At 60.7% G+C, this 461,373-nt stretch carries 378 protein-coding genes, 1 tRNA gene, 1 CRISPR repeat array and 1 riboswitch (2 of these 381 cut by a window edge); of the genes, 200 read left to right on the top strand and 179 right to left on the bottom strand.

The window, feature by feature from the left end:
- Positions 1–1,499 carry the 3' portion of an arylsulfatase gene (locus ACQK2L_RS09670; protein WP_425396748.1) on the top strand. It extends 58 nt beyond the left edge of the window, so 1,499 of the gene's 1,557 nt are visible here — the last part of the coding sequence; the start codon falls outside the window, past its left edge; it ends in the stop codon at positions 1,497–1,499.
- 230 nt (positions 1,500–1,729) lie between these two features.
- Positions 1,730–2,389, top strand: a complete 660-nt coding sequence (locus ACQK2L_RS09665) for a hypothetical protein (protein WP_425396747.1) — start codon at positions 1,730–1,732, stop codon at positions 2,387–2,389.
- 42 nt (positions 2,390–2,431) lie between these two features.
- Here the strand turns inward: ACQK2L_RS09665 and ACQK2L_RS09660 are convergent, their stop codons facing one another.
- Both ACQK2L_RS09660 and ACQK2L_RS09655 read right to left on the bottom strand, forming a co-directional pair.
- On the bottom strand, positions 2,432–2,926 hold the full coding sequence (locus tag ACQK2L_RS09660) for a YybH family protein (protein WP_425396746.1): 495 nt from the start codon (positions 2,924–2,926) through the stop codon (positions 2,432–2,434).
- A 252-nt stretch (positions 2,927–3,178) separates the two neighbouring features.
- Entirely contained in the window at positions 3,179–4,333 is a 1,155-nt protein-coding gene (locus ACQK2L_RS09655) for a hypothetical protein (RefSeq protein ID WP_425396745.1), read from the bottom strand.
- A gap of 346 nt (positions 4,334–4,679) precedes the next feature.
- Between ACQK2L_RS09655 and ACQK2L_RS09650 the strand changes: the two genes are divergently transcribed.
- The 6 genes from ACQK2L_RS09650 (at position 4,680) to ACQK2L_RS09625 (ending at position 12,268) form a co-directional block, all read left to right on the top strand.
- Positions 4,680–5,291, top strand: a complete 612-nt coding sequence (locus ACQK2L_RS09650; RefSeq protein WP_425396744.1) for a hypothetical protein — start codon at positions 4,680–4,682, stop codon at positions 5,289–5,291.
- 34 nt (positions 5,292–5,325) lie between these two features.
- The gene (locus ACQK2L_RS09645; RefSeq protein ID WP_425396743.1) at positions 5,326–6,048 is read left to right on the top strand and encodes a hypothetical protein; all 723 of its coding nucleotides are present in this window, start codon (positions 5,326–5,328) and stop codon (positions 6,046–6,048) included.
- Complete coding sequence (locus tag ACQK2L_RS09640; protein ID WP_425396742.1) at positions 6,045–7,691, top strand: hypothetical protein; 1,647 nt, start codon at positions 6,045–6,047, stop codon at positions 7,689–7,691. Before ACQK2L_RS09645 ends, ACQK2L_RS09640 begins: the two co-directional genes overlap by 4 nt.
- Positions 7,692–8,036: 345 nt before the next feature.
- A complete protein-coding gene (locus ACQK2L_RS09635; RefSeq protein WP_425396741.1) occupies positions 8,037–9,038 on the top strand; it encodes an AAA family ATPase in 1,002 nt (333 codons plus the stop codon).
- A 6-nt stretch (positions 9,039–9,044) separates the two neighbouring features.
- Positions 9,045–10,352, top strand: coding sequence for a DUF58 domain-containing protein (locus tag ACQK2L_RS09630; protein ID WP_425396740.1), 1,308 nt, complete (start codon positions 9,045–9,047; stop codon positions 10,350–10,352).
- Complete coding sequence (locus tag ACQK2L_RS09625; RefSeq protein WP_425396739.1) at positions 10,352–12,268, top strand: DUF4129 domain-containing protein; 1,917 nt, start codon at positions 10,352–10,354, stop codon at positions 12,266–12,268. Before ACQK2L_RS09630 ends, ACQK2L_RS09625 begins: the two co-directional genes overlap by 1 nt.
- Before the next feature lie 70 nt (positions 12,269–12,338).
- Here ACQK2L_RS09625 and ACQK2L_RS09620 read toward each other — a convergent pair whose 3' ends face one another.
- From ACQK2L_RS09620 to ACQK2L_RS09610, 3 genes are all read right to left on the bottom strand, one after another.
- Complete coding sequence (locus ACQK2L_RS09620; RefSeq protein ID WP_425396738.1) at positions 12,339–12,722, bottom strand: VOC family protein; 384 nt, start codon at positions 12,720–12,722, stop codon at positions 12,339–12,341.
- Positions 12,723–12,951: 229 nt separating this feature from the next.
- On the bottom strand, positions 12,952–13,719 hold the full coding sequence (locus ACQK2L_RS09615) for a hypothetical protein (RefSeq protein WP_425396737.1): 768 nt from the start codon (positions 13,717–13,719) through the stop codon (positions 12,952–12,954).
- Between the two features lie 512 nt (positions 13,720–14,231).
- Positions 14,232–14,810, bottom strand: coding sequence for an HdeD family acid-resistance protein (locus ACQK2L_RS09610; RefSeq protein ID WP_425396736.1), 579 nt, complete (start codon positions 14,808–14,810; stop codon positions 14,232–14,234).
- A 238-nt stretch (positions 14,811–15,048) separates the two neighbouring features.
- On the opposite strand from ACQK2L_RS09610, the gene ACQK2L_RS09605 reads away from it, so the two are divergent.
- From ACQK2L_RS09605 to hisS, 3 genes are all read left to right on the top strand, one after another.
- Entirely contained in the window at positions 15,049–15,495 is a 447-nt protein-coding gene (locus ACQK2L_RS09605) for a YkgJ family cysteine cluster protein (RefSeq protein WP_425396735.1), read from the top strand.
- Between the two features lie 293 nt (positions 15,496–15,788).
- Positions 15,789–16,214: a hypothetical protein gene (locus ACQK2L_RS09600; protein ID WP_425396734.1), complete on the top strand. Its 426-nt coding sequence runs from the start codon at positions 15,789–15,791 to the stop codon at positions 16,212–16,214.
- A 102-nt stretch (positions 16,215–16,316) separates the two neighbouring features.
- The gene (hisS, locus tag ACQK2L_RS09595) at positions 16,317–17,639 is read left to right on the top strand and encodes a histidine--tRNA ligase (RefSeq protein ID WP_425396733.1); all 1,323 of its coding nucleotides are present in this window, start codon (positions 16,317–16,319) and stop codon (positions 17,637–17,639) included.
- 89 nt (positions 17,640–17,728) lie between these two features.
- Here hisS and ACQK2L_RS09590 read toward each other — a convergent pair whose 3' ends face one another.
- From ACQK2L_RS09590 to ACQK2L_RS09575, 4 genes are all read right to left on the bottom strand, one after another.
- Positions 17,729–18,172 carry an ExbD/TolR family protein gene (locus ACQK2L_RS09590; RefSeq protein ID WP_425396732.1) on the bottom strand — a complete coding sequence of 148 codons (444 nt, stop codon included), beginning with the start codon at positions 18,170–18,172 and terminating at the stop codon, positions 17,729–17,731.
- Positions 18,173–18,351: 179 nt separating this feature from the next.
- Complete coding sequence (locus ACQK2L_RS09585) at positions 18,352–18,774, bottom strand: ExbD/TolR family protein (protein WP_425396731.1); 423 nt, start codon at positions 18,772–18,774, stop codon at positions 18,352–18,354.
- A gap of 226 nt (positions 18,775–19,000) precedes the next feature.
- Positions 19,001–19,750: a MotA/TolQ/ExbB proton channel family protein gene (locus ACQK2L_RS09580; protein ID WP_425396730.1), complete on the bottom strand. Its 750-nt coding sequence runs from the start codon at positions 19,748–19,750 to the stop codon at positions 19,001–19,003.
- 161 nt (positions 19,751–19,911) lie between these two features.
- The gene (locus tag ACQK2L_RS09575) at positions 19,912–20,901 is read right to left on the bottom strand and encodes a tetratricopeptide repeat protein (protein WP_425396729.1); all 990 of its coding nucleotides are present in this window, start codon (positions 20,899–20,901) and stop codon (positions 19,912–19,914) included.
- A gap of 202 nt (positions 20,902–21,103) precedes the next feature.
- Here ACQK2L_RS09575 and ACQK2L_RS09570 point away from each other — a divergent pair, with 202 nt between their 5' ends.
- A complete protein-coding gene (locus tag ACQK2L_RS09570) occupies positions 21,104–22,408 on the top strand; it encodes a basic secretory protein-like protein (protein WP_425396728.1) in 1,305 nt (434 codons plus the stop codon).
- A gap of 66 nt (positions 22,409–22,474) precedes the next feature.
- Here the strand turns inward: ACQK2L_RS09570 and miaB are convergent, their stop codons facing one another.
- From miaB to ACQK2L_RS09520, 10 genes are all read right to left on the bottom strand, one after another.
- Entirely contained in the window at positions 22,475–23,902 is a 1,428-nt protein-coding gene (miaB, locus tag ACQK2L_RS09565; protein ID WP_425396727.1) for a tRNA (N6-isopentenyl adenosine(37)-C2)-methylthiotransferase MiaB, read from the bottom strand.
- Positions 23,903–23,986: 84 nt separating this feature from the next.
- Entirely contained in the window at positions 23,987–24,175 is a 189-nt protein-coding gene (locus ACQK2L_RS09560; protein WP_425396726.1) for a hypothetical protein, read from the bottom strand.
- A 309-nt stretch (positions 24,176–24,484) separates the two neighbouring features.
- Positions 24,485–25,432, bottom strand: coding sequence for a methionyl-tRNA formyltransferase (gene fmt, locus ACQK2L_RS09555; RefSeq protein ID WP_425396725.1), 948 nt, complete (start codon positions 25,430–25,432; stop codon positions 24,485–24,487).
- A gap of 111 nt (positions 25,433–25,543) precedes the next feature.
- Entirely contained in the window at positions 25,544–26,017 is a 474-nt protein-coding gene (locus tag ACQK2L_RS09550; RefSeq protein ID WP_425396724.1) for a hypothetical protein, read from the bottom strand.
- 129 nt (positions 26,018–26,146) lie between these two features.
- Positions 26,147–26,734, bottom strand: coding sequence for a peptide deformylase (gene def / locus ACQK2L_RS09545; RefSeq protein WP_425396723.1), 588 nt, complete (start codon positions 26,732–26,734; stop codon positions 26,147–26,149).
- A gap of 289 nt (positions 26,735–27,023) precedes the next feature.
- Positions 27,024–27,569 (bottom strand): HYExAFE family protein, encoded by a 546-nt coding sequence (locus ACQK2L_RS09540; protein ID WP_425396722.1) that lies wholly within the window; start codon positions 27,567–27,569, stop codon positions 27,024–27,026.
- Positions 27,570–27,995: 426 nt separating this feature from the next.
- Positions 27,996–28,628: a hypothetical protein gene (locus ACQK2L_RS09535; protein ID WP_425396721.1), complete on the bottom strand. Its 633-nt coding sequence runs from the start codon at positions 28,626–28,628 to the stop codon at positions 27,996–27,998.
- Between the two features lie 57 nt (positions 28,629–28,685).
- Positions 28,686–29,303 (bottom strand): prolyl hydroxylase family protein, encoded by a 618-nt coding sequence (locus ACQK2L_RS09530; RefSeq protein WP_425396720.1) that lies wholly within the window; start codon positions 29,301–29,303, stop codon positions 28,686–28,688.
- Positions 29,304–29,362: 59 nt separating this feature from the next.
- Positions 29,363–29,623, bottom strand: a complete 261-nt coding sequence (locus ACQK2L_RS09525) for a hypothetical protein (RefSeq protein ID WP_425396719.1) — start codon at positions 29,621–29,623, stop codon at positions 29,363–29,365.
- A gap of 28 nt (positions 29,624–29,651) precedes the next feature.
- Positions 29,652–30,044 carry a hypothetical protein gene (locus tag ACQK2L_RS09520; RefSeq protein WP_425396718.1) on the bottom strand — a complete coding sequence of 131 codons (393 nt, stop codon included), beginning with the start codon at positions 30,042–30,044 and terminating at the stop codon, positions 29,652–29,654.
- A gap of 749 nt (positions 30,045–30,793) precedes the next feature.
- Here ACQK2L_RS09520 and ACQK2L_RS09515 point away from each other — a divergent pair.
- From ACQK2L_RS09515 to ACQK2L_RS09420, 20 genes are all read left to right on the top strand, one after another.
- Complete coding sequence (locus tag ACQK2L_RS09515) at positions 30,794–31,369, top strand: hypothetical protein (protein ID WP_425396717.1); 576 nt, start codon at positions 30,794–30,796, stop codon at positions 31,367–31,369.
- A 260-nt stretch (positions 31,370–31,629) separates the two neighbouring features.
- Complete coding sequence (locus ACQK2L_RS09510; RefSeq protein WP_425396716.1) at positions 31,630–32,580, top strand: S1 family peptidase; 951 nt, start codon at positions 31,630–31,632, stop codon at positions 32,578–32,580.
- Between the two features lie 40 nt (positions 32,581–32,620).
- Entirely contained in the window at positions 32,621–32,821 is a 201-nt protein-coding gene (locus ACQK2L_RS09505) for a hypothetical protein (RefSeq protein ID WP_425396715.1), read from the top strand.
- A 147-nt stretch (positions 32,822–32,968) separates the two neighbouring features.
- On the top strand, positions 32,969–33,808 hold the full coding sequence (locus ACQK2L_RS09500) for a hypothetical protein (RefSeq protein WP_425396714.1): 840 nt from the start codon (positions 32,969–32,971) through the stop codon (positions 33,806–33,808).
- A 223-nt stretch (positions 33,809–34,031) separates the two neighbouring features.
- A complete protein-coding gene (locus ACQK2L_RS09495; RefSeq protein ID WP_425396713.1) occupies positions 34,032–34,295 on the top strand; it encodes a hypothetical protein in 264 nt (87 codons plus the stop codon).
- Between the two features lie 218 nt (positions 34,296–34,513).
- Positions 34,514–35,065, top strand: coding sequence for a ParB N-terminal domain-containing protein (locus ACQK2L_RS09490; RefSeq protein WP_425396712.1), 552 nt, complete (start codon positions 34,514–34,516; stop codon positions 35,063–35,065).
- A 160-nt stretch (positions 35,066–35,225) separates the two neighbouring features.
- Positions 35,226–36,365, top strand: coding sequence for a GNAT family N-acetyltransferase (locus ACQK2L_RS09485; protein ID WP_425396711.1), 1,140 nt, complete (start codon positions 35,226–35,228; stop codon positions 36,363–36,365).
- A gap of 198 nt (positions 36,366–36,563) precedes the next feature.
- Entirely contained in the window at positions 36,564–37,025 is a 462-nt protein-coding gene (locus ACQK2L_RS09480; protein WP_425396710.1) for a hypothetical protein, read from the top strand.
- Positions 37,026–37,044: 19 nt separating this feature from the next.
- The gene (locus ACQK2L_RS09475) at positions 37,045–38,598 is read left to right on the top strand and encodes a hypothetical protein (RefSeq protein ID WP_425396709.1); all 1,554 of its coding nucleotides are present in this window, start codon (positions 37,045–37,047) and stop codon (positions 38,596–38,598) included.
- Positions 38,599–38,774: 176 nt separating this feature from the next.
- A complete protein-coding gene (locus ACQK2L_RS09470; protein WP_425396708.1) occupies positions 38,775–40,109 on the top strand; it encodes a phage portal protein in 1,335 nt (444 codons plus the stop codon).
- 675 nt (positions 40,110–40,784) lie between these two features.
- A complete protein-coding gene (locus tag ACQK2L_RS09465) occupies positions 40,785–40,970 on the top strand; it encodes a hypothetical protein (protein ID WP_425396707.1) in 186 nt (61 codons plus the stop codon).
- A gap of 268 nt (positions 40,971–41,238) precedes the next feature.
- Positions 41,239–42,117 carry a hypothetical protein gene (locus tag ACQK2L_RS09460; RefSeq protein ID WP_425396706.1) on the top strand — a complete coding sequence of 293 codons (879 nt, stop codon included), beginning with the start codon at positions 41,239–41,241 and terminating at the stop codon, positions 42,115–42,117.
- A gap of 97 nt (positions 42,118–42,214) precedes the next feature.
- A complete protein-coding gene (locus tag ACQK2L_RS09455; protein WP_425396705.1) occupies positions 42,215–42,688 on the top strand; it encodes a capsid cement protein in 474 nt (157 codons plus the stop codon).
- Positions 42,689–42,913: 225 nt separating this feature from the next.
- Positions 42,914–44,071: a hypothetical protein gene (locus tag ACQK2L_RS09450; RefSeq protein ID WP_425396704.1), complete on the top strand. Its 1,158-nt coding sequence runs from the start codon at positions 42,914–42,916 to the stop codon at positions 44,069–44,071.
- A gap of 176 nt (positions 44,072–44,247) precedes the next feature.
- A complete protein-coding gene (locus ACQK2L_RS09445; protein ID WP_425396703.1) occupies positions 44,248–44,754 on the top strand; it encodes a hypothetical protein in 507 nt (168 codons plus the stop codon).
- A gap of 5 nt (positions 44,755–44,759) precedes the next feature.
- Entirely contained in the window at positions 44,760–45,596 is an 837-nt protein-coding gene (locus tag ACQK2L_RS09440) for a LamG domain-containing protein (protein ID WP_425396702.1), read from the top strand.
- Positions 45,596–45,994 carry a hypothetical protein gene (locus ACQK2L_RS09435; RefSeq protein WP_425396701.1) on the top strand — a complete coding sequence of 133 codons (399 nt, stop codon included), beginning with the start codon at positions 45,596–45,598 and terminating at the stop codon, positions 45,992–45,994. The genes ACQK2L_RS09440 and ACQK2L_RS09435 overlap by 1 nt, the downstream gene beginning before the upstream one ends.
- A 65-nt stretch (positions 45,995–46,059) precedes the next feature.
- Positions 46,060–46,269 (top strand): hypothetical protein, encoded by a 210-nt coding sequence (locus tag ACQK2L_RS09430; protein WP_425396700.1) that lies wholly within the window; start codon positions 46,060–46,062, stop codon positions 46,267–46,269.
- A 124-nt stretch (positions 46,270–46,393) separates the two neighbouring features.
- Entirely contained in the window at positions 46,394–47,032 is a 639-nt protein-coding gene (locus ACQK2L_RS09425) for a hypothetical protein (protein ID WP_425396699.1), read from the top strand.
- A gap of 230 nt (positions 47,033–47,262) precedes the next feature.
- Positions 47,263–47,529, top strand: a complete 267-nt coding sequence (locus ACQK2L_RS09420; protein ID WP_425396698.1) for a transposase — start codon at positions 47,263–47,265, stop codon at positions 47,527–47,529.
- A 163-nt stretch (positions 47,530–47,692) separates the two neighbouring features.
- Here the strand turns inward: ACQK2L_RS09420 and glgA are convergent, their stop codons facing one another.
- Complete coding sequence (glgA, locus tag ACQK2L_RS09415; RefSeq protein ID WP_425396697.1) at positions 47,693–49,174, bottom strand: glycogen synthase GlgA; 1,482 nt, start codon at positions 49,172–49,174, stop codon at positions 47,693–47,695.
- A gap of 270 nt (positions 49,175–49,444) precedes the next feature.
- Positions 49,445–50,641 carry an aromatic amino acid transaminase gene (locus tag ACQK2L_RS09410; RefSeq protein WP_425396696.1) on the bottom strand — a complete coding sequence of 399 codons (1,197 nt, stop codon included), beginning with the start codon at positions 50,639–50,641 and terminating at the stop codon, positions 49,445–49,447.
- Between the two features lie 226 nt (positions 50,642–50,867).
- Between ACQK2L_RS09410 and ACQK2L_RS09405 the strand changes: the two genes are divergently transcribed.
- The 5 genes from ACQK2L_RS09405 (at position 50,868) to tcmP (ending at position 55,780) form a co-directional block, all read left to right on the top strand.
- On the top strand, positions 50,868–52,076 hold the full coding sequence (locus ACQK2L_RS09405; protein ID WP_425396695.1) for an inositol-3-phosphate synthase: 1,209 nt from the start codon (positions 50,868–50,870) through the stop codon (positions 52,074–52,076).
- Between the two features lie 272 nt (positions 52,077–52,348).
- Positions 52,349–52,609, top strand: a complete 261-nt coding sequence (locus ACQK2L_RS09400) for a hypothetical protein (protein ID WP_425396694.1) — start codon at positions 52,349–52,351, stop codon at positions 52,607–52,609.
- 197 nt (positions 52,610–52,806) lie between these two features.
- Positions 52,807–54,090, top strand: coding sequence for a DEAD/DEAH box helicase (locus ACQK2L_RS09395; RefSeq protein WP_425396693.1), 1,284 nt, complete (start codon positions 52,807–52,809; stop codon positions 54,088–54,090).
- A gap of 102 nt (positions 54,091–54,192) precedes the next feature.
- Positions 54,193–54,951: a DUF5131 family protein gene (locus tag ACQK2L_RS09390; RefSeq protein ID WP_425396692.1), complete on the top strand. Its 759-nt coding sequence runs from the start codon at positions 54,193–54,195 to the stop codon at positions 54,949–54,951.
- Positions 54,914–55,780, top strand: a complete 867-nt coding sequence (gene tcmP / locus ACQK2L_RS09385; RefSeq protein ID WP_425396691.1) for a three-Cys-motif partner protein TcmP — start codon at positions 54,914–54,916, stop codon at positions 55,778–55,780. The genes ACQK2L_RS09390 and tcmP overlap by 38 nt, the downstream gene beginning before the upstream one ends.
- Here tcmP and ACQK2L_RS09380 read toward each other — a convergent pair.
- Both ACQK2L_RS09380 and ACQK2L_RS09375 read right to left on the bottom strand, forming a co-directional pair.
- Entirely contained in the window at positions 55,759–55,974 is a 216-nt protein-coding gene (locus ACQK2L_RS09380; RefSeq protein WP_425396690.1) for a hypothetical protein, read from the bottom strand. The genes tcmP and ACQK2L_RS09380 overlap by 22 nt on opposite strands.
- Positions 55,975–56,425: 451 nt before the next feature.
- A complete protein-coding gene (locus ACQK2L_RS09375) occupies positions 56,426–57,517 on the bottom strand; it encodes an extracellular solute-binding protein (protein WP_425396689.1) in 1,092 nt (363 codons plus the stop codon).
- Positions 57,518–57,532: 15 nt separating this feature from the next.
- Here ACQK2L_RS09375 and ACQK2L_RS09370 point away from each other — a divergent pair, with 15 nt between their 5' ends.
- The 4 genes from ACQK2L_RS09370 to ACQK2L_RS09355 all read left to right on the top strand — a co-directional run bounded on the left by ACQK2L_RS09370 (position 57,533) and on the right by ACQK2L_RS09355 (position 62,562).
- Positions 57,533–58,288: an MBL fold metallo-hydrolase gene (locus ACQK2L_RS09370; RefSeq protein WP_425396688.1), complete on the top strand. Its 756-nt coding sequence runs from the start codon at positions 57,533–57,535 to the stop codon at positions 58,286–58,288.
- A 294-nt stretch (positions 58,289–58,582) separates the two neighbouring features.
- Positions 58,583–59,422: an ankyrin repeat domain-containing protein gene (locus ACQK2L_RS09365; RefSeq protein WP_425396687.1), complete on the top strand. Its 840-nt coding sequence runs from the start codon at positions 58,583–58,585 to the stop codon at positions 59,420–59,422.
- A 325-nt stretch (positions 59,423–59,747) separates the two neighbouring features.
- Positions 59,748–61,928: an alpha-amylase/4-alpha-glucanotransferase domain-containing protein gene (locus tag ACQK2L_RS09360; protein WP_425396686.1), complete on the top strand. Its 2,181-nt coding sequence runs from the start codon at positions 59,748–59,750 to the stop codon at positions 61,926–61,928.
- A gap of 109 nt (positions 61,929–62,037) precedes the next feature.
- Positions 62,038–62,562 carry a hypothetical protein gene (locus ACQK2L_RS09355; protein ID WP_425396685.1) on the top strand — a complete coding sequence of 175 codons (525 nt, stop codon included), beginning with the start codon at positions 62,038–62,040 and terminating at the stop codon, positions 62,560–62,562.
- A 34-nt stretch (positions 62,563–62,596) separates the two neighbouring features.
- Here ACQK2L_RS09355 and bioD read toward each other — a convergent pair whose 3' ends face one another.
- Together bioD and ACQK2L_RS09345 are read right to left on the bottom strand one after the other, a co-directional pair.
- A complete protein-coding gene (gene bioD / locus ACQK2L_RS09350; RefSeq protein ID WP_425396684.1) occupies positions 62,597–63,283 on the bottom strand; it encodes a dethiobiotin synthase in 687 nt (228 codons plus the stop codon).
- A 32-nt stretch (positions 63,284–63,315) separates the two neighbouring features.
- Entirely contained in the window at positions 63,316–64,158 is an 843-nt protein-coding gene (locus tag ACQK2L_RS09345; protein WP_425396683.1) for a shikimate dehydrogenase family protein, read from the bottom strand.
- Positions 64,159–64,367: 209 nt separating this feature from the next.
- On the opposite strand from ACQK2L_RS09345, the gene ACQK2L_RS09340 reads away from it, so the two are divergent.
- Together ACQK2L_RS09340 and ACQK2L_RS09335 are read left to right on the top strand one after the other, a co-directional pair.
- A complete protein-coding gene (locus ACQK2L_RS09340) occupies positions 64,368–65,186 on the top strand; it encodes a hypothetical protein (protein WP_425396682.1) in 819 nt (272 codons plus the stop codon).
- A complete protein-coding gene (locus tag ACQK2L_RS09335) occupies positions 65,170–65,979 on the top strand; it encodes a hypothetical protein (protein WP_425396681.1) in 810 nt (269 codons plus the stop codon). Before ACQK2L_RS09340 ends, ACQK2L_RS09335 begins: the two co-directional genes overlap by 17 nt.
- Here the strand turns inward: ACQK2L_RS09335 and ACQK2L_RS09330 are convergent.
- The 6 genes from ACQK2L_RS09330 to ACQK2L_RS09305 form a co-directional block, all read right to left on the bottom strand.
- The gene (locus tag ACQK2L_RS09330; protein WP_425396680.1) at positions 65,968–66,750 is read right to left on the bottom strand and encodes a class I SAM-dependent methyltransferase; all 783 of its coding nucleotides are present in this window, start codon (positions 66,748–66,750) and stop codon (positions 65,968–65,970) included. The genes ACQK2L_RS09335 and ACQK2L_RS09330 overlap by 12 nt on opposite strands.
- 14 nt (positions 66,751–66,764) lie before the next feature.
- Positions 66,765–66,992: a DUF5522 domain-containing protein gene (locus ACQK2L_RS09325; RefSeq protein WP_425396679.1), complete on the bottom strand. Its 228-nt coding sequence runs from the start codon at positions 66,990–66,992 to the stop codon at positions 66,765–66,767.
- Between the two features lie 2 nt (positions 66,993–66,994).
- Positions 66,995–67,855 carry a PEP-CTERM sorting domain-containing protein gene (locus ACQK2L_RS09320; RefSeq protein WP_425396678.1) on the bottom strand — a complete coding sequence of 287 codons (861 nt, stop codon included), beginning with the start codon at positions 67,853–67,855 and terminating at the stop codon, positions 66,995–66,997.
- Positions 67,856–67,866: 11 nt separating this feature from the next.
- A complete protein-coding gene (locus ACQK2L_RS09315) occupies positions 67,867–68,898 on the bottom strand; it encodes a DUF4465 domain-containing protein (protein WP_425396677.1) in 1,032 nt (343 codons plus the stop codon).
- Positions 68,891–69,670, bottom strand: coding sequence for a DUF1559 domain-containing protein (locus tag ACQK2L_RS09310; RefSeq protein ID WP_425396676.1), 780 nt, complete (start codon positions 69,668–69,670; stop codon positions 68,891–68,893). The genes ACQK2L_RS09315 and ACQK2L_RS09310 overlap by 8 nt, the downstream gene beginning before the upstream one ends.
- Positions 69,671–69,791: 121 nt before the next feature.
- A riboswitch (cobalamin riboswitch) is annotated at positions 69,792–70,002 on the bottom strand.
- The gene (locus tag ACQK2L_RS09305; protein ID WP_425396675.1) at positions 70,003–71,247 is read right to left on the bottom strand and encodes a permease; all 1,245 of its coding nucleotides are present in this window, start codon (positions 71,245–71,247) and stop codon (positions 70,003–70,005) included. It lies immediately after the preceding riboswitch.
- Positions 71,248–71,347: 100 nt separating this feature from the next.
- On the opposite strand from ACQK2L_RS09305, the gene ACQK2L_RS09300 reads away from it, so the two are divergent.
- Positions 71,348–71,596 carry a hypothetical protein gene (locus ACQK2L_RS09300; protein ID WP_425396674.1) on the top strand — a complete coding sequence of 83 codons (249 nt, stop codon included), beginning with the start codon at positions 71,348–71,350 and terminating at the stop codon, positions 71,594–71,596.
- A 32-nt stretch (positions 71,597–71,628) separates the two neighbouring features.
- Here the strand turns inward: ACQK2L_RS09300 and ACQK2L_RS09295 are convergent, their stop codons facing one another.
- From ACQK2L_RS09295 to ACQK2L_RS09285, 3 genes are all read right to left on the bottom strand, one after another.
- Complete coding sequence (locus tag ACQK2L_RS09295) at positions 71,629–72,831, bottom strand: DUF3592 domain-containing protein (RefSeq protein WP_425396673.1); 1,203 nt, start codon at positions 72,829–72,831, stop codon at positions 71,629–71,631.
- 99 nt (positions 72,832–72,930) lie between these two features.
- Entirely contained in the window at positions 72,931–73,692 is a 762-nt protein-coding gene (locus tag ACQK2L_RS09290; protein ID WP_425396672.1) for a DUF2262 domain-containing protein, read from the bottom strand.
- A 156-nt stretch (positions 73,693–73,848) separates the two neighbouring features.
- On the bottom strand, positions 73,849–75,417 hold the full coding sequence (locus tag ACQK2L_RS09285; protein ID WP_425396671.1) for a sigma-70 family RNA polymerase sigma factor: 1,569 nt from the start codon (positions 75,415–75,417) through the stop codon (positions 73,849–73,851).
- Between the two features lie 965 nt (positions 75,418–76,382).
- Here ACQK2L_RS09285 and ACQK2L_RS09280 point away from each other — a divergent pair.
- Positions 76,383–76,946 carry a hypothetical protein gene (locus ACQK2L_RS09280; RefSeq protein WP_425396670.1) on the top strand — a complete coding sequence of 188 codons (564 nt, stop codon included), beginning with the start codon at positions 76,383–76,385 and terminating at the stop codon, positions 76,944–76,946.
- A gap of 7 nt (positions 76,947–76,953) precedes the next feature.
- Here ACQK2L_RS09280 and ACQK2L_RS09275 read toward each other — a convergent pair whose 3' ends face one another.
- The 5 genes from ACQK2L_RS09275 to ACQK2L_RS09255 form a co-directional block, all read right to left on the bottom strand.
- Entirely contained in the window at positions 76,954–78,264 is a 1,311-nt protein-coding gene (locus ACQK2L_RS09275) for a hypothetical protein (RefSeq protein WP_425396669.1), read from the bottom strand.
- A 287-nt stretch (positions 78,265–78,551) separates the two neighbouring features.
- Entirely contained in the window at positions 78,552–79,349 is a 798-nt protein-coding gene (locus ACQK2L_RS09270) for a class I SAM-dependent methyltransferase (protein ID WP_425396668.1), read from the bottom strand.
- Between the two features lie 632 nt (positions 79,350–79,981).
- Positions 79,982–81,253 carry a hypothetical protein gene (locus tag ACQK2L_RS09265; protein ID WP_425396667.1) on the bottom strand — a complete coding sequence of 424 codons (1,272 nt, stop codon included), beginning with the start codon at positions 81,251–81,253 and terminating at the stop codon, positions 79,982–79,984.
- A 91-nt stretch (positions 81,254–81,344) separates the two neighbouring features.
- The gene (locus tag ACQK2L_RS09260; protein WP_425396666.1) at positions 81,345–81,542 is read right to left on the bottom strand and encodes a hypothetical protein; all 198 of its coding nucleotides are present in this window, start codon (positions 81,540–81,542) and stop codon (positions 81,345–81,347) included.
- Between the two features lie 186 nt (positions 81,543–81,728).
- Positions 81,729–82,277 (bottom strand): hypothetical protein, encoded by a 549-nt coding sequence (locus tag ACQK2L_RS09255; protein WP_425396665.1) that lies wholly within the window; start codon positions 82,275–82,277, stop codon positions 81,729–81,731.
- A 187-nt stretch (positions 82,278–82,464) separates the two neighbouring features.
- On the opposite strand from ACQK2L_RS09255, the gene ACQK2L_RS09250 reads away from it, so the two are divergent.
- Together ACQK2L_RS09250 and ACQK2L_RS09245 are read left to right on the top strand one after the other, a co-directional pair.
- Complete coding sequence (locus tag ACQK2L_RS09250) at positions 82,465–83,763, top strand: hypothetical protein (RefSeq protein WP_425396664.1); 1,299 nt, start codon at positions 82,465–82,467, stop codon at positions 83,761–83,763.
- 220 nt (positions 83,764–83,983) lie between these two features.
- Positions 83,984–84,367: a thiol-disulfide oxidoreductase DCC family protein gene (locus ACQK2L_RS09245; RefSeq protein WP_425396663.1), complete on the top strand. Its 384-nt coding sequence runs from the start codon at positions 83,984–83,986 to the stop codon at positions 84,365–84,367.
- A 166-nt stretch (positions 84,368–84,533) separates the two neighbouring features.
- Here ACQK2L_RS09245 and ACQK2L_RS09240 read toward each other — a convergent pair whose 3' ends face one another.
- The 6 genes from ACQK2L_RS09240 to ACQK2L_RS09215 form a co-directional block, all read right to left on the bottom strand.
- Positions 84,534–85,055 (bottom strand): hypothetical protein, encoded by a 522-nt coding sequence (locus ACQK2L_RS09240; RefSeq protein WP_425396662.1) that lies wholly within the window; start codon positions 85,053–85,055, stop codon positions 84,534–84,536.
- A gap of 139 nt (positions 85,056–85,194) precedes the next feature.
- Positions 85,195–85,752, bottom strand: coding sequence for a hypothetical protein (locus ACQK2L_RS09235; protein ID WP_425396661.1), 558 nt, complete (start codon positions 85,750–85,752; stop codon positions 85,195–85,197).
- 8 nt (positions 85,753–85,760) lie between these two features.
- Complete coding sequence (locus ACQK2L_RS09230) at positions 85,761–88,058, bottom strand: glutamine amidotransferase (RefSeq protein WP_425396660.1); 2,298 nt, start codon at positions 88,056–88,058, stop codon at positions 85,761–85,763.
- A 95-nt stretch (positions 88,059–88,153) separates the two neighbouring features.
- A complete protein-coding gene (locus ACQK2L_RS09225) occupies positions 88,154–90,283 on the bottom strand; it encodes a BatA domain-containing protein (RefSeq protein WP_425396659.1) in 2,130 nt (709 codons plus the stop codon).
- Positions 90,284–90,407: 124 nt separating this feature from the next.
- Complete coding sequence (locus ACQK2L_RS09220; protein ID WP_425396658.1) at positions 90,408–91,304, bottom strand: DUF58 domain-containing protein; 897 nt, start codon at positions 91,302–91,304, stop codon at positions 90,408–90,410.
- Between the two features lie 354 nt (positions 91,305–91,658).
- Positions 91,659–92,654: an AAA family ATPase gene (locus tag ACQK2L_RS09215; protein ID WP_425397431.1), complete on the bottom strand. Its 996-nt coding sequence runs from the start codon at positions 92,652–92,654 to the stop codon at positions 91,659–91,661.
- Between the two features lie 330 nt (positions 92,655–92,984).
- Between ACQK2L_RS09215 and ACQK2L_RS09210 the strand changes: the two genes are divergently transcribed.
- The gene (locus ACQK2L_RS09210; RefSeq protein WP_425396657.1) at positions 92,985–95,318 is read left to right on the top strand and encodes a DUF4159 domain-containing protein; all 2,334 of its coding nucleotides are present in this window, start codon (positions 92,985–92,987) and stop codon (positions 95,316–95,318) included.
- Positions 95,319–95,367: 49 nt separating this feature from the next.
- A complete protein-coding gene (locus ACQK2L_RS09205) occupies positions 95,368–95,724 on the top strand; it encodes a VOC family protein (protein ID WP_425396656.1) in 357 nt (118 codons plus the stop codon).
- Positions 95,725–95,941: 217 nt separating this feature from the next.
- Here the strand turns inward: ACQK2L_RS09205 and ACQK2L_RS09200 are convergent, their stop codons facing one another.
- Positions 95,942–96,976, bottom strand: a complete 1,035-nt coding sequence (locus ACQK2L_RS09200; protein ID WP_425396655.1) for an NADPH:quinone reductase — start codon at positions 96,974–96,976, stop codon at positions 95,942–95,944.
- Between the two features lie 233 nt (positions 96,977–97,209).
- Between ACQK2L_RS09200 and ACQK2L_RS09195 the strand changes: the two genes are divergently transcribed.
- Positions 97,210–98,760: a YcjF family protein gene (locus tag ACQK2L_RS09195; RefSeq protein ID WP_425396654.1), complete on the top strand. Its 1,551-nt coding sequence runs from the start codon at positions 97,210–97,212 to the stop codon at positions 98,758–98,760.
- A 194-nt stretch (positions 98,761–98,954) separates the two neighbouring features.
- Positions 98,955–100,298, top strand: a complete 1,344-nt coding sequence (locus tag ACQK2L_RS09190; protein WP_425396653.1) for a DUF697 domain-containing protein — start codon at positions 98,955–98,957, stop codon at positions 100,296–100,298.
- 107 nt (positions 100,299–100,405) lie between these two features.
- Here the strand turns inward: ACQK2L_RS09190 and ACQK2L_RS09185 are convergent, their stop codons facing one another.
- Positions 100,406–102,400 (bottom strand): redoxin domain-containing protein, encoded by a 1,995-nt coding sequence (locus tag ACQK2L_RS09185; RefSeq protein ID WP_425396652.1) that lies wholly within the window; start codon positions 102,398–102,400, stop codon positions 100,406–100,408.
- A gap of 195 nt (positions 102,401–102,595) precedes the next feature.
- Here ACQK2L_RS09185 and ACQK2L_RS09180 point away from each other — a divergent pair, with 195 nt between their 5' ends.
- On the top strand, positions 102,596–105,859 hold the full coding sequence (locus tag ACQK2L_RS09180; RefSeq protein WP_425396651.1) for an organic solvent tolerance protein OstA: 3,264 nt from the start codon (positions 102,596–102,598) through the stop codon (positions 105,857–105,859).
- A gap of 127 nt (positions 105,860–105,986) precedes the next feature.
- A complete protein-coding gene (locus ACQK2L_RS09175) occupies positions 105,987–106,334 on the top strand; it encodes a diacylglycerol kinase family protein (protein ID WP_425396650.1) in 348 nt (115 codons plus the stop codon).
- Here the strand turns inward: ACQK2L_RS09175 and ACQK2L_RS09170 are convergent.
- Genes ACQK2L_RS09170 through ACQK2L_RS09160 form a run of 3 tightly spaced genes read right to left on the bottom strand, consistent with a single transcriptional unit; the run spans position 106,331 to position 107,536 of the window.
- Positions 106,331–106,855, bottom strand: coding sequence for a methyltransferase family protein (locus tag ACQK2L_RS09170; RefSeq protein WP_425396649.1), 525 nt, complete (start codon positions 106,853–106,855; stop codon positions 106,331–106,333). The two genes, ACQK2L_RS09175 and ACQK2L_RS09170, sit on opposite strands and share 4 nt — an antisense overlap.
- 2 nt (positions 106,856–106,857) lie before the next feature.
- Positions 106,858–107,235 carry a hypothetical protein gene (locus ACQK2L_RS09165; protein ID WP_425396648.1) on the bottom strand — a complete coding sequence of 126 codons (378 nt, stop codon included), beginning with the start codon at positions 107,233–107,235 and terminating at the stop codon, positions 106,858–106,860.
- Between the two features lie 16 nt (positions 107,236–107,251).
- Positions 107,252–107,536, bottom strand: a complete 285-nt coding sequence (locus ACQK2L_RS09160) for a hypothetical protein (RefSeq protein ID WP_425396647.1) — start codon at positions 107,534–107,536, stop codon at positions 107,252–107,254.
- Positions 107,537–108,015: 479 nt separating this feature from the next.
- Between ACQK2L_RS09160 and lpdA the strand changes: the two genes are divergently transcribed.
- From lpdA to ACQK2L_RS09125, 7 genes are all read left to right on the top strand, one after another.
- Complete coding sequence (lpdA, locus tag ACQK2L_RS09155) at positions 108,016–109,437, top strand: dihydrolipoyl dehydrogenase (protein WP_425396646.1); 1,422 nt, start codon at positions 108,016–108,018, stop codon at positions 109,435–109,437.
- Positions 109,438–109,539: 102 nt separating this feature from the next.
- Complete coding sequence (gene aceE, locus ACQK2L_RS09150; RefSeq protein ID WP_425396645.1) at positions 109,540–112,275, top strand: pyruvate dehydrogenase (acetyl-transferring), homodimeric type; 2,736 nt, start codon at positions 109,540–109,542, stop codon at positions 112,273–112,275.
- Between the two features lie 128 nt (positions 112,276–112,403).
- The gene (locus tag ACQK2L_RS09145; RefSeq protein WP_425396644.1) at positions 112,404–113,750 is read left to right on the top strand and encodes a dihydrolipoamide acetyltransferase family protein; all 1,347 of its coding nucleotides are present in this window, start codon (positions 112,404–112,406) and stop codon (positions 113,748–113,750) included.
- Positions 113,751–113,817: 67 nt separating this feature from the next.
- Entirely contained in the window at positions 113,818–114,432 is a 615-nt protein-coding gene (locus ACQK2L_RS09140; protein ID WP_425396643.1) for a Uma2 family endonuclease, read from the top strand.
- Positions 114,433–114,452: 20 nt separating this feature from the next.
- Complete coding sequence (locus ACQK2L_RS09135; protein ID WP_425396642.1) at positions 114,453–114,704, top strand: GlsB/YeaQ/YmgE family stress response membrane protein; 252 nt, start codon at positions 114,453–114,455, stop codon at positions 114,702–114,704.
- A gap of 61 nt (positions 114,705–114,765) precedes the next feature.
- Positions 114,766–115,428 carry an esterase/lipase family protein gene (locus ACQK2L_RS09130; RefSeq protein WP_425396641.1) on the top strand — a complete coding sequence of 221 codons (663 nt, stop codon included), beginning with the start codon at positions 114,766–114,768 and terminating at the stop codon, positions 115,426–115,428.
- A gap of 139 nt (positions 115,429–115,567) precedes the next feature.
- Positions 115,568–115,978: a hypothetical protein gene (locus ACQK2L_RS09125; protein ID WP_425396640.1), complete on the top strand. Its 411-nt coding sequence runs from the start codon at positions 115,568–115,570 to the stop codon at positions 115,976–115,978.
- A 125-nt stretch (positions 115,979–116,103) separates the two neighbouring features.
- Here the strand turns inward: ACQK2L_RS09125 and ACQK2L_RS09120 are convergent, their stop codons facing one another.
- Together ACQK2L_RS09120 and ACQK2L_RS09115 are read right to left on the bottom strand one after the other, a co-directional pair.
- The gene (locus tag ACQK2L_RS09120) at positions 116,104–117,177 is read right to left on the bottom strand and encodes a site-2 protease family protein (protein ID WP_425396639.1); all 1,074 of its coding nucleotides are present in this window, start codon (positions 117,175–117,177) and stop codon (positions 116,104–116,106) included.
- Positions 117,178–117,221: 44 nt separating this feature from the next.
- Positions 117,222–118,811: an HDOD domain-containing protein gene (locus ACQK2L_RS09115; protein WP_425396638.1), complete on the bottom strand. Its 1,590-nt coding sequence runs from the start codon at positions 118,809–118,811 to the stop codon at positions 117,222–117,224.
- Positions 118,812–119,081: 270 nt separating this feature from the next.
- Between ACQK2L_RS09115 and ACQK2L_RS09110 the strand changes: the two genes are divergently transcribed.
- The 3 genes from ACQK2L_RS09110 to ACQK2L_RS09100 all read left to right on the top strand — a co-directional run bounded on the left by ACQK2L_RS09110 (position 119,082) and on the right by ACQK2L_RS09100 (position 123,511).
- The gene (locus ACQK2L_RS09110) at positions 119,082–122,120 is read left to right on the top strand and encodes a YCF48-related protein (RefSeq protein ID WP_425396637.1); all 3,039 of its coding nucleotides are present in this window, start codon (positions 119,082–119,084) and stop codon (positions 122,118–122,120) included.
- Between the two features lie 627 nt (positions 122,121–122,747).
- Positions 122,748–123,140, top strand: a complete 393-nt coding sequence (locus tag ACQK2L_RS09105) for a hypothetical protein (RefSeq protein WP_425396636.1) — start codon at positions 122,748–122,750, stop codon at positions 123,138–123,140.
- 41 nt (positions 123,141–123,181) lie between these two features.
- Positions 123,182–123,511: a hypothetical protein gene (locus ACQK2L_RS09100; RefSeq protein WP_425396635.1), complete on the top strand. Its 330-nt coding sequence runs from the start codon at positions 123,182–123,184 to the stop codon at positions 123,509–123,511.
- Positions 123,512–123,541: 30 nt separating this feature from the next.
- On the opposite strand, the gene ACQK2L_RS09095 is transcribed toward ACQK2L_RS09100, so the two are convergent.
- From ACQK2L_RS09095 to ACQK2L_RS09075, 5 genes are all read right to left on the bottom strand, one after another.
- Positions 123,542–124,054: a thioredoxin family protein gene (locus ACQK2L_RS09095; RefSeq protein WP_425396634.1), complete on the bottom strand. Its 513-nt coding sequence runs from the start codon at positions 124,052–124,054 to the stop codon at positions 123,542–123,544.
- Between the two features lie 50 nt (positions 124,055–124,104).
- Positions 124,105–124,698 (bottom strand): hypothetical protein, encoded by a 594-nt coding sequence (locus ACQK2L_RS09090; RefSeq protein ID WP_425396633.1) that lies wholly within the window; start codon positions 124,696–124,698, stop codon positions 124,105–124,107.
- Between the two features lie 112 nt (positions 124,699–124,810).
- Complete coding sequence (locus ACQK2L_RS09085) at positions 124,811–125,173, bottom strand: immunity 22 family protein (protein ID WP_425396632.1); 363 nt, start codon at positions 125,171–125,173, stop codon at positions 124,811–124,813.
- A gap of 66 nt (positions 125,174–125,239) precedes the next feature.
- The gene (locus ACQK2L_RS09080; RefSeq protein ID WP_425396631.1) at positions 125,240–126,037 is read right to left on the bottom strand and encodes a class I SAM-dependent methyltransferase; all 798 of its coding nucleotides are present in this window, start codon (positions 126,035–126,037) and stop codon (positions 125,240–125,242) included.
- An 87-nt stretch (positions 126,038–126,124) separates the two neighbouring features.
- Positions 126,125–126,484, bottom strand: coding sequence for a hypothetical protein (locus ACQK2L_RS09075; protein WP_425396630.1), 360 nt, complete (start codon positions 126,482–126,484; stop codon positions 126,125–126,127).
- A 323-nt stretch (positions 126,485–126,807) separates the two neighbouring features.
- Here ACQK2L_RS09075 and ACQK2L_RS09070 point away from each other — a divergent pair, with 323 nt between their 5' ends.
- The 4 genes from ACQK2L_RS09070 (at position 126,808) to ACQK2L_RS09055 (ending at position 132,940) form a co-directional block, all read left to right on the top strand.
- Positions 126,808–127,215: a BlaI/MecI/CopY family transcriptional regulator gene (locus tag ACQK2L_RS09070; protein ID WP_425396629.1), complete on the top strand. Its 408-nt coding sequence runs from the start codon at positions 126,808–126,810 to the stop codon at positions 127,213–127,215.
- On the top strand, positions 127,212–131,207 hold the full coding sequence (locus ACQK2L_RS09065; RefSeq protein WP_425396628.1) for a M56 family metallopeptidase: 3,996 nt from the start codon (positions 127,212–127,214) through the stop codon (positions 131,205–131,207). Before ACQK2L_RS09070 ends, ACQK2L_RS09065 begins: the two co-directional genes overlap by 4 nt.
- A gap of 126 nt (positions 131,208–131,333) precedes the next feature.
- The gene (locus ACQK2L_RS09060) at positions 131,334–132,326 is read left to right on the top strand and encodes a hypothetical protein (RefSeq protein ID WP_425396627.1); all 993 of its coding nucleotides are present in this window, start codon (positions 131,334–131,336) and stop codon (positions 132,324–132,326) included.
- A 131-nt stretch (positions 132,327–132,457) separates the two neighbouring features.
- The gene (locus tag ACQK2L_RS09055) at positions 132,458–132,940 is read left to right on the top strand and encodes a SixA phosphatase family protein (RefSeq protein WP_425396626.1); all 483 of its coding nucleotides are present in this window, start codon (positions 132,458–132,460) and stop codon (positions 132,938–132,940) included.
- A 117-nt stretch (positions 132,941–133,057) separates the two neighbouring features.
- Here the strand turns inward: ACQK2L_RS09055 and ACQK2L_RS09050 are convergent, their stop codons facing one another.
- Both ACQK2L_RS09050 and ACQK2L_RS09045 read right to left on the bottom strand, forming a co-directional pair.
- The gene (locus ACQK2L_RS09050; RefSeq protein WP_425396625.1) at positions 133,058–134,146 is read right to left on the bottom strand and encodes a DNA glycosylase AlkZ-like family protein; all 1,089 of its coding nucleotides are present in this window, start codon (positions 134,144–134,146) and stop codon (positions 133,058–133,060) included.
- Positions 134,147–134,592: 446 nt separating this feature from the next.
- The gene (locus ACQK2L_RS09045) at positions 134,593–135,702 is read right to left on the bottom strand and encodes a glycoside hydrolase family 18 protein (RefSeq protein ID WP_425396624.1); all 1,110 of its coding nucleotides are present in this window, start codon (positions 135,700–135,702) and stop codon (positions 134,593–134,595) included.
- 138 nt (positions 135,703–135,840) lie between these two features.
- Between ACQK2L_RS09045 and ACQK2L_RS09040 the strand changes: the two genes are divergently transcribed.
- The 7 genes from ACQK2L_RS09040 to ACQK2L_RS09010 all read left to right on the top strand — a co-directional run bounded on the left by ACQK2L_RS09040 (position 135,841) and on the right by ACQK2L_RS09010 (position 145,662).
- A complete protein-coding gene (locus ACQK2L_RS09040) occupies positions 135,841–137,514 on the top strand; it encodes a phytoene desaturase family protein (protein WP_425396623.1) in 1,674 nt (557 codons plus the stop codon).
- A 916-nt stretch (positions 137,515–138,430) separates the two neighbouring features.
- On the top strand, positions 138,431–138,868 hold the full coding sequence (locus ACQK2L_RS09035) for a TPM domain-containing protein (RefSeq protein WP_425396622.1): 438 nt from the start codon (positions 138,431–138,433) through the stop codon (positions 138,866–138,868).
- Positions 138,858–139,694, top strand: a complete 837-nt coding sequence (locus ACQK2L_RS09030) for a TPM domain-containing protein (RefSeq protein ID WP_425396621.1) — start codon at positions 138,858–138,860, stop codon at positions 139,692–139,694. Before ACQK2L_RS09035 ends, ACQK2L_RS09030 begins: the two co-directional genes overlap by 11 nt.
- 11 nt (positions 139,695–139,705) lie before the next feature.
- Complete coding sequence (locus tag ACQK2L_RS09025) at positions 139,706–140,134, top strand: zf-TFIIB domain-containing protein (protein ID WP_425396620.1); 429 nt, start codon at positions 139,706–139,708, stop codon at positions 140,132–140,134.
- 275 nt (positions 140,135–140,409) lie between these two features.
- Positions 140,410–141,078 carry a hypothetical protein gene (locus ACQK2L_RS09020; protein ID WP_425396619.1) on the top strand — a complete coding sequence of 223 codons (669 nt, stop codon included), beginning with the start codon at positions 140,410–140,412 and terminating at the stop codon, positions 141,076–141,078.
- 433 nt (positions 141,079–141,511) lie between these two features.
- Positions 141,512–143,206: a Na/Pi cotransporter family protein gene (locus ACQK2L_RS09015; RefSeq protein WP_425396618.1), complete on the top strand. Its 1,695-nt coding sequence runs from the start codon at positions 141,512–141,514 to the stop codon at positions 143,204–143,206.
- A 119-nt stretch (positions 143,207–143,325) separates the two neighbouring features.
- Complete coding sequence (locus tag ACQK2L_RS09010; protein WP_425396617.1) at positions 143,326–145,662, top strand: leucine-rich repeat domain-containing protein; 2,337 nt, start codon at positions 143,326–143,328, stop codon at positions 145,660–145,662.
- Here the strand turns inward: ACQK2L_RS09010 and ACQK2L_RS09005 are convergent.
- Positions 145,584–146,615, bottom strand: a complete 1,032-nt coding sequence (locus tag ACQK2L_RS09005; protein ID WP_425396616.1) for a 3-deoxy-7-phosphoheptulonate synthase — start codon at positions 146,613–146,615, stop codon at positions 145,584–145,586. The genes ACQK2L_RS09010 and ACQK2L_RS09005 overlap by 79 nt on opposite strands.
- 67 nt (positions 146,616–146,682) lie before the next feature.
- Positions 146,683–147,186 (bottom strand): hypothetical protein, encoded by a 504-nt coding sequence (locus ACQK2L_RS09000; protein ID WP_425396615.1) that lies wholly within the window; start codon positions 147,184–147,186, stop codon positions 146,683–146,685.
- Between the two features lie 105 nt (positions 147,187–147,291).
- On the opposite strand from ACQK2L_RS09000, the gene ACQK2L_RS08995 reads away from it, so the two are divergent.
- On the top strand, positions 147,292–147,837 hold the full coding sequence (locus ACQK2L_RS08995) for a hypothetical protein (protein ID WP_425396614.1): 546 nt from the start codon (positions 147,292–147,294) through the stop codon (positions 147,835–147,837).
- A gap of 128 nt (positions 147,838–147,965) precedes the next feature.
- Here the strand turns inward: ACQK2L_RS08995 and ACQK2L_RS08990 are convergent, their stop codons facing one another.
- Positions 147,966–148,727 (bottom strand): cyanophycinase, encoded by a 762-nt coding sequence (locus ACQK2L_RS08990; protein ID WP_425396613.1) that lies wholly within the window; start codon positions 148,725–148,727, stop codon positions 147,966–147,968.
- A 216-nt stretch (positions 148,728–148,943) separates the two neighbouring features.
- On the opposite strand from ACQK2L_RS08990, the gene ACQK2L_RS08985 reads away from it, so the two are divergent.
- A complete protein-coding gene (locus ACQK2L_RS08985) occupies positions 148,944–149,897 on the top strand; it encodes a DUF4253 domain-containing protein (protein ID WP_425396612.1) in 954 nt (317 codons plus the stop codon).
- A gap of 12 nt (positions 149,898–149,909) precedes the next feature.
- On the opposite strand, the gene ACQK2L_RS08980 is transcribed toward ACQK2L_RS08985, so the two are convergent.
- The 5 genes from ACQK2L_RS08980 to ACQK2L_RS08960 all read right to left on the bottom strand — a co-directional run bounded on the left by ACQK2L_RS08980 (position 149,910) and on the right by ACQK2L_RS08960 (position 155,541).
- A complete protein-coding gene (locus tag ACQK2L_RS08980; protein ID WP_425396611.1) occupies positions 149,910–152,471 on the bottom strand; it encodes a M56 family metallopeptidase in 2,562 nt (853 codons plus the stop codon).
- Between the two features lies 1 nt (position 152,472).
- Positions 152,473–152,862, bottom strand: coding sequence for a BlaI/MecI/CopY family transcriptional regulator (locus ACQK2L_RS08975; RefSeq protein ID WP_425396610.1), 390 nt, complete (start codon positions 152,860–152,862; stop codon positions 152,473–152,475).
- Positions 152,863–153,415: 553 nt separating this feature from the next.
- Complete coding sequence (locus tag ACQK2L_RS08970) at positions 153,416–153,814, bottom strand: hypothetical protein (RefSeq protein WP_425396609.1); 399 nt, start codon at positions 153,812–153,814, stop codon at positions 153,416–153,418.
- Between the two features lie 237 nt (positions 153,815–154,051).
- Positions 154,052–154,528, bottom strand: coding sequence for a hypothetical protein (locus tag ACQK2L_RS08965; protein ID WP_425396608.1), 477 nt, complete (start codon positions 154,526–154,528; stop codon positions 154,052–154,054).
- A 26-nt stretch (positions 154,529–154,554) separates the two neighbouring features.
- Entirely contained in the window at positions 154,555–155,541 is a 987-nt protein-coding gene (locus tag ACQK2L_RS08960; RefSeq protein WP_425396607.1) for a polysaccharide deacetylase family protein, read from the bottom strand.
- A 193-nt stretch (positions 155,542–155,734) separates the two neighbouring features.
- On the opposite strand from ACQK2L_RS08960, the gene ACQK2L_RS08955 reads away from it, so the two are divergent.
- The 5 genes from ACQK2L_RS08955 to ACQK2L_RS08935 all read left to right on the top strand — a co-directional run bounded on the left by ACQK2L_RS08955 (position 155,735) and on the right by ACQK2L_RS08935 (position 160,254).
- Entirely contained in the window at positions 155,735–158,119 is a 2,385-nt protein-coding gene (locus ACQK2L_RS08955; RefSeq protein ID WP_425396606.1) for a glycoside hydrolase family 95 protein, read from the top strand.
- Between the two features lie 60 nt (positions 158,120–158,179).
- Entirely contained in the window at positions 158,180–158,941 is a 762-nt protein-coding gene (locus tag ACQK2L_RS08950) for a DUF1963 domain-containing protein (protein WP_425396605.1), read from the top strand.
- A gap of 121 nt (positions 158,942–159,062) precedes the next feature.
- Positions 159,063–159,467: a hypothetical protein gene (locus ACQK2L_RS08945; protein WP_425396604.1), complete on the top strand. Its 405-nt coding sequence runs from the start codon at positions 159,063–159,065 to the stop codon at positions 159,465–159,467.
- A 155-nt stretch (positions 159,468–159,622) separates the two neighbouring features.
- Positions 159,623–159,907: a DUF433 domain-containing protein gene (locus ACQK2L_RS08940; protein ID WP_425396603.1), complete on the top strand. Its 285-nt coding sequence runs from the start codon at positions 159,623–159,625 to the stop codon at positions 159,905–159,907.
- The gene (locus tag ACQK2L_RS08935) at positions 159,904–160,254 is read left to right on the top strand and encodes a DUF5615 family PIN-like protein (protein ID WP_425396602.1); all 351 of its coding nucleotides are present in this window, start codon (positions 159,904–159,906) and stop codon (positions 160,252–160,254) included. The genes ACQK2L_RS08940 and ACQK2L_RS08935 overlap by 4 nt, the downstream gene beginning before the upstream one ends.
- Positions 160,255–160,280: 26 nt before the next feature.
- Here ACQK2L_RS08935 and ACQK2L_RS08930 read toward each other — a convergent pair whose 3' ends face one another.
- Both ACQK2L_RS08930 and ACQK2L_RS08925 read right to left on the bottom strand, forming a co-directional pair.
- A complete protein-coding gene (locus ACQK2L_RS08930; protein WP_425396601.1) occupies positions 160,281–161,030 on the bottom strand; it encodes a polyprenol monophosphomannose synthase in 750 nt (249 codons plus the stop codon).
- A gap of 69 nt (positions 161,031–161,099) precedes the next feature.
- Positions 161,100–161,612, bottom strand: a complete 513-nt coding sequence (locus ACQK2L_RS08925) for a TPR end-of-group domain-containing protein (RefSeq protein ID WP_425396600.1) — start codon at positions 161,610–161,612, stop codon at positions 161,100–161,102.
- Positions 161,613–162,143: 531 nt separating this feature from the next.
- On the opposite strand from ACQK2L_RS08925, the gene ACQK2L_RS08920 reads away from it, so the two are divergent.
- The 10 genes from ACQK2L_RS08920 (at position 162,144) to ACQK2L_RS08875 (ending at position 177,534) form a co-directional block, all read left to right on the top strand.
- Positions 162,144–162,449, top strand: coding sequence for a hypothetical protein (locus ACQK2L_RS08920; protein WP_425396599.1), 306 nt, complete (start codon positions 162,144–162,146; stop codon positions 162,447–162,449).
- 163 nt (positions 162,450–162,612) lie between these two features.
- On the top strand, positions 162,613–164,907 hold the full coding sequence (locus ACQK2L_RS08915; RefSeq protein WP_425396598.1) for a hypothetical protein: 2,295 nt from the start codon (positions 162,613–162,615) through the stop codon (positions 164,905–164,907).
- A 1,252-nt stretch (positions 164,908–166,159) separates the two neighbouring features.
- Positions 166,160–166,783 carry a hypothetical protein gene (locus tag ACQK2L_RS08910; protein WP_425396597.1) on the top strand — a complete coding sequence of 208 codons (624 nt, stop codon included), beginning with the start codon at positions 166,160–166,162 and terminating at the stop codon, positions 166,781–166,783.
- Between the two features lie 961 nt (positions 166,784–167,744).
- Positions 167,745–168,098: a ribosome hibernation-promoting factor, HPF/YfiA family gene (gene hpf / locus ACQK2L_RS08905; protein WP_425396596.1), complete on the top strand. Its 354-nt coding sequence runs from the start codon at positions 167,745–167,747 to the stop codon at positions 168,096–168,098.
- 123 nt (positions 168,099–168,221) lie between these two features.
- A complete protein-coding gene (locus ACQK2L_RS08900) occupies positions 168,222–168,698 on the top strand; it encodes a PTS sugar transporter subunit IIA (protein ID WP_425396595.1) in 477 nt (158 codons plus the stop codon).
- 66 nt (positions 168,699–168,764) lie between these two features.
- The gene (locus ACQK2L_RS08895; protein ID WP_425396594.1) at positions 168,765–169,076 is read left to right on the top strand and encodes an HPr family phosphocarrier protein; all 312 of its coding nucleotides are present in this window, start codon (positions 168,765–168,767) and stop codon (positions 169,074–169,076) included.
- 434 nt (positions 169,077–169,510) lie between these two features.
- Positions 169,511–171,253 carry a phosphoenolpyruvate--protein phosphotransferase gene (ptsP, locus tag ACQK2L_RS08890; protein ID WP_425396593.1) on the top strand — a complete coding sequence of 581 codons (1,743 nt, stop codon included), beginning with the start codon at positions 169,511–169,513 and terminating at the stop codon, positions 171,251–171,253.
- A gap of 40 nt (positions 171,254–171,293) precedes the next feature.
- The gene (locus ACQK2L_RS08885; RefSeq protein ID WP_425396592.1) at positions 171,294–173,129 is read left to right on the top strand and encodes an Rne/Rng family ribonuclease; all 1,836 of its coding nucleotides are present in this window, start codon (positions 171,294–171,296) and stop codon (positions 173,127–173,129) included.
- A gap of 277 nt (positions 173,130–173,406) precedes the next feature.
- Positions 173,407–173,718: a 50S ribosomal protein L21 gene (gene rplU, locus ACQK2L_RS08880; RefSeq protein ID WP_425396591.1), complete on the top strand. Its 312-nt coding sequence runs from the start codon at positions 173,407–173,409 to the stop codon at positions 173,716–173,718.
- Positions 173,719–173,880: 162 nt separating this feature from the next.
- Positions 173,881–177,534 carry a mechanosensitive ion channel domain-containing protein gene (locus ACQK2L_RS08875; protein WP_425396590.1) on the top strand — a complete coding sequence of 1,218 codons (3,654 nt, stop codon included), beginning with the start codon at positions 173,881–173,883 and terminating at the stop codon, positions 177,532–177,534.
- 1,051 nt (positions 177,535–178,585) lie between these two features.
- Here ACQK2L_RS08875 and ACQK2L_RS08870 read toward each other — a convergent pair.
- The 3 genes from ACQK2L_RS08870 to ACQK2L_RS08860 form a co-directional block, all read right to left on the bottom strand.
- On the bottom strand, positions 178,586–179,995 hold the full coding sequence (locus ACQK2L_RS08870; RefSeq protein ID WP_425396589.1) for a PQQ-binding-like beta-propeller repeat protein: 1,410 nt from the start codon (positions 179,993–179,995) through the stop codon (positions 178,586–178,588).
- 119 nt (positions 179,996–180,114) lie between these two features.
- A complete protein-coding gene (locus ACQK2L_RS08865; protein WP_425396588.1) occupies positions 180,115–180,801 on the bottom strand; it encodes a hypothetical protein in 687 nt (228 codons plus the stop codon).
- Positions 180,802–180,862: 61 nt separating this feature from the next.
- Complete coding sequence (locus tag ACQK2L_RS08860; protein WP_425396587.1) at positions 180,863–181,255, bottom strand: glyoxalase superfamily protein; 393 nt, start codon at positions 181,253–181,255, stop codon at positions 180,863–180,865.
- A gap of 277 nt (positions 181,256–181,532) precedes the next feature.
- Between ACQK2L_RS08860 and ACQK2L_RS08855 the strand changes: the two genes are divergently transcribed.
- From ACQK2L_RS08855 to ACQK2L_RS08845, 3 genes are all read left to right on the top strand, one after another.
- A complete protein-coding gene (locus ACQK2L_RS08855; protein ID WP_425396586.1) occupies positions 181,533–182,513 on the top strand; it encodes a YybH family protein in 981 nt (326 codons plus the stop codon).
- Entirely contained in the window at positions 182,492–183,286 is a 795-nt protein-coding gene (locus tag ACQK2L_RS08850; protein ID WP_425396585.1) for a hypothetical protein, read from the top strand. Before ACQK2L_RS08855 ends, ACQK2L_RS08850 begins: the two co-directional genes overlap by 22 nt.
- A gap of 100 nt (positions 183,287–183,386) precedes the next feature.
- Complete coding sequence (locus ACQK2L_RS08845; protein ID WP_425396584.1) at positions 183,387–184,532, top strand: aminotransferase class V-fold PLP-dependent enzyme; 1,146 nt, start codon at positions 183,387–183,389, stop codon at positions 184,530–184,532.
- Positions 184,533–184,593: 61 nt separating this feature from the next.
- On the opposite strand, the gene ACQK2L_RS08840 is transcribed toward ACQK2L_RS08845, so the two are convergent.
- From ACQK2L_RS08840 to ACQK2L_RS08820, 5 genes are all read right to left on the bottom strand, one after another.
- A complete protein-coding gene (locus tag ACQK2L_RS08840) occupies positions 184,594–184,971 on the bottom strand; it encodes a PEP-CTERM sorting domain-containing protein (RefSeq protein ID WP_425396583.1) in 378 nt (125 codons plus the stop codon).
- Positions 184,972–185,096: 125 nt separating this feature from the next.
- Positions 185,097–185,957, bottom strand: coding sequence for a hypothetical protein (locus ACQK2L_RS08835; protein WP_425396582.1), 861 nt, complete (start codon positions 185,955–185,957; stop codon positions 185,097–185,099).
- A 139-nt stretch (positions 185,958–186,096) separates the two neighbouring features.
- A complete protein-coding gene (locus tag ACQK2L_RS08830) occupies positions 186,097–186,537 on the bottom strand; it encodes an ankyrin repeat domain-containing protein (protein ID WP_425396581.1) in 441 nt (146 codons plus the stop codon).
- Between the two features lie 63 nt (positions 186,538–186,600).
- Positions 186,601–186,969: a DUF2200 domain-containing protein gene (locus ACQK2L_RS08825; protein WP_425396580.1), complete on the bottom strand. Its 369-nt coding sequence runs from the start codon at positions 186,967–186,969 to the stop codon at positions 186,601–186,603.
- Between the two features lie 114 nt (positions 186,970–187,083).
- The gene (locus tag ACQK2L_RS08820) at positions 187,084–187,641 is read right to left on the bottom strand and encodes a hypothetical protein (protein ID WP_425396579.1); all 558 of its coding nucleotides are present in this window, start codon (positions 187,639–187,641) and stop codon (positions 187,084–187,086) included.
- Positions 187,642–188,351: 710 nt separating this feature from the next.
- Here ACQK2L_RS08820 and ACQK2L_RS08815 point away from each other — a divergent pair.
- From ACQK2L_RS08815 to ACQK2L_RS08780, 8 genes are all read left to right on the top strand, one after another.
- Positions 188,352–191,393, top strand: a complete 3,042-nt coding sequence (locus ACQK2L_RS08815) for a vitamin B12-dependent ribonucleotide reductase (protein WP_425396578.1) — start codon at positions 188,352–188,354, stop codon at positions 191,391–191,393.
- 589 nt (positions 191,394–191,982) lie between these two features.
- The gene (locus ACQK2L_RS08810; RefSeq protein ID WP_425396577.1) at positions 191,983–192,804 is read left to right on the top strand and encodes a hypothetical protein; all 822 of its coding nucleotides are present in this window, start codon (positions 191,983–191,985) and stop codon (positions 192,802–192,804) included.
- A 441-nt stretch (positions 192,805–193,245) separates the two neighbouring features.
- Complete coding sequence (locus tag ACQK2L_RS08805; RefSeq protein WP_425396576.1) at positions 193,246–194,109, top strand: hypothetical protein; 864 nt, start codon at positions 193,246–193,248, stop codon at positions 194,107–194,109.
- Between the two features lie 455 nt (positions 194,110–194,564).
- Complete coding sequence (locus ACQK2L_RS08800; protein ID WP_425396575.1) at positions 194,565–195,998, top strand: pectate lyase; 1,434 nt, start codon at positions 194,565–194,567, stop codon at positions 195,996–195,998.
- A gap of 248 nt (positions 195,999–196,246) precedes the next feature.
- The gene (locus ACQK2L_RS08795; protein WP_425396574.1) at positions 196,247–198,469 is read left to right on the top strand and encodes a GH92 family glycosyl hydrolase; all 2,223 of its coding nucleotides are present in this window, start codon (positions 196,247–196,249) and stop codon (positions 198,467–198,469) included.
- Positions 198,470–198,521: 52 nt separating this feature from the next.
- Positions 198,522–199,997, top strand: coding sequence for a sugar MFS transporter (locus tag ACQK2L_RS08790; protein ID WP_425396573.1), 1,476 nt, complete (start codon positions 198,522–198,524; stop codon positions 199,995–199,997).
- Positions 199,994–201,073, top strand: coding sequence for an ROK family protein (locus ACQK2L_RS08785; protein WP_425396572.1), 1,080 nt, complete (start codon positions 199,994–199,996; stop codon positions 201,071–201,073). Before ACQK2L_RS08790 ends, ACQK2L_RS08785 begins: the two co-directional genes overlap by 4 nt.
- Before the next feature lie 112 nt (positions 201,074–201,185).
- Complete coding sequence (locus ACQK2L_RS08780) at positions 201,186–202,604, top strand: glycoside hydrolase family 125 protein (protein ID WP_425396571.1); 1,419 nt, start codon at positions 201,186–201,188, stop codon at positions 202,602–202,604.
- A 323-nt stretch (positions 202,605–202,927) separates the two neighbouring features.
- Here the strand turns inward: ACQK2L_RS08780 and ACQK2L_RS08775 are convergent, their stop codons facing one another.
- Positions 202,928–204,028 carry a Gfo/Idh/MocA family protein gene (locus ACQK2L_RS08775; RefSeq protein ID WP_425396570.1) on the bottom strand — a complete coding sequence of 367 codons (1,101 nt, stop codon included), beginning with the start codon at positions 204,026–204,028 and terminating at the stop codon, positions 202,928–202,930.
- A 203-nt stretch (positions 204,029–204,231) separates the two neighbouring features.
- On the opposite strand from ACQK2L_RS08775, the gene ACQK2L_RS08770 reads away from it, so the two are divergent.
- Both ACQK2L_RS08770 and ACQK2L_RS08765 read left to right on the top strand, forming a co-directional pair.
- Positions 204,232–204,630: a BlaI/MecI/CopY family transcriptional regulator gene (locus tag ACQK2L_RS08770; RefSeq protein WP_425396569.1), complete on the top strand. Its 399-nt coding sequence runs from the start codon at positions 204,232–204,234 to the stop codon at positions 204,628–204,630.
- Positions 204,627–211,205 carry a M56 family metallopeptidase gene (locus ACQK2L_RS08765; protein WP_425396568.1) on the top strand — a complete coding sequence of 2,193 codons (6,579 nt, stop codon included), beginning with the start codon at positions 204,627–204,629 and terminating at the stop codon, positions 211,203–211,205. Before ACQK2L_RS08770 ends, ACQK2L_RS08765 begins: the two co-directional genes overlap by 4 nt.
- 14 nt (positions 211,206–211,219) lie before the next feature.
- On the opposite strand, the gene ACQK2L_RS08760 is transcribed toward ACQK2L_RS08765, so the two are convergent.
- From ACQK2L_RS08760 to ACQK2L_RS08725, 8 genes are all read right to left on the bottom strand, one after another.
- Positions 211,220–211,897 (bottom strand): hypothetical protein, encoded by a 678-nt coding sequence (locus ACQK2L_RS08760; protein WP_425396567.1) that lies wholly within the window; start codon positions 211,895–211,897, stop codon positions 211,220–211,222.
- Between the two features lie 5 nt (positions 211,898–211,902).
- Positions 211,903–212,631 (bottom strand): hypothetical protein, encoded by a 729-nt coding sequence (locus tag ACQK2L_RS08755; RefSeq protein ID WP_425396566.1) that lies wholly within the window; start codon positions 212,629–212,631, stop codon positions 211,903–211,905.
- 27 nt (positions 212,632–212,658) lie between these two features.
- Entirely contained in the window at positions 212,659–213,351 is a 693-nt protein-coding gene (locus tag ACQK2L_RS08750) for a hypothetical protein (RefSeq protein WP_425396565.1), read from the bottom strand.
- Positions 213,352–213,385: 34 nt separating this feature from the next.
- Positions 213,386–214,120: a hypothetical protein gene (locus ACQK2L_RS08745; protein ID WP_425396564.1), complete on the bottom strand. Its 735-nt coding sequence runs from the start codon at positions 214,118–214,120 to the stop codon at positions 213,386–213,388.
- Between the two features lie 64 nt (positions 214,121–214,184).
- Complete coding sequence (locus tag ACQK2L_RS08740; protein WP_425396563.1) at positions 214,185–215,339, bottom strand: DNA topoisomerase IV subunit A; 1,155 nt, start codon at positions 215,337–215,339, stop codon at positions 214,185–214,187.
- Positions 215,340–215,366: 27 nt separating this feature from the next.
- The gene (locus ACQK2L_RS08735; protein WP_425396562.1) at positions 215,367–215,636 is read right to left on the bottom strand and encodes a hypothetical protein; all 270 of its coding nucleotides are present in this window, start codon (positions 215,634–215,636) and stop codon (positions 215,367–215,369) included.
- The gene (locus tag ACQK2L_RS08730; RefSeq protein ID WP_425396561.1) at positions 215,636–215,866 is read right to left on the bottom strand and encodes a hypothetical protein; all 231 of its coding nucleotides are present in this window, start codon (positions 215,864–215,866) and stop codon (positions 215,636–215,638) included. Before ACQK2L_RS08730 ends, ACQK2L_RS08735 begins: the two co-directional genes overlap by 1 nt.
- Before the next feature lie 92 nt (positions 215,867–215,958).
- The gene (locus ACQK2L_RS08725) at positions 215,959–218,034 is read right to left on the bottom strand and encodes a DNA topoisomerase VI subunit B (protein ID WP_425396560.1); all 2,076 of its coding nucleotides are present in this window, start codon (positions 218,032–218,034) and stop codon (positions 215,959–215,961) included.
- A gap of 326 nt (positions 218,035–218,360) precedes the next feature.
- Between ACQK2L_RS08725 and ACQK2L_RS08720 the strand changes: the two genes are divergently transcribed.
- Positions 218,361–218,915, top strand: a complete 555-nt coding sequence (locus ACQK2L_RS08720) for a hypothetical protein (protein ID WP_425396559.1) — start codon at positions 218,361–218,363, stop codon at positions 218,913–218,915.
- Positions 218,916–218,999: 84 nt separating this feature from the next.
- The gene (locus ACQK2L_RS08715; RefSeq protein ID WP_425396558.1) at positions 219,000–219,365 is read left to right on the top strand and encodes a hypothetical protein; all 366 of its coding nucleotides are present in this window, start codon (positions 219,000–219,002) and stop codon (positions 219,363–219,365) included.
- Between the two features lie 122 nt (positions 219,366–219,487).
- Here ACQK2L_RS08715 and ACQK2L_RS08710 read toward each other — a convergent pair whose 3' ends face one another.
- Positions 219,488–220,669 (bottom strand): hypothetical protein, encoded by a 1,182-nt coding sequence (locus ACQK2L_RS08710; protein WP_425396557.1) that lies wholly within the window; start codon positions 220,667–220,669, stop codon positions 219,488–219,490.
- 438 nt (positions 220,670–221,107) lie between these two features.
- Positions 221,108–221,260 (bottom strand): hypothetical protein, encoded by a 153-nt coding sequence (locus ACQK2L_RS08705; protein WP_425396556.1) that lies wholly within the window; start codon positions 221,258–221,260, stop codon positions 221,108–221,110.
- 40 nt (positions 221,261–221,300) lie between these two features.
- Between ACQK2L_RS08705 and ACQK2L_RS08700 the strand changes: the two genes are divergently transcribed.
- The 5 genes from ACQK2L_RS08700 to ACQK2L_RS08680 all read left to right on the top strand — a co-directional run bounded on the left by ACQK2L_RS08700 (position 221,301) and on the right by ACQK2L_RS08680 (position 226,326).
- Positions 221,301–222,026 (top strand): lipoate--protein ligase family protein, encoded by a 726-nt coding sequence (locus tag ACQK2L_RS08700; protein ID WP_425396555.1) that lies wholly within the window; start codon positions 221,301–221,303, stop codon positions 222,024–222,026.
- 339 nt (positions 222,027–222,365) lie between these two features.
- Positions 222,366–222,938 carry an NUDIX hydrolase gene (locus ACQK2L_RS08695; protein ID WP_425396554.1) on the top strand — a complete coding sequence of 191 codons (573 nt, stop codon included), beginning with the start codon at positions 222,366–222,368 and terminating at the stop codon, positions 222,936–222,938.
- A 163-nt stretch (positions 222,939–223,101) separates the two neighbouring features.
- Positions 223,102–224,490, top strand: a complete 1,389-nt coding sequence (locus ACQK2L_RS08690) for a hypothetical protein (protein WP_425396553.1) — start codon at positions 223,102–223,104, stop codon at positions 224,488–224,490.
- A gap of 48 nt (positions 224,491–224,538) precedes the next feature.
- Complete coding sequence (locus tag ACQK2L_RS08685) at positions 224,539–225,480, top strand: hypothetical protein (RefSeq protein WP_425396552.1); 942 nt, start codon at positions 224,539–224,541, stop codon at positions 225,478–225,480.
- A 276-nt stretch (positions 225,481–225,756) separates the two neighbouring features.
- Positions 225,757–226,326, top strand: coding sequence for a hypothetical protein (locus ACQK2L_RS08680; RefSeq protein WP_425396551.1), 570 nt, complete (start codon positions 225,757–225,759; stop codon positions 226,324–226,326).
- A gap of 168 nt (positions 226,327–226,494) precedes the next feature.
- Here the strand turns inward: ACQK2L_RS08680 and ACQK2L_RS08675 are convergent, their stop codons facing one another.
- Positions 226,495–227,151: a hypothetical protein gene (locus ACQK2L_RS08675; protein WP_425396550.1), complete on the bottom strand. Its 657-nt coding sequence runs from the start codon at positions 227,149–227,151 to the stop codon at positions 226,495–226,497.
- A 95-nt stretch (positions 227,152–227,246) separates the two neighbouring features.
- On the bottom strand, positions 227,247–228,083 hold the full coding sequence (locus ACQK2L_RS08670) for a metallophosphoesterase family protein (RefSeq protein WP_425396549.1): 837 nt from the start codon (positions 228,081–228,083) through the stop codon (positions 227,247–227,249).
- A gap of 241 nt (positions 228,084–228,324) precedes the next feature.
- Here ACQK2L_RS08670 and ACQK2L_RS08665 point away from each other — a divergent pair, with 241 nt between their 5' ends.
- Positions 228,325–229,899, top strand: coding sequence for a hypothetical protein (locus tag ACQK2L_RS08665; RefSeq protein ID WP_425396548.1), 1,575 nt, complete (start codon positions 228,325–228,327; stop codon positions 229,897–229,899).
- A 72-nt stretch (positions 229,900–229,971) separates the two neighbouring features.
- Positions 229,972–230,478 (top strand): hypothetical protein, encoded by a 507-nt coding sequence (locus ACQK2L_RS08660; RefSeq protein ID WP_425396547.1) that lies wholly within the window; start codon positions 229,972–229,974, stop codon positions 230,476–230,478.
- 471 nt (positions 230,479–230,949) lie between these two features.
- On the opposite strand, the gene ACQK2L_RS08655 is transcribed toward ACQK2L_RS08660, so the two are convergent.
- Positions 230,950–231,609 carry a phosphoribosyltransferase family protein gene (locus tag ACQK2L_RS08655; RefSeq protein WP_425396546.1) on the bottom strand — a complete coding sequence of 220 codons (660 nt, stop codon included), beginning with the start codon at positions 231,607–231,609 and terminating at the stop codon, positions 230,950–230,952.
- Between the two features lie 184 nt (positions 231,610–231,793).
- On the opposite strand from ACQK2L_RS08655, the gene rsgA reads away from it, so the two are divergent.
- Positions 231,794–232,840 (top strand): ribosome small subunit-dependent GTPase A, encoded by a 1,047-nt coding sequence (rsgA, locus tag ACQK2L_RS08650; RefSeq protein ID WP_425396545.1) that lies wholly within the window; start codon positions 231,794–231,796, stop codon positions 232,838–232,840.
- Positions 232,841–232,858: 18 nt separating this feature from the next.
- On the opposite strand, the gene ACQK2L_RS08645 is transcribed toward rsgA, so the two are convergent.
- From ACQK2L_RS08645 to ACQK2L_RS08610, 8 genes are all read right to left on the bottom strand, one after another.
- Entirely contained in the window at positions 232,859–233,245 is a 387-nt protein-coding gene (locus tag ACQK2L_RS08645) for a hypothetical protein (protein ID WP_425396544.1), read from the bottom strand.
- Positions 233,246–233,289: 44 nt separating this feature from the next.
- Positions 233,290–233,928, bottom strand: coding sequence for a hypothetical protein (locus ACQK2L_RS08640; protein WP_425396543.1), 639 nt, complete (start codon positions 233,926–233,928; stop codon positions 233,290–233,292).
- A 481-nt stretch (positions 233,929–234,409) separates the two neighbouring features.
- Complete coding sequence (locus tag ACQK2L_RS08635) at positions 234,410–237,508, bottom strand: efflux RND transporter permease subunit (RefSeq protein WP_425396542.1); 3,099 nt, start codon at positions 237,506–237,508, stop codon at positions 234,410–234,412.
- Complete coding sequence (locus ACQK2L_RS08630) at positions 237,505–238,791, bottom strand: efflux RND transporter periplasmic adaptor subunit (RefSeq protein ID WP_425396541.1); 1,287 nt, start codon at positions 238,789–238,791, stop codon at positions 237,505–237,507. Before ACQK2L_RS08630 ends, ACQK2L_RS08635 begins: the two co-directional genes overlap by 4 nt.
- A gap of 146 nt (positions 238,792–238,937) precedes the next feature.
- A complete protein-coding gene (locus ACQK2L_RS08625) occupies positions 238,938–239,855 on the bottom strand; it encodes a TIGR01777 family oxidoreductase (protein ID WP_425396540.1) in 918 nt (305 codons plus the stop codon).
- Between the two features lie 179 nt (positions 239,856–240,034).
- Positions 240,035–241,042 (bottom strand): formylglycine-generating enzyme family protein, encoded by a 1,008-nt coding sequence (locus tag ACQK2L_RS08620; protein ID WP_425396539.1) that lies wholly within the window; start codon positions 241,040–241,042, stop codon positions 240,035–240,037.
- 121 nt (positions 241,043–241,163) lie between these two features.
- On the bottom strand, positions 241,164–242,090 hold the full coding sequence (locus ACQK2L_RS08615) for a rhomboid family intramembrane serine protease (RefSeq protein WP_425396538.1): 927 nt from the start codon (positions 242,088–242,090) through the stop codon (positions 241,164–241,166).
- A 120-nt stretch (positions 242,091–242,210) separates the two neighbouring features.
- On the bottom strand, positions 242,211–243,431 hold the full coding sequence (locus tag ACQK2L_RS08610) for a hypothetical protein (protein WP_425396537.1): 1,221 nt from the start codon (positions 243,429–243,431) through the stop codon (positions 242,211–242,213).
- A gap of 591 nt (positions 243,432–244,022) precedes the next feature.
- Between ACQK2L_RS08610 and ACQK2L_RS08605 the strand changes: the two genes are divergently transcribed.
- From ACQK2L_RS08605 to ACQK2L_RS08590, 4 genes are all read left to right on the top strand, one after another.
- Positions 244,023–244,583: a sigma-70 family RNA polymerase sigma factor gene (locus tag ACQK2L_RS08605; RefSeq protein WP_425396536.1), complete on the top strand. Its 561-nt coding sequence runs from the start codon at positions 244,023–244,025 to the stop codon at positions 244,581–244,583.
- A 130-nt stretch (positions 244,584–244,713) separates the two neighbouring features.
- Complete coding sequence (locus ACQK2L_RS08600; RefSeq protein ID WP_425396535.1) at positions 244,714–246,531, top strand: anti-sigma factor family protein; 1,818 nt, start codon at positions 244,714–244,716, stop codon at positions 246,529–246,531.
- A 49-nt stretch (positions 246,532–246,580) separates the two neighbouring features.
- Positions 246,581–246,898, top strand: coding sequence for a CDGSH iron-sulfur domain-containing protein (locus ACQK2L_RS08595; RefSeq protein WP_425396534.1), 318 nt, complete (start codon positions 246,581–246,583; stop codon positions 246,896–246,898).
- A 281-nt stretch (positions 246,899–247,179) separates the two neighbouring features.
- Complete coding sequence (locus ACQK2L_RS08590; RefSeq protein ID WP_425396533.1) at positions 247,180–247,980, top strand: hypothetical protein; 801 nt, start codon at positions 247,180–247,182, stop codon at positions 247,978–247,980.
- A gap of 82 nt (positions 247,981–248,062) precedes the next feature.
- Here ACQK2L_RS08590 and ACQK2L_RS08585 read toward each other — a convergent pair whose 3' ends face one another.
- The 8 genes from ACQK2L_RS08585 to ACQK2L_RS08550 form a co-directional block, all read right to left on the bottom strand.
- The gene (locus ACQK2L_RS08585; RefSeq protein ID WP_425396532.1) at positions 248,063–248,437 is read right to left on the bottom strand and encodes a YidH family protein; all 375 of its coding nucleotides are present in this window, start codon (positions 248,435–248,437) and stop codon (positions 248,063–248,065) included.
- Positions 248,434–249,009: a GNAT family N-acetyltransferase gene (locus ACQK2L_RS08580; protein WP_425396531.1), complete on the bottom strand. Its 576-nt coding sequence runs from the start codon at positions 249,007–249,009 to the stop codon at positions 248,434–248,436. Before ACQK2L_RS08580 ends, ACQK2L_RS08585 begins: the two co-directional genes overlap by 4 nt.
- A gap of 6 nt (positions 249,010–249,015) precedes the next feature.
- Complete coding sequence (locus ACQK2L_RS08575) at positions 249,016–250,890, bottom strand: ABC transporter ATP-binding protein (RefSeq protein WP_425396530.1); 1,875 nt, start codon at positions 250,888–250,890, stop codon at positions 249,016–249,018.
- Positions 250,891–250,989: 99 nt separating this feature from the next.
- Positions 250,990–252,090 (bottom strand): ABC transporter permease, encoded by a 1,101-nt coding sequence (locus ACQK2L_RS08570; RefSeq protein ID WP_425396529.1) that lies wholly within the window; start codon positions 252,088–252,090, stop codon positions 250,990–250,992.
- A 9-nt stretch (positions 252,091–252,099) separates the two neighbouring features.
- Positions 252,100–252,972 (bottom strand): ABC transporter permease, encoded by an 873-nt coding sequence (locus tag ACQK2L_RS08565; protein ID WP_425396528.1) that lies wholly within the window; start codon positions 252,970–252,972, stop codon positions 252,100–252,102.
- A gap of 201 nt (positions 252,973–253,173) precedes the next feature.
- Positions 253,174–255,084: a peptide-binding protein gene (locus tag ACQK2L_RS08560; protein WP_425396527.1), complete on the bottom strand. Its 1,911-nt coding sequence runs from the start codon at positions 255,082–255,084 to the stop codon at positions 253,174–253,176.
- Between the two features lie 272 nt (positions 255,085–255,356).
- Complete coding sequence (locus tag ACQK2L_RS08555) at positions 255,357–255,812, bottom strand: hypothetical protein (RefSeq protein ID WP_425396526.1); 456 nt, start codon at positions 255,810–255,812, stop codon at positions 255,357–255,359.
- Between the two features lie 29 nt (positions 255,813–255,841).
- Positions 255,842–256,318 (bottom strand): hypothetical protein, encoded by a 477-nt coding sequence (locus ACQK2L_RS08550; RefSeq protein WP_425396525.1) that lies wholly within the window; start codon positions 256,316–256,318, stop codon positions 255,842–255,844.
- Between the two features lie 246 nt (positions 256,319–256,564).
- Between ACQK2L_RS08550 and ACQK2L_RS08545 the strand changes: the two genes are divergently transcribed.
- Positions 256,565–256,999, top strand: a complete 435-nt coding sequence (locus ACQK2L_RS08545; RefSeq protein WP_425396524.1) for a hypothetical protein — start codon at positions 256,565–256,567, stop codon at positions 256,997–256,999.
- On the opposite strand, the gene ACQK2L_RS08540 is transcribed toward ACQK2L_RS08545, so the two are convergent.
- Together ACQK2L_RS08540 and ACQK2L_RS08535 are read right to left on the bottom strand one after the other, a co-directional pair.
- Positions 256,986–257,432: a hypothetical protein gene (locus tag ACQK2L_RS08540; RefSeq protein ID WP_425396523.1), complete on the bottom strand. Its 447-nt coding sequence runs from the start codon at positions 257,430–257,432 to the stop codon at positions 256,986–256,988. The two genes, ACQK2L_RS08545 and ACQK2L_RS08540, sit on opposite strands and share 14 nt — an antisense overlap.
- A gap of 124 nt (positions 257,433–257,556) precedes the next feature.
- Positions 257,557–258,822, bottom strand: coding sequence for a leucine-rich repeat domain-containing protein (locus ACQK2L_RS08535; RefSeq protein ID WP_425396522.1), 1,266 nt, complete (start codon positions 258,820–258,822; stop codon positions 257,557–257,559).
- A 321-nt stretch (positions 258,823–259,143) separates the two neighbouring features.
- On the opposite strand from ACQK2L_RS08535, the gene ACQK2L_RS08530 reads away from it, so the two are divergent.
- Together ACQK2L_RS08530 and ACQK2L_RS08525 are read left to right on the top strand one after the other, a co-directional pair.
- On the top strand, positions 259,144–260,481 hold the full coding sequence (locus tag ACQK2L_RS08530) for a Gfo/Idh/MocA family oxidoreductase (RefSeq protein ID WP_425396521.1): 1,338 nt from the start codon (positions 259,144–259,146) through the stop codon (positions 260,479–260,481).
- Positions 260,482–260,790: 309 nt separating this feature from the next.
- Positions 260,791–261,951: a hypothetical protein gene (locus ACQK2L_RS08525; protein ID WP_425396520.1), complete on the top strand. Its 1,161-nt coding sequence runs from the start codon at positions 260,791–260,793 to the stop codon at positions 261,949–261,951.
- Between the two features lie 12 nt (positions 261,952–261,963).
- Here the strand turns inward: ACQK2L_RS08525 and ACQK2L_RS08520 are convergent, their stop codons facing one another.
- From ACQK2L_RS08520 to ACQK2L_RS08510, 3 genes are all read right to left on the bottom strand, one after another.
- Positions 261,964–263,619: a hypothetical protein gene (locus ACQK2L_RS08520; protein WP_425396519.1), complete on the bottom strand. Its 1,656-nt coding sequence runs from the start codon at positions 263,617–263,619 to the stop codon at positions 261,964–261,966.
- Between the two features lie 70 nt (positions 263,620–263,689).
- Positions 263,690–264,328 carry an RNA polymerase sigma factor gene (locus ACQK2L_RS08515; protein WP_425396518.1) on the bottom strand — a complete coding sequence of 213 codons (639 nt, stop codon included), beginning with the start codon at positions 264,326–264,328 and terminating at the stop codon, positions 263,690–263,692.
- Positions 264,329–264,577: 249 nt separating this feature from the next.
- Positions 264,578–265,327 (bottom strand): sugar phosphate isomerase/epimerase family protein, encoded by a 750-nt coding sequence (locus ACQK2L_RS08510; protein WP_425396517.1) that lies wholly within the window; start codon positions 265,325–265,327, stop codon positions 264,578–264,580.
- A 231-nt stretch (positions 265,328–265,558) separates the two neighbouring features.
- Between ACQK2L_RS08510 and sppA the strand changes: the two genes are divergently transcribed.
- Complete coding sequence (sppA, locus tag ACQK2L_RS08505; protein ID WP_425396516.1) at positions 265,559–266,617, top strand: signal peptide peptidase SppA; 1,059 nt, start codon at positions 265,559–265,561, stop codon at positions 266,615–266,617.
- Between the two features lie 215 nt (positions 266,618–266,832).
- Positions 266,833–267,882: a 23S rRNA (adenine(2503)-C(2))-methyltransferase RlmN gene (rlmN, locus tag ACQK2L_RS08500; RefSeq protein ID WP_425396515.1), complete on the top strand. Its 1,050-nt coding sequence runs from the start codon at positions 266,833–266,835 to the stop codon at positions 267,880–267,882.
- Positions 267,883–268,108: 226 nt separating this feature from the next.
- On the opposite strand, the gene ACQK2L_RS08495 is transcribed toward rlmN, so the two are convergent.
- From ACQK2L_RS08495 to folK, 4 genes are all read right to left on the bottom strand, one after another.
- Complete coding sequence (locus ACQK2L_RS08495) at positions 268,109–269,047, bottom strand: S1C family serine protease (protein WP_425396514.1); 939 nt, start codon at positions 269,045–269,047, stop codon at positions 268,109–268,111.
- A gap of 266 nt (positions 269,048–269,313) precedes the next feature.
- Positions 269,314–270,600: a prolipoprotein diacylglyceryl transferase family protein gene (locus ACQK2L_RS08490; protein ID WP_425396513.1), complete on the bottom strand. Its 1,287-nt coding sequence runs from the start codon at positions 270,598–270,600 to the stop codon at positions 269,314–269,316.
- 97 nt (positions 270,601–270,697) lie between these two features.
- Entirely contained in the window at positions 270,698–271,558 is an 861-nt protein-coding gene (gene panC, locus ACQK2L_RS08485; protein ID WP_425396512.1) for a pantoate--beta-alanine ligase, read from the bottom strand.
- A gap of 33 nt (positions 271,559–271,591) precedes the next feature.
- Complete coding sequence (folK, locus tag ACQK2L_RS08480) at positions 271,592–272,368, bottom strand: 2-amino-4-hydroxy-6-hydroxymethyldihydropteridine diphosphokinase (RefSeq protein ID WP_425396511.1); 777 nt, start codon at positions 272,366–272,368, stop codon at positions 271,592–271,594.
- Between the two features lie 886 nt (positions 272,369–273,254).
- Between folK and hemE the strand changes: the two genes are divergently transcribed.
- The 3 genes from hemE to ACQK2L_RS08465 all read left to right on the top strand — a co-directional run bounded on the left by hemE (position 273,255) and on the right by ACQK2L_RS08465 (position 278,005).
- The gene (gene hemE / locus ACQK2L_RS08475; protein ID WP_425396510.1) at positions 273,255–275,177 is read left to right on the top strand and encodes a uroporphyrinogen decarboxylase; all 1,923 of its coding nucleotides are present in this window, start codon (positions 273,255–273,257) and stop codon (positions 275,175–275,177) included.
- A 34-nt stretch (positions 275,178–275,211) separates the two neighbouring features.
- Positions 275,212–276,969: a hypothetical protein gene (locus ACQK2L_RS08470; RefSeq protein WP_425396509.1), complete on the top strand. Its 1,758-nt coding sequence runs from the start codon at positions 275,212–275,214 to the stop codon at positions 276,967–276,969.
- A 778-nt stretch (positions 276,970–277,747) separates the two neighbouring features.
- A complete protein-coding gene (locus ACQK2L_RS08465) occupies positions 277,748–278,005 on the top strand; it encodes a DUF3303 domain-containing protein (RefSeq protein WP_425397430.1) in 258 nt (85 codons plus the stop codon).
- A gap of 16 nt (positions 278,006–278,021) precedes the next feature.
- On the opposite strand, the gene ACQK2L_RS08460 is transcribed toward ACQK2L_RS08465, so the two are convergent.
- The 4 genes from ACQK2L_RS08460 to ACQK2L_RS08445 all read right to left on the bottom strand — a co-directional run bounded on the left by ACQK2L_RS08460 (position 278,022) and on the right by ACQK2L_RS08445 (position 280,383).
- The gene (locus ACQK2L_RS08460) at positions 278,022–278,573 is read right to left on the bottom strand and encodes a hypothetical protein (protein WP_425396508.1); all 552 of its coding nucleotides are present in this window, start codon (positions 278,571–278,573) and stop codon (positions 278,022–278,024) included.
- A gap of 17 nt (positions 278,574–278,590) precedes the next feature.
- Positions 278,591–279,058: a hypothetical protein gene (locus ACQK2L_RS08455; RefSeq protein WP_425396507.1), complete on the bottom strand. Its 468-nt coding sequence runs from the start codon at positions 279,056–279,058 to the stop codon at positions 278,591–278,593.
- Between the two features lie 198 nt (positions 279,059–279,256).
- Positions 279,257–279,886 carry a hypothetical protein gene (locus ACQK2L_RS08450; RefSeq protein WP_425396506.1) on the bottom strand — a complete coding sequence of 210 codons (630 nt, stop codon included), beginning with the start codon at positions 279,884–279,886 and terminating at the stop codon, positions 279,257–279,259.
- A gap of 251 nt (positions 279,887–280,137) precedes the next feature.
- Entirely contained in the window at positions 280,138–280,383 is a 246-nt protein-coding gene (locus tag ACQK2L_RS08445) for a hypothetical protein (protein ID WP_425396505.1), read from the bottom strand.
- 423 nt (positions 280,384–280,806) lie between these two features.
- Here ACQK2L_RS08445 and ACQK2L_RS08440 point away from each other — a divergent pair, with 423 nt between their 5' ends.
- The 4 genes from ACQK2L_RS08440 (at position 280,807) to ACQK2L_RS08425 (ending at position 285,396) form a co-directional block, all read left to right on the top strand.
- Positions 280,807–283,356, top strand: a complete 2,550-nt coding sequence (locus ACQK2L_RS08440) for a Tex-like N-terminal domain-containing protein (RefSeq protein WP_425396504.1) — start codon at positions 280,807–280,809, stop codon at positions 283,354–283,356.
- A gap of 86 nt (positions 283,357–283,442) precedes the next feature.
- The gene (locus ACQK2L_RS08435; protein WP_425396503.1) at positions 283,443–283,922 is read left to right on the top strand and encodes a hypothetical protein; all 480 of its coding nucleotides are present in this window, start codon (positions 283,443–283,445) and stop codon (positions 283,920–283,922) included.
- 82 nt (positions 283,923–284,004) lie between these two features.
- Complete coding sequence (locus tag ACQK2L_RS08430; RefSeq protein ID WP_425396502.1) at positions 284,005–284,679, top strand: DUF4253 domain-containing protein; 675 nt, start codon at positions 284,005–284,007, stop codon at positions 284,677–284,679.
- A 150-nt stretch (positions 284,680–284,829) separates the two neighbouring features.
- A complete protein-coding gene (locus ACQK2L_RS08425) occupies positions 284,830–285,396 on the top strand; it encodes a hypothetical protein (protein ID WP_425396501.1) in 567 nt (188 codons plus the stop codon).
- Between the two features lie 6 nt (positions 285,397–285,402).
- On the opposite strand, the gene ACQK2L_RS08420 is transcribed toward ACQK2L_RS08425, so the two are convergent.
- The 16 genes from ACQK2L_RS08420 to ACQK2L_RS08345 all read right to left on the bottom strand — a co-directional run bounded on the left by ACQK2L_RS08420 (position 285,403) and on the right by ACQK2L_RS08345 (position 307,870).
- Positions 285,403–286,116, bottom strand: a complete 714-nt coding sequence (locus ACQK2L_RS08420; protein WP_425396500.1) for a class I SAM-dependent methyltransferase — start codon at positions 286,114–286,116, stop codon at positions 285,403–285,405.
- 625 nt (positions 286,117–286,741) lie between these two features.
- Positions 286,742–288,619, bottom strand: coding sequence for a hypothetical protein (locus ACQK2L_RS08415; RefSeq protein ID WP_425396499.1), 1,878 nt, complete (start codon positions 288,617–288,619; stop codon positions 286,742–286,744).
- Between the two features lie 550 nt (positions 288,620–289,169).
- Positions 289,170–290,039, bottom strand: coding sequence for a ParA family protein (locus ACQK2L_RS08410; protein ID WP_425396498.1), 870 nt, complete (start codon positions 290,037–290,039; stop codon positions 289,170–289,172).
- A gap of 487 nt (positions 290,040–290,526) precedes the next feature.
- A CRISPR array of direct repeats spans positions 290,527–292,186; the repeat unit is 31 nt; unit sequence GTTTCAATCCGCGCCCCCGTGAGGGGGCGAT.
- A gap of 211 nt (positions 292,187–292,397) precedes the next feature.
- Positions 292,398–292,688 carry a CRISPR-associated endonuclease Cas2 gene (gene cas2, locus ACQK2L_RS08405; RefSeq protein ID WP_425396497.1) on the bottom strand — a complete coding sequence of 97 codons (291 nt, stop codon included), beginning with the start codon at positions 292,686–292,688 and terminating at the stop codon, positions 292,398–292,400.
- 11 nt (positions 292,689–292,699) lie between these two features.
- Complete coding sequence (cas1c, locus tag ACQK2L_RS08400) at positions 292,700–293,563, bottom strand: type I-C CRISPR-associated endonuclease Cas1c (RefSeq protein ID WP_425396496.1); 864 nt, start codon at positions 293,561–293,563, stop codon at positions 292,700–292,702.
- A complete protein-coding gene (locus ACQK2L_RS08395) occupies positions 293,563–293,871 on the bottom strand; it encodes a CRISPR-associated protein Cas4 (protein WP_425396495.1) in 309 nt (102 codons plus the stop codon). The genes cas1c and ACQK2L_RS08395 overlap by 1 nt, the downstream gene beginning before the upstream one ends.
- A 4-nt stretch (positions 293,872–293,875) precedes the next feature.
- On the bottom strand, positions 293,876–294,304 hold the full coding sequence (locus ACQK2L_RS08390) for a hypothetical protein (RefSeq protein WP_425396494.1): 429 nt from the start codon (positions 294,302–294,304) through the stop codon (positions 293,876–293,878).
- Complete coding sequence (locus tag ACQK2L_RS08385; protein WP_425396493.1) at positions 294,294–294,569, bottom strand: hypothetical protein; 276 nt, start codon at positions 294,567–294,569, stop codon at positions 294,294–294,296. The genes ACQK2L_RS08390 and ACQK2L_RS08385 overlap by 11 nt, the downstream gene beginning before the upstream one ends.
- On the bottom strand, positions 294,556–296,193 hold the full coding sequence (locus ACQK2L_RS08380; protein WP_425396492.1) for a DEAD/DEAH box helicase: 1,638 nt from the start codon (positions 296,191–296,193) through the stop codon (positions 294,556–294,558). Before ACQK2L_RS08380 ends, ACQK2L_RS08385 begins: the two co-directional genes overlap by 14 nt.
- 340 nt (positions 296,194–296,533) lie before the next feature.
- A complete protein-coding gene (locus tag ACQK2L_RS08375; RefSeq protein ID WP_425396491.1) occupies positions 296,534–297,832 on the bottom strand; it encodes a DUF1501 domain-containing protein in 1,299 nt (432 codons plus the stop codon).
- A 36-nt stretch (positions 297,833–297,868) separates the two neighbouring features.
- Positions 297,869–299,614 carry a DUF1549 and DUF1553 domain-containing protein gene (locus ACQK2L_RS08370; RefSeq protein ID WP_425396490.1) on the bottom strand — a complete coding sequence of 582 codons (1,746 nt, stop codon included), beginning with the start codon at positions 299,612–299,614 and terminating at the stop codon, positions 297,869–297,871.
- A 1-nt stretch (position 299,615) separates the two neighbouring features.
- Positions 299,616–302,459: a carboxypeptidase regulatory-like domain-containing protein gene (locus ACQK2L_RS08365; protein ID WP_425396489.1), complete on the bottom strand. Its 2,844-nt coding sequence runs from the start codon at positions 302,457–302,459 to the stop codon at positions 299,616–299,618.
- 54 nt (positions 302,460–302,513) lie between these two features.
- Positions 302,514–302,879 carry a BlaI/MecI/CopY family transcriptional regulator gene (locus tag ACQK2L_RS08360; protein ID WP_425396488.1) on the bottom strand — a complete coding sequence of 122 codons (366 nt, stop codon included), beginning with the start codon at positions 302,877–302,879 and terminating at the stop codon, positions 302,514–302,516.
- Between the two features lie 1,489 nt (positions 302,880–304,368).
- A complete protein-coding gene (locus ACQK2L_RS08355; RefSeq protein WP_425396487.1) occupies positions 304,369–305,682 on the bottom strand; it encodes an MFS transporter in 1,314 nt (437 codons plus the stop codon).
- 64 nt (positions 305,683–305,746) lie between these two features.
- Complete coding sequence (locus tag ACQK2L_RS08350) at positions 305,747–306,505, bottom strand: SDR family NAD(P)-dependent oxidoreductase (protein ID WP_425396486.1); 759 nt, start codon at positions 306,503–306,505, stop codon at positions 305,747–305,749.
- A gap of 177 nt (positions 306,506–306,682) precedes the next feature.
- A complete protein-coding gene (locus ACQK2L_RS08345) occupies positions 306,683–307,870 on the bottom strand; it encodes a DNA-binding transcriptional regulator (RefSeq protein WP_425396485.1) in 1,188 nt (395 codons plus the stop codon).
- Between the two features lie 212 nt (positions 307,871–308,082).
- Here ACQK2L_RS08345 and ACQK2L_RS08340 point away from each other — a divergent pair, with 212 nt between their 5' ends.
- From ACQK2L_RS08340 to ACQK2L_RS08300, 9 genes are all read left to right on the top strand, one after another.
- Positions 308,083–308,805, top strand: coding sequence for an RraA family protein (locus ACQK2L_RS08340; protein ID WP_425396484.1), 723 nt, complete (start codon positions 308,083–308,085; stop codon positions 308,803–308,805).
- Positions 308,806–309,035: 230 nt separating this feature from the next.
- Complete coding sequence (locus ACQK2L_RS08335) at positions 309,036–313,127, top strand: LamG-like jellyroll fold domain-containing protein (RefSeq protein ID WP_425396483.1); 4,092 nt, start codon at positions 309,036–309,038, stop codon at positions 313,125–313,127.
- A gap of 129 nt (positions 313,128–313,256) precedes the next feature.
- Positions 313,257–314,123, top strand: coding sequence for a PEP-CTERM sorting domain-containing protein (locus ACQK2L_RS08330; protein WP_425396482.1), 867 nt, complete (start codon positions 313,257–313,259; stop codon positions 314,121–314,123).
- An 83-nt stretch (positions 314,124–314,206) separates the two neighbouring features.
- Complete coding sequence (locus ACQK2L_RS08325; RefSeq protein ID WP_425396481.1) at positions 314,207–315,124, top strand: DUF1559 domain-containing protein; 918 nt, start codon at positions 314,207–314,209, stop codon at positions 315,122–315,124.
- Positions 315,125–315,155: 31 nt separating this feature from the next.
- Positions 315,156–315,569 (top strand): hypothetical protein, encoded by a 414-nt coding sequence (locus ACQK2L_RS08320; protein WP_425396480.1) that lies wholly within the window; start codon positions 315,156–315,158, stop codon positions 315,567–315,569.
- Between the two features lie 71 nt (positions 315,570–315,640).
- Complete coding sequence (locus ACQK2L_RS08315; RefSeq protein ID WP_425396479.1) at positions 315,641–316,756, top strand: mannonate dehydratase; 1,116 nt, start codon at positions 315,641–315,643, stop codon at positions 316,754–316,756.
- Entirely contained in the window at positions 316,753–317,904 is a 1,152-nt protein-coding gene (locus tag ACQK2L_RS08310; RefSeq protein ID WP_425396478.1) for an ABC transporter substrate-binding protein, read from the top strand. Before ACQK2L_RS08315 ends, ACQK2L_RS08310 begins: the two co-directional genes overlap by 4 nt.
- A gap of 41 nt (positions 317,905–317,945) precedes the next feature.
- A complete protein-coding gene (locus ACQK2L_RS08305) occupies positions 317,946–320,009 on the top strand; it encodes a polysaccharide lyase family 8 super-sandwich domain-containing protein (protein WP_425396477.1) in 2,064 nt (687 codons plus the stop codon).
- Positions 319,939–322,011: a heparinase II/III domain-containing protein gene (locus ACQK2L_RS08300; RefSeq protein WP_425396476.1), complete on the top strand. Its 2,073-nt coding sequence runs from the start codon at positions 319,939–319,941 to the stop codon at positions 322,009–322,011. Before ACQK2L_RS08305 ends, ACQK2L_RS08300 begins: the two co-directional genes overlap by 71 nt.
- Positions 322,012–323,236: 1,225 nt before the next feature.
- Here the strand turns inward: ACQK2L_RS08300 and ACQK2L_RS08295 are convergent.
- From ACQK2L_RS08295 to ACQK2L_RS08285, 3 genes are all read right to left on the bottom strand, one after another.
- Entirely contained in the window at positions 323,237–323,434 is a 198-nt protein-coding gene (locus ACQK2L_RS08295) for a cold-shock protein (RefSeq protein ID WP_425396475.1), read from the bottom strand.
- Between the two features lie 525 nt (positions 323,435–323,959).
- Positions 323,960–324,511: a hypothetical protein gene (locus ACQK2L_RS08290; RefSeq protein ID WP_425396474.1), complete on the bottom strand. Its 552-nt coding sequence runs from the start codon at positions 324,509–324,511 to the stop codon at positions 323,960–323,962.
- A complete protein-coding gene (locus ACQK2L_RS08285; RefSeq protein ID WP_425396473.1) occupies positions 324,501–325,109 on the bottom strand; it encodes a hypothetical protein in 609 nt (202 codons plus the stop codon). The genes ACQK2L_RS08290 and ACQK2L_RS08285 overlap by 11 nt, the downstream gene beginning before the upstream one ends.
- Before the next feature lie 317 nt (positions 325,110–325,426).
- On the opposite strand from ACQK2L_RS08285, the gene ACQK2L_RS08280 reads away from it, so the two are divergent.
- Positions 325,427–326,308 carry a PIN domain-containing protein gene (locus tag ACQK2L_RS08280; RefSeq protein WP_425396472.1) on the top strand — a complete coding sequence of 294 codons (882 nt, stop codon included), beginning with the start codon at positions 325,427–325,429 and terminating at the stop codon, positions 326,306–326,308.
- A gap of 13 nt (positions 326,309–326,321) precedes the next feature.
- On the opposite strand, the gene ACQK2L_RS08275 is transcribed toward ACQK2L_RS08280, so the two are convergent.
- From ACQK2L_RS08275 to ACQK2L_RS08265, 3 genes are all read right to left on the bottom strand, one after another.
- On the bottom strand, positions 326,322–327,158 hold the full coding sequence (locus ACQK2L_RS08275; RefSeq protein ID WP_425396471.1) for a hypothetical protein: 837 nt from the start codon (positions 327,156–327,158) through the stop codon (positions 326,322–326,324).
- Between the two features lie 226 nt (positions 327,159–327,384).
- A complete protein-coding gene (locus ACQK2L_RS08270; protein WP_425396470.1) occupies positions 327,385–328,479 on the bottom strand; it encodes a hypothetical protein in 1,095 nt (364 codons plus the stop codon).
- A gap of 206 nt (positions 328,480–328,685) precedes the next feature.
- Positions 328,686–329,342, bottom strand: coding sequence for an RNA polymerase sigma factor (locus ACQK2L_RS08265; RefSeq protein WP_425396469.1), 657 nt, complete (start codon positions 329,340–329,342; stop codon positions 328,686–328,688).
- Positions 329,343–330,064: 722 nt separating this feature from the next.
- Between ACQK2L_RS08265 and ACQK2L_RS08260 the strand changes: the two genes are divergently transcribed.
- The 6 genes from ACQK2L_RS08260 to ACQK2L_RS08235 all read left to right on the top strand — a co-directional run bounded on the left by ACQK2L_RS08260 (position 330,065) and on the right by ACQK2L_RS08235 (position 339,993).
- Positions 330,065–331,231, top strand: a complete 1,167-nt coding sequence (locus ACQK2L_RS08260) for a PEP-CTERM sorting domain-containing protein (RefSeq protein ID WP_425396468.1) — start codon at positions 330,065–330,067, stop codon at positions 331,229–331,231.
- 166 nt (positions 331,232–331,397) lie between these two features.
- Entirely contained in the window at positions 331,398–332,252 is an 855-nt protein-coding gene (locus ACQK2L_RS08255) for a sulfurtransferase (RefSeq protein WP_425396467.1), read from the top strand.
- A gap of 102 nt (positions 332,253–332,354) precedes the next feature.
- Positions 332,355–335,588 (top strand): PSD1 and planctomycete cytochrome C domain-containing protein, encoded by a 3,234-nt coding sequence (locus tag ACQK2L_RS08250; protein ID WP_425396466.1) that lies wholly within the window; start codon positions 332,355–332,357, stop codon positions 335,586–335,588.
- A gap of 16 nt (positions 335,589–335,604) precedes the next feature.
- A complete protein-coding gene (locus ACQK2L_RS08245) occupies positions 335,605–337,002 on the top strand; it encodes a DUF1501 domain-containing protein (RefSeq protein WP_425396465.1) in 1,398 nt (465 codons plus the stop codon).
- A 349-nt stretch (positions 337,003–337,351) separates the two neighbouring features.
- A complete protein-coding gene (locus ACQK2L_RS08240; RefSeq protein ID WP_425396464.1) occupies positions 337,352–338,707 on the top strand; it encodes a BBP7 family outer membrane beta-barrel protein in 1,356 nt (451 codons plus the stop codon).
- 182 nt (positions 338,708–338,889) lie between these two features.
- Positions 338,890–339,993 (top strand): GNAT family N-acetyltransferase, encoded by a 1,104-nt coding sequence (locus ACQK2L_RS08235; RefSeq protein ID WP_425396463.1) that lies wholly within the window; start codon positions 338,890–338,892, stop codon positions 339,991–339,993.
- A gap of 75 nt (positions 339,994–340,068) precedes the next feature.
- Here the strand turns inward: ACQK2L_RS08235 and ACQK2L_RS08230 are convergent, their stop codons facing one another.
- Positions 340,069–340,347, bottom strand: a complete 279-nt coding sequence (locus ACQK2L_RS08230) for a DUF3470 domain-containing protein (RefSeq protein ID WP_425396462.1) — start codon at positions 340,345–340,347, stop codon at positions 340,069–340,071.
- 178 nt (positions 340,348–340,525) lie between these two features.
- Here ACQK2L_RS08230 and ACQK2L_RS08225 point away from each other — a divergent pair, with 178 nt between their 5' ends.
- Positions 340,526–341,833 carry a sigma-70 family RNA polymerase sigma factor gene (locus ACQK2L_RS08225; RefSeq protein ID WP_425396461.1) on the top strand — a complete coding sequence of 436 codons (1,308 nt, stop codon included), beginning with the start codon at positions 340,526–340,528 and terminating at the stop codon, positions 341,831–341,833.
- A gap of 119 nt (positions 341,834–341,952) precedes the next feature.
- A complete protein-coding gene (locus tag ACQK2L_RS08220; RefSeq protein ID WP_425396460.1) occupies positions 341,953–342,657 on the top strand; it encodes a PEP-CTERM sorting domain-containing protein in 705 nt (234 codons plus the stop codon).
- Here the strand turns inward: ACQK2L_RS08220 and ACQK2L_RS08215 are convergent.
- Positions 342,644–343,822, bottom strand: coding sequence for an HD-GYP domain-containing protein (locus ACQK2L_RS08215; protein ID WP_425396459.1), 1,179 nt, complete (start codon positions 343,820–343,822; stop codon positions 342,644–342,646). The two genes, ACQK2L_RS08220 and ACQK2L_RS08215, sit on opposite strands and share 14 nt — an antisense overlap.
- A gap of 512 nt (positions 343,823–344,334) precedes the next feature.
- On the opposite strand from ACQK2L_RS08215, the gene floA reads away from it, so the two are divergent.
- The 6 genes from floA (at position 344,335) to ACQK2L_RS08185 (ending at position 348,322) form a co-directional block, all read left to right on the top strand.
- On the top strand, positions 344,335–345,381 hold the full coding sequence (floA, locus tag ACQK2L_RS08210; protein ID WP_425396458.1) for a flotillin-like protein FloA: 1,047 nt from the start codon (positions 344,335–344,337) through the stop codon (positions 345,379–345,381).
- 30 nt (positions 345,382–345,411) lie between these two features.
- Positions 345,412–346,182 carry a hypothetical protein gene (locus tag ACQK2L_RS08205; RefSeq protein WP_425396457.1) on the top strand — a complete coding sequence of 257 codons (771 nt, stop codon included), beginning with the start codon at positions 345,412–345,414 and terminating at the stop codon, positions 346,180–346,182.
- 366 nt (positions 346,183–346,548) lie between these two features.
- Positions 346,549–347,061 carry a hypothetical protein gene (locus ACQK2L_RS08200; protein ID WP_425396456.1) on the top strand — a complete coding sequence of 171 codons (513 nt, stop codon included), beginning with the start codon at positions 346,549–346,551 and terminating at the stop codon, positions 347,059–347,061.
- A 5-nt stretch (positions 347,062–347,066) separates the two neighbouring features.
- A complete protein-coding gene (locus tag ACQK2L_RS08195) occupies positions 347,067–347,918 on the top strand; it encodes a hypothetical protein (protein WP_425396455.1) in 852 nt (283 codons plus the stop codon).
- 10 nt (positions 347,919–347,928) lie between these two features.
- Positions 347,929–348,096 carry a hypothetical protein gene (locus tag ACQK2L_RS08190; protein WP_425396454.1) on the top strand — a complete coding sequence of 56 codons (168 nt, stop codon included), beginning with the start codon at positions 347,929–347,931 and terminating at the stop codon, positions 348,094–348,096.
- Positions 348,097–348,124: 28 nt separating this feature from the next.
- Positions 348,125–348,322 (top strand): hypothetical protein, encoded by a 198-nt coding sequence (locus ACQK2L_RS08185; RefSeq protein ID WP_425396453.1) that lies wholly within the window; start codon positions 348,125–348,127, stop codon positions 348,320–348,322.
- Positions 348,323–348,436: 114 nt separating this feature from the next.
- On the opposite strand, the gene ACQK2L_RS08180 is transcribed toward ACQK2L_RS08185, so the two are convergent.
- Both ACQK2L_RS08180 and ACQK2L_RS08175 read right to left on the bottom strand, forming a co-directional pair.
- Positions 348,437–348,958 carry a ferritin gene (locus tag ACQK2L_RS08180; protein ID WP_425396452.1) on the bottom strand — a complete coding sequence of 174 codons (522 nt, stop codon included), beginning with the start codon at positions 348,956–348,958 and terminating at the stop codon, positions 348,437–348,439.
- A 286-nt stretch (positions 348,959–349,244) separates the two neighbouring features.
- Positions 349,245–349,328 (bottom strand) — tRNA-Leu (locus ACQK2L_RS08175).
- 208 nt (positions 349,329–349,536) lie between these two features.
- Between ACQK2L_RS08175 and ACQK2L_RS08170 the strand changes: the two genes are divergently transcribed.
- The 4 genes from ACQK2L_RS08170 to lepB all read left to right on the top strand — a co-directional run bounded on the left by ACQK2L_RS08170 (position 349,537) and on the right by lepB (position 352,482).
- Positions 349,537–349,917: a hypothetical protein gene (locus ACQK2L_RS08170; RefSeq protein WP_425396451.1), complete on the top strand. Its 381-nt coding sequence runs from the start codon at positions 349,537–349,539 to the stop codon at positions 349,915–349,917.
- A gap of 113 nt (positions 349,918–350,030) precedes the next feature.
- Positions 350,031–350,687: a class I SAM-dependent methyltransferase gene (locus tag ACQK2L_RS08165; RefSeq protein WP_425396450.1), complete on the top strand. Its 657-nt coding sequence runs from the start codon at positions 350,031–350,033 to the stop codon at positions 350,685–350,687.
- A gap of 191 nt (positions 350,688–350,878) precedes the next feature.
- Positions 350,879–351,346, top strand: coding sequence for a DUF6717 family protein (locus ACQK2L_RS08160; RefSeq protein WP_425396449.1), 468 nt, complete (start codon positions 350,879–350,881; stop codon positions 351,344–351,346).
- Between the two features lie 104 nt (positions 351,347–351,450).
- On the top strand, positions 351,451–352,482 hold the full coding sequence (gene lepB, locus ACQK2L_RS08155; RefSeq protein ID WP_425396448.1) for a signal peptidase I: 1,032 nt from the start codon (positions 351,451–351,453) through the stop codon (positions 352,480–352,482).
- A 16-nt stretch (positions 352,483–352,498) separates the two neighbouring features.
- Here the strand turns inward: lepB and ACQK2L_RS08150 are convergent, their stop codons facing one another.
- Positions 352,499–353,341: a hypothetical protein gene (locus ACQK2L_RS08150; protein ID WP_425396447.1), complete on the bottom strand. Its 843-nt coding sequence runs from the start codon at positions 353,339–353,341 to the stop codon at positions 352,499–352,501.
- Between the two features lie 196 nt (positions 353,342–353,537).
- On the opposite strand from ACQK2L_RS08150, the gene ACQK2L_RS08145 reads away from it, so the two are divergent.
- From ACQK2L_RS08145 to dprA, 8 genes are all read left to right on the top strand, one after another.
- The gene (locus tag ACQK2L_RS08145; protein WP_425396446.1) at positions 353,538–354,065 is read left to right on the top strand and encodes a metal-dependent hydrolase; all 528 of its coding nucleotides are present in this window, start codon (positions 353,538–353,540) and stop codon (positions 354,063–354,065) included.
- A gap of 86 nt (positions 354,066–354,151) precedes the next feature.
- A complete protein-coding gene (locus ACQK2L_RS08140) occupies positions 354,152–354,430 on the top strand; it encodes a hypothetical protein (protein WP_425396445.1) in 279 nt (92 codons plus the stop codon).
- 333 nt (positions 354,431–354,763) lie between these two features.
- Positions 354,764–355,018, top strand: a complete 255-nt coding sequence (locus tag ACQK2L_RS08135) for a hypothetical protein (RefSeq protein WP_425396444.1) — start codon at positions 354,764–354,766, stop codon at positions 355,016–355,018.
- Positions 355,019–355,690: 672 nt separating this feature from the next.
- On the top strand, positions 355,691–356,125 hold the full coding sequence (locus ACQK2L_RS08130; protein WP_425396443.1) for a peptidylprolyl isomerase: 435 nt from the start codon (positions 355,691–355,693) through the stop codon (positions 356,123–356,125).
- Positions 356,126–356,130: 5 nt separating this feature from the next.
- Positions 356,131–356,355, top strand: coding sequence for a hypothetical protein (locus tag ACQK2L_RS08125; RefSeq protein ID WP_425396442.1), 225 nt, complete (start codon positions 356,131–356,133; stop codon positions 356,353–356,355).
- Between the two features lie 34 nt (positions 356,356–356,389).
- Positions 356,390–357,481, top strand: coding sequence for a 3-dehydroquinate synthase (aroB, locus tag ACQK2L_RS08120; RefSeq protein WP_425396441.1), 1,092 nt, complete (start codon positions 356,390–356,392; stop codon positions 357,479–357,481).
- Positions 357,482–357,703: 222 nt separating this feature from the next.
- Positions 357,704–358,360, top strand: a complete 657-nt coding sequence (locus ACQK2L_RS08115; protein WP_425396440.1) for a response regulator transcription factor — start codon at positions 357,704–357,706, stop codon at positions 358,358–358,360.
- Positions 358,361–358,477: 117 nt separating this feature from the next.
- On the top strand, positions 358,478–359,590 hold the full coding sequence (gene dprA / locus ACQK2L_RS08110; RefSeq protein ID WP_425396439.1) for a DNA-processing protein DprA: 1,113 nt from the start codon (positions 358,478–358,480) through the stop codon (positions 359,588–359,590).
- Positions 359,591–359,795: 205 nt separating this feature from the next.
- Here the strand turns inward: dprA and ACQK2L_RS08105 are convergent, their stop codons facing one another.
- The 12 genes from ACQK2L_RS08105 to ACQK2L_RS08050 form a co-directional block, all read right to left on the bottom strand.
- On the bottom strand, positions 359,796–360,074 hold the full coding sequence (locus tag ACQK2L_RS08105) for a hypothetical protein (protein WP_425396438.1): 279 nt from the start codon (positions 360,072–360,074) through the stop codon (positions 359,796–359,798).
- 191 nt (positions 360,075–360,265) lie between these two features.
- Complete coding sequence (locus ACQK2L_RS08100; protein WP_425396437.1) at positions 360,266–360,616, bottom strand: cytochrome C oxidase subunit IV family protein; 351 nt, start codon at positions 360,614–360,616, stop codon at positions 360,266–360,268.
- 51 nt (positions 360,617–360,667) lie between these two features.
- On the bottom strand, positions 360,668–361,858 hold the full coding sequence (locus ACQK2L_RS08095) for a cytochrome c oxidase subunit 3 (RefSeq protein WP_425396436.1): 1,191 nt from the start codon (positions 361,856–361,858) through the stop codon (positions 360,668–360,670).
- A gap of 115 nt (positions 361,859–361,973) precedes the next feature.
- Complete coding sequence (locus ACQK2L_RS08090) at positions 361,974–363,710, bottom strand: cytochrome c oxidase subunit I (protein WP_425396435.1); 1,737 nt, start codon at positions 363,708–363,710, stop codon at positions 361,974–361,976.
- A complete protein-coding gene (coxB, locus tag ACQK2L_RS08085; RefSeq protein ID WP_425396434.1) occupies positions 363,707–364,924 on the bottom strand; it encodes a cytochrome c oxidase subunit II in 1,218 nt (405 codons plus the stop codon). The genes ACQK2L_RS08090 and coxB overlap by 4 nt, the downstream gene beginning before the upstream one ends.
- Before the next feature lie 83 nt (positions 364,925–365,007).
- The gene (locus tag ACQK2L_RS08080; RefSeq protein ID WP_425396433.1) at positions 365,008–365,898 is read right to left on the bottom strand and encodes an SCO family protein; all 891 of its coding nucleotides are present in this window, start codon (positions 365,896–365,898) and stop codon (positions 365,008–365,010) included.
- Between the two features lie 78 nt (positions 365,899–365,976).
- Entirely contained in the window at positions 365,977–366,306 is a 330-nt protein-coding gene (locus ACQK2L_RS08075; protein WP_425396432.1) for a hypothetical protein, read from the bottom strand.
- A gap of 57 nt (positions 366,307–366,363) precedes the next feature.
- Entirely contained in the window at positions 366,364–367,665 is a 1,302-nt protein-coding gene (locus tag ACQK2L_RS08070) for a quinol:cytochrome C oxidoreductase (protein ID WP_425396431.1), read from the bottom strand.
- A 30-nt stretch (positions 367,666–367,695) separates the two neighbouring features.
- Positions 367,696–369,177: a quinol:electron acceptor oxidoreductase subunit ActD gene (locus ACQK2L_RS08065; RefSeq protein WP_425396430.1), complete on the bottom strand. Its 1,482-nt coding sequence runs from the start codon at positions 369,175–369,177 to the stop codon at positions 367,696–367,698.
- A gap of 61 nt (positions 369,178–369,238) precedes the next feature.
- A complete protein-coding gene (gene nrfD / locus ACQK2L_RS08060; protein ID WP_425396429.1) occupies positions 369,239–370,684 on the bottom strand; it encodes an NrfD/PsrC family molybdoenzyme membrane anchor subunit in 1,446 nt (481 codons plus the stop codon).
- Between the two features lie 54 nt (positions 370,685–370,738).
- Positions 370,739–374,128, bottom strand: a complete 3,390-nt coding sequence (locus tag ACQK2L_RS08055) for a TAT-variant-translocated molybdopterin oxidoreductase (protein ID WP_425396428.1) — start codon at positions 374,126–374,128, stop codon at positions 370,739–370,741.
- A gap of 72 nt (positions 374,129–374,200) precedes the next feature.
- On the bottom strand, positions 374,201–374,905 hold the full coding sequence (locus tag ACQK2L_RS08050) for a cytochrome c3 family protein (RefSeq protein ID WP_425396427.1): 705 nt from the start codon (positions 374,903–374,905) through the stop codon (positions 374,201–374,203).
- Between the two features lie 435 nt (positions 374,906–375,340).
- On the opposite strand from ACQK2L_RS08050, the gene ACQK2L_RS08045 reads away from it, so the two are divergent.
- On the top strand, positions 375,341–377,845 hold the full coding sequence (locus ACQK2L_RS08045) for a glycoside hydrolase family 127 protein (RefSeq protein ID WP_425396426.1): 2,505 nt from the start codon (positions 375,341–375,343) through the stop codon (positions 377,843–377,845).
- A gap of 51 nt (positions 377,846–377,896) precedes the next feature.
- On the opposite strand, the gene ACQK2L_RS08040 is transcribed toward ACQK2L_RS08045, so the two are convergent.
- The 7 genes from ACQK2L_RS08040 to ACQK2L_RS08010 all read right to left on the bottom strand — a co-directional run bounded on the left by ACQK2L_RS08040 (position 377,897) and on the right by ACQK2L_RS08010 (position 386,876).
- A complete protein-coding gene (locus tag ACQK2L_RS08040) occupies positions 377,897–379,360 on the bottom strand; it encodes a DUF1501 domain-containing protein (protein ID WP_425396425.1) in 1,464 nt (487 codons plus the stop codon).
- On the bottom strand, positions 379,347–381,740 hold the full coding sequence (locus ACQK2L_RS08035) for a PSD1 and planctomycete cytochrome C domain-containing protein (RefSeq protein WP_425396424.1): 2,394 nt from the start codon (positions 381,738–381,740) through the stop codon (positions 379,347–379,349). The genes ACQK2L_RS08040 and ACQK2L_RS08035 overlap by 14 nt, the downstream gene beginning before the upstream one ends.
- A 78-nt stretch (positions 381,741–381,818) precedes the next feature.
- Positions 381,819–383,084, bottom strand: a complete 1,266-nt coding sequence (locus ACQK2L_RS08030; protein ID WP_425396423.1) for a twin-arginine translocation signal domain-containing protein — start codon at positions 383,082–383,084, stop codon at positions 381,819–381,821.
- A gap of 42 nt (positions 383,085–383,126) precedes the next feature.
- On the bottom strand, positions 383,127–383,576 hold the full coding sequence (locus ACQK2L_RS08025) for a carboxypeptidase-like regulatory domain-containing protein (protein ID WP_425396422.1): 450 nt from the start codon (positions 383,574–383,576) through the stop codon (positions 383,127–383,129).
- A gap of 30 nt (positions 383,577–383,606) precedes the next feature.
- Entirely contained in the window at positions 383,607–384,641 is a 1,035-nt protein-coding gene (locus tag ACQK2L_RS08020; protein ID WP_425396421.1) for a DUF1559 domain-containing protein, read from the bottom strand.
- 40 nt (positions 384,642–384,681) lie between these two features.
- Positions 384,682–386,229, bottom strand: coding sequence for a FecR domain-containing protein (locus ACQK2L_RS08015; protein ID WP_425396420.1), 1,548 nt, complete (start codon positions 386,227–386,229; stop codon positions 384,682–384,684).
- Entirely contained in the window at positions 386,226–386,876 is a 651-nt protein-coding gene (locus ACQK2L_RS08010) for a sigma-70 family RNA polymerase sigma factor (protein WP_425396419.1), read from the bottom strand. Before ACQK2L_RS08010 ends, ACQK2L_RS08015 begins: the two co-directional genes overlap by 4 nt.
- A 303-nt stretch (positions 386,877–387,179) precedes the next feature.
- Between ACQK2L_RS08010 and ACQK2L_RS08005 the strand changes: the two genes are divergently transcribed.
- The 3 genes from ACQK2L_RS08005 (at position 387,180) to ACQK2L_RS07995 (ending at position 394,093) form a co-directional block, all read left to right on the top strand.
- Positions 387,180–388,175: a LamG-like jellyroll fold domain-containing protein gene (locus ACQK2L_RS08005; RefSeq protein WP_425396418.1), complete on the top strand. Its 996-nt coding sequence runs from the start codon at positions 387,180–387,182 to the stop codon at positions 388,173–388,175.
- Positions 388,176–388,294: 119 nt separating this feature from the next.
- Positions 388,295–391,876 (top strand): LamG-like jellyroll fold domain-containing protein, encoded by a 3,582-nt coding sequence (locus ACQK2L_RS08000; RefSeq protein WP_425396417.1) that lies wholly within the window; start codon positions 388,295–388,297, stop codon positions 391,874–391,876.
- 57 nt (positions 391,877–391,933) lie between these two features.
- Positions 391,934–394,093, top strand: a complete 2,160-nt coding sequence (locus tag ACQK2L_RS07995; RefSeq protein ID WP_425396416.1) for a LamG domain-containing protein — start codon at positions 391,934–391,936, stop codon at positions 394,091–394,093.
- 59 nt (positions 394,094–394,152) lie between these two features.
- On the opposite strand, the gene ACQK2L_RS07990 is transcribed toward ACQK2L_RS07995, so the two are convergent.
- Both ACQK2L_RS07990 and ACQK2L_RS07985 read right to left on the bottom strand, forming a co-directional pair.
- Complete coding sequence (locus ACQK2L_RS07990) at positions 394,153–395,907, bottom strand: hypothetical protein (RefSeq protein WP_425396415.1); 1,755 nt, start codon at positions 395,905–395,907, stop codon at positions 394,153–394,155.
- A gap of 6 nt (positions 395,908–395,913) precedes the next feature.
- Positions 395,914–397,479 (bottom strand): sulfatase-like hydrolase/transferase, encoded by a 1,566-nt coding sequence (locus ACQK2L_RS07985; protein ID WP_425396414.1) that lies wholly within the window; start codon positions 397,477–397,479, stop codon positions 395,914–395,916.
- Positions 397,480–397,729: 250 nt separating this feature from the next.
- On the opposite strand from ACQK2L_RS07985, the gene ACQK2L_RS07980 reads away from it, so the two are divergent.
- The 3 genes from ACQK2L_RS07980 to ACQK2L_RS07970 all read left to right on the top strand — a co-directional run bounded on the left by ACQK2L_RS07980 (position 397,730) and on the right by ACQK2L_RS07970 (position 410,738).
- Positions 397,730–400,396 carry a M1 family aminopeptidase gene (locus ACQK2L_RS07980; RefSeq protein ID WP_425396413.1) on the top strand — a complete coding sequence of 889 codons (2,667 nt, stop codon included), beginning with the start codon at positions 397,730–397,732 and terminating at the stop codon, positions 400,394–400,396.
- Between the two features lie 187 nt (positions 400,397–400,583).
- The gene (locus ACQK2L_RS07975) at positions 400,584–401,393 is read left to right on the top strand and encodes a type III pantothenate kinase (protein ID WP_425396412.1); all 810 of its coding nucleotides are present in this window, start codon (positions 400,584–400,586) and stop codon (positions 401,391–401,393) included.
- 279 nt (positions 401,394–401,672) lie between these two features.
- Positions 401,673–410,738, top strand: a complete 9,066-nt coding sequence (locus ACQK2L_RS07970) for a dockerin type I domain-containing protein (protein ID WP_425396411.1) — start codon at positions 401,673–401,675, stop codon at positions 410,736–410,738.
- Between the two features lie 197 nt (positions 410,739–410,935).
- On the opposite strand, the gene ACQK2L_RS07965 is transcribed toward ACQK2L_RS07970, so the two are convergent.
- Positions 410,936–411,355, bottom strand: coding sequence for a hypothetical protein (locus ACQK2L_RS07965; RefSeq protein WP_425396410.1), 420 nt, complete (start codon positions 411,353–411,355; stop codon positions 410,936–410,938).
- Between the two features lie 554 nt (positions 411,356–411,909).
- Between ACQK2L_RS07965 and ACQK2L_RS07960 the strand changes: the two genes are divergently transcribed.
- From ACQK2L_RS07960 to ACQK2L_RS07950, 3 genes are all read left to right on the top strand, one after another.
- Complete coding sequence (locus ACQK2L_RS07960) at positions 411,910–413,079, top strand: GTPase (protein ID WP_425396409.1); 1,170 nt, start codon at positions 411,910–411,912, stop codon at positions 413,077–413,079.
- Between the two features lie 98 nt (positions 413,080–413,177).
- Positions 413,178–413,852, top strand: coding sequence for a hypothetical protein (locus tag ACQK2L_RS07955; RefSeq protein WP_425396408.1), 675 nt, complete (start codon positions 413,178–413,180; stop codon positions 413,850–413,852).
- 88 nt (positions 413,853–413,940) lie between these two features.
- Complete coding sequence (locus tag ACQK2L_RS07950) at positions 413,941–414,441, top strand: hypothetical protein (protein WP_425396407.1); 501 nt, start codon at positions 413,941–413,943, stop codon at positions 414,439–414,441.
- A gap of 15 nt (positions 414,442–414,456) precedes the next feature.
- Here ACQK2L_RS07950 and ACQK2L_RS07945 read toward each other — a convergent pair whose 3' ends face one another.
- A complete protein-coding gene (locus ACQK2L_RS07945; protein WP_425396406.1) occupies positions 414,457–415,158 on the bottom strand; it encodes an RsmE family RNA methyltransferase in 702 nt (233 codons plus the stop codon).
- 220 nt (positions 415,159–415,378) lie between these two features.
- On the opposite strand from ACQK2L_RS07945, the gene ACQK2L_RS07940 reads away from it, so the two are divergent.
- Together ACQK2L_RS07940 and ACQK2L_RS07935 are read left to right on the top strand one after the other, a co-directional pair.
- Positions 415,379–416,185 (top strand): ExeA family protein, encoded by an 807-nt coding sequence (locus tag ACQK2L_RS07940; RefSeq protein ID WP_425396405.1) that lies wholly within the window; start codon positions 415,379–415,381, stop codon positions 416,183–416,185.
- A gap of 93 nt (positions 416,186–416,278) precedes the next feature.
- Positions 416,279–416,551, top strand: coding sequence for a DUF4404 family protein (locus ACQK2L_RS07935; RefSeq protein WP_425396404.1), 273 nt, complete (start codon positions 416,279–416,281; stop codon positions 416,549–416,551).
- A gap of 119 nt (positions 416,552–416,670) precedes the next feature.
- Here the strand turns inward: ACQK2L_RS07935 and ACQK2L_RS07930 are convergent, their stop codons facing one another.
- A complete protein-coding gene (locus ACQK2L_RS07930) occupies positions 416,671–417,873 on the bottom strand; it encodes a M20/M25/M40 family metallo-hydrolase (RefSeq protein ID WP_425396403.1) in 1,203 nt (400 codons plus the stop codon).
- Positions 417,874–418,000: 127 nt separating this feature from the next.
- Here ACQK2L_RS07930 and ACQK2L_RS07925 point away from each other — a divergent pair, with 127 nt between their 5' ends.
- From ACQK2L_RS07925 to ACQK2L_RS07905, 5 genes are all read left to right on the top strand, one after another.
- A complete protein-coding gene (locus ACQK2L_RS07925; RefSeq protein WP_425396402.1) occupies positions 418,001–418,582 on the top strand; it encodes an anthranilate synthase component II in 582 nt (193 codons plus the stop codon).
- Between the two features lie 59 nt (positions 418,583–418,641).
- The gene (locus ACQK2L_RS07920; RefSeq protein ID WP_425396401.1) at positions 418,642–419,283 is read left to right on the top strand and encodes an MOSC domain-containing protein; all 642 of its coding nucleotides are present in this window, start codon (positions 418,642–418,644) and stop codon (positions 419,281–419,283) included.
- A 1-nt stretch (position 419,284) separates the two neighbouring features.
- Entirely contained in the window at positions 419,285–420,529 is a 1,245-nt protein-coding gene (gene glp, locus ACQK2L_RS07915; protein WP_425396400.1) for a gephyrin-like molybdotransferase Glp, read from the top strand.
- Positions 420,530–420,852: 323 nt separating this feature from the next.
- Positions 420,853–423,183 carry a PEP-CTERM sorting domain-containing protein gene (locus ACQK2L_RS07910; protein WP_425396399.1) on the top strand — a complete coding sequence of 777 codons (2,331 nt, stop codon included), beginning with the start codon at positions 420,853–420,855 and terminating at the stop codon, positions 423,181–423,183.
- Between the two features lie 307 nt (positions 423,184–423,490).
- Positions 423,491–425,728, top strand: a complete 2,238-nt coding sequence (locus ACQK2L_RS07905; RefSeq protein WP_425396398.1) for a hypothetical protein — start codon at positions 423,491–423,493, stop codon at positions 425,726–425,728.
- Positions 425,729–425,781: 53 nt separating this feature from the next.
- Here ACQK2L_RS07905 and ACQK2L_RS07900 read toward each other — a convergent pair whose 3' ends face one another.
- The 3 genes from ACQK2L_RS07900 to ACQK2L_RS07890 form a co-directional block, all read right to left on the bottom strand.
- A complete protein-coding gene (locus tag ACQK2L_RS07900) occupies positions 425,782–426,801 on the bottom strand; it encodes a DUF1559 domain-containing protein (RefSeq protein WP_425396397.1) in 1,020 nt (339 codons plus the stop codon).
- A gap of 25 nt (positions 426,802–426,826) precedes the next feature.
- On the bottom strand, positions 426,827–428,113 hold the full coding sequence (locus ACQK2L_RS07895) for a PEP-CTERM sorting domain-containing protein (RefSeq protein WP_425396396.1): 1,287 nt from the start codon (positions 428,111–428,113) through the stop codon (positions 426,827–426,829).
- A gap of 191 nt (positions 428,114–428,304) precedes the next feature.
- Positions 428,305–429,084 (bottom strand): alpha/beta fold hydrolase, encoded by a 780-nt coding sequence (locus ACQK2L_RS07890; RefSeq protein ID WP_425396395.1) that lies wholly within the window; start codon positions 429,082–429,084, stop codon positions 428,305–428,307.
- Between the two features lie 37 nt (positions 429,085–429,121).
- On the opposite strand from ACQK2L_RS07890, the gene ACQK2L_RS07885 reads away from it, so the two are divergent.
- The gene (locus tag ACQK2L_RS07885) at positions 429,122–430,243 is read left to right on the top strand and encodes a glycosyltransferase family 4 protein (RefSeq protein WP_425396394.1); all 1,122 of its coding nucleotides are present in this window, start codon (positions 429,122–429,124) and stop codon (positions 430,241–430,243) included.
- Here the strand turns inward: ACQK2L_RS07885 and ACQK2L_RS07880 are convergent.
- Positions 430,210–431,526 (bottom strand): DUF1552 domain-containing protein, encoded by a 1,317-nt coding sequence (locus ACQK2L_RS07880; protein ID WP_425396393.1) that lies wholly within the window; start codon positions 431,524–431,526, stop codon positions 430,210–430,212. The two genes, ACQK2L_RS07885 and ACQK2L_RS07880, sit on opposite strands and share 34 nt — an antisense overlap.
- A gap of 27 nt (positions 431,527–431,553) precedes the next feature.
- Positions 431,554–433,878 carry a DUF1592 domain-containing protein gene (locus ACQK2L_RS07875; RefSeq protein ID WP_425396392.1) on the bottom strand — a complete coding sequence of 775 codons (2,325 nt, stop codon included), beginning with the start codon at positions 433,876–433,878 and terminating at the stop codon, positions 431,554–431,556.
- 203 nt (positions 433,879–434,081) lie between these two features.
- Between ACQK2L_RS07875 and ACQK2L_RS07870 the strand changes: the two genes are divergently transcribed.
- A complete protein-coding gene (locus ACQK2L_RS07870) occupies positions 434,082–435,395 on the top strand; it encodes an ATP-binding protein (RefSeq protein WP_425396391.1) in 1,314 nt (437 codons plus the stop codon).
- 24 nt (positions 435,396–435,419) lie between these two features.
- Positions 435,420–435,947, top strand: coding sequence for a response regulator transcription factor (locus ACQK2L_RS07865; RefSeq protein WP_425396390.1), 528 nt, complete (start codon positions 435,420–435,422; stop codon positions 435,945–435,947).
- 46 nt (positions 435,948–435,993) lie between these two features.
- Here ACQK2L_RS07865 and ACQK2L_RS07860 read toward each other — a convergent pair whose 3' ends face one another.
- Complete coding sequence (locus tag ACQK2L_RS07860) at positions 435,994–437,409, bottom strand: cytochrome P450 (RefSeq protein ID WP_425396389.1); 1,416 nt, start codon at positions 437,407–437,409, stop codon at positions 435,994–435,996.
- Positions 437,410–437,848: 439 nt separating this feature from the next.
- On the opposite strand from ACQK2L_RS07860, the gene ACQK2L_RS07855 reads away from it, so the two are divergent.
- The 6 genes from ACQK2L_RS07855 (at position 437,849) to ACQK2L_RS07830 (ending at position 449,692) form a co-directional block, all read left to right on the top strand.
- Positions 437,849–439,159 carry a UDP-glucose dehydrogenase family protein gene (locus tag ACQK2L_RS07855; protein ID WP_425396388.1) on the top strand — a complete coding sequence of 437 codons (1,311 nt, stop codon included), beginning with the start codon at positions 437,849–437,851 and terminating at the stop codon, positions 439,157–439,159.
- A 253-nt stretch (positions 439,160–439,412) separates the two neighbouring features.
- Positions 439,413–441,662 (top strand): aspartyl protease family protein, encoded by a 2,250-nt coding sequence (locus tag ACQK2L_RS07850; RefSeq protein WP_425396387.1) that lies wholly within the window; start codon positions 439,413–439,415, stop codon positions 441,660–441,662.
- A 68-nt stretch (positions 441,663–441,730) separates the two neighbouring features.
- Entirely contained in the window at positions 441,731–443,080 is a 1,350-nt protein-coding gene (locus tag ACQK2L_RS07845) for a hypothetical protein (protein WP_425396386.1), read from the top strand.
- A 42-nt stretch (positions 443,081–443,122) separates the two neighbouring features.
- Complete coding sequence (locus ACQK2L_RS07840; RefSeq protein ID WP_425396385.1) at positions 443,123–444,451, top strand: serine hydrolase; 1,329 nt, start codon at positions 443,123–443,125, stop codon at positions 444,449–444,451.
- Positions 444,452–444,602: 151 nt separating this feature from the next.
- Entirely contained in the window at positions 444,603–447,998 is a 3,396-nt protein-coding gene (locus tag ACQK2L_RS07835) for a beta strand repeat-containing protein (protein WP_425396384.1), read from the top strand.
- 113 nt (positions 447,999–448,111) lie between these two features.
- Entirely contained in the window at positions 448,112–449,692 is a 1,581-nt protein-coding gene (locus ACQK2L_RS07830) for a PEP-CTERM sorting domain-containing protein (RefSeq protein WP_425396383.1), read from the top strand.
- Here the strand turns inward: ACQK2L_RS07830 and ACQK2L_RS07825 are convergent.
- Positions 449,651–450,553: an ion transporter gene (locus tag ACQK2L_RS07825; protein WP_425396382.1), complete on the bottom strand. Its 903-nt coding sequence runs from the start codon at positions 450,551–450,553 to the stop codon at positions 449,651–449,653. The two genes, ACQK2L_RS07830 and ACQK2L_RS07825, sit on opposite strands and share 42 nt — an antisense overlap.
- Before the next feature lie 138 nt (positions 450,554–450,691).
- Here ACQK2L_RS07825 and ACQK2L_RS07820 point away from each other — a divergent pair, with 138 nt between their 5' ends.
- From ACQK2L_RS07820 to ACQK2L_RS07810, 3 genes are all read left to right on the top strand, one after another.
- Positions 450,692–450,991, top strand: coding sequence for a hypothetical protein (locus tag ACQK2L_RS07820; RefSeq protein WP_425396381.1), 300 nt, complete (start codon positions 450,692–450,694; stop codon positions 450,989–450,991).
- A 127-nt stretch (positions 450,992–451,118) separates the two neighbouring features.
- The gene (locus ACQK2L_RS07815; RefSeq protein WP_425396380.1) at positions 451,119–451,574 is read left to right on the top strand and encodes a DUF6882 domain-containing protein; all 456 of its coding nucleotides are present in this window, start codon (positions 451,119–451,121) and stop codon (positions 451,572–451,574) included.
- Between the two features lie 149 nt (positions 451,575–451,723).
- Positions 451,724–452,095 carry a hypothetical protein gene (locus tag ACQK2L_RS07810; protein ID WP_425396379.1) on the top strand — a complete coding sequence of 124 codons (372 nt, stop codon included), beginning with the start codon at positions 451,724–451,726 and terminating at the stop codon, positions 452,093–452,095.
- 678 nt (positions 452,096–452,773) lie between these two features.
- Here the strand turns inward: ACQK2L_RS07810 and ACQK2L_RS07805 are convergent.
- Positions 452,774–456,439, bottom strand: coding sequence for a proline dehydrogenase family protein (locus ACQK2L_RS07805; RefSeq protein WP_425396378.1), 3,666 nt, complete (start codon positions 456,437–456,439; stop codon positions 452,774–452,776).
- Between the two features lie 249 nt (positions 456,440–456,688).
- Here ACQK2L_RS07805 and ACQK2L_RS07800 point away from each other — a divergent pair, with 249 nt between their 5' ends.
- The 5 genes from ACQK2L_RS07800 to ACQK2L_RS07780 form a co-directional block, all read left to right on the top strand.
- Entirely contained in the window at positions 456,689–457,597 is a 909-nt protein-coding gene (locus ACQK2L_RS07800) for an RDD family protein (RefSeq protein ID WP_425396377.1), read from the top strand.
- Positions 457,598–457,651: 54 nt separating this feature from the next.
- Entirely contained in the window at positions 457,652–458,662 is a 1,011-nt protein-coding gene (locus ACQK2L_RS07795) for a stage II sporulation protein M (protein ID WP_425396376.1), read from the top strand.
- A gap of 69 nt (positions 458,663–458,731) precedes the next feature.
- Positions 458,732–459,556 carry a hypothetical protein gene (locus tag ACQK2L_RS07790; protein WP_425396375.1) on the top strand — a complete coding sequence of 275 codons (825 nt, stop codon included), beginning with the start codon at positions 458,732–458,734 and terminating at the stop codon, positions 459,554–459,556.
- A gap of 38 nt (positions 459,557–459,594) precedes the next feature.
- Positions 459,595–460,332, top strand: coding sequence for a DUF4129 domain-containing protein (locus tag ACQK2L_RS07785; protein ID WP_425396374.1), 738 nt, complete (start codon positions 459,595–459,597; stop codon positions 460,330–460,332).
- Positions 460,329–461,373, top strand: partial view of a DUF4350 domain-containing protein gene (locus ACQK2L_RS07780; protein ID WP_425396373.1) — the 5' portion only. 176 nt of this gene lie beyond the right edge of the window; only the first 1,045 of its 1,221 coding nucleotides appear in the window; its start codon is at positions 460,329–460,331; its stop codon lies off the right edge, out of view. The genes ACQK2L_RS07785 and ACQK2L_RS07780 overlap by 4 nt, the downstream gene beginning before the upstream one ends.

Raw genomic sequence — 461,373 nt, 5'->3', positions numbered from 1 at the left:
TCGCGGCGCAAGACAAGCCAAACATCCTCGTCATCTGGGGCGACGACATTGGCATACCGAACATCAGCGCGTACTCGCGCGGTCTGGTCGGTTACCAGACACCCAATATCGATCGTATCGCCGACGAGGGAATGCTGTTCACTGACTCGTATGGCCAGCAAAGCTGCACGGCGGGTCGCGCGAGTTTCATCATTGGTCAGGAGCCGTTCCGCACGGGGCTGCTCACGATCGGCATGCCGGGCGATCCGCACGGTATTACCGAATGGATGCCCACCATTGCCAACGTGCTGAAAGACCGAGGCTACGCCACGGGGCAGTTTGGCAAGAACCACCTCGGCGATCGCGACCAGCACTTGCCGACCAACCATGGTTTCGACGAATTCTTTGGCAACTTGTATCACCTGAACGCCGAAGAAGAACCTGAGGGCTACTTCTATCCCAAGGATCCGGAGTTTCTCAAAAAGTTTGGCCCGCGTGGTGTGATCCAGTCGACTGCCGACGGCAAGATCGATGACACAGGGCCACTGAACACCAAGCGGATGGAGACTGTCGACGAAGAGTTTCTGGCCGCCGGCAAGGACTTTATCCAACGGCAAGTAAAAGCCAAAAAGCCATTCTTCGTGTGGTTCAACAGCACGCGCATGCACGTGTTTACGCATCTGAAGAAGGAATCGTACGGCAAGACTGGCAAAGGCATCCATGCCGACGGCATGGTGGAGCACGATGGTCACGTCGGTCAGTTGCTCGACCTGCTCGACGAGTTGAAGATCGCCGACAACACCATCGTTATCTACAGCACCGATAATGGCCCCGAGTTCGCCATGTGGCCCGACGGCGCCGTGACTCCCTTCGCCAGCGAAAAAGGCACCACCTGGGAAGGCGGCTTCCGCGTGCCTATGATGATCCGCTGGCCAGGCGTGATTAAACCCGGCTCGGTATCGAACGAGATTATCTCGCAACTCGACTGGTTCCCGACACTGTGCGCCGCCGCCGGCGCGCCCGACGTCAAAGAGCAACTCGCCAAAGGCGCCACCTTCGACGAGAAACAATTCAAGGTACACCTCGACGGTTACAACTTCCTTCCCTACTTCAAGGGCGACGAGGAGAAAGGACCACGCGAGCGAATTCTCTACTTCGACCAGGGCGGCAACCTCAACGCGGTTCGCTGGCAGGACTGGAAAGTCAGCTTCGCCGTGCAGGACGGCAATATCGCCTTTGGCTCTCGCAAGGTGACTCCCTGGGCTGGCATCACCAACCTGCGGATGGATCCCTACGAGCGGGCCGCACACGAAGGTGGCGGCTACATCGACTGGTACGCTCGCCAGATGTGGCTGCTGGTGCCGATCCAACAGCAGATCAAGGAGTTCTTCTCCGACTTCGGCGACTACCCGTACCAAACCGGTTCGTCGCTGAACGCCGCTGGCATCAACTATGGCCTCTTGCAGAAGCAGGACGCCTTGAAGCGGCTAAAGGAGTTGGAGACTATCAAGCCCAAGTAATCGCTCGACTAGCGACACTCTACTAAACTCCCACACGGGCGCTGCTGAGTTTCAGTAGCGCCCGTGCAGTGTTGTTAGGGGGAACGAGTAAAGAGAGTGCGTGACCGCACCCGTCGCCAGCTAGTCTCCCCAAACATACCGGCGTCAGACTCGGCAGTAGGGGTTCCCACGTGTTCTCAGCACCCAGCGTACAAGACTCTTACGACTGCCACTTCAATTCGGGATTTGCCATGCCAAGTTCGCGCCAAAGGTCGCTGCTGATATGCGGTTCGCTCATGGCCTGTCTCCTGGGTTCCTTGCCGGTGTTCGCCGAGGACCAAGCCGATCGAACCTGGGACAAACGTCTCAACGGTATCTGGGTGGTCACCAGCGTCGTTCTCGATGGCGAGCCAGTGGAGCATGACGTCTCCGATTGCAAGTACGCGATCCTCGATGGAGTGGTTGTATCGGCTTCCCCCATGGGTAGAACGTTCATGCCGGAACAACCCGATGCGAAACCCTTCGGCCAGCCAGAAGAGTCCGATGAAGTCGAAGACAACGAACCTGGCGCTCTGTTTCCCGCGCCGGCAGATGAACGTGGAGCCAAACCTCCGGAACCGGCAGAACCCACTTACACAGTCGACATGGACGTTAGCCGCGCGACGGTCACGAAGAAGCAGCCCTATTCTTGGATTGATCTACAGACTCGATGGGAAGACAGCAGCGAGGAAGATTGGCCGGGCATCTACCAGATCGAGGACGATAAGCTGACGATCGCGTTTGGCAAGCAGCGCCCTGCGAAGCTCGAGTCGCCCAAGGTAAACCACGGTGGATACACCCGACCGTGGCCTGTCACCAAGGTCATCACCCTGGTGCGGCAGCCTGGCACGGGACCAGAATCTCGGGATTGATGGAACCTTCGAGCTACGGCCGGGGCGGCCATAGTACGTGCCCTACTCCTCCAAGAACTTCAACAAGTCCGTGTGGTGGCCGATCATCTTCCACTGGCCGTCTTCTTTGCGGTAGACGTTCGTGGCGCGAATCTTCACTTTGGTTTCTTTGCCGTCGACCGTGTTGCGGCCGACCTCGTAGTTGTGCACCACGGCCAACTCGCTGCCGACGGTGATGCGAACGTTTTGGGGCTCGACCTTGCCACCGAGTTTCATCTCCGCCTGTTTTTGCCAGTCGGCCAGAGTCTCTTTCCAGCCTTGTCGGAACGAGCCATCGGGGCCAAGGTACGTCACATCGGCAGAGTGCGACCAAACTTCCGACATCGGCTGAAGCTCGCCGGTGAACATGCTGTTTAGCGCCGCGTAGAACTTGGTGTTCGCCTCGCGAACGCTCTCGATCTTCGAATCGTCTTTCGACTCGGCGGAGGTCTCGTCTGCAATGGTTGCCGCCACGCAGCAAGCGACCAACGCGAAGGCCAACAGAATACGCACTACCATGATGTTCCCCTTGTTTGGATGCAGTCCCCAACCGCTGCAGAGCACGCACATCGCGATCTGCGCTTGCAGGGTAAGTGACCCTGTGTCGCTCGTCAACAAAACGCATTGCTGCACCACCCGGCGGCGGGGTCGCGAAGTGCACAGGCAACCGAAAGAGCGGGGACGTACGACGTAGGGTGGGTGGTTCCATCGGCAAGGTCTATGTGTGTCGGCCAACGACTATTCCCGCCGATGAGTTCACCCACCATCGCCTTACAAACGGTGGGTGAACCTGCCGGTGGATGATCCCACAAAATGGCGAAGCACTGTTCCGGCAGAATCACCCACCCTACGACTTGCGACTGAACACATTGCGATCAACACCGTCACGAGTGTCGCCGGCTCCGGCACCGTGGAGTTTCCCACGGCGGCTACCGGGCCAACGGACTGACCGAGGTTCATCCTCCACAGATCGTACTGCGCGGCGCCGATCGTGCCGCCAGCAGTGTCGTTCGGCAGGGTGCCGGCCGGAGCGCCGAGGTTGTTGCGCCACACCGTGTAGTCGGCCAGGTTTACCTTGCCATCGTGATTGAAGTCCCCAGGTAGTGCGTAGCTGATCCAATTGAAGGGAACCGGCGTTAGTACGTCGCTGGGCGAAACGGTGGCCGGGAGCAGGAGCGAAAGTTGCGCGCCGTTCCCTCCGTAGTACGCGTCCGCAATGGCCTCTATCCCGTCTCCATTGGTCACCGCCACCGCGGTCAGCAGCGTGCTGAACGTCAGCGACTCGCCGGGGTTGAGGGTGATCTCCGGCATGGCCAAGGTGGCGCGCAGACCTTGCTCGTTGAATCCGTGGATCAGCGGGATTCCTCCGCCGGCCTGTGCGGGGTTGGTGTAGTTGGTGAGCAAGGTCGCCGTCCCGGCGGGATTGACTTCGTACTGTACCGCACTGCGATAACCGGCTAGATCCGTCTGGCCGTGGTGCGTCACGCTGAAGTTCGCGTCGGAATAGGTGGCGCTTGCACCATCGAACCCGGCGTAGTGCGTGTAGGTGACCTTCACATCCATCTTGAACGCGCCCTGCGGGATGACCAGCGGCGAACTGCCATCGTTGAAGATGTAATACGGTTGCACGATCTGCGAATAGGCCGACGGGAAGCCAGGCAGGTCGTTGTTCGACGAGTCGAGTTTGGCGAACGAACGAAACTCTCCGGTCGTCACGTCGGCGATGCCTTCGTAGTTAGGCCCGAACAAACTGAGCGGAGGCCCACTGTAGTTGGCCGACACGGGGGCCACCACGATACCGCTGGGCGGCCCGTACTGCACCGCCACCGTGCCCGCCTTGGCAGTTGGGCAGAGTGCAACGATGCACAAGAACCAGAGAACGGACTGAAGTACTGACTCACGAAACTTGGTGAAGCAAGTATCCATCGCGATTGCTCCTTGCAAGAAAGGGCGATTGAACCCGAGGTCCCCGCGGCTGAAGGGTGTATCAAGAAAGGGCCGGCGGAGCCGCCACCGGATTGAGAAGTTTTCCAGGAGATCCGCAGCCGACATCTATACCGTCCCCCTACTCTCGTCCTCCCCTACTCAACTCCACCCCTATTCCCGTCAAAAAGTGCACCAATCACGCATTCCGGCTTTTTTCGCGTTTGGCCAGTGAAAAAAGCTAGATTTGTATGAATTTGCGACTGCGAACGTACCCGGCTGAATGCAGCCAGGGTATAGTGAGTTTTCCGCCCTGCGTTGCGTTTCACCGCCATCCCCTAATAACACTATGGCCAAACCACTCGTCTTCCAACTCGGCGACCGTGATCTTTCGTTCAACTTGGCGAAGGTCGATCGCGCCAAGCTTTACGGCTACAAGGAAGTGGAAGTGCTCGACGACAAAGGGGGCGCGTGCGACCTGGCGACGCTCGCTTCCGATGGACAAACGGTCGTCGGCCGTGGCGGCACCGGCATGGGATACCTATCCGGCGGCGGCGAGTGGTGCGACAAGGGCGACTTGAAGCCAATCGACCTCGACGGCGCGGAGATCACTCCGGTGGCCTCCAGCTACAGCCAGGCGATCAAGCTGTTCGAGACGGTTACGGCCGAAGAGTACCTCAGCCACAACATTCGCACCATCTATCGGCTTGAGACGGAAGATGCGATCGACGACCTGATGGAGGAACTCGACCGCGGCACCATCTTCGCATTCCCTTACAGTTTTCGCGGCGGTCTGGAAGCGGACGCGGCGTTCATGCTCAAGGGCGACGACGGCAACGTGTTCCTCGCCGTGGGTCAGCCCACCAAGATTGAGTTCATCGGTATTCAGCCGTCGATCAGCGTGATCGACGACACGGACGGAGACAACGAGACGGACCTTATGGATTTCGACATGATCTAGAACGAGCCCTCGGCTCGCGCTAATCGCGATCTTCATGAGTGAAATCAACATCAGCAACAGTGCCGACCGCGACGCCGTGGTCGTCACCACCAACGTTGGGTCGGCCAAACGCGTACGTTGGCTCGACAGCGAAAGCCGCCAGGCGCAGAGCATTCGCATCATCAAGGCGCCGATCGACCGCGACATCGACGCGCTCAAAGAACAGCACGGCGACCTCTCGAAGGTGGCCGAGGCCCTGGTGGCGGGCGATCCCGAGATCGATCTCGATCAGACGGGGCGCATCTTGTCCGATACCAGCCGCGTGTACGTGGACGGCGACCGCAAGATCGTACACAAGGTGAAGTTCTGGGAGATCGTTCGCAACCCCGACGGTTCGGAGCGCGACCGAAGGCCCCGCAAGCTGCTCGACACCAACCTGGCAAACGAGACACCGCTGCGGTGGTCGGGCAAGTACATCAAAAAGGAAGACGCCTGCCGAAAGTTCGTTTTCTCCGGCAAGGTGCAGCTCCGCCATGTGAACGGGCTGACCTACGACTTCCTGTACGGCATGGCCAAGGAGCTGGACGAGAAGAACAGCCTGCTGTTGTTGGGCGCGGGGCCGAAGTCCGCCGAACCGCTCATCCTCCGCCGGGGCGGCTCGCCGTACCGGGGATTCCTCGAAGGCCGCATCGACGGCGACAAGTACGCCTTGATCCTGCACTTCTCGAACCTCGAACTCAAAGCGCCCAAGGCGGCTGACGAGGAGACCTCATCATGAGAACCGACACCGTGATCGACCGCACCCACGCCGAGATCAAGCTGGGCAACTACGCGGTGGCCGGCGCATCGAGCCTGGCCGACCCCGCCCTGCTGCCGCGCGTGCAGGAATATCGCCGCCGCACCGGTTCGCTGATGCGCTCGCTGGCGCGCGACGACATCCGCGAGAAGACGCCCTCGGCCGAATACCACGTGAGCCGCAAGATCGACGGTGAGTTCACCGTGCTGGTCTACCAGGACGGCGAGATATTCACCGTGAACCCCGGCGGCGCGGTGCGAATGGGATTGCCCTGGGAAGCCGAAGCCGCCGAGCTGCTAAGCAAGGCCGGAGTGAAGCAAGCCCAAATCGCAGGCGAGTTGTACGTGCAGTGCGACGACCGCCGCAGCCGCGTGCACGACGTGACCAGCATCGCCCGCCAACCCGAAACGCCCGAGGATCTCGAGCGGCTCCGCTTCGCGGCGTTCGACATCATGTCGCTCGACGACGAACCGCTGGAGTCGTTCGTCCACACGTGGCAAGAGATCGAACGCATATTCGGCGGCGGCACACTAGTGCATCCCGTGGAGGCCAAGTTCGTCAGCGGTGTCGACGACGTCGAAAAGCTGTTCGAGCAGTGGGTCGATAAGGAAGGCGCCGAAGGCATCGTTGTCCGCAGCGATTCGGCCGGCATGTACAAGATCAAGCCGAAACACACGCTCGACGTGGTGGTGATCGGCTTCGCCGAGTCCGAAGGCGAACGCGAAGGGCTGCTGCACGACTTGCTGCTCGGCGTGATGCGCGAGGATGGCACCGCACAGGTGCTCTGCCGCGTGGGCGGCGGTTTCAACACTGAACAACGCCGCGAGATGCTGTGCGACCTGAAGGACATGGCCGTGGAGAGTGAGTTCGCCGAGGTGAACTCCGACAGCGTGGCCTACCAGATGGTGCGGCCCGAATGGGTAATCGAGATCAGCTGCTTGGACCTGATCGCCGAGAACACCCGCGGCGGCCCAATCAACAAGATGGTGCTCGACTTCGACGGCGAGTATCGCGTGGTCCGGCCATTGCCGCTGGCGACCGTGATCTCACCGCAGTTCATCCGCCGCCGCGAAGACAAGCAGCCGCGCCCCGAAGACACGGGCCTCGACCAGGTAACCCGCATCGTGGAAGTGCCATTCGCCGACCGCAGCGCTCGACAGATGAGCCTGCCACCGTGCGAAGTGCTCCGCCGCGAGGTCTACACCAAAGAGGCGAAGGGCGAGACGATGGTTCGAAAACTGGTCGCCTGGAAGACGAACAAAGAGACCGAGAGCGACGAGTACCCGGCCTACGTGCTGCACTACACCGACTTCAGTCCCAACCGCAAAGCGCCACTGGCGCGCGAGGTTCGCGTCTCGAGCTGCGAAGAGCAGATCCTGCAGTTGTTCGACGGCATGAAGGAAGCGAACATCAAAAAGGGTTGGGACCTGGCCGCGTCGAGCGGCGAAAGCGCCACGGTCGCCGCCCCGCCCGCGCCCGAGGCCAAGCCGACCAAAAAGAAAGCCGCGGCACCCAAGAAAGCCACGAAGAAGGCGGCCAAAAAGACGACCAAGAAAACGACTAAGAAGGCTACTAAAAAGGCCGCCAAGAAATCGCCGAAAGAGGCCGACGCTTCCAAGAGCTAATTGCACCTACAAAGCCGCGTCCGACGGCCCCCGCAAACATTGCCCGCGAATCACGCGAATGTCGCGAATGAGGGAAGCGCCCGGGCAGGTTGGATGTGACTTCTTTTTTGTGGATCTTCGTGCCTCTTCGAGGCAAACCTCGGTCTGATAGCGGTCCAGGTCACGTTTCCACCCAAGCCACGTCAACGAATGAGGCAGATGAGATTCTTCTGGCCGCTACCGCGTCCATCAGAATGACACGAAACAGGCCTCCGCAAACGTCCTGCTCCAACGGGAATTGTTTCCTCCCGCACCGCCGAACAGTTATGCTATGGGAGGGCTAACTAGTCGCGGGAGCAGAGCAACGTGAGTGAAAAGACGGGTGCGACAGTCGATATCGGGGCAATCAGCCGGCGGATTATCGCCAACGTTGAGCAGGTGGTCGTCGGCAAACGGCAGCAGATCATCAAGGTGCTGGTCGCCTGGTATTGCGAAGGCCACGTGCTGCTGGAAGACGTGCCGGGCGTAGCAAAGACGGTGCTCGCGCGGGCGTTCGCGGCCAGCATGGGTTGCTCGTTCAAGCGCCTGCAGTGCACGCCCGACCTGCTGCCGACCGATGTGACCGGCGGATCGATCTTCAATCAAAAGGTCAGCGAGTTCCAGTTTCGCCCCGGGCCGATCTTCGCCCAACTGGTGCTGGCCGACGAGATCAACCGCGCCACGCCGCGCACGCAAGCAGCACTCTTGGAAGCCATGGCCGAGTCGTCGGTCACCATCGACGGAACCACGCACACGCTGACTCCGCCTTTCCTGTTGATCGCCACGCAAAACCCGGTCGACCACGAAGGCACCTTCCCGCTGCCCGAGGCGCAGCTCGACCGCTTTCTCATTAAGCTCTCGCTCGGCTACCCGACGCGGGAGGAAGAGTCGCAGATGCTCGACATGCTCAAGCGTCAGCATCCCCTCTCGTCGCTCAAGCCGGTGGCCACCGCCGAACAACTCGTCGCCTGCCAGCGGGCGATTCGCACCGTGCATGTCGACGAGAAGATTCGCAAGTACATTACCGACATCGTCCACGCCACGCGCGAGCATCACGACCTGGCGCTCGGCGGCAGCCCGCGGGCGTCGATTGCCTTGTATCGCACTTCGCAGGCGATCGCGGCGGTACGCGGCCGCAACTACGTGGAGCCCGACGACGTGAAGCACATCTTGCCGTCGGTGCTGACGCACCGGCTGATCTTGAAGCCCGAGAGCCGGCTGCAAAACGTGAAGATCGACGAAATCCTGACCGACGTGCTCGACGAAACCGAAGTGCCGATGATCCAACCGCCCCGCGCGCGGGTCGCGGCCGGCGGCACGGGGGGATAATGGCCCATGCGTTGGATCGTCGGAGCGCTGATCCTGCTGCTGTTCGCCGTGGTGTTTCGGCTGGGGCTACTGGCGTACAGCATGTACGCGCTGTTGGCGACCATCGCATTGAGCCGCTTCTTCGCCAACCGCTGGTCGGGCGACCTCGAAGCGCGGCGCGAGATGAACGCGACCCAAGTGACCGAAGGCGCGAAGGTCGCGGTGGTGGTGCACATCGACAATCGCGGCCGGTTGCCGGTGCCTTGGATGCTGCTCGAAGACCTGCTGCCCCGCCGCGCATTGATCCACTCGCCACCGCCGCTCGATGTGGCCGGGCAGCGATTGCAGCTCGTTTCGTTTCGCAGCGAGGGCAAGAAAACGATCATGTACCAGATGAAGTGCAACCGGCGGGGCTACTACCAGATCGGCCCGCTGATTGCCGAGACCGGCGACGTGTTCGGGCTGTACCGCCGGTACCGCGTGCTGAGCGAGCCCAGCTTTCTGACCGTGCTGCCCGAAGTGGTGCCGCTCACGGGGTTCGACATCGCGTCGCGACGACCGATCGGCGAAGTGCTGATGTCGTACCAACTGTTCGAGGACCCCACTCGCATTCGCGGCGTGCGGGAGTATCAGGCGGGCGACCCGTTCAATCGCATTCACTGGAAGGCCACCGCCAGCACCGGCACGCTGCATAGCAAGGTGTACGAGCCGTCGACCGTGGCCGGTGTGACGATGCTGCTCGACTTCCACAAGGACGGTTACGACCGGGCCGACGAACCGGTGCGATCGGAACTGGCCGTGACCGCGGCCGCGTCGATCGCTGGCGCGGTGTGCGAGATGGGGCAGCAGGTCGGGCTGTTTACCAACGGCCGCGACGCGGCCGATCGCATTCGCACCGAAGGTTGGACGCACCAACAACTTCACTCCCGGCAACAGGCTCAAGCGGCCGGCATGCGCGACCGCAGCGAACGGCTCCGCCCCGTGGTGGTGCCGACCGAACGTGGCGACGCACAGTTGTTTCGTATCCTGGAAACGCTCGCGCGCGTCGAAAAGACCGACGGGCTGACGTTTCCGCAATTGGTGCAGGAGTCGGCCCCACGGATGCCGCAAAGCGCCACGGTGGTAGCGCTGCTCTCAATGGTCACCCCGCAACACGCCATCGCGCTGAGTAACTTGCAGAACCGCGGTTTCGCGGTCACCGCGATCGTGAATGTGTACGAAGAGCACCGCTTCGCGGAGCTCGCCGGCCCGCTGGTGGCCGAAGGCATCGAGGTGCGACAACTGAAAGACCGCGCGGCGATTCCCGACCTCTGTAACAACTGCATGGTCCACTAATGGCGAAGCGACTGTTCATGACGAGCGCCGACTACCTGGCCATCGCGGTCAGTCCCGCGCTAATTATGCTGCTGGTCGGCAGCCTGGTGTTCTTCCTGGTCGAAGTGCTGTACGTCGGCGAGTACCAGGCGCGGCTGATTTACGTGTTCGGGTTGTTCGTGTTCGCCACGGTGCTAGTCGCGCGGATCTCGATCGAGATGGGCTCGGAGCGGGCCGCCATGTACAGCATCCCGCTCGCCCTGGCGACGTTTGTGGTGCTGCAACGGTTCGTCGAGCATCCCAGCATTTTCAGCCCCCTGATCAACATCATACTCATTGCGGTCGTGTGGTGGTGCGCGCACCGCCTGACGTGGGACTGCACGGTGATCGACGACGATCAAGACGCTTCGGGCGAGGGACTGATGCAGCTGGTGGGCGTCGACGAATCGGAAACACCGCAACAGACCAATCAACTTCTGTCCGATGAGAAACTGCCCAGCTTCTGGCAGCGGATGTTCTCCATGGAGTCGGGCCCGCACGCGCCCGGGCTATGGGTGCTGTACTTTTCGCTCGCCGCGCTACCCATCTTCGGTATCGGCCAGGGGTTCATTCCATCCAGCGACGCGGCCGGCCGCCGCTGGGCGTTCATGCTGTTGTTCGTGTACGTGGCGTCGGGGCTGCTGCTGCTGGTGACCACCAGCTTTCTGGGCTTCCGCCGCTACTTGCGTCAGCGCGGGGTCGACATGCCCAACCCGATGGCCGCCACCTGGGTGGGTGTGGGTGGAGTGCTCACGCTGATCGTGCTTTTCATCGCCATGCTGCTCCCCCGCCCTGCCGCCGAGTTCGCCGTGGCCCAACCACCGTGGCAGGCCAGCTCGCCCGACGGGTTGTCGCCGTCGCGTTTTGGATGGGGCAACGACGGTGCCCAAGGCGAAGAACAGTCGTCCCAGGCGGTGACCAAGAACGACGAGAACGCGCCGACCGGCAGCGAAACGCGAGAAGACGCGGAGAACCGACCCGCCGGCGAGCCGTCCAAAGATGGCACCAAGACGAGCGACTCCGGCGAGCAAGGCGAGCAAGGCGACCAAGGCCAAAGCTCCGACTCCGGCGAGTCTTCTTCCGACAGCAGCGATCAAGGCACCTCATCCGACGACCAGTCGCAGGGAGAAAACGGAGAACAATCGGCCGACGGAAGCGAAAACTCGCCGGGTGAACGTGGTTCGGAAGGCCAACCGAGCGAGCGCGGCAATGAATCGCAAAACACCGACCGCGAGCGGGAGGGCGGCAACCAGCGATCCGACTCGCAAACCGGCGAGTCCGCCGAGCAGCAGAACATGCAAACGCCCGAACACTCGAGCGGCTCGAAGACCAACGTTATTCAAGCCATGCAGAATCTAGTGGGCGGCATCGCCGGACTGATCAAGTGGCTGTTCTACATCGCACTGGCTTTGGTATTCGGCTACCTGCTGTGGAAGTACCGCCACGAGCTGATTACCGCCGCCCGCGAGTTGTGGCGCGACCTCAAGGCGCTGCTCGCTCGACTGCTGGGGCGCGAAGTTGCCGAAACGCCAGAGACCGACGAAGCGGCCGCCGCACCGCTGCAGCCGCGCAAGCGATTCCGCGACTTCCAGAACCCATTTGCCACCGGCGCGTATCAGAAGGTGCCCGCGGCCGAATTGGTGCGGTACACCTTCGAAGCCTTCGAAGCCTGGGCGGCCGACCGCGGACGATCGCGGACCGCCGACCAGACTCCCTTGGAATTCGTCGAAGCGATCGCCAGCGACATGACCGACATGGACCAACCGATGCGCGAGCTGTGCCATCTGTACGGCCGCGTCGCCTATGGCGGTGCAAAAGTCTCCAACAAAGACGTGGCCGTACTGCGTCAGATGTGGGATCACATGGACACCGCATCGGGCGCGGTGCTTGCGCGGTAACCTGCAACAAGCCCTCCCCCACTCAAGGCGAGGGAGGGCTTTCCCCGTTTCTGGGATCAGCTCTAAGGCTCTACTCCGCCGGCCGCGAGTGCAGCCCGAACACGTTGCCTTCGGTGTCCGAAGCAATCGCAATGAAGCCGTACTGGCCGATGGAGAACTTCTCCTTGCAGATTTTGCCGCCAGCCGCTTCGACGCGCGACGCTTCGACCGCACAGTCCTCGCAACTGAAGTAGACCATCACGCTGTTGCCGCCCGACGGAACGCCTTCAACCTTGGCAATCGCGCCGGCTGCACCGGGTGCTCCCATTTCCATGGGAAAAGTGAACATCTCGATCTCCGGCGACGGCGAATCGAGCGGCTGCAGTTCTACCTCCAGCACCTTCTCGTAGAACGCCTTGGCGCGCGGTATGTCCTGCACATAGATCTCGAACCAATTGACTGGGTTTGGTTGCATGATAGAAACTCCCCGTAAAGAACTGTCATGAAGAAACGTGTGACGCCCCACGCGCCCGCCAGACGCGGATGATATACTGACGTACACTTTCTGTCAACACTCGCCATTTCGCCCGCTCGACGCGAGAAATCGGGGTGTTTGTCTCCACCAAAAGAAAAAACGCAGCGACGAACCGAAGTCCGTCGCTGCGTTATTCTTTGATGTCAGTTTAAAGCTGCGTCCTGCGCAACTAGCGTCCCGCACCCCACTGCACGGCCGCCGGGCTAGGCGCCCGCTTGCTGTAACTCTGCCGGACGGCCGGCGCGGTGTAGTTCACCTGACGCACGGGCGTAGTTGGGGCAGCGTACGTGGTCGTGGGCTGCGTGTAGTTGATCGGCCGCACCGTGGCGGTAGGTGCGGTGTACGTACGCGCCGGTTGGGCGTAGTTCACTGGTCGCGCGGTCGAAGTCGGCGCCGCGTAGCCCGCAGCAGGCTGCGAATAGGTTGTGGCTGGCTGCGAGTAAGTCGTCGTCGGCCGGGCGTAGCTGGCCTGTTGCACCGGGTACTGTTGGTACGTGGTCGGCGCGGTCGCTGCATAGGTGGACGGAGCAATCGGGCGGCTCGATAGCGAGGGCGCTGGCATTGTTGAGCAACCGCCGGTAGGACAACCACCGCCACACTCGCACGGCGAGCAGCCGCAGGCCGGGGCGCACACTGGTGCACAAGTCGGCATGCAGGTCACCTGCGGAGCGGGCACGATGGGCATCGCGGCGATCGTCGGTTGCGGTGCGGGGCGACCGCAAATCCAGTCGCATAACCGGAACAAGCAACAACGACGCGGCGCCGGCTGAACCACCACCGGTGGCGGCACCGGCGGAGGGCACGTCTGGCACGCGCCAGGTGCGGCGTAGGTCGAGACCGGCGGGGCATACACCGTGTACGGCTGGGCGTGGCTCGCCGTGGCGAGCAAACAACCAACCGCCACCAGCGGCACAACGATCCACAAAGTAGGTTTCATGGTTTTACCTCTTCATCAGCTTTTTTTTGGGGAGAATTCGAGCCTTCAGCCCCGGAGCGCTGAGGGACGTGACCGACGTTCGTATGCAGGCGGTGCGCGCATCGCGAACACCCGGATGTCATCAAACCGAACCGACGAAACAACCGACGAGGGGAGAAATCAGGGTTGCCGGTCTATGTACGCAGGGAAGATTAGGAGTGTGCGCCAGGCCCATCAGTGGGGAGAATTTCAAGAGCACCGTGGCGTACGGTTGGTTGCCCATCCGCTGTAACAATATCACGACCCGGCCGCGGTTCAACTTACAACCTGCGACAAACCGGTGATTGCCGCGCGTCATGAGCCGATTAACCGTCACAACGCGCACCGCTTCGCTACGATGCTAGCGATGGACAGTAAGAATGACTCAAGTTGACAACCGCGCGCAGCCAGCAATGACGGTACCGGTTGCCTACAACGCCCCCAAGCCGGATCGCCACGCGATCCGCGAACCGCAGCCAAGCCAGCACCAAGCTCTACTTCGCGCTGGATGACGCTTCCTGCTCGGGGATTTGGCGGAACATGAAGCCCAGCATCAACCACATCCAGCCACCGAACACCAGGTCGATGCCCACCAGCAGGCCAATCAACCACAGGGCGGAGTCGGGGAACTGACGCCAGATGATGAGACCCAGCACCGTGGTCACGGCACCACTCAACAACACCCAACCCCAACCGGGGAAGCGTTCCTTGAGCGCCACGACGATGCGGATCAGGCCGGTGGCCAGGAAGAACACGGCCAACAACAGCGTGAGACCCTTCTTTGCTTCAATGGGGTTTTCCAGCACCAGGAAGCCGGTCACCAGGTAAAGAATCGATACCAATAGATGCAGCAGCACCCCTTGCCAGCCGGCGCAGTGGAAGGTGCTTACGAGTTGAGCGATGCCGGCCACGAGCAACAGAATGCCCAGCAACGCCACCATCGCGGACGTACTCATCAAGGGCGAACTAATGGCGGCCAACCCGGCCACCATCAACCCAATTCCCAGGGCGACCAGCCATCCCCACGCTTTCCTCAGTTCCTGAGTTTCGATCAGCGAGTTGTCGAACGACATAACGGTCCCCTTTCAAGAAGTTCTGCGAAAGGGAATTAGTATTCCCCAGCCCAATTCTGGGATATCCCAGAGGGTGAGTCAAATTCTAGCTCGACGAAGTGCGAATTGCCGTTGGGAATGTCTGCGATGGTTTCCCAAAGCGGAGTCGATTCGCTACAATCCGTACCACCCGTATCATTCGTCTCCGACGACACGAAGGTCGTTGGCTGTTTTCACTTCCCACTTCGAGCTTTCAACTATGTCCGCAGTTGCTTTTGGCACCCAGAAGATCAAGCGCGAGGATTTGCCTAAGGACGGCAATTTGTGCGAGTACTGCACGGCGAAGTGTTGCCACTACATCGCCGTGCCTTACGAAACGCCCGACTGCCTGGAGGACATGGAGTACATCCGCTGGATCGTGCTGCACCACAACGCCACGTTCTTCAAGGACGACGAGGATTGGTACCTGCTGGTCCATACGGTCTGCGAGAAGCTGCAGGACGACTACCGCTGCGGCATCTACGAACGCCGCCCCCAAATCTGCCGCGACTACAGCTTCAAGAACTGCGAGTACGACGAGGACTGGACCTACGACTTCTACCTCGAAACGCACGAGCAAGTGTGGGAATACAGCGAAGCGTGCTACAAGTCGAAGGGCAAGAACATCCGCAGCCCCAAACCCGACCTGCTGCCGGTCATGGCTTAGAGAGACAAAATCAGCCTTCGGCGGAAGCCGAGGGTTGGGGAATCAGTTGCGGATTTGTTTTTTGAAGCACTAATCCGCGCTAATCTTCGCTAATTCCGTAGCGAACCTATTAGCGATGATTAGCGTCGATTAGTGTTCCCTCCTCCGCCTTGAATTAGTCGCGGATGTGCGCGGATTACGTCGGGTACTCGCGGATTTGTGTTGTTGGAACACTCGAATTTGGGAGGAATGTCTTCAACGATGAGCCTGTTTCACCACTAGAACAACGGATCGCACAACACCTGCGGTCTCAGTTGTGGCAAGTACCAATCGGTGGCGAGCTTGAAGACGAAGCCTTGGCTCAAGACCAAATCGGTCTTAGTTGGTTCATCCCCGGAGTGCTGCGCGAGGTCCATCCCGAGTGGAAGTACGAAAGCCTCGACGGCGTCTTGCCTCTGGTGGTTCGCAGGACGGGCCCGCTGGAAATGGAACTGATCGGCAACGCGATTCTCATCACCGATCAGACGGTGGTTCCCGTCCACCTGCAATTGCAACTCGACGAATCGGCCGAACGTATTCGCTGGCTGGAGTGTCGGTTGGGTGAAAACGTGGACGGGCAGCTGAAGCGAGTGCCTTACAGCTCCGACGCCTGGCAGGTGCGCAGAGCCATGGAAGCTGTGAGAAACTTGGACGCTATCGACTGGTTCTACGCGGTTGGCTATGGCACGAAGCGGCATTAGGCGAGCCGTCCACCTAACCCAATCCGCGTCGATCCGCTAAAATCAGCGCTGATCCGCGTCTAATTCCCCGACCCCTCACCCCCGAATCCTCCCCCCTCCCCCATGATCCAGCCCCGTACGCTCAAAGGTTTCCGCGATTACTTGCCGCAAGCGATGCTCGCGCGGGAGCATCTGATCGACGCGGCCCGCGGCGTGTATCGTTCGTACGGGTTTGCGCCGATCGATACGCCGGCGCTGGAGTATTTGGAGGTCCTCGCTGGCAAGGGGTCGGACGAGACCGACAAGCAGCTGTACAAATTCACCGACGCGGGCGGGCGGGACGTCGGCATGCGGTTCGACCTCACGGTGCCGCTGGCACGGTTCGCCGCGCAGTACGCGCAGCAGTTGGGCTTGCCGTTCAAGCGGTATCACATCGCCAGCGTGTGGCGGGGTGAGAACACGCAGCGCGGCCGCTACCGCGAGTTCATGCAGTGTGACTTCGACACCATCGGCACCGAATCGGCCGCCAGCGACATCGAAACCGCGCTGGTGATACACGATCTCTTGTCGAAGATCGGCTTCGCCGATGCGTTCACCATCCAGGTGAATCATCGGGGAGTGCTGAACGGACTGCTGGAGACGCTTGGCCTGGCCGAGCAGTCGACGCATGTGCTGCGCGCCATCGACAAGCTGGCCAAGATTGGCCCCGAAAAAGTGGCCGCCGAGATGCAAGAGACCGCCGGCGCCACGGAGGAGCAAGCCGGCCAGGTGTTGGAGTTTGCTGCGCTCGAAGGACCCAACCAGCAGGTGCTCGAACAGCTCAAGCCGATGGTCGCAGAGAGCGAAGTCGGCGAGGCGGGCCTTGCGCGGCTCGAGGAAGTGCTGACCGGCATCGCGGCCGCTGGTGTTGCGCCGGAGCGGGTGAAGCTCGACGTCTCGATCGCCCGCGGTTTAGACTACTACACCGGCATGATCTACGAGACAACGCTCACCCAACTGCCCGACATTGGCAGCGTCGCCAGCGGCGGCCGGTACGACAACCTGGCCCAGATGTTCACCAAGCAGCGTCTGCCGGGCATCGGCGCGTCGCTTGGTCTCGATCGCTTGCTGGCAGCCATGGAAGAACTCGGCATGGTGCCCGAGGTGCGCACGCCAGCCGAAGTGTTCGTGCCGCTGTTCAATGAGGAGTTGCTGGGTCCGCTCTTGAAACTCTCCAGCGACCTCCGCGCGGCCGGCTTGCGAGTGGAACTGTTCAACGAACCGAAGAAACTCGGCAAGCAACTGCAATACGCCGACAAGCGCGGGCATCGCGTCGCGGTGATCGCCGGCCCCGACGAGATCGAAGCCGGCGAGTGCCAGATCAAAAACTTGGCCGACGGCTCGAGCACCACCGTGAAGATGGAAGCGGCGGCCGGAGAAATCGCGAAGCTGCTTTCCGCCGAGTAGCCGTAGGATGGGGTCAAGCGAGTCTCAGCTCGCGCGGACCCATCATGCCTGCTTGGATATTCGGGTGTTTCGTCATTCGTCATTGCCAACTACTCTGCGTCGGCAGCAAATTGCACCTTCGCCAGGCCCAGCGAGCGGGCTGTGTCGTACACCGTGATCGCTTCGCCCAGTGGCACCGCGTCCTGGCAGTCGACCACCACCGGTAGCGAGGCGTCGACACTCGCGACCGCGCTCAACAGCTCCGCAAGCTCGCCGCGCGACGCGCATGGCAAGTCGTTCACGCGCCACGTGACCCCACTCTCGCCGGTCGCCACCTCGACGACGATCCGCTCCAGGTCGTCCGGCGGCTCGATCGGCACGTCGACCGACGCGTTGCTGCTCACCAACAGGTTCGACGGCAGCACAAACTCCACCACCTGAAAACTGGCTGTGCAAACGAAAAAGATCAACAGCAGGAACACGACGTCGATCATCGCGGTCATGGACAATTCGCCCGACTGCTGCCGAAAACGGGGATGACGCCAAGAGGACATGGGAGTTGGGAGGATTCAGGGGTCGGGGGTCAGGGATTTTCAGATAGCCACGAAGAGGACGAAGAGTCACGAAAAGAAATGATTCGGCAAATCGTCGGAAACAAACGCAACAAGTTTTTCGTGCATCTTGGTGCCTCTTTGTGGCGATTCCTGCTGATACTTATCGCAGCGCTGTAGTACTAATTCGTGTTCCCCTCTTCTACTACCGCAAAGCTCACGTCCCAGATGCCGGCTTTGGCGCAGGCGACTAGCACGGGTTTGACTTCGCCGAAGGGGATGGTCGAGTCGGCGCGGATGCGGACTTCGATGGGCAAGGTTGCGTGGTCGCGTTCGTAGGCCAGGCGGGAGTCCAGTTCGTCGAGTGTCGTGGCCCCAGCGCCCAACAGCACGGTTCCGTCGGCCTTCAGGTTGATGGTCACCCGCTCGGAGCGGGTCTCGGTGATCTCGCCACCGGTCGTGGCCAGCGGCAGGTCGAGTTCGAGCTGCGTCTCCTGTTGCGCCAAGTGGCTGCTGACCAAAAAGAAAATGATCAACAAGAACACGACGTCGATCATCGGCGTCATGTTCATCGAAACCGGCTTGCGATATCGGGCGTTGGTCATGGGTTGGCTGTTACGAACGCTGAGTTTATTGAACCACGGAGAACACAGAGATCGCAGAGTAAGGGTGTGTTGCGGTCTCGGCTCCATTCCACGGGGCGACACTTAACACACACTACATTCAATCCGTGTCCACCCGTGTTCATCCGTGGCTTAGTTCACAAACGCGACCGCTGGTTACGGCTATGCAATCTCTGCGTCCACTGTGCTCTCCGTGGTTCCACGATCCTCACGATTTGCGATTCAGTAGCGCCCGTTTCACGGGGGCGAGTAGTCCCTTGGCGGTCGACATGCATTCGGCGATGAGGCCGTCGACTCGGTTGCGGAACACGGCGTAGGCGGCGAGCGACGGGATGGCGATCAGCAGGCCGCCCACGGTGGTGACTAGCGCCTGGTAAATGCCGGAGGCGAGTTCGCCGGCGCGGGCCGCGCCCTGGGTGTCGGCCACTTCGCGGAAGGCCATGATCATGCCGATCACGGTGCCCAGCAGCCCAACCATCGGGGCGATGTTGCCCAACACGCTGAGGTACTCGATCTTGCGAAACAGCCGCCCCGCCTGGTCGGCGGTCTCTTCTTCCAGACCTTTCTCGACCGCGGGCCAACCGGCTTCGGCTTCGATGAGCGCGGCGCGCATCATCGACGCCAGGGCGCACGGTGTCGCGTCGCACCGCTGCACCGCCTGGCCGACTTGTCCTTGGGCAAGCAACTCGCGAAGCTGCGAGACCAATTCGTCGGGCATCAACACGCTGCGGCGGATCGTGATCAGGTGCTCGACCGCCAATGCCAGACCGCCCATCGAGAGTAGCAGCAACAGCGCGACGATGAGAAAACCAACGATGCCACCTGAGAAGATGATGTCGGAAATCGATTCACCCGCCGCGGGGGCCTCGGGTTGTGCCGGGTCCTGCGCCATGGCTAGCGGCGCCGCCAGCATCGACAACAGCGTGGCGAGAAACGTATGGAAGAGTGTACGAAGCAAACGAAACATCCTTGTTCGGGGGCTGTTGGATGTGAGCTAGTGGAGTGTTTCGAGATCGACTCCCTCCGACTATCCCTCTCCCCCTTGCGGGGAGAGGTTAGGAGAGGGGGTCTTAAAAACTGCGGGAGTCAATCTCGTAACACTCCTGATAACGCACCCATCTATTCGGGCGATTGTAGCATATTCTTCGCTTCGCTTGCTGCGGCAGTTTTGGGGTAGTCGCGCATCAGTTCGGCCACCAGCTGCTGGGCTTCGTCCTGCTTGCCATCTGCCTCGAGGGTCTTAGCGGCGCGCAGCATGGCGGCGGCGGCAAGTTGCGGCCTCTTTTCGGCAAGCATGCTCGCGCGCAGGTATGCCAGGGCCGCAGAGTCCGCCTGGCGGAGCTGCCGGTGTGTGTCGCCCACCACCAGCCAGCCGCCTGCTTGCAGAGAGTCGGGTAGCTCCGCGAGGCGCTTCTCCCATCGCTCGACGTCCGAACTACTGGCGGTCACCACTTGGGTGCGCCACTGCTGCATCTCGGCCAGGCGGGCAACCTGCTCGTCGCCACCGTGTGCGAGTGACGCAAGCGTCTCGAGCGCCGCCGCGCGATCGCTGCCTGAAAGCGAGTAGCTGGAGGCCAACAGTCGGGCGGCTGGTTGATTGCTGGCTTGCCACTCGGCCACCACGGCCGGCGCGACTTGCGTACCGGAGTGCCACGCAAGCGGCGCGCGGCGCATCGCTGGCGTGGTGGGGTCGCTCTTGGCCAGTTCCACGAGTAGCCGTCCCGCGGAGCCCGGGTCGCCCACCGCCGCATAACAGTCCATCAACTTTTCCATGGCAAGCCGACGCACCCACGCCCGCTGGTCGGCCCGCACCGCAGCGGTCAACAGCTTGGAAGCCTGCGAGTATTTGCCAGCTGCCAATTCCTCGCTGCCCTGCTGGTAGCCATCGGGCCAGCGAGTGTCGATCGCGACAACGCGGCCGGCGGGATAACTTCGCTCGCTGCCGCCGACGGTGCCGATGGTGACTTCAATGCCGGTGTAGTCGACCACGGTGCCGGAGATCTCGATGCGCCCCTTGCCGTCGTCGCCGGACGACAGCGTTACCGTGTCGGCCACGGCCGCCGAAGCAGCCAGCACAACGGCAATCGAAATGACACAACGACTCGGCACGGCGGACCACAATCGGCGACTGGAAATCAGGAACAAGCCCTCAGTTTCGACCTTTGTGCGCAACTTGGCAAGGCGGATCGCTATGGATCGGTAATCCGCGTGTAGCCACGGCGCCCGCCAGCAACTACACTACGTTTTCTGCCCCCGTGTGCTGGGTTCGGCACAGCCCAGCAAGTTCGCACATTGCGACTGGGAGAATTCTATGCGCATACTCAGCTGCTGCTGCTGCTTTCTATTGGTGGTCTGCCCTGGCGTGGTCCGGGGCGAAGTCGAGGTAACAGTCGAAGTCCGTCCTGACGCCGAGGCCCAACCCGCGTTCAAGTTCGACAACTTACCCGCTCCATCGGACACCGATGCAGGCAACCTAGCGCGGGTCTCGCTGCTCGGCGGCAATCAGGATCGCAACGGCCAGCCAGCCCAAGCGCTGGTGAATGGCCAACTGGCGAATAGCTCGGACGATCCGCGGAACTGCTTCTTCTTCCAGGGCGAAGGGGGTCGGGTGATGCTCGATCTGGGCCGCGAGATCGACATCCAGCAGGTGAACAGCTACTCGTGGCATCCCAACGAACGTTCGGCGCAAGTCTACACGCTGTGGGCGGCCACGGACGACGCGCGGGCCGGCCGGCTCCGCCGCACCGGCGATAACGATCCACAGCAGTACGGCTGGACGAAGCTCGCCGACGTCGATACTCGCCAATCTACGGCCGGTAAGCCGGGACAGGTGGGCGTGAGCATCGCCGAAGGCGAAGGACAGCGTTTGGGCAAGTACCGCTTCCTGCTGCTCGACATCAAGAAGTCGCAGCCCGACCACCGCTTCGGCAACACGTTTTACACCGAAGTCGACGTGGTCGACGGCAACGAGTACCCCCTGCCCGACCTGGATAAGCATATCGACTCGATCGTGATCGACGAGCAGTATGAGATCACCTTCGACACGACCGGCGCGCCGGAACTTCGCGGCTGGGTCGACGAAGTGCTCAAGCCGATTTGCCGCGAGTGGTATCCCAAGATCGTCGAGATGCTGCCGAGCGAAGACTTCGAAGCGCCGCAGAAGTTCACCATCTACTTTCGCAATAACATGGACGGCGTCGCCTACACCCTAGGCACCGAAGTGCACTGCGCCGGCGTGTGGTTCAGTCGCAACCTCCAAGGCGAAGCGGCCGGCGCGGTGGTGCACGAGATGGTGCACGTAGTTCAGCAGTACCGCTCGCGCCGCAACCCAGGTTGGCTGGTCGAAGGACTCTGCGACTACATCCGCTGGTTCCTGTACGAGCCCGAGAGCCTCCGCCCGCAAGTGAACTTCAACCGCCACAACTACGACAACAGCTACCGCATCACCGGCGCGTTCCTGAACTACGTGATCGCCGAGCACGGCGAGGAGATCCTGCCCAAGCTAAATGCCGCGATGCGCCAGGGCCGGTATACCAGCGAGATGTGGAAGGAACTCACCGGCAAAACCGCGCCAGAACTGTGGGCCGACTTTGGGGAGAGCCAGAAGCAGGAGTGAAGCTGCCGCAGCCCGCGCTGAGCCCCGCCGTTCACGGCGGGGGTGCCAGCACGCAAACTAAATTGTTCACCCCAGCGTCACCAACTCCGGCCGCACGTGCTGCGTGACCACCGTGCCGAACAGGGTGTGGGCGTTGGCGTCGTAGATGGCGATGTCGATCGTCTCGCCGATCTGGCGGCGGTTGCCATCGAACACCACGATGCGGTCGCACATCGTGCGGCCAGTCAATTGCACTTGCGGGTGCTCGGTGCCGAGTTCGGCTTCCTTCTTGGCGGCCGCTTTGCTCGGTCCTTCGACCAGCACCTGCACCGCTTCGCCGAGGAACCGCTGGTTGTCGGCCTCGCTGATTTCGTTCTGTAGCTGCAGCATCTCGTTGTTCCGCGCCCGCTTCACCGCGTCGGGCACGTCGTCGGGCAGGATCTGTGCGCCCTTGGTGCCGGGGCGTTCGCTGTACTTGAAGATAAAACTGTTCTTGAACCGCGACTCGCGCACCAGGTCCATCGACATCTGAAAGTCGGCGTCGGTCTCGCCGCTGAAGCCGACAATAAAGTCGCTGGTGACCGCCACGCGAGGAATCCACTCGTACGTTCTCGCGAGCATCTCGCGGTACTCGCCCACCGTGTAACCTCGCCGCATCGCTTTGAGCTGCTCGTCGCTGCCGCTTTGGGCCGGCACGTGCAGGTACTTCGAGCACTTCGGCAGATCGCGGACCGCTTCGAGCAGGTCGTTCGTCATGTCCTTGGGATAGTTGGTGACAAACTTGATTCGCTCGATGCCATCGACCTCGTGCAGCGCGTAGATCAGATCGCTGAACCGCGTGGTCGTCTCGCCTTCGGTGTACTTGTAACTGTTGACCGTCTGGCCCAGTAGCGTGATCTCCTTACAGCCCTCGCCGGCGAGTTGCCGCGCTTCGCTCAATATGTCTTCCGGGTGACGGCTCTGCTCAGGGCCGCGGACGCTCGGCACGATGCAGTAGGTGCAGAACTTGTCGCAACCAATCTGGATGCGGACGTACGCCTGAAACGGTGTCGGCCGCATCGTGGGGTCGCGCAGCGGATCGAAGCTCTCGTGACTGCGGGCGATCTCGGTGCGGCTGCCTTCCTTGCGTCCCAGGCTCACTTCGAGCTGCTGCCCGCCGCCGGTTTGCACGTTGCGAATCAGCTCGGGCACCTGGTGCAACTGACCAGGGCCGACGACCAAGTCGACATAAGGGGCACGCTCGAACACGGTCCGCTGGTGATTCTGCGCCATGCAGCCGATCACGCCGATCACCTTGTCGGGGTTCTCCTGCTTGGCGTTCTTCAATCGGCCCAACGCGCTGTAGATCTTTTCTTCGGCGTGCTCGCGAACGCTGCACGTATTGAAGATCACCGTGTCGGCGGCCTGCGAGTCGCTGGTCAGCTCGTAACCCTCCTTACGCAGCGCAGCAACTACCAACTCGCTGTCGAGCACGTTCATCTGGCAGCCAACGGTTTCGATGTAGAGCTTCGGCATGCGTGGAGGTGAGTAAGTGAGTGCGTGAGTAAGTAGGTGGATAGCCGACGAGCTACGCCTCATCGGAAATGTCGGACCGCAGCACTAGGCTGCTTCTTCCTGTTCTCGTTTTTTGCGTTCTTCTTCGGCCTGGGCCTCGCGGCGGCGGTGCTCGTCGAACTGTCGCTTGATGTCGGCCACCAGCATGTCGCGGCGGCTGCGCATCAGCCTCACCAGCGTACCAACAGCCACCGCCGAAGCGACGACCAACAGCGCGATATCCCAGCGATCCATCGAAGGGGGCTCCTGCCTGGGGAGGGTTCCATTGGGGGCGACCCATTATGGTACTCAATACCACCCGGCCGAGGCGAGGGGAATTGCGGCGATCCGGCACGTTCCTTTACCCGACTAGCACTGCAGCGTTAACAAGATCGGTCCGGATGGCCACAAAAAGGCACGAAAACGCGCAAAGAAGCTCGCAACACTCATCGTTTTTCGTGTCTTTTGGTGCCTCTTTGTGGCAATTCCAACCGTCCAAGTTTGCAGTGGAGCGGTGGTAGCAAGCGCACCTTCTCCGGGCTCGAGGACAAGCCGGCTTGCGGGTCACTCGCTGGCGAATCTTCCTCCGCTGTACCCTCGCAAGAACTCCGCTGCTTGCATCACGCGCTTGCCGGCGGGTTGGAGCGTGAGGACTTCCAGCAGGCCTTCGCCGGTTTGGACCAGGAGTTTACCGCTCTGCTCCACCACAACTCCGGGCGCTGCTCCGGGCGCTGACGCTTCCGGCTCGCCAGATTGATCGACTTGCACGCGGTCGATCACTACGCGCACAGGCTCGCGGCCTTCGATGTGCCAAAACGAAAATGTTCTGGGCCACGGCGAGAGCGCTCGTACGCGGTTTTTGATCTGGAGCGCCGGTAGCGACCAGTCGACAAGCCCGTCCTGCTTCGCCAGCCTCGGCGCTTTACTGGCAGCCGTGTGCTCCTGCTCCACCGTCTCGGCCGTACCGGCCGTGAGCTTCTCGACCACGTCGACAACCGCTTCGGCGCCGAGCAACGCCAGACGCTCTTCCAACTCGCCGGCCGTCTCGTCGGGGTCGATGTCGACGCGCTGCTGCGCAAGGCAGGGTCCCGCGTCGAGGCCGGCGGTCATCTGGATCACCGTGTTACCAGTCACGGTGTCGCCATTCCAAACGGCCCACTGCACCGGCGCAGCGCCGCGATACTTGGGCAGCAGCGAACCATGCAGGTTCACTCCGCCGAGCCTGGTCGCGCCGAGCGCCGCCGGTTTGAGGATCTCGCCATAATCGCACACCACCAAGAGGTCCGCCTCAAGCGACTCCAGCCGCACGATCGACTCCGGCAGGTTCACACTCTCGGGTGTCCACAATTCGATGCCCAACTCCTCGGCCGCGGTGTGCATAGGCGGTCGCAGTGCTTTTTTGCGCCCCTTAAACGGCCGCGACACGACCAGGGCCACTTCGTGCGGACCGCCGGCCAACGCCTGGAGTGTCGGCACAGCGAAGGGTCCGGTTCCCAGCATCACAAGCTTCATCACAACCTCGTAGCAGCGGAGTTCATTCCGTTGGGGAACAGAATTCGACGCGGATTAGCGCGGATTGAGCAGGATATTCGCAGATTGGTTTACTTTCGGTTCTCGATTCAGTCAGACGCGAAGCATTGCCTCCAGCTCCAAGGTTCCATCGGAGTTGATGGCGTTGGCTATGTCCTGCAACCAAAGACTATGAAAGTTGTGTAGTTGTTCACTGTTGAACTTTCGAGTCTCCTGCCCATTCATCAGTTTTGCCGTCACGATGATCGAGTGTGGATGGGAATTGGAATCTTGAGATTCCAAATCCAATACGAACTTGGCCAAAGAAGAGCTAAGATTCAGTCCATTTACGAAGTCCAGCAAAAGCGCCCTGCTGTCACGATGCTCTTCGCCTTTACTTGCCTGAATTACGGTACTCCACTCCAGATAGAAGGGATTCGCGAAGACTCGCGTCACAACTGGGTAGTCAGCTAGCAGTACCTCGAAGCTTGTTTCGTCCAACGCACTGACTTCGCAACCAGCTTCGACGAATCGAGCCTTCAGGGTTTCAACTTCACGCTGCGTCATCTGATATTCACCGTCCGCCACGGAACCACCTCCTTTGAAACACGCCAGCAGCGAGTGCAATATGGACTTCCAGCTCAACATCTACCCAACCTGCCAAGTCCAAGTCCTATTTTCCACTACCGGCGGTAAGGTAACGGAATGAATTCCGTGCTACGTCCGCAGCTTCTCAAGTTCCGCCAGCTTGGCGGAGACTTGCTCTTCGGTCGGCGCTTCGCCAGTCGCCAGGCGGCTTTGGAAGTCGACTTCGAATTCGTCGATCAAATGCCGTATCTCCGCCAGGTTGCCTTCGCTCAGGCGGTCGATGAACAGCACGCCGTCCAAATGATCGTTCTCATGCTGCACCACGCGGGCCGGGAAGCCTTCGAGGTCGGCCTCGATCAGGTTGCCCGCCAGGTCGAACGCCTCGACGTGCAGGGTCTTGGCCCGCACCACGTCGGCGTGCACGCCGGGGATGCTCAAGCAGCCCTCGTTGCCCTCCTGATGCCCCTTCATCTTGGAAAGCACCGGGTTGATCAGCACCTGCTCGGCGTCTTTTTCCTGGCTGTTGCCAGTGGGGTTCATCACGAACATCCGATACGGCAGATCGACCTGATTGGCCGCCAGCCCCACGCCTTCGTGCTCGTACATCAGGTCGAACATCTGGGCGACCCAATTCTTGAGCTCTTTGTCCACACGCCGAATCGGCTGCGACTTGTGACGAAGCGTCGGGTGCGGGTAGTGAATAATCGAAAGCGGCATTGGACCAGGGACGCGGAGTGCAAAAGGCGAAACGCTCAATTATAAGGAAATCGCGGAGAGAATGGCAGACGGTGGGGAAAGCACCCAATGACGAAATACCCAATGACCAAAAGCTCACCGTGGCACCCGAATCGATACTCCCCCCTTACGCCGAAGGCGTTTCGGCTCCCAGCGAAGGGTTGCGGCGTAGCCGCTACCCTGGGGAATGACGAAATGCCGATTTCCTACCGTGGCTGATTGCGCCGCTACCCCGGCTGTCGCCACTACCCTGGGGATCTGACTCACCCTGCTACTCGGCCACCTGCACCCCTTCCCCTTGCAGCAGGGCGGTCCAGCTCCTGCCGTGCTGGCGGAACGCGTCGGCGGGCATCGACACGGTGTCCCACTTGGGCGACAGCGTGCGGGCCGATTGCCAGTAGTCGGCCAGCGGCACCGCGACGAAGCCGTAGCGGCGGTCGCGGAATCGCCACACGTCGTCCGCCGGGACCGGCGATCGATCGGCTACCAGTTCGAACGCGAACACCAACAGCGGCGAGAAGTCCGGGCCGAAGTACCGCGCCCACTCGGCCAGGCTGCGCAGGTCGTCCCGCGTCGACCAGTTGCGCCAGTACTGTTTGTTGGCCCGGCCCGCCGGGAACTGGCGGCCCTTGATGTCGACCAGGTAGCTGGTCGGCCCCGGCGGCGAGACGAGAAAGTCGACACTCTTCAGCGAGTCGCGCCCCGACTGCTGGGCGACCAAGCTGCGGCGTTTCTCATCGACCGCCACGTACGGGGTGCGCCGCTGGCGGAGCAGTGCCTCGAACGCCGCTTCGTAATGATTATGCAGTCGCGCCATAGCTCGCAGCCTAACATCACAGCCCTCTGCCAGCTATTCGAGGAATCCACTAGTGCGTGCCGCACACGGGCTTGTAGCGTACACACTGTCGGAGAATTCCAACCTCAACTCCGCCAATCCGACGTGGCACGTTGTCGAAAATTGCTCCCTGCATTCAATTATTTCTGCCCGCAGGGATGCCAGTTCGCTGTCATCGGTATAGCTCGCTGTTTTTGCGCCATTGGAGACCTTTTTTCCAGATTATTGGCCGCCAACTGTTGATAGCTGCTAACAAGCTTGCCTAGACTAGACGTTTCGAGAACATCCTACGGATCCGAGGTCTTAAGCCCCCCAAGGACCTTGGTATCCAATGAGCCCGCCTTCGAGAGCTTGCTCTCGAAGGCGGGTCTTTTTGTTGGGGTTCTCGTCTACATTATTGGGACACGGCTACTCAACCTCCGGCCTCCAGGTCAGCTTGCCGGCGTGCATCGTTGCCGTGCCGGTGACCGGCGCGCCCGACTTGGGAATCAAGTTGGCTGCCGCCAACCGCACTTCCAGCCAAACGAGCCGAAAATGCAGGTACTCGGCCGGCTGGGTTGCCAGTGCCGGTATCAGCTTCTCGCCGGCCTCGAGCCCCCGCAGCCCGTGCGCGTCGGCAATTGCCTTGCCGCCCGCTTCGGACAACTCGTGCCACGATTCGAGTTCGAGCTGCCCCCCGGTCCCCCGGACTACGATCTTCGTAAACCTGGAGTCGGGCCCCCAGTGAGAGCGGTTCTTCGCAGGCAGGTCGAACGCACCGCGGTCGTCAAAGCGTTTCAGCGTCTTGCTTAACGCCTCGGGCGGCAGCTTGGCCGTTTGGAAGGGTGCACCTCCCTTCAATTGATCTTCGGACCAGACCACTGTTCCATCCTCCCACAGGCAGAAGATCAGCTGCGGCCCGCCCTCCGAGGCAAGGCCCCAGTCCTCGTTGTAGATGGCCAGCACCGTGTCGGCGTCGGTAATCGGCTTTGGCCCGGCAGCCGACACGCGCGAACTCAGCAGCATCACGCACGCGATTGAGAATAGTGCCCATCGAGTCATACGCTTCTCCTTGGAACATCGAGTGAAACGAAAGCCAGCGTCCCGTTCTACGAGTCGCTACCACTCTTCCTCGTAGGCTTCTTCATCCTCCAACTCCGCGTCCTCGGCCGCGTACATGACGTCGGTCCGTAGAACGTACTTGCGGCCCTTGGTGACTGGCTCGCCTTTGTGATGCACCGCGTGTTCGAAGAACAGGGCCATCCCCTCTCGCGGCACAACACTGAACTCGTCGAATGAGTCATCGGAGTAAGAATCCTCGAACGAGGTATCGCCTCCCTCGAAGTCGTCGTTCAGATAGACCAGGCACGTCAGGTAGCTCTGCTCGCCGTTGTCGCGCTCAAACGCAAAGTCCTGATGCCAGTTAAACTGCTGGCCGGGATCGTAGCGATAGAATCGCAGCAGCTCGTTCATGCCCACTGCCGGCCGGCCGTCGTACTCCGCCGGCACAAACTCCTGCGCCCTCTCCCACAGCCACTCGGCGATCTGGTCGCTCTCAAAGATCACCCGCTCGTTGTTGCGCACGTCCTTTCGCAACACCTGCCCCTGAGGACTCGACACCAGGGCGTCTTCGTAGCCGTAGTCCTCGCTCATTTGTATGTACCTGGCGCACTCCTCGGGGGTTAAGAAGTCTTCGACCGTAAACACGTAGTCGTTCAACCAGTTTTCTTCCGGCATAGGCAACCTCTACCTTTCGTTGGGGGAATGAAAAGCTCCACAAAAAACTGCGAACCGCATCAGTCAAACAAATCCTGCAACTTCTGCAACCAACCTTCCGGTGGCAGGTCCTCTTTGTTCGTTTCGGCGCGGACCAAACCGTTCTTCAGTTCTTCGAACGTCAGCAGGAACGTCGCCTCCGAGCCATCTTCTTGTTGCAACCGCACCCGGGCCCACCGCGGCGGCTCGCCCTCTTTGGGCTCCTTGTTCTCGATCGAATCGATATGCCCCAGCGGCAGGTAGCTCTTGGGTTTGTCGCTGCCGAGTTTCTTCTCCGCCATCAGTTGGTCTCCTTCTGTTGAGGGCGTTCTAATCTCGTATCACCGATGGCACCGGAACCACCGGCTCCAGCGGATATTCGCCGTAGTTGAAGCAGCCTTGGTGCACCTCGGTGTCAAAGTCGCCGTTGTAGTCGTTGTCCTCCCACCAATACTCGCTCGTACTCATGCGTGGCTCATATCGACATTTCATATCGATTTTTCCGTCGTCGTTGCGATCGTAGTAAGCAATCCCGCGCTTGCGCCATCCGTTCCATTGACTGGTTTTCCCCGCGCGCTTGAATCTCCACCCCTGAATCGAGGCTGGATTCACCGTGCGAAACTCCTCCTCCAAGTGGGCCGCTAATGCATCCGCTGTTTTGAAACGACGGTACAACTCTTGCTGAAGCCGATAGGTTTCGAGCTCTTCGGCGGAAGGTCGCATGAGCCTCCCTATGATCCCGATTCCAACACCTACCATCAAGAAGGCTAGCAGCAAGGTACGAAGCCGAAATCGCACCGGTGCATTGGGTTCCATTCCGGATGGCGCTGTGGAGTCCATGTTTAACCCGACCTCTGGGATCTGCTGATTTCGGACTGCATTGTACCCGCCGAGTGGCCATGAGTCTCTGGACAACTTTTCAGAAACGTTGATTCGCGTGGCTCTCTGTGCGACTTTCGCCGTAGGTGGCCGCAGGTTGCCTTAGACCTCTCGTGAGGCCATCTACGGATTGATTGCGGTCTCGGTCGCGCTCCGGCTGGTGGAAACTTTTCTCCTCGACCGCTGGAAGAACAGATTTCTATCCTGGGGCGGCGCTTGGCTCGTCCTCGCCGCTTGCCCCAGGCTGACATGTTGCGCTCCTTCGGAGCTGTTCCTGTTCAACACTTCTCTGTCAAAAATCCGTGCCCATCAGTGTTCATCCGTGGCTAAATTCATCGGCGCGACCAGCGGTCGCGGCTTTCGATTCTCTACGCTCTCCGTGCTGAAAACTAATCCCGATTTCTTTCCCGGTGGTTGTTGTTTTCTTACACACATGCGTCATACTACATGCACGAAATCACTGGCAGGTATCCAGTGGAGCCAACCTTCCTTGCAAAGTGTGAGGAAGCACCCGGTATCCAACAGAGCCCGCCGCGAGAAATACGTTTCTCGCGGCGGGCTTTTTTTGTGCGCACAACAAGAATCGCAAGACCATGCAAAATTTCGTTTCCTTAGACCATGCCAAGCCGCAGTTGTTCGATGGCGACCTGTTGTTGTTTCGACGACGCCGGCGCTCGCTAGGTTCCCTCATCGCCATCGCCGGCCGCGGCGTCCATTCGCATGCAGGTAAGGTCGCCTGGTGGGGCAACGAGCCATTCTGCTGCGAGGTTCGCGAATGGTACGGCGGCCGGGCGGTCACCTTGGCCAGCCAGGTACGCAAGTATCCCGGCCGGATCGACCTGTTTCGCACCAATCCCGACCTCCGCTGGAAGCACTACGACCGCGTGGCGTCGGTGCGGTACATGCGCCGACTGGCCGGCTGCGACTACGGCTACCGTGGCGTCGCCACCGCGGCCTTGTTGCACCTTCCGCTGGTGCGTTGGTTCGCCAAACCGAGCATCGAAGACCAACGGGTCGAACACCGCCCACCGTTCTGCAGCCAGGCGGTGGCCATGGCCGACCGCCTGGCCGGCGGAGTCGATCCCGTGCCCCATCTGGCCGACCGCTTAACCGAACCGACCGACCTGGCGCAAAGCCCGTTTTATGAATACGTGCTGACGCTGGTTTGAAACGTCCCTACGAGACTCGTGTCATTCTGAGGGGAGTGGAGCGACCTGAAGAATCTAGTTTGGACAACCACACGGCACAGCACTTTAGCGAGCTCGGACGAGCAGACGTCCAGAAGTGACAAAGTCGCCGACTACTGCAATCCAGATTCCTCAGTCGGCGAGCCTCCTTTCGGAATGACACTAACGTAAAAACTGCATCACCTACATACCGATCTATGATGTTCCATTCACTTTATATGCTCCGTGTAATCTCTGTCTTCGTGGCTGTTGTCTCAACCGCCCAAGCCGAATGCATCCGCCAACCCGATGGCACCTGGCGGTGCCTGCCCACCGCCCCGCAAGCACAGCCAACCGCCATGGACATTCGCGTCGAGTGCCCCACGTCGCGCGGCAGTGGCACCTCGGTGGCGCGGAGCGCAACGGGTGGAACGCTCATCGTCACCAACCATCACGTGATCGACGCTCAATCGAGCGTCCTGCTGCACGCCAGCAGCGGTGCGTCGGCAGCGGCCGTGGTTTGCGCGGTCGATCGCCAGAACGACCTCGCGCTCTTGGAAGTCCAATCCGAGTGGCCGCACGTGAAGCTCGGCAGCGAAGTGGCGATCGGCACGCCGGTCCACTTTCGCGCGTTCGACGCCGGCGTCACCTTTCGCAAGTACTACGGGCAGGTCACCAGTCGCTACCACGGTGCCGGCGCGGGCGGGTTTTTCGCCACCGGCGCCAGCCGCAGCGGCAACTCAGGCGGCGGGGTCTACAGCCAGGGCCGCTTGGTGGGCGTCGTGTGGGGCAACCCCAACGGCGGCACCGCGTTTGTGCCGATTGGTCCCGTGCGAGCATTGCTCGAGAGAGCACAACGTAGCAGGATTCGCAAGAATTCTGACCAAGAGCGGAAGCTTCCCATCATCCAACCCTCGTCTTCCGACGAAGGCTGCGAGCGCGCTTGCGATTGCGACGCTCGACTTGAGCGCATCGAAGCACAGCTTACGCAACTTGCGAATCTAAAACCGATTGCCCCCTCCCCTCCCCCGCAGATCGCCACGCCAGCGGTTGGTTGGCTCCATCTAGCCGCGGCCGCGCTCGGCGTGAGCACCCCGCTTGGCGTGGCGATTCTGGCGGCGGGCTTTTTGGTTCGAGTGCGTCGCCCACGTCGGCGTGGCCTGGGAGGTCCGCGCACCGAGAGCTTTCCCCAAGACCACCGAGCCCACGAGTGACAACTACTGCTACCGCTGGAACCAGCGCGAGCAGCGCGCCGTGCCGGTAGCGTTCGAAACCCCGCCCACCGAACCGCAAGTGGTCGAGACGAACACCTACGTGCCTTACGAAACGTCGAAGTTCCAAAACGCCTACGCCTGGGCCGCCAGCCAAGTCGCCCGCAAACTGCCCGCGAGTGTGGAAACGCTGCACACGCTGGAGAGTTTGATCAAGCAGCAGATGAATGGAAATGACGAATGACCAAACACCCAATGACCAAAAATCGTGACTCCGGCCGCCACCATTGGTCATTGTTAATTCAACATTGGTCATTTCCCAACCACTCCGGGCGCTAACGCTTCCGGCTCGCCATGTAACCGATCCTCAACTCTAACCCCACACAACATCATGCCTATCACCAACTCCGACGCGATTCTTCACTACAACGTTGGCATCTTCGGCGAAGCCGGGTATGCGGTGCCGAACTGGTCGAACGACATCGGCAGCTTGAACCCGACGATTGTCGACTGGACGCAACTGGTCGGTCGCAACTTGTTCCACATCATGCACCACGAGGACGTCGACCTCCGGATTCCACCATCGCGGAACACGCTCGAGCGAATCCACAAGCTGTACCTCCGCGCGGCGAGCATCCTGGCCGGGCGGGCGGTGCCGCCGGGCGAGCGGAACATGGAAGTGCAGCACGTGCGGCCCGCCGGCGAGGTGTTCCGCGTGTACCCGGTGCCGTACTTCAAGGTGCGGAACCCATTCCTCAAGCGGTGGGCCGAACTGGTGCTGCTGTCGCTGGCCGAGGCGATGCAGCACACCGAGAACCGCAAGGAGATGGAAGTCAGCACCGCATTCGCCGGACTGGTGGGACAGTACCTCCGCCGCGTGTACGCCAACATGGCGATCGAGTTGTTCGGCAAGGACCGCACCGCCGCGATGGCCGACGGGTTCACGCTCACCGAGGCCGACTTCGCCGCCTACAACCCGGGCGAGTTCTTCACCGCCACCGAAATGGTCGACACGGTGCCACGTTTGGATCGCGTGCTGACCGAAGACCGCCTGGAACTACTGAGCGAAGGCATCCCGGTCACCGAGCTGCCCGCCGACATCGCCCCGTGGCCCACAAACCTGACGAATTTTTATTCGAGCGTGCGAACCGACGCAACGATCGGCGCCGCGAGCGGTTCGAACGGCACGACCACAGCCGCGCCGATCATTCCACCAGCTCCGGCACCGTAAATCGTAGGGTGGGTGGTTCTGCCGCCAGCGCCCTTCGCGTTGCATCGAAACGTTGTCGGCAGGTTCACCCACCATCCATACGTCTTAGGCTCGGTGGGTGAACCTGTCGGCGGCAACGCTTTCGCGCAGTTCGTATCTTCGTTGGCCGACAGAACCACCCACCCTACAAACTGATCCGCGAACATCCGCGACTGATTTCCAACCACCAACCACCGATCCAACCATGACCAAAAACAACGAATACCGTTTGCAAGCCATGCTCTTCCGCTGGGGCACACTCGGCGGGCTCGGGATGTTGCTGGCGCTGGTGGTCGAGGGCTTTGTGCTCACGTCGCAAGTGCGTGGACTCGAACCGCGGATGAAGGTGCTCGAGTCGCAACTCCAGCGCAACTGCCTGCTGTTCGACCGCATGGACACCAAGGTCGACGAGATCCGCAACGACGTGACCCGCCTGGCAACACGCGACGAGATGAAGGGCGGTGACTAGTTCATGTGTCACGCAGAACCGTAGGGTGGGTGGTTCTGCCGCCACGGCCGTTTCCATTGCATCAAAACATTGCCGGCAGGTTCACCCACCTTTGATGCCTTGCCATGGTGGGTGAACCTATCGGCGGCAACGGTCTCGCGGAATTCCTACTTCGATTGGCCGACAGGACCACCCACCCTACGACTGGACACCACATCCTCCCAATACCCAACACCCCCATGCACATCCAAGACCGCGTGAAAGAACTCCGCCGCGTGCCGGCGAGTGAGTTAAAACCCAACCCGCGAAACTGGCGGACGCATCCCATCGCGCAGCAAGACGCGCTGCGCGGCGTGCTGGCCGATGTCGGTTTTGCCGACGCGGTCGTCGCGCGGGAACTCGCAGACGGTTCGCTGGAGCTGGTCGACGGACACCTTCGCGCCGAGACCATGCAGGACGCGTTGGTGCCGGTGCTGGTGGTGGACCTCGACGACAACGAAGCCACCAAGGTGCTGCTGACGCACGACGCGCTGGCCTCGATGGCCGGCGTCGACCAGCAAAACTTCACCAGCCTGCTCGGCGAAGCGGTGTTCGAATGCCAGGCGGTCGAGTCGATGCTCGCCGGTCTCAAACCCGACGGCGCTCCACCACCCCCCGAAGACAACCGCCCCGAAGTCGACGTCCCCGAAGCCTACCAAGTGCTCGTGGAATGCGACGGCGAAGCCGAGCAAGAAGCGCTTTTCAACCGCCTCCGCAGCGAAGGATTTCGGTGCCGCGTGATCACGCTGTGAAAACTCCCCCCAGCGTAGCGGCGTCGCCGCAACACTGGGCTGATGGACACAATCCCTTCGGGATAACGAGCGATCCACAACTGTACGCCGAAGGCGTTACGTCTCCCAGCGAAGGGTTGCTGCATCGCAGCTACCCTGGACACCAGCAACACGAACCACCATGCACATCTCCCTCTCCTGCCCCGTTCACGATTCGTTCCGCGTCCAGCAAGTGGCCGGCATGTTCGACGTGCCGCTTGCCGAGCGGCTCTCGGAGGAGTTCGACGTCGAATTGCCAACCGGCGACGACTGGCAAGTCGGGCTGATCGTTGGTCCCAGCGGCAGCGGCAAGTCGAGCGTCGCCCGCCGTGCGTTTGGCGATTCGCTGCACACCGCCAGCCAGTGGCTGGCCGATCGCGCGGTAATCGACTGCTTCGAGGGACTTTCGGTTCGCAAAACGACCGAGCTACTGACGGCCGTCGGATTCAGCTCCCCACCGTCATGGATCAAACCGTACGCGGTGCTTTCAAACGGCGAACGCTTCCGCTGCGACTTGGCGCGAGCGCTAGCGAAGGGCGAAGGCCCCCACCCTAGCCCTCCCCCAAAGGGGGAGGGAATAGTGAAGAGCCTTCCCCCTTGGGGGGAGGGTTGGGTGGGGGCGCCCACCATCGCCTTCGACGAATTCACCAGCGTGGTCGATCGCAACGTCGCGCGGGTTTGTTCGGCGGCCGTCGCCCGGGCGGTGCGCACTGGTCGGGTGAACTGCCGGTTCGTGGCCGTGACGTGTCATTACGACGTGGCCGAGTGGCTCGAGGCCGATTGGGTGCTCGACATGGCCACGCGGACTCTCACGCGGAGGTGTCTTCGGCGACCGACGATCGAGCTACAAGTTCACCGCACCGACCTTAAAGCGTGGTCGCTGTTTGCGCGTCATCACTATTTGAGCGGCACGCTCGCGCCGCAAAGCGAGTGCTACGTAACCACCTGGAATGGCGAGCCGGTGAACTTTTGCGCGACGATTCCCGTGATCGGCTACCGCGGCCGGCGGCGGTTCACGCGCATCGTCACCCTGCCCGACTACCAAGGCATTGGCATCGGCATGCGCAGCGTCCGCGCCGTGGCACAACTGCACCGCCAACGGGGCCATCGCGTGAGCGTCACCAGCAGCCACCCCGCACTCATCCAGCACTGCAAGCATTCGACCGACTGGAAAGCGGTGAGCGTCAAGAAGACCGGCCGCTCCCGCACCAGCGGCAGCGGCTTCGGCAACTACCGCAGCAGCACCGGCCGCGCGATCGTGTCGTTTGAGTTTGTTGGGTGAGTAAGTGAGGTGAGTAGGTGAGTAAGAACGAGTTTCAAAACCGTAGCTGGATTCGCAAGAATTCAGAGATCGCACGGAAACTTCTGAATTCTTGCGAATCCAGCTACCACGGCTTTGAGGTTTTGAAATGGCTTCTAAATAAGTACCCGTTGCCCTGCCTCATTGCGGTGAATCAACAACCAACACAACATTTCACAGATGACCGAACAACAAGCAAACGATTTTGTCAGTGTCGTCTCCACTGGATGTCCGGTGGACACGGGGCTCGACGTGACCGGCGTGTCGGCCGAGGAGTACGACGAAATCACGCGGGCCGACGGGGAGCTCGCGCGGCGAGCGCGGCGCGCCGCGGGTCTGGCGGAGTTTCATCAACTGCGCAACATCAAGGAGGCTGGCACGGACCCCAAAAACTGGAGGGCGAGCGTGTGGTGGCTCGAACGCTGCCGCGGCGATCGCTACCTCTCGAAGCCGCCACGCACGTTTACCCAACAGCAGGTCGAAGCGTTCCACAGCGACGTAGCCCAACTGATCGACAGCCAGGTCCGCCACCAGGACGACCACGAACGCGTGCTGGAAAAGCTCAGCGAGCTAGCAGACGAGCACCTCGACACCGCCAGTACCACACCGGGGACCGATTCCATCACCACCCCCGACGAGTAATCCTCTTCCAACCAAACCCATGCCTCAAAACTCTTACACCACCTTAAAATTCCTTCGCCAACAGCGGCAGAAGCTGGCCCATGAGCTCGTGCGATTGCGAACGAAGCGAGCCGCGCCCGCTGCGCTCGATCTCGTCGCGTGGGGGCAGCGGTTCTTGCCCAAGCACTTCACCGCTCCGCCGTCGGGCATGCATCGATGGCTGGCCGCGCAGTTTCACGCGATGCACCAACAGCGCGGCACGAAGCTCAACGTCGTTGGGCCGCGCGGCGGCGCGAAGTCGACACTCGGCACGCTGGCCTACGTGCTCCGCGCCGCCTGCGAGGCGTGGGAACCGTACATCTGGATCATCTCCGACACCGAGGCCCAAGCGCAAATGCACCTGGAGAACGTCAAAGCCGAGCTGACCGGTAGCCAGCTGTTGGCCGCTGCGTACCCCAACGCGTGCGGCGTTGGACCTCGCTGGCAAGCCACGGCCGTGCAACTCAGCAACGGCGTCGCCATCGAAGCCTATGGCACTGGGCAGCGAATCCGTGGTCGCCGCCGCGGCGAGCATCGCCCGACGCTGATCATCTGCGACGACATCCAAAACGACGCTCACATGTCGAGCGCGGCGCAACGCGAATCGTCACGCAACTGGTTCCACGGCACGCTGCTCAAGGCCGGCACCACCGCAACCAACATCGTGAACCTGGCCACCGCCCTGCACCGCGACGCTTTGGCGATGGAATTGCAAACCACGCCGGGCTGGCGAAGCCGATTATTTCGTGCGATCGAAAAGTGGCCCACCCGCGACGACCTGTGGCACGAATGGGAACGGCTCTACACCCGCGCAGGCGACCCGACGGCCATGGAAACCGCGCGCGAGTTTTACGAGCAACACCGCACCGCGATGAACGAAGGCGCCGAAGTGCTGTGGCCGGAGGTCGAAGACTTGCCGGCGCTAATGAGCATGCGACTCGAGAGCGGCCGCACCGCGTTTGAGCGCGAAAAGCAAGGCGCGCCGATCGATCCCGATGGCTGCGAGTGGCCCGAGGAGTACTTTGGCGATCACATTTGGTTCGACGAGTGGCCCGACGCGATGGTGCTTCGCACCGTAGCGCTCGACCCCAGCAAAGGGGCCGACGCGCGGCGGGGCGATTACTCGGCGTTTGTGATGCTCGGCATCGACTCGGCCGGTGTGCTGTACGTCGAATCCGACCTGGCCCGCCGCGCGACGCCGGTGATGGTGACCGACGGAGTGGCCATCTGCGAGCGATTTCGCCCCGCGGTGTTCGGCGTCGAAGCCAACCAGTGGCAAGAACTCTTGGCCGACGAATTCACCGCCGAGTTCCGCCGCCAGGGCTTGTTGAACATTCAACCGGCCTCGATCACCAACTACACCAACAAGCAAGTCCGCATCCGCCGCCTCGGCCCGCACTTGTCGAAACGACGGTTGCGATTCAAACGCCACTCGCACTCCACACAACTTCTGGTCGACCAACTCCGCGACTTCCCCGGCGGCGCCCACGACGACGGCCCCGACGCATTGGAAATGGCGCTGCGTCTGGCGGAAGATCTGACGTTGAGGAAATGAACGACGCAATCTCACCCAGCGTAGCGGCTGACGCCGCAACACTGGGCTGAATGACACAATCCCTTCGGGATACGAAAACTGCACAACCTTCTACGCCGAAGGCATTTCGTCTCCCAGCGAAGGGTTGCGACGTAGTCGCTACCCTGGAAACAGCAACGATTCCCTGGAGCACCCCCATGAACCAACTCCAACAACTTCACGAAGCCTTCGAACTGTTGCTCTCCGACTTCATCGATCCCCGCGAAGCGCTAGAGGGCGACGATGGGCAGTTGTGGCAGGACATCGCAGCAGGCGGGTCGGCGGCGCATCCGCTGGCGGCCGAGCGGCTGGCCGACATTCGCAGCGATTGCCGGCGGCTGCTGGTGGCCAACGAGTACGCCATCAATGGCGTCGAGAACCGCATCAGCTACATCGTCGGCAGCGGGCATGCGTATCAGGCGGTGGTTCGCAAGCACTCCCCTGCCCCGGATTCGCTGGCGGCCGAGGTGCAGCGGGTGCTCGACGACTTTCTCGACACCAGCGAATGGCACAGCCGCCAGCAAGAGATCGTGCGGCGAACGGATCGCGACGGCGAGGCCTTTCTGCGACTGTTCACTGACAACGCGGGAGAGACGCGCGTGCGATTCATCGATCCCGAACACGTCCGCACGCCTGATCGGCTGCGCGACGATCCCACTGCAAGCCATGGCATCCTGACCGACGCGGCCGACGTCGAAACCGTCCGCGGTTACTTCGTCGACGGCGAGTTGCTGCCGGCCGAGATGGTGCAACACCGCCGCGCGAACGTCGATCGCAACGCCAAGCGGGGTTTGCCGCTCTACACGCCGGTGCGTAAGAACTTGCGCCGCGCCGAGAAGCTGCTGCGGAACATGAGCGTAGTGGCCGAGATCCAGTCGGCGATCGCGCTGATTCGCAAGCACCGCGCGGCCACGCGAACCGGTGTCGAGCAGTTCGTCGCCAGCAGCGCCGACGCGACGGTCGCCAAACCCACCGGGCGAATCGAGCAACTCACGCAGTACGGCGCCGGCACAATTCTCGACGCGCCGGCCCACGTGGAGTACGACTTCCCGGCCACCGGCGTCGACGCTTCGGCCTTCGTGGCCATCCTGCAGGCGGAGCTCCGCGCGATCGCCGCGCGGCTGGTGATGCCCGAGTTCATGTTCACCAGCGACGCGTCGAACGCGAACTACTCCTCGACGATGGTGGCCGAAGGCCCCGCGGTGCGAATGTTCGAGCGACTGCAAGCCACCATGGCCCGCGACGACCGCGACATCATGTGGCGCGTGGTCCAGAACGCCGCCGCGGCGGGTAAACTGCCGACGAACATCCGCGCGCTGATCGACATCCAAATCACGCCACCCGCGCTGGTGAGCCGCGACGCTCTGGACGACGCCCGCGTGATGGACCTCGCCTACCGCCGCGGCATCGTCTCGCCACAAACCTGGACGCGACAACTGGGACTCGACTACGAGCAGGAACAAAAGAACCGCGCGATGCATGGAGGTGAGTAAGTGAGGGTGAGTAGGTGAGGGTGAGTAAGTGTGGGTGAAGTAACTACGTGTCATTTCGAAGGGAGTCCGGCGACCGAGAAATCTGGATTGCAGCACGCTCAAACTTTGCACTTGAGGAGCTTCGAACTTCCAAGCTCCAGAAATAACCAAGCCGCCGTGGCGCGGCAAGCTAGATTCCTCAGTCGGCGAGCCTCCTTTCGGAATGACACGACCTGCATTCACACTCGGCACTGCGTGTCATTTCGAAGGGAGTCCAGCGACCGAGAAATCTAGTTTGCAGAACGCTCACACTTTGCACTTGAGGAGCTTAGAACTTCCAAGCTCCAGAAATGACCAATCCGCTATGGCGCGGCGAACTAGATTCCTCAGTCGACGAGCCTCCTTTCAGAATGACACGACCTGCATTCACACACGGCACTGTGTGTCATTTCGAAGGGAGCCCGGCGACCGAGAAATCTGGTTTGCAGCACGCTCAAACTTTGCACTTGAGGAGCTTCGAACTTCCGAGTTCCAGAAATGACCAAGCCGCCGTGGTGCGGCAAGCTAGATTCCTCAGTCGGCGAGCCTCCTTTCGGAATGACACACCGACACCCCCTAAACACACCACTCTCACAAAATCGCAAGTGTAAAAAAATCGCTGTAGAAATCGAAACTTCATTTGCTATGTTGGGCTGTATGACAACTGCAATTCGCAAACCAGTATTGAATCCCTCGAAGGCCGAGCAGGCGCAGCAGGAATTTGCCAAGCTGCTCTCCAGCGCCTCGGCGCGCGGCTTCCACGGCACCGCCGGCATCACGCTCTCCATCCAGGACGGGCACATTCAACACTTGAAAGTCAACGTGGAGCGAATGGTTCGATGAGCTGTCGGCCGCTCATAGCTTACAGCCAATAGCCTACAGCCCTAAACGGTATCGCAACGAGCCGGCGCACTCCAAGCGCCGGTATCGCAACGAGCCCATCATCCACCGCACTTGTGCGCGGGTTGATGGGCTTTTTTCGTGGACATTCGCCACACCCGTAGGCCGTAACAAGCCTGCGCAGTTACGGCATCCACAACCCCCGCCGTAACGGCGCAAGCTTGTTACGGCCTACGGGTACTAGCTTCAAACCTCCAACCAAGAAACAGACATGGAACAACGACTACAAGAATTCGTCGACTCGACTGGCCAATCGATTCGCGTGGACGCCGAGCGTGGTGTGCTGCGTGGCGTCAAGCTGCTGGGGCTCACTTCCCGGAACGGGCGGACCTACCGCGAGTCGGCGCTCACCGGCGCCATCGCGTTGTACGAAGGCGCCAAGGTGAATGTGAACCATCCCAAGGGCTCGCCGCTCGCGCCGCGCGACTACCAGGATCGGCTGGGCGTAGTGCGGCAGGTGAAGCACCGCGCTGGCGAGGGATTGTTCGGTGATTTGCACTTCAACCCCAAGCACGCCCTGGCCGAGCAACTCGCCTGGGACGCCCAGCACGCGCCGGAGCAAGTCGGCCTGTCGCACAACGTGCTCGCCCGCACGTCGCAGGAAGGTGAGGTGACCGTCGTCGAGGCGATCACCAAAGTCGAAAGCGTCGACCTGGTCGCCGATCCGGCCACCACGCGCGGTTTGTTCGAGCAAACGGCCGGCGAAACGCAGCTGTTGGAGTCGCTCACCGTCGAGCAGCTCTCCAGCCATCGGGCCGACCTGGTCGAGGCGATTGAGCGCCCGCTAGTGGAGCAACTCGCCCTGCTGCGGCGGCGCGTCCGTATTGCCGAACTCCTGGCCGAGCACAACCTGCCCCTGCCCGGCGCGCAGCACGCCGAACGCGTCACCACGGCAGCATTTCTGGAAACGCTGCTGCACGCATCGAGCGACGAAAAGCTCGAGACGCTGATCGCCGACCGCGCCGCCTTGGTGCGCAGCGCGACGAGCCACGCCGGGCCGGTGGTGTCGCGCGAACAACACTGGCTGCCCACCGACTCGCACCGCAAGAGCGAATCGCCCAAAGAGTACGCCGCATCGCTGCGGCGCTGAAAGAATGTGGCCGTTCGCTCCGCGAACGAGCGCAATCCCTACCACGCTGATTCGCGGAGCGAATCGCGACTAACTCAACCCCTCTGGAGAAATTTCAATGGCAAACAAAATGCGATGGCGTTATGGCGATACGAATCCGGTGATGTTGCCGGTCGATAGTACGACGGTGATCGAGATCGGCGACTTGGTGTACCTCGACACCGACGACGCGAAGCCCGCCTCGAGCCTGACCGACGCTGGCACCTTGGCCGCCAACCAGGAAGCCTTGCACGACGTGTTCGTCGGCGTGGCGATGCAGGCCTCCGCGACCGGGCAGACGGCCGACATTCGCGTGGCGACCACCGGCGTGTTCGAGCTCGAGTGTGCGTCGGCCACGTTCGAACTGGGCGACCTGGTGGGCGGCGACGAAAACGCCGGCGGTACCGCGCTCGAGGATCAACAAGCGATCGCGGTGACGTCCGAAGACCTGGCGATCGGCCGCTGTGCGAAGCGCGAAGGCGCGGCCAGCACCTCCGTGTACGTCGAAATCGTCGGCACCGTAACCCGCGGCGGTCCCCAAGCTGCCGCGTAGTTACGGGCCAGTGATCAACCAACCTGTGTCATTCTGAAGGGAGTGGAGCGACCGAAGAATCTAGCTCGGATTGCTCGACAACACGCCAGTTCGCGAAGGTGGGACCCACCAACCTTCCGAAATGGTGCCCTGCCAAACCACTGCAAACCAGATCCTTCGGTCGCTTAGGCTCCCTCAGGATGACACGCTCCTCAAACTCCCAACTTCCCAACCAAGGAACGACACGTGACTATTGCCTACAAAGAACTAAAGCGGCGTTATCAGCTCGACGGCGCCGAACGAACGGTCGAGCATTTGAGTGATGCGCTTCGCGAGAAGCACCTGGCGGCTGAGGACTTCAGCATTCGCGACCTGGCCGAGGCCCTCGTGCCCGACGGGGGCGAGTGGGTGCGGACGCTCGATCCACGATCCGGCGGCGCCCACTTGCTGGAAGCGGCCGACGGCGTCGACATCACGGCCTTTCAGAACGTCGCGGGGCAGGTGATCTACTCCAAGATCCTCGACGCCTACACGCAGCAGGCGTTCATCGTATCGAAGCTGGTCGACACGGTGCCCACGCGTCTCGACGGCGAAAAGATTCCCGGTGTCGGCCGCCTGGAAGACATCGATGCCGAAGTGGGACCGGGCATGCCGTTCCCGCATGTCGGTTTCGGCGAGGACTACATCGAAACGCCCGCTACGACGAAGCGTGGGTTCATCGTCCCGGTCACCAAGGAGGCGATCTTCTTCGATCGCACCAACCTGATCCTCCGCCGCGCCAGCGAGGTGGGCGAGCTGTTGGGGCTGAACAAGGAGAAACGTTTGCTCGACCTGGTGATCGGCACCACTAACAACTACAAGTGGCGCGGCACCAGCTACGACACCTACCAGACCAGTGGTCCGTGGGTCAACGAGCTGGCGAGCAACGAGTTGGTGGACTGGGAGAATGTCGACGCGGCCGAACAGCTCTTGGCCGACATCCTCGACCCCAACACGGGCGAGCCCGTGCTGGTGACCGGCACCTCGGTGCTGGTGATGCCGGCCTACCGCCATGCGGCGCATCGCGTGTTCAACGCGGCCGAGATTCAGTACACGGCCAGTGGTTCCGCGACGTCCACCATCGCGGCCAACCCGCTGGGCAACTACACGGTGGCCGAAAGCCGCTTGGCCTACCGACGGATCGTCGCTTCGGGCGAGTCGGCGGCCGACGCCAAGAAGTGGTGGTTCCTGGGCGACTTCCGCAAGGCGTTCGCCTACATGGAGAACTGGCCGATCACCGTGACGCAAGCTCCCCGCGGCAGCGAAGCCGAGTTCGCCCAGGACATCGTCCTGCGGTTCAAAGCCAGCGAGCGCGGCGCCGCGGCCGTGATCGATCCCCGCTTCGTGGTGAAGTGCACGGGTTAGTGAATGACGAATGACGAAGTACCCAATGACCAATGAGGGAAGTCGTTGAACGAACTCGCTGCTTCCCTCCATTGGTCATTGGTAATTCAAAATTGGTCATTCTCCCCCACTCCGGGCGCTTACGCTTCCTGCTCGCCATTTGACCCCTGTTCCCTGAATCCTGACCCCTCTCCACGATGCCTACTTCCAAAACGCTTGCTGTGTTCGACGCGCTCGCTGCGCGGCCGCCGAGTTCTAACTTTGCTCAGCTCGACCTGCGTAACGATCACGTGGTGCTCGACTTCGACGGCACCGCGGCCGAGTCGGTCGACTTCCTGGGCGTGCTGCCTCGCGGGTACGCGGCCAGCGACCTGGAGGTCGTCGTCACCTGGGCGGCTACTTCGGCCACCAGCGGCAACGTGGTGTGGCAGGCGCAGCTGGAGCGTCACCACATCGCCGACGCGACCCTCGGCACGCACGACCTGGACGCCGACGACTTCGGCACAGCCGCCACCGCCACCAGCGCGGCTTCTTCCACCGCTGGCGAATTGGCCCAGGCGGTCGTCGGTGTCGCGGCCGCCGACGCGGATGATCCGAACGCTGGCGAGTCGTATCGGCTGCGGCTCACGCGACTTTCGACCAGCGGTTCGGACACCATGACCGGCGACGCCGAGTTACTGGCGGTCGAACTGCGGGAGGTGTAACCGCGATGGCACTTTCCTTTGATAGCGGCAACCCACGTCTTGTCTTGGGTTCCATCAGCGAACTAAGCGGCGCGAGCCAGATGAGCATTGCAACGTGGCTGAAGCTCGACACCAACACGGTCGACGCCGTGATCGCCATGCGAGGAACGACGTTTGAAGCAGCGGTGCCCTGGGTGCTGTGGCGCGACGAAGCGGCGGCAGCCACCGCGCGCAACAAGACACTACACGCCCACTTGAATACAAATGCAGGCATCGTCTCGGCGGTAGCCAGTGACGGGCTGCTCGACGATACCGATCAATGGCACCATGTGGCCATGGTGTTCGAAGCGGGGCAGTCAGACGGAATGCGGCTGTTTGTCGACGGGGTGCGTGACCCTTACTACGAATCCACCGTGGGTCATAGCCAACTGGTCACCACCAGCGACGACGTAACCATTGGCCTGGACGATGCGTCGAAGTGGCTGCAGGGCGACGTCGCCGAGTTTTGTATTACCAACGACGTGCTGAGCGACAGCGAGATCGCTCAACTTGCCGCTGGCCGCACACCGCTAGCGCTGCCGAACGCCCCCGCGCGATTGGTCGTGTATCAAGACTGCATCCGCAGCGTCAACCGGCCAGGCATCGGGCCCGTGGCAAGCACCGCCGGCACGATCAACCCAGCGCCGCATCCCCGGGTGCTTCCACTCTGTCGCAACCCCATCTACGTGAGCGACATCCACTCCACGATCGCCGGCCCTCACCATCAGGCCGCCAGCGCGATTCGATCTTCCCACTGCGAACCAGGCACGCTGTTTGTCACCGGCACAAGCGGCGCTACTCCAACCGGCGAGGTACACAGCTAATGTCCATGGCAACCGACATCCGAGGCACCGTATTCAAGAACGGCCCAGCCGTGCTGATGGGGCGCGTGGTTGGCCCCGACGGCGACGCCGTGGCCACGAGCGACATCGCGAGCGCGCGATACAGCGTGCTGGAGATCGACCACGTCGATCACGACACGCTCTCTCCTGTCGCAGGGCACGACAACGTCGAACTCGACGTGGAAGAAGTGTTCTACGACAGCCTGCAAACCGGCGGACCGTGGAGCGTCGACGAGACGGGATACAACTTCCGCCACGATCTGGACGTCGCGACCGACGAAGCGTTCACCAACGCCGGCGTCGACTACCAGGTGCGCTACGAAGTAACCCCAGTAGCCGGCCAGAAGATCGTGTTCCGCTTCTTAGTGAAGTGCATTTGACTACGTAGGCCGTAACAAGCTAGCGCAGTTACGGCACCCCTGCCCCCTGACCCCTGAATCCTCCAATGTCCGACACCCAACAACTCGAAACCATCCGCACCACGACGCTCGCGCAGATCGAAGAGATCCGCGCCGACCCCAAGCCCACCTACTGGCTCGACGGCCAGCGCGTGCACTGGCAGGAGTACGTCGAGTCGCTCCAAGCAACCGTCGACTGGTGCGACCGCAAGCTCTTCGAAGCCGAAACATTCGAACTCCGCTCGCGAGGCATCTGATAGTCGCCGCAAGAATGTCGCCGTTCGCTCCGCGAACGAGTGCACGGCGCTAGCAATACTACGCTCCACCCAGACTCCGTTTTGCGCTCGTTCGCGGAGCGAACGGCCACTAACCACGAGTACCATGATGCCGATCACTTGGAACCCAACGGGCGACTTCGCCACGATTGTCGACGCCTCTGAGCCAGTCTTACTGCTGCGGCGCGGTTCGCGCACATCAACCGACATCGACACCGCCTGGCGATTCAGCCACCGCACGGCCGAACGAGAACCCTCCGGCGGCTACGCCACCGCGACCGACGTGGTGTGGCAGTTCGAGTGGCCCGAGGAAGTACGCCCGCCTCAGCCGGGCGACAAAATCCGCGACACGGCCGGCGAGTACTACACGCTACTGGCCATCGAGCGAACGCAAGGCAACACGCGGCTGAAGTGCGAAGCGCGGAATCTGCGCATCGCCCACGGCCTCGACTGTCTGGTCGACATCCAGCAGGCCGTGTGGGACGAGGACGAAATCACTGCCTGGACGACGTTCCGCCCCGCGGTACACGCGCGGATCCAGCCCTTGGAAACCACCGTGGACGAAACGACCGACCCGATCACCTCCACGGCCACGTATCGCGTGCTGCTGGACGACGACGCGCCGCTCGATCACAACCATCGCATCGTCGGTGGGGATGGGGCGGTGTATCGGATGGTGAGCTACTCGGGGGGCGAGCGGTTGGGAGATTTGCCGGTGGCGGTGGTGCGGCGGGAAACGGCGTGAGAATTACCAGGGTAGCAACCGCCAGGGTAGCGTCTGCGACGCAACCCTTCGCTGGGAGACGGAATCCCTTCGGGATAAGAAGGGGCGTTGCGTCTCGGTTGGATTTCGCTCTATCCCGAAGGGATAATGGCCATCAGCCCAGGGTTGCGGCTACGCCGCTACTCTGGGTAGGCGTGCAAACCACATCGCTTACCCCGTAGGGGTTTCGTCATCAGCGTTCGGGGGAATCAATGCCACAATCGCTCGCCAAGATACTTGTACACACGGTCTTCTCCACGAAGAACCGTGAACCATTGCTGCGTGACGAATCCCTGCGGACCGACTTGCACCACTACATGGGTGGCGTGCTCAATACGCTAGGCTGCGCGTCGATGGTGGTGGGCGGCGTGGAGGATCACGTCCACATCTTGTCGCAGCTGTCGCGTACATGCGAACCCGCGGAGATGGTCAAAGAGCTTGTTTCCCAGCGTAGCGGCGACGCCGCAACACTGGGCTGATAGTCGGAATCCCTTCGGGATAGCAATTGCGACATCGCCCCTTATGCCGAAGGCATTACGTCCCCCAGCAAAGGGTTGCGGCGTAGCCGCCACCCTGGAATGAATGCCGCAATCCGGAATGGAACCCGCCCAGGACGCTCGTTCGCGGAGCGAACGGCCACAATCACACCAACGACTTCGCCCGCGCCAGCGTTTCTTCGTACACATGCACGTATTGCTCCGCACTGGTCTTCCAGCTCCAGTCCTGCTCCATGCCGGTGCGGACCAGGCGGCGCCAGGCGTCGGGGATGCGGTACAGGCTCAAGGCGCGTTCGATGGTCGCGCCCAGGGCGTCGGACGTGTATTCGACGAACGAGAAACCGTTCGCGGCGCCGTTGTTCAGGTGGTGGTCCGTGGCGTCGGTGATGGTGTCGGCCAGGCCGCCGGTTGCGCGGACTACCGGCACGGTGCCGTATCGCAGGCTGTACATCTGGTTGAGCCCGCACGGTTCGTAGCGGCTGGGCATCAGGAACATGTCGCCGCCGGCTTCCAAGCGGTGGGCCAGCGGATTGGAGAATTCCAACCACACGGCTACCTGTTCGGGATACTGTGCGGCCAGTTCGCCCAGCAAGTGATGGTACTTCGGCTCGCCGGTTCCCAGGATGGCCCACTGCACCGCGCCGCGCGAGGCGAACTGCGGAATGAGCGGAGCAATCAAGTCGAAGCCCTTTTGATCGGCCAACCGGCTGATGATCGAAATGAGCGGTGCCTCGGGATTTTGGGGCAGCCCAAGTTCTTCTTGCAGAGCCCGCTTGCACTCGGCCTTACCGCCGACGAAGTCGTCGGACGAGTACTGCTTGGCAATGTGGGGATCGGACTCGGGATTCCAGACGCTGTAGTCGCAACCATTCAAGACGCCGAACAGGTCTTCCGAACGATCCTGCAACACACCTTCGAGCCCGCAACCATGCTCGGCGTGCTGGATTTCTTTGGCGTAGGTGGGACTCACCGTGCTCACCGCGTCGGCGAACACCAGCGCGCTCTTCATGAAGTTGAGCTTGCCGTAGAACTCCATCTGCTGCCAGTTGAAGTACTTCCAGTCGATTCCCGTGAGGGCCATGTCCCAATGCCAGAATGAGCCCTGATACGCCAGATTATGAATCGTGAACAACGAGGCGATTTGATCGAACGCAAAGTCGCTGCTCGACTCGGTCTTCAGATACACGGGAATCAGCCCCGAAGGCCAATCGTTGCAATGCACGATCTGCGTTTCGGGCTCGAGGTGTTTGATTACTTCGAGCACCGCGCGGCTAAAGAACACAAACCGCTCGCAGTTGTCCTGATAGTCCTCGCCCGCTTCGCGGTACAACTCTGGCCGATCGTAATAGCTTGGCTGGTCGATCAGGTAGACTGGCACCTTCGAGTCAGGAAAGTAGCTGCGCAGCACGGCCGCGCGAATCGGCTGGCCGGCGATCGGCACCTCGATCTCCAGCCCGGTGGGCTCGATCGGTTGACCGCAGTTCTTCGTTTGGCGAAACGCCGGCATTACCAGGCTGGTGTGCAGGCCGCGGGCGGCCAGCTCTCTGGGCAAGCTGCCGCAGACGTCGCCCAGGCCGCCGGTTTTGGCAAAGGGAACCGCTTCGGGAGTGGCGAACAGGACGTGCATGGGCGAAGAACCGTGGGCAGCGGGCGGGGAGCAGATACTCAACAATACCACGATCGGCAAAGTTTCGGCACCCGATTGAGCTTGCGCGACCCGCATCGCGGGAAAAGCTCCCCACGGCCCGGTGCAATCGTTAGGAGCGAACCAAGCGGAGCGGCGGCGCGGAAAGTCGCTGGGAGTGGGGCGCGGAATACGGCGAAGGGCAAGCCAGTATCGAGTTTGCGAGCAAATTCACCATTGGCTCGCCACTCGCGGTGGCTTCGGCATACGGCTCTAGCCACCCACCACCTGGGCGATGGCCTCGGTCAGCCGATCGACGTTCGACTCGGTGATGCCGGCCACATTGATGCGGCCGGAATCGACAATATAGATGGCGTGCTTCTCGCGGAGCGCGAGGACCTGCTCCTTGGTGAGGCCAGAGAACGAGAACATGCCCCGCTGAGCCTTGATGAACGAGTAGTCGCCCGGCGCGCCCTTTTCGGCCAGCTTGTCGACCAACAAGGTCCGCATGCCGTTGATGCGGTTACGCATGGCGGCCAGTTCGGTGTGCCACTCGCTGCGCAGGTCGTCGTCGGCCAGCACCGTGGCAACGAGCCGCGCGCCGTGCGCCGGAGGATTACTGTAGTTGGCGCGGATGGCGCGCTTCACCTGGCTGCCGACGACCTTCGCCCGGTCGGCATCCGCCGCAACGAATGTCGCCGCGCCGACGCGCTGGCAGTAGAGACCGAAGTTCTTGGAAAACGAACTGCAGAGTATGAACTCTTCACCAGAGCGGGCCATGGTTCGCAGGCCGACTGCGTCCTCGTCGATGCCGTCGCCGAATCCCTGATAGGCGAAGTCGAGCACCGGCAGCAACTTCTGGGCGTACAGCACGTCGGCGATCTTGCTCCACTCGTCGGGCGTGGGATCGACACCGGTTGGGTTGTGGCAACAGCCATGCAGCAGCACCGCATCGCCTGCGGGAATCTTCTGCAGCGCGTCGAGCATGTCGCCCAGCGCGAGGCGGTTGTTGGCCTTGTCGAAGTAAGGGAACTTGGCCAGCGACACGCCGGCCGCCGAAAAGACATTCGCGTGGTTGGCCCAAGTGGGATCGGTTACCCACAGCGTAGCGCCCGGCAGGTTGGCCGCCAGGAAGTCGCCCACCACGCGCAGCGCGCCGGTGCCGCCGGGGGTTTGGGCGGTGAACGCGCGGCCGCTGGTCACTACTTCATGCGCCGAGCCGAAGGCCAACTGCTGCACGGCCGTGTTGTATTCGGCCACGCCTGGAATCGGCAGGTAGGACGAACCCGCATCGCCGCGAGCCAATTGCTCTTCCGCCTTCTTGATACACGACAAGGCAGGCGTGTTGCCGGACGAATCCTGGTAGACGCCGACGCCCAGATTGATCTTCTGGGGATTCGGATCGGCGCGAAATGCCTCGGTGAGGCCAAGAATCGGGTCGGCTGGTGCGGGTTGGATGGATTCAAACATGCAGGTGCAAAGGGGTTCGAGGCTGGCGGGTGAATCTGGAGGATGGGCGGTGAGCTACCCTTGTTAGTCGCTTGCCAGGGGCCGGCGGGCACTACAAAATCGTTTATAGAGCGACACCCGTTCGGTTAATAGTGTTCGGGTGGGTCGCCTCTGGACTGCGAACCCGCCTACGGGCCTGGACGGGTAGGCAAAAACTCTACTCTACCTGGCGACGATCGAGAGACCCATGGCGGACAAGAAACTTGGCGTGTGGCTGGTTGGCGGCTGTGGCAATGTGGCCGCGACCGCCATCCTGGGCCTCGTGGGCCTGCAAAAGAAATTGGCCCCCACCACCGGGCTAGTCACCGAACTGAGCGATTTCTCCGCCCTGCCGCTCGCCGAGTGGGACGACCTGGTGATCGCCGGGCACGACATCCGCACGCCCAACCTTCGCGCCACGGTTGGCCGATTGGCCAACGAGCAAGTGGTGCCTCGCGAACTGGTGGAAGCTTGCGGCGACGAACTATCGGAGATCGATGCGCGCATCAAGCCAGGAATCGCCTACAAAGCAGGCGACGCGATTCGTGCATTGGCCGACGTATCGGTAGACGACGACGCGACAACGGCTCCCAGAACGCTCGTCTCGCGACTTCAGAACGATCTAGAGAGCTTTATCGAAGCGAATGACCTGCGCGGCGCGGTGGTAGTAAACGTCGCCTCGACCGAACCGCCGTTGGCCTCCGAGTTGCCGGAGCGATGGGAAGCGTTCGATGCGCTGTTGGATGAACCTGGAGCCGCGATCCCCGCGAGCACGCTGTATGCGGTGGCCGCGTTGGAGCTTGGTTTGCCGTTTGTAAATTTTACTCCATCCGCCGGAGCGAGCTTTCCGGCGGTTGAAGAGCTGGCAAAAAGAAAAAAAATTTGCCACGCCGGACAAGACGGCAAGACGGGTGAAACGTTGATGAAGACGGTGCTCGCGCCGATGTTCGCTGAGCGGAATTTGGAGGTCCTCAGTTGGGTGGGCCACAACATTTTTGGCAACCTCGACGGCCGCATTCTCGACAACCCCGAAAACCGTGCTGCGAAGGTCGCCACCAAGGACCGAGTGGTCGGCGGAACGCTCGGATACGACCCACAGACGCTGGTTTCGATCGAGTACATCGAAAGCCTGGGCGACTGGAAGACCGCGTGGGATCATATCCATTTTCGCGGTTTTTTAGGGACTTTAATGACTTTGCAGTTCACCTGGCAGGGTTGCGACTCGGCCCTGGCCGCGCCGCTGGTGCTCGATTTGGTGCGTCTGGTGGATGTCGCGCGGAGGGCCGGCGAAGTGGGCGCGGTAACCTCGCTCGCGGCGTTCTTCAAGCGTCCTCTGGGCGCCGATTGTCATGACTTCGCGCGGCAGCATGCGCGGCTGCTCGAATGGATCCGCTCGACCGCCCAGCAGATGGGCTGACAGTCTCCGGTGCGCGTCGAAGTGGTGTCGAACGCGCGGTGCATCGGTGAAAAAATGTGTGGCGAGCGCCATCATTTCTGCCGATTCCACTTGACAACCTATCGTGTGAATTGCTTCAATTCGCGCATGAGTGTTGATCGGAAGTTGAGTTGTCGACCGATCAACCCGCCTTTCGCAACGGAGGCGAACAACTCGGTCACTCCCTTCCTTCAAGCGCCCAAGGGATTCGACCACGTAACTACCACGGGCGCGTAAAGAAGGAGCCATTGGAGATGGCAACAAAGAAGAAGGTGGCTAAGAAGACCACCAAGAAGAAGGCCGCACCGAAGAAGTCGACTAAGAAGAAGGCCACCAAGAAGAAGGCCACTGCTAAGAAGTCGACCAAGAAGAAGGCCACAAAGAAAAAGGCCGCGGCGAAGAAGTCGACTAAGAAGAAGGCCACAAAGAAGAAGGCCACTGCCAAGAAGTCGACCAAGAAGAAGGCCGCCAAAAAGGCTCCCGCCAAGCGCAAGTCGACCAAGAAGAAGAAGTAGTCGAATCGGCTTGGCCGCGACCGCGGCGTACCGAGCAACACACAAAAGGCTGGCAATCGCACTTTCGGGTGCTGTTGCCAGCCTTTTTTCGTAGTCCGGACGGTAGGTCCCCACGGCTATCCGGCGTTGACGGTGACAAACTCCGCTGGTACCCTAACTTCAAACTAAGTAACAAGTTAGGAGCAGATTTAGCCCACGTGTCCGATTCTCCCCCAACCGCCAACACGCCCGACTCGCCCCATTCGAGCGCTCAATTCTCCGAGCTTGGCGTCTCGGACATCATGCTGGCTTCGCTGGAAAAAGCCCACTACCACCAGCCGAGTCCCGTTCAGGCAGGCGTGATTCCCGTCGCCCTGACTGGCAAAGACGTGCTGGGCCAGGCCCGCACCGGCACCGGCAAGACGGCCAGCTTCGGCATCCCGATCCTGGAGCGTCTGGAGCGCAAACGCGGCGCCCCGCCCCAAGCATTGGTGCTGGTGCCGACGCGCGAACTGGCGGTGCAGGTCCGCGACGAAATTGACAAGCTGAGCCACGGCCGCAAAGTACGCACCATCGCCGTGTACGGTGGTAAACCGATCCGCCAACAGGTCTCGAGACTCGAGAAGGGCGCCGACATTGTCGTCGGCACGCCAGGGCGTGTGCTCGACCACATGAGTCGCGGCACGCTGGTGCTCGAAGGTCTGCAAACCGTGGTGCTGGATGAAGCCGATCGGATGCTCGACATCGGCTTCCGGCCCGACATCGAGAAGATCCTGCGCCGCTGCCCCAAGAAGCGGCAAACACTGCTGCTGAGCGCCACGGTGGCCCCGGCCGTGGAACGTTTGGCGCAGCGGTACATGCACCAACCAGTGGTGCTCGACTTCTCCGACAAGACCAAGACGGTCGACACCATCGATCAGTACTACTTCACCGTCGAGCAGCAGCGCAAGTTCGACCTGCTCAAGAAGCTGATCGAGCGCGAACAACCCGAACAAGCGATTGTGTTTTGCCGCACCAAGCGCGGCACCGATCGCATCCAGCGCAAGCTCACCAAGGTGGTCGAGGCCGTGGATTGCATTCACGGCGACATGGCCCAGGGCGCTCGCGACAAAGTGATGCGGAATTTCCGCGAAGGCAAGATCAAGGTGCTGGTGGCCACCGACGTGGTGGGCCGTGGTATCGACGTGAGCGGCATCTCGCACATCGTCAACTACGACATTCCCCAGGCCTCCGACGACTACGTGCACCGCGTGGGCCGCACCGGCCGCATGGGCCGCGAGGGCGTGGCCTACACATTTGTCACGCCGGAAGAAGGGCAAGAACTCACGCGCATCGAGATGCTCATCAACCGCTTGTTGAAGCGGGACGAAATCGAAGGCTTCTCAACGATCACCCCGGTGGCCGGATCCCCCGACGCGCCCGAAGCCGAGGAAGAAGAAAAGCCCAAGCCGCCACAGTTGCCGGGCTCGCGCCGCGGGCGGCGGCATCGCCGGGCGCTGTAATCTTTCCCGAATTTTCAGCGAGTTCAAAAAACGCTTGAATTGTCGGCGACACTAGAATAGTGTACATAAGTTACCCAATCCCAAAACAGGGGGAGGATTGCCGTGGCGCTTGCGTCAAAAATCGAATGGACCGAGGCAACTTGGAACCCCGTCACCGGTTGCACCAAGATCAGCCCTGGCTGCAAGTTTTGCTATGCCGACCGTATGGCAAAGCGACTGCAGGCAATGGGACAGGAGAGATATCGCAACGGTTTCGAGTTGACTCTTCAAGAGGATCTGGTTGATCTACCCCTCAAGTGGAAAAAACCAAAGGTCATATTCGTCAACTCGATGAGTGACTTGTTTCATGCGGCCGTTCCCGATGAATTCATACAACGCTGCTTCGACACCATGGAGGCGGCGGACCAACATACGTTTCAAGTATTGACCAAGCGACCAGAGCGCGTCGCGTCCGTTGCGAAGAAACTCCCATGGCCCAGAAATGTTTGGATTGGAACTAGTATCGAGAATTGTGATTACTCTTGGAGAGCAAAAGAGCTGGCAAAGGTGCCCGCATTTGTGCGATTCCTCTCTGTGGAGCCATTGCTCGGACCAATTCCAAGACTCCCGATTTCAAACTGCGAATGGGTGATCGTAGGAGGAGAATCGGGGCCGGGTGCGCGCCCAATCCGGCGCGAGTGGGTGGTTTCGATCCGTGATCGCTGTCTGAAATACAACGTGCCCTTCTTTTTCAAGCAATGGGGCGGAGTGCATAAATCAAGGACTGGTAGAGAACTTGACGGACGGACTTGGGATCAAATGCCAAGAATGCAAGGGGTGGGCGATGGGAAGAAAGCGCGAGCGATGGCCGGAGTTGTGTGACTTAGTACACCCAGACGATGGGCTGCCAGTTCGAGACGCTGGCATCTGGACTGAAGACAAGCTTTGGTACTGGAACAGGTATTTGGAGATTACCACCAGTGCGATGGTTGGAAATCCCAAATGGGATGGGGGAATCATCTACGTCGACCTCTTTGGTGGTCCCGGGGTAATTCAAATCCGGGATTCACGGCGACGCATACCGGGATCGGCTCTACTCGCCGCCAACACCCCAAAACCATTCGACAAGCTAATTGTATGCGAGAAGGACGAACAGCTAGCTAGAGTTTGCAAGACGAGATTGGAAAGCGCTGGCGCTGGAGATCGAAGCACCATCCTCGTCGGCGACTGCAATGACCTAATCGACGAAGTTGTCGCCGCGATTCCAACTCGAGCACTAACGCTTGCGTTCATCGATCCAGAAGGGCTTCATATTCACTTCCAGACAATTGAGAAGCTGGCTCATGGACGAAAGGTCGACCTGCTCGTGCTATTCGCCGATAGCATGGATCTGGTTCGAAATGTCGCCTTCTACGCACAACAAAGCGAATCTAATCTCGACAGATTCTTGGGTTCGGATTGCGATTGGAGGACTCAATGGCAGAATCTCCCCAATCAGAGTCGCGAAAACGTTTGTAAACTCTTCCAAGAAATCTATCAGACTCAACTGAACCAAAAACTGGGATACGAGGTATTTGCAGATCAAGTCATGCGATCTAGAACTACGGCAATTTACCGGGTCATTTACGCCAGCAAGCATCCCAAAGGACTGGAATTCTGGAACAAGATATCTCGTATTGATCGCAGTGGTCAGCAGACCTTATTCGGATAACAGCCGCGGAACTCACGATCAAACTCCTCAAACGGGCGTACGCGACCGGACCGCATCGCCTCGACACCTTCTGCGATCGCGAGTCGCTCACGATCTCGCTCGACGAGGATCTGGAGGTATGTCTCGACCGAAGCGTAGCCAGCAGCGGTAGCTTGTTGCTGGAGTGCGGGGTCGGTGAAGAATTCGCTAGTCATGAAAATCGTCTCCTTGCGTTCATTCTAGCGACCGCCCTCTGGGAATGCCAACAATTCCCCGTGCTCCGAAGGCGCCATCACCGCAGCCCGAACTCCGCATAGCTCCCCACGTTTGCCCGGTGAATACCATCGAGCGCGGTTCGCAGCTCTCTGCTCGACCGCGGTTTCCACTGCGGTGTGACTAATTCGCAAGTGGCAGCGGACGTCGCGGCTGGCTTCGGGACATACGTTACCGGGACTTGCCGATAGCGATTGACGAGATAGCGGAGCACCTTGGCCTGCGATAGATCCCAGGCTCTGCGCGATGGGGTGCGGCGCCAGGCAAATTGCCGGAGTTCGCGATGCCAGCGCGTTTTCAGGTCGGACGAATCCATGAAGGGCTCCACTTGTCGTTTTATCCGATTCGCTAAGCAGTTCCCCAGCGAAATCCGGGATATTCCAAAGCCGCGGCCTACTTTGCCGCGGTAAACTCAGTACGCAGGAACTCGTACGCGGTATTCCACTTGTCGGCGGCCGCTTCGAAATCGACCTGCATGGCTTTCACGGTCCCGGGTGTTTCCACGCGGGGCACGGCCGTCGTCTTGGTGTTCAAGGGAATCTGCGCGCTCTCGCCGCGAACCAGCAGGCCTTCGGTCTCGGGCTTGAGCAAGTACGCCATCAGCAGTTTGGCGTTCTCCTGGTGCGCGGAGCCTTTGATCACCGCCACCGTGTTGGGAATGAACAGCGTGCCGAGTTCGTCTTCGCCTTGGTCGGGGTAGATGATCGCAATGGGCGAGCCGGCGTCCATTTCGACCATCGCGTCGTCTGTATCGGTTAGCCCGAAGGCCAACTCGCCGGCCGCCACGCGGCGGGCGACGTCGCGATTGCCGGAGAGGATTTTTGCGTTGGCTTTCACCTTCTCGAAGAAGTCCTTGGCCTTCTCGTCGCCCCAGGTGGCGAACAAGCAGGCCGCGTGCGTAGCGGTGGTGCCGAACAGCGGTTTGGCGATCGCACACTGGTCGCGCCACTGCGGATCGGTCAGGGCGTGGATCGTCTTGGGGCGTCGCGCGGCGGCCATGCGGTTGGTGTTCACCACCAGCACCCGCGCCCGCGCGGCGAAGCCGACCCAGGTGCCGTCGCTGCTTTTGTATTGGGCGGGATAGTCGGCGGTCTCTGGCAGGTTGACCTTCTCGAGCAGGCCCTCCTTGTCGAGCCGGATCATGTGCAGCACCTCGTTGTTCCAGAACAAGTCGCATCGCGGCCGCCCGCGCTCGGCAAGAATCGCTTCAGCCAGCCCAACCGTCTTGGTGCTCTCGGTATCGGTCTTGGTGAGGATCTCGATGCCGGTCTGCTCGTTGAATCCTCTCAGCACGGGGGCGGAGAATACGTCGTCGTGCGCGGTGTACACCACCACCTCTTGCGGCTTTTTCTTGCCACAACCCACCGCGCAGAGTGCGACGAACAGTAGGAAGCTCAGGAAGCTCCGACCAAGCTTCGTGGGGGCGATTTCAGGCTTGGTCGATGCTGCGAGCCTTGCGCCATTTGCCAGGGTTGTTGCTGCCATGCTAAATTCTCCTTCATGCAATTGATCTGTTTGGGCACCACCGGCTTTCATCCTAACACGCGGCGGCACACCGCGTCGTTCCTGCTGCCCGAGGTGGGAGTGGTGCTGGACGCCGGCACAGGGCTGTTCCGCCTGGCCGATCATCTGGCGACCGAGCGAGTCGACATCTTCCTGAGCCACGCCCACCTGGACCATGTTAGCGGGCTGACCTACCTGGTGGAAACCTTCGGCGTCGACGCCCACGATCAGGTGACTGTCCACGGCACGACCGACAAGCTCACCGCCGTGAAGCAGCACCTGTACGCCCCCGCCATCTTCCCTGTAGCTCCAGGTTACAAGTTTTGCGAACTTGGCGAGACCTGCCAGTTGCCGTGCAACTCGGCAGGCGACGCCGGCACGATGCGGACGTTCCCCATGAAGCACCCCGGCGGCTCGATCGGCATGCGGCTCGAGTGGCCCGATCATTCGCTGGCGTACGTGACCGACACCACCGCCACCGCCGACGCCGACTACATTGAGCAAATCCGCGGCGTCGACCTGTTGGTGCACGAGTCGAACTTCCCCGCCGGCCACGACGAGTTGGCCGAACTCACAGGGCACAGCTGCTTGGACAAAGTGGCCCAAGTGGCCGCCGCCGCCGAAGTAGCTCGCTTGGTCGTCACGCACGTCGACCCATTTCTGACCAAAGAGACTGATTTCGATCTAAGCGACGCGCGGAAGGTGTTTGCGGAGATTGAGATTGCTGAGGATCTGGATGTGCTGGAGTTTTGAGGGGTTCTCCAACACTACAACGCTAACTCGAATGACAAATCTGAGTTAGCCACAGAACAACACCGATGAAACACGGACCTCTAGGTTTGGCAACGCGGGGCGATTGCGGTCTCGGACGTGCTCCGGCTAGTCGAGACTGTGCTCCTCGACCGCCGTTATTGCTCGACACGTAACCCAGGGCGGCGCTTTGGCTCGTACCTCACCGGCGCTCTACCCTGGGCTGTCATATTTTGCTCCTTCGGAGCTATGCTCGTTTGGTAGTGATGCGCCATACGTACGACGATTGGAGCAAGCATGTTGTTTTCAGAATTCAAGCAACTGGTGGCCGATGGCAATCTGCCGGCAGTGCGCGAAGCACTGGACCGCGATCCTTACCTGGCGCAGGTTGTGGACCCTGCGGATGAATCCTGGGACGAACGAACCGCATTGCATGTTGCTGCCAAACATGCTCACCTCGAAGTCATCCGATTGTTGGTGGAGCGGGGCGCCGAAGTCTATTCCAATCCACTCGCTGGCTACCCTGCCCTTTTCATTGCGACCTACTGGCGGCACCTACCTGACAGACCAAATGCACAGCACGTCGAGGACTACTTCCTGCACGAGGTTCCGCACTTGGCCAAGGGAACCCAAAAACTTGGTGCAACCATTCACATCGCGGCGCGCGAGGGTTGGTACGATATCGTCCGCCAGCATGTGCAGCTGGACCCCCTGGCTGTTCATCAACGTGGACTGCTCGGTGATACGCCGCTGCATTGGCCCGCACACAACGGATTTGTCGAGATTGTGCAGCTGCTACTGGACGCCGGCGCGGATGTCCACGCCCAGGAACTCGGTTGTTATGGTGGCACTCCCCTGCATTGGGCATCGGAACACGAACCCGCGGTGGTTAGGCTGCTGCTCGAGCGAGGGGCCGACGTCAACTCAGTCAACCAGCGTGAGGAGTCCGATTTCTATGGGATCACCCCTCTGATGATGAACGTCCTCATGAAAGACGATTCGGCGGAGGTCACCCGGCTGTTGATCGATGCAGGGGCGGACCTAGCTGTGCGATACCGCGGGAAGTCGTTGCTGGAAGTGGCGGAAGAGAAAGGGAACAATCGCATCCTGGCCGAGCTTCGCCGGGCCGCGCTCTAGAGCGAGGGTCTACTGCAACCAACAGGCACGAACCGCACCGCTTGCAAAACCCGTCTGGCGAGCCATCCGAATCGTTGAACTCAGCGCGGTTTTCCTGTGGCGGCAGCTAAACCTTGACGATTGAGTAAACTGCCAGCATTACCCAAGGGCGTGGCAAAGGTGCGGATTGCACCGACCAAATGTCCTATAATCGTTCTGCCAATCTTGCCTCCGCACGTAGCCTAATGTGCCGGTATTCGGTAGTATCACGATGAATCGGGTAGTGCCAGCATTGCCGCCGTCCCCCTTCGAACCGTCAAACTCTACTGCCCCCTTTATAATCGCCATGTCGTCATCCATCCGTCTGGTTCTCGTTCTGCACAATCACCAACCCATCGGAAACTTCGATGGCGTCATGGAGCAGGCCTACCAGGATAGCTATCTGCCGTTTCTGGAAGTCTTCGAGCCGTACGAATCGCTCAAGCTGGCCATTCACACAAGTGGTTCGCTCATCGAGTGGCTCGATGAGCATCATCCCGAGTATCTCGACCGACTAGCCGCGTTGGTTTCGGCCGGCCGGCTCGAAATCGTTGGCGGCGCGTTCTTCGAGCCGATCCTCACGATGATTCCTCCGCGCGACCGCGTGGGGCAGATCACCAGCTACACCGAGTGGCTGAACAACCGCCTCGGCTGCGACGTGCAAGGCATGTGGATGCCCGAACGCGTGTGGGAGCAAACGCTCACCAGCGATCTGGCCACGGCCGGCATTCGTTACACGGTGCTCGACGACTTCCACTTCAAGAACGGCGGTTGGACCGAAGACCAACTGCACGGCTACTACCTTACCGAGAACAACGGTCAGCTCGTGAGCGTGTTCCCCGGCAGCGAAAAGCTGCGTTACACGCTGCCATTTGCCGAGCCGCACGAAACGATCGATTACCTGCGCCACGTGGCGTCGGTCCAGCCGAACGCCATCGTGACCTTTGGCGACGACGGAGAGAAATTCGGCACGTGGCCCGACACCAAGGCGCACGTGTACGAGCATGGCTGGCTGCATCGGTTCTTCGACGCGTTGGTCGAGAACCAGGACTGGATCCATGTCACCACGCCCACCGAGGCGCTGAACAACGTAGCTCCCTTGGGCAAGATCTACATTCCCGAATCGAGCTATCGCGAAATGACCGAGTGGGCCCTGCCCGCCGAGCAGCAGAAAAAGTACGAGGACGTGCACCACAGCCTGGAAGAGCAAGGCCAATGGGAGCCGGTCGCTCCGTTCATCCGCGGCGGCTTCTGGCGGAACTTCAAGGTCCGCTACCCCGAGACCGGCGAGATGTACGCCCGCATGCTCGAAGTGAGCAATCGCCTGGCCGAGCTACGTGGCGAAGGCCAGCAGAGCAGCCAGCTCGATCAGGCCCAAATCGAGCTGTACCGCGGCCAGTGCAACTGCAGCTACTGGCACGGTGCGTTTGGCGGAGTGTATCTGCCGCACCTGCGGAACGCAGTCTACAACCACCTGATCGCTGCCGACAACCTGATCGACGAGCACCTGGGACAAGGGCGCACCGATGGCGACTGGGTGACCGGCGAAGCAGCCGACTACAACCTGGACGCTCGCCACGAAGTGCGTCTGGCTTCGAACTCGCTAGTGGCCTACGCGGCTCCCGCGGCGGGTGGCTCGCTGTACGAGTTGGACATTCGCTCCATCTGTCACAATGTGCTGGCCACGCTCGCGCGACGGCCCGAAGCGTACCACCGCAAGGTGCTCGCCGGCCCGGCGGGTGCCGATGGCGATGTCGCCAGCATCCACGATCGCGTGGTGTTCAAGCAGGAAGGCCTCGACAAAGAGGTAAGCGTCTACGACAGCTACCTCCGCAAGAGCCTGGTCGACCACTTCTACGACCTGGACGTGTCGCTGGACGAAATCGCCACGAACGGCTACCGCGAGCAGGGCGACTTTGTCACCGGCAGCTACGAAGGCAAGCTGCGTCGCGCAGCGGACAAGATGCAAGTGATGATGACACGCGACGGCCACGTCGACGGCCACCCGGTCCGCATCACCAAGGGCGTGACGCTGGAGTCGGGTGGCAGCGAACTGGAAATCGCTTACCTGCTCGAAGGCCTGCCGACCGACCAGCCGCTGCACTTCGGCATCGAGTTAAATTTCGCCGGCATGCCCTCCGGGGCCGACGACCGGTTCTTCCACTCGGGCGATGGCAACTCCATCGGACAGTTGGGCGAGCGTCTCGACCAGATCGATGTGCAGTCGCTGCACCTGGTCGACGGTTGGCTGGGCGTCGACTGCGGATTGTCAATCGACCGCCCCACGAGCATCTGGACGCATCCCATCTCCACCGTGAGCCAAAGCGAAGGTGGTTTCGAGATGGTCCACCAATCGGTGGTGGTGCTGCCGCACTGGATCCTGCAAGCCGACGAGTCAGGCCGCTGGAGCGTCAAGCTGCGACTGGCCATCGACACCAGCCAGGCCGAATCGCGGATGGCGGAAGCCGAATGTGCGGTGGGGAACTGAGCGGAAAGCTGTAGGCCATTTGCTGTTAGCAGTTCATGAGTGGAGTTGTACGTCGTCCCCTAGCCCATAGCCGCGGAGCTACGCCTCCGCGGTTTGCGGAGCAAGAAAGATGGAACTGCACGACTCTCCCAATCCTCAGCAGATGCCAACTCCACCACCACCGCGTGGTGTGCAGTTCAATACGCTCGCTCTGCTCGCGATTCTTACCGTCGCGTCGCTAATTCTGGCGGCCTACTTTGGCATCGGTCGCGCGTTTGGTATTGAAACAACGCAGATATTGTTCAACGGCCTCGGGCAAGCTGCGTACTATGCGCCCCAGGCGTTGGTTTGGATTGCAGGAATCGTCTTTGCATTGCAAAGCAGGCGACTGCCGCGCTCGGTGGCCCGGTTGGTCGTCGTCGCATTCAGCGGATTGCTCTTTACATCGCTGCTGGGCGGTTTAGGGCAGATGGTGCTCATCCAGATGCTATCCAGTGGCATGCTGGGCTCAAACAACATCTCGATGTGGTTTCTCGCCTACGGAATCTCGCAATCGTTGATTAACGCATTTTGGTGGGTGCTGATCCTGATGGCTATCTTCCGCGGGCGCAGCACTGCCACCGATGTTACTACTCAGGAACCGACAGATTTGTAGGCCGTAACAAGCTTGCGCAGTTACGGCCTACAAGCTACTCGGCGGACTCAAGCAACGCGTCGACCACAGCAGCAATCCCTTCGCGGTCGCCGTAGCCAATCTCTCCCAGCACTGGCACGCGCAGATGCCGGCGCAGCTCGTCGGCGTTGGACGCGAGGCTCTCGTCGCTCGCCAGGTCCGAGCATTGATTGAGCACCACGCCGGCTACCTCCAGACCATCGCCGAACACGCTGGCGGTGATCACCGTTTGCAGCGTGTCGTTGATCACGCCCAGGCGGTTGGCGGCCACCACCACTAGCGGCAGTCCCAGATCGGCGGCCAGATCGGCGTTGTAGTCTTCCTCGGAAATCGGCGACATCAGCCCGCCGGCGCCCTCGACCAGCACCACGTCGCACGCCGAGAGCCACGGGTCGATGCCGATGCGCAACAGAGTCGCGTCGACCTCGCGACCTTCCATCCGCGCGGCCACGTTCGGCGCCACGGCCGCACGAAACCGCTGAGGGCAGACCTCGCGCAACGAGAGCGGACGCCCGGCCGCCTCCCAAAGCTGCAATGCGTCTTCGGCCACGAGTTCGCCGGAGCCATCGTCCCGACAATCGCTCGCCACCGGCTTGTAAACGCCGACGCGGACCCCCCGCGAGTGCATCTCAGCGGCTACCAGCGACGCCACGTGCGTCTTGCCAACTTCGGTTCCGGTGCCGGTGATGAAGAAGCCACGCATAGAGTCGGGTTCTGTTCCTTATCCGTGGCGATCTACAGTCCCAGAAACTCTTCGGCCAGTTCCTGCAGCGGGGCGCGGTCGAAAGTCATGTCGGTCCAGCGCTCGAGGGCGAGGGCCGTTTCGCTGGCGAACAGTTGCACGCCATCGATGATGGTCGCGCCCTGCTGGTTGGCGAACCTGAGTAACCCGGTCCGCGAGCCACGCAGTCGCGTGTCGACAACGGTCAATTTGTTGGCTGCGTCCGCGGTGTCGATCACTGGGCGCGTCGCCTGATCGTCGCCGTCGGGTGCAAATACCACGATGCTCACACCTTGTGGAGTGCGGACCGTGTTGTCGTCGATCGACACCGGCGAGATGTTCGAGCCAGTGGCTGTGGTGAGTTGCTCGACCAGTTCGGCCAGTTGTCCTTCGTCGCTGTCGGCGATATGCACCGCCACGGCGCCAGCGTCGCACGCACCGGCCGCGATAGATCGGGCGACGCTACCGCTACCGATGACCATCACGGACCGCTCAGCCACCTCGCTCGCACCACCTAACGCGTCGGATAGCGCGGCGCCAAACGTGTTGTCCCCCACCAGCTTGCCTTGCTCGCGGACCAGGCAATCGACCGACCCGGCGGCCTCCGCGCGGGGTGTGAGACTATCGAGATGCTCGACGGCCAAAGTGCGGAACTCGGACGCGACCAGCACTCCGCGGAAGCCAAGCACGTCGAGCCCTTCGAGGGCCTTGCTGAGATTCTCCTCGCCGACTTCGAAGGTCAAGAACCGCCAATCCAGGTCCGCCTGCGCGAGTGCTTGTTCCACCACGTAATGCGTCGGATTGCCGGCGGCGCTAGCGGCGAGGAACGCACATCGTTCGAGCAGGGTTTCGGACACGAGGCGGCGGGTGAAAATCTAGGAGTGAAGTCGAGGACAAAGGCCAATGGGCCGTGCTGCTGGAGGGCGGGTGCTTCGCTAGCTTTTTCGACCCGCGAAACTCCGGTACGCCCCGTCGGCTGTTTGACTTACACTATTCTGACTACCCGACCACGCGGCCGCAACGCCGATGCGGCATTTCGGCCATCCACATCCGGTGAATTGCGACTGTGACCGACGAAAACGACATTCCTGACGACGATTCCCGCACCGCCAAGTGGCAGGTGGGGCCGTTTTCTCTGGGGGTGATCGTGGTGATGGTACTGCTGGATCTGGTGCTGGTCTTTGGCGGGATCGACACCGAACGTGAGGCTTTCATTGAGTTCCTGTATGGAATCACCTTTGGGCAAGCAGGGGCGATCTCCCTTTTGACGTTCTCAAGAGGGACGCGTCAACGATTGCTGGTGGCTGTGGCATCGCTTGTCGGGGGAGGACTCATGGCAGTGCTCGCCATCTTCGGTACCGGTAACTCACTGGATGAAGTTGCCATGTTTGCACTCATCTTCCTTCAGTATCAGCTGGGCATCCTCTGTGGTCTATTCCTTTACGGGATGTTCTTGCAGGGATCGAACCGATCTGACTGGCAGCCTCGTTTTGTGGTGCGCCAGTTATTGGCCATCATGATTATCACGGCTCTGGTAGCAACTATCATCCGAATTGCTCGTGAGGATATCGGTCAACTGATGGACTCAGATACGTGGATTCCTGTTTCGTTGTGGACCGTCACTGCCATCGCGGCAGGCTTGCTGCTCTTAAACCACCCACCAAGCTTGTGGCGGCTAGGCGCATTCGCAGCAGCGGGGCTTGCGATCGGCTATCTATGCAGTCGCCTCATCGACTGGGGCCCGGCCATCTACGTGTCCGTCGTCCAAATGGCCACACTCGCCGTGTGCCTGATCGTGCCGCAGTTCGATCGCTACACATTACGAGTCGCCCTGAAGCCTCGCGACCAACCGCCGAGTGAGCAGCGCCTTGACGAAAACGCATAGCATCTCGCTGGTCGGATCATTCACCATTGTGGCCATCGCCATCGTGGTGTTAATCGACTTGATCGCGCCGCTGGTGATCTCCGATGTCCCGCATCAAGACACTTTCTTGATTGGCCTCAGCTTTGGGCAAATGGGGGCTGCACTGGTATGGGCCTGCGCGGCCGAAGTGCTCACTTGGCGACGTGCTGCGATCTGCTACGCTGTGGCCGCTGTCATGGCGTTGTATTACGTGGTTTGTGCAGGTCCTGGGCTAAACGCGGGCGCCTACGCGATGATTCTCACCATCTGGGCTTCCCACCCTACTATCACTCTGGTTCTGCACCTCGCGTTACGATGGTTCCGCCACCGAGGGCGGCGCGAAACCGAAGCAGGCGAGCAGCCGCCTAGGTTCGGTGTCCGGCACTTGCTGGTGACCAGCGTCGTGATTGCCGGTGGGTCGCTCGTTGTTCGTCTCGCCGTGCCCCAGTTGAATGAGGTGAGTGTCCCCATCGTCGTTATCTTGGTCCTGCAAAGCGCCGCGCTGGCGTTGGTGGCGATCGAACTCCGACGCAGCGCGATAGCCGTTTACTGGCAACTCGGCCTGTTGTTCATCGCCCTTCTCGTTGGAAGTTTCTTGCTCTCGGTCAGTACCGAATGGAATGGTGTCGACTTCGCCAATGTAAGCCAGGGGATTGTGCTATCTCTCACGCTCGTCGCTCCGCACCTCGATCGACATACGGTGCGAATCACGCTAGAGCCGCGGGACGAACTGCCGCCCAAGGAGCAAGAAGACCCCGAATTACTAACGGAATAGATTCCGTTCTACCGGGCCGGTGCGGCGAGCTTTGATCCGCACATAGGGGGCGATGTACTGCGCGCGGTGGGCGAAGGTGCCGCGCTCGGCGTCGGGCTTGGCGTGCAGTGGTTCGAGCAGGTCCTCCACCACAAAGCCCGCACGGCACATGCCGCCGATCAGTTCTTCCCAGCGATGCAAGTACTCGGTGGCTCCTTGCTCTCGCAGCCGCGAAGGCTCGTCGGCCGGCAGCGGATTGTCGCGGTAGTAGGTCTCTTCCACCACGTAGCCGCCCGCTTTCGGCTTCGCTTTGCATTGCAGACTCACCGGCGACTTGTGCTGGCTGACGTACAGCCCTCCGCCGCGAACCACACGGGCCACTTGCTGGTACACGACCGCGATGTCGGGCACGTAGCAGGTGCTCACTGGCTGGATCACCAGGTCGAACTCGCCGGCGGCGAACATCGACAGGTCGGTCATGGAGCCTTCCACGATGCGGAGGTTCAAACGTCGCTCGCGGGCCACCTCGGCGTCCTGGGCAAGCATCGCGCGGCTGATGTCGAGCACCGTGACCTCCGCACCAGCCGCCGCGTACAGCGCGCTTTGCCGCCCGCCACCGGCGGCCAAACAGAGCACGCGCCAACGGTCGATCGACTCGCCCAGCCAGCCCGCCGGGTCGATGGTTGCCAGCGGGTTGACGAAGTCGGCATCGCTAGCTGGTCGCGCAAGCGGCGCTCCGTCCTTCGCCAGGTTGTCCCACGCGCGGGAATTCTGCGACTCGAAGCGACTCACCACGCACCCTGATGTTACGAACCATCGGCAGCCGGACCGCCGCGCGGCCCGTGTTCACCAGAGTCCGTTATACCATTTGCGATCGTGGCCGGTGGAGAATCGGCCTGGTGGTCGCGATAGGGGCAGTGGCGGCATCCGTTGCCGCAGCACTTGCCCCGTCGCAGAAGATAGGCCGCGGTGAACACGACGAACCCCTGCTCAACGTAGTAATCCGCCGTTTCGTCGCGAGCGACCGTCGACACTGTTAGCTCCTCACTCGTCGCCAGACAAACGCAGCGCTGGCGAGTAGCACGAGTGCCACGCTGGCGGGTTCGGGGACGTTGAGCGCGCCGACGGCGTCGAGGTCCAATCCGCCGCTGCCGGTAGTAAGCCAAGTGTCGACAATCGGATTGCCGAGCGAGTCGAGGGAATCGCCGTTGCCGGGAATGTCGACCAACCGGACGTAGCGAATGGCCGACAGATCGACCGAACCGCTGACAACCTCGAACTCAGCGACCAATTCCGCCAGGTCGAACGGCGTGCCAATGCCGGACGGATGAACGCCAGCCAGGTTGTGAATGTTGGTCGTGTCGGCGCCAGCAAAGTTGCGGCCGAAGGGAACCGTCAGTTCATCCGTCTCCAGCACATCGTCGTCGTCCGGTTCGATATTGAGCGAGACTGAGGGAAACCGCGCGAAGTCGGTCCCGTTGCTCGACACTTCCACGAAGGCCAACTCGGCAAAGATGTACGGCGCGGAGAAGAACTCACCGGCGTTCTCGAATACCGCCAGGTCGGGTCCGGCCTTGTCGACAATCGCCTTGGAGAACTGCAGTGTAATCGAACCCGGCAACACTCCCGTTGCAATCTGCGCGGCTTCTAGATCGCCCAGCGAGACCCCCACGCCATCATTGGACCCGAGGGCCACCGACGGATTAGCAAACGCTGCATCCACGCCGGGGGCCGGGGAGTAATCGACGACCGCCGCGGCCCACGATTGGACTTGCGATGGTTGCACCTGATTGGCGACATCCGTAAACGCAGGGTACGGTCCAGCAAGGCCCGAAGTGGCAAATCCAACCGTGGCCAACAATGCCGCTACTGCGCGGCTCGCGATGCTCTTCTTCATTGGTACATTCCTCAGTTGCGAGTTCGCTTGAGAAAGGCTCCCAAGCCTAAAACAAAAAACAGAAACTTATCGAAACTCGGCTCGGGCACTTTCGCGGCGCGGGTCGCTGCCGGTGTGCCTTGGCCAAAGTGCGTCTTCCATACGGTATAGTCGCCTGCGTCTACGGTTCCGTTGCCATCGCCATCGGCTTCGATTCCGTTGGGCACGCTGGCCCCCAAGGTGTTCCGCCACGCGGTGTAGTCGGCCAGGTTGACGACGCCGTCGCCGTTGTAGTCGCCAGCCAGCGAGCTTTCGAAAACCAGATTGTCGATTGCCACGTAGGCGGGCGTATTCATGCCGAACTGGGGATGGATGTCCGACGAGTCGAGGCGCATCTCGAGCCGCGCCAAACCATCCTGCGCCAGCGGCGACAGGTCGACGCTGGTCCACTGCTGGACGATGTAGTCCTGCGCGTTGTCTGCAAAACGATAGTCGGCCAGATAAAACGACACCTCGCCCAGCAGCGTGTCGCTCTCGCTCCAACCTTCGATGCGTAGCAGGAACCAGTCGGGGTCGCTGTCGGACAGACCACCAAACTTTTTGGCAAATGAATCGCCGATGCTCATCGAGAGCGCGGCGTAGGTGGTGTTGGTCACTTCGATCGAGACAGGCCGAGCACCTACGGGCAGAGTGATGGCGGGAATCGCCCCACCGTTACCTGCGTCGTACCCGCTATACGCGATACCAAACTGACTCGACCCGCCCGCCCCGCTGCCGGCGTACGTACTGTACTGATTGCCCGGCCCGGGCGTCGTGGTGTCCGTTGCCCGCGAGTAGGCAAAACCTTCCCAACAGCAGTCGGGCGTGAACGACTCGTAGTTGTTGTTGAACTCCGCACCACCGCTCTCGAACGAGCCATCGAGATTCAAACCGTTCTCGTACTGCACGCTCTGGAGGGACAATTCCTCGAAGTCGATGGTCAACGCCGCCGGTGCATACGGGGCGAGCCCCATGCAAACGCCGATCAGCAGCAACGCACACCAGCGGCGGAGGCAACTACTCATCGATCACCTCCCCTCCGGCCCGCGTGCAGAGCGCCGCCAGCACTTCCAGCGGCAGGTCGTCTGCCAGAAAGTGCACGCTGCCATCGGCGAATACCGCCTGAGCGCCGCCGGGATGGTCGCTGCGAATGTCGTTTTCGAACCCTGGCGCGGCGTTCACAGCAAACGCCTGGTCGAACAGGTTCCGCCCGTTGATCCACTGCCCATCTTCGAACGCGGTATCTTCGGCCACCACAATAGTGTGAGAAGTGCCGTCGGTGATTTCACGCAGCGCGGTCGACTGGTCGATCAACATCACACCCTTGGGCGGGCTGTTGGGCGAGGTGATCCGTTCGCCGTACATGCCGCCGAAGTGCGCAGGGCCGCGACCCGAGGACAATTCCGCACCGCGCGAGGCGCTCGGACAGAGATACATCGGCAGCACCGTGGCCGCGGCTTCGGCATTTACCGGGTGATCGAACGGCAGATCGAGGTCGAGCGAGTCGTACAACGATTGCTGCTCGAGTTGCGGCAGCAAAAACGCCGACCACGCGAGTTGCCTCTCGTCGACGCCCCGCCAGGGTCGCCACTCGGTGCAGCCAACGGGCAGTTCTTCGTGGACATCGTGATAGGCATGCAGGGCGATGCCGATTTGATGCAGTCGGTTCTTGCACGTCGCTCGGCGGGCCGATTCACGCGCGGCCTGTACGGCTGGTAGCAGCAGCGCGACCAGCACGCCGATGATGGCCACGACCACCAACAGCTCGACCAAAGTGAAACCAACACGCCGCGACATATTTACGGAGCAACCGACCATGCGCGCAGAAGCCAACGCAAACCGATGCGCGGCAAACGAAGCACGAGTCGAACGCGTATCCTGTAGGATTGTTGACGCAGCGACTGTCCCTCGCAGTCAATCCGCATGCCACGCGTTGGTAGGTCTTCTGACTCCCGAGAATCGCTGGTTCGGCCTTCTCGCCCAGGTAGCGGGCAATGGCTTCAGAGTCGAACCGCGAGTTTGGTCTCGGTCACAGCGGCGGGGCCGTCCCGGAATTGCACCGGAGTTCCCTGTTGTGTCGGCCGGCAGAAACGATTGCACGACCAACCACCAACACACGAGCAGCCAGTCTAGGGACTCGGACTGTGGATGTCAACCAGCCGATTTTGCCCCACGCCAAAGCCCGCTCCTTCGACCAGTTGGCGGACGCGCTCGTTGGAAATCTCTCCGACCACCACCGCTTGCGGCGGTTCAAGCGTCACCTGGGCGGAGCGCACCTCCGGGTCGCGGCGGAGGTTCGACTCCACTCTGCTCACGCAGCCTTGGCAAGTCATGCCGGTGATCGGCACCGTGGTGGCTAGCTGTTGATCACTGGCGCTCAGCGGCGCGCTACTGGCGAACTTGCGCATCAGGTCGCTCACCGCGAACCAGGCAATCAACACCAACAGCAACACGGCGCTGGCCACGCCCCACCAAGTGACGGGGTGCTCGTGCTGGTGGTCGTGCACGCTTTGGGAACTCAGCACCTGGTCGAAGAACATCCCGGCCGCCATGCTGCCAAGGATGATCGTCAGCAGGTACACCACCAGCGCGCGGCCGCCGATGGTCTTGCGGACTGCGCCGATCGTGGCCGCGTTGGTCGCCGGGCCGGCCATCAGGAACACCAGCGCCGCGCCCGGGGGCAGTCCGCCAGCCACCAGCGCCGCGGCGATCGGCACCGAGGCGGTCGCGCACACGTACAACGGTAGCGACACGGCAAGCGCCGCCGCCATGGCCGCCAGCACGCCATACGCGGCCAGGCCGGTGAGCATCGACTCGGGCACCAACGTGGTAATGGCCGCGGACAAGAGCACACCGATCACCAGCCATCCCCAGATGGAATGCAGGATCTCGAGCGTGTGTTCGAACAACTCGCGCCACGATCGGCGCGGAGCATTGGCCGCTGAGGTCGGACCGACGGTAGGCAGTTCGCTGGTCTTGGGCTCCACCGCGTTGGTCACGATGCCGCCAACGAGTCCAGTCACCAGCGCCGCGACCACTTTAAACAGCGCGAACGGCCAGCCGAGCATCGCCGCGCTCACCAGGATTGAATCCACACCGGTCTGCGGGGTGGAGATCAAGAACCCCACGGTCGCCCCGCGACTGGCTTGCTGCTCGCGCAAACTAATCGCCACGGGAATCACCCCGCACGAACAAAGGGGTAGCGGAACGCCCAGGGCCACCGCTTTGGCGACGCTCCCCCGCCCGCGAAGCTGCCGACGCACGAAGTCGCGCGGCAACAGCACATGCAACAACCCCGCCACCAGCGCGCCCAATAACAACCACGGAGCCAGCTCCAAGGTGGTATGCCAGACGGATTGGAGGAAGGTTTGCATGGAGTTAAGCGAATTACTTGGGTTGGCGGACTGCGTATAATTCTACATCTTGCTGAAGGTCGTTCCACAGTCCATAATTAATGTGGAGGTAGAATCTCAAATGTCCACGGTTCCGCAGTCTTCTTTGTACGACGAATTGCTTGATTTGTTCGCCAACTCGGCGAACAAGCAACAGCTCTTGACCTTTCGGTTGCCCGCCGAAAAGCAGGAACGTCTTGATCTGCTGCTCGCAAAAAATCGCGAAGGCTCTTTGACCGTGGATGAGCAGTTTGAACTCGAAGAGTTTGAGCGGCTAGTACATCTGGGCCGCATGCTCAAGGCCCGTGCGAAACGGACTGAGTCGCGTTGACACTCGCTCATTCGCTTACCTGTTCCAAAAACTCAAGCTTCCACCACTTCAGCATCTGTCCGCCCGGTGTGATCCGCCCGCTCCGTGCGAAACACCGGCAGTTCGAATGTGAAGTCGAGGTTCGGGCCGGGCAGTTTGGCGGTGATGGTCAGGTTCCATCGCACCGGGTCCGATGCGTGGGGATCGCTGGGCTCGACATCGGTGGGAATCGCGAACTGCACGGGGATGGCGGTCTGGGTCCGGTCGTCCTCGTCGAGCGTGCGGTCGATGGTCTGCTCGTCGTGCCACAGCACCACTTGGCGGGAGTGCTTTCCTGAGCGGACGGTTCGCGCGCATTTGAGCCCGACGCGAAAGCCATCGCGTGGGCGGACGCAAGTTGGCAGCAGCACGACGCCAGCCAGTTGCCCGCCGATCTCCCCAGGGATGTTGGCCATGCGAAACTTCGCGTAGGGGAACCGACGCCAACGCAGCAGCATCACACCGGCGAGGTACAGCAGTCCGGCGCCGATGATGTTAAACACGATCAAAACGCCAATTGCGATCGGTGTCGCCCGCTTATCGACCAGCAGCATTCCCACCGCAGAGGTCCAACAGAGCGCGTTCCAGACCATCGCCAGGATGAACGTCGACCAGAAACAACCGCTGCCCGAGACACGGATCACACCCGCGCGCCAGTCCTCGCGCCACAGCCACGGCTTGTCGGGCTGTTGGGTTGCTACGGCCGACTCGCCTTTGAGCTGCCTGCCAGTGATCACCACCCCCACCAGCCCGCCGATGCCGACCAGGCCGAAGATGAAGCCGAAGGCTGCTTTCAAGGCGAGCATCTCGGGGCGCAGTTCACGCAGCAGCACTGCTTCGTTGGGATTGCTTGGATTCACATACACCACCACGTTCCGCTCTGCATCTTTGGCTTCCTTGAGTCGGCGGTAGTTGCGCTTCTGGTAGGTGCCCAGGTTGTCGCCCATCTGGTGGAGCGCCACACGGTCGCCAGTGTACTGCCGCCCGTCGTAGGTGTATTCGTACTTGGCACGAATCCGCTCGGTCTCTTCGCCATGCTGCAACTCGAGCGAAAGCAGCCGCGCGGAGGCTTCCTCCCAATGCTGCATCCGCTGCCAATCGAACAGCGTCCAGAGTGTCAGCCCGATCATCACCGCACCGACCAACGCAAACGGCAGCAGAAACAACACAGCGCAACCGGTGCCTCGGCTTGACGGGCGTTGGGTGTTGTTGGTCATGACAGCTGTGGGGAAAGGACCGGGCGAAGGGGCCTTTCAAACCATAGCACACGGAACGAGGCTCGAATTCACGCATGTACGAGGCGTTTTGGCAGGTCCCTAGCCATACAATCCAACACTGTAGACGGAGAAATCGCGGTTGTAGTAGACCTCGATTTCGTGCCCCATGAACAAGTCCGACTTCCCCGTGCCGTACCAAGCGTAGGGACGATCCTCGCGAAACAGCCAAGTCAGGTTCGTTAACTGGAGCTTGCCAATAAACCTCTCTCTTGTATACGGCGGTCCAGCTTCTCGCCACACATCGTTAAACGTTTCGAGCAACTCCTCCGCGATTGCTTCGCGGCTGGCAGCATCAATCTCCTCCAGTCGTTCTACATAGCTACGAACATGCTCAACCAACTGCTCATCTGGCTGGCCTGCCATTGGGGCAATAAGAATTTTGCACTTTGGCAGTTTGCTCCACGGCAGCCGAAAGCGTTTGGCAACCGGCACTGCAACTGTGGCTTCCCAAATCTCCTCTTCCGGCGAGTATCGAAATGTTCCAATGCCGGGAACTTCAACCACTGGCAATTCACCAAATTCGAGAAACGGTGATTCATCGACCGCCGCTCGTATTAGCCGTTGGGCAGTCGCCACGATGTCGGCGAGGTATTGTGATTTGCCTTCGGTACCCAGTGGAGTGGTGATCTCGATATCAACGCAAGAGGTGTCAGGATTCCACTCCAACGAGGCACGGCAATCGTACTCGCTTTGCAACTTGGACTCTAACGCACCAAAGTTGGGTGCGTCGCCATCCGAGACAATGGTTCCGAGGTGAGAAGAGGTACTCACTCCATCGGAGGTTTTGGAGACGCTAATCAAGATTGACCTCCTAGTCCCTTCTGCAGCAACTCACCAAAACGCAAAAAGCCCCGACCAAGCTTGGTCGGGGCTTCTGGGTCGTTCACATGTTTTCCATGTGAGTTTCTTAGTCGTCAAACAAATCTTTTCGGTCCGAAAAGTCTGGCTTGACAAAAATCAGTCCAAGAACCCGAGCAACTCCGCACTGCGGCTGGGTTGCTGGAGCTTGCGGACCGCTTTGGCTTCGATTTGGCGGATACGCTCGCGGGTCACTTTGAAGATGTGGCCCACTTCTTCCAGCGTGTAGCTGTAACCGTCGCCGAGGCCGTAACGGAGCTTGATGATCTCGCGTTCGCGGTAGCTCAGGGTCTTCAGCACCGCGGTGATGCGGGTGCGAAGCATTTCCTGTGCGGCGCCGATGGCCGGGCTTTCGGCTCCGCCGTCAGGCAGCAGGTCGCCGAAGTGGCTGTCCTCGCTGTTGCCCACCGGGCGGTCGAGGCTGATCGGGTAGCGGCTCATCGCCAGCACGCGACGGGCTTCTTCCACGGTGCAATCAGCGGCGCGGGCGGTCTCTTCCAGCGTCGGCTCGCGGCCCAAACGCTGCAAGAGCATCCGCGACACGTTGCGGACGCGGCTCATCGTTTCGACCATGTGAACCGGAATGCGGATGGTGCGACTCTGGTCGGCCACGGCGCGAGTGATCGCCTGGCGAATCCACCACGTGGCGTAGGTACAGAACTTGAAACCGCGGCGGTATTCGAACTTGTCGACCGCACGCATCAAGCCGGCGTTGCCTTCCTGAATCAGATCGAGGAACGACAGACCGCGGTTGCGATACTTCTTGGCGATCGAAACCACCAAACGCAGGTTGCCTTCCGACAGGCCACGCTTAGCCCGCTGGTACTTGGAGTACACGGCCTTCAAATCACTCACGCGGCGGCGAAGACTCGTAGGCGTCTCCTGCAGCGTGCGAAGGATGTTGCGGTACTCGACCAGCACCGGCTTCCGCTCGCTCATCGGGCGGCGGTCCTTCTTCATCTTGTCGAGTTGCGACTGCAGTTGATCGATCCGCTCGCTGAACTGCTCCAGCGTTTCGATCATCGGCTCGATCCGCTGCGTGCGGAGGCCGAGCTCTTCCACCAGGATCACCGCACGACAGCGGCGGCGGCTCAAACGCTTCCAGGCGGCGCGACGCTCGGCCATCTTGTACGACTTGCTGGTCGCGATGCGATAGTCGTCGGCGTTCTGCTCCAGCAGCACCTCGAGCGTCCGCAGGTTGTGCGGCATGCGGCCCATGATCTGCTCTTTTTCCAGCCGATCGGTCACCGACACCTGCACGGTGCGGTCGAACGGCAGCTCGCCGCGATGCACGCGGCCCAGCACCTTCACGGCGCTGCGGATCACGTAGTCGCAGGCCAAGAGCTTGCGGCGGAATGCGGCGCGAGTGTTTTCGATACGACGCGCCAGCGAGATTTCTTCTTTACGGGTCAGCAGCGGGATCTCGCCCATCTGCGTCAGATACATGCGCACCGGGTCGTCCGACCACGACTCGTTATCACTGCCATCCAGCAGGCCTTCCTCGTCGCTATCGTCTTCATCGTTAATGCTACCCGCGGCGTTGACGTTTACTTCGTCATCGTCCTCGCCCTCCTTGCCCGAGCGAATGTGCCCGGCCAATTGGCTAACGTCGTCGCTCGACACATCCGAGTCATCTTCGAGCGTGTGATCGAGTAAGGTATCGTACAAAGTTGAGGCTCCTACCTTGATGAACAAACTCGCAACAACCGAGCCAGCTCCTATGTGCTAACTCACAATGTATTGCCAGGGGTTGCTACAGCTATCGAACATCCCTCCGCACTGCAGCGCGGACGGGTTGTGGTTGTAAAACCAAAGCCTTACGCAACAAGCGATGCGCTTGCAGCGGTAGGCGACACACAATTTTAACACCAAGCACCTGCACGGCTGTTGCCGCCAAGCATTTGGTAAGAAGTTCTACTGAGGAAAACATTTGCACCTCTACCGCTTAAACCATCGGTGGGCGATCCAGTGTCGTTGCCAGGAGCATTAACTCCAACAATCGCAACGAAGCAATGGAACAGGTTAGTGAAACTGCGCAGGCTCTCTTATCTCAAGTCGAGTTGCTCGGCATTTACTCCGCACTCCATAGCGAGCGTGGATGCGTCGCGTCTCGATTCAATAATCAAACATCGCCTGGGCAGCAGCGGCGGTGTGTTATCCCCGGTCACTGTCTCAATTAATCTGCACGACGCCAAAGGGTGATCGCCGCGAGCCGCATTGTGAGAAAGGCTCCGCGAAATGTTCCCATCACCCGCCAGCTAAGCTGTGCAAATTCTCCACTCCCATCCGTCCGTCGCGCATACGACGGCTTCTTCCGTGAAAGTCAAATCCCATCCTCGGGATTTGGCTGGACAGAGCGGTACCAGTAGGGTGGGATGGCAGCAATCCCCCTGATCTGGTCCTCTAATTGTAAGCACCCCACTAATCGGGTCCATAGGCAAAAAGCGAAAAACGGAGTACATTAGCCCGAATTCGGATACCCCCTGTCCCCGCACCAGCGCAGGGTAAACCGCGAGTCGCCGCACCCCGTTCGGCAGCGTACACTGGTTCTGCTGAAGCCGAGCCACCAGGACCAAGCCCCCCAGTTTAGTGGGGCTGCCTTCTTCCGCCACCGCCTACGACGCCCCAACTCGATGGCCGACAAATACTTAGTTCCCTGCACCTGCGGCAAATCGGTGAGCGTGACGGTGCATCAAGCCGGCTCGCGGGTGCCCTGCGTTTGCGGAACACCGGTCGATGTGCCCCCATTGCGGAAACTCCGCACGCTCGAGCGAGACGAGCAAATCGCCGAAGAAGCGACTGCCGCCTGGACCGCGCAACACTCGTTCGCGTTTGGCGGCACCGTGCTGACTCTCGCGCTGCTCGCCGTGGCAGGGTGGATGACCGCAACGCAGCCTGAAACACCCGACTTCGGTAAGGGCTACCAACAGCAGCTTGCCGCGCGTACGGACGTGATGCTCGAAAAGGGAAAACCTATCGATTTCTGGATGAATTGGTTACATAGCGAACCCACACTCACGGAGTACGGTTTCGACGAGATCTCCACTGCCCAGGAAGTAAGCTACCAGCAACAGCTCGACGAGCGGCTGATGCATCGCAATATTGTCTTGGGCTTGGCTGGCGTGGTGGTCGTGCTTACGGTGGTGGGTGGTACGGCTTGGCCAAAGTCGACTTCCTCGTCTGCTTCGCCAAATTGAGCGGGCACTAACTTTGCTCTTGCGACGCGCCGAGCACTTGCGACCATTCGGTGTGGGGCACTTGTTCCCATCGCCCTGCGAGACCCTCGCGGCGGGCGACTTCCACCACGGGGCCACCTTCGCCAGCGGTGATCACCAGCAGTCGCCGCCACCAACCGATGGCCATCACGCGGACTAGTTCGCCCAGCTTGCCCGCGCGGAACTTCCGGTACTGTTTAAGCGTTGGAAACTGCTCGGTGAGTCCCGCTACCCAAGTGTCCGTCGGCTTCGCTGCTGGAAGTTCTCGACACGCTTTGCACACCCCGCCAGAGACCGCCAAGCGACTGACCGACTGCTGGCATGCATGGCAGGTGGCCATCTCGTCTTTTAACACATGCTCGCCCGAGACCGGACACTTCGACGCCAGGCGGGGGTCGACTTGCTTGCCGGTCACGCCGCACTTCACTCGCTCGCACTCCAGCACGCTGGCGCCCGACTCCTCGCAGGTCGCAATGGCCTCGGCCGCGACGATGCGACCATCGTCGATTGCCGCCAGGTGATAGCTGTCGCGCCCGCTGGCCGCGCAGCGAAACGGCGGCGCGGCGATCGTTCGCGTCCAGTCGCCAAACCGCACCCTGGCACACTGCTCGCCGATGTCGAATTGCAGCGCGCCCTCGGCACGTTTGGCCACGATAACCGTCAGCGCCATGAATCGTTCGGCGGCCGTGTCGCACGGCTCGGCAAGCGACTCCACCTGCGGCCGGCTGTAGGGCGAAGTGTCGCTCGCCAGCGGCGACACTTCCACCAGCCCGAGCTGCTCGAGTTGCGACTCGGACACCGGCTTCATCGTGTGATCGAAATAGCGATGCTCGACCATCGATGCATCGTCGCTCGCGAGCGTGGTCACGCGGAGGAACGGCACATCGATCAAACGACAACCCGCCAGATGCATCTGCCCGCCATCCACCTGGTAGGCGTCAAACAAGCGGCTGGAGAACTCATGCACCGACTCGGGCTGCGAAGCGGGCCGCGCGACCAGTGCTCCGCGCTCCAGCGCCGCGAGGTTCCACAACCAGTGACCTCCATCGATCGGCGAGGTCACCTTGCGCGGCAGTGGGTCGATCTTCTCACTCGCCACCGCGACGCGCGTTTGATAAGGCCGCGGCCAGGCGGGATGCTCGCGATGCTCGAACTCCAGCGTTGCCACCCCATCGGCCACCGTGTGCTGCACTTCAAGCACATCAGCAGCAAACTCCACAAACGAAGCGAGCGACTCGCGATGCACCACGGCATCCGAGGCAGTCGACTCGACAGCGGTTGGAGTTTGCAACTCGTTCATTGGTTGATGGTAAAAGACACTGTGTCAATCTCTGGGAAGCGGAGCCAATGTTGTGTCATCCTGAGGGAAGTGGAGCCAATGTGGTGTCATCCTGAGGGAAGCGGAGCGCCCCGAAGGATCTACGTTGCCAAACCGTCACACGGTCGTACCTTGGGGAGCCTGATCGACCAAGCTCCCAAGTGCACCAAAGCCGACAGCAACTCAAGCCAGATTCCTCGGTCGTGGCTCCCGTCGGAATGACACGGATGTCTCTCTTACTCTCTAAACCCGCGGCTAGCGCCGTCGGATCACTTCTTTCGCAACACGTACACCACGTCTTCCGTCTCGGGTCCTATCTTAACCGGTCGGTCAATGTTGTAGGCAAAGTCGTAGGTCTCCAGCACCTCTAGAGAGGGGACGCTACTGAGCAAATCGGCCATTTGGCGGGCCGTGTAGATTCGAAAATCCGCACAATTTACCAGTCGGAACGTGCGGGTAGGTGTATAAACGTCAAAACTCATCCTCACCCGCTCGATCCGCTTGCGGCGGTTGTGTTCGACGGTCCACAGGCGCGACAAAACCGTCAAATTCCCTCGCCGGGCGTGCCAGCTCTCTTCGTCCATCGGCTCGCCGCGAGTCGGCGTCAGGTGCAGCCCCAGCGCGTACAGCCCGCCTTTGCGCAGTGCCTTGGAGACGCACTCCAGATGCCGCCGAGCGTGATCCTCGCTGGGCAGGTGGCGAAACGTGTTGATCATGTTGAACGCGGCATCGAATTTCTTCTTTCCTTTGAAGTCGGCGACCGTAAAGTCGCACATGTCGCCTACCACGGCGGTTCGCGGGAAACCATGTTTCTCCAAACGGTCGTTGCAGTACTCCACGGCCGGCTCCGCCAGATCGTTGCCGGCCACCTCGAACCCCGCCTGCGCCAGGCGGTACATCAGCCGCCCGGTGCCGCACCCTGGTTCGAACAACCGGCGGAACTTCCCGCTGCCATGCTTCGCAAACACCGCCTGCAGGAACGCCAGCTCCGCCCCCCAGTCCGACCCGAACACCAGGTCGTAGTACTTGGGGTAGTTGTACAAATCGTCTTGGATGATTTCTTGCATGCGCTCGTTAGCGTTGAGTTTGTTTTGTCGCAGTAATGTCGCAGTGCGCGGCAAAACGATTCACTGCGACTTTACTCGTCGGGTTTTGTCGCACCCCGTGTGGAGAATACCCTTCAATTACAGGCTAAACCATTCGGGGGGTGCGACATTACTCCAGGGGTTGTTGCGCTCGGTTCGCCGCAGGTGCGACAAAACTCGTTTTCGGCCACGGTGCGCGCGATTCGATCCAGCGGCCGACGCACCTGCCCACCACACGCCGCGCAATGCGGCGCAAACCACCATTAGACCAAACCGAGAGGCGAATTCTACCGCGGTTTTCTTACACCAGCCGTTTTGCAGAAAGGAACGTAGGATGGGTCAAACGAGTCTCCGCTCGCGCGGACCCATCGCCCCATCAGCCACGGATGGTCACGGATTGAATTGAGCCAGTGCGAGAGTTTAGAGCAGCTCCGAGGGAGCAAAATACGGTAGCCCGGGGCAAACGCGGGCGAACAACACGAGCCCAAGTGCCGCCCCGGGTTGTTGAGAGCAATTGGCAGCGGTCCAGGGATAAGGTCTCCACCAGCCGGAGCGCGACCGAGACCGCAATCGGCCCGCGAGTATGTGCGTCAACAGTGCGCCCACTATGCTGGCTAGTTCGTATCGCCTAGCAGGTCGAGCGCTTCCTGCAAGGCGTCCACGTTCTGTTTCACGGTAGCCTTGGACAGGGCGGCTTCGATTTCCGCACGAACCCCTTGGTCGCCCTTCGTCGCCAGGGCCAAATACGCCGCCTCGTTTATACCTGGCTCATCGTCCCATTCCCGGCGAACTTCCTCTTCGTCCCCAAATTCACCCCGGGCGATGCGGCGGAGCAGCAGTGTAGCCCCCGCGAATTCGGTACGCCCGAGCATGCGAACTGCGACCCGTATGTTGTCGCTGTCGCCGTGCTGCATCAAGGCTTCTGTGATCGGCGGTGCCCATTGCTCCCACTCCTCGCGCGAAAGTGCCTGCCAGTAGTGCAGGTCGTAGAACATCCTGGCAGCCCCCAACAAGGCGGTGTCGTCGTCCTGCAGTTGGTGCAGCGCTTCAATGAATTCTTCGGCCGATACTCGGCGGGCGGCCTGTATGGCGATACGATCGCGCGCGGTGACGTAGCTCCAGCTATTCTGAAGCGTGCCGAAAGCTCTGCTAGAGATCTCCGCCAAACGCACAGGATCCCCTACTGCCGCAGCCAAGCGTCTACCGTGCTGATCAAAATCGGACTCTCCACTCTCTATCGTCAGCAGGGGCCGAGCTTCCTCGGGATAGCACGCTGCAAACCGTTCATCTGCCGCTCTCTGACGCTGGATTCGTTCGAGATGCTCTTCTCTCTGTTGTTCGAAATCCGCATACCAATCCGGCTCCAGCGACTTCTCCGGGTTGTAGATGTCGAACTTCGACTGCTCCGAAACAAGTAACCACGCTTGGAAGGCAAATACCCGCCACCAATCCTCTTTCGATTCGGGGTTCGAATGATTCAGACTGTAGGCGTCCAGGTAGACCTGTGCGAACGAAGCTTCTGGCTGCTTCAGCTTCTCCTTCAATTCGCTGGGGAAAGTATCACGGATGGCTGCTTCCAATGTCGCAACCGCGGCACGTGCTTCTGGCTGGCTACGAGGCAGCCGCGCTGCTGCATCGGTGGGATACCTACCTCCAAGAAATACCGTACCGCTCGGTATCGTCGAGTCCAAAGAGTCGCTCACGCAAACCAGAAGATCCTTCCCCTTGGCGTCCTGAAGGTGAACGTAGGTCGTGCCACCGTCGTTGATCTCCATCGCATCCACAATATCGATGGGGCGGGTAAGCAGCAGCTCGGATAGCTCCTCGCTCAGCCGCTCCCTCCAAAACTCGCTCTTTCGTGACCTTTGGAGAACTGATCTTGCCATCTGGCGAACGAGAACACGCCCCCGCGACGAGCAACATCGCCACCACAGCCACAATTCGCTCAATTGCTCTGGAACGCATTGCACTTGGCTCCTACCTGACTTCTCGCCGGGCGAGTTCCTCTTCTGCTTCTTCTCGCGAGTCCTTCCACGAGCGTCGAGCCTTGTTGTGCTGCACCCACACCTCCATGCGATCGCACGCGACGATCCAGTCGTTCAGCTCGTCGATCGACATATCGCGAACCTGCTTACCACGAAGCTGCTGCTGGTTCTTGGTGAGTGGCTCGCTCATGGTGTAATAACCTCACTCCCATTATCCCAGCGTAGCGGCGACGCCGCAACACTGGGCTGAGTGCCGGAATCCCTGCGGGATGGGGACATGTTTCATGCCGACGGTCACCGCTTTGCGTCTTTGCGCCTCTGCGTGAAACTACGGCAACACCGTTGGTTCCACTGAGAGCTTGTTGCGGCCTACCTCCTACCCTGCAGTTGTCTCCTTCTCCCGCTGCGCCGCCATCCACACTTGCCGGCCCACCACACACCCCACCAGCCCCGCCGCCATGACGCACAGCGACTCGATTGCACCCGCCAACGACTCCAAGGAAACAAGACCCCGCAACCGCGCTGCCGCAGCATTGTACTGTTGCTGCGTGCGGTCGCGGTACTCGGAGCTTGCCGCGTTGGCCGACATCATTAACTCCCAGTGAAGTCGTTCGACTTGCCGGGTAGCTTCCTCCATTTCACTGGCTGTGGCGACGGAGCCCGGCACAAACGGGCGGATGGCGTCCTCGATGGGCGAAAGCGTCGCGAACCCCACCGCGGCCGCCACGCTGAACAACACGAACCCTAGCGCCATGGCCTGCTTGCGCCCGCGAAAGTACACCACGACCAACACCGCGTAGAGCACCAACACGAGGTTTCCAACCCACAAAGCCACCCGCCAACCAGGGCCCTGCTGCACACACGCCGCGGTGGCAATCGCCAAGTAGGTGATGACAACGAGCAACCACTTGAGAGAGAACTTCACGGCAAAGGGGCCTCGGTAGTATACGGCGTTCGCATTATCCCAGCGTAGCTGCGACGCCGCAACACTGGGCAGAGATAACTAATGACGAAGTACCCAATAGGACCGCGGGATGACGCGGAACTCACCCTACACCGGCCATTCCAGCACTGTTCTTGCATCCAGCCGACTGTAATGCAATAATCTACACATGCATGTGCACGATTATCGGTGGCTGCTCGCACTCGGTGTGCTTTTCGCCAGCGCGACGTCTGCGCGCTCGCAGCAGGACATCAACGCCGAGCCGATCCGCTACGACTCGGCCCCGGTGGTCGACGCGGTGGGGCGGTTGGCGGAGCGACTTGCCGAGGGCAAGACGAAACTCGAGTGGGACGAGAAGCATGGCTGGCTGCCGGCGCTGCTCGAACAGTTGAAGGTTCCCACCTCGTCGCAAACGCTGGTGTTCTCCAAGACCAGCCTGCAGGTCAGCAGCATTTCGCCGCAACAGCCCCGCGCGGTGTACTTCAACGACGACGTGTACGTCGGCTCGGTGCAGTCGGGCGGGTTGATTGAGCTGTCGGCCGTCGATCCCGAGTTGGGGGCCATCTTCTACTCCATCTCGCAGCGAGAGAGCGACTCGCCGGTGATCGTGCGCGACCGCGCGAAGTGCCTCGCGTGTCACCATAGTCAGCGGACACGCAACGTGCCGGGCTACTTGGTGCGCAGTGTGTTCACGCAGGTGGATGGTCACCCGCGGTTCGAGCTAGGAAGCACCACCACCGATACCAGCACCGAGTTCACCGAGCGGTTTGGCGGCTGGTACGTGACCGGCACGCACGGCGAGATGCGGCACCGCGGCAATTGCCTGGTTCCGGACGAAGGTCCCGAGCCGACCGAAAACGAAGACGGTGCGAACGTCACCAGCCTCATCGGGCGGTTCAACACCGACCGCTATCTCACGCCGCACAGCGACCTGGTAGCCTTGATGGTGCTCGAGCATCAGTCGCAAGTGCACAATGCGATTACGTTCGCCGCCTACGAAGGCAAGCGCGCCGAACACTACGATATCACCTGGAACCGCATCCTCAAACGCCCGGAGGGTTCAGTCAGCGATGTTTCGAAACGGCGGATCGTAACCGCCAGCGAGCGGCTCGTCGAAGCGTTGTTGTTTGCTGGTGAGTACGAGCTGACTTCAGCGGTCGCCGGCACGTCGAACTTTGTGGAGGAGTTTTCCGCTCAAGGTCCGCGCGACTCGCAGCAGCGAAGCCTGAGGGAGTTCGACCTCCAGACGCGGCTCTTTAAGTATCCCTGTAGCTATCTGGTCTACAGCGACTCATTCGCCTCGTTGCCACGCCCGATCCACGAGCGAACGCTCGCCCGCCTGGCAGAAGTGCTCAGCGGTGAGGACCAGTCGGAAGCCTTCGCACACCTCAGCCCCACCGACCGCCAGGCGATTCGCGAGATCCTGAGCGACACGCTCGATGACTTCGACGCGGCGCAAAGCGAGTAGTCAACGTAGGATGGGTTTCCCAGTGTAGCGGCGTAGCCGCAACACTGGGCTGATTGCCGGAATCCCTTCGGGATAGTCGAGCATCTGCGTCCTATGCCGAAGGCATTCCGTCTCCCAGCGAAGGGTTGCGGCGTCGCCGCTACCCTGGAGGCCGCTGGCCGTTTAGCTCCGCTCGGCTACACTATTGGTGGTACGATCACCCTACCATTGGAATCCGCACATGCCCACCAACCACCAATTCGAAGTCTTCTACGACGGCGAGTGCCCCTTGTGCATGCGCGAGATCCGTTGGTTCCAGCGGCTCGATAAGCAGCAGAACATCTTGTTTACCGACATCACGGCTGATGCATTCGACGCCGACGAGTTGGGCCTCGACATGCCAACCATGATGGCCCGCATCCACGGCCGCCTGCCAGATGGCACGCTGGTGACCGGCGTGGAGGTGTTCCGCCGGTTGTACACCGCAGTGGGTTGGCGCTGGCCGGTGGCCGCCAGCCGACTCCCCGGCGTGCGGCAGTTGCTCGATCTGGGTTATCGCGTGTTCGCCAAGAACCGCCTGCGACTCACCGGGCGGTGCGACGGGGATCGTTGCGCGGTGAATTGACGCGCGGCGTAGCAACGTAGGATGGGTCCAGCGAGTCTCAGCTCGCGCAGACCCATCGCGTTTGGGAAGGACGCATGACGAAATACCCAAAGACGAATGAACGCGCAAGCGTCGCTCATTGGGTATTTACGTATTTCGTCAGTACCCAATGATGGGTCTACGAGCTTCAGTCACTCGTCGCCTCCACGCGGCGCTGGGCGATCACATACAGAGCGCGGCTGATGTACGCGGCGATCAATCCGACGACAATTGCCATTGATTTGTAGCCGATCTGAGACCCAACGTACGCTTTTGGGTTAGGTTCGATCACGGTGGCTTTGTAGGGAACCCCTCGACGGCTGCGATTTTCTACATGTGTTATCGCTGGGTGTAATCTATTCATCGTGTTACGAATCCAAGTATTCGTGGGCAGCCCTCGAATCCCGAGAGGCTTTAGACTGTTGTGCGTAGCAAGCAGATAGAGCAGGGTGAAGACGAATAAAGCGAACCAAAAAGCTCGCCGGCTCCCGATGCAGAAGGCGGATGCAACCAAGCTGCCACCCAGCAGCAACACCAAAAGACTATCGAACACGTACGACCAACCTTGCGTAGCTGAGGCTATCCCCGCGGCCGCAATCGCTGCAAACGCCATGAGCGCGAGGATGGTGCGAATGTCGAATCGAATGATGGCCTCGCGCTGTTCAGCCATTGGGTTGTCCTCTGAGCTGGTATTTTTTCCTTCGAAGGAAGAGCGGCCTGGGTGCGCTCCGCCGTCAATCAACTCCGCGCGGGTGACGTATCCGGCTCGCCGGTGCATGTTTACGATAAATCGACCAGAGCAACTGTACCTAAATCTCCAGCGGACGGGGAACTCCGCCGTTGGGGAGAGGTGCCATCGGAATATCTTCCTGCGGCCAGAAGAAAATAACGGCCAGCGTCAATACGCAACAATCCAGCACCGCAGCGAGTGCCAGCTTCTTGCGCTGCGAGCGATCGAGCGCGGCGCGCGAAACCAGCACTTTGCCAATCAAGTAGAGTGAGTAGAACTGGAGTGGTAGGAACAGCAGACCAATCGCGGCGGCGCGGAGCGCACGATTCACCAATGCGTCGGTAGCGCTTTCGGGGGCGCTGATCTCATCGGCGATGTCATCTTCTTCCGCTACGTCGTCCAGGTCGGTACCCGCCGAACGCATCTGCTCGATCAGCTCGCGGGCCACATCTGCATCATCCTCTCGGACTTGCAGCTGTGCTCCACCAATGGCCCCGCCTAGAAACCAAGCAGTGTCGACAATCTCGCTATTCAGGACGCATGTCGAGATGCCGCTCGCCTCCAACTGTGTGGAGGCAAGCTGAGCTTCGAGCCCGGTGCCGTACGTTGCAATCGTGATGTAGTTCTTCAAAGTCATAACGCTTCCTACACCAATCCCCAGCGCTTTCGCAAAAACCACTCCACGCCGACCACGGCGATGAACATCAGCATGAAGGGCCACTTGTCCCAGTAGGTGTGGCGTTCGATCACTTCGGTCTTCAGTTCCGGTCTTTCGGCGGCCAGTTTGCGGATCAAGGCGGGCAGCTCCTCGGGCGCGAGGGCCTCGCCGCCGGCCGCTTCGGTGAGCTTTGCCAGGCCGGCCAGCAACGTGGGTTCCGCGCCGGGGCGGTCGAGTTCCAAGTCCTGGTCGGGCACCAGGAACCGCGCGCGGGCGGAGCCAAGTTCTTTGCCGTCGATCTTCGCGGTCACTTCCACCGTGTAGTCGCCAGGTTGGTCAGTCGTGGCGAACGTGCCCGCGCGGCGGCCAGCGTCGGTGGCCACGGTCACGAGCGGTTGCTGCGTACCGTCGGGCAGGGTGACAACGACGTCGAAGTCGATCGTCGCGTTGGGGTCGTCTTCTTCACCCGGCGTAGCGCCCACTTCCACGTCGAGCCGACCGCCACGGCTCACGCGGCGCGTCGCCAGGTCGAGCCACACGCGTCCGCTGGTGTCGTCGTCCTTGCGGGCGAGCCACAGGATCACTTGCCGCCAGAAGCGGCGGAACTCGTCGCCGTGGTTTTCAAGTTGCCAGCGGAACGTGGTATCGCCGGCAAACGCGAGCGTGCGACCGTTGCCCGCTTGCCCGGCAACCAAGAGCGGATGCCGTGCGGCGTCGGCCGACTCGGCCAGCACTTGCGCGTTTTGCTTCAAGAGCCGCCGCGACAGCCGGTTCGCGCCGTCGAGCGGCGGCAGATCCTCCCACCCTTCGCCTGGTTGGCCGCTGGCGGTGATTTGCATGATGGGGTGCGTGCGGCCAACGTTGCCGGCCGGTTGCATCTTCACTGGGCCAGGCACGTGCACATCCTCGCGCAGCTTGTCGCGGAAATTTTGCCGCTCGGCGGGGCCGATGTCCACCGGCAGGACGTCGGTAATCGGATTGTTCAAGAATCCGCCAGGACCGAAGCTGTGGTAGCCGCCGCCCATCATCAGTCCGGTGCCGCGGCGAACCATTTCGGCCAGCGCCTGCCAGCTTTCGGGGCTCATCGCTTCCTTATCGACGTCCGACAGGATCACCACATCGTAGTTGCCAGGCTGCAGTTCGCGACGCAGGTCTTCTCGCGGCCGCGTGTAGTCGAACAGCTTGCGGCTCACCAAAATGTCGGGCGATTCGTCGATGGTGCGCGGGACGAACGCCTGCTCGACGCCCGCCGATCCGCCGATCCGCGACGCCCCGTACAGGTAGAGCACCTTGATGCCACCCTCGCGCACGGTGACGAACGTGCTGGCTTCGTTGTTGGTAGTGATCAACTCGCCTTCGGGACTCTCGGCCCGAAGTGTGACCTTGTACTCGCCGGGCGTGGCGGGTGTGTAGCCGAGCGAGACCGGCGCGCTAGTTTCAGCAGCAACGATCTCCTGCTCGCTGGTGTCGACCACTTTCATTTCGCTCTTGCCTTTGTCGTCGACTTCTTCCCACAGCAGTTGCACCTTCACGCGGCGGTTGGCGTAGCCCAAGGCCTGCAGTTGGCCGTTGACGCGCATCGGTGCGTTGGCGAACACGGTGCCGCTGACCAGCAGATCGTTGATTGCCAGATCCGAGCGGTCGCTCCCGCCGGGCTGGCCGAAGTAGAACGTGTAGAGCGGAACCCCTTCGGCAGCGTACTGCCGGGCGACGAGTTGCGGCGCGGCATCGAGCGGCGGCACGGCCCGCTGCGCGCCGTCGCTCAGTACGATTACACCCTTGAGGCGCTGATCGCCCTCGCGTTCGAGCAGTTCTTGTAGCGCCGCACCCAATGGAGATTGCTCACCCGTGGGACTGTCGGCCAGCGCGAGCGAACCCAGCTTGACGTCCACCGGTTCGAGCGACTCGGCAAACGTGTACGCCCGCACGTTCCAGTTTTTCTGAAGTTCTTCGAGGTCACCAGACGCCTCGGCGAGCACCAATCGCATCGCACCGTAGCGGCTGCGGTTGTCGAGCGAGTCCTCCACTTGCATGCTCCGCGAGCGATCGGCCAGCACCAACAGCGTCGCTTCCTCCGGCGTGCTGCGGGTGAACTGCAACGTCGGCCGCAGCATGGCGAATAGCAGCAGCAAGATCGCCACCAACCGCAGCATCTTAAGCGTCAACAGCCGCCCGAACGGAACCTCCACGTGCCGCGGCCCTACGCGCGCCAGCAGCACCAACAGCACCGTGGCGATGATCGCCACGAACCAGAAACCGCCGACGGGATGGAGGGAAAGGGACATTCGGGAGGGGTTAGGGGAGGTGGGGGCTAGGGACTGGGGAAATGACCAATGTCGAATCAACAATGACCAATTCTCATTCCTTACTCACTTACTCACTACTCACTCTTATAAAACCGATCCGCCAACCATTGTTCACACGCAAGGACCACCGCGACGATCGCGATCAGCCACGGGAACAACTCTCGGCCGACGCGGCCCAGGTCGATGGTGCCGGAGAGCGATCTGCGGTTGGTGGCCAGTTCGACGCGGTCTTTGCCGAGCGCCGCGGCGATGGTTGCAAACTCGGCGCGCTGGAGCATGCCGACGTCGGCCGCCGAGTTGACGCTGAAGCCGCGGTCGAGCCGCGCCCGTTCGCCGCCCGAGCGGACGCGGTAGTTGCCTACCTGGTCGGTGACGGTCACCACGATCTCTTGCTGGCCGGGCGAGAGGCTTTGTGGTAGTGGGTCGCCGGTGGGTGGTTCGAGCACGTAGGTCGCCAGGTCGCTGCGGCGCGGCAGCGGCAGCGACACCACGCGGCCCGCCTGGTAGTTCAGCGGCCGGTTGTCGGCACCCACCAGGTAGTCGGCCATCCCTTCGGCCAGTGCAAGGAACGGCCACGGGTCGGGATTGGTGGGCAGCAGGTTCCAAGGTTCGTCGCTCGCGCGATCCGACAGCGGCGTCGTGACCAGCAGCACGCGGCCGCTGCCAAACAGCCCTTGGATAATCGCCGGCGTACCGTCGGCGAACGTCGCTACGAGTCGGGTTGCCTCGTCGAGGTTCGACACGGCCCACTTCTTGAACACCGGGAACGCCGGCCAGGGCGTTGCCTCGGCGATGTCGGAGAGCTGCCGCAGCACGGGATGTCCATAACCGGCTGGCGACAGGTAGGTCGTTTTGCCGTCCACCCAACGCAGTTCGCCTTGCAGCAACGGTCGCGCGGCGGGCGTGTTGAACTTGTCCAGGTTGCCCACCGCATTGCGTCCGAGCACCACGGCCAGCCCGCCGCCGGTTTGCACGAAGTCGCTGAGCTTCCGCCACTCTGCGGCGCTCAAGGCGGGCGGGTCGAGCAGCATCACTGCGTCGTAGGTGGCCAGCTGCGCGCGATCGAGTCCGTCGACCGCAATCTGCTCGACCGCGTATTGCGCGGCGGCCGTTTGCGAAAGCGCCGACGGCGCGAGCGCTTCGGCCATTAGTTTGGTGTGATCGAGCGTCGCCCCGACCAGCAGCACGCGCGGTGGAGGGTCGACGCTGACTGTGAAATACCGCGCGTTGTCGGCCGAGAGCGGATCGTCGCCAGAGAGCCGCACGTAACCTTGATGCACGCCGGCCGTGAGTCCGGCCAGCGGCGCTTCGACCGTTTGGGCCGTGTCGCTAAGCTCCACTTCCACCTCCGCCCGCTTTGTGGGTTTTTCGCCAGCCGGGGCGAGCCACACCTCCACCGAGCGCGGCCGCCCGCTGAGGTTCTCGGTCGCCAGGGCGTTGGTGCGGAGAGTGACGATCTCGCCGGTTGCCAGATGATCGGCCGACAGTTCCAACTCGCCAAGGCCGGCGTTCACGGGATCCTTCTCACCAACGTCCACCAGGTAGAGCTTGGTTCCTTCGTTCGCGTCGAGCGCTTCGGCAATCTGGTTGAACGCCGCGTCGTTCCACACCACGCGGCTCAGGTCGGTGAACACGTAGACTTCGCGGCGATGGTCGGGTCGCTCGGCCAGCAGATTGATCGCTTCGATCACTGCATCGGCCAGCGGCGCGGCGGCGGGCGTGATTCGCAGTCGCTCGGTGCGGAGGATGGCAGAGTCGCGCTCTCCGAGCTTCGCTCGCCGCGCCCGGCCGGGCTCCACCAGGGCCACTTCGCTATCGGCCGGCAATTGTTCCAAGAGCCAGTTGGCGGTCTCTTTGGCAGCGTCGAGCCGCGAGACGTTCTTCTGGAGGTACTCCATCCGCGGCGAGTTATCGATCACCACAGCCGCCGCCAGCCCCGCCGAGCCACTGCCCAGCAGCCCCGAACCCCGGAGCACTGGCCGTGCGAGCGCGAGCGCCAAAAACAAAATGAACGCGCACCGCAGCGCGAGGAGAATCCAATGCCGCAACCGCAGCCGCGTCTGGTTGGTACTTTGCCGCTTCCGCACAAACCGTAGCGCCGGAAACTCCACCTTCTTCGGCTCACGGCGCATGACCAGATGCAGCACTATCGGCAAGGCGATGAGTGCTGTGCCAGCGAGCAGGAGTGGGGAGAGGAAGGACATGGAGGAAGGCTATGGGCTGTTAGCTCTTGGCTATTCGTTCTTGTCGGTGCGAAGTCGTTTTAGTAGGGCGATGAGCATTCGTTTGATTTGTGCGGCGGAAATAAAGCTAACAGCCTACAGCCTTTCACGCTCGTTGCCGGCGAGTCACCAAGTACTCCATCAGCGCCCTGTCGAATGGCATGCTCGTGTCGAGCGGTACGTAGTCGATGCCGCTTTTGTGGCACTCGACGCGGTATTGTTCACGGAAGGCGTTGAGTTCTTCGGCGTAGTCGTTCTTGAAGCTGTCGGCGTCGACTTCCAGCTTTTCGTTGGTCTCCGGGTCTTCGAGTTCCATCAGGCCGTGGAAGGGGAAGCCGACTTCCGCTTCGTCGAGGATGTGAAACAGGATCACGTCGTTGCCGCCATGACGCAGGCGGCGCAGCGAGGCAATCGTCTCGTCCGAGTCGCCCAGTAGGTCGCTGAACACCATCACGAGACTGGCGTGCTTGATCATCGCGGCCAGTTGCGTGAGGCTCTTCGCAATGTCGGTCTCGCCTGCAGGTTCCATCCGCGCGAGCACACTCAGCACGTTGCCAATCTGCTGCCGCTTGCTCTTGGGCGGTAGGAATTTGTCGATCTTCTGGCCAAACGTCACCAGGCCCACAGGGTCGTTCTGGTGCACCATCAAGTAGCACAGCGCGGCCGCGATGCAGATCGCGTAGTCGAACTTCGTCATGTCCTGCCGGTAGGTGTACGCCATGCTGCGGCTCTGATCCATGACCAGGTAGCCGGTGATGTTCGTCTCGGCCTCGAACTTCTTGGTGTAGTACTTGTCGGTCTTGGCGTAGACCAGCCAGTCGATGTCCTGCGGATTATCACCCGGCGTGTACTTGCGATGCTCGCTGAACTCGACCGAGAACCCATGAAACGGGCTGGCGTGCAGACCCTGCAGAAACCCTTTGACAATGAACTGCGCGCGCAAATCGAGCCGCTTGATCTGCTGAATGACAGCCGGTTTCAGGTATTGCTCGACAGTGGCCATTGGTCTTGCGGCGAGCCGGAAGCGTTAGCGCCCGGAGTGAGTTTGCGAGGTGTTTTGAATTAGTCGCGGATCGGCGCGGATTTGGGCGGATGTTCGCGGATCAGACAGTACGTGTCATCCTGAGGGAGCCTAAGCGACTGAAGGATCTCGTTGGCCAAAAAGGGGAACACTAAATTGCGCTAATCAAACCTTTCATTAGTGAAGATTAGCGTCGATTAGTGTTGAGAATGAATCCGCGTCCATCCGCCCAAATCCGCGCCAATCCGCGACTGATTCCTGTCTCCATGACCGCTGTGAACTCCGTGGTTTCCTTCTCCGCAAACTCACTCCGGGCGCTGACGCTCCCGGCTCGCCTTATTTGTTTTCGTTGAACTTCGGAATCTCCGGCGTGGGGATCTCTTTTAGCAAGCGGTTCACTACGTCTTCGTTGGTCATACCTTCGGCTTGGGCTTGGAAGTTGGTGCTCACGCGGTGGCGGAGCACCGGGATGGCGCACTTTTGGATGTCTTCGATCGCCACGCTGAAGCGGCCGTCCATTGCCGCGAGGGCTTTGCCGCCGTGGATGAGGAATTGACCTGCGCGGGGGCCGGCGCCCCACTCCACGAGTTCCTTCACGAACTCCGGCGCCGATTCGTCTCTGGGCCGCGTCGCGCGCACCAGGGCGGCGACGTACTTAATGATGTACTCGCTCACCGCCACGCTGCCGACCAGCTTCTGCAGGTTCAAGATCGCGCGGGCCGACAGCACCTTGTTCGGCTCTTGCTTCTCGCTTCGCGTGGTGGTGGTCAGAATCCGCTGTTCTTCGTCGAGCGTGGGGTAGTCGATCTTGATGTTGAACATGAACCGGTCGAGTTGCGCTTCGGGCAGCGGGTAGGTGCCTTCCTGCTCGATGGGGTTCTGCGTGGCGATGGTAAAGAACGGGTCGGGCAGGTTGTAGGTTTCCTGGCCGACGCTCACTTCACGTTCCTGCATCGCTTGCAAAAGCGCGGCTTGCGTCTTGGGCGGCGTACGGTTGATTTCGTCGGCCAGCAGGATGTTGGTGAAGATCGGCCCTTCGACGAAGCGGAAGTTCCGCCGGCCCTGCTCGTCTTCTTCCAGCACGTTGGTGCCGGTGATGTCCGAAGGCATCAGGTCGGGCGTGAACTGGATGCGCTTGAACTCCAGATCGAGAATCCGCGATAGCGTGCTCACCATCAGCGTCTTCGCCAAACCCGGCACGCCTTCGAGCAAACAGTGGCCGCGGGTGAAGATGGCGGCGAACAGCTGTTCGATCACCAGGTCCTGCCCGACGATAATCTTCTGCAGTTCCTGCTGCATCACCAACCGGTGCTGGCGGAATTCCTGCAGAATGTCTCCCAGGTTACGAGTCTTTGCACCGGGATTCTGAGCTTGTGGATTCGGCGATCCAGGAGGCGTGGCGGTACTCAAACTGTTTTCCTTCGGTGCCTTCGAACAATTTGCCCCCTAGCCGGACCGCCACGCGGTCCGCGAACTATGGAGACTTCTCGACTTTTCAGGGTTTCGCGGACCGCGTGGCGATCCGACCAAGGCGAACCGTTCATTCTACGGGTGGCTACCGAATGCGACAATCTGCAATAAACGCCCTGGTAGTCGAGGTAAGTATCGTAGCGTACGATAGTTGGGCGCGATATTGCGTCTCGCCCGTTAAAGGAGTTCGCCATGTCAGGCCGGCGGTATTCGCTAATCGTTACGAGCGCTCTAATCGCGCTGTTCGCGCCCGCGATGCGTACTGCGCACGGGGCTATCAATGCGGCCGACGTCACCGCGGCCATCGACCGTGGTCGCGACTACCTGCTCCGCGAGCAATCGCCCCGCGGAACCTGGGACGACCTGGGCACCAACCCGGGTGGGGTGACCGCCTTGGTGGCGTTTGCTTTGTTGAACGCCGGCGTGGACGTCGACAGTGCCGAGATGCAGAAGTCGCTCGCCTACCTGCGGAGCAACGAGTTCCGTCGCACCTACGCGGTGGCGCTGCAGACGATGGTGCTGGCCAACGCCGAACCGAAGCGCGATCGGCTATTGATCGAGCGCAACGTAAGGTGGCTGGAGAAGACACAAGTGCAAGCCGGCCAGCACAGTGGGGCGTGGTCGTATCCCGGAGCCGGGGGTGACAAGAGCAACTCGCAGTTCGCCGTGCTCGCGCTGCACGAAGCCCAACGCGCTGGCGTGAAGGTGAACCCGCACACGTGGCAACTGGCCGCCGCTTACTGGCGACGCACGCAGAATGCCGATGGCTCCTGGCAATACGGCGACAACCCTCCTTCGGGAAGCATGACCTGCGCAGGCATCGGCGCGCTGGTGATTACAGGGCTGGCCACGGGCGAAGGCGACGCCCGCGTGGTGAATGGTCGCGTGCTGTGCTGCCAGCCTCATGATGAAGACGACAACGTCGAGCGTGGACTCGATTGGCTCGGCAAGCACTTTTCGGTCGAGCGTAACCCGGGACCCATCGAGTTGGGCGAGATCTGGCACTACTACTACCTGTATGGCGTGGAGCGCGTTGGGCGGTTGACCGCGCGGCGGTTGATTGGCGATAGCGACTGGTATCGCGAAGGGGCCGAGTACCTGGTCAATCATCAGGATCCGCTGCATCACTACTGGCGCGGCAGCAGCGCCATCGAAAACCAGCCACACGTCGCCACGGCCATGGCGCTATTGTTCCTGGCCAAGGGACGCCGGCCGATTGTGGTTGGCAAGCTGCAGCATGGCGTTGGTGTCGACTGGAACAACCACCGCCGTGACGCAGCGAATCTGACCGCCTTCGCCGAAGAGCGGTGGGACCTCGACCTCACCTGGCAAGTGATGCACCCCCGCCCCTCGACGGTGGAAGACCTGCTGCAAGCGCCGGTGTTGTACGTTAGCGGTAACCAATCGCCGAAGGGACTGGAGGCCGACGCCAAAAAGCTGCGCGACTACATCGACCGCGGCGGGTTCCTGTTCGCCGAGTCGTGCTGCCGCAATTCGGAGCAGTTCAACCAGGGCTTCCGCGAGCTGGTGGCCAAGATGTTCCCCGAGCCAGAGTACCGCCTGCAACGCATTCCGCCCAGCCACCCGATTTGGCGGATGGAACGCCTGGTGCGGGCGGATTCGCCTTACGCGGGCAAGCTGTGGAGCGTGGAGTACGGCTGCCGCACGTGCGTGGTGCTGTGCGAGGAAGACCTGTCGTGCTACTGGGAACTCGACCGCCCGGGCCGCACTGGCAAGTACCCCGAAGAGGTCGAGCAACACATCGACGACGCGCTGACCGTCGGCATCAACGTGCTGACGTACGCGACGAACCGCGAACCGGAAGGCAAGGAGCAGAGCTTCGTCGACGAGTTCGCCGCCGACCCCGAGAACCAGCTGGGCGGCCGGGGCGTGATCGACGTGGCCAAGTTGCGGCATGGCGGCGGCTGCGACGACGCGCCGGGCGCGCTGGCCAATCTGCTGCGGGCCGCTTCGCAGGGCGACATGAAGCTTCGCGTTTCGACCGACAGCAACTTGATCAGCGCGGGCGGCGAGCAATTGTTCCGCCACCACCTGGTGTTCATGCACGGCCGCCACGATTTCCGCTTCACGCCGGCCGAGCGCAACAACCTGCGAAAGTTCCTCGAGAACGGCGGCACCGTGATGGCCGACAGCATCTGCGCATCGGCCGCGTTCACCAAAGCCTTCCGCCGCGAGATGGCCGAGGTGCTGCCCGACGACTCACTGCAGCGCATCCCCGTGACCGACAGCCTACTGACCACCGAACACGGCGGCTACGACCTGCACCTGGTGGAAGTGCGCGACCCACAACCCTCGGCCGACGACCGCCCCCTGGCCGCGCGGGTGCGGCAAATCGAACCGCAACTCGAAGGCATCAAGCTAGGCGACCGCTGGGCGGTGATCTTCTCGCCACTGGACATCAGCTGCGCCCTGGAAAAACACGAAGCAGTGCAATGCCGAGGCTACACGCGCGAAGACGCAGCACGGATTGGTCTGAATATTCTGAGGTACACACTCGACCCGTAGTGGTCGATGGTCCTTAGGCCCGGCGTTTACGCCGGGTTGATGGTCACCCATGCCCCACCCACCTCGACTAAACCTCGTCGTCATCCGCTCCGCCGATCTCCATCGCGCCGAGACGTTCTACACGGCGCTTGGTCTGGTGTTCGAGAAACATCGGCATGGCAACGGCCCTGAACATCTGGCCGCGGAGCACGACGGCATGGTGTTCGAGGTGTATCCAGCCACCGAAAGCAAAGCAACAACCGCAACGCGCATTGGCTTTCAGGTAGCCGACGTCGACCAGACGATTGCGAAGCTCGAATCGCTGGGAGTGGAAACCACTCAACCACCCACCGACAGCCCCTGGGGCCGCCGCGCGGTGGTTCGCGATTTCGACGGGCACGCGGTGGAGTTGACGGCATTGCCGTAGTGTCACGCAGAGGCGCAAAGTAACGTAGACACGTAGCCGTTCATAGATGGGTGGTTCTGCCGGAGCGGTGGTTGGCCATTTTACACCACCGGCAGGTTCACCCACCATTCGTGGTGGCGCGTGGTGAGTGAACCCATCGGCGGCAATTTCCATCAGCCAATTTGCGGTGAGTGCCGATGGAACCCACCCTATGGATCATTCAGACCGAGTACTCGCACTACGACAGCAGCGCTTGGTACTCTTCTGGCTGCTCGCCACTGGCGACCTCGATGACAATCTTGCCTTGCAGCGTGCCTGCAGCACGGAGCGTGTTGTCTTCCTGCAGCGTGTGCGCTGCGGCGGCCTGGTCGAGTGGGAAGGTGGCGCCGATCGGCACCTTCAGCTTGCCCGAGGCCAACCATTGGTTGATGTTCATGCCGGCCTTCTGTTGTTCGGCCGCGGGAGCCTTGAACATCACGAAGCCCATCAGGCGGCACTCTTTCACGTAGAACGGTCCCACGGGAAACTCAGGTCGAGCATCTCGGCCGGCCATCACGAGCATGCGTCCGCGCGGCGCGAGCAAATCGATCGCGCGGTCGAAGTCCGGTTCGCGCAAAGTCTCCCACCACACGTCGACGCCCCACGAGCAGAACTCCTTCACCGCGGTCGGTACGTCGTCGGTTTTGTAATTCAACACCAGGTCGGCGCCGTAGCTGCGGCACATCTCGGCCTTCTCTTCGGTGCCGGCGGTGGTGATCACTCGCGCGCCGATCGCTTTGGCCATCTGCACCACCATCGACCCGACACCGCCGGATCCGCCGTTGATGAACAGCGTCTCGCCCTCTTGCAGTTTCGCCTCGCGGACCAGGCCCAAGTGAGCTGTGATGCCGACCAGCGCCACCGCGGCCGCGGTGTCGTCGGCCACGTTGCCGGGCGTGGGGTAAACCAAGTCGGCGTCGACCGCCACGTACTCGGCGAACGTTCCTTGCCGGCCCAAGAGTCCCTGATTGCTGCCCCACACTCGCATGCCGACTGGCAGGTTGACGACTTCCTCGCCCACCTCCTCGATCACGCCGGCAAAGTCGGAGCCGATAATGAACGGCTTGGGCAGATCGGCCGCCACCACTCCACTGCGGATGTAAGTGTCGATCGGATTGACCGACGCGGCATGTACCCGCACCAGCACCTGCCCGGGATCGATCTTTGGCTTGGGGACATCGCCGATCTGGATGATTTCTGGCGGTCCGGTCTGGTCGATATAGGCTGCTTTCATCGCGTGCCCCTTGCAGGTGTCTCCGACTAATCGCGCGGTGGCATCGTGTCACACGCGTCCATCTGTTTTAATAGCATACTGCGGCGATGCCGGCCGTGGGAGCACGCACTCCTCGCGCTGGACAATCGTCACACCCGGCGCATGCGACATCCCCTCGCTCGCATGGGAATCCTATACTTCAACATCCGCTTGACCACTTTCTTCCGCAGAGCCAACGGCCGGCAGCCTCCCCCATGCCCAATCGCACCACCACCTACCGCTTTTTGCTGCTCGGTTTGGTGGCTGTGGCTGCCTATTTTGCCATCACGCTGCCGCCAAAGGTTGTGGAGCAGTACGCGGCTGCCAGCGAACATAGTCGCCTTGTTGGCTATGCCTACCTGGCGGTGGTGCTGCTGGGCACCGTGGTGTTGGCGGGAATCATGCTGTGGGTGATGTGGAAAGTGTGGCAAAACACACGCACCAAGGAACGCCAAGTCGAGCGGCGCACCAAAGACCCCGGCAAGCTATCGGCTAAGGAGCGCCGCGAGGAACTCTCCGAGAACATCGCCGCCGGCAGGGACTATGCTTCGACTGGTGGCATCAGCGACGCGGTTCGCGCCGAAATCGAGCGGGCGGTGAGCGAGATGGAGGCCAAGCACGAGGCCGAGCGGCTCGAAGTGGTCGCGTTCGGCGCGATCTCCAGCGGCAAGAGTTCGCTCTTGAATGCCCTAGCTGGCCGCGATGCGTTTCGCACGGGCGTGGTCGGCGGAACCACCTCGGCGCAAAGCCAGGTCGAGTGGCCCGGCAGCGACCGCGTTGTGCTGGTCGACACACCGGGACTCGCCGAAGTGGCGGGCGAGATTCGCGGGCGCGATGCCGCCGAAGCGGCCAAAAACGCCGACCTGGTGTTGATGGTGGTCGATGGCCCGCTGCGCGACTACGAGCACGAATTGCTGGAGACGCTCGCCGAAATGGGCAAGCGAATCCTCATCTGCCTGAACAAAGCCGACTGGTTCACCGACAGCGAGCGGGCCGAACTATGTAAGCAAATCGCCGAGCAAGCCCGCGGGCTGGTGGCGGCCGACGACGTGGTGAGCGTACGCTCGCGCCCCGTGGAGCGGCCCATCAAACGCGTGCTCCCAGACGGAACCGAAGAAGACGGGACGGTCACCGAGCCGCCGGACATCTCGCCGCTGGCCGATCGATTGGTGCAGATCGTCACCAAGGAAGGCGACTCGCTACTGTTGGCCAACTTGCTCATGCAATCGCGCGGCGTCGTGGACGACGCCAAAGAGCGGGTGCTCGCGGCGCTCGACGACCAGGCTCGCAAAGTGATCGACCACTACATGTGGGCCGCCGCCGGCGTGACCGGCGCGAACCCGGTGCCGCTGCTAGACGTGGCGGGTGGCACCGCGGTCACGGTGAAGATGGTCATGGACTTGGCGGTGATCTACAAGCAGAAAATCGACTCGGAGACGATCGTCGAGATGCTCTCGCAGATGACCAAGAGCCTGGTAGCCATGCTCGGCGCGAGCGCCGCCGCGCCGGCCGTGGTCGGCGCGATCGGCACCACGCTCAAGAGCCTGCCCGGCGTCGGCACCATCGCCGGCGGCCTGTTGGTTGGCCTGGCCCAAGCGCTAGTCACCCGGTGGATCGGCCGCGTGTTCATGAAATACTTCAAGAGCGAAATGCAAGCGACCACCGGCAGCATCGCCGAACTGGCCCGCGAAGAATGGAACCTGGTAACGAGCCCGGATGAATTGAAGAAGCTGATCGTAAAGGGGCGGCAGAAGTTGGAGGAGTGAGGTAGCAACGACATACAACCCCAGGGAGGCGAACGACACACAACCCCAGGGTAGCGGCGACGCCGCAACCCTGGGCTGATTGACGAAATCCCTTCGGGATAGGAGTGTACTATCCTCCTAGTATGCCGAAGGCATTGCGACTCCCAGCGAAGGGTTGCGGCTACGCCGCTACCCTGGATGACAGTGATGACCCAATGACCACGCCTGAAACCACCCCCGACATCGACCAACCCCTGCACGACGCACTGGGCGCGGTGGAGCATGCGCTCGAGCAGTTGGATGATTGCACGCCGGAGGAGCGGGCGGCGTTGGCGTCCGATATTCGCAGCTTGCGCGACATGCTGGGTAAGCTCAAAAGTGGGCGGGTGGAGATCGCCGTGTTTGGCGAGATCAGCACCGGCAAGAGTGCGCTGATCAACGCGCTGGTGGGCAAAGAGGTTGCCTCGGTGAGCATCCGCGGCGGCTGGACGCGCGACGTGTGGGACGTGCCGTGGGAAGCGGACGGGTATGAAGTGCCCGGCTTTGAGGACTCGGGCGTGGTGCTGCTGGACACCCCGGGCCTGAACGAAGTGGACGGCGCCGAGCGCTCGGCCATGGCGCGCGACACGGCCGAGCGGGCCGACCTGGTGCTGTTCGTCACCGACTCGGACCTGAACGAAACCGAATACTCCGCGCTGGTAGAACTCGCAACCGGCCACAAACCGATCATCCTGGTCGTCAACAAGGTCGACCTGTACACGCCCAAGCAACTCGAAGACCTGCTCGAACTGTTCCGCGGACCGAGGCTCAAGGGCATCGTCGAGCCGGAGAACATCGTGTGCGTGGCCGCTGATCCCCGCCCGGTGGAGTACCACATCGAATCGGCCGATGGTAAAGTCCGCACCGAGTGGCGTGAGCCGGAACCCGACGTCGAAGCGCTGCGGGTGCGAATCCTCGAAGTCCTGCAGCACGACGGCTCCGACCTGGTGGCGCTCAACGCTTCGATGTTCGCTGCCGACCGCAGCGACCGTGTGGGCGCGATCCGCGTAAAGATGCGCAACGACCGCGCCAACGCGATCATCTGGAGCTACGCCGCGGTGAAGAGCGTGGCAGTGGCGGTGAATCACTTTCCCGTGCTCGACGTGCTCGGCGGCACCGCAGTCGACGCGGCCATGGTCGCCACGCTCGGCAAGGTGTACGGCATCGAAATGACCACCGACAACGCCAGGGCGCTGGTCACCAGCATCCTCAAAGCAGCCGGTTGGGTGATGGCGGGCGAAGCGGTGGTGAGCTACATCTCGAGCTTCTTCAAAGGCCTCACGTGGGGCACCAGCACGGCCATCAGCGCCCTACCACAAGGCGCTGCCGCCGGCTACGGCTCGTACATCGTCGGCCAGGCCGCGCGATTTTACTTCGAACACGGCGCCAGCTGGGGCGAAAAAGGCCCCAAACGCGTCGTCGCCCGCATCCTGGAAAACACCGACAAGCAATCGGTGATCGACCACTTGAAGTCGGAGATTAAGGGCAAACTGACGAAAAACCGCCACGCGGCGAAGTGAATTCGTAGGCCGTAACAAGCTTGCGCAGTTACGGCATGGCTTTGTTGCTGCCGTAACTGCGCAAGCTTGTTACGGCCTACATTTGACTTTTGACGATACCGCGGCGGTCAATCCCGCATCTTCGCCAGTGCCGCCAGGATCTCGCCGAGCTGCAGCAGCTCGTCGCCGGAGGTGTCGATGCGGTCGAAGGCGTTATAGACCATCGGGTGGGCAGCGGTTTCTTGTTTTGCCAGGCCTCCGTTGGCGTCGGCGTCGGCGCCGTCGAACATGGCGACGATGTCGAGCCCGGTGTGCATTGGTTTCTGGCCGGCGCGGCGCTGGTCGTCTTTGGGGAGCATCACGTCGACAAAGCCGAGCATCATTTCTTCCCAGCTTTGGTCGCCCCAACGAACGGTTTCGCTCGGATCGGGATTCGCCAAGTTCTGCTTCGAATTGTCGAACACCGCGCGGCAGTGGATCACCGATCCTGCAGTTAACGTGCGAGGCTCGGCCAGCACGTACCGCGTTTGCCAGTTGAAGTCGTAGGCCGGCACGTCGAGCAGCGTTTCGCGCTCTCCGTCCGGGGTGACCAGCACATAGCTGAATGCTCTGCCGCGCAGATGCATGTGCGGCGACATCGAGATTAGCGTCACGTCGTGCTTCAGCGGCTGACTCGTGGCGGTCACCACGTGGGCGCTGTCGTTGGGCGGAATCTCGAACCGCATGTTGCCCACCTCGGCAGTGATGACTTCGTGGTCGATCTTCTCCGGATCGGCCAACACCACGCCCATTTTTGTCACGTCGGTTTGTGGTGAGCCAACCGGCGTGTAGTGCATTTCGAAGATGAACTCCGAACCTGCCGGCACCAGCTTGGCCGAGCCTTGCGGAAGCGGTTCACCCCGCAGTCCCGGCACGTAAGCCGACAGGAAGATCCAGTTCCGGCGGCCGCGCTTGCCGGGCGGTTCGGCGTAGACGATCGTGTGGTGCACCACCGAAGCATTGCCCGGCTGCACTTCGGTCTGTTCGATCCAAGTGTCCTCCTCGAATCCACTCGGCACGCGGAAATACTGGTACGGCACGCCGCGCTTGCCCGCGTCGGCCGGCACCTCGAATTCTTCTTGCATCGCAAACACCAGGTCGGGCTGGTGGGAAAGCTGCCAACCTTTGGTGTAAACCGGCGGCTCCGGCAGGTCGGCCGGGTCGCCTTCGGGGCAGCCAGCGGCCACCCATTTGTAGATCAGTTCTTTCTCCTTCCCAGGCATGCTGCGATCGTTGGCGAACTTGCCATGCTCACCACTGGCGTGCCATGGCGGCATCCGCTGCTCGCGAACCACTTCGGCCATCATCTCGCCCCACCCGGCGACGTCGTCGTAGTTGGCCAGTTCGAACGGACCGATCTCCCCGGCGCGGTGGCACTCCACGCAGCGGGCTTGCAGGATCGGCGCGATGTCGCGGCTGTAGGTTACGTCGCTCGAAGCTTCCGCCTCGCGCACGCGGCCGATGATGCAGCCCAGCGCCTTGGTCTCGGGCTGCGAAACGTCTTTGCCGGCGAGCAATTCATCCAGCGCGATCCGCAGGTCTTCGCGATCCGCATGGTCGCGCACCACGCCCACCACGTACTGGTCGTCGACTCGGCCTTGATATCGCACCTTCCGGTCGGCGTCGAGCACGAACACCTGCGGAGTGCGCTCGGCGCCAAACAGATCGGCCACCTTGTTGGCTTGGTCTTTCAGCACGGCATATTTCAGCTCGTGCTGGCGGACGAACGCGGCCAGCTCGCGGAGCGAATCCTGGCGGTTCGAGTCGACCGCTACAACGGCCACGCCGCGCTCGGCGTACTCGTCGGCGATCGCCTGCAAGCGTCCCGCGTAGAGCTTCGCCAGCGGGCATTCGGTCCCCAGAAAGGCGACCACCACCAGCTTGCTATCATCCAGCTCGCTGAACGAATAAGTCTTACCCAGGTGGTTGGGCAGCTCGAAGGGGTCGATCTTCCGCCCGATCGAATTGGCCGACGCGGTCGTGGCGCTGGCGAGCAGCAGCCAAGCAACGATCGCCGTGCGAGTCTGGGGCAAAAGGGAGGAATTGGCAAACACGTAGCGTCGATCGTAAGGCACTTGATGCATCGGTTCACAAAGGGTTGGGGAGGTACGCCTGTCTGCTGAGTATACCCCGACAGCGGCCGATACGTTTCGCGGCTGCCCGAGACTGGCGCAAAGTATTCTCTGCCAGTGACTTACGCCTGCTAGCAGGGGCGCGAACGCGCCTTGACCGCTGGGCAGCCGCGATTCTATACTCCGCGGCCCCTCTATCTGTTCGAAATGGATTTCGGCAGAGGGCTCGCTCCTCTCGTTTCGTGCGGCAAGGAAGCCTCGTCCATCGTCCAGGCATCGTTTAGTCCGATTCGCGTGTTCGCGCTGATGCATCGCTGCGCGGTGCGAACGCTCGGAATATGCGCGGCCGGGTGCGCGCTGCTGGTCGCCACGACGAACCTCGCGCGCGGCGAAGTGTTCCTGCCACGCCCTGCGGACGATCCGGCGGTAGCCATCACTGCGGCCGCCGCCACCAAGTGGCAAGAGGGCGTGTACGAAACGTGGCATCTGTCGGGCGGATGCACCATCACGCAGGGCTCGAACACCGTGCAGGCCGCCGAGGCCATCGTGTGGGTCGAGCCACCGGACGTCGCTCGACCCGGCGAGTCGCACAAGGTGATCATCTACGCCGAACCGGCCGCCGGCCAAATGGTCGCGCTGTCGCATCGCGACCCCACAGGCCAGCAAGCCCGACAAGATGTGCAACAGTGGTTCGGCCGCTGGCGGACCGGTCCCGGCGTGGCATGGCGCGTTGCGCGGCAATCCACCCCACCGCCCAACGCTCCCGCGATTCACACCCGCGCATCGGCGCACTTCCATTCCCTCGCCGCGAGTGCGGCCACCGAATTGGGTGTCAACAAATCGGGCGAAGTGCAGACCGTGCAGTTCCAGCAGTTCGTTGCGCCGCCTGCGCCGGTGGTCACCAACCCCAGCGGCATTCGCCGCGTGCGTATCGGGCAGCGGAGCGACGTGGGCATGCAAATCAACTCGAAGCCACTGCCGGGCGGCCAATATGCGGCCACGATTACCGGTGGCACGCGGATCATCATCGAGGGACTCAAAGTTAGCGGTCTGCCCGATGCATTGGGTCCCATTGATTTGCTCGACATTCAAACCGACCGCGCGGTCGTTTGGTCGTCGGCGTCGATCTTTAGCGCCGGCGCGTTCGAGCAGCAGAACGACATGCCGCTGGAAATCTACATGGAGGGCAACATCGAGTTTCGGCAGGGCGACCGCGTGATCTACGCCGACCGCATGTACTACGACGTGCGGCGCAAAGTGGGCACCATTATCAACGCCGAACTGCAGACACCGCTCTCGGGATTCGACGGCCTGGACTACGATGGCCTGGTGAGGCTCAAGGCCGGAGTGATCGAACAGCTCGACGACTCGCGGTTCGTCGCGCACGACGCGATGCTCACGACCAGCCGCCTAGAAGTGCCCAGCTTCCACTTGGGGTCGCAAACGATCACGCTCGAAAACACGCAGCAACCGGCCATCGATCCCTTCACCGGCGTGCAGGCAGTCGACCCCGTTACGTTCCAGCCGATTTATGATTCGAGAAGCCTGGCGCAAAGCCGGGGCAACTTCGTGTACGTGGGCAACGTGCCGGTGTTCTACTGGCCTACGCTGGCAACCGACCTCCAAGAGCCAAGCTACTACATTAGCAACTTGCGTGTCCGCAACGACCGCATCTACGGCTTCCAGACACTGGTCGACCTCGACATGTTCCAACTGTTGGGCGTCGACGAGCCGCCGGCGGGTGTGGATTGGGACATCAGCCTCGACTACTTAAACGAGCGCGGCTTCGGCTACGGCACCACCGTCGAGTACAACCGCGACATGTTCTTCAACACCATCGGGCCGACCAGTGGTCGGCTCGACGCCTGGTTCATCGACGACCACGGCGTCGACAACCTGGGCTTCTTCCGCCGCGACATCGTGCCCGAGGCATCGTACCGCGGGCGCACGTTCTGGAATCATCGCCAGAAGGTGATGCAAGGTTGGCTCGAAGGATGGACCGTGCAGGCCGAGGTGGGCTGGATCAGCGATCGCACGTTCCTCGAGCAGTACTACGAACAGGAATGGGACGACCGCAAGGACCAGATCACCGGAGTGCGGCTCAAGCGGATCACCGACAACCGGTCGCTGTCGATCGAGGCCAACGGACAGGTCAACACGTTCTTTACGCGAACGCAGTGGCTGCCGCGTCTCGATCACTACATCCTGGGCCAGGACCTCTTCAACGAGTCGCTCACACTCAACACGCACACCAGCCTGGCGTACGCCAACCAGAACATCGCCAGCACGCCGACGAATCCACAGCTCGAATCGGAATGGACCTTGCTGCCCTGGGAACAGACCGACGCCGGCGGTCGGATTTCAGGAGCGGGCGAGCGCTTCCTCAATCGCAGCTCGATCGCTGCGCCGCTAAACTTCGAGCCATTCAAGGTGGTGCCGTACGCGGTGGGCGAACTCGGCCACTGGGGCGCCGACCGCAACGGCGACGACATCCAACGCGTCTACGGCCAAGCCGGCGTGCGCGCGAGCATCCCGTTCTGGACCGCGAACCCTTACATCCAGGACCCAGTGTTCAACCTCAACGGCCTGGCACACAAGGTGGTATTCAACATGGAGGCTTCGGTCTCCAGTTCGAACCGCGACATGGAAGAGTTCCCGCTGTACGACGAAATCGACGACGACGTGTTCGAGGAAATCCGCCGGCGGTTGTTCTTCCCACCCTTCGGCGGCCAATTGGCGGGCACGTTCTTCGATCCCACCACGGTGCCCACGAGCATCGATCCGAAGTTCGACCCGCGTTTCTGGTTGCTGCGAACCAACACCCAAAGCTGGGTGACCTCGCCGGCGATGGAAGTGGCGGACGACCTGGCGTTGGTGCGGTTCGGCATGCGACACCGACTGCAAACCAAGCGCGGCCTGCCAGGGCGGCAACACATCGTCGACTGGATGACGCTCGACACGAACGTCTCCTGGTTCCCCGACGAAAACCGCGACAACTACGGCTCGGCGATGGGCCTGGCCGACTACGACTATCGCTGGCACGTGGGCGACCGGTTCACGATCCTCTCCGACGGAGCAGCCGACTTCTTCGGCGAAGGATTCCGCACGCTGTCGGCCGGCATGATCGTCAACCGTCCCTCGCGCGGCAACCTGTACCTGGGCTACCGCACGCTTCGCGGCCCGTTCACCGCCGACGTGCTCACGGCCACGATCAACTACCGCATGAACTCGAAGTGGGTCGGCTCGGTCAGCTCGGTAGTCGACTTCAGCGAAGCGGGCAACATTGGCCAATCGATCACGTTCAGCCGCATCGGCGAGTCGCTCATCGTCAGCTTCGGCGCGAACATCGACGAGTCGAAAGACAATGTCGGCTTTAACTTCCTGATCGAACCCCGCTTCCTGCCCACACTCAGCCTCACGCGGACCACCGGAATCGATATCCCACCAGTCGGTGCAGGCGGATTGGAATAATCGAGGTTTGGGACAGGCGGCTAGGGGCTTGAGTTACAATGGAACTCTCCCCCAGCCACCAAACCAACGCATTGTCGCCATGCCACGAGTCCACCACCCGACGCCCGTGCCGCCGCCAAGTTCGCCCATGAAACGTTGGATTTGGAAGTTCGCCTGCGCACTGCGTGGGGTGGCCGTGGGCATGCGGGGACAAAACAGTTTCTACGTGCACGTTCCCGCGGCCATCGTGGCGTGCATCATGGCCGCGTGGCTGGACTTGCCGCTCGCCGAGTGGCTCGTCGTGGTGCTGTGCATCACGGTGGTGCTGTCGGCGGAGCTGATCAACTCGGCCATCGAACACCTGGCCCGCGCGGTCACACGCGAAGAACACCCCGAGATCCGCGACGCGCTGGACATCGCCAGCGGCGCAGTGTTGGTCGCATCGATCGGCGCTAGCGCCGTGGGCGTGGTGCTGCTAGTGAGCCACTGCTCTTAGCAGGGCCACCAGCACTTCACGCGCTGGCGATAGCCGGTGTACTCGTCGCCGAACAGTTGTTCGAGGTGCTCTTCTTCTACGGGGCGGACCGTATAGTTCCACAGCAGCCCCCCGGCCACTACAACTGCCGGCATCAACCACGAACCAAGGCCAAGTCCTACGGCCAGACCTTGCGAGAGTCCGGCAACGGCCATCGGGTTTCGCACCCAGCGATAGGGACCGGCCACCACCAGATGCCGCGGGCAGTCGGTCGGCAGCGGTGTGCCCCGTCCCACCACGGCCATGGTGACCGCCGTCCAGACGTTGAGCGCGCTGGTCACCAGGAACAACACAACTGCCACAGGAATCTGTCCAGTGAAATGAAACGCGGGCCAGCCCATGAGGTCTTCGAACCAGCGAAGCGAAACCGGCAGCACGAACAGGAATACGCCCCAGAACACGATCGATTGCAGGAACGTCTTCCACAGATTCCAACCGGTCGAAGCAGGACGCGCCTGGCGAAAGTAGCGGCTTGGCGACATCGCTACTCCCGATAGCCGAGGGCGGCGAGCCAGGCCAACACCGCGGCCGCACACATCAGCACCACGGCCAAGATGCACTCGCCGGTAAAGAGGAAGGACGCCAACACATAAAGCGTCGCATAACTCACCGCCCCAACCACGAACCACAACACCGCCCGCGCGCCGGGAAGCCTCTTCGCCACAGCAACTGCCGCCAATGCCGAACCACCCACAAAGCAAACCACGTCGGCCGCAGCGAAGGCCAGGAGCACCGAGTCGCTGGTCCGCGTGGGCCAAAACCACTCGCGACTCGCCGGCCAGAGCCAGAGCATCATCCACCACACCGCGCCGGCCACGGCCTGCAAGGCGAAGTATCCAGCGATGAGGGAGCGCGGGGGCATGCTTTCGGAAAGTGCCTCAGTAAATGAACACCATTGGTATGACGACCGCCATGATCAACCCGAAGTGCAGCCCAGCGACGGCATCTCCGAGAAGTGTGCCGAACGATGCACCAGCGCACGCGAAGCCGCCTAGGTAGCAAGTGAATACGAGCATGGGCCAATGGTGGTCCATTGCCCAACCCCATCCCCACCAACACTGAATACTAAGAATCGCCAACAGCATCGACGCCAAGAGCCTGCGGAGTGAAAACTGGAATCGCGGCATGTCGATCTCTTCGACGTTAAAGTCGGTCTTGGTCAATCCGGCGAGCCGAGAGCGTCAGCGACCGGAGATAAGTCCAAGACCGCTCGCAACTCACTCCGGTCGCTGGTAAGAAGCCAATGCCGCATGGCACCGATTCTACTCACCAGCCAGTCCCAACGCTTCAATCTCGGCGAGCTGGGAGCGTCAGCGACCGGAGTTGAGCACCAAGACCGCTCGCGGGTCACTCCAGTCGCTCTCGCTCCTGGCTCGCCAAGGGACTTAACCCCTTACGTCCCAGCACTTTAGCGATTGTGCGGTGTGTGCCGGCTGTGCCGGTCGGAGGGCCGTACCTTTGTCAGTTGATAAGGGAGGGGTAAACTAGAGGACTTCGGCGTCTTTAACCGCCTTGTATTATTGTTTTTCCGAGCGCTGGCGCGCCTGGAATGCCGACATAAGTGCTTTCGTCTCCCGCTTTGGGTGGGGCGAGGCACTCGAAACCTGTCCCGCCCTGTCCGCAGTAGAAATATCGTCTGTCTATGCATTCGCAAGTTGTCGTCTTAGGTGGTGGTCCCGGTGGTTACGCGGCCGCTTTTCTCGCTGCCGATCTTGGTTTGGAAGTCACCATCGTCGAGGCCGACCCTCGCCTGGGTGGTACGTGCCTGCTGCGAGGTTGCATTCCTTCCAAGGCCCTGCTGCATGTGGCCAAGGTGATTTCCGAAGCCGAGGAGATGGCCGATTGGGGTGTCGAGTTCAGCAAGCCACAGGTCAACATCGACAAGGTCCGCGAGCGCAAGAATAAGATCATCGAAACGCTCTCCGGCGGCCTGGGGCAGCTGGCTGATCGTCGGAAGGTGAAGAAGATCCACGCCCGCGGGGTGTTTGTCGACTCCAACACGCTGGAACTCGAAGGCGGCAACCCCGAAACCTACGAACACAAACGCCTGACGTTCGATCACTGCATCCTGGCGACCGGCTCGGTGCCAGCCATGCCCAAGGCGTTCGACATTGGCTCGCCGCGGGTGATGGACTCCACCGGCGCGCTCGACCTCGAGGAGTTGCCCGACTCGCTACTGGTCGTCGGCGGCGGCTACATCGGTCTGGAAATGGGCACGGTTTACTCCGAGCTGGGCACCGCGGTCTCCGTCGTCGAGTTGGCCGATGGACTGCTGCCAGGCGCGGATCGCGATCTGGTGAAGCCGCTAATCAACCGCGTGAACGAGCGATTTGCCAGCGTGCAAGTCAACACCAAGGTGGTGAGCCTGAAAGACGTCGGCGACGGCGTGGATGTCGAACTCGAAGGCCCCGAGGGGAAGCAAACCACCAAGTTCGACCGCGTACTGATCTCCATCGGCCGCCGTCCGGTTTCATCGGGCTTCGGCCTGGAGAACACTAAGGTCACGGTCAACGAGCGGGGCTTTGTGGAAGTCGACAAGCAGCAACGGACCAGCGACCCGTCGATCATGGCGATCGGCGACGTTGCGGGCGATCCGATGCTCGCGCACAAGGCGGCCGTCGAAGGCAAAGTGGCGGCCGAAGTGCTCGCCGGCGAGCCGGCCGCACTCGACGTGGTAGCTATTCCGGCGGTGGTGTTCACCGATCCGGAAATCGCCTGGGCCGGTCTGACCGTAGAAGAGGCCAAGGCCCAAGGTCGCGAAGTGAAAGTGGCCCAGTACCCCTGGCAAGCCAGCGGCCGGGCGATGGCCAACGGCCGCACCGATGGTTTGACCAAGTGGATCATCGACCCCGAGACCGACCGCGTACTGGGCTGTGGCGTCGTGGGCTACGGAGCGGGCGAACTGATCGGCGAGGCAGTGCTGGCCATCGAGATGGGCTGCAACATTCGCGACATCGCGGAGAGTGTCCATCCCCACCCGACGATGAGCGAGACGATTGCCTTTGCCGGCGAGGTGCACTTGGGCACCGCCACGGAAGTGTATCGGCCAAAACGGAAGAAATAGATAGTTGGGCTTTTGGGGTTTGGCGTTAGGATTGAGACAGCCGCCGGCTGCAGAACTACCCACCCAGCAGCTCAAACGTATAGTCCTTAGAGAGCGATAATCATGGCAAGCGTTGACGCAAAAGAACATCACTCGCCCATTCCCGACGACAGCGATCCGACGGAAACCGCTGAATGGCTGGAGTCGCTCGACTACGTGCTCGAGCACAAAGGCCCCGAGCGGGTGAAGCAACTGCTTGGCGCGCTGGAAGAAGCTGCGCATCGCAACGACGTCGAACTGCCGTTCACCGCAACGACTCCCTACATCAACACCATCCCGCGCAGCGAGCAGCCCCCCTACCCTGGCGATCGCGAACTCGAGCGGCGGATCAAGAGCTACGTCCGCTGGAACGCGATGGCCATGGTCACCCGCGCCAACCGCCACCCGGCAGAACCGGGCGGACACATCTCGACGTTTGCGTCCAGCGCCACGCTGTATGAAGTGGCACAGAATCACTTCTTCAAAGGTCGCGGGGAAGATGGCTTCAGCGGAGACCAGGTTTACTTCCAGGGCCACGCTGCGCCAGGCATGTACGCCCGGGCGTACCTCGAAGGCCGGTTGACCGAGCGGAATCTGGTGAACTTCCGCCGCGAGCTGTCCGATGGCGGCGGCCTCAGCAGCTACCCCCACCCGTGGCTGATGCCCGACTTCTGGGAGTATCCCACCGTGTCGATGGGCCTCGCGCCGATCATGGCCATCTACCAGGCGCGGTTCAACGAGTACCTGACCGACCGCGGCATCGCCGATCTGTCGAACAAGCACGTCTGGGCCTTCCTGGGCGACGGTGAATGCGACGAGCCCGAAACGCTGGGCGCCATCTCGCTGGCGACTCGCGAGCAACTACAAAACTTGATCTTCGTGATCAACTGCAATCTGCAACGTCTCGATGGGCCAGTGCGCGGAAACGGAAAGATCATTCAGGAACTAGAAGGTACGTTCCGTGGCGCCGGTTGGAACGTGATTAAAGTCATCTGGGGTGGAGAGTGGGATCCGCTGATCGAACACGACGACGAAGGAGTGCTGGCCAACCGAATGATGGAAATCGTCGATGGCCAATACCAAAAGTATACCGTCTCACCGGGTAGCTACATTCGCGAGCACTTCTTCGGAGTCGATCCTCGCCTGGAGGCGATGGTTAAGAGCCTCTCCGACGAGAAACTCACCAAGATGCGCCGTGGTGGGCACGATCCTGACAAGGTATACGCTGCGTACAACCGTGCGGTGAACTTAAAGAACGGTAAGCCGACAGTCGTGATCGCCAAAACGATCAAGGGATATGGTTTGGGTGAAGGTGGCGAAGGCCGCAATATCACACACAACAAAAAGAAAGCCAACGAAGAAGAACTTCGCGAGTTCCGCACTCGGTTCGGCATTCCAATCTCCGACGAGCGCGTGGCCGAAGCGCCGTTTTACCGTCCGCCGGAAGATAGCCCCGAAATGAAGTACATGCGGGCCCGCCGCGAAGCGCTCGGTGGACCGGTGCCGTCACGCAATGCCTCGCGGAGCACGATCAGCGTGCCGGCACTGCCTGCCTACGAAAAGACGGTCAACACCAAGATGGTGTCGCAAGGCGAAGGCAAGGAAATGTCCACTACCATGGGCTTCGTTCGCTTGCTTAGCGACCTGCTGCGCGACAAGGAGATGGGTAAGTTCATCGTGCCCATCGTGCCCGACGAGTCGCGTACGTTTGGCATGGAAGGCCTATTCAAGCAGGTGGGAATCTACGCTCACGCTGGACAGCTTTACGAACCCGTCGACGCCGGCGAGCTCTCCTACTACAAGGAAGCCCAGAATGGTCAGTTGTTGGAAGAAGGTATCACCGAAGCGGGTAGCATGAGCTCGTTCAACGCCGCTGGCACCAGCTACAGTGCGCACGGCGTGCCGATGATTCCGATGTACATCTACTATTCGATGTTCGGCTTCCAACGCATCGGCGATTTGATCTGGGCCGCGGCCGACATGCGAGCCAAGGGCTTCCTGCTGGGCGGCACCGCCGGCCGCACCACGCTCAATGGCGAAGGCCTGCAGCACCAGGATGGCCACAGTTTGGTGAACGCCATGGCCTTCCCCACGGTGCGGGCATACGACCCGGCGTTCAACTACGAGACGGCCGTCATCATGTTCCATGGCATGAAGCGGATGTACGTCGACAACGAAACGTGCATCTACTACATCATGCTCGAGAACGAGAACTACATGATGCCGCCGATGCCCCAGGGCCCCGACGGAGGTCCCTGCAAAGAGGTCGAAGAGGGGATCATCAAGGGCATGTACAAGGTGAGCCCCGCACCCGAGCGCAAAAAGCACCATGTGCAACTGTTCGGCAGCGGTGCAATCCTCCGCGGCGTGCTCGACGCGCAGAAGCTGTTGGCCGAGAAGTACGACACTTCGGCCGACGTATGGAGCGTGACCAGTTACACCGAGCTCCGCCGCGAAGCACAGGAGTGCCGCCGCTGGAACATGCTGCACCCCGGCGAGGAGCCGCGCGTCAGCTACCTGGAGCGTCAACTCGAGGGACTCGAAGGTCCTTTCATCGCGGCGAGCGACTACATGCGGGCGCTGGCTGAGCAGATTGACCCGTGGGTCCCCGGCGGCCTGTTCGCCCTGGGCACCGACGGCATGGGCCGCAGCGAAAGCCGCGAAGCCCTGCGTCGGCACTTTGAAGTGGACGCCGAGTTTGTGACCCTGGCAACCTTGGACCAATTGAAGAAAGCCGGCAAGGAAGACCTGCCGTGCTTGAAGCAGGTGATCACGGACCTGGGCATCGACCCGGACAAGGAGTCCGCACTGTACGCATAGTACCTCCACACTCCGTGTGGAGAAAACGAACAAACCCTACAAGCAACATCAGCACATGGCGCTGGAGCGTCACTTTGTGAATCATCTCCACACGGAGTGTGGAGGTACTAAACGAGCAGACAACGAACATGGCAACTGAAATCACGCTTCCGAATCTTGGCGAAAACATCGACGCGGGCGACGTGCTCACGATCCTGGTCTCTGAGGGCGACGCGGTCGAGAAGGACCAGGACCTTTTGGAGATCGAAACCGACAAGGCCACGGCCGCTGTGCCGAGTCCCGCGACCGGAACGATCGTCAAGATCCTGGTTTCCGAAGGCGACACGGTAAACGTCGGCGCGCCGATCTTCCAGATCGAAGCCGGCGCAGCAGCGGCTCCAGCCAAGGAAGAACCCAAAGCGGAAGAGAAGAAGCCGGAACCAGAGCCAGAGCCGGCGAAAGAAGAGCCCAAGGCGGAAGCCCCCAAGGCTCAGCCAGCGCCAGCCACCCAAGCGGCCCCTGCAGCAACTGCCGTGATGGAAGAAGCCCCACCTCGGTCCGCCCCCCAAGCCGACATTCCCGGCGACGGAGTCGCCTCATCGGCGGCGGGACCAAGCGTCCGTCGACTCGCTCGCGAATTGGGCGTCGACCTGCGGCGCGTGCGGCCTAGCGGTACCGGTGGACGCGTCACCGAAGACGATGTGCGGAACCACGTCCGTGCCGAACAAGAAAAAGCCAAAGCGGCCGCCTCGCCGAGCGTCACTCCGCCCGGCGCTCCGAACTCCGACGGACAGGGCGCGGTGCGGATCGAAAAGATGAGCCGCATGCGAAAGACCATCGCGGCCAACATGGTGGCCAGTTACACCACCATTCCGCAGCTCACCAACTTCGACGACGTCGACATCACCGAACTCGAGGAGATGCGACAGCAGTCGAAGGACGACTACCTGAAGCGCGGGCTGAAGCTGTCGCACATGCCGTTCTTGGTAAAGGCCATCGCGTCGAGCCTGAAGCTGCACCCGATTGTGAACGCCTCGGTCGACATGGAGGCGGGCAACGTCATCTACAAGGAGTACGTCAACATCGGCATCGCGGTCGATACCGACCGCGGCTTGATGGTCCCCGTACTCCGCGACGCCGACCGGCTGTCGATTTCGCAAATCGCCCGCGAGCTGGATCGCCTGATCGATGCGGCTCGCGAGGGAACGCTGGCGATCGAAGAGATGCGCGGCGGCACCTTCACCATCAGCAACATGGGCGCGGTAGGTGGCACCTACTCCACGCCAATCATCAACTCGCCTGAAGTCGGCATCCTGCTGATCGGCCGCAGCCGCATGCTGCCAACCATCGTCGACGACGCCATCGAGGCGCGGCTGATCATGCCGCTCTCGATGACCTACGACCACCGCGTGGTCGACGGGGCCGACGCCGCACGGTTTGTAAACGAAGTGAAGGGCTTCCTGTCGGCACCGGGACGATTGCTACTGGCGCCGTAGTTGCGACTGAAGCGCTGCCGTCTGCTATAATGAATTACCCCCTCACGAAGCCAGCTGGAGGTTATTCATGTCCGCCGAATCGCTCCTATACGAGACGTTCGACCAAACGACTCCGCACACGACGGTCGGGCCGTACACGGCGGAGGACTACCTTTCACTCCCTGAGGGGGAGCGAGTTGAGCTTATCAGGGGGAGGTTAGTGATGATGTCTCCAGCGCCGAGAGCGCGCCATCAGTTCATCGGAGTCAAACTCGCTGTCGTGCTGGACGCCATCGCCACGGAGCACCGCGGAATTGCACTTGCGTCGCCTATTGATGTGCAGCTGGACGAAAAAACTGTACTCCAACCCGATGTTGTTTATGTTCGCCACGATAAGGTAAACCTCATTCAGGACCGAATTCACGGTGCACCAGACTTGCTGGTAGAGATCCTCTCGCCCTCAACAGCTAGCCGTGACCGCGTAACTAAACTTGAGCTTTACGCCAAAGCTGGTGTGCGGGAATATTGGATTGTCGATCCCGATTCCCATGTCATTGAGTTCCACACGCTCGACGGCGCTAGCTACCGCGTAACGGCCAAGGATTCCGGCGAGTATCAATCGCCACAGTTCGAAGAGGTGAAGTTGGACCTCACCACGTTCTGGGAAGAAGTCGAACGCCGCTGGCCAACGGAAAGCGAATAGGCCTAACCCCCAAAGTTGCCATGCTCCACCTCCTTTGGTTTCTATTGATTGGCCTGGCAGCCGGTTGGATTGCCGGGCAGCTTACGCGGGGCGACGGGTTTGGCATTGTCGGCAACCTGGTAGTCGGGGTGATCGGGGCCATGCTGGGCGGCATGGTAATCTGGCTAGCCGGTTTTTCGGCCAACAGCACTATCGCCGAATTGATCACCGCCACTGGCGGGGCCGTGCTGTTTCTGTACCTGCTGGGTTGGTATCGGCGGAATCGCAAGTAAGCGAACTAGCCATCCAGGCGGCCGATGCGTACAGTTCAGGGTCCTGTTATAGAGGTCCTGTATGAACGCCCCCACGCTTGATCGCTCCGCGCCGACTGCTGATTCCGAGCCGTCGCTACCATCCACTACGCGCGACCGCGTGGTGCTGCTGCACGGCATCGCTTCGACAAAGTACATGCTCGCACCGCTCGCCGGGCGGTTGCGCGGCCACGGGTTTGATACCGAGTTGTACGGGTACTTCAGTTTGCGGGGATCGATTCGCGACATCGGAGCGCGATTCGCCACGAAGCTGCACCGAGTGGCGGAGCAGTATCCCGACCAGACGATCCATGTTGTCGCCCACAGCATGGGAAGCATCGTCACACGGTGCGCGCTGCTCTCAGGCGTGCCAGAGAGCTTGGGGCGGATCGTGATGGTCGGCCCACCGAACCGCGGCTCGCACGTCGCACGGCGGCTCGTGCCGCGCTATGGTTGGTTCTCTCAAACGCTGACCGAGCTGTCCGACACGCCCGACAGCTTCGTGAACGCCCTACCGCGATGCGTCGGCAGCCACGAAGTGGGCATCGTCACCGCCAAGCACGATCGCGTGGTGCCGAAAGGTTCGACGCTGCTGGACGACCACGCCGACGAAATCACCCTGCCCAGCCTGCACACGAGCATCCTGTGGCGAAAGCGGACCGCCAGGCACGTGACGAGTTTCTTGCGCACGGGGCGGTTTGCGTAGTCTGCGATCAGCTGCCGATTAGCGGTTTTCCTTTAAAAGGAATATTCGTGACGGGTTCTCTAGTTGACCCACTCCTGCGGCGTAGGTAGGCTCGGATCATTGGTCATCCGAACACCTCCTCAAGCCGCACGAGACTTCGATGATTCAGATCGCACTGCTCCTATACGGACTATACGCCCTCATCTTTGGCAAGTTTGCCCTCGGCAGGGAAAAGGTGGTTACCGGCACTCGGGCTCGCATTCTGGGTGGATTGTGTTGGGCGAATATCTTTGTCGCCTTCGGGATAGGAATCGTCTGGGGCATCGCGGCCGAAATGGGATCTGCCGAATTACCCGTGGACGGAAGTCTTCGAATCATGGAATTCGGCCTGGTAATCGTTAATCTGATAGTCGTTTTCATGATCGGCAACACCATGTACGCGCGACAATTGGACGATGAGCAGGCGGCTACGCTGGTTGCCCCTGCTACCCCCGCCGCGGGTGCTGGCTATTCCCCAGCCACGATTGCCGACCCCGACAATCCGTTCGCGTCGCCAACGCAGAAGTCGTAGGCTAGCGCGATGAATCTGTTTGGAGTGAACCACCGAGGTCACGGAGACCACTGTGGCAAGAGGCGAACTCTGCGCTCTCGGTGTTCTCCGTGGCTGAACTCCGGGCGCTGACGCTTCCGGCTCGCCTATTGCTTCAACCCCAACAGCGGGAAGCACAGGATGGGGATCGACAGCGATGCGACGCCCAGCAGCCAGCGGAAGTCGTCGAGTTCCACATCGTCGTTGGCGGTCTTGGGGTGGTTCACGCCCATCAGGATCACCAGGATCAGCATCGGCGTCCAAATGGCTGCTTGGTCGAGGTTGATCACCACGTAGGCGATCGCCACGACGACGAACGCCCGCGCGTAGGTGTGCGCTCGGGGTCCGAACAAACCATACAGCGTGTGCCCTCCGTCGAGTTGACTGATGGGCAGCATGTTGAGTCCCGTGATCAACATGCCAACCCAGCCGGCCATGAACCACGGATTGACTTGCGAGATGCCAATCCAGTCGGCTTTGTGCGACCAGTCGGGGTGCAGCCAATCCATCATCCAGGAAACGATCAACGGGCTGTTGAGTTGGATCTCGCGCACGCCGATCTCGGTGTCGAGGTTCAGCTTGTGCACACCGTACGCCAGGATGGGAATCGCCACGACCAACCCGGCGAGCGGCCCGGCGATGCCGATGTCGAAGATCTGTTTGCGATCGGCCTTCATGCCATCCATGCTGATCACCGCGCCCATCGTGCCGATGGGATTGAACGGCACCGGGATGCAGAGCGGGTAGCTAGCGGGGATCCCGTGGCGGACCGTTTGCAGGAAGTGCCCCATCTCGTGCGTGAGCAAGATGGCGAGCACCGCGCCCATGTAAGTGAGCCCTTCGAGCCAGTTGGTTTGGATGGTGATCCACATCATCTTGATGCTCGACATGGCCATCACCGGCTCGTACTTCGCCGCGCCTACCCAGAACGTGCTCAGGCAGGTGGCCACGAACAACACGATGGGCAACGTGCGGTTGCGCTCCACCGGCTCGGGTTCTGCCGACGGGTCGCTCTCGACGTCCGACCGTTTGAGTTCCGGATACTCCACCGTGGCCGCGCCGTCGGCCGCTGGCTGCTTGCCGTCGTCCGGTGCTGCGGGCTTCGCGGCAGGCGCGTCGACCTGAGCCTCTTCCGGCGGCGTTTGGGGGTCGGATTCTCCGGTCGTCGGTTGCTCGCTCATGGTGCCGATCTTATCAAACCGCCCGCGATGCCGCGAGCGGCAACTCAATAGACTTCGATGCTCTTGACCGCCCCGCCGCCCGAGGAAAGTGCCGCTGCCAGGCACCGCTCGGCGGCTGCCAGCAGCCCTTCGGCGTTGTACGACTTGGGAATCGTCGAAATCGAGGCCACGCCCGCCTTGAGCGCCAGCGGCAGCGAGCCCGACTCGCTGGCAACCAGACTGCCGAGCCACTGGGCAACCTCCACCGCGTCGCGGCGTTCGGTTCCTGCGAGCATCACCGCGGCGCTCGTTGGCGAACTACGAAACAGCTGCGAAGGGGCGAGGTGCTGCTCGACCACCAACACCTCGAGTGCTCGCTGCAACGCATCGGCCGCATCGGTCGACAGTTGTTCCTCTCCGTCGCCGGAAACTTCCAAGCAGGCCAACGATAGCGAGGTCCGCTCGTTGCGACACTCGGCTGCCGCGCGGGTCACCGCTTCGGTGAGTCGCTGCCGCTGATCGGCCGGCGCTGGCTCGGTAGCAGTGCGGCCACGGGGACTCGGCGTCGATGCCTGCGGAGCGTCGGCGCGGCCACCCACTTCGGCGGTACTCGGCGCGACGCGCGACTGGTTGGTGAAGTCGCTCATCGCCTGCTGCAGCTCCCGCGACTCGGCCAGCAGAGCATCGCACAACTGGTCGTCGCTCTGCACCATCCGGGTGACTGCCATTTCGCTAAGGCGAGCCATTTGCCGATGCGCCTCGGCCAGCACGTCGGTGTAGGCCTCGCCTTCGGCCAGGTCGACGTCCAGCACTTCGGCCAATTGCGCCACCTGAGGCTCCATCTCCGCCACCAGCCGACTCAGGTCGTCGTTGGTCAAATCGCAGTAGAGCTGGCCACGCTCCAATAGTTCCGGCAGCACCTGCAGTTGGTGCTCGCCCACCAGTTCGACCAATAAGTTCGCCAGCGCCATGACTTGCGGCAGCGACGCTCCCGGTTCGTAGGACTCCGACGTGTTGGTGCTCGCCGGGCGGTCCTGCACCGCCATGGCATACATCTCGGGTAGTTTCCATTGCCGCAGCAGCTCGACTGTAAGCTGAGCGTGATCGAATCCCAAGGAGCGGCGTTCGAGTTCAATCAGTTCGCCTTGCTCGCTGCTCACTTGCTCGAGAAACCGCGCGTACGGTTCGCCCAGTTGCTGCAGCAGCACCAGCTTGCCAATGTCGTGCAGCAGCGCCACCAGGAAGGCGTCATCGCCTGGGCCGTGCCATTGCGTTTCGACCAACTGCCGGGCGGCCACGGCCCGCGTGATGGCGGCTCGCCAATAACCGCGCAGTTGCTCGGCGCTGAGGCCGCTAAACAGCTTCTCGGGCAGGCTGAATCCCAGCACCAGCAGCTTCAGCGGCTTGATGCCCATCAGCGCCAGCGCCTGCGTCAAGTTCTCCACCCTGCCGGACAGTCCGAACAGCGAGCTATTGACCACCTTGAGCAGTTTGGCCACCAGCGCCGGATCGCGCTCTATGCATTCCTTCAGAGCGCGGGTGTCGACTCGCTGGTTGTCGGTCAGCCGCACGACTTCCATGGCTACCGCGGGCAGCGAGTACAATGACTCGGCCTTCGCGACCATCGAATCAAGCGGCGATTTGGGACTGGGCATGGGTGCGGGAATTACATGTTCGTGAGCGGCGCGCAAGTCGGCACCGAAATCTAGCTTACGCTCACCCGCCGTGCCGACGGCCAGCGCCCGCACTGCTAGCACAATCGGTACAGAGCGACCCACGCCCAAGCCGCGATGACCAATGGGGTGCGTCGTACCAGGAATTCCGGACCGCCATGGCCATTTCGCGTTCCGCCGTACGCTCAGTTCGCTTACAATCGGCGGCTGGTTCACTCGATCTTTTCCGTCGACAGCAAGGATGCTCGCTCGATGAGATGCTCTGCACAGATTGCTCTTTATTTCATGGTCGCTGCGCTGGCCACTTCGGCGCGGTCGGAAACGCTTTCGGATGTTCTGGATGCCGACGCCACGCTGCACGATGTGACCTTCGTCGATGCGCAGCATGGTTGGGCCGTGGGCGACCGCGGCGTGGTGCTGGTGACCGACGACGGCGGCGCGCATTGGTACCCGCAGCGCTCCGGCGTCGATTGCCCCCTGCTGTCGGTTACGTTTGCTGATCCCCACCGCGGCTGGATCGTCGGCGGAAGTGCGACTCCCATCAATCATCGCACCGAAGGCGTCGTGCTGCGGACCATCGATGGCGGCACCTCCTGGCAGCGCGTTCGTACGCCCACCTTGCCGCGGCTGACGTACGTCAAGTTCTTCGACGCCGCCCGCGGCGTGGCCGCCGGGTACGGTAGCAACTTCTATCCCTCCGGCTTGTTTGCTTCGACCGACGGTGGCAAGAGCTGGCAGCCGCTCGCGCCGGGGCAGGCTCGCACCTGGCTGGCGTGCGACTTCCTCTCGCCGGAAGCCGGACTGCTCGCCGGACCGCAGGGCGACCGCGCGGTGCTGATCGATCACGAGCTGCGCCCCAGCCCCATGGCCGGCACCGACCAGCGACTGCCGCGCGACATTGCCATGCAGAGCGCCAGCGAAGGTTGGATGGTCGGCGACGACGGTTTGCTGTCCACGACGACCGACGCCGGCGCCACGTGGCAACCGCCCACCGCCGAGCCGCTGCCGCTCGACCGCCACACCCGCGGTGCCTGGCACTGGAACACCGTGGCCGCGGTAGGTCAGCACGTGTGGATCGCCGGCGCACCTGGCAGCGTGATGGCGCACTCCACCGATGGCGGCCAGTCCTGGACACTCACCCCCACCGGCGTCCGCGCTCCGATCCATCAACTGGTGTTCGTCGACGCGCAGCGCGGTTGGGCGGTCGGCGAGCTCGGCGCCATCCTCACCACCAACGACGGCGGCCGAACCTGGAAACGACAACGCGGCGGCGGCCGCGCCGCGATGCTCGCCCTGGCGGCCGCGCCGGCAAAGCTGCCGCTGGAGATCGCCACCCGCTACGCCGCTGGCGAAGGCTACCGCACCGCTGCGCTGCCGCTGTTCGACGCGTTGCCCGACTCTACCGCAACCGCCGATCTGCATCGCGCCAGTCAAGCGCTCGCCCACTGCGGCACGAACTACGCACCGCCGCTGTGGCCGTTCGGTACGCCAGCCGTTGGCTTCCATGCCTCGGCCGAACAGCTCATGGCCGAACTCGATCGTCAAACGGATGGCCTGGCTCGCCAGCAGTTGTTGGCCGCGCTGGTGCTGTCGATCCGCACCTGGCAGCCTGAAGTGCTGCTGGTACCACACCCGCGCGAGGCGAGCCGCGACGCGGCCAGCACGGTGATCGAACAGTTGGCCAGCGAAGCCCAGCAGCTTGCGGCCGATCCCACCTACGCGGTGGAGCTTGCCGCCGTGGGCCTGCCCGCGTGGCAGGTGAAGCGCACGGTCGGGCTGCTTCCGCCGGGCGAGCGCGGTTCGATCCGGCTTGCCAGCGACGACTTCATCGCAGCGCTCGGCGGCTCGCCTAGCGCGTGGAGTTCGCCCGCTCGAGGTTTGTTGTTTACTCAGCATACGGTGCCGCCTTCGTTGCACGAATTGGAATTGATCTCGCAGCTCGATGGTTTGCCTTCTAACAATCGCGACCTGTTCGCCGGGCTCGCGCTCGCCGCCGGACCCGACGCCCGTCGGCCGCTGGTGGCCAGCAATCCCAGCGACCTCGACCGACTTCGCAAGCTCTCGCAGAAGCGCGGTCAACTCGTGCGACTGCTCGACTACGCCGAGGGCAGCCCCGTGTGGAGCGCCCAGGTGGTGAACCTGACCGGCGGGCTCGACGCCCAGACCGGCGGTGAATTGTTGTTCCAATTGGCCGAGGGCTACCGCGAAACAGGGCGGCAAGCCATGGCGGCCGACACGCTGTATCTGCTCGCACGTCGCTATCCCGAACACCCGCTGGCCGAGCAAGCGCTGGTGTGGCTGGTGCGTTACTACGCCAGCGGCGAAGTGGCTCACGTCGCCAGCCAGCAACAAGCACAAGCCGCCCGCACTCGACCACTGGCGAACGTCAAGTACGGGGACAATGCCGGCGCGCCGGAAGAACCGAAGGTCGAAATACCACAAACCTCCGATGGCGGCACCGCCACGCTCACGGCCGATGAGCGACTCGAGCGCGCCACGCTGCTTGGCGAATACATGGACAAAGCACGCCCCGCGCTGTTCACCGAGCCCGAGCTGCGTTTCCCGCTCGTCACCGCCTCGCGCAAGCTGGGCTTCAACAACACGGCCGAACGATACTTCGCCATCCTCAGCCGATCGGGCGTCGACGAGGGTTGGGTCTCGGCCGCCAAGGTGGAAAACTGGCTCGCCAAGCCCGAACAACTGCCACCCGACAAGCCGATCGTCACGTGCAAAGACACGCAGGACGTTCCGCACCTCGACGGAGTGCTCGACGAACCGCTGTGGAAGTCGGCCGAAGTCGCACGCGTTGGCAACAAGGCGCTGCGCAACGATCCCACCGCGGTGGAAGTGCGTCTGGCGCGTGACGAACAATACTTGTACATGGCGATCAGTGCTCCACGATTGGCTGAGGAAACCTACGAAACGAACGACGCCCGCCGCCTCCGCGATGCCGACCTCCGTGCGTTCGATCGCGTGCAACTTCGCATCGACATGGACCGCGACTACGCGACCGCGTACGAACTGACGGTCGACTGCCGCGGCTGGACCCGCGACGCCTGCTGGGGCGATGCGAGCTGGAACCCGCGTTGGTTCGTCGCCCACAAACTCACGGACACCGCCTGGACCGCCGAGGTGGCCGTGCCCTGGACCAACCTGGCCCCCAGCGGCCCCGCGCTACTCGACACCTGGTGCCTGGGCATCACCCGCCAGACGTCCCACGGCCACACCACCAGCTGGACCGGCACATCGGGCGACACGCCGGAAAGCTTCGGCTTAACGCTTTTCCGCTAACTCCGTAGCTTCCGTCGCCAGACGGAGGAAAACCAGCGACATTCATTGGCCCAAGACCGAGGGTTTTGTCCCACATATCGATCCATTGGCCCAAAACCCTATACGTTATGGTCCCATCCAAGTGGTGAAACCCCTAGTTTTCTCGACAAAACCATTCGGGGGGTGCGACAAAACCCTCCACGTTGTTCCCCGCATGTTTCTCGTTGGGGCAAAACGATAGTCGCCGTTCGCTCCGTCGCTCCAAGCCCATCCCCTCCCCCGGGCGATTTGGCGAGAGCGAGATTAACCTTCCAATTGCCACTATCCCGCCAAATCGCTTGGGGGAGGGTTAGGGTGGGGGCCTGAACGACCACGCGCAGCAAACCTCGGCGGCAACGCCCCCACCGTCTGGTGACGGTAGCTACGAACCTACGGACACACAGAGTGCCCTAAACTATTGGACCACACCCCCACGCGATTTCAACGGCGATTATTTTACAGTAGCCTTCGGCGCTCCGGCAGCACTTTCACTTGCCAGCACCGTTGCGAGAATTGAACGGCATTTGCTAACTGGCATCGCGAGGTGCCGGGCGATACACTCGCTCAGGATCGCTTGGGACAACACTGCCTTCAGCAAAACGGTAAACGATGTTAGTCAATGCCACCAACTGCTGCTCGTTCGACGCAGGCGAGTGGTCCGTCGTGCAAGACGACTACGTAATATCGATGGTATCCCCTGAAGGAAGCGCGGAACTGCGAGTCACCGCGTATGATTATGGTCGCAGCGTGACGCTTACTGAACTTGTTCAATTGGCGAAAAATCGCGCTGGCGAATCTGTAGAAGTCATGGAAAGCAACTGTGGCCAGTACGCCGGAATCGCCTTCCGAGGCGTCGAAGACAACCTCGCTTACCACACCTGGTACCTAACGCTCGCCGAGATTCTCCTGGACATCGAACTCACGTGCGAAGATGGTAACTTAGACGCCCATCTGAAAGCGGCCGAAGCAATCCTTGTGACCCTGCGCGACACTCGGCCTTGACGACTCACGCCACGCGAACGCCCTAGCATACATTTACCACCATGAGATTAACCCCCGCACAGGTTGCCATCCGTCTAATCACCGGCGAATCGCTGCGCATGGCGACGCGCGACATGACCAAAGCACAACGCATTCGCGAAGGCCATCGGATGCTGGTGCGAATCTGCCATTGCGACCATGGATACGATCTTCTTGCGTGGCACAAAGAACTGCGTAAATCAAACGCAGGCGGATACAACTGGGGAGGACGCGAGGGGATTCCCGACAGGATTCAGAACGCTTTGGACGACTCCAATTGGCGAGAGACAGTTGCCGAGCTAAAGCGCGTCGACGCCGAACGAATGGCGCGCCGCAAGCCAAAGAATGCTTGATCAATCGTTGCACGGCCCCCCAACCTGCCACTACTCCTCCTCCGCCGCAGATGAATCCCGCCCCGCAAGCAAATCCAGAAATTCCACTTTACCAATCCCCCCTACCCGCCATCGCAGCGCATTGCCTTGCGAATCGGTAACGATCGTGACCGGGGTGCCGCCGATGTTGTAGCGGGTGAGCAACTCCGCGTTGTCTGGGCTACCGACGTCGATTGCCACTGGGACGAATTGCTCGTTGACCACCGACTTCACCTCCTCGTCGGCCCACACCTGGCGTTTCATCACTCGGCAGGGCACACACCATTGGCCGGTGAAGTAGAGGATCATCGGCTTGCCAGCGTCGGCCGCTTGCTGCTGAGCCAAACTGTAGCCATCCGCCCAAGCGATGTCGTTCGCGGGCACATAAAAGCAGTACCAGGCGTACGCCAGCGAGACAACCAGGAACGTCAGCCAGAAGCACCGCCAGAAGTGGAAGAATCGCTGTCGTTCCGGGGCTGGTTCGGAGTCGGTGGACGGCGGTAATTCGGCGGGCGATTCGTTCATGTCAGTCGGTCGAATATGACCTGGGTGAAAGTTTCCTGCGCTCTGGTCGCTCAACTCAAGAGCACTCCGATCGCCGACATGGCCACCGAAATGGCAATGCATACGCCCACCAGAATGCCAACTGCCTTCGGCTTGCTCAATGCTCTCAAGCCAAAGAAATCGAGCACGTTGCCCTGGAAGAAGTACAAGAACAGTAAGAAATGAACGATGACGCGCACACCATGCTTGACCACATAGTACTCTGGCCCGCGACTGCCGCCTTCCAGTTGGTCCATCATCACCATGATAGTGAACAACGCCGCCCCATTGCGAAAAATGCTGTAAACGTAGTAGAAGGTGGCCAGCCACCAACCCCACTTCGTGCCCATCCACATACCGACGCCTGATGCAATGGTCAGGATGGCCAGGAACATCAAGCCGATGACGAGTAGCAGTGGCGATACTCCAACGAACCGCAAATTGCCCCCGATGGTTTCAAGATTGGTAAACAGCAGAAACTGTGCGATAAGAAGCACAACGCCGCCAATAAAGTGAAGGATGGCCAGTATCGTCACGCCGACGGGACGAGCCATCGTTTCGCGTTGCGATTCGTCGGTGGCGCTGCTCGGAGCGGATGCAGGCGGCTGGTAAGGGTTCTCTGTCACGGTCACCTCTTAGTACAAATGCGGGGCGCGAAATGGTCCATCGGATTGCGACTTGAGTAATACGATTATACAGGCCTCGCTTGCTGGTCGCACACTCCGGTAGGCGTAATTGTCATCCGCCATTTGGGTCGTAGCGAAACGCTCCGACGTAGTCGAGCGACGACCTCGCCGGGTGGTCTGGAGAATTGGGTGAGTAGACGCAGACCACGGAGTTAACTTCTGTGGGAACCACGCGAACGACCCGAAACTGGGTTGAGTATGAGAATCCGCACAACGCAGACAGCAAGTCCGTCGTTCGCGAAAAGAACTCAATTTCAATCGCCATGGGTTCGTAGTCGTTCGACAACCCGATCTCACGCATGAAATCCGACTCTCTCAGATCACCGTCGTCGGTGTACGTGGGAAGCACGAAACGTTCCGGGTCATCCTCGGAGCGAAATCGTGCGAGGCAACAGAAGATATGTACCATGTCCATAGCGATCACCTAGGTTGTTCATGCGGCACGCGAGTGCACGCAATCCGAACCGTATATCTCAGAGTTTCATCCCTTCCTTGCAACCAGCGCGTAGCACATGGGTAGCTTGTTGGGCTGCTTGGCAAACTCGGCATACGAGACCGCGATGTCATGGGGATACTCCTCGAAGAATTCGAGGGTGAATCCCGCCGCTAGAATACTGGATATGATCTCCCCGAGAGTGTGCTGGTGCCAGTATCCGGGAGAACCGATGATCGCTTGAGGATCAAGGTAGTCCTTGCAATCGGCGAATACCAACGGATCATCGCGGAAGTAAGAGCGGCTGATTCTGGGGTCGCGCGGGTCTGCAGACGCGTCGTCATACATGAAAAGGATGGGGTGCATTTCATAAATGAACAACTGTCCGCTCGGCCTGAGAAGCTCAGCAGCTTTCGAGCACAAGCGGGGCAGGTTCGGAAGCCATCCCAGAGCCCCGATGGAGATGTAGGCGAGGTCGAATTGACCGCTAAACTCCGATGGGATGTCGTAGACACTCGATCGAATCACTCGGACGTCGAGCGCTGCAGCGGCCGCCAGTTGGTGTGCCTGATTGACGAAGGCGTCAGAAATATCGAATCCGACGCAACGCCCCGCCCCGGCGCGCTTGATGGAGATCAGCTCGCGGGCATTGTTACAGGCTAGCTGGACGACAGATTTTCCGGCCAAGTCGATGCGACTGAACACACGCTGCTCAACGGCATCAAATGTGCAAAAGCTGGGACTCCGCACCGCTTCCAGCAGTTCACCCATCGCTACTCGTGCGTGAACTGCCGCCGTTTCGTTCCAGCTCTTCCGGTTAGCTTCGCAGATATCGCGTTCGATCATGGAGTGTGCTTTTTGCCAAGACGGTTGTGAATTCCTCATTCGCGTCATGCTGAGGCAGATTCCGTGACAGGCCCATAGAGCCCATGTCTATTTCCTAGGAAGGTACTTGCTCCAGTTAGTTTTGCCTTCTGTGGGCTCATTCAGTTCATCGTGAACCCAGCGAAGAAGTCCTTCCCCAGTCAGCGAGTAAGGAACTCCGGCCGACTTGCCCGGAGTATCAGTGGCATAAATCAGTAAGTCAGAATTGCCCTCTGGAAGTGTGACGACTCGAACTACCCGATACCAAGAGCCGCAGAGTTCAATATCATGTATGCGATGAGCCAACGGACAATCCGCTTCCTGAGGAGGTGCGATGCCACCATGCAATTCTACGGCGGCAAGCAGCTCATGCTCGTCGTGGGTGCCAAGAAAAGTCTCATACGCAGCTTGCAGAGGCGATTGGCTCATCTTCAGAATATAAGGGAGCGCAAATCCCTTAGATAGTGCTGTGGATATGGACGGCTGTTGCTATCCGCTGGCCTGCCTTAGCTCGATCGGCTGAGTTAGATTTTGGTGGCCTCGGAGCTGAACGAGGTGTACATCACCTCGCCAAGTTAGACCGCACACCTTAGACTCCGCCCACCCGCGGCTTCGCCAACTCCAAGAGTTTCTGCTCTTCGCCGGAATAAACCACCCTCCTGCCGCCGAAAATAAACTTGACCTGTCATTCTAATTCTATAGAATTGGCGGCGGCGGAGAGCTTGTCTCACCAATTTCAAGGAGTAGCGGCCATGGCCCGACCGGCTAGCAAGCACCCTACTGATGGGGAACTCGAGATACTGCGGATCCTGTGGGCGAGCGGCAGTTGTACGCTGTCGGAAGTGTGCGACGCGTTGCGGGAGCACCGCGACGTGGCCACCACCACCGTGGCCACGATGCTCAAGGTGATGCTCGACAAGAAGCTGGTTAAACGCAAAGCGGCCGCCGGGCGGGGGTATCAGTGGTCGGCCGCGGCTACGCAGGAGAAAACCGCCGGCAGCATGGTGGGCAAGCTGGTCGACGGAGTGTTCGACGGGTCGGCGAGCCGGCTGGTCGCGCATCTGGTCGAGACCGAGCGACTCACCAAGCAGGACCTGGCGGAGCTGGAAAAACTAGTCGACGCCAAGCGGCGCGAAGCAAGACGAGGGGGCAAATCATGAACGTAGTGCACTGGCAACTCATCGGCTGGACGATGCTCCACTTCCTGTGGATCGGCTCGCTCGTCGCCCTGGCGATCCTGGTCATGCGGCTGGCGTTACGCCGCGCGGGTCCCAACGTTCGCTACACAACAACGCTCTTGGGCTTCGCGATACTTGCCATGGCGCCGCTGGTGATTGCCGGTTGGTTGCTCGCCAGCGGCGAGTTTGCCCCGCAGCCGAGCACCATGGTGGTGACTCGCACCGCTGAGCCGGCCGCGTTGGTGGAGATGCCGTCCGTCGCGATGACGCCAGCGAACGAGGAAGTGATCGACTTGAAGTACAATCCCATTGAGTTGCCAGTCGAGGCACCCGCCGAACCGCCGCCGGCAAGTGTGGAGCTTGCGGTCGAACCAACACCAGAGTCGATCGCCACGCCGAATACCGAAGTGAAGCAACGCGCGCAGTGGGATCCGCTCGCGCTGCTCGAAGCGATCACCAATTATCTTCCCTGGCTGTGGCTGGTGGGCACACCGCTCACGTTTCTGCTATTGGCAACCGGTCTGGTCGGCAGCGAGCGGATGCGGCGGCAGGCCACCGTGCTGACCGAAGGAGCTGTCTACGAGGCGGCCGAGCGACTCCGCGCGTCGCTCGGCATCGCCCGACAGGTGACCATCGCGGTGAGCGATCGCGTGCTGCAGCCGGTGCTGCTGGGCATCGTGCGGCCGTTGGTGTTGCTGCCATCGGCCGCGGTAACCGGTTGGACGCCGGCGGAACTCGAAATGGCCCTGGTGCACGAGCTGGCGCACGTGCGGCGGTGGGACAACCTGGTGAACTTCGTGCAGCGGGTGGTCGAGTCGCTGCTGTTCTTCCATCCCGCGGTGTGGCTGGTGAGTCGCTGGCTGCGCGAGGGACGCGAACAATGCTGCGACGCGGTAGTCGTCGCCCAGTGCGGCGACCGCGAAGGCTACGCGGAGCTGCTGCTGAGCGTAGCGCGCGACGCGCATAACGAGCGACTTCCGTCGATGGCGGTCGCGTTAACCCAACATCCCCTGGCGCGGCGGATTCGTCGCATCCTGCAATTGGAGGACGATCCGATGCTGGTCTCGAAGCGAACATTGCTGTTTGTCGCCGCGTTGTTTGTCGCCATCACCACGGCGGCGTTCTGGACGAACTCGTCGGCCGACGAAACCGTTGGCGAGCCCGAAGCGCTAAACCCCGCAGCAGAGGAAGCTGCTCCCGGAGAAACCCCAGACGAAACTGCTGCAACAAGAGACGAGGTTGAACTTGCCCAGGATGTGCCCGCGGTGGCCGTCATCCACTTCGTACAGGATCGGTCGAAGAAAGTCGATGCAAACGAGAGGGCGGCATGGCTGGAAGAGCAGAAGGCACTTGCAACGAGTCGCGAGGTCGTGGACCGGGCACTTCAAGAACTGCACAAGCGGTCGGTGGCTGGCGACAACTCGGCCTCCAATATTACCGAGTCGTGGTTGATGGAACAACTGGAAGTGACCACCGACGATGGAGTCCTGCGGATCCAACTGGACGGCGAATCACCCGACTCACCCGACCCCGTTCAGCGAAGCGAGGCGGTCAATGCGATTGCCAAGAGCTACCTCTGGCATCGTCGTCCAGAAGGTGCAGAGGGTTCGCTGAATGTCGAACTGCACAGCGATCTTAGTGAGGATGCGCTCGACAAAGCGCGGGCCGAGTTGCGACGCGCTGGCAAGAACTACGAGGTGTCCATTGATGGCGACTTTGTGGGTCTACGAGCGGAACGTAAGATCTATGTTGGCTTCAAGTATCTGATTGTCGACGACGCTATCACCTCTCTTGCCGACGCAGACAAGCTTGCCCGGGCCGGACAAAAGAAGGCGGAGGCGAATAATGAGAAGGAAGCCACGGAGAGCGCGGAGAGTGAATCCGAGAGCACCACCGAGATCGACACCACGATCAGCGGCACCAGCAAGACCTACCACTTCACGGACGACACTCCCCATACCGAACTAGCCAAAGTCATTGGAGCTCATCGCAAGGCCGGGCATCACATCCAGATCAAGAGCAACAACGGCGCGGTGCTGGTGGTGGTGAAGCCAAATGTCGACGCTTCCATCCTGCCAGATTCTCCCTTCCCGTCACTCGAAGACCAGCGAATTGCTGACTTGGCGTATGGCATGTTCGGAGCGGAAGTAAGCCAGATCGACGACGACGAAGTCGCCGCCGCGGTGAAGGCCAAAGGCTTTCGAGGCGGCGTGGTGCTCAGCCTGGATCGCCGTGATCAACGAGGGCAAATCTCTTCTGCTGGTTTCCTGGAGGGTGACATCCTGGTTGGGCTACACGTCTGGCCGACCTCGAACCTCGAACAACTGGGCGAAGTGCTCCGCCGTGACGATCTCCATGAGTTCAATCCGCTCAAATACTACGTGCTGCGGCAGGAGGTGGACCCCAAGTGGCAAGAAGAGCAGTATCGCAAGGCCCAGGAAGCCGAACGGAAGCGGGAACAAGAAAGGGAAGAGGCAGGAAGGGGTGGATTCGACGAGGGATTCGGCGGCCGTGGTGGCGGAATGCGAGGCCGCGGTGGCGGCGAATTCGGAGGAGGTTACGGCGGCGGGCGCGGCCGTGGCGGTATGGGCCGCGGCATGGGCATGGAAGACGAAACGGTCGAAGTCGAAATCCCCTATGTCTGGAAGCTGCACACCGGGCGCGTGCGATTCGACTCGTCCGCGTGGAGAGACGAGCAAGATCGGATGAAGATAGCGGCGGCAAAGGAAGCTCCCAAGGCACTCCCGGCACCAGTCGTACCTGCCCCCGCGGTTGCCGCAGTTGTTCCTGCGACACCGCCCAGCAAGCCGTCGCAGCCCAAACTCCTGTACGACGGCAAGACGTTCGACCAATGGCGTGAGTCGTTCGAGACGGAATTGAAAGTCGAAAACCGAGCCGAAGCCATTAAAGCGCTGCGAGCATTCGGGCGCGCGGGGTACGCGAAGGAGGCCGCTGAGACGATCCTGGAAGTAGCCGAAGAATACGACATGCTCTTCATTGGAAGTGAGAGAACGGCGGTTGGCGCGTTGCAAACCGCCATTGCCTATTCCTTTGTCGACGTCAACCAATCCAACCCGCTACCCACCGAAGTTGCCTACCCGATCCTACTAGAGTGGTATCGCGAGAAGCCTGCAGACGATCGGCTTCGTCTTACTGAGTGGATTCTGTCCCACTCGTATATTCGCGATGCCACACTGCTTGGCGAAGTCGCGAAGCTTACTGCCGATGGACCTGTCGGCATCCGCCAGGCCGCCCTTAGCTGTCTGGTAAACTCGGACCGAAAGATCGAGTCGGAACTCACTCAACAGGCGATCGGTGAAATGCTTACCGATAGTGACCGGCAAGTGGTGATCCATGCCCTGCGAATGTTAACCTCGCCAGCGGATAAACGACCGAACATGAATGGATGGGGTTTCGAGCTGCCAACGCTCACGCCTGAAATGCTTGCACTGTTGTTCGACAAGGATCCGATGCTCCAACAGGCTGCTCGTCGGGCGCTAAGCAAAGGGTCCGCAGAGCAACTCAAACCGGTCGTGTCGCTACTGACCGCGGTGCTGAAAGACCCAAGGGCGGATCACAGATGGCAGACCACCAAGTTGTATGAGGTCGAAAATGACTCGCAGCATCAAGTAGAGTTGGCGGCGCTTCGCGCGCTGGCCGCGACACAAGAGTACGGCAAGCCTGCAATCTCTGAGCTTACCAGTTGGCTTGAGAAAGACGATGACGACCTGAAGATCGCCGCCTGCACGGCTATTTTCCTAGCCCATGGAGTGTCAGGCAATCTGGATAACATTGGAAGGGTGCCTAAGAAAGTGCAGAGGGAAATACTGACACAATTCAGTGTGCCGCTAGACGATGAGAATATCGACATCGATGCGTATGAGAACCTCGGAAAGAAATACGGTGCCGAACTCGAAGAGTTGTTCATCCCCGATCCGTATTCCGGCGGCTTCGGCGGAGGAGGAGCTTTCTAGCTTCGCACATATTCAAACTGCACAAGCAAGATTCTCCCATAGCCGCGGAGCTACGCCTCCGCGGAAAATTGCCACGTGACTCCGGGGTGCTGACGCTGCAACCCCGCTCGCGTTACAATCCATCGCATGACGCTGGTGATGGGAGTCGACGAAGCGGGGTACGGGCCGAACTTGGGGCCGCTGTGTATCGGGCTGTCGGCGTGGGAAGTGAGCGACGAGGAGCGAGGGGCGAGCGGCGAGGGAGTAAGCCTGTTTCGGCGGCTCGAGCCGGTCGTTAGCTCCAAAGTTACCGCAGACCGTCTGGCGGTGGCCGACTCCAAGGTGCTCTACAAGCCGGGTGGGGGGCTCGACACGCTGGAGCTTGGTGTTTTGTCGATGCTCGCGCTGCTGGACACTCCGCCGATCGAGTGTTGGGATACACTCGTCGACGGACTCGCGGCCGACACCGAAGGTACCCGCCGCGAACTGCCGTGGCACGCCGAAGATTTCAACACCGCCGTGCCGTGCAACGCAGCGCCCGACCGATTGGCCGACGCCCAATCGAAACTGCGCGGCGGCCTGCCCGACGACGTGGCGCTACGGGCCATGAAATCGCGATTGGTCTACCCGGCCGAGTTCAACCGCGAGTCGCGCCGCCACGGCAGCAAAGGCCGCGCACTCTCCGGCTGGACGTTAGATCTAGTCGCCAAAACGCTCGAAGAACTGACCGCGCCCCTGGCCCCTCAATCCTCGCCCCCGATTCACGTCACTTGCGACAAGCACGGCGGCCGCAACAACTACGCGGGGCTGTTGAGCGAGCACTTCCCCGGCTATACGTTGCGGGTGATTATCGAAAGCCGGCCGCGAAGCGCGTACCTGCTCGCGCGCGACGGCGCGGAGGTCCGCATCGAGTTCCGCAGCAAGGGCGAATCGCAACTCGAGGCCGCGCTCGCTTCGATGATCGCCAAGCTGCTGCGCGAACTGGCGATGCACTCGTTCAACCGCTACTGGCAGTCGCACCTGCCGGAGCTGAAGCCGACCGCCGGCTACCCGATGGACGCCAAACGCTTTAAAGCGGACATCCTGGACAAACAACGCGAGCTCAAGATAGAGGATGACATTCTGTGGCGTGAACGGTAACATTTACCACGACGACACAACGATCACAACGCATTCGTCAGAACGTTCAAGTGACGTACGTCGTGCTCGTTGTGTCGTCGTGGTTGATCAATCAACAGCCAAGATCTTTATGAGTTAGTGATTAACTGACGATGTTTCTTTATCTAGCGCGGCATGCTTGGGCGGGGCACTATGGCGATCCGAATTGGCCGGACGATAGCGAGCGGCCGCTCACCGACGAAGGCATCGACCGCTATCGACGCATGCTCGAGAAACTCTCGCAAAGCGGCATGCGGCCCGAGACCATTGCCACCAGCCCCTACGTGCGCTGCGAACAAACGGCCGAGTTGATCTCCGAAATATGTGGCGGGCGAGTGACACCACTCGAGACCTTGGCGCTCGGCGCAGAGCTGGATGAACTGGTAACGTGGACCAACCACCACGCGGCCGAGCAGGTCTGTTGGGTTGGCCACAACCCCGACATGCCCCACCTGGCCGCCGCGCTACTCGGCGGAGACAACAGCGCCATCCGCTTCGCCAAAGGCGCCGTGGCCGCGGTGAAATTCTACGACCAGGTAGAACCCGCCAGCGGCGAGTTGTACTGGCTGGCAACCGCCAAACTACTCGGCGTCTAAGGCGAGCCGGAAGCGTCAGCGCCCGGAGTTGAGCTGTCGAGAAGTTAACCACAGATCGCACAGAGTTAGCAACGGCACAAGGTAGAACAGAGCCAATGGCTCTGTCCTACGGCGTGTTCAGGTAAGCTCCCAAGCACCACTCGCCAGGCCCAGAAATCTCGCCAGAGCCTCTACCTCGACCTCGAGCAGCGAACGAAACGCCTTGCCCCGAGGTTGCTTGCCGACGAATCCAAGCTCGACCAACAGACGTTCATGTTCCACTTTTGCGTTCGCCCAACCGAGCACGTTGTCTCGCCACAATAGCGGCATTGTGTAGTATCCCCGCTCCCGTTTGGCCTTCGGGACATACGCCTCGAAACGATACTCCCACCCCCAAAGTTGCAAAAATCTCTCTCTGTCGCGTACCAACGGATCAAAGGGCGCCAGGATTCGAACTCGCTCGGGAACATCGGTCGACATCCAATTCTGACGCACCCAAAGATACGTGACGCCAGCGACGGTGACCTCGGCCAGTTTCCCTGTCTCAACCAAGTTCTCGACAGCGGCTAGTCTGTCCCCGCGGGCGGGCAACAGGTGGTTGTGACTTCGCAACTCCGACATCAGAAAACGTCTCGTCGTCGGCCCGAATACGAGGGCAGTCGTCAAGGCAAGAAAGCAATATCGCTCAAACGGATCGGCAGTTTTGCGTTTCGAATCCTTGGGAACCTGGTAGACGCGAATTCCATTTTCGCGACGGCTCACGCGTAGGTAACCGTGATGGTGAAGCTTGTCTAGATGTTGCTTCACTTCTTGGGATTTGCCACCCCAATAGTTCCTCACTGTCTTGCGGCCATACTTCTCGCCCAAGTCACGCGGGTGAGCCTCGCCCATCTCATCCACGGCTTCGAGTACCGCACGCTCTCGCTTCTTCAATGTGCTCCCGGACCGAAACCGGAGGTGTCGCCAAACCTCGGGCGTCATGAATCCGTAGGCAAAGAGGTAGCCTTCTTCTAGTCCCAGGCTTGGAAACTTCTCTTCCAAATCTCCCGCGACGTATCCGCTGACGCGCTGCCGGAGCACCAAGTCTTGCGCTCTCGCTGGCGACCTGATCGGATCAGCCTGCACGAACCGCATGCTTTCGAAGGCATCGGCCAGACTCAGGAACTCGGGAAAGAAGCCAGCAACAACGCGACGCCCAAACTCTTTGAGACCTAATCGTTCAGCCATTGCCCGAATGTTGCCGTGTCAGCGGTTCTAGTGTATCGCGAAGCGGCGACCGAGCCGTGCGTTGGACGGTGATGGCTGCAACTCACGGATGAATTGTCGGCACCCATTATGACCAGCGGCCCGAAGTTGAGACAAGTAGTTCATTCCATCGCGAGTCGCCGGAGGGGATTGACTTGGTAGCAATGCAATTCAAACATACGTTGAAAACTCGTGAGCGTTCTCTGCGATTTAACTCCGGGCGCTGACGCTTCCGGCTCGCCTTTGCTCTCCAATGGCCAACGAGATTCCTCTGGCCGCTACCGCGTCCATCGGAATGACACGACGGTTGGTCGGACGCTTTGCCTGGTTCAGGCCCCCACCCTAGCCCTCCCCCAAACGATTTCGCGAGAGCGCGTGAACCAACTACCAACCCCCGCGCGCGAAATCGCCCGGGGGAGGGAACCTTGTTACTTTGGCCACGCCTTGTACGCCGCTTCTACCAGCCAGCTTTTGCCGTCGGGCATGCGGTCTTGGTGCAGGGCCCAGAAGAAGACGCCGCGGAACTTCTGGCTGCGGGCCCACACGGTTTTGCGGTAGATCGAGTTGCGGTCGTCGTACGCCACCAGCAGGTTCTCGCCGTCGGGCGCGGCCATCCAGGGGGCTTTGATCTCGTCGTCCCACGCGGCGTTCCAATCGTTTTGGAGCATCTCGCGGATCTGCGTGTAGGTCAGCACCTGGTGTTTATCGCGCTGCGTGCGGTCGAGCGGCGCGTACTTCTCGGTGGCCGGGAACCCCCGCCCGTAGAACGGCAGTCCCATCACCAACTTGTCGGCCGGCACACCGCGCTCTTTCTGCCAGTACTCCATCGAAAGCGAAACCGCTCGCCATTGGCGGCCAGGATCGTTTTCCGACGGAACGAGCGGCGAGTTGTGCGCCACCACGCGGTCCCACGGGCCCGAGTAGTCGTACGTCATCACGTTCAGCCAATCGAGGTCATCCATCACCGCATCGACGTCGATGTACTTGCCAAAGTACTCCGTCGGGCTCACCGCGGCCGTGAGCAGATATGGCTCCTGTCGACCATTCTCTTCGGCCGTCTGCTGCAGCTTCTTGCGAAACGCTTTTACCAGCGCGACGAACTGTCCCTTCTCCGCTTCGGTGCGCGGGTACTCCCAATCGATGTCGACCCCGTCGTATTGGTTGTCGACCACCAGCGCGACGACCTCGTCGACGTACTTTGCGGTGCGATCCTTGTCGGTGGTCAAGTTCTTGATCGCCGAGGTAGTGTTGCCACCGCCCAGGCTCAAGAGCACCTTTACGTTGTGCCCGTGGGCCGCCTTGGTCAGCTCGGCGTTGGGGACCTCCTTGCCCGTGACCAAGTTGCCCTCTTCATCGGCGGTGAGGAACGCGTGGGCGATATGCGTCAGTCGCCCGAAGGGAATGTCCTCGACCTTCATCTCGGCGAACGTGGCGAAGTAGCCCATCATCACTCGGTCGGCCGCATGCGACGAGCGGACGCCAGCTAGCGCCATCGCACCAATCGTCACAATCGCCAGACTTTTCCAATTACCGTGCACGCGCAATTCCTCTGGTTTCACCGGAACTCGACTCTCCTATTCTGTCTTACGCTTTTTCACCGTGCCAGCACGGGCTTGGCGTCCGATGGAAAAAGAGGCTTTCTGCCCGATTATTTTTCTTCCCCGAGTGTGAGTTCGATGGCAAAACAAGCGGCATACGATGCGGTGGTGATTGGCGGCGGCCATAACGGGCTGGTGTGTGCGGCCTACCTGGCGAAGGCCGGCAAGAAGGTGGCCGTGGTCGAACGTCGGGCCGTGCTGGGCGGTTGTGCGACCACCGAGGAACTGTGGCCAGGCTACAAAGTGTCGACCGCCGCCTACGTGATCAGCTTGTTCCTGCCTGAGATCATCCAGGACCTGAAGCTCCGCGCGCATGGACTCGAGATCCTGCCGCGCACTCCTTCGTCGTTCACCCCACTGCCCGACGGGCGGAGCTTGTTGATGGGCCCCGAGCCCGGACTCAACCAGCGCGAGATCGCCAAGTTCAGCCCCGCCGACGCCGAAGCATACCCGCGTTACGAGTCGCTGTTGGAGCGAGTGGCGAGCGTGCTGGAGCCGGTGCTCAGCCAAACCGCGCCCGACCCGCTGCCGCTACCCAACGAATGGCGGAAGGTCAGCTTCACCAAGAAGATGCGCGACCTGAAGAAGCAGTGGTCGCTGTACCAGGCGATGGCCGCGCTGGGCGAGGACCTGCCGGCGGCGGTGGAGATACTCACCGGCGCCGCGCGGCCGATACTCGATCGTTGGTTCGAGTCCGACGCGCTCAAGGCCACATTAGCAACCGACGCGATCATCGGCGCGTTCCTCTCCATCAGCTCACCCGGTAGCGCCTACGTGCTGCTGCATCACGTGATGGGCGAGGCGGGCGGAGCGCGCGGCGTGTGGGGTTACGTCCGCGGTGGCATGGGCGCGCTGAGCGACGCCATCGCCCGCTCGGCCACCGAGATGGGGGTCGACATTCTGCGCGAGACCTCAGTCAGCGAGATTCACACCAACGATGGCAAGGTAACCGGCGTGACGCTCTCCAACGGGGCGACGTTCGACGCGCCGATCGTTGCTTCGAGTGTCGACGCCAACCTTACGTACCTCAAGCTGCTCGACTCAAGCGTGCTGCCGGAGAACTTCCGCACGGCCATCGAGAACATCGACTACGCGTCGGCCTCGATGAAGATCAACCTCGCCTTGGCCGAGCCGCCGAACTTCACCGCCCTGCCCTCCAGCGGCATCGCGCCGCACCACCACGGCACCATGCACATTGGCCCGTCGCTGGAGTACATCGAGCGAGCCTACGACGACGCCAAGTACGGCCGCCCCAGCGAGTCGCCGGTGATCGAAATGACCATGGCCTCGAGCGTCGACGACACGATCGCCCCACCCGGCAAACACATCCTGTCGTGCTTCGTACAGTTCGCGCCGTACAACCTTAGTTCCCCTCCCCCGCTTGCGGGGGAGGGGTTAGGGGTGGGGGCTGCGGCACCTCAAACCTGGGACGACATCAAAGACCAGTTCGCCGACCGCTGCGTGGAGATCATCGGCGAGTACGCCCCCAACGTGCCCGGCGCGATCGAACACCGCCAGGTGCTCAGCCCGGTGGACCTCGAGCGGGTGTACGGCATCACTGGCGGCAACATCATGCAAGGCGCGATGAACGCCAACCAACTGTTCTGCTTCCGCCCCATCGCCGGCTGGGCCGACCACCGCTGCCCCATCGACGGTTTGTATCTCTGCGGCGCCGCCAGCCACCCGGGCGGCGGCGTGATGGGGGCTTGCGGGAAGAATGCAGCGGGGGAGATTCTAAGGGACGGGCGGTAGTGCTTGAGCTCATCAGCGTTGCCCGGAGTTGGGGGAGAGTTACAATTAGCTTTGACCAAGCAGTTTTGTCCGAACCCAAAATTAACAAGAGATGCCACTCCTCAGTCCAACTGCCGGGCAAAGACGACTCCACGATCTTGAGAGAGTAGTCGTTGTCGCAGAAGACCCAGCGTCTGGCGCGACCATTGGCTATTACGGAACTGTTATTCGGCTTCATACTAGTAGCCTGCGACTCCACCCAAGCAGCCCCGAGCGGTGGACTTATTCCGTCTTCGTCCAACGACTACAAGATTGCATTGACGTGGTCGCTACTTCGCTATTCGCTACAGGACAGATGTCGAATAATCTATGCTCTGAAGTGGATGCCTCAGATCATGTGATGGAGATCCGATTCCATTCCTCCTTGGTCTGGGACAATACTGAGATCGACGGAGCCTACCGTTTGCTCGATGCGGAATGGCGACTCTTCAGTTTCCGCAAATGCGAGATTGCTCGACCCTCATTCCGCTTGGCGGTGCCTGTTCCAGACGAATCGTCCCGTGCTGCGGAGCTTGAGTACTCCGTCCCTATGGCGCACCAGCTGAACGAACACTTCGTTTTTAGAGCAATAGCCGAGATGCACGGTATTATTCAGACCGAATCTTAGCTGCCTGACATGCTGGTCCATGCCAACCAAGGCGCCGATTCCAAAACCACGATCCAAGCATCCCGTCCTCGTGACGAATACATGTCAGTTGCGCAGGGTGGGAAGCTCCGCCTGCGTGGATCGTTCGATGCGTAGAAACCGCACTGCCGACCGAGTTCGCTGACTATCTGGACTTGCTATTGGCAGAGTTTCAAGCTCAGAATGCGTTGTGCTGGAGGGTGAGTCTGGCTGACACCAACCACGAAGGGGGGCGACATTTCCAGTTCTCGATTGAAATCGGCACACCGCCTGCCCACGGAAGCGACCGACCGCATTGCCAAAGCGGTCGCCGCCGCGGAATTACGCACTTCCGCGGAAATAAAGGTGGTCGTCTCACGCTATTGCTGGCAAGACATCCGCGACAAAGCGGAGTCGCTCTTCTACAAGTACCAACTCGACAAGACGAAAGATCGCAACGCGGTGATGATTCTGCTCGTCTTGGTCAACCGCGAGTTTCTCGTCTATGGAGACAAAGGGATCCACGAGAAGGTAGACGAGGATTTCTGGCTGCAAGTCTGTAACGCGATGCGAGAGAAGTTCGCCGCGGGCGATTTGGTCGAAGGGCTCTGCACGGGCGTGGAACGCGTTGGCGATCAGCTTGCTACCTACTTCCCGCGGACGGAGGACGACGAGAACGAAATTGCCGACGAGGTGGTCCATGAAGACTGATGCACTACGGGCACTCGTCGTGTTGGTGGTGCTCGCGCCCATGAGCACCGCCCAACAACAGCCGCCAGCCGCGCCGGACGCCGAGCAGGGACTCGTGCAGCAAGGCAACTACGCCCCCTACCCCGAGCCGGACGCGGGCTACGTGACCGACCTGGCGGGTTTGCTCCCGACTGAGGATGAGGAGCAGATTGAGCAGTGGCTGTGGGATGTCGAGGAGCGGACAGGCGTGGAGATTGCGGTCGTCACCATTAACTCCATTCGCGACTATCCTGGCACCGCAAACGATTCCATCGAATCGTTCGCAACGGGCCTGTTCGACAAATATGGCATCGGTAACCTGCCCAAAAACGATGGTGTGTTGCTGGTGGTAGCGCGGAACGATCGCAAAGCTCGCATCGAACTAGGCAAGGCCTATGGTCGAGCGCGCGATGCTGATGCGGTGGCCATTATGGAAGGTCGCATCATTCCTCAGTTCAAGGAGGATCGATATGCCCAGGGAATTACCAATGGTGTCCGCGGGATCATGTTGGAGTTCGCCGACGTGCGAGTCGGCACCAACTGGCCATTGATTGCACTGCTCGTCGCCATCCCCATCGTCGGCGCAATTGCGTTCAGCCTCTTCAGGAGCGGCAAACGCGGCTGGGGCTGGGTGTGTGTGGGAATCCTCTTCATTCTCCTGCTCGCCGTTCTGCAAATCCTGGTTACCGTCCTGAAGTCTGGCGGCTCGGGCGGTTCCGGCTCCAGCAGTTCTTGGAGTTCAGGCGGATTCGGCGGAGGGTTTGGTGGAGGATCGTCGGGCGGTGGAGGCGCAACCGGTAGTTGGTAGGGAGACAGAACATGCATTGCCCCAAGTGCAACCAGACATCGCTGAAGCCCCACAAGTTCAAGAACACCGACGTGGTCGTCGACGTGTGCCAGCGCTGCAAGGGTATCTGGTTCGATGCCAATGAGTTGAACGAGTTGTTGCCGGTCGCCAGCAAGGACTTGCAAGTCCCCAAAGACGCCAAGCCCACGGGGATGACTTGCCCAAAATGCCTTGTTCCTCTGGAAGCTTTTAGCTATCCACAGACCTGCGTCGAGATCGACATGTGCAGCAAATGCAATGGGCTGTGGCTGTACAAGAGCGAACTCAAAGAGATCAAGATCGTCCGCGGGAAGTTGGAAAAGAAAGGAAAGCTGGAAACGCACGCCCCCGTCGCCGGTATCAAAGGCGAGGCGTTGACCTGGGTCAACTGGGCGATCGAGAAACTGATGAAGTTCGACTGAGCGGCGGTGGTCGTTCCGCCCAAGGGCTCTCAGCAACCAACAAGCACTGCTGGGCCACTTCCCACGGGCGGCATCTCAATAAGACGTGTGTGTTCTTAACACCGACAACTCGACAACGCTCGATAAACCAGCAGTGGGCACACGCTTCTCCCTGGCGCAATCTTTGCACCCAAAGACACCAAGGTTGTGTGGTATCACCATCGGCGGACTTCACGCCGCCAGTGGTGATGCGCAACCCTTTCTTCCTAAACGTGTTAGGAGAGCGAGGTGGTGAAATGCGTTCACAATGGCTATTGGTTGGTGCGTGCGCCAGCGTGCTGTTCGGCGCGGTGACGCGTGCGGAAGTGATTCATGACAACGGGGAACCCATTCTGGAGACAAGCTACCCTTACAGCGATCTTTCTTTCGGCTCCATCTACGCCGATGACTTTCAGTTGCCTCAAGGCGAGAACATCATTCGCGATGTCCACTGGTATGGTGGGTACAATGGGCAGACTCCGGATACTTCGGAGTTCGAACTTCGCATCTACACCCATGAGGGCGATCGCCCGGCGATGGATGACTACCAGGTGCTATCGGTGGTCGCAGGTCCCGTAAGCGTGGAGCAACCCGGCACCTCGCCTGCGCGCCCGCTCTATCGCTACTCGGTCGCCGTGGATCCATTTGAGGCGACACCTGGCACGCAGTACTGGCTGTCGATCATCGAGACCAGCCCGGATTCGGCCTGGCTGTGGGCGAGATCGGACGGAGGAAACGACATCAGCGCATGGCGTCCCATCGAGCAAGGGGAACCTTGGCGACTTGTCAGTGGACCCGAAGCAGACGTGGCAATCTCGCTGACCGACGACGGAGTGATCGTTCCCGAGCCGTCGTCGCTGGCATTGGTGGCCGCCATTGGCTTGCTGGTCGTCGCGGCGCGTGCGGGAACGGACCGACTGATGTGAGACAAGGGTCGATAGAACCGCGGTAGGGCTTAGAGGACGCGAAGAGAAGTTGAGCCAGCAGTGCCGGTGAGACTTTGAACTGCTCAGCCACTCACCCAACCGATAAGCACTGCTGGCTCTCGGCAACGTGGCGGGTGGTCACAACGCTGCAGGCGCGACGATAAACCAACGCACCATCGGCGGTGTTTCCGTCAAACATCGACCACCTTCTCGGCGTCGTGAAATCGCGCTTGGTGCATCCACCGTTACCGCCTCCTTCGCCCGCGGACCGGGCGAGGTGCTGTGCTTCTGCTTGCGGTAGACCACCGAATCGCCGGGCTTCAAACGCCTGATGCCAACCGCCGGTTGAAAACGTGGAAGTGCCCCCTATACTCTTATCCAGATTATCTCCTTAACGCAATCTTAACAATACTCTGATGGCGGATACGGCTCTTTGAACCTTCCTACTTTTCTGCAACTCGCCTTCGAGTTGATCGGCGGTCTGGGCATCTTCTTGTTGGGCATGAAGAACATGTCCGACGGCATGCAAAGCGTGGCGGGCAACAGCCTGCGGCGACTCATCAGCACGGTTACCGGCAACCGCTTGTTCGCCATCACCATGGGGACGCTTGTTACGTTCTTTGTTCAGTCGAGTTCCATCACTACCGTGATGGTGGTCGGCTTCGTGAACAGCGGCGTGATGAGCCTGATGCAGGCGGTGGGCGTGATCATGGGTGCCAACATCGGCACGACGATCACCGGCTGGATCCTGGTACTCAAGGTCGGCAAATACGGCCTGCCCCTGCTGGGCGCGGCAGCGTTCGTCTTCCTGTTCTCCCGAGGCGACCGCTGGCGGTACTGGGCCATGGCCATCATGGGGGTTGGCATGGTGTTCTTCGGCTTGGAGATCATGAAGGACGCCTGCAGCATCATCAAAGAAAACCCGGCCTTCGAAGACTGGTTCCATAAGTTCCAGGCCGACAGCTACCTGGGCGTGCTCAAGTGCGCGCTGGTCGGCTGCCTGCTCACCACCATGGTGCAGTCCTCCTCCGCTACCTTGGCCATCACCGTTTCGCTTGCCTCGCAAGGCGTCATCTCCTACGAGACCGCCGCTGCGCTGATCCTCGGCGAGAACATCGGCACCACCATCACCGCCTTCCTGGCGTCGCTGGGGGCTACCACCAACGCTCGCCGTGCGGCCTATTTTCATGTGCTGTTCAATATCATCGGAGTGTTCTGGATCACACTCGTATTCTCGTGGTACATCGAGTTCGTACAGTGGATCGTGGAGTGGTTTCTGGACGTAAAGATCAGCGCGCCAACCATGGTCGACGGCGTGGAGACTTTTCCCAATACCACACCAGCGATTGCCACCACCCATAGCATGTTTAATATCGCGAACACGATCCTGTTCTTTCCCTTTGTGCCAATGATCGTGCGGATGCTCGAGCGTTGGGTCCCCTCCAAGGAGTTCAAGGAGAAACCACACCTCACGGACCTCGACATGAGGATGCTCGATACGCCGGCGTTGGCCATCGAGCAATCGCGGGTCGAGTTGGAGCGGATGGGCGACGGCTGCGAGAAGATGATGCGGTGGCTGGTGGAACTACGAGACCAGGACGATCCCGACAAACAGCTGGCGAACCGACTCAAACGTCGCGAGCAGGTGCTCGACTCGATTCAAGACGAGATCGCCGTCTACATCACCAATCTGCTCTCCGGAAATGTCCCACACACCGTGGCCGACGAAGCGCGGCAACAATTGCGGATGGCCGACGAGTTCGAGTCGGTGAGCGATTACATCGCCGATCTCGATAAGTTCGATCGCAAACTGCGTCGCGATGGTCACCGCTTCTCCCCCGATCAACGCGCGGCGCTGAACGACCTGAATCGTGAATTGCTCGAGCAACTAATCGCGATCAACGGAGCCCTCAAGGTTGGCAACAAGAACATCCTGGTCGAGACCGCTGCAGCCGCCAAGCGCATCCGCAACCACATCAAGCAAATGCGCGCGAAGCATCTCGAAGCCCTCTCTCACGGCGGCGTACCCCCGCTGGTGAACGTCGCTTACCTGGCGTCGCTCAACGCCTACGCGCGAGTGCTCGACTACGAACAAAACATCGCCGAGGCCGTGTCGGGCGACAAGTAATTGGGCCACGCGGCGGCGGCGTACTGCGCGTGCGGCTGGTTCCTCGTGCATTTGGGTTGCCTGAAATCCCCTGCCGCCTCTATAATCGCCCTCCGGTCCAGAGAACCAGGAGGCGAATCGTGAAAAAACGCTATCCATTCCTCGCGCTGCGGTGGATCACTATAGCGCTGTGTCTCTCGTGCTGGTGCGGAGTTGTTCTGGCGCAAGCGTTCCCCAACGACAACGACGGCCTGCTGGACGTCGGCGAGGCGCCAGGCTTTCCCGCCGATCCGGCGAGCGCAACAGGCCTCGTCGATCTCAGCCATAAGTCGATTGAGGATCTCGACGGGGCAAGCCTGCTAACGAATGCGGAAACGATCTCACTACGCCAGAATCGCATTGCAGGCATCGAGTCGGGCGACTTCGTTGGCCTGGACAACTTGCAGAGTCTCGACCTGGTGGGCAACTCAATCGCCAACCTCGCGGCCGGAGCCTTTGATGGATTAAACAACTTGCATAGCCTCGATTTAACCTCCAATCAGCTTGCGAGCATCGAGTCCGGCAATTTCAACGGGCTGCCCAAGCTGCAACACCTGAGGTTGATGGAAAACCAGTTCACGAGCCTCACGCCTGAGTCCTTCCGGGGGTTGGACAGTCTGCAGAACCTCGAATTGGACGTCAACCGAATCGACCATATCGAACCCGGCGCATTTAGCGGACTGACGAACCTGCTTCGACTGACTCTGTTCTCAAACCGGTTCACGGGCTTCGAACCCGGCGCGTTCAGCGGCTTATCCGCGCTGGATATCCTGAGTCTGGATCAGAACCCCATCACCCGCCTTGAGGTCGGCGACTTCATCGGACTGTCCAATCTTCGAGTCCTGTCCTTCGGCCTGAATAACATTACGTCCATTGAACCAGGTTCCTTTGATGAGCTGACAAACCTGCAATCACTCGACCTGTATTTCAACAGAATCCCCGTGCTTCAGGCAGGCACCTTCAGCGGCCTGGCCAACTTGCAAATATTGAGTCTGCGGGAAGGAGTGCTACAAAGCATCGGCCCTGGGCAGTTCGTCGGGCTCGACAACCTGCAAACACTCCAGCTACATGGCAACTCAATCGACACGATTGAAGCAGGCACCTTTCTTCCCCTTGCCAACCTGCAGACGCTCGATGTGCGAGAAAACGCGATTGCAGATCTCGCGTCGGTCGACTTCAGTGAGTTGACATCGCTGCAAACGCTCAGGCTGGATGGCAATGATATTACTACGCTGAAGCCTGGAGACTTCGCAGGTCTCGCCACGCTGCAAACGCTCGATCTAGGAGGCAACCCCATCCACACTATCGAATCCGGTGCCTTCGCCGAGCTGAGTCATCTGCTGGAATTGAATCTCTTCTATGCCGATCTAACGGCGCTAAGGCCGGGTGACTTTAGTGGCTTGGAGAACCTGCGGGCGTTAAATCTCCTCAGAAATGAACTCGCCACGATTGAGCCGGGGACTTTTGTCGGATTGAGCAACCTGGAGTCACTGAACCTGCAAGACACGGAGATTTTTCATATCGAACCGGACATGTTCGCTGGATTGACGGGACTACGAACGCTTAATCTGCGCTCCAACCCAATCGGCGGAATCAACTCGGGCATCTTCCGCCACGTTTCCAATCTGGAAGAGCTAGACTTATCCTCAAGTCGAGTAAACTCGATCGAGCAGGGCACGTTCGCGGGGCTCGCTCAACTGCATACGCTACTGCTGAATGGCAACCTCCTCGGCACTTTGTATGCGGACGAATTCAGCGACCTGGTGAACCTGCAGTCACTTTGGCTAAGTGACAGCCGGATTCGCCGGATCGACGTCGACGCGTTCCGAGGCCTAGCGAACCTGGAAGTGCTGAAACTTAACCGCAACTATCTCACCAGCCTTGAGCCGGGGACGTTTGCCGAATTGTCTAATCTGCAGGAGCTCGATCTCACTCGCACCTTGTTGACGGAACTTGACTTTACGAACGCGATGTTCACGAACCTGCAGCCGGGTGGCTTCACGATCGATCAGGATGAAATTAGCTCGTTGGTGCTGGACAGTGCAAGCCTTTCACGGCAGTCGTTCGAGGTCATCCTGCAACAGACAACGTGGATTGTCGACGCGTCGCTGGTGCACACACGTTTTGTCGATTCGGCGCCAAGCGATCTCAACCAGCTGTTGAGTCTACCGCAGCTGGACCACGTGCGCATCGATGGATCGCTGTACGGGCGATATGCAGCAGAGTTCGATGCATTCGATACTCAGCCCGGCAATACGGTGACGATTGTACCCGAACCGGCCACCGCGGGATTGCTCATACTGCTGGCGGCTGTCGCTTGCCGATTGCGTTTCCGAACCTCCCAGCGAGCGGCTCGACCTCAGCCCTCCGCCAACCGTCGCAGCACGTCGGCTGTCTCTTCGAAGCCGATGCACGCGTCGGTGATGCTCTGCCCGTAGGTGAGTTGGCCCTTGCCGGTATCTTGCCGGCCGGCAACGAGGTGGCTTTCGAGCATCACCGCTTTGATCGCCGTTTGGCCGGCCGCGCGCTGTCGGGCGACTTCGGCGGCCACCACGGCTTGCCGCGCGGGGTCCTTCTCGCTGTTGCCGTGGCTGCAGTCGACCATCACCACCTCCGGCAGTCCGGCTTGAGCGAGCCGCTCGCAGGCCGCGGCGACTGCCTGTTCGGAGTAGTTGGGCCCCGTCTCGCGGCCGCCGCGCAACACCAAGTGGCAATAAGGATTGCCCGCGGTTTCGAGAATGGCCGGCATGCCAGCCTTGGTGAGCGACGGGAACAAATGCCGATGCCGCGCGGAGCGAATCGCATCGACCGCCACCTGGATGTCGCCATCGGTGCGATTCTTGATGCCCACCGGCATCGAAAGCCCTGAGGCCAACTCGCGATGCGTCTGGCTTTCGGCCGTGCGAGCGCCGATAGCGCCCCAACTGATCAGGTCGGTGTAGAACTGGCCCAGCGTGGTATCGAGGAACTCGGTGCCGGCCGGCAGTCCCATCTCGGCGATGTCGACCAACAACCGTCGCGCCAGTCGGAGCCCCTTGTTAATGTGGTACGAACCGTCGAGGTCCGGGTCGTTGATTAGCCCCTTCCAGCCGATCACGGTTCGCGGCTTCTCGAAGTACACCCGCATTACCACCAGTAGCTTCGACTCGACCTGCTCCACCAGCCCCAACAGCTTCTCGGCGTACTCCTCCGCGGCGGTGAGGTCGTGAATCGAACAAGGGCCCACCACCACCAGCAAGCGATCGTCGTCGCCATCCAAAATCCGCTCCACCGCCCGCCGGCCATCGGTCACGACCTGCCCCGCGGTGTCGGTCAACGGAATCTCCTCGGACAACAGCGCCGGCGTGAGGAGTGGGTGGGTCTTGGTGATGCGGAGGTCGTCGGTTTGCATATTGGTTGGGGTGGTTACGTATAGTGCTCGCTGACAAATTACTCTGTACTTAGAATTGTAGCGTTTGCTAGCTCGCAAGAGTTCCGAGGTCGAGGATCTTGTCGCGGCGGACTAAGTCACGCAAGCATGCCAAGTGAAGGCAGAAACCTTCGTCGGTCTCGATATCCAGTCCGACTGATTGTGGCGCTCCATCGTCTGGAACATGCACAACTAACTTCGCATCGCGGTCGGTAAATACAGAGTCCAACGACCACTTGCCATTTGCGGTCAGTGCGTTCGAAATGGTTGAGCCATCGATGGCGTCCAATTGCGTTTTCCCAACGTGGATGATGCGACACTTCAGCCCTAATGCTTCGATTTTTTGAGCTTCCGAGATCGCGTAGATCTTTCTCGTTCGCTCACAAAGAAGCGTTGGCGTTTTCATCGTCTTCTTTGCGGTCTGACGCGAGCCCGTGTTGTAGTCGGCGAGTTTCGCAGCCACGGTCCGCGGATCGCCCGTGTAACCGTCCGACCACACTTCGTAGAAGTCTTCCATTCGGGAAATCAAGAAGTCGGTGTCGATGTTGTCCATGGACTTTCCGGCGACAAGGGCTTACCCTGATTCTGCCTGCAGGGGCGTCGCTTGTCCAGGAAGCACTGATCGGTAGCCATATACCCACATTTCGAGACTCGACTCATGGCAAATCGTTCGTATCTCTATACACGCCACATTGGAGCAGAGGTTGAGTTTCGTGACATCGCCGAGTGGAACTCCGACATACCTCTCGCCCATCTAATTCTTGTCGGCGCGAATCCTACGCCGTGCAAGTCCGCGATTTGGACCGTCGACGAAAAGATCGCAATTGAAGGAGACGCGAGCGAGACTCGACCCGTGTTCCTCGCCTTTCTTGAATGGCTAACACCACAGGTAGACAGCGGATTTGCAACTTCTGCAAGCGAAGCTCGCGAGTATTTGATGCGGGAAGATCGGCAAGGAGAGAAGTTTCACCTTGAACTCGGCGAGATCTATGAGTTGGAAGGACTCGACCTACCGGAGATGGAATCGGAAACAGAAACCAATGCGGTGCTTGCAGAAGAGGTGTTTCTTGACGTGAAACGCGTAATCCACACTGAAGGATCCACGATCGACTCATTTGAGCATGAACAGTTGCGTGGAATATCTGACTGGCAGCAACAACTCGGGTGTTACTTCACGCACGTTGTCTATTTCAATCTGGGTTGACCGTTATCTAGTACCTCGGCGATTGCGAATGTGTTCATACATGTCGCGCGCGGTGGCAAAGTGCGGGTACGCGGTGTTGAGATTGCGACCTTGCGGCGTGTGCATGTCGGGCATTGTCGACTCTCCGTTCACCGATTTGTGAGTTCAAACTTGTCCCCCTTCGACAACGACTTCATCGACACGTCGTCCATCGAGCGCTTCGCGACGATGACAAACGAGTTGCCGAGCACGGTGGCCGTGTGGCCGTGGACTTCGATGGCCGTGCCCTCGTCGATGCCGACACCCAGCTTGTCGGGATGACGCGCCAGCGCGGTGAGCAGGCGGTTGATGCGGTTGCGGACCAGGAAGTGCTGATCGATCACGACGCCCGGCGCGAGATCGAAACCGGTGCGGATGTTCGGCTTGGGGTTGCCGCTGGCGATCATCACTTGCGATTGGATCGCAGCGCCAGCCGACGTGCCGCCGATCACGCCTCCGCGGCTAACGAGTGCTTTGAGCTCGCGCTCTACCGGGCCGCCGGCGTAGACCTTCGCCAACCGCGACTGCTGCCCACCACTAATCCAAACCGCATCGGCAGTGCGGAGCGGCTCGGCGAACTCTTCGCTGTCGGCGACAGCCCGGTCGCGCGTGTGCAGCACTTCCACGGTGGCGAATCCCCTGTCGGTCCATCGCTCGGTGATCGAGTCGGCGTTGGGCTCATTCCCGCCGGCAGTGGGGATCACAACCAACCGGGCGTCGGCTCCTCCGGCGAGATGGACAAACCGTTCGAAGATCGATGAGGGCAACTTACCACCGCCACAAATGACGAGCGCGCCAGAGGATGTTTCGGCGAGGGCGCTGGCCGGCAGACAGAATATCGCCGTGGCCAGTACTAAAACGAGGCGGGACACGGTTGCAGCGGGGTGGCAGATTTGCATGATCCAAGTCTTCGAGGTGAGTTGCGGCTTCGATTCTTAAGGTGCTAATCTACACCGCAAATCTTCGCAAACCAAACAATTTTTGGATGCCGTTGTCGAAGACTGGTGTTATGCTCAAGGACCCTTGGAGGTTCAACGTCTCTCAGTGGTGAAGAGTAGTGTAAGACTCTTGATTGCGTCGCATAAGCCATGAATCCTCCCGACAAACTGCTGTCGCTCGCACAGTCGCTACTGATGAAGAGCGATCTTTGCCAGATCAACGGCTTTGGAGATTCGCCATGCTGGTCGATTCGCGTCGCCGGATCCGGCGCTCTGGCGGTGTGGACTGAGTTTCGAGATCAGGCTCCTGAGACAAACTTCTGGCCCGTCATTGTGGGAGACATGTACGGACCTGAACATGGCGGCTCCGATGCGGCTGTTGAGTTGATGGCGCAATCGGCAACGGCCCTGCGAGAGATGTCCGACAAAGTACTGGATGTAACTCGACTGAAGAAGACTACTGCAGAGACGCTCGAAGAAGCACGACGCCTACCCTTCCTGCAGTGGGCGGAGCGTCAACGCAGCAAACAATTCTTAGTTGAAGAGCATCTGCGCAAGGCGGCGTACTTCGACAGCCTGGAAGGTGCATCATCGATGGCTGAGTTTCATCGCAGTGCCGCGTCGGCGCTCACCGATTTTCCCGACAAGCAGTTCGATCCCGCCGAGTATGACCTTCCTCCAAAGCTGAATCACAATCCACCTCAGCACGAACTGCACTGCCTCAAGTACTTTGATATCAAGGCTGGCGAGATGCGCGTGTCCGACTCCGTCACGTTGCTTTTCGTTCCCACGGAGCATTCCTGGGAGGTTCCCGCGTACTTGTTCTATTCTACTCTGGAAGACGAACGCCAGCCTCAAGTACACGTTGCGGCTTTGAAGTACTTGTTCGATAGTTTTGGAGCGGAACTAGTAAGCCTAGACAGCCGCATGATGGAGGTGATCCCCAAGTCGCGCCCCACGGATGCGACAGTGGCGCTTCAAGTTGCAGTCCAGCTTAATGCCTATTCCAGCTGCCCAGTAACATCGCAAAACGTGCTGCCCAAAGTCGACGAATTGGCCTACTATCTCATGGAAAGTGAGTACTGGAGCTTCTGCTGGCTCTGAGGAATGCAAGAGTCAGTCGTCCGAGACTCGCTCGAGTTCGAACACGACTTTCAGCTTCTCGCCCGCTTGGCATTCGATCTCTTTGCCGTTGGGATCCACCGGCCGATAGCCTTTGGGATACGCCTGCCACGCGACGCCGATGAGGTGCCTTCCGGGTTCGAACAACGCCTGGATGGTGCCGTTTTCGTCGGTTCGCACGCGGTCGCGGTGGACGATTCGCGTCGCTACTTCCCAGCCGGTGGTGTAGTGCAGATCCCGCCGTTGGAGGGATTCGCCGCTCCAGAAGTCGACGTTCTCCAAACCATCCCCGGTTTCTTTGTCGATCACCTGCACTTCTACCTGCGCGGCGGCAGGCAGCTCGGCAACGAAAGGTTCGGAAGGCGCCTGGTCGCCAACCACCAAGTCGACTTCCGTTTCCAGGTACGGAGTGCCATACTCGCGAAGGACATGAAGCTTGTACTCGCCTGGGGACATTCCCAAGTTGACGCGTCCCTGCGGATCGGTTGTTGCGAAAGTGCCGGCCCCTGACACAAACACCTTGGGAGCCGGCTCACCGGTATCGGCGTATATCACTTGTATGGGAACGTCCAAGGTTTTGCGGAAAGTGAGTTGAACGTCCTTCGTCGCATCGTACAGGCGGGACTTACCGTAGTACTTCGGCATGCCCGGTTGCGTGGCAAACCAGCCCCCGCCCCCCGAGAACCCCGAAGGTGGGTTCACCGTGACTCGGAATCGACAGCCGCTGGGCACGCCGGTGAACTCGAACCGTCCTTCGTCGTCGGTATGCGTGATCCACATCTCAGGCGGCACATCGGCGTTCAATAGCTCGAACCCATCGTTGTCCATCTCGTTGAATGGCCGCTGGTCCAAGCCCGCTACACGAGGGCCATAACCATTCGTCGGAATCTGTTCCGCATTCCAGATGGCGAGCTTGGTCTTGGGAACCGGCTTACCCGCTTCGTCGACAATCGTCCCCCGAATGGTCGCAGAGGTACGAAACGCCAAATCAAGTTCGATCTTGTCATCACCGTCGAAGTGCCTCGGTCGATCCCTATCTCTCCCCATGTAAGTGTTTGGGTTGGAATCCGGATAGTACCACTTCAGCGGTCGCCAACTAAAACCGTAACCATCGGCGGTGCCAAAGAGGATGAAACCACCATGGTCACGACCAGTGTTGGTGTCCGCACGCTCGACAGGGAGCTCGACATCTTCGAACTGGTACCGACCGTTCTCGTCCGTTCTGGTTTCGGCCAGGCGTTTCGAGTCCCACAGCACCCGTTGAGAAGATATGTAGATGGTCGCGCCCGAAATCGGACTGCCCTGCTGGTCAAAAGCCATTCCACTCACATTGATGGGGACCGTGTAGCTGTTGGACTTGGTGGGATCGTTCTTGGTTTCTTCGAAAGGTTCAGGCGACTCTTCCTTGGAGTCGGGCGTGGGCGGGGCGGGGTCCGCTGCACTCAGTGGCTGGGGATGCACAACCGCCACCACGGCGCATAGGCACAGACACATCGCGACGAGCAGCATGCCGCGCACCCGCCCTACGCCTGCGTGACTGCAATCGCTGCTGAGCATCGCACGGACGCGCTTCTCCAGGTTTCCGCCGCGGACGATTCCCACGGCCGCGGGCAGTGTCCGCTGGGCGAGGTTTCTCTCGGCGAGCGACACCAACTGGTCGGCGTATTCGGTGGCCCGCTCGCCCGAGCGCACCACCCAATCGTCGCACGCTTGCTCGCGCTCGCGTTGCATGTGCCGCAGGCACCACCACGCGAGCGGGTGGAACCAAAAGAGCGCGCACGCCAGGCGGCCGAGCGCTTGCAGCACCACGTCGAACCGCGCGACGTGCGCGAGCTCGTGCAGCAAGATCCTACGCCGCTCGGGGCTCGTGGCAGTGAACCCTGGAGGGATTACGATAGCCGGGCGGATCGTACCGCAAGTCATGGGAACGGTGACTGCCGAACTCTCGAGCATCGCAATGCGACGCATTAGTGGGTGCAGTGCGGTGACCTCGTTCAGGCTGCGATTCCACTCGGTATCGAGCAGTTCGCGGCACGCCCGACGCAAGCGTCGCACGCGGAATTCGCTCACCACGATTGCCGACGTTAGCGCAAGGGCCCCCAACAGCCACACTGCCAGAGCGACTGCAGTCCATCGCACAGGCGAAGCAGCGGGCGCCGGTTCGATCACGCGTTCCGTAGCCGCGTTTGTTACCGCGCTGGCAACAACGGCCGACTTCCCTGCGGTCGTTTGCGTAGTGTTGGGCGCATCGACTGCGGTTGCTGTTGGCGGAGCGGGCGCGGCTGGTTGGTGCGCTGTGGGCGTCTCTGTCTTGAGCAGTCCGGCGAGCAGCGGTACTTCCCAGCGCGGCAGACTTTGAGAGAGCCAAGGCAGTGCCATCGTGGATAGCAAGGCCGACGCCAGTACCGCGTGTCGCACCGCGGCCGACGATCGCCTCAGCAACCGCACTGCCAGCGCGGCCAGGAGCAAGACTACCGTCGCTTTGACCGTGACATCGAGCACGTCGAAGGGAAACGCGTTTTCCACAAGGTTCAGGAGTTCTGCTAGTCGCGGCATTCTACTTCCCCTCTTTTCGTGCCTTCCGAACGATGGACTCAATCCGCTTCAGCTCATCTGCTCCCACACTTTCGGCGTCGAGAATCGCCGCCACTGCGTCGGTGGCCGACCCTTTGAAGAACGTCGCGAGCAAATGCTGCAGCGCCGACTTGCTTGCCTGCTCGCGCGACTGCGTCGCCCGGTAGACGTATCGCTTGCCACTTTGCCGGTGCGTGAGCAGCCCCTTCGATTCCAGCAGGCGCACCATGGTGCGGACCGACGAATAGCCCGGCGGGTCGGGGATCTGACTGCGAACGTCGCTTACCGACGCTTCGCCGAGCTGATGGATCGCGTCCATAATTTGGCGCTCACGACGCCCCAGGTCGCTGGAACTGGGTTTCTTCTTGGCCATGGTTTTTGTAGCCCCAACCCCATGTGGCAATCAGTTAACACGTGTGAATATATTGCCACTTGGCGGCGGTGTCAACTCAATTCTGTGGTTGCTGGGAAAAAACGCTGGGACTCATGGACTATTCCCGGCGAGTCGGAAGCGTTAGCGCCAGGAGTGAGTTTGCAAGGAAGGCAACCACAGAGATTCCAGAAGCCGCAACCAAAGATGTTTGAACAGGAGCAAACAGAGGGAACAGAGATACAAAGCCGCACGTTGGTGGTCGCGCAGCGAGATGAGCCACGGATGAACACTGATGGGCACGGACTTTTGACAGAGCAGCATTGAACGAGAGCAGCTCCGAAGGAGCGAAATAGGATAGCCCAGGGCAAACGAAGCGAGGAACGAGCGAAGTGCCGCCCTGGGTTACGTGTCGAGCCACCCCTGCGGTCGAGGAGGAAACCTCTCCACTAGCCGGACTGCGACCGAGACCGCAAGTGAGCCGCGAACTGCCTTGCCAGAAGATTTGCGCAGGCTGCGATAAATCGAGACTTTAGTAGCGCAGAGGTTAGCTACATCAGGGAACACGCGCTGCCAGATAATCGTCCAAGCGAGGGTTGATTCGCTTGGCGAAGATGCCGTGATAGGTCGGCAGGCGGATGGACCACAGAAGAATCGCGAGCGTCACTGGCAGGACTGCGAGCGTGACATTCAGTGGCGTCATCCGATTTAGTAGCACACAGGCGACGCAGATGGCCACGAAGCATGCCGCCCAGATCAGCTCCGGCTTGCGAGGGATGCGAAAGATGTTGCAGAACAGGAAGAAATGCAGCACTACCAAAAGGCCAAGAAACGTGTACCCCGCTGTTGCGTTCCAAAATAGAGCCGTCAGCGCGACGGTGACCAACAGGACCGCCACGTCCGACTTCGACAAGCGGAAGCCCCACGTGCGAGGGCGCCGATTTCCTGACGCCATCGCTCAAACTGTTGCCCGGCGGTCAGGTGAAGCATTACTAGACTGCATCTATTATAGCGGCGCGATCGCTCGGCAACGCCTTGGCCATCGCCCGGTCTGGCGGTATCCTGAAGTGGTAGGCGAACCACCTCATGGAGGGCGTATCGATGCGTCAGCAGCCGAATCGGGCAGCCTGGATTCATGACAACGGTGTCTCTTGCGAGCCACCGCCGGTACCGCGGAGTCGACTCTAGCAAGCTACTTGTTCCACGAGCCGTACCAGTGATTCTGATACGCGCCGCTGTTCCTGCGTCCCGCCGGAACAGGCTTGCCGGTGGTCACGCCGGGGTCAAGGTTATACACCGTGGCGCCGGGGTTGGCGGTGTAGCCAACATTGCCCTGCAGCTTCCGCTGCTGAACGTAATTGGACTGGGCAGAAGCGGTACGTGCACGGGCCTGCTGCTCTGGCCGGACCACAGCCGTATAGGCGTTGCCAGACAGGTTCCCGCCGAGCACTGCGCCGCTGACATAGGGACTGACATTCGGATTGCTGCGGTAGTACTTGTCGTACAAGTAGCGATTGGTGCCATAGCCTACGCCGGGGGTGTTGCCCCACATCTTCTGATAGGCTTGGCCGTAGCTCGTTTCGGCGCACGCCTGGCGGGTTGCCAGCAAGGCCGGCAGCAGCATGGCGATGCACAGAACAGTTTTGAATGCCGCCGTCTTATTTAACATGGTTGAGGGCTCCTTCAATTGGCCACTTACTCGACCGAACCGTCGAACCGTTGCATGATCTCTTTCCAATTGGTAATCACCACGTTCTTCTTGGCAAGCTCCGCTTTAACTGCCTCGGTGTTCCAGACTTCCGCGTCCCACACGCGTTGCTGCCATTGGGGATCCATCGCCCGCAGGGCCGGGCTATCGCTGGCGGGGGCGCAGGCCAATTGGGTCAGGCCCGGCGGCAACTCCGCGATCATCTTGGCGGTCGCTGCGGCCTTGGCTTCCAGCGTGTCTGCTTGCGGCAGGATGAGAAAATCTCGCACCTTGGGGAACGGATAGTCCTCCAACGCTTGAACCAGCGTGTCGGGCACGGGGAAACCATCTTGGCGAAAACGCTCCGCAAGCTCCGGCGTCAGGTCGATCACCACCGCGGGGATCCACTGTTCGCGGGCGATTCGCAGGTACATCTCCGCCAGATCGGGACGCGAGTACAAAGCGCCCAGGTGCGTGGTGAAGTGCGTTGGCTTCAGCCCCATGCGATCGGCGTGCAGCAATTGCATACGCAGTTCCTGCTCCACGTCTTCCGCCCGGGCGTTGACCATGATCTGCACGACGTTTGCCCACTGGTAACCATCGCGGTCCACCAGCGTGGGCACATCGCGGCTGTTGCTGATCGGCTTCCAACGATAGCGGGCCAAGTGGCTGTTGAGTGTGAAGTCGAGACCGATGTCCAGTTTGCCATGCTCCTGGCGCCACTGGGCTGCGTCGGCAAACCAGGGACAAGTCGGCATGGCGCTGGCCGAACTTACCACGCCAGCGGTCATTAGTTTCTCGATGGCTTCATTCGACTCGAAGCTGAGCCCCATGCGGTGAGCGTGGATCACCAGCACCTTGGCGTCGGCCGGATAGCCAAGCCGAGTGGCCCAGTCGTCGGCCATCGCGTGCGAGGAGAAGAGCAGTGCAAATGCGAGTAGCGTTTGGACCGTATGCGCAGCAAACCTGCGGAGGAACAACGACATGGAACTCATGATGCGGTACTCAATTCAGAAAAAGGCATTGAAACTACTGGCCGTAGCAAATCACCGGAGAAAAGCTACCGAATATTGTAGCTTACCGTAGAAGCAGGTGCATATTTCCGTACGCTTTGGGCGACTAAAAAGCCCCGTTTCGCGGTGCTATAGTGGTATTTTCGCCTTTCCGAACTCCACCGCGAGCACCACGATGACTAGCCACTGGTTTCCCCGCCTTATCGCTCGATCCGCTGCAATCCTGCTGGTGGCCCTCTCCGCCCGCGGTGCGACGGCCGACAATTGGGAAGCCTACCAACTATGGTACGACGAGCCAGCCGCGAACTGGAACGAGGCGCTGCCGGTGGGCAACGGCCGCTTGGGCGCGATGTGCTTTGGCGGAACGACCGACGCCCGGATTCAACTGAACGAAGAGTCGGTGTGGGCCGGACCGCCAGTGCCACAGAACACACCCGCCATGCGCGCAGCCCTGCCCGCAGCCCGCGAGGCGTGGTTCGCTGGCGACTACGCCAAGGCGCACCAGCTTTTACAGCCAGCCATGGCCAAACGCATCTCGCCGCGCAGCTATCAGACGCTGGGCGATTTGCGGATCTCACCCATCGGTACACGGGGAGAGGTGACCAACTATCGCCGCGAGTTGGACCTCGACACGGCTATCGCCACGACCACGTTCGACATGAACAAAATCACGTACAAACGCGAGGTATTCGCCTCGCCGGTCGACGACGTACTGGTGGTCCGCGTTACAGCCAGCCAGCCAGGTAAGCTGAACTTGCGGGCGTGGATCGATCGGCCAGTCGACTTCGAACTCGCCACCGATCCGTTGGGAAGGGTCACCATGACCGGCCAGGCGCAACACAAGGGAAAGCACCTCGGTACGTTCTGGCAGGCGACGCTCGCAGCCAGAAACGATGGTGGCGACAAGCAACTGAAGGGCAACGAGTTTGCGATCACTGGCGCCGATAGCGTGACGTTTTTGCTCGCAGCGGCGACCGACTATAGCGCCGACTCGCCCGAAACCCGCTCGCCAGAAGTTCCCGCCGAGCTGGTAGCCGCCAGCTTCAAGCAAATCGAAGGCAAATCGTTTGACGAACTCCGCAAACACCACATCGCCGCCCATCGCGAGTACTTCCGCCGGGTGTACCTGGACCTCGGCGATAAATCAGACAATACCCTACCGACCGACAAGCGACTCGAGCGCGTGAAGCGCGGCGAAACCGACACCGCGCTCGAAGCACTCCTCTTTCAGTATGGGCGGTACTTGCTGATCAGTTCGTCGCGTCCCGGCTGCCTGCCGGCCAACTTGCAGGGTATCTGGAACCAGCACATCGAAGCACCGTGGAACGCCGACTACCACGTGAACATCAACCTGCAGATGAACTACTGGCCCGCCGAAGTCACCGGGCTCAGCGAACTGCACGGGCCGATGCTCGACTACACCGAACGACTCGTGCCAGCAGGCCGCGAGACCGCCCGCGAGATGTTCGCCGCCCGCGGCGCTACCAGTGGGCACACCAGCGACGTGTGGCACTGGACGACCGTGTTCGGCGACCTTGGGTACGGCATGTGGCCGCATGGATTGGCGTGGAACTCCACGCACTTCACCGAGCACTACCGCTTTACCGGCGACAAACAGTTCCTCCGCGAGCGGGCGTATCCGCTACTGCGCGAGGTGTCGTCGTTTTACCTCGACTACCTCACGCCCGACCCCGAAACCGGTCTGCTCATGGCCGGGCCCGACACCTCGCCTGAGAACTCTTACGGCGCCGGCGGCCAGCGCTACTCCGTGTCGATGGGCTCGAGCATGAGCCAGCAAATGGCGTGGGAAGCGTTCACGTCGACGCTCGAAGCGGCCGAAGTGCTTGGTGAAAGCGACGCGCTGCTGGACGAAATTCGCGCAGCGCGCGAAAAGCTCTACCTGCCGCAGATTGGCGACGATGGCCGGCTGATGGAGTGGAGCAAACCGTTCGACGAGCCGGAACCCGGCCACCGCCACATGTCGCACCTGTTCGCAGTGCACCCCGGGCGGCAATACAACCAGCGGCAGTCGCCGGAAATGCTGGCTGCCGCGCGCAAGACGATCGACTACCGCCTGTCGCACGGCGGCGGCCACACCGGCTGGAGCCGCGCATGGATCATCAACTTCTTCGCCCGCTTCGGCGAAGGCAACCTCGCGCAAGAGAACATCCAGGCGCTATTGGCCAAGAGCACGCACCCCAACCTGCTGGACAATCACCCCCCGTTCCAGATCGACGGCAACTTCGGCGCCACCGCCGGCATCGCCGAAATGCTCCTGCAATCGCACACCCAACAAAACGGACCGGCAGGCGCCTACGAAATCGAACTCCTCCCCGCCCTACCCAACGCCTGGCCGACCGGCAAAGTAACCGGCCTCCGCGCGCGCGGCGGCTTTAAGGTCGACATTGCTTGGGAGGATGGCAAGCTGACTTCGGCGACGATCACGTCGCTGGGTGGGAAAAGTGCGATTCTGGTTTATGGGAGGCACCGTTTGGGAGTGGAGCTTGAGTCGGGGGAGAATTTGGAGGTGGATGGGGAGTTGGAGGTTGTGGGGCAATAGGGAGTGGGACTATCCTCGCCTGTGAATTTGTCTCGCCTACCAACTGCACGGTTGACGAAGATGCACGAAGCTGAACTCAAGAAACACGAGCTGCTGCAATATCGCACCGAGATCGAATCGACTGCCCTCGACTGCTTCGCCGGGATACCGGTGGAGCAGGATTCCGTATCCTACTTTGGCGGTTTTCCAATCGTCGACGACGACTTTGTGTGGCCAACGAAGAAGGGATACCCGCTCAACTTCGTTGGGCAGTTGAATTGCAGCGAACTAGATTTGATTCCAATCGAAAATGGACGTTTGCTGTTCTTCTACGACCTTCGGCACTGGGGCTACTCCCCAAAAGACCTTGGCCATGCGGTGGTGCTGCATCAGCAAGGCAACAACCAGCTTGAGGCATCGGACTTGCCCAGCTGCCAGGTCAAACGGCTGTTTGGTTGGCTGAAAAGCACTGTGCAGCCAAAGGTGTATGAGCGCGTGAACGTGACCATTCGCCCTGAACGAAGCTATCCGCCATGGATGCGAAATAGCATCGAATTCGCAGATAGCGGCTACGAAGAGGCCTACGCTGAATTCTGTGCGGAAGTATGTCCCGAAATTCAGTTCGGCGGAAATCCTTACCCGATCCAAAATGACGACATGGAGCGCGATTGCGTCGCGGCCTTCGACTACGGGCAACCAGAAGATTGGCGACTACTGCTTCAGCTCTTCGAGGTCGGCGATATGATGTGGGGAGACGCGGGCGTCCTGTACTGGTTCATCCATAAGGACGACCTCCGAAGCGGTCGATTGGATCGAGTTTGGATGGTCACCCAGTGTCACTAGACCGGGGTCGCTCCTCTTGTTGCATCGAGCGCGAGATGTGTATGCTCTAGCACTCAATCACGTTGCGTCTGGGGTTTGCAGGCTCGACACTATTCGATCCGCAGTAAGAAGGGGGCGTCCGATGTCTGTATTTCCCGTTGCCAAGTTGCAACCATTCGATGCAACGCTATCCGGAGAGCCGGATGAGGCCGAATTGCAGATTCCACTAGTGCCGTTCGAACTCGATGACTTGAGTGTCGAAACGGAGATTGTGTGCGATTGCATTGAACTTCCGACGTTGGACCTTGCCGCCCTGTCGAAGCAAAGCTTCGACTTTCCGACCAATCCCGACGACGGGTGCATCGACGCTTCTGTGTACATCGAGCATGCCCACCATCCGGTCGACATCACGAGAATTGCCTTCGGCGCCCTGGAGAATGGCAAGCTATCCGCCCAGTTGGATTTGACCATCCTGTTCTCTCACGAAGGCCTCAGAGAATTCGAGGACGTGCAGTGCACCCTGCCGATTAGCATCGTTGACGAGTGACAGTTTACCGCCACGTCCTCGACATTGCGCAGCGGGTAGCACGGATAGCCGGTGCTACCCGCAGGACTCTATTCAAATGAGTATCCATGTTTGTTTTGCCGACTGCAGCGTGGTAGAATAGAGAATCCCGACATAGCCTGCTGAACACTCATCCCATGCCAAAGCTCGACTATCGCAATATCGAAATCGACTCCGAACGATGCGGGGGCCAGCCGGTCGTTGTGGGGACGCGTATCCGTGTCGCGACGGTCCTGACGTGCTACCGTCATGGCATGAGTGTCGAGGAGATCACCCAACAGTATCCCTCGCTCAAACCGGCGGACGTTCATGACGCTCTGGCCTACGCTTACGATCACATTGCGGAAATTGAACGGGCGCTTGCCGATGATGATGAGCTCGTAGCCAAGCAAAAACTCCGCCAGGGCAATGCCGGTCCGTGAGCAATATCCGACTCTTCATTGACGAAGATGTCTATGGTGCCGTTACGATTGCCTTGCGCGCAGCGGGTGTCGATGTGACATCGACGCCTGAAACAGGTCGTATCAGCGAATCGGATGTATCCCAACTCGAGTGGGCAATTCAAGAGCAGCGGGCGATCGTCACGTTCAATGTTGGTGACTTCGTGGAGTTGCACACGAACTGGCTTACCGCTGGCCAGCACCATTGCGGTATTATCGTGTCGTCCCAGCGACCAATTGGTGACGTGATTGCGAGGTTGTTGAACCTGGTGGGTAGTCTAGACGAAAACGCCATGCGGGACCGACTCGAATTCCTCTCCGATTGGTGAGCAACTCAGGCCATTGTCGCTTCCACCTACTTCCGCACCGGCCCGCCCGCGACGCCCAGCCGCGCGATCACGCCGAGCGCCGCGAACACTTCGCGGTAGTTGATCTTCGACTGGCCGAACCGGCGGTCTTCGAAAGTGATCGGCACTTCGGCGAAGCGGCAGTCGATTCTGCGGCAGCGGTAGAGCAACTCTTGCAGCACCGCGTAGCCGCGTGCTTTGACGAGCGACAGGTCGAGTTCTTTCAGCTTCGCTACACGGTAGCAGCGGAAGCTGCCGCTGGTGTCTTGTGGCGCAAGACGCAGCAGCGTGCGGGCGTAGGTGTTGATGCACCAGCTCATCACGCGGCGTTTGGCGCCCCAGTCGACGACCTGGCCGCCGGGGATGTAGCGCGAGCCGATGGCCACGTCGGCGGTGTCCATCGCCGCGCGGAGCGCGGGAATGTATCGCGGGTGGTGGCTGAAGTCGGCGTCCATGTTCAGCAGGTACTCGTAGTCGTGGTCGATCGCGTACTGCATGGCTGCCAACAGCGCCGTGCCAAGGCCCATCTTCTTCGCGCGGTGCATCACGTGCACGCGCGGGTCGGCGGCCGACATCTCGTCGGCCAACTCGCCGGTGCCGTCGGGTGAGCCGTCGTCGACCACCAGGACGTGGGCGTCGGGCGCGTGCTCGTGGATCGACTCGATGAGCGGGCGCAGGTTCTCGCGCTCGTTGTACGTGCACAGCGAGACGAGCAGCGAGCCGTGCTGCGTTCGGTGGGCGGCTTCAGAGTCATCCATGCTGGTTGCCGTGGGAGAGCGGGCGTGCAGTAAGAATCCCTCTCGCCTCTAGCCCCTCGATCCTCAACCCTAAACAATCACGCTGGTGAGTTCCTGGAATTCGCGATCGTCGCGCAGGGCGTCGAAGTCCGACTCGTAGGGCACCAGGTCAAGATAGTTGATGTCCAGATCGAGCGCACGACCCAGGCAGCGCAGCGCCCTGCGGCGGTTGCGAGCCAGGCACCAATAGCAGGCGAGGTTGTAGTGAAGGATGGCTTCGCGGGGATCGCTGCGTAGCGATTCTTCCAGCGTCTCGATGGCGCGATCCAAGCGACCGGTCCGTTTGTAACACCACGCCAGCGCCAAACCGACGTGCATATCGCCGGGCATCAACTCGTAAGCACGCTCGAGCGGAGCGGCGGCTTCGTGATAAGCTTCGGATTCACGAAGGGCTTCGCCCAACAAATAATTGGCACGACCGCTATCGGCTACCATTTTTTGGCGGCGCTTCAAACACTCGGCAGCTTGTTCGGGTAGACCTAGTTCGAGATAACCTTCCGCCTCGCGGATTGCACGGGAGATGCGTGAGTTGCGTTGGGGCATAATGAGTTCGAAAGCACGTTGATGGGCAGTGTTCAAAGGCCGACTGATTCCCTTCCGACGGCACGCGCTCCTGGTGTGCTTGCATTCTATGCAGAGACTCGGCCGCGCCCAAGCACCTAATTAAAAGTCGCGCCGCAAGTAGTTGCAGGCGTTGGACTAAGTGCCCAAAAATCGAGTTTGGCCGACGTACCACCTGTATCGCGCTGGCAAACTGTTGCGCATTGGACACTCAACAATCTGCGCTTCCGCTCGTCGCTGAAGAGCTCCTCTACCGCTTGCGCAGGACGACTCGCACGCTGCCCGATTGCCACATGTGGCGTTCGGCCAACATCAACTCGCAAGCGTGTTGCCTTTCCACCACGCTGAGACGCGCCGGGCCAACCTGCCCAGCTTGGCGCAAACCCCTTTAAACATTGCGGTTACGGCGATTTTGCGACCCCGCCCCCGGCTCTTGGCGCGGCGGTTGCCTTAGTAGGCCTGCAGCATTCCTCCGCCTCGCATGGCGCTGCCCTGGTCCCCTCGGGCAGCGCCGTGCGACCCTCTTCTCTCGCTCCCCAGGCCCACGACGTGAAGCACATCCTGCTAATGGTGCTCGTGCTATTGTCCGTGGGTGGTTGGGCAGCCACAGTGGTCCCGCCCGCTGCGAGGAATGGGGCTCAGGTGAGTGCCGCACCGCAAATCGACTGGGTACGCACCGCCGATGGCTGGGAATACGCGGCCCATCTGCACTCGACTCCGCCGCGCGACGCTTCGCTGCATCCTCTTGTCGTGGCAGGGTTTATGACTCTCGCAGGGCCGCTTGCCCTACTCGCCCCGCCGAAACGCAGCCGCGGTTGAAAATCGCGAGTCGGTCGGCCCCAGGAAATTCAGAAATCCTTGCACGGATTCTCGCTGCGCGTGTCACTACTACCTGTAGAAGGCAAACCGCTCGGGCACATTGCTAGCAGCGGAATCCCGCGGGAGGACACTTCCGCCCATATCTCTTACACGGTGCAAGACCATGCGACTTACACTTCGCACACTGCTCGCTTACATGGACGACATCCTTGATCCGTCGGATCAGGAGAACCTCGCGCAACAGGTGACCGAAAGTGAGAAGGCTTCGGAACTGATCCATCGCACGCGCGACGCTACGCGCCGCTTGCGACTCGGCGCGCCGCCGGTGCTTGGCGAAGGAATGGAGTTGGACCCCAACTATGCCGCCGAGTATCTCGACAGCACGTTGTCGGGCGACGAGATGGGCGAGTACCAACAGGTGTGCCTCGATTCGGACGTGCACCTGGCCGAAGTGGCCTCGTGCCATCACATCCTGACGATGGTGTTGGGCGAGCCGGCCGAGATTGATCCCGAGATGCGGCAACGCATGTACGGCGTGCCAGGACGCGTCGACGAGTGGCATCAGTCGCATGTGGCCGCCGCCGCTCCCGCTCCAGCAGCAGCAGCTACCGCCGCAGCAGTTCCTGAGACGCAACCAGCTGCCACTGGCGAGGACGAACCCGTTAGCCACGTGCCCGACTACTTGAAGGAAGAAGAGTCGTCGAACTTCGGCAAGCTGGCCTTGGCGTTCGCCGCCTGCTTGATGCTGGGCGTGGGGGCTTTCGTGCTGTTTAGCGAAGGAGGTTTGCTGTCCGGCGACCAAGAGCTCGCGCAGAACGATCCGAATGCAACAGCCGGCGGTCCGGAAGGCACAGCGAACGGCGGCGACGTCGATGTACCCCCCGTACCACCACTGGGTCCCGATGATCCCGTCGAGCCCTCAACGCCCGGCGAACCGGTCGAGCAACCAGCGGAGCCTGAAGTAGAAGGCGGTGCTGCACCAGAGCCGCCGCCGACCGAGCCGACCACCCCGCCCGACACGCAGGCGCAAGATCCCGAGGTCGACACGCCGCCGATGGTGACACAGGATTCGCCCACCGAAGGTGCAACCGAGCCAGTTGTCGAACCTGTAGTCGAGCCGACAGACAACGCGACTCCGCCAGCTACCCCGCCGACCGAGGACGCGCAGCCCACCGATCCAACCACCGACGAGCCGCCCCGCGTGGCGATGAACACGGATGTACCGACCGTTCCTACCACGAACGTGCCGACCGACAACGCTGCAGAAGCCGGCGACGAAGCTCCGTTGCCACCGCCGGAGGCGGCGCCGATGGGCACGATGATTGTCACCAATCAGGTGCTGTTGCGGTGGGATGACGAGACGGCCGAGTGGTATCGCATGCCACCGCGGGCCAGCGTGAAGGCGGGCGATCAACTGCTATCGCTGCCAACCTATCGACCTTCGCTCTCCCTGGCTCCCGTGTTGCGTGTCGAGATGTGCGACGGCGCCATGGCCACCGTTGGCTACGCCGACGACGGCAAGACCATTCGCCTGGAGCTCGCGTACGGCCGCTTCCTCTTGCACAACACGGGCATGGAGACGACCGAGGTCGAGTTGATGGTCAGTGGCGATACGCGCACCATCGAACTGGCGTCGACCGGCGTGTTGGGCCTGGATGTCGACCGCCCGTTCGTACCCGGCGCGGATGTGGAAGCCTCGCTCGGCGAGTTCGCGGCCACGTTCTACGCCCCCGGAGGCAAAGTGACCTGGGACACTGAAGGCACGCCGCTGTTGGTCGACAAGCCAGCGCAATGGTCGTGGAAGGAGCCCGCCCTGGTGTCGATAACCGACAACGTCGAGTGGCTCGATGGCCAATCGCTCGACTACCTGGAACAAAACGTCTCCAGCTACTTCAACAAACAACTCACCGGCGACCAGCCGGCGCGCGTGCAGACCTTGGAACTGTACGAAAGCTCCCGTCGCCGCGAAGACAAAGCGCTAGCCGCGGTGTGCGGCACGCACGTCGGGCAGTTCGTGCCGTTCGTTCAGGCGCTGGCCGACACGCAGCAGCAGTCGAGTTGGGACGAGCACATCGCCGAACTGCGGCGGGCTATTTCGCGGAGCACGCAAGCCGCCACGCTGGTGCATCAAACATTGACCCAACAACGCGGCGCCGCCCTGGCCGACGACTTGTTCCAAATGCTCCGGGGCTACACGCCGGAGCAGATCGGCACCACGCCCGAAGACGTGCAGTCGGGCGTAACGCGACAGTTGATCGACTGGCTGAAGCACGATCGGCTGGAGTACCGCGTGCTGGCCATCTACAACCTCAAGCAGATCTACGGCGGCAAGACGCTGGGCTACAACCCGGTAATCACCGAGCCGGCACGGCAAGACCGCGCGGTCAAACAATGGCGCACCCGCCTGGCCGACAACGAGCTGGTGCCTTCGCATGTAGGGAAGGACGCCCCGGAGTAGGTAATCTAATCGCACCTTGTTCCCACGATCTGCGTGGGAACAGACTGCAAGACCGCTCTGCGGTCATTCGTAGGGAGTGACTCTGTGCGAGGGGCAAAGCATGGCTGAGGGTAGGTCAGGAGCACGTCTGCTGGTTCTCGTGGCGTGCTCTTTTCTGGCTACGCCGGTCGTGTTCTTGCTAACGCACTGGTTGTTTACAGCACTTACCGATTGGTTCGGGTGGCATACGAATGCCGTCGCCGATCATTGGCTCCCGCGCTATGGCGTGTGGTACGTTACTCTTGCCGCGTTCGTACTCTGGGCGGTACTGGCACCTGTAGCCTGGGGAGTGGCGTGGTTGTTTCGCCTCGAGTCGCGAACACTCACGATTGGCCTGGCCCTTGCGGTTGGGTTGCTAACAGATGGGGTGTTTCTCAGTGCGACGTTCGGCTCCGGGTCGCCACCAGAGAACTCACCGCCCCTCCGCGGGATGCTCGTTTACTTGATCCTTCAGTTTGCGTTGCCGCTCAGCTTGCCTTGCTTGTTGACGTTCGGACCGCTTTTTGGTCGAGGTGGGAAACGGCCGGGTGACTGAGACTAGCCCCAAACTCTGTGTTCCACTCACCGTCGCCAGCAGAGCCAGGGGCACGCAGGATGAGAATACCCGTCGCGATCGTCTACTATAGTGTGGAGCCAATGGACTACGATGCAAACAAACAATCGCCTACCTTGCGCGTTACTTGCCGTTGCCGCATTACTGTCGGTATTCGCGTATGTCAATCACCAGCAAAGTAGCCTTTCCACTAACTGCTGTGATCTTCTCCTTGCTTTCCTGGAAAGTCTGCAAGTAGCTGAAGCATCACACTCAAATCTCCACCGTGTTACCCTAACCAATTCAGAAGCGCTACAACCAACACAACAAAGATGACGAAAGAGACGAAATGCCAAAAACACCCGTCTCCGTCTATGCTTGGGCCGCCAACGCCTTCACCGCCAGGATCGCCTGGGCTGTCCACAATAACGCCTCCTGTGTGAATGTCTTCAGAACAGAAGTCATTTTTTATAACCACTTCCTAACATGCCAGCTACATGTGAAGCCAGCACTTCTTGTCTTAACGGTGGGCGTGACATGACTGTGCAGCCAAGGTTCTCACTGCTTGCATTGCTGATTCTAGTAGCTGCGCTTAGCGGAGCGTGCTACTGGTACTCGCAGCATCGCGGGTGGGTGGTTTCCTCTTCTGTAGTGGTGACCAATACTCCCTCCTCAGCACTCGTGGTACCTGATACTCCTTTTCAAGCTCTAACTCCGGTGACATATGAGAATGCTGATATCGAAGCAATCTTTGAAAGATCGGCGGATCCGGAAATCCTTCTCCCCTACGCATTGTTGAAACTCACCGAAACCGACAACTCCTTGATTAGGGAAACGGACAATCCATTGGAGTGGTTGAGCGACCACACATTGGTAAGTTATGACAACAAACACCAAGCCGTTCACGTTACTTTGAGTTGTCGCAACGATTGGGGAGGCGATGTCAAGGAAATCGCGGAGGTCGTCACCGGATCGCTCTACGAGTTGCTGATAAGAACGGAACGCAGCAAGCGAGTATGGGAAGCTGATTTTGTGAAGAAGAGGGGCAAGTTCCTACGAAAGGTGGAGCGAGACGCACTGCAAGCCCCAGAAGGGGCAGAGCAATACGTTCGAGCTCATCTTGTCGACATTGCTGAGCTGGAACGGGAATTCACCCGCCGCGAGCAAGATGAAGGGAGTGCTCTGAAGTACCTGCAGAACATCGCCGAAGAAAACGAGCAATGGTCTCAGCGGCTAAGGTCGGACCCTACCTACCAGTTGAAGTTCGAGAAGCGGGAGTCGGCCAAGGTGGAGAGATTCTGGTAGGTTGTGCTATCCATCTTGAACATCCTCGGCGTGCTTGAGGATAGACTCTACAGCAACGCACCATCAGGAAAGCATCGAAGCCAAGCGAGTGCAGGAGGGGATGCCTGCGCATTACTCAATGACCGCAGAGCGGTCGCATAGTGTTCCCACGCAGAGCGTGGGAACGAGGGTAAAATCGCCCCTGTAAAAAAGTCGCTGTTGAATTCACGCGGGGGTGTGATCCAATGGAGTTGCAGGATCGTGTGCAAGGTAGGTGAATAGGAGAGTGAGTGAGTGAGTAGGTTGAGCAAGTGAGTAAGTGGTCCAATAGCCGACGACTTACACGTCGTCGGAATGATGCCAGAGTACTCTTCAAGCTCGAAGTCGACGCACACGAACGAGTGTGGTGGTAGGTCCTTCGCTCGTTCGGCGGAGCGAACGGCCACTATCGGGGTTTCGGGCCAACCGTTGGGTTTTGGGCCAACTTGCGGAACGTGCGGGGAACAACGTGGAGGGTTTTGGGCCCATGCCCGTGAAAGGAACGCTGGAAAACAAGGGGTTTCTTCAAGCTGTGGAGGACAGAACTCGAAGGGTTTTGGGCCAATGGATGATGTTCCCAAAAAGTTGGCCCAAAACTATGGTCATTTGCCCCCGCGAGCCGGGCCGTCCTCGGCCCCGGAGAGCCCCAAATTGATCGCACCGATTACCGGGCTCGGGGACGAGCCGGCTTGCTGTGAGAATCGACGCCAATTTGCCGATAGCCACTTACTAGCAAGTTGCCGAAGTTGCCTATTTCGCCTGCGGATAGCTCGGTTCCCAGACCCTTAGAGTATTGGTAGACTGGGAGGTCTGTTGGGGTAGACCGGACGTTGGCCGTTCTGGGATTCCGGCTCGATGAATTTGGGCCTGGCGACTGGGACGTGCGGTGTGCGGATCTGCCCAAAAAATCCCCGACGAAGGCAATCAGGCAAGGGCACCATCTGTGCAAGTTCGAGTTTCGACCCGCCACGGGCATTTGAGTGAAGCTAGTCAGGCAAAGATCACTGGCAAAGCGGAAAAGTTGCTGAGGATTTTCGACCGGCTGAGCGACATCGTGGTGGTGGTAGATCTGAAGGACGAGCATAACCCAGTGGTCGATGTGCAGGTATCGGCCGAGCACAAACACGACTTCATGGCTAGCGAGCAGGCCTCCGAAATGATGGCGGCTCTGGACGCAGCCCTGCACAAGATCGAACAGCAACTGCGAAAATACAAAGAGCGGGTGGTGGAGCGCAATCGCGACCGCAACCGCCAGGCTCGAGAGGTGGAAGCTGAGCAAACGCCCGAGGAAGAGTAATCGCAACGCATCGGACCGCAGGAGCCACAGCGCCCTGCCCCGCTTCGCTGCCTAAGAACCAAACCACCGAGAAACATTCCGGGCACCGATCGTTGCCCGCCGACACAAGGAACCCCATGGAACATGAAATTCTCTGAGTTCATATCAAAAGAAGCTATCCGCCCGAATCTCGAGTCCGTGGACAAGGAATCGGTGATTCGCGAGATGGCCAAGGCATTGCAAGCCGCCCACACAATCGACGACGAACAGTTCGAGAGCGTGGTCGAAGCGATCCTGAAGCGTGAGGAGTTGGGCAGCACCGGCATCGGACGCGGCGTAGCGGTCCCTCATACCAAGCACCCGACGGTCGACAAGTTGTGCGGCGCGGTGGGCGTGAGCGCCGAAGGCGTGGAGTTCGACAGCCTGGATGGCGAGAAGGTCCACCTGTTGTTCCTGCTGGTCTCGCCCCCCGATCGGCCGGGCGATCACCTTCGCGCGCTGGAGAATATATCTCGTCAACTGCGGAATGATACGTTCTGTCGATTCTTGAAGCAGTCCAAGAATTCCGACGATGTTTGGACGCTTCTGGAAGAGGCCGACAACAATCAATTCGGTTCGTAGCCGCTAGGGTCGAGGGAGAGGTTTGGGGGAACCCTTTCCTTCTCATCTTCCCCCGACAATTGAGTTATGGCTGACTTAGTGATTACCAAAACGTTTGTGGTCACGTCCAAAAACGGACTACATATTCGCCCAGCCGAGCAGCTTGCGCGGCTGGCGAACCGTTTTGTCGCACAGATAGGTTTGATTCACGAGAGTCAACGCGTTGATGCCAAGAGCATCATGGAGATGTTGACGCTGGGCGCCCGACAGGGCGCAAGCGTCGTAATCGAGGCGCAGGGCAGCGATGCCCAGGAAGCGGTGGAAGCGATCTTGGCCTTGGTCCAGAGCGAGTTCGCCGAGCAGGCCAGCGAAGCCACCTCGGGCGATCCGCCCAGTTGAGCTTGCGGCCGACCGAACAAAGTGGCACATTCTGCGTAGCACGCATGATAGAATGGGTCCACCGGAAAGAGATCGATACAAGCGTGATTTAGAGTTACCCACATAACCTTACAAGGCATACCAGGGCTGATCTGTGGCGGCGAGGTGAACCCCACGCCAACAGGAAGCCATGCGGAGCCGTCACCAGCAAGATTGTTCGCTGCCCAAAAGCGAGTCAACACTGGCAGACACATTGCGAGAACTGCGGATGCTGTACACGAAACGAGTACTCCCGCCGACCAATGTGCTTCCCCTTGCTGCGGCGCGCCCGCACCCAGTGAACCTGTCCGTGTACCGCAATATTGCTCCATTAGTCTGCCCTATCTCACTACGACGATAGTCGGCAGCCGCAATTCCCAACACGTGTCAGCTCTGGTCGCCTCAACGAGCGCGGCATGCAGCGTTTGCAGGGAATAGCAGTTTCGCCCGGCGTTGCCATCGGCGAAGCAGTGATCTTCGGAAACGAGGGATTTCGTATCTCTCGGCGGTTCCTGCCGCGCGAAGCCGTAGGCGCCGAACTGCAGCGATTGGACCAGGCCATCGCTGCAGCGGCCAAGGAAATCGACCTGAACCGGCAACGCGTCGCCGAACAACTGGGCGACGACTACGCGGCCATCTTCTCCGCCCACCTGCAGATGCTGCAGGATCGCAAGCTCCGCGAAGAACTGGATCAAATGATCCGCGACCGACACTACTCGCCCGAGTATTCGGTCAGCCGCGCGCTGCGGCGGTACGCCAAGGTGTTCTTGTCGCTCGAAGGCGACACCATGGCCGAGCGGGCCAACGACGTATTCGACATCGAGAAGCGACTGCTCCGCCACCTGCTGGGGCAGCGCCGCGAAGGGCTGGGCGAGTTGACCGGCGAGGTGCTGATCCTGGCCAACAACCTCACGCCCAGTGAAACGGCCAACCTGAATCCGGAGTTCGTCAAAGGCTTCGTCACCGAGACCGGTGGCCCCGGCAGCCACACGGCTATCGTGGCCGAAGCGCTCGACATTCCCGCGGTGGTCGGTACCGGTCCCTTCCTGACCGAAGTGTCCGGCGGCGAAACGCTGATCATCGACGGCGACAACGGCCTGGTGATCCTACAGCCCGATGAAGAGACCCTCGCCCGCTATCGCCACGAGGTCGACGAGCACAAGCAACACAACGCCAAGCTGGAATCGCTGCGTGATCTGCCCTCGGACACGCTCGATGGGCAGCACATCACGATGTTGGGCAACATCGAGTTCCCCGGCGAGGTCCGCCAGTGCCAGGAACGCGGCGCCGAAGGCATCGGACTGTATCGCACCGAGTTCCTGTACCTCACGCGCGACGTGCAGCCCAACGAAGCCGATCACTTGGCCGCGTATCGCGAGGTGATCGAAGCCTTGAACGGCCAACCGGTGGTGATGCGAACGCTGGACCTGGGGGCGGACAAGATCCCCAACTTCCCCCTGCCCGACGACGAGCGAAACCCGTTCCTCGGCCTCCGCAGCATTCGCCTGGCGCTGAAGCACGTCGACATGTTCCGCATTCAACTGCGGGCCATGCTCAGGGCGAGCACCGCGGGGCCGATGAAGATCATGTTCCCGTTGGTGACCAACCTGCTGGAGCTTCGCCGGGCCAAGATGGTGCTGTCCGACGCCATGGAGGACCTGGAGGAGGAAGGCATTCCGTTCAGTCGCGACATCGACATTGGCATGATGGTCGAGGTGCCATCGGCGGTGGTGATGATGGATCACTTCGTCGAAGAGGTTGATTTCTTCAGCATCGGTACCAACGACCTGATTCAATACGCATTGGCCGTCGACCGCAGCAACAAGGATGTCGCCTCGCTGTACACCGGCAGCGACCCGTCGATCCTGCGGCTCGTGAAGATGGCCATCGATACCGCTGCACAGCACAACAAGCCGATCAGCATGTGCGGCCAGATGTGTGGCAACCCGATTTACACCATGGTGCTGCTGGGACTGGGGCTGAGAACATTCAGCGTGGTGCCTGCAGCGATTCCCGAAGTCAAACGCGTGTGCCGCAGCGTCACCATCCCGCAGTGCGAGGAATTCGCCGCCAGGGTGATGTCGCTGGAGAGCGCGCGCGACGTGAAGACCGCGCTTCGCGAAGAATTGATCAAGATTCTTCCCGACCAACCGGTCTAACGTGGTTCACTTATCCACAGAAAGAAAACACGAGACAAGCATGGACTCACCTGCCCCCCAACCTGATCTCGAGCCGGACGATCCGGGCGGTCTACGCGCCGTGGCCGACGAAGGCACCGCTCCTCCCAAGCGTCGACGCCGCCGCGGCGCTAAGAAAAAGAAAGTGGCGGCCGGACGAAAACGCAAGACCGAAGAGGAGCCCAAGAGCAAGAAGGCGCCCTCGGTCAAGCAGGAGATGCTGATCAACGTCGCCCAGCCCGAAGAATGCCGCATCGGCATCCTGGAAGACGGCGTGCTGGAAGAGCTGTATGTCGAGCGCAGCAGCCAGGACAACTACGTCGGCAACATCTACAAAGGCAAGATCGTCAACCTCGAGCCGAGCATCCAAGCGGCGTTCGTCGACTTCGGTGTCGGCCGCAACGGCTTCCTGCACATCAGCGACGTCGAACCTCAGTACTTCCGCCAAGGCGGCTACGACCCCGATAAACCCATCCAACCCGATGGCAGCCAAATACCCGACAACCCGCCCGCCGACGTGGACACCGGCGACGACGACGAAGACGTCGACGAGTCAGGACCTCGCCCGTCGCGCAACAGCGGCAACCGCCGCCGCGCCGGAGTCCGCCCGCGCATCAAGCCGCCCATCCAGGACATCTTCCAACGCGGCGACGAAGTCGTCGTGCAAGTCATCAAGGAAGGCATCGGCACCAAAGGCCCGACGCTGTCGACCTACATCAGCATTCCCGGCCGCTACGTGGTGCTGATGCCGGCGCTCGGTCGGATTGGCGTATCGCGCAAGATCGAAAGCGACGACGATCGCCGGCGATTGCGCGACATCCTCCGCGAACTCAACCCACCCAAGGGCTTGGGATTCATCGTTCGCACTGCCGGAACCGACCGTACGAAGAAGGAAATCTCCCGCGACCTGGCGTACCTGCTGCGGTTGTGGAAGACGATCGTCCGCCGCATCAAGAGCGCCGAAGCGCCGACGGACATCTATGAAGAAAGCGACATGATCATCCGCACCATCCGAGACATCTTTACCTCGGACGTGGATGCGATACACATCGACGAACCCGCCGCCTACGAGCGGGCGAAGGAGTTCCTGCAGATTGTGATGCCGCGGTACGTCAGTCGACTGCAGCTGTACGAAGGCCGTGACCCGCTGTTCCACAAGTACAAGATCGACGAGGAGATTGCGCAGATCAATCACCGCAAGGTGCCGCTGAAGGGTGGCGGCTCGCTGGTGATCGATCAAACCGAAGCGCTGGTGGCCATCGACGTGAACAGCGGCAGCTTCCGCACCGACGGCTCGGCCGAAGAGTCGGCGTTCCAGCTCAACCAGATCGCCGCCAAGGAAATCGCTCGCCAGTTACGTCTCCGCGACCTGGGCGGCGTGGTGGTGAACGACTTTATCGACATGCGCAAGGACCGCCATCGTCGCATCGTCGAGCGGACCTTGCGCGACGCGGTGAAGCGCGATCGGGCGCGGACCAAGATCCTCCGCATTAGCCCCTTCGGCCTCATCGAAATGACCCGCCAGCGCATCCGCCCGAGCCTGAAACGCAGCGTGTTCAAGGAATGCCCGAGTTGCAGCGGCGCCGGGCTGGTCAAGAGCGCCGAGAGCATGGCCATCGAGGTGGTTCGCAAACTAATGATGGCCACGCAGGGCGAGCGGGTGCAGAAGGTCACGGTAACCGTCGAGGAAGAAGTGGCCGCCTACCTGAACAACCGCAAACGCCGGGAGCTAGCCAAGCTGGAAGACGAAAACGAGATGATCGTGTACGTCAACGGCCGCGAAGGCATCTCGCCCGAGCACCTGGAGATCGTGTGCGAAGACGAAGCCGGCCGCGTCGTGCTGGTGGACGGGATCTGAGGTTGGAAACGGTGCGGTGATTCGGTGGGTGCCAGTAGTGGAACCCAACGGTTGCTACAGACGATTCAGAGAGCGTCTTCTAGCCGGATCGCCACGCGATCCGCGAGGTTGAGCGATCTCAAGTGGGGCAAGTGTACCTCCGGTTAGGGTGGTCCGATGCGTAAAAGACCCGGGAAGACGTGCATTTCACCCCCTTTTGCCCTCCCCATTGGTCGGTTATACTTCGGGACTCTCAAATACCCATGATTCATAGCCCCTGTGGCAGGAACCCTAACCGATGTATGCCATTATCGCCGACGGTGGTCGCCAACTGAAAGTCGAAGAAGGTCAGGAACTCGATCTGGCCTACCGGGACGTTGCCAAGGGCGAAAAGCTCACGTTTGACCGCGTGCTGGCCATTGGCGGCACCGACGACGTGAAGCTCGGCAGCCCCACGGTCGAGGGTGCCAGCGTTGTGGCCGAGATCGTCGGCACCACGCAGGGCGAGAAGATCAGCGTGCAGAAGATCCGCCGCCGCAAGAACAGCCGCCGCCGCACCGGACACCGCGCGATGTTCACCCGCGTGAAGATCGCCGAAATCTCCTGCTAGCAGCAGCATCCAACGAATCACCGCCACGCCGCGGCTTGCCCCAGCAGCCGCGGCGTTTGCGTGCGCAGTGGATTGCGGGCAAACGTCCCTTTCGCCGCCGCGCAAATTCCTTCATGCTGGGGTCTAACGATTACGTAGCTCAGGTGGCCCAGGGACGATGGCATGACACCCCAAGCGCGACGCGCAACTCTCTCTCTCCTGCTGATGCTGCCCGTCGGACCGGCTCTCGCTCAGCCGTTTCCCGAACAACCCGCAGCGAATCCCCTGCGCGACGGCGCTCCCGCTGCGCAACCAGCTTCGCAACCGCAGAACGAACAACCGACACCTCCGCCGCAACAGGATCAGGCGGCGGGTAGCGATGCCGAAAAGCAGACCTCCGAAGAAAACGAAGCTCCCCCCAGTCGCGAGACATTCACGCCCAAGGAAATTGAAGAGCGGCGGGGTCGCATCGACGGACTGGAGCTATCGGATGCCGAAAAGGCGGACGCCAAGAAGTACTACCAAGAAGCGCTGCAATCGACTACCGAACTAAAGGAACTCGACAAGAAGATCGCAGAGAACACGGCTGAATACAACAAAGACTACGACAACGCGGACACGATAACCCGCGGGCGATCGAAGGGATTCTACGACAAACTCTTGGCGCTGCCACCCGAAGAGTTTCTCAGCAAGTTCTTGGATCCGTTCAATGTTCGGCGCGCCGAGACACCGGAGTTGGAAGAGAAAGCCGCCTCCTGGGAAGAGTACGCGAACAAGTGGAACAAGCGCGTCAAGACGATCGAAGCCAAGCCGGCGCTCCGCAAGCAGTTTCTCAGCAGCTACCAGAACAACCGCCAGCAAATTGAACAGCAGCTGTCCGAAGTGGAGAAAGAGCTGGCCGACATCAAAGAAATCACCAACGAAGTAACCAACGCCCGGCGGATCGCCTACACACAGCAAGCGGCCAAGCTGGAAGCACAACTGAAGAACCTGGACGCGGAGCGCAAGAAGATCCTGCTCGGGCAGGAAGCTTACGATGCGGAACTAGAAGTCGCCAAACGCAAAGCCGCGGCCTATGCCGAGCATCTGGCCGCCGCACGCAACGAACTGAGCGAGCGCCGCAAGACGGCGGCCAACGAGCGACAGCGTGCCGACAACGCACTGGCCGAGCGCAACAAGCAACTCATCGAGCGGAATCCCGAGTCGCTGGGCCAGCTGGCCGCGACCAATCAGGAGCTTACCAAGAACGTACAGCACGTGACTGCGGAGCTCGACAAGGTTCAGGACGAGACCAACGAGGCCGTGAATCGCAACGGGACGGTCACCACGAATTTCGAGACTTTCGAGCAAACCCTGGCCGACGGATCGTTAACCCAAGCCATCGGGCAACAACTTCGCGATCAGCGCGCAAAGCTGCCCCGGCTGCTGCAACTGCGGCGCGACGTCACCGAGCGGACAACCGACAGGAACGAGTACAACTACGAAGCCTACCTGGCGAACCAGAAGTTGAGTGAGTTGCAGGACCTCGACGCGGAAGTAGCCAAAGTGCTCGAGAACGTCCGCCCCGCAGACCGCACCGAGGCAGAACCGGTCATCCGCAAGATGCTCGAAAGCCAGGTCGCGTCTCTCAAGACTTACGTCGACTACCTCGACAAGCTGGACCAAAAACTACAAGAGTTGATCACGGCCAAGGAAACGCTCCGCCGCAACACAGAGAAGTTCCAGGACTTCATCGCCGAGCGAGACCTGTGGATTCGCAGTTGCCGACCGCTCTGGGCGCCGGTCACTCAGTTGGGCAAACCTCGCACGTACGCCAATTGGACGCCGCTCTACCTGAGTCACGGCGTCGACGCGGTCGCCTGGAGCCTCAGTCCTGCCAATTGGCAACAAGCACTGGTCGACTTGCGCGCGGCCGCTTACCGCGAACCACTGATGGCCGGCGCGCTGATCGCCACGTTTCTGCTGCTGCTCTATTTCCAGCAGAAGGCACGCAAACAGATCAAGGAGCTTGGCGTCGAAGCCGCCCAGCGAACCTGCACCGACTTCTGGCCGTCGCTCCGCGCGTTGTGGCTCACGCTGGTGGTGTCGCTGCCGTGGCCGTTGTTGCTGTGGGGCATCGGTTGGCTTCTGCGCGGCGCGGCGATCGAGTCGGAGTTCACCCTCGCCATGTCCCAATCCACCCGCAGCGCGGCCTGGATCCTGCTGATCGCGGAGTTCTTTCGGCAAAGCTGTCGCAGCGACGGACTTGCCGAAGCGCACCTCGGCTGGCCGCGCTCGGCGCTCTTACAACTGCGTCGTTACCTGCGATGGGTGCCGGTGCTGATCGTGCCACTGGTGTTCTGGTTCGTGGGTCTCGATGCCCAAGGCACCGAGCCGATGTGGAGCGAGTCGCTGGGACGCGTGCTGTTCCTGCTCGTCATGGCCTATACCACGTTCGCCCTGTGGCGGATCCTGATTACGCACTCTAGCGCCATCTACCAGGCGCTCGACCGCGGTACGGAGAACTGGCTACTCAATCTGCACCGCGTGTGGCGCCCGGCGATGGTGATGTTGCCGCCGGCGTTGGGCATCGTGGCCGCGATGGGCTACTACTACACGGCCGAGCAACTGGCCGAGCGGTCGTTGCAAACGGCCGCCATGCTGCTGGTGTTGATGATCGCCGGCGGGCTGCTGCGAAGGTGGGTGTTGTTGAACCGTCGCCAACTGGCTCGCGAGCAAGCCCGACAGCGGCGCGCTCAGGCGCAAGCCGCGGCCGCCGCCGAGGGTGACGAAATGGCCGCGGCCATCGAAGTGCCAGAAGAGACCGTGGACCTCACCGCGCTGAGCGAAGCGACACGCAAGCTGCTCCGCGTGCTGCTATTCGTCGCGGGCGTGATCGGTGCGGTGCTGATCTGGCAAGACGTGTTCCCCGCGCTCGCCTGGCTCGATGGCATCGCCCTGCCCGGCATGGGCAACCACGACACGCCCACCACCTGGGGACATCTGCTGCGAGCGTTTTTGACGCTGCTGATCACCTACGTGGCGGTCCGCGACATACCGAGCCTGCTGGAACTGGTGGTGCTGCAACACCTGCCCATCGACCAAGGTGCCCGCTACGCCATCTCGACGCTGGTCCGGTACGCGATCCTGACGGTCGGCATTCTCATCGCGGGAGCGCTATTGGAAATCGGCGCGAGCCTGGGTTGGCTGGTGGCCGCGATGGGTGTTGGCCTTGGCTTCGGCTTGCAGGAGATCTTCGCCAACTTCGTCTCGGGCATCATCCTGCTGTTCGAGCGCCCGATTCGCGTGGGTGACATCATCACGCTGGGCGAGAAGACCGGCGTGGTGAATCGCATCCGCATGCGGGCAACCACGATCGTCGACTGGGACCGCAAAGAGTACGTGGTGCCGAACAAAGACCTGGTGACCGAGCGCCTGTTGAACTGGACTCTGTCCGACCAAATGAATCGCATCGTCATCGAAGTCGGCGTGGCCTACGGCAGCGACCCAGATCGGGCGATGGAAGTACTCCGCGAAGTGGTACAAGCCCACTCCGAAGTGCTGGAGGACCCCATGCCGGTCATCACGTTCGAGGGCTTCGGCGACAGCACGCTGAACCTGATGGCGCGCTGTTACCTGCCCAGCTTGGAGCGCCGCGTGTTCACCATCTCCGAACTGCACTCCTCGATCAACAAACGCTTCAACGAAGAAGGTATCGAAATCGCCTTCCCGCAACGCGACTTGCACATCCGCAGCATGCCCTCGGGCTGGGCATCCCCGCCAGGCATCGAGAAGCCAGACACCCGGGCCACCAACGGCCACGCCGAGTCGCCGGCGCGGAGCGACGCGTCGTCGTAGTTCGTGGTTGGAGCATACGCTGTCGTGACAGGAAAGCGTGCCCGCCCGTTCGCAAACGCAGCGGCATGAGCTCGATCTTTCGGGCGCCTCGGCGTGTCACGGCGAACGAGTTTCAGTAGACCTCAGCGGCTTAGGAACTGAGCTGAGAGACTGCGGTTGGGTACACCTCAGCTAATTTGTGCGCTGCTGACGAGCCCGATCACGTCCAAATTCACCCGGTCGCGACGAGAGATTCTCCATTGTCAATACGCCCGACTTCGCGACTCGGGTGCATTTCTTTTTTGTTATCCAGCAATCAGGATTCGTAGTGGAGTTCCAAGTAGTTAAATTCGCATGCCCGACGCCAAACGTAGGCCGCCGTTGGCCCGTAGTCATACAATGACAGTCCATCAATTCTCGCGGCGGCTGTAGCATCAGTTAAATCTGAATCCGTTAGCGGAAAAGCCGGTGGATTTGCAAGATGGTCGCTATCCCGTATTTCGTTGACAGTTTGGGGAATCGACGATTTGATTTCTTCAATGTCAATTGGACGGAGCGTAGATGTTGCCAATGAATCTATCCATTTGGTTTTGTAGTCTGATTCGTTCCGTTTCAGTATCCATGCGAGAGCCTCTTCGTGTGAGTAGTCATCAGCATCCCATAGGCCACAGCAATACCGAACGTGACTGCACTGCCATGTCCTGGCGAAGAAGTCATCGTAACCGAGCGGCGCACCAATCGCACCACTTCGCAGAACGTCGAGTACGAGGCTTATGTTCATGCTGGATAGCTTGTTGTTAGATAGGAATTCTCTGCATAAGCAGGTCGTAGTAAGGAGACTCCAGAATAAGCCCTTGGCCATGGTAGATCTAGCCAAGCTGTTACCAACGCAAGTCGGCATCGAACCTGCTGAGGTTGTCACAACCGATGAAAGGAACAGACCTTCCCAGCTCCCCGCGGTGCAGCTCACCCCGGCGAGATAGAACAGACCTGAAACCTATTTCGGCCACATCGTCCGACGCAGATTTCCTTCGGCTCATTCGCTGTCTCTCACGCTCTGGCATCCTAACCATCACTCGCCTGGCGGACTCACGACGGAATCGACGTGGTAGCTCCGATCGTTCTCGGGCTTCTGCTGAATGCCGTAGACGTGGTCCTTGGTGCGTATGACGAGAATGCCTTTCGAGATGGCGGGTGTCGCCAGGCAGATGTCGTTCATCTGATTCTTGGCGAGCAGTTCATACTCTGCGCCTGCTCGAACCACGTAGACGTCGCCTTCCTCGCTCGTGAAATAGAGTCGATCGGGAGCGGCAACCGGGGAAGCGGTGAATCCTCCTCCGCCGCCAAGTCGCTTGCGGTACAAGCGTTCTCCCGTTTGGGCATCGTAACAACTGAGAACCCCGTTGTTTCGGCAAGCGTAAAGATGGGGACCGTACACCAGCGGTGTTTGGAGATAGATTCCGTCCTTTGGGTTCGTCCAGGCGATATTCTCATTGGCAGCGTCGTCTTCTGCAGCACCGATGTCGCCGGTCCCGCCAGGTCGGATCGCGCGCAGCGGTCGGTTTCCACCATGAGCACTGCTCAGGTACACCAATCCATGCCCCGTGATGGGGGTCGGAACGGGGATGTCGCCCCCGTCGCCCAGTGACCACAGCTCACGCCCCGTTTGTGGATCATAACCGCATGTCTGCCGGTAGCCGTTAATCACGATTTCGGTGGATTGCGGCCCCTCGACAACTGCCGGCGTACCCCAGGTGGGAACGTCGTGGCGCTCCGTGCGCCAGCGCTCGCGGCCGCTACGAACATCGAACGCTGCCAGAAACGAACCCTCTTGCACGTCGGCCAGAACGATGGCCATGCCGCGATAGATGATCGGCGAACTGGCGTAGCCCCACTGTGCGTCGGGCGCCATATAGTAGCCGGAGTCTAGTGGTCCAAGGTCTTTTCTCCAGCATAACTTGCCGGACATATTCAAGCAGTAGAGTCCTTCCGAAGCCAGATTGACGATCACATGCCGTCCGTCCGTGGCGGGCGTCGCGTTGGCGTGCGACGACTTGGTGTGTCGCTTCATCGTGGGCGGACCAGAGTGTAGCACCCGTATCCAGCGGACTTTTCCAGTGCGGAGCGACAGGGAGTATACTTCCCAGGATTGCGATCCTTCGTCGTCGACTGGTTTTATGTCGCCGTACAGCCCGGTACGAAGGCTGGGGTCCAGCTGGTCGCCGACCGCCGTGACGATGATCACCTGGTCGCGGCAGATGATGGGCGAAGCGAGACCGAGTCCCGGGATCTCGGTCTTCCAGGCGATGTTCTCTCGCGCGGAGATGTCCCAACTCGTCGGCGGCGCGTCACCGCTGGCTACACCCGATGCGTTGGTGCCACGGAACTGCGGCCAGTCGTCCGACCCCAGCAGTTCGCAACGTGCGACATTCGAAATGGCGAACAGAACTATGAGGATCAAGAGTCGCATTACTTCCGGCATGTTCATTATTCGTGACGATCATCGACTGACGCTGTGGCCCAGACCTCCGTGGGTGGAACTGCACTACTATGATCGGGTGTAGCTTCGCTACGTGCAAGCTTTGGAGTTCGCTGTCGCGATCATCTCCTCAGATAAGCGTACAGCAGCCCACAGAGCAAGCCGATGACGGGCGGTATTGCAGCCACTGCCTCGACGGATAGGCCGAAGACTTTGTCGACGTCGGTGAGCTTCACCACGGCTATTCCGGCGAACACGCCCACAGAGAATCCGACGACTGGAGCCTCGTAGCTCGCGGCGGAAATCGATCTGCCCGCGCTGAACTGCTCCTCCCAGCCCTGGGATCGCAGGTACTTCATGGTTCTCGACCACGTGAGAATGCCCACGCTGATGAAGTATCTCTCGCCTCCGGCCTCGATGGAAAGTGGCGCTCCCCAATACCGAGAATTCAGCCCTGACACCGCGGTCTTGGGAAGCACGATGACGCGTGCCTCCGTTCGCTTAATGGGCCAACTTGGGTCGTCCGTGAGTTGCGGTGGAAGTTCGTTGTAGTCCAGTGTGGTGGGCTCGATGAGCTTGCTGATGAACTTTCCCAGCGAGTAGCCGCTAGGCCACCCGGACGATGCCAGCGTTTGCCCAAGTGCTTCGTACTCGGATCGGTCGATCACCAGGAAGAAGGCTTCGTCGCTGGCGATCACGGCGCCATGGTACTCTTTGAATGCGTTGCCGATACAGAATCTGCCGGCAATCTTCTTGTACTGCGGCATAATGCGTTGTCCCTGCACGATTCGAAGGTCGCGCCTATCCATTGGCACACGGAGTATAAATCTGCGATTGCCGGCAAGCAACGTTCTGGCCGCCGTGAGTTGCTCACTGCAACTGACATCCAATTCGAAAAGTATTGCCATCTGGGTCCTGAACGATCATCTCGCGCATTCCCCAGGAGCGGTCCTCTGGGGGTTCGACAATATCCGCCCCAGTCGTCTTGTACTCCTCTAAAATCTCTTGCAGCGCATCCAAGCTCGGCATGTTCAGACAAATCCACGAACCAGGATTCCCCTGTCCCTGCTGGCAAAGAAACACACTACATTCACCACGGCACACGCAGGCAAAAGTAGGGTGCTCCGGCTCGGCGAACGCATCTCCTTCCGACCACTTCCAGGACAACTCGAAACCAAGGACTTCCTGATAGTGCTTCAAGCTCGCGACTAGGTCCTTCACGCACAACACTGGAGTCAACCAGCAGAAACCAGGTTTGGCCATCGATTGATCTCCCGTAGGCTTTCACTAGCTGAATCGCAGTATCGGACACGAAGTATAGATCCGCGATAACGGCCAAGCAACGATCTGGCCGCCGCAAGTTGATTCTACCCGGGGCTGGTTTAGCCTCTGGATACTCCGGCGAAAGGAGTCGGCGACGGGCATAAACGCCTGTGAAAAGTGAATTGCCTTGACTGGGTAATTTTCGCTGTTTCTAATTTAAGAAGCGCCATGGAAGGTGGCCATCTGCCACTATAATCACCCAACTTTTCTACTTGATATGAAGCGCAACCTCTCCGGTGCACTGTTTGCATTCTTGGTAATGGCAGGAGCCTGCCTGCCCGCCACGCTTTTCGCGCAAGGCGTGTCGCCCAACGATGCGGAGTTGGCGGCAATTCGCGCTGCCGGCGACGCCTATGTCGTGGCCATGCAGCGGGGCGACGTGGAAGTCCTGCGAAGCATGTGGACGGAAGACGGCGACTACCTGGACGCCGCAGGCAACGCCCACAAGGCGCGAGACCTTTTCCAGCCTGAGCCCGAGCAACAGCCGGCTGCCAAAGAAGCGATTGAAGTGCCGGCGTGGGAGCGGTCGTTGCGACTTGTCACTCCTACGGTCGCCATCGAGGATGGCGTGCTCCGCAATGTGGAACATGCAAACGGGGGCGTCTACTCTCGAAGGTTCACCGCCATCTGGGTCAAGCGGGATGGAAAGTGGCTGCTGGACGGACTGCGTGAGGCCACGATGGAAGGCCCGGCCGTCAGGAGTCAATTGCGCGAGCTGGATTGGCTGATTGGCGAATGGGCCGGCAAGGCCGAAGAGGCGGAGATGCTGGTCTCCGCCCACTACTCCAAAGATGGCAACTACCTTGTGCGGTCGTGCTTGATCCGCGGCGCTGGTGGCGAAGTTCTGACGGCGACCGAACGCATCGGTTGGGATGCCGAAAAGCAAACCTTCAAGTCGCAGGCAATTGACTCCACCGGAAGTACCAGCGAATCCCTTTGGCGAGAAGCCAACGGCCAGTGGCTGGTCGAAACCTCCGTGCTCCTGCCCGATGGCCAGCGAGCTACCACGCAGACCAGTTATCAGCCGAACGGCTTGGACAGCTTCATTTGGAAGGTTTCCGAGTCGCAAGTTGGAACCGACAAGCTACCAGCCCGGCAGGTCGAATTTCGCCGCGCCCCAGAAGACACCCACCGAAGCATGTCCTCCAAACCGGAGTGTCGTGCAGGAGACTACCCATGCCAACTACTCGTACCGTGATGAATAGCGTTGTGGTGATCGCCACGGTGGTTGTGGCTTCGCAAGCCTCTCACGGGCAGGAGGGAAGCCCCAACGCAACGGAAAGTGCTACCCAGGCCAGCTCAGCGGAGGACGCAGCTCGTCGCGAGGTCTTGGAGAGCAAAGAGTGGGTAACGATGCGGAACGATTTTCAGAAGTGGCTCCGCATACAAAAGGCCTACTCGGCGGACGAGGTCACCGCAATCGTCAACCAATTGAACGATCGGGCGCTGCGACTCTCGGCCGACGAACTGCGAGAACTCCTCAGCGAGATGCAAGACCGCCTGGAAGTGCTGCTGAGCCCCGAGGCCGCCGATGCTCGCAAATGGGCCTCGCAATATCTGGCTGACCCACGAGCTTCCGAGACTCGTGCCGATCGACCCGATGTGATGACGATGTCGGCAGATGAGATTCGCAGTGAGCTGCAGGGCATTCAGCGACGGCAGAGTGCCCAACAGCAGTCGCAGGCCGATTTCGATCGCATCCGCGCTATGCAGGCGGAGGCTGCAATGGGAGTTCACGCAGCCAGGCGGCAAACGCAGCAGCAGATTACCGATAGTCGCTCGCGCGCCGCGATCAACGCCCAAGCCCGGAGTCCCTACGCACCGCGTGCACAGGATTTGCCCAACTTCACCGATTTCGACTCCGTATCCCGGGACCTCAATCGCAGGCCGTATCACGCCGTGACTCCGTGGGGAACACCTTTGCGCTGGAATCCACTGCGCGACGACGAATGGTACGAGTTCTGGTGGTAAACAGTGGTGCCGGGCTTCTGCCGCGCTGGTAGAATAAGGCGCCTCGGTACTACGTTTCCTTTGTCTCGGCGCAAGTCAGAGATGTCGCTGGAGCTACCCGATGTACCCGCGGCTTCGGATCGACATTACTTGGCGCGACCTCTGGCGAGCGGCCGCCTACGCCGTTTCGCCCCGCCCGGCGACGGTTGATCTGGGACCTGAAGCGCTCGCGACATTGTCCGTGCGATCGGGCTTCGACCTACTGCTCGGCGCGCTGGAGTTACCATCCGGCAGCGAAGTACTCTTGAGCGAAGTGACCGTACCCCACATGGCGCGGATTGTTCGCGAGCATGACCTCACTCCGGTGGCGGTCCCCGTCGATCCGCGCACGCTTTCGGTGAGCGCCCGCGACCTCGAGCGGCGAATAACACCGCGAACTCGCGTGATGGTCGCAGCTCACTTATACGGAACGCGGATGCCGCTGGAGGAGATCGGCGAGCTCTGCCGACAACGCGATGTGCTGCTGGTAGAAGACTGCGCCCAGGCGCTCACCATGTCGGAGCTCACCCGCCACCCGGCCGCCACGGTCGCCCTCTACAGCTTTGGGCCCATCAAAACGGCCACCGCGTGCGGTGGTGGGGTGGTACTGGTTGAAGACACCAAGATGCGGCAGCGAATGCAACAGATCTCAAGCGGCTGGCCACGCCAGTCGAGCCTGAGCTATCTGGCGCGGGTGCTGAAGATGGGCGGTCTGAAGCTGCTTTCCACGCGGCTGCTGTTCACACCCATGGTGTGGTGCATCCATCACACCGGGGGCGACGCCGATGCGTTCGTCGGTCACTCGGCGCGCGGCTTTTCCGACGCGGCGCTGTTCGAGCACCTCCGACAACAACCTTGCGCGGCGCTGAACCGGATGATGGCCCACCGCCTGGCGCACTTCGACTCCACGCACATCGCCGCGCGCACCGAGCGCGGCCGCCAGCTTGCCCAATCGCTCGACCAGGGTACGGACATTTACACGGCCGGCTGCGACAACTCCACGCATACCTACTGGGTGTTCCCGGTAGTCTCTTCGCACCCCAGCGAACTAGTGCAATCACTCCGCCAAGCAGGCTTCGACGCCTCGCAACACTCGGGCCTGGTGGTCGTGGAAAACGACTCCCCGGAACACTGGTTTCGAAAGACGGTATTCGTGCCGCACGATATTCAGGTGCCGGAAGAAAAGTTGGTGCGAATCGGGGAAGTCGTTCGGCAGGTTGATGGTTGACTTCTTGCAACGCAATACGCCATGTGACCCGTCGAGGATTTGTACGCCATCAGCCGGCGGCTCACGCCTGCTCGCACATAGCGTCGAACCGGCGGCGGCACCAGTAGATGGCTCCGCCCATGCTCGCTAGTAGCACTGTGGCCACGGTCGAAGGCTCCGGCACGGCGATCGACGTGGTTACGACGTCGTCACTCGAAGGCAGCGACTCGGCCGTGCCGGCGTGCAGATCGGATGGCAGCGCGTGGGGGTCGTGCGAGTCGACAAACGTGGGATCGACAGTCAGCAACGCCTGCCACTCGGCCGTGGCGTCGTCGGACTCGCTGGTGGGCAGCGCCAACGCCTGGGCGGGAAGCGCTGCGGTGAGAGCGATCACTGCCAGCAGCGTCAGTCCTGCTCCTTGGACGAATCGTCGAAGCTCGATAGCGTGAGTCCCGCACATGGGTCGTCTCCTCTGCTAAGTGGCCGCAGCCCGGCGGTTTCCTTCGCCCCGGGCGTGTGTACGTACAGCCAATCAACAAACGCCCGCGGCACCCGCCACGCGGGGGCGAAAAAAGCAAAAACCGCCTATTCCTCGCCCTCTGGCGGAGCGAGGGGAAGCTGCACAGGCGGAGCACCCGTCGATGGATAGGTCGCCGGCGGCTGGATGCTCTCGGGCGGCACTCCCAACTCGCCGTACGGAGAAGCCACCGCTACGCCGGCCGTGTCTGACGGGTGTGGCGGGGGTGGGAAACGGTAGGGTGTGAAACGGTGGTGAAACTCGGGATCGGGATAGGTGCTGAACTGCTGGTACTGGTCGCCGAACCAGGAGAAACCAATGCTGAAGAACAAGAAATCCTCGCTGCGGTCCTGATTGGTGAACCAGTAGCTGGCCGAAGCAGTGATGCGGCGGCGGTGGTCGATCCAGAAATGCGCGCCGACTTCGGGAAACGCAGCCACCACGAACTCGTGCTTGGTGTCTAGTATGATCTTGGTAACGAGACTGTCGTCTTCGTCGGAGAGCAGCGTCTCCCGCTGATCGCCACCGGCCCAGCCGCAGTAGGCGCCCACGCCAGCGAACGGCGCCAAACGGCTGGGCACCTGCGCCCTCAGGCTGGTCAGGGCGCCGAGGGAAACGGGCCGCTTCCCTTCCTCGTGTATCAAGCCAGAAAGACCGATGCGCTGTTCGAGCCACGGCTCGGAGTACGCAAAGCCACCAATATCGAAGCCGCCGGCAAACGGTTCGTCACGGCCGGCAAACGTCACGTACGCACCACGTTTTCCAGCCACATGCCGCGCGTCGATGGCCTGCTTCACGGTCTTCACCGGGTCGTCGGTATGCTCGGGGTACTTCAGCCGATAATCGGCATCGCGCTTTGCCCACCGCGAACCACGGCAGCCACTAAGCACCACCAACATGGCGAGCAAAATGAGAAGCACCAGGCGCATACTTGGAACATGAAGAGTTAGGAGAAAAGGCGCGGGAGTCTACAAACACCCGCAGCTTGCCGCCAGAGCGGACGGCAAGATAGCAGCGATAGCAAGGTCGCTCTCCAGTGGAGCATCCGCCGTGCTTGCGAATCCCTGTCTACTCAGGTTCTCGCGGTGGTTTGTCCTTGTTGGCCGCCGCCTCCAGAAGTTTGACGAGCTTCTCGTTGTGGTAGTCTCGCGCTACCTTAAGGCCAGCCAGAGGATTCGCGCCCTTTTCAAGTAGAAACTGGATGATTTCAATCGGTTCATCCCCTGGCGATCCACCGGTCTGACGAGTGCCATCGATGGCGATGTCGACAGCATGAGCGAGGGGTGGGAAGTCGCTGGATGCTTCGTGAATATCTGCACCCCGTGAAATGAGCAACTCCACACATTCAAACTGCTCATTTTCGATTGCAGCATGCAGAGGGGTCCAGTTGCGCCCTGCGGCGTTGATCGATGCTCCAGCATCTAGCAGTTCGGTGACGCGCTCGGTATCACCGTCAAAAGCAGCCTGTGCGAGTTCATCGGAAACGGGCATAGTTTGATAAGGCCTCATATCGCATTCGATCAGGATCCTTCGCTCAATTGAGACCTGTTCAACAACGACGAAAGAGAAACCTCACTCACTCCGCAATATCTTCTCCATCTTTTTCCCCTTAGCCAACTCGTCGACGAGCTTGTCGAGATACCTGGTTTGTTGAATCAGCGGATCTTCAAGTTCTTCGACTCGGTAACCGCAAATCACGCCCGTGATCAGGTGGGCGTTGGGATGGAGTTTGGCTTTTTTGAAGAACTCCTCGAACGTCACTTCGTTCTTGATAATTGCTTTCAGCTTCTTCGTATCGTAGCCAGTAAGCCACTTTATCACTTCGTGCAGTTCCTTGACGGTTTTGCCCTTCTTCTCGACCTTCGCAACGTAGTGAGGGTAGACCGACGCAAAGGTCATCTTGGCGATGCGCTCGGCGGTGCCGGGGGGTGGTTTTTTCATGCTACGTGTTGGTTTCAGTTTGGGCCCAGCCCGCCGGCTCGGTTTTGTGTTATCCGTCGTTGTGCGGTTCGTTACGTATTGTTTTCAGATCTCGCAGAAGTCGCCACTCCAGTTCTATTGGCTGCCACTCTGCCGCTGCATTTCGGCCTCAAAGTATCGGTCAGTCACACCGCCTTCACAAGGCAATGCCTCTTCCCAGCCGTAGATGATCGCCTTTTCACCAACGAAATCGTAGTAACCTCCGTCAAGACATCCCAGCATGCATTCGTCAGCCTCAAAGACAGCGGTTAGAATCATCCGAAGTTCGTCAGGTGATGCCGCCAAGTGGACCGCGTTGTGAGTCTGCTTCTTGTTCAACTCTTCTTGAACGCTCTGAACAGGCTTGCCAGCCTTCAGCGATTCTAACAACTCGGCAACCAACTCTCGGACTTTATTGTTTCGCTGCGAGATCTTGCGGCGCCGGTAGGAGTTGACGGGCTCATTCAGCGGAACATACTCGCGGCCAAGATCTGGATCGACATGAGAACCGCTGACCACATAGTGATAGACAGGTGTTGAATCAAAGTTCAGGCCGCCAAAATCCTCGTTGTGCTCGAAGTCACTGCGGACGTGCTCGAGAATCGTCTCAACTTCGGATTCGGCTGCTGCCTTGGTTGACTGTTGCGGTGACATGGTCAATTGAAATGGTCAGGAGCCCCCTCAACCTCGTCTTCGATTGGCTACAATTATCCACGTCCCTGCAACGCCCGGCTACAATCGGCGGCCGCGGAATCACGAACTTACCGGTTAGGTTTGGGCGGGCGAGGAAGACCTGGCAAAATGTGTCGAGCGGTTTGGGCCGCGCGGGGCAACTTCCTTCGGAAAACTTTTCCCGGAGCAGCGCGGGCCCGCAATCAAGTGTCTATTTACCTAAGTCCTTTACAGAAAGCATGTTAAGTCCTTCACACTAGCTTCATGCTAGCTTCGCTATCACTTCACACGTCGCCACAACCTGTTGTGTGCTAGCGACTTAGGGAATACAAAGAATTGGATTGACGACCGACGGCCAGCGCGTATGATTTTGCCTTCAGCCACCCAAATGTTGTAGCGAATTGGGCATCAGATACAATATATTGGGTCGATGATACTGCAGACCTCGGTAAGTACCGGGATTTGAGGCTTTACCACCAAGATGTAGTGGGGCCTCGCAATAAGTCGTGACGGAGTCTGGTGTTAAGCCAGGTAACCTCCAGATCGGCGGCCTCGTTTGCCGATGACTCGGCTGCGGGTGGTGTGTACAAATGTACCGTGCGAATCTATATTGGCACTTTGCATGTGGACGCTCCCCCCAACGGACATGGATGCCCCGTTTTTCTCGCTTTGCAGAATAGGAGATTCTCTCAATGGCTATAGATACCGGTTTGTCGTCACCCGCCTCCTCGTCCGCTCCCAAGCCCGGCGAAAAGAAATTTCACGGCAGGTTGAAGGTCGATACCACCTTCTGCCCCGACAACGTGGACGACGTGTTCGACACGGTAAATTGGGAGGTTCGCACATCGCAGATCAAAGGCGAGAACGGCGAAGTCCTGTTCGAGCAGGACAACTGCGAAGTCCCCAGCTTCTGGAGTCAGCTGGCAACCAACGTTATCTGCAGCAAATACTTCTACGGCGAGATCGGCACCGAGGAGCGCGAGTACAGCGTCCGCCAACTGGTGCACCGCGTGACGCGGACCATCACCGACTGGGGCCTGGAAGACGGCTACTTTGCTTCGGCGGCCGACGGCGAGCGGTTCTATCGCGATCTGTCGTGGCTCTGCCTGCACCAGCATGGGGCGTTCAACTCGCCAGTGTGGTTCAACGTCGGCCTGTACCACCAGTACGGCGTGCGTGGCGACAAGTGCAACTGGCGTTGGGATCCGCAGACGCAGGACGTCGTGCAGCCCGAGAATCCCTACGAGTACCCCCAAGGCTCCGCCTGCTTTATTCAGCACGTTTCGGACAACATGGAAGACATCATGCGACTCGCGACCAGCGAGGCCATGCTGTTCAAGTTCGGTTCCGGCACCGGCACCGACCTCTCCACGTTGCGTAGCAAGCGCGAGAAGCTCTCCGGCGGCGGCATCCCCTCCGGCCCGCTCTCCTTCATGCGGGTGTACGACCAGATTGCTGCAGTGGTAAAGAGCGGCGGCAAGACTCGCCGCGCGGCCAAGATGCAGTCGATCAAGGTCTGGCACCCGGACGTGATGGAGTTCATCGAGTGCAAGTGGAACGAAGAAAAGAAGGCGCAAACGCTGATCGCCAGCGGTAAGTACGAAGCCAACTTCAACGGCGAAGCGTACAGCTCGGTGATGTTCCAGAACGCCAACCTGTCGATCCGCGTTACCGACGACTTCATGCAAGCCGTGGAGAACGACGAGAAGTGGACCACCCGCTGGGTGACTGACAACACCACCGAGGGCCCGACCTACCAGGCTCGCGAGGTGCTCGATCGGATGGCCGATTGTGCGTGGCACTGCGGCGATCCCGGCGTGCAGTACGACACCACCATCAACAACTGGCACACCTGCCCCAACAGTGGACGGATCAACGCTTCGAACCCGTGCAGCGAGTACATGTTCCTCGACGACACGGCCTGCAACCTGGCGAGCATCAACCTGATGAAGTTCCGCCAGAAGGATGGCACGTTCGACAGCGACCGCTTCATGGCGGCTTGCCGGTTGTACTTCATCGCTCAGGAGATTCTGGTCGACCACGCCAGCTATCCCACGGCGAACATCGCTCGCAACAGCCACCTGTTCCGCCCGCTGGGTCTGGGCTACTCAAACCTCGGCAGCCTGCTGATGGCGGCCGGCAAGGGTTATGACTCGGACGAAGGCCGCGGCGTGTGCGGTGCGATCACCGCCATGTTGCACGGAGCGGCCAACCTCACCAGCGCCGAGCTGGCCGAGGCGGTGGGCACGTTCGACTGCTACGAGGAGAACGCCCAACCGATGAATCGCGTGATGCAGATGCACCGCGACCAGGTCGAGAACATCGACGCGGCCTGCCCCGACTACCTGGTCGGCGCGGCTCGCACGGTGTGGGACGACGTGCTGGCCGCCGGCGCGGTGCACGGCTTCCGCAACGCCCAGGCCACGGTGCTTGCTCCCACCGGCACCATCAGCTTCATGATGGATTGCGACACCACCGGCATCGAGCCGGACATCGCGCTGGTGAAGTACAAGCAGCTTGCCGGCGGCGGCATGCTGAAGATCGTCAACCGCACGGTGCCGCTCGCTCTGGAAACGCTGGGTTACAGCCAGCCACAGATCGAGTCGATCCTGGCGCACATCGATCGCGAGGACACCATCGAAGGTGCGGTCGACCTGGAAGAAGAGCACCTGCCGATCTTCGACTGTGCGTTCACCCCGTCGGGCGGTACGCGGAGCATTCCGTGGAAGGCCCACGTCACGATGATGGCCGCCGCGCAGCCGTTCCTCTCCGGAGCGATCAGCAAGACGGTCAACATGCCGCGTGACACCACGCCCGAGGAAATCGCCGAGGCGTACTACGACGGTTGGAAGCTTGGTCTTAAGGCCCTCGCGATCTACCGCGATGGTTCGAAGGACAGCCAGCCGCTCAACACCAAGCGGGACCAGAAGGCCAAGGACGAGGCCGCCATCGGCAAGCCCCGCCGCGAACGCCTGCCCGACACTCGCGACAGCAAGACGCACAAGTTCAGCGTCGCTGGCCACGAGGGCTACATCACCGTCGGCATGTTCCCCGACGGCCGCCCGGGCGAGTTGTTCATCACCATGGCCAAAGAGGGCTCCACGATCGGTGGCTTGATGGACGCGTTCGGCACCAGCGTGTCGATGAGCTTGCAGTACGGCGTGCCGCTGGAAGACTACGTGCGAAAGTTCTCGCACATGCGATTCGAGCCGCAGGGTTACACCAAGAACCCCGACATCCGCATCGCCAAGAGTTTGATCGACTACATCTTCCGTTGGCTCGGCAATGAATTCCTGCCTGGATACAGGGAAGCCACAAGTGGCTCCGCGCCGGGTGACAACGACGCGGGCGGGAAGCTTGCCGGGCCCAGCGGTAAGGAGGACGGTCTCACCGAGATCAAGCCCGTCGCCAAGAAGGCCGATGGGCTGAGCGGGGGCACTGAAGCCCAAGCCGCCGACACTGCCACCAAGGCCCCCGGCGAGACCAACGGTCATGCCAATGGTCACACCGGCGGCAACGGCTCGGCACAAGCGATGGCCGAATTGAGCGCCAAACTGCTCGAACGAGCCGGCGCGGTGATGTCCGACGAGCCAGAGGCTCACCACAACCGCAGCGAACAGTTCGCCGGCTTCCAGGCCGACGCCCCCGCTTGCGAAAACTGTGGCAGCATCACAGTCCGCAACGGCAACTGCTACCTGTGCCACAACTGTGGCAACAGCATGGGATGCAGCTGAGAGGCGAGAGGCTAGAGGCCGGTGGCAAGGCAGGGAACGAATCGATACGATGCCGTTTAAGCTGAGCCCCGACCTCTGAATCCCGACCCCTCAACCACACGGGCTGCTGGTAACAGGATGTGTGGGGCACCACGGACGCCCGCCAGCAGCCATTTACAACTCAACCGATGCCCCCCAAACGCATCGCCCGAAAGTCGCACCGGAGGTGACATGAGGGCGATGCGTTTCTTTTATTTGGCAAACGGTTTCGGAACAGCGGAGTAGCCAGTCACGACCGCTCGTCGCGCCGGAGGGTTGCCCGCGAATCACGCGAATGGCGCGAAAGGCCGTTGATCCAAGGGTGCCCCGAAGAGGCCTAACATGCCAGCCTGGGGCAAGCAGCGAGGAACGAGCAAGCGCCGCCCCAGGTTTTGTGTTCAGTACGTTCATCGGCCGAGCGAGCGATGCACCATTGGCCGGAGCGTTGATGCGGCCGGAAGTGAACCGGGGTTGGACGTCTCTTATCCGATTGGTTGCAGGTCGCGGACCGCGTGGCGGTCCGGCTATGATGGAAGCAAGGACTCGCCTTGCAGCTTCGCTTGAATCTCTGATGAGTAAAGACACAGCCCAACGCCGACTCGACAATGCCTTGGAGGAACTGAGCCGCGTGTTCCGCAACTATCGTGGCACCGCGCACTGGGGTGACATGACCGACTCGAGCGTGACAATCAAGCACAGCGTGTGGGAGCTTTCAGAGGAAGAGTTCAAGGACTTTGGTTGGCACTCGGTCTGTGGTCCGCCGGGCGAGTTGAAGCAAGCCGTGCAGTACTTTTTGCCTCGGGTAGCGCGCAACCACTCTTCAACCGATTTAATGAATCGACAAACTGTGGGCGTCTGGTTTCAGGAGTTGTTCGTAAAGCTGCTCAATGACGTGGAGTGGCAACAGTGGGACGCGGAAGAAGTGGCCACGGTTCGCGAATGGATATTTGCCCGCATCCAAAACGATGCCTGCCATGACAGTTGGTGGGTTTGCGATGACGCAACCCAGTTCGCGGCGTTTGTGGGTTGTGACCTGAACGACTTCTTCGACGACTTTCGCAATTCCCATCCCACCACGTGTATCTTATGGTTGGCGTCGGAAATCGGGCGGCACTGGGACACGGCACTTAAAAGCGGCTGGCCCCGAGAATGGCAGAAGAACTACGGCATCCCCACGCCCTCAAGGGTCGCCGAACAGTTTCTACTGCTGCTACTTCGCAAGTCGTCGCGCGAACTATTGGAGCAGGTGTTCTTGGAAGATGTACTGAGCGACGAACATCAATCGCTCGTCTCCAGCGCATTGGAACATGCCAACCAATGCATCGAGTTCGGCCACGTGTGGCCGGATGCTCCGCTGGGTCGCGTGCTGGCGAGTGCCGAGCTAGATCACTGAACGGAGGCAACCCGTGGCCGCATTGCGGTCTCGGTCGTACTCCGACAAATGGTGAATCTGCTCCTCGACCGCCGGAGGGAGAACTCTCATATCACCCCGCCGTAAACGGCGGGGCTAACAGCGCATGATGGTTGAGTCCACTATTGTTGCATCGTGTCCATCGGGCTCGTGCAACCCACTCTATTCGTGACTCTTCGCATGGATTCGCGGCCTATGGTTTGCGCGAACGTACGACTCGGCTTGGTGGTGATACCCCAAAGTTGACACAACGCCCGGTAGCATCTAGGCTGAAAACAGTAATCACCTGAGTACCACCTAGAGAACAGCTAATCCCTCAAAAACCGCCATCGAACTCCTGGCACTGCCTTCGTGGGCCGTGAATGGGTTTGGTGGCGGTTTTTTTGTTTGCACAATCGACTTCTTGAATTGATCTCGACACCCATGATTCACATTCGTTGCCTGCAGGTCTTGATTCTCGCCATACTGGCCGTCCTTCCACATATGTCCGCGGCCAACGCGGCGGGGCGGCTCTTTACGCTCACCTGGGATGGAGTCGCTCAATCCCTGGCGGAGATCGATGTGGCGACCGGTGAAGCGACTATCATCGGCGGACCCTACAACGATGGCTTTGTGGGTCTCACGGCCGATCCTGTCGCGGGCACTTTGATTGCCTACGGTCTGGGAACCGGCAGGCTGATGGAGTTCGATCCCGACACTCACGTGGAAACGCAGATCGGCACGCTGCCAGCCTTGCATGTTGCTGGCGTCAACAACATGGCCTACGACCCAGCGCGACGTGCAATCCTCGTGGAGAATATAGGTTCCATCGTCACCTTCGACCGCGACACACAGGAGGTATTGGCCATTTCGCCAACCGAAGTCGATGGTGTGCACATCGACATTGGGCTACACAGCCTGGCGTTTGATTCCACGTCCCACACTCTCTATGCTTGGAATCATCTGGGGCTCTTGGCGTTTGACCCGGCAACTGGAATTGGCACGTCGATCGTCGACCGTGTTCCCGGCATCGGCAGCGGGCTTGCCTTCGACGCAACGTCCGGATTGCTCTATACCATTGATGGAACTGACAACATGTTGGTCTCCATCGATCCGGTCACGGGCGCGATCAACCAAGTCTCCCCTCTTGATCTTCCCCAAACTAGCGGCATGGCCTTTCTGCCAATCCCCGAGCCATCCGCTGCTGTGCCGCTAGCGATTGCGGTGGTCGCCGCGCTGCCGTTCTACTTGAGGCAACTTCACCGCAATTCAACTCCGGGCGCTGATGCTTCCGGGCTCGCCGGATAGTTTTCGGAATACGAATGAGCGCCAATCTCCACTGATCATGAGCGCGGATTAGTTCGCGGGCACACCTCCGCCGCGAATGTCGGCGATACACGAAATGGTGCGTGTAAAAGAATCGCGGTTGAAATCGTGCAGTGGTGTGATCCAATGGGTTTGGACAACGTTGTGCAACGTCGGAAATGGCCGTGAGAAGTACGATCCCACTTTGGGGACACCGACGTTCGGCTCGCTGAACCCACCTTGAGCTTTGGGCCGGCCGGCTGGGTTTTGGGCCAACTAGTGAAACATGCGGGGAACAACGCGGAGCGTTTGGTCCCACCGTGTGCGTTTTTGATCGAGAAAACAAGGGGTTTTACTACTCGGGTGGGACCAAAACTCGAAGGGTTTTGGGCCAATGAATCGTAATTCCCCATAACTGGGGCAAAACCCGTTTTGGGCCCATGGGTAAACTGGAACCGATGAACTCCTCCCAAGCCGCCATCGCCGCCGTACTGCTGTTCGCGTGCGTCCCCGTCCACGCCGACGACCAAGCGTTTCGCGAAGAGGTTACCGCAGCCATGAAGCGGGCCGCGGACTTCTATCGCCACGAGGTCGCGTCGCATGGTGGGTACGTTTACTTTTACTCGCTCGATCTCGAGCAGCGGTGGGGTGAAGGAGTCGCCACGAAGGATCAAATCTGGGTCCAACCACCGGGCACGCCGACCGTGGGGTTGGCGTTTGTGGAAGCTTACAAGGCAACCGGCGACGCCGACTACCTGGACGCGGCCACCGCAGCGGCCGAGACGCTCGTATATGGACATTTGAAGTCGGGCGGGTGGACCAACTGCATCGACTTTGATCCGCAAGGTGAGCGTTCGGCCGACTATCTGAATGGAAAGGGGCGCGGCAAGAACTATTCGTCGCTCGACGATGGACAGACGCAGTCGGCCCTTCGGCTGCTTATCGCGGTCGACGAGGCGCACGAGTTTAAGCACGCAGCGATCCATCAATCGGCGACCATCGCTCTGGACGCCCTGTTGGCCGCGCAGTTCCCCAACGGGGCGTTTCCTCAAGTGTGGGAAGGACCGGTCGAGCCGCAGCCGATCCTGCCGGCGAGCTACCCCGACTACGATTGGCGCACCGAGGGCCGCATCAAAGAGTACTGGAACATGTACACGCTGAACGACAACGTGTGCGGGTACGTCGCCCAGGCGCTCGTCGACGCGCATCGGGTGTATGGCGACGAGCGTTATCTCGACGCGCTCCGCAAACTGGGCGACTTTCTAGTTCTTGCCCAGATGCCCAACCCTCAACCCGGTTGGGCGCAGCAGTACAACTACCAGATGCAACCGATCTGGGCCCGCAAGTTCGAGCCTGCAGCAATCGCAAGTGACGAGTCGCAGGAAACGATTGCTACGCTTTGCTTAATCGCCGAAATGACGGGTGACCAGAAGTACCTGCAGCCAATCCCCAAGGCGCTTGCGTATCTCGAGCAATCGCTACTGCCCGACGGTCGTCTTGCGCGGTACTACGAACTGCAAACCAATCGCCCGCTCTACATGACGCGTCGAGGCAGGGCGTACGAGTTGACCTACAGCGATACGAACCTGCCAGATCACTACGGCTGGAAAGTCGAGTCGCAGTTGGCGGAACTGAAGCAGCGTTACAATTCCGTGCGCCGCGGCGACAAAGCCAAGCCCGAGCTCGTCGCACGCGAAACGGTCCAGCAGATCATCGACGACCTCGACGACAAAGGGCGGTGGGTAAGCACTTACGACGGACAGCCGCTCGTCGGCCAGGCGAAGATGACGCGAGGCGACAAGTACCTGTCGAGCGAGCAGTTCAGCCGCAACCTCACAGCCATGAGCAAGTTGCTGCAGCGCCCGGTGATTCGCCCGCCACGGCGGCGGTGAGGCAACCCCGAGGTAGCCCACAACCGCGGTAATTCTGTGCGGATTGGCCCACCCTGGGCGCCGTTCGGCCGCTCGAGGCTTGACGGGCGCGGTTGCAAAAAACATACTCGATTTTGCGTGCCAAGGTTTCTCCAGACGACTGCCCAAGTTTACGGGCCTCGGCGCCGCAACTGCCCCTTGCTTGCGCAAGCGTATGCGCAGTTGCGAATCGTTAGTCGTCCGTGTTCTTCCACTAAGTGACCTTGGCCATGAATACCTCTCTACGTCTATGCATCACGCTGCTTGCGCTGGCAAGCTGCTTCACCCGACCCGCCGCTGCCGCAACCGACTACGCCAAACTGGCGAGTCCGCTGATCGGCACCGACTCGGAGTTCAAGTTCTCCAACGGCAACATCTACCCGGCCGTGGCCGCGCCGTTTGGTATGACGTTCTGGACGCCGCGCACCGGGGACGAAACCGGCTGGATCTATCAGTACAGCAAGAACGAGTTGCGAGGCTTCCACGCGACGCATCAGCCGAGTCCCTGGATGGGCGACTACGGCAACTTTGGCATCATGCCTTTCGTCGATGGCCCGACCGGCGGACCGCTGCCGGTTTCGAAGTTCTCGCACGACACGGAGGAGTCGAAGGCCTACTACTATGGAGTGACGCTCGAGGACACCGACATCCGCGCGGAGATGACCGCCACGACACGATGCAGTGCGATGCGTTTCACCTACCCGGAGGGCGCGAACGCCTGGGTGCACTTCGACACCTACGGCGTGGGCGACTTTGAAGTCGACGAGGACGAGGGCTTGATCCGCGCCGTCGGTCGATTCAATCGCGGCGGCGTGGCTGGCGACTTTGGTTGCCGGTTCGTGGCCAAGTTCGATTGCAAGATCACCGAGGTCGAACGCTCGGGCGACCGCCACTGGATCGCCGTGAAGCTCGACCTGGCGGGCAAGACGACCGCCAATCTCGCGGTCGGCACTTCGTTCATCAGTCACGATCAGGCGCAGGTGAACCTCGACCGCGAAATCGGCGAGAAGTCGTTCGATCAGGTCGTCGAGGACGCCAAAGCCGAGTGGAACAAGCGGCTGTCGGTCATCGAGATCGAAGGCGCTACCGACGAACAGATGGTCACGTTCTATTCGAACCTGTACCGCGCACTGCTGTTCCCCCGCATCTTCCACGAGTTCAACGCCGATGGCGAGATGGTGCACTACAGTCCGTACTCGGGCAAGGTCGAGCCGGGCGAGATGTACGCCGACAACGGTTTTTGGGATACGTTCCGCGCGGTCTATCCGCTGTTGAGCGTGGTGGATCCTGAGATCAACGCCTCGATGGTTCGCGGCTGGATTAACGCCTACAAGGAGGGCGGCTGGTTCCCCAAATGGGCCAGCCCCGGCTACCGCGACTGCATGATCGGCACGCACGTTGAGAGCGTGATCGCCGACGCACTGTGCAAAGGCATCACCGACTTCGATCTGCAAACGGCCGCCGAAGCGTCGATCAAAGATGCCACCGCGTTCAGCGACAACGGTGCATACGGCCGCAAGGGTCTGCGGGAGTACATCAACCTGGGCTACGTCGCCAGCGATCGCACCGGCGAGGCCACCGCGCGGACGTTGGAGTTCGCCTACGACGATTGGTGCGCCGCCCAGGTGTGCAAGGCAGCCGGCCGCGACGATGTGGTGCCGATGCTGCTAGAGCGGGCGCAGAACTACCGCAACGTGTTCGATCCTGAGGTCGGCATGATGCGCGGCCGCGAGGCTGATGGCCAATGGCGGCCGAACTTCAAGGCCGACGAGTGGGGCGGCCCGTTCACCGAGGGCAGCTCGTGGCATTACAGTTGGAGCGTGCTGCACGACGTGCCTGGCTTGATCGACCTAATGGGCGGCGATCAGGCGTTCGTCGATAAACTCGACGAGATGCTGGCTGCCGAACCCACGTTCGGCGTTGGGCACTACGGCGGTGTGATTCACGAGATGACCGAGATGGTCGCATGCAAGATGGGCCAGTACGCCCACGGCAACCAGCCGGTGCATCACGTGCTGTACCTGTATAACTTCGGCGGCCAGCCGTGGAAGACCGCCGCGCCAGTCCGTCAGGTAGTCGACACGCTGTACGGCGCGGGGCCCGACGGGTACTGCGGCGACGAAGACAACGGCCAGATGTCGGCCTGGTACCTGTTCAGTACGCTGGGCTTCTACCCCGTGTGCCCCGGCAAGCCTGGCTACGTGCTCGGCAGCCCCCGCTTCGCCAAGGCAACGATCCACCTGCAAAACGGTAAGGACTTCGTGATTGAAGCTAATGGCAACTCCGATGAAGCGATTCATATCCAAAGCATGAAGCTCAATGGCAAGCCACTCACCCGCTCGTGGATTTCGCACGACGAGATCGCCTCGGGCGGCGTGCTTGAGCTCGAAATGAGCACCACGCCGAACACCGAGTGGGCCACCGAACCGGCCGACCGCCCGTTCGGCGAGTGAGCTGAGTTGCTATCGCTACCTCTTACCTTTCATTCCGTAACGGGATCCATCTATGCCAGGTGCTGTTGATACTTCGACCAATCCCTACGAGTCGTCCGAGGCCGCGCCCAATTCGGTCTATAGTGGTAAAACGACAGGGCCGTTCATCACCATCACGTTGTTGTTCTTCTTTTGGGGCTTCATCACGGTGATGAATGATGTGTTGATCCCCTTCCTGAAGGGCAGCTTCGAGCTGTCGTTCTTCCAGGCAGCGCTTGTTCAAGGTGCGTTCTTTGGCGCTTTCTTTGTGATTTCAGCCATCTACTTCGGAATTTCTTCCAGTAGTGGCGATCCGATCAACCGATTCGGCTACCAGAAGACGATCGTACTAGCGCTGATCGTATGCGCGGCGGGTTGTGCCTTGTTTTCTCCAGCGGCGGGCTTTGCTTACTACCCGTTCTTCCTGGGGGCGTTGTTTCTGCTAGCAACCGGCGTGACCATTCTGCAGATCGCGGCGAATCCTTACGCCGCGATCCTCGGTAAGCCGGAGAACGCTTCGGCACGTTTGAATCTCGCGCAGGGGTTCAATTCGCTTGGCACCACGCTCGCACCGATTGTAGGAGGACTATTGCTCTACAAAGTGTTTGCGTCCGAGGGCGAAGTGACACTTCAATCCATCGAAACGCCCTACCTGATTTACGGCGGAATGTTCCTCGCTCTTGCCGTATTGGTTGGCGTAAGCAAACTCCCTTCCATCGCCGGCGGTAACAAGATCGAGGGGGGCAACGCCCTGCAGTTCCCACAGCTCGTATTAGGGATGATCGGAATCTTCCTATATGTCGGCGCCGAGGTGGCTATCGGCAGCTTCTTGATCAACTTCATGGCGCACGAAGACATCATGGGCTGGCCTGAAGACGTCGCCAGTATCTACCTCTCCTACTATTGGGGAGGCCTGATGATCGGCCGTCTGTGCGGTGCGATTGCCATGACCCAGATGGCCAATCCTGCCAAGAAGCCTATCTACATTGTGCTTACCGCAGCCGGCTTGATTGCGCTGATTTACTTCGTCACGGCGATTCGCCACGAGGGCAACGTGTTCACCATGGAGTTCATGCCGTTCGCCGAACTCTTGCCGTTTATTGGCCTGGTAGTCCTCTGCCTGGGCACGTTAGCCGTGGGCAAAGGCAAACCTGCGCTCACGCTGGCCATCTTCTGTGCCACGTTAATCCTGCTGCTTGTGGTCACGGCACTGGCTAGTGGCAAAATTGCTCTGTGGGCAGCGCTCGGTATCGGGCTATTCAACTCGATTATGTGGTCGAACATCTTTACGCTGGCCATCGACGATCTGGGTGAGCACACTTCGCAAGGTTCGTCGCTATTGGTGATGATGATCGTCGGCGGTGCGATTTTTCCGCTGATCATGGGCGCCACGGCCGACTTCGTGGGTGTCCGCGCCGCCTTCCTGGTGCCCATCATTAGCTACATCTACATCGGCTTCTACGGCTGGTGGAGCCAGCGGCGGATTGCGGCCAAGCAGGTGGCAACATGACCGGGAACTCGGACAAACCGCTGGTCCTCACGCTCGATGCTGGCGGGACGAATTTCTCGTTCGCCGCGTTGTGCGATGGCAAGCAGGTGGGCGACACCGTGGTGTTACCAGCCGAGGCCAACGACCGGGAGCGGAGCCTCGCCAACTTGTTCGAAGGCTTCGGGCGCGTCGCCGATGCAGCAGGTGGTTCGCCGCGCGCGATCAGCTTTGCGTTCCCCGGCCCGGCCGATTATCGCCGCGGCGTGTTGTACAACGTCGGCAACCTGCCGGCCTACGCGGGCGGCGTGCCGCTCGCCGATATTCTCTCCGAGAGGTTCGGCGTCCCGGTGCTGATCAACAACGATGGCGACCTGTTCGCGCTGGGCGAAGCGACCGCCGGCCTCTTGCCCGAGGTGAATTCCAAACTCGAAGCGGCCGGCAGCCCGCAACGGTATCGCAACTTGATCGGACTAACGCTCGGCACCGGGTTCGGCGGCGGCATTGTGCTCAATGGCGAGTTGCTCGAGGGCGACAACTCACTCTCCGGCGAAGTCTGGCTGCTGCGGCACGGCCTCGAACCCGACGTGAACGCTGAAGAGGGCGTGAGCATCCGCGCGGTAACCGGCGCGTACACCGCGGCAGCCTCGGATCCCAAGGCGGGCGAGCGCACTCCGCACGACATCGCCCGCATCGCGGAGGAAGAACTCGAAGGCGACGCCATGGCCGCGCGCGAAGCGTTCGCCAAGCTCGGTCTCGTGCTGGGCGACGCGATCGCAAACCTGGTCACCGTGCTCGATGGTTTGGTGGTGATCGGCGGCGGCTTGTCCAAGTCGCACGAGCTGTTCATGCCGGCGCTACTGAAGATGGTCAACAGCCCTTACTCCGACCAACCCGGCGCGCAGCCGCGCCTGGTGCAACACGTTTACAACCTGGAAGACCCGTCCGAAGCCGAGAGGTTCTACCAACCGCCACCACTATCGGCCAGCGGCGAGCCCGAGTACCACCCCCGCACCGCCGTAGGCATCTCGCGCCTCGGCGCCAACGAAGCCGTGGGCCTTGGCGCGTACGCCGTGGCAATCGCGGCACTAGAAAACTAACGTCTTCACCCTCCCGCTTGCGGGAGGGTCGCGGTCTCAGCCGCGGGGAGGGCAGCACCACGAGTCGGACATGACTTTCACAACAATAATGGCTTTCACCAGAGACACCCCCATGAACACCCATCGCACCTTACAAGTCATCCTACTACTCGCGCTCACCGCCCTGCCCTGCCGCCTCGACGCGCAAACAGAGTTCCAATCCAAACGCCCGCCCGAAAGCGAACGTTGCTTCACCAGCCCGACCATCGAGAAGACGATCGCCGACGTGAAGAGTCGCATTGCCGATCCCGAGCTCGCGTGGATGTTCGAGAACTGCTACCCCAACACGCTCGACACAACGGTCGACTACGAGGTGATCGACGGCAAGCCCGACACGTTCATCATCACCGGCGACATCGACGCGATGTGGCTCCGCGATTCCACGGCCCAGGTGTGGCCGTACATGCCGTACATCAAAGAGGACGAGAAGCTGCGGAAGCTGGTCGAGGGCCTGGTGCGGCGGCAGACCAAGTGCGTGCTGTTGGATCCGTACGCCAACGCGTTTTACAAGGACATGCAGCGTGAGTCGCACTGGAAGGACGACCGCCCGACGCCGATCGACGGGGTGCACGAGCGGAAGTGGGAGATCGACTCGCTGTGCTACACCGTGCGTCTGGCCAACGAGTACTACCAACTGACCGGCGATGTTTCGATATTCGACGACGATTGGCAGCGCGCCGCGAAGACGATTGTCGAGACGTTCCGCACCGAGCAACGCAAGAACGGCACGCCGTTCCGCTTCACGCGCAAGACCGACCGCATGCTCGACGCCCCGCCGTTTGATGGCACCAGCCGCCCGGTGAAGCCGGTGGGACTGATCGCGTCGGCCTTCCGCCCCAGCGACGACAGCACGCTGTTTCCGTTCCTCATCCCGTCGAACCTGTTCGCGGTGCAATCGCTCGGGCAGATGGAGGCCATCTTCCGCGACGTATTGAACGACGACGAGACTGCCGACGAGTGCAAGTCGCTGGCCAACGAAGTGCAGGCGGCGATCGACAAGTACGCCAAGGTCGACCATCTCGACTTCGGCGAGATCTACGCCTACGAAGTCGACGGCCACGGCAACCGCGTGTTCTGGGACGACGCCAACGTGCCAAGTTTGATGTCGCTGGCGTACCTCGGCGTGCACCAGCCGAGCGACCCCATCTACATGCGAACGCGCAAGTTCCTTTTGAGCGAAAACAACCCGTACTACTTCCGCGGCACGGCCGCCGAGGGACAAGCGAGCCCTCACACCGGCAAAGTCCGCATCTGGCCGATGGGCATCATCCTGCGAGCAATGACTAGCGCCTCGGACGACGAGATCACGCAGTGCCTGACGATGCTCAAAAACACCCACGCCGACACCGGTTTCATGCACGAAGCGTTCAACAAAGACGACCCCCAGGACTACACCCGCGACTGGTTCGCCTGGGCCAACACCCTGTTCGGCGAGCTGATCGTGAAGATCGACAACGAACGCCCGGAGTTGTTGAAGCAGCAGCTGGAGTAACGCGCCGCTTCCTTAGTACTATGGCCGCCGGTGGCCGTAGAAAACGCGGCACAGCGTGTAGCCACGGAGTGGCGACCGCGCATAGCCTGGGGCGCGAGCCCCAGGTTGGGAACGCCAATTACCCGAGAGCCGCGGAGCGGCGACAGCGGGCTCCCCTCGCATGGCATACGTTGCCCAGAATCGCTGTCGCCACTCCGTGGCTTGCGTTATTCAATGCACGCGTCCCAGGGACTGGCGTCCCAGGCTATGCGCGGTCGCCGCTCCGCGGCTAACTCCTAAGCGCTGGTCCGGGCGACGCCGGCAGCCATGCTCCACCCTGCGCATCAATCCAATTCCACCGTCTTACCGCTCGCCGCCGATTGCTTGGCCGCTTCCAAAATCTCCATCACGATCAGATTGTTTTCGAGCGATGACAAGTCCGATGGCGAGATGGTGATAGACTTCCGCACGGCGGCTGCGAGCAGTGCAAAGGGGTCGTTGGCCGGCGGGGCGATGTTCGGCGCGGTGAACTGTTGTTCCTCGGCTTCGCCGGCCAGTCGCACTCGCATGCGGGTACCGTCGACGCAAATGACGTAGCCTGTCTTGCCGTAGACCTCCATGTCTTTGCGATTGAACGGCCAGTTCCACGAAGCTTGGATGATGCCCTGCGTCTGCGGGTACTGGAGCAGGATGGTCGCTTCGTCGTCGACGTGGGGATAGACCTCGGGTTTGATCTGCTGGGTCACGGCCGTCACCGACAGCGGTCGCTTGTTGCCCATCAGCTGCGTGATAAGGTTCGCCCCGTAGCAACCGAAGTCGGTAATCGCCCCGCCGCCGTTGAGTTTGGGATCGACCAGCCACTCGAGAAACTCCTCGTTGACGCCAATCTCACGAGGGCCAGAATGGCCATCATGAACCACGATTTTTCGCAGCGGCCCTAGCGCGCTGTCCCGCGCCAGGCGGTAAGCCTCCGCATTGCTGGCGTACCAGGTGGTTTCGTAGTTGGTCAGCAGCAAGATGTTGTGCTCGCGGGCGAGGGTCGCCATTTCGCGTCCGTGCGCAAGATTTACAGCGAGCGGCTTCTCGACCATCACATGGATGTTGCGTGGCGCGCAAGCGCGCACTACTTCCAGGTGGCCGTGAATCGTGTTGAACGCGGCAACCGCCTCGGGCTTGGACTTCTGTAACATCTCCTCAATCGTGGGATAGACGATGTCCATGCTGAAACCATGTTGATCGGCATAGCGGCGCGCCAATTCCGTGTTGGGCTCGGCAATGCCGACGACCTCGATGTCGCCCCGGTCACCGCGGCCCAGAATGCCGTGCACGTGGGTATGTACCAAACCAACAACACCAACACGCACGGGCCGAGGGCGCTCTTCGGCTCCGGCGGTCGCACTGAACAACAAGACGGGCATGGCGACTGGCAGAAGATACTTAAGCATGCGATTTCGAAACAAGAGAACGTAATCAGAAGGGACGAAGCTCATCTTACCTGGGCACAAACCTCGACGCGAGCGATACCTCATCCGACTACGTTCATCGTCTGCGTTTACTAAACCTCGGGTTTTTTGGCCAGCAGCTGTTGACGTCGAGTTTTATAGACGTTAATGTCTATGAAACTCGACGATCCCTCAGGAAACCCGCCATGGCCCGTCCTCCCTCCCGCTATCCGACAGAATTGGAGCTGCAAGTACTGCAGATTTTGTGGCGTGTCGGCGAGAGTTCGGTCATGGGCGTCCGCGATGCCCTGGCCGAGGATCGAGACCGCGACATCGCTCGCACTTCGGTCGTCACCACGCTCAACGTGATGGCCGACAAAGGGCTGGTCCATCGGCGACAGGAAGGGCGGGCGTATCTCTTTTCGCACGCGGTGACGCAGGAAGAAGTTTCTCAAGGCATGCTGGGTGACTTGCTCGACCGCGTCTTTGACGGTTCCGCCGAGGCGTTGCTGCTGAACTTGCTCGACTCGGAGCATGTGGACGACGAAGAACACCGTGCCTTGCGTCGGTTGATCAACCGCAAACGGGGAGGAGGCAAGCAATGAATCTCTCGACTTACATCGCTCCGGAAACCTCTGCCTGGGTCGTCCAATCGCTGGCGCACGTGCTTTGGCAAGGCGTTCTCTTCGCGGGATTGGCCGCGGTCGCTGCGCTGCTGCTGCGCAGGCGTTCCGCGCAGGCCCGTTATGGTGTGTACTGCACCGCGATGCTGCTCACCGCGGCGTGTTTGCCGCTCAATCTGTGGCTGCTCGCGCCGAATGACACCAGCGGTTCGGCCGTCGTCCTGCCGGTAGCAGCGGTCGACTCGACAAGCCCCATCGCTCCTGCGAGCGCCGAAGCGGCTCCAGGGAATGTCGATGCGTCGCACGCTCCCGTTCCACCCGCGCCAGTAGAACTAAATCCTGCGCAGGAAGTCTCCGAGCCTCTCCCAACCGATACCGACTGGATCGCTGCATGGCAGTGGGCCACCCCGTGGATCGTGATCGTGTACATTGCGGGCATCGTAGCGATGGCCGTGCGACTGATGATGGGCCTTTACGGTTGCCAACGCCTGCGAAAGACGGCACAGCCGATTCGCGACCCGCAAGTTCAACAGTTGCTGGCTCGACTAGGCGAGCGGCTTCGTCTGAAGGTGCTGCCGGTGGTCGCCTACTCGGCGCGTGTCACGACACCGCTGGTTGTGGGTGTGGTCAAACCGGCAATCCTGCTGCCAGTAGCGATCCTCAGCGACCTGACCACCGAACAGGTCGAGTCGCTGTTGATGCACGAACTGGCCCACATCCGCCGCTACGACCATTGGGTGAACCTGCTACAGCGAGTCGTCGAAGCGGTGCTGTTCTTTCACCCGGCCGTGTGGTGGTTGAGCCACAAGATCAGCGTCGAGCGAGAGCACTGCTGCGACGACCTGGCGATCCGCTGGGGCAGCAAGCCGTGCGACTACGCCGAATTGCTGGTGCGAGTATCGGAATCCCAATACCGCACGGTGGGGTTAAGCGTGTCGAGCGCGGCTTCGCTGGCAGCCTCGCGCGGCCGGCCCAGTCAATTGCGGAGCCGAGTGCTGCGTGTGCTGGGAATGCCACACGCCGGGCCGAGCATCGGCCTCACGCGTCTGGGCGTTGGCACGCTGCTGGCGATCGCCGTTACGTCGGCCGTGTTGCTGGCGGCGATGCCGGAAGAGGAAAGCGTGGATCTGATCGGTGACAATTCGAGCGTAGACGACCGCGATGCCGATGGCGTGACTCCGCTCTGGAGAGCAGTACGGTTTTCGAAATCGGAGAGTGTGCGTGCGCTGCTGGCGGATGGTGCCGACCCAAACATCGCTGACTTGAAGCAAGGATGGACACCACTGCATTGTAACGCGTTCTGCAACTCGGGTCCCAAGGGCGTGGACATCGGGCAGCAACTCTTAGACCACGGTGCGGATGCCAATGCTGTCGAACCCACCTACGGGGAGTCTCCTCTGCATTACGCGGTGCGTGTCGCAAAGTCGGTAGCGCTATCTGAGCAACTTCTTGAGGCTGGGGCCGATGTCAATAAGAAGTCGTTGAAAGGTTCCACGCCGTTGCAGTTCGCAGTGATGGTTGGCGCGCCGGAACTGGCGAAGCTTCTGCTCGATAACGACGCCGATCCGGAGTTGCGCAATGACGCAGGCTTTCGACCGATCGACCAGATTAACGCGATCGCGCCCGAAACCGCACTGGAAATTCAGGAGGTCTTTCGCCAGCACGGAGCAGACGACCAACGTCGGCCTGAGCTATTGAAAAAGCACCAGAAGCAAAGTGCGGAATCACCTGCCAGGATTGTCGGCAAGATCGTACTAGAGGACGGTTCGCCTGCCGACGTGGAAGGATGGATGACCTACCACTCGCGATACTTAAGCGGAAACGGGGCCAGTGGAAATCAGGGTCGCTACACCGATGAGTTCGCCTTCGGAGTCGGCGCTGGGACCACGTGGCTTACCTACTACGCCGATGGCTACGCCCCGACGTGGACCAGCAAACTCGAACTATCGCCGGGTGAGCTTCGCGACGATATCGTGCTGGTGCTCAAGCCTGGCGTCTCGCAGCGCGTGCGGATCGTCGACGAGGATGGAGAGCCCATCCCGAACGCGACCCTGGTGGCACACCCCGAGATTTACGGTCAGTCTGGAGGACCCGTCCACAAACATCAAACCGACCAGCGCGGTGAATACTTGCTGGAGCACCTGGCCGAGGCCAAGTACTCCTTCAACGTGGAAGCCTCCGGCTATGAACCGATGCAAGGCGAACTTCATGATTTGCAACCCGACGCTACGATCACCTTGCAACTTTCGGCCGCTGCAAAGACAACCGGCGTGGTGCTGCGGGAATCTGACCGCACGCCACTGGCAGGCGCCAGTATCCGGCTGGTGCACCAATCAAGCCAAGCGGGGCCTGATCGAGGCTTTAGCGACTCGCGCAAATACTCTTGGTGGGGAGAACAATACACGGTAACCGACGAGCAGGGCCAGTTCACTCTCGACCGACTTACCCGCGGATCCAAGTACCTGGCCGTGATCGAAGCGGAAGACGGCGCCCGCGTCATTGTCCACGGACTGGAAGCAGGCGGTTCGTCTGAGATTCTGGTTCCGCCGCGGCGCGACCTGGTGGTGAATCTCACCGGCGACTTGAGTCAACTCAAGCAGGGCAATTGGAAACCGCGAATCAGTGCGCGGCAGCGCGTGCCATTCAAACCGTGGCCCAATGAGAACGTGGGGGAACTGCTCGGCGGCGACGTCGTCATCGAACCGGTGCCCGGCGGTGGCAAAGCAGTGCTCCGCGGCCTGGCCGTCGATCTGAACTCGCCGCTGGAACAGCAGGAAGTCAGGGTCTACCTCCCGGGGAACGAGGGCTACGAACGAACGGTCGCGATCAACCCGCGTGGCGACACGGTGGTTGAGATTAACCTTGGTGGTGAGGCGAGTTCTGAACAGTCCACCGCGGACGAGCACACTAAGCAACTGCAAGGCAGCCCCGTCACCACCGTGCGGCAGTGGATGCGGCTGGCAGTTGCCGGCGACGACGATGCGGCCGCGAAGTTGGTCGCGCCAGGCGGGCCCAATCAAACGGACGACTACCGCGAGGCGGCCAGTAGAAATGAGATCACCCTGAAAGAAGCCTACGCTACGTCGCAAGGCGCGGTGGTCATCACCTCCGCCCTGCCATCGAAGAGAGGTCGTGTTGGTGTTATGGTCTTTCGCCTTCACCAAGTGGACGGACAGTGGCTGATTAAAGACATCGACTTCGAAGACGTCGAGGAGGCCGACGCCCAAGCGGAAGGCTTCAGGGGCCACCCCGGCGTGAAGGCCATCGAGGTTGATTCCACCACTGCCGTGGATGAGGAACCGCCGACCACTTCCTCGTCACCAGCGGAGGATATCGAATCGCGAGTACTCGAAATACTGCGCACACCTCTCGATTTCGATCCAGCGAAAGGGTCATGGCAAGCTGGCGCTCACGATTCGGCTATCTATTTTGGGCTCGCGGCTTTACCACAGCAAGACGAGGTGGTTGATGTATTGCTCCGGGTGGTCGACGGAGAGCTACTGGAAGGTCTGTTCCAGCAACGCTTGGCAATGAAGCGTTTGGCCGGTTCCGCACCAGAGCGACTAGTACCGCTGCTAATCGAAAAAATAGATCCGACAAGCAAGTTCTCCCTGACCGATAGCGACGATCTCCTCTTGTATCATCAAATCGGTGTCTTGGGAGATATCGGGCCAGATGCGAGCGATGCCATTTCCGTGTTGCTAAAGCTACTCGATACGGAAGACTTGCGACTGCGCGGCGCGGTCGTCGATGCGTTGGTGAAGATCGCCCCGTCGTCGACGGAAGTCATGCACGCGATTGCCAAGCGAACGGATGATCCGCGAACCGTTTATGAGTTAGGGCGTTATGGCAAGTTGGCCAAGCCACTCGGTCCCAAGTTCGTAGAATTGCTCGATGCAGAATCGGAGCGAACGCAGATCTGGGCCGCTTCTGCCCTGGTGACATCTGGCTATGACGAAGCACGGGGGTTCGATTTTCTCATCGGCAAAGTTCGTGCGGGGACGGTTGAGAGTCGCATGTTAGCCGCCACCGCGTTGGCCGCGTTGGGCAGCCAGGCGGAGTCGATGATCCCGCAACTACGCGAATATGAAAATGTCCCGAATGAGCGAGTTGCCAAAGAAGTCCGCGAGGCGATTCGTCGCATCCAGGAAGACGACCGCATCCTGACTCATGCAGAACTCGCGGCCGAAACGGCTGCCGCCAGAGCAGCTGCCAACGCGCCAGCGCGGTTAAAGACCTCCGACACCACACCAGGGGAGTTTGAGTTCACCATCAACCTCGTCGATGACACCACCGGCAAGCCCATTCAGAATGCCGCCGTCCGTTTTAAAGAAGACGAAACAACGTGGTTTGGGGATGGGGAATCGAGCTACGAAGATGCCCGCTGGAGCACTTATTCCGTGATTCAAGACGGAAAACTCAAGCGAGTCGGCGAACTTAATGCTGCGATCGGGCTGGCTCATTTTCAGGTCTTCGCGACTGGATACGAGCCCGTTGAATTCAAGGGCCAAGCGCTGCTCGAACGGGGCCAAGCGGTCACCAAGACCCTACGGATGAAATCTCTTCCGCCTGTCCAATTGGTAGTTACAACCCAGGATGGAAAGCCTGCAGTCGGTGCGACCCTGGAAGCATTGTCCCCTTACGAACATCGACCGAACAACCATTTCTCACATCGCAGTGGGCGTTTCAAGCACTTGGTGCATGTCGACACAAAGTCTGATCGCGACGGAATAATCATCTTTCCGCGGCCAGCCTTCGGCGACGCCGCAAAATATCGTGTTATTCACGGTTCCGGCCATGTCGATTTCCGAATTGCCGACGTTTCAAAGCAAGCGACTGCCCAGGGGCATCCACTCCGCCTGATTCCTCGCGCGACCATCCAAGGACGACTGCTTCCTCAAGTGCGAGATGACGAATTTCTGGAAGTCCACCGGCTAAAGCGCGATAGGAATTCAACCGAAGGGGCCGAGACCGTTGAGCTCGCTGCCAACGGGTCGTTTGAATTACCACAGCGTTTGGCTGGATGGCACACGTTCGTCCATCGCATTCGCACACAGTTTGGCGGCAATTCAGGTACTGACGCCGTTGCGTCCTACGGACCGTTTTATGTGAAGGGCGGCGAGACGCTGAACCTCTCACTGGGGGACGAAGGTCGCAGCGTTATTGGCAAGCTCAGCATGGCATCGAATGACAACTTTGACTTTTCTGGGATGCGGATTTGGACTCGTTACGAAGTCGATATCCCCTTTTCTTATCCTCGGGCACCTCGCGGCCTTAGCGATACTGAGCAGCAAGCATGGTGGGACGAGTACTGGAAGTCCGACCAAGCCCGAAACAACACGGAGTACTACCGGCGCCACATTACCGTTCCGGTTTCGCCAGACGGCAGCTTTCACTTCCCCTCGCTGCCGCCTGGCAAATACGAATTGCTTCTGAACGAACAATATTGGGAAGAAGGTCGTCCGCGTCTCAAGCTGATCAATCCCGAACTGGTTGTTCCGGATCAGGATCTCGGAGCCGTGTTGGATCTACAGGAGGTCGCGGTCCAGCCGAGGGAAGAGCCGCAACCACACCACCTCCACGACGACCACACCCACCATGAGCCACAGCAATCTCAGCCTGATGACTCGTTGGTTGTCAAACTCCGAGACAAAGACGGCAATCCCATCCCGAACGTCAAGCTCCGGGTGTATGACGGCCAAAACGTTTGGAGTGGCCAAGCCGCCAAGTACAAGATGGAGCAAGTCGTGTCCAATGCCGAGGGCGATGCCGTTTTGGATGGGTTCTTTGAGCGCATCCCTGAGGGGGCGGGCTACTGGATCGAGATATTTCGCCAGGAAGGAGCAAACTGGAGCCCTCCCAAACGACTCATCGGTTGGGCGGCCGGCCTTACTAAGTTGCACGCGGAAAATCCGCTCATTAACACCAAAGAAATCGCCGGTGGCCTCGAGATCACTCTAACCCTGCGTGAAAAGTGTCCGGCCGACATCGAGATCGTCGACGCTGCAACCGGTAAGCGGAAACACTTCGCGCAGTTGCTATTCAAAGACGATCGCGTCGATAACTGGACCGTGGCGGCTCTGCAGGACTACGTAGGAGATCCCGGCGGAGAGGATGTGGGTCGCTTGGGGCTGGACTTCTTCACGACGCTCATCCCCGAGATGTCCACCGCCCAGTTCATGGCCACTCGCGAAGGCTACTACCCGGTGGAGTTTCAACTCTCCGAGCAGCTGAGTCCCGAGAAGACGGTCCACCAACGGGTCGAATTGAAGCCCGCCCCTTCCATCGAACTGACCATTCTGGACGCGAATGATACGCCAGTGGTCGGCGCACAGCTTGAGTACCTTGGTCCCAACCTGCGTGGCTCTTACTCGCCCGTCAAGCCGTCCGACGACGCCGGCAAGATCGCGCTGAAGTATCCCGAGTTGGGCGCGCTGGCCCGGTATCGCATCAAGCATTCCGGTGGCGAAGTCGAAGTCGACGCCAAAGCTTGGCTGGAAGGGCATGACGACCTGGATTCGGCGGAGACGATCAAGGCAACGGTGCGCTTGCCCTAGAGCAACGCCTTCGCTTATCGCAGTTCCCTTTGGAACTGCCAGGCTACCCATGCGTAGTACAGCCAATTTGCCGCTGCAAGCAGGCCCGACACGACACCGAAGACTTGTTCTGCGAAGTAGGTCTGCTTAGGCGTGCCCGCTAGCAAGAACGCGGTGCTCGCGACCACGGACAACAGCAGTGCGATGATGCCCACCCAGGCGAGCCGCGCAGTGGCTCGTTTCAGTCGTTCGCTATCGCACCACTTGGCAACGCGATACAAGCACAGCCAGAACAAGGTGGGCGCCCCGAAGAAGCAGACTACCATGACAACCATGGTGTCGGTCGTTGCGCTACCACCCATCACGCCGCCGACGTAGTGCATGAAGGCCGCACTCACGGCCCACTGCGTGGCATTCGTCTTGGCCGGAACGAAGGTGCACATCAAGTAGCCCACCCCCAAACCAAAACGGGTTAACAGGGCAAGCCCCCACATGATCGATCCCAGCATGCCATCGGGGACTGAGTCGACGTAGACGGGAGTGGACATCAGCCATCCATACACCGCCGAGAGGATTGCCGAGATCGCGAAACCGCAAGCGAGCACCAGCAAGCCGTTGCTGGCCGCTGGAGTCAGTGTGGGCTTGGGCTCTTCAAGCGGACCGTCCCCTTCTGTCGGCACCGTTGTTCCTGGCGGGGCGTATGGGTTTTCCATGGTCGTTACGCTGAAATGGCTTTGCGAAGGTAGGTCACCGTGTTGGCGTACATCACCAGCCCGATGAGTGTCGCGCAAGCGCCGATAAAGATGCTCCAGCCCACCACAGCGCTGACGTTCTCCATGTTCATGCGCTTGGTATACGCTGCGGCAAGCGACACATAGAGCACGAGAATTGCTGCGATGCCGAACACGATGGTCCGCACGGCGCGGCCCGAGACGTCCGGGCGTTTGATGAATCGCGCCACCGAGTACATGAACAGCACAAAGCAGTTGAGCGAAGCGAAGGCGACCAGCCCCGTGGCCAGGCACCACAGGAACAAAGTGCCTTCCGCGGGTTGCACGACAAATGCCGCGCAGACCAACACCAGCGTCAGCCCCTGTAGCACGATCGACGCCACGACCAGCGGCTTGCCTTTAATTTCCGTTGGGGCGGAGTGACAGAGCACCTCGCCGGCAAAGAACACCAGCGATATCAGCACGAGCACGCCACCACACACGGCCAGCAGCGCTCGCTGATTGAGCAAGTCCTCCACCGGCCCGAAAGCTTCACTGCTAACAAGCACGGGCACGGTCATCAGCCACAGCAACAGGCAGCAGATGCCGGTGTACACCAGGGTGAGCCCCAGCTTTACGCTCCCCAACGACTTGGACGACGACTGCAGCCAGGCAACCTCCGGCGGCGTGAAGTCGGCCGTTTGCGGAGCGGCAAAGGGATTGGTCTCTTCTGGCATGCTCGATCAGCCCCCGCGCTGTAGACGTTACACGGAGATGGCTTTGCGGAGATAGGTGACCGTGTTGGCGTACATCACGAAACCGATAAGCATACCGAGCATGGCCGGCAACATGATCAGTCCCAGCGCTGGGTTGGGAGTGATGCTTACGAGTATCCCAGCAACCGCCAGAACAGCAACGGAAACAAGACCCACCACCAACGCGCGCATTGCACGGCCCGCGATGTCGGGCCTTTGGATATAGAGCGCCACGCGCCGGAGGAACAAGATAAAGCAAATGAGAGAAACAGCGTTGGCGAGATACGAAATGCCGACAACGACGATCGCGGCAGGACCGTCGGAGAGGGCGAACGTCAGCAGAGTGCACACGAAAGCAAGTCCCTGCAATCCGACCGCAGCATTGATCAGAGGTTTGGCTCCCGACTCAGCGGGGACGGCCAAACACAGAACCTGGCCAACAATCATCATCAAATTCAGCAATACCGTGACGACTCCCAAGACAACACCAATTAGGACGAAGTTCTCCGGCCCCGCCAAAGTGATCATGACAATTGGTCCGCCCAACACCGCGAGCAGTATTCCACAAATACTTGCGTAGACAAGCGTAAGGCCAATTTTCACCTTCCGTAGCGCCTCGGGTTGTTCGGTAGCCCAGAGGACTTCGGGACGTTCGATGCCCGAGGTCTGGGGTGAGGCAAATGGATTGACGTCGTCTGACATGGCTGCGACCAAATGGTAAAGATACGGAAAGGGACTATACACCAGGGCTGCCTGGTTGCGCACTCGACGCAGTGGAAGCCTCTAGTTTACCAAGCTCCCCGCGGACTAAAAGCAGTTGCCAGGCAAAGAACGCGTAGGCAATTCCCAGTAGAAGGCAACACATGAACTCAATGAACAGGTATGGGTTGATCATGTTCCCAATCGTATCGCCCGCGGTGGCTGCAAATCCTGCAAATGCACAGAGTCCCAGCACGACAGCGCCCACCAACCCGACACGCTTGAGCCGCTTGGCGGCGAGGGGGTGGTCTGCACGAAGTGAGTACAAGTAGACAAAGGGCCAAAAGGAAGCCAACGATGGCAGGAAAGCGAAGATGGCAATGTCCACGAAACTAGGAATGCTGATTGGCAGCCAATCAAGTAATCGCGACATCATGACCAGTTGCAGTGCCGCGGCCAGCATGGCGTATCGGACCACTCGGTACCGGGGTGACACGTAGACGCTAAGCAGGAAACCAACCAACAACACGCACCCGGCCAGCCAGCGGAGCCGAATCACCCACAACACCAGCAGCAGGGTGGCGCGAGTTAAGTCAGGAAGAACGAGCAGCTCCACAAGATTAAGGACCAAACAGGCGGCCATCCCTGCGGTCCCCACTGCCACCAACAACAGCGCCCAATGGAGCTGCCGGTGATAGTCCACGGCCGGTGCCTCGCTTTCCGGTGTTGGCTCACCACGATCGGACGCCTCTGGCGCTTCGTATGGATTCACCAATCGATCTTCCCCCCTGCCCAACGACTGGGCGCCAGCCTCGATCCCTTTCGAGAGTAATCGGCTAGTCGAGCCAGTCTTGCGCTTCGAGCCGCTCGGGGACATACTCCTCGGTAACGTAGCTGATGTCCACAGTCATCAGGCCTTCCACCTCAACCTTAAAATCGTTCTTGAGCATGCGTTGAATTTCGGCCTGCCAGGGGCGTTTCTTCTCGAACCATGGATAGTTGGCAATCTGCTTGGCTCGCTTGCGGTCGTTATCATTCAGTCCAATGATTGCCGCATCAGGAAGTCCACACCGCTCAACATCGATGCTGCGAAGTCCGATGTACTTGGCATCCGGGATGGCCATTCGCTGCGATTCGAACGCCAGGTTAATCGACCCCTGCTTCAGCACACTGTAGATGTAGTATCCCCAAGGGTCATTGTCGAGAACGCAGTAGACAGGCAACTTGAGTTCGTTGTGCATGCGGTGTAGCAGTCGCCGCACGCCACGAGGCGGCTGTCCGCCGCCGTGAGTGAGCAAGCAGTTGTGTTTCTCCCAAAACCGATCTTCATTGAACCGCTGCCAGACCGTATCTTTTTCAACATGCAGGATGAACTTCGCGCCGCACTTCTTGCGGTCGAGTTCGATGACGTTCGATTCCACGATGGAAGGTATGCCGTAACCACCGGAGCCCATTCGCGAGCAATCGATAACGTCTCCCTTGTCAATCAGCGTGATTGGTCCGACCATGTTGCCGGCTGCCTTCGCGTAGAGATGCAGTTCTTCACGAATGCTGCCTAACAGCACTTCCAGGTCCTCGATGATCGGGTCGCTATCCTTCTGGTCGTCGAACGTGTTCTCGTTCGATCCCGCGATACGGTGCTTGAGCATGTAGTACATACCCCGAAGGCTGGTCGTTTTACCTTCGTTCAGCAAACGCTTGCAGCCGCTGGCCACGAGCATGGTCCGCATGTACGCCTTGGCCTGCGACAGGTCGAACAGCTGGCGGCGGTTCTTGCTGTTGCCCATCTCGATGATCCGCTTGCGGGCGCTGTAGCGGACGTTCGACAGGGTGCGGCTGGGGATGTCGACGTACGGATCGCGCCGCCCCTTGGCCGCTTTGACCACCCCATCGGCTAGACCGGTGATCGAGGCCAGGGTCTTCTTGTCGCGCGGCGTGAGCTTCACGGGGGCTTTGGTGGCGGTTGGTCGAACGGGGCGTTTTTTGGCCATAGGGATCGAAATCTTATCTGTTGAATTTCAAAGATCGGTGTTTGCGACTCGCGCGCTGAGCACCCTCACTTGCTGCTTGCTTTCGTCCACTCGAAAGTAAACCACCAGAGGTGGTTCAATGAGTATTCGCTCATTACTCACCTCGCGCGACTCACCGACCTCCGTCGGGATCATAGTTAGTTGTCGTTCGACGATATCCAAACTCTCGACGAGTTTTTCGCGGCGAACGACATCGAAAGACCTCCAAGCAGTGTCGATCTGCTCGGTGGCCGCCGGATTCCATGCGACGGCGTACATTACTTGATCGATCTCAGATGGGCAATCAACTCATTGGTGGTCATGCCAGGGCCGTCGTAGTCACGTGAAGTGCTCAACTCGTCTTCCGTGAAGTCACCGGCAAGCCCCTTTAGGCCGCCTAACTCACCAGTGGGCGACATTAGTCGACCAAGTAATCTTCCTGACGAGTCGACTACTTCGACAATCTCGCCACTCGACAAGACCTTCAGTGTTTCTTCATCAACTGTCATTCGTACCATCTCAACACCTCAATGGAACACGGAATCGCGTACCTTCATTATAGCAGGGGTTAGAAGTCGGTTTGGACTGAATCCCACCTGGATCACTCTTCCTCATACTCCTCGTCCTCCCCCTCCTCTACCACCTCCACGCGGTTGATCGCCGCTTCGTGTTCGGCGGGGTCGACGATCAGTACGTTGTCGCCCAGGTCGAGTTGGGTGGGGTCTTCTTCGATGGGGCGGCCGCGGTCGTCGAGTTTCATGTCCGCGTCGCTGGTGACCTTCTTGGCTACCTTCAACAGTTCGTCGTACAGTTCTTCCTGCTGGACGCCGTTGATGGTGCTTACCGCGCTCGACACTTCCTTCAGATAACGCATGAAGATCTCGCGGCGGTCGCTTTGCTGGCGGACCTTCATTCGGCGGCGGAGGTACATGCCCAGCTTGCGGCCCACGGCTTGCAGGCCGAGGCGAATCTCCTTTTGGATCTCCGGGTAGCTGGCGATGGCCTCTTTGCTTTCGCTGGTGAACGGCACCCACACGCTGGCGATGTGCACCATGATGCTCACTGGCCCTTTCGGCAGCCCACCGCGCGACTGGCTGAGGCCGTACCCTCGCCAGTTGGTGCCGACCACGGTTTGCGTTACCGCGCACGCGGCCTGCTGGAACTGCAGCGGCACGCGGTTGGCGTAACGCATGACCTCCATCTGCTGGCCCTCGGCGACGTTGATGTTCTTCATCGCGTCGAACAGCCGCTCGCGTTCCTTGGGCTTCAGCCCGCTGGGCGCCTGGCGAGTCTTGAGGGAGGCCGCTTTGACGATCTTATCCGCACCTTCGCCGCCGAGGCCGTTGAATGTGTGGATGAGGAACTGCCGCACGGTGCGAGTGTCGGTCTCTTCCAGCAGCTCGACCAGCAGGTCCATCGTCACGTTCTGCGTGGGGGCGCTGCCACCGTAGGCCAGGCCAACCTCGATCTGAAACGGGTTGCCCCGATACACGGCCGGCGGGCGAGTGGCCGCCGCGTAGAACTCGCCGGGCACCACGTGGTGCAGGCCTTTGAGAATCAGGTCCTCGCCGATCGGGCAAATGCAGTCGGTTGCGGGCGCGGAGATCTTGGTGGTTTGGATCGCCTGGTAGATGGCGTCGGCGTGCGAGCGATCGAGCTTGCGAACTCCGACGCGGGGTTTGACCTTGGCTCCTTCGCACAGTTTGCGAGCGACCGCCGGCGTAACGCGCGAGAACTTGCTTCGCAGGAACTCGCTGATCGACATCGGATCCGACTCTTCGAGCATCTGCGCCAGTCGGCCAACCTCCACGCCGTACGGGTGCGGTTTGATTTCCTTCGGCTCGGGCGGAAGCACTTCGGCGCTGCGGGCGTATTCGTATTCGTAATCTTCCGGATCGATGTAGTGCAGCGTGATGTGCGGATTGGCGATGGCCGTTTGTTGCAGGTACTCGTCGACGCTGCCGCGGCCGCGGACGAACTTCGCTTCGAGCTCGATGGTGACGCGCGTGCCATGCGGTTGATCGACCCACTCGATGCCGTGCTTCTCGATGTACTTGGCGCCTTTGTCGCCGGGCGGGATGTCGACTCCTTCGCCGCGGCCGTTGAGAATCTTCGGTTCGTTCTTCTTGGTGTCGATCTGAATCTCGTAGTAATGCGCCGGCTTGCGGGGCGAGACCTTCGAGATGATCTTCACCGGCTTGCCAGTGGTCTGCACGCCGTACATGCCGGCGGCCGAGATGCCGATGCCTTGCTGGCCGCGACTTTGACGCAGCCGGTGGAACTTCGAACCGTACAGCAGCTTGCCGAAGATCAGCGGAATCTGTTTCTTGAGAATGCCGGGGCCGTTGTCCTGGATGCCAACCTTGTAACGTCCGTTGCCCGTCTGTTCGATGTGCACCCAGATCTCGGGCAGGATGCCGGCTTCTTCGCAAGCGTCGAGTGAGTTGTCGACCGCTTCCTTCACGGTAGTGAGCAGCGCCTTGCGGGGATTGTCGAATCCCAGCAGGTGGCGGTTCTTGGCGAAGAACTCGCTGACCGAGATTTCCTTCTGGTTGGCCGCCATGGCCTTGGCGTCGCTCCGCCGTCGCGAGGCCTTTCGCGCCGGAGTGCCATTCGATGTGCTGGCGGCTGCTGTGCGCGTTGCGGGTTTCTTCTTTCGAGAAGTCGTCTTAGCCAAGGCGAATTGCTCCGGAGATGCAGTCTTGATCGAGGGCTACCGATACCGAATCGGCAATCGCCGCCGGCCGATCCCAGCCGTGGGCGGCGAGGTGGGATTGGCCTCGCGGTGTTAAACTTTGCCGACCGTGCCGATTATAGCGGCCGCGGTGCGGGTCTCCCACCCGAGTCGCAGGCGTCAAACTTGTACGATGTGTTCAACTGTTACAGTTGGCAAATAAAGATTCACCCGCGGGGCCGGTACTGTCCGATTCCTTGGCATACAGAGCGAGGTGATGCCTTGCTCGGATAACCGATTGACCCCTTGCGAATCCCCACCGCCGGTCGATGTGGCACCCCTCCCCTGGCGTGCCGACCCCGCGCATCGACACCCCCCGCGGCGGCCCCCTTTCCCCCGTGCCCGATCGCAAGATCGGAGCCCAGACCCCGGAAGAGGAGCACGCCATCATGCGCTGCCTGAAACAACTTGTGTTTACGGCCGTCGTGGCCGCCATTGCCTGGCAGAGCCTGCCGGTCACCAGCGACACGGCAGATGCCGAGTACGGCTGGAACGGCCGCCGCCGGATCAGCTATCAGCACTCCAAGGACTTGTTCTACAACCAGTACGTCGGACCCGGCCCGGGCCGCGCGGCTGCCGAGATGTACACGTCGCCGATGCCCGTGCCTGCGCACGTCGGTCACATGTACAACACCTATCAGCCGTTCTATCCCAACGAATACCTCTACCAGCACACCCGCTCGTACTACAACTACCATCCCGGCGCCGGGTGGACGCGCACGAACGCCCGCTACGGATCGAGCCATTGCTGGTTCTGCCGCGACATCTGCAGCGGAACGTGCAACCTGTTTGATTGGGACGCGATACTGCATTGCTGTCCGTAGTTCTGACCCACCCAAGGCGAGTCGCCGACCGCCCGCTGGTCGGCGCGCTCTCTTTACGCATTCACTACAACGGAGCCCCCGCTCATGTCCAAGTTCAGTTCCCTCGCCGTGCTGGCGGTGGCCTTTGTGGTCACGTCGGTATCGGCCAACTCCGCCAGCGCGATGGATCCCTACATGTGGCCCAACCACCGCGCGGCGCTCTATCCGTGGCACGGCAACTACGCGCATTCGTCGTACGGCGCGCCCGTCGCCATGGTCGTCCCGCCAACGGCCAACCTGCAGACCAACTGGGGTTGGGGCGTAGGCAGTTCGCGGATCTCACGCATCGACCACCAGTTCGGCCGCAACTACCCAGGCGCGGGTCCGTTCGGTGGTGGTTTCATGATGACACCCCGCTGGCCGCACGACACCACCAACTTCGGCGTGTACAACGTCCGAGGACCTTGGTAGACCGCGCGAGTTGAGTTTGTTAAACGCCGCGAAGCCGCAAGCATTGCTTGCGGCTTCGCGTGTTTTTAGTTGTTTTCTAGTCGCGACGCCACGCGTCGCGCGATGCCTGCGGCTCGGCGGGATTAACCGCCGCATGTGTCGCACGGATCGATCGGCACTCGGACCATCACGGTCCGCGGGACGCGGATCGTGCGTGTGAATGGTACCTGCTTTTGTACCGTGTGCGGGACCTGCACCTTTTCGACCTTGGTCACCAGCTTGCAGACTCGCACCGTGTACGGTTCGACGCGCTCTTCGCGAACCATCCGGCAGGTGGTTACTGGTACTTCGCGGACGCGCTCTTCGCAGACCATCCGGCAGACTTTGACCGGCACCTGCTTCTCGACGCGTTCCACCACCTGGCGGCAGGTCTGGTACGGCACCTTGCGGACACGCTCTTCGCAAACCATCCGGCACACCTGCACCGGCACTTCGCGAACTCGTTGCTCGGTCACCATTCGCGTGACCTGCACCGGCACCTTCTCCACCACTTGCTCAGGCACGTACTGGGTAACCGGCGTTTGCACGGCCACCAGGTTCGGCCTCCAAACTTGCTGAACCACAGGCTGCGCCGGAGCGGTTTGTGTCACCCAGCCCAAACCGGGTCGAGTGGTCTGTACCACGCCGGTTGCAGGGTTTACGGTCTGTGTCGGCGGTACCCAGCGGAGCCGGGGTCCCGTGGTCGCGCCAGGCTGAACGCCGACGACCTGGTTGACGTAGCAACCTTGGTCGACGTATCGCGTCTGGCAAGTAGTCACCGGACGCATCACCGTGCGGCATTGCTGACGCTCGAACGTCTCGGTTACCGGGCGTTGCACGCAGTACCGCTCTTGCCGGGTTTGCGTTTCGACGACCGGGCGCTGCACCGTGTAACGCTCTTCGCGCTGGTGCGTCTCGACAATGTTCCGCACGCGGTTGTAGCTCGCGTCGCGGTATTGAGTCTCATACACAGGGCGCTGCACCGTGTAGCGCTCCTGTCGGGTGGAAGTCTCGCGCACCGGCTTCAGCACCGTGAACCGGCGTTCCCGCTGCTGCGTTTCGTACACGGGGATCTGGCGAGTGACTTCCCGCTCTTCGTAGGCGGTTTCGCAAACCGTGCGATAGCAGGTTATCTGCTTCTCATCCCACACGGTCTGGCATTCCAAACGATAGGTCTGACCGCAACACGCGCTGCAGCCATCCTGTGCGCTGGCTGGGGCCACCGGCAGCGAACCCGCCACAACCACACCGGCCAACGTGCATCGAATTAGTTTTGAGAAGGTCATTCTGTTTTTTCCACCCTGCGCCGCGTTTGGCGGCCGGCTCAATTCCTTCACATCCTTGCGTTGTCGCTGCCCTCGGGTCCCCGCGGAATCCCGCCGACCAGCGATCACCCACACGCCGACTTCCTCCGCTCGGCATGCAACGGCTAAAATGCGGTCTGTCGTACTACACAGACCTGGCTAGGGAAGTGTGCCACGCAAACCGGCGCGCGGCAAATTAATTCCGACCGCTACATGTGCTAGCAAGTCAGAAAGTTTCAACCCTATCTACACTTCCGTCTCCAAAAAACTTTCAAGCCGATGTCATTGTGGGGCGACACCCCTGGAGCGAACAAGCTAGAAACATCATGTGCTAGCGGGTTTTCTTCACCCTTCGTCATCGCAATCGATCTAACCGTTACAGTTTGAAATTTAGGAACAATGGAGCCACAGATTCGATCGTTACTCGCACCACTTAGCCCCGACGTTTACGTCGGGGTCTCGGGCAAACTCGCTCCGGCGGTCGAGGAGCAAACTCACCACCAGCCGGAGCGCGACCGAGACCGCAACCAGCCCGCGACTTGAAACCTCGAATACCAACCATCCGTGTTTCATCCGTGTTAATCCGTGGCTGAATAACTGGCTCACTACCCCCATGCATCTGCTCGACCTCACCCTCGACTCTCCCGCTGAGAACATTGCCCTCGACGAGGCACTGCTCGAAGCGTGCGCCGCTGGCGAGCTCGGCGGGGTGCTGCGTCTGTGGGAAGCTCCTTCGCCGATGGTGGTCGTGGGACGCGGTTCGCGGTTACTCAAGGAAGTGAACCTCGACGCGTGCGGTGCTGCCGACGTGCCCGTGCTGCGGCGCGCTAGCGGCGGAATGTCGATCGTCGCCGGGCCGGGCTGCTTGATGTACGCGGTCGTCGATCGCCAAACCGGCGGCAAATCGAACATCGACCTCGTGCACCAACGAGTGCTCGACACACTGGTCGCCGGATTCCAGCAAGCTGGGCTGGCCGTCGCTCGAGCGGGGACCAGCGATCTGGTGGTCGAGTCCACCGACGGGCTGCTCCGCAAGGTGTCCGGCAACAGCCTGCGACTTCGCCAAGGTGCGTTCCTGTACCACGGGACGTTGCTGTACGATTTCGATTTACCACTCATCACGCGTTACCTCCAACAGCCACCCCGCTCGCCCGACTACCGCGCCGGCCGCGAGCATGGCCAGTTCGTCGCCAACCTACCCATCGGCCGCGAGTCGCTCGTCGCCGCCGTCGCCGACGCCTGGCACGCGCGAGAACCCCTGACCAACTGGCCCCGCTCGCGCACCGAGCAGTTGGTTCAAACCCGCTACTCGACTGACGCGTGGAACGAGAGCCGGTGAACGCACGCCGTAGGGTGGGTGGTTCCATCGGCGGTGACAAACTGTCGTGGCCAGGGAGCATTGCTGCCGATGGGTTCACCCACCATCCACAACGTTCTGAACGGTGGGTGAACCTGCCGGTGGTTGAGCGAACCCAATCATCAAGCGTTCTGCCGGCAGAACCACCCACCCTACGACCGGTCCCATTCGCGCCGATTCGCGTGGTTTCGCGGGCAATCCTCCACCGCCACCAGCTCTCCCGCCTTTCTACTCTGTTCACTCCCCGCCCTCCGGTTCATAATTACGATTAGCCAACACTCCTCCGCGTCCTCCGTGCTCTCCGTGGTTAATTAAACTCCCATGTACCGCTACGAATTGGTTCAAACGCTGCAGCGTTACCTCGTGCTCTATCCGCACGAAGAGCCGACCGTGACGCGCATTGTCGAACTCGTCGAGCAGCATCCCGATTGCTTCGAGCGAACTTGCCGGCCAGGGCATATCACCGGTGCGGCTTGGGTCGTGTCGGCCGATCATCGTCATATGGCGCTGGTGCATCACCGCAAGCTCGATCGCTGGCTGCAGCCCGGCGGGCATGCCGACGGAGATGGCGACGTGGTGAACGTCGCCTGGCGCGAAGCGACCGAGGAGCTCGGCCTCTCCCGCCTGTTGGTGGTCGAGACCGGGGGCTCGCTCGTTCCGCTCGACGTCGACGTGCACGACATTCCGCCGCGGTACGACGCCGACGGCCAACTCGTGGAAGACGCCCATCAACATCACGATATCCGCTTCCTGTTCGTGGCCAGCGATCGGTCGCTCGAGGTGAGCGACGAATCGCACGACGTGCAATGGTTCGACGAGCAACAACTGCGCGAATTGACCGCCGAACAGAGCGTGCTCCGACTGATGGAGAAGGCCCTGCAGTGGCTGTCGTAACCGGTGCGCTACGATCGCGATCCTTACCCCAATCGTTACCACCGGACCACCGCCGTGTTCGCCCCCCGGCGGCCAGCCGCGAATTCCATTGAAAACCTGCCCGTTTCGCTTATTCTGCAAGCTGGCGCACGTGCGCTCCCCACTCCTTGCGTGACCCACGTCGATGAGCGAATTCCTATTCAAATACGACCCGCCGTCGCCCATTACCTGGGCGTACTTGTCCGGTCTGTTGATTGTTGCGCTCTTCTTCAAGTTCAATCGCATCTTTAGCGTTCGCAATCTCGACTTGTTCCTGCTGCTGATGCTCGGCCCCGGGCTGTTGAGTCTCCGGCAAGGCATCGAAAATGAATCGGCCTCCACCCAGCTGTTCGGGTATTGGTGGTTGTTCGGCGTGAACGCGGTGTTGCTGATCCGCGCGCTGTGGGACTCGGCCATGGTCCGGCGGCCGCTGCTCGATCCCAACATGAACGCGTCGGGGTTGCTGTTCTTGGCAATTTCGTTGTTCATGTTCCTGATGGCCAACATCATAAACGGCGCGTCGAACGAAGCCGACTTAAACTCAGCCCAGCGCGCGCAACTGCTCAGCCACCGCCAGGCGTCAAGCGTCGAGCAGATCTCGCTCGAGACCCACGGACCAGGATTCCCGTTGTTGTTCTCGCTTCCCGCGATTCCCACGTCGCGCGTCCTCGGCGACCGCGGCAGCGAACCGGCCGACGTGCCGAGCAACGGAGCCACCGAAGTTGCACCGGAGGACGAATCGCCGCCGGACAACTCGCCCGACACCCCGCCAGAGGATGAATCCGCCGACGAGTACGCGTTCACTACCGGCCAGGTGGTCACCGCCAAGGTGGCCGCGATTCTCAGCCAGCTAATGATCGTGCTGGGCATGGTGCTGATCGGCGCCCGACACTTCGACAACTTCACCATGGGCTGCGCGGCCGCGATGCTGTACTTGTTCTTACCGTACACGGCCATGTACACCGGCAACGTCACGCACCTGCTGCCGGCCGCTCTGTTGGTGTGGGCGGTGTTCAACTACCGACTGCCGATGCTGGCCGGCGTGCTGCTGGGTCTCGCGTTCGGCACCATCTACTACCCCGTGTTCCTGCTGCCGCTGTGGTTCAGCTTCTACTGGAAGCGCGGCGCGTGGCGATTCCTGATCGGCATCGGCATCGCGCTCAGCGTGCTGATCATCACGCAGATCGCCACCAGTTCCGACCTCGCGATGTTCGGTTCGCGGATGCAGCAGATGTTCGGCATCCATTTGCCGCAAATGAAGAACCTGTCCGGGGCGTGGGAGTACTGGAACCCCGTGTTCCGTTGGCCCATCCTGGCGACGTTCCTCGGTTTGAGCCTGCTGTCGCTGCCGCTCTGGCCGCAACCCAAGACGCTCGCTTCGCTCCTCTCCTGCTCGGCCGCCGTGATGCTCGGCGTGCAATTCTGGCACGCCCACTCCGGCGGACTCGCACTCGCCTGGTACCTGCCGCTGCTGCTGTTGATGGTCTTCCGACCGAACCTCGAAGACCGCACGGCCGTGAACATGGTCCGCTGACGAATCAAACGTAACGATCCGGCTATCCGTAGCTACCGTCGCCAGACGGTGGACCGCCTCACCAGCAACACCTTCCAACTCGCCGGAGTTTTGCCGCACTTCCGCGACATTACCCTCGGCCGGCTGCGACATTTCGTCACACTCGCTCGAGTCGGTATTTTCCGAGCCGAATCGTATCTCCGCCAGCTGCTCCGCGGAGAGTTGCCGCACCGATTCTTCAACCGCTGCGACAAAACTCTCGCCCCGCGTATTCACCAGGCACTCCCGCAGTTCCTCGTAAAGCTCGTCGACTTCCTGACGCTCCTCCTCGTCTTCGGCCGCCGCGCGGCGCGCTTCCAGCTCGCTCAGCCACCGCATCGCGTCGCGCGTCTGAGGACCTGTCGGCCGCAAGCGGGTGCTCTTGGCATGTTTTGCCGCGGCTGCCGGATTGCGGAAGATCTCTTCGATCCGCTCGGTGAGCATCACCTCGGTTGCGGTGTCGCCCGCGTAGTCCGCCACGGCCTGCATCACCGCCCTGGACAACCCCTGCAGATCGCGCGGAACTTTCTTCTTCGCTTTGGCCTTCCGCATTTCTGCCTCGCGCCGATCCTGCCGGTCAAGCAAATAGGCAGCTGCCCGCCAGTGCGTTTTCGCCGCGTTGCGCAACGCCTGCAGCGGGCTGAGCTCCGCCGTCATGGCCGCTCGCCGCATCCGGTGGTCGAACTCGTCGCTCGACTTCCGCAACCGCTGAATCGTCCGCCGATCGCACCCCACGTACCGGGCAATCCGAGTCAAACTCATCCCCGTGGAAGTCAAAGCACAAACCTCCCGCTGCACCACTTCATCCAAAACACTAGGCCGAGCCATCATTCACCTCACAGAAACCGGGTTAACAGAAAGTATTCACGCGTACACTATGCCGCGAATTCGTTCTACCACACCGATGTAAGAAAACGACCTCGAAACGGTAAGAAAAGAGAGTTAGCGGCCGCCAACCGTAGCCAACCGTAGGCCGTAACAAGCTAAGCGCAGTTACGGCACGAAGAACTGGAAGGCATACGTCGCACAAGAGGTCATGGAGTGCGGCAAGATCGCAGCCGCGGAGCGGCAACCGCGCATAGCCAGGGACGCCAGTCCCTGGTTTACGTGAATTGAAGATCGCAAGCCGCGAAGCGGCGACAGCGCGTTCGCAGTACCGGGCGGAAGCGGTTACACTTGAGGTATTGCCGCTCTAACTGCCTAGTCGACCAGCTAGGACCCAAACTCCTGATCGCCAAACATCCCGTGATGGCAATCCGCCAAGACTGTGGTCCCTGTACCGTGTTGATCGAGGCAACCGGCGCAACGATCAATGGCATGCCGATTCAGGCGGCTGATTCTGTTGCAAGATTCCATTCCCTTTTCGGGACTCCAACTCGCATAGACCCCGCTGGGCCGCCTGCGCCTGCCGGCCATCGAAACAACTACATTCACTTCTACGACCACCTAGGCGTGTACCTGAACGAACACCACTTCACTTATCAGATTCAAGAAGTCGGTTTTGTCTTGGATATCGATGAAGCGGCTCATCCCACAGAGCGGCCATTTACCGGACAACTCCACGTCGGCGGCATCACGCTATCTCCCAGCGCTACGGAAGATACCCTCGCGGAAAGCAGCCTGTCATTTACATCCAAACTTCGCGGATCGTGGTCCACAGAGATTCAATCGGGACTGCCAGGTATTTCCATCTATGTTTCCATCGATTCGAACGGACGCCGACTACCTTCGGGTCGCAGAAGCAAGGTAAGGCAACTATTGTCGGTCTCTCTAGGCCTGCATCACGACCCGTGGGACACCACCCATCGCCCGTCTTGAAGTCTGCCGCCACTCCGTGGCTCTCAGATAAAGTCAGCACTCCCAACCAGGGACTCACGTCCCTGGCTATGCGCGGTCGCCGCTCCGCGGCTGAGGGTTGGACGCAGGGCGGAACTTGCATCGGCAGTGGCCGTATGCGTTCTCGAAAGAATACTCCTAACGATAGGTTCACCCACCATCCGCACCGAACCCCGTCAGCGCCGCGATGGCGTTCTCGGCGGCCGATTTTGCTTCAGGAAACGCGGTGCTCGTAGCCACACGCTGCAGAAGCGGTACCGCTGGCAAGGCAGGTGCACCTATCTTGGTCAATGCGTTGCACAGAATCTCCTCGTCTTCGCCGAAGCCGCCTTCGCTTTCATGTTCGAGATGGTACTCCAGCGACTTCATCAATGGCGCTACGAGCCAATCGGGATTCAGGATGGAGTCATGCTGGTTTATCTCTTCCGCCAAGCGGTCAATCGCCTCCCAGTCTTCAAAGCCACGCAGCAGGTACAGCGTGATGGATTCGATCTCAGATATCCACCGAGCGAGTGTCTCTTTGTCTGCATCCGATATGAAATCGACGCCGTGAAACATCGGTTCGCGTGGACCTTCCGTCCACAGCCGCGCAGTACGCGTTAAGTCCCAGATGGTGTGAACAAGATCGCTATCCACTTTCTTCGTATTCAGCAGCGGGGCGGCAAAGTACAATGCCTTGACGATTTCTGAGAAGTGCGCCTTGTAGATACCCTTGTAAGGACGAAGTGAGTCGAGCAGCGTATCGGAGGTATCCTCAAGCTCGCCGTTGTGCTTGCGTAAGACGAGAACTGCTTCGTCGCTATCCATGGTTTGCCCGGGGTGTGTAGCGATACGGCCTGCTTCCAATCGCATTCTAACGGGTGGCCAATGGCGTCCTCAAGCTGATACTGCCGATCAATTCCCTACCGTCCTAAAACCGCCACCCGGCAGTCAACATTCAACACCTGCGTCCCGCCGGCCAACTCGGCCAGCGGCTCGGTCCAGTGCGCGTGGCCTCGGATCACGAGCGCCGGTGCGTGGTTCTCTAGCGCGTGCAGGATCATCGGCGAACCTCGTTGGCCCTTGTCGGCATCGTTCGGTCCGTCGTGCATGAGGAGAATGTCGGGCTCGAGCGAAAGCACCTCGCTCAGGTGCGCGGCCATTTCTTGATCGGTCTTGCGGTGTGGTTTGCGCGGGTTGCCGATGATGCCACCGACGCCGGCGATGGTGAGGCCGTCGACGATTGCGACGTCGCCGTCCAGGTAGTCGGCGTTGGCTGCCATGCGGCGCGCGGGGGCCAGCGTGCTGCCGAACGTGTCGTGGTTGCCGGCCACGCCAACCACCCATTTGAACTGCCGGGCAAACGCCTGCCACACACTGCGCACGTCGCCCGAGCCGCCGCGCTGGTCGAGATTCGGCACCGTGTAGAAATCGCCCGCCAGCACCACACCGGTTCGCTCCGGCGCAACCCCCAAGTCGGGAAGCACCTCGGCGGCGAGCAACTCGGGCAGCACTTCTCCCAACAACCGCGGCGGTTCGCCTCGGGCACTCTCCAGGCGCTCACGACCCTGCAGGTCGGCCGTGGCCAGGATGGCGTCGATTCCCTCAGGCAGCCCGCTCAACCGCCCCACATGCACCGGCAACTGATCGACATAGAACGCCCCCGGCCCTTTGCCAGCGTTGAGAAAAGGGATGTTGCGAATGGGCTCGTTGTTGAACGACTGGATTTTCATCCAGTCAGTGACAACGCAGGCGGGCATCGGGTTCGCGGGGGATCGGCTTGGTTCGTAGAGAAGTCGGTCGCCGGCAGCTAACAAACCCCACACGAAACCGCGGCGCATCGCCAGGGAATCCCTGAAATACCTTAATGAGTTCCTGTTTACTGCGAAGTAGCCTCACGGCAACGGATGCTTGGTTGCAATTCGTATCGGGCAGGGTTATAAGTGGACAACATTGTGGGATTGGGTGAATGACAGTAGCGCGTTTTCAGGGGAGCTTGTCATGCAGATTCGATACTCGTGTGCGTTGTTCTTTGTAGCGATCCTGGTGCCTAATGCGGCGGGCGCCAATCCCAGCAATGTGCTGGTGCAGGACCCGTTTCAACAGGGTTACAACAATTGGATCGATACATTTACGAGTACTCCGGTCATCAACGGACCACCAGGTTGGCGGTACCACTTTGAAAACGGCACGTTGATGGAGCCCTCGGACGGCCGCGCGGGTGACGGCTCGACGAACGCGGGCGACTACACGCCCTACATCCTGCTGCAAGACGGCTTCGTTTCGCCTGAGACATATGACGTCGACGCTCGCTTCTACACGTCGGACAACGACGGTCTGGGAGTTGTGTTCGGATGGCAAGACATCAACAACTACCACCGACTCAGTCTGCGCCATCAGGAGAACGGCAATTTAGGATTTACGCGTGGCGTTTCAGTACAACGAGTTACGAACGGTGTGGTAACGCAGATATCTCCCGATGGCACAGGAGTTGGCAACACAAGCGTGCCAACCGCCGGCATGATCAACAATCGCGAACCGCTTGATGTCATTCTCTCTGTCGACGGCAACAATTGGTCCGTCACCGCACCCGGATTCAATAACGACAATCCACTCATTTCCGGCACCGATCCACAGCTAGGAGCAGGAAAGCTGGGTGTTCTCTCCTGGGCTCAACGGCGTCGCGACAACGATCCACAACGTCCGGCGTGGGGAACGGAGCTCGACTATCTAACGGTATCCGATTCCACCGGCAGCCCTCTGTTTGTGGAAGAGTTCGACAACGTCTCCCCTGTGGCATGGCGGCCGCTTCAGATGAACGATTCATTCGGCAACCGCTTGGACCAGGACCCTGACAAGGAATCCCTGGGCAATCTAGGGCTGCAATTCACGACCGGCACCATCAACGATTCGAGCAACGGGTTTGGCTATGCGACGACCGCCGCGCCGAACATCGACTTTCTGACTCCATCCATTGTTGTCGACGAACCTGGAAGTGAGGGCTTCACCGATTACGAAATGCGAGTTCGTATGCAAAACGACGACGACGATGGCATCGGAACCTTGCTGCGAGTGCAGGACGACGACACCTTCTACCGCGTCATGTTCACGCGGCAGCGGATGCTACCACCCAACGTTTCCGGGCAGTTCCATCAGCGCCCGCCGCAAGGCTTGTCGGTACAGAAGTCTCAGGACGGAGTGTGGACCGAATTGTTTCGCGACGACCAGAGCAACCCACTGTTTGTCTTTCAGGAAGGTGTCCCCTTCGACGTCACGATCAAAGCAGAACAGAATTCGCTCGTGCTGGAAGTGTTAAATGACCCCGACGGCGCGGCTCAGCTTATCGAGTACCCCGAGATCATCGACAGCAATGATCCACTACTGTGGGGTACGGTGGGTCTCGCAACCTGGGGCAATGGACTGGATGGCGACGGAGCCATCTGGTCCGCCTATGGAGGGCAGGCTGGTCTTCCCATGCTGACTAGCATTTCGACCGTGCCAGAGCCGTCCGCAATTGCGCTACTATGCGTTGCGCTCCTGGCTTTGCCATGGCGACAAGGATCGACGTCGAGGTAGACGCTCACTGCTAGCGAACATCCAGGTTCGAGTGTGTCGCATATGCCACTGCTCATCGCTCCCTAATTCTCCATGGATACGATACTGCTGCGAAGTTCGCCTGATTTAGTGGTTCGTTGGCCCAACGGTGGCGGGTTCCAGCAAATCGAAATGCGCGTCAATGGTGAACCTCTGATCGACCTAGTACGGCAATACGAACTTCCATACGTCCGCCAAGAATGGGATGAGCGTACCGCAGGTGAGGAATCGGAAGCGGACCTTGGCCCTCGTGACTCTCTCGCTGGTCGATACCTCTACTTGCCACCTTCGATCGTGTATCCGCCATCCAGGAACTTCTTTGGCGCGGTGTACGACCATGGCTTTTGCACCGAACCAGATGATCCGTCAAACAACAAATCTCTCATTCTCCAATGCACTTGCGGGATAACTGATTGTTGGTTTCTATTGGCAACCATCGCGGTTGATGAGGATCACGTTACATGGAGTAATTTTCAACAGTTCCACCGTGATTGGTCGTATGATGGCTTGAAATTCACATTCGATCGTCGGCAGTACAATGAGGCCTTTGTTCCTGCTTAGCAAAATCAGAGCTGCGCGCAACAGATTGCATCAGACCCTTGGCCCACCACTTTGTATTCAGCCCTAGAGCGTTTTCAGAATTAGCATGCCGGATTGGCGCCGTGGTGTTGGCACGATGCGCGAAGGCCGAAGCAGGCGAATTGGTATCCGTCGATGCAGGCCGACAAAGCAGCGGGACGACACAACAAGCCAAGTCGGCACGCTAATTCTGAAAGCGCTCTAGTCCTCGGCGCTCTGCTTCTCTTTGAGGACGCCAGAGTTGATCAGACTTTTCTTCAATTCCTCAAAGTCCTTGTTCAGGTTGGCTACGTGACTCCACGCCATAATTCCGAAAGTCATGCCAGTTGACCCCAGTACAAATCCGAGAATTCCAAAAGCGTCCATTGAGAGTCACCCTTTCTTGCGTGGTCTAGATGAGGAGAAGTGATTGTATCTGGACTCCCCGAATTGGCTAAGCCACCACTTCAGTCGTTAACCCTTCCCCTGCGCCGCCAGGAATTCCTTCCCGTGACCGTACCGCGTGTTGACCGGCACCCCGTCCCTGCATAGCGGGCACTCTTCGGGCGGCCAGCCGGATGGTACGTCGTAGTGGAGTAGGTAGAGATAGTCGTCGACTCCCAGCGCGTGGGCGTCGAATTTACCGACGAACACCAGCGACACGGCGGCGACCACGTTCCCGCCAGCTGCGCGGACTGCATCGATGGTTTGCCGAATCGAGTGGCCCGTGTTCACGATGTCGTCCACCACCAGCACCTGGCGGCCGGCGACGAGTTGGTCGTAGCCGCGGCGGAGTACGAAGCGGCCGCGGATTTCGCCCGGCTGGGGATCGGGGTCGTGTTCGGCAAAGGCGCACATCACGCCGAGCTCGTGCGCCAACCACTCGCCCACCACCAGCCCGCCCATCGCCGGTCCGCAGACAATCTCGATGGACTTATCCGTCAGCCGCTTCGCCAATAAGCGCGTCAGTCGTTCGACGCGTTCAAGGTGAGGAAAGATGGCGTCTTTGTTGATGGTCATCGGAAAGTGCAGCCCCGAGATGTGCACCACATGTACGTTCTCGACGATGGCTCCTGACTCGCGAAGAATCGCCAGCGTCTCATGCGCGGCCTGGTCGATCTCGTGTTGATCCATCGCCGACTCCTCTGGTTTTAATCGCGCCCATTCGATTCGTGCCTTGAGACAATCTAGCCAACGACGAATTGCCAAGTCAATCAAACCTTGAATTTCGCGCAAGGCGATTGATCTTGCCCAGCGTGCGCGAACCTTCTCGCTGCCGGATGTGTCGCTAAGCGCACACCGAAAAGGGCCCACGGAAATGGACTATCAGCAGCTTCGTGCGATCGGATGGAAGCCATTTTTTCAACAGCAACTCCCGCCCGACGACGACGGGGCGACGGTCGTGGCGCGGGTGTCGGCGCATTTTGGCAGTCAGGTGCTGATGCTCGGCACGTCGGGCGAGTTCCGCGTGCCGGTGCAATTGGCCGAGTCGGCCGGGGAGTTGGCGGTCGGCGACTGGCTGCTGCTGTCGTCCGACGACCATCGCGCGGTGCTGCGGCTCGAGCGGCACACGCTGCTGCACCGCAAAGCGGCCGGCGCGGAGGTCAAGTCGCAACTGATTGCGGCCAACATCGATACGATCTTCATCGTCTGTTCGTGCAACGAAGACTTCAACCTGTCGCGCATCGAGCGCTACCTGGCCCTCGCCGTGGAGGCGGGCACCACTCCGGTTGTCGTGCTCACCAAGTCCGACCTGTGCGACGACCCCGACGCGCTGCGCCGCCAGGCCGAGCAACTTCACGCCGGACTACTGGTCGAAACACTCGACGCGCGTGATCCCCAGCACGCCGAAGCGCTCGAACCATGGTGCGGGCCGGGACAAACCGTGGCCCTGTTGGGCTCTTCGGGCGTGGGGAAGTCGACCTTGGCCAACACGCTTGGCGTAGGCGGGTTGGCCATCGGCGAGATTCGCGAAACCGACGGCAAAGGCCGTCACACCACCACCGCGCGGTCGCTGCATCCGCTCTCCACGGGCGGAGTGCTGATCGACAACCCGGGTATCCGCGAGCTGCAACTCCCCGCATGCGAAGACGGACTGCACGATGTGTTCGACGACATCGTCGCGCTCGCCGCAAACTGCCGCTTCAACGATTGCAACCACAACGGCGACGCTGGCTGCGCGGTCACCGCGGCGGTCGAAGCGGGCGAACTCGACCAGCGGCGACTGGCCAACTACCTGAAACTACTGGCCGAGCAGGCGCACAACGCGCGAACGCTGGCGGAGCGCCGGGAAGCCGACCGCAAGCTGGGGCGATTCTACAAATCGGTGATCAAGGGAAAGCGGCGGCTGCGGGACGAGACTTGAGATCAAGGGGCTATCGGTTTAAGTAACGTCTGATCTTTCCTGCCCGCAAATCGATGCGTACTCAGCCGGCGTGATCTCGAATCTCTCGTCGCTCACCTGCGCGAACTCTTGGGCTGTCAGCCACTCCTCGAATTCAAGCATCGACTCAATCTCATTGTCCGCCGACGCGTCGGCAGCGTGAATGCGATCGTACCATGGCTGCTCGACAACGATCTTCTTTCGTTTGCAGCTCAGCACCCCCGCGGCGAAGGCTCTATCAAGACATCCCTGCAGTTCGTCCAAACTGGGAGGCGCGCATCGGTTGACAAACGTGTGGTACCTTACGATCGTGCAAAGATCCGCAGGAGGTTTTGGAACTGCATACAGGATCGACGCGTCCTGGCTCGTGAAGTGGATGCTTTGCATGGTAGTTTCCCTCGTGCGACAAAGCGAAAACACCGACGGGACGGTCAATCGTTCCCTTCCCACACCTCGGTCACAATGCCGTCAGGGTCAAACGACATCGCTATCGACTGGAGCATTCCCGTACTGTAATTCCAATGATCGACATACCGCGCACGAGGAAAGTACTTCTCCACATCCGCGAGAGTTCTAAGCTCTGCAGGGATTTCTCCACGTTTTGATTTGTTCACCAGATCGAGGTTCATGCGGTGCTGCACTTCGTCGCTCGAATCCTTCCAGGCGTCGAGGTCGATAGAAAGGGGCTCCATCGATTTGTCCTCAGGGGCCCTCACGCCGTAGAGCATGATACGCGAGATCACTAGTGAATCATCGTAGCGAAACATCAGAGCAGACCGCTCCTGTTTCGGCGAGTCACCGTCGATGAGCGACCACCAGCTGTAGGGACCTTGTCTGTTGGTCGGTTCTCCAAGCTTGGCTAGAACCTCCGATTTGTTCGAGCCAACATGCGTGGGGTCGTTCAAGACCTCGCCATGAAGCCATCCTCTTGCGAATGGCAGATTCCTCCAGGCCGAGTAAGGGGAATATGCAAGCCACAAAATTGGACACAAGATGGCAATCGCCACGACGAACCCAAGGATGGCGATCATGCGGTTCATGGACTGACTCACCTCAATGCGTAGTGACATGCAATTCGGCTTGCCACTCAGACACTGCCCTTCGCTTCCTTGGCGACTTCGCGTGAGATCATACTTCACTCCCCACAGTGCGTTGCAATCCCACAATCTTGTCGGTGGAGAAGAACGTAGCTTGGACGGGTGTGGATCGAGGCAAGCAACATTGCGCAGCTACTGCATCGACGATCTGATTCATGAACTCTCGTTCAAGGCACCGAGCGGGGACAGCCGCGCGCAGGTAGGCTTTGGAGTGCTCTGCCTCGGCCGACCAATGCAGGTCGATCCAACCGCGCGTCGCACCTCGCACCAAGCTCTTTCCCACATCAACAATACGAAACGAAACGCTATCTCTAGTAAGAAAATCCACTTCGAAGGAGAAGTCGTCTAGTCCGAAATGAGCGCTTGCGAGTTTCATGCTTGTGGTTAACTCATCAACCGCGGTTCGCCCCATCACACTCCGGCTTGCTTAGCGTCTTTGCGCCTGTGCGTGAAATCACTTTGCATCTGCCGGGATTTCCACCTTGAAGAAGCACGCGTAGAGCACCGGCAGAAGCACCATGGTCAGGATGGTGCCGAACGCCAGGCCGAACATGATGGTCACCGCCATGGCGACCCAGAACACGTCTTGCAGCAGCGGGATGACGCCTAGCACGGTGGTGCCGGCGGCTAGCAGCACGGGGCGCAGGCGGCTCATCGCGGCGTCGATCACCGCGTGGTAGTCGCTCTTGCCTTCGGCCTTCTCGATGTTGATCTGGTCCAAGAGCACGATGGCGTTCTTGATCATCATGCCTGCCAGACTCATCGCGCCCAACAGCGCCAGGAACCCGAACGGCTGCCCAGTGCTCAAGAGTCCCACGACCACGCCGATCATCGCGAAGGGGATCGTACAGAGGATGATCAGTGGTGGGCGGAAGCCGTCGAACAGGCCGACCAGCACCAGGGCGACGATCACCACGGCCGGTACGATGCCGGGGATGAGCGACTGTTGCGAGTCGCGCGCGTCTTCGTACTCGCCGCCCCATTCCAGGTTGTAGCCAGGCGGTAGCTCAATGGCTTCCAGCGCGGGCGTAACGTCCGCCTGCAACAGCGAAGCCGGCACGCCGTCGGGGGTGCGAGCCTGAATGGTAATCGTGCGTCGGCGGTCGCGGCGCCAGATGATGCCGTCGTCCCACTCCACTTCGATCTCGGACGTCGGCTGCGCGAGTGGCACCGTTTCGGTGGAGAACGAGGGATGCACCTGCAGCGTGCCCAGCGCGCCGGTAAGCTGCCGCGATTCGTCGGGCGTGTTGCGGACCAGAATGGGCAACAGTTTGTCATTCTCGCGATACTGTCCCACGGTGAGGCCATCGAACGCACGCTTGGTCGCGTTGGCAACGTTTGCGCGACTCACATTCGCCCACCGTGCTCGCTCCTGATCGTAGTCGACCACCACCTTCTTTTCGAACTGCCGCCAGTCGGTCTGGGCCACTTCCAGGTTCGGACTCTCTTCGAATGCCTCGATGGCTTGTTGGGCTAGTCCACGCAACTCGTCGATATCGGCCACCGCGGGCCCGCTGAGTCGCGCCTCGACGGTCCAAGTCTTGCACGGACCGAGACCATAACGGCGGACGATGGTCTGCGCTTCGGGCACGTTTTGTTTGGCCCAATCGCCCAACTCGGGCACCAGCGTGTTGAGTGCGGCCAAGTCGCGGACGTTTACAATGAGCTGCGCGTAGCAGGAGTACTGCTTCTCGGGCTCCACCGGCAAGTAAAACCGCGGCGGGCCTTGGCCGATGAAGCTACTGACGGCCGTCACCCGTTCGTCGTCCAGTAGGTGCTCTTCGATTCGCTCGAGGTCCTGCGATACGGTTTCGATGCGCGTGCCCTGCGGCGCCCAGTAGTCGACCATGATTTGCAGTCGGGCCGAGTCGGGAAAGAACGTACGGTCGATCGATCCGAAGAACGACATCGCCACGACCAACATGGCCGTCATGCCGCCGACCACCAGCCAGCGGAAGCGAATCGCCAAGGTGAGCAAACGCCCGAACGCTTGATAGAAAGCACCATCGTAAGGATCGCGCTGCTCGCTGGTGTCAGTCTTGGGCTGGGGCAACATCCACATGCACATCAGCGGCGTGATCGTGACCGACAGCAACCAGCTCAACAATAGCGCAACCGCGACGACCTGAAACAGCGACGCACAATACTCGCCGGCGCTCTCGTCGGAGGCGTAGATTGGATAGAAGGCCATCACGGCGATGGCCGTGGCGCCCAGCAGGGGCAGCGAGGGCTGCGTGGCCGCTTCGATAGCGGCCTTTTTGCGGTCCATGCCTTGCTGGATGCGGACCAGGATGCCATCGGCCACCACGATGGCGTTGTCGACCATCATGCCCATGGCGATGATCAACGCACCGAGCGACATTCGCTGCAGGTCGATGCCCCACATCGACATCACCAGGAACGAACCGAGGATCACGAACACCAGACCGCATAATCCAACCACCATGGCGGTGCTGAATCCCATGGCGATCCACAACACCACCAGCACAATTATCACCGCTTCGGCCAGGCTGATCATGAACGCATCGATCGACTCGGCCACCAGGTCCGATTGCCAGGAAACGCGGTGCGGCTCGATGCCGACTGGCAGTTCGGCCTTGAGCTCTTCCAATCGCTGGTCGATGGCGCGACCCAGGTCGACGATGTTAGCGCCTGGGATGTTGGCGATGGCGATGCCAATCGCCGGCTTGCCGTTGTAGCGCATCAGGTTGACGGGCGGATCGCGATAGCCGCGCTCGACCGTGCCGAGGTCGCCGATGCGGATGAGTTCGTCCGTTGCCTCTCTGCCTTGCGCAAGGTTCACCCCGCCCTGCACGGTCAGTCCGGCGATTTCTTCAGGCGAGCGAAATGCGCCGGTTTGCTCGATCCGTAGGCGCTGGTGCGGCAGGTTCATGGCGCCAGAGTCGACCACCTCGTTCTGCTTGGCGAGCGTGGCGCCGATTTGCTCCATCGAGATGCCCAACTGCGAGAGCTGCGAGTCCTGCACGTCGATGTAGATGCACTGCGGCTGCACGCCCCACAGTTCAACGCGGGCCACTCCGTCGACTAGGCTGAGTTCCTTCTTCAGCGCATCGACGTACGACTCGAGATCCGCGTCGGTAAACGCATCGTCGCGCGTCACCGCGAGCAGAAAACCGTAGACGTCGCCAAAGTCGTCCACCACCTCCGGCGAGCCCGCGCCGGGAGGCAATTGATCGCGGATGTCGTCCACCTTGTTGCGGACCTGGTTCCAGATGCCCGGCAGGTCTTTCGAGTCGTAGCTCGGCTTGATCTCGATTTGTACGATCGACGACCCGGGGCGAGAAATACTCTTCACGTAGTCGAGTTGCGCAAGTTCCTGGATGGCGATCTCGATACGATCGGTGACTTCCAGTTCCACTTCCGCAGCGCTAGCGCCGGGATAACTGGTGACGATCGTCGCGCTTTTGACGGTGAACTCGGGATCTTCGAGTTGGCCGAGATTAAAATAGGAAAGCGCACCCGCCACGAGTAGCGTGAACGTGGTGAAGCTGGTGACCGTGGGCTTGTTGACCGCAACGCTAGCGATGCTCATTGGACGGCCACCTCGTACGGCGTTAGCAGGAGGCGAACCTCTTGCCCCTCTTTGATTTCGTAAACGCCCGCGGTGGCGACGATATCCTGGGCCTCGAGCCCACTGGCGATTTGTAACCCACGTGAGGTGAGTTGGTTGACCACCACCTCGCGAAGCTTCGCGGTGCCGGTCTTACCATCGCTGGATTCGATGATCCAGACGTACGACTTCTTCCCCTCACCCTCGAACACGGCGGTCTCGGGCACTTCGATCAGGGCGTGACCGTCTTCGGTCTCGGCCTTTACTTTGCCCCGCACGCGCCCGGTCATGCCCGGCAGGATTTCCACGTCGTCCGGCTGATCCATAATCAATGTCACGGGATAGGTGCGCGTGGACCGCGTGGCCTCGACTCCGATCTCCTTGACCGTCGCCGGCAGAGGTCGGTCGGGCAGCGCGTCGAACGTGCACGTGATTTCGGTCACCCGCGGCACCAGCGAGATGGAGCCTTCCGGCACGTTGACGATGATCTCGATGCGGCTGGTGTCGACGATTCGCACGATGCGTTCTTTGGCCCGCACGTCCTCGTAGTTCTCCACGTACTTGGCGACCACGGTTCCGGTGAACGGCGCCTTGAGCTTGGTGTAATCCACGTCGTCTTTGGCCAATTCCAGTCGCGACTCCAGCGACTTGATCTGCGACTCCTTCGCTTTGATGTCTTCGGCACGAGCACCTTCCTCACCAATGCGGAGTTCCTCCTTGGCCTGCTCGACTTCGGCTTCCGCCAAACTCACCGCCTCCTTGTAGCGATCGAAGTCGCTCTCGGAAATGGTGCGCGACTCCACCAGAGGGGTGGCCCGTTCCAGCTCTCTCTTTGCGGTGTACTCTTGAGCTTCCGCTTTTCGAAGCGCTGCCTTTAGCTGGATGATCTCCTCTTCACGAGCACCAATGTTCATGGCATCCAGTTCGGCCGCGGCCGCGGCCAGATCCGCCTTGGTGCGTTGAACTTCGTATTCGAATGGACGGGGATCGATCTGCGCCACGACGTCCCCCGCTTCGACCCTGGTGCCAAGGTCCACCGGAAAATCGATCAATGGGCCCGCAACACGAAACGCCAAGTCGACCTCCTGCGTGGCCTTCGCCCGGCCCGGCAAGTAGCCGCTGTCGAACGCGGCCGCGTCGTTCAACCGCACCGCCCGCACGGGACGAATCACCTCCGGCGGAGGTGGTGGTTCCTTGCAACCAGCCAGAGGCACCAGGCAGGCCGCACCCAGCAGCCCGGAGAAGAGCAGACGAAACGAGACCATCACCGCACCTTGAAGCGAGTTTTGCGAACAGCCACCATCGCGCCGCTGGCGCGGCCCCTCTAGATTACCCGAACGACGCGCAAATGCCTACCGGATAAGTTGTTTGGGAATGTGGCGTTACAGGTCCAGATCGTGGTGGGCGAGCGTCACGCCAACGCGGCTTTCAGCGCGTCGCGAATATCTGGATAGACGAACGAAAAGCCCTCGCTGGTGAGCCGCGTGGGATAAATCCGCGCGCCGCCTAGCAGCATCTCTTCGGCCATCTCGCGGCCGGCCGCCAAACGAACGGCAAAAGCGGGCGTACGCAGCACGGTCGGTCGGTGGAGCACTTCGCCCAGCGCTTCGGTGAATTCGCGATTGGTCACGGGTTGCGGCGAGGTGGCGTTCACCGCGCCGTGCATGGGATCGTGGTCGAGTGCGAACTGAATCGCCGAGACCACGTCGTCGAGCGCCGCCCAGCTCATGTATTGATCGCCCGAGCCCAGCACACCGCCGGCGCCCATGCGAAACGGAGTGAGCATCTTGGCCAGCGCGCCGCCCTGGCTGCTGAGCACTACACCGATCCGCATCTGACAGACGCGAATACCCGACTCCCAAGCAGATTGCGTGGCGGCTTCCCAGTCGCGACACATATCGGCCAAAAAGCCGGTGCCGCCGGGTGAAGACTCGTCGATTCGCTCGTCGCCCCGCACACCGTAGTAGCCGATGGCCGATGCGTTCACGTGCACGCGAGGCTTCTCGTCCATCGCGGCCAGCGTCTCGCAAATCAACCGCGTACTTTGCACCCGGCTGTCGTGCAGCTTCTTCTTAAACTCTGCGGTCCATCGCTGATCGGCAATGCCCACGCCACCCAAGTGCACCGTGGCGTCGACGCCTCGCAGCGATTCGGCGTCGATCTCTCCGGCCGAAGGCTTCCAGTAGATTTCGTGCTCCGGGTCTTTCACCTCGCGGCGCACCAGGCGCTTTACGGTGTGGCCGTCGCGCTCGAGGGCTGTGCACAAGGCCTTGCCAATTAAACCCGATGCCCCGCCGATGGCGATCACTTGCGATGGATGGTTGATCATGGAATGTCGCTCGCTGGGTCGCCGGACGGTTGGTGTGCCGCAGCGACAGAGTCAAAGGCGCGCCTGCCAGGTCACCACAGTATAGACGGTATGATCGCCTCGCCTAGACTTGCCCACCACTATACGTGAGCCGCTGGCGCTAGCCTCGCACGCCCGGCGTGGAAACCCGAGGCTACGGCTCACCGAGTGGTCGACGACTTGGCGGCGACTTCCACCTGCTCGACCGGGCGGCGGTCGCTCGCGCAGCGGAAACCCACGTTACTGGCTGTGTGATACGCAGGAGCATGCCCCCGGGCGGCCACGGCCAATTCGCTACTCGCCCCGCCCGTGCTAAGCCACGAGCCGCCACGCAGCACGCGGGCGCGGCCGCTCATGGGGCCGGTGGGATTCTGCTTCGGGCTGGCGAAGTAATAGTCGGCGGCGTACCAGTCCTGGCACCAACACCACACGTTGCCGGTCATGTCGTACAGTCCGAAGCGATTTGGCGGGAACTGGCCCACCGGCGACGCGCCGCGAAAACCATCGAGGGCCAGGTCCTTGTTCGGAAAGCGCCCCTGCCAGTAGTTTGCCAGCGGCGAATCGGGATCGAGCTGATTGCCCCAGGAGTAGACGTTGTCCATCAACCCGCCGCGGGCGGCCACTTCGTACTCCGCCTCGGTGAGCAGCCGCTTACCGGCCCAGCGAGCGTAGGCCACTGCGTCGTCCCAACTCACGTGCACCACCGGCAATGCGCCGCGGTCGGCCAACGTGCTGAGCGGCCCCTCGGGCGCGGTCCACATCGCGCCGTCGACCTCCAGCCACTCGCGGCGCTCCAGATCGAACACCAGCGACGAACCACGCCGCTCGGCCGTGGTGACGTACTCGGTAGCGGCAACGAACAGGGCGAACTGGTCGTTGGTGACCGCGTGGGAATCGACCCAATAAGCGTCGAGCACCACCTCGTGCGCAGGTTGGCGATCGGCCAGGCTGCTGGTGGAGTCGCCCACCAGCGCGCGCATCGGCGCAATGCGAATCATGCCGGCGTGCTCGCGGGTCGGCGGATCGCCGGCCGCGGTAAGTTCCAACGGCGCGGCAGCGTCCATCGGACCATGCCACCACAAGAACGCCGCCCGCCCCGCTGCCCAGATACCGATTGGCAACGGCGCGACGAGCACAATGATTACGATGGTCCAAAAGCGATTTTGCATGACGTGGCAGCTAACATTCCATGTTTGTGCAGCCGGCGCGAGGCTTCCACCCAGTGCCAACCCGGCGCGGGCGCCGGGCTCAAGTTTCCCAGGGTGGCGTTTGGCTCACCCCACTGGTCGTTCACTTTCGTTTGTCTTGGTAGTACTTGCTGAGCTTCTGCAGTTCGCGGCGTTCGCTCGACGAGAGGCTGTCCTGGCCTCCCGCATTGACTTTGTCGAGTAGTTCGTTCAAGCGACGTTCGTTCTTTTCGTCCTGGTTGTCGGGGCGATGCACCCGGAGTTTTGGCTTCCGCTTGAAACTCGGCATCTTGAAGCTGGTAGGCACGTAGTCCATCAGGCGGATGCCCGATTTGTAATACAGGTAGGCGAACAGGAAACCGCCCAAGTGCGCGGTGAAGGCCACGGCACCGGTGCGGCCTATCGCGCCGAACATATCTGTTGCCACGACGAATACCCCCACCACCCAAGCGGGCATGGGAATGAGAAACATGAACAGGATCGTGACACGCGGATAGAGGAAGATATACAGCAGCAGCACCGCCGACACACCACCCGATGCACCCAGCATGGGGCGGTCGCCGCCGGCGACCAGTTCGGTCAGGTTCCAAGTCACGCCGGCGAACACGATGGCGGTGAGGTAGAACAGCAGGAACTCTTTGCCTCCATACCGATCCTCCACCATGCGGCCAAACATCCACAGCACAAGCATGTTGCTGCCGATGTGCCACAGACTCCACGGATCGTGCAAGAACCCGTAAGTGAGGAATTCAAACACCTGCCATGGCTTTTGATACCAATGGGGGTGCAATGAAAACAGCGAGTCGAACCAAGAGAGCCCATTGGGGACCCGAAACACAAGCTGCAGGACGAACACAATGGCCGTGACGATCACAATCTTCACGGTCACCGACTTAGGTCCGCCGAAGTGCATGCCCGGCTGGCCGTAGCCTCCTCCGCCGTAGCCACCACCATAGCCACTTCCGTAGCCATCGTCGTAGCCGGATCGTCCGTAGTCGCGATCGTTGAAGCCCATGTGGTCTTTAATCAAGAGAATGCTAGCAAGCTGGTCCCGGCGCGCACCGCCCACGGGGGTGCTACCATATCTTACGTCACAATCCGCATAAAGAGCAGCCGCGCGACAAGAAGGCGAAACGCGCGGAAACGGCTATTATTCGATGCGGGAGCCCATTTCTCGGGCTAGTTCGCCGTTCTGCTTGATCAGATCGGACAGCAGGGCTTGGGCGTTGGAGAGTTGGGTGTCCACCTGCGCCTGGTGGGCCTCGATCGCCTGGCGGTCGCGGGCGGTGCCTTGCACGTCCTGCTTCAGCTTGGCCTGCTCGGCTTCGTGCATCGTTTGCACCTGCTTGGCGCTAGCGAGCGCCTGGGTGAGCAACTTGTTGTCCTCGACCAGCGCGTTCATGTCGGCTTCCATCTGCGTGAACTGCTTGGAGTACTCCTGGAACAGCAGGTTGTAATCACGCAGCATCCGGCGGTACATGAATTGGGTGCTAGCATCCCACAGGTCGCGAGGCACCAGTTCGCCGTCGTTGTTGTAGCCGGTCTTGTGCCAATCGTCGTCGCCCGGTTGAGCAGGAGTGCCGTGACGAACGTACTCGTCGGCCGACTCCGCTGGTATCAACTGGCGCAGTCGATCTTCAGGCTCGCCGGCCAGGATCTCCAGAATGCCATCGGGGTGCTGATCGACCGGCATGTTCTCGTACATGATCCAAGGCCCGCGGGTGCCCTGCAGCCGCTGGAGCGCGGCCTCGTCGAACTGCGACGAGGGCTGCACCTGGATCTGCTGTTCGTTGGCATTCACGACTTTGAAGTCGCCAATGTACCGCGGCCCCGGCTGATTGAGTGGCTGCGCCTCGCCCTGCTCGAACACGTACAGGATGGTATTGGCGGCAATACCGTGTGGCGTGGGCGCCGGTATATTCAGCGTGGCGGTAAAGGTGGTGTCGTCGAGACTCACAGGTTCGACGTCCCGCCAAGCGCGACCTCGCGCCCGCGACACCATGCCCAGCTCGTGCGACAGATCGTTGAAGCTGAGCATGCGGGCGACCTCGTCTTCGCTATCGGTCTCGGCCATCTGCACGGGAACCTCGGCACCCTCCAGCCGGCCGATGATCATCTGGTCCTCGGTGCCGAACTTGAGTGCATCGACCTGCGGCTTGAGATCGGCGATTTGCTTGATGTTCTTCTGGTTCTGTTCGCCATACAGATTCTGAATGCGAAACACCTCGCTGGCGAGGATGAAGAACGCCAGGGAGAGCAGGAACACCGTCTCGGTCAACAGCACGTGCGACCAGTGCCAATACTTCGAGCAGAAGAAGCAAGCCACGAAGGACAATACCAGCAGCAAGCCTAGGAGGAGTAACGCAATCATCGACGAACGAGTCCTTGCTGCAAAACGAGCAACGACGCCGGGTTCCGGTGCCTTGGCGTCGGGCGGGGAGGTGTGAAATTGGGCAAACTACCTGTATCGATGATAAATGGGCCCACCGCTCGGGTCAACTAATCCGAGCGGCTACTAGGGGTCGTAAGTCCCCTACCCCGCGGCATTTAGGCCAGCGGTGCCGGCACAACCGGCAGGACCCGTACGAGGGAGTAGCTACCTGAAGTTTCGTCGCCAGATTCCGCGAGTATTGCCGTAGCCGGATTCGCAAGAATTCGGACCTCGGTCGTTGGTCATCCGAATTCTCGCGAATCCGGCTACGAATCTAGCACCTCTCCCCGTTCTTTGCGGTTTCTACGGGAACAAAACCCACGTGGTCTCCGTACACTCTCGTGGAGGAATTCGCGCTAGATCGCATGGAACTGGGTCCAGTAGGCGACTTGCACCAAATATTTGCTAAGTTGGTGCGAAAGCTGAAAAAGTGGCCCCGGCGAGGGCTTTTCGCGCACTTCCGTATGTACTGGGCAGGGAACTCTCACGCCGCGCTCTGCGTCCAATTCTCAAACACACTGGTTCGTACCCTTGACCAGCCAGCCAACCGACGCCGAATGTATTGCCAAAGCTCGCGTTGGCGAGCGGGCGGCGTTCGACACGTTGGTGCTGCGATACCAGGACCGGCTGTTCAACACGCTCGCGCGACTCATGGGCTCGTCGGACGACGCCCTGGACATCGCCCAGGACGCTTTCGTACAGGCCTACGTGAAGCTCGATACGTTCAAGGAAACAGCCGCTTTTTACACGTGGCTCTATCGCATTGCGTTTAATCTGGCGATGAGCCATGCGCGGAAGCGGCGGCCGCTGACGATCATGGACACAGACGATACAACCCGCACCATCGAACCTTCCAGCACCGAGAATGCTCCCAGCGAGCCCCTGGAAACGGCCGAACGAGTGGCAGGCGTGCAAGCGGCGATCCACGATTTAGCAGACGAACACCGCCAGGTGGTGGTGCTGCGAGAACTGGAAGGATGCGACTACGAGCAAATAGCCGACATACTAGAAATACCGATCGGCACCGTACGCAGCCGCCTGTTCCGCGCCCGCGCCTGCTTGAAAGAGAAGCTAGCAACCATGGTGGATTGAGACCCTGGCTGGGGGGCTAGGACCTAGGGTGCTCGACACGCCACCGCCAGTCACAAGCGTTGCACGATTTTGTGAATCCATGAAAACTAGAACCTGAGCAGTACGACTCCTTTGAATCCGCGTTAGACCCGTGTCCCAAAATCCCTTCCAACCCGACGACGAGCTGCTGAGCGCCTACATTGATGGTGAACTCTCAGCCGACGAGTTGCGCGCCGTGGAAGAGTGGATTGCCAGCGATCCCGGCGCCCAAGCGTTGGTGGAGGAACTGCGGAACGTCTCGAATACTGTGCAGTCGCTGCCCCGCGCTGCGGTGCCGGCGGAATGGACCGCCCAACTCGCGCAACGATTGGACGACGCAGCCGCTGCACCAACCGCAACCGATTCCAAGCACGAGCAGAACGGTCAGGCGGGCTCGATCGCCAGCTTGCCCATTGGTCGCAGTCGGCGAGGTTGGTGGTGGTCGGCCGCAGCAATCGCAGCAGCCGTGGGCATCGTGATGTTGCTGCCCCAAGGCGTGAATGGCCCGGCTCCTGATCATGTGGCCCTCAAGAGACCCGCAGCGGGGAGAGAATTCGCCCCGGCCCCAACCGGTGAACCGGCCGACGAGTCTGTCGCCGACAACGAACTCCTGGCGGAGCCCGCAACCGCCGCGGCCGAAGAAAGTCCACTCGATGACCTGCGCAACGACATGCCAGAGGAGTCGCCGCTGCCCGAATCGGTACGCGATCTGACCGAACCGAGCGGCGTGGCCGGCGCGCGTGGCGATTCTTTCGATTCGATCACCAACGCCAGCAACGCTTACCTGATCGTGTGGTGCGAAGTACCGCCTGAGGCGCTCCGCGAGCGCGAGATCAACAACGTGTTCGGCGACAACGGCATCGCGGTCAACGAACGCACCGAAAGCTGGGCCACCGCAGCGGTGCCAGTGCGCCGGCAGATCGAACTGCGGAACAACATCACCATGAACCGTGGTGGCTTCGGCGGCGGTGGCGTGGAAACCGATGGTGCGGTGGATAGCTTACCAGCAGGCGACACGGCCCGATATGCCAGAACTGCACCACGCGCCGCCCGTCCGGAACTGTCGCTGGAAAGTCGCAACCAACCCACCCGTGAGGCACCACCCACGGAGTCAGCAGAAGGTATGGAGGCAGAGGCTAACGTAGAGACAGAGGAAGCCTCTCGGCGCGAACTTGAGAGACGAGACGGCGAGGACGTCGAGATCGAGGGCGAGACCATCCTGGTCGACGCCACGGCCGACCAGATCGCTAGTTGCCTGGCCGCCATGCAAAGCGATCCAGGCAATTACGCGTCGATCGCCGTGGAGCCGGTCAACGAACGCACGCTGTCCGAGCAACTGGCCCAACAACGACTCGCTGGCGAAGGAGCGTCGTTCCGCGGGAGCGTGGCCGATCGCGACCAGAACAATGATGGTGCCGCGCAGTCGAGCGACTTTTTCTTGGCAGTGCCCCAGGCCCAACCTCAAGAGGAAAAGCAGGGCGATATGAAGCAAATGGCCAAGCAACTGCAACAACCCCAAGCCCGCCGCCTCGCCCGGCCCGAGGATTGGTACTACTACAACACCGCCCCGCAAGACAAGCAGCAGTTCATTCAACTGCCAGTAGTGGTTGACAAGGCTTCTGGCCAAACTGCTGCTTCTGGCACGAAGACCAAGATCAATACCAAAGGCGAAGACGATTTGTCTCGCCGCAAGTCGGAACTCGCACGGCTCAATCTCCTGGTCGAAGAGCAACAACAATTGATGCCGACAAAGATTCTGCCCGAGCCGCTGCAGGAACAGCAACCCGTACAAGTGCTGTTCGTACTGCGCAACTCGAAGCTGCCCAATCCCGCCCTGGCTGCGGACTCCGCCACCACCAGCGAGAGCGGCCCTTTGGAAGCCTCCGAAGTCGAACCCACGCCCGCCGCCCCGGCGCCCGCTTCGCCGTAAGGCCTCTCGAGCGCGCGATGTCACTCCTCGCGCCGCAGGACCATTTCGCATGAGGATGGTCTTTCCGTACCGCTCGGTCTACATTAGCGTTGTTGACCTCAGGAGTCGCGACGACTCCACTCGCTCGATGGCATTCAACGTGGGAGACTTTGTCGATATGGCTGACGTAAAAATTCGTATGCGACCCAACGGGCCGTTCGTGGTGGAAGGCCCCTTCGAGTTGACCGACTCGGAAGGCAACAAATTCGACATCCCAGCGGACAAGCCGGCCATCGCGCTGTGCCGATGTGGCGAGTCGGCCAAACGACCGTTCTGCGACGGAAGCCACAAAGGTTGCGGCTTCGACTCGGATGAACGAGCCGGTTGAATGGTCCGATTTCGGTTCGCAACAGCCCCGGCCAAGCTTGGTCGGGGCTATTGCGAACATGTTTTCCACGGCTTGGTATCACCTGGTTTCTAGCCGCTCGCGCACGATCTTAACGATTCTCCCGCACGTATCGCGCGGTGCGCGTGATTCTCGCCGCGAAGTTGCCAGCAACTATCTGTGCGCGGCCTCCGCTAGCGTGCTAGAATCGCCGCCCCGACGCTTGGTAATCGCTACCGAGTGTCGCCGATTCGACTTCTCCCCACCGCGAGCAGGAGGCAACCATGGCCCAGGAAGATACTCAAGAGCAACCCACCACCACCACCATCGGCCAGGTCGACGACGCCTCGCGCCCGTTCGTGGGCAAGTGGCACACGCTCATCAGCACCACCAACTGGGAGAAGGGACGCATCATCAACGAGTGGCGCGCCGCCAAGCAGGCAGCGGGCGAGGAAGTGAGCGAGTACTCCGACGAAGCGTGGGCGACGCTCGTGGGCGAAGTGACCAGCCAGCACGTCGGCCGCTTGCGCCGCGTGTTCGAAAAGTACGGCGAAACCTACACGCAGTACGAAGGCCTGTACTGGAGCCACTTCCACGCCGCCTTGGATTGGGACGACGCGGAGATCTGGCTCGAAGGCGCGCTGCAAAAGGGCTGGTCGATCTCGCAGATGCGCAAGGCACACGACAAGGCTCACGGCAAGACCGAAGACGATGCCGACGTGACCATGTCGAAGGTCGCCAAGGGCGAACTCGACGACTCCTCGGGCGGCGAACTGGCCACGGTGGTCGATCCTGACGATGAGAACAGCGAGTCCGACTCGGCCGAACCCCGCGAGCGCGCCGAACACGACGACTCGGAAGCTCCCTTCGACGAAGAGATGCCAGCGGCCGGCAAGACCACGGTGCCAAAGCACCGCCCCTTCGAGTCGCTCTCGGAACTACCCGACGACCTGGCCGACGCATTCGAAGCGATGAAGCTGGCCATCCTGGCCCACAAACTCTCCAACTGGGAAGACGTCTCAAGAGACGACGTCCTGGCCTCGCTCGACGCGCTCAAAGCGCTGGCAGTGGCTCCTTCGGAATGAGCGCGGAACCAGCAAGCAACGCGCTATTGTGCTGGGTTGTGACGATCCGAATTCTTGCGAATCCGGCTACCTCTGTTGGCGTTCACTCGCTCACGACGCTCACACCCAGATAAACAGCCAGCGCCGCGCCGGACAGAGCGACTAGGATCGACACCCACAGACTAAGTTTGGGCCAGTGTTGCGTGGGTGGGAACGACCCCTGGAACTCCTTGACGAAGTGCTGATGCTGCCAGGCTGCCAGAGCGATCATGGCGGTGCCCAGCATGATGAAGGCGATGCCGATGATCGTCGACGCGATGGGGTGGCCACCCTCGACGGTGCCGCGGATCATCCGCAAGAACATGCCGAACTTCGCGACCAGGAAGCCCAGCCCGATCACGGCAATGCCGCTGCGGAGCCACGCCAAGAGTGTGCGCTCGGCCGCCAGGTAGACGCGTGGATCGGATGACTCGCTCATTCACTCCCCTCCCTCGCAGTTGCCTGCCATTCCGCTCGCCCCAGGCGATACACCACGTGTTCGCACAGGGGACTGTCGTTCGTTATCGCGGGATGGTCGAACTTCTCTTCATTGTAATGCATACCAATCCGCTGCATCACGCGCTGCGAACGAACGTTGATCGTGGCGGTGTACGAGACGATCTCGTCCAATTCCAGCGACTCGAACCCTACGCAAAGTGCCGCGCGGGCGGCCTCCGAAGCGTAGCCGCGCCCCCAGTGTTCGGGAAGTAGCCGCCAGCCGATCTCGACGCAGGGGCTGATCGGCACCGGCGGGTCGGGGCGGTTGAGTCCCACGAATCCGACGAACGGCGCACCGTCGCGCACTTCCACCGCCCAGAGCCCCCACCCCTGCGATGCAATGCGGCCGCGAAACTTGTCCGCGGTCGCGTCGCTCTGCTGGCGATCGAGCAAACAAGGAAAGAACTCCATCGCCACCGGGTCGCCGTTCAGTCGGGCGAAGGGCTCGTAGTCGCTGTCGCGCCACTGCCGGAGCAGCAATCGCTCGGTCTGCGGCTGGAGGGGAGAGTTCATGGCCCACTAGGTTCCGCTGCGGAGCTTCTCGCGCTGCTTCTTTAACTCGCGAATGTGCTCCAGACTGTCGCGGGGCGTCGCTTCGATCAGCTTGCGGGTGTAGTCCTGCTTGGGCACCGCATAGATGTTGTCGCTGGGGCCGAACTCCACGATCTTCCCTTCATTCATCACGGCCATCATGTCGGCCATGAACTTCACCACGCTCAGGTCGTGGCTGATGAAGATGTAAGTCAGCCCGCGATCCTCCTGCAACTTCTTCAGCAAGTTGAGCACCTGCGCCTGCACTGAGACGTCGAGTGCCGATACCGATTCGTCGCAGATGATAAAGTCGGGCTCCACAGCCAACGCCCGCGCGATGGAGATCCGCTGCCGCTGGCCGCCGCTGAACTCGTGGGGGTAACGCCGCAAGTGCTCGGGCTTCAGGTCGACTTCTTCCAACAGCGCGGCCGCCTTGTCGCGGCGTTCGGCCTTGCTGCTGGCGAGGCCGTGGATCACCATCGGTTCGGTGAGCGTCGACTCGATCGTCATCCGCGGATTCAGCGACCCGTACGGATCCTGAAAGATGATTTGCATGTTGCGCCGCATCGCCCGCATGTCGCCACCCCGCAGTGCGAACACGTCGCGATCGTCGTACAGCACGCGGCCGCCGGTGGCGTCCACCAGCCGCAGGATCGCGCGGCCAGTGGTGGTCTTGCCGCAACCGCTTTCGCCCACCAGGCCGAGCGTCTGCCCGCGATAGACGTTGAAGCTAATGCCGTCGACTGCTTTGACGTGCCCCACCACGCGGGAGAACACGCCCTTGCGGACGGGGAAGTGCACTTGCAAGTCCTGCACCGCGAGCAGTGGCTTGGCGTCGTCCGGCACCATGGTCGAGTCGGGCGAGTGGTGCCCTTCTTCCCACGGATGGCCCATGGCGGCCAGCTCCGCACGCGGGTGCAACAGCCGCCCGCGGCCGTGCGTCATTAGCTCTTTCTGCCGCGTTTCGTCGAGCTTCATTTCGACAATGTCCACGTCCGGTCCGTCCGGCATTTCGATTTCCTTGGCCTCCATGAAGTCGCTCACGGTGGGCAGCAGCCGGTACTTGCTGTCGAGTCGCGGCCGACAAGCGAGCAGTCCCTTGGTGTAAGGGTGCTGCGGGTTCTCGAAGATCTGCAGCACGTCGCCGTACTCGACCATCTTGCCGCGGTACATCACCAGCACGTCGTCGGCGATCTCGGCGATCACGCCCAGGTCGTGCGTAATGAACAAGATGCTCATGCCGCGGGTGTCGCGCAGACGGCGGAGGATATCGAGAATCTGCGCCTGGATGGTCACGTCGAGCGCGGTGGTCGGCTCATCGGCGATCAGCAGTTGCGGGTTGCAGGAGAGCGCCATGGCGATCATCACCCGCTGCTTCTGTCCGCCCGACATCTGGTGCGGATAGTAGTCGACGCGCGACTCGGGCTCGGGGATGCCGACCTCGCGAAACAGGTCGATCGTCTTCTTGCGAGCTTCGTCCTTTGAGACTTTCTGATGCAGCACGATCGCTTCGGCCACCTGGTCGCCGACCGTGAATACGGGATTCAGCGAGGTCATCGGCTCCTGAAAGATCATGCTGATGTCTTTGCCACGAATGTCCCGCATCTCGGGCTCCGGCAGCTTCACCAGGTCCTTGCCCAGGAACGAAATGCTGCCCGACTCAATCTCGGCCGTGGAGGCTAGTAGCTGCATGATCGACAGCGAGGTAACGCTCTTCCCCGACCCACTCTCACCCACAATGCCGAGCGTATGCCCCCGCTCGACACGAAACGAAACATCATTCACCGCCCTCACGGTTCCTTCCTCGGTGTGGAAGTAGGTGCGGAGGTGCTGGATATCGACAACAGGCGGGGCGGTAGTCATGCGGTTGGAGGTCGGGTAGGAAGTGTCTATTTCATCCTGAGGGAGCGTAAGCGACTGAAGGATCTAGTCATTCTTTCAAGGTCGCTCACGTTCATCATTCTAGTCGTCGCTACGTAGTCGTGGGTCGGTGGCTTCTTGGATTCCTTCGCCGATCAGGTTGTAGGCCAGGACGGTGAGGAAGATGGCGGTGCCGGGGAAAAAAATGAGCCACCAGGTCTGTTGGATAGTCGGTCGGCCGCTGGCCAGAATGCTGCCCCAACTGGTGCTGGGTTGTGGACCGAAGCCGAGGAAGCTGAGGCCGCTTTCAATAAGCACCGCCGAGGCGATGCCGAAGGAAATGGGCACCAACACCGGAGCAAGTCCGTTGCGGAGAATGTGGGAGAATACAATTCGCATTTGCCCCGACCCGATGCTTCGAGCCGCCATGACGAAGTCGGCCTCTTTAAGTTTGAGGAACTCGGCTCGAGCCAGTCGGGCAATGCCTGTCCAACGCGTAAGGCCGATTACGCCCATGATGTGCCAGATGGTCGGCTTGGGCACCACCGCTAGCAAAGCAAGGATCAGCACCAGCGCGGGAATGCACAGCACCACCTCGATAATGCGGCTGATCAACGCGTCGATCCAGCCACCGAAGTATCCGGCTAAGGCCCCGGCCACTATACCGATCGTGCCGGCAATGGCCATCGAGAAGATGCCGACCAATAGCGCGATGCGTGTACCGTGCACCATCTGCGCAAACACGTCGATTCCTTGCTGATTCGTTCCGAACAGATTCTGCCAACTGGGATGTCCATCAGCCCCGATGGGGTTTTCCGGCTGGCCAGGCCATTCGTTCTCGCGAATGCGGCGAAAGGGATCCTGGAACACGAGCGGCCACACTGCCCAACTCTGCGGATCTTTCTCCTTAAACTTCTCGGGACTATATCGCCGGCGGAAGCGGTCCTTCAGGAAGATGGGGTTCTCCCACTTGGGATTAAAGTACCCCATGGCGGGAAAGTAGATATGCCCTTTGTACTTGCAGACAATGGGTCTGTCGCCGACGATGGCCGGCGCGGTGAACGCCACGACCGCCATCAACATCACGTACACCAGGGCCAGCATGGCCATTGGGCGACGTCGGAACCGTACCCAGGTCTCGCGCCAGAATCCGGGCGACTTAGGGGCTCGAGTCTCTTTCGCTTTGTTATTTTCGGTCGCCATATCGAAGAACTAGTTGTACGTCACGCGTGGATCCACCACTGAATACAAAATGTCCGCCAGCAACTGCCCAGCCAGGGTCATCACACTGAACATGAGCGTCAGCCCCATCACCGTGGGATAGTCGCGTTCGCGCAGCGACTCGAAAAACAGCGTTCCCATTCCAGGCCAGTTGAAGATCATCTCTAGTATGATCGCCCCGCTGAGCAAACTTGGCAGTGTTAGGCCCATCAGCGTCACCAGTGGAATTAGCGTGTTGCGAAACGCGTGCTTGAGAAGAATCGTGCGTTCACCCAAACCCTTGGCCTTGGCTGTGCGGATGTAGTCCTGACGTACCACTTCCTGCATGTTGGCTTTGATGAATCGCGAGTAGTAGGCTAGCGTGCCATAGGTAAAGCAGGTAACCGGTAGGATTGCGTGCTGAAAGATGTCCCAGGTTCTTCCGAACGCCGACAGATCGGCGAAGTTCTCCGATTTGATACCGGTTAGTGGTAGTAAATCCAATTTCACCGCAAAGAGAATCTGCAGGTAGAGTGCTGCCACGTAAGTGGGAAGCGAGTAGAGCATGTAGAGCACTAGCGCCATGGAACGTTCGGACAAAGTGCCCGCCCGAGCGGTACTCCACAGGCCCAGCGGAATGGAGAGCAGATAGCTCAACAACAACGACGAAACCGTAAGGATCAGCGTGTTGCCCAACCGCTCGCGTATCAAGCGCTTCACCGGCACCTTCCGGCGGAGCGAATTCCCAAGGTCGAGTTGTAGAGCCTTGGACGCCCAATCCAGATAGCCTAGGGTCCAATGTTTGTCTAGGCCGTACGCCCTCTCAAGCCGCTTCTGGTCGGCTTCGCTCATTTGCAGGCTGGGGTCAGCTGCGATCGTGGCCACTGTGAGGGGAGTGCCAGGAATGTTGCGTATTAGTCCATAAATCAAGAACGAAATTAAGAATAGCGTCAGCCCTGCCAACAACATTCGGCGTGTCAAATAGTGAATCATGGCGGACCGCATCTAACACAGGATGGCAACAACAGTGCGAAACCGAGATAACGTCATAGCTGCTGCTTCCAGCAGTGCAAGCAATGGCGACACTTAGTCCTTCGGCATCCAGAGGCCGAGAATGCCTGGATTGACACCGAAAGGATCACGAGGGCTGAAGTTGAAGCCACGAATCTTCTTGTTCACTCCGTACAAGCTTGGTCGGTAGTAGAGCCACATGTACGGCTGATCCTCCCACAGAATCTCATGGATCTCCGCGTAGTGTCCGGCGCGTTCGTCGCGATCGAATTCCAATTGTGCCAACTCAAACAGCTCGTCGACGCGCTCGTTGGAGTAGCGGCCGTAGTTACGGCCGCCGCCGGTCTTGAAGATATTATCCAGAGTTGCTGGGTCGGTACCTGTGCCCCAACCACTGAGCATGGCATCGAATTGGTGTTTCAGCGATTTGTCCTGCAAAGCCGTCCATTCGGTGACCTTAACATCGCACTTGATTCCGATTTGCGCTAGATTGTCCTTTAGCAGGTTGCAGATCTTAATAGCATTGGGAGGTTCGGGACATAGGATCGTGAACTGGAACGGCACCAACCGACCATCCACTCGCTTGTCAAGGAAACCGTCTCCGTCTTCGTCGCCCCAGCCTGCTTCGGCCAGCAGGTCTTCGGCCGCGTCGAGATCGCGCTCGTAGGGGGTCGGGTTCTTCGAAGCCATCCAAGCGGTGGGATGAAATGTTCCCCTCCCTGGCTCGGTCAGGCCATAGTAGATGGTCTCCAGCATTTCCTGGTGATCGAATGCCAACGCCAATGCTTGACGCGTACGCTTGTCGCGGAAGTAAGGGCGCGACGTATTCCAAATCACTTGCGTGACACTCCATTCCAATCCCCGCATCTTGGTATTGCGGTCATAGAAGTCCTTGCCGCTTGTCTGTGTAAGCCACTGTTCCGCGGTAATGGTGCTTGTGTCGAGATCACCTTTCTTCAATGACAGGAGAGTGGTGTTGGGGTCGGTGATGACGCGGCATCGAATCCGCTTGAAATAGGGCCTTGGGCGGATTTCCTTGCCATCCTTCTGCCACCATTCGTCGCGACGCTCCAGCACGGTCTCCTGCCCCCGCTCACGCGACACAAACTTGTACGGTCCGCAGGTCACCGGCTTGTCGAGAAACTGCAAGTGGTACTTGCTAGTTTCCATCGTGGGATCATCCTCCACACTCTTCTCATAGATGTGTTTCGGGATAACGGGGAACTGAATGTTCTCTGTCCACGAGGCCATCGGCTTCTTGTGGAACATCACAATCGTCTGGTCGTCGTACGCTTCCACCCACTTTAAATGCTGAACGCTGGAGCGGATCGCTGGAATCGTGACACGCGGATTCATGATGGTCTTAAAGGCAAACACGACATCATGCGCGGTCACCGGCTTACCATCCGACCAAGTCAAGTCGTCGCGCAAGACAAACTTGTCCATCATGTGGTCTTCGCTGGTCTGCCAAGACTCAACAGCCCACGCGACCGCGAATGGAGTGAAGTCCGCATCGAATGCGATCAACATCAGACCGGTCATCTCCTGCAGCTCGCCGTCAACCACTGAACTTCGCATGAGTGGGTTCAAACTGTTGGCTTCGCCAGCGAAGTGATGGACGTAAGTCGCCTCCCAATCAACTTGGTCGGCGCTCTCAGGGAGCTGACGCATGACGCTGTAGATCTTCTCGTTGTCCGCTTCCGATTCGTTCTTCAACGACAGCGCTTCCTCCTCGGATACGAGTGGCGGGTGGTCTTGCAATCGCTCACGCAACAGGTCGCGTCCATACGCTACCTTTTGGTCAATCCAGTTTGCCGAAGCATCGATCTCTGCCAGGGGAGGCGCATCATATGGCTGTAGCGGCTCGAACAATTCGTCATTATCGGTCGTCGAACCATGCGAGCTCTCCTCGCCGCTCTCTTCCGACACGTTATCACCTGTCAGATCGCTGTCGGCCATTTCACCACCGGCGGGATTGGTCCTCATGCACCCAGGCGTACAGAGTACAACCGCCACAAAGAGCGCAAGCAAATGGACAAAACCAAAACGAGCATCACGCGTCATCATCACATCCGCGGGGAAAGAGGAAAAACGTCGGCCAATTCGACTCGGAACGGCTGTGAGATGCCCAAGCCTGCTGGTCCGGGGCGTCGGATGCCGCCTATATTCACCGTTCCAAGCGGTTATGCTAACAAGTGTGCCGAACGCCGGTCAATGCGCATGCATCGACCCAACCACCGCCCTGCTCTGCCGGCGGCCTACTCTACGATGTAGCTGAAGTCGCTGATGTACACATCGGCGATTGGCAGTTCCGGCACCGCGCGGCGGAGGCGGAGGTAGATTCGCCGCCGTAGCGTCTTGAGCGTCGCGTCCTCGAATGCGGTCGGCGGCACTAGGCGGGCGGACGTGATCACCTGGTTGCGCACCCGGTGCTTGCGCGACTCCCAGGCACGGCTGAACTGCTCGGCGTTCTCTTCAGTCACCTCCACCCAGACGGTGAAAACGAGCGTTACTTTCTCCCGCTCGACGGGGCGGAAGTTCTTGATGCGGAAGTCGCCCAGTTTATACGCGTGCCGCTTGGGCTCGGCCGGCTCCTCCTCCTGGCCGTCCGCTGGCTTGCCGGCAGGCTTGTCCGCCGCGCGCGCGGGCGGAGTGACGGCGAGTGCGATAGCTAGCATCGCGCAGCAGGCGACGAGCACGATGCGACGTGGCAAGGTGGCAGAAGATTCTTTGCTGACTTGTGTCACAGTCGTTTCACCTGAGGGTCGGCAATGTGAATGCGTTCGATGTGGGCGGCGCCGACGAACGGTTTGAGCGAGTCGGCCAAGTGCGTTTTGAGCGTTGTGAGCGCAGGATCGAGCAGGTCTTCGATGGAGGTATTGCGGGTGATCTCAATCACGTTGTCGCGGAGTCGACCTTCGAGCCGCTTGTAGTTGTTCCGCAACGTGCTTTCGTACTCCGGCAACACAGCTGCGTGCAAGCGGAACTCGATCTGCACCTGGGTGGCCGCGATGGGGCTGGGAGTTGTTGGCTCGACAGGAATCGGAATGACGTACTCGCCCAGATCGACCGTCACCAGTTGCTCGACCGACGGCAGTCGTTCGAACCGTTCGATGGGCGAAATCGCGTCGCTGCCACAACCGGCAGTCGTCGCGCAGAGCAGTCCGGCCACCAGCCAGAGGCGGTCGTTCGCAGTCGAATTGGTGTAACTGGACTTCATCACACAAACATAGTGCGTGCAGTAGAATTGCTGCCAGGAACGCATGACACGACACAGGACGAGCACCCCAGCCGGACCGCTGGTAGCGAATGTATCGGTTGCGAGGATGGACCGCCGCAACGTAACACACACCAAGCGACGGATAGCCCCGCGGCCACATGCTGCGTAAACCATGATTCAGTAGTCGCGACCAAGCTTGGTGGCGACGCGCACTTTGTCCGCTCCATCCGCAGGCCATTGCCAACGATGAACCGCGTCTTCCTGATACTCCTGACCGCTGGTGCGCTGTTGGCGGCCTCGGGATGCTACAACAGCAAGAAACTGCTGGAAGAGGCTCGCAACCAGGCGATTCGCACTCGGTTGGACGAAGTGCAGCTCGGCGAGTTCCGTACGACCCTGCCTCGCCCCGACGCCGATTCGTCGCCGATGGAAGTGGTGGTCGACCTGTTCGGCACGGTGCCGCGGTACAAGATTCCCGAAGTGTCGCAGGTGATTGAACGAGACGATTACCGAGTGCGGCAAGCAGTGATCATCGCACTTCGCAAAACCACGGCGGCGGAGATCGCGGATCCGCGCCTGACGACGTTCCGCGAACGGCTGCTCACGGTAGTCAACGCCGAACTGGGCGAAACCAAGCTCGAATCGCTGGGCTTCCGCACCGTGCGATTTATTCCGCTCTGAGCAGCGGTAACCGCGAATCTCGCGAGCCACCAACAATCTTGATCTGGGTGGGCTCGGTGAACCAGCCAGCGACCTGACCGGTAAGTTGCAGCACTCCACCGGTGGGCTTGGCCTGGATCTCGTGGACGCTGTACCGCGGCGAAGTTCTTGGATAGCTACCCAACTGAACTTGGCCCTGCAATCCTTGCTCGGCCAGTCGGCGTTGGGTGTAGTTGGTAAGTTCCGCAGAGGTCATGCCGGGCAGTTGGGCAAAGCGGTTGGCGTCGCTCACCACCTGGTCGAGTCGGTGCTCCGCCCGCACCAGCAGCAGCACGTGCAGTAGCAACACCAGCCAAGCGGCGATGGCCACCAGGGCCGCCGCGCCGCGCAGCACCCACGCGATCCCGCGGACGGGCGTATCCACAGCCTGAGGAGATGCGTAGGGCGAAGACATACCTTCCAGGCTAACCAAGCCGTGGGAGGTTGGCAAAGCAATGTTGGCGAATTGCCGCAGCGTGGCCTTGCCGCCCCATCGATACGACCGGACCAGAACGCACTACACGCCCGTGCGGCGCGCTCTATTCATCCCACTCGATGGTCACGTTGGGCAACTGCTCTTTGATCTTTGCCACACCGTCTTCGGTGATGAGCGTCAGGCGGGCCGATGCGCGATTGAGTGTCTTGATCTTGCCCAGCTCCGCCAGTCCATCGTCGCCCACGTCGCAGCCTTCGATGATCAGCGTGGTGAGCGCTGGCAGCGACGACAGCGTGGCCATGCCGGCGTCGTCGACCATCGTGTTTTGTAGGTTCAAGTACAACAGGCCAAGGTCGTTGATCGCGTCCATGCCGTCGTTGGTAACCATGGAGTTCCACAGATTCAGGTACACCAGGTTCTGCTTATCGGTCAGGTGCGCAAGGCCCGCATCGTCCACGCCGGTCTCGCTGACGTCGAGCTTACGCAGCAGGGTGCAGTCCTTCAGATGCTCGAGACCCGAGCCCGTGATGTAGGTGCCACGGAGATTCAAATGCCGCAGCTTCTTCATGTTGGCGAAGTGCACCAGGGCCTCGTCGGTAATGGAGGCTCGCATCAGGTCGAGGTCGTCCATGTTGGCGAGATGCGCGATGTGCGCAAGCCCCGCGTCGGTGATCGACGTATCCTGCAGCATCAGGCCTTTGAGCTTGGGCAGTTTGGCGACCGCTTCCAGTCCCTTATCGGTGACCGAGGCGCTGCGAATCTTGATGGCGGCCAGCGACTTGATCTTCGCCAGGCTCTCCATGCCGGCGTCGGTAATGGTGCAACCGCGGAGGTCGAGCAAACGCAGCTTCGGCGCCGACTCGAGATTCGCCACACCCGCGTCGTCGATGCGGTTGAACAGCACGTAGAGGTAAGTCAGGTTGGGCAACTCGGCCAGATGCTTCATGCCGTCGTTGGTCATCTGGGTGGTGCGCTCGAGGTTCAGCGACTTGAGCTGGGGCATCTCGCGCAACTTCGCCAGGCCGGCGTCGGTGATGCTGGTGTTGCGGAGCGACAGATCGTTAAGGTCCTCGAACTTGACGATCGTATCGAGGGCCGCGTCGGTGATGTTGGCGCCCCACAGCTTGAGCTTGGTGAGTTTCGTCGCGCCCAGCAGCGGCACCAGGTCGGCATCGCTCACAGGGCGTTCGTCCAGGTCGATGGTCACCACGTCGCCCGCGGCGTTGACGGTGACCTTGGCCAGCAGGGTTTCGGCGTGGGCAACGGCCGGATTATCCGCCACGGCGGTGGCCTGGGCCGAGACGAGCGAACTAGTACAGAATCCAGTCAGCAGGGCACACAACAGGGTCAACAGTGGGGTAAAGCGCATGGAGGGTCACCGACGAATTCAAGGGAAATAGCTGTCAGACTCGAGAAGGCAAGTCGAGGCGGGTCCTTTGTTATACCCAGAAACTCGGCCAGTTGCGAGCAACCTGTCGGTCCATACACGTTTTGGGCACCTACCCCCACTGGACCACGGGGAGCACATCTGGCTAAACCATAAACTTTTGTAATCGGCGCAGGTTTTGGGTAGAATACGGGCGGGAATCCTTCGGGATTCCGTCTAGACGAGGCCCACCCCACTGCCCCGCCCGGGCCTCCTGGATGCTTGCAATTCCATTTTTTTCTTACTCGAGGAGTAGAAGAGACGATGCGAACCAGACAAAACCGACGCGACTTCCTGCGGACTGGCGCCGCAGTTGGGGCAGGCTACTGGGCGCTTGGCGGTGTCGCCACGGCCCAGAGCAAGTCGCCGAATGAACGTGTTCAGGTCGCCGGCATTGGTGTCGGCGGCAAGGGCGACTCGGACGTCACCAACGCCAGCCGCTTCGGCAAGATCGTCGCCCTGTGCGACATCGACGACCAGACGCTGGCCGGTAAAGAAAACGTGATGAAGTCGGGCAACACGTTCAACGACTACCGTGAACTGTTCGACACCATGGGCGACAAGATCGACGCGGTGACCGTGAGCACGCCCGACCACATGCACGCAGTGATTGCTGCGGCTGCCATGAAGCTGGGCAAGCATGTGTACTGCCAGAAGCCGCTGACGCGCACCATCTGGGAAGCGCGGCGGTTGGGCGAGATCGCTCGCGAGATGGACGTGGTTACCCAGATGGGCAACCAATACACGGCCCACAACCCTATGCGCGAAGCTGCCTACCAGATTCGCGAAGGCAACCTGGGCGCGGTGAAGGAAGTTCACGTCTGGACCAATCGTCCCGTGTGGCCACAAGGCGGCCCACGCCCCACCCCCACCAGCCCTCCCGAGCATGTGCATTGGGATCTGTGGCTGGGTGTCGCTCCGTCGCGTCCCTTCGCCGAGGGCGCTTACCACGACTTCAAGTGGCGTGGTTGGTGGGACTTCGGCACCGGCGCGTTGGGCGACATGGCTTGCCACACGTGCAACTTGCCGTTCATGGCCCTCAACATGCGTGATCCGGTTTCGGTCGAGGCCACTACTTCGGGCCACAATGGCGACAGCTATCCCGAGTGGTCAACCATCAAGTTCGAATTCCCCGAACTGGATGGCCGGGCGCCGTTCACGTTGTACTGGTACGACGGCGGCAAGAAGCCCGACAACTCGCTGTTCTCTGAAGTGACTATCAAGAACGGCGACGGCACGCCCGCTCCGAATAAGGCGGGAACGATGATCATTGGCGACAAGGCCAAGATGTACGCCGCGGGCGATTACGCTCAGGAGGGAATCGAGATCATCGGCGCCGAGCCGATGAAGGTCGACTACCCCCGTTCGCGTGGTCACGAACGCGAGTTCTACGACGGCATCAAGGATCGTTCGAAGGTCCCGATGTCGAACTTCGTGGACTACGGCGGACCTCTCACCGAGACCATCCTGCTCGGCAATCTGGCCGTCTGGAAGAACGGCGAGAAGGTGCTGTGGGACGCCAAGACCATGACTCCGCTGAACGACGAGTCGCTGGCGAAGATCGTTAAGCCCGAGTACCAAAACGGCTACGACCTGATCTAAAGACTCGCCTGGCACCCGCCAAGCAAACCCACGGCCCGGCCTTCGCACCAGCGAAGGCCGGGCTTTTTTGTTGTCGTAGGACTTCCTGACGCGTACGTGTCATTTCGAAGTGAGCCCAGCGACCGAGAAATCTAATTCGCCCACCATTCAAACCCGCATTGAATGGTGGGTGAACCTGCCGGAGGTGAGGTGATCCAAGTGGCGAAGCTCCCGCCCGGCAGAACCACGCACCGCATGGCTCACTTTCCGACCGAATAACACCACCCTCAACCGGTACTTTCCGTTCGCGTCGCGCGGTAGAATATCCACATGGACCTTGCAACACTATCCAACTGGTCGGGCAGCAAAGAAGAGTTGTTCGATCGGCTCACACATGAGTTGGCCCAGGCCGGCAGATGGCATGAATTGTTCGAAGCGCGGCTGATCGAGGCCCGCTCGCGGTTGGGGCTGTCGCTCACCGATTCGCCGCCGCTGGACGAGTTGCCCGAGCCGGCTCGCAGCACGCTCGAAAACGACTACACGGCCGCCTGCCGCGAGGTGGGCGGGCTGATGCTCGATGCGGGACAACTCCGCGAAGCCTGGCGCTATCTGCGCCCTGCCGGCGAGAAGCGGATGATGCACGCCGCGCTGGGGCAGATGGTGCCCAACGACGAAAACATCGAGCAACTCATCGAGCTAGCCCTGTACGAAGGCATCGACATCGAGCGCGGCTACGGCTGGATGCTCGGCCACTTGGGGACCTGCAACGCAATTACCACGCTCGAAGGCATGGCCCCGCAGTTGCCGCCCGACAGCCTCGAGGCCTGCGCGGCAGTGCTGGTGCGGCAACTCGATCGCGAGCTGCGCGAGAATCTTCGCAGCCACATCGCCCAACAGGAATCGTCCGCGCCGGACGCCAACGCCAGCGTCGCCGAACTGATCACCGACCGCCAGTGGCTGTTCGATTCGCAGGCGTCGCACGTCGACGCTTCGCACCTGGCCGCCGCGGTGCGGTTCGCCCGCGTGCTCACGCACCCGGCGGTGGTGGAAGTGGCGCTGGGGCTCGCCGAGTACGGGCGGCGACTGAACCCCGATCTGCAATACGCGGGCGATCCGCCGTTCGAGGAGCTGTACCCGGCGCACCGTTTGTTCTTCCTGGCCACGCTACGACGCGAAGTGCCGGAGGCGATTGAGTACTTCCGAAATCAGCTCGACGCGTGCGACACGCACATGGCGGGCACCGCGCCGCTGGAGACGCTGATGGTGGTGCTCGACCGCACGGGCCACGCGGCCGAAGCGATGGAACTGTACGAGCAGTCGGCTCCAGCGGGCGTGCAGCTTTCACCATTTGCACCGCGGCTGGTCGATCTGGCGGCCAAGTGCGATGGCTGGGAGCACTACGAAGCGATCCTGCGCGACCGCGACGACCCAGTGGGCATCGCCATTGGGCTGCTGGAACGCAACAAGTCGGCGAAGGGTCAGAACACCTAGAGTGGGACAGCTTTAGGGCATCGGCCCCTCTGGTCTCGGCGGAGGCGGACCATCTCGGCCGAAGGGTGGTCTACCCGGTCCCGGGCGTTCGCCATCGGGTCGATCGCTTCGAGGTCCTCGTCCGCGTTGCCCGCGTTCTCCCGGTGGCCCGTTTCCGCGTGCTCCCTCTCCTGGCGGCCCGTCCCCAGGCGGTCCGTCGCGGCGGCGGCCTCGCCATTCGCCACCACGCCCTCGACCAAAGCCTCGCATGAATTCTCCGAAGTCGCCCCGCATTCCTTCTTCTCCAACGACTTCCTTGACGTACAAGTGCTCGAGTTCCGCGAGCATTTCCTCACGGGGCATAGCGAGCAGTCGTTGGCGGGTATCGTCCGGTAGGTCACCGTTGATAAAGAACTCTTCCAGCGTTGCCACGTCCGGATTTCGTTGTCCTCGCGACGCATCGAACAACCACTTGGTCAGTCTCCGGGTCCGCAACAGCGGTTCGTCCTGCTGAAGCTGCGCCTGGGCCTTTTCATCCAGCGACTCGACTAATCGCTCTTCAATCGCCTGATGGTAGGCGGCAAAGCCGTCTCCCAACTTTTCGATGACGTCGTTTCGGCCAGTTGCCGCGATGAACATCGTCAGCTGCACCGGTCGGCGGGGACTCGACTTGCTGCAAGTGCGTAAACCTTCGACCACGCGAGCAGAAAAGCGTTCTCCCAGGCTGTCGGCCACCGGCAGCGATTCGACCATGGCGTGCCGCAGCTGGCGCATCGCGGAATCGTCGGCGATTTCGTCAATCGCCACGCGCAGCGCCCTGGCGTTGGCCGGCCTCAGACGCCAACGATCCTCCTTCATGTCCTGCTTGTGCATTTCGTTGGTCAGCGCAACACGCTCGACGGGATCTTTCAATCGGAGTTGCGCCTGCTGCATTTCGTCCTGCTGCGACACCCAGGCGTAGTAGGCCAACAGCAATGGCTGCAGCCGGTCGGCATCGGGGTCGGACGCCAGGGTAGCGTGCCAGCGGTTCAGATCGTCGCGCATTTCGGGCATGAAGCTCTGGTAGCGACGGTGCTTGCTAGCCAGGTCGGCGCGTTGGTCATCGCTGAGGCCGTCGACAAACTTCTTCCGCTCGGCGTAGCTGGCGGAGGTGACGGTGGCCAGCTCTGCGGCGTTCTGCTCGACCTCTTCGCCCCACTCGTCGAGCAACCAGTCGCCCGCCTCGGTGTCCAACATTTGCAGGAACTCGATGTCGCGGACTTCGGTGTAAGCGTCGAGTTCCAGGATCACCGGCAGGTTGGTGTAAAGGTCGCGATTACGATTCGGCGTGAGCACCAGCAAGGCGATGAAGCCCGCTGCGGCTGCCATGGCAACCATGCCGGCCAGTTTCAGCCAGCGGCTGCGTTGTCGCACCGGCAGCATGGCGGTTTCGTGCGCCAGTTCTTTCTTGGCCTCGACGGCCGCCATCTCGATGGTGGTCTGCGTGAAGCCTTCGTCCACGGTGACCTGCGGCAACTCGTCCAACGCGTTCCACACCCGGTCGAACTTCTGCAGTTCGTTGCGAGCGTGCTCGTCCGACTGGATGCGCGACTCCACCGACTCGCTTTCGGAAGCCGAAAGCTCGCCATCGAGGTACGCCACCAGCTCTTCGCTGAGGTGCTCGTCGGATTGTTTGCCGGGTTCGGACATTAGGAAAACTGCTGTTGGCTGTAAGCCGTAGGCTATAAGCTCTTCACGTTGATCTATGGCTAATAGCCACTTAGACCTTCAGTGCTTCACCTTGTTCTAAATACGGTTCCAGGACTTCTCGCAGGTTGGCTCGGGCTCGGGACAGGAGCGACTTGATCGCCTGGGGGGTCATGTCCATGATCTCGCCGATCTCGGCGTAGCTCAGTTGTTCGAACTTCGCCAACAACACCGCCATTCGCTGGCGTTCGTTCAGGGTCTCGATGGCCGTGCGCACTACTTCCGACATCTCCGACTTGTCGAGTTGCCGCGTGGGCATCAGCGCGCTGGCCGCCAGGGCCGTGTGCTCGATGGGGTTCGCGCCCGAAGCGTCGGGCGAGACAGGTGTGACGTTCACCTCCTTGCGACGCGACAGGGTACGTAGTGCGTTTGAGGCCACATTGTTGGTAATCGTAAACAGCCATGTCGAAAACTTCGACGCTGGCACGTATCGCTTCCTGGCGCGGTACACCCGCAGGAAGACGTCTTGCGCAAGGTCTTCGGCCATGTCGCGCCGGCCCACCAAGTGAGTGAGCACACCCACCACGCGGCTTTGGTACCGCCGCATCAATTCCTCGAACGCGTGCGCATCGTCGGCCGCGACGCGCAGCATGAGCCGCACGTCGGGGTCCGCTTGCGTGTAGCGATCGATAGTGGCCTGGCTTACGCTCAAAAAACCTCTCGGTGACAACTTCTCCGCCGGACCTGCCGGGCGGGTCCGCGACTCGAAAAACCAACGAAGGTCACTGTATCAGTTTATCCGCTCAGCCAGCCGAGGGCCAACGGACGATGGCTGTAATAAGAAACCCCGCGAAAGCAGGGAGGTTCTGGCCTCCTGGAATGCAAGCAGACCGGCCGAAAGACCGACGGGAGCTGGCTCCTCGGCCAATTGGCCACCGATTGGGCGAGATTCGATGTCGGCTTACAGCAAGCTGTCCAACAGGAGCCGCATTTTCCGCATTTCGCCGTGGTGGTCGACATCTTCGCTGGGCGTGATGTGCACCGACAGGGCGCGGTTGTACTTTTCCTTGGCCAGTTGCTGGACGAGTCGTCCATAGTCCACCTCGCCCTGGCCAACGCGGACCTGTAGATCGTTTTTGGTGGTGTCGCGCAGATGGACGTGCTGGGTGTACTTCATCAGCTTGTCGTAGTTCCGCCCTTGGTTGGGTCCGGCGATGTAGTGACTGGGGTCGAGCGCCAGGGCCAGGCCTTTCACGTTGTCGCAAATCACTGCGGCCGTGTCGGGGTCCTGGCTCATCGAGCCGATGGTGGTCTTCATGGCGACTACTGCTCCCTCGAACGCGGCAATCGCTACCATGCTCTTGAGCCGTTCGATCTCCTCGTTGAACGGAGTGCCCAACTCGGAGGAGGGAACCACCAAAGTGACCACCTTGATGGCTTTGGCCAGTTTGCAGCAGGCGGCGAACTGCTTGTAGTAGTCGTCGCCGGTGGCCTCGATCTCGATCGACAGCGCGGCGATATGCATGCGGTGCGTGTCGCCACAGGTCTGAACCGCGCGTTCCAAGTCGGCAAGCACCTCGCTGGGCTTCATCCACCCGTCGGTCTCGTGCAGCGTCAGCTCGACCCCGGTGTACTCCAGGTCGACCAGTTGCTGTAGCACCTCGCGCGGGCCAAGTTCGGGAAAACACTCGGTGGAAGCACAGATAAACACGTTGCCAGTCCTTTGTCGCCAGTGGTGCTTGCAGATGCGGCCGAGCCGCGTCAACGGGCTTACTGTACCTGTTTGCCGGCGGAATTGGCAACACCCATCGCCGGAGCAGGCACGCTTTGTCTGCCGCCCCGCGCGCCCTAGAATAGTGGATCGCCGCGCGGGCGTGCTAGCGGTTGCGGCCGCCAGCGGTGTCGCGCCCTGCCCGCTCCCCCCTGCCCCGAGGTGATTTCCATGTCGACCGCCGACCCCACGCCCACCCCACCCCAAATCGTCATTCAGCAGAAGGAAAGCCTATTTGGCCGGTACGGAAAATTCCTGATCGCCGCACTGGTGTTCAGCATTCTGGTGACCATCAGCACGCGGTTGGCCTACAACAGCTACCTCAACCCCTCCACAGGGCCGCAGGAAAGTTACCTCGCCGGCAATGAGAGCGCGGTGCACAAAGTTGCGGTTATCAACGTCACGGGAACGATCTCTGAAGCGGATACGTTCGTCATGGATCAGATCGACCGCGTGCGGAAAGACGAAAACGTGGTGGCCGTGGTGCTGCGGATCAACTCACCCGGCGGCACCGTCACTTACAGCGACTACCTGCACCACAAGCTCCGCCAACTAGCCGATGGCACTATCCGCACGGGCAAGGTCGAGGGCAAAGAGCTGCCGATCGTGGTCAGCATGGGCAGCGTCTGCGCCAGCGGAGGCTACTACCTGGCTTCGGCCGTGGGCGACACGCCCGACAGCATCTTTGCCGAGCCGGCCACCATCACCGGCTCGATCGGCGTGATCATTCCGCACTACGACTTCTCGGGAACGTTGGAAGACTGGAATATCAAGGACGATTCGATCGTCAGCCATAAACTCAAAGACATGGGCAGCCCCACCAAACCAATGACTCCCGAAGAGCGCGAAATCTTCCAAACGCTGGTCGACGACATGCTGGCGGAGTTCAAGGAGAAGATCAAAGACGGCCGGCCCGCCTTCAAGGCGAACCCCGAGGACCTCGACGCGGTGGCCACCGGGCAGGTATTCACCGCCCAGCAAGCCAAGGAGTTGGGCCTGGTGGACCAGGTCGACTACCTCGATGCCGCCCTGGCCCGCGCCGCCGATCTGGCGGAGAAGGACATGAAGACGGTCCGCTGCGTGCAATACAAGAAGCCCCCCGCGCCGCTCGACGCGTTGTTCGGCTCGGTCAAAGCTCCGCAGCAACCGGCGATCGACCTCTCATCGCTTAGCGAACTGGCCACGCCGAAGGCGTATTACTTGTACGCGTGGGTGCCAGGGATGGAATAGTTGCAAGTTCTGGCGACAACTCGAAGAGGGTCTCCCTTTGTGTCATTTCGAAGGGAGTCCAGCGACCGAGAAATCTAGTTTGGACAAGATACAGCTTTGCAACACGTAAGAGGTTGGTACTCCAAGCACCCCATGTGGCAGCGTGGCCGTTGCAAAGCAACGTAGATTCCTCAGTCGTGAAACTCCTGTCGGAATGACGCGAAACTCGATCCCCCATGAATTCTTCTCACCTACTCGACGACATCGACAACCAACTCGCCGAGTGGTGCGCTGCGCGGAAGCTTCCCAAGTTCCGCGTCAAGCAAATTCGGCGCTGGTTGTTCGAGGGACGAGCGGGCGACTTTCAGGCGATGAGCGACTTGCCGCAGAAGGTTCGCGACGAGTTGGCCGAGTCGTTCACGCTGTGGACCAGCACCATCGCCAAGCACACCACCGCAGACGACGGTACCGAGAAGCTGCTACTCTCGCTTGCCGGCGGGGGGCAGATCGAGTGCGTGCTGCTGCGCGACAAGGTGCGCCGCACGCTGTGCATCAGCACTCAGGTGGGCTGCGGCATGGGCTGCGTGTTCTGCGCCAGCGGCCTCGACGGCGTGGATCGCAACCTCACCACTGGCGAGATCCTCGAGCAGGTGCTGCTGCTGCAGCAGCTGTTGGATCCCCAGGAACGGCTCAGCCACATCGTGGTGATGGGCATGGGCGAGCCTTTGGCGAACCTGCCCGCGCTGCTGCCGGCTTTGGATCAGATCGCCCGCGAAGACGGGCTGGGCATCAGCCATCGGCGGATCACGGTTTCGACGGTCGGGCTGCCCAAACAGATCCGCCGCTTGGCCGAACTCGACACTCGCTACCGCCTGGCCATCTCGCTGCACGCGCCGAACGACGAGTTGCGGAATCAGATCGTGCCGGTGAACGATAAGATGCCACTCGGCGACATCCTCGACGCGGCCGACTATTACTTCGAACACAGCGGCCGGCGACTCACTTTCGAGTACGTGCTATTGGCCAAGTTGAACGACCGCCCGGAACACGCGCATCAGCTGGTGAAACTGCTCGCGGGACGCACCGCCCTGGTGAACGTGATCCCCTACAACCCGGTCGCCGGCTTGCCTTACGGCACGCCATCGAGCGAAGCGCAGCAGACGTTCCGTTCGATTCTCGAAAGTGGCGGGCTGGCCGTGCGGTTCCGCCATCGCAAAGGCGACAAGATCAACGCCGCTTGCGGGCAATTGCGGCGCAGTTCGGGGCTGACGCAAATCGACAAGTGAGCCGAACGGGCAAGCGTCGGGTGCCTGGGGACGAGTGCAACGAGCCCCCAGCAAACAGATGTATCGAACTGGGGGCTCGCGGAGCTCGTCCCCAGCCACCCAAGGCTTCACTCTACGCGCACAAAAAAGTCCGAACCGCGCCCGCGGGTGAGGTGGGCACGGCTCGGAGCAAAGGTACCGCCTGATTGTCTTCAATTATACCGTCGAGCGATGGCTACGTGTGGTGTTACCTTAGCTCGCCCTCGTTCGTCCGGTCGCGCATCTGCTGTTGCAGTTCGCGCATCCGCTGCTCCATCTCCTCCAGCCGTTGATGCAAGTCGCCCTGCATGTCCGGTTTGAATTCGAAGTGCTGCACATCGTCGCTGCCGCCGTGGAGCATACGTTCGACCATCGGCCGCAGGTCTTCAGGCAGTTGGGCAAGCGACTCGGGATCGTCGCCTTCGATCTCCCATTTTTCATCGCCGCGCTGGACAGTTATCTTCGCGGGCCCATCGCCCTGCCTCTGGACCTGCACCGACACGTTGCCGGGAACCTGATTCAGGTTGAATCCGGGACCACCAAACATGGGGAAGTCCTCGCCATGCGGCATCAATCGGCCGAAGCCTGGCCGAGCCACGTTGTCGGATTGCGGGCGCTCGGCCGGAGTGACCCACACGGTCTGTGGCTGGTTGTGGCGAATCACTTCCAGCGTGAACTGCGACATCTGGTCGCCCGAGTGCTCGTTCACCACATTGATCAAGTCTTCCAGGTCGTGCAGATCTTGGCCGTCGGCCGAGACCAGAATGTCGTACGGCTTCAAGCCACCTTCGTCGGCGGGGCTGCCATCGAACACCGCTTGCACCACGAGGCCAACCCCATCGGGCAGGTCGACGTGCGATCGGAGCGCGGCATCGACTTTCTCAGCGGCCACACCAATGTAGTAAGGCGACACCGGCCGGCGCTGCCGCGCCAGGTCGTCGGGATTGCCGGGCAGTAGCCACTGGCCCATCCGCCCGCGGAACATATCGGGCCGGGGGTTCAACTCACCGGGCAGTGGGTCCTTGGCCGCAGCCCCGGGACCAACTTGGATCACGGTGCCTTCGTCGTCGGCGGTGGCATCCTGAGCCTTCGAGGCATTCAAGATCATGCCGACCGCCAGCAGGCCACCTGCAAAAGCGATTGCCATTTTCTGCCACGCAAAATTCATCGGTCTCCACTCCTGACAAATAAATGCGACCCTCGCGCTAATCGCCGAACACCAAGTGACGACCCAGAAACAGGGACTATCGTCTCTCGATTGGCGCGCGAGGGTCCTTGGGAAGGAAAATAATTGTGAAACTCCAACCGACTCGGCCGGCCCATAGGCAGATTGGGCCGGCTGGTCGGTTCCAGGTGCCATCCAGCTGATTTCAGCTCACCTAGAAATCTATACGCAGGCCGCCCGCGGGGGGTTCACGCTGGAGAAAATTCTGCTTTGGGCGGGTCGAATTGCCGCTCGCGGGGCTGCCGCGACAGGTACCCCCACAGAAGGAGGGCCGCTGCTAGCAGCACCAGGCTCACGTTTTGCGAAATGCTGAGTCCCGTACCGAAAAACGATGATTCGTCGATGCGAATCCGCTCGAGCAGGAATCGTGCCACTGGGTACACGGTGATCAACAGGGCGAAGACCTCGCCGTCGCGCCGGCGATACGGGTAGTAGCTCCACAGCAGCCAGGCCAACAGGCCCGCGTTCACCGCGCTGTAAATCTGGGTGGGATGCACGGGCAGGCTTCTCGGCGGCAGGGTCACTGCGGACAACACCACTTCCGGCTTGTCCTGAAACCTCACCGGCAACGTGTGCCCTTCGGCCAAAGCGGCCTCGAATATGCTGGCCGCCATCGTCGCGCTGGTCACTTGGTGCCCAGCCAGGCTCTCGACCACATCGCCCACCTCCGCGCCCGCTTTGGCGGCAGGGCTGCCGGGCAGCACCAGGGCGACTTGCACCTGGCCATCTTTCTCCGCCAGGTGCATTCCGAAGAAGTCGCCACCATCGACCTGAGCCTTGTACGGCGGGCTGTAGCCTACCGATCCCTCTTTGGGAAATGTCACCGCCCACGGCACATCGGCCACGCCACCGAAGCAACACCCGTTGAGCAAACAGCCGATGCGACCAAACGCCAGGCCCACCACCAGGCTGGGCGCGATCAAGTCGGCCATGGCCAGCGTTGGCAAATGATGCCGCCGCACGAAGATCAAAAAGGCCACCGTCGCACCGACCAGCGCCCCGTACACCACCAAGCCTCCGTTGACGTACTTGACGGCTTCAATCAACGCTTGGCCACGTTCCAAGTGGGAGAAGTTGGACTCCCAATACTCCACCACGTAGAACACCCGACCACCGACGATGCCCAACAAGAACATCCAAAAAGCGAGCGAGAACAACAGATCGGGATTCAGCCCCGCCTGCCGCATCCGCACGTACGCCAAACCAAGCCCCGACGCACCCGCGGCGATTAACATCAACCCGTATCCGCGAATCGGAAAGCCATCGGGAAATACCCGCGGCAAGAACACGATGCCGCCGGCCAGAATCGCCAACACCGGCAGCGAGGTCAAAACGTCCTGCTTGCCACCGTCGCGTTTCAGCGCCCACGCTGCCCAGATGGCTGCGCCCACCACCAAGATGGCTAACAACAGCCCAAACCCGAACAGCGGCACACCAAACAGGTGCGATGGAACGTGGAACAGAGTGGAACACATGGCGGGAACGTGGCGGCGAAGGGTCAAGATCGTTGGTGAATGACCAAGTTCGATTGACCAATGACCAACGCGTTATAAGGGAAGCGTTGCCAGACTTTTACCCGATCTGCATGTTATCGATCAATCGCGTTTGGCCAACTCGCGCGGCGATGAGCACCATCGTCTCACCGGCAATCGTCTCCACGGCTTCGACCGTACCGGCACGCACGAAGGCGATGTAGTCGACGTCGACGCCGCCCACCTCTGCTAAGTGCGACTCCATGGCCCTGCGCAACGTGGCGACGTCCCGCTCGCCACGATCGACCATTCGCCCGGCCAGTTGCATGCTAGCACTCAGCGCGGTGGCCCGTTGCCGCTGGTCCTCGTCGAGGTAGGCGTTGCGCGAACTCATGGCCAGACCATCCGACTCACGAACGGTCGGGCAGACTACCAGGTCGGTCGGCACGTTGAGGTCGCGGATCATTTGGCCCACTACCAGTGTCTGCTGGTAGTCCTTCTGGCCAAAGAACGCCGCATCGGCTGGCACCAACGACAGCAACTTCAGCACCACGGTCGCCACCCCAGCAAAGTGCGTCGGTCGCCGCTCGCCTTCGTAAGGTAGCGCGACGCTGCCCACGTCGATCGACGTCTCGAAGCCATCGGGGTACATTTCTTCGACCGATGGTGCGAACACGTAGTCGCAACCGTGCTGGGCCAGCTTCGCTGCGTCGGAGTCGAGTTCGCGGGGGTACCGCTGGTAGTCTTCATGCGGCGCGAACTGTGTGGGGTTCACGAACACAGTCACCACCACCAAGTCGCAATGCTCGCGCGCGGCGTCCACCAGACTCAGGTGCCCCTGGTGCAACGCACCCATGGTGGGCACCACGCCGACTCGGCGGCCCACACGCTGTGCGTCGTGAACCACTTGGCGAATGTCCTCGCCTGTGCGAACGATCGTGGGGGAGGTAACTGTCTTCATAGCCGGCCTGCAGGAACTTCGAGCGCCTGTATTCTACCCCGCGAGGTCGTCGCGACCCAGGTCCGGCCACAAGCAACGCAGTGCCGCCCTGGTATCAAACAGTGCCTCTTCGCGAAGGCCCGCCTTGAGAGTTAGGGTCGGAAATCCCGCTTTCAGCCGACTGCTTGGCGTATGGAGAAAGATGGCCAGCCGCGGTTGGTCGATGCTGGACGGTTGGCCGACGGATAACACGACTCGATCGTCCTCTTCCAGGGCCACTTGCACCCTGGGATCCAATCGAGCCAACTGGCGCGCGTGCCAGCTCCGATCGTGCGACAGGCCTCCATACAGCAAAATGGCGTCGTTGCCTTGGTGCAAACGGTCAGCCAGTTCTTGCAGCGTGGCTTCCAGCTTGGGATGCTGCCACTGGCCGGCAATCTCGACCGCGGGGTCCAACATGAACGGACGGAAGCTCATCCGCGGGTGAGGAATCGACAACAGCGGCGACTGGATCACCCGCTCTTCGATTAACAGGATATCGAGGTCCAGAGTCCTCGGTCCCCAATACTCGTCGCGGAGCCGACCGAAATCGTGCTCGATATTGTGCAACGTGGTGAGCACTTGCCGCGGCGAGCTATCGACTTGAACCCGCGCCGCCGCGTTGGTGAACCCACCCTGCCCTGCAGGACCACCCACGGGTGCGGTAGAGTGCAACGAACTGGCCGCCAGCAGCGAGAAGCCCTCGGTCGCGTCCAGCCGCTCGAGCGCACGCTCCACAGACGCTTGGCTGTCGCCCAGATTGGAGCCAAGGGCGACGAGTACCTCGGGCATGGCTAATGCTTCGTCAAACGAATCTTCTTGGCTAGTGATCTCGACGAACGTCTGAACGATGCGAACGACCTTGCGATCACTCTGAGGAAAGTTCAGCTTGGCGAAATATCCTAGGCCGGTAAAAACAAAGCCGGCTGGCGCAGAGCACCAGCCGGGCGAGTCACTTATAAAATAGGGGGAGGGTTTCCTGGGCCCACGACAGGTGCCGTCTACGTCGATCCATCGGTCTAGCTCCCCGTTTATGGTCGGGTGCGTTGTAGCAAAACAACGGGGAGGTGACGAAACGCCTGAAACACCGCTCGAGTCGTTCGAGCATTACCTGTCGGCACAAGTCGAAGCCCATATGCTAGCACTCACCCAACGCCACAGGCCTCACAAGCAACGGCCCGCAAGTGGTTGTTTAAGTGCGCACTCAAACAACAGTGGGTAAACCAGCTCGTTAAAAAAACACGCAACCGCTGAGAGTCCCAGCTCAGCGGTCGAATAGGTATGGGAGACTTGCCCCGAACGAGTCTTGACTGCCCTGCGGGCAGCAAAGACTGACTTTTTGTGTTTCAATCTCAGTTTGCGGGGGACAAAATTACGACTATTTCAAAGCTGCAAACTACTATTCATGTCCACCGCGACTGCTATTGTGCTGAGTCGAACAGAAATGTCAACAACCCAATACGACTATTTGTGGATGCACCAGTTTTCCACATCGCTTGTCGACTTTTTCGCACCAATCGATACGCAGATTGTGCGCAATTGTGCCATGTGATTTGGCACATCGAGGGCGTGGTTGCGCTTCGGTGACTCACCTACAATGATAGTCGACCGTCGATAAGCTGGTGGCTCGAACACTCCCAATCAACCACTTCTACACATCCGTCAACCGATTTAACCAATGCCCGATGACAATCGCGACTTCGACGGCCTGCGCGTCGCTTCGCTGGAAAGCAGGCGCGCAGACGATATTGCGCGAATGATCGAGCGAGTTGGTGGACACGCGTACGTTAGTCCCTCCATGCGCGAAGTCCCTCTGCCCGATTCCCGCGACGCAGTTGAGTTCGCCAATCGTCTGATCACTGGGCAGATCGACGTGTTCGTGTTGCTCACGGGTGTTGGCACGCGGCATTTCGTCAACGCGGTCGAACGTCATATCGGTCGCCAACGTTTGATCGACGCGCTCAGCGACATGACCACGGTTGTTCGAGGACCCAAACCAACTGCTGCGCTAAAGGAACTTGGCATTACACCAACCGTTCGGGTTCCCGAGCCCAACACCTGGCGCGAGCTGCTGACCACGCTCGACACGGAGCTACCGGTTGCCAACCTGGTGGTGGGCTTACAGGAGTATGGCACCACCAACCCCAGCCTGATCGCGGGGCTCGAAGCGCGAGGCGCCAAGGTCGATCAGCTGCAAGTCTACACTTGGGACTTCCCCGAAGACATCGCGCCGCTGGAAGCCAACGTACGGCGAATGGCCGCCGGCGAGTTGGACGTCGTGATGTTCACCTCCGCCAACCAGGTGCACCACCTGATGAAGTTGGCCGACGACCTGGGACTTTCCGAAAAGGTCCAGAATGCGGCGCGACAGATGATGATCGCTTCGATCGGTCCCACCTGCAGCGACGCGCTGCGCGAGCACGCGCTGGCGGTTGACTTCGAGGCTTCGCCACCCAAGATGGGCATCCTGGTAAACCATGCCGCCAAAGCTGCGCACGATGTGCTGGCGCGCAAGCGGCGCGTCGCCACGCTGTCGACACTCACCGCGCCCAACGATACCGAAGCGAAGCCGTACGACCAGAGCGCGTTCATGAAAGCGTGCCGACGCGAACCGACCGACTACACGCCGGTGTGGCTCATGCGGCAAGCGGGCCGATACATGGCCGAGTATCGCGAAGTTCGCGCGAAGGTGGGCTTCCTCGAACTGTGCCGCAACCCACAACTGTGCAGCGAGGTGATGTGCACTGCGGTTGAGTTCCTGGGCGTCGACGCGGCGATCATCTTCTCCGATTTGCTCCCCATCCTCGAGCCCATGGGCCTGGACCTCGAGTTTGCCAAGGGCGACGGCCCCGTGATTCATAATCCTGTCCGCGAAGCGGCCGACGTCGATCGTGTGATCGACCTGGAGAGCGCCGATTCGCTGCACTACGTGATCGAAACCGTCGCGCAAACCCGCGCCGACCTGCCCGACCACTTGCCGTTGATTGGTTTCGCCGGCGCTCCGTTCACGCTGGCCAGCTACGCCATCGAGGGCGGGGCGAGCCGCAACTACCTGCACACCAAGACCCTCATGTATCGCGACCGCGGCGCGTGGGACGCGCTGATGGGGCGGCTCGCGCGTTCGGTGGCCGTGTACCTCAACGCCCAAATCGCCGCTGGCGCACAGGTGGTGCAACTGTTCGACAGCTGGGTCGGCTGCCTCGGCCCCACGGACTACAACACGTTCGTCGCGCCACACGTCAAGCAGCTCATCGAAAGCCTCACGCCAGGCGTGCCAGTCATCCACTTCGGCACCGGCAACCCGGAACTTCTGGTGCCGATGTCCCAAGCCGGCGGCCACGTCGTGGGCGTCGACTGGCGAATCGATCTCGATGAAGCGTGGCAGCGCATCGGTCACGACCGCGCGGTGCAAGGCAACCTCGACCCACTGGTGCTACTAGCCGACCGAGAGACACTCCGCGCCCGAACCCAGCAAGTCCTCGACCAGGCCGCCGACCGCCCGGGGCACATTTTCAATCTCGGGCACGGCATCCTTCCGCAGACTCCGCCGGACAACGCGAAGGCGCTGGTGGATTTGGTGCATGAGTTGAGTGCACGGTGAGCCGTCGGCCCAAGAGAGGAGCAAGAGAAACGTCATGCGGATAGCATTGGCTCTTTTGGCCGTTGGTTGGATCGCTGGCTGCTCTAAACCGGAGAGCGACTTAAACCCGTCCATATCCCATGAAGTAATAGCGGAAATTCCTCCGCCGGAACTCGCTGCGGAAACGTTCGCGGCAGTTCTCAAGGAGCATTTTCTGTGGGATACGCCAAGTGACCTAGATTCAATTCGACTCTCGAGTACTCTCGAGAAGGACGTCATACTTGGAAACCTCGCGCATCTCCCCAAGTTGGAGAAGATAACATTTCGAGAAGTTCCGCTTTCCAAAACGGATCTCACCAAACTGGCTCCTTTTAGGAACGTGACGCAGATCGAACTTGCTGGCTACGACCACGTGAGCACCGACCTTCTCTCCTCCATACCGTCGGTAACACAACTTGAGTTCTCCCAGTGCGAGTTCGTCCCTTGGGAACGCATCCACGACACCTGTGGCCAGAAGCTCCAGCATCTCGAAGTAAGCCGCTCGCCCATTGATGGAGACGGCATAGCTTCCCTTTCGGCTATTGCAACGCTTGAGTCCATCGGCTTCTACGACTCGAGGCACATTGACGAGACCGCGTTGTCCAGCCTATCGAAACTGAAATCTCTGAACTCGCTTACGGTTGTCAACTGCGATGAAGTGCAAGGTGCTTTTCTATCCGAGATTCAAGGTCGCCTGGAGCTAGATGAGTTTACGTTTACTGGCAGTCTCGCGCCAGCGGAGGCGATACATCTTGGAAAGATATCAAGCCTACGCCGCATTCAAGTGAACAGTGAACAGGAATTGCCCGTTGAGTGGTTTCGTTCGATCTCTCGAGGATGTCAGCAACTGCAAAGCTTGGTGCTGCACTACCAAGCGCTCGACAAAGAGAAGATTGACTACATCAGCTCACTGCCTTTGCTGAAAGAACTGCAGGCCTGTAGTAATGGTCAGGTCCCCGATTTCAGCTTTGGTGGTCCGAGCGTGCAAGCCGACGTGGGCTCCCTGGTAAGCATTTCGCGGCTAGAAAATCTCGAAACGCTGCATCTGTCTCGAGGCTACCGCCTGGGGGCATCTGATGGCGAGGCGATTGCATCTCTTCCAAAGCTGAAAGAGCTAGTTCTGTGGCATGTGCATCTCGAGCCGGGATCGCTGGCAGATCTAGGACGCCTAGAGAACTTAGGCTCACTTGACATCTACAACGGCGCATCACTCTCAACCGCCGATGCCAAAGCGATAGGTGCGTTGCCCAATCTGGAAACACTGAAACTCAGGGAGTGCCGCAAGGGCGCCGGCGCGGACTTTTCGCACCTCAAGAATTTGAAGAAGCTTCGCACTCTCGACCTCAGCGGGATTCATGGCCTTAGCGACGGCGATATGTCCATGGCTCAAGGAATGGTTAGCCTCGAAAAGTTAACACTGGAACGCAACTCCGGTGTGAGCGACGCAGGCATCGCCAAATGGCATCAAGCCACCAACCTGAGGGAGCTGTGGATACAGAAATTGAACATGGATGGATCCGGCTTTATCGGTTGGCCCTCTAGTCACGGAATCGAGTCCATCTATATCGAAGGCACGTCCATTGACGACGACGGGCTCAAGGCGCTGAGCCGCCTGCAAAACGTCCAAAGCCTGGACATCCGCCTGCAAACGCTGTTGGGCTGGGACATTCGAGTAGATCTCTGTCTTCGCCAAAACCCCTTCGTTACAGTTCCTCCACCTCTTTGGGAATTACGTTACCACGCGAGAGAATATGAACAAGCTGGTAGCAGCTAAACCTGAACTGGGCGAGCCCTGTAAAGTTGCCGAGTAATGCGGACATCCAATTGCCGAATCAGCGTCGGTCAACAGTTTTGACGCTACTTGATCTTTGAATCGCGATATCGTTTTACGGTGCAACTACACTGAGTGAGTGAGCGGCCTTCTTGTGAATCTTACCGATGTCGAAAAGTCACTTTTGCTTGCTACCTACTTTCGAGGAAACACTCTGGAACAAGAGCGTTGGACATCAAGTTCTGATCAGATCGTTACGCTTTCTTTGTTTTACACTCGCGACCTTACCTTCCACGAATGTGAAAGTCGCTTCAGCAGAGAAGGATACGTCGGCGACCTATATGTTGAAGGCGGAGAATTGAGTCCTTTGGTGGCTAGTCGATACGGTGACTTGATCGAACTATTGCGGAATCACCCGGACCTCATCCTAGGAGGTGGCGACTTTGACAGTCCCGCGGATCCTACTTTCACTGCCTGCAAGCTCACGACTGATGGCAATCGATTGGCATTGAGCTTCGCCGACCTATTCCCAAGCAAGCCAGACTTTCCCAATTGGCCTGACAAAAGAAACCTCCCAGAATAATAGCGGCGATGCCGCTGGGTGGTTCTTCGATACACCTACACGCCCGCCAGCGTCGTCGGCTTGGCGATAGCTCTAGCGATACTTGCGTCGAAATCAATCCATGGAACAAGCAGGCGGGAAAGCGAATCTCTGGTACACTCTGGGCTGCGGCCAGGTACTTCACTCTACTGCGTTCGGAGGAGGCTCACCGTGCAATTCATGATCTCTTACAAAATCAGCCCCGAGCACCGCGACGCGTCGCAAGAGCGCTTTCGCACGATGGGCGAGGGACGTCCCGCGGGCGTCAAGGAACTCGGGCACTGGCAATCGGTCACGCAGCTCGAAGGTTGGGCGCTGGTCGAGGCCGACGATTCCCAAGAGCTGTTCAAGGCGCTCCGCGTGTGGACGAATCTGAACGTGAACCAAATCACGCCGGTGCTGGATCAAGCGGGGTTGGAGAAGGCGATTGGGGGTTAATCCACGCTCCCTCGACTCACCAGGCGGGCGCAGCATTCAGCACCATGTCGTCGTAGCGGCGCAGGTCAGCCGCTTCCTCATCGTCGAACCAATCGCGAATCAGTCGCCACACGCGAACCGCCCGTGCGGGGTCACGTAGTCGGTCGGGTTCGAAGCGCGCCCAGTTCATCAAAAAATGCAGCTTCACCGTATGCGACTGCTCGCCGCAAGTAACGGTCATCGTTTGCTCGCTGCCACTTGAGACAAGCTCACCGTACTCGTCATCCAAGGCAAAGAAGTCTTGTTCGATCAACAAATCGCGAAGCTCTTCGACCTGACCACGAGTGATCTGAAACACGCGACTATTATCGCTCGGATACCCCCCGATATTGAGATGGACGATACGATCCGCATCCAATTCCAACGACCACGACTCTCCTTCTGCAAAACTACCGACGTTCTCCAGTTTGACCGTGATCGGCCCCTTGAGAGGCCCACCACGAGTCGGCGGGTTCTCTTGGGTGCATCCCAGGGAAACCAGTGCTGTGATGCAGAGGATTGCAAATCGATTGGGAGAAAGAGTGTTCATCGAAAGCCCTAACGGCCTCAATCCATACTCCGCATGGCCAACTCCGCAATCTCTGCCGAAGTTGGCTCGCGATCTTGAGGTAACTCTGGCACTAGATCGGGCCAGTAGATAAGGTCGGACCCACTAGGATGCTTGCAATTAGCCAAGAAGACCTCCATGTAAAAATCGCATGCTTCGCGACAATCAATGACGCGTTCGACGATCTCTGTCATCTCGGCAACGGTCAACTCTGGATCCGAGTGCAGTTTTTGACACCACAAGAGACGACGCACATAATCCTCGTGCTCTTCACCACCATATATGCCTTGCAGTTCCTCGAAAGCAATCGAAGTTCCAGCCAGGCGATTGAATTCTGCCAGTTTCTCTTCCCACTCACCTGCCGCCGCACCATCAATAGCACTTGCCAACTTAGCGAGACGCGCGACGAGTGATTCGTCGAGTTCAATTGGCGTTAGTTCTGGGCGGAGTTCCATGGCAAGGTTCATGCTTGCTTCAGTATGAGCGCTACGCAAGATTGCTTCGCGTACTATACCCTGTAGGCGCATTGCGTTGTGCGAAGAAATCGTGGGCCTAGCGCACCAAAAAACCGACCGGCCCTCTTGCGAGTGCCGGTCGGCTTGGTGGTTTCGGTGTCGGCGAGTCGTTCGCCGTCTGCCCCGAGTCTTCTTGTCGTGCGTCTCGCACTATTCGCCAATCTTCAGCAGCTTTCCGAACTGCTTGAGCGATTGGGAGTTAACTTTCAGGCCGTTGTTGGCTGAAAGGTTGTTATTGTTGGTCACCGACTTCGAGGTGATCGGGCCGGGGACGCCGATCGGCATCGGAGCAGGTTGGACGGGCGGCTGCACGAACTTCTGCGTCACGGGAGCCGACTTCGGAGTGATCGGGCCGGGCATCGGGCCGGGGCCGCCGCCCAGGAACGCCGAGCGGTAAACCACTGCGCCGCTGCGAATGTCGCGGATGGCCAGGGTCACGTGCCCGCCCTGGTACACGGCCTGCGTCAGGGCCTGATTCCACGCACCGTGGTAAGTGAGCGGCATGCCGTTCATGGCGAGGATCGTATCGCCCGGCTCCAGGCCCAAGTTGCGGGCGATGCCGTGGCAGTTGACGAAGGTCACTCGCTCGCCGACTCCGCTGAGGTTGTAGCTCTGGAAGCCAAACTTCGGCAGATAAATCGGATTGGTGATCGGAGGCTGAATCGCCGGGGCGACATTCCCGCCAACCAGGTACGCTTTCGGCTTGGCCGAGGCGTCGGTGGCCAGCAATGCGGCGAGGGTCAAAGCAAACGCGGTGGTGAGGGTGGTCGTGCGTGTCATGGTTGGGTCTCCCAATTCAGGATGTTGCGGGTTGTGGTTTCCGGCTTGGCCGGTCATGCCAAACCAATAAGGCAACCACAGTGCCAGCAACACCAGCTGGGAGACCAGAATACACGCAAGTCGTTTATTTAAAACGACTTACAAAAACACACAGAATTGGCACGCGCCGCCATTTAGACACGCGATGCACTTCTAGTGCACTCATTTTGACTGCGCCGCCAACCACTCTGAGACCCACGAGGGCCCTGAAATCAGGCGGGGCGGTTGAAGAACCGGTAGGCCACGAGCACTTCGTACAGATCGGCGGAGACAGTCACTTCGTCGTCGGCGAAGTCCGCGAGCCAAGTGCGGCGACTAGCGTAGGCATCGGCCAACAGAGGGATGATCTCCTCGGCCTTCACGGTCACCGTATCCTGCTCGCAAAGGCGATTTTCATCGGACTCAGGCGTATTCGCGGTGTCGGGTCCGTGATAGACTCGCAGTCGTGTGGCGTTCATGGGTGTGATCCTTCACAACATCAATGGGGGGAGAAGAGAGCCAGATTCGTTCCGGCTCGTTCTTCATCGGGATTCCACCCTGGGCAGGTTTAACGCATATGGCAAAATGAATCGCTTTTGCGGAAATCTGCTTTCGCGACCGCTGGCGCTGCTGTCACGATTTCTTGACAGCGCGGGTCTGGGCAAACCACAATGCTCGACAGCGCTTCCAGTTGATAGCATCGTTAACTATGACGCGGCTTGATGTAGATGGACCTTTTTTGATTGAATCCACCCTGCTAGCAAACCTCCACCATCCATCGGTCGCATAGATAAGTCCGTTGATAACACCGCTACCATCTCCCGTTTCGAGCCCGCTTCCAGCGTGGCTCCCAGGTCGCCCATCACGGCGACAAGCGTCGATTTGCTGACGCAAGGCTTTTCATGGATTCACCGCTTGTAATCGACTTCGCCCGGGTAGCTCGTAAGACGAAGCTACCTGCCGATCAGGTGCGCGCCACGGTCGAGCTGCTCGACGATGGCAACACAATTCCCTTCATCACGCGCTATCGCCGCGATCAGACCGGCGGGCTCGACGAGGAGCAGATCGAACAGATCCGCGCCGCGGCCGACGAACTGCGCCAACTCGAAGCGCGCAAAGGCACGATTCTTCGTTCGCTCGAAACGCAGAACAAGCTGACCGAGGAACTGCGCAAGCAGGTCGAGACGGCCGAGACGCTCAGGCGGCTCGAGGACCTGTACCTGCCGTTCAAGCCGAAGAAGCAATCGCTGGCCTCCAAGGCACGCGAGCAAGGCCTCGAACCGCTGGCCGACGAGATCAGCGGCGAACTGTCCGCGGCCATGGACCTCGACGCCCGCGCGGCCGACTTCGTGAACGAAGACAAAGGCATCAAGGAAGCCGCGCTCGCCTTGGTGGGCGCGGGGCATATTCTGGCCGAGCGGTTCAGCGAGTCGGTGGAGCTCCGCCAGCGCGTCCGCAAGTTGTTCCGCAAGACTGCCAAGCTCACCTCGACCAAGATCTCCGACGACCACAAGAAGAACCCGCTGTTCAAGGACTACTTCGAGTACCGCGAACCCGTTACCAAAGTGCCGCCGCATCGCGTGCTGGCCATCAACCGTGGCGAGAAGGCCAAGGTGCTGCGGGTGGGCATCGAGTCGGACACGGCGGCGATTGAGCAGTTGGCCATCGAGCTGATGGTGCGGCCCGACCACGCGCACGCCGATTTCCTCAAGGGTTGCGTGCGCGATTCGCTCGAGCGACTGGTGATTCCCTCGCTGGAACGCGAAACTCGACGCGAGCTGACCGACAAGGCCGAAACACACGCGGTGGAGGTGTTCGCCCGCAACCTCAAGGCGTTATTACTGCAGCCGCCCGTGCCGGGGCGTCGCGTGTTGGCGATCGATCCGGGCTACAAGAACGGTTGCAAGCTGGCGATGATCGACGAGCACGGCAATCTGATGGCCCTGGGGCTGGTGAACATCACCGGCTCGGAAGAAAAAACGGCCGAAGCCCGCGCGCAGTTGCTCGAGGTGATCCGCGAGCACACGCCGAACGTGATTGCCATCGGCAACGGCTCGGCCTGCCGCCCGACGGAGAACATGGTGAGCGATCTGCTCTCCACCGACCTGGCCGACACCGAAATCCAGTACGTGATCGTCAACGAGGCGGGCGCGAGCGTCTACTCCACCAGCGCTATTGGTCGCGAGGAGTTTCCCGAGTGCGAGGCGATCGACCGCAGCGCGATATCCATTGGCCGGCGCTTGCAGGATCCGCTGAGCGAGTTGGTAAAGATCGACCCGGCCAGCATCGGCGTGGGCTTGTACCAGCACGACGCCAAGCCGGCGCACCTGAAAGAGACACTCGACCAGACGGTCCAATCGTGCGTGAGCTTCGTAGGCGTCGACGTCAACACGGCCAGCGCCGCGCTGCTTCGCAACGTCGCGGGACTCAACCAACTCGTCGCGCGGCGAATCCTCGAACACCGCACCGAGCATGGTCCATTCAAGTCGCGTTCGTCGCTGCGAGACGTCAAAGGACTGGGCGAGGCAACCTTCGTGCAAGCGGCCGGCTTCTTGAAAGTCGACGAAGGCGAGAACCCGCTCGACACCACTTGGGTGCACCCGGAAAGTTACGAAGCGGCTACCAAGTTGCTTGCCGAGTTGGGCATCGCACTGGAGCAAGTCGGCAAGCCGGGTTGGGCCTCGACGTTCGCCGAGTCGCTGAAGGATCGCGACCGCGCGGAGCTGGCCACCAAGCTGGAACTGGGCGAGCACGCTTTGGGGCAGTTGATCGAAGCGCTCGAACGGCCGGGTCGCGACCTGCGAGCCGACTTGCCGCCGCCGGTGTTTCGCCGCGACGTGGTGAAGCTCGACGACCTGGCAGTTGGCATGCAACTGCGCGGCACGGTGCTCAACGTGGTCGACTTCGGCGCGTTCGTCGACGTGGGACTGTCGGACAGCGGACTGGTGCACGTGAGTCAGTTGCAGAACGACTTTGTCCGCGATCCGCACGAAGTGGTTTCGGTGGGCGATCAGGTCGATTGCTGGGTCACGGCCATCGACACCGACCGCCGCCGCGTGGCATTGACCATGATCGAGCCAGGCACCGAGCGCCCGAAGCCCGAGAAGACCTCGCGTCGCAAACCACGCCGGCGGAGCAAACCATCGTCGGGCGAAGGGGAGCAAGCCTCCCAGAAGCCAGAAGGCGAACGTCCACCCCGCGCGAAGCGCGACGACCGCGGAGGTCGAGGCGAACGCCGCGAACGGGGCGGCAAGCGGGGCCGGCGGAGCAATCGGGACGAACGCCCCCGCGAACGGCACGGTTCGTACGAAAAACGAGCCAAGCGTGAGGTGGTTCCCATCACCAAAGAGATGGAAGAAGGCAAGGAAGCCATGCGCAGCTTCAGCGATCTGCTGCAATTCGTGAAGAAGAAGGACGATGACCAGTCCGACGAGGGCGGCCAACAGAACTGATGCGCCTAGTCGGCGCTCTGGTAAGTGCGTAGAATTGCAGTCTCACCAACTAATCGCTGCACGCCGATCGCTGAGTGCCACCCGTCATGGATTTTCGCAAACGCCTGCAACTCGCTGCCGACCGAGGAATGCGCACGCGCAGCGAGCGCGAGAAGCGAGAAGCCGCAAAGGCGTTCAGCGAAGAAGAGTACCGCCGGCTGCATTCGAACTATCGCCTGGAACTTTCTGATCACATCGAAGCGTGCCTCGGACAACTTGCCGATAACTTCCCGGGCTTCAAATACGAAACGCTGGTGGGCGAGAGTGGCTGGGGCGGCGCGGTGAGTCGCGACGACCTGGAGATCGTGGCCGGCAAGCGTCGCAACGCGTATAGCCGTTTGCAGGTCTTGGTGGGCACCCACAACTCTTATCACGTGTTGGAGATCTCCGCCAAAGGCGCGGTCCGCAACAAAGAGAACTTCAACCGCCAGCACTACACCAAACTGGACGACGCCGACCTGGACGATTTTCGGCAACTCATTGAACGCTGGGTGCTCGACTACGCAGAGCAGTACGCAGCGGGTTAGAGTTGATACACAGGTCGGTCGCCAAACATTAGACGGCGCACTCGTCGTCAAAGAGGCTCGTTCGAAACCTGTGGGGGCAGGCATGGAGTATTCCACGCTGGAGATTGCGGGTGCTCAAGCCATTGAGCTACTCGAACTGAAGCGCGAATCGTACCGCAGCAGTGGCGAATACCCCTTTCTGATCGGTGACGAAGACACGCTGCTGTGCCTGCAGGCGATCGCCAACTTCGAGGGCCGCGCGCCGAGCGAGATTGTTCAGCGTTCGCTTTCATTGGACCTGGCCAATTGGATGTCGACGCGGAGGGAAGAGCAAGAGTTGTACTCGTTCGACGCCGAGCAGGTGCTAGGCAGTTGGCCCGATCAAACGGCTGCGCCGGGTGCCATCTCGTTGCACCGAGACGAGGCGACGAACAGAACGAAGCCAAAGGTGCAAATGGGGTTCGCTCAGATTGACCAGCCGTGGCACTTGCCAGCCATGTTGCGATTCGGCAACTGGAACGACTGCCCCGACGCCGTGGTGCACTGTGCTTTCTTTGCACGCTGGCAACGATTGTTTGGCGCGGAGATCGCTGCCGCGTCGAGCGACACGCTCGAATGCATTGTGAACCGTCCTCCCCAGGACAAGGAAGCCGCCCTGGCTTTGGCTTGGGAGCAGTTTTGGTACTGCGGCGATGTAGTTCACCAGAGATGCGATTCGATATCCAAACTCGCGGCTCAGTTGCTAGAATCGAACTACTGGCGCTTCTGTTGGGATTGATAACGATCCCCAACCAACATGGTTTTCGACTGAAGTGTGCGCGATCTCGTTGCACGATTCCCGAATTCGTCGGGGAGATATGGAACTCGGTCTCGTACGGCACGTCCTACTGGGAGTCGGAAACTCTCAAAGCTCGAAAGTCGCCCCATCATGAAACGCTTACGCTTGGCCTCGACGATTCTGTTTGGTGTTGCCACCGCGGTGCTGCTGGTCATATGGATTCGGAGCTACTACGCGGCCGATCGACTGGAGGGTTGGGCGCCGGGGGGCGATTCGTTGATCGTCGCCAGCAAACAAGGCGGGGTGGCCGTGATGACGTTTGAGTGGAAAGGCCCTGCTGGCGACTGGAAGTGGCAACTCAAGAGTCGCGCGGTCGACGATACCAGTTCGTTTCCCGCCGACGACATGTCGCAGCACACCGGACGCGGCGGGTTCGGCGAACTCGACTACGCAACGTACGTCGTGTCGCCCACGTTGGAGCGAGGCGACGGGGTGGTGATGATGGGCGAAACCTACTGGCTCCGCGGCAATGGATTCATCGTGCCCTACTGGTCGCTGGTGCTGGTGGGCTCGGCGCTGGCGCTCGCCACCCGCTGGCGAGGCCGGTTCACCGTGCGCGGGCTGCTGATTCTGCTGGCCGTGGCTGCGGTGGCAATCGTGGGCGTGAAGTTTATCTTTACCGGCGAACCGGAAGTCGAAGAAGTGCCGCTGCCGTAAGACGCGCTACGGCTTCTTGCCTGCTGGCTTGCGGAACACCAGCAGGTAGTTTTCCTCTAGCGCCTTGAGCTGTGGCTCGTCGGCTAGTTCGAAACCGGTGGAGAGGATCTCCTCTTTGAACACCTCCTTGCCAGCGCGAACGTGACTGAGCGTCCACTCGCTGCTGATACCTTCCTCGCGAATGAAATCGACCACCACCAACCGCCCGCCGGGACGCAGCGCCTTGAGGATCGAGGCGATCGTCTTTCGCGGATGTTCGAAGTGGTGGTACGTGTCGCACACGAAGGCCACGTCGATCGACTCGGCGGGCAGGTTCACCGAGTCCTCGTCGCACAGCACCGGTGTGATGTTGTCAATGCTGGCCGCCTGAGCGCGGTTGGCGATGTGCTCGATGAACTTCGGCGCGATGTCGACTGCGAACACCCACCCCTCTTCGCCCACCGCGTCGGAGAACAGCACCGTGAACAGCCCGGTGCCCGCTCCCACGTCCGCCACCCGCATGCCGGGCTTCAGGCCAATGGCATCGAGGATCTGGTTCCGCGCTGCGTAGGCTTCGCGCCCGTCGCGCTCGAACCGCTCGGTCCACTCTTCGGGGTTCATCTCCGGATCGAGGAACCTGTCGTTGATCCCCTCGGGCAGCGCGACCGCCGCTGGTTGGGCGAAGGTGCAGGTACTGGAAATGCAGGCGGCTACCCAACAAAGGAATAAGAAGCGTTGCATGGCTCGGGAAGTCGGGGGTGGGAGGCTGTGGGGTGTGCGCCCTCATTAGAGCAGAGCCGTGGTCGCGGTGCACGCCTCATGGAGAAGCGTTGAGCGCGAATCCATAGGTCAGCAACATAGACCCGGCGTTTACGCCGGGTTGGCTCGCGGAACCAACTTCTGCGGTCGAGGAACCGGCACTCCATCAGCCGGAGTATGCCCGAGACCGCAATGAGGCCGCGTCTCAAGTCTCGAAACTCCGTGACTCACTGCTGGTCATATGTGGATGGCGTGGACGGAATGACGAATTCGCGCGAACTAGTCTTCTCCAAACCATGAAGTCTCTGCTCTACATTTTGAGATCCTGCGTCATGCGCGCCTTGCTCAGCGTGAATCACGGCTTGGTTGCGGTCTCGGTCACGCTCCGACTGATATGGAAGTCGATGGCTCGACCGCAGGAGCGTTGCGTTCCAGTTCACCCCGCCGTAAACGACGGGGCTAGTCACCATAGGCGCATAAAGAAACCCCGGCGACTCCAAGGAGGGGGAAGTCGCCGGGGTTGGGGGTTACGTGGTCGTGGGGGCGACCACGTGGGGGAATCGCAGGCGAGCGGCGCGGCATGTGCCGCTCACCGGGGGTTGAACTCTTAGTACTTCCACTCCACACCGGTCTGCAAGCCGTGCAGCACGATCGAATCGTTCGAGTCGATGATGCCGACGTACTCGGGGCTCGACCAGTCGGTAGGGATCTGCTCGCCAGCGAGCGCGACGCCGGTGATACCGATCACGCGATAGGCGGCCGTCAAGCGGCAGTTGCAGCTAACCTGGTAGCCAACACCGGCACGCATCTCACCCAGGAACGAAACGTCCGTCTTGTCGGATCGCACCGCAACCGGGTTGCCGCTGTTCACCCAGGACACTTCGCCAGCACCGCCAGCCCATACACGCTGGAAGCTGCTGATGCGGTTGCCGTAGATGCCCATGTTCGAATCGCAGAACAGGGTTACCTTGCAACCAACCTGGTAGTTGATGTTGCCACCGAACTGAACACCGACCATCTCGTTGTCGACGTTGATGTCGTGGAAGATGCTATTGGGCATCGTGTCGGGGAACCCGCCAGGGTACGACGAAGGCATACCGGCGTCGGGAACCCATCCGCCGCCTGGGTCGCCACCCGGCGTGGTAAACGCATCGTACAACAAGTCTTCGTCCATCTTGAGGTACCGCACGCCACACAGAGCGTTCACGCTCAGTGGCGAGGGGCAGCAAGGGTTGCAACCTCCACCGCAACCAGCAACTGGGAAGCGAATGAAGTTCAGCTCCAGGTTCTGGGCACTGAAGTTCGAGCGCACCCGAACGGCCAGCAGTCGCACGTCATCAGCCGTGGTGGTCGGGTCTTGAACTGGCGAACCGTAGTCGATGTAGTCGTTCAGGGGACGATCGGCATAGGTACCGCCGCCGGAACCATCGAGGTCGTAGTTCAAACCAGCGTAGTTGATCAGGCCGTACATCCGGTCGGTGTCGCCGAGGATGTCAGTTGCCAGCGCCATCTGGCTGTCTTCCGCCAGGCCCCAGTAGACCACTTCCCAGGCACAGGGACGCTGACCACAGCAACCTCCGCAAGGATCGCAGTTACGCGGACGACCAAAGGTGCTGCCGAAGCGAACCTCGGCGCCCCACTGCCAGTCGGGCTCGATGTCGTCGGTCGACAGAATGATCGTGTCCTGCGTGGGGTAGTAAGGATAAGCAGCAGGCGTACCGTCGACGCTCGCGGCGAACTTGTGGTAGCTGGGGTTGTCACGCGTCATGAAAAGCCCGTACACGCCGAAGAACCACTGACGGGGGCAACCGCAGTCGGCGCCCAGCTTGCCGCCCAAGCCGCCAGCGTGGCAGCTTGCGCCGCCGAATCCGCCGTAGTCGCAGTCGGGGTAGCACGAGGTGCCGTTGCAGCCAGCGTACGAAGCGGCGGGAGCCTGCACGTAGCCTTCCCAGCTGCCGGTGCTCACCTGGTTGCAGTTACAGTCTCCAGCCGGCTGATCACCCGTCGTGGGGTAGCCGCCACCGTGCTGCACGGGAGCCGAGTGGGCTTCGGCCGTGGGCGCGGGGGGTGGAACCGACTCGGGTTGCTCCTGAGCCTCGTCCTTCATCGCGTAACGCTGACCAGGCGCGGGCGCCTGGTAGTTGGGCAGTTGGTACTGCGCTACGTGGTAGCTGGGCTGTTGCTGCACGGGCTGCGTTGCCTGAGGCTGCGTGTAGGCCGCGGCCGTCTGCCCTTGCGTGTAAGCCTGCGCCTGCGGGTAAGGCTGTTGCGCAGGCGGCGTGGTCACCGTGTAGGGACCCGTTTGCGGCTGCACAGGCGGCGCAGTCTGTTGATACTGACCGTACTGCTGTGGTGTTGAGTGCTGTGCGGTCTGAGGGTATGGCCACATGTTTTGGGCCGTTTGCGCTGTGGCGATCGAACCACCGGCCAACGCAAGCACGAATGCCCCCCAAGTGCGCAGACCTGTTAAACGAGAACGTATCATCCGAGCGACCTCCTAAACTCCGTTTTATAGGTTCGCGGCCCCACGCCGATGGCGCGGGTTCTGGTGTGCGGGTGCACGAGTCGCAATCAGACTTTCCATCACTTCCCTGGATGGCCCACCGGATCGACTTTACGGGTAGTCGAACCCCTAGGGGTCTGCGCGGCTCTTCCTAACACCATCCATCGTCCCTCCAAGCGCGCCGGTCGCGATAATCGCGCTAACCGGACGCAAAATGGACACCCGCAGGCCGATCAACCGCTACGCCGAGAAGACCTTCGGTAACGGACAGACTTTCCGTAGCCCGCAAAGTTTAACGCGAGTGATAGCAGCCCGGGCGCGAGAGGGGGTGCGCCGCTGTGTCATTTCGAAGGAGGCTAACCGACTGAGAAATCTACGTGGCCCGACCATCACGCCATGAAAATGCGCGAAAAGCTCGATCCGCCAACTGCCCTCAATCGCTCCATCCACGTAGTGCAAGCAAGATTCCTCGGTCGCGGAGCTCCCGTCGGAATGACTCCAGGATCGAGTCGTCACTTGGACTTACAGCACGCTACGCCGCGTCGCGGTGCTCGATCAGGCCCGGCTGCGTTTGCCGGGGCAGGCTCGCAGGCGACTCGACTAGCTTGCGGCCGGCGTAGTACGACAGCACCTCGCTGGTGAGGGCCTGGTAGTCTTGGGCGCCGGCTGAGGAGCCGTCGTAGCCGAAGATCGACTTGCCGAAGCTCGGGGCCTCGGCCAAGCGGATGTTCCGCCGGATGCGCGAACTGAACAGCCGCGCGTGCTCCCACACGGGACCTTCGGTCCGCAGGTGGTCGAAGTACTCCTCGACGTCGCCCGCCACCTCGTTCGCCAGCCGCGTGCCCGACTCGTACAAGCACAGCACCACGCCGGCCATTCGCAACCGACTGTTCAACCGGCTGGCCACCAGGCCGACCGTCTGCATCAGCTTGCTCAACCCGTGCAGCGCCAAAAAGTGCGGTTGCAGCGGCAAAAACACGTCTTCCACGGCCGCCAGGGCGTTGAGCGTCAGCAGTCCGAGCGACGGGGGGCAGTCGATAATCAAGTAGTCGAAGTCGTCGGACACCTTGGCCAGCTTGTCGCGCAAGATCGCTTCGCGCCCCACCACGCCAGCCAGTTCCACTTCTGCGGCCGCCAGGTCCAGGTGCGCGGCGGCCACTTTCAGACCGTTATCCACGCTGCGCCACATGCCGGAAAACTCGGCGTCGCCGGTCAGCAGGTGATAGGTCGTGTTCCGCGCGCTCCGCGGGTCGATGCCCAAGTGCAGCGTCGCGTGCGCCTGAGGATCGAGGTCCACCAGCGCCACGCGTTTCCCTTGCCGGGCGAGGCCGTCGCTCAGGTTCACAGCGGTGGTTGTCTTACCAACGCCACCTTTTTGATTGATGATGGCAATCGAGCGCATGGGGGCAATCCTTGGCCGGGCAAAAACGAAATAACAAAACACACAGGCGGCAGAGTGTATGAGAACGCCCGCGGTGCTCCCAGCCCAATTCGCAGCCAGTGCTAGCAGGCCATCGCGCCGCCCACGGGCCGCCCGTTCCGCTGGGGAGTTTTGTCCCCAAGTTGTGTCCGTAGCCGTAGTTCCCCGATTTTCATCCATTGGCCCAAAACCGGGGTTTTGTCCCCTACATCGATTCATTGGCCCAAAACCCAAAACGTTTTGGTCCCACCCAAGTGGTGAAACCCCTTGTTTTATTGACTAAACCATTCGGGGGGTGCGACAAACCCCCCCACATCACTTTGTGGGTGCTCAAGCCCTCACAATCGGAAAAACCCCTTGATTTGTAGTGGTTTTTCTTTGTTGCCCCCATAACACCGGGAGACGTTTGCTCGCGAATACACCTCGACCTACACCTCCAACCCGTTACACTGCCGTCGCGATCCCGATGGTTTCAATCCGCGCCCCCGTGAGGGGGCGATGTGATAACCGAGATCGACGGTTACACGCCGACTGGTTTCAATCCGCGCCCCCGTGAGGGGGCGATGCGCTCATGCGGTTAAACTCGCTGGCGATGTCTTTGTTTCAATCCGCGCCCCCGTGAGGGGGCGATGCCAGCCCAACGCGAGCAAGCGCTGTCGCCGTCGGTTTCAATCCGCGCCCCCGTGAGGGGGCGATGGGTGAGCGCTCACCCCCGAGCCACTTCAAAGTGTTTCAATCCGCGCCCCCGTGAGGGGGCGATGGTGACCACAGACCAGCTCGCCGGTCTGCTTGTTGTTTCAATCCGCGCCCCCGTGAGGGGGCGATAAGGTCAAGAGTACGCTGATCAAGCTGGGGGCGTTTCAATCCGCGCCCCCGTGAGGGGGCGATGGCGCTGCGAGACGTTCGCGGCAAGCTGGCGGAGTTTCAATCCGCGCCCCCGTGAGGGGGCGATAAGACGCCTTGCGAGCTGACAACTCGCCATGTCGAGTTTCAATCCGCGCCCCCGTGAGGGGGCGATGAGGCGCCCTGCGTTTTTTTATTGCCCCACGGAGAGTTTCAATCCGCGCCCCCGTGAGGGGGCGATGCAGTGCATGATGAGTTGAGGGCCGCCCGTGCTGTTTCAATCCGCGCCCCCGTGAGGGGGCGATGTTGAGCGGGATAGTGGCCAGCACCGTAGCGCCGTTTCAATCCGCGCCCCCGTGAGGGGGCGATCTCGGCTTGCGTTACGACGAATTCGATCTGGCTATGTTTCAATCCGCGCCCCCGTGAGGGGGCGATGCTGCCCGCCCTGACTCAGGCCGCGGCGGCAACGTTTCAATCCGCGCCCCCGTGAGGGGGCGATCTCGGTCCTGCAGTCCAGCCAGTTCGGCTTCGAGGTTTCAATCCGCGCCCCCGTGAGGGGGCGATGATGTCAGTCGCGATGCGACCATCTTGAGCCCGATGTTTCAATCCGCGCCCCCGTGAGGGGGCGATCTCGCGCTACCACCACCTCGAGATGCCGCAAGTGGTTTCAATCCGCGCCCCCGTGAGGGGGCGATCTCGCCATCGGTGGCGCCCTCGCGGTCCCACATGTTTCAATCCGCGCCCCCGTGAGGGGGCGATTGACCCACCCGTCATTTGACGAGGTGCCTATGTTTGTTTCAATCCGCGCCCCCGTGAGGGGGCGATCGCGTTCGGATCGTATTTGCCCGACAGCAGGGCCTTGTTTCAATCCGCGCCCCCGTGAGGGGGCGATCCCAAGCCGGGCGACTTGTCGGAGATACTGACGTTGTTTCAATCCGCGCCCCCGTGAGGGGGCGATGTCATCGCTTCTAGTAGTCCGCAGCGGTCGATTGCGTTTCAATCCGCGCCCCCGTGAGGGGGCGATTTATACGCAGATCGAAGGGCGAGCGCTCGCAGCGTTTCAATCCGCGCCCCCGTGAGGGGGCGATGTGGCGAACTCAGCCGCCCAGCGTTAACACAGTGTTTCAATCCGCGCCCCCGTGAGGGGGCGATGTGGCCCGGCAGTCTTGCGTGGCGGGCGACACGTTTGGTTTCAATCCGCGCCCCCGTGAGGGGGCGATATCCAGTTCGAGCACGTGTGATCTCCGCTGCATCCGTTTCAATCCGCGCCCCCGTGAGGGGGCGATACCGCCATCGTAACTGCTTGCCTGCACTGGAGTAAGAGCGTCGTTTTCGCGAACCGGCGAGTTGGCAAGAGTCGCTTGAGAAGGTCCGACATCAGGCAGATCCTAAGTCGCAGGGGAGACGGCAGTTACAGAATTCGCGAGCCTGTCAGGCGGGGTGCGCGCGCTTCGGGTTCGCGGTCTACTCTGGTCTTATCCAAATGCCCGTCAACTTTCAAGCAATCAACGGACCGTCCACGTCGTAGGTAGGCTTCGCGCCCACATGTTCCACGCGGCGTTTCCAGTTGCTGCCGAGATAGTAAAACCGCAGTGAGTCTACCGAATCGTCGATCGTTTCCAGGAGCCTAGACTTACAGGTAGTCCACTGAGCGGGATCGACTTTCATTTCAAAAACGGAATTCTGCACCCGCTGCCCGAAGTCGAGGCAGATCTTTGCTACTCGCGAGAGTCGCTTGCGGCCCGCAGGTGTTTTCGTGCTCACGTCGTAGGTTACCAGAACATACACTGCGCGATCTCTTACTTCCAGACGAACGGGGGATAGGCATCCAGGTCGCCGCGTAAGTGGCGGGCCAGGATCCTCGCTTGCAGGTGCGGCAGCAGGCCGACTGTCATGCGGTCGCCGGTAAACGGGTGCTTTATCTCCTCCTGTTTTCGCTCCTGCCAGGCTACCAGCACTCGCTTGCGAGTGGCGTCGTCCATTACCACGCCGCCCGTTTCTTGTGTTTGAAAGCCACTGGGCGAAACCTGACCTCGATTGATGAGACTGAACACCAGGCGGTCTGCCAAGTAGGGACGAAACTCCTCCATCAGGTCGAGCGCCAACCCCGGGCGGCCGGGGCGATCTCGATGCAGGTAGCCGACTGCAGCATCCCGCCCGGTTGCCTCGCAGGCCGACCGGACATCGTGCAACAAGAGCGAGTACACGAAGGACATGAGGGCGTTGATCGGATCGGTGGGAGGGCGGCGCGTTCGTTTGGTGAACTCAAACTCAACCGCGGGACGAGTCAACAAGTGTGGGAACGCGGCGAAGTACTGCGTGGCAGCTTCACCTTCCAGACCTCGCACGATATCAACAGAGCTCGCTTGGTTGATCTCGATCAATCGGCCAGCCAAACGCTTGGCCGCCGCGGCCAGGGTTTCTTTGCGCTCTTCCTGGCCTGCGTCGCGGGCCGCCCGGAGCAATACGGCTCGGCAGTTGACCACCTTGCCCAGGACAAACGCTCGCGCCAGGGCGAGCGTCTGTTGCGTGTCGTCTGCGCGACGATACTGTTCTCGACGCAGCAGGACATTGCCCGAGGTGTAACCGACGATCGAGGCAAGGAATCGGCCGTGCTCCGAGAGCATCGAGATCGACACCCCCGCGGCCGCTGCGGCAGCCATCAGCGCGGGGCTTGGCGCAGTGTCTTCGCGCGACCTTTCGATCCAGGTGGAGGCCGCCAAAGCACGATGTCGGCCACACCGAACAACCCAAGGCGATACGATCGCAACGGCAAACTCCGCGAGATCCGCTCCCCATCCCGCGTCTCGGGCTTACCTTCGTGAGCCTTCTTATGCAGCACCTGCCCCTCGGCCGTCCAGCGATTCTCCTCCCACATCCGCTCGAGATGAATCAGCGCACACTGGCGTTCGCAGAACAGCAAGTGCTGCAGGGCGGAGATCGGGAGTAGGTCGGACTCGGAGTAGAGCATGGTTCTAGATAACTCCACCACTTGCATCAAGAAACGCCCGAAGCCTCAATATTCCGGCCATTATGCCATCGAAGTCGGCGTCGTAGTCCTCCTTGCCGTCGCTCCATTTAAAAAGCTCGATGCGACCCTCGATTTGGGCTAGTCCGAGCTCTTCGATCCGCTCCGCCCATAGCTGCACGCTGCCTGATAGCAGGCGCCGGAATCCGATGGGTTTCCCCTCCACCAAATCTGCCTTAAGTTGTGCGTCCACCACAACGAGTCGCGTGTCACTCGTGATGACGCGTCCCGCTTCCTGCGCCGCCGGATAGTCATGCTCGGATTCCGCCTTCACGAGTTTTCTATGGCCGAGCCCGCCTTTCTCCATCAGTTCGCGACGCATTGCCTCCGTGACGACTTTCGCCGACGGACGCTTGTTCAACGCGTTAAGAGCCATCAGATCCCTCAGTACGGGCGCCGAGAGCTTGGCCGCTGGGTGTTGCGTAACGTTTCTTACCTACCAACTCGAAGTCGAAGACCTCTCCGCGACCACGTTCGCCATGTCGGTTGACGCGGCCTGCCGTCTGCAGCGTACTCGCTGCGGCGAAGCGTTCACGGAAGGCGGCCTGGAACGACAGGTCGACCCCCGCCTCAACGCAACTCGTCGCCACAAGCACCCAATCGTCGGCGTCGCTCGACAGCTTCTTTTCAACCCGCTTCAATGCTCGTCCACGATCGTGAGGTAAGTGCGGTCGAAAGGTGCAGGACTCTATCCGCACCCATCTCATCCCGAATTGCCCTCGTGACCACCGCCGTCGACTGCACCGTGTTAAGGATCACCAGCCGCGGACCGTGGGCATTCAGGACGTGCTGGATTAGTTCCGCCACCGTTAGCACTGAGCCGCCGCTCGTGGATGAGGCGAGTGTCGAGTAGCGAACTCGTTGCTGCTCGGCGGCCTGAGCGTCCTTCGCTTGGGGCGCGGGCATGAGTTCCCGCAACCGGCGCGGCTCGTCAACGATCTGTGGATCTTCCCAGAAGCGGGCGAGCGAACCACTGGCCATCACGATGCGGCAGTTCCATGACTCAGCCAACTCACGAATCCACTTCCAATTCTGTGGCCATAAGTGCGTTGGAAGCGCGGCATGCGCCTCATCCACAAAAACAGCGCTGCCCGGCACCGAATGTAGCTTTCGCAAGGTGGCGGGATTGGCGGCCGAGAGTGTCTCGAAAAAGCTTACCGCCGTCGTCAGTACGATCGGCGCACGCCACAGCACTGCGAGGTCACGATCCCGCTCGCAATGAAAGTCAGCCCGGTGATGGTGCTCTACCAGGACATCCTCGGTGCGCTCGCCAGGCAAGACCAATACCTCTCGAAGCGTCCGGGCTGTCTGCGTGAGGATGTTCGCATACGGGGCGACGATGATGAGCCGGCGTTGCTCAGGCGTCTGGAGCAGCGCCTGTCGCATCAGGTAAGCAACGACCGCGGTCGTCTTGCCGATGCCGACTGGTCCCTCGCACGCCACGAGTGGATCATCGAGTTCGCTCGCGAGGCACGCATCGAAGACGTCACGGCGGCGGCGGTTTCGCTCACACTCCTCAGGCGACTTGCCAGCGGGCAGACCGTGAACGTACGCCTTGAGTTGTTCAAGACGCTCTGCCCACCGTGGGGCTTCTGCTCCTTTGGAAAAGGCAATGCCGCTGTAGTGCTGAGCAGTATCGGCATGATCGGCATCGACGAGGCACGACAACGCCAGCCGCATCGTAAGCCCATGCGCCGCTTCCGAATCCGAAAGCGCGACAGGGGCTGGAGTCGAACTGTCCGACATGACGGAACGGTGCAGCGTGACATATTCATGAAGACGTTTGTCTGTTCGCTGCTCCTGCGCCATGTGTTTTTCACGGTCGACTTCGTCGTTGCGACGACCGCGGAGCTTTCGGCCGCGTCCACGGTACCCGAAGTGCCGCGTGTAGGCGGGCAGGCCGGGTGCGTGATGGGCACGGACAATCCACGCAGCAACCGGATGACTCGACGCCATCAAGTGGGCGACGCCCGCATCGATGTGATCGACGTAGTCATCCTCAGACATCTTGCTCACATCGCCTCGAAGGAGCGATTGAAAGGTCTTGTCAAGCTTGCCGAGATCATGCCACATTGCCGCTGCCGCTATTTCGTCTGTGAGCCACGGCGGCGGACTCGCGGCGTGACACAGCATCTCAGCCGAACGCGATGCCGTACCGCAACAGACGTTCTGAACATGGTCGACGTACGTCTGCACCGGAATGCCGTCGCGAGCCGAGTGGGCGAGCGGAGGATCGCCCTTCGTTACGCCGTCGCCTTGTCCCATTGCTTGATAAATACGCCTGAAATGCGTCTGAATACTTACCCACGTCATGCCACGCCCCGGCGATTCGCCCCCAGTCGGCTTCGGGCCGATCGGGCAAGGTGTGAGCATAGAAAAGACGGCGATCCACGATTCTCGTCCCCCTTACGTCGACAAGAGCGTCGACGCAGGACGTATTATCGCCTCATGATGACCCGACTGGCAACTCCCAGAAAGCACTGAGCACTGACCAGGCGGTGTCGCTTGCCACTGACGATGACGACAAGGCCTGCCTGAGAGTTGTGGACCCGTGTGCGTCAGAGGTGTGAGTGGCACAACCGTGTTCTCGGCGGGCAGCGGTAGGCTAGGCAACAATCCCATCGATTACCTGTCCGTGCTCGAAAAGTCTCACCGGGCGGCCGGATGTGGTGTGAAGAGTGTACTCAGGTGGGAAGCCAAACTGCGAAAGCAGGGTTGCAGCCAAGTCGTCGGGAGAGCAAGCATCGGAGACTGGATCGAGGCCGTGGGCATCGGTGCTGCCATGAACGACACCCGATTTCAAACCGCCACCGGCGAGCAGGTAGCTCATCGCCCTGGCCCAGTGATCACGTCCGGCGGAGCGGTTGACGTGGGGAGTTCGACCAAACTCTCCACCGCACACGACGAGCGTTTCGTCGAGCATTCCTCGCTGCCGAAGATCGACAATCAGCGCGGCAAGCGCCTGATCCAGTGGCGGGAGCAGCCCACGCAGCGCGCTGAAGTTCTCAGTGTGAGTATCCCACCCGGTGGTGCTTACGGTGACGAACCGCGCACCGGCCTCGATCAATCGCCGGGCAACGAGCGTTGAGCGTCCTACATTACTTTCGCCGTAGTCCTGGCGGACCGCTTCGGGTTCCTGCTGCAGATCGAAGGCCTTGCCAATCCGGTCGGACGCCAGAATGTCGTAGGCTTGTTGCTGGAAATCGGATAGTGTCGAAACGATGTCCGCTTCGTGGTGGCTGCGGACGAATCCCGCATCGAATACCTCGCGCAGTCGCTGTCGCTGCTTAAATCGTTCGGCAGACATCGAATCCGGCAGTACCACGCCATGCATGGCGGTTGGATCAGGTCGTCGTCCTACGGCCATGCGAAAGGGATCATGCTGAGCACCCAAGAAACCGGCGCCGCTATATGCCGCGTCGCCCAAACAGAAATACGGAGGCATCCCTACCGATGGCGGAAGCAAGCTGGCCAACACGGAACCCACCGACGGAAACTCGAGCGAGGCGTTCGGCTTGTTACCAGTCATCAGGTACTGCGAACCGGGATCATGGTCCGGCGCGTTGTGATGCAGTGATCGCACGACCGTGCAATGGTCGAGCACTCCCGCCGTTTTGCGCATCTGCTCGCCGAACTGGACTCCGGGAACGCTGGTCGCAATCGAGCGAAACTCACCTCGCACCTCGCTCGGCGCGTCCGGCTTCGGGTCCCACATGTCGATAGTCGCGGGTCCGCCGTCGAGCCAGATAAAGATCATCGATTTCGCGCGAGCCCTGTGTTTGGGCAGGTGCGACTCGGCGCGCAAGAAGTCGGCCAGGCCAAGCCCCAAGAGACCGCTGAACCCGACCTTCAAGAAGCCACGACGGGAGGAACCTCGTCCAACAAGTCTTCGAGCTGGTGGCATCGGGTGCGAGCCTTTCACGCCTGGTGGCAGTGCGAGTTAATGAATAGTGAGGAACTCTTGCGTATTCAACAGGCCCCAGAGAATGTCTTCAAACTTCTCGCCACGGTTGCCTACCGCGCAGGCGTCCAACGCTGCGGTGCGTTCGCTATCGGTAGGCCAGCGCGAAACGGTTCGCAGGAACAGCTCGTCGACGAGTTCCGCATCGGATAGTTCGCTGGCGAGTAGTTGCTGCAAGTGGCCGCCGGAGATGTCGGTGAGCAGTTGTGGATCACTCATCAACACGAGCGTCTGCCTGATCGTGGGATGACCTTTCGGCGTACAATCGCAGGTTTCGGTTCTACCCGTCTGGCCAAACAGCCTAAGAAAACGGTCCCACCGGCTATTGGGCAAGCGACTCGATCCAAGTTCGACTGCCTTCAGTCCTCCGAGTTTGTCGATACCGTAATCGCGATCGATGCCGGTGGCTCCATGCCACATATCGACCACCACCGCTGGCGAGGGGATACGAACCCGCGCCCGCGCGAGGTAGTCGCTGTTGGCACTGTCGGCGTCTTGCGCTCGCGACGATAGCTGCCAGGTTCGCGAGGTAAGCACCATGCGTTCGAGTTGACGGATATCGTATCCGCTGGCTACGAAGCGGGTGGCCAATTCATCGAGCAAACGTGAGTGCGCACCGCCGGCGCCCACCGAGTGACCGTCGAGGGGGGCAACCAGCCCGCGACCGAAATAGTGATCCCACACCCGATTGACGAAATTGCGCGCGAAGAACTCGTTCTCAGGATGAGTGAGCCAATCGGCAAACTCAATACGTGGGTCTGTCGCTCCTTCGTCCAGCGGCGGACCTCCCAACGGTGTGGCCTCCACGTCGGCAAACGACGATTCCACATCGGCCAGGTAGACCTCCGTCAATCGAGGTAGTGCAGGAGGAGCAGCGTCGCCGGCCGCCAGCGCTTCGCGTCGCTGCTGAATCCGCTTGGCCACTTCACGGCGGAGTTCGGGCGACATGCCGTACCGCACTCGCTCGAAGATCCGTGAGAATCCGCGGTAGTCCTCTTGAGTCCACTGATCGAACGGGTGGTCGTGGCAGCGGGCGCAGTTGATGCGTACACCCATGAACCGCGAGGCAATGCGTTCTGCGACTTCCCGCGTTGGGTACTTGTCCTCGACATCGCTGCGACGCCAGAACAAGTCGAGGCTCGCGCGATCGGCGTACGATGTTGGCGTTCCTTCACGGGCTGCCAAAGTGATGGCTGCTTGCTCGTCGATCCAATCCGACACAGACGATTCGCCACGGCTGGTCGCGGTGACAATCGCTCGCACCAACTCGTCGTACGGCTGGTTCTGCGCAAACCGAACCCGCAACCACTCGTGCCACATCTGCGCGAGATCGATCTTCTCGTCATCCGCGCCCGCGAGTGTTTCGCTACTGCTACCAGTCAACTCGCAGAATTCAGTCGCCCACACCGCTGCATGTAAATCGTGACGGAGCAGTTCGTCAATCTTGCGATCTCGCTTGTCGGGATGTGAGTCGGCAACGAAAGCGCGCACCTCTGCCGGTGTCGGAAGCTGGCCAATCGTGGTGAGCGACAGACGACGCAGGAACTCCGTGTCGGTCGACTGCTCGGACGGTGGGATATCGTGTTTCTGCAAACTAGCAAAGACAAACTCATCGATCGGATTCCCCGAATCCGCATCGTCATTGCGCGCTATGTCCGCATGCACACAGCGACTGACTAGCGAGATCGCCACCACCCAAACGAAGATGATCAATGAGCGGCGCATTTCAACCTTCTTCGGCGGGAGCGTCGGCGATAGGAGTAAGTGTGAATTCGATCTCGCGCTCCTCGCCTTCTTCGAGCGACAGCTCTTGGGCGGTTGTCTCGTAGCCCTCTTTCTTGATCGTGACCGAGATGGTTTCGTCCGGCAGCAACTGCGACGAACGATGCCGTCCGTCGCCCTGAGCCTCGAAGCTCACTTGGCTACCGGTGGTGTACATGGTCATTTCCTCCCCTTCTCCCGCTTCCTGCACATAGGTGACAATCGGCGTTACATCCGACACGACGTCTCCCTCGGAGTTCACCGCCTTGACCAGCAGAATAGGAGCGACGTATCGAACCACTTCGAAGCCGTGGATGTCGTCCTCAACGGTGCCCAGTCGTACGTCCCTGCCACGCTGCAACGGTTCATCGGACGATTTTCGCCAGCGTAATGCACTGTGCTCGTTGGTGATGAGGTCGAGTTTCGTTTCCGTCAATCCGTGCGGCAGCTTGGCGGTGAACTTGCCGTCTTTGCCTGGCGTCGAGCTTCGCGTGAAGTAGAAGTCACCATCCAGTCGCCCAAACAGCATCACCTCGTGACCCGATCGCGGTTTGCCACTGCTGTCGAGGTAGGTCCCGTGCACTTCGACATGCGGCACCGCTCGCACAATGAGATTTTTCGGCTCGGAATCGACAATGGTGAAATTCTGCCGGAGAAACACCTGCTCGAGCGGTGGTGGGTCATAGCTGTCGCTGTTAGGTCGAACCTGCAGCGTGTAGTCGCCATCGGGAAGCGATGCCAGTTCAAACTCGCCCGTCTCACTCGAAACGGTGGTCCGACCGATATGGTTGGCGACCGCGTTACTATTCAAGTACTCATCCACTTCTTCACCATCGCCCTTGCGACGCACCTCGATCTTCACGTCTGGGACCGGCTCGCCATTAACGTCGAGCACCTTTCCAGCAACGTCCGCGCCCTTTGCCAACTTCAAAGTTCCCCAGTCGCCTCGGCGATCTCGAATCCGATGGGCCTGCGGTTCGTATTCCTCCGCTGTGATCCACAGCACGCCATCGCCTGGCGTTGGTGGGACGATGCGAAAGTAGCCGGATGCATCCGTTTGGGTTTTTCCGAAAGAGCCTCTTGGAAAGCTCTTCGACGATTCGGACGCGGCGTACATTAAGATTTCCACGCCTTCGACGGGTTCACCATCGGGCGACACGACGGTTGCTTCGATCGCCTCGCCGGGCCACAGTTTGATCTGCGTATAAAATGGCAACTCGCCCAGTTCCAAGTTCCTGCGAATCATGCCGTGCGAATACCCTGATCGGCCCTTTGCGGCAAAGTCGGGATGGTGCGCCTCGACCTCGATATATAGGCTGCTCTCCTTGACCTGCTCAGGTGGCAGCTCGAAACTATACATGCCGATCGGGTTCGACTTGTGTTTCGTAACCTCCAGGGTGGTCCATCCCCCGGTCTTCGGATCGCGGCTCAGTTTGTGGTGGACGCTGACGGTTGCGCCCGAGATAGGCTTTTCGGTGACCGCGTCGGTGACAAAACCGATGTAGGTGATGCTGCCATCCTCCTTTTTCTTCATCGTGCCCTTGAGCCACTCCGCGATTTGCGGCTTGGCGATGTCGACTGCTTCGCTGACCATCGGCCAGAAGTCGGGCACTTCGATGTCGGCAGCTGGGGCAGCGTCTGGTTCGGCTGCTGACTCGGTTGCCTCAATGGATTCCGAATTGCCTCCTGCCTTATCCGTGCCAACTGGTTCTGCTTCGAGTCTCACCCCCGAAGTCACAAAGCACAGCGCGATAGCAGCGAAGGCGATCGCAACACTACGCCATGCAGGACAGAGCATTCTGGTAGCCTCCTTGGCCTGCAGAAGCGATTCAACGCGATTCCTGAGCGCCGATCGGCTGTCGGTTACCCCCAGGGCCAGCTGCGGGCGCGGAGTGGCCTGGCGGCGGGCGAGTTGCACCAGGAAGGCAGCGTAGTCGGCCGGATGCTCTGCTTCGCCGGATGCCTCCGCGTCGGCCAGGCGATCCATGCAAAGCAGCAATTGGCGTCGCAGGAGCCAAAATAGTGGGTGGTAGTACAAGAACAGTTGGAGGCAAGTCGCCAGCGACCACGTCCGCGCATCACCACGACGCACATGCGCCCATTCGTGAGCCAGGCAGTAGTTCAACGTTCTCGAGTCGTCGCCGGCGATCTCCCGCTGCGGCAAAGCAATCACCGGCCGCCACGTTCCCCAAGTGATGGGCGAAACTATCCGATCGCTGCTGCGTAAGCGCACACCATTGCCGGCCTCGCCAGCGATCAGGTCAAACTCTTGCCGAGTCGCTACCGACACATCATCAGAACCACGATACAGCAGGTGCAACTGGATGCGAGTGACGACCGTCCGCGCGATGCGGACGAAGCAGCCCACGAGATAGACGAAGACAACCGACGCAACGGCCCACCAGCGATAGTCTATCGCGGGGGCTGCTTGAACGGTCGGGCGCAACGCTTCACGCTGCGCAGCAACCTCTATGCTCGGCTGACTGATTGCTGGTAGTACCGGCGTCTGCAGATCCACCTCCGATAGCTTCTCCCTGACGGCGTCGTTCGCCACAGGCGTTGCATCGGCCACGGAAACGCGTGAGACTGTTTCGGGCTCGGTTGCTGGTATCGAGATCGCAAACTTCCATGTCGCCGGCGCGGCGGTGAGCACCAACGAAGCCAGCACCGTTGCCATCGTCCACTGAAGTACGCGAAGTCGATCGACGGGCTGCCGACAGGCCCAAGCGACTGCACATCCGATTGACAGCAGCACAGTGCCAACCACACAGCAGTGGACGATCCACGTAAAAATTGCAGACACGAGCATAGCAATGACCTCCCCTGAGGATACACTTGGTCGTCATTTGGTTGCCAACGAGTCTCACTTGCGGCGCTGGCTCTTGCGAGCCTTTTTGATCAACTCCTCCAGCTCATCCAGCGTTTCGGGTTTGATCTTCTCCGCGGCAAGCATGCTTAACACGAGCTGGTCCAACGAACCGTCAAAGACTTGCTTTAAAAAACGAGACGACTCCTGCTCACGGGAATACAAGGGCTGGTAGATCATCGTCCGCCCCTCTCGACGATGCGAAACCAAACCCTTGCGATCCATGATTCGCAGCTGCGTTTGAACGGTATTGAAGTGAATGCGACCGTCGGGCGACATTCGCTCCAACACTTCGCGCACGCTCCCTTCCCCTATTTCCCAGAGGACTTTTAGAATTTCAATCTCTCGGTCGGTGGGGTTCATGATGCTTGGTTCTCGTTGGGTGAAGCCTAACCTAATAGTTTAGGTGAAGGCTGTCAAGCATATTCTTCCTTGGCGTTCGGCAATTGCGATTCACGCGGTCAGATCTAGTCTGCCTCGGCCGTAAACGCCGGTGCTATTTCAAGATGACTCCTGGCGGCCGAACTTAGACCCACCCCGACCCTGAACACGCGGCACCCTCCCCACTGAGACACCTCAGACAAACCAGAAACAGCAAACTAAACCCCAGCAGCACGAGAAGCCATCGAATACGTCGACCGATACGATAAGAAGAAGGTAGTTCTGATCGGCGGCGGGGAGCTTACCCGCCTGATGATCGACTACCAGGTTGGCGTGGCTTCGAGCAGTACCTACACGCTGGTCGATATCTCGCAGGATGTCTTTGATGAGGATGATTGAAGGATGCTGTGATAGAATGCATGCACCGCCGCTTAATCACTGTTGATGGTCAAAATCTCGCTCTAAAGATTCAATACGATCGACATTCGTTTGTCGGGTCAAGACTAGTTCTTTATCGAATCGCTTGGAGGATTCATATCGTTGGGCAGCGGCCGCCTCAACTGTGAGCTGTAGCTCTCTGCGATAGTGCTCATCCCGCAGCTGTTCCCGCTCCCTGCGCTCGTCTTCGATGTGCCTCCCAGTCCCGTAAGGTGCTGCTGAAGCTCCGCATACTGTCGACGCGACTTTTCACCCTGGCGCTCGAGCGCCGCGCTCAGTTGTCGACCTTGTTTCTCTAGTGCCCTCTGAAACTCGTCCCCTTGCTTGGCAATAGATTCGGCCAATAAATCTATCTGTCGTTACATGCGACTTTTTACCTTGTTCGAGGGCCACTAGTCGCGCCTCGGGAAAACGCTGAGGAGCACTTCTTCCATGTTGATGGTGATTTGACATACTTATCGACTAAGGGTCTAAGTATCGAACCAGAAGAAAATGGGCGGCCCTAAGTAAAATGGGGCCACCTTACCTTCGGGAACTAACTTCCACTTCTCTAAAATGATACTGGCTGTAGGTATAACGCCTTGATTCGGTGAAGATACCTTGGCACCATTTGCCTCAGAGGCTAAAGTTGACGTCGCGCCGGCTCTCTTAGTGAACTTCTCGGCTACTTTAAGAGCGATTCGATCCGCTAATGCTTCTGCTTGTTGCGATGCTCGTAGCAGTGGCGATCTCGCCTGCGTTTCCTGATAGCTAAAGTAAGGCGTTGCACAAGGGGAGACTGGCACACCAAATGGAATAGCTAACGGAGTGCTGACCAGGAGCCGCCGACCATGGAGGTCCGTGTCGCATCGCACTGGCGTTCAGCAAATTCAAACGTTGTCTACGAGACGGTGCGAAGCGAACCCAAGAGACGCTCGTTGAACTCTGCGGCAAAGTGCTCGAACTATTCAGCGAAACGGAGATGCGAAACTACTTCCGCCACTGCGGATACCGCTACGCTTAGGTGTAGTGTGATCTCTTTCATGTCACCTGGTTAGCTAGGACCTCCCTCTCTCAACAGATCTTTATCAAAGGTCACGTATCTAGCAATCAATATGACCACGGCCGATGCAACGTACACCGCGGCGAGGGCCGCGATGCCGGTGCCGAGGCCAATGTCTTGCTCGATCATGCCTAAGAGAAGTGGAGAGACCGAACCAACGACGAAGGCAATGGACAGCATGACGCCGGTGGCGGTCGAGTGGTAACGCGGGTGGATGACGTCGAACAGAGCGGCGAACAGGTTGGAGTCGTAGACACCGCGGAAGAAACCAAACCCCAGGAGTCCCAAGCACATTAGCCAGTAGGTATCGGCGGCTCCCATGAGCCAAATGAACGGAGCACCGAAGAGCAATCCAATGAATTCCACATCCAGTCTGGCGCCCTTTCTACGAAGGACGAGTCGGTCAGCTATGCGCGCTCCGATGAGCACTCCGGCGTAAGCAGTGATATGATGATAGAACATGGCGGTAAAGCTCGCCTCGGACAACGACAGATCGAAGCTTTCAAACAAATACGTTGGCATCCAGGTGACGAACCCAACATGGACGAAGATCATTCCGCCAAAGGCAAGCGAAAGCAGATAGAGCGTGGGAGTGGAGAGTGCATGGCGCAAGGCGGTACGGCTTGTCTCCACCTGGGCGTCGGGAGAGACAGCGGGCGCTGGTCGCCGATCGTTCTTCAAACGTAGTAGCAACAGCGCCGACCAGGCAATGCCGGCGATGCCGAAAACATAGAACGCGGTGCGCCAGCCGTAGTGCTCGCCGATCCAGGCAGCCAACCATCCGCCGATCACAATGCCCGTGTAGTTGGCCGTTTGATGAATAGCCATCGCTTGCGCGCGACTGCGGTGATGGTACTGACCGATCAACGAGTTGGCAGCGGGATAATAGAACGCTTCGCCAGCGCCAGTGGCCAGGCTGCGGAAGATGATCAGCATCCCCAGTCCCATGGCGCTGCCCGTAAGGAGCGTTCCGGTGCTGAAGATGAATAGGCTGGCGAAGACGACCCAACGCTTTTGAATAAGGTCGCCGGCGAGTCCCGCCACGGGAACGAGCAGCCCATAAATGATGGTGAAAACAGTGACCACCAGCCCGAGTTGGGCGCTGGTAAGGCCGAGGTCGTCGCGAATCAACGGCATCACCGCGCCGTAGGCTTGCCGATCCCCTTGGTTCAAGAAGAATGCAAACCACAACAGGGCGATCAGTTCCCAGCGGTAGAAGGAACCTCCCTCCGTTGGAGTTATCGCTTCTGGCTGACCGTCCGTATCGCTGGCGACCCGCTCGGTATCCTCATATGCGTGGCTCACTAGAAATCACCGCCAGGTATTGAAAAGTCTGAATTGAATCGGCCGCTTTGGTATTCGCCGAAGGCTAGAGGCTCAATCCGCCATCGACGAAAAGGGAGGTTCCATTAACGTACGCACCTTCCTCGGAAACAAGGTAACTAACCGCGTGGGCAATCTCATCGGCATCTCCGATGCGGCGAGCGGGGATGCGGGCGACGACTTGCGCTTCGTAGTCGGCGTCCTGCAGCACCTCGCGATTCATGTCCGTGCGAATGGCTCCCGGCGTGACGTTGTTGACCGTAATGCCACTCGGACCCAACTCGCGCGCCAGTTCGCGGGTCATCATGAGCATCCCGCCCTTGCTCATACTGTAGGGCGCACTAGAACCGGTGGGCGTTGTTTCATGCACCGAGGAGATGTTGACAATGCGACCCCACTGCTGGCTCTTCATGGCAGCGATGGCACGCTGCGCACAGAAGTAAGCGCCCTTCAAGTTCGTATCGAGGATCGCGTCGTAGGCGGCCTCGGTAAACTCTTCGGTGCCGTGCTGGATTACGATGCCGGCGTTGTTGATAAGGACACTTGCGCAGCCCCAATCGCTCTCAATCTCGTCGAACATCGCATGGATCTGCTTCACCTGCCGCACGTCCGCCTGATAGGCCTTGGCGGTGAGTCCTTGCGCTCGCAGTTCGTCGCAGACTTGATTGGCTTGCTCCGCACTATGGGCGTAGTTCACCGCCACGCGACATCCATCCCCGGCGAGCCGGCGGGCAATCGCGGACCCAATTCCGCGGCCTCCGCCGGTGACCAGGGCAACGCGAGACTTCGTAGCGGATTCACTCATAACGGGCGTTGGCGCAAGTGGTGTCGGGCGGCTTTCGCAAACTTAATCGCGCGGGAGTCGCCGAAGGCGTGTGTTGATAAGGTGCGGTCAATTCTAAGCAAAACCAGTCCCCACCAACAGGAGGAAGTGCTGCACAAGGCAACATAAAAGATATACTTTCGAGCAGTTGCACGACGCTCAGCCCGGCGCGCGCGCTTCCTGGCGGAACTCTCGTGGAGTCTTTCCCGTCGTGTTCTTGAAAGCGCGGACCAGGTACTCCGGATAGTGGAACCCCGTCTTGTAGGCGATCTCTTTGATCGGTGCATCGGTCGTGATCAGCAGTTCGCGGACGCGTTCCAGGCGGACGCGGCGGATCTCTTCGTGGACGGAGCGGTTGATGGCATTCCGCAGCAGGGTATTGAGGCCGGTGCGCGACATGTGCACGTGCTTCATCACGTCGGTGACGCCGATCTCGCGAAATGCATGCTCTCGAATGAACCGAATGGCAGAGGCCGCACGAGGATCGGACACCGCCAGGATGTCGCTGGACAACCGCGGTACGACCCCAGCGGGATCGATATGAATCTGTTTGTTTTGCTTTCTCGACTTACCACGCATCAACCCATCCAACACCTTTGCCCCCTCGTAGCCAATATGTTCGGAGTTCAGCGCCACGCTCGAGAGCGAGGGCGTGGCCAATTGGCACAGGCATTCGTCATTGCCCACAGCCACGACCGCTACCTCTTCGGGAACGGCAACGTCCGCTCGGCGCGCGGCGTCAAGCAAGCGGACGCCGTAGTCGTCGGTGCAAGCCATCACGCCAACCGGCTTGGGTAGCTCCGACAGCCATTGCGCCAGCGTATCGTGCTCGCGTTCCCAACTGCTGGCCGTGTGATAACGGCGGCGCGTGCGACTGCGAAACCGCAACAACGGAATGTCATCGTTTTCGCACTCCGCAGCCAGGTACTGCGCGCGGCGCTTCATGGCTCCTGCAGCGCTATCCGGCATTCCATAGTAGCCGATGTGCCGGAAGCCACGCTGCCGAAAGTGCTCGTACACATTCCGCGATACCAATTGGTCGTTCGGTCCGATCACGGGGATGTTGCCCACTTCCACCACCCGTCGAAAGTCGACCACTGGCACTTTGCAGGCGCGAACCTCTTGCAACATTTTCTCGTTCTCGATGCGGGCGAGGATTCCATCGCCGGACCAGTCCTTCAACCAGTGGGGCACAGGATCGTCCAAGCCGCGGGGCGTGAAGTACAACGCCCAGTCGCCCTGCTCTCTGGCGTAGCGCGAGATGCCGGTTACCAACCCGCGAGCGTAGGAACGCGTCGTCTCGACCAGTACGGCGACTTTCTTCAGCTTGCGCTTAACCTGCGGCATATGGCATCTTTTCGGTTGCAAACGGAACGAAAAAGCGAACTGACGCGAGTGGTCAGTAGTATAAGTTATTTGTTCCATTGTACACAACAATTGTGTGTGCCTGGAGCTTTGGTTCCGGCATAATGCCTTGGAGCGTTGGCAGCAGTTTGCGTCCAATTTTCCTCTTACGCCAATGTGTCTCCAAGCAGAACGTAGAACCAGGAGCAGTAGTAGTGTCTTCATTTTTGCCAGCAACCGATCAGCTTGAACTCCTCCGCGATGCCGTGGAGATCGTCGAGTTGACGGAGCCGGAAGCCGAGATCGTCAGTCGTTACGAGAGTCTCTACACAGGAGCCGTGAACGACGTGCTCCGCGAGATGTGCCTGCTCAATCAGGCACTGCCGCCGGGCATTGCCCCGCTCCGCGACGAAATGGTGGTCGCCGGGTTTGCGTTCACCATCCGCTCGGTTTGCGATCCCACCATCGAGGGCGAGCTCGCCACTCGGGTGGAGATGCTCGACAAGCTGACCCCCAACTCCGTGTGTGTGTGGAACGCCAATGGCGAGGACAACGCTTCACATTGGGGAGGTGTGATGACTCGCGCCGCCAAGAAGCGAGGCGTTCGCGGGGCGATCATCGACGGAGGAATTCGCGACACCCGCGACATCCTTCAACTCAAGTTCCCCGTGTGGACGCGCTATCGCACTTCGAATGGGGCGCTGTCGCGCTGCAAGATCACCGGATACCAGGTTCCCGTCTTGATCGGCGGCGTACTCATCAAGCCCGGCGATCTGGTGATGGCAGACATCGATGGCGCTTTGGTGGTGCCGCGCTCGCGCGTGGAAGAAGTGCTGCTTCGCGCTGAACAAGTCGAACGAAACGAAATCGAAATCAAATCATGGGTCGATGCTGGCATGAAGGCGGAAGAGATTAGCGAACGGGGTGGCTATTTCTAGACAGCTGCCCCAGGCGACGAAGGCTGCCTTCACAGCCGGCAACGTCTGCCTCCTCTTTGACGTTCTCCATTGCCTACTAGTCTCATCTAACTGATAACCCGGCATTCGCAGGATTTACCACTATGTCATGCAGCAAGCTTGCTCACTGCCATCGCTGTCGATTCTTTGTGGCCCTTACGTGTGGGCTGATCTTGGGTTCGCAAGCGCCCCTCCGGGCCGATGTTCTTCCCATGACGGGGGCTTCGTATTCGGTGCTCAACACCAATGGCGATGGGCACATTTCCAACACGTCGTTGCTGGGCAGCTATACCACGTCGGCCGGGGAGGTAACCACACTTTCTCACGCGGTGAGTGCAACGGGCAGTTTTCAGCTCAGCGGGGCGGGTGTGCGGAACTTCTGGGGGGTCGACGGTTCGGAGATCGAAGGCCCCGACGCGGTGCTCAACTTGGATGTTTCCCGAGGTGTGTTGAACTCCGGCATGAGCGGAGCTCCCGCTGGCACCACGATTAACTTTGGCGATACGGGCGGGGAGAGCATGAACTTCTTCTTCCAGAACGTCCTGGCCGACGCCGGCGCGCCTGGCAATGCCAACGACATTTTCCTAGTAGAGATCAGCGGCAACGATGCGCTAACCATTGTTCCGCTCAATGCATCGGGCAATCCGATTGGCGACTTCTCACTAGACATCGCTGCTGGCGACTGGGGCGACATCTCCCCTCCTTCCATACGGGTCGGAGGGAACTCGCTCTCGGCGGCCACTTTCAACTTGGGAGGAGTGGCCTTCGATCTGAGCGATTTCTCCGGCACGGGGTCCCTCACAGGAGTCGCGGGCATTAGCGTTGTCGGACCAGCAGGTCTGGACCTGGCGGTCGCCGGCGTGAACTCCACCTTGGCCCAGGCTCCCGTCGATCCAACCGTTACCATCGACCGTAACACAGGATTCATCACGCTGCACAATCCCAACGGCGCGGCTGGCCCGATCGAGTTGCTGGGGTACTCAATTACTTCCGACACGGGCTCCCTGGATCAAGCTGGGTGGAAGTCGGTGGCGGACAACTACGATGCCGACCATCCCGGGCCCGACCAAATCGACAGCGACGACCAATGGACCATCCTCACCGAGCCCGGCACCTATGAAGACCTCAGCGAATACGCTTTTGGAGGCGACGGAGGCCAGGTTGCCGCGGGGGAAGACTTGGTGCTGAGCCAGGCGGGTGGTGCTTGGATTCAATCGCCTGTGGAAGACGTCGTCGTCGAACTCTCGCTGCCCGGCGGTGTGTTTCTCCAGCCCGAAGTGTTGTTCGTAGGCAACGGAGACGTACCGTTCATCCGTAGTGATTTGGACTTCGACAACGACATCGATGAGCAGGACTGGCAGATTCTCAACAACAACGGTCCGGCGCTGCTGACCACGCCCTCCGGAGCGCTGCGCTACGCACAAGGCGATTTGAATAACGATGGCTGGAACGACATCAACGACTTTGCCATCTTCCTGCAGGACTTCGAAAACACCAACGGTGCCGGGTCCTTCGCGGCCATGCTCGCGGCCTCGCAAGCTGTGCCCGAGTCGTCGAGTTGGATCCTGCTGACGTTGTCAATCGGTGCAGTTCTGGGCGGCACCATCGGCCGACGCCAGCGACGTCTGCGCACGACGCTGGGTCTGCTAGTTGTATCGGGAGTATGCATTTGCAACGAGGCCAACGCCCTGGTGCTTCCGATGACCGGCGCAACCTACGATCCGCTGAACACCAACGACTATGGCGGAACGATCGCCATCGATGCCCCTTCGCCGATGGCTTCGTTTACCAATTCGTCCGGCACCACGAGTAGCCTTTCGCATGCCATCGCGGCGACGGGGCGGTTTCAACTTCATACCTCATCGGGCACTGTGCGTAACTTCTGGGGAGCCAACAGCACCGAAATCGACGGCGCTGCGGCGGTGCTCAACCTGGACGTCTCGACCGGCGTGCTCAACTCGGGCGATTCGGCGGCCAGCGAGGATGCATCGGTCGACGTAGGTGGAGTTGGCGGCACAAGCATGAACTTCTTCTTCGCCAACGTGCTGCCCGACGCGGGCGCGCCGGGCGATGGCAACGACTTGTTCCTGGTGGAGATCATTCCCAATAGCGGGACAGGAGGAGACGACGACTTGACGATCGTTCCGCTCGACACTGGCGGCAACCCGATCAGCACTTACTCGCTCTCCATCAGCCCGAGTGACTGGGGCGAGATTTCACCACCTCCAATTCGCATCGGCGGCAATTCGCTCTCGCAGAACACCTTCAAGAACGTAGGAACCGGCTTCGACCTCAGCGACTTCACCGGTGGCGTCGGACCTCTGACTGGCGTGGCCGGCATCGCGGTCACCGGACCCGGCGGTGTCGACTTGGCGGTTGCCGGCGTGCATGGCGACCTCGCCGCGGTGCCGGTGCTGACCGCCACGGTGAACATCGACACGGGCAACATCAGCCTCAAAAACGACGCCATCGCGCCGATCGAGTTCAATTCCTACCAGCTCATGAGCAACGATGTAGCGACACTCGATCCCAGTGGTTGGCAAAGCCTGGCCGACCGCGTCCCCGCGCTCGACCCCGTGGACGGCAACGACGTCGGCACCGTGTCTGGCGATGGACTCGGTGAAACATGGGCCGAGGGCGGCGCGTCCAGTGCCCAGGTGCTGTCGGAGCAATTCTTACTGGGTTCCACGACACTCGCCGGTGGCAACTCCCTCAGCCTTGGCGCCGCGTACAACGACCTGGTTGGCGGCGAGATTTCCCTCTCCTACTACGACGTGGTGTCCGGCAGCGTCGTGCAAGGCGTCGTCGAGTACGTCACCGGCGGGCTGCTGGGCGACTTCAACAACGATGGCGTGGTTGGCCTTGCCGACTACACCTTGTGGCGTAACAACCTCGGTGCAGCCGACGAAACTGCCATCAATGGCAACGGCGACGGGGGCGGCATCACGGCTTCCGACTACCAGGTGTGGAAAGACAATTTCGGACAATCGGCCGGTTCGCTGAGCACCGTGGCCTCCTTGTCGGTTCCCGAGCCCGGCGCCTGCTGCCTCTTGGGTCTCGGCATCGCCGCAGTGGTGGCAAGAAGACGCCGATGGTGCCAAGTCAACCTATCGCAAGTCGCCTGCTTAGGCCTTGCGATGCTAACCTTCGCCGCCCGCTCCGAAGGCGCGGTGACTGTGGATGGCGCTTACCAGATGGGCGATCTGCCCGCCGAGCAAGGTGCCAACAGCGTCGGCGATGGTGTCCCGGTTCCACCCTCCAACGGCACGTTCGACGACGTGAGCCTCCAGCGAGACTTGTCCCAGGTGTCAGGGGATCCCACTTACGCGCTGCTGACCCAAGCACCACTGAACAATGGCTTGCCGGCCGAAGCCGGCACGTGGGGAATTAGCTTCGATGGTGTCGGCGATGCGGTACAGGACCCCACCGCTACGCACGTATCGCCCATCAGCACAGTGGCGGGTGCGGTGTCGATGTGGGTTTACCCTCGCAGCGACAGCAACCGCCAAGTGCTGTACTACAACGGCGTGAACGACGTAGGCGTCGCCATCACGTCTTCCGGCAAGTGGACACAGTTGGCAGCTGGACATGTCAACGAAGCGGATATCGTAGCCAGCGAGGACGTGGTGCCCAACGCATGGGTCCACGTGATGCAACACACGTACGCCTTCGGCGACACCGGCGCGCCGACCCTCGTGGCAGGAACTGGCGCGGCGAGAGACTTCATTAGCGTGCTGTACGTCAACGGCAAAGCGGTGAGCGCCCACTTGGACGATCACACCACCACGGCCGACGCCCCACTTCTAGTGGGCGCCGAATCGCCCGGCAGCGAGACCAGCTTCTTCGATGGAGTGATCGGCGATCTGGACGTGTACAGCACGCCAAGCGGATTCGACTTGTTTAGCGACAACCCAGCGATCCGCCAACAGATCAACGTTTTGAGCAGCGGGTCGATCACCGACGGAGCGATCCCGATGGGCGACGTGAACGTCGACGGAACCGTCGATCAGCTGGACGAAGACGCCTTTGTGGATGGGTGGTTTTCCAAGAACCGCATCGATGGTTTTCACGGCGATCTGTTAGTGCCTGATTTGACAACTTGGCAGAACGGCGACCTGAATCAGGACGGTCAGGTGAACCTCCGCGACGCTTATCTGCTGCATACCGAACTGCTTCCCATTGGTGGGTTAGATTTCAGCCGGCTGGTAGCGCCTACAACTGTGCCAGAGCCGAATGCTCTGGGTGTGCTGGCAATGGGATTGCCACTGGTTGGCGCATGGATAACCAGCCGACGGTCCGCCTAGGAAGGGGACACGGGCAGCCTTCCCCTTCCTGGGCCGGGCCAGGCACCCGCTGCAGTTGCAAGATTGCGTAGAGAAACAGAGATGATTGGAACTTGTTTTTGACACCTTTTCTTAACGTGAGGGAGACTAATGAGCTGTCTAACATTGCTTCGCAACTTGTCGTGTGTCGCAGTCGCCTGCTGCGGCGTGATGCAGTCGGTGCAGGGAGCCGTGCTTCCGATGACCGGTGCAACGTACAACCCCCTGAACACAAATGACTATGGCGGCACGATCGCCATCGACGCCCCCTCGCCAATGTCGTCGTTCACCAACTCCGCTGGCACCACGAGCAGCCTGTCGCATGCGGTCTCGGCCACAGGGCGATTCCTGCTTCATACCTCGTCGGGAACCGTGCGCAACTTCTGGGGAGCCAACAGCACAGAAATCGACGGCGTCGACGCGGTGCTGAACCTGGATGTTTCGACCGGCGTACTAAACTCGGGCGATTCCTCCGCTAGCGAGGCTTCCTCCGTCGACGTTGGCGGCGTGGGTGGCACCAGCATGAACTTCTTCTTCGCCAACGTGCTGCCCGACGCCGGAGCACCGGGCGATGGCAACGACATCTTCCTGGTGGAGATCGTCCCCAACAGCGGCACCGGAGGTGACGACGACCTGACGATCGTTCCGCTCGACTCCAGCGGCAACCCGATCAGCACCTACTCGCTATCTATCGTTCCCAGCGACTGGGGCCTGATTGACCCACCTCCGATTCGCATTGGCGGTAATTCGCTATCGCAGAATTTCTTCAAGAACGTAGGCACCGGGTTCGACCTGAGCGACTTCACCGGCGGCGGCGGACCTCTGACCGGCGTGGCCGGCATCGCGGTCACTGGCCCTGGCGGTGTCGATCTGGCCATAGCCGGCGTGCATGGCGATCTCGCCCCCGTGCCCGAGCCCGCTTCGATTTTGCTATTGGCATCAGCGAGCCTAGTTGCGCTCGCCAAGAGATGGAGTTAGTTAGATAAGTAGGTGCGTTGGAGGGCCACCGACCCGTGGTGGCCCTCCCGCGTGCTGGTCCCAATCCCGAGTACTGACGAGTCATGAAGATTAATCGATTCTCCCGTCCGCAATCGGCTGCATTCACCTTGGTGGAACTACTGGTGGTGATCGCCATCATCGGCATCCTGGTAGCGCTGTTGCTGCCGGCCGTGCAGGCGGCGCGTGAAGCCGCGCGGCGCACCCAGTGCCTCAACCAGCTGAAACAACTGGCTCTGGCGCTGCACAACTACCACGACGTTCACAGCGCGTTTCCCGCTGGCGGGATCAGCAGGGTCTCGCAGTTTTCGTGGGTCGGTTCGGTGATGCCCTACATGGAGTCGGAAACTATCTCCGACCAGTTGAGGGACTCGGAGCGTTATCGCAGCCAGCACAACCTCACCGTGGCAGTCAATTCCCCGAAGACGTTCTACTGCCCAAGCCAGCAAGAACAATTCTCAGTGTTGCACCCCGTGTTCGGTGTTCCTGATGAATTGGCTAACGGGGTGAACACTAAGACGATTCACTATTACGGCATCGCCGGCCCCAAGGGCGTGATTGGTACAACACGCGACGAGTACGAATGGGTGAACCAAGGCCCGAACGGAGGCTTTGCTACTTCTGGCATTCTGTACAAGGATAGTAACGTCGCGATGCGGCGGATTACCGATGGCACTTCGCAAACGCTGTTGTTGGGCGAGATCTCCTGGGACGACGCGAACATCTATCGCGTGTGGACCCGCGGGTGCGGCAGCGAGTGGTGTGCGTCGTGCAAGAACATCGTCTACAGCCCCAATCTCGGGGAGTACACCACTTTCAATGTTGGCTTCAACGACATCGGGTTTGGCAGCAATCACCCAGGTGGCATGCATTTCGCCATGGGCGATGGCTCTTCTCGATTTGTGAGCGAGGAGATCAATCTGGGCGTCTTCAAAGCGATGGCAAGTCGCGATGTTGGCGAAGTCCAAGTCGACTCCCCTTAATTAGGTCTGAACCCTTACCACTCAAGCAATAATGCAACGATTATTCCTGGTGCTGGCGTGCGTTCTTACCGCGGGCGGGTGCACCTCCAGCGACAGCGACCGCCAGCAACTGACTGGCGAGGTTACCTTTGATGGGCGAGCGGTGCCCAGTGGTGTGATCTTCTTTGATCCCGACGCCAGCAAAGGCCACGACGGCCGCCAAGGAGTCGCCAAGATCGTCGACGGGAAGTTCGATACCCGAAGCAGCGGCAAAGGCGTGTCCGGCGGGCACTATATTGCTCGGATCACGGGGTTCGATTCGCAGCCGGGCGCGGCGCCGTCGACTCCACTGTTCCATGAGTACCGCGTGGAGGTCGAGATCACTCCAGAATCTGCAGAGATGAAGTTCGATGTTCCTGCAGGCGCTGCGGCAGATGTCGCGCCGACGCCCAACCTTGGCATATAATGGAACCCGCCCACGACGCCCGTCCGCTGGCATTCGCAGTTCCCCATTTCGCAGAAGTCGCCCCAGGTTTCATGAGCAACACCACCGACGGACGCCCCATCCCCGACGCTGGCACCTCGGCAGCAGAACGCCGGCAAGCCAATCGCGAATTGCCCATGCGCGTGGCCGTCGCCACGTTCGTTACTCCCAGTGACGAACGCTTGCGTTTTATCCGTCAACTTGGCGTCGAAGACATCATCTTGTGGGGAACCACGTTCCGCAATCCACGCCAGCACGGCGGAGGCGACGTGCCCTACAAGGAACTGGTGTCGCTGCGCAATCGGGTCGAAAATCACGGGCTGAGGCTCTTCGCGGTGGAAACGCTGCCCGCCCAGATGTACGACAAGCTGATCTTCGGCAAAGAAGGTCGCGAGCAACAACTGGAGCATTTCATCTCCACCATCCGTCACGTCGGACGAGCCGGCATCGCCGTGTTGGGGTACAACTGGATGCCCCAAGGCGTGTGGCGGACGTCGCTCAACACGCCGCTCCGCGGAGGAGCCACCAGCACTGGCTTTGCACTGGCCGAAGCCAGCGATGCTCCACTCATTCGCGGCCGACGCTTCAGCGAAGAGGAGTTCTGGGGCTACTACACGTGGTTCATCGAGCGCGTCCTTCCGGTTGCCGAAGAGGAAGGGGTGACGTTGGCCTTGCATCCCAACGATCCCCCAGTGCCCGAGGTCGGTGGAGCGCCGTGCTTGTTTCGCAGTCGTGCCGCGTTCGATCGCGCGATGGAGATCCGCCCCAGCAGCAGTCACGGGCTTTGCTTCTGTCTGGGCAACTGGACCGAGATGGGCGAAGACATCTACGACGCCATCAAGCACTATGGTAGCCGCGAGGAGTTGGTGTACGTGCACTTTCAGGCCGTGCGAGGACGGGTGCCCAATTTCCATGAGACGTTCATCGACGAGGCCGACTACGACGCCTGGAAGCTGGTAAAGGCTTTCGACGCGGCGAAGTTTCGCGGCGTGATGATCCCGGGTCACGTACCCGAAATGGAAGGCGACGAACCTTGGAGAACGCAAGAGTCGCTCAACTCCACGCCGTACTACCATCCGATGGGCGGCTACCGGGGTCGTGCGTACACGGTGGGCTACCTGAAGGGACTACTGCATGCGCTGCGGGATAAGCCGGGAGTAGTGGAATGACCACACTCACCTTGCGCGGCTTGACTTGGAACCACACGCGGGGACTCGCGCCGCTGCTCGCCACCGCGCCCACCTACAGCGAACTGCACCCGAACATTTCGATTCAGTGGGAGGCGCGCAACTTTTGGTCGTTTGGCGAGGAACCCCTCGACCGCTTCGCCAGCGAGTACGACTTTATCGTCTTCGACCATCCATTCACGGGAGCGTCCGCCAAACAGGGTTTGCTTATTGCGTTGGACGATGTACTTCCCGCGTCGTACCTTGCCGATCAGCGCGAAAACAGCGTCGGTCATTCGTTCGCCAGCTACACCTACCAGGATAAGCAAGTCGCGCTAGCGATTGATGCTGCCGTGCAACTGGCCGCGTGGCGGACGGACCTGATGGACGCGGCAGGTCATCGGCCGCCAAATACTTGGCAGGAAGTAATCGACCTGGCGGAGGCCACTGGGCGAGTCGTCGCGCCGCTAGCGCCGATGGGAGCCATGGGCACATTCTTCAGCATCTGTGCGGGAGCTGGAAAGCCTGCCGCCGCGAGCTGCGAACGGTTCGTCGCCGAAGAGGTAGGCGCAATGGCGCTCGACACCTTGGCCGCGCTTTATCGCGTGAGTGGCTCCGAATGCCTCACCACCGGAGCGGCCGGAATACTCCAGCGGATGGCGACCTCCGACGAGGTGATCTACGCCCCTTGCCAGTACGGTTACAACAACTTCGCCCGTGAAGGGCACGCCGCGCATCGCTTGAGTTTCGGGCCGGTTCCTACTCTGGATGCGGCTAACACGGGAGGAGCCAATCTGGGGGGAGCAGGGATTGGTGTGTTCGCTGCCTCGAAGCATCGTGCGGAGGCGGTCGACTATCTTCGCTGGATCGCAAGCGAGGAGATCCAGCGGACACTATACACTCACGCCGGCGGACAGCCAGGGCATCGCGCTGCTTGGCTCGATGATACCAACAACCACATCACTGGCGGGTTCTTCCGCGACACGCTCCCCGACTGCGACCACGCCTATTGTCGCCCGACCTACCTCGGGTTCCCTGTGTTCCAAAGTGCGGCTGGCCAGTTGCTGCAGAGTTTCTTACGTGGGGAGTGCGCGACGCGCGACACACTACACACCCTCGAGAAGTTGTACTTGCAGTCTCTCGATGCATAGCGCAGTTACCCGACACGACAAGAAGACACCATAGGCAAACCATGAGAACGCGTTCGGCCGGTCAAATCACTTGTTTCCTCGTGCTGGTAATTCCTGGCTCCGTCGATGTTCACGCAGCGAACGCAACCTCCGACTTGCAGCAGCACTTCGAGCAGGTCCTGCAACGCCACCGCCAAGTGTTGAAAGTGGCTCCTTCCATGCAGGCCGACGAGGTGCAGCGACTGATTTCTTCGCTGTCGGACTCCGGCAGCTGGGACGATCTCGACTACGACGACCAGTCACACGCCGGTTGGATCCCTTGCGACCACCTGCTTCGCGCGAGGGCGATGGCGCAGGCCTACGCGACCGAAAGCCAGCCACTGGCTGGCGATGCTGAACTACGCGCGGCCATCAACCGCGCGGTCGAACATTGGGTCACCAAACGTTACAAGTGCCCGAACTGGTGGTACAACCGAATCGGCGTGCCTCAGGCGATGCGGGACGTGGTCGTATTGATGGGCGATGATCTAGACGAGCACCTACAGCCCGGTGTTATCGAAGTGATCGACCAATGTACAATGGGTGGCACCGGCGCCAACCTGGTGTGGACGGCCGAGGTCACGCTTCACCATGGTTGCTTGACCAACAATGCGGAGCTTACCGCTAAGGCCGCGCAGCGGCTGGCCAACGAAGTCACCCTTGGTGCGGAAGCCGGCATCCAACGCGACGCCAGCTTCTTTCAGCACGGCCCCCGGCTGCACTCCTTTGGGTACGGCAGGTTTTATACCGAGATCATGTTGGCCGTGGCGTGGGAACTGGATGGCACCCCTTGGCAATTTCCACCGGAGAAGAGAGACATCTTCTCGTGGTTCCTGCTGGATGGGCAGCAGTGGATGTCGCGAGGCAAGCACACCGTGCCAAGCACGATGGACAGGGTCTACTCGCGGAAGAGTCAATTGCAATCCGCAGATTTCAGTCACCTCTTGCCGCTCTGGAATCAGGTTTCTGGCATCGACCAACAGGCGTTTCAAACGTACCTCGATCGACTGAACGGAAGCGCCCCGCCGTTGGTAGGCCACCGACACTTTCGCGTCGCCGACTTCACCGTTCACCATCGACCAGCGGGGAGCTTCTTTCTGAAGACACTCTCCCCTCGCACCCGCACCACCGAGTCGATCAACAGCGAAAACCTCAAGGGCAAGCCCTACCTACATTCCGGCGACATGTACGTCGTGCGGGATGGAATGGAATACGAGGGCCTTCAACCAGTCTTGGATTGGCGACGTCTGCCGGGCATCACTACCTCAGGCAATGCGACACAGCAGCATTCACTTTCCATTGTCGGCGGCTTGGGCGCCGAGAACTCGGGTATTACTGCCATGGACTATCGCCGCGACGAAAGCGATGGCCGTGCGCTAAGTTGCCGCAAGTCTTGGTTCTTTTACAACGATATTGCCATTTGTCTACTGAGCGGTTGGAACATTGCCATCCAAATGGAGGACGTTGTCACTTCATTGGAGCAATGCCGCTACCGCAAGGGCATGGCGTGCTTCCTGCCTGCCAAGTCATGGGAGGAGTGGAACACAGAGGAAGGTGAGGCTGATGGCGTTGTTGGTGTACTCCATCATGGTGTTGGGTATCTTGCGTTGGGTGATGGCCGGTTGAGCGTCACCGCGAGCAAGAGAACTGGGGAGTGGGGAAGCGTTAATCGACGGTATCAGGGCGAACCTTCTGTAGCCGTGCCGGTTCTGCAGATCGAAATGCAACATGCCTCCAATCCCGAGCCCTGTGGGTATGCCGTGATCGTCGGAGCTACTCAACAGAGATTGGTTGACGTGGCCGAGCGGCCGCCGTGGAGAGTCCTTCGAAATGACGGTCTGTGCCAGGCAGTCGAGTTCGGCGAGATAGCCATGGCAACCTTCTTTGCTCCAGGAACCGTGGTTTGCTCCAGCAGTACAGAACTGCCATCCCTTGCTGTCGACCGCCCGTGTATTGCCATTTGGACCACGGGCTCTCTCCAGATCTGCGATCCTACACAAACGGGAGGGACGATTCATGGGACGTTCAACGGCGAAAAATTTATGGCTGAGCTACCACCCTCGGGTACACCAGTGGACATGGAGTGAAGCCGACTCATGCTGTTATATCAGGATTCCCGGTCTCTTCGGCTGTAAACTGACAATCGACACAGAAAGTTATGGGCAAAACATGTGCGAACCTAACGGCAGGCTTTACGTACTAGTGCACTTGGCACTGCTGACCTTGATAACCTCCAACGTGAACTGCTGGGGACAGGAGTCTACTCCACTCGAGCGGCGAGCTGTAGAAATAGCTCAATGGCTGCCGGAAACGGCACGCGGGGTAGGTCAGCCTATATCGAACCGCGAGGCCTGGGAAAAGCTCGCTAACCATCCCGTTTTTCGAGACTACGTCGAGTTGGCTGAGCAAGCCATCGACGAGCCGATCCCGCAGTTGACGGACGAACTCTACCTCGAATTCTCGCGCAACGGCAACAGAACCAACTACGAAGCGCAAGACAAGGCGCTGACGGAGCGGTTGCGAGTGACTGTTCTGGCTGAGTGCATTGAGGACAAGGGGCGATTCATCGATGACATCGAGGCCCGAATAAGGCAAACGTGCCAGCTCAAGGCGTGGACGCTCCCCGCCCATGACGGTGCTCTGAAGTGTTTTAAAGGACATGAGTACATCGTAAACATCCAGTGCGCCCGAAAAGCATGGGACATGGCCTGTTACTCATGGGTGCTGGGAGACCGCCTTTCGGGCGAAACGCAATCGTTAATCAGGCGTAACGTTGAACGCCGGGTGCTAGAGCCGGCGAAGCAAATGTACCTCGGTCAGCAAAAACGTCACACCTGGGTGTACAGCAAGGGTAATCATAATCCAGTCTGCCACTCTAGGGTGACTGGCGCCGCACTGGCCTTGCTGGATGACCGTGAGGAGCGAGCGCTGTATCTGGCCGCCGCGGAACACTTCTCCCAGAACTACTTGAACGGTTTTACAGCCGATGGATATTGCTCAGAGGGCCTTCACTATTGGAACTATGGATTTGGTCGTTTTCTAACACTAGTTGAAACGGCTCACCAAGCGACTGAAGGAAAGCTCGACCTACTCCAACTACCAAACGCCGAATCTGCTGCCAAGTTCGGCTGGAATACTCAACTCACTCAGAAATTAAGCCCCGCTTTCTCCGATTGCCACGTCGATGAGATTCCGAACCCGGACATGGTTTGGTACATCGGTCGGAGGCTGGTTCTGCCGTCCGGCGTCAGCAACTACGTACCAGGGGCTGGCGACACGGTGCTGCCGGATAACCTCATCTATGCGTTTCCAAATTCCGCCACTGCCGTCGACCTAGCGCCGACTAGCGGGGGTCTGGCGCTCCGGAGTTGGTTTGCAGATGGACAACTGCTAATCACACGCCCTGCGTCAAAGTCGGATGGTATCTTATCCGTTGCCATGAAAGGCGGTCATAATGCGGAATTCCACAACCACAATGACGTAGGATCCTTCGTTGTGGCGGTGCGAGACGAGGCATTGATCGTTGATCCTGGAAGAGAGATCTACACACGCAAGACGTTTGGGAAGAATAGATACGACCGTGCCACAAACAACTCTTTTGGGCATTCTGTCCCGGTCGTGGCGAATAAACTCCAAAGAGCAGGACGCCAAGCCAGGGCGAGAATCGTACGTAAGGAGTTCTCTCCTGAATCCGACTACCTGGAGATCGACTATGCGTCTGCATACGACGTCAATGCTTTAGAATCGCTCACGCGATCGTTTCATTACGATCGGCACGGGCAGGGGGGCCTCACAATTCGCGATCGTGTACGATTTGCCACGCCCAATGACTTCGAGTCTGCCATCATATCTTTTGGGGAGGTAGAGCTCCTCTCCGACGACACGTTCCTTATCATCGGGCGTAGCGAAGCCCTCAAGGTCTCTTTCGACTCACCCAACGAGTCGTACGAGATCACGCACCACGCGATTGAAGAAGACTATCATGCCGGGAAGCACCCTACCCGAATCAGCGTGCGCGTTGTTCATCCCGTGAAGATCGCTGAGCTCAATATGTTGATTGAACCATGGGGCGGAGAGCTTAGTCCCTAGATCGCACTACATCTAAGCGTAGCGGTATCCGCAGTGGCGGAAGTAGTTTCGCATCTCCGACCAAACCAGGTGTACAAGCCCAGGTGTATATACACCTCCTAGACGCACTTCAGCGCCCTTCCTGAAACAACTTGGCTACTTGCTTCACAACCCAGAATCACTATTATTGCAGTGCTGCGTTTTTCGGCAATTGGGCGATTCGAGGTGGTTGCGACAAAACCCACCACGTTGTTCCCCGCATGTTCCCAGTGGGGCAAAACGATAGTCGCCGTTCGCTCCGCGAACGAGTGCATGCACCACCACGCTCGCTGTTGGAGACAGAGCCGAACCTAGGAAAGACTCGTCTAGATTCCGACAACACGTAGGTTGTCGGCTAGCGGCTCTCACCTACTCACTTACTCAACTCACCTCTAACAAATTGCCAAAGATCCATCGCAGGCACAAAGTCCCGCACCTCCATTGGATCAAACCACCGCGCGATTTCAACGGCGATTATTTTACAGCCGCGTTTTTGCGGAGCCTCCACAGAGTTGGTCAAGTTGGGACGTCAGCCACGGATGCACACCGATAGACACAGCGCAGCGAAGCCGCAACCAAAGATGTTTGAACAGGATCAAACAGAGGGAACAGAGCTACAAAGCCGCACGTTGGTGGTCGCGCTGCGATATGAGCCACGGATAAGCACAGATGGGCACGGACTTTTGACAGAGAAGCATTGAACGAGAGCAGCTCCGAAGGAGCGAAATAGGGTCGCCCGGGGCAAGCGTAGCGAGGAACGAGCAAAGCGCCGCCCCGGGGTCGATGAGCGTTAGAAACCGCGGTCGAGAAGCCAACTCTCCACTGGCCGGAGTGTGACCGAGACCGCAACGAGCCCGCGAATTGACTTGTCAGAGAACTCGAAACGCCAGGAGGCTGGAACGCTAATCTGCGCTGATCTTCACTAGAAGCCGTTTCAAAACCTCCAAGTCGTGGTAGCTGGATTCGCAAGAATTCAGAAGTTTCCGTGCGATCTCTGAATTCTTGCGAATCCAGCTACGGTTTTGAAACTCGTTCTAATGGAGATTCGTGCCGGTTAGCGAAAATGAGTGTTCCTCTCCATGCTTTGAATCGGGGTGCCACTCGACCCAAGGCGCAGTGCGAGTGCGAAGCCGCGTTCTCGGCGGCGCATAAGAAAAGCCGACGATTGCTCGCCGGCTTTTCGTGTTTCATGTGATCGACGGGGCGATCAGACAGGGGTTACCTGCTCGGCCCGCGGTCCCTTGGGACCCTGACCTTCGACAAAGGTCACTTTTTCGCCTTCGCGAAGCTGGTCAAAGCTGGTTCCTTCGACATTCGACGAGTGGAAGAACATGTCCTGTCCGGTTCCGGTGTCGATGAATCCAAAACCCTTGTCTGTCAAACGCTTGATTGTGCCTTCGGCCATTACTCTCAAAACCTCAAAAAGAAAAAATGTGACGTCGACCCAAAATTACCATAACAGAGCGGTCGCGCCACGCGACAAGCTTACCATGCCCCGACAAATAAGATAGCCGCTAACTTCGGATTTCTCGCTGAACAGCAAAAAACCGCTGATTTCCGCCCCACTAGAGGCAAGAAAACGGGCCCAAGCCTCCGATAGTCGCCGTTCGCTCCGCCGAACGAGTGCCTACGCACCACCAACCAGCCCCACCACCCGGTCCACGACCCACACCTCAAGCGACCAACAACAGACCACCCTCCCATTGTCCCACGCGGGTGTCAGAAAACCATCACGCCGGCCTAAGAATCCCAGATGTCGTACTATGGCCGCCCCGGCCGTAGCTGACCGCTACGCGTTCCACTGGCTCTGCCAGTTTTCGGGACGACCCGAAACCGTTGCCTACCGCAACCTCATACAAGTGCGGGTTGGCCGAACAGTTCACACTGGCGGAGCCAGTGGCACACAGGAGGACTGTGCAACCCGTCAGTGTTAGGCAGATTCGTTGTCACCTATCAATTCTCGCGCCATCCAGATTAGAAGCACCAAATAGAATGATATGAAAGTGGACAAAAACTGGATATTCTCGATAAGAGACGGGAATTCCTGTACCTCGTTCGCAGGATCAGCTACTTGAAGTAGAGGTTGAACCTCAGGTGGCTTCGTGGGCGGCGTTGCCGGGTTGTAGTTCGCGAATGCCACGGCCCACGTTACATAGGCAAGCATCACAACGCAAAAGAGAATTGTAATTCCCAACACATTCTTCTGCTGAAAACTGAAGGCCTTATTCGCCTTCGCAGACTTGTAACGGGTTGAGGATCCAAGTATCGGGCCGCTCAGTATTATCGCCGGCAAACAAGCAAATCCGATGTTTAGGGCCGCCAACAATCGATCATTCGTCGGAATGACACCCAACGCACCGGTCAAGCTACGCGAGAACTGGCCAAATACTAAGAACAAACATGAGATGATGGTAGTCCAAAGCAGCAGTGTGGCGACCGTTCGTATTGCAGTGCCAACAGAAGTCGCCTGCTCAGCCATCATCCGTCTCCTGCCCGATTAGATTTGATTTCAACTCTTTGAAAAGATCGCGTGGGACTACCTTTGGGGCGCGACTGCCGTCCATGGGTTGAGAGTAAACCTGGATAGAGATCCGATCTTCAACGTTTGGAGCAGTAGCTGAGCTTATGCGTGCGATCACACGGTGAACGTAGTCTTGGCCACTAATCGGCTCCACCGCGGTAGTCACGGCAACTTCATCTTTGTAAATCCCGGACCGCTCAACAGTATATCCACACTTCTCCAAAGCCGTCGTCAGGACTTCTAGTAACTTTACTGCGTTAACACCCTGAATACCAGGAACCGCCGAAGCTGCGATAACATCTCCAAAATGTTCGGCGTTGCGGACCGTCGTATAAGTGGAAGTCTTTGTTTCTGGCACCAGTTTACATTGAAGCACATCGTCCACCTCATCAAAGTCCTCAACCAAATACTCGCAGACGTGCGGTACGCAAGGCTGGCTAACGAACACGATACTTGCCGTAGAAGTCGTATCCGCGACGTAGCCGCTATGGGAACATGGCGAGAAAGTACTACAACCAGTGAGAAGCAGGGCAATTGCCAGAAGTAGAATATGCCGCATTGGAAAACATCCGTGTTAGGGTACGCTGCACTACTATGTTGTAATGTTGCGCTTCATTCGCCTATCCGCAAGCAAGAAATCTACGGATTCGTCTAATTCTTGCGGGAAAAGGAATGCAAAGCCAAACTTCCGCTGCAAAGGCTAAAACTGAGAATTCCTCAAGCTTGAGGCGCTGTTTCCCGATACCCCAACTCTCCTGTTTTCAACCCAGCCCATACATAGTGGGAAGACACCCACACGGGGGGAGTCGATAACATGCGTCTGGTGGGCAAAGATGGTGGATTCAAAGTCAGCAACATCTGAATCGTGGGGGAGTCATGCCGTCCTACGCGTTCGTCGACACCAATATTTTCTTGGACTTCTACCGCAGCGGAAACGGAGCAACATTGAAGCTCCTTGAGCGGTTGAAGCCCGTCAAGGATCGCATAATCTGCACGTATCAGGTGGAGATGGAATTCTTAAAGAACCGGCAGAACGTCTTGTTGGAGTCGTACAAGAAGATCAAGAACCCCGAGTTACCTCAACCCCCGGCTATCTTTGCCGACTCCGCCACCAATACATCACTGAAGAGTATTAGCAAAGAAGCTCAAAAGAAAACAAAGCTACTTAAGAAACGGATTGTAACACTGCTACGCCAACCGAAGTCAAATGATGTAGTGTACCAAGTGTTGGAGGAAATATTTCATTCTGAATCCGAACATGTCCTTACTCGAGACATGGACATACGGCATAGAGTGAAAAGAAAGGCCCACAGAAGGTTCCTACTCGGCTATCCGCCCCGCAAAGCTAGCGACACTTCATATGGAGATGCCTTGAATTGGGAGTGGTTTCTTACGTGTGCGCGCGAGTTGCGAGGCAAATTTATCATCGTGTCACGAGACGGCGACTACGGAATCACGATTGACGATCAAAGCTATTTGAACGACCAGCTGTTTCAAGAGTTTAGAGACCGCGTCGGTCAGAAGAGTATAATCTTCACTAACCGCTTATCATCCGCTCTGGAGGCGATGGACGTTGCCGTTCCTAGCAAGGAGGTTGAAGCTGAGTCTCAACAGCTGGAGAATGCAATTCCGACACAGTCACGCTTGAATAAGGCTCTCGAACGCTTCTTGGAAGGACAACTTTCGACCTTAGATCCAAGTGGGTTTCTGAGCTCGGCAATGGAGGAGCTACGTCGCGAACGTGATTCCGAAGGGTAGCTCGTTTCCCCCACTAATCCTGAATCAACCGATTCACCGGCCCCATCGTCGGTTCTAGATCGGTCGATAGCCATTCTTCGATCAACACACTCGTGTCGTCTCCGGTGCGTTCGAGGCGGCGGAGCCAGGTGGTTCTCAGAAGGCCGTAGCTGTCGAACATTTCGGGGTCGAATAGGCCCATCGCCGCGGAGGCCACCTGGTGATTCTCGTTGGCATTCGGCCCCGCTTCGCCGCACTCGTGGCGGAGGCCGCTGATGGTGCTGCTGAGCGAGGGCCAGTCGGCCGGCTCCTCGCCGCGTGCCGCGCGGCTCGCTGCCAGCGTGCCCAGGTGTTCGATCTCGCGCGGGTTGTGGGCGAACGCGGCCACCTGGGCGAACGGCAAGAAGCAGGCGACCAGTTCGTCGGTCAGGCGATGCAGTCGCGTGCGTAGATTGCGGAAGCGGACCACCTCGCGATAGGCCGACTCGTCGCGGCCCGAGAGAATCTCGTTCAGCCGATTGGCCACGTCGCGATGCCCGGCCAGCACGTTGGTGGTGATGGGGCCCGTTTCGTGGCGAGCGTGTTGGGCGTCGTGCGTGAAGCCCAACGCGGCCAGCGTGCGGGCGAGCACCTCGCTGGCGTCGATCTCCACCGCCAGGCGAAACAGTCGCGGCGTGAGCGGCCGGTTCTCCGATTTGCTGGCTGCCACCGCATACATGCGGAGGTCCTGCCCCCAGCTATCAAATCGGCAGCGCGACGCTACCCAGTAATCGACCAACGACTGCTCGGCCAGGTTGGGTTGCTCGCAAGCGAGAGTGCGAGCGTTGGCGGCCAACAGTCCGGCCACTTCCAGAAGTTCTTGCGATTGCATGGCATCGGGCGCGAGCCGCAAGGACTCGCCACAGGGGTGGGGAAGTAGAGAAGTTCCTGCCCCTGGAGTTACGCACCCTGCGTGCCAGAGCTAAGTCGGAATTCGCCAAGTGCACGAAACGTAGGCACTTTTGGCCAGAAGAGTCGGCGGAGGTTCCGCGCGGTGTTGCGTTTTGGCAGCATCCCAGGTGGCCCGATGATGCCACTTGGCCACATGAGGCGGCAACTCACCGCGACGGGAGGCTCTGCACCTCGAACTGCCCCGGCTGGAGTGGTTGAGCCGGCGTGCGGATCTGGATCTTCAGCATCAGCCGCAATCGCTCGGGCATCTGCTGCGTGGGGAAGTGGGTGCGGGGCGAGACACTGCTGCGCAGCACCACCGCGTCGTTCCAGGTATCGCTGAGGGTTGGCTCGCCATCGTGGTTGACGAACAGATGGTCGTTCACCCGCGGCACCAGCGGCACGTCGAGGCTTTGCACGCTGCCGTCCTGGAACAAGGTGTTCACCAGGTCGCCACCATGGTTGGCGCCGGTCTGATAGTTCGCCACCAGGCTCGGCTCGTCGGCCAACACCGGCACCAGGCAGTTACGACGATTGCGCGCGGGCAGGTAGCGATTCCCCTGGACATATCCAGGCTGATAGGCATAGCCGCCGGCCGACATCTGCTTGAGTTCTTTCAGCCACGGTCCCTTGGCCACGGCCAGTTCGGCCATGGTGGGCACATGGAACTCGCGGTCGCCGTACTCGATCTGCTCGGCAAACGACGAGTCGGGGCAGATGAACAACTGATCGAACGCCTCGCCCTGCATGTAGTCCGCTTCTCGCAGGCGGGAAGCAAAAATGCCTACGTGTTCGTCGGGTCCCACCAACGGGAAGTAGCCGTTGTTGTCCTCCGAGTATCGCGTGAGAAGTTGGCCAAGTTGCCGCAAGTTGTTCTTGCAACTGAGCGACTGCGATTGGTTACGAACGCTGTACAACGCCGGCGCGAGCAAGCTGCCCACCGCGAGCAGGATGCCGAGCGCGACGGTCATGTCCATGGGAGTCATGAAGCCGCTGGCGGCAGCAAGACCCAGCGAAGCGCGGGGGGTCGAATCTTCCGACTCGTCACAACCGGCCAATACCGTGGCGGTCGTGCGGTCGGCGAGTCCGCGAGGGATGGGCGGAAGGGAACTGCGGCTCTCGCACTCCGGATCGCCCAAGCAGTCGCGAATCTGTTCGAGTTCGTCGCGAAGCTCCGGGTCCTCGGCGAGCGCCGATTCGATCCGCAAGCGGTCGTCGTCGTCCAGTTCGCCCAGGGCGTAAGCTATCAGGTCTTCGCGCATCGAAACGTCAGAATCGCCAGCTGCAGATTGCCAGTAGAGTAGGAAAAACTCCCCGCCAGTATACAACTAGCGGGGAGTCGAGTGTTACGTAAACCTGCGGTCACCAGTGGGAGGTGGGAAGCAGGTTGTCTCGCTCTCTATTCTACTACGCCCACAGGGCAGAAACGTTCGGCGTTTTTGGGCTCTTTGGCGGTTATTCGCCAAGCTCAATTGTCGCCCTTGGAGCCATGGGATTGCTCCCAGGCGTCGCCCAGCTGTTGCACGGCCGAGTGCAGACGGCTTTTAACCGTTCCAACCGGTACAGCCAGTTCTTCGGCCGCTTCTCGGTACTTCATCCCGCGGAAGTAAACCAGGCCAATGGCCGAAGCCAATTGTTCGGGCAGCGCGGCCACGGCACTACGCACCCACTCCATCCGCTCGCGGAGGTCAAACCGCTCGGAGGGGCTGGCTTCGTCCGATTCCAGCAGGTTCATCAGCGTGCCGACCTCGGAATGGGCCGAGCGTTGCGGCCGGTCGAGGCTGGCAATCTGATGCCGCTTGTTCCGCCGTTGCAGATCAATCGCCTGGTTCGTGGCGATGGTGTACAACCACGGACGGAATCGACGGGAGCCGTCGAACGTGTGGCACTTGCTATGCACCTGCATGAACGTGTTCTGAAACGCGTCCTCGGCCAGGGCGGCATCGCCCAGGAACCTTCGCAGGTAGCTATATAATTCCCGCTCGTAGCGCTGCACCAGCTCGCTGAGCAACAGCTCGTCGCCAGATTCGCGGTACTCGAGCAGCAATTGTTCGTCTTCCCGTGCGTCGGCACTCGCCGCGCGGGTGTTCTTACGTCGTGTTTCTTCCTTGCGTGTCGTTTTCATAGTAATCCGAACTCCTCTAATGGAGAGTTCGACGCTCAAGGGAACCGAATCCGTGGATTCCCCTCCCGTCTAAAATGGGTACCCGCCGTCCTCGCATTCTACGCGCATCCATGGACAGCAGGATAGGCAATAGGCCCGAGATTGGGTTCCACCCCCTCATGGCCAATCGCAAGGAAGTTTTTAGTGCAACCGGTGTGCCACCGGCACACGGTTCCTGGTACGGATTGCTGCCGTGCAGCATTTAACCCCATAGCAGTTCCTCGGTTACGCACTACCAGGGTCCCTTGGTTCGCGCATTTTTTGAAAATCCTACAATTTATCCATCTGCCAAAATTGCACTTTGTTGCATAACTGGTGTCTCGAAGTGGAGCTGTTGGGTCAAAATGAGACAGCCACGATTTGCGGAACTCCGCAGATCGACACCCCGCCATCAGGGGACCGCCGAGGCGAATACTGGCCTCTTACCGCAAATGGCCAACGAAAGGGTTGACGGATCGTTCAGTTTACCGAAAGTGACGGTTAGTGTTCGTCATCTAGATGCTAGGGGAGCATCGCGTCCTTGCGGGGACACCTCTTCTCTTGACGTGCGGGTTGCTAGTGAACCTCACAGCATTCTTTTCTGTTAGCTGCGCGGACTTTGCGCTCGCCATCTAAGGCCAGCGGTGTCTTCGGGGAAACCGGGTTCGCGCAAGATCTGCCCATTGAATCTGATAAGGAGCCTAATGATGAACTGCGCTAAAGCTACCTGCTGGACACTCGCCGGGTGCCTCTCCGTATTGCTGGCAGGCAACTCGGCTCTGGCCACAATTCCCTACGGAACCGCGGGAGGGCCATTTCCCGGATTTGGTCCCGACATCATCGACCCCAAGGCCGTTGGCGGCAAAGAATACTCACACGACTTCGACACCACCAGCATGGGCGCCCCACCACCGCTGGTGGCCGATCCGCAGCAAGTGATTGCCTGGGACGGCTCGGGCGGCGTGGTGGACGTGGTGGACTACACCGGCACGCGCCTCAATTGGACGGCCGATCAAGATATTGACGCCCTGGCGAACTCGGGCGACTTCGCCTACCGGGAGTTGAAAGAAGAGCGGGCCCATCTGGTGTTCTCCTTCGACGACACCTACCACACCATCACCGCCGCAGGCGGCGCGGTGGTTTCCACGTTGCCCTCCGACGGACTGATTACCACGCCTGTCGGGATGGTGGGCGGCGCCGGAGAACTTTCGTACGAGCTGGGCACGTTCTACGGAGCATTGCCAAGCACGGTGGGTCTGTGGGCCGAGCAAGAGGAAATCAACGCGATGCCCCGCCCCGACGACATCGATGCCGTGGAAGTTTGGGGCCCGGAACCACCGCTGTGGGACGCCGACAAGTACTCGCTCGATCCTGACATCTTCAGCGGCACCTCGATTTGGAATGCGTCGGGAAGCACCTATCTTCCTCACGGTGTGATCGCTGGGGCGGTGATGTCGCTGCTGGGAACCGACGTGGATCCCGATCAGATCAATCTCGACGCGCTGATGGTGCAGGACCGATTCGGCGACCGGGATCGTTGGGACGACGGTCCCGCCGGGCCGGGCGACGAGATTATCTTCAGCATTCGGCAGATTCCGCATCCTGGGTATCCCAGTGGCTTTTACGCCACCGGAAGCGAGTTGTTTGTGCTGAACGCCAGCGCGCCGACAACCTTCCTGAAGCATGGTGGACACCTTTGGGACAAGATGTACGCACTGTCGGCGTTCGACATCGGAGTCGACAACCAGCGGGCCATCCTGGACATCAACGCCATTGAGGCGGTCGGCGAGTTCGCCGTGCCCGAACCCAGTAGCGTGCTGCTCGTGATCGCAGGCGCAGGGTTGCTGGCGGTGGCAAGTCGCCGACGTTAGTCGTGTAACCGTCTTGAAACGCAACGCAGAGCGTCGTGCCACGGTCGGCACGACGCTCTTTTTGTTTCGATGGCCAGTGCATCGTGGTGCTGTGATCCGCGCAGTGTGCGTGCTAAAATCGCTGCCTTGTTTGCAACTCACAGCCCATCGATTTTCAGCGCACGCCATGGCATATCAAACACTCCTCTCGGTCGATCAACTCACGCAGTTACTCGAGCAACCACGCGACGTGGTCGTGGTCGATTGCCGATTCGAGTTGGCCGACCCCGACGCAGGCGAGCAGCAATACGCCGCCGGGCACATTCCGGGGGCCGTGTACGCTCACTTGGATCGCGACCTCAGTTCACCAATCATTGCGACGTCCGGCCGGCACCCCCTGCCCGACCCAAGCGCGCTGGCCGCGAAGTTCTCCGCCTGGGGCATCGACGGCTCGAAGCAAGTCGTGGCCTACGACAACTCGGGCGGGGCGTTCGCCTCGCGGTTGTGGTGGCTCGCCCGCTGGTTGCGACTGCGCGACGTTGCGGTGCTCGACGGCGGTTTCGCCGCATGGCAAGCCTCCGGCGGCGCAGTCACGCAAGAGGTCCCCACGCCAGAACCAACCGAGTTCACCGCCACGCCGGACGACTCGCTGTGGATCACTTCCGACAAACTGGCCGCGGCACTCGGCACGGGCGATGTGGTGCTCGTCGATGCTCGTGATCCAGAACGCTACCGCGGCGATGTGGAGCCCATCGACCCAGTCGCTGGCCACGTGCCGGGCGCGGTAAATCTGCCATTCAAGCAAAACTTGAACGACGCAGGCTGCTATTTGCCGAAGGACGAATTGCGCGAACGATTTATTTCTGTGGCAAGCGAGGCGGGAAACATGGTCCACATGTGCGGCTCCGGAGTGACCGCGTGCGTTAACTTGTTGGCGTGCGAACACGCGGGTTTGAGCGGCACCAAGCTGTACGCTGGCTCATGGAGCGAATGGATACGCGATGCCGGGCGTGCTGTTGAAACGCACATGGATGGCAAATAAACGGAATTAGTCCGGCCAATAAAGTTGGCAATCTGCGGCCGAGGCGGTTAAAATCGTCGCACCTACCCCCCGTCACGCCACCCACCTGCCATGGGCCCCGCCGTGCGTCAATTGTTGACTGCAGTTGCTTGCTGCTTGCTGATCGCCGAGAGCACTTCGGCCAACGATCAATCTGCACTCGACTTCTACGAAGCCAAGATTCGACCCATCCTGGTCAATCGCTGCTACGAATGCCACGACGCCGAGAATGCCGAAGGCGCGGCGAACCTGCGGCTCGACTATCGTGGCGGCTGGCAAACCGGCGGCGACAGCGGGCCGGCCATCGAGGCCGACAAGTCCGACGAGAGTTTGCTGCTGCGCGCCATCTCGTACGACGACCCCGACCTGCAGATGCCGCCCCGCAGCAAGCTGCCCGATCGAGAGATCCAGCTACTCAAAGAATGGATCGCCGGCGGCGCGATTGCTCCCGATACGGAACCTGCGGCCACGACCGACAGTGTATCGTTCGACATCGAGGCCCGCCGCGCCGCGCATTGGGCCTGGCAACCGGTGGCTCGCCCCGCGGTGCCGGAAGTACGAAATGCCGAGTGGTCGCGCGACGAGATTGATCGATTCATCCTGGCGCGGTTGGAGGCCGAAGGCCTGGCGCCGGCTGAAACGACTGAGCGCTCCACGTGGCTGCGGCGCGTGACCTACGACTTGACCGGATTGCCTCCCACGGTGGACGAGATCGAGCAGTTCCAGGCCGACGAGTCGGTCGACGCCTACGAGCGCGTGGTCGATCGCTTGCTCGCCAGCGTCGCGTTTGGCGAGTGCTGGGCGCAGCATTGGCTCGACCTGATGCGCTACGCCGAAACGCGCGGGCACGAAGGCGACTACGACATCCCCCACGCCTTTCGGTATCGCGACTACGCGATCCGCGCGTTCAACTCGAACGTGCCCTACAACCAAATGATCGTCGAGCATATCGCCGGCGATCTGATGCCGGTGCCGAGAATCGATCCCGAAACGCGCACCAATCAGTCAATCCAAGCCACCGCGTGGTGGCACCTGGGCGAGGCGACGCACTCGCCGGTCGACATTCGCGCCGAGGAAGCCGATCGCATCGACAACCAGATCGACGTGTTCGGCAAAGCGTTCCTGGGCATGACCGTCGCCTGCGCTCGCTGTCACGATCACAAGTTCGACGCCATCTCGAGCGCAGACTACTACGCGCTGTGTGGCTTCCTGCAAAGCAGCAGCTACCAGGTAACCAACGTGTCCGATCCCGAACTACAATCGCGGTTGGCCAGCGAGTTGGCCCAGCTCAACCAGCGCAACGCCCCCTCGCTGTTTGCCGCGTACGCCAAGCAAGCCCAGGGGCGAATCGAAGGACTTCCGGCCGTTGCCAGTGAGCACCTGCTCTCCGAGCGCGGATCGGAAGAGTTGTGCCGGTTGCTCGCCGACGTGGACGACCCACTGCATCTGCTGGCCGTTGCTCTGTACGCGGGCGTGCAGGGACGCGATGTGCCGCAAGCGGTGCAGCAGGCATTGCACAACAGCCCGAACGGCCCGGCCCCTGAGCAACGCTCCGATGCAACGGTTATCGACTTTTCCCAGGCCAACGGGCCGCTACCCTACGACGACTGGCGGACGAGCGGCTACGCGATGGGCGAGGCGCCAGCGAACGCCATGTCGGTGCTGGCGACCGGCGATCCACACCGCCCGCTGCGCGTCCTGCAACACACCGCGGCCACGAACCTCGCGGCCAGCCCGCGACTCACCGGACTGTACCGCACACGAACGTTCGAAGTGGCCGCTAACCGCGTGTGGTATCGCTACCGTGGCAAGGTTGACGTCTTCCTGGCAGTCGACTCGCACCGCACGGTCTACGGCCCGCTGCATCGCGAATGCGAACAGTCGCTCGATTCGGGCGACGACTGGGCGTGGTACTCGCACGAGACCAAGGGCTACTTGGGGCACCGCGTGCATGTCGACTTCGTGCCCCGCGGACCGTTCGAGCTGGCCGAAGTGCGGCACTGCGACGAGCGTCCCGAACAGCAACCGCAAGTGGTCAGCGCCATTGCGTCCGCGCTGCGCGACAGCGGACAATTCGACCTGGCAAGCATCGAAGCGGCCACCGTTGCCGCCTTGTCCACAGCACTAGAACGCACCACAGCGGGCGAGGCCACCGTAGAAGACGCGCGGCTGGTGAATTGGCTCATCGCACACGACCAGCACCTGCCCGGAGCCAACAGCGACGAAGCGGTCGCTTACCAAACATCGCTTGCCGAGTTTCACAAGCAGCGACGTCAGCTCGAACGCCAGCTTCCCAGGCCGCAGTATTCGCTGGCGCTGCTCGACGGCAGCAGCGAAAACGAGTTCGTCCATCTGCGCGGCAGTCCCAAGCGCCTGGCTGAAGAAGCTACGCCGCGCAGGTTGTTGACCGCGCTGGGAGGCGAGTTTCCCATCGAGCACGGCAGCGGGCGTTTGGAACTCGCGCAACGCATCGCCAGCGGCGACAATCCGTTGGTCGCACGCACCTACGTGAATCGTGTGTGGGCGCACGTGATGGGTGGCGGCATCGTTCCGACCGTCGACAACCTCGGCGTGCTGGGCCAACCGCCAACGCACCCGGAGTTGCTTGACTACTTGGCCAGCGAGTTTGTCGACAGCGGCTGGAACACGAAGGCCCTGATCCGCCGACTGGTGCTTTCGAGCACCTACCGCCAACAGAGCCGCCCGTCGCCGGCGATCGCCAGCGGACAGATCGAAAAGGTCGACCCGGCCAACAAGCTGCTGCACGCCACCCGGGTGCGCCGCGTTCCGGCCGAAGCGGTTCGCGATTCGCTGCTGGCCATCTCCGGCCAGCTCGACTCGAAGCCGTACGGGAAGAGCGTTAAGATTCACATCACCGACTTCATGCGTCACAATCGCAGCCCCGATGGCAGCGGACCAATGGACGGCGACTGCCGGCGGAGCATTTATGTGGAAGTGCGTCGCAACGCGTTCAACCACTTCCTCGCAGCGTTCGACAAGCCGCTGCCATTCACAGCGGTGGGCTATCGCCACGTGAGCAACTCGGCCGCCCAGCCGCTAATGCTGCTGAACGATCCCTTGGTGCACCACTTGATGGATGCATGGTCGGCGTCGCTTACTTCACAGTTCGACGACGACGCACAGGCTGCCCAACAAGCCTACTTGACCGCTTACGCCCGAGGGCCCAGCGCGCACGAACTGGAGCAAGTCACCAAGTACATCCAGTCGCAGCAAGCCAAACAACTTTCTCGCGAAACGGCGTGGCGTGATGTCTGCTTGGCGCTGGTGAACAGCAAAGAGTTTGTGTTTTTGAGGTAACTTCCGAGAGACGTCCATGCACTGCCACCAATTTGCCGCCCAACCGCTCACTCGCCGCGAAATGCTGGCCCGCTGCGCCTGCGGTTTTGGCAGCGTGGCCCTGGCAGGACTGGCCGGCGGAGCCACACCAGCTCCGCCCGGCTATCGCGGTCGCGCGAAGAGCATCATTTTTCTGTACATGGACGGCGGCGTCTCGCAGGTCGACAGCTTCGACTACAAGCCGGCCCTCCAACGCTACGACGGCAAACCCTACAGCGAGAAGATCGAGCCCACTCAATTCGCCGATATCGGCAACACCCTGGCGTCGCCATGGAAGTTCGCCCGGCATGGCGAGTCGGGCTTGTGGGTCAGCGAGTTGTTCCCTCACATCGCGAAGCAAGCGGACAAACTGTGCGTGGTGCGGAGCATGGTGAGCGACTTCTCCGAGCACAACACGGCCAACTATTTCCTGCACACCGGGTTCGGTCAGGCGGGGCGGCCCAGCATGGGGGCGTGGCTCAGCTATGGTCTGGGCAGCGAAACGCAGGACCTGCCGACGTTCGTCGTCATCAACGGCGGACTGGTGCCGAGCGGTGGACCCGAGAACTTTGCCGCCGGATTCCTACCAGCGCTGCACCAGGCCACGATGTTCAAACCGCAGGCGTTGCCGGTCGCCAACCTTCGCTGCCCCGATGGGATGACCAACGAGCGCAGCCGCGACGTACAGCAACTGCTCGCCTCGCTCGACGCAGGTGTTGCCGAGCAGTACGCGCACGACGACGCCATCGAGAGCGCAATCGCCAACTACGAACTCGCCTACCGCATGCAGCAAGCGGTGCCGGAGGTCGCGGGACTCGACGACGAACCGGAGTACATTCGCCGGCTGTATGGACTGGATAGCAAGTTCGAGGGCACTCAGATCTTCGGCCGCGAATGCTTGCTCGCGCGGCGGATGGTGGAGCGCGGCGTGCGGTTCATCGAACTGACCTGCCCCAACCTCAGTGGCTACGACCGCTGGGACGCCCACTCGAACCTCGTAAACAACCACTCGGAAAACGCCCGCACCGTCGACCAACCGATCGCCGCTTTGATTCAGGATCTCGACGCGCGGGGAATGTTGGACGAAACCCTGGTGGTGTGGGCCGGCGAATTTGGCCGCACGCCGTTCGCTCAACGTACCAATGGCCGCGACCACAACCCGTTCGGCTTCACCATCTTCATGGTTGGCGGCGGCGTCCGCGGCGGCATGGCCTACGGCCAGACCGACGAGTTCGGCTACCGCGCGGTGGAGAACAAGGTCCACATCCACGACCTGCACGCCACGATGCTACATCTACTGGGCATCGACCACACCAAGCTCACCTACCGCTTCGGCGGCCGCGACATGCGACTGACCGACGTGCACGGGGAACTGGTGACGGACATCCTGTTGTGAATGACGAATGACGAAATACCCAATGACGAATGAACGCGCAAGCGTCGCTTATTAGGCTCTCGGATATAAATCCTGTCCTTGGGTACTTGGGTATTTGGGTACTTCGTCATTCGACCCTCCCGCTCGACTTTACCGTTCACTACCGACCTTACCGCCTGGGTAAACCCGTTGGGCTTTATCGTGTTTGATCCGACGCTTTGGCCGGTTCGCCACAACATGGGTGGTTTCCCTTCTCGATCGTCGCGTCAAACTACGATAATTGCAAACGAGTATGGGAGTCTGCCGCTCGCACGCGTTCGATGCAATTTGCAGGCTCTCCCTTTCACGTAATTGGATAGGGAAGTCCGAAATGTCACGCACCATCTGCGCCGCCGTCGCCATCGCCTGGTTGATCGCTGTCATCGAAGCCAACGCACAGGTTAACTACACGCAAGCTCCCGCCGGTAACTACCACGCGGCTCCCAGCGCGGGCGAGTGGCAGAGCTACATCGCACCGTCGGCACCGCAGCAGGGCTACCGCGTGGCTTCCGCCTATCAAACCCCGCCGCAAGGTTACACGCTGCCTAATTACAGTGCGACAGCCTACAACATGCCCGCCTACAACGTGGCCAACCATCAGGGCTACGGCTCGTACAGCGGCTGCGACACCTGCAACACCGGCGTCGCCTATGGCGGCTGCGAACCTTGCTGCCCACCGCCCGCTTGCGCCCCCTGCCCCACGCCTTGCACGCGCTGTTGGTTCGCTTCGCTGGGAGCACTGTTTATCACCCGCGAGCCACAGGACTCCTACACGTTCTCCTACGACAGCGCTAACGAAGACGACCAGTACGTCGACGCGGCCGATTGCGACATGAGCTTCTCCCCTGGCGTCGAGGCCTCGGTGGGTTGGTACGACTGCTGCACCAACACGGGCTTCGAACTGACCTACTGGCAGTTGCTACCGGGCGACGAGTCGACCCAGATGCTCGGTGCCGACCTCGCGCCTGGTTTTCTCGACGGCATCCGCAACTACGACCAGCTCGACTACAACGGCGGCACCGCCGACGCGAGCGTGAACGCCGCGGTGATCCACCGACTCACTCGTAGTTGGGATGTGTACAACGTGGAAGCCAATCGCCTGATCGTCTTCCGCAACGACGGTTGTGGCAGCCCCTGGCGTTTCCAAAGCGTGGCCGGTTTCCGGTACTTCAAGTTCAAGGAGACACTCGGCTTCGTCTCCGATCCCAGCGAAACGATCATCGACGGCGACGCCGACGAGTACCGCATCGACATTCGCACCGACAACCAGCTGATCGGCTTCCAACTTGGCGGAATCACCGAACGCTGCATCGGCCAGCGATGGACCGTGCGGTTGATCGGCAAAGCCGGCCTGTATAACAACCACATCACGATGAACTACTTCGAAGGTGGCTCAGCTGGCGCCGCGGTGATCAACAACGGCCCCAACGCCGGCCAAGCGATGGTGGTGAACACCAGCACCAACGACCTGGCCTTCCTCGGCGAATTCGGCGCCGGCGTCGCCTGCCGCGTGGGTAGCCGCTGGCGGCTGGGTGCCGACTATCGCGTGGTCGGTGCTACCGGCCTCGCCCTGCCGACCGATCAGATCTACTTCGACACCCGCGGCATCAACGACGTCCGTGTGATCGATAGCAACGGCAGCCTGCTACTGCACGGAGCCTTCGTGCGAGCAGAACGCAGTTTCTGATCTGTTGCCTTTTCGCAACACGTTGATTCCGTGCATCAAAGCCGGCGACCGCTTGCAGCCCAAAAGCAACCGATTTAGCCCTCGAAACCGGGAGCGATGGCGGAGGAGCACGTCTCCGCGGCCTAGGTGGCACGCGGAGTGCGGGAATTGCTGTAGCAAGCAACTCTCCGCGCGAGCGCCCCATGGCCGAAGTTATCGAAATCAACGACCCACGCGACCTGGAGGCCCACCGCGCGACCTGGGAAGTACTGTTCGCCCGCACGCGGTGCGCCACGTTCTTTCAGACGCTCGACTGGTTGCAGGTCTACTGGCGGCACTTCGGGGCAGACCAGAAGCTGCGGGTACTGATCGTCCAGCAGTGTGGCGAGGCGATTGGCGTCGTGCCGATGTGCGTCCGGACCGAGCGGCATCGACTCGGCAAGGTGCGAACGCTCGGCTATCCGCTCGACGCGTGGGACCACTTCTACGCCCCACTGGGCGACCGCCCGCAAGAAACACTTGTAGCCGCCATCCGGCACCTGCACGCAACGCCGCGCGATTGGGACCGCTTGCAGCTGGTCGGCGCGGCAGACGATAGCGATTCGACGCGGCAGGGCATGACTATCGGTGGCATGCCGCCAGTGGCGACGCAAACCGGCGCCGCGTCGATGGTGGACCTCGCCGGCGGCTGGGAGCGGTACCTCGCGACGCGCAGCGCGAAGACCCGTCACATGTTGCGACGCAACTTGCGCGAAGTCGAGCAGTCCGGCGCGATCGAGTATGTCCGCCACCGCCCACAGGGTGCTGAGTTGGACGACGCCGACCCGCGGTGGGATCTGTACGATGCGTGCCAGCAAGTGGCCGAGCAGAGTTGGCAGTCGGACTCCATCGAGGGCAACACGCTATGCCACTCGCGGTATCGTGATTTCTACCGCGAAACGCACGCGACCGCCACGCGGTTGGGCATGGTCGACCTGAACCTGCTGTACGTCGGCGGCCGACCGTTGGCGTTCAACTACAACTACGTCACCGACGGGCGGCTCACCGGTCTCCGCATGGGATACGATCCCCACGCGTCACGGCTCGGCGCCGGCATGCTGCTGGTGGCCTCGATGCTGGCCGATAGCTGCGAGCGCGGCGACACCCTACTCGACCTGGGCGCCGGCGGCCAGTCGTTCAAACGCCGACTTTGCACGAGCGAACTACCGAGCCACGAGTTGACCTACACCCCGCTCACCGCAATCCGCTGCCAGGCACTCCGGCTCGCCCGCTGGGCGCGAGGTGAAGCGGCCGCGGCGGGAAAGTAGCCGCGTACTATGGCCGCCTCGGCCGTAGCGCCACGCCAAACTGCTCGGCGTTTGACTCGGAGATCCGAGCTACAATCACTCGCCTGTTAAGGGCGGCTTCTTCTCCGTGATCGCAGGCAGCTTCGCCGCCATCTCCGCGTTCAGGGCGATGTAGCTCTCCCACTCCGCTGGGACACTCCACTCGGGAAAGATCGCTTCCACCGGGCATTCGTGCACGCACGCGTCGCAGTCGATGCACTCGACCGGATCGATGTACAACATTCGATCGCCTTCGCGAAAGCACTCGCAGGGGCAGGCCGTCACGCAATCGGTGTATTTGCAGCCATCGCAGGGTTGGGTTACGACGTAAGCCATGCTTCGTTTCCTATTCGGATCGTGATTAAACGAACCCACCGCCGCGTGAGTGAGTCCTACCGCTATCGGTACATCCGATTCCCCGCGCGTAGTGGCCAAACAAACTGGCCGAATTCCAAAGATTCCCATAAACTGCCGCAGCACAGTCACTTGCTCCGCACCTCGGTAGGCCACCTCGATGCCAGCATCCAGCGAACTAATCCCCTGGTCGGCGGATCCCGAACAGGCCGCTGCGGCGATCTACCATCGCTACGGCCGGCGTTTGCAGGCGCTGGTTCGCAATCGGCTCGGGCCCAAGCTGCGGCGGCGAATCGACGCCGACGACGTGACCCAATCGACCTTCCGCAGCTTTTTCCTCCGCGCCCAGGCGGGTGAGTACCAACTCGGAACGCCGGGCGACCTCTGGCGGCTGCTGGCCAGCATGGCCACCAACAAGACCCGCAAGCAACTGGAGCGGCATCGTGCCGCGCGACGCGATGTGTACCGCGAGCAGCAGGCGTCTTCCTCTCTGCTGGTGTGCTCTCCGCACACGCGCACCGCGTCGGAAGAAGTGCAGGCGCAAGAACATCTACAATTGGCCGTTGAGAAATTCAACGCCGAGCAACGGGCAGTGCTCGAGCACGCGCTCGATGGATGGTCCAACGGCCGCATCGCCGCAGCGCTGGGAAAGTCGGAGCGAACCGTCCGCCGCATCCTCTTGCATTTGCGCGAAGTTCTGCAAATGAGCGGCATCGCATCGACGCCCACCGATCCCCGCGACCTCTCGCCAACGCCCTTGGCGTACGGCGACTACGTGTTGGAGAAACTCGTCGGCGCCGGTGGCATGGGCAAGGTGTTTCGCGCTCGGGTGAAGCAAACTGGCGAGACCGTCGCGCTCAAAGCGTTGCACAAGTCGCGACAGACCGACCACCGCGCGGTCGAGCGGTTCGTGCAGGAGGCGCAGATCCTCGAGCAGTTGACTCATCCAAATATCGTCGGCGTCCGCGGCCTCGGCAGGTTTCCCAGCGGCGGCCACTTCATGGTGCTCGAGCACGTGGCAGGCGGCGACTTGCAGTCGCGGTTGGCGAGCGGCCCGTTGTCGCAACGAATCGCCCTAGATTTGTTTCGGCAGATTGTCGAAGCAACCGCCCACGCTCATCGCCACGGCATCGTGCATTGCGACTTGAAGCCCGCCAACGTACTGGTGACCTCCAACGGCCGCGCCCTGGTAACCGACTTTGGTTTCGCCTACCTGCTGCACGCAGCAGCGAAGACGCCAGCATCGCTGGGCGGCACGCTTGGCTTCCTCGCCCCGGAACTCCTCCGCCCCGGCACGGCCCCTACGCCCACCGCCGACGTGTACTCGCTGGGAAAGCTACTGCAATGCATGCTCAAGGGCGACGCATCGCTACAGGGAGTGATTCGTCGCTGCGTGGCCGACGATCCTGCACGTCGTTACGCGGACGCGAGTCGGCTGCTAATCGACCTGCGACAGTCGTTCTCCTGACTGGTCCGCTTAACTCTCCCTCAACACAGATTGTCGACCAGCGCCCGACCTTGTGCTAGGATAGTCCGCTCTGAGGACTACCGTCAAAACACGAGCACTGCACAACAAGGGAGACGCTAATGCGGCTAGAAGCACTTCTTAGGACTCACGCTCCACTTGCCTTGGTGTTGTTCGCCATCACTGTGCCCAGCCAAGCATCGGGAACTGTTACCGGTAAGTTCCTTCTGGACCAGCAAGACGTGGATGTTGGAGGTTTCTTAGGCGACACGGGTGTAGATACTTACATCTTCGAACTCACAAACAAGAGTGCAGACCCCGTCCTCGCATTGGACCTGAGATTCACAGGATCACTTGTTGACCTGTCTGAGCACGGACCTCCTATAGACGAACTGTTCCGGCTTGTTCCAGAGATACCACAGCTTGCGGATTTTCTGATTCCTGATTCGTTCTTCATCTCCAACGGTCACCAACTTGTCGGGGCTTCTACCGAAGTTGAAGGTGTGTTAGCGGCAGCCTGGTTAGTCGCCGGATACCAGGAAATCGTTCCTGCTGGCGGTTCGGCTCCGGTAGCCTATCTTGCTCTCCCAACCGGCGAGTTCCTGAGCAACACCGAAGGAGTCGCCGTTCTAGGTCAAGGCGATGATCTGCACACCACCGTCGAGATCGCGATCGTTCCTGAACCCAGCGCGTTCGCGCTGGCATGCTTGGGACTGGTCGGCGTTGCGTGGCGATGGTCCACTGCTGCAAGCCCAGCGAGTCGCTGCCAATCGCACAGTCGGATCCAGCCCACATCCGAGACTGGTCGACAGCTCACAACAAGTTAGCTGTGTGCAATTGCACGGGGTCGAGTTCGGCAGAACCGGTCGCACCTGCGGGTACTTGTGACAGATACTGACTGTACTCGAACTCCGCTTCCTGGATGTCGTCGAACGCGGAGAGGAACGCCAAGAGTACGTCAGGGTCGAAGTGCGTCCCGCCCGATCGCTTGATGATCTGCAAACTGTGATCAACCGTGTACGCCGCCTTGTAGGGACGTTCGCTACGCAGTGCGTCGTACACGTCGGTGATGGCCACGATGCGCGCGGGCACTGGGATCTGATCTTGCGATAGGCCGTGTGGGTAGCCCATGCCGTCCCATCGTTCATGATGCGACAAGGCAATGTCGGCGCCCATGCGAAGCAGCGGGTTTCGTACTTGGTCGGCGGGACTCCAATCGTAGATGCCGGTCGTCAGACACATGGGCGCGGGTCCGGATTCGGCCAGAATGCACCACCCGATTTCGCAGTGCTGCTGCATGGTGTGCCACTCGTGATCGCTGAGCTTGCCCGGCTTTCGGAGCACGGCGTCGGGAATTCCGATCTTGCCGATGTCGTGCAGGGTGGCGGCCAACAACAGTGTCTCGCAATGCTGGCTGCCGAGGCCCATTGCTTCGGCCACCAGGCGACTGTAAGTGCCAACGCGGAGAACATGGGTCCCTGTATCGTCGTCGCGGCACTCGGCCGCCTTGGCGAGCCGCCAGACGATCTCGAGGCGCGAGTTGGCCAGTTCCTGTGTCCGCCGGCGTACTTGTTGATCGAGCGATTCCTTCTGGGCCTTCAGTTCATCGGAATACTGCTTGAGCCGCAAGGCACTGTAGACCCGGGCCATCAACTCGTTGCTGTCGACGGGTTTAAGCAGTAGGTCGACCGCACCCATGTCCAGGGCGCGTGACTTGAGCCCCGTTTCTCCACGCCCGGTGACAATGATGAACGGAATGTCGCGCGTAACAGGCTCGCCCTGCATTTTCTCCAGCAAGTCGAGCCCGGTCATGCCCGGCATGTCGACGTCCGAGACAACGACGTCAATCGATTCGGTTTGGACTCGCTCCCAGACTTCCGTGGCCCGCTCGCAAAACACCAGGTCCCACTGGCAGCCGCGGTGCTGCAACACGCGTTTGTACGCCTTGAGCACAGAGACTTCGTCGTCGACAAAGAGAATTCGTTTACTCATCCAGATCGTCTGCTTCAGCGAAACGCACACAACCAATGAGCCGGCGCGAGTTGATAGGTAGCTGCTTTGGTTGGTACCGCGATGCTTTCGTGGAGGCACCGCTTTCAGAAGTTCGCGCGGAACCTCCCCATGAAGAGTATAGAACGCGTAAATCCAGGGAGCGGTAAGGGAAAACGTAGATGTGGAAGTTGCCACGCGGTCTACGCGACAGTTGTGCCGATCGTGCAAACATCACGAAACCGCTGGAAAATGCGGTCTTCGCCCCGCCCATGTCCGGCCGGCGTTGGCGGGTTGCTTCCGAGTACGGCAGCGCAGTTCGGCAAGAACCCGGCCAATCGCGCCTATTCGCTCAAATGGCGGGAATCTTGGAATGCCCGTGAGCGTGGTTTCCCGGCAGTTCGCACCGGTAACGCCTTTAACGGTTTGAATGCTTGAACGGGACGCCTTGGCGGCGTACAACTGAAGGCAGATGTTCGGTTTTCCCGTCCCCAGTGAGCCTGTTTAGGTTTTCGATGTTCCCGATCTACCCACCACTCGCCCTTAGCAGCACCTTCCTCATTATCATCGTCGTAGTGATCATCATCGCGGCGTTGGTATTCTTGACCATCTTCGCGCGCTACTTCCGGCTGTGGATCCAGTCGTACATGACCAAGGCGGGCATCGACCTGTTCGACCTGATTCGCATGACCTTCCGTAAAGTGAACCCCTCCGTGATCGTGCGGAGCAAAATCATGGCCGTGCAAGCCGGCCTGACCGACGACGAAGGCCTGACGACCAAAGGTCTCGAAGCTCACTACATGGCGGGCGGGAATGTGCCGCTGGTGATCCGCTCGATGATCGCCGCGCGTAAAGCCAAGATCATCAACCTCGACTTCAAGAAGGCCACGGCCATCGACTTGGCCGGCCGTAACATTCTCGAAGCGGTGCAGACCAGCGTCTACCCGCGGGTGATCGACTGCCCCAGCAAGAGCAGTAAGAAGCCGTCGCTCGATGCGGTCGCTAAAGACGGCATTCAACTCAAAGTAAAGGCTCGCGTCACCGTGCGAGCAAACCTGGACCAGTTGATCGGTGGAGCCACCGAGGAAACGATCGTGGCCCGCGTGGGCGAAGGCATTGTCAGCGCAATCGGCTCAGCCGACACGCACGCCGACGTGCTGGAGAATCCCGATCGCATCTCCAAGGCGGTACTGTCTCGACGGCTCGACTCGCAGACGGCCTTCGAGATCGTATCGATCGACATCGCGGATATCGACGTCGGCGACAACATCGGTGCCCGCTTGCAAGCCGATAAGGCCGAGGCCGACACCCGCGTGGCCCAGGCCCGGGCGGAAGGTCGCCGTGCGAAAGCGGTCGCCACCGAGCAAGAAAACATAGCTACTATCGAGCAGAACCGCGCCACGCTGGTCGAAGCTCAGGCCGAAGTGCCCAAGTCGATGGCCGAGGCATTCCAGTCCGGCCGACTCGGCATTCTCGATTACTACAAATTGCAGAACGTCCAAGCCGATACCGACATGCGTGAAGCCATCGCCGGCGCAGGCGTGAAACGAACCGCGGGTTAACCGGCCGCTCGCCAATAACTAACGGACATCATGGTTCTCCATATCCCGCTCATCCTGGCACTCGATCTTGGCGCCGTGATCCAGGCGATCATCTTTCTGGTGATCCTGGCCTCCGGCGTGGCGAAGATGTTTCGCGAGTCGAAAGAGGTCCAGCGCCGCGCCGACCAGCAGCGCCCGCGACCCCGGCCCCGCCCCCAACAGGGCGGCGGCGACGAGGTAGTGCTCGAGGCGGCCGAAGCGGGTCCCCGGCGTCAGGCACCGCAGGAGAACATCCGCACCGAGGTCGAAGAGTTTCTTCGCCGCGTGGGCCAGGAAGAAGATCCCAAACCGGCCCGTCGACAGCCACGGCAGCGACCGCAGGAGTCGCAAATCGAAATACTGGACGATTCGGGCTTCGATGTGGACGAACGGCCCCGCCAATCGCGGCGCAAACCTCGGCAAACGCCCAAGCCAGAGCGGCGTGCCGAACTAATGAATCCAGAACTAGAATCCGTCAGCGACCACCTCGCAGAGCACCTGAAGCGGGGCGAGTTCGAGGAGCGTGCGTCGCATCTGGGCGAGGTGGTAGCTCACTCCGACGAGCGGCTGGAAGCCCGGCTGCACCAGAAATTCGACCACCGTTTAGGATCCTTGTCGGCCATGCGGCAGGCCCGGGAGGCCGCTGATCTGGCCCAGCGGGATATCGCGGCAGAAGGAAACCCACTGACGGAAGGCCTGCTGGACATGCTTTCGACGCCCCAAGGAGTCCAGCAGGCGGTAATTCTCAGCGAGGTATTGGGTCGCCCGACCGACCGCTGGTAGGGCCGACCGAGCCCCAGGCGTCAAATCGGCCCCAGTTGGCCCACCCCAGGCGGCATGTTCGGCACAATCGGTGGGTTAGAGCCGCTACGGCGGAAATTGCTCAAACCTCCTAAATTGACAGCGCTTTCCGGCCCTGACTATACTGCGAAGAGCCTTGGATGAATAATTTGGTGTCCGGCTGACGACCCTTGGTTGACTGCCGCTGCCCCTTGTCCAGGCCTAGATTGCCCCACCGCGGAACACCCCTTGCGGACCGCAGGGCCAGCAACGGCCCACGTTCGTGTTTTCTTATTTTTGCCCTCCACCCGTCCGACTTCGGCCGTGGTGGGAAAGCTCGCCGAATTGATGAATCTCCTCGGGAAGATAATGGTCGTCCTCGTCGCGCTCATGAGCATTTCGTTCTTGGGTGTGGCGACAGCCATATTCGCCACGCACAAGAACTGGTCGGCGACCATGCAGGAGCAGAGCACCGAGATCACCGAGCTGCGCGCGGACCTGGATACTTTGCAAACCGACTACAAGCGTGTGGAACGCAACCTGGCGCTGGAGATCGAGACCGCTGAGCAACAGGCGGTGAAGCTGGAGCGCGATCGTGTGGCCCTGGCCAACCGTAACGCGGCCAAGCAGGCAGAGATCGAAAACCTCCGCCAGCAGGGTCGCGACCTGACCACCGCCTTAGCGGGCACCCAAGCCAAGAACAAGCAGCTTGCAGAAACCAATGCAGAACTGCAGCAGGACATCACTAGCACCATGCAGGCCACCGACGCAGCATTCGATGCAACCGTTGAGGCCACCAGCAAGCTGCACGAAGCAAAAATGATGCTCGAAACCGAGTTGGAACGCAACGCTCAACTTATCGAGCAAGCCGGAGGTAATTAGCCGATATGAATCTCATTGGAAAAATATTCGTCGTCATCATTTTCCTGATGGGTGGTCTGTTCATGGTCCTGGCCATGGCAGTCTATTCGTCGCAGGTCAACTGGCGCGATGCCTACAAGAAGTCGCAGGAACTGTACACTCAGCGAGACACGGAGTACAAGCGACTGGTAAGTTCGACGGACCTGACCGAGGCCGAACTGAACCGTCAGATCCTGGCTGCAAACAAGGAAATCGGCGCTCTGCAATCCGAGCGGGAGCGGCTGGTAGGCGACTATGAGCTGCTGCAAAAGCAAGTCAGCGATTTGACGCAAGAGAATCGCGACGCCAAAGCGGCCGTCTCCTCCACGCAGGCCAATGCCGAACGGCTGGCCGACGAAAACAACGTGCTGCAGCGGGAAATCATCGCCGCCCAGGAAGCCTCGGACAAGGCCTTTGAACAAACCGTTCGGGCGACTTCGGAGTTGCACGACAAAGAAGTGAAGCTCGTCGTGGCCGAAGAGAATATTGAGCAACTGACCGAACGAGTGGCCGAGATGACCATCATCATGCGTCGCGAAGGCCTCGATCCGCACATGCTGGTTGGCGACACCATCCCGACCGTCCAAGGCTACATCAGCACGGTCTCCCGTCGCGGCGGCGACGAGACCATCGAGATTACCATTGGCTCCGACGATGGAATCAAGCCCGAACACACCGTAGAGATCTATCGCACCGCATCCGATCCCGGCCAGTCGAAGTGGCTGGGCCGCGCGGTGGTGCTCAGCACCGATGGCGACAAGGCCTACGCTCGGGTGCTGCCGAAACTGAAGAAGGGTCAAATCCAGAGAGGCGATCGTGTCGCAACCCGACTTAACTAGCCCCCGCCCCATGGCGTCGGGTCAGAAACCCAAAAGCAACATCTACACAGGCCTGATGGGCGTGGCCGCCATGTGCCTGGCCATCGCCTGCATCCTGCTGGTGATCGAAATCAACCGCTACGCCAGCGACTACGGCGCCACGTCCGGTTGGTTTGGCGTGGTCACGTCGGCCAAGTAAATCACTCATCGCTTTGAAGAGGTGCGACGTGTCGCAGCCAGAGACTACCGATCAACCACGTTCGATGGTGGTGCAGAAGCCCAAGAGCAACATCTACACCGCTCTGCTGGGCATCTCGCTGCTCTGCCTGATGCTCGCTTGCATGTTCCTACTGCTGGCTTGGTCGCAGTACGCCGAAGGCAGCTTGAGCCCCTTCAAGCTCTGGGAAGCGGCGAGCGGTCCCTAGACCGCTTTCAGCCTTAGCGCACCGCCTTGGCTTGCTAATTCTGAAAGCGCTCTAGTAGCGCGCAAGGCCATTCACTCGTTGGATCTGCGCTTCGCGGACAATGAGGTCGTCCGGCTACTCTCCGGCAGTTGGGTCGTCTCCTCCGGAGCGCGAACCGAGTTCGCGATCGAGGTCCAACAGCGACGCTGGATCGCCATCGACCAGGCTGAACTTGTGCACGATGTCGCGGGCGGTCTTTTCTTCTTCGACCTGCTCCTTGATGAACCACTCGAGTTCCACCAGCGCGGCAAAAGCCTTCTCCTGGAACGCCAGCTCGTACAGCCGCTCGATCTGCCCGGTAACGCCCTGCTCCTGGGCGTAGGCAATCTTGAACACCGCTGGCACCGACTCGAAATCGGCCTGAGGCTCGGAGATCGAGGCCAGGTGGACCCTGGCGCCGCGAGCGATGAGGAAGTCGTACAGCCGCATCGCGTGGGCATACTCCTCCTGGCTCTGCATCCGCATCCAATGGGCACAGCCGGTGAACTGCTGATGCTCGCAATACGCACTCATCGCCATGTAGCTGTAAGAAGCGAACAGTTCGTTGTTGATCTGCTCGTTAATGGCGTCGGTCATGACCTGCGAGAGACTGGACATCGGATTTCCTTCAGTACGAGACGTGTTCGCAGCGGAGCATTTCCGCGCAAGTAAGAACGCGCGACGCTGCTGCTGTGAAGGATAACCGATCGAGACCAGAGCGAAAAAGGCCCCAAGCACTTGGGGAAGCGACAACGCGGACCGCGCGGCAGTCCAGCTAGCGGATGGACTCTGAAAGCGAATCCCCCTTCGCCAAACGAATCTTTCCCGGGTGGTTGCGTGTCAAAGTCGCCTGCTGTGGGCGTTCAACGCAACCAACCGGGAAAGTTCGTTTGGCCAGAAATAGTGGGCCCGACTGGAGTCGAACCAGCACGCCCTTGCGGGCACATGCCCCTCAAGCATGCGCGTCTGCCTATTCCGCCACGGGCCCAATTTTTCGGTCATTTCGACCGAACCTAAAGTCTAACCACCCGGCCACGGGGGTCAACCGCCCGGGCGTCCTGAAGGACCCGTGTCCGCTGGCCTCGGTTCACCCGCTGCGGGCCAATATTAGCAAGTCTGCGGAACTCCGGCGGGGAGCGTTGCGTCTACCTCCTAGCCCCGTTCTTAGGTTGCCCGTCCTGCCGGAGAATTTGCCGATGCCCACCAGCCGCTCGCTTGGCATGCTGATTTTGGTGCTGCCAATGCTCTCTTGCGGGCATGTGGGGCAGCGACTGCTGACGGTGGTGATCGAAGTCGACGGCGCCGCGGTGTTCGAGGGGCACACCGCGGTACCCGACTACACTCCGGTCGAAGAGATGTGGCCCGCGCTGAAGGACGCCCAGTTCGAACTCGCTAGCGGCGCCGCGGAGCCCACCCTGCCACTGTCCGGCGAGGTCGTGGTCCGCATCCAGCACAAATCCACCGTGCTCGCCACCGCCAAGCTCGAACGGTTGTCGCTCAGCAAAGATGTCAGCGGTTCGGCCTGGTCACTCTCGGCCAGCGCGGTCGATCGGATTGAGCAGGCCAGCGGGCAGTGATGCATTGCTGCGCAACATTCTGTGGTATGCTAGGTCCGTCCACCGAATCTTGGCGGATTGACGAGATGCGAGTGAATCCGCGAGACGCATTCACATTAGCCACAGCTCAACAGATGCAACGTAAACTCGAACCCGAACTGATGGACACGCCCGAGGAGGCGGTGGACTACGATCGGATGGATCACTCGGAAGTGAACCGGGTGTTCGTCGACGATCTACTGGCCGCTTGGGGTGCGATTGAGTCGCACGTGACGGTTGTCGACCTCGGCACGGGGACCGCGCAGATTCCGATGGAACTCTGCGGGCGCAATGCGCGGATCCATGTCCAAGCGGTCGACGCGGCGGAGCACATGCTCGAGGTCGCGCGGCGGAACGTGGCCGCAGCGGTGCTGGAAGAACAGATCGAGCTGGTACTAGCCGATGCTAAGCTGCCCGCGGTCGGCGAGTACGACATCGTGATGAGCAACAGCCTGGCGCACCACCTGCCCGAGCCGGCCGTGATGTTCGACCGCCTCGTCGAACTGGCGCGTCCCGGCGGATTGATCTTCGTCCGCGACCTGTTGCGCCCGGTGGACGAAGCCGAGTGGCGACATCTTGTCGAGACCTACGCCGGCAAAGAAAAACCCCACGCCCGACAGATGTTCGCCGACTCCCTGCGCGCGGCGCTCACGGTCGACGAAGTCCGAGCGATCGTAGCCGCTCACTCGTACGATCCGCAAACCGTCGCCGCGACAAGCGATCGCCATTGGACCTGGTGCGCCAGGAAGTAGGCAAATCCTGTAGCTGAATTCGCAAGAATTCGGGGTGCATTGGCTTGGCATTTGAATTCTTGCGAATTCAGCTACATATGCGCGTGCGAATAAACTCTTGGTGTTTCCACGAACTACTCTGTGGAACTCTTCTGCGGCCTATCTCGTCAAACGCTCAGTGTCTCTCAACTTGTTTCGTGCCGAGGTCTTCGATGAAGTCCAAGTTCAGCGTGCGCCGCACGGCGTTGTTGCTGCTTTTGATGCTGGCGGTGGCGGTCCCCGCTTTATGGGCGGCTGGATGGTTGCCACTGCCGCAGCACCGCGTTCCTCAGAACACGCTGCTGGTGATCACTCCCTACCGCGCGCATGGAACCTGGGTGTTCGACGACCCGCGCGTCGGGTTGGTGCAGGAGCCGTTCGTCGCCGGCGTTCCGGAAATGATTGACGTGCTGGTGGCCGATATTCCCGATGCCGACCAGGGTTTCCGTATGACATTCTCTGCCGAGGAGTTTCCCGGCTACGACAAACGCCTTACCTGGAACCGCAGCGAGTCCTCCGGCAACTGGTACACGCTCGACGACCCGCCGATGGAGGGCTGGATCTGCCCCGCCTTGTTCAAGTATTACGACGAGCCGCCACAGGAACTCTACATTCGGGCGGATCCGTTACCGGCGGAGTGAGTATGAGGACCGGCGCACGTGGTTTCGCCTGATTTCGCCACCGGCGAGGAGCCGCTATAAAGGGCGTCAGTACGCCTGCCCTTTCGACTCGCCATTGGTCTTCGATGCTGACTTCTGTTCTGTTGGTTCTGGTAATCGTCGCATTCATCGCGATTGGCCTAATCGCTTGGGCCTTGCTGTTGGGCCTGGGCCTGCGATGGGCCAAGGCTCGCGAATGGACCTGGCGACGTGCTGCAGCCACGACCGTGGTGGTGAACGTAGCTTCAACCGCTTACATGCTTCTCGCTTTGCGGCTCATCGACCAACCAACGGAGCACAAACTCGCAGCCGCAACATTGTTTCTTGTGGGCTACTTCGTATTCACCGTGGGCATCGTCTCCTGGAGTTTTCGCCTGTCGGTCTTGCGTGCGTTTCAGGCGTGGTTGCCGACATTGCTGTCCGGCTTGGCGGGAGTGGCGCTTTCCTTTCTGTTGGTTCGCCCGCTGCTGTTCGAGCCGTATGTGATTCCAACCAATAGCATGGCTCCAACCTTGCTTGGTTGGCATGGGCGTGACACCTGTGCGACATGCGGCGGAACTTGCTACTTCACCCCGCCGCCTGGTCATGTTCGCCACGTCCCCCCATTACCCATGATCTGCGACCAGTTCCACGTTACCCACAAGCAGCCGAGTTCGTCGGAGACCTTCATCCCTACGCGTATCGCGGTGGCCAAGTTCTTGCGACCCAAACGATGGGACTTGATCGTATTCGACTTGCCATCAAATCCACAGGATGTCTATGTAAAACGCGTCGTTGGCTTGCCGGGAGAGACGGTCGTCATCGAGAACGGCCGTGTACTGATCAATGGCAAGGAAGTCGAAATGCCGGAGGAACTCGAAGGCCTTGAGTACCTGACCGAGATGCTAACGGATGGGCCTTATCCCCGCCCTATCCGCGCTGGTTCTGCCGAGCACCCCGCCCAACTGGCCGACGACGAGTACTTCGTGCTGGGCGACTTCAGCATCAACGCCTACGACGCTCGACTATGGGAACAGGGCGCCGAGGGCCATCCACCGTACGCCGTGCCGCACTCGCATGTGCGCGGCGTTGTGTCGCACATCGTCTGGCCGCCAGAGCGTTTGCGGGTGTTGCGCTGACGCAGCCCGGTTGCGTTTACTTCGCGCCGTGGTCTTCCAGCAGGCCTTTGAAATTGGTCCAGAAGGCCGTCTGCTCTTCGTACTGCTCTCTCGATATCCACGGCCTCACAAAGTCCAGATGATCGAGCCAGTCCTGGGCCGCCTGCACGTAGGAGTAGCCCGGCTCGGCGCGCGGATTGCGCCACTCGGGATCGCCGGGTTCGTAGTGGTGCGAGTAAGCGCCGTTTTCGTCGACCACCATGTTGCTCAGCATAGTAGGGGCGACCATGCGAAACTCGGCCATCATCCGTTCACCAAAAGTCATGCCGGCCGTGGCTTCTTCCCACGCTTGCACCACCTCCAATGGTGTGTTGCTGTCCGGGAACCGCAGTCCATTGGCCGCGCCCGACTGGGTGATGCCGTCGTGGTTCAGGTCGACCTGCGCCGCAGGTGGCAGCAACAGGTTCAGCGCGCCCTCTTCGGTGAGCGATCCGACATCAATCGGATCGGCCAGTTGTTGGACATTCTGTACGACCTCGAGCTGCTCGCCGCTGAGGGATTGCAGGAAGTCCTTCGGCGCTGCGTAACCGCCCGACTGATGGGCTTGGAGCAACAGTTGGCCGTACTCCTGCCGCAGTTGCTCTGGAGCTTCGGCCTGGGAGTACCGCGCGGCGCGCTCCGTAGCGAACCACTGGTTCCAGGCGCCGACAACGTTCTCGCTGAGCGGCTGGTCGCCTTCGACTTCCTGAGCCGATGCGTAACCCGCTCGTCCTACCGCTTCGAGCACATCGCTGAACACCGCCTGGACGCGGTGGTGATGCGAATGAGAACCCGCCGGCGCGAGCAGCGAACCCGCTGCTGTGGATGAGTCGACCTGCATCTTTCCCCCGCTGCGTGATCGAACTATAGAACCTCATCGACTATATCGGCACCGACCACGGGGCACCATGAGCGAACGGCATAAAGACGCCGCGCGCGTGATAGCAGTTTTATCCACTCTGAGCCGAACCACCACCATGCTGCCGCCGTAGAACCCAGCATCGCCCGCCTCGCCACGCTGACCCCGCCCCCCGCGCATGACTCCCGTTGGCCACACGCTCACCGGCCTGACAATCGCCGTTTTAGCGACTCCGCGGGAGTGGTCGCTGCACAGTCGGGTCTCGACGATGGCCGCCATCGTGCTGCTGGCCAACGCTCCCGACTTTCCGTTCCCCGGTTGGGGGCACGACCGGTACCACATCAGCCACAGCATCATCGTCACCACGGTGGGAGTGCTGGTTGTCGGGCTCGTGGTGCGACTGCTCGTGGGAGCGAGAACCTTGCCACTGAGGCTGTATGTGGCCGGCGGGCTCGCCTGGTACAGCCACCTGCTGCTCGACACGATGTACAACCACGACAAGGGGCTGGCGATGTACTGGCCGCTGAGTCCCGGAAGGCTGTCGCTGGCGGTGCCCTGGTTCTCGGTCATGGACCGTCACCACCTGTGGAGCACCCACAATCTGCAAGTGTGGGCCATCGAGGCGGCCGTCTATGGGACCGTTTTCGCCGCCGTCTGCTATGGCAGGTATCTGACCCGGCCAAAGAAAACACCGGTCGCTTTGTAACAGTTCTCTATCTGGGCGTATGAGAGGGTGAAGCAGGCAAGAACGACCTGCGAGACCCTTAACCCTCTCTGGCATGGAGACAAGCGATGAATACTCTACGTAACTCGAAGGCTTTGGCAGTTTTTGGCATGTTGGCAGTGGCCCTGGCGGTCACCCTGGTTTCGGCCCCGTCGGCCGACGCTGGTTGCCACAGATACGGTTACCGCTACACCACGTACCACGCCCCGATCGTGAAGCACTACGTGGCCCCAGTGAAGGTCGTGAAGGTCGTCACCCCGACCTACATCGCCCCACCTTGCTACACGCCAACGTACTATGCCCCCACTTACGTTGCTCCCACCTTTAACTATGGTTACGGCTGGTAAGCCCCCGCTCAAAACCGACACGAAAAAGCCGACCTCCGCCTCCGGGCTGGGTCGGCTTTTTTCGTGCGCGCAGTGCCCGGTGGTAACTCCTCGCCGAGTTCGTAGCTGGATTCGCAAGAATTCAGACGAACTACCAGTTGCCGCGTCATTGCCGAGCCAGGCCGAATTTTTGCGAATCCGGCTACTTTGGCGACAGCGAGTTGAGCTACAAGGAATCGCCTCAGAAAAAACTCTGGGGAAGCTGTAACAGTTCTCCGGGCCGGCGTATGAGAAGGTGAAGCAGGCAACAGTGACCTGCATAACACTTAAACCTCTCTAGCATGGAGAAAAGCGATGAAGTCTCTACGTAACTCGAAGGTCTTGGCTGTGTTTGGTGTGTTGGCAGTGGCCCTGGCGGTCACCCTGGTGGCGGCCCCGTCGGCCGAAGCTGGTTGTGGTTATGGTTTCGGCTATGCCACCTACCACGCCCCGATCCACACGCACTACGTTGCTCCGGTTTACCCCACTTACGTGGCTCCCACGTACCACGCTCCGCTGTACACGCCGAGCTGCTACGGGTTCGGCTACGGTGGTCACTACCCTTGGTAGTTGCCTGAACTGACAACGGCCAATCGTCGAGTTTGGCCACAGAAAAAAACGAGGCCCTTGCCGCACACCGAGAGGCGGCAAGGGCCTTACCTTTGTCCAGCCGGAGCGCCCGGGGGCTGGCACTCGAACTCTCTCTCGTGTGGTGAACTCAACCCCAAAGGGCAGTGTTTCGTTCGGCGGCACGGAGGCTTTAATTCCCACCGCTCGGACTGTCGTACGATGTACACCGGGCACGAAAAAGCGCGTTTGCGCCAGCCGGGGGCAGCCAAGCCTACTTCGCTTGGCCTTCACTCCTTGTGTCTAGGAAGAAACGGGTTTCTAGCAGAAATCGAAGCGCTGCAGTCGTGCCTGAGAATTCAGGCAGAGGCAGTGCCTCGCAAATGCCCGTAAGGCGGATCATCCATCTTGATGGCCTCCTCGTTTTGTCGAGTAAAGAAGCATCAATTACCGCTACTAGTGAAGTATATCAAACCCACATTCGAAGGTCAAAACAATCCGGAGAAAAATCGCATGCCAATCGTCGCGGGTTCTCCAACCCTTGCGACAAAACACACTTGCGGCGATGCTGGTGAACTAGTCGTTCGTTGACAACCCACTCCTAAAAAGTCGAGCTGTCACAGCGTCCATCTGGAACGCTTCACCATACCTGCATCTCTAGCCCCTCAGGCATCCATGAAAGTTGCAACCATTAAAACCAATCGCGGCGACATCCGACTGGAGTTGTTCGCCAACGAAGTGCCTAAGACTGTGGCCAACTTCGAAAAACTGGCCAGCGAGGGCTTTTACGATGGGATCAAGTTCCATCGTGTGATCGACGACTTCATGATTCAGACCGGCTGCCCTCAAGGCACCGGTACCGGAGGTCCTGGCTATACATTCGAGGACGAGTTTCACCCCGACCTCAAGCACTCGGGACCTGGTGTGTTGAGCATGGCCAACGCGGGGCCCAACACCAACGGTAGCCAGTTCTTTATCACCCACGTCGCCACCGATTGGCTCGACGGCAAGCACTCCGTGTTCGGTCGGGTGATCGACGACACGCAAAGCGTGGTCGACAGCATCAAGCAGGGTGACGTGATGGAGAAGGTCACCGTTACCGAGGAGTGACCGCGATGCCCGACAAGTTCGATCCCTACCGCGAACGTCTGGTAATGGAGACCGACACCCAGTGGGACGAAGCATGCGCAACGCTCGACGACACGGCGCGCGAGCGGGTGTCGCTCGCGGTGCATGAGGATCCCGCGGCGGCCGCGAACCTCGAGTACATTCGCACCCACACCGGATTCTGCCGCCGCATTACCGTGACGCCCGACGACTTGAAACGTCTCGGCGTGTGATTCTGTGTCACTTGCCACTCGCTACCAATATCCTATGCCCACTCGCACCCTTCGCGTCGACCTGAAAGAACGTGGCTACGACATCACCATCGGCAGCGGTACGCTCGCTCAGTGCCCACAGTTCCTCAGCGAGCGCTGCGGCACGTCGCATGTGGTGCTGATTACCGATTCGGTGGTCGACGAGCTGTACGCCGACGCGGTGGGCGACCTCTTCGTCGACGCGGGGCTTGAGGTCGAGCTGCTGGTGATCGAAGCGGGCGAAGAGAGCAAGAACGCGGAGACGTTGATCGATCTCTGGCAGACCATGCTGGCCGAAGGGGCCGATCGCGGCAGCGTGGTAGCCGCCGTGGGTGGTGGCGTGGTAGGCGACATTGCGGGTTTCGTCGCGGCCACGTTTGCTCGCGGAGTTCCCTTCTTTCAGATTCCGACCACACTGCTGGCGCAGGTCGATAGCTCGGTGGGCGGCAAGGTGGGCATCAACCTGCCGGAGGCGAAGAACATCGTTGGCGCATTCTGGCAGCCGCTGGGCGTGTTGATCGATGTCGACGTGCTGAGCACATTGCCGGCCAACGAGTTTGCCGCAGGGATGGCCGAAGTGGTGAAGTACGGCGTGATCATGGACCTGCCGTTCTTCGAGTACCTTGAGTCGCACGTCGAAGCAATCAACGCCCGCGATAGCGAGGCGCTGCAGTATGTGGTCGAGCGATGCTGCCGACTGAAGGCCGACGTGGTGGAGGAAGACGAGCGCGAAGAGTCGGGCCGACGAGCGATTCTCAACTACGGGCATACGTTTGCCCACGCGTTTGAGGCCGCCACGGAGTACGGCCAACTGCTGCACGGCGAAGCGGTGGCCATGGGCATGGTTTGTGCCTCGCGCCTGGCTGAGCGGATTGGCATGATCGATGCGAAGAGCACCGAGCGGCAGGTAAAGCTGCTGGAGGCCTTGTCGCTACCGACCCAACCGCTAGAGTTCGACAGCGAAGAAATCTACCGACTGATGTGGCACGACAAGAAGGTTGCCGAAGGCAAGCTCCGGTTTGTGTTGCCCAACCGATTAGGGGAAGTTATTTTGACTTCCGACGTGAAATCGGGCGACGTAATCGCGGTGTTAAACGGCCAGGATTAGCGCCGTAAGTCATGTCGGTGCGTAAGGTTGGGCGCATTCTATGGGGACTCTGTGAGTTTCCACATTTCTTTCGGCGTGCAAAAAAACGAACGAATTCTGCGCTTGAGAGTAGTCACGTGTTCCCGCATAGACTATAAAAACAATCGTCAGGGGGCGTTTGTCGGTACGTGCTTAGCACTGCCGGCTGCACAAAACGCCAACCAATTATGAGAGACCAGAAAGGTGAACTACATTCCTCGTCAGGCGGCAATCGTCGCTTCAAATCCCTCTGAAGCCGATTTTGCTGAATCCACCATTTCCTCCTTCGGTTTTGAGGTCTCACGTCACACCTCAACCTCTTCTCTAGCTCAACACATTCAGGATCTGTCGACCACCGGTCAGACGACGGGTACGCCAGACATCGCCATTCTTGCAGGGTCAGGTCCCGACCTGTCTCAGTCGAGTGTGGATGCGCTGGCCCACATGTTGCCGGTGGTGGTCACCACTTCTTCCACCACGGTGGAACATGCGGTCGACCTCATGAAGCACGGCGCCAAAGACGTCGTCGTGCTGCCCTGTAGCCGCGAAGAGTTCAGGGACCGCGTCAGCCAGACTCTAAAACAGTCTGGCGCCGAGGCGGCGTGCAGAGCCGTGCAGACCGAAATGCAGGCCCGTATGGACCTGTTGACTCCCGCTGAAAACGACGTGGTCGAGGCCATGCTCGACGGGCTGGCTAACAAGCAGATTGCCCAACGGCTTGGTATCGGACTGCGGACCGTCGAGCTTCGTCGCTCGAAGATCATGCGGAAGATGCAGGCCAAGAGCGTCGCCGAGTTGGTGAAGTTCATTTGCCAGTCTGGCCGGCTAGCGCCCAAGCCCGAAACCTGCAGCGTCGAGTAGCGCAGTCGTTAGGGAACTCGTCAGGTGCGGTCTTTACGTCGTTTTGCTGGTATTCCACAGATCACGGGACTAGGATAACACGCGTTATCCCTGGTCCCGTGATTCGTTGGGTGCTCCATGTCCGATTGGCCCGCTGAGCTTTTGGCCGATGTGCGGCTTAGCTTGGTCAAGGACATTGGCCCGCGATTGTCGCAGAATTTGCGGGCGGCGTTGGGTTCTTCTCAGGCGGTGTTCGAGGCCACGCGCGAGCAGTTGCTTGCGGTGGATGGCATTGGCCCAAAGCTCGTGGGGCGGATTGCCGCTGCGCCCACGCTCGAGGACGTCGAGGCCGAGCTCCGTTTGGCAAAACGCAGCGGCATTCAGCTTGTCACGCGTTCGGGCGAGCATTATCCGGCGTCGCTCGCCGAGATCGACGATCCTCCGCAAGTGCTCTACCTGCGGGGCAGTCTTCTCCCCGACGATGCGATGGCCGTGGCGATGGTCGGCACCCGCCACGCAACTCAATACGGTTTGGAACAGGCCGCGCTCCTGGCGGCCGGGCTCGCCCGTGCTGGAGTGACCGTGGTGAGCGGGCTGGCGCGGGGAATCGACACCGCAGTCCATCGTGGTGCGCTCGAGGCTGGCGGCCGAACTCTCGCGGTGATTGCGGGCGGCCTGCTCGAGATCACTCCGTCCGAGAATCTCAAGCTGGCCGACGAAGTCGCCGAGCATGGCTGCCTGGTGAGCGAAGCCCCGCCTCGCCGGCCGCCGGTCGCTGGCTCGTTTCCGCAACGCAACCGGCTGATCAGCGGGCTGTCGCTTGGCGTGGTGGTGGTCGAGGCCGACGACCGCTCCGGAGCCCTAATCACCGCCCGCCACGCCGGCGAGCAAGGCCGCGACGTTTTCGCCGTGCCAGGTTCGCTCGCCAGTCGTCAGTCGCGCGGCTGCCACAAGCTGATTCAGGACGGAGCAAAGCTCGTCATGAGCGTCGACGACATCCTCGGCGAACTGAGCCACCCCGCCGCACCGATTCCCCAGCCCGACGGAGGCGAACTGCGCCACGCTGCCGAGTTGGCGCTCAACGACGTGGAACGCCAAGTGCTGTCGGCCATCGACACTGCGAACACGCAAATCGACGACGTAGTCGTCCAGTCGGGCCTGCCGGTGCACCGTGTGCTCTCGACGATCAGTGTGCTGGAGATGCGAAAACTCATCCGCCGGGTGAGTGGTACGCAAGTGGTAAGAATCTAAGCTGACACTCCTCGTCGATTGGTAGCCGGATTCGCAAGAATTCGGCCTGGCTCGTCAATGACGCGGCAACTGGTAGTTCGTCTGAATTCTTGCGAATCCAGCTACGGAGGCGAGTATGGCGAGGGGCATCTCTACTGCGCGCACGAAAAAAGCCGACCTGCCCGGAGGCGGAGGTCGGCTTTTTCGTACCGGTTTTGAGCGTGGCTTACCAGCCGTAACCATAGTTAAAGGTGGGAGCAACGTAAGTGGGGGCGTAGTACGTTGGAGTGTAGCAAGGTGGGGCGATGTAGGTCGGGGTGACGACCTTCACGACCTTCACGGGGGCCACGTAGTGCTTCACGATCGGGGCGTGGTACGTGGTGTAGCGGTAACCGTATCCGTGGCAACCAGCGTCGGCCGACGGGGCCGAGACCAGGGTGACCGCCAGGGCCACTGCCAACATGCCAAAAACTGCCAATGCCTTCGAGTTACGTAGAGTATTCATCGCTTGTCTCCATGCCAGAGAGGGTTAAGGGTCTCGCAGGTCGTTCTTGCCTGCTTCACCCTCTCATACGCCCAGATGGAGAACTGTTACAGCTTGCCCAGAGATTTCTATGCGTATCTGGTTTCGCAAGAATTCAGATTACACGCTACGCCTCTGAATTCTTGCGAATCCAGCTACAAACCCAGGGACGCCTACGGACTGTCGGCGTTAAACGGATTCTGGATCCGGTAGTCATCGACCTGCGGCTTGTACTCCGCCCGGTCCATGAGCGTGATGCCCAGGAAGAGCGCCACGAACAGCACGGATAGCACCAGGATGATGCCGTTGAGCGGCTTGTCGTGGGCCAGTTGCATGAAGAACAGCGCCACGAGGATGGCCTTGGCGGCGGCGATCAGCAGCGTCAGCGTCACTTCGTAGCGGCCGAAGTCGACGTAGTCCTGCGTGGCCTGGAACACGGTGAGCACCGTGAGCCCCACCAGGCAGAAGAACGTGCCAAAAAGCACCGGCATCGGAGTGACGTAATGCGAATGGTTATCGGACATCGTTGGCTGTCAGCGGTCGACCCTCATGAGCGGAGTCGAGCTGATCGCTCCTTATTGGATCAAATACAACAGCGGGAACAGGAAAATCCAAATCAAGTCGACCAAGTGCCAATAAAGGCCGGTGTACTCGACGGGGCCGTAGTAGTGGGGCTCGAAGTGGCCGCGGGCGGCGCGGCTGACGATCCACACAAACACACCGATGCCCGCCAGGATATGGATGGCGTGCACGCCGGTCATGGCGTAGTAAATGCTGAAGAAGATACCGGGGAACTTAGGTCCTTCCGCCGCGTAGAGGAGCGTGCTCTCGCCGAGCACAAAGTCGCCGGTGTTCTCTACCTGCTCGACTTCCGCAGGCGACGGGACCTCCTCGAGGGCCTCCTCGGCGGTCTCCGGATTGTGGCGGGCGTCGACGCGGTCGTCGCCCTGGAGTTCTTCGACGACCTCCTCACCCTCGACGATCTCTTCGGTGTCAGGTGCAGTTTCGTCGTGGGCTGCTGCTTCGTCGTGGGCGCCTGCCTCATCGTGATGCCCTTCTTCGCCGTGCGCCCCTTCTTCACCGTGATCATGGTGCGCCGCGCCGGACTCATGATGATCGAGCTCTTCCAGATGCATTGTGTAGGCGTTACCCGCCAGGCAGCCGGCTCCGGCCCCCAGCACGGTGGCGGCCAACGCAAAGAAGGCCCAGCGGCGACCTACGGAACTGGCGCCCAGCACGAAGCCCAATACGCCGATCAACACCGCAATGCCCAACATTACCAAGCCGGCGGTCTGGAGCATGGCATGCGTATCCGTCAGGTCGGGGTGCGATCCTTTGACGTAGGTGTAATTGCCTCGCCAGAACAAGCCTTCCTTGAACTTGATGGAGTACTCCACGGTCTTCACGCCCATGAAGATTCCGGCACACGCCAGGGTCACGATCAGGTTCGCTAGCAAGCCCTTCTGGTTATTGAGCTGCACGCAACGCACGCTCCAGGCCACGGTGAGGCTGGAAAGCAGCAGCACCACGGTGTTAGCTGCGCCGAGCGAAGGCTTGAGAAACTCCGCGGCAAACTCAAACACCTCGGGGTTCGAAGCGCGAAATGCAGCGTAAGCGCAGAACATACCGCTGAAGAACAACACTTCGGTCGACAGGAACAACCACATACCGAGCTTGCCAGCTTGAAACTGCTGCTCGCCGGTTTCGAAGTGATGGGCCTGGAACCGGTGATGACCGTGATCGTCGGCGTGTGCAGAAGCAGACATGGGCTGTGGAACGTCGTGTGGCTGTTTAAGCGGATGTGTGAAATGACCAATATCGAAAATCCAATGACCTAGGCCAAACTGTTGTGGTCATTGGTCATTCGTGATCGGACATTGCTTAACTGACGGGTTCTTGTTCGTGCGTCGGAGCGGGGCTGGCCGCCGGTTTGGGCTTGTAGCCCTCCAGATCGGCATCCCACTCCAGGTTGGTATAGATGTACGGGTCGCCCACGCTTGGCGTCTCGTGGAAATTGTGGGCAATCGGCGGCGACGTGCAGGTCCACTCCAGCGTGGCCCCGCCCCACGGGTTCCGCGGAGCGCGACGCCCGGTGAACAACGCGGCGATCAGCGTTCCAGCGGCGATGAACAGGCCGGCGCCCAGGATCATGGCCCCGGTGGTCGACACGCGGTGCAACGCGGTGAACTGGCTGAGCATGGCTTCGCTGACTTCGAAGCCCTCGTGTCCCTCGTACGAAGCGTAACGCCGGGGCATGCCGAGCGAGCCAAGTAGGAACTGCGGGAAGAACGTCATGTTGAAGCCTACGAACACCAACAGGGCCGAGATTCGCCCCCAGGTTTCGTTGTACATCTTGCCGAACATCTTGGGCCACCAGTGGAACAATCCAGCGATGAACGCGATCAGCGAGCCGCCCATCATCACGTAGTGGAAGTGGGCTACCACGAAGTAGGTGTCGTGCAGGGCGATGTCGGTGGCCAACGCACCGAGATGCAAACCGGTCAGACCGCCGATGGTAAACAGGAACAGGAAGCTCAGCACGTAGCACATGCTGGTGGTGAGGTACAAGTTGCCCTTGTACATGGTCGCCAGCCAGTTAAACACTTTGATACCGGAGGGAATCGCCACGGCGAACGTCAAGCCGCTAAAGATCACCGCTACCAGCTTCGACTCGCTGCTGACAAACATATGGTGGCCCCAGACCAAAAAGCCAATCATGGCAATCGCCAAGCTCGACAGCGCGATGAACTTGTAGCCGAAGATGTGCTTGCGGCAGTACACCGGCAGCAACTCGCTGATCACACCCATCGCCGGCAGAATCATGATGTACACCGCCGGGTGCGAGTAGAACCAGAAGAAGTGCTGGAACAGCACCGGGTCGCCGTTGTACTTGGGATCGAAGATGCCGATGTGCAGTGTGGCTTCAGCGGCCAAGAGCAGCACGGTAATGCCCAACACCGGGGTGGCCAACAACTGAATGATACCCGTGGCGTAGATCGACCACAGGAACAACGGCATGCGGAACCAGGTCATTCCTGGCGGCCGCATCGTGTTTACCGTGACCACGAAGTTTAGGCCGGTGAAGATCGAACTGAAACCAAGAATGAATACGCCCATCGTGGCGCAGATTACCGGCGCGGTGCTCGTTTCGACACTATACGGGGTGTAAAACGTCCAGCCGGTATCGAGACCTGTGATGAGCATCGCACCCAAAAAGAAGATGGCCCCAATCACCCACAGATAGAAACTGGCCAGGTTCATCCGTGGGAAAGCCACGTCCTTCGCGCCCAGCATGATGGGCAGGAAGAAGTTACCCAACGACGCAGGGACGCTAGGGATGATGAACAGGAACACCATAATGGCGCCGTGTAGCGTGAACAGCTCGTTGTACTTTTGGGCATTGAACAACGCACCAGAGGGCTCCCACAATTGCATTCGCACCAACAGCGCGAAGATGCCGCCCAGCAGGAGCGACACGCAAATGCCCACCAGGTACATGACGCCGATACGCTTATGGTCGAGCGTAAAGGCCCAAGATGCGAAGCCACTGCTGGCGTTCAGGTAGTTCGGTTCGGCCGAGTCGCTACCCTGCTCGAGTTGTGCAGGCGTGGCAATCATTCTTCTTCTCCTGCTTTCGGAGCCTCTGGCTCCTCATCGGTTGTCTCTGAACTCTCGCTTGCTTCTTCTGCCGGCTTATTCTCAGCAGCTTGGTCTTCGGCAGGTTGATCGTCAGCGGGTTCGGCTTCCGTTGCATCGTCTTCGGCCGCTCCTTCCTCGGTGGTGCCCGCCTCTTCGGCCGCTTTGTTCTTTGCTTCCTCGGCAGCCGCTTCGGCCTCTTCCTTGGTGGGACCGTCGTAGGCATCCGACAAGTACTGGATATAAGCGATGATCGCGTCGACTTCCTCCCGGCTGACAAGCGATTCGGGATAGGCGGTCATGTTGACGCCTGTGTAGCCAGCAACGACTTTTGCTTGCGGCTTGCGGATCGACTCGAGAATGTAATCGTGGTCGACGACCACCTTCGAGCCGTCGGTGAGGACCTCTTCCTTGCCCCACAAGTCCTTCCAACTTGGCCCGCCGCCGACGACGGCCGAGCCATCGATCGTGTGGCATGTCTTGCAACCCTTGCGAGACCAAAGTTCTTCACCCCATTCCGGGGGCCAAAAAGGCGGCGTGCCGAGTGTATCCAGCATTTTCTTGAACTCCGCTTCGGTCTCATGCACGACCGCAAAAGTGTTCATGTTCGAGTGATCCAGCCCGCAATACTCTGCACAGAACACGTCGTACTGCCCTGGCTTGTTGGCTTCGAACCACTGGTACGTGTAGCGACCGGGGACGCAGTCCTGCTTGGTGCGGAATGCGGGGATGTACAAGCTGTGAATCACGTCGGCCGACTGCTGCACCAATCGCACCGGCTGGTTGGGCGGTAGGTGCAAGACTTCGCTTTCGACCCCGTTCGGGTAGCGGAACAGGAACTTCCACTTCGACGCGAGGACCTGGATGTCGTAGGAGTTGGCCGGCGGCGTTCGCATTTCCATGAAGCCGCTGAAGCCCAGGAAGAAGATCAGCGCCACCAGTAGAATGGGAATCACCGACCAGATGATTTCCAGCGAGTTGTTGTGCGACGGCGACGGTTGCTCTTCGTGGCCAGGTCGGGCGCGATACTTCACGATGAACGTGATCATCACGCCGACGATCAACACGAAGAAGGCGATGCAGATCCAGGTGATGATGCCGAATATATGGTCGACGTTCTGGGCCGTGGTGGTGGCGGAATCGCCAAACCAGAAGCCCGCGAGCGGCAGTTGTAACGGTGACTGACTGACTGACATCGGTAATCTCGGAGGTTGGAGCACTAATCTTCGCTAGGCGAGGCTGGACTCAAACAGTTCAGCGTCGGAGGGATTAGTGGGGACTAGCGTTCCAGTTCGGGGTTGGGATCGGTTTCTGTGGGTTGGGAATCTGCGGGAACAAGTTGCTGGCGGTGGCGGCGCATCAGCCAGTACGGCATCAGCGCGAGGCCGAGGATCACCACGGTAACCGCGCCACCGAGTTTCATGATCCCCACGGCTTGCGGAGCGTATTGGCCCTTGGTGTGGTCGTACACGAAGCAGGTGAGCCACACGCGGTCCAGCGCCGAGCCAACCTTGCCCTCGCCCGCCTCGACCAGGCTCATGCGGATCGTCTGCGGATCGTTGCCCAGCCCGTCGAGGTAACGCGAAACCACTCCATCAGGCGTCACTACGATCAGCGCCGCTGCGTGAGCGTACTCGCCAGTGTCGGGCACGTACTTGTAGCGAAAGCCGACCGCGTCGGCGAGCGCCTCGATGTTCTTGCTGTCGCCGACCAGGAAGTTCCAGCCATCGGCCGTACCAGGGCGTCCGTACTGCTCGGCGTATCGCTTGTACGTCTGTTTGGCGCGCTCAGGTCGTTCGGTGGGATCGATGCTGACACTCACGATCTCGAATTGGTCGCCAGCGTTCCACTTCATCTCTTCGTCGCTCAGGGCGCGGACCAGGTCGTTGAGCTGCTGCCCGCAAAGCATCGGGCAGTTGGAGTAATTCAGCGTGAGCAGCACGGGCCGCTCGCCGTTGAACAACTTGCCCAAGGTGAGCGGCAATCCGTGGCGATCGCGGAACTTCAGGTCGAGCGGAATCTGCGTGCCAACCTTCTCCTCGACGCCGACGCCGATCATCTCCTCGGGGCCATCGGTGATGATTTTCGCCTCGCAGCGCGCCGTGACTGACGACACCAGCGCCAGCACCAACAGGGGGCGAATCAGTCGAGTTGAATGAAGGCGGAACATGAGAAAAACTCCAGCTACCTTGGCGTTATCGAACTCCAAGAAATTGTAGGCATCGGTCGGCAACCCGACGAACGACGACTACGGTTGGGTGTACTCCTTAACGGTAATCTCCATGGCTTTTTCAATCGGTACTTGTACAACCTTGCCCTGGTCGTCGGCCCAATCCCATTTGTCGCGTGCATCGAGTTGCTGGCTGATGGTGCTCTCGGAGGCGGCAAACTTGACGTCGAAGTCCTTGGTAACCCGCTGCTCGGCCGCCACGGTGTTGTACACCGCATGCAACCCCGCAATCGAGGCCACTGTAATCAGCACGCACACCAGGCCCCAGATGACGATCGCCCGGTTGTCGACGTCGTCGCCGTACTTGGTATCGACTGGGGCCGCGGCGTCGGAAGTTGGCTCGGACATGGTGTTGAGGGGATCAGGATTTGGGTGTCAGGGGTCAGGGAAGCTAAACTTCCCTCATCAGTGATTTTGGAACGACAGCGATGCGGCCAAACGGGGGTCGCGAACCGGGACCAGCCAGTTGCCGGCGGCAATGTACAACAGCACGCCGACGTACATGCAACCAACTCCCAGCATCACACCTCCGTAGGTGACGATGGTCGGCAGGTCGTATCGCCATTCGTTTAGTTGCTTCTCAGGGGCGATGATGTAGTACAGGTCGAACCAGTGCATGATCAGCATGTACACGCCCCAGAACGTGAGCGCGGGCTTGCTGCGACGCACGTGCCGCGACAGCAGTCCCAGGAACGGAATGATCAAGTGGAACAGGAACAACAGTCCCGTCGCCCAACCAATGCCGGTCATGGTGGGATCGATGTGCCGCACTGCATACCACTGCACTTCTTCGGGAATCGACGCGTACCAAATCAGCAGGAACTGGCTGAACGCGATGTAGCCCCAGAAGAACACAAAACCGAACAGCAGCTTACCAATATCATGACGGTGTTCGGTGGTAATGGTATGCGTCAAAATGTCGCGGGCTTGCAGCCGCGAGATCAGCACTGCCAGTAAAGCGAAGAAGGCGACCGCACAGCCAGCGAAGTAGTACACGCCGAAGATAGTGCTGAACCACGTGGGGTTGAGCGTCATCATCCAGTCCATCGAGGCGAAGTTGATGGTCATGGCGAACACAAACATCGACCAACCACTGTGCCACAAGAGCGGCGCCACGACGTCGTTATCGCTCGCCCGATCCTGGGCCACCGAACGACGGTAGAACATCCGCGCGAGGCCGAACCAGACGACGAAGTAAAACACCTGCCGGCCAATGAAGAACGGCGGGTTCAGCCAGATTTGCTTCGGCTCTTGTAGGTTCTTCAGCGCTAGCGGTCCACTATCGCCGGCCCAAGGGTAGAGGTCGCCGCTGCCAGCCAGGATCGAGAACACCCAGATCACCGCGAACAGCAGACCGCAGAATCCGATGCCCATGGCGATGATCTCCGCCAAACGGCGAAGCACCACGCCCCAACGAGCGGCCGCCAGGTACTGGACAATCACGAAGAACAACGCACCCAGCGAGATGCTGCTGACGTAGCAACAGGCGATCAGATAGGCGTGCCAGAACCGCGGCATCGCCTCCGACTTTTTGAGGGCCTCGGTGGTCTCGGAGTTTGCGAGGCTCCAACTCCAAAGGAACAGCGCACCCACCACCAGGAGGCCGACTAGCGCCAGCTTGCCAAACGACGTTTTCAAATCGGGACTGGCCCGCCGCCGCTCGGTGGTGTCGTTAATCCAGGTATCGAGTGAAGTCGTGTGTGCCATGTTGACGCAAAGGGCGTGTGTTGAACGCGTTTAGTTGTTCTTGAGTGACTCGAGTTCTTGTTCGGTCAGATCGCCCGGCGAGGCGGTGCGGGTTTTTTGCAGGGCTTTGACGTACAGCACGATCGCCCAGCGATCCTTCACCGGAATCTGCGCCTTGTAGCCAGCCATCCGGCCCCGCTTGATGCCGCCGTTCTCGAGGAAACCAGCCGCGTTGCCGTTGGCAATCGTGTCGTACAGCCGGCCCACCGGGTAGTTGGGCAACTCACCCTGGTGCAGCGACGTAGGGGGACTCCACGTGACCAGCTGGTCGAGTTCCACCGCTCGCTCGTGCACCAGTCCATCGCCATCACCGGCCATGCCGTGGCATACCGCGCAGTAGATCTTGTACCGCTCTTGTCCACGCTTCATGGTGTCCATGTTCACCGGAATCTCTTTGGGAAACTCGGTCACCCAGTCGGGCTGCGGAGGTGCTTCGGCGGCTGCGGCTGGTGCCGCATCACTCGGAGTTTCTTCCGCACCTGCAGCGGCCGCGTCGTCCTCGGAGGCCGCCTCATCGGTATCGTCTGGCGATGCTTCGCCGGCCTCTTCCTCGCTCCCCTCCTCTTGCAGGCGGAACGAGGTTTCGAAAGTCTCTTCGCCCTTGGGGATGTAACCCAGATACAGCGCGGGATTGTCACGCAAGCTGCCACGGGCCACGGTGCCTTCAACAGGCACACGCATTGAACGCCCGTCGGCGAAGATGCCCGTTTCGATGGTTGTCTGGGCCTTGTACTTGGGCTGGTAGTCCATGTCCCACCAGATCGACAGTCGTGGCGTCTGGCTCGTGGTGTCGCGACTCATGGCGATCAGTCCCAACGGCACCAGCGCCGCCACGGCCAGCACACCGCCCACCAACAGGAATACACCCGGCAGCGGCTCGTTTGGCTGATCGTACAGTGGCTCGACGTGCTGAGCGCCGATCGACTGGAACGCGCCGGTGATCGTCTCGGTGGCGAACTGCGGATCGTCGGCTTCGACCAACAAGAAGAACTTGTTGTCGGTCGCCTTGAGGAATCGCTCGTTGCGGAACAGCGGATTGGAAAACTTCGGCAACTTGTTGAACGCGATCATGCCCAAGAAGGCGGTAAACGCGCTGAACAGGATGATCAACTCGAACGTCACCGGAATGTTGGCCGGCAAACTCCAGGCCGGCTTGCCGCTGATGTTGTAGTCGTAGCCACTGAACGGAATGGGCGCTTCGAACGCGTTCATGTACCACTGCATCAACACGGCCACCAGGCAGCCGGTGAGGCCCGCGCCGAGCACCACCCACGGCAGGATTGGCTTGGGAGCGGCCAGTGCGTCGTCGATGCCGTGAATCGGGAACGGCGAGAAGGCTTCGACCCGCCGGTAGCCCTTCTCGCGAATGGCTCGCGCGCCGTCGATCAGTTCGTCCGGACCGTCGAACTCGGCAAGCACACCAATCACTTGGGGCTCGTACGGCTTCGGTTCGGGTTTGGGTTCGTGTGACATGTTTATCTGAACTTCGTGATTACTTGCTTCGCAACCAACTAGTGTTTTCGCAGTACCAGGACTAGTGGTAGTCGCCCTCGACCAGGTCGGGGTGATGGGACTTCTCGTGAGCCAACACGCCCTTCACTTCGGCGATGGCCACGATCGGCAAGAACCGCAGGAATAGCAGGAACAGCGTGAAGAACAAGCCGAAGCTGCCAATCAACATGCCGAAGTCGACCCACGTGGGGCTGAACCCATTCCAACTGCTCGGCAATTGCGGACGCTCGAGCGTGGTGACCACGATCACGTAACGTTCGAACCACATACCGATGTTCACGAAGATCGACACGATGAACATGATCCACGGTGTGGTCCGCGCCTTCTTCCACCAGAAGATCTGTGGAATGAACGCGTTGCACGTAAACATGATCCAGTAGGCCGGCCATTGCAGACCGAACATGCGGTTCCAGAACGCGGCCTGCTCCAGCGGCACCGCACCGTACCAGGCGAGGAAAAACTCGGTGGTGTACGCCAGGCCGACCATCGTGCCGGTGGCCAGCAGAATCTTGCAGATGTTTTCCAGGTGCTGCATGGTTACCACGTGCTCGAGCCGGTACCACTTGCGGCACGGCACAATGAGCGTGATGACCATCGCAAAACCACTGAACACCGCACCCGCCACGAAGTACGGCGGGAAGATCGTGGTGTGCCAACCGGGTAGTTGGCTCACGGCAAAGTCGAAACTAACGATCGTATGCACCGAGAGCACCAGCGGGGCGGCCAGGGCGGAGAGCAGCACGTAGGCCTTTTCGTACACCCGCCACTGTGAAGCGCTGCCGGTCCAGCCCAGGCAAGCGATGCCGTAAGCGATCTGGCGGATCTTGCCCTTCGCCCGATCGCGAAGCGTGGCGAGGTCGGGGATCATGCCCATGTACCAGAACACCAGCGACACCGAAGCGTAGGTGCCCACCGCGAACACGTCCCACAACAGCGGGCTGCGGAACTGCGGCCACATGTACAAGTGCGTCGTCGGCAGCGGGAACAGGAAGTAAGCGAACCACACACGGCCGATGTGAATGCCAGGGAACGTGCCGGCGCAGACGACCGCGAAGATGGTCATCGCCTCGGCAAAGCGGTTGATACTAGTTCGCCAGTCCTGGCGGAAGATAAACAGAATGGCGGAAATCAGCGTACCCGCGTGACCAATACCAACCCAGAACACGAAGTTCACGATTGGGAAGGCCCAGAAGATGGGGCTCGTGTTTCCCCACACGCCGACACCGGTGAAGATCAGATAGCCGATCAACGCCGCCAGCAGTCCTGCCAGTGCGGCGCTGATGGCAAAGGCAAACAGCCAACCGGCTGGGGTCTTTTGGACCTCCAGTTCGTTGATGGCGCAGATCGAGTCGGAGATCGACTCGTAGGTCTGATCTTTCTCCACCAGCGGAGGATTCACCCACCGCGGATCGCGCTGGTCGGCAACCGGTACCGGTCCGCCGTTCACTACTAAATCACCCGATGCCATGTGATTTTTATTGTTGCTTGGTGTTGGTTATCTGTTCGTGCGGTTAATTTGTGCTTACCCAATAATGGGCAATACCCACGGGTCGCGGCGGGCGGTCTCGGTGCCATCGTTGTCGTGCGTGTGGCCGTCGCCTTCGTTGTGCTCGTGCGTGTCGTGATCATCGCCTGGGTGATGATCGTCGCCTTCGGCGTGCTCTCCATGCTCGCCGTGATGCACCTCGGGCAACACCACCGGCTCGGCCAGCAGCGGGTGCGGGTTGGTGATCTTGGCCAGGTACTTATTGCGCGGCCGCACGTCGAGCTCCGCCAGCATGCCGTAGGCGCGGGGGTTCTGGTGGTTCAGGCTCACGCGACTCTTCGGGTCGCGAAGGTCGCCAAACTCAATCGCCCGCGTCGCACACGCCTGCTGGCAAGCGGTCTGGACGTCGCCATCGGCGATTGGCTCGCCGGTGATGCGAACATCGGTGCGGGCCTTGGCGATTCGCTGCGTGCAGAAGGTGCACTTCTCCATCACGCCACGGCTGCGAACGGTTACTTGCGGGTTGTTGGCCAACTGGATCAGCTGGTTCTCCGGCTTCTCCATGTAACCGGTCATGTGGAAGTAGTTGAACCGCCGCACTTTGTACGGGCAGTTGTTCGCGCAGTACCGCGTGCCCACGCAGCGGTTGTAGACCATGTCGTTGAGGCCCTCGTCCGAATGCGTGGTCGCTGCTACCGGGCAAACCTCCTCGCACGGGGCGCTCTCGCACTGCTGGCACGTGACCATCTGCGTGGCCACACTGGGACTCTCGGGATCTTCGTTGTTGAAATCCTGAGGCATACCGTGGAAGTAGCGATCGATGCGAATCCAGTGCATCTCGCGTCCCACAGCCACTTGCTCCTTGCCCACCACCGGCACGTTGTTCTCGCTCTGGCACGCGAGCAAACAAGCGTTGCAGCCGATGCACTTGTTGAGGTCGATCGACATGCCCCACGCGTGCGGCGACTTTACGGGATCGATCGGCTCGATGATCTCGCCTTCGTTTGCCGGGCGGCCCCAGGTGCGGTCGGGGAACAGCGGATCGGTCTGGATCTCGTGGACCACATGCTCGGCGAAGTCGGGCATTTCCTCGTAGCCCTTGACCGACGTCTCGCGGACCAGATCGCCAATGCGGCCGGCGGTCAACTCCAGGCCCACCGTGTCGATGGCAAAGTGATCCTGCGTGGTGGCCAGCTCGTACGTCTTGCCGGTGGGTTTGGCCTTCTCGCGGGGCAGACTCACGAAGTTCATCGCGTCCGATTTGCGAGCTGGGTAGACATCGGTGCCAACGACGATGCTCTCCGCTTCGCCCATCGGACTCCACCAGCGGCGGAATCGTGCGATACTCAAACCACCGACTGAACCAGCGCCAGTGCGCCCGTAGCCCAGCTGGATGCCAATCGAACCGTTGGCCTGGCCCGGCAACATGTACACTGGCAGTTCGAGTGTTTCCTCGCCGATCGTGAGCGAGATCACATCGCCCTGCTTGACTTTCAGAATCTGAGCCGTGTTCGGGCTGAGGATCGCCACGTTGTCCCAAGTGACCTTGGTGATGAAATCGGGCGTTTCTTGTAGCCAACCGTTATTGGCAAAGCGGCCGTCGTACACGCTGGTCGAACCGGTGAAGACCACTTCCAACTGCTCGGCATCGCTCTTAGCCGGCTTGATGTCGAGCCCGTCGACCACCTTGGGATTGGCCACGGTGAGCACGCTGCTATCGACAAATCCGTCGTGCAGCAACTTGTTCCAGGCGTCGTCCGAGAGCTCCGAGGCAGCAATCGACGACATCGCCTCGCGCACCAGCACCTGCGGCTGACCAGTAGCAATGCCGGCCAGCTTGCCGATCATCTGCAGCGGCGAGAGCGATTCGTAAATCGGCTCGATCAACGGCTGCGCCACGCTCGGCAGGCCTTCGAAGCTGACCGAGTCGCCCCAGGTCTCGAAGGGGTGACACATCGGCACGTGCCACTGGCACTTCTCCGAAGTCTCGTCTTCGTAGTAGCCCAACCGAATGGTCTCGGTGACCTTCTTGTCGATCTTGTCGGCCAGGCCGAGGTCGGCCGGCGCGTCGTACGCGGGGTTGCCGCCGATAATCACCAGCGTCTCGACCTCGCCAGCGTCGATCGCCGCGGAAAGGTCGCTGATGGTGCCGCGCTCGACCGTTTGCTCGGGCTCGTCGGTGAACACGACCGTCTTGCCAAGGTTGCCCAGCATCGAGTTCAACTCATAGGCCAAGGCGTGCACTTCGGCTGGCTGGCGGGGGCCAACAACCACGACGCTCTCGCCCTGGTTGGCCGCCAGGTCGTCGGCCAGCGCCCAGAGCACCTGCTCGGCGGTGACCGGCGGGCGGTTCTCGGCTTCTTCTCGGAGCGCCACTTTGGGGTGTTCTGCCTCTTCGACCTTCTCGCGGTACTCCTTCCGCTTGGCGAACACCTCGAGATCTTCGGGCGGGTTGCCATCCAGTCGCTGGCGAACCATGTCGCGCACCTGGGCGAGCGCCGCACCGATGTCGCTGCTCTTGATCGCCGCGCGATGATCGGCCGCCGCGCCGACCACGCTGAACTGGCTCTCCACCGCATAAGTACGGCCCATGGTGGGATGCGCCGGGTCGTCGCCCAACTCGCGGGTGGCGGCCCAATCGCGGGCGTAGCGAGTCGAGTTGGGGTGGCCGCAGAGGATGTCGGAGTCGATCGCCGCAATCACCTTGGCGTCGGCCAGCTTGTAATGCGTTCGCACCTTCGAGCCTAACGCCTGCTCGGCGCCAGCCATTTCGGTGGTGCGGTTGAGCGGAGCGTACTCGTACAGCTTGGCCTTCGGCAAAGCATCGGCCAACTTCTTCACCGTGGCGGCCAACGATAGCGAACTCGATGGCTCCATCAACACGGCCAGGCCGGCGCCTTCGACGGAGCGGGCTTTGGTCAGTTGCTTTTCGAGGTAGGCTTCGAAGTCTTCCCAGTTCTTGGCCAGTTCATCAGAAGCCAATCGCTGGCGGACCGTGCTGGAACGGTCGGGATCGTACAGCGACAGCGTAGTGGCCTGCGAGAATCCATCCGTCGCGCCGAGGCTTCCGGGGTGCTCGGGATTGCCTTCGACCTTGATCGGCCGGCCATCGTAGCACGTGACCAGCAAGTGTCGCGGCGCGCCAGCCAATTCGATCGTGGTGGCGTACTTCTGCGTGTTGCCGGGGATGTACTCTTCGGGGCGTTCGGCCAACGGCGCGATCTTCTGAGTCTGCCAACGGCAGCCCGCCACACTGGCCAGCGCGAACGACGCGCCCATCAATTGCAACCACCGACGCCGCGAGACGCCGGCCGGGAACTCGGAGGCCGCCACCGGGAACTCGCGATGCATGAACTCCTGGAACTCCTCAGAGTTCTCCAGCTGCTCCAAGCTGCGCCAGTATTTGGGAATCTTCGTTTCGGTCATAGTCGTTAAGGTCTGTCTTCTTCCACTTCGTGGCGAGCGTCCGCTTGCCACTTGGCGTAAAAACCTCTGCGTTTAGCGGTGACACGTGGAGCAGTTCGTGCTGGCGTGGATCTCGCCGTAGTATTTCTGCATCTCCTCGGCGTGCTTTTTCATGCTCTCGGGGTCGCTAGGATCCGGCTGATCGGTCCACGCCAGGTTGGTGATCTCGTTAGGCGGCCGGAGTCGCGGCACGGGGTCGCGATGGCAGTCGAGGCAAAACGCCATCGATAGCGTCTTGTCCTGCCACACCCGCTCCATGCGATCGACACGGCCGTGGCACTCGACGCAACTCACACCACGGTTCACGTGCGCCGCGTGATTGAAGTAGACGTAGTCGGCCAGGTCATGAATCTTCTGCCAATCGACCGGCTTGCCGGTGCGAGCGCTTTCGCGAATCGGTAGCAGCTTGAGGCTCGTCGCGTGGACCGCGGTGTACTCCGTGGTGCCATTGGGACCTGCTCCGCTGTGGCAGTTGATACAGGTGGCCGTCGGCGGCACGGCCGCGAAGCTCGACTTCTCGACTGTCGTATGACAATAGCGGCAGTCCATCTTCAACTCGCCAGCGTGGAGCTGATGACTAAACGGCACCGGCTGCTCGGGCGAATAGCCGACGTTGAGCGTCGAGGGCAACGTACCGTAGGTGTAGGCCACCGCCAAATAAGTCGCGCCAGCTCCGGCGCCCAGGCCCAGCAGCACAACGAGGCGGTTAACCCAACTAGGAAAATAGAATCGATCCACAGACCTGCTTCCAGCGCAGAGAAATTCCCGGACTAACCCCGCCAGCGGGCCGCAGAAGTGCTCCACTCTGCTGCTGTGACGTGGCGCAACATGAAAAACTGCACACAGTTAACCCGATCCAGCCTGTTTGGCCAAGCGGGGGCTGTGCGAAAAAGCTCGGTAATAGCCCACTAACATAACTACCTTCATCGGATTGTGACGGCGCGGTAAATCGTCACACCCACATGGGGGGTTCGCTGTTATAATGGCCACCCGCACGTCGGCGGGGTCGCTCTCGCCATTCTGCTGCAGCTCTCCGCACAAGTAATCCCGCAGAATCAGGCGTTTTTTGTCGAATTTCGCCCTGCTCGCTGGATAGCTGGTAGTACAGCTAACCTATTTCAACATCTGATTCATCACCTCACGACTTTCATGGCGGACTCCAATCCCAATCCGATGGCTAGATGTTTAGCGGCCATCGTCCTCGCGCTACTTTGCTCCACGTCTGCGCGCGGCGAGACAGATCGCGTCCCCGCTGAGCAAGCGATTCGCATGGTGCCGTTTCATCAGGTCGACATGATGGATCAGATCTGGGCGCCGCGGACGCGCCAATTGGTCAGTCGCACGTTGCCACACGCTTTCAAGAATACCGAGGGCGCGCTGGAAAGCCTGCGGCTCTGCGCAAACTATCTGGAACACGGCGGCCAGGGACCTGCTCCGCCTCCCCATCGATTCCGCACCTCCGACCTGTACAAGGTGATGGAAGGCGCCGCGCTGATGATCCAGGCGGAGCCCAATCCCGGCGTCGAGGCGATGATGGACCGCATCATCGACATTATCTCGCGGGCGCAGCAGGACGATGGCTATTTGTACGTGGCGCACATTACCAAGTCGATCAACGAGCGCGAGATGGGCCACCGCCCTTACAGCTACGTGATCCACAGCCACGAGCTGTACAACATGGGCCACCTGTACGAGGCGTCCGTGGCCTACGCCCAAGCCACGGGCAAGACCACGCTGCTGGACGTCGCTGAGAAGAACGCCCAGCACGTCGAGCGCGTGTTCTTCGAGGGCGACCCCAACTACAACGACGGCAAGCCGGTAAACCAAGCGCCGGGCCATGAAGAAATCGAGCTCGGGCTGGTCAAGCTATACCTTTACACCGGCAAGCACCAGTACCTGGAGATGGCCAAGCGGTTCCTCGACATCCGCGGCGAGACGTTCGTGCCCGATGGCGAGGGGACCAACTCGCCGCAGTACGCCCAGCAGCACATGCCGGTTGCCCAGCAGACCGAAGCGGTGGGCCACGCGGTTCGAGCCTGCTATCTGTACGCAGCCATGGCCGAAGTCGACAGCCTGATGGGCACCGACGACTACGGCCCGGCGCTCGACAGCATCTGGCACAGCATCGTCGACACCAAGATGCACCTGTCCGGCGGACTGGGCGCGGTGCCGCACATCGAAGGCTTCGGGCCCGAGTACGAACTGCCTAACAAGGAAACCTATCTCGAAACCTGCGCGGCAGTGGGCAACGTGCTGTTCAACCTGCGAATGTTCCTCAAGCATGGCGACGCGCAATACGTCGATGTGGCCGAGGTCGCCCTGTACAACAACTGCCTGGCCGGCATCGGCGTCGACGGCACAAGCTTCTTCTACCCGAATCCTCTGGAGGCCGAAGCGGGTCACGCGCCGCGCTCCGGATGGTTCGGCACCGCTTGCTGTCCATCGAACCTCGCACGGCTCATTCCACAAGTCGCGGGCTACACCTACGCCACCGACAACCACCACCGCGTCTACTGCCTGTTGTACGGCAGCAACCAGGGCGAACTGGCACTTGGCGAACGCAAGATTCGCCTCACCCAGCAGACGGGCTATCCCTACGATGGCAATATCGAATTGAAGATAACGCCCGAAGAACCGACGGAGTTCGAGTTGGCTCTGCGTATTCCCACTTGGGCCGGCGAGAAGTTCGTGCCGGGCGAGTTGTACCACTACCAAACTTCGTCGGGCGCTTGGCAGCTTGAAGTGAACGGCCAACCGGTCGAGGCCGAGATGGATCGCGGATTCGCGGTCGTCAAACGCACTTGGAGTCCAGGCGACAAGGTTCAATTGACGCTACCGATGCCGGTACACGCCAATCGCTGCATCCCGGATGTCAAAGCCAACCGCGACCGCATCGCGATTACGCGGGGCCCGCTCGTCTACTCGGCTGAAGAGATCGACAACGGCGGCGCGGTGCAGCGATTGTTCTTCGACGAAGCGCCAACGCCCGCGCAGCTCCGCAAGGCGAAGGTGGGAACCATCAATCAGATGCCGCTGACCGGGCTGACGGAGATCGCCTTGCCGGTCAAAGAGAAGCGTAGCGACGGAGTGCAAGACGCAACGCTCACGCTCATCCCCTACTTCGCCTGGTCAAATCGTGATCGCGGGTCGATGATCACTTGGATTCCGACCACCAAGGACCTCGCCGAGATCGACGCCACCGCGCCTGAGAACCTGAAGTTCGCCGGCGCCACGGCTTCGCACACGTTCGACATGGATACGGTCGAAGCGGTGCGGATGAAGCACACCCCCAAGTCGTCGGCCGACGAGTCGATTCGCCGCTGGACTAGTTGGCCGCAAAAAGGCGAAACGCAATGGGTGGAGATCGACCTGGGCGACGAACGAACCATCGGCAGCCTGGGCGTGTACTTTTATGACGATGGCGGCGGCGTCCAACTCCCCGGCGACTGGTATCTCGCGGTTCCGCAAGGCAGTCGCTGGCAACGTGTCGCGATCTACAACACCGACGAGTACAGCTCGCTTGCAGACACCTATAACACGGTCCACCCAGCGAAGCCCCTGGTGACCCGCCGCGTGCGAATCTTCATGACCCCCCACCGCCGCGACACTAGCGTGGGCATTTTGTCGGTGAACATCGAAACGCAAGAGTCTCAGCGAGCCGCCACTACCAGGCAATAAGTTGGTCGTGCGTCAGTGCCCAAGGTGATTTCAGACCCACCTCGGACAACTCTAGGTCAGCAGTTGCGTCAGCACCTGGGGTTCTTCAACTCCAGTGAGTCGCACGTCGAGTCCCTGGGACCGAACGCTGAATCGCTGATAGTCGATCCCCAACATGTGAAGCATCGTGGCGTGCAGATCGCGGATGTGGACTGGGTTCTCCGTCGCGTTGTAGCCGAAGTCGTCGGTTTGGCCATAGTTGACTCCTCCCCGAATGCCGCCTCCCGCGAGCCACATCGAAAATCCTTTGATGTGGTGGTCGCGACCGATCTTTGAAAGGTCGGTTCCTTGGGACATCGGCGTGCGACCAAACTCGCCGCCCCAGATAACCAGCGTGTCGTCCAGCATGCCTCGTTCCTTGAGGTCGTTGATCAACGCGAAGGTTGGTCGATCGGTCAGTTCACAGCACTGCTTCATGTACTTGTCGAGGTGATCATGGTGGTCCCAGCCTCGGTGGTACAACTGAATGAACCTGACTCCTCTTTCAGCAAGCCGGCGAGCCATGATGCAGTTGGAGGCAAAGGAACCATCGCCCGGTGTCGCTTGATAGTTATCGAAGACGTGCTGCGGTTCATCCGAAACGTCCATCAACTCCGGCACCGCGGTTTGCATGCGAAACGCCATCTCGTAGGCGGCCACTCGGGTGGCGATCTCTGGATCGCCCACTTCGCTCAATAGGCGCTGGTCGAAATCGGCGACAGTCTCCACCAGTCGTCGCTGCACGCGGTCGCTCACGCCGGGCGGGTTCTGGACGTAGTGCACGGGAGTGCCCGCCGAGTTGAATTGCACTCCTTGGTAGCGACTAGGCAAGATGCCGCTCGACCATTGACGCGAAGCAATGGGTTGCGGGTTACGTCCGCCCTGACTGGTGAGCACCACAAAAGCCGGCAGATCCTGCGTTTCGCTCCCCAAGCCGTAGGTGATCCACGATCCCATGCTCGGTCGGTTCGGAGTAATCGTTCCGGTGTTAAGAAACGTGTTGGCGGGATCGTGGTTGATTTGCTCGGTGACCATGGAGTTGACGATGCAAATGTCGTCGGCCATCTTGCGGTGCCAAGGCAACAAATCGCTAATCAACTGCCCACTTTGACCACACGGCGCGAACTTCGCCCGCGGCGCCAGGATTCGCAACTCCTTCGACTGCAGTTGTGCGATGGGCTGACCCGCAGTGAGCGATGCAGGCATCGACTCACGGTCGCGGCGCACCAGTTCTGGCTTGTAGTCAAAGGTCTCCAATTGTGATGGGCCGCCGGCCATACACAGAAAGATGACTCGTTTGATGCGCGGGCGGTGATGCGGCAAGTTGGCGAGCGAGTCGGTCGTAGAGCGAGTCGTGCTCGCGCCACGAGCTTCGCCCGACAAAAGCGAACCCAAAGCTCCCATCCCAAGACTAACGCCCGACTGCCTTAGAAACGATCGGCGACTGGCTAAGTTTGCCTCGGCGCGGCGAACATCACTTTGATCAGTTGCGTGCATTCGTTTCACTCAAGTTCAGCAAGACTCGACAAAGTGCCGTCCAGGCGGCGAGTTCCGTTCGATCCAGCGATCCTTCAACAGGGGCAATCCCAACCGCTAGCAGCTGTTCGGCCTCGTCGCGATGGTCGGAGTAGTTTTGGCGGTACTCATCCAGGCAACTGAGCAATGTGGCTTGCTCGCCGTCGTCCGGACTGCGCGACGTCGCCAACTCGAAAGCGGCATCCACACGTTCCGAATCACTCGCGAGCGGCATCAATAGAGTACGAGTCGCGAGCCCGCGTGCCGCTTCGACAAACGTCGGATCGTTCATCAGGGTCAGTGAGGCGAGCGGTGTATTCGATCGAGGACGTTGCGCCGTGCACTGCTCGCGGTTGGGAGCGTCGAACGCGGACAACATCGGATGGAGGAACTGCCGTTGCCAGTGCATGTAAACACCCCGCCGCCACTGACGATTATCTAAATGGGGGTGGTACTTCCGCTTGGGGAAGTTCAAATGCCGGTAATGGCCTTCGGGCTGATAAGGCTTGATGCTTGCACCGCCAAGATCGTGGACGATCAGTCCGGAGATTGTGAGGGCGTTGTCGCGTATCATCTCTGCGGGCAGGCGGAACCGCGCCTGACGCGCCAACCATCGATTGTAAGGATCTGTTTGCAACGCCTGCTCGTCGATCGCCGAAGCTTGGCGGTAGGTGCGGCTGAGAACGATCGTTTTCATCATGTGCTTGATGTCCCAGCCGCTCTCGACGAACTCAATGGCAAGTGCGTCGAGTAGCTCAGGATGGGATGGCGATTCGCCTTGGGCGCCGAAATCTTCGAGATTCGCCGCGAGACCTTTGCCGAAAGCCAGGGCCCAGAAGCGATTGACCATCACCCGCGCTGTCAGTGCTCCCGCACCCTGCTCAGCATCGCAGAGCCACTTTGCCAGATCGAGTCGCGTTGCCCGACCTTCCACTGCTATCTCGCCGAACGCTGCGGGCACCTGCGGTTCGACAACCTCGCCCGACTCATCCATCCAATTGCCCCGCGGAAGGACGCGTGTGACACGAGGCTCGATATGTTTCGTGATCATCATCCGCCGAGCCGACTTCTTGATCTCGTCGATCTCGGCCTTGATCTCCTCGAGTCGCTGTTCGGGCGTTTCTACGCTAACGGTGGTCACTTGATTCGTCGCAGCCTGACGGAGTTGCTCCGCTTCGGCCTCCAAGCGATCGATGGCTGCCTGCTCCTCCTGGCTAAGCACGGTGATCTCCGGGCGGCGCAGGGTGAACTCGCGGTTGACGATGTATCTCAGGTGGTGCGTGTCGTCGATATCGGCGAAGAACGCGGCCAGCGCGTAGAACTCTTTGGTCGCGAGGGGGTCGTACTTGTGATCGTGACATTGGCAGCAACCCATGGTCGACGCCATCCACACCGACGAGAGATTGCGCACGCGGTCCGCGGCGTAAACAGCCGTGTACTCCTTGACCTGCACTCCTCCTTCGTGATTCGTCTGCAAGATGCGGTTGTAGCCCGACGCGATCAGATTCTGCTGGTCGTCGCCGGGCAGGAAGTCGCCCGCCAGTTGCGCCACCGTGAAATCGTCGAACCGCATGTTGTCGTTCAGCGCGTTAATCACCCAATCGCGATAGGGGCTCGCATGGTGGTTTTGGTCTCCGTGATAGCCCACCGTGTCCGCATAGCGAACCAAGTCGAGCCAGAACACGGCCATCCGCTCTCCAAACCGCGGCGACTCCAGCAGTCGGTCAACAAGCGACTCGTAGGCATCGGGCGAATCGTCATTCACAAACGCCTGCACTTCGGCGGGAGTAGGCGGCAGACCGGTCAGATCGAAGCTCACGCGGCGGATGAGTGTCACTCGATCAGCGTCCCTCGAGGGTGACAACCCTTTCGCCTGCATGGCGTCGTAAACGTACGCGTCGATCCAATGTTCTTTCCACTGGTCATCTTGTGGCATCGATCGGCCAGCATCTTTGGGCTCCACGTACGCCCAAGCGTCAGAGTACTCACCGCCCGCAGCCACCCACTTCCGCAGGATCGCAATCTCGTCGGCTGTCAGTTGCTTTCCACTGTCGACCGGCGGCATCCGCTCCCATTGTTCGGTGGATTCGATGCGCTGGATCAGTCCACTTTCCTCAGGCTTTCCCGCGACAATGGCCGGCGCGTCTGACTCGATCGACTTTGCATGCTTCTCTAGATCAAGGCGCAAATCGGCCTCGCGCGACTCGGCGTCAGGGCCGTGACAATGGAAACAGTTGGTCGAGAGGATTGGGCGGACGTCGCGATTGAAGTCGATGCCGCTCTCGGCGCGGACACTACCACACATTGCCATCATGGCTATTGCGGACATCGTGACGAAGCGGTGCAACGGTTGGCGGCGCATAGCAATCGCAGTTGGGGGAAGCTGCATGGCAAACAAGCTGGGAAGGCGGCGGTCGCGCCGGCGTGCATGGCTGGATCGTCAGCCAACGATTTCGCCAACGTCGATCAAGTAGAGCTGTCGGCCCATCTCGTGTGGCGAATCGATGCACACGGTTCGACCATCGCGACTGGCCCGGGGGTGGGTGTCGCATCGCCACTCGCCCTTGTATTCAGAAGGGCTGAGGAAGTGGCCGAGTGGTACTTTGCGGTTGGTGGGGATGTGATACAGATACGGATGCTGAAGGCGACTGGAGTCGGGATAGGTATCGTTCAGCACCCACTCGTTATCCGACATCGGCAGGTAGGTGTTGTGCCCGTTGTGGGTCATTACTTCCCGCCCAACAGGATGCACTTCGTTGGTGTGGTCTTTGTAGAGGTAAAATTTATGACCACTGGAAGGATGCCACGCCCATGCCATCACATGTTCGGGGTCGCGCCAAATGAAGTGCGACGTTTGACCATACGGATCAAGCACGTAGGGATCGGTGCCATCGGGATTGATGGTGAACGCCCGGGTCGCCCATCCGCGGCCAATCGTCCATCGCTGCAAGAACCAGATGCGAGTACCATCGGTGTTGAACAGCAGATGGTTGAACCAATGTAGCGAATCGTCGGTGAACCCAAGCCGCTCCGAACCTTCAAAGGGAACCTCGACTGCCTGAGCCAGGCTCATGATCAGCTTGCGCTCACCGGTGTCCAGGTCGACGATCCATAGGCCGGTATCTTCGGGAGCGCCGACCGCCTTGTTCTTGTCTGGCAAGCCGGCGTAGCCGTAACCGGGACGTCGGTCGTTCAGGCGCGCGAAGTCCGTTGTGACCGCGTACTTGCCATCGGGGCTGACATTGTAGATGGGGTAAGGTAGCGTTCGCTTCTCATTGGTCTCGACATTCAGAATGTGCGACACGAATCGGTCGCCTTCACGGTCGTTCCAGATCACTTCGTGCGGGCGGTTCGGCACCCATTGCAACATGCACCCTTGTTGCCACCCCCACGCATTTGTTTCGCCGAGTTCAATCCACTTGTCGCCATTATCGGTATCGACCATACCGACCTTGATCGCATCATCGCCCGTGGGCGAGCGATGCTCGAAGTCGACTTGATTGCTTAATACGAAGCGATTGTCTTCGCTAAACTGCCACTTGTCGTAGTAGCCGAACCAATGGTGTTTTGGGCCCGTGGTAATGCGCCTGACCGGAGGGAGGTCAGATGGGACTTCGTTGCCCAATAGAGGGCTCGCCCCTATCGCCAGCGACGAAACGCCGGCCGCGGAGTATCGCAGGAAGTCGCGACGACTGGAGTGGTACATGGTCTGCGGTATCCTTACTTGGCGATTCAATGGGCGCTAATTTTATTGGTCGGCAAGGTTGACGCTGAACTCGCTATCGCCCTCAACAATCGTATGCCGCAGTGGACTGGTCTGACCACTACTGAACTTGGCAGGAAATTTCTTGGGTGCGGTGAATCGATTTTGGCGCACCGTCTCCGACCCGTCGAAGTCGCCAATCTCTTGGCTCACGTGAGTATTCGGAGGAATCACTGTTACCACGTACTCGCCCGTTCTAAGTTCCTCGATCTTGTAGGAACCGTCCGCGCTGAGGGGAACCGCGGCCACGCTTCCGATGTCGCCGTTCTCGAACATGACTTGGGCTTCGCCGATGGATTCGTCGTTGAAGTTGATCCGACCATGCACAGAACCAGTGGGTGCACCGCTCTGGTTGCAACCAACAGCTGCTGCTGTAACAGCCACGATAGCGACCATGGCGGCTACGCGGGAGAGTACTCCGGATCGCTCGGGCATGGCGGATGACCAGTAACAGAACATAGGGCCCTACTCGTTAATGACCAAGCCGTCGAAACGGCAACCCAAGCGTCGAAGCGTGTCTATGGTCGTATCCTCATTGAGGAAACGGACACTGCCATCCGCGATGAGTACATTTACGCCGCCCGGATGGTCCGAGTTGATGCTCTTGTTGAACTCACCAAAGTGGGATTTGCCAGCTTGTCGAACGCTTAGCCAGTCGGTGTTATTGATGGGGTACCGCAAGGTTGTCATGTTGTACAGGAACACGTCGGTCCCCCGCACGTCGTCCAGCGGCACGGGATCCACCCCATGGCCGGACATTTGCCCATCGCAGGAGCTGGCGAACACGCCACCTGTGGCGCTGCTACGAATGTCTCGTTGCTTCTCTGGATTGTTCTGCTCAAAACCCCAAGCCGACTGTTCTCCCATGGCCATGGTGTTGGACAGTCCGTCGGTAATTCGCTTGGGCTTCATCATGCTATCGGCGTAGAACAACCCGTTGCGCGACAGCAGCCCTCGCTGCACCGGAACCACCGCCCGGAATTCGGCACTGTTCGGGTTGTTATCGGTGGCGCCCGATATGGCTACGTACATCGGCAAGACGTGCCCTTCGTACAATGGGTTCAAGTTGTCTTCGTCCAAGATAATGCGTTTTGGCAAACTACTTGAAGGGCACCAGAGGTAGTTGGGCGACCACGCTTGCAGCAAGGCGGCATTCTGCGTGCCAGGAGTGCCATAGCCGGCCCAGCGATTACCGGTCTTTACAAGCTGGTCGAATAGCACTTCGTCTTCGACATAGGGGATCACGGAATCGAAAAACCCCCTGATCTCACACTTATGGCCACCGGTGGGAAACGTCTCGTGCGCTGTCAGGTGGTTGTGCAACGCGAGCCCCAGTTGTTTGAGGTTGTTCACACACTGGGTCCGGCGAGCGGCTTCTCGGGCGGCTTGCACTGCCGGTAAAAGCAGGGCTACCAAAATTCCGATGATGGCAATAACCACCAGCAACTCAACGAGGGTAAACCCAGGCGTGGGGCGTAGTGGGCGTTGGCGTAGCATCATCCAAGGTCTCCAGCTTGGTTGGCCGTTTGATCGCGGAGCACTAATCCGACAAAACGTCGTAGTGTCGCGCGACCTCGAGAGGTACTGCTGCGATACCATACATACAATAACCCGTTCCACGTCGGGCTTGTCTTACACTACCCAGCATGACAGTGTCAGGAAATTCAACGTCTCGCTGCCAAACATAGAATTCCGTATCGATTGCTTTTCCAGGCCCGGTTGCGAGTCGGTAACCGTCGACTAGTGCATACTCACCCGACTCATCCAGGCCGATTCGCATATCGGTCTTCGTAAAATCATCGGATAGCCACTTCGGAACCTTGGCTATGGTGCTCATGAACACGAACAGCCGAGAAGGCCGGCCAAGCGATACCTCGACGTTTAAGGTGGGTCGCCCCTTGTCGGCGTTGAATGGCATGATGTAGTCGGCGCCATAAAGTATCTTGGGTATTCCTTCGGAGTCGATGCCGTTCCACTGATGCTGCCGATCGACGTAGGCCAGCGCGTCCTCACGCAACCCGCCGGGGACAATTCGGTACGACTTCGCATCGATTCCGTCGCGAATGTTGTCGCTTACGTTGGTAAAGATGCTGGAAGGTCGATCCGAATCTACCGGCAACTCGTTGCGGAAAGTCGGAAACTGCGAATCGTCATACGACACCAGCCTGCGCATCGAACCGTCAACATCCAGCGTCAGCGCTTGCCCTTGAACAAGGCGGCGAATCACCCGGGGTTTCCTCAGGTTATCCTGAGGTCCAATAGTCAAGTCGACGGCGCCCATAAACACGGCCACATCCGTCGAACCTTTCTCGTCAACGGCTACACCAAACTCTGTTCCCAAGTCCACAATGCGACCGTTCGGCGTCTCGATGGTAAATCCCCTGCCGGCCTCTCCTACTCTGGCGGATAACACACCGAAACGGCTATATACCATGGTGTCCGAACGAAGCTCCAAGAGCGCCGGACCTCGCACGCGCATTCTCACCGAGCGATCAAACACCAACTCGATTTCACCAGAACTCAAGTGGAGCGTATCTCCCACCGAAACGCGGCTCAACTCACCAATGTCCACGTTGTCTTTCGCCCACACCACGTCGTCTTCGCGAAGCACGGTGGCAATTTCATCGTTTACGGTAGTCGTTGAAACTACACGCGACTTGCCTTCGCCGGACACAGCGGGCTCATCGTTCGGGTTGGATCCGGCAAACTCTGGTGAACCAGTATTACTGCGAGAAAGCAACAGCACGACTGCCAGCAGAATGCACGCAGCGGTGGCCATGTAGGCCAAGGGTACCCGCTCGTAGAGTCGCGTTCGCAAAGATCGGTCGAGCAACGCCAACGACTCTTCGGTGTTGCTTTCGTTATCGCTCTTCGGCGTTGCACAGAACAAAGCGGCTTCGCTGAGCCCTCTTAGGACGGAGGAATCCGTCACTAGCTCCACGTAGTCGGCGATCGCTCCCGGCTCTGACTGCAGCAGCCGATTCAACTCCTCGGAGTCGGCCCTAGTAGCCTCTCCGTTGAGCTGTGTCGTCAGCAACTGGTCGAGTCGGGAGGTCCGACTGTCGCCTTGTTTGTGAAGTTCTCTCATGTTATTTGGTCTCGTTTCAGTCTTCGCTCGATACAAGTGCGAAGCGAAGCCCTGATACGTTGTAGAGCTTTGTATACCGCGGCGCGGGTCTTGCCGACGGAGTTGCCGAGTTCTTCAATGCTCGTCCCAGGGGCATAGAACTTGGTAATCAGCTCTCGCTGCCTTCCATGCAGTTCCTGAAAGCAATCTCGCAATGCGCCGAAGCGAGCATCGGTGACTGGCAGCAGGTTTCCATGTTGTTCCGCAATGGCGTTGATCGTCTCATCGTCGAACACCAGGCGATTTCGCGATTGGCGTTTGCGCCAAGTGAGCACCTGATAGTAAGCGACGCTTACAGCCCAAGTGCCAAAATCGGTCTCGCCATCGAACCGTGAGAAGTCTCGCCAGAGACGAATATTGGTCTCCTGAAACACTTCGTCGGCATCGGCCCAATTGGGAACCAGACTCAGCACGTAGGCGTACACTCTTCGTTTGTGCGTTGCCCACAATCGAACAAAACGAGCCTTGTCCATGCTCGTTAAGTCATGGTCCGAGTCTCCTTCCAAGCCATTAACACTATCACGCATTGGTTGAGTGGCCTCGTCGCCTGGATCGGTTGCGCAGTTGGCTTTCGTCTTTGCATCGTCAGGTGTCCGTTGCGTTGGCATCAAAGCCTCCTACCGATATAAGGCGCAAGAATTGCGACTTGGACGCAGAAATACTTCCAATCGCCGATTTCTCAAACGCCTACAGCGTAAGGCGATGGGCTGTTGATCGCAAACTTTTTCGCAGCATTTGAATTCTTCAGTTTTGGTGTCCACTATGCGTGCCTTGCGCCTTCTAAGAGTTAGTGCCGTAGCTCGCGATCGCTTGCAGTTCGTCCAAGAAGAGCAACTACTACGGCGCTACCAACCGAAAAGATGGCGGATGCAACCTTACTGATGTTCATCTCTAGCGGAGGAATTGTACTAATGACCATCCAAGACCTGCGGTTACCCCTTCCTTTGCTCGCTACGACTCTTCTGGCGCTCTCGCCTGTCGTTTGCACTGCTAGTTTGGCGGGCACGTATAGCGATGCGGTCCTTGCCGACAATCCCTTGGCGTATTACCGGCTTAACGAAACCTCCGGCAGCACTGCCGCCAATAGTGGCACAGCGGCGGGGATCGACGCGGTGTACGATTCCATTCCAGGCGGAACGGCCGAGAACATGAGTGCCTACGGCGTACCAGGCCCCAATCTGCCTGGCTTCGACCCTTCGAACACGTCGATTCTCATCGACCCCAATGAGGGTGCAGGTGGCAACCCCGCCGTTGTCCGCGCTTGGACGGATCCCGATCCGCTGGCGATTGATGGCGCGACCGGCCTCAGCCTCGAGGCATGGGTGAAGCTTGCACCCCAATCAATCGATACGTCGAACGACAGCGAAGGCATCGTCGGTAGATACCAGGACAATTTGGCCAGCCCCGACGGAATGGAAGCCCGCTCCTACCTGCTAGGCTACGACGAAGAAGACAACGCTTTCATCTTCCTGGTCACCGATCTAGGCAACTTCTCGCACGCGGATCAGCTCATCGCCAGCGACTACGACGTACCACTCGAGGAGTGGTTGCACGTCGTAAGCACCTACTCGCCTCCCGGGCTCGTGAACCCTGGGGATCCTGGCATGATGAAGATCTACGTCAACGGAGAGGAAGTCGCCAGCAAGGAAACCACCAAGACATCCATCTACACCGGCCAGACGGATCTCTGGATTGGCAGGCAGTACCAAAACACGGACCAGTGGACCTTCGAAGGCAACATTGATGAAGTTGCAATCTACGATTATCCGCTCAGTCCCGATGCGGTTGCGCGACACTACGCCGCGGCCATTCCCGAACCGGGTTCTGTTGCACTCGCGGTGCTCGGCACGCTTGCCCTCTTTGCTTGTCGCAAGACAACCATGGCGCGAACCGCTTCGAGCAGCTAGCCAAACGCAGCACAATCGACCTCTGCAAACGCGAGCCCAGCACCCCTCAAGGGACTGGGCTCACTTGCAGCTTCGTATTCATGTTGGTCTTCGCGACCCTCTCGACCAAGGACCCGTCGATGCTTCGTACTAACACTATCTTGCTTGCGTGCTTGTCGTTGATTGGGCTAAGCGGTTCTGCGCTCGGTCAGTACTCCACCGAAGTCTTGGCGGATTCGCCGATTGCCTACTATCGACTGGAAGAGACCGCAGGAAGTGTGGCCACCAACAGCGGTTCGCTCGGCGCCACGGTGGATGGCAATTTCCTGAATCTCGGAACTGGTACCGGCGTGAACAACATTGGCCAGGCGGGGCCCCGCCTGGGGGATTTGGCCGGTGGATTCGCTATCGACGGATTTGGGGTAGATAACAACGCGATACGCTTGTCGCCGCTTACCGCGCCCGATTTTCCCGGTGTCGAGGTGCCCTGGGACATGGGAGGCTCCAACCCGCTGGCGCTGGATGGTTCGACCGGTTTGACCCTCGAAGCCTGGATCTACCGCGATCCTGCGGTGGTTTCGGGCGCCGACAACGAGGGCATCGTGAGTCGCTATCAAGACAACGTCTCCAGCCCGGATGGTGCAGAGGGGCGTTCCTACAATCTGTACTACGACGACGACATCAACGCGTTTGGCTTTGCGATTAGCGATGATGGCAACTTCGACGGCACCAACGGTGTTCTCGAGGCAACCGACTACGACGTGCCGCTGCAAGAATGGGTCCATGTCGCGGCAACCATCGAGCCCATGGGTAGTGGGTCGGCGAACATGAACATTTACGCGAACGGAAATCTCGTAGCCAATAGAACTACGCCGCTCACCAGCCTCTACACGGGTGCGGCTGATCTCTGGATTGGTCAGCAGTTCACCGAAGCCAGCAATTGGACGTTCGAGGGGACGATCGACGAGGTTGCCGTGTACGATTTCCCGCTGAGCGCCACGCGCATTATGGAGCATTACGAGTCGGCGACCACCAACATCCCAACATCCTTCTCTTGGAACACCGACGCCTCGGGCGACTGGAATGTGTCTGGCAACTGGAGCTTCAACACGGTGCCCAACAGCAATCAGCAGAGCGCGGTGCTCGGCAGCTCGATTAGCGAGCCACGCGTCGTGTACACCAACAGCAATGTCACCGTGAAGGGGCTGACCATTTCCAACGGCAATCAGTATGTCCTTGGCGGAACTGGCAGCATTACTCTATCGGCAGACACCGGCAACGCCCAGGTTAACGGATCGGGTACGCACACCATTGCTGTCGATGTGGTGCTCGACTCCGAGACCGATTTCAGCGACGGCTTCGTCAATCTCACGGGCAATCTCGATCTGGGTGACAATAACTTGAACATCTTGAGTGGAACTCTGAACATTAGCAACTCGGTGACCTCCACCAGCGGTGCAACGGTGGTCAACAGCGATACGCTCGGCACCGGAGGGGCAGTCGACTTCGGGGCGAATCTCATCAGCACAGGCACGCTGGATATCGACATCGCTGGCGAGAACCCTGGCGAGTTCGATTTCTTCAACATCACGGGCACGGCCACCCTGTCGGGCGTGCTGTCCGTCGAACTCTACAACGGCTACGCCCTCTCAGGTGATGAGACCTTTACCGTATTGACGGCCACCTCGCTCGTCGACAACGGAATCACACTGGTCGGCCCAAGTAGCGACATGTTCGCTCTGTCCGTCGTTGGCAATAGCCTCGTGCTTTCCATCGACACGGGATTGGATGGCGACTTCAATGACGATGGCATCGTGAATCTCGCTGACTACACGCTGTGGCGCAACAATCTGGGGGCGCTGGACGATTCGCCCATCAACGACAATGGCGACGGAGTGGCCGGAATCGACATCAACGACTACCAGGTATGGAAGCAGAACTTTGGCATGAGCAGCGCTGCTGTGGCAAGCAGCGTGAACGCCGTGCCGGAACCTGCTTCGATCGCGCTGTTGGCGCTCGCTGGACTCTTCAACTGGCGCCGATTGACCCGAGCACTTGCTCCTCTGGCGGCCGCACTGTTGCTTGTTGCGCTACCAGCAACATCCCGCGCTCAATACAACACGGCCGTGCTGTCGAGCAGCCCAGTGGCTTACTATCAGTTGAACGAGCAAGGCGACGGACTGACCTTCTTCGCCGAGAACTCGACCAGCGAAACGGGAATCGATGCCGCTATCCAGAACATCGACAACTTTGGAGATACTGGACCGAACAACATCGGTCAGGTGGGACCCCGACCCGGCGACATCGCTGGAGGTCATGTCATTGATGGCTTCGCCAACGACAATCGGTCGGTACACTTTGGAATCCCCGTATCCGGCTTCGGCCGACTCGAAGTGACAGACGACGCCGTGACACCAAACCCGTTGGACGTGACCGGCAGCCTGACTTTGGAAGCGTGGGTGAACCGAGACGCACAAACCGATACCGGCGGCAACGAAGGCATCGTCTCCAAGTACGTCGGAGATGGCGGCAACCGCTCTTACAATCTGTTCTACGACCCGGTTCCAGGTCGCGTAGGTTTCGTGATGAGCGACTCCGGCGCCTTCCAGGCGGCGAATCAGGTTCTCTCGGAAACGGACATCGCTCTGGGAGAGTGGACGCACATCGCGGCTACCTACGACCAAAGCACCACAACCATGTCGATCTACATTAACGGACTGCTGTCGGCGCAACAGGTGGTTGCAGCGGCGGGCGTTTTCGACGGTGCTGGCGACTTCTGGATTGGCCACCAATTCTCTCCGGACAACCTCTGGGGTTTTGAAGGCCGCATCGACGAGGTGGCTGTCTACGACAAAGCGCTATCGGGCAGTGAAGTGCAAGCTCACTTCGAAGCAGCCACTGGAGCCTCTTCGGGCGCCTACACCTGGAACGTCGACGGTTCGGGCAACTGGGCCAGCATCGACAATTGGTCGCAAGCCTCGGTGCCTAATCGCACCGGTGCGGTGGTGAATCTCGGCAATGTAATCACATCGCCGCAGACGGTCTACCACGAAGACCCCATGATCATTGGCACGCTCAACATCGATAGCGCTCAACAGTATGCGGTCGCGAGCTTCTCGACATTGATCCTGCGAACCGACGCAGGAAGCGCTGAGATTAACGTGCAGCAAGGCGATCATCTCATGCAGACGAACATTCGACTGGATGACGATACCACACTCACCGTTTCCTCCGGCAGCCTGAGCTTCGAAGGCACGGTCGATCTGAACGGCAACGATCTCACCATCGCTGGCGCCGGAACGGTTAGTTTCGACTACCGCTTGCTGCCAACCGATGGTGGAACAGTCATCAATACCGGATCGTTGGCGCTGGCCAGTTCGGCACTCGTTGGTGGCGACCTGGTCAACGAAGGCGAGCTGGTCTTGGGACTGGGAGCAGCAGCGCCCGCCTCGATCAGTGGAAAAGCCTACCTGTCGGGCACCATCACACCCGACTTGTCTGCAGGATTCCAGCCTGCTCCCGGCGAGTCGTACCTCTTGCTATCCGCTGGAGAGCTCATCGACGGAGGGGTTGCATTGAGTCCCGAGTACTCCGACCAGTTTGCGCTCTCCCTTTCAGGAGGCAGTCTGATGGTGACTGCCATCCCGGAACCGACCACGGTGTTGCTGGGCACCTTGATGTCGATGGCCTTGCCTTGGATGTATCGCCGTCGGCAAGGTTAGTCAGCAGCACTCCCTGCAACTGGATACCACAACGCTATCACTGCGAAAGCGAGAGTTATGTTGCGCTCTACGTGCACAGCCGTAGCCTGTCTGTTGTCGGGCTGGGTGGCCTTGATGCCAAGTGTCGGCAAATCGGAAGAAGTGCTCGACTTGGCGACCATCCGTCCGGCGTTTGAAGCCTTCTTCGAGAGTCGCCGACTCACCGACGAACCTTATGGCCAGTATCGCATGCGAGCGAGCGACACGGGACCCGACTACTACGCGTCGCTCGACGTGGCGATCTCGAGGACTGTGATGGGCGAAGACCTCACCCAGTCTCTCACCGAACAGCAGCGCACCGAGTGGATCGACCACCTTCACTCCTACGCCCTGGCGAATGGCACCTACAGCTCGACCTATGGGCACCATCAGTTGCACGCCAATGGCATGACCGTGGGAGCGTTGGGACCTCTTGGCGGCAAGCAACTCTATCCGGCCGCTCCGCTCTATGCCCCCTTCGACCAACCCGCCGAAGTGGCGAACTATCTGGAAAACAGCATCAACTGGGCCAGTCAGTGGTCGCAGTCGCACAAGTTCTGGGGAGGACTGCACGTTTACAGCTTGAGCAGCGAGGCCACCGACCAATGGCACGACACCGTCTTTAATTGGCTCGATTCGAACATCGACACCAACACCGGTTGGTGGCGGACCGGTCAGCAACCCAGCAGCGATGTGCAAGGCCTTGGTGGTGGGGCGCACATCTGGCCCATCTACGAGCACTTGGACCGCGATTTCCCAGAACCGGAACGTGTGATCGATCGCATCCTGGGCATGCAGCTTGCCAGCGGTCGATTTGGCAACGGCAACAGCGGATACATGGACCTCGACGCGTTGTATGGTCTGAAGTTCATGCGTTCGCTCTCGCCTGAGTATCGATCGAACGAGATCGACGCAGCCGTTGGAGAGTTCGGCGACTATCTCGCCGGCAGCATCAATGGGTTCCTGGCGAGCGGTCCTACCATGCACGAAACGCTGGCGAAGGTTGGAGGCTTTGGCCTGCTGAACCAGCTCGCGCCCGACGCGTTTCCCGACAGTTCAGGGGCGGAGTGGACCGACATTTTTACCGACCCGAAACTGTACCAAACCGCGGCCGTCGAAACGCTGACGGTCGACCTGGAACCCGTGGGCTCCGATGTTCCGTCCATCTACGCGGATGTCGTGCTGGCGGATGGGCCGGTCGGCTACTGGCGGCTGGGACAAACGGGCGGCTTGGTCGCCCCGAGTGCGACAGGCAACGAAGACATCCGTGGACTCTACATCGGTCTGGGGGCAAATGCGGGCCCGGCAAATCTAGGGCAGCCCGGGCCCCGCCCCTCGACCGGTTTCTACGGAATGTCGAGCGACAACCGCTCCGCTCACCTCGATGGCGATACGACGTATGTGACCGTGACCGACACGCCAGAACTCGACATCACAGGCGAGTTGACCATGGAGGCTTGGATCAAACTCGACGAGTATCCTGAAGGCAACGGTGGCATCATCGCCAAGTATCAAGGTTCTGGCGACGAGCGAGGTTACAACTTGTACGTCAACCTGCAAAGTGGCGGTGTCGGCGCGCTCGGTATGGTCATCTCGCCCGATGGCAGCTTTGGCAGTGCCGCCGACATGGTGGACGACACTCCCCTACCCATCGGCGAGTGGGTTCACGTTGTGGGTGTGTTCAAACCAGACGACTTCATGAAGCTGTACGTCAATGGAGAGCTTGTTCACGAGGAAACCGAAGCTGCCGACAACATTCCCAGCAGCATCTACTCCAACACGGCCGACCTGTGGCTCGGAGCACAGTTCAGCAGCTCCAGCGACTTTCGCCTGCCTGGTCAGATTGACGAGGCTGCCGTGTACAACCGCGCATTGACCGCCGCCGAGATTCAAAGCCACTATCTGGCTGCCACCCAACTGCCTGGCGATTTCAATCGCGATGGCTTGGTGAACCTCGCCGACTACGCTGTATGGCGAAACTCGCTCGGGCAAACAGGAGACGGCCTCATGGCCGACGCCGACCATAGTGGAATCGTCGGAGTGGAAGACTACGAGATTTGGAAGTCGTTCTTCTCGTCGGCAGTGTCGATGATGGACCCATCGAGCGTAGCGGCGGTGCCCACACCCCCAGCAAACCAACTAGCGTTCGCCTTGGCGCTATTGGCTTGCGTGCACCGCGTGTTCAGCAAGTCGGCCTAAGCCCTGTCAGTGGCGATTCGCTCCGCGAATCAGCGTACGGGCACGCGTGCCGGATTTCGCTATTCGTCCCGTTCGAATTTCGGGATCGGCACTTCGAGCAGTGGCAGGCGGATGGCGATGTCGTCGGACTTTTGCTCCAGGCCGAACGATTCGTCGATGACGAGCGTGTCGTCGAAGTCCTCACTCTCCACGTCGACAACCGATTCGCCCAGGCGCTGGCGAAGTTTCTTTTCAGCAGCTTCGTCCTCTGGGATCGGATAGCCCTGCAGGAGACGCAGTTCGTCGCTGCTGCCGCCCTCGTCGATGCCGTTGGCGCCAAGCGAGTAGAGCAAGTAGCCGTCGGTGGTTCGCTGGTACACGATTGGGCGGTCGAACGGATCGATGGGCAGCGCGTCGAGGTACTTCGGTATCAACGCTTCAAGCGACTCGGGATACTCGCCGGTGGCAAGTTGGTAACGCGACAGAGCGACGGCTGTTTGGTGGAGCTGACGGTATGCGAGGTTGTTTTGTTCGTATTTCAGGCCTTGTACGTAAGTGAAGCCAAGTATCTGCTGAAGCGAGTAAGCCGTGTACTCGGAACGAGTGTTGCGGCTGAGCATCATCTTCGCCCAGCCGGGTTTCGTGGCGCCGGCGTCAATCGCGTCCGCCCAGGTGGCAAGCGCCTGTTGTTGCTGGTCGTAGGTTGGTTGGTTGACGGCTTCCAAAAACAGATCGTAGTGCTCATTGGCAATCCGCAGTACGGCAGTCCAGTCGACTTTTGGTTCTTCCTCTTCGTCTTCCACACGCGGCGCCGCCCAACCCGAAGCCGCCTTGGGTTCGTCGCCACGGTACCCCGCGATGGATAGAAGGTCGGAGATGAACTCCACCCGCGCGCCAGTTGCCAGGATGTCGCGCATGTTGTGTTGCGGCCGGCGGGCAGCGAGAAACTTGGTGATCTCATTGGCCAGTTCCGGTGTGATTTCGGGCGACTGGAGGATGTTGAGCAGCGCCGCATTCCCGACTTCTTCCCGCTTGCTCGCCATCAATCCGCAGAGCACGGTGCTGTGCGTCGAAACGTCGGCAAGTTGGTAGATCACGCGGCAGTCATTCCATGCGCCGCGGATGTCGCCGCTCCCCAGTCGCAGGTTGGCCCTCAATCGAAGACGGTTGGCGGCGCTGCGCAGAGCATGTGCGCCTGGGTTTGTCATGCTGAGAAGACTAGCCTTGGGATCGGCGAGCAATGTAGGCGACGGAAAATAGAACTTGTCGCGCTCCACCGCCTCGTAAAGCAAATCGAAGTGCCAACCGTGCTCCTCCAACCAGTGGGCCATCGGCGCAGCATCTTCGGCAGTCCAAGGGCCCGTTTCGATGGCATCTAGGAGGTCGTACTCGGGATCGGAATCGTCGTCCCCTGCGAAGCCTACCTGATCGAACTCGCCACTAGTTGGTTCGGGCTCGGGCACGAGTCCGCACCACTCGCGCAAATCCGACATGAGCTGGCGATTGGAGTCCCGGGAGCCGAGGCCTTCCTCGCCTGGCATCTCCATTCCCAACTCGTTGCAAACCAACTGCTGCTCCGTAGGATCCAGCCCCGCCGGCCACATCGCCTGGAGAAACGGTATCGCCCCGTTATTCTCCGGCGTCACACCTTCGCGCATGTGAGCGAGCAAGTAGCCGGAGTAGTTCGGCAGCCCGTCGTCGGCCAGCGGCTCGGTGATGAATGTCGTCTCTCGCGAAACCTTGATCGGCCCGGCAGGCCAGAACAGCTGCAGGAGCATGTAGACTACGAACAGCCCGCAGGCGATGCCGGTCCATGTGAGAATGCGTTTGAGCATGGGAGGCTAGCGCGTGGGGCTCGCTTTGGGGGTGTACGAAGCGTAGGGCTCCATGGTCGTGAGCTTCGGCAGTTTGAGATCGTCGCCCATTTCGGTTTGCAGCGCACGCAGATCGTCGAGCAGCCCTTCGGCTATCGATTGGTACACGGGGTCTTCGGCCAGGTCGTCCATTTCTTGCGAGTCGTTCTTCAGATGGTACAGTCGTACTCGCGGGGCCTTAGGATAAACAATGAGTTTCCAGTCGCCGCGGGTGATCATCCGCTGGCGGTCGAGGTAGGCGCCGTAGATTGCCTCGCGCGGTTGGGTCTGGGTGGTCGCGTCGAGCAGTGGGTTGAGGTCCTGGAACTCGATGCCATCGGTCGCCGCGCCGGCCCAGGCGAGTGTCGTGGGCACGATGTCCTGCATATAAATCGGCGCGGCGATTTGTTCCCCCTCAGCCACGCCCGGCCCGGATAAGATGAACGGAACGCGGACGCTGTGGTCGTGCATGTTCTGCTTGCCCAGCAGCCCATGCCGGCCGATGGCCAAACCGTGATCGGAAGTCAAAATGATCCGTGTGTTATCGGCCAGGCCGTGCTCCTGCACGGCATCCAGGATGCGGCCGATCTGCGTGTCGAGGTGCGTGACGATCGCTGCGTACTCCGCGCGGTGGGCACGCACGGCGTACTCGGTCCGCGGGAACGGGGCCAGGCGTTCGTCGCGCAAACCGCGGCCCGCGCCCATCGCTTCGGCGAATGGATACTCGGGTTGGAAACTCTCAGGCACCGACATTTTGTCGCGCGGATAGCGAGCCACGTACTCCGCTGGCGCTTGACGCGGATCGTGCGGGGCGTTGAACGCTGCGTACAGGAAGAATGGTCGCTTGTCGCCCTCCTCGTTTTGCATCAACTCGATGGCGTCGTCGGCCACTACTTCGCTCCAGTGCCGGCCACCTTTCCAGTAGCCGCCAGCAGATTTGTCCGCGGGGTCGAACGGGTCGGGCTGACCTTCGTGCGGGCGGTTGTACATGTTCTTCTGATCCTTCGGCATACCGGGCCGGACGTGCCGCACCTGGTCGAACACCTTCTCGACGTCGGCCGCCACGTGCCACTTGCCAGTCATCGCGGTGCGGTAGCCGGCGGCGCGGAATCGCTGCGGCCAACTTTGCTCGGCGCGGACATATCGATCGGCAAGGCGCGGCACGTCGCGCTGCGCGTGCCAAAGTTGCTTGCCGGTGAACAGCATGGTGCGACTGGCGACGCAAACCGCGCCGCTCCAACTGCCCGGGTTGTAGGCGTGGGTGAACGTCGTGCCCCGCGCGGCCAGGCGGTCGATGTTCGGCGTGTCGACCTCGTCCCAACCCAAGCACCGCGCGGCGTCGTATGCCTGATCGTCGGTGAGGATCAGCAGAATGTTCGGTTGTTCGGCCAAAATGGGCCGACTGGCAAACACGGCGAGAACAATCAGCAACGAGATGCGGTACATGGGTAGTTTTTCACTGCTTTCGTAGGACTCCAGCATCGGCATTGCCGTGCCGCTCCACACGATGATAACCGACACCCCACTCCCGCCGCTGCGGATATCAGCGGCCATTTCTCCGCCAAGTTGCGCGAACCATAGGGCCGGGTGGAACCATAGAACCTAATACAACCCGTAGAATTCCGGGCCAAAGCCCGCCGAAATCGCGCATTTGGACCCATTAGTCGAGATTCGTGGAGTCTGCGGCTATACTATTTCGGGTTCGTGCTGTTCCCCGCCCATGGTGAGGTCCGGGAAAGGGATCGTACGACTATTTCCCACCTACAGGCCTACCTTCGTTTTCTGCAGCGAAAGAGAGACGTTGATGCGTACCCGTTCGACCCTAGCCATGCTCGCGCTGTTGATCTTCAGTGCTTCCGGAGCTTCCGCCATCGAGGAGCACATCTGCCGGTTTTGTGGTCGCGATCATGCTGCCGAAGCGGCCGCTGCTGCCGCGGGCAATACGGCCAGCGGGCGGAAGTACGCGCCCGATCGTTTGGTCGACGTGCTGAACATCAAGATCGACGTGGTGCCGAACTTCGACAAGCGCACCGTGAGCGGCACCACAACCCTGACCTTCGCGCCAATTTCCAAGCCGGTGGAAGAGCTGACGCTCGACGCCGAGAAGCTCGACATCGAGAAGATCGAGTCCTCCGCACCGCTCGCCGACTACGTGGTGACCGATCATCACGTGGTGCTGCTGTTCGACGAACCGCTGAAGGTGGGCGAGAAGACCGAGGTGGCGATCACTTACAGCGCCGAGCCGAAGAAGGGACTGTACTTCCGCACGCCCGAGCTGGGCTACCCCGAAGAGGACACGCACATTTGGACCCAAGGCCAGACGCACGAAGCGCCGCACTGGTTCCCCTGCTTCGACTATCCCAACGAACGCTCCACCACCGAAGTCATTTGCACTGTGCCCGAGGGCATGGTGGTTGTCTCCAATGGCAAGATTGCCTCCGACGAAACCACCGGCGGCCAGCGGCGCGTGCACTGGGTGCAGGACAAGCCCCACGCCAGCTACCTGGTGTGCCTGGTGGCGGGCAAATTCGAGAAACTCGAAGACCAACACAAAGGCGTAAAGCTCGGCTTCTACACCCAACCCACATTGGCCGAACACGCTCCCAATGCGTTCCTCGACACGCGGACCATCATGGCGTTCTTCGAAGAGGAAATCGGCGTACCGTTCCCGTGGGACAAGTACGATCAGGCGACGATCCGCGACTTCAACAGCGGCGGCATGGAAAACACCACCATCACCACGCTGTACCATGGCACCATCTGGGCCAAGGAAACCGAGAACATCTACTCCAGCCGCAACCTCGATGCCCATGAGATGGCGCATCAGTGGTTCGGCGACTATGTGACCTGCGAAGACTGGGGCCACCTGTGGCTGAACGAAGGCTTCGCCACGTACTACACGCACTTGTACAACGAGCACAAGCTGGGCCGCGACGAGATGCTGTACGGCTTGTACAAAGATGCCACCGGGCGCGTGCTGCCCGCGACCGACGACCCGCGGCCCATCGTGTACCGCGGCTACGCGAACGCCTGGGAGCAGTTCGACTTCCGCGCCTATCCCAAGGGCAGCTGGGTGCTGCACATGCTCCGCAGCCAACTGGGCACCGACCTGTACCGCGCCGGCATCAAGCAGTACCTCGAGACCAACGCCCAAACGGCCGTGGTCACCTCCGACCTGATCGCGTCGCTCGAAGGCGTCTCTGGCCGCGAGCTGGATCGGTTCTTCGATCAATGGGTATTCGGCGCCGGCACGCCCAAGCTGAAGGTCACCTACAAGTGGCTACCCAAGGAAAAGCTGGCCCGGGTCACCGTCGAGCAGACCCACAAAGAGGATGACAACACCGGGCTATTCGAGATTCCCACCAAGCTGCGATTCGTGATCGATGGCCACGCGGTGGACCATGACATCTTGATCAAAGAGAAGAAGCAGGATTTCTACGTCCCGCTAGCCGCTCAGCCTCAGGTCGTACGATTCGATCCCGAGTACTCGGTCCTGGCGGAGGTCGACTTCAAGAAGCCGCAAAACATGCTCGCCAAGCAGATTGTCCTCGAAGGCGACATGATGGGGCGGCTGTTTGCGGCCAAGTCGCTCGGCAAGGACAACAGCCAGAAGTCGGTCGGGCTGCTGAAGACCGCGCTAAACTCCGACGAGTTTTATGGTGTTCGCATCACGGCGGCCAAGTCGCTGCAGGACATTGGCACCGACGAAGCCTACGAGGCGCTCGCATCGAGCCTCGACCAGTCCGACGCCCGCGTGCGTAACGAAGTGGTCGAGCAACTCGGCAAGTTTTATCGTCCCGAGGCGCTTACGGTGCTCAAGGGCGTGGTTGCCGACGAGGCCAATCCGGCGATTGTCGCCACGGCCCTCAAGTCGCTCAGCAAGTACCCGGCCGACGATGTTCGCAGCCTGATTGTCGAGTCGATGGACCGCGAGTGCTTCAACAATCGCATCGCCGCCGCGGCCATTGAAGCCCTCGGCCAGACTGGCGACTCGCAACTCCGTGGCAAGGTGCTCAACACCCTGAAGGCCGATCGCCACGATTTCACCGACCGCGATTACGCCTCGGCGCTCGAGGTGCTCGCCAAACTGTGGAAGGACGCCGACGACAAAGAGCCGGTGCGGGTGATGCTGGTCGAGTGCCTGCAAGACCCGGCCCGCAAAGTGCGCGTCGGCGCGATCGAAGGCCTCGGTGCACTGGGCGACCCGCAAGCGATCCCCGCCCTGCAGACTTTCGCCGAACGCGAAGGCCGCGGCCGCGACCAAAACGCGGCGAAGGACGCGGTAAAGAAGCTCACCGACGACGCCCCGTTCGTTCCCCGCGAAGTCCGCGAACTCCGCAAAATGGTGAACGAACTGAAGAAAGAGCAGGCATCGCTGCAGAAGGAGCTCGCCACGCTCAAGGCCAAGACCGAAGCGAACAAAGAGACGCCCACCGCAAAGGTCAGCACGAAGGCCCAGGGCGACCAGTAAACGGGAATCGCCTATACTGGCTGCTTCACCCAGCGTAGCGGCTGACGCCGCAACACTGGGCTGAATGACGAAATCCCTTCGGGATAGGTGGTGAGACCATCGCCTTACGCCGAAGGCGTTGTGTCTCCCAGCGAAGGGTTGCGGCATCAGCCGCTACCCTGGTACCGGTTTTGGTGTGCTCCTCCCCATGCAACTTCAATCCTTGGTAGCCGTCGACATCGGCAACAGCCGGGTGAAATTTGGCAGGTTCGATCGCGATGATGCCGCTCGCGCTGGCCTGCCCGAGCCGGCCGAAACGCTGGCCATTCCTTATACCGAGTCGCGCGGCGAGTTCGACGTGGCAACGCTGGCCGATTGGCTTTCTGAGTTCGTCGCGCCAGCGACTCCGATCGCCATTGGCAGCGTGAGCAAGCCGGCCACCGAGGCGCTCGTGCAGTTTCTCGCCGAATTCGACGACGGAGCGTGGAACAACGTCCGGCAGCTTGCCGGCAGCGACTTTGCCATCGAGAACCGCACCCAGCAGCCCGACCGGGTGGGCATCGACCGGTTGGCCGCGGCCGTGGCCGCGTGCGCCATTCGCCGCGCGGAGACACCGGCGATTGTGATCGACTTTGGCACGGCCATCACGGTCGACTTGGTATCCGCCGACGGTGCGTTCGTCGGCGGCGCTATCCTGCCAGGCGTGGGCACGTCGGCCGAGGCCCTGCACGCCAGGACCGACGCGCTGCCCGCGGTGCACGTACCGCTGGAAGGCAAATCGCCGCCGGCCGTGGGCACCGACACGTCGAGCGCCATCCACGCCGGTCTGTACTGGGGCGCGGTGGGCGCGGTCCGCGAGTTGATCGCCCGCCAGCGCGACGGACTGGTCGCCGCGCCGCAAGTGTTCGTCACCGGCAGCACCTCGCCCGACATGGCCCGCCTGCTCGGCGCGCCGGACTATACGGTGCGCTACTTGCCGAATCTGGTCTTGGCGGGGCTGGCTCTGGCCGCCGGTTGAGTGTCACCTGGGGTAGACCGCGCGGGCTCTGAGAAACTTGCTGCGATCCGAGTCGATAATCAACGGTCGCGCTCATGATTTCACCGATGCTGGCGTTGGAGGGCGAGTATCTCCCTACTTTTGGGTGAATTCTGCCCCGATCGACCCAAGCCTGCGTGACATTCCGGACAAACTTAGGCAGAATGGTGCTTAATCTGCTCGGAGAGCAGGAGGCTATCCACTACTGTGCACTGAATCGCATTTCGCCTTGATTGGCTCAGGCTCCTCCGAGGTATTCGAATGGCGTCCTGCTCGCTCATTTGGCAACGTGTTCTGGCGTTCCTCTTGGCTCTCGTCTTGAGCGGGGCAACGCTTGCCGTGGACTTCACTTGGAACTCGAGCGTCGCGCTCGGCGAATTCGACGACCCGAACAGTTGGTTCCCATCGACGACGGCGCCGACCGTCGGGGACACCGTCACGTTCGAGGACTCCGCCAACGCAAACTTCGCGGTCGACGGCGCGGTTGACTCGATCACGGTCGACCAGAACGTTGGCTTCGTGTTCCAATCCGACAGCGGTGTCCGCACCCTCGCCGTGGACGACGTCTTCCTGGAAGACTCCGCAAGCCTCCTGCTCGACGAGGTGCGCCTCGCCCTCTCGGGCAGCGTCATCGGGATGGGGGTAGAGGACGCCAAGCTTGAACTCCTCGAAGAGGCCCGCGTCACCGGCGGGGTGATCGATGGCGTGCATGTGCTCCTTAGCGACGCGACTGCACTTCTGGACGGAGTTGAGCTGAGGAACTCGCTTGTCTCGCGCACCCAGACCGTCGATCCGTCGATCTTGAACAACGTCTCGATCGGGCCCAACGTCACGCTCGGGGGCAACTCCGGCACCATGCTGCAGTTGGAGGGCACCACAACCCTTGTCGGCGACTCGGAGCTAACCATCGCGCCTAGCTTGGTCGCGATTCTCGACGGGCAGCTGATGGGCGCCGGCGACAGCCACCTGATCACCAACTTTGGAGAACTCTGGACCGCGTCTCTGGGAAGCCTCACGATCGGTTTCGACGACTCCCCAGGCGTCAGTCAGTCGCTGACGATCGACAACACAACGGGCGTGCTCAACATCAACTCTCTTTCGAGTTTCGTTGTCGACGAAGGTGAACTCGTCATCCGGGGAGGCTTGATCGAGGGGGGCGGAAATCTCCGCGCCGACGGTGCCGATTTAGTCGTCAGCGACGCGGCCGTAATCGACAGCGTGTCGATCCTGGCCAACAACGGCGCGTCGCTGTCGCTGGGCGTCGGCGTGACACTGCAGTCGGTCGACGTCGAGGTCAGGAATGGATCGACTAGCGACATCCCATCCGGCTTCGCGATCGGCGCCGGATCGGCGTACCGATCGACCAGCGGCGGTGTTGTCACCATCGGTCCGGCCGTGGCGAACGACGGCTCGCTGCGGGCCGAACGGGCTACGCTCCGCGTAGTCGGCGACACAACGATCGACGGCGCCGGCACCACCACGCTGGCGTCCGCTGGCACTCTCGGCGTCGCGCCCCGCATCGAGCTGGCGGGCGGCGGTTCGCTCACTGTGGGCGCCGACCAGACTCTCCTGTTCGACACCCCAGGCGACGGTTACCTCTACGGGACCGGCTCGGGCGGACTAACACTGGTGAACAATGGACTCCTGCAAGTGGGAGTGAACGGGCAAGCCACCGTGCTACAGTCGGACAACGTGGCTTCCCCGATCGCTGCGGCCACGTTGCAGGACTTCACGCTCGAGAATCGCGGCGAGCTACTGCTAGTGGGCGGCTCGCGGCTCACGCTGCTGAACGATTCGTCAACCGCGTCGACTCCGGTCACCACGATCGACAACGTGGGCGGCGTCATCACGCTCAGCCCCAGTGCGGAGTTGGTCTTCGACCAACCCAACTTCACCAGCACGGTCGTACTGCAAGGCGGGCTCATCACGGGCGGCGGCGCGGTGCGTTCCTCGGGCGGCGACTTACTGATCAACGGCGGAGCAGTGATCGACGGCTCGACGATCGCGGTGGAGAACGGCGCCGCCTTGACCCTCGACGCTGGAGTGACGCTGCAATCGGCCGACATCGCGATTGGCCAATTCTCATCCTACGCGCTGCCCGACGGATTTGTGGTCGACGCGGGAATGACCTACCGCTCATACCAAGGCGGTCTGCTCACCATCGACGGCGACGTGACGAACAACGGAGTGCTGCGGGCCGACGGCGCGACGCTCCGCTTCCTCGGCGACGTGACACTGAACGGAACAGGAGTGACCGAAGCCGTGACCGATGCCGGAAACGGGCCCCCGTTCGTGGAGCTATCCGGCGGCGGGTCGCTGACTGTAGGCGTCGATCAATCGCTCCTGTTCGATTCGCCAAACATCAACTTTTTGTCCGGTGCCGGCGCGGGGGGCGTGACGCTGATAAACGACGGCCTGGTGCAGGTCGGCGTTTTCGACACCCTCTACGTCGTCCAGTCCGATGTCTCGGCGCTCGACAATGCAACGCTGCAAGACTTCACGCTGGTGAACAACGGCGAACTGCTGCTCGAAAGCGACGCCCGGTTGGTGTTCTTCGCTGAGGTGGACGACCACCTGACTCCGGTCGCGACCACGATCGACAACCGCCAGGGCGTGATCACGCTCGAAGTGGCGTCGGAGATCAGTTTCCAGCAAGCGGGCTTCCCGATCGACGTGACCCTCCGCGGCGGCCAGATCGTCGGTTCGAGCACGGAATTCGTATCGCTTCAGGAAGTCGTTGTGACCGAGGATGCATCGCTTCGACTCACCGACTCGCCCACGTTCACCGACATCACGCTGCGGGTCGAACCGGGAGCGACGCTCACGATCGACGGCGACGTGACCAACAACGGAGTGCTGCGGGCCGACGGCGCAATGCTCCGCTTCCTCGGCGACGTGACACTGAACGGAACAGGAGTGACCGAAGTCGGGACCGACGGAAACTTACCCCCGTTCGTGGAGCTATCCGGCGGCGGATCGCTGACTGTCGGAGTCGATCAATCGCTCCTGTTCGAGTCGCCGAATATCAATTTCTTGTACGGCGCCGGCTCGGGCGGCGTGACGCTGATAAACGACGGCCTGGTGCAGGTCGGCGTTTTCGACACCCTCTACGTCGTCCAGTCCGATGTCTCGGCGCTCGACAATGCAACGCTGCAAGACTTCACGCTGGTGAACAACGGCGAACTGCTGCTCGAAAGCGACGCCCGGTTGGTGTTTTTCGCTGAGGTGGACGACCACCTGACTCCGGTCGCGACCACGATCGATAACCGCCAGGGCGTGATCACGCTCGAAGTGGCGTCGGAGATCAGTTTCCAGCAAGCGGGCTTCCCGATCGACGTGACCCTCCGCGGCGGCCAGATCGTCGGTTCGAGCACGGAATTCGTATCGCTTCAGGAAGTCGTTGTGACCGAGGATGCATCGCTTCGACTCACCGACTCGCCGACGTTCACCGACATCACGCTGCGGGTCGAACCGGGAGCGACGCTCACGATCGACGGCGACTTGACCAACAACGGCTTTGTGCGGATTCAGCGATCGACACTCCGAGTCCTGGGCGACTCGACCTTCAACGGCTCGGGGACGACCGAGCTAACGATGGGGTCGGGAACCGCCGCTCCTAGGATCGAGATCGGCGGTGGAGGATCGTTAACGGTTGGCGCCGACCAAACGCTGTTGTTCGACCAGTTCTTAGAGAGCTTTGTTTATGGTTCCGGCTCGGGTGGCGTGACGCTGGTGAACGACGGACTTACACAACTCGGCCAATTCGCCACCGTGACGTTCGTGCAAAGCGACACGGATTTCCCTGTCCCGGGCGCCACCCTGCAAGACTTCACGCTGGTGAACAACGGCGAGCTAATCCTCGGGAGTGACTCGCAGCTCGTGTTTCGGACCCACGATGTCGACGAGTTGACGCCCGTCGCGACCACGATCGACAACCGCAACGGGGTGATCCGTCTCGAGGTGGCGTCGGAGATGCGTTTCGAACACTTCGCGGATCTGGCTGAAGCGACGCTCCGCGGCGGGCAGATCGTCGGATCGAACACGGAGTTCGTGCCGCCGGAGGAAGTCGTGGTGGATGAGGACGCGTCTCTACGGCTGAGCGACTCGCCCACGTTCACCGACGTCGCGCTCCGAGTGCGGAACGATGGAATCCTCACGATCGACGGGCCATTCACCACCAACGCGAATGCGCTGTTCACCGGAGGTCGCCTCAACGCGATCGGTGGCGAGTGGCTCGGAACCGGTGAGGTCGTCTTTGAGGAGGCCGGACCCTTCGCTCCAGCGCAGATCGTCTCCGGCACGAGCGCCGCGATGCGATTCGGATCTGGACAACAGGTTCGCATCACCGGCGGCGTCACCGAGCTCTCGGGCGCGACCATCGCTGGCTCGACAACCGACGGCGCCGGGTCGTTAACCATCGAATCGGGTGCGACGCTCCGCGTCGTGACCACCGCGGCGGGCATCGAGGACGTTGCATTCCAAGTATCCGGCGTGCTCAACGCCCAGGCCGACTTGACCGCTGCGGTCCCGATTCCAGTCGCGACGGGCGGCGAGCTGCGTGTCGACGCGGGCGCGACGGTCACGGCCCCCAGCGTGACCATCGACCCAGGCGGCGTGCTCACGCTTGCCGGTGGGGTGCTCGACACGCCATCGTTCGTGCTTGATGGATCGGCAGTTGGCTCCGGTACGATCGTCACGCCGAACAATCCTGCCACGCCCACCCACATCACGTCGCCCATCACCGGGACGAGTACTGCCGAGCCGATCACCCTCACAGGTTGGATCGAGGGAGACGGCCTCCTCGATAACGTGCTGTTCGAAGGAACCCACTCACCAGGCAGTGGGACCGAGTTCACCACCGCCGGATCACTCGCATACGGTCCCAATGCCGATCTCCGCATCGAGATCACCAACCAGAACGTTCTCAACCCCGGGTTCGATCGTCTCGTCTCCACCGGCAGCGTCGTCCTCGGCGGTGACCTCGACCTACAGCTTGTCGACTACATTGAGAACACGCTGAATATCAACGATCAGCTCGTGCTGCTCACGTCCAGCGGTCTCAGCGGTCAGTTCGCCAACGTTGCCCCGGGCGATCGTGTGCTATTCGACGGCGGCCTTGCCTCGGCACAGATCGACTACGGCCCAACTAGTCCTTTCAATCCGGATCATGTGGTGTTTTCCGAATTTGTCCGCGAGCCCCAGCAGATTTTCTGGATCGGCGGCAATTCGGTTTGGGGCTCCCCCATCAACTGGGACCTGTTGCGTGTGCCGAACAACGACGGCGCGCTGATTTTTCATGCCGTTGTCAATTCCGGAAACGTCGATGTGAACGTGCCAGTCACACTCAGCGGCCTGACGCTGAACAACTCTGGCGGCACGTTAACGCTCAACCAGACGATGACGGTCGAGGACCTCTACTGGACCGCCGGCCACCTCGGCGGGCCAAACGCCCTGACCATCACGGGCGAGAGCCGCTTCGAGACAACTCAACAGGTCAACACCGGTCCGGGACTGATCAACCAAGGAACCGCAACCTGGGTAGACGGCGACCTCAACGGCACTTTCAACCAGCAAGGGTTCGTCAACGAGGGCGAGTTCCTGATCGAGCTGGTCGACGATCATGACTTCCGGTACGTCACCAACACCGCGACCGGTGTGATCCGCCACACCGGGACCGCCCGCGCGTGGCTCGGCGGGAACACCGGCTTCGAGAACGACGGGCTGGTCGAGATCACCGGCGGCGGCACCATGCGAGTTGGCCGAGACTTCAACAACGGCAGCGACGGCGATTTCGTGATCACCGACGGGGTGCTCGAGTCGAGCATCGGCTTCGGCGTCGACCACAAGTTCAACGGCAGCATCACGGGTCAGGAGTACCGCTCGGTGACCGGTACTATCTCGTTCAATGGCGCTTACGACATCGACACGACCACGGTGTCCGCCGGGTCGGTCACCTTCAACACCGCTGCGCCAGCAACAAGTGACACGCTGACGATCAGCTCGGGCGAGTTGAAAGTCGAGACCATGTTGTTTGTGGACGATTTAGAGTGGAACGGCGGCGGTTTCGCCACTGCCGCCGGCGAGACGGTGCTGACGACGTCGGCCGTCATCGACACTTCAGCGCAAAAGACGCTCTCCGGCCGGTTCGTGAACCAGGGCGAGGCGATCTGGCGTGACGGCGACTTCTCGCAGAGTTTTGTGGGCCTTTTCCAGAACGAAGGTACGCTGCTGATCGAACTCGCCGCCGAACGTTCGATGTACCACTCGTTCAACACTTCGACCGGCGTGATCAGGCACACGACCTCCGCGCGGGCCATCTTCGGACCGACCTTTGGCTTCGAGAACGACGGGCTGGTCGAGATCACCGGCGGCGGAACGCTCCGGGTCGGCCGCGACCGCAACAACGGCAGCGACGGCGACTTCGTGATCACCGACGGGGTGCTCGAGTCGAGCATCGGCTTCGGCGTCGACCACAAGTTCAACGGCAGCGTCACGGGGCAAGAGTTCCGCTCGGTGACCGGGACCATCTCGTTCAACGGCACTTACGACGTCGACACGACGAGGATTGATGCTGGTGTGGTCACCCTCAACACCACAACGCCCGCAACAACCGACACGCTGATCCTTACCACGGGGGACGTCGCGGTCGAGTCGATACTCACAGTAGACCAACTCGAATGGAACGGCGGCGGTTTCGCCACTGCCGCCGGCGAGACGGTGCTGACGACGTCGGCCGTCATCGACACTTCAGCGCAAAAGACGCTCTCCGGCCGGTTCGTGAACCAGGGCGAGGCGATCTGGCGTGACGGCGACTTCTCGCAGAGTTTTGTGGGCCTTTTCCAGAACGAAGGTACGCTGCTGATCGAACTCGCCGCCGAACGTTCGATGTACCACTCGTTCAACACTTCGACCGGCGTGATCAGGCACACGACCTCCGCGCGGGCCATCTTCGGACCGACCTTTGGCTTCGAGAACGACGGGCTGGTCGAGATCACCGGCGGCGGAACGCTCAGGGTCGCCCGCGACCGCAACAACGGCAGCGACGGCGACTTCGTGATCACCAACGGCGTGCTGGAGTCGAGCGTTGGCTTTGGCGCCGACCACAAGTTCAACGGCAGCGTCACGGGGCAAGAGTTCCGCGCGTCGGCGGGGACCATCTCGTTCAACGGCGCTTACGACGTCGATACAACCAGCGTTACCAACAGCGTGGTCACGTTCAATACGGCGACACCTGCGACCACGAGTATGCTAACAATCAACTCGGGAAACATCGCCGTGGAAACGACGCTCGAAGTGGACCAACTTACCTGGAACGGTGGCGGGTTCGTTACATCCGGAGGCGAAACGGTGCTGACGACCTCCGCGGTTGTCGACACCTCCGCGGGCAAGACACTCACCGGCCGGTTCGTGAACCAGGGCGAAGTCATCTGGCGGGACGGCAACTTCTCGCAGAGCTCTCAGGGCCTCTTCCGGAACGAAGGCACGCTACTGATCGAACTCGCCGCCGAACGGTCGCTGTATCACCTGTACAACACGACGACCGGCGTGGTTCGCCACACGTCCTCTGCAGTAGCGATCCTCGGACCGACCGCTGGTTTCGAGAACGACGGCCTGGTCGAGATCACCGGCGGCGGAACGCTCAGGGTCGCCCGCGACCGCAACAACGGCAGCGACGGCGACTTCGTGATCACCAACGGCGTGCTGGAGTCGAGCGTTGGCTTTGGCGCCGACCACAAGTACAACGGCAGCATCACTGGCCAGGACTTCCGGTCGGTGACCGGGACCACTTCGTTCAACGGTGCCTACGACGTCAACACGACCACGATTAATGGCGGCGTGGTCACCTTCAACACTCCGTCGCCCGCGACCACCGACTCGCTCACGATCAACGCGGGCGAAGTCAAGGTCGAGACCGAATTCGCATTCGACGAGATCACTTGGACCGGCGGCGGTTTTGGCAACGCTGTGGGACAGCCGATCTTGACAGGCCAAGGCGTTATCAGCGGTCCCGCCGCAAAAGCGGTCGCGACGACGCTCGTCAATCAGGGCGAATTGACCTGGAACGACGGCAACGTCGGCTCGGGCTCGGTGACCGCTGCTCGGCTGCGTAACGAGGGCCTTTTCACGATGGACCTTGTCACCCCTCGCAACATCGTCCGCCTGGAGAACCCGGGTGGTGGAGTGATCGAGAACACCGGAGCCAACGCGACAATCAACTGGTTCGCCAACTACGGCACGCTCGATGTGATCGCGTCGACGGTCACCGTTGGCGGAAACTTCGACAACCACTCGGGGACCACCCTCACCGGTGGCGAGTGGATCGTTCGCGACGGCGCCGCGATCAACATGGGCGCCCGGACGGTCACGATCAACAACGCCGCGGTCCGTCTGTTCGGCCCTGGGTCGACCCTGGCCGCGATCGATCCCTTGGCTGACAACCGCGGGGTGTTCGAGATCGCTGAAGGCCGTGATTTCACGACCGTGGGTGACTTTACCAATAGCGGCGACGTGGTCATTGGCCAGGGAAGCACCTTCACCGTCACAGGAACGTTTACCCAAACCGGCAACGACAGCTCGCTTCAAGTCGACGGCGAGTTCCTCTCTCCTGGTGGCCCCGCAACCTTTGCTGATGGCGCCGCGCTTGGCGGTGGCGGATTTGTACCCGGCGAAGTCGTGATCGGCACCGATGGAGTCGTCACGCCAGGTTCGAGCCCCGGCACACTCACCGTCGATAGTTTGGAACTCAGCAATGGGGCCATCTACGAGTGGGAGTTCGACGGAGTCGAAGCCGACTCCGTTGTCGCGAACCAACAGCTCACGCTTGGCACGACGGCGACGCTTCGAATCGTCCAACTCGGCGGCGCTCCGGCAACGAGCGATGAGTTCGTTCTCTTTGCCTATCCCGACACGCAAATCGATCCAAGCAACCCGGTATGGACGATCGATGGCTCATTGGCTCCTGATTGGGATACGTCGTCCGCCACGGTTACGATCAACGCGGTGGACAACCAGATTCTGTTGACAGGAATCGAGATCGCATTCAACCCGGCTGACTTTAACAACGACGGCGCCGTCAATCTCGTCGACTACACCGTGTGGCGCAATTCGCTCGGCAGTACGGTCGCACCATTTACGTTCGCCGACGGAGATGGGGATGGCACGGTATCCGTAGCCGACTACACGGTTTGGAAAAGCAACTTTGGAACCATTGGCGTGGGCAGTTTGTTCGCTTCTTCTTCGGCAGTTCCAGAACCGTGTACCGTCGCCTTGCTAATCGTATCCTGCCTGGCCGCCAGTGCGCAACGACGGTGGTTCGTGCCGCGATAGTTCACGACAGTGCGCCGCGCCCTGTGGTGGTAGCCGGATTCGCAAGAATTCGGAAGAACGTCTTAGTTCTTGGTTCCACTCGTCTCACGCAAAGGCGCAAAGGCGCGAAGTTGTGAGACAGCTCGCATAGGAAACTCCTTGGCGTCTTTGCGCCTTGGCGTGAGTAGCTACGTCCCGAATTCTTGCGAATCCGGCTACTAAGATGGGGCCGCAACGACTCCGCGGATTACGTCTCCAATGGTTGCCCAATCCTTATCCCAGGCAATGTTCAACTCGTCCGGCAAACGTTCTTGAAGGGTCTCCAAGGCGTCGTCGCCATTAGAGAGCCAGTTGTCTAGACCCAACTCGTCCCAGAAACCGTCCTCCATGCGCAGGCAGGTTGGCGGCAACATGTAGCAGTCGCTGGCGATTTCCAGCACCTGCTGCACCAGTTGGCGATGCTGGCTATCGAGCGATTCCAACCGCGACAGCTTTAACCACTCGTCAAAGGAAAGTTCGTCTCGCGACGAAGTGATGCGCCGGACACGACGTCGCCACGCCCTGACTTCGAAGACGATGAATAGCAGCATCAGTCCGACGAGGAGGGTGATGTAGGTCCCTGTGTGAATGGCGAGCATGGAATGGTGAGCGTGCGCGAAGCTGGACAGAATGAACAGGAAACTCCTTGGCGTCTTTGCGCTGTGGCGTAAGTAGCTACTTCCGAATTCTTGCGAATCAGGCTACCTCTATGGTGGGACGATTTGCTTTTTCTTTGCCGCTGCCTGTAGGAATTTTACACGCAGCGGGGGATAATGCGGGGTGCGAATTGGGCCTGGTTGGAATGCTGGGGTAGCTGCCGTCGCCAGACCCGCGGAGGACTGGCCACCAGCATTGGTAACTCCAAGTCGCCAGGTGTCCTTGTTAGGGCCCGGCTCGTTCGGCGGAGCGAACGGCCACTATCGGGGTTTTGGGCCAACGGAAAACATGCGGGGAACAACGTGGTGGGTTTTGTCGCACCCCCCGAATGGTTTAGTCGATAAAACAAGGGGTTTCACCACTTGGGTGGGACCAAAACGATTGGGGTTTTGGACCACTGGATCGTGTGTTGGGACAAAACCCCCGGTTTTGGGCCACTGGATCGATGGTGGGGACAAAACCCCGGGCTCCGGTATACTTCGCAAGCAAATTCTTCATGTCTACGAAAACTGACAACTCGCCAACCGTAAGCGTCCTCACTCCGAGTGGGCGGGGGGCGATTGCTGTGGTCAGCGTCGATGGGCCAGGCGCCGCGAACGCGGTGGAGCCTCTCTTCCTGTCCGCGAGTGGGCAGCCGCTTGGCGAGCTTCCTGTGGGCCGAATCGCTTTCGGGCGTTGGAACGCGGCGAACGGCGAGGAAGTGGTCGTCACCCGGTTCGACGATCGCGTCGAAGTCCACTGCCACGGCGGCGTCGCGGCGAGTCGGGCGATTGTGGAGTCGCTCGAGCAGCGCGGTTGCCAGCCGATCGGCCGCGCCGAGTGGCTTGAAGCGAACACGCCCTACCCCATCGCCGCTGCCGCGCACGAGTTACTGGGACGGGTGCAGACCGAAAAGGCCGCGCTCATTCTGTTGGACCAACTCAACGGAGCACTACGCGCTGAGATCGAACGCATCGTGAAACTGCTTGATACCGAGCAATGGAGCGAAGCCCAGCAGGTGCTCCAGACGCTGCTTGAGCGCCAGCCGTTGGGCGAGCGACTCACCCAACCCGCCCGCGTGGTGCTCACCGGACCGCCGAACGTCGGTAAGAGCAGCCTGATCAACGCCCTGGTGGGCTACGAACGGGCGATCGTGTTCGACCTGCCGGGCACGACGCGCGACTTGGTCACAGCCACCACGGCCATTGATGGTTGGGCGGTGGAGCTGGTCGACACAGCCGGTTTGCGCGCGGAGGCAACCGGCATCGAACAGACGGGAATCGAACTCGCCCAGCAGGCGATCGCCGCGGCCGATCTAGTGCTCCGCGTCGGCGATGCGCGGACCTGTCTGTCGGGCGCAGCGCCCGAAACTGTTTTCGACAAATGGGTCGATGGCAAGTCGATCGTGGAAGTGGCCAACAAGGCGGACTTGCTATTGGCGGAGGAACGTAGCGAGCTCTTGGAGCGTGCTAGCGACTCGTTTGCATTGACTTCCGCAACCGCGGTAGAAGGCATCGACACTCTGCTCGCGCGAATCGCCGAAGTGGTCGTACCACAAGAACTACCGCCCGGCGCGGCGGTGCCTGTGACCAAAGAACAATTCGAATCGCTGGAAGCAGCACATCAACATGCGGCAAGTGGTGAGGTTGCCTCGGCGAAGCAAACGTTGCTAGCAATGCTGGGATAGATAATTTTCAAAGTCTTGTGGCCGAGTTTGACGATTAGAGAGTCCGTAGCGGTGTACCACCGCGGAGGCTTGTCTTACTCGCTTTTCGGGAGGTCGTTGTGTCGACCAGATTGTTTGGATGCGCTTTGACGTTGCTGTTTGCCTGGATGTCCGCGCCCGCGGCGTGGGGACAAGTCGACGCGCCGCCCGAGATACCGAGTTGGGCCGATCCTGAGACCAAGCCGGTGAAGCCGGCTCCTCGCGTCACAGCACCCGCCGCAGCGCCGAAGCCGGCTCCGGCTCGCGCACCGCATGCACCGCTGGTCAGCCCGAACACACCACAACGTTTGAGCTACGAGTCGACCGCCCACCTGCCGACTCGCGTGCAGAACGTGATCGATTTTTACGGCGGTGCAACCTCCGCTCGAGCGCTCGCGCAATTGCCGAACCGCCCCTCGTCCGGGATGAGCTCACCGCCGCCGGTGCAACAGGTCACCAAGCCGTTTGAAGGCTCCGTGAGCCGTCCACCCACGGTGAGCCCCTACCTGAACTTGTTCATCGAAGAATCGGACGAAGCACCGCCCAACTACTTCGCCTACGTCCGCCCTGCCCTGCAGCAGCAGCAAACCAACCGTCGGGCGCAGCGTGAGTTCAACACCTTGCAGCGGGAGATTCGCACCGTTTCGTATGGCGAAGCCGTGCAAAACCAAGGTGCCGGAGTGCCCTCCACCGGGCACGGCACCCGCTACCTGAACCGAGGCCGCTACTATCCCACCACGCGACGCCTGCGCTGAACGATGCTGGCCCGCCGCCCGCTGGCTCGTTAGATTGAAGGCGACTCAGGTTGTTCCATTCAATCCTACCGAGTAACGGAGACTGGCGATGAAGGCGTTAAGCACTGTCCTGCTGCTGTTATTGGTGTTTGCAACCGGCGACGCTCGTGCACAAGAAACGGCCGAGGCCGAAGAAGTCACCATCAACGAGCAGGAGGCCAAGCTCTCCGAAATGCTCACCGGCGCGACGTTGCACGGGTTCTTCACCGTCACCCGCGACGGCGATGACGACACCCCGCCCCGCTTGCGCGGCGAGCGGTACGACCTGGTGGAAGTTCGCAAGGTCGACAACAAGGGCAACTGGCTATTCAAAGCCCGCATCCGCTACGGCGACCACGACGTGACGCTGCCGATGACCCTGCCAGTGAAGTGGGCCGGCGACACCCCGGTGGTGGTGGTCGACAACATCGGCTTCCCCGGCCTGGGCACCTACAGTGCAAGAGTGTTGTTCCACGCTGGCCACTACGCAGGCCACTGGAACGGCGCGGACCACGGTGGCAATCTGTTTGGAACGATTGAGAAGAACGAGGAGGAAGAAAGCGAGGAGTAGAGCCTTGCGCGGTGGCTAGTCCGTCGGTACTTTCGAAGCAACCACGGTCACCAGCGCAAGCGCGGCGGTTTCGATTCGCAGGATGCTTGGTCCCAGACCGACGCATTGCCAGCCTTGCTCAATAGCCGCGGCGACTTCCTCGTCGGTGAAACCTCCTTCGGGGCCGACGAGCAGCGACACTTGGTCGCTCACGCTCTGCGCGCCGAGTGGTTCGCCACTGGGATGGGCGATCCACTTCGTGCCGGTCGCCGACGCGATGAACCCTGCCAGCGGTTGCGGCTCGTCGATCTGCAGCAGCGTGTTGCGGCCGCATTGTTTGCTGGCTTCGATCACACCGCGGCGGAGCTTCTCAAGCGACTTGCCCTTGAGGTCGGCGACGCTGCGCTCGGTGGAAAGCGGCACCAGTCGGCTTGCGCCTAGTTCGGTGAGTTTCTCGACGAGCCACTTCTGGCGGTCGCCTTTGGGCAGCGCGACCCCGACCGTGATCCGCACGCCCAGTTCGCGATCGACCTCCGTGCGCTTGCCCACCGCTAGCAGCACTTCGCTGCGTCCGCACTTTTCGACGCTGGCCGTGTACTCGGCGCCTTGGCCATCGAACAGCGTCACTTCGTCGCCCGGCTGCGCTCGCATCACGTGCAGCAGGTGGTGCGCTTCGGGTCCATCGATCACCGCGTGGCCATCGGTGGGTGGGGTCGGCAGGTAGAAACGGTCGGACATACGTTAGGTGCTGCTAGTGCATTGCCAAACGGATCTTTTCGGGTAGCGATCTCCAAGAACTCCTCTATCAACGGAGACGTTTTGTGATCGCTATCCGAAAAGTCCGGCTTGACGAGACGCTAGCACAATGCGGGTGAAGTTAGCTGGCATCTGGGGCCGATTATGACGATTGAGGGGGCGCTGCCCAATCCCTGGTTCATCACCTCAGTTTACTGCTTCCATGTCTTACCTGCGTCACTGGCAGCTCGAAAGCTCACCTTACCGCCCCACCGGCGAGGTCTATCCCGCACCGCCTCACCAGGAGGCCCTGGCCCGGATCGACTATCTGGCCACCGAGCAGCGCTCGCTGGGCGCACTCATCGCGCCGCGCGGGATGGGCAAGACGATGGTGCTGGCCGATGCTCATCGGCATCGCACCCGCGACGGGCGTTACGTGGCCGAGGTCGATGCGTTCGGCATGACGCCGCGGGAGCTGTTGTGGCAGATCGCGTGCGGTTTCGACGCACAGCCGACGCTCGGCGATAGCATCTCGCGACTGTGGCAACGCCTGGCCGACACGGCCGCGGAACACGCGTGGCGACGCGAGTCGGCCATGGTGCTAGTGGACGACGCCGGGCAGGCGGGGCCCGACTTGTGCCAGCAGTTGGTGCGACTGACGCGAGTGGCTGGCATGGCTGGCGCAGCCTGGACGGTGGTGCTGGCCGCCACTCCCACGGAAGCCGAGCGGTGGCCCGACAGCCTGTTGGAGTTAATCGACCTGCGAATCGAACTCTACGCGTGGGACGAGGACACCACGGTCGACTACGTGCAACACGCGCTGATGGCCGCCGGGCGGTTGGAGCCGGTGTTCACCGAAGACGCCCTGCGTCTGATCTACGGTCTGTCGCATGGCATCCCCCGACAGGTGTCCCGCCTGGCCGACTTTTCGCTGGTGGTCGGCGCGGCAGCCTCCACGGCCATCATCGACACGGGCATTGTCGAAAGTGCTCACGGTCAGGTGACTTGGAGCGCCAAGGCGGCAAGCTAAGCAAGCCGGCAATTCTTGTTGGCCACCTCGCAGATTGTTTTGGTACAATAGGGATAGTCCGTCCCCAACTTCTCTCGCAACCGGCACGTAATCATGGATAGCGATCAACTCCGCACCGAACTCACCAAGCTGCACCAAGAGTTGAGCACCGTCGATTCGGTCGACGATTCGACTAAGGAGATGCTAACCACGGTGATGCAGGACATCGTCAAAGTGCTCAGCGGCGAGCAAACCGGCGAGAGCGACGCGCCGCAGGCTTCGAGCGAAAACATCCGCAACATGATGTCGGAGTTCGAGGCCGAACACCCCAAGCTGGCCCAAGCGCTAGGCCAAATCGCCGACGGGCTGCAGAATCTGGGGATCTAAGTCCAGTTCCCTCCCCCGGGCGATTTCGCGCGGGGGACCTCTCATCGACGTGGCGCTCCTCCCGTGAAATTGTTTGGGGGAGGGTTAGGGTGTTGGTAGAGCACAGCAGCAAACTTGCGTCACTCCGCGGTCACCAGCCGCATCGCCTGTCGACACGCGAGTTCGAACTGCTCGATGTCCAGCAGTTCGTCCACCGTGTGGATGTTCTTCTGCCCGCAGCCCAGCGTCACGGCGGGCACTCCGTTGGCTGCCAGCCAGTTGGCGTCGAGGCCGCCGTTGCTGATTTCGAGGGTCGCGGTGCCCCCTTCGGCTTCCACGGCGGCTTGAGCAGCAGCGATCGAGGGATCGTCCTTCGGTAAGCGGAACGAGTCGTAGTCCAAGTGGCCTTCAAAATCGATGCTGCCGCGTTTGCCGCTGACGTTCTTCACTTTTTTGGCGGCCCGCTGGAATGCCTTCTCGATCTCGCGGACGATTCGCTCGCGGAACTTGCTGTCGTGGCTGCGGGCTTCGGCGCGGAGCTTCACGTAGTTGGTCACCACGTTCGTAGCCTGCCCGCCTTCGAACACGCCCACGTTGCTGGTGCCGGTGCCGCCGCGCTTCTCGATGAGTCCGTGCCAGCCGTTCTCCACCAGGTCGGCGATCGCCAGCGACGCAATCGCGATGGCGCTCACCCCTTCTTCCGGCGCACCGCCGGCGTGGCTGGCGATGCCGTGGATGTGGATCGTCATGCGGTAGCCGCCAGTCGCGCCGATGGTGAGCTTGGTGGCCGAGCCGCCATCGTAGTTGAACGCAAGTTGCGGCTTGCCCAGCTTCGATGGTACCACGTACCGCGCGCCGTACAGGCCGACCTCCTCCTGCACGGTCCACAGAAACGTGATCGGGTAGTGCGGTACGTCGCCGGCCAGAAGCTTCTCGGCTGTGGACAGCAGCACCGCCGCACCCGCTCGGTCGTCGGCACCGAGTCCAGTGTTAGGATCGGCCGATTCGACGAACTTGCCTTTGCGCACTGGCTGGCTGCCAACGCAGACCGGCACCGTGTCAACGTGGGCCGAAAGCATCCGTCGCGGCCCGCGAACCGTGCCTGGCAGTTTGAACACGAGGTTGCCCACTTGTCCGGCGAGCGGCGTTTTCTTGTGGGCGTTGTCGTGCACCAGGGCTTTCGCGTCAGCCCCGGCGGCGACCAGTCGCTTGCGGATGAATTCCATCACGGCCCCCTCCTGCCCGCTTGCACCCGGGATGGCCATCAACTGCATGACCAAGTCGAGTTCAGCGGAATTGGCGGACTTGGCAGGGGATTTCTTCTTGGTACGACGCTTGGCCATGATGACTCTGCTGCGAAAGTGGTGTGAGGGGAAGCGATCATTACAACACCCTGCGCGGTTTGCCGCTAGTAGCACTATGTGCTCGCAGGTAGAATGGCATTTCCGCGTAAGTTTGAGAGCCCAAGCTATGATTCTGGTCATCGACAACTACGATTCGTTCACCTACAACCTCGTGCAACGGTTGGGCGAGATTAATGGTGCGCTGGACGTTCGCGTGGTCCGCAACGACGAGTGGACTGCTGAGCAAGTCGAAGAAGCCAAGCCCGAGCGGTTGATCGTCTCGCCCGGTCCCTGCACCCCCAACGAGGCGGGTGTGTCGATGGAGGCCATCAAGCAGATGGCGGGCAAGGTGCCGGTGTTGGGCGTGTGCCTGGGGCATCAGTCAATGGGCCAGGCGTACGGCGCCACGATCGTTCGCGCTCGCAACCTGATGCACGGCAAGGTCGATCAGATTCATCACGACGGGCGGGGGCTGTTCGCGGGGCTGGAGAATCCCTTTCAAGCGACACGTTATCACAGCCTGGTGATCGACCCGGCAACGCTGCCCGACGAGTTCACCGTGACCGCGTGGGCCAACGAACCACACGGCGGCCGCGAGATCATGGCGATCCAGCACAACGAGCTGCCACTCTACGGCGTGCAATTCCACCCCGAGAGTTTCCTCACCCACCGTGGCTTCGACCTGCTGCGAGCCTTCCTGGCGGTGTAGTGTGCTGGGAGCTTGATCTCTGACGTGCGCCCCGTCCAACTCCCACACAACCTCCCGCCATGCAACTCCTGTCGATCAATGTTGGCCGCCCCAAGCTGGTGCAGTATCAAGGCCGAACCATCAGCACAGCCATCTTCAAGTCGCCGGTCGAGGGAGCGGTGGAAGTCACCGAGATGGGCCTGAATGGCGACGCGCAATCGGACAAGTCAGCCCACGGCGGTGTGGACAAGGCCGTGTACGCTTACGACATGGCCGACTACGAGTGGTGGCAAAACGAGTTGGATGGCCGAGAACTCTCGCCGGGCGAGTTCGGCGAGAACCTCACTGTCCGTGGCTTGCCGAGCGCGGAGGTCCAAGTTGGCGATCGCTACCGTATCGGCACGGTGCTGGTGGAAGTCACTCAGCCGCGGCAGCCTTGCTCGAAATTGGGTATCCGCATGCAGATGCCCACGTTCGTCAAGCAGTTCCACTGGGCCGCGCGAACTGGCTTTTACCTGCGGGTACTGGAACCAGGCACGCTCGCCGCGGGGGACGCGATCGAACGGGTCGAGCGGTGCGAAGATTCGCTGTCGATGACCGACATCTACCAGTTGCGCTTTGACGCATCCGCCCAGACCGAGCAGCTAACCCATGCGGCCAACTTGCCCCGCTTGTCCGAATCGTGGCGCGCCGACTTTTGCAAGCTTCTCGAGTCAAGGTAAAATGGATTCACTCAAGGCGGTGTCCAGCATGAAAACGGTCGACGAAGCACTGCAACTGGTGGGGCAGCACGCGGCGCAACTTGCGCCGATGCGAGTCCGCCTGCGCGATGCGCTGGGCCTGGTACTGGCCGCCGACGTGACCAGCGACGTCGACTCGCCGCCCTACAATAAAGCGATGATGGATGGCTTTGCCGTGGTGGCAAGCGACCGTTCGCCCACGCGGACCATCATCGAAAGCATCATGGCGGGCGACGTTCCGCGGCGGCCCATTCGCCCCGGCACTACTGCCCGAGTGATGACCGGCGCGCCGCTGCCCGACGGAGCCACCGCGGTGGTGCCGGTGGAGCAAACCGAACTGGTGGACGAGCAGACGGTGCGCCTCGAGTGGGTCGATCCCCCGCCCGGCAAGCACATCATGCCGCAAGGCTTGTCGATGTCGACCGGGCAGTGCATCGCCCAGGCCGGCACCGTGGTGAACTCGGTCGTCATGGCCATTCTCGCCGAAGCTGGCGCGGCCGTGGTGAGCGCTGTTCCACGGCCCACCGTGTCGGTGCTCACCACCGGCAACGAATTGGTATCGGTCGACGAACGCCCCGCCGCGGGTCAGATTCGCAATTCCAACGGACCGCTGCTCGAGAGCGCGTTGCTCGAAAGGAACTGCACCCCCAACGTGCTACCTTCGGGCCGCGACGAATTGCACGAACTGGTGGAACTCTCACAGCAAGGCCTCGACGCCGATGTGCTGCTGGTGACCGGCGGCGTTTCGGCCGGCGTGAAGGATCTGGTTCCGGCCGCTCTGAGTGCGGCGGGCGTCGAGCAGGTGTTCCACAAGGTGGCCCTCAAGCCGGGCAAGCCCCTATGGTTTGGCATCGTGCCCCGTGAGAACGGCCCCGCGCGGTTGGTGTTCGGGCTGCCCGGCAATCCGGTGAGCGGACTGGTCTGTTTCCACTTATTCGTGGCCCCCGCGTTGGCAGTTTTGGCCGGGAGGGCCGACTCGGTGGTGCAGCGTCTGGCGACCGGCACAGCCGCTGGCGAGTTCTCCTACGCCGGCGGCCGCGAGATGTTTCGCCCCGCGTACGTCGATGCGCAGCACCGCGTCGAGATGTTCCCCTGGCACGGTTCGGCCGATCTGGCGGGCATGGCCCGAGCCAATTGCCTGGCCCATTTACCCGAATCGGGCATCGAGTTGGCCGCGGGCCAGCGCGTGGAGTACCTGCGATTGCCGGGCTCCGAACCGCCGAAATAGGACCTAAATACCCGCAAATACGGGACTTGGGCACGCCGGCGGCGCCAGCAAAAAGGTTGACAAACACCACTGCTGTTAGTGATTATAGAGGGAGCCCAGCGCCACGGTTCCCGCTGCGCCTCCCTGGGCGCCACCGGGGAGCCTACGAGCTCTTGGGTAACGGAACAAAACTGCCCACCCACATAGATTATCGCTTCCTCATTGCAGCCGCTCGCCCCGCGGGCCTTCGGCGAGTGGCGCAACGCTTACGACGGTCACGCCTTCGACGATATCAATAAGTACTCGGCACCTATTGGGGCGAAGTAAGAGAAAAGGCACCTTTCATGACTCCCTCCGCGATCGTTTCCTCCTGCCGCGCGCTGCGGTGGGTTCGCTTGTCGTTCGCCCCGCTCGCGGTGGCCTTGCTGTTGCCGGTGGCAACGGTGCAAGCGGATGTCCGCCTGACGGGCGACCATTCGCCCGCCGACAGCATCTTTACGGACAAGGACTTCAGCAACTCGGAAGATCCATCTCTGTTTGGCACCGTGGTGGGCAACGAAGGTATCCAAGAGTGGCTGCGATTTCAGTCCTTTGGCTTCCCTGATCCACCTGGCCCCGACATTGAGTATCAACACACTTTCGAAGAGGGCGATATTGGCAAGGTCAACATCGAGATCGGCATCAACGGTGTTGGTGCCATGGCGATGGACGGTGGCAGCATGCTGCGGTACGGCCACTTGGTAATTGGTGGATCTTTGGACGACATCGATGTCGATGACCCCGACGACTTTAGCAGTCCGACCGGTGTGGGCACGGTCACCATTTCTGGTTTTGGCACGGTGTTCAACAGCAACCCCAGACCGGGTTTGATTCCCTCCGCCCTGCGTGCCCTGACGGATCCCTCACCGCGTCCTGACAGCGGCACGGGCTACGACGTTTACGTCGGCCTGAGTGGCTCCGGCGCGCTGGAACTCAGCGACGGTGGTCGAATGGAAATCGAAGATGGACTGTACGTTGGCCAGGGGCCCGAATCGCACGGCTACGTGCTCGTGCGCGGTATCGGCTCGGTGCTCGACCAGGCCGGCCTCACTCCTTCGGACAACGAGAACGACCCGGACGAATCGAACCCGATGGTCATCGGCGCACTGGGCACCGGCATCGTGGAAGTGCGCGAAGGTGGGCTCATTCGAGCTGGCGCTGGCATTGCCGTTGGTTCGTTGAACGTAGGCACGCTGGACGACGAAGATAGCGACCAGGACAGCGAATTCAGCACCAACGATCGTATCCAGGGCAGCGCCATTCTGGACATCGACGGATACGGATCACGAGTGCTGTCCCAGGGTGGCCTGGGTGTTGGCATTTGGCACAACGAAATCGACGAGTATACGAATCCGGTTGGCTTTAGCAGTCTGCTCACGGTAACCAACGGTGGCTCGCTGAAGATCTCGCGAACCGTCGACTCCGAAGGCGACACGCCGGAAGAGGCGGATCTGCTGGTGGGCAAGCTCGGCCAGCTGACCCTCGACGGCGGCTACATCACGGTCGAAGATCGCGTCGGCAACGATGGGATTCTGGGCGGTTCCGGATTCCTCGACACCGGCACCTTCCGAAATCGCCGGCTCGGCACTGTGCGTGTGAACGAGGATGAAGTGCTGCGAGTCACGGCTGGAGGCGATGAACTTGTAACCGACATTAACGGCACCTACGTGATCGCCAACGACGGTTTGATTGACGTCGATGGCGGCGAAATCGTGTTCGAGCGGCTCTACGAATTCCCGACCGACCAGTTCTTCAATCGCATCGACTTCAGCTCCCCCACCCTGCCCCCCAAGCCAGGGCGGATTCACGGACAGAACGCGGTGATGCGTTTCCGCTCGGGCTTGGAAAACCAAGCGGAGCTGGCCTTCACCGCTGGCGACAATAGCCTGGAAGGAGACACCGTAAACGCCCCCACCGGCAACATCATCCTGTCGGGTGGTGCCAACGCGGTGTTCGAGGACGACCTGACAAACCTGGGCGACATCGAGCTGGGCCCCGACGGAACCACCGTGTCGCTCACCGTGCTGGGGAATTTCACCGGCATGACCAACTCAACCTTGAGCCTGGGAATCGGCGCCGGCGTGAACGGACCTGCGATCAGCAACCTGACCGTCGCTGGCAACGTCGAACTGGGCGGCGAGTTGATTGTCGACCTCACCAGCACCGGGCCCAGCCCGCTCACGCTGGACCCTGGCGATGAGTTTGAGATCATCTCCAGCACCGGCATCATGAACGGCGTGTTCTCGATTCTGTCACTGCCAATGCTGTCCGATCCGACCTGGAGCTGGGGTATCGACTACAGCAATTCCGACTTCACCCTGGTGGTGCTCGACATCATAACCTTGGGCGGCGACTTCAACGGAGACAACTTCGTCGATGCTGCGGACCTGGCCATTTGGCAGGAGAACTTCGGCATTCAAATGGGCGCCACCGGCGCGCAGGGCGATGCCGACATGGATGGCGACGTCGACATCGACGACTACTACATCTGGCTCGGCCAGGTGGGCGGTGCGCCTGCGGCGCCGATCGCGTCGGTGACCGCTGGCCAATTCGTCGGATCTGCCGTTCCCGAGCCGAGCACGGTTTGCCTGCTGCTATCGGCCGTCGCTGGCGTCTGGTACCTTCGCCGCCGCTAGCATTCGTGGCTACGCCTGTTACGCGTCTCAGAAGCGTCTGTCGATCGCTGCGCGCTGAGTGCGCCACGCCTATCCTACTAGAGCGCTTTCAGAATTAGCGATGCTAGCGGCAAGGCGCTGTTTGTGACGATTATGGCGATTTCTCTTGGTATTCCTGTTGCACGATCTGAGCGGTTGTCGATAAGGCGCACAAGCGCGGAAAGGTGCAACAGTAGCTCACGCCGCGCCATATAGCCAAACATTGTCGACGTCGGCCCCTGGAAGGGTGCTATTTGGGCGGCGCGACACGGGTTCAGGAGGAACACCCATGCGTCATTTCGGCCACTTCTCTCGCATCGCGCGGATTGCTCGCGGTTGTCGCATCGTCCTGGTGGGCGGCGCTTTTTGCCTGGTACCGACGACCTTCGTGCATGCCGCGGACGACATCGCCACATCGGTGGTCGACGACTCGCTCGATAACTCGGTAGTGGTCGCCAAGAGCAAACTAGATCCAGCCGAGATGGTGGATGAGCAAGGCGAAGGCCTTCAGCCCATTTCCACCGTGGCGGAAAAGGAACCGCAGCTTGCCGACCCCGAGCAGCAGCTCGAACCTCCCACCTCGGAGGTATCCGCCAGCGCTGCCCAGAAGGCGCCCATCAAGGTCGCCTCGAACACCACCGAGGTCGAAACCGCGCCGGCGGAGATGGCGCCTCAGCCTCCGCAGCCGGCCGTGTTCCATGGCATTCAGCCGGGTGTGTCGACCAAGAAGCAACTGATCGACCTGTGGGGCACGCCCGACGAAGTGGGTCCCACCGAGACCGGCCAACTGATGAAGTTCCACATGGACAGCTTCCGGGGCGTCGAAGTCCTGGTGGAGGATGGTCTGGTGACGCTGATGAAAATCAGCCTACACGCGGCATCCTCGCCGGATGAATTGGCCCAGAAGGTGGCCGCCGATCCCCAAGAAGCCGTCAAGGTGATCAACGACGAAACCGGGCACGTGGCCGCTTACGCTTATCCCGAGCGCGGCATCGTGATGGTCATCGACACGTCCGACGACATCACGCCGCAGGAGACCGAACAGGTCTCCGAGATGCTGCTTCAACCGCTCGACGCCGAGACCTTCTGCCTGCGTGCCGAGCAGCGGACCCTGGGCAACCTGACGCTCCGCATCGCCGACCTCAAGCAGGCGGTGACCTTGGCGCCGCGTGAGGCTCACGCGCACTGGATGCTTTCGCGGGCGTTGACCGACGCTGGCTTGGCGGAAGAAGCCGAGGCCGAAGCCAAGCGGGCGGTGGACCTCGAATCCGACAACATGGCTTACCGTCAGCAGTGGGGCAAGACCCTCGCCGCGGTGGGCAAATACGACAACGCGGTGATCATCACCCGCGAGGTGCTCGACGCCGAAAACGTCGCCACGCTGACCCGCGCTGCCGCTCTGCACGAGATGGGCCTGTTGGCGTCGTTGGGCGATGCCAGCATCGCGGGTAAGGCCGTCGGATTCCACAACATGGCAATCGCCGAAGCGGACAAGCTGGCCACCAGCGATAACGCGGGCGAACGTCGCGAAGCGAAGCGGCTGTTGGTGGGCGCCCACCTGGCCATCGCCATCGAGATTTCGCATCGCGATTACGAAGACAACATGGACAACGTCGCCCAGTGGGTCACCCGGGCGTCGGCACTGGCCGAAGAACTGATCGAGAACGACGGAGGCGACCTGGGTCTGCGGATCACGGTGGCCGAACGTTCGCTTGCGGCCCTGGCCAGCTTCAAGCCGTCGAACAATCCCGAGCCGCTGATTCATGAGATCGAGGAGACGCTCAAAGAGATCAAATCGCAGACGGACGATCCTCTGTGGATGGATCAGCTGGAGTGGACCATCGGCGTCGCGTATCAGCACGCACTGGAAATTGAGCATCACCGTCGTCATCCAAAGCAGGCGCTCGAGTACTCCGAGAAGGCAATCGAACTGATGGCCGATAAGGCGGAAGCGCGTCGTGAGTTGGCCTCCACCGAGCAAGTCATCGGCAAGCTGTACTTCCACATCGGTGCGGTTCACGCCGTGCACGAGTCGGAGCACGGCGAGGCCGTGGAGTGGTACGATCGTGCATTCCCGCTGATGGTCAATGACAAGCCAAAGTCGGAGTTGCTGGTGCCCCGCCACGAGGGCGAAGCCCTGGTGAGCATGGCCGTCTCCTACTGGGATCAGGACGACCAGGACCGCGCGATCAAGCTCACCGAGATGGGCGCCGATTTGATCGAGCAGGCGGTGACCGGCGGCGTGATCACCAAGGAGAACCTGGCCGTGCCGTACGGCAACCTGGCAGCGATGCACAAGCAATTGGGCAACACCGCCGAGGCCCAACGGTACGCCAAGCTAGTCGATTCGGTGAAGGCCGCCACCAGCGCCGAAGCCAAGCCGCCAACCAAGACGAAGTCGCCCGGCGTCGCGCAGAACAGGAGCCGGCAGCGCAGTTCGGCGACCGCGTCGCGCCGCAACTCCACTTCGCCTCAACAGCAGCAACAGCAGCGGACCAATAACCGCTCGCGGGTCATGAAGCGCTAAGGGCGTTCCAGCTACTGGGGAACTTGGAGCGGCACACAGTTCGCCTTGCGGCGTTACTGCGGCACTTCGCCCCCGGCACGAGTGGCCATCGCCTGCCAGACGCTCGCGTCGACTTCGTCGCTGACAAACATCACCGCCCCGTCGGCCATCAGCACATTGACCCCACCGGGATGATTGCTGCGCGCGGCGCGCCAGCCGTAGGGGCGGAAGCGAGTTTGGGGAGTGCTGCTGAAACCGGCCTCGACTCCCATGCAGTCGGGCACGGCCGAGTTGGGTAGCAAGTAGTGATTGTACATCGCGCAGCGGTACTCGCCGTTCACCCAACCGAATCCACGGGGGTCGGTGACGTTCCACTGCTGGGTCGAACCACAGCGCGACTCGGAGAGATCTTTTCGAGTAATGAACTTGTACTCTAGCTGGACGTTGTGTTCCGCGTCGCCCCTTCCAGCGGGTTGACCAAGCGTGCTCTCCGACGCCAGAGCGGTGTTCGACAGTCCATCCTGGATGCGAGCTGGACGGACGCGCGAATTCTCGAACGCTACTCCGTCGGTATCGTGAGGAGCCCCGCCATCGATTCCCGATCCGGTGGAAAGTGCATAGTTGGTTGGCGCGAAATCGGTGTTCTCCGTTTGGCCAATGTCGCTGGCGCAAAGGAATTCCGGCACCCGAATGCGAACCGCATCCACGTTCTCTTCACTCACCACCAGCTGAGGTGTGTAGAGCGGAACCGTCAGATCGATCGCGTTGTAAGCCGCCGTGTTCTCCATGTAGGGAGAGAGGTGAGCGAGACCGCTCCATCGGTAGAACGTCCACGGAGCGGCTGGCGATGCAGGGTACTCCTGGGCCGTTGTGCCGGGTGGGAAGTAACCTCGGGCGCTTACGTGGTTCTGCGTGGCGATTCCCAATTGTCGCAGGTTGTTTTTGCACTGCGTATTTCTTGCCGACCCCCGCGCGGCCTGAATGGCTGGCAGCAACAGCCCTACCAGGATGCCGATGATGGCAATCACCACCAGCAACTCGACCAGCGTAAAGCCAGTTGCACCGACCCCACGATTGGCGCGAGCATCCTTCATGCAGTTCCTTCCCTTGCGGAGGTGTTTAGCAACGTCCCTGTTTGCGATACCAGCAGACGGTTCCCAACAGTGCCATTCCGGCCACCCAAACAGTGGCGGGCTCTGGCACGTTGGCTACTACAGCAGCGCCCGGCACCAAGCCAGTCGCTCCCAGGGTATTGCGCCAGATAGTGTAGTCAGCGATGTCGACCAGGCCATCGCCGTTGCCATCGGCGCCGCTGGTTGGAATCACCTGGCTGCCAAAATCGTCCTTCCACTTCACGTAGTCGGCGTTATCGACGTTGCCGTCTCCGTTGAAGTCGCCCGGAAGCAGGTCGGGCACCACGATCACAGCACTGGCTGGCTCGATCTCCGACAGAAACGGGACTGCTGGATTTCCCGCGAAGTCGACCTCGAACACTTGCCCGGTTCCGGCGCTGCCCATACCAAGGGCGGCAACCAGCAGTCCATCGCCCGCGCGGTTGGGCCACATGTTGGTCGGGGAACTGACGAAAGCTCCGCTCACGGGGGGCAGTGTCGCCAACGTGCTGGGATTGGTGCCGTCTGGGTCGTACTGCAGGACCGAATGTCCCGAAGGATTCAACGAAGGAGCATGAGAGACAAAAATGTTGCCTGAACCATCGACGTACATTCCCGTCGGTGCAAGTGCTTCGCCTGGCGCTTGGGTAATGAAGGACTCAATCGTGTCGTTCTCGACATCGACCTTGAAGATGGTGCCCAGGTCGTAATCGGCAAGAAGCAAATCGCCGGCCGGGTCGAACGCCAAACCGGTAAGGCGTCCAAATTCGACCGTGGTGGACTCCAACAGGGTATCAACCGGAGCCCCGGTATCGGGATTGAAGATGCGTATGCCCGGCTTGCCGCCAGAGCCAGATACATCATCTCCATCTATGACGTACAGCATGGAGTCGGGGCCGATAGTGAGTGCCGGAAATCCAAACGTTGGTGGATCGGTCTGGGTAGTTGCGAACACTCCAGGTGGCAGAGGAGCCGAGGGGTGTGGCAGCGGTGTGCTAGTGGCCGCGTCGAATTGCAGTACCAGTCCTGCACTGTCGGCGACAAACAGCCGGCCATCTGAAGTCGTGGCCATGCTCGAAGGAAACAAAGGAACCGCGGATTCTCCAAGGGGGATCGACACGGCTGGAATGTCTCCCACCGGAAGCGGAGTACCAGTCCATTCGTCGTACCGTTTGACTCCGCTGGGTTGGAAAGTGACCGGGTCGACCGAACTGACCAAAATATCCCCCCGCACTTCCATCGCGGCGGTAAACAGAAACACAATTCCAAACGTCCAACAGACAAATCGATTCATGGTGCAGAGATTCTTCGTCAAAAGGGTGCAAGGCAGGTAGGTTCGTCGAATCGCGCAACTTCGCGACGGCGGGCGGCCGGAGAATGACGCCTGGATCGCCTGCGGCCGCGGGGTGGGACTTCGTATAATAACGAATCGAGACCCCGGACGCGACTATTTTCCCCCGCCCACTCAACCCCGCGCCCGGGCAATCAGACCGGTAGTCGCAAATGTTCTTGCTCAAGACTTTGAGCGACGAACTCCACCACTCGGGGGGCCATGGCGTGAAAATAGTCCCAACTGTGGCCCCCGGCTGAAGTTACGAGATCGCACTGGTGGGGAATGCCCAGCGACGAGAGCTTCATCTGCAGCCGATCGGCCCCCTCGTGCCAGTGGTCGAGCGGGTCGGAGCAGAAAAACTGGTGTCGCGGCCAGTTCAAGGGATGCACGTGCAGCGTGGCGGTGTCCTGTCGGGCGTGCTCGGGGTCGCGGTACAGCTTGCGCAAGCCGGGCACGATATCCGTCTGGGCCGTTGGCCGCTCGAGCCACTGGTGAAAGTCGATGGCGGGCGAAATGGCAGCCGCCACCGGGAATTTGCCGGGGAATCTGTAGGCCATGCGCAGGGCCGCCTGGCCGCCCATGCTCACGCCCACCAGGCCGATTCGAGGGGGCTCGATCGCCCACCGCTCCTGGATGGCCTGCACCACGTCGTGCACTACGTAGTGCTCGGCGGTTCTGCTATCGTCGAAATCTCCAAGCGGCCGATCGCTCCACCAACTCTCGCCCGAATGGGGAGCGATCACCCGCAATCCGCGCTGGGCCAACTCGGCGGTGAACACCGGGTCTTCGGCCAGATCCTCGCAGCCCACCGCATGCAGGTAGATGACGGCCAAATTGTGCGGATGCGGCTCGGTGGGCTCCAAAACGCTAGCGCGATGCCCTGCGATTTCGACCGACGACCACGCGCCAGAGGGGGAACTATTTTGTACCATGCGTATCTCCCATTGGACCCTCCGACCGCGACTTGCAATGTCTCAGCGTATTCTGCACGTAATCCAATCGCTAGACCGCTATACGCCAGCGGACCAACTGCTCGCCCTGGCGCCGGTGTTGGCGGCGCAGCAATTCGAGCAGTCGGTTCTCGTGCTCGGGCACCGTGGTGAGTTGGCCGGCGGGCTGGCCGAGATGGGTATCGAGCCGACTTGTCTGGGGCAACGGTGGACGCTCGATCCCGGCGCCGCGGCCCAACTGACAATGCACGTGCGCAAAGCGAACCCAAACGTCGTGCACGCCTGGGACCAGCCGTCGCGTCGATACGTATCGTTGGCCACCGCCGGTTTGCGAGGCTGTGGGCTGGTGGCCAGTTGGAACACCGTGGAGCGGGCGCGGCTGCGAGTCGACCTGCCGATGTTCTTTCCGCGAAGCCCCGACCGCTGGCTGGTGGAGGGCAAGTGGGCGCGCGACTCACTCGCGCAGCAAATTGCCGAAGGCGTGATCGCCGTGGTGCCGCCCACGGCCACGCCGGCCACATCGACGCTGCAGCGCGCGGAACTCATGGTGGAGTTTGGCCTGCCGGCCGATGCTCTGCTAGTTGGCACGGCCGCTCAGCTCACCGCTTCGATGGGCGTGAAGGAACTCATCTGGGCAGTCGACATGGTGCGTGTGTTGCACCCCAACATCCGGCTGCTCATTGCCGGCGACGGTCCTCAACGCGATCACCTGGAACACTTCGCCTGCACCGCGGCGGTGCCGGAGAACGTTTGCTTCCTGGGCGACACCAACCGGTGGAACGACATCGTGCCGCACCTCGACGTGTACTGGCAGGGCACCGAAGCAGCGGCCGCTTCGCCCACTGCGCTGCTCACCGCCATGTCGGCCGGCGTGCCGGTCGTAGCGAGCGACACCGCGCAGCATCGCGATTGGATCACAGACGGCGAGACCGGTTATCTCGTTGGCTTCGACGCCCGATCCGATCGCACGCGCATCACGGATCAGCTGTTGGTCGATCGAGAGTTGCGCAAGACCATCGGCGATGCAGGTCGGCGGCGGTTCGAAGAGCATTACTCACCGGCCACGGCAGCTGAGCTTGTCGCCGGCGTTTACCGCGAGGCTTGCGATCAGCCCAGCGCCAGCGGGCCTTTGCCGCAGTAGTCGGGATTGCCGAACGTTTTTAGTTCGTGCCCGAAGCCGCCGGCCAGCGACATCAACAGCCGGTTGTGAGACACGCCGCCGAGCTTCAGCGATTGGCCCATCTGGAGGCCCAACCCGCCGCCAACCATCACGAATGGCGTGTTCTCGTGCGTGTGGCTGCTGCCTTTGCCCAGCTCGTTGGTCCACACGATCGTGGTGTTGTCGAGCATCGTCCCCTCGCCGCCGGGCTCGGGGGTCTCGTCGAGTCGCTTGGCCAAATGGGCCAGTTGCTCGCAGTACCAACGATTGATCTTGGTGAGCTTCTCCATCGCCTCGGTATTGCTGTCGGGCTCGTGCGATAGACTGTGGTGGCCTTCCTCGATGCCAATCCAGTTCATCCGCGCTTGGCCCACTGAGTTGGTGATCTGGAAGGTGGCAATCCTCGAGAAGTCGTTCAGGAAGCTGTGCACCATCAGCTCGATCTGCATCCGGGTGAGCTCGGGCATGTTCTCGTTCTTCCGCTCCACGTCGGGCGTCAGCTCTGGTTCGGCGTGGTCCGGCGCGCGCTGGTCTTCGGCTTGCAGCGAGCGTTCAAACTCGCGCACGAACGTCTCCTGCTGCTCCAGCAGCCCGCGATCTTCGGCGCTCACCAGGTTGCGGACCTTGGCCAGGTCTTCCTCCAGGTCGTCGAGGATGCTGGCCATGTTTTCGCGGTCCTTCATCTCGCCGTACAGCTTGGCGAACATCTGGTACGGATCGTCGATCGGGGCGATCGGCTTGTTGGGCCCACCGTAAACCATGCGAGTCCACGTGTCGGCCCGATCGGGCACCATCACGCCGAACTCCAGCGAGCCAAACCGGGTGCGGGTGGCATCCTGCGATTGCAAGTAGTTTTTGATCTCCTGATCGATCGACAAACCGCTCGCCCAACCGGCCGGCGTGTCGCCGCCGCCTTGGATGTTGCCGGGGAACAGCTCGATGCCGGTCAGCAGGCAGCCCATGCCGCGCATGTGCAGGTCGCCATCGCCGGCCACGCCGTTCCGCACGCCGTGCAGGATGAGTGTGCGATCCTTGAAGGGCTCGAGCGGCGCGAGGCTCTCCTTCAAGGTAAACTCGCTACCTTCCTCGTCGGGCCAGAACGTGGGCGGCACCACGCCGTTGGGCGTGAAGACGATCACCAGCCGCTGTTTGCGCCCGGCGGCGTTCGCAAACGCCAGGCTGGGCCGGTTCATCACAAACGGCGCCACTGCGGCGCTGAGCCCCATGGCACGAAGGAAATCGCGACGCGTGTTGTATCGACCCATGATCACGTCCTTGGGAATGTTGTGTACTTACTTGCTGGCTTGCGACGCCAGGTCGTTGTCGCGGCCCACGCGGCTCGCGGCAACGGCCACCTCGATGGCCAGTTCTTGGATGGAGTAGTTGCTCTGAACGAACGAATGATGCAGCTGGTCGGCCACGTCGGGGCCATACGCTTGAAGCGACTGTTGAACCAGGTAGCGGAACATCTGCTCGGTAAACGCGCGGCTCACTTCGTCGCTATCGGCCAGGAACTGCGCGAGCTGCCGCGCGCCGCTCAGTTTTACCGACGGGCCTTCTTCCGGCTGGTACTCCCCTTCGTCGTCGATCGGTTTGTCCTGCTCGGTGTCGCGGAACCGGCCCACCGCGTCGAACCGTTCGAGCGTGAAGCCCAGCGGGTTGATCAAATGGTGGCACGTCATGCACGCCGGCGGCTGGGTTTGTAGCGTGACGCGCTCGCGAGTCGTGAGGTCCGGGTGCAGGTCGGGCGACAGCGGGGCCACGGCCTCGGGCGGCGGCTTCAGCGCGTGCCCCAGCACGCCGCGCACCAGGAACACGCCGCGATGGATGGGCGAAGTGACGTCGGCATGGGCGAACTTGCTCATCACGTAGGGATGCGTGATCACGCCGGCCCGTTGGCCATCGTCGAGCCGGGCCTTGGCGAAGTCGTCGGACGGCTCGCCGCCAAGGCCGTAGAACTGCGCGAGCCGCTGGTTCAGGAACACCTCGTCAGTAAGGAACAGCAGGCGGTAGTCGGAGCCCTCGGACCACACCACTTCGTCCAGCAGCAAGTCGAGCGAGGTTCGCAGGTCGGCTACCGTGTGGGCGTCGAACTGCGGATACCGTTTCGAATCCTTGTGCAGGTCGACCACCGTATCGACTTGCAGCCAGGTGAACATGTACTGCCGCAACTTCCGCTTCGCCCGTGGGTCGGCCAGCATTCGCTTCGCCTGATCGCGGATGGCGTCGTCGCTGGATAGACGGTCCTCGGCGGCCGCGGAACGCAGTTCTTCGTCGGGCAGCGAGTCCCACAGTGCGAGGGCCAGGCGGGCGGCCGTTTCGTGGGGCTCGCTGGCACCGGAGACTTCGCGGAACAAAAATCGCGGTGAAGTGAGCGTCATCAACAGCGCCCGCCGTGCGGCCATCTGCTCGTCGTCCAAGTCGTCGAAGTGCTGATCGACGTATCGCGCACGCAGCTCGTCGTCGAGCGGCTGGCGGAATGCGCGCTCGGTGAACTGTTGGCAAAACTGCTTCAGCTTCTCCGCTCGCTGTTCGTCGCCGTCCTTGGTCTTGGCCAGACGGTTCAAGTGGTCGCAGACGTAGCTGGTGGTTTCGATGGCTGCCGCCGTGGTGGCGTCGAACCACGCTTGCGACACGGCCGTGCCGCGTTCCCAGCCGTAGCTGCGATCGTCGGGCGGGAAGTGCGTGGTGCAGACGTAGGCCGGCGGCAACTCGACCGGCGCCAGGCACCGCGCGGGGATCACCTGCTCGGCGCCCATCGGCGGAGTCCATAACAACTGGATCGACGCCGGCGTGGCTTTGTTGTTCTTCTCGTGTATCTTCTCATCGCTCACGCCTTGGTTGCCACGCGAGAATTCGAGCTTCAGCGGATACGCCCGCCCGCCCAGTAAGTAGACCTTCGCGCGGTACTCGGTGTCGTCGCCGCTTTTGACCCAAGCGTCGATGACGGCCGTATCGTTGTCGTTCACCCACAACCGGCAAGCGTGCTCGGTGCGGACGACAAACTCGTGCCAGCCGGTTTCGGTGGGCAGCACGACTCCCTTCCAACGCATCGAGTAGCGAAACGCATCTTCGATCTCCGCGATGGGAACTTCGGTGCCAAAGTCGAAATCGACGGTCGCATCGGTGCGTGTGAGCGCGGCCTGCTTGCGTCCCTTCGGCCGTCGATCCTGGTAGTATTCGGCCGATAGCCCGCGCTCGTCGGTGAGCTTCGCTTGCCATTGAAAACTGCCCACCAGATCGGCGGTCACCTGGCGGTACTGGTTCACCGTGAGCCGCGCCAGTTCAATCGCCGGTGGTTCGTTCCGCGCCCGGGCGATGGCTGAGTAGAACGCGGCGTGCACAAACTCGGCCACGTCATGCGCCTCGTCGCGGGTAAGCGACTCGGGGTTGTCCTCCGGCATGGTGAGCCGAACCTGCTCGGCAAGTTGATCGACCGATAACTCGCCCGCGAGCGGCGTGGGGTAGTCCTTGGTGCCCTCGCCCTGGTCGCCATGGCAACGCGCACACTGCGCGGCGAACAACGCCTCGCCAGCCTCGTTGGCCAGGCACGGAGAATGGGCCACGCAGAGAAATACGGCGACTGCCCAAGTGAGACGTTCGAAACACGTATGCATGGCGGGAACCTTCGGAAGCGGAACGCCGAAAGTTGAGGTAAGGTAGGACTTCCTATTGTGCCGTATTTGGGCGGTGGAAGCAAATATTGGCCAATCGCCGATGCGGAGAGTGGCAGATCACTCGCTGCTGGTTGGCATGGCTCGCAACTTCGCCCTGTACCAAGGATAATGAAGTTGTGTATCCAAGGGACCCTCGAGTGACCATGTCCGCCGCTACTGCCGACCTGCCGACGACGCGCCTGGCGGTGAATGCGCCGTGGCTGGTGAAGCTGCGGTGGGTGGCGGTGGTGGGGCAGTTGGCCACCATTTTGTTTGTGCAGTTCGGCCTGGAGGTGCCGCTGCCGCTGGCGCCGCTTGTCACGGCGCTCGCGATCACCGCAGTGACCAACCTTGCGCTCGACTGGTGGGTCCGCCGGGCGGTGCGGCAGCAGGTCGTGACGCCGCGCAAGGCGCTGGGCGTCATCTCTACGGTGATGCTACTCGACTTGGTGGTGCTGACCGTGATGCTCTACGTCACTGGCGGGCCGACCAACCCCTTCGTGGTGTTTTACGTGGTGAACTTGGCGCTAGCGGGCGTGCTGTTGGAGCCCCCCTTGGCGTGGCTGCTGGTCGTCGCGGCTAGCGCCGGCATGGGGTTGTTGTTCTGGCAGCGGTGGCCGCTGGAGGTACTGAACGACCCCGCGCGGCTCACCAGCATGGCCTCGCAAGAACGACTGCCACTGGCGGCCGTGGGCGAACTGGTCGCCCTGGTGACAGGCGCTGGAGTGATCGTGGCATTCATCACCCGCGTGACGAGCGAGCTCCGCGCCAGCCAACTTGCCCAGCGACGCGCCGAAGACCAGCGGGCGCGGAGCGAGAAACTCGAAGCCCTCGGAACGCTGGCCGCCGGCGCCGCGCACGAACTGGCCACTCCCCTGTCCACCATCGCGGTCGTGGCCACGGAAGTCGAGCGCGAATTGGCCGCGCACGAACTGCCTGAACACATCGCGGCCGACCTGGCGCTGGTGCGGCGCGAGCTGGCGCGGTGCCGCACGATTCTCGACCGCATGTCGCTCGACGCCGGGCAGTCGATTGCCGAAGCGCTGGAGCGAATCTCCGCGGGCGACTTGGTGGAGTTGGTAATCGAAGACTTGTCGGCGGCCAACCGCATCGAGGTCGAGTCCCAAGGCGACGCCACCGAACAAGTGCTACAGGTGCCGCCAGTGGCAACGGCCCAGGCGCTGCGAGGCTTGGTGCAGAACGGCCTCGACGCGTCGACCGGCGCGGTGACGATCGCGCTCAAATCGCAGCCCGGCGGAGTGCGCCTGGAAATTGCCGACCGGGGCGCCGGCATGCCGCCCGAAGTGCTGGCCCGGGCGGGCGATCCGTTCTTCACAACCAAGCAGCCTGGGCAAGGCATGGGCTTGGGGCTGTTTCTGGCGCGGAGCGTGGTGGAGCGGCTGGGAGGTACGCTCGAGATTCAGTCGACCGCAGGCGAAGGCACAATAGCGGTGGTCGAACTGCCTTCGACCGACTAAAGTGGACTTAGAGGACCACAACTCATGCCCACGCTTTTCCTGGTTGACGACGACGAATTGCTCCGCGAACGGATGGGGCGAGCGCTCACCTCTCGCGACTACGACGTCGTCGAAGCCGGCACCTACGACGAAGCCGTGGAGACGCTCGGCACGCTGCGCCCCGATCGAGCGGTGCTCGACTTGAAGATGCCAGGTGGTTCAGGTCTCTCGCTGTTGAAGCTCTTGCGCGAGCGGTCGCCCGACACTGAGGTGGTGATGCTCACCGGCTATGGCAGCATTGCCAACGCGGTGGATGCGATGCGCGAAGGGGCCGTTGGCTACATCGCCAAGCCGGCCGATGCCGATCAGGTGCTGGCCGCCTTCGACGCCCAACCGGCGCTGTACGCCGAAACTACATCCGAGGAGTTCCAGCCCCCATCGCTAGCCGAAGTGGAGTGGAACCACATTCAGCAGGTGCTCGCCGATTGCAGCGGCAACCTGAGTCGGGCGGCCAACCTGTTGGGCATCCCGAGACGCACCTTGCAGCGAAAGCTCAAGAAACTGGCGCCGTAAGACCCAGGGCAAGTCTCCTCCGTCTGGCGACGGAAGCTAACCAAGACTACCGCGGTTGCCGTGGGCGCGTGTTGGCTTGCGCTGCGCCGGGAAGGTCGAGTAACGTGGTGAGATTGCCCCGAATGGGGTGGCTGGTGAACTGGCCATCGGCTTCGTTCAGCTGCACCGGCACATCGCCGACCGGCGCGAGCATTGTGCCGCGGACCATCGCGCTAATCTCCGCGCCCTCAGGCACGTCGAAGCGGAACCCCTGCAGCATCCGTGGGATGGCGTGGCGCAGGATGTCCATCGCCAGCGGGCCGCCCACGCACATCCGCGCGCCGGCGCCAAATGGCAGGTACTCGTACGGTGACGGCTTGAGCTCGCGCCAGCGATCGGGGTCGAACTTCCGCGGCTCGGGATAGAGCGACGGCAGGCGATGCGTCACCAGCGGCGTGAACACCACCGGCGTACCGGGCGGGCAGTCGTACGGGCCGACGGTCACGCGTTTGCCGGTTACCCGCTGCGAGTAGGCCGAGGCCGGCAACACCCGCATGCTCTCCTTGATAACTCGTTCGATCAGGCCGGTCTGCGACTCTTCGGGCAGGAGCGACTCGGCCAGCAAGTCGGCCGCGATTTGTGGGTGCAGCGACAACAACAGCAGTGTCCAAGTGAGCGAGTGAGCCGTGGTCATGTGCGCCGCGCCGAACAGCACGCACGCCTGACCGACGAGTTCCTCGTCGTTGAGTTTGCCAAGTTCGCCATGGCCACGAATCAGCAGCGACAGCACGTCGCACGCCTCGGACTGGCTGGCGATGGTCTCGCGGCGGTGGGCGATCATCGAGATGACCGACTTCTCGAGCTCTTCGGCTTGCGCCAATAGCGGTTCGTACCCCGCGTCGAACGCCGCGTCGGGCACCAGCGCGCCGGTGCCCACTTCGTGCATCCGCGCGGCCCAATCGGCAATCTGCTCGCCCAGCTCGCACGCCTTCTGCTGATCGTTCATGCCGAACAACAGCGTGCTGGTCACGGTCAGCATGTACCGTGTCATCTCTTCGTTCAGGTCGATCGTGGTGCCGGGCTGCCACGAGTCGATCCAGCGATCGGTAATCGACTCGACCGCCGGACGATAGCCGGCGATGGCCCGCAGGCTGAACGCGTCCTTCAGGATGCGTCGGTTGCGACTGTGCTGCTCGCCGTTCATGCCCAGCAGCCCACAAGTAAGGCGTCGCTGGCTGGAGCGTTTGGGACCACGAATAGGAAAGAAGCGGCCCTGGTAGGTTTCGGTGTCGCGCAGCACCTGGAAGTTCAGCTCCGGATCGAACAGCAGCACGAGCCGCAGTCCTTGGTCCTCGACCGCCGCTACGGGACCAAACTCCTCATGCAGCGCGAACAGGTGGCCAAGGACGTCCTCGGCGAACACGGAGAAAGGTAACCGGGAGACCGCCGGCTGGTTGTCGGCGTGTTGGTCTGGCGAAGGCATGGTGCTGTATCGAAGGAAAGCCGCTGGTGGGAGTCGCTGCCTGAAAACCGAGCTACAAAGCGATTGGGGCAACCTACTACAACAAGTAGCCCGAAATCTCACCCGAATCATTCATCTTACCCATGCAGCCTACGTTATTCACCGGGGCGTCCGGGTGTTTTGCGGACGAACTAACACCAAATTCGGTGCGGTAACCACATATCCGCCATGGCGACCCACAAGGCGACAAATGGCTCGGCCCGTGGGCCGGGCGCGATTCTTGTAGCGATTGTCCGGACCAGAACCACTCGACCGAGCTTGGAAACCCTCAGAAAACGCCCGATTTCCGGGATTTAGGGTCGCTCGACGCCCAGTCTCAGCAGACTATGATATTAGGTTTCCAAAATGCTCCTATTCGAGCTCTACGCCACTACAAGACAAATTGCGGAGTACCCACGCGATGAAAATCGCCGTTATCGGAACTGGATACGTCGGTTTGGTCACAGGCACCTGCTTCGCCGACAGTGGCAACAACGTCACTTGCATCGACATCAACGAGAAGAAAATCGAGGGGCTGAAGCGGGGCGAGATCCCCATCTACGAACCTGGGCTGGCCGAACTGGTGGAGCACAACTCCGAGGCGGGACGGCTGGTGTTCACCACTAATACCGCCGAAGGCGTGAAGGACGCCGAGGTGGTTTACCTGGCCGTCGGCACTCCGCAGGGCGACGACGGCGCGGCCGACCTGTCGGCTATGTGGAGCGTGGTGAAGGCCATCGCGCCGCACCTACGCGAAGACGCCGTGGTGGTGACCAAGAGCACCGTGCCAGTGGGCACCAACGCCAAGATCTTTGGCATGCTCAAGGAGCTGACTGGTCGCGAGTGCGATGTGGCCAGCAACCCGGAGTTCCTGAAGGAAGGTGCAGCGATCGAGGACTTCATGAAGCCCGACCGCGTGGTGGTCGGCGTGCGCCGGCCCGAAGTGGCCGACGTGCTGCAGCAGCTCTACCAGCCATTCCTGCGAACCGAGAAGCCGTTCATCAGCATGTCGCCTGAGAGCGCAGAGATGACCAAGTACGTGGCCAACGCGCTGTTGGCCACGAAGATCAGCTTCATCAACGAAATGGCCAACTTGTGCGAGAAGATGGGCGGCGACATCAACGACGTGCGCCGCGGCATCGGGCACGACAGCCGCATCGGCTTCGCCTTCCTGTTCCCCGGCGTCGGGTACGGCGGTAGCTGTTTCCCGAAAGACGTCCGGGCGCTCACCGCCATGAGCACCGATCACGGGTGCGAGCCCACCATGCTCCGCGCCGTGGACGAAGTGAACGAGCGGCAGAAGTCGGTGTTCACCTACAAGCTCAACGAGCACTTCGACGGCGACCTGAAGGGCAAGACCATCGCCATCTGGGGCCTGGCGTTCAAACCCCGCACCGACGACATCCGCGAAGCGCCCGCCCTGGTGCTCATCGATTGGCTGCTCGAGAAGGGCGCGACGGTTCGCGTGCACGATCCCGAAGCGATGGAGAACGTCGAAGCCGAACTGAGCGACAAAGTCACCTACTGCCACCGCCGGATGGAAACCGTCGAAGGCGTCGACGCCCTGGTGATCATGACCGAGTGGAAAGACTACCACTCGCCGGACTTCGCCGAGATGTACCAGCTGATGAAATCGCCGGTGATCTTCGATGGCCGCAACCTGTACGAGCCCGCTCGGATGAAGCGACGGGGTTACAAGTACTACAGCATCGGCCGTCCGATGGTTCAGTGACTCCAGGCGGCTTCACGCAATACAGGCCGCCGGCGCCGGTCCCCTGCGGTCACCCGAACGATCTTTGCTTGACGGTGCCGAAAGGGGCTAATAAACTCGATAGATAGACGCTAAGCGCAGCATTTCCGGCCGCGCGGCGTCGGCAAGCTTGCCCTAATCGAAGAGCGGTGGTCGTGAAGGTGCCGACCGCTCCTCTAGAGGAAATCGTTGGCAGCACGGTTCGCGCCGCGACTCCTCGTCGGAACGGAACATCATGAAGTCGAATACCGCCTGTGGCAATGACACCCTTGGTGCGCGCTTGCTGCTGAAGCTCTCATTGCTGTTCTGCGCGGCGCTGGTAGCCGATGCCACTCTCACCACCGCCAGCGCAACCGGGATTCCGCTGGATGGGTTTCTACCCCAGATCGGCATCACGCTCACGACCGAGCATTCCGACGATCTCGAGTTCTCGCCGTTTCCCAGTTCACAACCGGGTGGCATCTTCCTAGGCGACAGCCAGGGCTACTACGACGTGGCGCTACTCGACACGGGGGCCGCTGTCTCGTTGATTACCACCGCGACTGACACGGCGTTCAATATCGATGGACCTTACTCGGGCGACGGAAGAGGTGAGGGGTTTCGCGGGACCGAAGTGATCACGATCGGCGGTGCATCCGGCTTTCTCGATGCAAGCATTGGCGACGCCCTTGGTCTGTACGCAGGCGGCTTGCAGGATCGCACCGCGAGTGGTGCGACGCTAAAGATGAATAACTCGGCCCTGTTGGGGCAAACCAACACGTCGATCATCACGGTGCCACCCGAGTCCGATCTTCCAAACGTGCTAGGGCTGCCGTTTGCCGGCCAGTACGCCACGCGCATTCGCAACAGCGTGCCCCAGATCCTCGAAGTCAACGGCAAGACCGTACGATCCCCTGCTGTCGACTTCCAACCCTTGGGCAGCGAAGGGATGGGCATCACCCGCAAGGCGCAACTCCACCTGCTGGGCGACTCTCCCTCCACGCCGCTGATGTTCCCCAACCTCGGAAACTTCGACCTCGATTTTCCCTCGGAGAATCCTTCCCAGCCAACCTTCATACAAGGTGGCCACTTTCTGGATGCGACGTTCAACAATGATGGCGCTTCGCTGACGTCGCAGTTCTTTTTGGACACCGGCGCCAGCGTTACCGTGTTGTCGCAGTTCAAGGCCCTGGAAATGGGGTTTGACGTTACGCTCGACGAGCCGGAGTTTACCATCTCGATCGTGGGATCGGGTGGCACACTGGGAGACGTGCCAGGGTTCTTCATCGATCAACTCACCGTCCCGGCATTGGGTGGCAGTTTCACCGTCGCCAATGTTCCCGTGATCGTGCTCGATGTCACCAACGTGTCGAACCCTGGCAACATTGTCGACGGGATCATCGGCATGAACGTGTTCCAGGGGCGCGATCTTGTGATCGATCCCAACCCCTCCCTGGGTGGCGGCGGGCCAAGCCCGGGCCTCTACATTAGCGATCCAGTGACCACCGACTTCAATTGGGCAAGCGCGGCTGCCACCGACTCTTGGGCTTCTGCCGGTTCCTGGAGCACCGCAAGTGTCCCTGACCTCTTGTCCATTGCCAATGTGCGTCACGTTACCGGTGGCGACCAACAGGCAACCGTAGAGGTGGATGCGGAAGCATTCGAAGTAAACATCTCTGGTGGAAGTTCTGGCGAACAGATGAAGCTCAGCATTGCCAATGGCGTGAGCCTCACTACTTTTTCGGGTGTGAACGTGGAGACCGATGGTGCGTTGCAACTCGACGACGCCACGGTCGACGCCCAGTTCGTCGACATTCGGGAAGGTGGACTGCTGGCCGGAAGCGGAACCATCCGCACCGGTAGTGGCACCATCCCCGGCCAGGTCGAAGTGGTCCGCGGCACCGTGTCGCCTGGAATCTACTCGCCCGGCAGCGAGGTCGGTTCCCTGGAAATCGACGGTCGCTTTGCAACCTCCGACGGCAGCACGCTGCAGTTCGATCTCGGAGGCCTGTCGGCAGGCGACGAGTACGACCAGATTGTGGTGGAAGGATCCGTTTCGCTTGGTGGCACGCTGGAATTATCGCTTGTCGATCTGGGTGGCGGAACATTTGCACCGACTGCTGGTGACACCTTTACACTTCTCACTTCCACCGAAGGCATGGCGGGGCAGTTCGATTCCATCGTCTTTCCATCTGAATACAACTTCGACGTGCAGTACTTGGCGAACAGCCTGCGGATAGTCGCCGGCCTCCAGGGCGACTTCAACGGCGATGGCACCGTGAACTTGGCCGACTACGTCGAATGGCGCAACAATCTGGGTGGCCTGTATAACGCCAGCCACTACACGCTGTGGAAAGACAACTTCGGCATGTCGCTCGGCGCTTCCCATTCGTCCGCGGCAGCCGCCGTGCCGGAGCCAAGTAGCGTGCTGGTACTGCTATTGGGATTGGCGACCGCGGGCCGTTTTCGCGGATTCTTCACACGGCGATCCGTACGATTCAGTTGATGCACCGCTACGGTCCGCTAGGATGAACCAACAAGGGGCGCGGGGGAGAAAGGCCAAACCGCATCGGCATGCGACTCATCGATCACAGCCGCTATCCACTGGCTCTCGTCGTAGCGTGGCTCGCCGCGACGTCCGCCAGTGCGCTGACGATCGATCTAGAATTCACCGACAGCAGCAACTTCTACACCAACACCACCGCCCGCAACACGATCGAGCAGGCGGCCGAGGACATTAGCGACGCGATCACCTCGGCACTCTCGCCGATCAATCAGGGCACGTTCTACAACTCAGACGTTGGCACCACGCAATACAAGTGGGAACGGTCGAGGACCAGCGGCAGCCAAACGCTTACCGCAACTTACGGATGGAACTATCAGTACACCGATGGCGCTACCGTGATGATTCCTGCCGAGACGCTCGCAGCGCACACGATCAAGATCTTTGTGCGTGGCGAGGCTCTGTCGGGATCGACTTTGGGGCAAGGCGGACCGACCGGTTACAACATCTCGCGCGGATACAACCTGAGCTACAGTGGTTCGATCAGCCAACCAGCGCTTCAAAGCCAGTTCAGCTATCTGACCGACCAAATGTCGGGTCTGCTCGAAGGTGAGTTGACTCGAAACGCGGGACCAGTGATTGGCACTCTTCAGGGCGTTACCTCCATTGACTTTGGCAATGGCCTGACCGCCTCGGAAGATTACGAGTTCACCTACGGTCCCGCCTACGGCACGCTCGCGCTCGACACCAGCCACACAGGCACGTTCAGCAACTACTGGCACATCGATCACGCCACGCCGGTTGCTTCCGGCAAGCGCGATCTCTACTCAGTAGCGCTGCACGAGATTCTGCACGCGATCGGTGTCGGCGCATCGGAGACCTGGAACGAACTTAGCAGCGGCACCAGTTGGACCGGCGATGAAGTGATCGCCGAGGCGGGAACTGGCGCAAACATGGTCACCGGTGGGCATGTTGCCCATGGCAAAACGGGTAAGAACATCTATACCGGCGCGACGCAAGAAGCGGTGATGGATCCTACCTTGAATGTCGGCACGCGGAAGTACCTGACCACGCTCGACCTGGCATTCCTCCGCGATCTGGGCTACAGCACGATCACGCCGGAGTTCGGCATCCCTGGCGACTTTAACGACGACGGGATCGTCAACCTGGCCGACTACGTCCTCTGGCGCAACAACCTGGGCGCCGGCAACGAAGCTGCTATCAACTTTCATGGCAACGGCGGCGGCATCACTTCGGCCGACTACACGATCTGGAAGGACAACTTTGGAAACTTGCAAGCCGCGGGCAGTTTCTCGAGTCCCTCGCTGGTGCCCGAACCCCATGCGGCCTTGCTAGCCTGCCTGGGCCTGGGGATGGGCTGGTGGCTTTCAGGCAGAACTCGCCAAGCAGTGCGGGGTTAACCTCCTGAACGCACATCTGAGCCCCCTGCCACGATAGCCGCCATGTCTCTGAGTGATCGACGGACGCCGAAGCTGTTGTTGGCCGTGATGGCCATCGCAACATTGGCCGGCGACTCCAGGGCGGCCGTGGCGCAGTTCGATGGACTCACCAGCCTGGCCGAGGGCGCGGTGGTGGGGGAGAACGTGACGGTGCCCGTGCCGGGCTTCGACATTCGCGTGCTCCGTCACGGTCAGCCGATCTACCACCAGGCGTTCGGCGATTGGCAGGTCGACCAGATCGCAGCCATCGACAGCAGCACCAAGACCCTGAGTGGCGCGCTACTGATGTCGCTCGCCGACACGCCAGGGCTGGGGTTTTCGCTCGACAGCCACTTGGGTGCCTTCCTCGACGAGTTCGACGAAGGCGAACTGGCCAGCATCACCATTCGCCAGGCGTTCAGCCACACCTCGGGAATCGAAGGCAGCGAAAGCTCGGCCGCCATCCTGTCCAACCCTCTGATTGGCCTACGCGAGAGCGCCCGACGCGTGGCCGAGTTGCCGCTGGCCCATGAGCCGGTGACGACCTTCGCCTACGGGGGTTTGTCGATGCAGGCGGCCGGCGCGGCGGCCGAAGTGGCTGCCGGCGTTCGCTACGTCGAGTTGTTCGCCGACCGCATCACCACGCCGCTGGGCATGACCAACACGTCGTTCTTCGCCGCCAGCCAGTTCAATCCGCGCATCGCCGGTGGAGTTCAGTCGACGGCCACTGACTACTCACGGTTCATGGACATGCTGCTCAACCAGGGCACCGACCGCGCGGCTGGCCACCAGGTGCTGTCGCCCGAGGCGGTCGCCGAGATGACCACGCTGCAAACCGCGGGTGTCGAGACCATTCACAACTCGCCGACCGACGACTCGAAGTACGGCATTGGCGTGTGGCTCGATCAACTGGAGGAGGCCGGGCCGCCGGTCGAGGTCATGGCGGGCGGTGCACGAGGATTTCATAGCTGGATCGATATCGAACACAACCTGGTGTTCACCTTCGCTACCGATACCACGTATTTTCGCAACCTAGAGTTACTCTCGTCGATGATGCACGTGGCGATTCTCGACGCCATCGCCCTGCCCGGCGACTTCAACGGCGACGGCTCCGTGAACCTGGCCGACTACACGGTGTGGCGCAATCACCTCGGCGCGGCGGAGGCAAGCACGCTGAACGGCAACGGAGACGGCAGCGCAATCGTCGACGCCGGCGACTACGATCTGTGGCGCGAGCACTTCGGACAAACCACTTCGCTCACCGAGGCTGTAACCACTTCGGTTCCCGAACCGAGTTCGCTGGCGGTGGCAATGTTCAGCCTGGTGGGACTTTACTGGCGCCAGCGTCAGTGAAAACCATGAAAAACGCCAGATTTCTTGCCTCCAGCGTCCACGCCGCGTAGTCTAGAGGCTTGCTCCTGGTCCGCTCGGCCCGGGAAGTCCGCCTGCGGGCTAGTTCTCCTGGTTGGGGTCTCAAGTAATGGGTTTGGTTCGAAGTGCACTCGTGGGGAGCGTTTGCTGGCTCGCGCTAGGCACCGGGGCGTCGGCGGCCAACGTCAGTTGGGACCAGGGCGCTTCGACCGACCAGTGGTCGGACCTCGACAATTGGTCGCCCAACGGCAGCCCAACCGACAACGACTTATCGATCGGCGACCTGCCAGCGGCCACGGAAGCCACCACGCTGGTCGACACCGATTTCAGCATCGCCAGCCTTGCTCTGTCCAATGGCGCGAATGCGGTCACCTCGGGCAACCTGCTCACCGTTAATGGCAACGTGGATGTCAGCGGCGCCGGCAGCACTCTGGTGATCTCCGAACACACCAACGGCGCGAGCAGCCCGGCGGCAATGGCCGAATCGATCTCTCTCAACAGCAGCGGCGCCTTGCAACTAGCTGGCGGGCGGCTGGTACTCGACGATCCGGCGAGCGGCCCGGCGAACGTCGCCACGCTGGTGAGCAGTTCGGGCCTGGTCACGGGCTTCGGCACGATCCTGCTGGATGAAAACCTCGGTGGAACGACCACCACCACGCTCATCAACGATGGCACCCTGCAAAGCAGCCGCCCCGTGGGAGCGACGCCCGGGGAGCGTTTCATGCTGACCATCGACACCAGCGACGCCGATCATCGGATCGACCTCGACGGTGTGACTGGAAATGGTGTGGTGAACGTTCATGAAGACACCACGCTCGAACTGAAAGTCGAAGCGGAGACTTTTGCAGGAACCATCAACCTCGCAGCCGGCGCGGTGCTCGACCTGGATCTTCACAAACTCCTCACGGACGGCGCAACGGTGAATGTCGACGCTGGAGCAACCGGCACGGCAACGATCCGCGGGCAACGCATCGGTGGTGAAGCAACCCACACGACGCCCACAACTTTCAACGTCAACTCTGGCAGCTTTGTGCACGAAGAGGGGTTCAATCTGAACTCGCCCTCGGTAATGAATATGGCTGCGAACACCTCCTTGGTGTTTCAGGATCTCACCTTCCGTAGTCAGTCGGTCTCCGAGATACAGGGAATGCTGAATATCAACGGCCCTGGGGCGATGATATTGGTCGAGAATACTACTTTAAAACTGAATACTCCCTCGTTCGACTGGGACGGCCCCGAAGACGTGGTGACACAGGTCCAGTCCGGTCACCTGTACGTGCAAAGCAACGATATCTCGCCTTCGGCCACGGATGACTCGTACGATGGCACCATCAATCTGATCGACTCGGTATTCCACCCGGAGATTACGAACGGGTGGGTGCTGGGTGGCGAGATGAACTTGAGTTCCAGCTCCACGCTTCTTCCGGTTACCACCATCACCGCGGACGAGACGATGACCGTCGATGGCGGCGTGATCAACGTCATCAGCGGCATCAACGTCCTTCGTACGCCCACCGTGTTCACGAGCAACGCCTCGGGTGGCATCCACATCGACGACGGCGCCACGCTGCGGGTCGAGCGGGACGTCACTTTCGACGGTGGCAGCACCCACACCGGCGCCGGAACGCTCGAGTTCCGCGGCGCCACGTTCACGGTCGGCGGCAACCAGGCCATTGCCATGCAAGATGGCGCGGTCAACCTGGCCGCCGACCCGACCGCCAGCGAGGTTTGGCACCTGCACGCCCGGCTGTCGGTGCAAGCTAGCGAAATGGACGTGTTTGGAAGCAACACCGAAAGTGTGGACGACACTATCTTCGTGCATGGCGCCGCCGGTCAGCTGTTGGTCGACTTGGCTGACAGCGACTCCTGGACGCTGGGCGAATCGGGCATCTTGAACGTCAACGGCACGACTGGCTTCGAAAGTTCGCTCATTGGCGACGACATGCGGATCGAAGGGCGTGTGGTCGTCACGGACAACACGCTGTTTTCTGCTCGAATCGACGTCGCCGCGGGCGGCACGATCGACATCAACACGCCCGGCGCCGCCCTTCGCCTGAAGGGGATCACCGCTGCCGGGCCTAACACGATCTCGGGTGGAACCATCCAAGGTCCAGGTGAACTCCAGGTGCAAAGCTCGTCCGGCTTGTCAGGGCATGGCACCATCTCCACCGACATGAATCTCATGGGCAATGCCGACCTGTTGGTGACCGGCGGGACTTTAACGGTCAATGGCGAGGTGCTCGCCGCCGATCAGATAATCGTCGACAACGACGCCACGCTTCAATTGGGAACGATCCTCGATACCAGCAACCTCACGTACCTGAATTTGACCGGTGGCTCGGTGACGGGCACCGGTATCGCTAACAACAATCTCCTCCGCGGCCAGGGTGAAATCGCCGTCGACACGTTTGTCAACAACGCCACCTTGTTCGCGGCCGGCGCGTCGGACCAGACACTGGTTGTCTCCTCCGCCACCGGCGTCGATCTCGATGGCGACAGTACGTCTGGCGAGGCCCACGCCACGTCTGGCAATCTCACCATCGCCAGCCCCCTGACCGACGACTTCGACGGCCGCATGTTCGTTGGAAGCGGGCGAACCTTGACCTTGCAGAATTGGTGGACGCTCGGCAGCGATGGTTCGGTGCAACTCAACAGCAACGGCGTCGACCGTGCCTCGCTGCTTAGCGGAGGAACCGGAGCCATATTGAACGGCACGGTCGAAGTTAGCGGAATCGGCCAGATGGACAACGTCGCGTTTCACTCCGACGCGACCGTCGAGCTGGTCAGCGATCTGCTGGAACTCGACGGAAACTCCACGATCGACGCCGACGCCACGTTTACCGGCGCCGGTTTGCTGCAGAACCTGGCGACGGGCTCACTGTCGCTTGACGACAACACGAGCGTGGGCATCCGCCTCGACAACCACGGCGAGCTGCACCTCGATGGCCAGGCAACCGTGCATGCCTTCAGCCAAGCGGCGACGGGCAACCTGAACATCGATATTGAGAACACCTCGGCCTTCGATCAATTAACCTTCGCCAATTCATCTTCGCTGGACGGCGGACTGCTGCTCAGTATCGACAGCGGCTACGTACCCACGCTGGGCGATAGTTTTCACATCCTGACCGGCGCCGGCGGACTGCTTGGAACGTTCTCCACGCTGGCCAGCGAACTACCCAGCCCAGGCGCCGGGCTCGCCTGGGAGTTCGACTACACCGGCGCGGAAGTCGTGCTCCGCGTGATCGAGGGCGGCCTGCCTGGCGACTTCAATGGCGACGGCCACGTGAACCTGGCCGACTACACCGTGTGGCGGAACAATCTCGGAGCGTCGGACGAGGGTGTGCTGGCCAACAATGGCGACAATTCCGGCACGGTCGACACAGGGGACTACGATCTTTGGAAGATGCATCTCGGCGACAGCAACGCCGCGCTCGCAGCCGAAACGTCGCGTGTTCCCGAACCCAACACGCTTCTGTTGGCCACGATGCTCGGCTGCTCACTACTGTTGTCCGCAAGAGTTTCTCGTTAGTGCGCAAAGCCCTCCGCGGCACGGCGTTGAAGGGGTAAACTGGAAGTTCGTGCGAACGAGTCGTTGTTCGCTCTCCCACTCGCCTCGCTCATCTTGCTGCCCCTATCTGCCCCATGCGCTTTCGCTGCCTTTACACCGCTATCGTTGTATCCCTGCTCACTACCAGCGTGGCTCAGGCGCAGTCGTACGTCGATGGCATCGACGTGTCGAGGTGGCAGACATCGATCAATTGGACATCGGTACTGAACTCGGGAACCGAGTTCGCCTTTATCAAGGCCACCGAAGGGGTCGACTTCGTCGATCCATGGTTCCACACCAATTTCCAAAACGCGGACGCCGCTGGAGTGCTGGCTGGTCCCTACCATTACGCACGGCCCGATAGCTCCGCGACCAACCCCCAGGACCCGGTGAACGAGGCCAACGACTTTCTGGATGCGATTGTGCCGTACTACGAAACCGGCTCCTACCTTCCACCGGTGTTGGATGTCGAAGAGTTCTCTTTCACGCCGCCTGGCGGCCAATCGCTCAAGAACTTTGTCTCCGGATGGGTGCAGGACTTCAGCGACACGGTGCTGAGCGAACTTGGAGTGCGCCCCATTATCTATACGAGTAAATCCTACGCGAACACGTACTTCACCAACTCGGTCGCCTCGCAGCACGATCTGTGGATGGCGTGGTGGAAGAATGGAACCTCCAACCCGCCCACACCGTCCGATGCGCCCAGTTGGGATACCTGGAAGTACTGGCAGTGGACCGCCACCGGCAGCGTGTCTGGAGTGAGCGGCAATGTGGATCGCAATCTGTACAACGGCACCCGGCAGCAGCTCGAAGCGGAGTTGATCAGCCTGCAGGAAACGCCCGGCGCGACGACCATGATTGCCGACTTCGAAGTGGATGAGGGTTACTTCGGTTCTTCCATTCTCTATTCGGGATCCACCAGCGGCGTTGGCGAATCGAGCTACGCCGAGCGAGTGACCACCGAAGCGCAGGAAGGCAATGCCTCGCAGGAATTGTTCATCGACGGCGATGCCGGAGGGTGGTTCCTGCGGCACCTCGCGGGCATCGGCACGCCGGGGTCGCCCGGTTCGAATCGGGAGTTCGACACCACCGGCTACATCGGCTTCTGGCTCAAGACCGACGACGAGGATGTTTCGGTGAGCCTGGCCCTCGACGCGCCCAGCACGGCCGATCGGGGCATCGCCAAGGACGTCATCGCTGATGGCCAGTGGCACCTCTATCAATGGTCGCTGGAAGACGACGACCAATGGGAAGCCTGGGTCGCCGGCGACGGCATCATCGACACCCCCACCGCCACGATCGACTCGATACAGTTCTTTGGCTCCGGCCAGGCGACCGTGTACCTCGACGCGGTGATGCACAATCCGCTGGGCAGCCTACTGGTCAGCAACGGTCTGCCGGGCGACTTCAATGGCGATGGTACCGTGAACCTCGGCGACTACCTGGTGTGGCGAAACAACCTGGGAGCCGACACCGAAGACGTCATCGCCGGCAACGGCGACAACTCCGGCACGGTCGACGCTGGCGACTACACACTATTTAGGCTTAACTTCGGCAACACGGTCCCTGCGAACATCTTGCAGGGTACCCAAGCGGTGCCCGAACCCACCACCGCGCTTGGTCTGCTGGCCGCGCTAGGTTGTGGCTGTCTCGCCCGTCGACGACAAGTTTCCTAGCTGCTCTCCGCAGCGGCTGCAGTAGCGAGCTCCGTCGTCGTTGGTAGTGTGGGGGCAGCGTGTGCAGCTACGCGTGGCGCCATACAGTGTCCGCTGCTTCAGCACTTCGGCGCTGAACAAGCCGGTCGGCACGATGATAATCGCGTAGCCCAACAGCATCACCAGGGCGGCGATCGTCTTGCCCAGCGGCGTGACCGGTGCGATGTCTCCGTAGCCCACGGTGGTCATCGTAACGATGGCCCAATAGACACTCACTGGGATGTTGTCGAAGCCACTGTCCGCGCCCCCCTCCACCAGGTACATCACCGAGCCCAGAATGATGATGGTGCAGACAATCACCGAGATGAACACGGTGATCTTGGGCCACGTGTGCTTGAGCGCCATCAGCCACCCCTGGCCTTCGCGGACATGGTGAGCGAGTTTCAAGATTCGAAACACACGCAACAGCCGCACGGTGCGGATGGTGGCCAGCGATCCCGCGCTAGGAATGAACAACATCAGGTAGGTCGGTAGCAACGACACCAGATCCACCACGCCGAAGAAGCTGAACACGTACCTGGCAGGCCTGTTCACACACGCCAGCCGCGCGGCGAACTCCACGGTAAACAGGATGGTGATGATCCACTCCGCCACCCGCAGGTCGTCGTACCAGAATTCGGGTGGCTTGTCGGAGTCGTGAATGCTCTCCAGCATCACCGCGATGATGCTCGCCACGATGACCACCAACAGCCCCAAGTCGAACCAGCGGCCGGCGGCCGTGTCGTGCTCGAAGATCACGTCGTACCACTTCTGCTGCCACTCGGCCGGCCCGGGACCGAGTTTGGGCCTTTTCTCTGGTTTTGCGGTAGACGGATCGCTCATGAGGCAAGTGTAGCTTACGGGCTAAGGGCCGACCAACGGCGATTTTCGGTGCTCCGTGCAGCCGTTTTCGCAATTGGGGAGTCTTGTCTAGACGTGGTACAATTGACCGCAAGACAACGCCCACCGAATCGATTGATCATGTCGCAGCACTCCGATGACACGGATGCCGAACTCCGCGCAGCAATGCTCGACCTAATTCATCGCGAGTATGCAGACGGTTGTTGCATGGCCCACGAATCCCTGATTGCCCCCGCAATTCGAAGATGGCGGTCCTACGCACGCCGAAATGTGAAGAACAAGAACCAAACACTGGACCATCGAGCCCACGATCTCAACAAGGGCCTCGTGGCGCTGTTTCCTGAACACAACTACGATCCCGCGTGTTTGGGTCATCTTGCCGAGTCGTTCGCCGAGATCTTATGGCGTTTCGAAGACTAAGACTATGAGCAGAACTGGTTTGCTTCTACTTGTCGTGAGTGTTTCGTTCGTCGGCTGTGAACAGCGGTCGACAAGCCCCAGCAGTACCACATCCGACAACTCCGCGGCGTCATCCACCGAGCCCACGGTGAGACCTGAGCTCTACATACAGCAATCTCTTGAAGGGCTTCGCGCGCAAACTGCATCGCATAACTCGACGTGGCATCTTGGCGACGCGGACAATTGGGCTGCCGATCAGGAAACCGGTCGCATAACTTTTACGTTTGCTGATGGGACCATCGCAGAAGCTAACATGCAAATTGTAGGCACGTACAACACAGACAATGGCACCTTCCTCTGGGGCTGGGACCATCCATCGGTCGCTGAACCACTCCGCAAGCACGCGGCATTGGCCAAACAGTTTGGTGAGGAGAATGGCTTGGCTCAATACACGGAAAGAATGGTAGAGTGCACCGAAGAACAAGCTTGGGAGTTTACTGCAGTTGCTGCACGACTTGGCGAAGCAAATGGGGCTTACCGCGGCCCCGCTGGGACGGCTCTAGTCTTTATGACCTTCGGTGAAGTAAAGCTAAGCAAGCCATAACGACATAATGCACCGGAGCTATCGTTCGCGCCGGATGTGCATCGCGAAACGACTGGCGTTTGGTGCTGTGGATGGCCGCGGGGTATACTCGCTCGCATAACTGCCGCGTGGGGCAAGCATTTAGGAGCGAAAGTGAGGCGACTTCAACGATGGCCAACTTCGGAGCCGAACGTCTCTTTATCCGTGTGGCAGGCGCGTTGGATTTCGATCCGAATGAGGGGATCGACGCTGAGCAGTTCGCTTTCATCATGGTGTGCGACGGCGATGCCTATGATCGCCCTTCGCTGCAGGACCACACGTTCGCACCTTGCGATCAGCCCCGCTGGTTTCCAGCCTCCGAGGGCCTCGGCACGGTCCGCGCGGTGATCGCAGAGATGGAGAAGAAGCTTGGCGCGTCCGATCTTGAGCAGAGAACGCAGCTAGAAAACAAGATCGAGGTCTTGCGAGTGGTGGAAGACAAACTCGACTCCATCGACCTCAAGGACTACAAGTTCCACTTTCTTGCCCGCGATCTGGAGTAAGAGCGATTGATAACAATCTTAACCCGGGCGGCGATTGCTGACCACCTCCGGGTTAGCTCAAACCTCAAGTATTAAACGACGGGGCTAAATCTGCCCAGGGCAGCGTCGCATTCATTCGCGATCCTCCGCGTGCATTCGCGGGCCACCCTTAGCGGGGCCAGCCATCGCAAATTTGCATTAAATGTTGGCTGTAAAAAAATCGCCGTTGCAGTCGCGTGGCGGTGTGGTCCAATGGAGTTGCAGCGTGATGCACGCGCTGTAGATCTTTGGCAACTTGTTAGTTCTCCACTGGCTTGCCCTTCGCGGATTTGCCCCCTAGCCGACAACCTACGTGTTGTCGGAATCTGGACGCGTTTCTGCCAAGTTCGGCTGCGACTCCAAATTGAGCGAGGTGGTGGTTCCTGCGCTGATTCGCGGAGCGAATTGCGACTATCGTTTTGTCCCCATCGAAAACATGCGGGGAACAACGTGGGGAGTTTTGTCGCACCCCCCGATTGGTTTGGACTGGAAAACTAGGGGGTTTGCCACTTGGGTGGACCACAACGCTTGGGGTTTTGGGCCAATGGATCGATTTTGGGGACAAAACCCTGTTGGCCCAAAACGCGTCGGAGCTGTAAGAGGTTGTTCCGGAGAGGCGTAGCTCTGCGGCTAGGGGTCCGCGAAGGTACACGCTTAACTTTATGTCGGTTCGTCGCGCTCTTCTTCTGCTCGGAAGCCCAGGTTGCCGTAGCGGTGGTAGCGGAAAGTGACCGATTGTTCGCGGATGTACCACAGCAGCTCGACCCGGCCGTGTGGTGAGACCGGGGTGTCGGCGACGTACGACAGCACTTCGGCGGCGGCTGTGCGGACGCACTGTGGAACGCGGTCCGGCGTGGCGTAGCGGACGCGGCCGGCGAGCTCTTGGCCGATCGTCTCGGCGAGCTGTTCGTCCGATTCTTCGACGAACTCGATCGCGCCGGCCCAGGTGTCGGTCGCTTCGTCGAGCTTGGCGATCAGGCCAGCGAGCGCGGAACCTTCGTCGAAGTGCGGTGAGCTTACGACCACCCGGGCGCCGGCCGCCTGGGCGGCGGCGATGCGGGCGAGCAGTTCAAAATCGCTATCGGACTGGTGCACGCGGATGCGGACCATCTCCACCGGCAAGTAGCGTCGCTCGTTGTCCTCGCCCAACAGTCGGAAGTGATCGTGCGACGTGCCAAACTCCTCGGCGGCCCAGTGGTCGTAACTTGCCACGGCCGCAGCCAGGCCCAACGAGGCGTCGCTATCGAACGCCGTGACCAACTCGGCCAACAACGGATTGCTAACCGGATCGGTGGGTACTCGCTCGTCACCGCCGTCGAAGTTCATCAGCTGGGCGACGTAGTTCGGTCCGCCTGCCTTGATGCCGGGTCCGACGTTGCTTTTGCCCATCCCGCCGAACGGTTGGCGGAGGACGATCGCTCCGGTGGTTGAGCGGTTGATGTACAGGTTGCCTGCGCGGATGCCGTCGCGCCACTGCTGTTGCTCGCGGTCGTCGAGGCTTTCGAGTCCCGAGGTCAAACCAAAGCCGGTCGCGTTCACCAGTTCGATCGCCTCGGCCAGGGTTCGCACGCACATCACACCGAGGAGCGGCCCGAAGAACTCGGTGCAGTGGGTGAGCGAGCCAGGTTGGACGTCCCACTTCACGCCCGGCGATACGAGGTGCGGATTGTCGTTGACGCCGATGTCCGGCATCACGGCCCACGACTCGCCGGGTTCGAGTTCCTTGAGGCCCTTTTCCAGCACGCCGCTCGGTGGGCGGATCAGCGGTCCGACGCGCGCCGAGAGGTTCCACGCGCTATCGACCTTCAGGCTCTCCACCGCGTCGCACAGCACGTCGCGGAAGCCGCGGTCGTGGTAGACTTCGTCTTCGAGGATCAACAGCGACGTGGCCGAACACTTCTGGCCGCTGTGGCCGAAGGCGCTGGTGACCACGTTCTTCACCGCCAGGTCGCGGTCGGCCAGCGCGGTGACGATGGTCGCGTTCTTGCCACCGGTCTCGGCCAGGAGGTTCATCGTCGGATCGACCCGCAGCAGGTGCGCGGCGGTGTCGGTTCCGCCGGTCAGCACCACCACGTCGGCCGCGGGATGCGTGACCAGTTGCTGGGCGACGCCTTCGCCGTGGGCGCAACCGACCATTTGCAGCGCGGTCCGCGGCACCCCGGCGTCCCACAGGCACTGGCACATCTTGTAGGCGATGAGCACCGTGTCGCTGGCCGGCTTCAGGATCACCGTGTTGCCGGCCGCCAGCGCCGCAGCAACTCCGCCGCACGGGATGGCGAGTGGGAAGTTCCACGGCGACACGACAACCACCACGCCTTTGCCGCGCGGCGTGAGTCCGGCCAACTCGTGATAGCTGCTGGCCGTTTGGGCGTAGAAGCGGCAAAAGTCGATCGCTTCGCTCACTTCGGGATCCGACTCGGTGAAGAGCTTGCCACCTTCGGCCATCATCACGCCCAACAGGTCGCCACGACGCTGGGCCATAAGTTCCGCAGCGCGGAACAGCGCCTCGGACCGCTCGCGCGGAGTGCGTCGCCGCCAGCCGTCGGTGTCGGCCGCAGCCGTGGTCATCGCCACCTCGGCGTCCTCCGGCGTAGCGGCGTGGTAGCGACCGACGACCAGCTCGGGGCGCGAAGGGTCGATCGTCTCGGCCACAGTGCGCCCTGTGGTGATCTCCTCGCCGCCGATCACCAGCGGCACTTCGCCTGCTTGGTCGCTGTGGCGAGGCTGCCACTCGGCGACGATCGACTCGGCCCACTCGCTATGCTGCGGCAACGCCCAGTCGGTGTTGGGTTCGTTGGCGAAGGGCACCTCGGGGCTGGGCGCTACAGACTGGAGCGTGCCGCCGGATTCGCGGCGGTCCTGCGTTCGGCGCGGAGCACTCGAGAGCGTATCGAGCTTGGCGAACGACTCGCGGAACTGCTGCTCGAGCCGCTCCCACTCGGCGGAGCCGACACGGACGTTGAACGCGTGGCGGAGGAAGTTGTCCGGCCCGGTGTTCTCGTCGAGCCGGCGAACCAGGTAGCCGATGGCGCTGGTGAACTCGTCTTGATGGGCGGCCGGGGCGTACAACAGCAGGTTGCCGGCCAGTTCGAACAGGGCCCGCCGCTGGTGGTTGGCCATGCCTTCGAGCATCTCGAACTGCACGCGATCGAGCATGCCCGCGTCGTGCGCGGCCACCAGGCCGTAGGCAAGCGTGAACAAGTTGTGCGACGCCACGCCCACCCGCACGACGTCGCGGTTCTCGGGCAGCAGTGCCTCGTGCAGCATGCGCAGGTAATTGGCGTCGGTATCGATCTTCTGCTTGTAGGGCGCTTGGGGCCAACCTTCGATGCTCGCCTCGACGCGTTCCATCTCCATGTTTGCGCCTTTGACGAGTCGCACGGTGATCGGCGCGCCGCCGGCCGCTACGCGACCGCGAGCCCACTCCAAGAGTTGCTGCAGCACCAACAGCGAGTCGGGCACATACGCCTGCAGGGCGATGCCGGCCTCGACGCTTTCGAGTCCCTTACGGTCGAGCGTTTGCATGAACGCGTCGGCCGTCAGGTGCATGTCGCGGTACTCCTCCATGTCGAGGTACACGAACTTCGGCACCACGGACCCGTCGGCACGCGTGAACGTGCCCCGCGCGGCCGCGCGGAACAACAGCTCGATGCGGTCGCACAGTTCGGCCACCGTGTGCTTGCGGGCCAGTGGCGTGATCTGCGAGTAGATCGTCGAGATCTTCACGCTGATCACTTCGATCTCGGGTCGCTGCAACACCGCCAGGTACTTTTCGAGTCGCCGCCGGGCGTCGCGCTCGCCGAGTAGCGCCTCGCCCAAGTGGTTCACGTTCATCCGCACCCCTTCGCGGCGCCGCTCGGCGAGGTGCTTTTCGAGCAGTTCCGGTTCGGCGGGCAGGATCACGTTGGCCGTCTCGTGCTGCATCTTCTCCTTCACCAGCGGCATCGCCACGCCAGGCAAGTACGCGCCGAACGACTGGAAGCCGCGCAGCAGCGTGCGGTCGAGCGGGCTGAAGAACCGCGGCACGCCCTGCACGTCGAGGATGTGGATGAACTGATCGGCCGACCGCTGCGCCTCGCGCGAGCGGAACGTCTGATCGGTCATCTGGGTGAGCGTCGCCTTGTCGTGCGGGCTCTGGATCATCCGATCCAACTCCGCCTGCTGGCGCCGCTCGGCCGGAGTCTGCAGGTCCTGCGCACGCTCCTGCAACTGCCTGGCCAAGTACACCGCCTTAGCGACCAGCGGATGGGCGTCGCTGGCGTCGTCGGGCTGAAAATTGGCAAGGATGGTTGCGAGTTGGGGGTCGTTCGAACGAGCGGAGGACATACTGTCGGATGGGAGTTCAGGGCGGGGAATGGAAAACTACACGTTAAAACCGGTAACCTCGAGCCAGTACGCAAAGGAACATCGCTGTGCGACGAACTACTATTTTCCCTCTGTTCGCGGCCGTTTGGGAAGGGCGGAGCCAGTAGTTTTCCCTCAGGGCCAGCAACATGGGTGGTTTTCTGTTGGTTGCAGGCGCGTGGTCACGTATTGATAATGCATTGTCTCGCCAAATTCGCCGGAGAAAACAACTTGCCCAAGCAGTTACCACAAATCGACTCACACATCCGCGTGGTAACGCCAGAGAACATTGCGTTCGAGTACCGTGTGGCGAGCCCCTTCGAGCGGGCGTTTGCGTATTTCATCGACGCGATCATCATGATCATCTTCGTGACCGTGATTGTGTTTGTCTCCTTCATGATTCTTGGGAGTATGGGATTTTTCGAGCTCGCTATCGGTGTCGGGTTGATCTCGCTATTCGTCGTGACTTGGTTCTACGGGGCCGTCTTCGAGACGTTCTGGAACGGCCAGACGCCGGGCAAACGATCGATGGGGCTGCGCGTGGTTCGCACCGATGGCAGCCCGATTAACGCGGGGCAGGCAGTGCTGCGAAACTTTCTGCGACTGGTCGACGGTCTACCCGGCCTGTTCATTGGCCTGACCATTCCGACCTACCTGGTGGGACTACTGGCGACATCCATGAACTCCCGCTATCAGCGACTGGGCGATCTGGCGTGTGGCACCATGGTGGTGGCCGAGGACCGCTCCAAGGCAAAGCGGTTCAACGAAATCAACGATGTGATGCTCGGACCCGTCGAAGACATGTTACCGCCGGGCGCGCTGCCCAGTCGCACGCTGGCCAAGGCGATTGCCCAGTACGTCGAGCGACGGCAGTATTTCGGACCCGAACGTCGAGCCGAGATTGCGGGTCATATCGGCAAGATCTTCGTCGACGAGTACAACCTGCCAACCGGCATCGACTACGATGCCCTGCTGTGCGTGCTGTACCGTCGAGCGTTTCTCTCGACGAACACCGACGAAGACCTGGACAACGTGGCGCTGCCGCCCGACTCGTCGAGCCGCGCTTTGCCGCCCCCTGCTAGCCAACGGAATCCCTATATCGAGCCGCTAGTGCGGCGCGAGTTCGAACCGCCAAGGTAGCGACCACACCTCCACTCCACTTTCGCAATACTTCGCCCCCCATCCAGCCTACGCATGAAAGCTGCCGAACTTGTTGAATCACGGATGGCCGACTGGCGAAAGCTGGAGAAGGCGTGCATCATGCTCGAGACCGGCGGCAAGCGCAACCGGTTGAGTCCCCACGCACGCACCCAGTTCGCCGCCGCCTATCGAGCGGCCTGCGCCGACCTGGCCCTGGCCGACGCCTACCAACTGCCGGCCACCACCGTGCGATACCTGCATCAACTGGTCGGCCGGGCGCACAATCAGCTCTACCGCAGCAAACGATTTGCCTACAACACGTGGTTCGACGAGTTGTTCCGCCGAGTGCCGCAGCGACTGTTTCACGACGGATACGTTCGCCTGGCGTTCGCCCTGTTCTGGGGTACGTTCCTCGTTTCGGCCTTCCTGTCCAGCAAATGGACTCCCGTCTACCGATTCAGCGAGACGGTGATGACCCGCGAGGCCATCCTGGGATTGGAGGACATGTACACCGAGGCCCCCTGGGACCGGGGACGATCATCCGGCGCCGAAGGCGCCATGATGGGTTTCTACATCAACCACAACACCACCATCGGCTTGCGATGCTTCGCAATGGGCTTGCTGTTTGGCATCGGGGGACTGTTCGAAACCATGTCCAACGCGGTGTTCCTGGGCGCGGCCTTCGGCCACATGACCACCGTGCCACAGGGGGAGAACTTTTACCAGTTTGTTACCGCCCATGGTCCGTTCGAATTGACGGCCGTCGTGTTGTCGGCCGCTGCCGGTATGCGCCTCGGGTTCTCGCTGGTCAACACCAAAGGGATGAGGCGATTCGACTCGCTAGCGCTCGCAGCGCGGCAAAGCCTGCCGACCATGCTGGTGGCCGTGGTGCTGTTTTTCATGGCCGCGGTGATCGAAGGATTCCTCTCCCCCTCGCCGGCTCCCTACGGAGTGAAGGCCATGGTTGCCATGATCTCGTCGCTGATGCTGATGATTTACTTCACGGTACTGGGCTATTCCGAGGAGCCGCCTGACGACGAACTCGAACAAGCAGCACTGTTCTAACCGTAAGACCTTAGCAGAATCCGCCCTCCCACGGGCCATCCACCGTTCGCCGATTCGTCCTACCAAGCCATGCAACTCGACCAGACACGCATTGTGATTCGCGAGCGCCGCTTTGGCGAGATCATGGGGCTTGCGCTGCAGGTCACCCGCACTGGCATCAAGTGGATTTCTCTGCTGTGGCTCTTGGGCGTAACGGGGTTCGCGTTGCTGAACGCCTTGCTGCTGTATGGGATCCTTGCCGATGAGATCGATATTGGCGACCCGCCGGTTGGATACTGGAACTTGCTGGTGATGCTGGTGGCCATCGAAACCCCACTGGCGACCGCGCCGATCACGCTGTATCTGGGCAAACTCACGTTCAACAGCCCGTTCCGCTTCCGCACCATGCTGGTGGAGTTGCTGCGCAGTCTGCCACAACTGGTGCTTTATCAGGTGGTGCTGCGCACGCTGATGATGCCATTCCTGTTGCTGCCCTACTGGATCATGCCGTACGTGGGCGAGTTGATTCTGCTGGAACGCAACCCGCTGGCCAGCGGCCGCACCAAGCGATTGACCACCAATCGCCGCAGTCGCAATCTGCACTCCAACAACGGCGGCGAACTATTTGGCCGCTGGATGCTGGCCCTGCTGGTGGGAGTCGTGCTGACCTTGGCCTTGGGACTCGGCTTCGAACTGCTGCTCGCCAAACTCGGAGGCTTGGAAATCACCTGGTTTGCGCGGCACCTGGTGATCTATCCGCTTGCCCTGTGGGTAGTGGTCGGGTGGATGGCCGTGGTACGCTTTCTGGCGTACCTCGATTTGCGGATCCGTCGCGAAGGATGGGAAGTGGAACTACTAATGCGGGCCGAAGCCGCCCGGTTGCGACGCCCTTCGTCCCTGGTGAGTGCTCGATGACAGCCGTGTGTCCCGCCAGCATCCGAACTCCCCGAAGCATGGCTGCTGCTGTGCTGGTGGCGATCGTGTGGTGCCTGCTGGCAACCTCCCTGGCGGCGCAGGACATGACGAACGGGGATACCGCTGTGGAGGCCGGCCGCGAAGCGCTCTCCAGCGCGCCGAAGCTTCCCTGGTACGACCCCCAAACCGACGACTATCGGGCGGCCAAAGTCGACGCGCCCAAGCCGCGTCGCACCCGGAACAGCAACTTCGACATATTCGACTTCATGATGTGGCTCGGTTGGTTCCTGCTGGCAATGCTGTTGGTAATGTTGGTGTACTTCATCGCCAAGTCGTTCCTCCGACGCGAGGTGAAGGACAGCATTGTCGTGAGCCACGCCAACGTAGGGGCCGACATCTCGCGCGTGGAAGAATTGCCGGTGACGCTCAAGAAATCGCCCAGCGACTACCTGGACGAAGCGCAGCGGTTGTACGCCAAGGGCGACTACGCGCAGGCCATCGTCTACCTGTTCAGCCACCAACTGCTGCAACTCGATCGGCGGCATTGGATTCGCCTGGTCAAAGGGAAGACCAACCGCCAGTACCTGCGCGAAGTGCGCCGCAGCGCGTCGCCATCGGCCGACACACTGGCCGACATTTTCCACCGAACCGTGCTGCTGTTCGAGGAAGTGTTCTTCGGCAAACGACTGCCGCCGCGCGAATCGATCGAGGAGGTCTGGCGTCAGATCGACCAGTTCGAGTCGCTCGTCGGCGTGCTGGAGGAGCAGGCCGCATGAACAACGCGCTAATTGGCAATTCGAAATGGCTCACCTTGCTGCTGGCGAGCCTGCTGGTGGCCACCGGCTGTACAGACTACGTCCCCTCCACTTACGGGCAGCGGGGCGGAATCGGCGCGACGAGCTTGAACGGCACCCGCGTCCTGGCCGAGATGTTCGAGGAAGCTGGCCATCGGGTGCGGAGCTGGCGGTACCTGTCGCCCAAGGTGAAGAACTTCGACGTGATTGTGTGGTTCCCCGACGACTTCAACGCGCCCAGCCCGGAGGTCGAGTACTGGCTGACCGAATGGCTGACCACCGACAGCGAGGATGGCGGGCAACGCGTGTTGATCTACGTGGGGCGCGACTACGATGCCGCGCCGGACTACTGGCAGCATATGCAAGGGAAAGCTCCACAGGGCCTGAATGCGGAATACAAGCGGCGACTGTCCGAGGCCAGGGCCGACGCCCTGGCCCAACGCCCCCGACCTTTGACTCGCACCGAGACCGAAGACTGGTTCACACTGGACGCCAAGAACAAGCAAACCAAGGTCAAGCAGCTTACCGGCGATTGGGCCCAAGGCATCGACTCGTCGAAAATCGATATCTCCCGCCGCAATCGAGTGGTCCCCCGCGACCGACACTACGAACCTCTGTTGAGCGACGAAGCAGACAACCTGATCGTCAGCGAACTGGCCTACGACGGCGGCTACCTGAGTGGACCGATGCCTGTCGGGCGAGTGATCATGGTGGAGAATGGCTCGTGGTTGCTCAATTCGCGGCTGGTAAACCACGAACACCGCAAACTCGCGGGGCGCCTGATCGACGACATCGGTCCGCCCAGGCGAAATGTGCTGTTCCTGGAGTCGGGCACCAACGGTCCTCCCATACGAGACGAAGATCCCAGCGCTGGTATGCCGACCGGTCTGGAATTGTTTCGCGTCTGGCCGATTGGAGCAGTGCTCACGCAACTGGCCGCGCTGGGCGTGGTCGTATCCATGATGCTGTGGCCCATCTTCGGCATCCCCAAGCGGCTGGAGCGGAAGTCGTTGTCCGATTTCG

The organism is Aeoliella sp. (assembly GCF_965227375.1).
In the GTDB taxonomy this organism is placed as follows: domain Bacteria; phylum Planctomycetota; class Planctomycetia; order Pirellulales; family Lacipirellulaceae; genus Aeoliella.
This window is presented reverse-complemented; position numbering and strand designations above follow the sequence as displayed.

Excerpts from the sequence above, each read along its gene's own strand:
- ACQK2L_RS09665 (WP_425396747.1), top strand. The coding sequence starts at position 1,730 with ATGCCAAGTTCGCGCCAAAGGTCGCTGCTGATATGCGGTTCGCTCATG.
- ACQK2L_RS09660 (WP_425396746.1), bottom strand. The coding sequence starts at position 2,926 with ATGGTAGTGCGTATTCTGTTGGCCTTCGCGTTGGTCGCTTGCTGCGTG.
- ACQK2L_RS09655 (WP_425396745.1), bottom strand. The coding sequence starts at position 4,333 with ATGGATACTTGCTTCACCAAGTTTCGTGAGTCAGTACTTCAGTCCGTT.
- ACQK2L_RS09650 (WP_425396744.1), top strand. The coding sequence starts at position 4,680 with ATGGCCAAACCACTCGTCTTCCAACTCGGCGACCGTGATCTTTCGTTC.
- ACQK2L_RS09645 (WP_425396743.1), top strand. The coding sequence starts at position 5,326 with ATGAGTGAAATCAACATCAGCAACAGTGCCGACCGCGACGCCGTGGTC.
- ACQK2L_RS09640 (WP_425396742.1), top strand. The coding sequence starts at position 6,045 with ATGAGAACCGACACCGTGATCGACCGCACCCACGCCGAGATCAAGCTG.
- ACQK2L_RS09630 (WP_425396740.1), top strand. The coding sequence starts at position 9,045 with ATGCGTTGGATCGTCGGAGCGCTGATCCTGCTGCTGTTCGCCGTGGTG.
- ACQK2L_RS09625 (WP_425396739.1), top strand. The coding sequence starts at position 10,352 with ATGGCGAAGCGACTGTTCATGACGAGCGCCGACTACCTGGCCATCGCG.
- ACQK2L_RS09620 (WP_425396738.1), bottom strand. The coding sequence starts at position 12,722 with ATGCAACCAAACCCAGTCAATTGGTTCGAGATCTATGTGCAGGACATA.
- ACQK2L_RS09615 (WP_425396737.1), bottom strand. The coding sequence starts at position 13,719 with ATGAAACCTACTTTGTGGATCGTTGTGCCGCTGGTGGCGGTTGGTTGT.
- ACQK2L_RS09610 (WP_425396736.1), bottom strand. The coding sequence starts at position 14,810 with ATGTCGTTCGACAACTCGCTGATCGAAACTCAGGAACTGAGGAAAGCG.
- ACQK2L_RS09605 (WP_425396735.1), top strand. The coding sequence starts at position 15,049 with ATGTCCGCAGTTGCTTTTGGCACCCAGAAGATCAAGCGCGAGGATTTG.
- hisS (WP_425396733.1), top strand. The coding sequence starts at position 16,317 with ATGATCCAGCCCCGTACGCTCAAAGGTTTCCGCGATTACTTGCCGCAA.
- ACQK2L_RS09590 (WP_425396732.1), bottom strand. The coding sequence starts at position 18,172 with ATGTCCTCTTGGCGTCATCCCCGTTTTCGGCAGCAGTCGGGCGAATTG.
- ACQK2L_RS09585 (WP_425396731.1), bottom strand. The coding sequence starts at position 18,774 with ATGACCAACGCCCGATATCGCAAGCCGGTTTCGATGAACATGACGCCG.
- ACQK2L_RS09570 (WP_425396728.1), top strand. The coding sequence starts at position 21,104 with ATGCGCATACTCAGCTGCTGCTGCTGCTTTCTATTGGTGGTCTGCCCT.
- miaB (WP_425396727.1), bottom strand. The coding sequence starts at position 23,902 with ATGCCGAAGCTCTACATCGAAACCGTTGGCTGCCAGATGAACGTGCTC.
- ACQK2L_RS09560 (WP_425396726.1), bottom strand. The coding sequence starts at position 24,175 with ATGGATCGCTGGGATATCGCGCTGTTGGTCGTCGCTTCGGCGGTGGCT.
- fmt (WP_425396725.1), bottom strand. The coding sequence starts at position 25,432 with ATGAAGCTTGTGATGCTGGGAACCGGACCCTTCGCTGTGCCGACACTC.
- def (WP_425396723.1), bottom strand. The coding sequence starts at position 26,734 with ATGCCGCTTTCGATTATTCACTACCCGCACCCGACGCTTCGTCACAAG.
- ACQK2L_RS09540 (WP_425396722.1), bottom strand. The coding sequence starts at position 27,569 with ATGGCGCGACTGCATAATCATTACGAAGCGGCGTTCGAGGCACTGCTC.
- ACQK2L_RS09535 (WP_425396721.1), bottom strand. The coding sequence starts at position 28,628 with ATGACTCGATGGGCACTATTCTCAATCGCGTGCGTGATGCTGCTGAGT.
- ACQK2L_RS09530 (WP_425396720.1), bottom strand. The coding sequence starts at position 29,303 with ATGCCGGAAGAAAACTGGTTGAACGACTACGTGTTTACGGTCGAAGAC.
- ACQK2L_RS09525 (WP_425396719.1), bottom strand. The coding sequence starts at position 29,623 with ATGGCGGAGAAGAAACTCGGCAGCGACAAACCCAAGAGCTACCTGCCG.
- ACQK2L_RS09520 (WP_425396718.1), bottom strand. The coding sequence starts at position 30,044 with ATGCGACCTTCCGCCGAAGAGCTCGAAACCTATCGGCTTCAGCAAGAG.
- ACQK2L_RS09515 (WP_425396717.1), top strand. The coding sequence starts at position 30,794 with ATGCAAAATTTCGTTTCCTTAGACCATGCCAAGCCGCAGTTGTTCGAT.
- ACQK2L_RS09500 (WP_425396714.1), top strand. The coding sequence starts at position 32,969 with ATGCCTATCACCAACTCCGACGCGATTCTTCACTACAACGTTGGCATC.
- ACQK2L_RS09495 (WP_425396713.1), top strand. The coding sequence starts at position 34,032 with ATGACCAAAAACAACGAATACCGTTTGCAAGCCATGCTCTTCCGCTGG.
- ACQK2L_RS09490 (WP_425396712.1), top strand. The coding sequence starts at position 34,514 with ATGCACATCCAAGACCGCGTGAAAGAACTCCGCCGCGTGCCGGCGAGT.
- ACQK2L_RS09485 (WP_425396711.1), top strand. The coding sequence starts at position 35,226 with ATGCACATCTCCCTCTCCTGCCCCGTTCACGATTCGTTCCGCGTCCAG.
- ACQK2L_RS09480 (WP_425396710.1), top strand. The coding sequence starts at position 36,564 with ATGACCGAACAACAAGCAAACGATTTTGTCAGTGTCGTCTCCACTGGA.
- ACQK2L_RS09475 (WP_425396709.1), top strand. The coding sequence starts at position 37,045 with ATGCCTCAAAACTCTTACACCACCTTAAAATTCCTTCGCCAACAGCGG.
- ACQK2L_RS09470 (WP_425396708.1), top strand. The coding sequence starts at position 38,775 with ATGAACCAACTCCAACAACTTCACGAAGCCTTCGAACTGTTGCTCTCC.
- ACQK2L_RS09465 (WP_425396707.1), top strand. The coding sequence starts at position 40,785 with ATGACAACTGCAATTCGCAAACCAGTATTGAATCCCTCGAAGGCCGAG.
- ACQK2L_RS09460 (WP_425396706.1), top strand. The coding sequence starts at position 41,239 with ATGGAACAACGACTACAAGAATTCGTCGACTCGACTGGCCAATCGATT.
- ACQK2L_RS09455 (WP_425396705.1), top strand. The coding sequence starts at position 42,215 with ATGGCAAACAAAATGCGATGGCGTTATGGCGATACGAATCCGGTGATG.
- ACQK2L_RS09445 (WP_425396703.1), top strand. The coding sequence starts at position 44,248 with ATGCCTACTTCCAAAACGCTTGCTGTGTTCGACGCGCTCGCTGCGCGG.
- ACQK2L_RS09440 (WP_425396702.1), top strand. The coding sequence starts at position 44,760 with ATGGCACTTTCCTTTGATAGCGGCAACCCACGTCTTGTCTTGGGTTCC.
- ACQK2L_RS09435 (WP_425396701.1), top strand. The coding sequence starts at position 45,596 with ATGTCCATGGCAACCGACATCCGAGGCACCGTATTCAAGAACGGCCCA.
- ACQK2L_RS09430 (WP_425396700.1), top strand. The coding sequence starts at position 46,060 with ATGTCCGACACCCAACAACTCGAAACCATCCGCACCACGACGCTCGCG.
- ACQK2L_RS09425 (WP_425396699.1), top strand. The coding sequence starts at position 46,394 with ATGATGCCGATCACTTGGAACCCAACGGGCGACTTCGCCACGATTGTC.
- ACQK2L_RS09420 (WP_425396698.1), top strand. The coding sequence starts at position 47,263 with ATGCCACAATCGCTCGCCAAGATACTTGTACACACGGTCTTCTCCACG.
- glgA (WP_425396697.1), bottom strand. The coding sequence starts at position 49,174 with ATGCACGTCCTGTTCGCCACTCCCGAAGCGGTTCCCTTTGCCAAAACC.
- ACQK2L_RS09410 (WP_425396696.1), bottom strand. The coding sequence starts at position 50,641 with ATGTTTGAATCCATCCAACCCGCACCAGCCGACCCGATTCTTGGCCTC.
- ACQK2L_RS09405 (WP_425396695.1), top strand. The coding sequence starts at position 50,868 with ATGGCGGACAAGAAACTTGGCGTGTGGCTGGTTGGCGGCTGTGGCAAT.
- ACQK2L_RS09400 (WP_425396694.1), top strand. The coding sequence starts at position 52,349 with ATGGCAACAAAGAAGAAGGTGGCTAAGAAGACCACCAAGAAGAAGGCC.
- tcmP (WP_425396691.1), top strand. The coding sequence starts at position 54,914 with ATGGGAAGAAAGCGCGAGCGATGGCCGGAGTTGTGTGACTTAGTACAC.
- ACQK2L_RS09380 (WP_425396690.1), bottom strand. The coding sequence starts at position 55,974 with ATGACTAGCGAATTCTTCACCGACCCCGCACTCCAGCAACAAGCTACC.
- ACQK2L_RS09375 (WP_425396689.1), bottom strand. The coding sequence starts at position 57,517 with ATGGCAGCAACAACCCTGGCAAATGGCGCAAGGCTCGCAGCATCGACC.
- ACQK2L_RS09370 (WP_425396688.1), top strand. The coding sequence starts at position 57,533 with ATGCAATTGATCTGTTTGGGCACCACCGGCTTTCATCCTAACACGCGG.
- ACQK2L_RS09365 (WP_425396687.1), top strand. The coding sequence starts at position 58,583 with ATGTTGTTTTCAGAATTCAAGCAACTGGTGGCCGATGGCAATCTGCCG.
- ACQK2L_RS09360 (WP_425396686.1), top strand. The coding sequence starts at position 59,748 with ATGTCGTCATCCATCCGTCTGGTTCTCGTTCTGCACAATCACCAACCC.
- ACQK2L_RS09355 (WP_425396685.1), top strand. The coding sequence starts at position 62,038 with ATGGAACTGCACGACTCTCCCAATCCTCAGCAGATGCCAACTCCACCA.
- bioD (WP_425396684.1), bottom strand. The coding sequence starts at position 63,283 with ATGCGTGGCTTCTTCATCACCGGCACCGGAACCGAAGTTGGCAAGACG.
- ACQK2L_RS09320 (WP_425396678.1), bottom strand. The coding sequence starts at position 67,855 with ATGAAGAAGAGCATCGCGAGCCGCGCAGTAGCGGCATTGTTGGCCACG.
- ACQK2L_RS09315 (WP_425396677.1), bottom strand. The coding sequence starts at position 68,898 with ATGAGTAGTTGCCTCCGCCGCTGGTGTGCGTTGCTGCTGATCGGCGTT.
- ACQK2L_RS09310 (WP_425396676.1), bottom strand. The coding sequence starts at position 69,670 with ATGTCGCGGCGTGTTGGTTTCACTTTGGTCGAGCTGTTGGTGGTCGTG.
- ACQK2L_RS09305 (WP_425396675.1), bottom strand. The coding sequence starts at position 71,247 with ATGCAAACCTTCCTCCAATCCGTCTGGCATACCACCTTGGAGCTGGCT.
- ACQK2L_RS09300 (WP_425396674.1), top strand. The coding sequence starts at position 71,348 with ATGTCCACGGTTCCGCAGTCTTCTTTGTACGACGAATTGCTTGATTTG.
- ACQK2L_RS09295 (WP_425396673.1), bottom strand. The coding sequence starts at position 72,831 with ATGACCAACAACACCCAACGCCCGTCAAGCCGAGGCACCGGTTGCGCT.
- ACQK2L_RS09280 (WP_425396670.1), top strand. The coding sequence starts at position 76,383 with ATGGCCGACAAATACTTAGTTCCCTGCACCTGCGGCAAATCGGTGAGC.
- ACQK2L_RS09275 (WP_425396669.1), bottom strand. The coding sequence starts at position 78,264 with ATGAACGAGTTGCAAACTCCAACCGCTGTCGAGTCGACTGCCTCGGAT.
- ACQK2L_RS09270 (WP_425396668.1), bottom strand. The coding sequence starts at position 79,349 with ATGCAAGAAATCATCCAAGACGATTTGTACAACTACCCCAAGTACTAC.
- ACQK2L_RS09265 (WP_425396667.1), bottom strand. The coding sequence starts at position 81,253 with ATGGCAAGATCAGTTCTCCAAAGGTCACGAAAGAGCGAGTTTTGGAGG.
- ACQK2L_RS09260 (WP_425396666.1), bottom strand. The coding sequence starts at position 81,542 with ATGAGCGAGCCACTCACCAAGAACCAGCAGCAGCTTCGTGGTAAGCAG.
- ACQK2L_RS09250 (WP_425396664.1), top strand. The coding sequence starts at position 82,465 with ATGCATGTGCACGATTATCGGTGGCTGCTCGCACTCGGTGTGCTTTTC.
- ACQK2L_RS09245 (WP_425396663.1), top strand. The coding sequence starts at position 83,984 with ATGCCCACCAACCACCAATTCGAAGTCTTCTACGACGGCGAGTGCCCC.
- ACQK2L_RS09240 (WP_425396662.1), bottom strand. The coding sequence starts at position 85,055 with ATGGCTGAACAGCGCGAGGCCATCATTCGATTCGACATTCGCACCATC.
- ACQK2L_RS09235 (WP_425396661.1), bottom strand. The coding sequence starts at position 85,752 with ATGACTTTGAAGAACTACATCACGATTGCAACGTACGGCACCGGGCTC.
- ACQK2L_RS09230 (WP_425396660.1), bottom strand. The coding sequence starts at position 88,058 with ATGTCCCTTTCCCTCCATCCCGTCGGCGGTTTCTGGTTCGTGGCGATC.
- ACQK2L_RS09225 (WP_425396659.1), bottom strand. The coding sequence starts at position 90,283 with ATGTCCTTCCTCTCCCCACTCCTGCTCGCTGGCACAGCACTCATCGCC.
- ACQK2L_RS09220 (WP_425396658.1), bottom strand. The coding sequence starts at position 91,304 with ATGGCCACTGTCGAGCAATACCTGAAACCGGCTGTCATTCAGCAGATC.
- ACQK2L_RS09210 (WP_425396657.1), top strand. The coding sequence starts at position 92,985 with ATGTCAGGCCGGCGGTATTCGCTAATCGTTACGAGCGCTCTAATCGCG.
- ACQK2L_RS09205 (WP_425396656.1), top strand. The coding sequence starts at position 95,368 with ATGCCCCACCCACCTCGACTAAACCTCGTCGTCATCCGCTCCGCCGAT.
- ACQK2L_RS09200 (WP_425396655.1), bottom strand. The coding sequence starts at position 96,976 with ATGAAAGCAGCCTATATCGACCAGACCGGACCGCCAGAAATCATCCAG.
- ACQK2L_RS09195 (WP_425396654.1), top strand. The coding sequence starts at position 97,210 with ATGCCCAATCGCACCACCACCTACCGCTTTTTGCTGCTCGGTTTGGTG.
- ACQK2L_RS09190 (WP_425396653.1), top strand. The coding sequence starts at position 98,955 with ATGACCACGCCTGAAACCACCCCCGACATCGACCAACCCCTGCACGAC.
- ACQK2L_RS09185 (WP_425396652.1), bottom strand. The coding sequence starts at position 102,400 with ATGCATCAAGTGCCTTACGATCGACGCTACGTGTTTGCCAATTCCTCC.
- ACQK2L_RS09180 (WP_425396651.1), top strand. The coding sequence starts at position 102,596 with ATGGATTTCGGCAGAGGGCTCGCTCCTCTCGTTTCGTGCGGCAAGGAA.
- ACQK2L_RS09175 (WP_425396650.1), top strand. The coding sequence starts at position 105,987 with ATGAAACGTTGGATTTGGAAGTTCGCCTGCGCACTGCGTGGGGTGGCC.
- ACQK2L_RS09170 (WP_425396649.1), bottom strand. The coding sequence starts at position 106,855 with ATGTCGCCAAGCCGCTACTTTCGCCAGGCGCGTCCTGCTTCGACCGGT.
- ACQK2L_RS09165 (WP_425396648.1), bottom strand. The coding sequence starts at position 107,235 with ATGCCCCCGCGCTCCCTCATCGCTGGATACTTCGCCTTGCAGGCCGTG.
- lpdA (WP_425396646.1), top strand. The coding sequence starts at position 108,016 with ATGCATTCGCAAGTTGTCGTCTTAGGTGGTGGTCCCGGTGGTTACGCG.
- aceE (WP_425396645.1), top strand. The coding sequence starts at position 109,540 with ATGGCAAGCGTTGACGCAAAAGAACATCACTCGCCCATTCCCGACGAC.
- ACQK2L_RS09145 (WP_425396644.1), top strand. The coding sequence starts at position 112,404 with ATGGCAACTGAAATCACGCTTCCGAATCTTGGCGAAAACATCGACGCG.
- ACQK2L_RS09140 (WP_425396643.1), top strand. The coding sequence starts at position 113,818 with ATGTCCGCCGAATCGCTCCTATACGAGACGTTCGACCAAACGACTCCG.
- ACQK2L_RS09135 (WP_425396642.1), top strand. The coding sequence starts at position 114,453 with ATGCTCCACCTCCTTTGGTTTCTATTGATTGGCCTGGCAGCCGGTTGG.
- ACQK2L_RS09130 (WP_425396641.1), top strand. The coding sequence starts at position 114,766 with ATGAACGCCCCCACGCTTGATCGCTCCGCGCCGACTGCTGATTCCGAG.
- ACQK2L_RS09125 (WP_425396640.1), top strand. The coding sequence starts at position 115,568 with ATGATTCAGATCGCACTGCTCCTATACGGACTATACGCCCTCATCTTT.
- ACQK2L_RS09120 (WP_425396639.1), bottom strand. The coding sequence starts at position 117,177 with ATGAGCGAGCAACCGACGACCGGAGAATCCGACCCCCAAACGCCGCCG.
- ACQK2L_RS09115 (WP_425396638.1), bottom strand. The coding sequence starts at position 118,811 with ATGCCCAGTCCCAAATCGCCGCTTGATTCGATGGTCGCGAAGGCCGAG.
- ACQK2L_RS09110 (WP_425396637.1), top strand. The coding sequence starts at position 119,082 with ATGAGATGCTCTGCACAGATTGCTCTTTATTTCATGGTCGCTGCGCTG.
- ACQK2L_RS09105 (WP_425396636.1), top strand. The coding sequence starts at position 122,748 with ATGTTAGTCAATGCCACCAACTGCTGCTCGTTCGACGCAGGCGAGTGG.
- ACQK2L_RS09100 (WP_425396635.1), top strand. The coding sequence starts at position 123,182 with ATGAGATTAACCCCCGCACAGGTTGCCATCCGTCTAATCACCGGCGAA.
- ACQK2L_RS09095 (WP_425396634.1), bottom strand. The coding sequence starts at position 124,054 with ATGAACGAATCGCCCGCCGAATTACCGCCGTCCACCGACTCCGAACCA.
- ACQK2L_RS09085 (WP_425396632.1), bottom strand. The coding sequence starts at position 125,173 with ATGGACATGGTACATATCTTCTGTTGCCTCGCACGATTTCGCTCCGAG.
- ACQK2L_RS09080 (WP_425396631.1), bottom strand. The coding sequence starts at position 126,037 with ATGATCGAACGCGATATCTGCGAAGCTAACCGGAAGAGCTGGAACGAA.
- ACQK2L_RS09075 (WP_425396630.1), bottom strand. The coding sequence starts at position 126,484 with ATGAGCCAATCGCCTCTGCAAGCTGCGTATGAGACTTTTCTTGGCACC.
- ACQK2L_RS09070 (WP_425396629.1), top strand. The coding sequence starts at position 126,808 with ATGGCCCGACCGGCTAGCAAGCACCCTACTGATGGGGAACTCGAGATA.
- ACQK2L_RS09065 (WP_425396628.1), top strand. The coding sequence starts at position 127,212 with ATGAACGTAGTGCACTGGCAACTCATCGGCTGGACGATGCTCCACTTC.
- ACQK2L_RS09060 (WP_425396627.1), top strand. The coding sequence starts at position 131,334 with ATGACGCTGGTGATGGGAGTCGACGAAGCGGGGTACGGGCCGAACTTG.
- ACQK2L_RS09055 (WP_425396626.1), top strand. The coding sequence starts at position 132,458 with ATGTTTCTTTATCTAGCGCGGCATGCTTGGGCGGGGCACTATGGCGAT.
- ACQK2L_RS09050 (WP_425396625.1), bottom strand. The coding sequence starts at position 134,146 with ATGGCTGAACGATTAGGTCTCAAAGAGTTTGGGCGTCGCGTTGTTGCT.
- ACQK2L_RS09040 (WP_425396623.1), top strand. The coding sequence starts at position 135,841 with ATGGCAAAACAAGCGGCATACGATGCGGTGGTGATTGGCGGCGGCCAT.
- ACQK2L_RS09030 (WP_425396621.1), top strand. The coding sequence starts at position 138,858 with ATGAAGACTGATGCACTACGGGCACTCGTCGTGTTGGTGGTGCTCGCG.
- ACQK2L_RS09025 (WP_425396620.1), top strand. The coding sequence starts at position 139,706 with ATGCATTGCCCCAAGTGCAACCAGACATCGCTGAAGCCCCACAAGTTC.
- ACQK2L_RS09020 (WP_425396619.1), top strand. The coding sequence starts at position 140,410 with ATGCGTTCACAATGGCTATTGGTTGGTGCGTGCGCCAGCGTGCTGTTC.
- ACQK2L_RS09005 (WP_425396616.1), bottom strand. The coding sequence starts at position 146,615 with ATGCAAACCGACGACCTCCGCATCACCAAGACCCACCCACTCCTCACG.
- ACQK2L_RS09000 (WP_425396615.1), bottom strand. The coding sequence starts at position 147,186 with ATGGACAACATCGACACCGACTTCTTGATTTCCCGAATGGAAGACTTC.
- ACQK2L_RS08995 (WP_425396614.1), top strand. The coding sequence starts at position 147,292 with ATGGCAAATCGTTCGTATCTCTATACACGCCACATTGGAGCAGAGGTT.
- ACQK2L_RS08985 (WP_425396612.1), top strand. The coding sequence starts at position 148,944 with ATGAATCCTCCCGACAAACTGCTGTCGCTCGCACAGTCGCTACTGATG.
- ACQK2L_RS08980 (WP_425396611.1), bottom strand. The coding sequence starts at position 152,471 with ATGCCGCGACTAGCAGAACTCCTGAACCTTGTGGAAAACGCGTTTCCC.
- ACQK2L_RS08975 (WP_425396610.1), bottom strand. The coding sequence starts at position 152,862 with ATGGCCAAGAAGAAACCCAGTTCCAGCGACCTGGGGCGTCGTGAGCGC.
- ACQK2L_RS08970 (WP_425396609.1), bottom strand. The coding sequence starts at position 153,814 with ATGGCGTCAGGAAATCGGCGCCCTCGCACGTGGGGCTTCCGCTTGTCG.
- ACQK2L_RS08965 (WP_425396608.1), bottom strand. The coding sequence starts at position 154,528 with ATGTTAAATAAGACGGCGGCATTCAAAACTGTTCTGTGCATCGCCATG.
- ACQK2L_RS08960 (WP_425396607.1), bottom strand. The coding sequence starts at position 155,541 with ATGAGTTCCATGTCGTTGTTCCTCCGCAGGTTTGCTGCGCATACGGTC.
- ACQK2L_RS08955 (WP_425396606.1), top strand. The coding sequence starts at position 155,735 with ATGACTAGCCACTGGTTTCCCCGCCTTATCGCTCGATCCGCTGCAATC.
- ACQK2L_RS08950 (WP_425396605.1), top strand. The coding sequence starts at position 158,180 with ATGCACGAAGCTGAACTCAAGAAACACGAGCTGCTGCAATATCGCACC.
- ACQK2L_RS08945 (WP_425396604.1), top strand. The coding sequence starts at position 159,063 with ATGTCTGTATTTCCCGTTGCCAAGTTGCAACCATTCGATGCAACGCTA.
- ACQK2L_RS08940 (WP_425396603.1), top strand. The coding sequence starts at position 159,623 with ATGCCAAAGCTCGACTATCGCAATATCGAAATCGACTCCGAACGATGC.
- ACQK2L_RS08930 (WP_425396601.1), bottom strand. The coding sequence starts at position 161,030 with ATGGATGACTCTGAAGCCGCCCACCGAACGCAGCACGGCTCGCTGCTC.
- ACQK2L_RS08925 (WP_425396600.1), bottom strand. The coding sequence starts at position 161,612 with ATGCCCCAACGCAACTCACGCATCTCCCGTGCAATCCGCGAGGCGGAA.
- ACQK2L_RS08915 (WP_425396598.1), top strand. The coding sequence starts at position 162,613 with ATGCGACTTACACTTCGCACACTGCTCGCTTACATGGACGACATCCTT.
- ACQK2L_RS08900 (WP_425396595.1), top strand. The coding sequence starts at position 168,222 with ATGAAATTCTCTGAGTTCATATCAAAAGAAGCTATCCGCCCGAATCTC.
- ACQK2L_RS08895 (WP_425396594.1), top strand. The coding sequence starts at position 168,765 with ATGGCTGACTTAGTGATTACCAAAACGTTTGTGGTCACGTCCAAAAAC.
- ptsP (WP_425396593.1), top strand. The coding sequence starts at position 169,511 with ATGCAGCGTTTGCAGGGAATAGCAGTTTCGCCCGGCGTTGCCATCGGC.
- ACQK2L_RS08885 (WP_425396592.1), top strand. The coding sequence starts at position 171,294 with ATGGACTCACCTGCCCCCCAACCTGATCTCGAGCCGGACGATCCGGGC.
- rplU (WP_425396591.1), top strand. The coding sequence starts at position 173,407 with ATGTATGCCATTATCGCCGACGGTGGTCGCCAACTGAAAGTCGAAGAA.
- ACQK2L_RS08875 (WP_425396590.1), top strand. The coding sequence starts at position 173,881 with ATGACACCCCAAGCGCGACGCGCAACTCTCTCTCTCCTGCTGATGCTG.
- ACQK2L_RS08870 (WP_425396589.1), bottom strand. The coding sequence starts at position 179,995 with ATGCCGGAAGTAATGCGACTCTTGATCCTCATAGTTCTGTTCGCCATT.
- ACQK2L_RS08865 (WP_425396588.1), bottom strand. The coding sequence starts at position 180,801 with ATGGATAGGCGCGACCTTCGAATCGTGCAGGGACAACGCATTATGCCG.
- ACQK2L_RS08860 (WP_425396587.1), bottom strand. The coding sequence starts at position 181,255 with ATGGCCAAACCTGGTTTCTGCTGGTTGACTCCAGTGTTGTGCGTGAAG.
- ACQK2L_RS08855 (WP_425396586.1), top strand. The coding sequence starts at position 181,533 with ATGAAGCGCAACCTCTCCGGTGCACTGTTTGCATTCTTGGTAATGGCA.
- ACQK2L_RS08850 (WP_425396585.1), top strand. The coding sequence starts at position 182,492 with ATGCCAACTACTCGTACCGTGATGAATAGCGTTGTGGTGATCGCCACG.
- ACQK2L_RS08845 (WP_425396584.1), top strand. The coding sequence starts at position 183,387 with ATGTACCCGCGGCTTCGGATCGACATTACTTGGCGCGACCTCTGGCGA.
- ACQK2L_RS08840 (WP_425396583.1), bottom strand. The coding sequence starts at position 184,971 with ATGTGCGGGACTCACGCTATCGAGCTTCGACGATTCGTCCAAGGAGCA.
- ACQK2L_RS08835 (WP_425396582.1), bottom strand. The coding sequence starts at position 185,957 with ATGCGCCTGGTGCTTCTCATTTTGCTCGCCATGTTGGTGGTGCTTAGT.
- ACQK2L_RS08830 (WP_425396581.1), bottom strand. The coding sequence starts at position 186,537 with ATGAGGCCTTATCAAACTATGCCCGTTTCCGATGAACTCGCACAGGCT.
- ACQK2L_RS08825 (WP_425396580.1), bottom strand. The coding sequence starts at position 186,969 with ATGAAAAAACCACCCCCCGGCACCGCCGAGCGCATCGCCAAGATGACC.
- ACQK2L_RS08820 (WP_425396579.1), bottom strand. The coding sequence starts at position 187,641 with ATGTCACCGCAACAGTCAACCAAGGCAGCAGCCGAATCCGAAGTTGAG.
- ACQK2L_RS08815 (WP_425396578.1), top strand. The coding sequence starts at position 188,352 with ATGGCTATAGATACCGGTTTGTCGTCACCCGCCTCCTCGTCCGCTCCC.
- ACQK2L_RS08810 (WP_425396577.1), top strand. The coding sequence starts at position 191,983 with ATGAGTAAAGACACAGCCCAACGCCGACTCGACAATGCCTTGGAGGAA.
- ACQK2L_RS08805 (WP_425396576.1), top strand. The coding sequence starts at position 193,246 with ATGATTCACATTCGTTGCCTGCAGGTCTTGATTCTCGCCATACTGGCC.
- ACQK2L_RS08800 (WP_425396575.1), top strand. The coding sequence starts at position 194,565 with ATGAACTCCTCCCAAGCCGCCATCGCCGCCGTACTGCTGTTCGCGTGC.
- ACQK2L_RS08795 (WP_425396574.1), top strand. The coding sequence starts at position 196,247 with ATGAATACCTCTCTACGTCTATGCATCACGCTGCTTGCGCTGGCAAGC.
- ACQK2L_RS08790 (WP_425396573.1), top strand. The coding sequence starts at position 198,522 with ATGCCAGGTGCTGTTGATACTTCGACCAATCCCTACGAGTCGTCCGAG.
- ACQK2L_RS08785 (WP_425396572.1), top strand. The coding sequence starts at position 199,994 with ATGACCGGGAACTCGGACAAACCGCTGGTCCTCACGCTCGATGCTGGC.
- ACQK2L_RS08780 (WP_425396571.1), top strand. The coding sequence starts at position 201,186 with ATGAACACCCATCGCACCTTACAAGTCATCCTACTACTCGCGCTCACC.
- ACQK2L_RS08775 (WP_425396570.1), bottom strand. The coding sequence starts at position 204,028 with ATGCTTAAGTATCTTCTGCCAGTCGCCATGCCCGTCTTGTTGTTCAGT.
- ACQK2L_RS08770 (WP_425396569.1), top strand. The coding sequence starts at position 204,232 with ATGGCCCGTCCTCCCTCCCGCTATCCGACAGAATTGGAGCTGCAAGTA.
- ACQK2L_RS08765 (WP_425396568.1), top strand. The coding sequence starts at position 204,627 with ATGAATCTCTCGACTTACATCGCTCCGGAAACCTCTGCCTGGGTCGTC.
- ACQK2L_RS08760 (WP_425396567.1), bottom strand. The coding sequence starts at position 211,897 with ATGGAAAACCCATACGCCCCGCCAGGAACAACGGTGCCGACAGAAGGG.
- ACQK2L_RS08755 (WP_425396566.1), bottom strand. The coding sequence starts at position 212,631 with ATGCCAGAAGAGACCAATCCCTTTGCCGCTCCGCAAACGGCCGACTTC.
- ACQK2L_RS08750 (WP_425396565.1), bottom strand. The coding sequence starts at position 213,351 with ATGTCAGACGACGTCAATCCATTTGCCTCACCCCAGACCTCGGGCATC.
- ACQK2L_RS08740 (WP_425396563.1), bottom strand. The coding sequence starts at position 215,339 with ATGGCCAAAAAACGCCCCGTTCGACCAACCGCCACCAAAGCCCCCGTG.
- ACQK2L_RS08735 (WP_425396562.1), bottom strand. The coding sequence starts at position 215,636 with ATGTACGCCGTCGCATGGAATCCGGCGGCCACCGAGCAGATCGACACT.
- ACQK2L_RS08730 (WP_425396561.1), bottom strand. The coding sequence starts at position 215,866 with ATGACAGTTGATGAAGAAACACTGAAGGTCTTGTCGAGTGGCGAGATT.
- ACQK2L_RS08720 (WP_425396559.1), top strand. The coding sequence starts at position 218,361 with ATGTGGCACCCCTCCCCTGGCGTGCCGACCCCGCGCATCGACACCCCC.
- ACQK2L_RS08715 (WP_425396558.1), top strand. The coding sequence starts at position 219,000 with ATGTCCAAGTTCAGTTCCCTCGCCGTGCTGGCGGTGGCCTTTGTGGTC.
- ACQK2L_RS08710 (WP_425396557.1), bottom strand. The coding sequence starts at position 220,669 with ATGACCTTCTCAAAACTAATTCGATGCACGTTGGCCGGTGTGGTTGTG.
- ACQK2L_RS08705 (WP_425396556.1), bottom strand. The coding sequence starts at position 221,260 with ATGAAACACGGATGGTTGGTATTCGAGGTTTCAAGTCGCGGGCTGGTT.
- ACQK2L_RS08700 (WP_425396555.1), top strand. The coding sequence starts at position 221,301 with ATGCATCTGCTCGACCTCACCCTCGACTCTCCCGCTGAGAACATTGCC.
- ACQK2L_RS08695 (WP_425396554.1), top strand. The coding sequence starts at position 222,366 with ATGTACCGCTACGAATTGGTTCAAACGCTGCAGCGTTACCTCGTGCTC.
- ACQK2L_RS08690 (WP_425396553.1), top strand. The coding sequence starts at position 223,102 with ATGAGCGAATTCCTATTCAAATACGACCCGCCGTCGCCCATTACCTGG.
- ACQK2L_RS08680 (WP_425396551.1), top strand. The coding sequence starts at position 225,757 with ATGGCAATCCGCCAAGACTGTGGTCCCTGTACCGTGTTGATCGAGGCA.
- ACQK2L_RS08675 (WP_425396550.1), bottom strand. The coding sequence starts at position 227,151 with ATGGATAGCGACGAAGCAGTTCTCGTCTTACGCAAGCACAACGGCGAG.
- ACQK2L_RS08670 (WP_425396549.1), bottom strand. The coding sequence starts at position 228,083 with ATGCCCGCCTGCGTTGTCACTGACTGGATGAAAATCCAGTCGTTCAAC.
- ACQK2L_RS08665 (WP_425396548.1), top strand. The coding sequence starts at position 228,325 with ATGCAGATTCGATACTCGTGTGCGTTGTTCTTTGTAGCGATCCTGGTG.
- ACQK2L_RS08660 (WP_425396547.1), top strand. The coding sequence starts at position 229,972 with ATGGATACGATACTGCTGCGAAGTTCGCCTGATTTAGTGGTTCGTTGG.
- ACQK2L_RS08655 (WP_425396546.1), bottom strand. The coding sequence starts at position 231,609 with ATGGATCAACACGAGATCGACCAGGCCGCGCATGAGACGCTGGCGATT.
- rsgA (WP_425396545.1), top strand. The coding sequence starts at position 231,794 with ATGGACTATCAGCAGCTTCGTGCGATCGGATGGAAGCCATTTTTTCAA.
- ACQK2L_RS08645 (WP_425396544.1), bottom strand. The coding sequence starts at position 233,245 with ATGCAAAGCATCCACTTCACGAGCCAGGACGCGTCGATCCTGTATGCA.
- ACQK2L_RS08640 (WP_425396543.1), bottom strand. The coding sequence starts at position 233,928 with ATGTCACTACGCATTGAGGTGAGTCAGTCCATGAACCGCATGATCGCC.
- ACQK2L_RS08635 (WP_425396542.1), bottom strand. The coding sequence starts at position 237,508 with ATGAGCATCGCTAGCGTTGCGGTCAACAAGCCCACGGTCACCAGCTTC.
- ACQK2L_RS08630 (WP_425396541.1), bottom strand. The coding sequence starts at position 238,791 with ATGGTCTCGTTTCGTCTGCTCTTCTCCGGGCTGCTGGGTGCGGCCTGC.
- ACQK2L_RS08625 (WP_425396540.1), bottom strand. The coding sequence starts at position 239,855 with ATGATCAACCATCCATCGCAAGTGATCGCCATCGGCGGGGCATCGGGT.
- ACQK2L_RS08620 (WP_425396539.1), bottom strand. The coding sequence starts at position 241,042 with ATGCAAAATCGCTTTTGGACCATCGTAATCATTGTGCTCGTCGCGCCG.
- ACQK2L_RS08610 (WP_425396537.1), bottom strand. The coding sequence starts at position 243,431 with ATGATTGCGTTACTCCTCCTAGGCTTGCTGCTGGTATTGTCCTTCGTG.
- ACQK2L_RS08595 (WP_425396534.1), top strand. The coding sequence starts at position 246,581 with ATGAGGATGGTCTTTCCGTACCGCTCGGTCTACATTAGCGTTGTTGAC.
- ACQK2L_RS08590 (WP_425396533.1), top strand. The coding sequence starts at position 247,180 with ATGGCCCAGGAAGATACTCAAGAGCAACCCACCACCACCACCATCGGC.
- ACQK2L_RS08585 (WP_425396532.1), bottom strand. The coding sequence starts at position 248,437 with ATGAGCGAGTCATCCGATCCACGCGTCTACCTGGCGGCCGAGCGCACA.
- ACQK2L_RS08580 (WP_425396531.1), bottom strand. The coding sequence starts at position 249,009 with ATGAACTCTCCCCTCCAGCCGCAGACCGAGCGATTGCTGCTCCGGCAG.
- ACQK2L_RS08575 (WP_425396530.1), bottom strand. The coding sequence starts at position 250,890 with ATGACTACCGCCCCGCCTGTTGTCGATATCCAGCACCTCCGCACCTAC.
- ACQK2L_RS08570 (WP_425396529.1), bottom strand. The coding sequence starts at position 252,090 with ATGGCGACCGAAAATAACAAAGCGAAAGAGACTCGAGCCCCTAAGTCG.
- ACQK2L_RS08560 (WP_425396527.1), bottom strand. The coding sequence starts at position 255,084 with ATGAGGACCAATCCCGCCGGTGGTGAAATGGCCGACAGCGATCTGACA.
- ACQK2L_RS08550 (WP_425396525.1), bottom strand. The coding sequence starts at position 256,318 with ATGAAGTCCAGTTACACCAATTCGACTGCGAACGACCGCCTCTGGCTG.
- ACQK2L_RS08545 (WP_425396524.1), top strand. The coding sequence starts at position 256,565 with ATGAACCGCGTCTTCCTGATACTCCTGACCGCTGGTGCGCTGTTGGCG.
- ACQK2L_RS08540 (WP_425396523.1), bottom strand. The coding sequence starts at position 257,432 with ATGTCTTCGCCCTACGCATCTCCTCAGGCTGTGGATACGCCCGTCCGC.
- ACQK2L_RS08535 (WP_425396522.1), bottom strand. The coding sequence starts at position 258,822 with ATGCGCTTTACCCCACTGTTGACCCTGTTGTGTGCCCTGCTGACTGGA.
- ACQK2L_RS08530 (WP_425396521.1), top strand. The coding sequence starts at position 259,144 with ATGCGAACCAGACAAAACCGACGCGACTTCCTGCGGACTGGCGCCGCA.
- ACQK2L_RS08525 (WP_425396520.1), top strand. The coding sequence starts at position 260,791 with ATGGACCTTGCAACACTATCCAACTGGTCGGGCAGCAAAGAAGAGTTG.
- ACQK2L_RS08520 (WP_425396519.1), bottom strand. The coding sequence starts at position 263,619 with ATGTCCGAACCCGGCAAACAATCCGACGAGCACCTCAGCGAAGAGCTG.
- sppA (WP_425396516.1), top strand. The coding sequence starts at position 265,559 with ATGTCGACCGCCGACCCCACGCCCACCCCACCCCAAATCGTCATTCAG.
- rlmN (WP_425396515.1), top strand. The coding sequence starts at position 266,833 with ATGAATTCTTCTCACCTACTCGACGACATCGACAACCAACTCGCCGAG.
- ACQK2L_RS08495 (WP_425396514.1), bottom strand. The coding sequence starts at position 269,047 with ATGGCAATCGCTTTTGCAGGTGGCCTGCTGGCGGTCGGCATGATCTTG.
- ACQK2L_RS08490 (WP_425396513.1), bottom strand. The coding sequence starts at position 270,600 with ATGTGTTCCACTCTGTTCCACGTTCCATCGCACCTGTTTGGTGTGCCG.
- panC (WP_425396512.1), bottom strand. The coding sequence starts at position 271,558 with ATGAAGACAGTTACCTCCCCCACGATCGTTCGCACAGGCGAGGACATT.
- folK (WP_425396511.1), bottom strand. The coding sequence starts at position 272,368 with ATGCCCGAGGTACTCGTCGCCCTTGGCTCCAATCTGGGCGACAGCCAA.
- hemE (WP_425396510.1), top strand. The coding sequence starts at position 273,255 with ATGCCCGATGACAATCGCGACTTCGACGGCCTGCGCGTCGCTTCGCTG.
- ACQK2L_RS08470 (WP_425396509.1), top strand. The coding sequence starts at position 275,212 with ATGCGGATAGCATTGGCTCTTTTGGCCGTTGGTTGGATCGCTGGCTGC.
- ACQK2L_RS08465 (WP_425397430.1), top strand. The coding sequence starts at position 277,748 with ATGATCTCTTACAAAATCAGCCCCGAGCACCGCGACGCGTCGCAAGAG.
- ACQK2L_RS08460 (WP_425396508.1), bottom strand. The coding sequence starts at position 278,573 with ATGAACACTCTTTCTCCCAATCGATTTGCAATCCTCTGCATCACAGCA.
- ACQK2L_RS08455 (WP_425396507.1), bottom strand. The coding sequence starts at position 279,058 with ATGAACCTTGCCATGGAACTCCGCCCAGAACTAACGCCAATTGAACTC.
- ACQK2L_RS08450 (WP_425396506.1), bottom strand. The coding sequence starts at position 279,886 with ATGACACGCACGACCACCCTCACCACCGCGTTTGCTTTGACCCTCGCC.
- ACQK2L_RS08445 (WP_425396505.1), bottom strand. The coding sequence starts at position 280,383 with ATGAACGCCACACGACTGCGAGTCTATCACGGACCCGACACCGCGAAT.
- ACQK2L_RS08440 (WP_425396504.1), top strand. The coding sequence starts at position 280,807 with ATGGATTCACCGCTTGTAATCGACTTCGCCCGGGTAGCTCGTAAGACG.
- ACQK2L_RS08435 (WP_425396503.1), top strand. The coding sequence starts at position 283,443 with ATGGATTTTCGCAAACGCCTGCAACTCGCTGCCGACCGAGGAATGCGC.
- ACQK2L_RS08430 (WP_425396502.1), top strand. The coding sequence starts at position 284,005 with ATGGAGTATTCCACGCTGGAGATTGCGGGTGCTCAAGCCATTGAGCTA.
- ACQK2L_RS08425 (WP_425396501.1), top strand. The coding sequence starts at position 284,830 with ATGAAACGCTTACGCTTGGCCTCGACGATTCTGTTTGGTGTTGCCACC.
- ACQK2L_RS08420 (WP_425396500.1), bottom strand. The coding sequence starts at position 286,116 with ATGCAACGCTTCTTATTCCTTTGTTGGGTAGCCGCCTGCATTTCCAGT.
- ACQK2L_RS08415 (WP_425396499.1), bottom strand. The coding sequence starts at position 288,619 with ATGATACGTTCTCGTTTAACAGGTCTGCGCACTTGGGGGGCATTCGTG.
- ACQK2L_RS08410 (WP_425396498.1), bottom strand. The coding sequence starts at position 290,039 with ATGCGCTCGATTGCCATCATCAATCAAAAAGGTGGCGTTGGTAAGACA.
- cas1c (WP_425396496.1), bottom strand. The coding sequence starts at position 293,563 with ATGGCTGCCGCAGCGGCCGCGGGGGTGTCGATCTCGATGCTCTCGGAG.
- ACQK2L_RS08395 (WP_425396495.1), bottom strand. The coding sequence starts at position 293,871 with ATGCTCTACTCCGAGTCCGACCTACTCCCGATCTCCGCCCTGCAGCAC.
- ACQK2L_RS08390 (WP_425396494.1), bottom strand. The coding sequence starts at position 294,304 with ATGGCTCTTAACGCGTTGAACAAGCGTCCGTCGGCGAAAGTCGTCACG.
- ACQK2L_RS08380 (WP_425396492.1), bottom strand. The coding sequence starts at position 296,193 with ATGGGACAAGGCGACGGCGTAACGAAGGGCGATCCTCCGCTCGCCCAC.
- ACQK2L_RS08375 (WP_425396491.1), bottom strand. The coding sequence starts at position 297,832 with ATGCCACCAGCTCGAAGACTTGTTGGACGAGGTTCCTCCCGTCGTGGC.
- ACQK2L_RS08370 (WP_425396490.1), bottom strand. The coding sequence starts at position 299,614 with ATGCGCCGCTCATTGATCATCTTCGTTTGGGTGGTGGCGATCTCGCTA.
- ACQK2L_RS08365 (WP_425396489.1), bottom strand. The coding sequence starts at position 302,459 with ATGCTCGTGTCTGCAATTTTTACGTGGATCGTCCACTGCTGTGTGGTT.
- ACQK2L_RS08360 (WP_425396488.1), bottom strand. The coding sequence starts at position 302,879 with ATGAACCCCACCGACCGAGAGATTGAAATTCTAAAAGTCCTCTGGGAA.
- ACQK2L_RS08350 (WP_425396486.1), bottom strand. The coding sequence starts at position 306,505 with ATGAGTGAATCCGCTACGAAGTCTCGCGTTGCCCTGGTCACCGGCGGA.
- ACQK2L_RS08345 (WP_425396485.1), bottom strand. The coding sequence starts at position 307,870 with ATGCCGCAGGTTAAGCGCAAGCTGAAGAAAGTCGCCGTACTGGTCGAG.
- ACQK2L_RS08335 (WP_425396483.1), top strand. The coding sequence starts at position 309,036 with ATGACGGGGGCTTCGTATTCGGTGCTCAACACCAATGGCGATGGGCAC.
- ACQK2L_RS08330 (WP_425396482.1), top strand. The coding sequence starts at position 313,257 with ATGAGCTGTCTAACATTGCTTCGCAACTTGTCGTGTGTCGCAGTCGCC.
- ACQK2L_RS08325 (WP_425396481.1), top strand. The coding sequence starts at position 314,207 with ATGAAGATTAATCGATTCTCCCGTCCGCAATCGGCTGCATTCACCTTG.
- ACQK2L_RS08320 (WP_425396480.1), top strand. The coding sequence starts at position 315,156 with ATGCAACGATTATTCCTGGTGCTGGCGTGCGTTCTTACCGCGGGCGGG.
- ACQK2L_RS08315 (WP_425396479.1), top strand. The coding sequence starts at position 315,641 with ATGAGCAACACCACCGACGGACGCCCCATCCCCGACGCTGGCACCTCG.
- ACQK2L_RS08310 (WP_425396478.1), top strand. The coding sequence starts at position 316,753 with ATGACCACACTCACCTTGCGCGGCTTGACTTGGAACCACACGCGGGGA.
- ACQK2L_RS08305 (WP_425396477.1), top strand. The coding sequence starts at position 317,946 with ATGAGAACGCGTTCGGCCGGTCAAATCACTTGTTTCCTCGTGCTGGTA.
- ACQK2L_RS08300 (WP_425396476.1), top strand. The coding sequence starts at position 319,939 with ATGGGACGTTCAACGGCGAAAAATTTATGGCTGAGCTACCACCCTCGG.
- ACQK2L_RS08295 (WP_425396475.1), bottom strand. The coding sequence starts at position 323,434 with ATGGCCGAAGGCACAATCAAGCGTTTGACAGACAAGGGTTTTGGATTC.
- ACQK2L_RS08290 (WP_425396474.1), bottom strand. The coding sequence starts at position 324,511 with ATGATGGCTGAGCAGGCGACTTCTGTTGGCACTGCAATACGAACGGTC.
- ACQK2L_RS08285 (WP_425396473.1), bottom strand. The coding sequence starts at position 325,109 with ATGCGGCATATTCTACTTCTGGCAATTGCCCTGCTTCTCACTGGTTGT.
- ACQK2L_RS08280 (WP_425396472.1), top strand. The coding sequence starts at position 325,427 with ATGCCGTCCTACGCGTTCGTCGACACCAATATTTTCTTGGACTTCTAC.
- ACQK2L_RS08275 (WP_425396471.1), bottom strand. The coding sequence starts at position 327,158 with ATGCAATCGCAAGAACTTCTGGAAGTGGCCGGACTGTTGGCCGCCAAC.
- ACQK2L_RS08270 (WP_425396470.1), bottom strand. The coding sequence starts at position 328,479 with ATGCGCGAAGACCTGATAGCTTACGCCCTGGGCGAACTGGACGACGAC.
- ACQK2L_RS08265 (WP_425396469.1), bottom strand. The coding sequence starts at position 329,342 with ATGAAAACGACACGCAAGGAAGAAACACGACGTAAGAACACCCGCGCG.
- ACQK2L_RS08260 (WP_425396468.1), top strand. The coding sequence starts at position 330,065 with ATGATGAACTGCGCTAAAGCTACCTGCTGGACACTCGCCGGGTGCCTC.
- ACQK2L_RS08255 (WP_425396467.1), top strand. The coding sequence starts at position 331,398 with ATGGCATATCAAACACTCCTCTCGGTCGATCAACTCACGCAGTTACTC.
- ACQK2L_RS08245 (WP_425396465.1), top strand. The coding sequence starts at position 335,605 with ATGCACTGCCACCAATTTGCCGCCCAACCGCTCACTCGCCGCGAAATG.
- ACQK2L_RS08240 (WP_425396464.1), top strand. The coding sequence starts at position 337,352 with ATGTCACGCACCATCTGCGCCGCCGTCGCCATCGCCTGGTTGATCGCT.
- ACQK2L_RS08235 (WP_425396463.1), top strand. The coding sequence starts at position 338,890 with ATGGCCGAAGTTATCGAAATCAACGACCCACGCGACCTGGAGGCCCAC.
- ACQK2L_RS08230 (WP_425396462.1), bottom strand. The coding sequence starts at position 340,347 with ATGGCTTACGTCGTAACCCAACCCTGCGATGGCTGCAAATACACCGAT.
- ACQK2L_RS08225 (WP_425396461.1), top strand. The coding sequence starts at position 340,526 with ATGCCAGCATCCAGCGAACTAATCCCCTGGTCGGCGGATCCCGAACAG.
- ACQK2L_RS08220 (WP_425396460.1), top strand. The coding sequence starts at position 341,953 with ATGCGGCTAGAAGCACTTCTTAGGACTCACGCTCCACTTGCCTTGGTG.
- ACQK2L_RS08215 (WP_425396459.1), bottom strand. The coding sequence starts at position 343,822 with ATGAGTAAACGAATTCTCTTTGTCGACGACGAAGTCTCTGTGCTCAAG.
- floA (WP_425396458.1), top strand. The coding sequence starts at position 344,335 with ATGTTCCCGATCTACCCACCACTCGCCCTTAGCAGCACCTTCCTCATT.
- ACQK2L_RS08205 (WP_425396457.1), top strand. The coding sequence starts at position 345,412 with ATGGTTCTCCATATCCCGCTCATCCTGGCACTCGATCTTGGCGCCGTG.
- ACQK2L_RS08200 (WP_425396456.1), top strand. The coding sequence starts at position 346,549 with ATGGTCGTCCTCGTCGCGCTCATGAGCATTTCGTTCTTGGGTGTGGCG.
- ACQK2L_RS08195 (WP_425396455.1), top strand. The coding sequence starts at position 347,067 with ATGAATCTCATTGGAAAAATATTCGTCGTCATCATTTTCCTGATGGGT.
- ACQK2L_RS08190 (WP_425396454.1), top strand. The coding sequence starts at position 347,929 with ATGGCGTCGGGTCAGAAACCCAAAAGCAACATCTACACAGGCCTGATG.
- ACQK2L_RS08180 (WP_425396452.1), bottom strand. The coding sequence starts at position 348,958 with ATGTCCAGTCTCTCGCAGGTCATGACCGACGCCATTAACGAGCAGATC.
- ACQK2L_RS08170 (WP_425396451.1), top strand. The coding sequence starts at position 349,537 with ATGCCCACCAGCCGCTCGCTTGGCATGCTGATTTTGGTGCTGCCAATG.
- ACQK2L_RS08165 (WP_425396450.1), top strand. The coding sequence starts at position 350,031 with ATGCAACGTAAACTCGAACCCGAACTGATGGACACGCCCGAGGAGGCG.
- ACQK2L_RS08160 (WP_425396449.1), top strand. The coding sequence starts at position 350,879 with ATGAAGTCCAAGTTCAGCGTGCGCCGCACGGCGTTGTTGCTGCTTTTG.
- lepB (WP_425396448.1), top strand. The coding sequence starts at position 351,451 with ATGCTGACTTCTGTTCTGTTGGTTCTGGTAATCGTCGCATTCATCGCG.
- ACQK2L_RS08150 (WP_425396447.1), bottom strand. The coding sequence starts at position 353,341 with ATGCAGGTCGACTCATCCACAGCAGCGGGTTCGCTGCTCGCGCCGGCG.
- ACQK2L_RS08145 (WP_425396446.1), top strand. The coding sequence starts at position 353,538 with ATGACTCCCGTTGGCCACACGCTCACCGGCCTGACAATCGCCGTTTTA.
- ACQK2L_RS08140 (WP_425396445.1), top strand. The coding sequence starts at position 354,152 with ATGAATACTCTACGTAACTCGAAGGCTTTGGCAGTTTTTGGCATGTTG.
- ACQK2L_RS08135 (WP_425396444.1), top strand. The coding sequence starts at position 354,764 with ATGAAGTCTCTACGTAACTCGAAGGTCTTGGCTGTGTTTGGTGTGTTG.
- ACQK2L_RS08130 (WP_425396443.1), top strand. The coding sequence starts at position 355,691 with ATGAAAGTTGCAACCATTAAAACCAATCGCGGCGACATCCGACTGGAG.
- ACQK2L_RS08125 (WP_425396442.1), top strand. The coding sequence starts at position 356,131 with ATGCCCGACAAGTTCGATCCCTACCGCGAACGTCTGGTAATGGAGACC.
- aroB (WP_425396441.1), top strand. The coding sequence starts at position 356,390 with ATGCCCACTCGCACCCTTCGCGTCGACCTGAAAGAACGTGGCTACGAC.
- dprA (WP_425396439.1), top strand. The coding sequence starts at position 358,478 with ATGTCCGATTGGCCCGCTGAGCTTTTGGCCGATGTGCGGCTTAGCTTG.
- ACQK2L_RS08105 (WP_425396438.1), bottom strand. The coding sequence starts at position 360,074 with ATGAATACTCTACGTAACTCGAAGGCATTGGCAGTTTTTGGCATGTTG.
- ACQK2L_RS08100 (WP_425396437.1), bottom strand. The coding sequence starts at position 360,616 with ATGTCCGATAACCATTCGCATTACGTCACTCCGATGCCGGTGCTTTTT.
- ACQK2L_RS08095 (WP_425396436.1), bottom strand. The coding sequence starts at position 361,858 with ATGTCTGCTTCTGCACACGCCGACGATCACGGTCATCACCGGTTCCAG.
- ACQK2L_RS08090 (WP_425396435.1), bottom strand. The coding sequence starts at position 363,710 with ATGATTGCCACGCCTGCACAACTCGAGCAGGGTAGCGACTCGGCCGAA.
- coxB (WP_425396434.1), bottom strand. The coding sequence starts at position 364,924 with ATGTCAGTCAGTCAGTCACCGTTACAACTGCCGCTCGCGGGCTTCTGG.
- ACQK2L_RS08080 (WP_425396433.1), bottom strand. The coding sequence starts at position 365,898 with ATGTTCCGCCTTCATTCAACTCGACTGATTCGCCCCCTGTTGGTGCTG.
- ACQK2L_RS08075 (WP_425396432.1), bottom strand. The coding sequence starts at position 366,306 with ATGTCCGAGCCAACTTCCGACGCCGCGGCCCCAGTCGATACCAAGTAC.
- ACQK2L_RS08070 (WP_425396431.1), bottom strand. The coding sequence starts at position 367,665 with ATGGCACACACGACTTCACTCGATACCTGGATTAACGACACCACCGAG.
- ACQK2L_RS08065 (WP_425396430.1), bottom strand. The coding sequence starts at position 369,177 with ATGTCACACGAACCCAAACCCGAACCGAAGCCGTACGAGCCCCAAGTG.
- nrfD (WP_425396429.1), bottom strand. The coding sequence starts at position 370,684 with ATGGCATCGGGTGATTTAGTAGTGAACGGCGGACCGGTACCGGTTGCC.
- ACQK2L_RS08055 (WP_425396428.1), bottom strand. The coding sequence starts at position 374,128 with ATGACCGAAACGAAGATTCCCAAATACTGGCGCAGCTTGGAGCAGCTG.
- ACQK2L_RS08045 (WP_425396426.1), top strand. The coding sequence starts at position 375,341 with ATGGCTAGATGTTTAGCGGCCATCGTCCTCGCGCTACTTTGCTCCACG.
- ACQK2L_RS08040 (WP_425396425.1), bottom strand. The coding sequence starts at position 379,360 with ATGCACGCAACTGATCAAAGTGATGTTCGCCGCGCCGAGGCAAACTTA.
- ACQK2L_RS08035 (WP_425396424.1), bottom strand. The coding sequence starts at position 381,740 with ATGCGCCGCCAACCGTTGCACCGCTTCGTCACGATGTCCGCAATAGCC.
- ACQK2L_RS08030 (WP_425396423.1), bottom strand. The coding sequence starts at position 383,084 with ATGTACCACTCCAGTCGTCGCGACTTCCTGCGATACTCCGCGGCCGGC.
- ACQK2L_RS08025 (WP_425396422.1), bottom strand. The coding sequence starts at position 383,576 with ATGCCCGAGCGATCCGGAGTACTCTCCCGCGTAGCCGCCATGGTCGCT.
- ACQK2L_RS08020 (WP_425396421.1), bottom strand. The coding sequence starts at position 384,641 with ATGATGCTACGCCAACGCCCACTACGCCCCACGCCTGGGTTTACCCTC.
- ACQK2L_RS08015 (WP_425396420.1), bottom strand. The coding sequence starts at position 386,229 with ATGAGAGAACTTCACAAACAAGGCGACAGTCGGACCTCCCGACTCGAC.
- ACQK2L_RS08010 (WP_425396419.1), bottom strand. The coding sequence starts at position 386,876 with ATGCCAACGCAACGGACACCTGACGATGCAAAGACGAAAGCCAACTGC.
- ACQK2L_RS08005 (WP_425396418.1), top strand. The coding sequence starts at position 387,180 with ATGACCATCCAAGACCTGCGGTTACCCCTTCCTTTGCTCGCTACGACT.
- ACQK2L_RS08000 (WP_425396417.1), top strand. The coding sequence starts at position 388,295 with ATGCTTCGTACTAACACTATCTTGCTTGCGTGCTTGTCGTTGATTGGG.
- ACQK2L_RS07995 (WP_425396416.1), top strand. The coding sequence starts at position 391,934 with ATGTTGCGCTCTACGTGCACAGCCGTAGCCTGTCTGTTGTCGGGCTGG.
- ACQK2L_RS07990 (WP_425396415.1), bottom strand. The coding sequence starts at position 395,907 with ATGCTCAAACGCATTCTCACATGGACCGGCATCGCCTGCGGGCTGTTC.
- ACQK2L_RS07985 (WP_425396414.1), bottom strand. The coding sequence starts at position 397,479 with ATGGCCGCTGATATCCGCAGCGGCGGGAGTGGGGTGTCGGTTATCATC.
- ACQK2L_RS07980 (WP_425396413.1), top strand. The coding sequence starts at position 397,730 with ATGCGTACCCGTTCGACCCTAGCCATGCTCGCGCTGTTGATCTTCAGT.
- ACQK2L_RS07975 (WP_425396412.1), top strand. The coding sequence starts at position 400,584 with ATGCAACTTCAATCCTTGGTAGCCGTCGACATCGGCAACAGCCGGGTG.
- ACQK2L_RS07970 (WP_425396411.1), top strand. The coding sequence starts at position 401,673 with ATGGCGTCCTGCTCGCTCATTTGGCAACGTGTTCTGGCGTTCCTCTTG.
- ACQK2L_RS07965 (WP_425396410.1), bottom strand. The coding sequence starts at position 411,355 with ATGCTCGCCATTCACACAGGGACCTACATCACCCTCCTCGTCGGACTG.
- ACQK2L_RS07960 (WP_425396409.1), top strand. The coding sequence starts at position 411,910 with ATGTCTACGAAAACTGACAACTCGCCAACCGTAAGCGTCCTCACTCCG.
- ACQK2L_RS07950 (WP_425396407.1), top strand. The coding sequence starts at position 413,941 with ATGAAGGCGTTAAGCACTGTCCTGCTGCTGTTATTGGTGTTTGCAACC.
- ACQK2L_RS07945 (WP_425396406.1), bottom strand. The coding sequence starts at position 415,158 with ATGTCCGACCGTTTCTACCTGCCGACCCCACCCACCGATGGCCACGCG.
- ACQK2L_RS07940 (WP_425396405.1), top strand. The coding sequence starts at position 415,379 with ATGTCTTACCTGCGTCACTGGCAGCTCGAAAGCTCACCTTACCGCCCC.
- ACQK2L_RS07935 (WP_425396404.1), top strand. The coding sequence starts at position 416,279 with ATGGATAGCGATCAACTCCGCACCGAACTCACCAAGCTGCACCAAGAG.
- ACQK2L_RS07930 (WP_425396403.1), bottom strand. The coding sequence starts at position 417,873 with ATGGCCAAGCGTCGTACCAAGAAGAAATCCCCTGCCAAGTCCGCCAAT.
- ACQK2L_RS07925 (WP_425396402.1), top strand. The coding sequence starts at position 418,001 with ATGATTCTGGTCATCGACAACTACGATTCGTTCACCTACAACCTCGTG.
- ACQK2L_RS07920 (WP_425396401.1), top strand. The coding sequence starts at position 418,642 with ATGCAACTCCTGTCGATCAATGTTGGCCGCCCCAAGCTGGTGCAGTAT.
- glp (WP_425396400.1), top strand. The coding sequence starts at position 419,285 with ATGGATTCACTCAAGGCGGTGTCCAGCATGAAAACGGTCGACGAAGCA.
- ACQK2L_RS07910 (WP_425396399.1), top strand. The coding sequence starts at position 420,853 with ATGACTCCCTCCGCGATCGTTTCCTCCTGCCGCGCGCTGCGGTGGGTT.
- ACQK2L_RS07905 (WP_425396398.1), top strand. The coding sequence starts at position 423,491 with ATGCGTCATTTCGGCCACTTCTCTCGCATCGCGCGGATTGCTCGCGGT.
- ACQK2L_RS07900 (WP_425396397.1), bottom strand. The coding sequence starts at position 426,801 with ATGAAGGATGCTCGCGCCAATCGTGGGGTCGGTGCAACTGGCTTTACG.
- ACQK2L_RS07895 (WP_425396396.1), bottom strand. The coding sequence starts at position 428,113 with ATGAATCGATTTGTCTGTTGGACGTTTGGAATTGTGTTTCTGTTTACC.
- ACQK2L_RS07890 (WP_425396395.1), bottom strand. The coding sequence starts at position 429,084 with ATGGTACAAAATAGTTCCCCCTCTGGCGCGTGGTCGTCGGTCGAAATC.
- ACQK2L_RS07885 (WP_425396394.1), top strand. The coding sequence starts at position 429,122 with ATGTCTCAGCGTATTCTGCACGTAATCCAATCGCTAGACCGCTATACG.
- ACQK2L_RS07880 (WP_425396393.1), bottom strand. The coding sequence starts at position 431,526 with ATGGGTCGATACAACACGCGTCGCGATTTCCTTCGTGCCATGGGGCTC.
- ACQK2L_RS07875 (WP_425396392.1), bottom strand. The coding sequence starts at position 433,878 with ATGCATACGTGTTTCGAACGTCTCACTTGGGCAGTCGCCGTATTTCTC.
- ACQK2L_RS07870 (WP_425396391.1), top strand. The coding sequence starts at position 434,082 with ATGTCCGCCGCTACTGCCGACCTGCCGACGACGCGCCTGGCGGTGAAT.
- ACQK2L_RS07865 (WP_425396390.1), top strand. The coding sequence starts at position 435,420 with ATGCCCACGCTTTTCCTGGTTGACGACGACGAATTGCTCCGCGAACGG.
- ACQK2L_RS07860 (WP_425396389.1), bottom strand. The coding sequence starts at position 437,409 with ATGCCTTCGCCAGACCAACACGCCGACAACCAGCCGGCGGTCTCCCGG.
- ACQK2L_RS07855 (WP_425396388.1), top strand. The coding sequence starts at position 437,849 with ATGAAAATCGCCGTTATCGGAACTGGATACGTCGGTTTGGTCACAGGC.
- ACQK2L_RS07850 (WP_425396387.1), top strand. The coding sequence starts at position 439,413 with ATGAAGTCGAATACCGCCTGTGGCAATGACACCCTTGGTGCGCGCTTG.
- ACQK2L_RS07845 (WP_425396386.1), top strand. The coding sequence starts at position 441,731 with ATGCGACTCATCGATCACAGCCGCTATCCACTGGCTCTCGTCGTAGCG.
- ACQK2L_RS07840 (WP_425396385.1), top strand. The coding sequence starts at position 443,123 with ATGTCTCTGAGTGATCGACGGACGCCGAAGCTGTTGTTGGCCGTGATG.
- ACQK2L_RS07830 (WP_425396383.1), top strand. The coding sequence starts at position 448,112 with ATGCGCTTTCGCTGCCTTTACACCGCTATCGTTGTATCCCTGCTCACT.
- ACQK2L_RS07825 (WP_425396382.1), bottom strand. The coding sequence starts at position 450,553 with ATGAGCGATCCGTCTACCGCAAAACCAGAGAAAAGGCCCAAACTCGGT.
- ACQK2L_RS07820 (WP_425396381.1), top strand. The coding sequence starts at position 450,692 with ATGTCGCAGCACTCCGATGACACGGATGCCGAACTCCGCGCAGCAATG.
- ACQK2L_RS07810 (WP_425396379.1), top strand. The coding sequence starts at position 451,724 with ATGGCCAACTTCGGAGCCGAACGTCTCTTTATCCGTGTGGCAGGCGCG.
- ACQK2L_RS07805 (WP_425396378.1), bottom strand. The coding sequence starts at position 456,439 with ATGTCCTCCGCTCGTTCGAACGACCCCCAACTCGCAACCATCCTTGCC.
- ACQK2L_RS07795 (WP_425396376.1), top strand. The coding sequence starts at position 457,652 with ATGAAAGCTGCCGAACTTGTTGAATCACGGATGGCCGACTGGCGAAAG.
- ACQK2L_RS07790 (WP_425396375.1), top strand. The coding sequence starts at position 458,732 with ATGCAACTCGACCAGACACGCATTGTGATTCGCGAGCGCCGCTTTGGC.
- ACQK2L_RS07785 (WP_425396374.1), top strand. The coding sequence starts at position 459,595 with ATGGCTGCTGCTGTGCTGGTGGCGATCGTGTGGTGCCTGCTGGCAACC.